The following is a 445,515-nucleotide window of genomic DNA, read 5'->3' as shown; positions in this document are numbered from 1 at the left end:
CCTCATGCGCCGCAAAAGCCAGGCGCGCGCCCGCCGCGCCGGCGATGCCGACATGACGGACGGCCTGCCTGCCGCAAAAACGGACGAATCGCCCGCTTGATGGCCATCCGGGCGCCCGGGCGGGTGCAATCGAATTGAAGCGCTGAGGGATTTCGTCTAAGGACGCCCATCTTTCGTGCCAGCATTAGGAGAGGCGGGCGTCAAGCCCGTGGTCATTTCATGGATCGCATCAGAATTTCCGGCGGCAACGAGCTGCGCGGCATCATTCCCATTTCGGGCGCCAAGAATGCGGCCCTGCCGCTGATGATCGCGTCGCTTCTGACGAGCGACACGCTGACGCTGGAGAACGTGCCGCATCTTGCCGATGTCGAGGGCCTGATGCGCATCCTCGGCAACCACGGCGTCGACATTGCCGTCAACGGCCGGCGCGAACGCCAGGAAGATGGCTATTCCCGCACCATCCACTTCACCTGCCGGACGATCGCTGAGACCACGGCGCCCTATGAACTCGTCTCCAAGATGCGCGCAAGCTTCTGGGTCATCGGGCCGCTGCTGGCCCGCGAAGGCCGTGCACGGGTATCGCTACCGGGCGGCTGCGCCATCGGCACGCGGCCGGTCGACCTGTTCCTCGAAGGGCTTGCAGCGCTTGGAGCGGTCATCGAGATCGACGGCGGCTACGTCAACGCGACGGCGCCGAACGGCGGCCTGATCGGTGCCCATTATACATTCCCGAAGGTGTCGGTCGGCGCCACGCACGTGCTGATGATGGCGGCGACGCTTGCCAACGGCACGACGGTCATCGAGAACGCCGCGCGCGAGCCGGAAGTCGTCGATCTTGCCAACTGCCTGATCGCCATGGGCGCCAGGATCTGGGGCGCCGGCACCAGAACCATCACCGTCGAGGGTGTCACCTCGCTGTCGGGTGCCCGCCACCGGGTGCTGCCGGACCGGATCGAGACCGGCACCTATGCCATGGCGGTTGCCATGACCGGCGGCGACGTGACGCTGGAAGGCACCGACGGCGCACTGCTCGAAACCGCGCTTGACACCCTGCGCCAGACCGGCGCCGAGATCACCCAGACCGCCACCGGCCTGCGCATCGTTCGAAACGGCGGCGGCATCCATCCCGTCGACGTGGTCACCGAGCCGTTCCCGGGCTTCCCCACCGACCTGCAGGCGCAGTTCATGGCGCTGATGACGCGCTCCTCCGGTGTGTCGCACATTACCGAGACGATCTTCGAGAACCGTTTCATGCATGTGCAGGAACTGGCTCGGCTCGGCGCCCGGATCTCGCTGTCGGGGCAGATGGCGCGGGTCGAGGGCGTGTCCCGGCTGAAGGGCGCCCAGGTCATGGCAACCGATCTTCGCGCCTCTGTCTCGCTGGTGATCGCCGGATTGGCGGCAGAGGGCGACACCGTCGTCAATCGCGTCTACCATCTCGACCGTGGCTTTGAGCGCCTGGAAGAGAAGCTGACACGCTGCGGCGCGATCGTCGAGCGCGTCAGCGAGTAAAGGCAGGGACGGCGAGGGCGGTGCAGGGCGCGGCGGCAGTTGCTTCCGGCCGCCCACGATCCTATGTCCATGTCCTGACAGACACGGCCGGCCCGGCGAACTGACGAGGACGAGATGGCAGCAATGACCGAACTGAAGCTTCTGGCGCTGGACGAGGATGATCTGAAGATCGTTTCGGCCCATATGCAGGACAGCGTCTTCAAGCCGGCCGACATCGACTGGAGCCCACGGCGGAGCCAGTTGTCGCTGATCGTCAACCGCTTCGTCTGGGAAGTCGCCGATCGTGGCGGCAAGGGATACGAGCGCCGCAAGGCGGTGGTCACCTTCAAGCGCGTCCGGGCAGTGCGGGCGCTCGGCGTCAGCCGCGCCGACGAAGAGGCGGTGTATGCGCTACTCGCCATTCGTTTCGACAAAAACGGCGAGGGACCGGACGGCACGATCGAACTGACGCTTGCGGCAGGTGCCGCGATCAGCCTCGACGTCGAATGCATCGAGGCGCAGCTTGCCGATACCGGCGGCGCCTGGGGCACGGAGAACCGGCCGCAGCACGACTGACGGCTCCGAGATTGACCGCCGCAGGGGTCGCGGCGGGGGACTGCAATGAGAGGGATGGGTAGTGGCAATCTGGCTGGAGCAGGCCTCTGCGGATTTCGAGGAGCGGTTCGCCGCCTTCCTGACGACCAAGCGTGAAGTGTCCGAGGACGTTAATGCCGTCGTGCGCGACATCATCGACGATGTGCGACGCCGCGGCGATGCGGCACTTTTTGAGTATTCGCAGCGTTTCGACCGGGTCGATCTCAGCGCCACGGGTCTTCGGGTAACGGAAGCCGAGATCGACGCCGCCTTTGCCGAGGTCGATCAGGCGGTCGTCGATGCCCTGAAGCTGGCGGCGGAGCGCATCGAGCGCCATCACGCCCGGCAGATGCCGAAGGACGATGTCTACGAGGATGCCATCGGCGTCGGGCTGGGCTCGCGTTGGACCGCCATCGAAGCGGTCGGCCTCTATGTTCCGGGCGGCACTGCGAGCTATCCGAGCTCCGTCCTGATGAATGCCGTGCCGGCCCGCGTTGCCGGCGTCGAGCGTCTGGTCATGGTCTGCCCGGCCTCCGGTGGGGCCATCAATCCGGCCGTGCTGGTCGCCGCCAAAATCGCCGGCGTCTCGGAGATCTACCGCGTCGGCGGTGCCCAGGCGGTCGCTGCACTCGCCTATGGCACAGACACCATCGCCCCGGTCTACAAGATCGTCGGCCCGGGCAATGCCTATGTCGCCGCCGCAAAGCGCCAGGTGTTCGGCACCGTCGGCATCGACATGATCGCCGGTCCCTCCGAAGTGCTGGTCATTGCCGATGCGGAGAACGATCCGGACTGGCTGGCGGCAGATCTCCTGGCGCAGGCGGAACATGATGCCGGCGCGCAATCGATCCTGATCACCACCGACCGGGCGCTGGGCGAAGCGGTGGAACAGGCTGTCGAGCGGCAGCTGAAGACCCTGTCGCGGGCCGACACCGCTGCTGCCAGCTGGCGCGATTTTGGTGCCATCATTCTGGTCGAGACGCTGGAGGCCTCCCTGCCGCTTGCCAACCGCATTGCCGCCGAGCACCTGGAACTTGCGGTCGCTGATCCCGACGCGCTGCTCTCCGGCATCCGCAACGCCGGCGCCATCTTCGTCGGCCGCCATACGCCAGAAGTCATCGGCGATTATGTCGGCGGCTCCAACCATGTCCTTCCGACCGCCCGCTCGGCCCGCTTTTCCTCGGGCCTTTCGGTGCTCGATTTCGTCAAGCGCACGTCGATCCTGCGGCTCGGTCCCGAGCAGCTGAACGCGCTGGGGCCGGCGGCGGTAACGCTGGCGCAATCCGAAGGGCTCGACGCCCATGCACGATCGGTCTCCATCCGTCTCAACCAGGGTCGATGAGCGATGGCAAACGGCGACTTCCGGCTGTGCGACGTGGTGCTCGACGACAGCATCGGTCGCGCCACGCCGGACGTCGAGCATGAGCGCGCCGTCGCCATCTTCGACCTGATCGAGGAGAACCGTTTCGAGCCGATCGGCCATTCGGGCGGCCCCTACCGGCTCGATATCGCGCTTGTCGATCACAAGCTGGTGCTCACCATCAGGACGGAAGAGGGCGGCGCGGTGTCCACGCATATCCTGTCGCTGACGCCCTTCCGGCGGATCATCAAGGACTACTTTATGATATGCGAAAGCTATTACGAGGCGATCCGTACCTCCACGCCGTCGCAGATCGAGGCGATCGACATGGGCCGCCGCGGCATCCACAACGAGGGGTCCGAGACGCTGCAGGATCGCCTGAAGGGCAAGATCGGCATCGACTTCGACACGGCGCGCCGGCTGTTCACGCTTGTCTGCGTCCTCTATTGGCGGGGATGACCATGGGCGAGGGGCCGGCAGCCGATGCGCCGCTTGCCAGGCCGGGCGCTATCCTCTTCATGTGCGGCATGAACGCCGTCCGCTCTCCGATGGCGGAGGTCATTGCAAAACGCCTGCTGAGACCCGATATCTACATCCAGTCGGCGGGCGTTCGCGCATCCGGCGAGGTGGATCCCTTCGTCGATGTCGTGCTCCAGGAAATCGGCCTGTCGCTGCCGAAGCACCAGCCGCGCACCCTGGATGAGCTGGAGGACGATTACTTCGATGTGATTGTCACCCTGTCGCCTGAAGCCCATCACCAGGCTCTGGAACTGACACGCTCGCAGGCCGTCGAGGTGGTCTACTGGCCGACCTTCGATCCGACGGGGGAGATCGGGCCGCGCGAGCAGGTTCTCGATGCCTACCGGTCGGTCCGGGACGATTTGTGGAGACGGATCGAGGCGCGTTTTGCACGGCCGAACGTTCAGTCTCCCCAGTCGATCTGAAAGGTCATGCCAGGACCCGCAGATTAGCCAAGATCCAAGGTTCACAAACGGGCGGCGAACGTGTAGTTTCCGCGCAATTTTCAAGGTCCCGGCCACAGTCTGGCCACATCGCACCAACCACAGGAAGACAAGTCTTAGATGGCGAAAGAAGAAGTCCTCGAATTTCCGGGCGTCGTAACGGAACTGCTGCCGAACGCGACGTTCCGCGTGAAGCTCGAAAACGAACATGAGATCATCGCTCACACGGCGGGCCGCATGCGCAAGAACCGCATCCGCGTTCTGGCGGGCGACAAGGTGCTGGTGGAAATGACGCCGTACGACCTCACCAAGGGTCGCATCACCTACCGCTTCAAGTAAGCATCGCTGCCGTCGGCGCCGACAAGGATCCCCATGTCTCTGGACCACAAGCTCATCCTCGCCTCCGGCTCGCCGCGGCGCCTTGATCTTCTCAACCAGATGGGGATCCGGCCGGCGCGTCTGATGCCGATGGATATCGATGAGACGCCGAAGCGCTCCGAGCATCCGCGCTCGCTGGCGCGGCGTCTCTCGACCGAGAAGGCGGAAGCGGCGCTGGCGGCCATCAAGGGCGATCTCGCCTGGCGGCAGAGCTACATCCTGTCGGCCGATACGGTGGTTGCCGTCGGACGCCGCATCCTCGCCAAGACCGAATACATGGATGAGGCGGCAGCCTCGCTGCACCTACTGTCCGGCCGCGGCCACTGGGTCTATACCGGCATCTGTCTCGTCACTCCGGGCGGCCAGTTCCGCCAGAAGGTGGTGGAGACGAAGGTGCGCTTCAAGCGGCTGACCAGCCGCGAGGTGGAGGCCTACCTTGCCTCCGACCAGTGGCGCGGCAAGGCCGGCGCCTATGCCATCCAGGGCATCGCCGGCAGCTTCGTGCAAAAACTGTCCGGCTCCTACACCAATGTCGTCGGCCTGCCGCTCTACGAGACGGCGCTTCTGATGAACGGCGAGGGTTTCGACGTCGCGGCGCACTGGGGCGAGGGCTGAGGCCATGGCGCGCGAGCAGATCAAGCCCGGCGCCAAGGTGGAGCCACTGCGCAAGACGCGTCCGTGCCCGGAATGCGCAAAGCCGTCGCAGCGCGATCATTACCCTTTCTGCTCCGATCGGTGCCGGACGCTCGATCTGTCCCGCTGGCTGAACGGCGCCTACGCCATTCCCGTTGCCGAGGACGAGACCAAGGCCGATCCGTCCGACGATTGATCATGCCGGTCGTGATGCTCGTCCGTCGCCGGTTAGCGGGCGTCTTCACGCAAGCAGCAGCGACCGACGGTGGCGATCGTTCATCGCGCTGAAGCGCCCAGCCGGGCGACCCTTTGGCATGCTGGCGAGGAGCTTTGTGCCGCAGCATTGTCTATATAATTCAGAGGGTTGATGGCATTCTTCGTGATCCCCTCAAAAAACTTCTCAAACCTGCTTGCCATGCCCGAACAAGATGTTATAACCCCGCTCGCTCCCGGGGATATGGTCCTCGGCGGTTCCTGAAAGGGACCGGAAGGCTTCACGAAAGCCGAGATGCCCGGATAGCTCAGTTGGTAGAGCAGCGGATTGAAAATCCGCGTGTCGGTGGTTCAAATCCGCCTCCGGGCACCATTTTTAGCAACATCATCGATCTGCGATTGTGGCATCAACCGATGCGCGCCGCGCCTGTGGCGCTTCTGAGTTGTCTGTCAATGACCTACCGTTCGCCCGGAAGTCCGCTCGTTTCGAGGAGCGGGCGGTGAAGACGTCGTCGGTGGCCTCTATGCATTCTATGCGGTGACGCGATGGGGCCTGATCCTCAGAGCGCGCAGGGCGTTGAGGATCACGGCAACATCGATGACTTCCTGAAACAGTGCTCCCTGCACCGGCGTCAGGTATCCTGCTGCGGCGACAATCATCGCGCCGACGGACAGCCCGATGCCGGCAAACACACTCTGCAAGGCGATGCGCCGACAGGCGAGGGCGATCTCGATGCCCTCCGCAATCCTGTCGAGCCTGTCGGTTAACAGAACCGCATCCGCCGATTCGATCGCTGCTGCTGAACCATGCGCGCCCATGGCGAGCCCGATATCGGCTGCGGCAAGCGCTGGGGCATCGTTCATCCCATCGCCGATCATCATCACCGGCGCCCGCTTCTTCTCGTCCCTGACGATTTCGATTTTCTGCTCGGGCGAAAGCTCGGATCTGACCTCATCGAATGGAAGCCCGGCAGTGATCTGGCGTGCGACGACGGCGCGGTCGCCGGTCGCCAGAATGATCCGGTTTACCCCGAGTTGCTTGAAGCCATTCAAAGCGGAAGCCGCACCAGTCCTGAGCTGATCGGAGAACAACAAGATGCCGGCAAACTTTCCATCGATCGCGACCGCGGCCGCAAGTGTACCAGGCGTGTGTTCGCTGTCGATCTGAACACCACAAGCCGAGGCGATGTAGTTGATGCCGCCGATCGCCACCGTCTTGTCTCCGACAGTTCCCGCAATTCCTTCGCCGGGTTTCTCTGTCACGGCTTCCGGCGGAACAAGGCTCAGGTTCCGCGCGTGCGCCGCATCGACCAGTGCCTTCGCCGCGACGTGGCTCGATGCCTGATCCAGCGAGGCTACCAGTCGCAGAAACTCATCCTCCGGCCAGGACGTGGAGATCTTTCGGAGAGTGGGTCTGCCATCGGTGAGTGTCCCCGTTTTGTCGAGCACCAGCGTCCGGATCGTGCTCAGTCCTTCCAGGACCTTGGCACCTTTGATCAGCAGACCAGAGCTTGCCGCCCTTGAGACCCCGGCAGTCCAGGCGATCGGCACAGCGAGGATAAGCGGGCAGGGCGTTGCAACCACAAGAACAGCGACGGACCTCACCGGATCACCCGAAAGCCACCACGCGAGGAGTGCGAGTGCGACTGTGAGCGTCAGGAAGACCAAGGCATACCGATCAGCCAGACGGGCCATCGGCGCCTTGCCTTGTTGGGCAGCCTCGACCAGTCTCAAGATGCCCGTATAGGTGCTGTCGGATGCCGATTTTGTCGCCGTCATGTTGAAGAGGTCGCCGACGTTGGCGGCCCCACTCATGACAGCTGCACCCGGGTTCTTCTTGGCAGGCAGAGGTTCGCCAGTGAGCGCGGATTCGTCGAGAACCGCCATCACGTCATTCACAGTGCCGTCGACCGGCACAAGATCGCCGCGCCGAACGACGAGGCAATCACCAATCGATATGGCATCGACGGCTATTTCCTGCATCTGCCCATCGCGTTGCCTGGTTGCCATACGTGGTGCACGCGAGAGAAGCGCCGTCATGTCCCGTCGGGCTCTGCCTTCGGCGACATTCTCGAGGTGTTGACCTCCCGAATACATCAGGGCCACGATCGTTGCCGCAAGGTATTCGCCAAAGGCGAGCGCACCGCCCATAGACAGCAGCGCGATGATGTCGAGACCGACTTCACCGGCTCCGAGGCGAGCAACGATCTGCGCAAGGAGCGCGAGCATGACAAGACAGGTCGCGAGCGCAAGCGACGTGACGTACAGATCCTGAAATCCGCCGTGCCAGGCGACCAGCGCAATGGCAAGCCCGAAGATCGGAGCCGCAACAAGAAGGGGCCGTAGCGAGCCAAGCCATGTGTCGAGTGTCATCGTCATCCTCGTTGCGAGCATAGCCACTGGGGATGGCGCGGCGCGCAGTTCTCTTTTTAGGCTCGGCAGTGGGAACGACCATTTGGAGATGGCCGTCAATGCCAGTCGGATCGACGACCTGTCGCAGGCTCGATCGGATGGCCAGGAGCGATCGGATCGCTCGCCGGGAAGGTTTCTTCCAGGGCTTCCTCAAGATAATCGTCCTGCTCGGTATGCGTCTTGCCGGAATTGAATTCCGCCTCGAGCTGCTCGGCGGCGCTGAACATCATTTCGTGCATGAGAGCACGAAGGTCTTCTTCCCCTGGTTCTTTGCCGGCACTGCGAAAATCCGCGAGGACCTTCTGCAGGATGTCCTCATCTCCCGGGATCGCTTTGCCTGCACGACAAATCTGCGCAAGATAGGCATCGACATCCTGCTCCTGGAGTTGCTGGGCCGCCCATCTTGCAAATAGCCGGTCCCGGCGGGCCCGGGTCTTGGGAAGCATCTGGAAATCCAGGATGTACTTCTCTTCCAAAGCGCGCCTTGTGATCCGGTCTGCGACCATCGTGCTTCCTCCAGTTATTTTGGAAGACTAGCCGGATGACAGGGCGGAGCCCCTTGCGCTTGATCAAACCGATCCGGGAAAACAGCGATATTCTCGGAGGGCGGCGTCAGTGGCGGAGGTCCGAGCTGTTCGAGAAAAATGCTCTCGTCCGATGCGGTCGAAGTTTTCCCTCTCGCCAGGAAAGCTTGCGGGCGCAGCTGTTCTCGTGCCGTGACCACATGCGCGACGGCTGCGATATCTCCTCGCCAAGTTGGTGTCACGCAATTGCGCCGCTATGTTTCAACTGGAAGTCGGGAAGACGGTGTCCTCCGCAAAGTAACGGTTGCCGCCTCGTTCAGCGCAGCATATCGTTCTGGCACCCTGTCAGACAAATGGACGCGATCATGCAGCGTTTCATATTGAGGCAAAACATCCACCGCTTTGAGGAAGCTCTCAAACGTTCGATGGATGACCGTGAGAAGGCGATGTTGCAAGGGCTTCTCGCAGAGGCCCGGCGGGCGCTTCAGGCAATTGAAAAAATCTGGTTGATCTCGTGCCCTCACATTTGCATTTCGACGGCCTTGGGTACTGAGGCGGAAGATCTTCTTGATCACAGTGTTCAGATACAGCATGCCGATCACGGCAGTTTGCAGCTTTACGACGGCACGCGCCAATCACTCTTCTTGATTGCCCAATGCAATTTCGACTCTTCATTCACGGAGCGGTTTCACAGAATTAACCGTGGGAGCGGCTCCCTTTTCGATACCTCACAGTCTCAAGGGGAAACCCTTATCGTTGATGATCTGACGTCTGACGAGAGGTTTTCGTCTCTTCGCAAATGGGCTCTTCAGACCGGAATACGTTCTCTCATAACGATCCCGGTCCTCGATAACGCCGAATTTCTAGGGACGTTCTCATTCTTATTTGTCCGGCCGGCGGTGCGCTTGCCGAGGGACACCATCGATCGATTGACGGGGCAATTCCGCAGTCTGCTGACGCAAATGGCCGCACAGTAGGTTCGACCTGCTGGCAAGGCCTCCTTCTCGATATGGGCATGCATGGGGGTGGCGGCTGTTGCACGAACGGGCGCGAGAGAAAAAGGGGCAGTAATTGAGCTCCTTTCGAGTCTTCGAGGCTTCATGTGGCGTTCTACTTATGGTTATCTAGATATAGTCCTCCATCCGTCGCATAGAGTTGATAAGTATCAATGTAATCTGCGGTCGCAGGGATAACGGTTGCTGTCGGTTGCATATGAGGGATTGCGATGGGCTTTCATTCGATACTGTGTGCGGTGAGAAGTGACGCAAGTGACGGTGAAATAGGAACCGCGATATCATTCGCGCGATCGGCTGCGGCGAACTTGACGGTCCTGTTGATTTCTGTTGCCGCCCCTCCACCAGTCGGTGCCCATATGGAAAGCGTGTGGAGGCCATGGTTGGACGAACGGGAGAGTGATCAGGTCAAGCTCCGGGCGAGAGCCTCGGAGGTGGGAAATTTGCTGGCCTCATCGACCATTCCCCACCGTGTTTCAGAGGCCTACACCGAGCTGTTCCACATCGACAACATTGTCGGCCAGGAAGCCCGATTCGCCGACTTGATTATCGTAGGGCCAGAGATGCTGCGCGACCCCGCGGTGAGAGATGCTGTGATCGATGGCGCGCTGTTCCATGAGAACGTGCCTGTGCTGCTTGTCCCGGACGAGTGCCTTGCCATTGCCCAGCCAGGAAATATCGTCATTGCCTGGGACAACTCGTCCGCGGCAGCGCATGCGGTAAGGCAGGGTCGCGCGATGCTATCATCTGCTCGCCAGGTCACTATCGCTCTGGTGGATCCCGACGACGAAGTTCTAAAGTCCGCTTCGGATCTCAGCGACTTTCTTCAGATGTCCAACGTCGACTCCAGGATCAGCACTCTGAGGAGCAACGGCCTTACGGTCGAAGAAACACTCCAAGACTTCGCCTGTGAGGGGTCAGCAGACCTGATGATGATGGGCGCTTACGGTCATTCCCGTCTACGCGAGCGCATCTTTGGCGGCGTGACCCGGGCTGTCATTGAAAACCCCAAATGCCCGATTTTCCTGACGAAGTGAGTACCGGATCACAAGCACGCGCTGGCGTAATCTCCCGAGGGTGTGCTTCAGACGTTGTCACACCTCGGCTTCTACAGGAATGACATAGCTTGAATGGACAACCCTGTATTTACGATCACGGCTCTCAGCCGCGGAGACGCTATGGTCGTGCTCGATGATGTCAGCTTATCGAGCCGAAATGTCATCGCGAATAACCAAGCGAAACCACCGGCCGATCTCGCCCGATCTGCCGCCGCCGATGGTGTCCAGGTTCAAAATCCCGGTGGTGAAACCGGCATCTCCGGAAAGCCGACAATCAGGATCCGGTCGATCACCTTCGACACACCCAACGTATTTTCAGCAGCGACCCGTGCCGCCGTCTTTTCCCGCGCGTCCAACACCCTGCCTTCCAAAGTGACGACGGTAGCCTCGACATTGACAGTAATGGTGTCAGCCCAGCGTTGCCTGCCATACTCAGCCTCAAGGCCGGCTTTGATGTCGGCGTCGATCCTGTCTACGGCGGAGGCTGCCATCTGCCGGATGAGCGTCCGCATGATATCGGATCGCGTGACGATACCGACGATCCTGTCATTCTCTACTACGGGCAGGCGCTTGATTCCTCGATCGCCCATCAGATAGCCAGCAGCCTCGACTGTCATCTCCGGCTGTGCAGTAACCGCGGGCGAGGTCATAACCTCACCAACCTGCTTGCCGAAAGCTTTTGCGTAATCCTCCGCCAGGGCACCGCGTGACGAAAACAGGGTACGCCAGAATCGGTGCGGGGGCTCTGTCCGCAGCTCCCCGCGCCGCAGGAAATCGCTTTCGCTGATCACACCCACCACCTGCTCGTCATCATTGATCACGGGCAGCCCACTGAAGCCGCAATCCAACATGGTGTTGGCCGCCTCCCAGATCTTCGCGCCTGGGCCGATCGAAATGGGATCTGAAGTCATGATGGATCGCACCGTCTTCATGGTCTTCTCTCCTTGGTTGCGGCCAGAATAAACCGGTGGCGATGGCCGTCCTTGATGTTCGTCAAAGGGCGTGTATCACCGCAACGAGCGACGGAACCCAAGCAGGGAAGATGCGAAGAGGCAGGTGGAAATTCCTGCAAGCGACAGGAACTGCGGCCAGACCACCGAAAAGCCGGCGCCGCGATAGAGGATCGCCTGGGCGAGCAGGACGAAGTGGGTGTTGGGCGCCGCGAGCATGATTGTCTGGATCGCTTCCGGCATGCTTTCGCGAGGCGTGGTCGCCCCGGAAAGGATCTGCAGCGGCAGCAGCACCAGCATCAGCAGCAGACCGAACTGTGGCATGGAGCCCGCGAATGTCGCGAGGGCAATCCCCATGGCGGTGGCGGCAAGCAGGTGGAGAGCCGCTCCCGCCATGAACAGAGCGATCGATCCCTCGATGGGAACCTTCAGCAGTCCCTGCACCACGAAGATCAGCGAAAGCAGCGTCGCGACGAACACCACCAGCCCCATCGACCAAACTTTAGCTGCCATGATTTCCAACGGGGCTAAAGGCATCACGAGGAGATGTTCTACAGTGCCGTGTTCCCGTTCGCGGATAAGCGCAGTGCCGGTAAGGATGATCGCCAGCATGGTGATATTGTCTATGACGTTCATCACCGAGGCGAACCACATCTGGTTGAGTTCCGGATTGAACCGGGCGCGCAATGCGAGGTTGACCGTCGGCGTTCTGCCACCTCGATCCGGGGTGGCAAAACTGGCGATCTCGCTCGAGATGATGCTCTGCACATATCCAGATCCCGAAAACGCCTGGCTCATGCGCGTCGCATCGACATTGAGTTGGACGACCGGAGACTTGCCGGCGATCAGGTCGCTCTGGAAGTTCGGCGGGATGTCGAGCGCAAATGTGTCGGTGCCCCCATCCATGCGGGCATCCATTTCAACAGCGGTGATCATCGCAGGAGGCTTGAAATAAGGGCTCAGAAAAGCGTCCGCGATCCGGCGCGACAGCGGCGAATTGTCCTCGTCGACGATCGCGATCGGTGCATTGTTCAACGTTTCGGGAACTGCTTTCGCTTCGGTATAGACAGCGATGGTGAAGGAATAGACGATGAGCCCGAGCAGGATCGGGTCACGCATCAGGCCGCGCAACTCCTTGATCCCCAGATGGAAGATATTGGCGAGCCGCATCCGTCACCTCGCCTGTTTCTTGAGAAAGACGGTGCTTGCCGCGATCAGCAGCGGCGCGGCAATGATGAGCGGTAAAAATGCTTCGAAGAGGTTTTCGAAGCCGAGGCCCTTCGAGAAGGTACCGCGCGAGATGATGTTGAAATAGGTGGTCGGATAGATCCGGCCGATAAACGCCCCGATCCCCTGTAACGAGGAGACCGGATCGATCATCCCGGCAAACTGCACGGCCGGTATGATCGTCATCAGCGTCGTCCCGAAGATCGCGGCGATTTGGCTGGACATGAAAGTGGAAACAAGCAGGCCGAACGCGGTCGCGAAGGCAACATAGAGAAGTGCTGCGCCCGCGAAGGCCAGCAGGCTGCCGGTGAACGGCACCTGGAACACCAGGACCGCGAACAGCCAAAGGAGCATCGCGTTCATAATGCCGAGCGCCAGGTAGGGCAGCTGTTTGCCAAGCAGGAATTCGAGCCGCGTCACCGGCGTGACGTAGAAATTGACGATTGAGCCGAGCTCCTTTTCCCGCACCACCGACAGCGCCGCCAGCATTGCCGGGATCAAGAGAAGCAGCAGCGGAATGACGGCCGGCACCATGGCCACGAGGCTTTCGATGCCGGGATTGTAGCGGAAGCGGGTCTCTATCCCAAACTGTCCGCTTGCGGCATCGCCGTAGATCTCACGCGCTTTCCGCGCCAGCCATTGGGCATGCATGCCCTGCACATAGCCCCGGGTTGTTTCCGCCCGTTGCGGCATCGCGCCGTCGATCCAGGCGCCGATCTCGACATCGTGGCCGCGGGCCACATGTTCGGCAAAACCGGCCGGGATCTCGATCGCCAGCTTCAGCGAGCCATCGCGCATGCGCCGGTCGAGGTCGGCATAATCGCGGATCGGCGGCTGCTCGATGAAATAGCGGGAGCCTGCGATGTCGGCGATGTAGTCGCGGCTGGTGACCGTGTCGTCTCGGTCGAGAACCGCAAACGTCAGGTCCTTGACGTCCATGTTGATGCCGTAGCCGATCACGAACATCAGGATGACGCTGCCGATCATCGCCAGGGTCGCACGGATTGGGTCACGGCGGATTTCCAGCGTTTCACGAAGGCTGTAGCTCCAGATGCGGCGCAGGTCAAAAGCGCGATGCCGATGCGGTCTGGCGAGTTTCGGTTCGCCTTCAGCCGTTGATGATGCCGGCGCGGATGAAGCCACCGGCTCGCCGATCGCATCTTCTAGGTAGGCGATGAACGCCTCCTCGAGTGTCGTGTCGTTGCGGGTTTTGCGGATCGCGTCGGGCGTATCGCTCACCAGCACCGTGCCCGCATGCATCAGGGATATGCGGTCGCAGCGTTCTGCCTCGTTCATGAAATGGGTGGAGATGAAGATCGTGACGTGGTCTTTCCGCGAAAATTCGATCAGCGCCGCCCAGAGCTGGTCGCGGGCGATGGGATCGACCCCGGATGTCGGTTCGTCGAGGATAAGCACTTCCGGCGCATGGATCAGCGCCACCGCAAGGGACAGTCGCTGACGGACACCAAGAGGCAGGGCGTCGGGAAGCGTGTCCATGACCGCGGTTAGCTCGAAACGCCGGCTCATTTCCGCGATCCGCGCGAGGATCGTCTCGCCCGGCAGCTGGAACAAGCGCGCGTGCAGGTCGAGGTTCTGCCGGACCGTCAGCTCTGTAAAGAGCGAAAAAGCCTGGCTCATGTAGCCGACACGCCGCCTGACATTGATGTCCTTCGGGTCGACCCCCTTGCCGAACAGTTTTGCCTTGCCTTCGCTGGCGGGCAGCAGGCCGGTCAGCATCTTCATCGTCGTGGATTTGCCGCAGCCGTTAGAGCCGAGAAAGCCGAAGATCTCGCCGCGCCGAATGCGGAAGCTGACATTATCCACCGCCGTGAAATCCCCAAAGCGCATGGTGAGGCCCTCTGCCTCGATCGCAAATTCAGCCTCGCTGAAATCCGCCGGAGGGTGGACGGGGATGGCCCTGTGCGTCGCCCGTTTCTCTTCAGGCATCAGCGCGATGAAGGCATCATCGAGCGTGGCAGCACCGGTGTGCGCAAGGATTTCGCGCGGTGTGCCGGTCGCAATCACCTTGCCGGCGTTCATGGCCGCCAGCCAGTCGAAGCGTGATGCCTCTTCCATATAGGCGGATGCGACGATGACGCTCATCTCCGCTCGCTCCCTCCGGAGATCGTCGATGAGGCTCCAGAACTGCCGGCGCGACAGCGGATCGACACCGGTCGTTGGTTCGTCGAGGATCAGCAGGTCTGGATCGTGGATGAGCGCGCAGCAGAGGCCGAGCTTCTGCTTCATGCCGCCCGAAAGCTTGCCGGCGGGCCGATCCTCGAACCCTGCCAGGCCGGTGCGCCTCAGAAGGCCGGCGATCCGATACTCCCGTTCCTCGCGGTCCTGGCCGAAGAGGCGGGCGAAGAAATCGACATTCTCGAACACCGTCAACGTCGGATAGAGGTTCCTGCCGAGCCCCTGCGGCATGTAGGCGACGGCCGGGCAGGTGAGGTCCCGGTGACGAGCGCTGCGCATGTCGCCGCCGAGCACCTCGACCTCGCCCGTCTGGATGCGGCGCGCGCCGGAAATCAGTGAAAGCAGCGAGGATTTTCCGACCCCATCCGGGCCGATGAGGCCGATTGTCCGGCCCGCCGGCAGGTCGAGCGTTATGCCGTCGATCGCGCTTGTCTTGCCGTAGGAATGGCTGACATTTTTCAACCGTGCCACGTATGCCGGCTGCGGCTGGATACCCATCGCCTGCGGCTCCGGGCTCATGGGGTTAGCGGCTGCGACAGGGCCGCCGGCCACTCTGCCGCGGGATCAAGCTTCACATAGGTCCGACCCGGCAAGCCGGTCTTGACCTGTGCGATATATTTCTGAAGCAGTTCCGGAGAGACCCGTGCCCGGATGCGGAACATCAGCTTCTGGCGTTCCTGCTCGGTCTCCACGGTCTTTGGCGTGAACTGGGCAACGTCGGACACGAACGAGACCCGGGCGGGAATGACATATTTGGGAGCCGCATCGAGAACGATCCGGGCCTCGCCGCCGATCGGCGTGCGTCCGGCCGCTTCGGTGGGCAGGAAGAAAGTCATGTAGACGTCGCCGACATCGAGGATGTTGAGCACCCGTCCGCCGGCGGCCACAACTTCGCCCGGCTGAGCCACCAGATACTGCACCCGACCGTCTCGCGGTGCCTTGAGATCGCCATCACGAAGGTCTGCGTCAATGCGTGCGATCGTCGCTTGAGCGGCGTCAACCGTGGCCTCGGCGTCGATGACTTGTGCCGTCGCGGAACCGATCGCCGCCTTGGTTGCTGCGAGGTTTGCCTCTGCTGCACTTACACTCGCTGCGGCGCCGTCGACCCGGGCTCTATCGTCGTCAAGTGTCTGCTCCGAGACCGATCCGCTCCTCGATAGCTGAAGACTGCGCGTCAGCCGCTTCTGCGCGGACTGGAGCAAGACGGTGTTTTGGGAAACTGTAGCCGCTGCCGCGTCCTTTTCGGCCTTTCGCTGGGCGACGACGCTTCTTGCGGTGTCGATCCCGATCCTGGCGCGGGAGAGTTGCGCCTCCGCCTCACGTTTTTGAGCGGCCAGTTGTTCGATATCCATGCGAGCGACGATCTGGCCAGCGGTCACGAAATCACCCTCCCGGACGGTAACGTCAGCAAGGCGCCCGGCTGTCCGTGCCGATATGTCGATTTCGACAGCCTCGATGCGGCCATTGCCGCTGGCGAGGCCCGGCGTCGCCTCCGCGGCAAGCAGCCCCGCATAGAATTGCCATGCGATGTAGCCGGCACCTGACAAAACCACCAACGCGAGGCCCACTGTCCATGTTCGGTTCAAGGCAAGCTCCACTCCTGGTACATTGGAAGATGAGTCCATGGTCCTTTTCTGAAGAGGCAGCCTTGACCGCGATCAATCACACCCAATGGCAGCGATAGGGGAACCCGCTATCTCTTCGGGGAGTGCATTCGCCGCAAGCAGTTGAGTCGTGTCAGACGCGCATCTCTCGATCATGGTCGCCGACTGTCCGGTAGCGACCGCAGGGATCGAGCAACGGCAGGAAGAGATAGAAGCGCTGATCGAGTTCCATAGACACGCCGAGGAGCTCTGCAGCAAAAATGGCATCTCCTTCGATGTCGATCACCTCTACGACGACCTTATCATCCCCGGCACCATTACCCGAGTTATACGGCCGCCTTCCTCCCTTGGCTCCATCCCCATCCGACTATATCCGACCCCAGGAACATCTACCGCAGACCCGCGTTGATGTGCAGCCGAGGCGACCGCCTTGCGCAATTATCGAATGGAGTCTTCATCATGGGTCGTGGCATTCTTCTCTGGCTCCTGGGTATCCCGCTGCCGATCATCATTCTCCTCGCGCTGTTCATGCGATAAGGGGACGGCTATGGCTCTTTATCAATCAGGCGTCTCGGACGCCGGTGTCGAATCGAACGTCCCGGCGCTCGCCTGGGGTCCGGTCATCGGCGGCGCAGTCGCGGCATCGGCAACGACGCTGATCCTGCTGCTTCTCGGCTCCGGCGTCGGGCTGACGATGGTCTCGCCCTGGGCCGGTGAGAGCGCCTCGTTCGCGACGATCGGCGTGACCGCCGCCATCTGGTTCGTCGTCGTCCAATGGCTGTCCTCGGCACTCGGCGGTTACCTGACCGGCCGCCTGCGCACCAAGTGGGCCGGCATCCACACCGACGAAGTGTTCTTCCGCGATACCGCCCACGGCTTCCTCAGCTGGGCGCTGGCAACCGTCGTCGTCGCCGGTCTTGCAGGTTCAGCCTTCACCTCGCTGGTCGGCTCTGGCGTTCAGGCCGTCAGCTCGGCTGCCTCCACCGCGACCATGGCCGGTGCCGCCGCGTCTTCGGGCGATAACGCAACCGGTCCGGATCTCGGCACGAGCTACTTCACCGATGCGCTTCTGCGTCCTCAGGAAGTCCGGGCCCGTGCGGAATCCGACAACACGGCTGCCACCGCAGAAGTATCACGCATCCTGATGAATGGTGCGGTCCAGGGTGGCGTTCCGGAGGATGACAAGGCCTATCTCGTGACGATCGTCGCCTCGCGCGCCGGACTGACACCGGAAGAGGCCCGCACGCGCGTCGATGCCGTGCTGCAGCAGGTCGAAGATGCGAAGATTGCCGCTCAGCAGAAGGCCGAGGAGGCCCGCAAGGCTGCCGCAACGACCGCCATGCTGGGTGCGCTTTCGCTTCTGGTCGGCGCCTTCATCGCTTCCGCTTCTGCCGCTCTCGGCGGCCGCCAGCGGGATGATGAAGAAGCAGCGCTCGTCGTCACGCGCTAAGATCGAGTGATCCATGAGCCGCCGGCGTTTCGCCGGCGGCTTTTTCGCGCTCTCAGGCGCGGCTCGCCAGCCAGCCGTGAATGCCGCGAGCCGCAGCTCGACCGGTTGCAAAGCATGCGGTCAAGAGGTAGCCGCCGGTCGGCGCCTCCCAGTCCAGCATTTCGCCGGCGGCAAAAACGCCCGGCATCGCCTCCAGCATGTAATTCTCGTCGACACTGTCCCAGGAGATGCCACCGGCAGACGAGATCGCCTCCTCGATCGGCCGTGGCCGCAGAACCGGCAGCGGCAGGCTCTTGACCAGCTGTGCTACGTGCGCTGCGCTGGCGGCCGAACCGTCGGACGGTTGCGGTGATCCTGCGCCGGCGTCCGATGAGGCGAGGCGGGTCATCGCACGGCATTCGCTGAACAGTGCAACTTTGACGCCATCCAGGCCGGCTGCCTTGCGCAGCCTGTTGGAGAGGCTCGTCTTGGGTGGTTGTCGCAGCAAGGCATCCTCTATCTGCCTCTCGCTGCGGCCCGGCGCCAGGTCGAGCAGCAAGGCCGCCCGTCCATCCGTCGCCAGCTGGTCGCGGAGCGCCGCCGCGTGGGCGTAGACGAGGCTGCCCTCGATCCCGTGGCGGCTGATGACGAACTCGCCCTGGCTGTCGCCGGCAGCCGAGAGCGCGCGCACCGCCTTGACCGGCGCGCCTTCGAAGCGCTCGCGAAACCTGTCGCTCCAGGCGACGTCGAAGCCACAATTGGCCGGCCGGAAATCGGCGACCGCTACGCCCTTTTCCCTCAGTCCGTCGACCCAGGCGGCGTCGGAGCCAAGCCTTGGCCAGCTGGCGCCGCCGAGCGCCAGCAGCACCGCATCGGCCGCGCGCGGCATCTCCCCCTCGGCTGTCGCAAAGATCGGTACACCCTTGTCGAAACGCAGGAAGCGATGGCGGGGCAGGAGAACGACGCCCTCGGCCTGCAGCCGCTTCAGCCAGGCGCGCAGCAGCGGCGACGCCTTCATGGCGGTGGGAAAGACGCGACCGGACGAGCCGATAAAGGTCTCGGTGCCAAGCTCCAGCGCCCAGGCACGCACGTCATCCGGCGTGAAGCGATCCAGCGCCGATGCAAGCCGTGCGTTCGCGGCGCCGAAGCGCAGGCGAAACCGGTCATAGGGTTCGGAGTGGGTGATGTTGAGGCCGGATTTGCCGGCAAGCAGGAACTTGCGGCCGAAGCTGGGCATCGCCTCGCAGACCGTCACCCGGTGGCCGGCCGCGGCAAGCACTTCTGCCGCCATGAGGCCGGCAGGCCCGCCGCCGATGATCAGAACCGCTTTGCGGACCATGGGCATCCGGTTCCGTCATCGGGATCGCGAGAGCGACCGGCGCCGCAGCGGGCGCTGGTCGGTGTCGGGAGATGGCTCAGGCCATCCACTGCTGGATATAGGGCCAGACTTCCACACCGCCGTGATAGACCATGCTCAGCGTCACGTAGACGATGACCGCGAGGCCCACATAGGCGATCCAGCGGTGACGGTGCAGCAGGCGGGCGACGAGGTTGGCAGCAAGCCCCATCAGCGCGATCGAGACGATCAGCCCGATGATCAGCACGCTGGTGTGCTCCTGCGCCGCACCGGCGACGGCCAGCACGTTGTCGAGCGACATGGAGACGTCGGCGATGACGATCTGCGTGGCGGCCTGCAGGAAGGTCTTGTTGACCTTGGTCTTCTGCGCCTCGGCATCCGTCAGGGCGCCTTCTGCCGTGTGGTCGGCGGAACGCAGCTCACTCCACATCTTCCAGCACACCCAGGCCAGCAGGAGTCCGCCGACCAGCTGCAGGCCGACGATGCCGAGCAGGTACGCGGTGATCGTCGCAAAGCCGATGCGCAGGACGGTGGCGGCGATGATGCCGACGAGGATCGCCTTCTTGCGCTGTTCGGTCGGCAGGCCGGCCGCTGCAAGTCCGATGACGATGGCGTTGTCGCCGGCCAGCACCAGATCGATGGCGATGACCTGAAAGAGCGCCGCAAGTCCTGCGGCCGTGAAGATTTCCATGGTGTTATCCCTTGTCGTCAGCACGCCGCCGGGAACGTCGGCCAACCGTGATCTCCGGCTGGCTACAGAATATTTTGCCGGCGAATGCAACAACAATCTCCGCGGGAGGCGGCAAAACGGCCCCTCTCTCCGGCAGATGTCTCGATTGCGTCACTTTCCAAGCCGGCTGCGCAGTCCCTTCAGGATATAGCCGGCAAGCTTCTCGTAATCCTCGTCGAAGTGATGGCCCCCCTCGATCCCGATGATCTCGACGCCGCGCGCCGCCAGGCCCTTGCAGGCATCGTCATCGTCTTCCGTGCCGTAGACGCACTGGACGAGCTTCGAATCGATGCTCTGCAACGCCTCAGTCGGGTCGCCGCCATCGCCGTCGCCCTGGCCGCCGAGCCAGCCGGACACCGAGATCTCGAAATCCGCCACATGCGACAGTGCCAGCAGGCTGAGGAGCGAGACCTTGGACCGGTCTGCGGGAGGCAGGCGGTTGAAGGTCGACGGCAGGATGTCGGCGCCGAAGGAATAGCCGATCAGCACCACGTGGCTGACGTTCCACTGCTTGCGGTAGGTGCGGATGATCCGGCTAAGATCCGCGGCCGTCTCGTCCGGCGTCTTGCGCGACCAGAAGTAGCGTAGCGCATCGACGCCGACGACCGGAACGCCGTCCGCCTGCAGCGCCGCCGCCACCTCGCTGTCGATGTCGCGCCATCCGCCGTCGCCGGAATAGACGATCGCCATCGTATCCAGCTTCGGTGCGGCTTCCAGAATGGTGAGCGGCAGGCCAAGCGTCGCATTGTCGGAGCCGGCAGCGTCCATGCTGGCGGTGAGCGCCTCCGCCAGCGTTTCGGCGGCAGAGCCCTGCGCTTCCTCGATGTCGATGTCGGGATGGCCCGCCTGCAGCGCCTCGGCGTGCTTGCGCCCCTCGGCATCGGCCGACCCGGAGAGATAGATCGTCACCGGCGCCGGCAGCGCACCCTCGGTCAGGCCATAGATGATCCGCTCGCCGTCCTGCTGCTTTTCGGCCGGCGTGCAAAGCTGCTTGGAAAGCGTGATGCCGGCCTGCGGATCGACGGCGATCGCCTCGCCAATCGTCGCGGCCGGGCTTTGGGCAATCATCCCGAGAACGAGCGCACCGGCCGCGCCGGTCCCGGCGATCACCGGCGATCGATAGCTGCCGCTGCCCAGCGACCGCTGCACCTGCTGCGCCACCGACTCGACGTCGGAGATCATGTAGATGCAGTCGTCCTCGTCCTTGTTCAACGCGGCGATGTAGGCGGGCAGATCGATGCCGACGACCAGTGCGCCTTTTGCTGCCAGCGCCTTCGCCTGACTGTCTTCGGCGTCGTTCCAGCCATCGGCATCCGACAGCAGGAAGATGTTGGATTTCATCGTGCCGGCCGGCTTGAAGATGTGCGGCGTCGGGATCATGCCGAGTTCCAGCGCCGGATCTCCGGCAGCGGCTGGCGGCTGGGCCTGCGCGGCAGCGGATCCGGCGGTCGCTGTGCCGAGAATGCCGATCAGCGCCAGCGTCAGGAGGTTCTTCATCATTTGCCAACCACTCCGCGAACGCCGCCACTGATCAGCAGCGTGACGTCCATCAATGCCAGGACGGCGCCCGTTCCACCCGCCACCGCCATATAGCGCGGCTGCCATTGCGGCTGGAACTTCGACTTGAAGGCGCGCAGTCCCTTGAAGTTGTAGAAGCGTTCGCCGTGCTCGAACAGCGTCCCGCCGATCCGGTCCCAGACCGGAGCCACGTCGCGCTTCGACATGCCTGACAGCGGCGCCATCCCCAGATTGAACGTCTGGTATCCGGCATTTTTCAGGTGCTCGAGCAGGCTGACGAACAGAAAGTCCATGGCGCCGCGGGGCGCATCGGGCGCGAACCGCATCAGGTCGACGCTCGCTTCCTGCCTGGTTTCGGTGAGGAAAATCGTTGCGAAGGCAACGATCCTGCCGTCCTTGCGCAGCACGGCGACGGGCTGCGATGCGACGTAGTGCTCCTCGAACGAACCCAGCGAAAAACCCTTCTCTCGCGTTTCGTGGTGGGCGAGCCAGCTGTCGGAGACGCTCTTCAGTTCCGTCATCGCGCCGGCCACGTCAGCGACCTCTATGATGGCGAACTCCATGCCGTCGCGGCGTCCCTTGTTGAGCGCCTGCCGGAGCCCGGAGAGCCGGCCGCCCTTGAGGTCGAAGGCGAGGAGGTCGACCAGCGCCATCTCGCCGAGCTTGAAGGCACGCAGGCCGGCATCGGCGCAGTAGGACAGAAGCGCCGGTGACACCTGGTAGAGAACGGCGCGGCCGCCGGCCTCGCGGGCTCGCTCGACGAAGCGCCAGATCATCTCGGCCGTCTCGGACGGATCCCCGACCGGGTCGCCGAGGCTGATCCACGAGCGCCCCTGGATGCCGTACATGATGAAGGTTCGGCCACTGTCGGAGAACATCACGTGCTTGTCGGCCATGCGCACCAGGTTGGCGTCGGAATTGCTGCCGCCGGCGACGATGGCGATGGCCTTTTGCAGATCCTCTTCCGTCAGCGGAGCGGGGTGACGGAAGGCCGGCCGCAGAAGGCTGAAGGTCGCCACCGCAACCGAAAGAATGGTCACTCCAAGCAGCGCCCGCAGGCTGCGCGGCGCCTCGCTGAACAGCTCGAACTGCCACCAGAGCTGATGGCTGTAGTCGACGTCGCGATAGACGAAGAAGAGGATGGCCGTGGCACCGGCAAGGATCACACCGATCGCCATCATCCACGGCAGGCTGAGCACCTGGTTGAACAGCGAGGCCGGGCGGCGGAACCGTCGGCCGTTGACCAACATGGCGACGATGAAGACGGCAAGGAAAGCCGCTTCGCCGAGAGCCACTGCGCGCAGGAATGAGAAGACCAGAGCCGTAAGGGCCGAGACGAAGGCCACCCACCAGGCACCGTCGAGCCGCTGCGCAAGCCCGCGCGAGGCGATCGCCATGGCAAGGCCGAGAAGGCTGGAGAGAAAATGCGCGCCCTCGACCACCGGCAGCGGCAGGATGTTCGACAGGATATCGAGGTCCGAATCCGGGGTCGGCGTGACGCTCGAAAAGATCAGCATGGCGCCGAGCAGCAGCGAGAAGGTCGAGAGCAGCGGCGGCGACAGGCGGGCCGCGACATTGCTGATGTCGCTCGCAAGCGGATGCTTGGCGAGTTCGCGCGCCTCCGAAATGACGATCATGACGATGGCGATGGTCAGCGGCAGCACGTAGTAGATGAGACGGTAGAGAACCAGGCTGCCGAGCAGCGCGTCGACGCTGATCGCATTGCCGAGCGCGCCGATGATCACGGCTTCGAAGACGCCGAGCCCGGCCGGGACGTGGCTGAGCACGCCAAGGCCGATGGCGGTGGCAAAGACCGCCAGGAAGGACGGCCAGCCGATGTTGGTCTCCGGCATCAGCACGTAGAGCACCGAGGCCGAGGCGGCGATGTCGAAGGCGGTGATGAGGAACTGGCGGGACGAGGTGAGAGTATCGGGGAGGCGCAGGCGGATGCGCATCACCTGCACGGTGCGGCCGTTGCGGCCAAGGAAAAGCAGGCCGGCGAGAAGCGCCAGGACGACCACCGCGCCGACCCGCAACAGGCTCGGGTCGAGGCCGACGATGCTTGCCAGCCGCGGCGCGGTGATCAGCGCCGCGATCGCGCTGACCGCCAGCAGGCCAAGGCCGAAGGCGAAGGTGACGAAGGCGATGACGCGGGCGACGTCTTCCGGCGACAGGCCGAGCCTCGAATAGGCGCGGAAGCGGATGGCCCCGCCGCTCAGTGCCCCGAAGCCGGCGGTATTGCCGATCGCATAGGCACTGAAGGCGGTGACCGCCACCGGCAGCGGTGGCAGTTTGCGGCCGATGTAATCGAGTGCGTTGAGATCGTAGTAGACCAGCGAGGCAAAGCTGAGCGCGGTGAACAGGATGGCAAGGCCGATGGACGTCCAACTCGTATCGGCCAGCGCATCGACGACCTCGTCATAGCGGACCTCATTGGTCAGCTTGTAGACCGCGACCGCCATGACGGCGAACACTACGAGCATCGCCAGCCACGCCAGGCAGACGCGGAAGCGGGCGAGGAATTCGAAGATCGGGTGACGAAGCGGGGCGGCGGCAGGCTGCTGTTCAGGGCTCTTCATATGTCACCTAGATGGGCGCTTCTCGCGGACGGCCGCCGGCAACGATTATTCGACCAAGAAGCGGTTGGCTACTCCTCTCGCTTCAACTTGGACGAAAGTGCGGCGCGCAACAACCGCCTCGGTCTGTGAACCTGCGTCGGATCGCCTTGTGGCCCGCGAAACGCGCGCGATGACGGGCTAAGCGGCCTGCGTCGGGGTCGACGTGAAGAGGTTCTCAGAGACGGGAAATGGGCCGTCGAGGGTTGCCGGGCAGCGGGTGGCCCGCGTGCTGTGCAAATTGGCGACATCTGGCACGCCGGACGCCTTCCTGAAGCGATCGCCATTAACCTCTGGGCAACGAATTAACCATACAACTATCGCACACACGGCGAAATGGGTTGATCCGCAAGGGCCGCCCGCAAGGCATGAAGCCGCTCCGTCGTACCGGTTCCGGCCCGGTATCTCTTCCATGACATTCCAGGATGGCGTCTGGCGCCTGTCCAATCGAACGCAAGCTGCGCAGCCCTTGCCGCACCGATTGCTCACGCGTGGAGATGCCAACCGTCCTGGCGCCAAGAGTGCCTGCCGGCTGAACACCCTCAAGCCGCCTGGCCTCGCAGGCTTTGCAATGTCGCGACCTGTCGGGATCATCAGCCCGCGGAGCGCGTCGAGAAGGTTCACGCCGATCCCCCAAAGGTCGGTCATCATTGAGGACGGGCCTTGGCTCACGACACCGCAACGGATCAAGCGCGAAAGGCCCAGGCCGGCAGCCTGCGCGAGCGGCTTGCCTTCGCCGGCCTCGATGCCGAAAGCTGCGAACTGCTGCGCCGTTTCCGGCCGGCGCTCGAGGAGCGTCTGCGCGAAGGCCTGCGCGACTTCTTCCATCGCCTGCAGACTTCGCCCGATGCCATGCGCCACTTCGACAGCGATCTGCAACTGCAGCGGCTGCACGATCTGCAGGCCTCACACTGGAGCGTGCTGACCGACGCGCGGTTCGACGCACTCTACGCCGAACGTGTGAAGGTGCTGTCGGATGCCGAGAGCCGAATGGGTCTCGACCCGCGCTGGCATATCGCCGGCCACGCGGTCATGCTCGAAAATCTGATTTCCGGACTGCTCGACGAGCTGACCTCCCGGTCGCTTCTGCCGGCCGGCCGCAAGAAGGAGCGCGAACTCTCCGATGCGGTGCGGTCCGTCATCCGGCTGGTGATGGTCGACGTCGAGATTGCCGTGTCGCTGCGTATCAACGAACTGCGCCTCAAGCATCAGCGGGCGCTGGCAGCCCAGCGCGAACACGATCATGCGCAGGCGAACGACCTGTTCGGGCCGATCGCCGCGTCGCTCTGCGACCAGGACCTGACCGCTCGTATCTCCGACGATCGCCCCGACATCTACGCCGATCTGTCGGCGCTGCTCAACCAGGCGCTGGAGGCGATGTCGGCATCGTTGCAGACCGCCTCAGACAGGATCGTCGATGCAGAAAGGCTGGCGGAAACGCTGGCTGTATCGAGCCGTCAGGTCGCGGCAGAGGTAGAACAGCAGGCGGTCGACGTTACGGCCGCTGCCGCCGATGTCTCCGAACTGGCAGCCCTGGTCGGTGCCAGCGCCGCTCAGGCGGCTGGCGCGGAAACGGCCGTGGCCGGCGCCCGCCGGTCGGCCGAGGAAAGCGGCGAGGTCGTCGGACGGGCGATCAGCGCCATGGCCGACATCGAGGAGTCCGCCGAAAAGATCGGCCAGATCATCGGGGTCATCGACGAGATCGCCTTCCAGACCAACCTCCTGGCACTGAACGCCGGTATCGAGGCGGCGCGTGCCGGCGATAGCGGTCGCGGATTCGCCGTCGTCGCCCAGGAAGTGCGGGCGCTGGCGCAGCGCTCTGCCGAGGCGGCGCGCGAAATCAAGCAGCTCGTCACCGGCACCAAGAGCCAGGTCGATGCAGGCGTGAAAATGGTCCATCGCACCCAGCAGGCGATCGGCGGCATCGTCGACCAGGTCGCCGGCATCAACACCACCATCGCCGACATCGCCAGGGCGACCAGCGATCAGGCGGGATCGCTTGCGCGCGTTGCAGGCGAGATCCGCATGCTGGACCAGCGCATGGCAGACAGTGCCCGCAAGGCGCGCCAGCTGGGCGAGGGGGGCGACGAACTGCAGACGGTCGTTCTGGAGCTTGGCCGCACCGTTCGCGAGTTCCGCATCGAGCGCGAGACGAGGAATGCCGGCCGTCTCTGGCAGGCGAAGTCCAAGGTGGCGGAAGACAAGCAGACGACGGATTTCCAGGACCTGGAGGAATTCCAGGCTTCCGGATCCGTCTTCATGGCGCCCCAGCTTGCCGTCGGGGGACGGTAGGCGCGGCGCCCGGTGCTCCCGGTGGGGCAAAGAAAACACGGATCGACGCAGCGCTCGCCGCGCGATCACAAGGCTAGAGACGGGGATTGAAGGAATGGCAAGCAGGAAAGCAGAAACGGGAAGCCTGAAGCTGGTTTCGGTGCTGGACCTCAACGAGGCCTCGGTACTGCACGGCCAGCTGGGCACCCTCAGGGGGAAGGACCTGGCGATCGATGCCTCGGGCGTCGAACGCGTCGGCGTTCAATGTGTGCAAGTGCTGATGGCGGCTGCCAACGCCTGGGAAGAGGACAAGAAGAAATTCGTGTTCGAGAAAGCCTCGGACGCCTTCCGCAAGACCACCCAGCTCATTGGCATCAACATCGAACATCTGCTCGCTAAGGAGACCGCACAGTGAAGAAGAGAATCCTGACCGTCGACGATTCACGGACCATCCGGAACATGCTTCTGGTGACCCTGAACAATGCCGGCTTCGAAACCATTCAGGCCGAGGACGGCGTCGAGGGTCTCGAAGTGCTGGAAGAGTGCAATCCCGACGTCATCGTCACGGACATCAACATGCCGCGCCTCGACGGCTTCGGCTTTATCGAGGGTGTTCGCCGCAACGAGCGCTACCGCGCCGTTCCGATCCTCGTACTGACCACGGAAAGCGATGCGGAAAAGAAGAACCGCGCGCGCCAGGCCGGGGCGACCGGCTGGATCGTCAAGCCTTTCGATCCGGCAAAACTGATTGATGCGATCGAACGCGTAACCGCCTGAACCGGGAATTCCTGCGATGGATATGAATGAAATCAAAGAGATCTTCTTCCAGGAATGCGAGGAGCAGCTCGCTGAATTGGAAGCCGGTCTTCTCAAGCTGAATGATGGAGATCGCGACCCGGAAACGGTGAACGCCGTCTTCCGTGCCGTGCATTCGATCAAGGGCGGTGCCGGCGCATTCGGGCTTGATGACCTGGTTTCGTTCGCCCACGTGTTCGAGACGACGCTTGATTGCGTGCGCTCCAACAAGCTGGAACCGTCGCAGGACGTTCTGAAGGTGATGCTGAAGTCGGCCGACATCCTGGCGGACCTTGTCACCTGCTCGCGCGATGGCGGAAGCGTCGACGAGAGCCGCAGCCGCGGTCTCGTCAAGGAACTCGAGGCGCTGGCGCGCGGCGAGATCCCGTCCGGCGGCGCAGCCGTCGAGACATCCAAGCCCGCTCCGGCAAAGGCTACAGCGCCCGCCGAGGCGCCGCCGCCGACCGATGACAGCGGCTTCCAGCCGATCCCCTTCACCTTCGATGATTTCGGCAGCGATGAGCCGCAGGCCGCGAGCTCGACCTTCGAGGTGCTGTTCAAGCCGCGTCGCGAGCTTTACGCCAAGGGCAACGAAGCCGCCCTGCTGCTGCGCGACCTCTCGCGCGTCGGCGACATGAGCATCAACTGCGACATGGACACGCTGCCGGCCTTCGACAAGATGGATCCGGAAGAGGCCTATTTCGGCTGGACCATCCAGGTGAAGACGGACAAGGGCGAACAGGACATCCGCAGCATCTTCGAATTTGCCGAATGGGATTGCGATCTCGACGTCAAGGTTCCGGACACCGCCGAAGAACTGCCGATGATCCCCGTGCCGTTCGACCTGTCGGCGCTCGACGAGGACGAGGGTGCGGCCGCAGTGCCGTCGTCGGCAGGTGCCGCCGCAAGCCTCGCGGCCGATGCCGTTTCAGCCGCTGAGACGGCCTCCAACGTCAGCAAGCTTGCCGCCGTTGCCGCGCGCGTCGAGAAGAAGGAAAGCCAGGCCGCTGCGGCCGCCGCAGCCGCGAATGCCAACGCTGCCGCCAACAACAGCGCCGGCCAGACCATCCGCGTCGACCTCGACCGTGTCGACCGCCTCATCAACCTCGTCGGCGAGCTGGTCATCAACCAGGCCATGCTGTCGCAGAGCGTCATCGAGAACGATGCGACGGGCACGTCCTCGATCAACATGGGCCTCGAGGAGCTGCAGCAGCTCACCCGCGAGATCCAGGATTCGGTCATGGCGATCCGCGCCCAGCCGGTCAAGCCGGTCTTCCAGCGGATGTCGCGCATCGTTCGCGAAGTCGCAGACATGGTCGGCAAGTCGATCCGCCTGATCACTGAAGGCGAAAACACCGAAGTCGACAAGACGGTCATCGACAAGCTGGCCGAGCCGCTGACCCACATGATCCGCAATGCCGTCGACCACGGCATCGAAAGCCCCGAAAAGCGCGAGGCCGCCGGCAAGAACCCGGAAGGCACCGTCAAGCTGACGGCCAAGCACCGGTCGGGCCGAATCGTCATCGAACTGGTCGACGACGGCGCCGGCATCAACCGCGAACGCGTGCGCCAGAAGGCCATCGACAACGACCTGATTGCGGCCGATGCCAACCTGACCGACGAGGAGATCGACAACCTGATCTTCATGCCGGGCTTCTCGACCGCCGACAAGATCTCCGACATTTCCGGCCGCGGCGTCGGCATGGACGTGGTCAAGCGGTCGATCCAGGCGCTCGGCGGCCGCATCTCGATTTCCTCGCGCCCCGGCCAGGGTTCGACCTTCACCATGAGCCTGCCGCTGACGCTTGCCGTCCTCGACGGCATGGTCGTCACCGTCGCCGGCCAGACGCTGGTCGTGCCGCTGACGGCGATCGTCGAAACCCTGCAGCCGGAAGCGTCGGCCGTGCATTCCTTCGGCGCCAACCAGCGGCTGATCTCGATCCGCAATTCCTTCTGCCCGCTCGTCGATGTCGGCCGCATTCTGAACTTCCGCGCAACTCAGGCCAATCCGGTAGAAGGCGTCGCGCTGCTGGTGGAATCCGAAGGTGGCGGCCAGCGGGCTCTGATGGTCGATGCCATCCAGGGTCAGCGCCAGGTGGTCATCAAGTCGCTTGAAGCCAACTACACGCATGTTCCGGGCATCGCCGCTGCAACCATCCTCGGCGATGGCCGCGTGGCGCTCATCCTCGACGTCGATGCGGTGGTCGCCGCCTCGCGGGGCCAGTCGCTCAGGCAGGATGGCGGGATGAAGGCGGACATGCCGCTGGCAGCGACGGGCTGAGCCGATGTCCTATGCCGCCAAAAATCTTGTTCAGGGTAGCCGGGAGCTCATCGCCTTCCGCATCGGCGATCAGGAATTTTGCGTCGACATCATGTCGGTCCGGGAGATCCGCGGCTGGACGAAGGCGACGATGCTGCCGCATTCGCCGTCCTACGTCATGGGCGTCATCAACCTGCGCGGCGTCGTGCTGCCGATCATGGATCTCTCCGCCCGGCTCGGCATCGGCCGTACCGAGGCGTCGGAGCGGCACGTCATCATCGTCACGCAGGTCAAGACCCGCATCGTCGGCCTGCTGGTCGAGGCGGTGTCGGACATCCTGACTGTCACCGATGACAACATCCAGCCGGTCCCCGAGATCTCCTCGGATCTGGAACGGCAGTTCGCCCGCGGCATCCTGGCTATCGACAAGCGCATGATCTGCCTGATCGAGCTTACGGCATTGATCTCCGACACGGAAAGTGAAGCCGCATGAAGGCTCTTGGCAATCTCGATGTGAAGCAGTCCCCGGACGAGGTGCTGGCCAGTGGTGAATATCCGCTGACTCGCCGCGACCTGACGGAAATCGCCGCGATGATCTACGCGGACGCCGGCATCTACCTCAACGACAGCAAGGCGTCGCTCGTCTATTCGCGGCTCTCCAAGCACATCCGCAATCTCGGCCTGCGCGGCTTTCGCGAATATTGCGCGCTTGTGTCGTCGCCGGAAGGTGCGCCTGCCCGGCGCGAGATGCTGTCGCATCTGACGACGAATTTTACCCGCTTCTTCCGCGAGAACCACCACTTCGAGCACCTGCGCGACGAGGTTCTGCCGGGCCTGATCGCGCGGGCCAAGAGCGGCGGCCGGGTGCGCATCTGGTCGGCCGCCTCGTCTGACGGGCAGGAACCCTACTCGATCGCGCTGACGGTGATGTCGCTGCTGCCCAATGCGGCCGACTATGACTTCCGCATCCTCGCAACCGATATCGACCCGAAGATCCTGGCTCTCGCGCGGGCCGGCATCTACGACGAGAACGCGTTGGAGACGGTCAACCCGTCGATGCGCAAGCAGTACTTCCGCGAGGTCGATGCCGGCGGCCGTCGCAAGTTCCAGATCGACGACAAGGTCAAGAAGCTGATCACCTACAACGAGCTGAACCTGATGGCCCAGTGGCCGTTCAAGGGCAAGTTCGACGTCATCTTCTGCCGCAACGTGGTGATCTACTTCGACGAGCCGACCCAGATGAAGATCTGGTCCCGCTTCGCCTCGCTGTTTCCCGAGGGCGGTCATCTGTACATCGGTCACTCGGAGCGCGTCAGCGGCGACGCAAAGAACGCCTTCGATAACATCGGCATAACCACCTACCGCTATACTGGCAAAAACGCGGGGAGGAAGTCATGACCGTACCGGCACGTGTTCTTGTCGTAGACGACTCGCCGACCATGCGCGGCCTGATCACCGCTGTTCTGAATTCCGATCCGGGCGTCAGCGTCATCGGCCAGGCCGGCGACGCCATGGAAGCCCGCGCTGCGATCAAGCAGCTCAATCCCGATGTCGTCACCCTCGATATCGAAATGCCCAACATGAACGGGCTGGAGTTCCTCGAAAAGATCATGCGGCTGCGGCCAATGCCGGTGATCATGGTGTCGACGATGACGCACCAGGGTGCCAATGCGACGCTTGCAGCCCTTGAGATCGGCGCCTTCGACTGTGTCAGCAAGCCGGTACCTGGCGATGCCCGTCCGTTTGGAGACCTGGCGGAGAAGGTCAAGGCGGCGGCGCGGTCCAAGCGCGGCCGGGTGGCGGCAACCGTGCCGGTGACGGCACCGGCGGCCGAATATCGCGTCGGCCGCAAGGTGGTCGCCATCGGTTCTTCCACCGGCGGCGTCGAGGCTCTCATTGCCGTTTTGCAGAAATTTCCGCCGAATTGCCCGCCGACGGTGATCACTCAACACATGCCGTCGACATTTACCAAAAGTTTTGCGGAAAGGCTTAATCGTATTTGCGCTCCTGTAGTCCAGGAAGCCACCGACGGGGCTAGACTTGAGATTGGCCGCATCTATCTAGCCCCCGGTGGTGACAGGCACCTGCAGGTCGTCAATCCGTCCGCGCCTTGCTGCCGGCTTGTCGAGCGAGACCCCGTCAACGGCCATCGGCCGTCGGTGGATGTGCTCTTCGACTCGGTGGCGGAACTTGCCGGCCGCAACGCGGTCGGCGTGATCCTCACCGGCATGGGCCGAGATGGTGCGTCCGGTCTGCTGAAGATGCGAAGTGCAGGGGCACGGACCATCGGTCAGAACGAGAAGACATGCGTCGTCTATGGCATGCCGCGGGTGGCGCATGACATAGGGGCGGTCGAGCTGCAGCTGCCGCTCGGCGCCATCGGAGATGAAATTTTGAAATTAACCGCTGCCCGAAAAGAAGGTACCGAATAAATGTCTCTCGCTGAAAAAATCAAAGTTCTGATCGTCGACGATCAGGTGACCAGCCGGTTGCTGCTCAGCGACGCCCTGACACAGCTCGGCTTCAAGCAGATCACGTCCGCAGGCGATGGCGAGCAGGGCATGAAGATCATGGCCGAGCAGCCGCATCACCTGGTGATTTCGGACTTCAACATGCCGAAGATGGACGGTCTGGGCCTGCTGCAGGCGGTGCGCACCAACCCGAACACCAAGAAGGCCGCCTTCATCATCCTGACGGCGCAGGGCGACCGCGCGCTGGTACAGAAGGCAGCCCAGCTCGGCGCCAACAACGTCCTGGCCAAGCCGTTCACGATCGAGAAGATGAAGGCTGCGATCGAGGCGGTTTTCGGAGCCCTTAAATGATCCACCCGGCCGCAGCCAAGCGGATGAACATCATCCAGGGCGAGTACAAGGTTACGGATGATCCCGAGGCCGTCATAACGACGATCCTCGGATCCTGCGTCGCTGCGTGCCTGCGGGATCCGGTGGCCGGGGTCGGCGGAATGAACCATTTCCTGCTGCCGGGCAATGGCCCGGGCGGCACGTCGGGTGGCGACATGTCGCGCTACGGCGTGCATCTCATGGAATTGCTGATCAACGGCATCCTGAAGCGCGGCGGACGGCGTGAGCGCCTGGAGGCGAAGGTCTTCGGTGGCGCCAAGACGATTGCCAGTTTCTCCAATGTCGGCGAGCAGAATGCGGCCTTTGCCATGCAGTTCCTGAGGGACGAGGGCATATCCGTGGTCGGCTCCTCAACGGGTGGCGAATTTGGCCGGAAACTCGAATACTGGCCTGTCAGCGGCCGCGCACGTGCATATCCCCTGACCGGCGCGGAAACGCAAAAGACGGTGGCCCTGGAGCAGCGTCCGGCCCGTCCCGTCAAGCCGGTCGAAAGTTCGATCGAATTTTTCTAGTCGAGGAAGCAATGTCCGTCATGTCCGTGCAGTCCCCCGCTTGCCTCGAAGAGAAGTTGCCTGAAGTTCTGACACGGATCGTGGCGGAACTGTATGACGTGGCCTACCTCATCGAGAGGGTGGAGCCGCAATTGCTCGACCTCGGCACGACTAGTGTTATTGGCTCGCCGGACAGCATGAAAGTCCTGCAGGGGATCGACCTTGCGGTGCAAAAGACCCGCGGCCTCGCGGAATTCATCGATACCCTCGCCGGGACCATCCCCGAGCACTGGACGGTTGATGTGTCGACGGCGCTCGCCCTCGTCAAGCTTGCCGACATGCACCGGGCGCTCAGCGCCGGCATGATCCAGCCGGCAGCAGTGCCGCTTGCCAAGGCAGCCGGTGACCTCGACTTCTTCTGATCGGCCGCCACAGTCGAGAGCTTCTCACCCCCACCGCCGCCGCGCCTCCGCCGTCCTCACGCGAAACGCTCGCACAAGCTTCGCGCTCTAGTTTGGAGCCGGGCAAAGAGCTCTTTATCCAGTGACGGTGCGGGAACAGAATGAATCTGTTGGCTCAATTCAATCAAGTTATGAGAAATCTTGGGGCGCTTGGGCAAACCAAGCTGCTGGCGCTTGCGGGTGTCGGCGTTCTGTCGATGGCTATCGTCATCGCCGCGGCCCTGATGGTGAACAAGCCATCCTACGAGACGCTGTATGTCGGTCTCGAGACCTCCGACCTCAACCAAGTCAGCATCGCGCTGGCGGAAGCCGGCATTGACTTCCAGACGGGCCAGGACGGCACGAGCCTGCAGGTGCCGGTCGGCATGACCAGCAAGGCCCGGCTGATGCTGGCCGAACGCGGCCTGCCGAACAGCGCCAACGCCGGCTACGAACTCTTCGACAATGTCGGTTCGCTCGGCCTCACCTCCTTCATGCAGGAAGTCACCCGCGTCCGCGCGCTTGAAGGCGAAATCGGCCGTTCCATCCAGCAGATCAGCGGCATTGCCGCCGCCCGCGTCCATATCGTCATGCCGGATGTCGGCAACTTCCGCCGCGCCGGCCAGAAGCCCACCTCCTCGGTGATGATCCGTGCCAGCAGCGAGGCGGGCCGCAAGGCTGCCGCATCGATCCGCCACCTGGTGGCCTCCGCCGTTCCCGGCCTCGATGTCGAGGACGTCACCATTCTCGATTCGACCGGTCAGCTGCTCGCCTCCGGCGACGAAGCCGGAAACAGCGCCCTGAACCGCTCGATGAACACCCTGCAGACGGTGCAGAAGGAAATCGAAAGCAATATCGACAAGGCGCTCGCCCCGTTCCTCGGCATGGACAACTTCCGCTCCAGCGCCACGGCGTCCATCAACACCGACAGCCAGCAGATCCAAGAGACGGTCTACGATCCGGAATCGCGCGTCGAACGCTCGGTAAAGGTCACCAAGGAGGCCCAGAAGTCGCAGCAACGCCAGCCCGACTCGGCAGCGACGGTGGAGCAGAACGTTCCTCAGGCAGCCCCTGAGGGCGGTGGCGGCAATACGCCTGAATCGTCGGATCAGTCCGACAAGAAGGAAGAGCAGACCAACTACGAGATCAACTCGAAGACGACCGCGACGACGCGCAACAGCTACCGCATCGAAAAGCTTTCGATCGCCGTCGTCGTCAACCGTGGCCGAATCGCCAAGATGGTCGGCGAGCCTGTCGACCAGCAGAAGATCGACGCCTACCTCGCCGAGATGCAGAAGATCGTCGCGACAGCTGCCGGCGTTAATCCGGACCGCGGCGACGTGGTGACCCTGACGGCCATGGATTTCCTCGAAGCGCAGCTGCTCGAAGAATCCGCCGGCTCCGGCCCTGGCATGGGCGAAGTGCTGACCCGCAACCTCGGCGGTATCATCAACTCGCTCGCCTTCGTCCTCGTCGCTTTCCTCGTCGTCTGGTTCGGCCTCCGCCCGGTCATCCGCAACATGACGGGCTCCGGTGCCGCGACAGAAGCTGCCGGCGAAGCTGCCGGCCTGGAACTGCCGGACTTCTCGCCGGCGGGCGGCAACCCGGCACTCGTCGATGGCTTCGGCTCGGATTTCGGTTCGGACTTCGGCTTCGACGGCTCGAGCGACCTGTTCGGCGGCGAAGAGGATCCGAACGGCGGCTTCAATCGCCGCGTCAAGGAAGGTCCGGAAAAGCGGCTGTCCCGGATGGTCGAGCTCTCGGAAGAGCGGGCCGCGAAGATCCTGCGCAAATGGGCAGTCGATCGGGCCGCCTGACACACCGCACAATCAGACGACGAAGGCCGCCTCCGGGCGGCCTTTTCGGTTGTGTGGCGTACAAAAGCGGCGGCGACGCTTGACCGGACCCCAGCAGCCTGTAGGAAATGTAGCGAGGTCATGGCAATTCCAAGGCTACCGCCTAGAATGGCGGTGATTCGGGGTGGGCTGAACGTGATCATGACTGGTCATAGCCGCGCTCCGGCGACGACGAAACGACGGGACCCGAGGGTGGCGGGTCGCGGTGCGCCCACCTTCAAAGGAGAGTGGCAGAATGGACGTCCGGGGCGCTGAGTTCGCATCCGAAGGCCGGCATTTCATCGAGCCAGATGCCGCCAGGCCGGTCTTGCGCGAAAAGTTCCTCCGTCGTCTGACGATCACCGGGACCTCCAACAACATCCCCGCCGCCATGCGGCTTCTGACCGACTATGTCGGCGCCTCCCACTATCTGCTCGCCCGATACGATCTGGTTCAGGAGCAAGGGCTCGACTCGATCGTTGCCTCCAACTGGCCGTTCGATCTCGTCCGCCGCCTCGGTACCGACCTGTCGCGCGGCTACTCACGTTCCACCGAAATCGAGAAGTGTCTCGCCATCCTGACGCCGCAGTTCGCGCTGCTGCCGGACGACGTGGATCTGCCGGAAGATGTCAGCCGCCAGTACTGTTCGCTGACCTTCTGCGCCGGCCGCACCCGCTACTCAATCATGCTGCTGTTCCTCGAGGGGCTCATCCTGTCGCAGGACCGGCTGCGTGAGGTTGGCCTGCTCGCCGGCTACGTGCTCAGCCTCGGGGAGACGCGGGAAGCCCGTCCGGACCGCGACTTCGAGCTGACCGATCGCGAGCTCGAATGCCTGTTCTGGATTGCCGAGGGCAAGACCAGCGACGAGATTGCCGTCATCCTCGGCATCTCGCGCAACACCATCAACAACTACATCACCAGCGTCATGCGCAAGACCGCGACGAAGACGAGATCCGAAGCAATCGCATACGCGGTGCGCAACAACCTGGTGTAGGGCGAGACCATGGCCTCTTGGCATACGGCGTTGAGGAACGATGCGGACAGCGGATCGCCGTATGGCGCCGGTTCGCGTGCGTCCAGTCGCTCGGACATATTCCCGAAGCTGGTGACGATGCAGAAGACGCTGCACGCGCGCAACTTCGCCGTCCTTCGAATTTCCGGTGCCGGCCTTCCGAACAAGCGCAAGCTGATCTGCGAACTCGACAACTGGGGCGCGCTGGCCTCCGAGCACAGCAGTGCGCTCATCGAAGCCTACGGCGATGCCTTTATCCACCATATCGACCTGTCGCTGCTGCCGATGACATGGCAGAGCAGCGATGCCGAAGCCCGGAGCGGCGGCGGTGAGACGGTGCCGCTGGTGCGCAAGCTGGAGGCCAGCAGCCTTGGCTTTTCCGGCATCGCCTTCCCGGTCCGTCTGGGGGCGCTTGGCAACGGCTATGTCGCCTTCTCCGGCGGCCCGGTGAACATCGCCAGCGAGATCGTCATCGACCAGCACGTCCGAAGCTTCCATATCATGATGGATCTTCTGGCCCTCGACGAGCGGCGCACTCTTCCATCCGAGACGCTGAGCGAACGGGAGATTGCCTGCCTCCAGCTCGCCGGCGACGGTCAGATCAGCGAAGAGATTGCCGAGCGGCTCGGGCTTTCGGTGCACACCGTCAACGCCTATCTCGGTTCAGCCACCATCAAGATGGACGCGGTCAACCGCATCCAGGCGATCGCCAAGGCGATCCGCCTCGGCTACATTCACTGACAACTGGTCTTTACTGGCCGCATCGGCCGAGCCTTGCCTGCGCGAAGCGGCGCCGAGGCTCGGTCGACGCCCTATGCCATCCCTCAGCCGGCAAGTGCCGTCGGATACTTCACGAAGCGGGCGTCGTGCAGGCTGCGTGACAGGAAGCGGGTATTTTCCTCAGGATCGTCGGACGGATCCTGGAACGCGATATGATCGATCTCGATGCCGGCCGTCTTGTCGCTGAGCATCAGGCGCGCATAGACAGAGACGCCCCGCGGCTTGATCTCGAGATCGAGAACCACCTCCGGCTGGCCGTCCCATTCCAGCCGGTAATCGCCGCCCGAGCCGAAGCTGACGGTACCCGGATGGAAGAACAGTTCTGCGGCCGACGACACCAGATCGGCGATGCTGCCATAGCATTCGAGCCGCAGCAGCGAGATCAGATCGGCTGCATCCAGCAGACGCAGTTCAGTCGCAACAGGGTTGATCGCAAGCGCCAGAATCTTTTCTCTTTCCAACGAGTAATCGCATTTTTTCATAGTTGCTAACGTGTCCGTCTTTTGGGCGACCTGGAGGCATAGACCCGGTGAATCAGTTCAGCCACGGCCTTGTAGAAGGCTGCTGGAATGACACTATCGATCGAGACTTGCGCAAACATGGAGCGCGCCAGAGGCGGATCTTCGAAAACCGGAATGTTGTTGGCCTCTGCAATCTCACGAATCTTGAGGGCAACGAGGTCAGCGCCCTTGGCAACAACGATCGGCGCGTCGCTTTCCTCGCGCACGTAACGCAGTGCCACCGCATAATGCGTCGGGTTGGCGATCACCAGCGTGGCGCGCGGCACGTTCTTCATCATCCGCTGGCGGGCGCGGCTGCGCATGACAGACCGCTGCCGGGCCTTGACCATCGGGTCGCCCTGGGACTGCTTGTTCTCGTCCTTGATTTCCTGCTTCGACATCTTCAGCTGGCTGAACCAGTGATGTCGCGTCCAGAAGAAGTCGAACACCGCCAGCGTGCCGGTCGCCAGAAGAATGATCACCATCATCTTCTTGATCGCCGTATAGAGCATGCCCGGTACGACCAGCGGATCGGCGAACATGGCATCGATCGTGTGCAGGAAGTCGCTGCGCATCATGAAGAACATGATGACGCCGACGATCAGCACCTTGAACAGCGACTTGCCGAATTCCACCAGGCCCGGAACGCTGAAGATCCGTTCAAACCCCTTGACCGGCGACAGGCGCGACAGCTGCGGCCGGACGCGCTCGAGGACGAAGGACGGCATGTTCTGTGCAAGCGACGAAACCAGGCCGAAGATCATGAACAGCAGCATGGCTGGCAGCAGGAAGGCTGCGGCGTCCCAGGCGATGCGCACCGAGATCGATACGACGTCGGAAGCGTTCTCCAGCGCCCACTGGTCGGGCTTCTCGATGAGGTCCTTCAGGGCCTGGCTGAGCTGCGCGGTGCTGCTTGGCAGAAAGAAGACGAGGAAGAAATAGAAGGCGAGGGAAGACGCCAGCAGCGTGACTTCCTTGGAGAACGGAACGTTGCCCTTGTCCGCGGCATCGAGCAGCTTCTTGTGGGTAGGGCTCTCTGTTTTACTGTCTTTGTCGTCCGACAAGGGATCATCCCTGCGCTGGAAGGGCAGGCGGCCCCCCGCTTTGGTTCGCGAAAGCCGTCATGGCTTCCAATGCCGGCGGCGCATGCCGCCAGCCGTATCAGGCTGCGGCCGGCGCGCTTTCGACCTGTTCGGAAGCCTCTTCCTTCAGCTGGATCTGCCCGGCATTGGACAGGCGGATGGCTTCCTGTGCCACAGCGCGGCGGGCAATCGCCACTTCGCGTGGATTGATCGCCGTGTTGGTGGCGGCAAGATCCGACTCGATCATGCGGCGCTGGCGAGGGCTGATCGCCGAAAGCACGCTTTCCTTGATCTCTACGGGTGCGCCGCGCAACGCCATGGTGAGGATGTCCGAGGCTATATCGTTGAGCAGCATGACGCGGCTGCGCTGCGGCATCGCCAGGAGGTCTTCAAAGAGGAAGATCTTGGGACGCACCTTGTTGACCGATTCCTTGCTGATCGTCTCCAGCGAACTCAGCAGCGTGTCGACCTGCGGCTTGTCGAGCTCGTTCATCAGCTCGGCCACCTTGTTCGAACCGTTGGAGTTGCGCTCGGCTTCGATCATCTGCGTCAGCTCGATCACCCGGTTCTCGATGATCTGGGCGGCCTTCGGGCTGACATCCTTCATGTTGACGGTACGGTTCATGATGTCGGCGCGCTGGCTGTCGGGCAGCTGGATCAGCAGCTTGGCGCCGAAAGCCGACGGCAGCATCGACAGGATGTAGGCGATCGTCTGCGGATGCTCGCGCTGCAGGAAGGTGCCGACGAAGATCGGGTCGGCATCCTGGAGGCGGTCCCAGATCGAGGCTTCGAAGGCCTGGAACGCGGTGCGGCGGCCGAGCAGGCCGTCGACCTCTTCCGGCGTAAGTCCTTCTTCGAGGATGCTTTCGATGGCGCGCGCATTGTCCATGAGACCCGCACCTTCGGTGAACAGGTCCTCGAACTCGTTGACGAGCTGCAGCAGCTCGTCCGGCGGGATTTCACGCAGCGACTGCGCCGACGCGATGATCGTCTGGAGTTCGGCTTGCGTGAAATATTTCAACAGTTTCCCGGCGACCCCCTTGCCCATGGCAAGCAGGACGGCAGCGGCTTTTTCAGCTTGGGATAACGGTTTCGTGGAGACAGCGCCTCCGAAATCGTCAAAGTCCATCATGGTCTTCCCTCACTGTCCCTCATGGGATCAGGTTTTCTTTGTACCCATCACTTCCGTGAGCTTAACACCGAAGCGACTATCGTCATGTTCCAGGACGGTGATTTCGCCCTTGGCGATCCGGCGACCATTGACCATGATCTCTACCGGTTCGCCGATCTTCTTGTCGAGCGCAATGATTGCGCCTTCCTCAAGTCCCATCAGGCCGGAGACCTGCATCTTGCTGGTTCCGAGCACAATCTCGACGTTGATCGGGATATCCATGATCAGGTCGAGGTTAGAGGTGAGCGCGCTGCCCGGCTCCGGCGTCGAGACATCGGCCCCGCCGAACGCCGCTCCACCGAAGTCGTTTCCACCGAAGTCCGAACCGCCGAAGGACGAGGTCTCGCCGCCGAGATCGGCACCGAAGGGGCTATCGCTGTCCGACAGCGAGCCCGCTCCGAAGTCACTGGCGAAATCGGGGGCCCCACCGTCGGTATCGGCTTTCAGAACGCCACGCAGATCGTCGATCGCCTGATCCAGCTCGACCTCATTGCCTGCTGCAGGAAAATCGTCGAGATCGATAAGAGGTGTCTTCTTGGTTGCCATGACCACATTATTCCTGTTGAAACTTGCGTCAGCCTGCCCATTGCCGCAGTGCGGGAAACGCGCTCCCGCCTGCTACCCCATGAGGTGACGCAGAAGCTCGTCTTCTGAGCTGATATTGTCCTTCACCCGCACCGTGTAGCGCTCTCCCGAACGGCCGAATTCGCAGGAGTACATGTCCCGGCCGTTGGCGCTCACTTCGACGCGGACGTCGTTCTTGTCCTCGAAGGCGATGATGTCGCCGGCCGCGAGCTTCGAGATCGTCTTCAGCGTCAGGCTCTGCAGCCGGATCCGCGCCTCCAGCGTGATGTGCGAGCGGCGCACCTGGTCGGCGATCCGGTCGGCCCATTCCTGCTTCTGCTTGGCCACCTGGCCGGTCGCGCGCGGCGTTTCCACCTTGGTCTTCAGAAGCGCCTTCTGCGGAATGACCAGCGCGATCTGCGACGTGACCTTGCCGATGTCGATCGTCATGCGGATCAGCGCGCCGAACTCGATCGGAGCGTCGGCTTCCGGGGCAGGGCGATCCTTGGCATTGTGCGGAAGCTCGAGACTGGCTTCAAAGCCGCCCGCCGCATTGACGCCCGACCGCAGTACGTTTGCCATCCGTTCGAACACCATCTGTGCCAGATCGAGCTCGATGTTCGACAGCGGCCGTTCCGCGGGCTGCGAGACCGTCTCCGGTGCAGCGCCGAGCATGTGCTCCATCAGGCCGATGACGAAGCTGCTGCCGCAGGCGAGCACGAAGTTCGGACACCAGTTGCGCAGCGAGCCGTCCACCAGGCTGAAATCGCCGAGGCTTGCGACAAGATCCGGCATACGGCCCATCTGGAAGCCGCTGTAGTTGACGCTGATCGACAGGCCGGTCTCGCTCTGGAAGACGTCGGGCAGGAACTCCGAATAGAGATGGCCGAACTCTCCGCAGATCTTTTCGACCGTCTTGTGGTCGCCAAGCCCGCCGGTCAGCTTGGCAAGCAGCGCCGGGTCGATTGCAGAAGAGCGGTTTTCCGGTTGAGTGCTCATGTCGGTCATGCCGCCTTGTTCTCACCGCCGCCCGGATTCATCATTTCCTGCTCGACGGAATCGATGGACGGACGCTCGTAGTTGGAGATCGTCTTGCGGCCGTATTCGAGCGCCACCTGCGGCACCGAGCCGTTCATGTAAGCGATCAGCGTCTGCTTGACGATGATGTAGAGGCGGTGCTGCTTGGTCCGAACGATCTTGATCTGCGAGCACAGCGGGCTGACCAGGCAGTAGGACAGGAAGATGCCGAGCATGGTGCCGACGAGTGCTGCGCCGATCAGGCCGCCGAGAACTTCCGGCGATTCGTTGATCTTGCCCATTGCCTTGATGACGCCGAGCACGGCCGCGACGATACCGATGGCCGGGAAGGCGTCGCCCATCACCACCAGCGCGTGATACGGCTTCATCTTGTCGTGCAGCAGCGTCTCGATCTCTTCGTCCATCAAAGCTTCGATCTCGTGGCTGCGGGCGTTGCCGATGATGATCAGGCGAACGTAGTCGCAGATGAACGACGTCAGTTCCTTGTTCTTCAGCACCGTCGGCGCCGACTGGAAGATCGACGATTCCTCTGGATTGTCGATATGCGCCTCGATCTCGTTGCGCGACTTGGTGCGCAGGTCGCGCATCAGCGAGTAGAGCACGCCGAGCACGTCGAGGTAGTTGCGTTCCTTCGGCACGGCGAACTTGAAGGCCTCGCCCAGCGCCTTGCCGGCATCCTTGACCACCTTCATGGGGTTGGCCATGACGAAGGCGCCAAGGCCGGCGCCGCCGATGATCATGAGCTCGAACGGCTGGATCAGCACGTCCAGGTGGCCGCCCATCGCCATGAAGCCGCCGAGAACGCAGCCGACGGTGATAATGAATCCGATAATAATGGTCATCGCGTGCCTGTACCGTAGTTTTATCAGGCTTTCGAATACAGGCGCTGCCTTGCGTGAGGCTGGGTAACCGATCGCTTGCAGACGGCTTGAAGCGGAACAGCCTCGCACAAGTTCTTTTGCCTACTCCTGCCGCCAAGGGGCACGACGATGTCCGCAAATCGCGTGTACGGCAGCTTTCTGATCGCCGCCGGTCCAAGGGTAACACGGGGGCAGATCCTATGCAGTCCGGATTGTATGTCGGCATTTCCTCGCAGGTCGCGCTTGAGCGCCGCCTCGACACGATCGCCGACAATATGGCCAACATCAACACGGTCGGGTTCCGCTCGACCGAGGTCAAGTTCGACGAGGTCATGAGCCGGACCCGCAACGACCTGAATGCCAATGTCGCCTTCGTCAGCCAGGGCAACGACTATCTGTCGACCCGTTCCGGCGGGCTGCAGCAGACGGGCAACCCGCTCGACTTCGCGGTGAAGGGCGACGCATGGTTTGCCATTGATACGCCGGCCGGTCAGGTTCTGACGCGCGACGGCCGCTTTACCATGCGCGAGACCGGCGAGCTGATCTCCAACCAGGGCTATCCGGTGCTCGACGCCGGCGGCGCGCCGATCCAGCTCAACCGCACCGGCGGCACGCCCGAGGTCTCCGCCGATGGCCGCATCCTGCAGGACGGGGTGCCGGTCGCGACGCTCGGCCTGTTCACCGCCGACATCTCCAAAGGCTATCAACGCTACGAAAACGGCGGCGTAATCCCGGTCGAGCAGCCGCAGGCTGTCGTCGACAGCCTCGAGTCGGGCGTCGCGCAGGGTTACCTCGAGCAGTCGAACGTCAACGGCATCAGCCAGATGACCGAGCTGATCCAGATCAACCGCAACTTCGAGGCTATCTCTGCGCTGATGCGCGATACCGAGAGCTCCTTCGGCGCCGCCATCAAGACGCTCGGCGGATCCTGAGGACTGAGCGATGGAAAGCAACGCGGCCGGAGCATCCGAGACCGGCAAGTTGGCGCAGCTGGCCGACCTGGTGCGCCGCTTCGCCGATCCGGAGGTGGCGATCGCGCCGGGCGGACATGTTCGCACCATTGCCGCCGGCCACTACACGGTGTCCGGCCTGTCGCGACATGTACGGCTTGGCGAATTCGTCGCCCATCGCAGCCCGACCGGTATCCATCTCGGTGAGGTGGTGCGGGTCGAGCCGGACATCATCTATGTCTGCCCCATCGAGCCGGGTGAGCCGATCGGCATCGGCGACGTGGTGATCCGCAAGGGGGCGTTCCGCGTCGCGCCCGACGACAGCTGGTGCGGCCGCACGATCAATGCGCTCGGCGATCCGATCGACAACAAGGGCCCGATGAAGAACGGTCCGCTCAAGCGGCCGATCTCCAATACCGCGCCGCCGTCGATGACCCGCCAAAGGGTCGAGACCGGCTTCACGACCGGCGTCCGCGCCATCGACATCTTCTCGCCGCTCTGCCTCGGCCAGCGCCTCGGCATCTTTGCCGGCTCCGGCGTCGGCAAGTCGACGCTGCTCTCGATGCTCGCCCGGGCCGAAGCCTTCGACAAGGTTGTCATCTCGCTGGTCGGCGAACGCGGCCGCGAAGTGCGCGAATTCATCGAGGACACGCTCGGCGACAACATGGCGAAATCGATCGCCGTCGTCGCCACCAGCGACGAGAGCCCGATGCTGCGCAAGATGGCGCCGCTCGTCGGCATCACCATCGCCGAACATTTCCGCGACCAGGGCGAGAACGTCCTGTTCATCGCCGACAGCGTCACCCGCTTCGCACACGCCATCCGCGAGGTCGCGGTCGCTTCCGGCGAGCCGCCGATCGCCCGCGGCTATCCGGCCTCCGTCTTCACCGAACTGCCGCGCCTGCTCGAGCGCTCCGGGCCCGGACCGGAAGGCACCGGCACGATCACCGCGATCATCTCGATCCTCGTCGACGGCGACAACCACAATGACCCGATCGCCGACAGTGCCCGCGGCATTCTCGACGGCCACATCGTGCTGGAGCGAAGCCTCGCCGAGGAGGGCCGCTATCCGCCGATCAACCCGCTTTCGTCGATCTCGCGTCTCGCCCGCAAGGCCTGGACCGGCGATCAGGAGAAGCTGGTGTCGCGGCTGAAGTCGCTGATCCACCGCTTCGAGGAGACCCGCGACCTGCGCCTTATCGGCGGCTATCGCAACGGCAGCGATCCGGATCTCGACATGGCGATCAAGCAGGTCCCGATCATCTACGAGGTGTTGAAACAGACGCCCGGCGACCCGCCGTCCGACGACGCCTATGGCGATCTTGCGGCAGCGCTGCGCGCCGCGCTGGCACCGCCCCCCGGCAATCAGAGACAGAGAGGATGACGCGCCATGGCGATTGACGACGACAAGACGGTCGCGGCTCCGAAGCCCACGCGCCGCCGGGGACATCTGACCGACCGCATGCTGGCCGGCGGCGGCGTGCTGCTGGCCGCCGCCTCTGCCTTCTTCCCCTGGTATGTCTTCCTCAACCAGGAAAAGTTCGGCATCCGCACGGACGTGTTGAGCCGCACCCGCGATCTGCCGGAGGGGTCGGGCCGCAACGTCTTCAGCGTCTCGCCTCTGGCGCTGGTCGACAATGACCGCGAGCACAGCCAGGCGCCGCTTGCCGACGCCCCAGACCCGATCACTACGGCAACCGTATCGTCGCTCGGCTCAGAGCCGCCGAAAACCGATCCGGCAGCGCTGGCGCAGCCATTCCCCGGCCGCAGCACCTTCCGCCTGATGCACGTTGCCAATGGTCGCGCCATGATCGAGGACAGCTCCGGCATGTACATGGTGCGGATCGGCTCGATCCTGCCCGACAACAGCCGCCTGGCGACGATCGAACAGCGCGAAGGGCGTTGGGTCATCGTCACTTCGAAGGGCGAGATCTACCGCGACGGCGCAACGGCCAGCCCGTAAGTCTGACGCAAGATTACCAGCCTAGGCTTCACCTACAAAATGGAGTGAAGCCTATGCAGCCCATCCAGCTTTTTGATCTCGCATCTCGACAAGCCGAATGGTTGTCCGTTCGCCAGGAAGTCGTTTCCGGCAACATCGCCAATGCCAATACGCCCGGGTTCAAGTCGAAGGACGTGACGCCGTTCTCGGCGGTCCTCAACTCGACCGGCACGCGCATGGCCCGCACGCATCCAGGCCATCTCACCGGCGCCGCCATCGACAGCCGCATCGACGTCGACGTCGAGGAATCGGAGTTGAACAACGAGATCGGCATGCAGGAGTCCGGCAACACCGTCGCGCTTGCCGAGGAACTCGCGAAGACCGGCGAGATCAAGCGCCAGTACGAGCTGAGCACCAATCTCGTGAAATCGTTTCATCGCATGATGCTGATGACAGTTAAGAGGTAGACCCATCATGGATCCGCTTTCAGCCTCTCTCAAGATCGCTGGTTCGGGAATGGAGGCGCAGGCAACCCGCTTGCGCATCGTCTCCGAAAACATCGCCAACGCCCGCTCCACCGGCGATACGCCGGGCGCCGATCCCTATCGACGCAAGACGATCACCTTCGGCACGGAACTCGACAAGGTATCCGGCGCCCAGACCGTCAGCGTCAAGAAGCTCGGCACCGACCAGTCCAATTTCGTCGAGGAATATGATCCGGGCAGCCCGGCTGCCGACGACAAGGGCATGGTCAAGATGCCGAACGTCAACATGCTCATCGAGATGGCCGACCTGCGCGAAGCCAACCGCACCTACGAAGCCAATCTCCAGACCATCAAGCAGACGCGCGATCTCATCAGCGCGACCCTCGACCTCCTGAAGGCCTCGCAATGATCGACAGTGTCCAGAACGTAAGCGCCCTTTCGCAGACCCGCAATCTCGGCGAGACCAGCAGCGTCGAGAGCACAGCGTCGAGCCTTGGTCCTGCCCAGGCGGGCGCCGCCGAAGCCGGCGGCATGTCGTTTGCCAGTGTCTTGGGCGGCATGGCCTCGGATGCGGTCAACAACATCAAGGGCGCCGAAGCGATGTCCTTCGAAGGTATCAAGGGCACCGCCAACACCCGCCAGGTGGTGGATGCGATGCTCCAGGCGGAGCAGTCGCTGCAGACGGCCATGGCATTTCGAGACAAGGTTGTAAGCGCCTATCTCGAAATCACGAAAATGCAGATGTAAGGGATAGGACGCCGTCATGAGAGCACTTTCCGTCGCCGCCACGGGCATGGATGCCCAGCAGACCAATCTCGAGGTCATCGCCAACAACATCGCCAACATCAACACCACAGGCTACAAGCGGGCGCGTGCGGAGTTTTCGGACCTTCTCTACCAGACGGAACGCGCCCAGGGCGTGCCGAACCGCGCCAACCAGGCGATCGTCCCGGAAGGCGCCAATATCGGTCTCGGCGTGCAGACGGCGGCGGTCCGCAATATCCATACGCAGGGCGAGCTGGCGCAGACCGAGAACAAGCTCGATCTCGCTGTCGTCGGCCGCGGCTGGTTCCAGGTGCAGGCTCCTGACGGCTCGACGCTCTACACCCGCGCCGGTGCCTTCAATACCAATGCCGAAGGCCAGCTGGTGACCATCGACGGTTACTCGATCGAGCCGAACATCACCTTCCCGGACGATGTCAGCGAGACCGTCATCAGCCGCACCGGCCAGGTCAGCGTCCGCACCGGCAACAACTCTGAATTCACCGAGATCGGCCAGCTGACGATCGCCAACTTCGTCAACGAGGCAGGCCTGAAGGCGCTGGGCGACAACCTCTTCCAGCAGACCGCAGCCTCCGGCGAAGCCATCGTTGCCGCACCCGAGGATCCGGGCTTCGGTTATCTGAAGCAGGGTTATCTGGAAGCCTCGAACGTCGATGCCGTCAAGGAAATCACCGATCTGATCTCGGCGCAGCGCGCCTATGAGATGAACTCGAAGGTGATCACCACGGCAGACGAGATGGCCTCCATCGTCAGCAAGAACCTGAAGTAAAAGATTGAGGTGGCAGACATGATGTTTCGCCGGACACAGTGGATCTGGGCAAGGAGCCTGCTGCTCCTTGCATCCGCGGCAAGCCTTGCCGCCGCCGGCGTCGCACGCGCCGATGCGGGCACGGCCGTCGTGCCGACGCAGATCATCTATCCCGGGCAGGAAATCGCCTCTGCCGTTCTCCAGGAAGTCGAGGTCACCAACCCCAACATCGCCGGCGGCTATGCCAGCTCGGTGGGCGAGGTCGAAGGCATGGTCAGCACGCGCACGCTGCTGCCCGGCCGTACCATCCAGGTCTCGGCGCTGCGGGCTCCCTTCGCCGTCAAGCGCGGGGCGGCAGTCCGGCTCACCTTCGCGATCGGCGGCATGCTGATCTCCGCCTCCGGAACGCCTCTCGACAACGCCGCCGTCGGTGACGTCATCCGGGTCCGCAACCTGGATTCGGGCGTCACGGTGTCGGGCACCGTCATGGGTGATGGAACGGTGCAGGTGATGGCGAAATGATCAACCGCAAGCTCCTGGCCGTCGGCCTCTGCCTCCTCGCACTCTTCGATACTGCTCAACCGTCCTTCGCCGATGCCGCCCGCATCAAGGACATCGCCTCGCTGCAGGCGGGCCGTGACAACCAGCTGATCGGCTACGGCCTGATCGTCGGCCTCCAGGGAACCGGCGACAGCCTGCGCTCGTCGCCGTTCACCGAGCAGTCGATGCGCGCCATGCTGCAGAACCTCGGCATCTCGACGCAGGGCGGCCAGTCGAGCGCCAAGAACACTGCGGCGGTGATGGTCACCGCCAACCTGCCGCCCTTCGCCAGCCCCGGCAGCCGCATGGACGTGACGGTGAGCTCGCTTGGCGACGCAACCTCGCTGCGAGGTGGCACGCTGGTCATGACCTCGCTGTCGGGCGCCGACGGCCAGATCTATTCGGTTGCCCAGGGCTCCGTCATCGTGTCCGGCTTCTCGGCTCAGGGCCAGGCCGCCTCGGTTACCGAAGGTGTGACCACGGCAGGACGCGTGCCGAACGGTGCCATCATCGAGCGTGAACTGCCGTCGAAGTTCAAGGATGCGGTCAACCTCGTCCTGCAGCTCCGCAACCCGGATTTCTCGACATCCGTCCGGATTGCCGATGTCGTCAACCGCTATGCCGGCCAGCGCTACGGCGCGCCGATCGCCGAATCGCGCGACTCGCAGGAAGTCGTCATCCAGAAGCCGAAGTCGGCCGACCTGACACGGCTGATGGCCGACATCGAAAACCTGGTCGTCGATACCGATACCCCGGCCAAGGTCGTCGTCAACGAGCGCACCGGTACCGTCGTCATCGGCGCCGACGTCAAGATCTCGCGCGTCGCGGTCAGCTACGGCACGCTGACGGTCCAGGTCACCGAGTCGCCGCAGATCATCCAGCCGGAAGCCTTTTCCGACGGTGAAACCGCCGTTCAGCCGCAGACCGATATCAGCGTCATGAAGAGCGGCAGCAATGTCGCCATCCTCAACGGGCCTGACCTGCGCACACTGGTCGCCGGCCTCAACAGCATCGGCGTCAAACCCGATGGCATCATCGCCATCCTGCAGGGCATCAAGTCCGCGGGCGCCCTCCAGGCGGAGCTCGTCATCCAATGATGAACGGTCAGATCGACATGAACAGGTGTGAGGCAGGCAACGGCTCTTCGCGCAAGCGGCTGGTAGTCAGGCTGCTCGGCGCCGCCGCCCTCCTGCTGCTCGTTCCGCAGGTCAACGCCCAGCAGGCCAACCCGGCGCTGCCGAGCTCGACCTCCGAGGATATCCAGAAGTTCTGCACCAATATTGCCGATACGGCGCGCGACCAGCGCTACCTGATGCAGAAGCAGGAGCTGGAGAAGCTGCAGTCGGACGTCAACGAGCGCATCGCGCTGCTCGAAAAGCGCAAGAGCGAATACGAGGACTGGCTGAAGCGTCGCAACGACTTCATGACCAAGGCCGACGCCGGGCTTGTCGACATCTTCAAGACGATGAAGGCGGACGCCGCAGCCCCTCAGCTGGCCGAAATGAAGACGGAACTCGCCGCGGCGATCCTCATGAAGCTGCCGTCGCGGCAGACCGGCCTGATCCTCAGCGAGATGGACCCCAAGAAGGCGGGGATGATCTCGATGATCATGTCCAGCGCTGCCGACCCCAAGACCTCGAAGGACCGTACATGACCAAGCGCGCCCCCGCTTTGCTGGCCGTTATGCTGCTGGCCGGCTGCCAGAGCCAGACCGTCAAGGAGATCGGCAACGCTCCGGCGATGAGCCCGATCGGCAGCGGCCTGCAATATGCGCAGACCCCGCAGATGTCGATGTATCCGAAGCAGCCGCGCCAGATGGCCAGCGGCTACTCGTTGTGGAGCGACAGCCAGGCGGCCCTGTTCAAGGACGCCCGGGCGCTCAACGTCGGCGACATCCTGACGGTCGATATCCAGATCAACGACCGCGCCTCCTTCGACAACCAGACCGACCGCACCCGCACCAACTCCACCAGCCTGAAGTGGAGCGCTGCGGCCAGCATTCTCGGCCTGTCGCCGTCGACGGATGGCGACATGGGAACCGACTCGGATACCGAATCGAAGGGCAAGGGCACCACCAAGCGGGCAGAAAAGCTGACGCTGCTGGTTGCCGCCGTCGTGACCGGCACGCTGGAGAACGGCAACCTGCTGATCAGCGGTTCGCAGGAAGTGCGCGTCAACCACGAGATCCGCATCCTCAATGTCGCCGGTATCGTGCGGCCGCAGGACGTCGATGCCAAGAACACGATCTCCTACGACAAGATCGCCGAAGCCCGCATCTCGTACGGTGGCCGCGGTCGCCTGACGGAAGTGCAGCAGCCGCCTGTCGGCCAGCAGGTCGTCGATCTGTTCTCGCCCTTCTAACGGGGCCGAGGGAAGGACCAAACGATGGAAGAAGCCGCAGAAGGCGCCCCGCCGAAGAAGAAAAGCGCGTTGGTCATGACCATCGCCGGCATTGCCGTCGTCACCCTGATCGGCGCCGGTGGCGGCTGGGTGCTGGGCGGCATGATCGCGCCGAAGATCCCCGGATCGGACCAGGCAGCCGCCAGGCCGGCGGATGCAGCGGCCGGCGCTCACGGCGACAAGAAGGAAGAGGGGCTGCCGCATATCGCCACCGAAGCGGCCGGTGTCGTGCAGCTCGAGCCGATCACAACAAATCTTGCCTATCCTTCCGCAAACTGGGTTCGTCTCGAAGTGGCGCTGGCCTTCGATGGCGCGCCGCAGCTGCCGCTCGCCGAGGAGATCCACCAGGATATTCTCGCCTATATGCGCACCGTCTCGCTGCAGCAGATCGAGGGTCCGCGCGGCTTCCAATATCTTAAGGACGACATTCAGGAACGTGTTGACCTGCGTTCGCAAGGCAAAGTATCGAAGGTGATGTTCAGAACCTTCGTGATCGAATGATTCGACTGATAACGCTGCTCGCCGCCTTGCTGGCGGTACCGGGCCTGGCCCTTGCCCAGCAGTCACCGGCGGACCTCTTGAATCTGCCGATCGACGGCTCGGCGGCAGCGTGGATCATCCGCACCTTCGGCCTTCTGACGGTCCTCTCGGTTGCCCCCGGCATCCTGATCATGGTGACCAGCTTTCCGCGCTTCGTCATCGCCTTCTCGATCCTGCGCACCGGCATGGGTCTTGCCTCGGCGCCCTCCAACCTCGTGCTGATCTCCATGGCGCTGTTCATGACCTTCTATGTCATGTCGCCGACGTTCGACCGCGCGTGGAACGACGGCGTGCAGCCCATGCTGCAGAACCAGATCGGCGAGGCGGAAGCGGTGCAGCGGATCGCCGAGCCCTTCCGCACCTTCATGTCCGCCAATACCCGCGACAAGGACCTGTCGCTGTTCGTCGACATCGCCCGCGAGCGTGGCCAGTCGGTCGGAACGCCCGAGCTGATCGACTACCGGGTGCTGATCCCGGCTTTCATGCTGTCGGAAATCCGCCGCGGCTTCGAGATCGGCTTCCTCATCGTGCTGCCGTTCCTGGTCATCGACATGATCGTTGCGGCCATCACCATGGCCATGGGCATGATGATGCTCCCGCCGACCTCCATCTCGCTGCCGTTCAAGATCCTCTTCTTCGTGCTCATCGACGGCTGGAACCTGCTCGTCGGCAGCCTCGTCCGCTCGTTCAACTGAACGCACGCACGCGCCCGTGAGGGCGGTGCTGGTGCCGACCCCGGCAACCAGCGACCACTGTCGCAGGGCAGAGCAGGGGATCTGTTCGTCCTGCGTGGCCCCTTGTTTCAGTTCAAGGTTGGGGCAAACGCTCCGTCGATCCAGGCCTCGAAAGTGCTCCCCATCTGCTGAGCCTTGGCGTTCGAGATATCCCACAGGATGAGACGGCCGCCAATCGAGGAGAGCAGCGAACGGACCTCCGGCGCCAGCGGCTGATGCCTTTCGAGAAAGTGCACCTCGTAACCGATCCTGCCACTGCGGCGGCGGGTATCCTCGGCGTTGTCGCACAGGACGAAAAACAGCGGGTCGCGCGCGCCGAAGGACAGCTTTGGCAGGTGTTCCGACAATGCGCTGTCGGCGGACGCGGTCAACACGAACGCAGGTGCGTCCTTGACGACATCGCGGATGGTGATCAGCCCGAGGCTGGCAAGCGTCTTGCTCTGGATGTCGCCGGTATCGTAGCTGCCGCCCGATTTTGTACGCGACTGCTCGTAGATCGACGGCCGCCGCACGGCGATCGGGATCAGCCAGTTTGCCTGTCGCGGAACGTTGATGCAGGGGATGCCGCCTTCCCGAGCGAATTTGGTCACCCAAATGTCGGCCATGTTCGGTGCAAGGAAGTCCTCCAGCGCCGGATTGAAGGTGGCCGTATGGAATGCGCAGGTTCCGGTTCCGGGAACATGAACGTAGCGTCTGTGTAGCTGCGACTGCTGGAAGTGCAGCACGGCACGAGAACTGTCGTCGTAATAGTTTTCGAACGGCTGCGACAGAAGCGAGCCGTGGGCGCAGACGATCGCTTTGCCGCCGGTCCACGCCAGTTCGGTCGCCATCCGCACCGCATAGTCTCTCGGATAGACGATGTCGTCGTCGCAGGTAAGGTAGATCGAGCTTTCCGAGAACTGAAGGCCCCAGAACTTGCCGGCGTCGCCGTATCGGGCACCGTCTGGCTCAAGGTGGTATCGCACCTTCTCCATCCCCGCCAGAAATGCCGGCGCTTCGTCGAAGCCGTTCAGCGTGAGGAACAGTTTGTCCACCTGAGGCACGATGGAGGTCACGGCTGCCCGCAGGCCATCCTCATTTCCTGGGATGGATGCCATCCCGGCAAAGATCCCGCGCGTTTCCGGCAGCTTTGCACGGATCGCCGAAGGCAGTTGCCCGAGCGCCTCGAGAACGCCATCCACGGAACGTTCGAACATTCTGAAGAGATAGGTGGGGGTGTGGTTATAGACCGCCACCTTGCGGTAACCAAGCGGCCGCAGGATCGCCTCGATGGCGATCAGGTGATCGGCCGTCGCAGCCTCGATGAGAAGCGAAGGCTGACAGCGGCGCAGGGTTTCGAGGCCCCCATTGAGGACTTCGCACTCCATGCCCTCCACATCGATCTTGATCAGGTCGACCGGCTCGTCGCCGACGAAATGATCGAGGGTCGAGATCTCGATGTCGCCTGTCTCCGACGCGAGCACTTGAGCTTTGCCAAGATTGCCGGCATCGTCGAGGCTGACGACGCCCCTTCCCGAGCTGCTGCCAAGCGCAACGTCGTGAATGCGCACGAGGCTTTCTGCGCCGTTGATCGCCACGTTGTCGCGCAGCTGTTTCACCGCCGCCGGATTCGGTTCGAAGGCGAGAACATTCGCCCCCAGCAGTTTGGCGAAGAATATGGTGTGATTGCCGATGTTGGCGCCGATGTCGACGACCGTGCCGCCCTTTGGCAGGAGCGCCGACGCCTCGCGCAGCATGTGCTCCTCGTAAAAGCTTCTGGTGCGCAGGATATGGCTCTGTATGTGATCATTCGGGTCAGGCAGGCTGAACCGGATCGTCAGGCCCTCCAGGGAGAACTCACAGGTCTTGGTGTTCGTATCGGTCACGCGTCGGCGTCCTTTTCCAACGAATCGGTCGGGTTAGTTTGCTGTCCATCCGACCAGGAAACTTCCTGCAATGGCCCCGACGCAGCTTTCGAGATTGGCATTCAGGCGGTCCCAGCGGGATTTTCCGGCATTGGATGCCTCAAGGGTGGAGGTAATCGCCACAACCATGAAGAATTCCGGGTCGAGCAATGGCAGCGTCGAGGACAGCCCGCTTTCGAGGAAGGCAGGCTCGTCGGCCGCACCGCGCGCATCGAGGATCAGGAAGTTGTATCCGTTTGTCGCCGATCCTGAAGGATCTGCATCCGCTACGATTTGCTCGACGCCGAGGAACCGGAGCGGTCCCGAATAGCCGCCGAGCCTGGCGCGCTGGGAGATCCATGACCTTGAATCGGTACCGGCGGTCATGCATGTGACGGCACAATTGTCACGTGATGCCGCGATGGCCGACGTTATGAGAGCGGACGCCGGGTTGCCCAGGTGAAGGAGCCGCATCGGCTCGACCTGGCTGGTCAGATTGCAGAGCGACAGGATTTCCAGCGGCGTCAGGGCATTTCGCGCGGCGCTGTCGATGGCGTTGATGACCAGCGGGAAACGCGAGAAGATCAGATCGATTGCCTTCTGATCCCAGGGCGACGGCGCAACGGCCACGGTTGCGACATCTGCGGCACGGGCTGTCTGTCTGTCTTCGTCACGTCTCGACAGACTGGGCTTGCGGAAGATTTCGCCGGCCGACTTCTGCTGATGCTGAGAGTTCAATCCGACCGAGTTCGGATCCAGGTTGTGGTGGGAGTAGGGATTGGTCGCCGTGTAACGGTAGGTGAGCCTTGGAATGAACTCGTAGCGGCGCGTCTGGTCGAGAATGGGCAAGGCCAGAGCGATGTCGCAGGCCGCCTGATACCACTGTCCGGCTGAATTCTTGAAGTAATCTTCCGGCACAGTTGTCAGCAGGAGCGCACGGAAGCTGAAGAGATGGCTCGTCCTCCATCCCTGCTGGCGCGGGGATACGAGCGGATCGAGTGCGCTGCTGCCCCCTTGCATCCCGTTGTCCGTGACGTAGTTCGTCCACACCACGTCCTTGCCGCCCACATAGCGGCTGGACAGGGTGGAGAGGATCGTCGGGTCGATGAGCTGGTCGTCGCTGTCGACGACCGTTATGAACGTCGCATTGCCGGCGCGGGGCCGCAGGTGCTCCCAGGCACTTCTCGCCTTGCCGAAGCGTGTCTCGTTGCGGATGAATGTGTGTCGGCCGGGAAAGAGATCGGTGAGGTGCTGGCGCGCGATCTCTGTGGTGTCGTCATCGGACGCATCATCGATGAACAGGACATGCAGGTCCTGAAGCGACTGCCGGGCAATGCTGCGCAGGCATTCGGCGACGTAAAGCTCGCAGTTGCGGCCCGTGACGAACAGCAGGCAGTCGGACTTGGGGTGTTGCATGGGCATTCTCCGCTCTTGGACCACAGGCAGGCTAGACAGCTCGACCGCCCGCTGTGACAGCAACAGCTCCTCTTGATTGAATTTCAGCGTCGGGCGACCGTCAGCCTTCCACCAGGAATGGCTCGGCACGCGCTTCAAGCGCCGGTACGTCGATGTGATCCGGCGCCTGTCCCTGCCTGGCCCGATCCGCCATCAGCGCGTAAGCCTGCTCGAGGTGGCGGCAGAAGCGCTCGGAATCGAACAGCGGCTTCAGGAGCCGGTTTGCCTCGAGCCTCTCGGCGAGGACCGACAGCTTGTCCCGGTTCTCATAGAGGTCGATCGCCCGGCGGACATAGTCATTCTCGCTGTCGGCGATGAGTTCCGGCAGATCCACGGCACGCAGCAGGCTCTCCGAAACGCGCGAGGCAAAGTGGGTACCCTTCATCGTCAGCACCGGAAGTCCGGCCCACAGCTGTTCGGAGGTCGTCGTATGGCCGTTGACCGGGAAGGTGTCGAGACCGACATCGGCGAGCGTCAGGCGCGCCATGTGCTCTTCATAGGAGACGACCTTGGTGAACACGACACGCTTGCCGTCGATGCCGGCCGCGGTGATCCTGTTGCGGATATTGTCGCGCGCCTCGTCCGACTTGCACATCAGCCAGAGAACGCTCTTCGGCGTCGCCTTCAGGATGCGGATCCACAGATCGATGTTGGCAACCGAGATCTTCCGGGTGGCGTTGAAGGAGCCGAACACGAAGGCGTCGTCCGGCAGGCTTGCATCGGCGCGGGTGAACAGCTTGCGGCGCGGCCGGTCCACGGGATTGTTCGGCTGATAGCTCTCCGGCAGGCGGCAGAACTTCTCCCAATAATGCGGTTTCGACTGGTCCGGCAGGACGTAGCGATCGCCGACGATGTAGTCGAGGTCGACGTTGACGGTGGTTCCCGGGAAGCCGAGCCAGGCAATCTGCACCGGCGCCGCCTTCTGGTTGAGGATGCCCGGACGACCGCCGCGGGTGTGCCCCTTCATGTCGACCAGGATGTCGATTTCACTGTCACGGATCAACTTTGCAGCGGCGGCGTCGTCCATGTTCCGGACCGACACGATCCGCCCCCAGTGGCTGCGGTCCTGATCGATCTCGGCCTTCAGGTACTGCTCGTCGGTGTAGCAGAACAGCGTGACGTCGACCTTGCTCTTGTCATGCTGGGTGAGGACGGTACCCACCAGCTTCATCGTCGCATGGTCATGCCAGAAGTCGGATGAGAGGTAGCCGATGCGCAGCTTCTTGTCCCAGCGATGCGGCATCGCCAGCCGCTCGGCCGGATTGCAGGCCGGGAATGCATTGGGATTGTAGCTGGCGAGCTTGTTGAGGGGTTCGTTTGCCAGCCAGTGGAGATTGTAGAACGGCGCCTCCGCCCGCATCATCTGGCCGGCATTCATCGAAAGCATCCGGTCGATCTGCGGCTGCAGCCGCTCCATCTCGGCGAAGTTGTTGACTTCGCGCTGGAAGACCAGATGCGCCATGATGATGACCATGCTGCGCGGCATGCGCTCAAGCAGATTGGCCACCGTCTCGCGGTCACGCGGGTTCTCGGGCGTACCCGTGAGGAGCAGCAAGGCAAGGCTGTTGTGGCGGGAGTTCGGGCTGGTCGACAGGGCCGGCAGGAAAACCCGGATCATGTCCTTTTCGCCCCGCTTGAAGAACAGCGATGCGATGATGAAGGCAAGATCCGGGTCGCGACGGGCGCGCTCGAGGATCGGCCGACCGAGGCTGAGGGCGAGATCATCGTTGCCGAGCTCGAAGTGGATTTTCATCGCTTCGGCATAATGGTCTTCAGCCCGCGAACCGCCCAGCTCGGCAGCGAGCACAAAGGTTCGCGCTGCTTCCTCGCGAAAGCCGAGTGCCACCAGTGTCTTTGCCAGCAGAACGTATGTCTTTGCGTCCTTCGAGTGGTCCAGAAGCCTGTTCAGCGAAGCAAGTGCGTCGGTGTACTGGCCTTTGTGAAAGCTTTTCGAGGCGTTCGAAAACAAAGTCTGCGGGGTCAAAGGCGGGGCTCCGAGCTGAATGGCCAGTCTGTCGCGGGCACCCTGTCGCCACGCGATAACCTTAAGGCTAGTCGGTGGAGCTTGTCCGAAACCGGTGTCGTCCCGTCCGTTAACGAATCGGTGACCATTCCACTCGGCTTGTCCAGACCCATTTAAGGAATCCGCAATCATTCTCTGCGACTGTTTTCCTCACATGACGGGTTTGGTTTTCCAGGAAATCTGGAACCGAGTGGGCATGAAGCCAGACGTCATCACCGGTAGTTAAATCCGGTATGTCCCCAAATAGTATTCAGTCAAAGGGACTATATCGCTATGACCAGCATTCTCACGAACAACGCTGCAACTGCTGCGCTTTCCACGCTGCGCTCGATCAGCAGCCAGATGGAAACAACGCAGGGCCGTATTTCGTCGGGCTACAAGGTCGAGACCGCCTCCGACAACGCAGCCTACTGGTCCATCGCAACGACCATGCGCTCCGACAACAAGGCTCTCGGCACGGTTCAGGACGCTCTTGGTCTTGGCGCGGCAGCCACCGACGTTGCCTACACGGCGCTTGAATCCTCGATCAAGGTCGTCGACGAAATCAAGATGAAGATCACCGCCGCCTCGCAGCCGGGCGTCGACAAGGACAAGGTCCAGAAGGAAATCACGCAGCTGCAGGAGCAGCTCGTTTCGATCTCCAAGTCGGCATCCTTCTCGGGCGAGAACTGGGTCTACAACACCAGCACCGATGCCGCCGGCACCAAGGCGATCGTCGGCTCGTTCAACCGTGACGCATCGGGCAATGTCAGCCTGACGACGCTGGAATACGACACCAACAACTCGTCGCTGATCGAAGTCAACGCTTCGGGCGCCAACGTCACCAACGGCACGGGCCTGCTGTCGAGCAACCTCAGCTACGAAACAGAGACCGGCTCCACCGCGTCGCTCAGCGTTTCGGTTCTGACCCTCGACATCAGCAACATGACCGCCGGCGAACTCTCCAACGCCCTGAAGGCCGTCGACTCGGTTCTCCAGGACATGACGGACGCCGCTTCGGACGTCGGTGCACTGAACAGCCGCATCGACATGCAGACCAACTTCGTTGCCGATCTGATGGACAGCATCGACAAGGGCGTTGGCAAGCTGGTTGACGCCGACATGAACGAAGAATCGACCCGCCTCAAGGCTCTGCAGACGCAGCAGCAGCTCGGCATCCAGGCTCTCTCGATCGCCAACAGCGACTCGCAGAACGTCCTGTCGCTCTTCCGTTAATCGAAACAGCCACGCCAGCAATGATAGATCGCGCTCCCCTCGGGGGGCGCGATTTTCGTTTGTGAAGACGGTGGCTCTGGATGGCTGGGAAGCAGGCATCCACCGAGGTCTTCTTCCTGAGGTTCTCGGAGGCGCTCGCTGCAGTTCTAAATGTCTGAGGCTAAAAGCGCTTTCGCTTTACCGTTCATTAACTAGGTTAGGGTTAACTGATCTCACTCAAGCGGTGCGTCTCTCGGCGGAATAGATGTCGAGGCGGGCATGATGCGTAGCACCCCTTGCCGGATAGCAACCGGAATGTCCCTGATTTTCAGCCTGCACAAGGGGCAGTTTCAATGACGAGCATTCTGACCAACACCGCTGCGATCGCAGCACTCTCTACGCTGCGCTCCATCAGCAGTGACATGGAAACGACGCAGGGCCGTATTTCGTCGGGCTACAAGGTCGAGACAGCCTCCGACAACGCAGCCTACTGGTCGATCGCAACGACCATGCGCTCCGACAACAAGGCCCTCGGCACGGTTCAGGACGCTCTTGGTCTTGGCGCGGCAACCACCGACGTTGCCTACACGGCGCTTGAATCCTCGATCAAGGTCGTCGACGAAATCAAGGCAAAGATCACCGCTGCCTCGCAGCCGGGCGTCGACAAGGACAAGGTCCAGAAGGAAATCACGCAGCTGCAGGATCAGCTCGTTTCGATCTCCAAGTCGGCATCCTTCTCGGGCGAGAACTGGGTCTATCACACTGGCTCCGCCGGTGCTGGCACGCAGTCGATCGTCGGTTCGTTCAACCGTGACGCATCGGGCAATGTCAGCCTGACGACGCTGGAATACGACACCAACAACTCGTCGCTGATCCAGGTTGATGCTTCCGGCGCCAACGTTTCTCTCGGCGGCACGGGCCTGCTGTCGAGCAACCTCACCTACAACACCGACACCGGCTCCTCCGCATCGCTCAGCGTTTCGGTTCTGACCCTCGACATCAGCACCATGACCGCCGGTGACCTGTCGGCTGCTCTGAAGGGCGTCGACGCCGTTCTCCAGGACATGACGGACGCCGCTTCGGACGTCGGTGCACTGAACAGCCGCATCGACATGCAGACCGACTTCGTTGCCGACCTGATGGACAGCATCGAAAAGGGCGTCGGCAAGCTGGTAGACGCCGACATGAACGAAGAATCGACCCGCCTCAAGGCTCTGCAGACGCAGCAGCAGCTCGGCATCCAGGCTCTCTCGATCGCCAACAGCGACTCGCAGAACGTCCTGTCGCTCTTCCGTTAAGCCGCTAACGCCTAACCCGATCCTTCGAAAGGCCGCGCCCCGTGCGCGGCCTTTTTCGTATATGCGCAAAACCACCAGCTTCGCGCAGGCTAAAGCCGCTCTAATGCATCTTGAGAAATGGTTCCTGCGTCACCGCGGGCTTCGGGCCTATTGCCGAGACCGTTTTTTAAGAACGCCGGAGAGCGTCGGAAGAAGTCCGTCGCTTGCACGCATGATGCGACCCAGCGTTGCCGGTTGAGCTCCGGCATGTCCCTTCACTCCTCTGGGGCACTTCTTAGATGACCAGTATCATTACCAACACCGGCGCTCTGGCAGCGCTTCAGACGCTTCGTTCTGTCAACCAGAACATGGAAACGACGCAGAACCGCATTTCGTCCGGCTACAAGGTCGAGACCGCTGCCGACAACGCAGCCTATTGGTCGATCGCAACGACCATGCGCTCCGACAACAAGGCCCTCGGCACCGTCCAGGACGCGCTTGGCCTCGGCGCGGCAAAGACCGATACCGCCTATACGGGTCTCGAATCGGCCATCAAGGTGGTCGACGAGATCAAGTCGAAGATCACCGCGGCCTCCGAGCCGGGCGTCGACAAGACGAAGATCAACAAGGAACTCGAGGAGCTGAAGAATCAGCTGTCCTCCATCGCTGAATCCGCGTCGTTCTCGGGCGAGAACTGGCTTTTCAATGCCGGTGAGGCGGGCGCGGGCATGAAGAACATCGTCGCCTCTTTCAATCGTGCGGCCGATGGTTCGATCTCGCTGACCACTCTTGAGTACAATGCCGGCGCTTCTATCCTCATCGACACGTTCGATGCTGGCCGCGGCCTGCTGACGAAGGATTGGGAGGTCGAACAGCCTGACGGTGCAGGTGGTACGGAGACGGCCAACTACTTCCTCTTGAACGTCGATGCCGGCACCGGACCGGCAGGGGATGAGATTGCCATCGACGACAGCACCACCAGCGAACAGCTGGCCGGCATGCTGAAGGCTGTCGAAGCCATGCTGCAAGGGCTGACCGATTCCGCCTCGACGCTTGGTGCGGTCACCAGCCGTATCGACATGCAGGAAGAGTTCGTCTCGACCCTGATGGACGCCATCGACAAGGGCGTCGGCCGTCTCGTGGATGCCGACATGAACGAGGAATCGACCCGGCTGAAGGCGCTGCAGACGCAGCAGCAGCTGGCGATCCAGGCGCTGTCGATCGCCAACACCAACGCCCAGAACATCCTGCAGCTGTTCCAGCAGTAAGGGTTTTCCGGCTCGGGGCGGACCGCCGCCAATGGTCTGCCCCGGATTGGACCGCGAACTGCCTTTCGCGGTCCAATCTCTTCACCTTCGCACAAGTTTGGCTGCCTAGGATCGGCACATATTCACGCTCTTTCCGCAAGGATGGTTTTCGCGTGTTTCCGGACATCAATCAGGACAGTGCAATGATCGCCGCGCCGACTTGTCGATTTTCACAGCGACGAACCCGTGCGAACCGGATCGGGCGCCGGACTGCCCCCTCGGGAGCCGCACGATGACCGCACCCCTGGCACGGTACCTGAAGGACTTCAGCGCCCCGCGCGTGCTGCCGACCATCCTTGCCGAAGAGGATTTTGGCTCGTCATTCTCGTTCGAGCCGGCGCCGTTGTTGCCAAGCGTCGAGGTCGACGTCGAGGCTGAGCGCGCCGAAGCCTTTGCCGAAGGCAAGGTGGAGGCCGAGGCCGCGGCACGGGCCGCCTGGGAAGCCGAGCGCGTCGAAATTGAAAGACGGCATGCCGAGGAGATCGCGGCACTGCGCCGATCGCTGGAAAGCGAGGCGCTGCTGCGCGTCGAAGCCGGCTACGCGGCCGCCGCCGAACGGATCGCCGCGATCGTCTCCGATCAGCTGGCCGGGGTGCTTGCTCCGGTGATGCAGGATGCACTGGCCACCAAGGCGACGCAGAAGCTGGCAGCGATGATCAGGACGGTCATGCAGGACGGAAGCGTCGGGCAGTTGACGGTGAAGGCGCCTGCCTCGCTGTTCGAGACCCTGAAGAAGGCTCTCGGCGACAATGCGCCTGACCTGCGGCACATCGAGACGACGGATCTCGACATCTCGGTCGACATCGACGAGGCGGTGCTCGTGACGCGGATGTCCGCCTGGGCCGGCAGCCTCAAGAAGGTACTCGGATGAGCGAACAGAACCACCATCACGGCAAGAACGAAATCATCATCATCAAGAAGCATGGCGGTGGTCACGAAGGCGCCCATGGCGGTGCCTGGAAGATCGCCTACGCCGACTTCATGACGGCGATGATGGCGTTCTTCCTCGTCATGTGGCTCGTCAATGCCGCCAACGAGGAAACAAAGGCATCGGTCGCCAGCTACTTCAACCCGATCAAGCTGTCCGACGAGACGCCCGCCAAGAAGGGCCTGGAAAAGCCCGTGGATGCAGCCGAAGGGCAGGAGAGCAAGGAACGTTCGAAGGTCAAGGCCGAGAACGAGCAGGTCGGCGCGTCTGCTGCAAGTGGCGAGGACATGACCTCCAGCTCCGGCGACCAATCCAACTACTCCGAGGCCGATTTCTTCGAAAACCCGTACTCGGTGCTTGCCGAGATTGCCCAGGAAGTCGGGCAGCAGGCCAATGTCAGCGCCAAGGGCGAGGGCGGTGCCAGCGTCTCCGGCCCGGCAACCGGTGCCGATGGCGGCGAAGCCTACCGTGATCCCTTCGATCCCGACTTCTGGACGAAGCAGGTCGAGGTGACGCGTGCCGACGGCCAGAAGACGGCGCAGGCTCAGGTGCCGCCGGTCGAGGAGGCGAGCGCCACGCCGCAGGAAATGCTGCCGCCGATGTCTCCCGCGCCGGTCGATCCCGCGGCTACCAAAATTGCGGCTTCTTCCGGCCAGGAAACCGCCGGCAAGCCGGATACCACCGAGGTCGCCGTCGCCGTGCCGCAGCCGCGACCGGACGCCGCAAGCATCAAGGCCGATACGGCTGCAGTTGCTGCACAGCAGAAGGCGGCCGACGATCTGAAGGCTGAGATCGAGAAGCAGATCTCCGGGATCCCCGGCAAGCTTGCCGAAGGGCTGATCGTCACGCCGACGGAGGGTGGCATGCTGATCACCGTCACCGACCAGTCGCAGACACCGATGTTCAACCTCGGATCGGCTGTACCGCGCAAGGAATTGGTGATGACGATGGAGAAGATCGGCGCCATCCTCAAGGACCGACCCGGCAATATCGTAATCCGTGGTCATACCGATGCCCGTCAGTTCAAGGGTGTTGCCAACGACAACTGGCGCCTGTCGGCAGCTCGTGCGCACAGCGCCTATTTCATGCTGGTCAAGGGCGGGCTTACCGAGACCCGCGTCAGCCAGATCTCCGGCTACGCCGATCGGCGCCTGCAGGTTCCGGATCAGCCGTTGGCGGATCAGAACCGGCGCATCGAAATCCTGCTCGAGGATAACAAGATCTGATGACACGGCGGATCCGGCATCGACTGCTTTTTCTGGCCGCAGCCGGAGTGTTCGCTTCGGCGGCGCCGGCTGCCTTTGCCCAGGCGGTCACCGAGAGCCTCGAACCCTACCAGATGCTGAGGTCGCTGCAGTTCGTCCAGGACACGGTTGTCATGGGCGATCATTCCGCCGGCGAGATGCAGCGATTCATGCTGAGCGAGCTGGACAGGAAGTTCCGCGTCGCCGATCCGCGCGTTTTCGATGACCCGCGCAACGTCGATGCTGCGTTGATCTACGCAATGAGCGGAGGCAATCCGGCGACGCTCGAACTGCTGGTCTCCAAGGACGTCTCTGGAAATTTCGACAACCGCGTCGCCGACGTCCTGCGCAAGTACCTGAACGGCCGCGGCTTGCTGGTGGCAAATACGCTCGCGGCGATGACGCCGGAATACCGCAGCCAGCGAGTCGGCCCCTACCTGGCGCTGGTTGCCGGCAACGTCATGGTTGCCAAGGAGCCGAAGCGGGCTCTCGAATTCTACGACTGGGCCCGCCTCATGGCGCCCGGCACAATCGTCGAGGAGGCGGCGCTGCGGCGCTCGATCGCCATCGCCATCGACGTGAAGATGCCCGACAAGGCATTCCTCTTCGCTCGACAGTATGCAAGGCGCTTCATCCATTCGCCCTACGCCAGCCAGTTCGCAGATCTTTTCGTCGGGCTGGTCGTCAAGCATTACGGCGAAATCTCGCGAGAGGACATCGAGGGCGCGCTGGACATCATGGACGATGACCGCGCCCGCGAAATCTATCTGCGCATCGCCCGGCAGGCGACGATCAACGGCAAGGGCGAGTTGGCCCAGCTGGCCGCCGACCGGGCACGCCAGCGTGGAGGCGATCCGGGTGCTGCATCCGGCAACGTGGCCAAGCTCTACAGTGGCGTCGCAAGCCTGTCGCAGGGCGACGTTGCGGACGCCCTGAAGGTAATGGGGGACGTGCCTTCCGATCAGCTTTCGCCGGAGGATCGCGCCCTGCGCGCCGCGGCTCAGCAGGTCGCCGAGGAGGTGATGCGCCCGCCGTCCGCCGCTCCGGACCAGGCTGTCCAGGGTCAAGACAGCCTGGAGCAAGACAAGCGGTCCAGTCTGCCAAATCAGATCAGTGCCGAGGAGACTTCGGCCGTCAAGGGGAATGAGACCACCGGCTCCAAGGCCGGGGTCGTGCCGGCTTCCGACAGCGCCAACAAACTTGATCCGGCCTTCACGACCTTCGTCGAGAAAAGCCGGTCGAACCTGAGCGCCGTCGACGACCTGTTGAGGGAGGAGAAATAATCATGTTCACTCCGGGATTGGGAGACACCACCCCCGTATCCACCACCCGTCCGTCCGCGTCGCGAAGCGGCGCCGAGGCCGGCAGCGGGTTTAGCGATACGATGTCCAGCTACGAACTCGAGAACGGCGGCCAGGATGGGCGCAGGTCCGACGACGAAGCCGAAAGCGATGCGGCGCGCGAAAGCGGCGGCAGCGCTTCGAGCTCGAAGTCGCGCCTCGATCTCGGCACACTGGCCGGCCGAACGGCGCAGATGTCCGGTGCGGCGAACGGCCTTGCGCCAACGGGCGACACCACCGTCGTCGTTGCAACACCCGACACGACGGCCGCCCTCGAAGCTGGCCACCTCGACCCGACGATGGGCGATACATTGCCGGAAGCGGCTGCCGACGTCGGCGGGCTCTCGGCCTTCGTCAATCGCGTCAAGAACCTCGGAGCGGCAGCGCTCGGTGTTCGCGAGACGTCGATGTCGGCCAAGTCGCAGGGCGAAGCGGCACTGCTTGAACAGGTGCGGGCGACGGGTAAGGGACAAAAGGGCGAGGCAACGGCTGCGGCCGCTGCTCTCAACGGTCCCGGCCGCACGCGCCATGGCGCCAGCCTGCAGGATGCCGGAAGCGCAACCGGCCAACAGCCCGCAGATCAGGCGGCTCTCAACAGCACGTCTGACGGGAGTGCTCAGCTGTCGGCGGCCGGGGATGCGGGCTCGATGCTCGGCATGCTCGGCGGCGCCATGCCGCCGACGCTCGCCCGCAGCGTGGCCCAGTCGACCCGGCAGGCATCGGCGAACGAAGGCGGCGCATCCGTCGGCAAGATCCGCGATACGCTGGCGCCTGACGATCTGCCGGCACCGGCCCTGTCACTCGGCGCCGACGCCACGACGGCAGACCTCTCGACAGATGCCAGGACATTCCGCTTCTCCTCGACCCGCGAAGGCCGGGCGACGATGGACATGATCGTCGGCGCAGACAGGGACGGAAAGACCAGCTTCGAAACATCGCGCTCGTCGAGCGGCGCGGCCGAGGGCGTGGTCGTGCTGGATTCGCGTCGCTATCTCGGGTTCAGCCAGTCGCAGAACGGCGCGGCGCTCACTTCGGCGATGGCGCAGGATGGCGAATGGGCACATGCGATGCAGCCGGGCAGCGCGCTCTCCAACGCCGCCACGCAGACCAGCACCGGCCAGGTGGTCAATACGCTGAAGCTGCAGATGACGCCGATCGAGCTCGGCAAGGTCACAGCGACCCTCAGGCTCGTCGGCGAGGAGCTGAGCGTGCACCTGACCGTCGAGAACCGTGCGGCGCATCAGCAGCTGTCGGAAGACAGCAGCGGCATTCTTGACGCGCTCCGATCGCAGGGCTTCCAAGTTGACCAGGTCAGCGTCAGCATCGTCGCTTCCAGCCAGTCGGAGACGCAGCAACAGCAATCCGATCAGGGCCAGCGCTCCTTCGGCTCCGAGCGGCAGCCGGATGGCGCGGGTGGTGGCCAGGGGCAGGGGCAGTCATCTGGCCAATCCTCTTCCAGAAATGCATCAGGGACGACTGAGAATGAGACTGCAATGGATGGTCGGCCTGGCGCCAATGCTGGCGGTCTTCGCTCTGGTGATCTCTACCTCTGACGCCAGGGCGGTGGCAGCCGGCGCCTGCGAGCGTGAGATTCAGTCCGCAGCGTCGAAATACGGCATCCCGGAAGGCATCCTTTATTCGGTCGGTCTGGCGGAGACCGGCCGCAAGGGGAGCCTTTACCCGTGGGCGCTGAACGTCGAGGGCAAGGCATATTTTCCGGAGGACCCGGCAGCGGCAATCCAGACCTTCCGGACCGCGCGCACCGAAGGCCGCAAGCTGATCGACGTCGGATGCATGCAGATCAATCAGCACTTCCACGGGGAGAATTTCACCTCCGTGGAGGACATGCTCAATCCCCGCCGCAACGTGGAATATGCCGCGAAATTTCTGCGCAACCTTCATGACAAGCATGAGACCTGGACGATGGCCGTCGCCAGATACCATGCAGGGCCCAATAACGACCCGGCACAGAAGCAGTATGTCTGCCGCGTCATCGCCAATCTGGTCGCCACGGGCTACGGAAAGTGGACGCCGACAGCCTCGCAATTCTGCCAATAAAGCAACTAAAGATTGATTGACACACGTCGTTAATTATCGGGTGTTCGGGTTGCGCTGATTTGTCCAAAATGAGGCGCTGCAAGCGCTTCGTTACGCAGTGTTAACTTTTCCACCGGAAAAATGTGCGGTCTCGTCGCGGTACCCACTAGATCTAGCGCAAATCGGGACGCAAACCTTAATCAACTATTAAAATGTATAGTTAACTTTGTAGAGTTGTCGCTGACTCCTCCGATTCGTACCCATAGTCCATCGAGGTACCACACTGATTCGGAGGCGGACGAATGATCGTAGTGGTTGATGAGCGTGAGCTCGTGAAAGAGGGTTACACCTCACTGTTTGGACGAGAGGGCGTACCCTCCACGGGGTTTGATCCTCGTGAATTTGGCGAGTGGGTGCATGCGGCAGCCGATACGGATATCGCTGCGGTCGAGGCATTCCTGATCGGTCAGAGCGATCATTCGCTCGAGCTGCCGCGGGCAATCCGCGACCGGACCACGGCACCGGTGATTGCGGTCAGCGATCATCCTTCGCTGGAAGCGACACTGGCACTGTTCGACAGCGGCGTCGACGATGTGGTGCGCAAGCCGGTTCATCCCCGGGAGATTCTGGCGCGTGCAGCGGCAATCCGCCGTCGCATCAAGGCGATCACCAACTATGTCGACATCGGCCCGATCCGGGTTTTCGACGACGGCCGGGACCCGGAAATTCAGGGCGACATCTTTCCCCTGCCGCGCCGCGAGCGACGCATCCTGGAATACCTAGTCGCCAACCGCGGCCGGCGTGTTTCCAAGACACAGATCTTCAGCGCCATCTACGGCATCTTCGACGAAGAGGTCGAAGAGAACGTCGTGGAGAGCCACATCAGCAAGTTGCGCAAGAAGCTGCGCAAGAAGCTCGGTTTCGACCCGATCGATTCCAAGCGCTTCCTCGGCTACTGCATCGACTGGGACTGACGCAGTCCTGGTCGCCGGGGCGCAATCCCACGCAAGATCAAGTCATGTCGAACCCCGGAAATCCCCAGCGGATCCGGGGTTTTGTTTTGCCCAGACCATGCCGGCGGCCTGTTTCGCCGACCCGACGGCACCGGCTCGGCACGGCCACAAAGGTCGAACCAGACAGTTTCACGCAAGGCCCGCCCTCTAGTGTCGCCGCATAGGCAAAACGAGGATTTGACATGAGCCTTTACGGAACGATGCGCACCGGTGTTTCCGGCATGAACGCACAGGCCAACCTTCTCGGAACGGTTGGCGACAATATCGCCAACTCGAGCACTGTTGGCTACAAGAAGGCCTCGACCGAATTTTCGTCCATGATCCTGCCGTCGACCGGCGGAAACTACAATTCGGGCGGCGTCCAGACCAACGTCCGCTATTCGATCAACACCCAGGGTTCGTTCAGCTACACGACGTCGCCGACCGACCTTGCGATCAACGGCTCGGGCTTCTTCATCGTCCAGGGCGCCGACGGTTCCGAGTACCTGACCCGGTCAGGCAATTTCGGCACTCAGGCAGACGGCACGCTGATGAACTCGGCCGGCTTCACGCTGATGGGCTACCCCTACGAAGAGAACGTCGATCCGACGATCGTCATTAACGGCTTCGTCGGTCTGAGCGAGATCAACGTCAAGGGCGGCGGCCTGCAGGCCACTCCGTCGACGGGCGGTTCCGTTCAGGGCAACCTACCGGTCAACGAGGCCGTCGGCTTCACCAAGTCGTCGTCGGTCGTGGCTTACGACAGCAAGGGCAATTCCCGTCTGCTGAACTACGTCTACACCAAGACCAGCGAAACCACCTGGGCGCTCGACGTCCAGTACAACGGCATCTCGATCACCGGCAACACACCGACGAAGTCGGCGACCGGCGCTGTCACCGGTACGCTGAACAACAGCCTGCCGGTCGATGCGACGAAGCCTGCCGCGACCTTCAAGTCGATCGCTTACGGCACCGACGGCTCGTCGCACGAGCTGACCTACAAGATGATCAAGACCGGCACCGATGTCGGCACCAACACCAATACCTGGGACCTCAAGGTCTATGACGGTACCGTCGAAATCGGCACCCAAGCCGTCACCTTCGATGCGACCACCGGTGCGATGACCTCGCCTGCTGCTCCCTCGGAACTGACGCTGACGGCCAACGGCACGCTTGAGGCTCTGACGATCGATCTGTCCGGCATCTCGGAAAGCGGCGCGGTGACATCCGTGGCGGCCTCGGCTGACGGCAACGGAAGAGGCCACCAGTTGACCTTCAACGGCTCCGGCGTCCTCACCAACCCGACATCGGTATCGACGACGCAGCAGACCATCGACGGTGCGACGCTGAACGCCCTGACGATCGACATCAGCAAGCTGACCGAGCTTGGCGCGGACTACTCGATCACCGGCGACGTCAACGGCAAGGGTGCCAGCGCGGTCGACAAGGTCGAGATCAGCAAGGACGGCATCGTCTCCATTCTCTACAAGAACGGCCAGTCGATCCCGAGCTACCGCATCGCGATGGCCAACGTCCAGAGCCCGAACAACCTCACGCCGCTGGCCGGCAACGTCTACTCGCAGAGCCAGGATTCAGGCGTCATCGTCATGGGTTATGCCGGCAGTTCCGGCTATGGCGAGATCCTCTCCAGCGCGCTCGAAGACTCCAACGTCGATATCGCCGAGGAGCTGACGCAGATGATCCAGGCGCAGCGCAATTACACGGCCAATTCCAAGGTCTTCCAGACCGGCTCGGAACTCCTGGATACGCTCGTCAACCTGAAGCGGTAACGAGCGGTATCCCTACAGAGGCAAACTAGATGTCGCTTTCCACAGCACGGTCCACGGCACAGTCGATCTTCAACAATACGGCACGTCAGACGTCGGTCATCGGGACCAACATCTCCAACGTCCAGAACGGCGACTACAACAAGCGCACCGTGATGATCGTATCGACGGAGCACGGCGCGCGCGTCGGCTCGGTCTACCGCGAGGAAAATGCGGCCCTGTTTCGTCAGTCACTGGAAAGCAACTCGTCTGCAAGCGCGCAGGCGACGCTGACCGACGGCTTGACCAAGGAAATCGCCAATCTGCTCGGCGGCGGCAACTACGACCGCTCGCCGAACACCTACCTCTCCACCTTCCGCGATACGTTGAGCTCGTACGGGGCAAAGCCCGCCGACACCACCTTGGCTGCCGGCGTCGTCTCCGCCGCCAAGGATCTCGTCCAGTCGCTGAATTCCACCTCGACCGGCCTGCAGGCCATCCGTCAGGATGCCGACAAGAAGATCAACGAGCAGGTCGGCAACCTCAACGCCCTGCTGGCGAGCTTCGAGACGGTCAATACCAAGGTCATCCAGGCGACCTCGACCGGAAACGACCCGAACAGCGCGCTCGACGAACGGGATGCCCTGCTGAAGAAGATTTCCGATCTCGTCGGCATCTACTCGGTCACCCGCGAAAACGGCGACATGGCGCTGTACACGTCGGAAGGCACGACGCTGTTCGAGACCATTCCGCGCGTTGTGTCGACGAAACCGATGGAAAGCTACAACGCCGGCGCAATTACGCAAGATGTCTTCATCGACGGCGTCGCCATAACGCCAGGCGACGGTGGCGATACCTCGGCCAAGGGTTCGCTCCAGGCACTGCTGCAGATCCGCGACCAGGTTGCGCCGACCTACCAGCGCCAGCTCGACGAGATAGCAACAGCTCTCATCTTGATGTTCAAAGAGGAAAATCAGAACGGCAACGGCAGTTTTGCAGCAGGCCTGTTCTACGACATCAAGAATCCATCACTACCCATATTGCCTGATCCGGCAGCGGGCGAGCCTAAGGAAAAGCTGGATATCAAGCATATGCCGGTCGACGATATGTCGACGCGCATCAGGATTAGCGCCGCGGTCTTGCCGCCGACGGGTAACCCTGCGCTCATTCGAGATGGCGGTATCGCGGGTGAAGCATACCGTGCGAACCCCGACGGATCGAGCGGCTATTCGGAACTGCTCGACAACTACGTCGAGAGCTTCGAGGACGTGAAGTTCGGCTTCAGCGACAGCAGTTCCATCGGCGGCGATCAGTCGGTTCTCGATTTCTCGACCGCATCGGTCGGCTGGTTCGAATCTCTGCGCAGCTCCGCTTCCAACGCCGACGAAACCAAGACGGCGCTCATGGCTCGCACAAGCGAAGCGTATTCTAATGTCACCTCGGTCAGCCTCGATGAGGAACTGTCGCTGCTTCTGGATGTGGAGCAGTCGTACAAAGCCGGCACCAAACTGCTGAGCACCATCGACGAGATGATCAAGACGCTGCTCGATTCGGTAGGATAAGTTATGAAGACTTCATTCAGCTCCAATCTGTCGATCCAGAACAGCCTGCGCCAGGCCATGGAGAAGGCGCAGAAGGATCTGGTGGCCGCCAATCTGGAGGTCACCACGGGACTGCACGCGGATATGGGCGTGGCGCTCGGATCCTCGACCACCCACAGCCTGGATCTCACCCGCGACCTGCTGCGCATCGAAAGCCTGCAAGGGGCGAACGGTCTCGCCAAGACCCGCATCGACAGCTCTGAAGGCGCCCTGAAGGTGATGGCCGAACAGGTGACGACGGTGAACGGCCTGCTGACAGGCCTCACCAACAGTGATTCCACCATCGACGCCGTGGTGACGACCATGAAGCAGGCGCTCAACACCTTCATCTCCAGCGGCAATTCCTCGGTCGCCGGCGAATATCTGTTTGCCGGAACGAACAGCGACGTGAAGCCGCTGACCTCCTACTCGGAAGAAAATTCGGCTCTGAAGACTGCCGTCGATGCCGAGCTGACCTACTTCATGGCCAATCAGGTGCCGCCGGTAACCTCGAAGACGGAACTGTCGGCCAGCCAGATGGGCGTCTTCCTTGATGACCTCGAGAAGAAGTTCAACGGCACGGAAATGACCACCAGCCCTCCGCAGCCGGCCGACAGTGACGGCAAGGACTTCTGGAAGGAATTCGGGTCTAAGGCTTCCGACAGCAACATGACGACCCGCATCACGTCGAGCGAAACGATCGAGAGCTCGGTCAATGCCAACGACCGCGGCTTCCGCAACTTCGTCTTTGGTGCAGTGGTTTCCATCGAACTCTTGCCGGGTGTTTCCGACGCGGCGCGTGCCGTCGTCTCGGAACGGGCGCAGCAGGCGATTGGCCGTGCATCGTCCGGCATTTCCAGCCAGCGCACGCAGCTCGGCCTGTCGAGCGAACGGATCACCAAGGCAACGGATTCGCTGTCGGCCCAGAAGGCGATCTTCGAAAACAGCATCAGCGATCTGCAATCGGTGGACCCCTACGAGGCGGCCACCCGGGTCAACTCGCTGAAGTCGCTGCTCGAGGCGGCCTATACGCTGACCGCCCGGATCCAACAGCTGAGCCTCATAAACTACCTTTGATGACCAGAGGGAGTCGATGAAAATGAAGGATACATGAATGTACCAGTTTTCATATGCCGAGATCATGGACGATGACGTCGCTGACGCCAAAACCCGCGAACGGCAGGCGCTTGATCGTGCGATCGAGCTGCTGAAAGCGGCACGAGACGACAAGCCCAATTCCCGGGCCAGCATCGAGGCTCTGTTCTACACCCGGCGCGTCTGGATCCGGTTCATCGAAGATCTCCGGCAGCCGGAAAACGAACTGAATACCGAACTGCGTGCCAATCTGATCTCCATCGCCATCTGGATCTTGAAGGAATGCGAGCGGATCAGGCGGCGGCAGTCTGACAATTTCCAAGGCATCATCGACGTGACCACCATCATCAGGGATGGACTTAAATGAAAAGTACGCTGCGCATCTCGCTGAAATCCGGCGAAAGAATCTTCATCAACGGTGCGGTTCTTCGCGTCGACCGCAAGGTGGCGCTGGAATTCCTCAACGACGTCACCTTCCTGCTCGAGAACCACGTTCTCCAGCTCGAAGACGCCACGACGCCGCTCCGCCAGCTCTACTTCATCGCCCAGATGATGCTGATCAACCCGGAGGGCAAGGACCAGTCGATGGCCATGTTCCGCAAGTCGGTCACCATGCTTCTCACCTGCTTCCAGGACGAGGAAGTGCTGGCCGAACTGAAGCGCATCGACGCGATGGTCGTCAGCGGCCGGGCTTTCGACGCGCTGAAGGCCATCCGCGGCCTCTACAGCATCGAGGACCGCATCCTCAACAACCAGGAAATGACGCCGGCGACGGTCGAGCAGATCCGCCGGGAGATTGCACCATGGCGGTAGATACGGTCACTTCGGCCACCGCCTCGTCCAACCCTTGGGCCAATGCGGCAGCGTCCAGCAATGCTGCCAACAAGGCCAGCCTGAACTATGACAGCTTTCTGAAGCTGCTCATCGCGCAGATGAAGAACCAGGATCCGACGGAGCCAATGGACGCATCCCAGCAGATGTCGCAGCTGGCGTCGTTCTCTCAGGTCGAGCAGACCATCCAGACGAACACCCACCTGAAGAGCATGCTGCAGGCGGAAGCTCTGACGCGGGCCGGCGATATTGTTGGCAAGTACATCATGAGCGCCGACGACAAGGTCACCGGCAAGATCAAGGAAGTCCAGGTCTATTCGGACGGCGTCATCGCACTGACCGAAGGGGGCGACAAGGTCCTGCTGCAGGCCGGCGTCGTGGTCTCGGACAAGCCAATTGCTGCAACACCTGCTGCCGATGATTCGGCCGCGGCCGACGGCCAGAGCGACACCTAGAGCGAAAGCTCGACGTAACCCCGACAGGCCGGTAGAACTGGCCTGTCGAATCACCCGAATGAGTCGGGGGCCCCGCGCTTAAGCGGGCAAGGAGTGGCTCCATGAATGAAGCCGATGCACTGGAAATCATGCAGGCCGCCATGCGCACGGTCCTGATCGCCTCCGGTCCGGCCATTCTGGTGGCGATGGTGGTCGGGGTCGGCGTCGCCTTCCTGCAGGCATTGACGCAGATCCAGGAAATGACGCTGACCTTCGTGCCGAAGATCGTCGCCATCCTGCTCAGTCTGGGGCTGGCCGCGCCGTTCATCGGCAGCCAGATCTCCATCTTCGCGAACCTCGTGTTCTCGCGGGTCCAGACCGGCTTCTGATCCGAGCGATCAGGGCCGGCAGTTTCCGTCTGCCATCCTCGCACAAGCTTCGCAGGCTAGCGTGATGGTTGACTGGCGTGACCTCTGTCGCGCCGCCTTCTCATGAAGAGACGGAAATACGATGGCACAACCACCTGCTCTCGCGATCCCCAAGGTCGCTCCGAACGGTCGCGATATCGGTTTCGCACTCGGCATCGTCTGCATCCTGTGCATTCTGTTCCTGCCGGTCCCGACCTTCCTCATCGACATCGGCCTTGCCTTCTCGATCGCCTTCTCGGTGCTGATCCTGATGGTGGCCCTGTGGATCCAGAAGCCGCTGGATTTCTCCTCGTTCCCGACCATCCTGCTGATCTCGACCATGGTCCGCCTGTCGCTCAACATTGCGACGACCCGCACGATCCTGTCGCACGGCCATGAGGGACATGACGCAGCCGGCGGCGTGATCGCCGGTTTCGCCTCACTGGTAATGTCGGGCGACTTCCTGATCGGGGTGATCGTCTTCCTGATTCTCGTCACCGTGAACTTCATCGTCATCACCAAGGGCGCCACGCGTATCGCCGAAGTCGGTGCCCGCTTCACCCTCGATGCCATCCCCGGCAAGCAGATGTCGATCGACGCGGATCTTTCCGCCGGCATCATCGACGAGAAGGAAGCGCAGCTTCGCCGCCGTGAGCTCGAAGAGGAAAGCATGTTCTTCGGCGCCATGGACGGCGCCTCCAAGTTCGTACGCGGCGACGCCATCGCCGGCCTGATCATCACCGCCATCAACATCTTCGGTGGCATCGTCATCGGCTATTTCCGTCACGGCATGCCGATCGGCGAAGCGGCCGACGTATTCGTCAAGCTGTCGGTCGGCGACGGTATCGTCTCGCAGATCCCGGCGCTCGTCGTGTCGCTCGCCGCCGGCTTGCTCGTCACCCGCGGCGGCACCGCCGGTACTGCCGACAAGGCCGTGCTCGATCAGCTCGGCGGCTATCCCCGCGCGCTCTCGGTCGCCGCCGGCCTGATGGGCATCCTCGCGCTGGTCCCCGGGCTTCCCTTCCTGCCGTTCACCGTGCTCGGCGGCCTGATGGCCTTCGGCGCCTGGCTCGTGCCGCGCCGCGTGGAAGCGGAAAACCAGCTGCGCCGCGATTCCGAGGAGATGAAGGTCACCCAGACGAAGGAAGCCGAGAAGGATTCCGTCAAGTCGATGCTGAAGACCGCCGAGATCGAGCTTGCGCTCGGCAAGCAGGTGTCGACGCGGCTTCTCGGCGCGCATCAGGAACTGGCGTTCCGGGTCGGCAAGATGCGCAAGAAGTTCGCCACCCAGTACGGTTTCGTCGTTCCGGAGATCAAGGTCACCGACGACATCATGATCCCGGAGAAATCCTACCAGATCCGCATCCACGGAACGACGGTCGCCTCCAACAGCCTGCGCGTCGGCGACGTGCTGGTGGTCACCGGCTCGGGCCGCAAGCCCAGCATTCCGGGTGACGAGATCCGCGAACCGGCTTTCGGCATGCCGGCCGTGTCCATCCTCGAAGCGTTCGCCGAAGACCTGAAGCGCGAAGGCTTCCATCCGATCGACAACGTCTCGGTGGTGCTCACCCATCTGAGCGAGGTGATCCGCAACAATCTTCCGCAGCTTCTGTCCTACAAGGACGTCAAGATCCTCATCGACCGCATGGACCCCGAGTACAAGAAGCTGGCCGACGAGATCTGCTCGTCGCACATGTCCTATTCCGGTCTGCAGGCAGTGCTCAAGCTGCTGCTGGCGGAGCGGGTCTCGATCCGCAACCTGCATCTCATCCTCGAGGCGGTGGCGGAACTGGCGCCGCATGTGCGCAAGACCGAGCAGATCGTCGAGCATGTGCGGGTGCGCATGGCCCAGCAGTTGTGCGGCGATCTGGCCGAAAACGGCATGCTGCGTGTCCTGCGCCTCGGCAGCAAGTGGGACCTGCTCTTCCACCAGGCACTGAAGCGCGACCAGAAGGGCGAGGTGCTGGAATTCGACATCGACCCGCGTACGCTGGAGGAATTCAGCGAGCAGGCGAGCAAGGTGATCCGCGAATTCATGGACCGCGGCACGCCTTTCGTGCTAGTCACCTCTCCGGAAACGCGCTCCTACGTGCGGATGATCATCGAACGCCTGTTCCCGACGCTGCCGGTCCTGTCGCACGTCGAGTTGGCCAAGGGTCTCGATATCAAGATACTGGGCTCCATCTCATGATCACAGACCCGCAGGGGACCGTGTTGGCACTCTTCCTGGCCTTCTGCAGGATAGGCGGGTGCATCATGACCATGCCGGGTTTCTCCAGCGCCCGCGTGCCGGGCAATCTGCGCCTGTTCCTGGCGCTTGGCGTGTCGGTCGCGCTCGTCCCCGTTCTGTGGGATGTCATCTACCCGCAGGTCGGGCAGCCGCCGGCCACCTATGTCGGGTTGATCGCTTCGGAAACGCTGATCGGCGTGACCTACGGGATGATCGCCCGCATCTACGTGATGGGCCTGCAGTTCGCCGGCGCCATCCTGACCATGTCGATCGGATTCACCGCTCCCGGCGGCCACGACATCCTCGAGGATTACTCGGAAACCGCCGTCACCAGCCTGATTTCCTTTTGCGGCCTGATGCTGCTGTTCATCCTCGACTTTCACCACATCGTCTTCCGGGCGCTCGTCGATTCTTATACGGCAACGCCCATCGGTGCAGTCCTCGAGCCGCAGAAGATGCTGATCACGCTCACCGACACGCTGCGCGCCTCGACCTACATCATGCTGCGCCTGGCGAGCCCCTTCCTCATCTACGGCCTGCTGTTCAACGTCGCGATCGGCCTCGTCAACAAGCTGGCGCCGCAGATCCCGGTCTACTTCATCTCGACGCCCTACCTGATCACCGGCGGCATCTTCATGCTGTATCTGGCGATCGGTGCCATGGTCAGGCAGTTCGCCGATGGCTTCGGCCCTGTCTTCAACGCGTTCTGAGGCGACATGGCGAGCAGCGGACAACCCCGGTCGAAAAAGCTGAAGCGCCTCGTCAATGTCCAGCGGCACCTCGAGCAGATGGCCGAGAGCGAGCTTGCCTCCACCACCCGGCAACGCAGCGAACTGGGCGAATCGATGGATCTGGTGATTTCCGCCATCGGCTCGATGACGCCGGTGCACATGCAGTTCTCGCAGAACTATTCCGAGCGCTTCGGTCGCCTGATGATCAAGGACAAGCAGCTTTCCGGCGTCCAGCAGGTGCTGGAGGCGCGGGTCATGCGCGAGCGCATCAAGGGCGACCGGCTGGAAGAGCAGATGAAGGATGCCCGTGATCTGGAGGATCGCGAGAAGGAAGACAACGCCATCTACGATCTCCTGGACATCACCCTGTCGGGTGGAGGGGCGAAGGGCTTTCGATAAAATCAGGCGGCCCGCCGACCGATCAGGCCGGACGCCAGCCTCCAGCAAGCTTCACCCCGCATAGTCTCGCCACTTAGACGAAAGGAAGCTCAAGTGGCGATCTCTCCTCCCAGCGATCTCGTGCTCGACGTTCTGCGTGCAGCGGATCCCCAAGACGTTCAGGCCGCTCAGGCAAAGCTTAAGGCAAATCGCGCGGCTTTCGCGGCGACCAGCCTTGCTGCTGCCGGCACCGGCTTTGCGACCACCATCGACCTGCTCGATGGGACCGAATCCAGGGCCAAGCTCAGCCACAACGACAAGTCGGTGAAGTCGGCCGAGATGCCGGAAGAATACCGCAAGTTCGAAGCCTCGATCCTGCAGAACTTCGTCAATTCGATGATGCCTAAGGATAGCGAAGAGGTCTACGGCAAGGGTTCGGCCGGCGAATTCTGGCAGAGCATGATGTCGGAGCAGATAGCCGAACAGATTTCCAGACAGGGTGGCATGGGCATTGCCGAGCAGGTCTACTCTCAGTCCCTGCAGAAGGTGCGCAACGAGGCGGTTCCGAACGCAGCGACGGACGAGGACAGCCGCAATCGCGCAATGAGCATGCTCGACGATTTTCAGCGAAAAGTTTTTGATCTCGCGCCGACCGAGCGCAGCCAGGCATGATGGCGAATAGAATGGGAGAGGAAGATATGGACGTTGTCTCAAGCGACTATCGCATCAAGACGGTACTTGGCCGGCTGGAAATGATCATCGACAACGAGAACGATCGCATCGGCAGGGATCCGCAGTTCGACCTCAAGGTGTCGAACGCGCACAAGAGCCGCTGCCTCTACGAATTGACCATGCTGTTCCGCGGCGCCAGCCCGCAGGAATTCGTCACCAATCACATCGAGCAGATGCACGCCTTGAAGGCGAAGCTGGCGCTCAATGCCCGTCGCGTCGAAGCGCATCTCAACGCCGTGCGCACCGTGGCCGACCTGCTGAAGAACGCCGTGCGCGATGCCGACGGCGATGGCACCTACACGCAAGAACAGTTCCTCTACAGCGAATCCTGATGATCAAGCTCGTCCTCACCGGTCTCTGGGTCTGCGTCGTGACGCTCGGCGCAGTCTACTTTTCCGTACAGATGTCCGCTCCGCCGCCACCGGTGGACGAGGCGGCTCTGCTGAAGGCGAAGTCGGAACTGGTGAAGGGCGAGTCGATCAACGTTCCGCTGTTGAAGAACGGCAACGTCCAGGGCTATTTCCTGACGCGGATCTCCTTCCTGATGGACAAGGAGAAGGTCAAGACCGTGCATCTTCCGGTCACCGAGATGATGACCGACGAGCTGTTCACCATGCTCGTCGGCAACAAGATGGTTGATCCCAACAATGCCGCCTCCTTCGACCTGCAGGCCTTCCGCAGCGGCATCAAGGATACGCTGAACAAGAAATTCGGCGACGACTACGTTCTCGAGGTGCTTGTGGAGCGGTTCGACTACCTGTCGAAGGACGATATCCGCGCCAACAGCGAGCGCTCGGTCGGCAAGCAGATTTCCCCGACGAAGATCGTCGAGGGACAGACAGCCGACGCGCCGGCAAGCACCGGCCACTGACCTTCTGCCACTCATTTTCGGGTGATGGCCGCCGATCGTCGTTAACGCCGGCCGAACGCGGCCCATCCAATTCTCGGCCGAGCCTTAAACGCGGTTTCACGCGTCTCTGATATCTGTGCAGCCCAGATCATTCGTGCCGAGCAGCTGCCACCATGACATCAAAAGACGACGCCAAACTCCATTGGCGCAGATCATCGAGCGCCCGCCCGAGCTTCCGACCCGGTGGCGGATCAAGCCGATGAGCTTCACCTCAACGCCTGTTTCCAGCCGCTGGCGAAACGCCTTCGGGCTGCCTTTCCCGGCCTTCGGCTGGAGCGACAGCTTCTCGATGCTGGAAACCGCGGCCGACATCCGCGTCGGCTGTCGCACCGTGTCGTTCCTGTCCCTGCGTCAGCTCCTGCGCAGCCTTGTCGACCGCCGGTTTCGGCAGGCCATGGCCGGCCGTGTCCTGCTGCCGGACAGCCGCTGGATTGCTTCAGTCGTCGGCCTGGTCTCCTCCGGCCGTCCGGTGAGCGAGTTCGATGCCGCCCGCTTCGTTCCGTCGCTGCTGACCTTCATGGAGGCGCCGCGCCGGATCACGCTGATCGGTGCAGACGAGGCGCGGCTTCAGACGGCGAGCCGGCAGCTCATGGCGCATTCGCCCTGGCATCAGGTGACGACAGTGCTGCTCTCCGAACCGGTCTGCGGCCGTCGTCCGATCGCCGCCGACGAACTCCTGGAGGCTGCCTCGCCGGATGTCGTTATCGCCGATGCGCGCGACTGGCGCGAGGAGATCCGTCTCGAACGCTACCTGTCGTTCCGGCACGACGGGCTGGCACTGCTGGCCGGCCGGTTCTTCGATGCGGCGGCTGTCAAAAAGGAAGCGCGGAGCGCCACCGCGCAGCGGAAATTAACGAATTATTCGCCAAAGAAATTTAACCTGTCTTAAGAAATGACAGGCGCGCCGGGGCGCGCTCGCAACAGCGGGTAGGGCGCATGCTTGCTTCGAGCGACGGATGGATGACGACAGGTAGGCCCGCAACGCGCGGCCTTTCGGTCGGGCGCGGCCGCGGCAACGCCATCACCGCCGTCCTGCTGCTGTCGGCCGCGGTGTTTGGCGCCGCTCTTCCGCATGTCCTGCCGCTCGACCTTTCCCGCCATTACCTGGCCGAAGCCCGTCTCGCGCCGGCAAGTCAGGCAGCGGACGATACCGATCGCGCCGATCTCGTGAAGGCGGCAGAGGAGGGGCTGCGGTCTTGGGCGCTCCTCGACGCCGTCGCCAGGCAGATCGGCTTCGTCGATGCCGCCGGCCGCCCCATCGAGGATCCGACGGCGATCGGCCTGCTCTCCGATATCGTGTCGCGGCAGGATCTGTCGGACGCGGCCAGCGAGACCACCGAGCGGCAGAGGCTGTCGGGCGTGCTGTCCGTCGCCGAAAGGGAAAATGGTCAACTGGCTGTCGTCGCCCGCGGCGACAACGCGCTTGCCGCTTCCGAGATCGCCAATGCCGCGGCCCGCTTGCTCAGCCAGCGCATCAACGACCAGCGACTGCTCGGCGAGCCGGATACGGTCGCCCGTGCCCGCGGAAATCTTGAAAAGATCCAGTCCGACATCGATGCGCTGGCCGTGGCGCCTGCCGATCTGCAGAGACTGCAGGAGGTCCGCGACGAACAGGCAGCGCTTGCTGCCGAGACCGAGCGGCTGCAGGCCGCGCAGGCGGATGCCGCAACACGGGGCGAAACCCTGTCGCACCTGACGCTCGACGACGTGCTTGCAAAGCCGCTGCCGGCAGAACTGCAGGCATCTGGGCTCGAGACGCTGCGCCGCAAGCACGTCGAGGCAAGACTGCTGATCGACCAGCTGTCCGCCGAGCTCGGCCCGCGCCATCCGCGGTTGATCGCCGCCACTGCCGCCGAGAGCGAGGCGAAACAGTCGATCGCCCGGGCAATGAAGCAGATGACCGGTGGCCTGAAGCAGGAAGAGGCGGCGCTGCAGGCGCAGGTGCAGGAGACCAACGCGCGGAAGGCGTCGCTGGCCGCTGCGCCGGTCTCCGATGCCGCCGCCCGCAAGCTGGCGCTCGAAACCTCGCTCGAGACGGCCCGCCAGGCCTATCTGGATGCTGTCCGCGATGCCGAAGCCAATCCATCATCCGCAGTCGAGCAGATCCGCTTCCTCAGTGCCGCAAGTCCTGCGGCTGCCAGCGTCTCCGGCCTGCCGGCCTGGCTCTACTTGCTGGCTGGCGCTGTCGCCGGCCTCTGCCTTGTCGGCGCAGCACTGCCCGGGCGTCGCATTGAAGAACCCGAGGCGGACCAGACTGCCGAGGATGCACCGGACGTTCTCGCGATCCCGCAGATCGCAGCGCCCATCGAGTTGCAGATTGAAGAGCCGGTCGTCGATCTGCTGGCGCTTGCCGGTCTTTCGGAGCACAGCGCCCGCAGCCGGATTGAGATCGCACAGCCGCAGGTGAACCGCCTTCCGGCCATGCCGTCCTTCGACGATTACTACCGGGAGGAGCGGCTGTCTGCCGAGATGTCCGCAGCCCCGGAACGCCAGGCAGTGCGAACGTCCGTAGCGGCAGAAGGCTCGCTGGAGCAGCTTCTGCTCTCCAATCTCCAGCCGCAGGTCGCCGACCCGCCGCTGCCGCAATTGCTGGCAGCCATCATGGCCGGCCAGGCGGAGCCGGTCGCGTCCCGGCCCGCCGCGGCACCCGCTTCTCCCGACCGGGAGATTGCCGAGCTGCGCCAGGGTATCGCCCGCCTGCGCCAGCAGGTTGCCAATGCGGTGCCGGTGCCGGAACAGGAACATCAGCCGGTCGAGCGCCGTTACGCCGGCCGTCGGTGAAACGCGCACGCCACCTCTTGCAATCGCCATTTTGACGGCATAGGGCGTGAACGGGAAAGCGGCCGCCGCTTCTTCGTGCGAGGAAGCTGCCGCACCGGCACGAGGAGCAAGGCGTGGCACATATCATCGACGGCAAGACATCCGCAGCAAGCGTCACCGACACCGTCGCCGAGGCGGCAGCCGTCCTCCAGCGTGAGGCGGGCATGCAGCCGGGCCTTGCGGTGGTCATCGTCGGCAACAATCCCGCCAGCCACTCCTACGTCAACGCCAAGAGCCGTATGGCAAAACAGTGCGGCTTCAACTCGATGCAGTACAGCCTCCCGGAAGAAACGACGCAGGACGAGCTGGAGCAGCTGGTGGCCAAGCTCAATGCCGATCCGGCCGTGCATGGCATTCTCGTTCAGCTGCCGTTGCCGAAGCACCTGAACTCCGAGCCGGTGATCCAGTCCATCCTGCCGCAGAAGGACGTCGACGGTCTGAATGTCGTCAACGCCGGCAAGGTGGCGAGCGGCGATCTGGCAAGTGGCCTCGTCTCCTGCACGCCGGCCGGCGCCATGGTGCTGCTGCGCAACCTCCATGGGCCAGACCTTTCCGGCCTCAATGCCGTCGTCATCGGACGCTCCAACCTGTTTGGCAAGCCGATGGCGTTGCTGCTGCTGGCCGCCAATGCCACCGTCACCATGGCCCATTCGCGGACCCGGGATCTTGCCGGCGTCTGCCGACAGGCCGATATCCTGGTCGCTGCGGTCGGCATGCCGTTCATGGTCAAGGCGGATTGGGTGAAGCCGGGTGCTACGGTGGTTGATGTCGGCATCAACCGAATCGAGGCGCCGGAAAAGGGCGAGGGCAAGTTCCGCATCGTCGGCGACGTCGCCTTCGATGAATGCGCCGAGGTGGCCGGCGCCATCACGCCCGTCCCCGGCGGTGTCGGCCCGATGACCATCGCCATGCTGATGGCAAACACGGTGGTCGCAGCCTATCGATCTGTCGGCCGGCCGATCCCCCGCTTCTAGACTGAGCCTGCGCGAACGCTGTCCGGGGGCCCGTTTCGGCCGCCCGCTCGCCCGCTATCGGAAAGCAACCGCTCACCATCGGGTGCCGCGGACCCGCGCCTGTGCACGATGAACGGAGCACCCCGTGGACTTAGGTGACGGCCGCTCTAATTCATGCGACACTTTGCTCGTCATCGGTGCAGGTCTAAGACGACATGCAGGCGGAGGGAGCATTGTTCGGTCTCGGCACGTGCAACATGTGGTCGGGGCGATCGGGATTAGGGAAGTCTTTGAAAAATCGAGACGGGAGGTTCTTTCATGAAACATCTGCTGTTGGCCGGCGTCGCGGCTCTCTGCTTGAGCGCGACATTCGCATCTGCTCAGGAACTGAAGTTTGAGCCGGGATCGGACGCCAAATTCAACTGGAAGAGCTACGAGGATTTCAAGGCGGCGCATGCGGACCTGAAGGGCCAGAGCCTGACGCTTTTCGGACCCTGGCGCGGCGAGGACGAGGTGCTCTTCAATAGCGTGCTCGCCTATTTCAACGCGGCGACCGGCGCCAACGGCCGCTACTCCTCCTCCGAGAATTACGAGCAGCAGATCGTCATCGATACCCAGGCGGGTTCTCCGCCGAACATCGCCATCATTCCGCAGCCCGGCCTGCTTGCCGATCTCGCCGCCAAGGGCCTGCTGACACCGCTCGGCAACGAGAACGCCGACTGGGTAAAGCAGAACTACGGTGCCGGCGAGGGCTGGATCCGCTACGGCACCTACAACGGCAAGGACGGTCAGCCGGCCTATTTCGGCTTCCCGTTCAAGGCGGACTTCAAATCGATGGTCTGGTACGTGCCGGAAAACTTCGAGGAGGCCGGCTACGAAGTCCCGAAGACCATGGAGGACCTGATCAAGCTCAGCGACCAGATCGTCGCCGATGGCGGTGTTCCCTGGTGCATCGGTCTCGGTTCCGGCGGCGCAACCGGCTGGCCGGCGACCGACTGGGTGGAAGACATGATGCTGCGCACCCAGGCGCCAGATGTCTACGACAAGTGGGTCAGCAACGAGGTGAAGTTCGACGATCCGGCCGTCGTCGGCGCGATCGAGGAATTCGGAAAATTCGCCAAGAACCCGAAATACGTGGCGGGCGGCGTTGCAGCCGTGTCCTCCACCGATTTCCGCGACAGCCCGAAGGGCCTCTTCGACATTCCGCCGAAATGCTACCTGCATCACCAGGCGTCGTTCGTGCCGTCCTTCTTCCCGCCCGGCACGGAACTCGGTACCGATGCCGACTTCTTCTACATGCCGACCTACGCCTCAAAGCCTGAGCTGGGGACACCGGTGCTGGGTGCCGGCACGATGTTCGCCATCACCAAGGATTCGCCGGCCGCCAAGGCGTTCATTGAATTCCTGAAGACGCCGATCGCCCATGAGGTGTGGATGGCGCAGGCCTCGTTCCTGACGCCGTTCAAGGGCGTCAATCCGGATGCCTATGCCAACGAGGTCCTGAAGAAGCAGGGCGAACTGCTGACCACCGCGACCACCTTCCGCTTCGACGCATCCGACCTGATGCCCGGCAAGATCGGCGCCGGCGCGTTCTGGACCGGCATGATCGACTATGTCGGCGGCAAGGACGCAAAGACCGTCGGAACCGACATCCAGAAGGCCTGGGACGGGTTGAAGTAGGGTCCACTGCCTCAGTCGAGCTGGTTTGACTGAAGCAAGGTCCTCTCTGGCCTGCCGGCCAATCTCCCAACAAGGGGGAGAAGTCGTTGCCCTTGCTCATCCTGCTTTGGGCCTCGGCGGTTCGGCTGGATCAAGCCCTCCCCCCTCGCGGGGAGGGTGTGGGAGGGGTCTTCGGCTACCGGCGTAAAAGAAGCTAAGCGTTCCAGGGGGAGGGGCATATGTTTACGCAGATCGTATCGGCCGTCGGCGTGGTGATCGCCGGGGTGTTTGCCTGCGCCTTGTACTACTGGCTGTCGGATAAGGCCTTGCAGCTGGTCTTTCCGGTGCCGAAGGACAATGTCGGGATTGCCTCGGTCAACCTCAATCGCCGCTCAGCGGTGCGGCCCTGGCTCTTCCTCGGGCCGGCGCTCTTGCTGCTGGTCGTCTACCTCGTCTACCCGGTCGTCGCGACCTTCATCCTCTCCTTCTACGACCGGTCGGGCGGCAACTTCGTCGGTCTCGCCAACTACCGCTGGGCCATCCAGGACGTTCAGTTCCGCCAGTCGATCTTCAACAACATCCTCTGGCTTGCCGTGGTGCCGGCCGCCTGCACCTTCCTCGGCCTCGTCATCGCCGTGCTGACCGACCGCATCTGGTGGGGCAACCTGGCAAAGAGCCTGATCTTCATGCCGATGGCGATCTCGTTCGTCGGCGCCTCGGTCATCTGGAAGTTCATCTATGAATATCGCGGCGGCAACGAGACGCAGATCGGCCTGCTGAACGCCATCGTCCAGGCGATCGGCGGCAATCCTCAGGTGTGGATCTCGCTGCCGTTCTGGAACAACTTCTTCCTGATGGCGATCCTCATCTGGATCCAGACCGGCTTTGCCATGGTCATCCTGTCGGCGGCCCTGCGCGGCATCCCTGAGGAAACGATCGAGGCGGCCGTCATCGATGGCGCCAGTGGCTGGCAGATCTTCTGGAAGATCATGGTGCCGCAGATCTGGGGTACGATCGCCGTCGTCTGGACGACGATCACCATCCTCGTCCTCAAGGTCTTCGACATCGTGCTGACCATGACCAACGGCCAGTGGAACACCATGGTGCTGGCAAACCTCATGTTCGACTGGATGTTCCGCGGTGGCGGCGACAGCGGCCGAAGTGCGGTCATCGCGCTGGTCATCATGGCCGCCGTCACGCCGATCATGATCTGGAACATCCGCCAGGCGAACAAGGAACTGGGAGGCTGATGATGAACCCCGTAGCAAGCCTTCGCCGGATCGGCCTCCCGCGCCTTGCGGTGCATGTCTCCGTCCTGCTGATCTGCATCATCTGGCTCATCCCGACGCTCGGGATCCTCGTCACCTCGTTCCGCGATGCCGGCCAGATCACCGCATCCGGCTGGTGGACTGCCTTCACCGGCGCCGCCGAAACGAGCGCCGCCCGTCTCGGCGAGCCTGCCACCGCCCAGCAGCAGGGCCCGAACTACGTCATCTCCGGGTCGGTCTTCGAAGAAGGCCAGGCCGGTACCGTGCGCGCCTTCGGCACGCGCGTCGCGGCACCGACAGAGTTTACCGCCGGAGAGGCGGCCGATCTCGGCGACGGCGAGACGCTGACCATCAACGAGGATGGCAGCTACACCTACGCCAAGAACGCCCCGTTCGGCGAAGGGCGCGGCAAGCGCGTCTATCTGTCGATCTCCGCGCCGCCGTCGTTCACCACCGACAATTACCGGACGGTGCTCACCTCGCAGGGCATCGGCCAGTCCTTCGTCAACTCGCTGACGGTCGCCATTCCGGCCACCATCATCCCGATCCTCATCGCCGCCTTCGCCGCCTACGCACTGTCGTGGATGGAGTTTCCGGGGCGGGCGCTGATCATTGCCCTGGTGGTCGGCCTCATCGTCGTGCCGCTGCAGATGTCGCTTATCCCGCTTCTCAAGATGTACAACGAGATCGGCAATCTGTTCGGCGTTCCGTCGCGCAGCTATGCCGGCATCTGGCTGGCGCACTCCGCCTTCGGCATGCCGCTGGCGATCTACCTGCTGCGCAACTACATTGCCGGTCTGCCCAAGGAGATCATCGAGTCCGCCCGTGTTGACGGGGCGAGCGATTTCGAGATCTTCGTCAAGATCATCCTGCCGCTGTCGTTCCCGGCGCTCGCATCATTCTCGATCTTCCAGTTCCTCTGGACCTGGAACGACCTTCTCGTCGCCATGGTCTTCCTCGGCACCGGCAAGGATCAGCTTGTTCTGACGGGAGCGCTCAACGCGCTGCTGGGCTCGATGGGCGGAAAGTGGGAGATCCTCACCGCCTCGGCCTTCATCACCATCATCGTACCGATTATCGTATTTTTTGCATTGCAGCGGTATCTGGTGCGAGGCCTGCTCGCGGGCTCCGTCAAGGGCGGCTGACCAACACTGATAAACGACATAGGACATGGAATGAGCATTTCCGCAGAAGCCCTCTCCGCATCGGACAAGGACTGGTGGCGTGGCGCGGTGATCTATCAGATCTACCCGCGCTCCTATCAGGATTCCAACGGCGACGGCATCGGCGACCTGAAAGGCATCACCGCGCGCCTGCCACATATCGCAGCGCTCGGCGCCGATGCGATCTGGATCTCGCCCTTCTTCCCGTCGCCGATGCGCGATTTCGGCTATGACGTGTCCAACTACTGCGACGTCGACCCGATGTTCGGCTCGCTGTCGGACTTCGATACGCTGATCGCCGAGGCGCATCGCCTGCGGATCAAGGTGATGATCGATCTGGTCATCTCGCACAGCTCCGACCAGCACGCCTGGTTCATCGAAAGCCGCTCCAGCCGCGTCAATCCCAAGGCCGACTGGTACGTCTGGGCGGATGCCAAGCCGGACGGCACGCCGCCCAACAACTGGCTGTCGATCTTCGGCGGCTCGGCCTGGGCTTGGGATCCCACCCGCATGCAGTACTTCATGCACAATTTCCTGTCGTCGCAACCGGATCTCAACCTGCACAACCCGGAAGTCCAGGATGCGCTGCTGGATGTCGTTCGCTTCTGGCTGAAGCGCGGCGTCAACGGCTTCCGGCTGGATACCATCAACTTCTACTTCCATGACCGCGAGCTGCGCGACAATCCCGCGCTCGCCCCGGAACGTCGCAACGCCTCGACGGCCCCGGCGGTCAATCCCTACAATTTCCAGGAACACATCTACGACAAGAACCGGCCGGAGAACCTCGACTTCCTCAAGCGCTTCCGAGCCGTGCTCGACGAGTTTCCGGCCATCGCTGCAGTCGGCGAGGTCGGCGACAGCCAGCGCGGTCTGGAAATCGTCGGCGAATATACCTCCGGCGGTGACAAGATGCAGATGTGCTACGCCTTCGAGTTCCTGGCGCCCGATCATCTGACGCCGGCCCGTGTCGCCGAAGTGCAGCAGGCCTTCTCCGCCGCCGCCCCGGAAGGCTGGGCGTGCTGGGCCTTCTCCAACCACGACGTTGTGCGGCATGTCAGCCGCTGGGGCGCCGAGGTCATGGACCGCGACGCCTTTGCCCAACAGCTTTCGGCGATCCTGCTGACCCAGCGCGGTTCGGTCTGCATCTACCAAGGCGAGGAGCTTGGCCTCACCGAGGCCGACATCGCCTTTGCCGACCTTCAGGATCCCTACGGCATCCAGTTCTGGCCGGAGTTCAAGGGGCGCGACGGCTGCCGCACGCCGATGGTGTGGGACGAGCATGCGCTGCAGTCGGGCTTTTCGACCGCCGACAGGCCGTGGCTGCCGATCCCCGTCGAACACCAGCTGCGGGCTGTCAGCGCCCAGCAGGGGCATGAGGGCTCGGTTCTCGAGCACTATCGCCGCTTCCTCGCCTTCCGCCGCCAGCACGCCGCCTTTGCCAAGGGCGATATCGCGTTCCTGGACGCCGCGCCCGAGGTGCTGGCCTACGAGCGGCTGCATGACGGCGAACGGCTGCTGTGCATGTTCAACATGAGCGACGCGCCGGTCGCAGCTAGCCTGCCGGCCGGCGATTGGCAGGTGCTCGAAGGCCACGGCTTTGACAGCACTTTGCGCGACGGGACGATCGATCTGCCTGCGTGGGGCGCCTTTTTCGCGCGCCACGGCTGACAACAAACGGAGGGGAGAGACATGGCCGGACTTGTTCTGAATGATATTCGCAAGGCCTACGGGCAGGTGGAGGTGCTGCACGGCATCGACCTGGACATCCGTGAGGGCGAGTTCGTCGTGTTCGTCGGTCCGTCCGGCTGTGGCAAGTCCACGCTGCTGCGGATGATCGCCGGGCTGGAAAAGATTACCAGCGGCGACATGATCATCGATGGCCAGCGGGTCAACGAGGTGCCGCCCTCCCGGCGTGGCATCGCCATGGTCTTCCAGTCCTACGCGCTCTATCCGCACATGACCGTCTACGACAACATGGCCTTCGGCATGCGCATCGCCAAGGAAAGCAAACAGGAGATCGACCGCCGCGTGCGCGCCGCAGCCGACATCCTGCAACTCACCCAGTATCTCGACCGCCTGCCGAAGGCACTTTCGGGCGGCCAGCGCCAGCGCGTCGCCATCGGCCGGGCCATCTGCCGCGACCCGAAGGTGTTTCTGTTCGACGAGCCGCTGTCGAATCTGGATGCAGCACTGCGCGTCGCAACCCGCATCGAGATCGCCAAGCTCAAGGAATCGATGCCGGAAACCACCATGGTCTACGTCACCCATGACCAGGTGGAAGCAATGACGCTTGCCGACCGGATCGTCGTGTTGTCCGCCGGCCGCATCGAACAGGTGGGCGCGCCGCTCGACCTTTACGAGCGTCCGCAGAACCTGTTCGTCGCAAAGTTCATCGGCTCGCCGGCGATGAATATCATTCCGGCGACGATCGCCACCCCCGGGGAAACGACGCGGATCGATCTGCGCGGCGGAAAGCCGGTGACGGTGCCGGTATCGACCGAGGCCTCCGAGGCGGGCAGGGCGGCAAGCTTCGGCGTGCGGCCGGAAGACCTGACGGTGACCACCGGCGACGATTATCTCTTTGAAGGTCGCGTATCGCTGGTCGAGGCGCTCGGCGAGGTGACGCTGCTCTACATCGAAGGCCTGTCGGACGAGGAGCCGATCCTTGCCAAGATCCCCGGCATCTTCAGGGTCGAGCGCGGCCAGACGCTTCGCTTCACCGCCGATGCGGCCAAGATGCACCTGTTCGACGCCGACGGGCAGACCTATCGGCGCTAGGGGAGACGCGCACGCGGGGCCGGCGGCCGATCGACAGCGAAAGCGCCATACGCTCCGTTAACGTCTGCTCCCTAGGATGCTTGGATTGTTCCAGCCTCCGAGGCAGCCATGAGCGACCGCCGTCCCGACCACTTCCTGAAGAAGGAGGAGTCCTTCATGTACGACCGCGAGACGCGGTTCAGGATGGAGGAAACGATGAATGCGGCGCGCATCGAATTCACCGAAAAGCATGTCATGCACATGGCCGGGCGGCGTTGCGACGTCATCGCCATCTCGATGAGTGGTGCCGTGCTGGCGCTGCTGACGCAGTCCAATCTGCCGACCGAATTCGTGCTCGACATTCCCGACGCCCGGATCATGAAGATCGGCTGCGTGCTGATGCGCACCAATTCCAACAACACGATCGAGGTTCGTTTCCTGCGGCTTCTGACCCAGAAGGATCTCGACCGCATCTTTGTCTTCTCGACCCATCCGGCGCACCGTGACAAGAAGCTGGACGTGAGGAACTGGTAGGCAGGTTCTATCCGTGCCGGGCATGTCCGGCGGGCCATCGTGCCCAGGGTGCGTCTGCTTGAGCTTTGCGGCTCGACGGGAATGAACCGGACTGCGGCACGCTGATCCTCCACATCCTTGGCCTTCGCGCCGGCGCAATGCGTGTAAACGCCCCGCCGGCTCTTCGCCCACCGGCAGTCGTGCCACCTCTGGCCAAGGCGGAAGCGACACGGCGGTCACGGCGCATATTGCCTCGCTCCTGTAGTGGAAATCGTATGTCTACGAGACCAGGAATGTGATCTTCGCGAAGGCACCGCCGCCGGGGTTGTTGCCGACCTCCAGCCGCGCATTGTGGCCTTCCGCAATCGCCTTGACCACCGTCAGGCCTAGCCCCGAACCGCTGAGACCGCGACCGTTTAGCCTCTCGCTTCTCCAGAACATGTCGAAAGAGGAGTGCTGCACGAAGTCTGGCAGTCCCGGACCCTTGTCTTGAACGGAAATGAATGACTGCCCGGCTTCATCCAAACCAGTGTGGACATCGATCGGTCCGCAGTGACCGGCGTATCGACGTGCGTTTTCGAGCAGAGCGAGGAGAGCCTGGCGGAAACGGTCCGGATCAATTCTCGCCGGTGCGGGCTGAAGGTCAGTTCTAAGATCGACGCCGTTGCCCGCGGAGGCCTGGAACAAGGTGACCGTCTCCAGAACATGCAGTGCCAGGTCTGTCGTCGTCGTTGCGGTCACGAAATTGGTCGTGCCTGCCAAGGAAAGCGTGTTCAGCTGGTCTACCAGGCGGGACATGCCCTGTGCTTGCCCCAGCAGAGCGCGCAACCGTTCCTCGCTGGCTGGAATGACCCCGTCCGACATGCCCTGCAGATTGCCCTGCAATACGGTGAGCGGCGTGCGCAATTCGTGGGCAACCGCTCGCGTATTGAACTTCAGACGCGTTTCCAGCGAAAGCAGTTCGCTAGCCATGCTGTTGATCGTTATCGCGAGCGCTTCGACCTCTCTGGTTGCGCCCGGTTCGACAGTGACCCGGAAATCGCCTTGTCGGATCTTCTCCGCGGCCGCCGTCAGGTGAGTAAGCGGCGCGACGATCCTGTGAGCCAGGACGACCCCGATGGCGCTTGTCAGAATAATGAGTGCGAAGCCGAAACCCAGAACACCCTCGACAGGTGACGCTTCAGTCGCCTCCTCCAACTGCGGGAAAAGGGGCGCGAGCGCCGCGAGAGCCTTCGGATCCGGGATCTCGCCGGTATTCAGGCTCGCCCAGGCCGATCTTGCATCTTGAGGCAGCCTGTCCAGGGCCGTTACCTCAGCGTGATCGATGTACCAATCGACGACGACGTAGAGCATCGCTATCGTCACGACTTGTATGATCGACGCCAATGCGGCTGTCATGGTTGCGAGAGTTGGTCTAGACACCCGTCGACCTCGCGAAACGATAGCCGATACTGCGGACTGTGGTGATGTACCCATCCTGGCCACAGTCTGCGAGCTTGCGCCGCAGGTTGGCGATATGCGTGTCAATGGTGCGATCGAGGGCGTCGCTTTCGGGCAAGCACGCGTCCAGGAGAGACGCTCGTTCGAACGTCTTGAACGGCGACCTTAACAAGCAGACCAGGAGGCGGAATTCGGTTGCCGTCAGCGGCAGTTCAATCCTGCCTTTGTCCGTTGATGCAATCGCGATGTGCGATCCCGGTTGGACTTCGATCTGGTCGTGCCGGATAACCTCGCTCGCGATGACACCTCTGGTTCGTTTCAAGACGGCCCCGACCCGCGCCACGACTTCCTGTGGGTTGAACGGTTTCGTGACGTAATCGTCGGCGCCGAGCTTCAGACCGAGCAATTTGTCCGTGCTGTCATCCATCGCCGACAGGAAGATCACCGGCACGGTGGAATTGCCCCGGACCTTCGTCAGAAGATCGAAGCCGTCGATATCCGGCAGGCCGATGTCGAGCAGGATCAGGTCCGGCTGCAATCTCTGCACATGGGCGAGAGCCGTGCGGCCTGTTGAGGCTTTGGTCGTCCTGTAGCCAGCTCTTGCAAGATATTTTTCCAGGAGGGACGCTATCTCTTCGTCGTCCTCGACCACCAGCACGAGCGATGAAATCATCGTCAAACTCACTGACTTTGACATGCTCTTCTCCGGTTCTCCGTCAAATCTTGACAATCGGGCGGGAGAACGTGGCCCTCAACGAGGAGCCACCGATGAACGTAACTGACATCAACCGCGCTCAAAAAGCAATTTCGAAAACCGCAGACGACAGACCGCGCAATCTGCTTGCCCAGGCGCTGATACTGCTGGGCTTTGTCTCCCTGATTTTCGCAGCGGTGCCAGAACTGGACCTCATCGTCACTCGCTTGTTTTGGCAGCCCGCCGCCGGCTTTGAGTTCAATGAAAACAGCTTCCTCATCGCCTTTCGCGACGCCAACAGGTTTCTACCCTGGATCGTCACCGGCACTGCGGTTGCGCTGTTGATTCCCAGTCCCTTTCTCAGATACCTGAAATACCCGCCTGAACCGCACAAGCTGCTGTTCGTGATCATCTTCTTTGCTGCGGGGCCGGGGCTGGGCGTCCACCTGATCAAGATCCTGGTTGGCAGAGCGCGTCCAAGAGCACTGGAAGAATTTGGCGGGGATGCGTTCTTTACGCCTCCATGGCAGCTCACTGACGAATGCGTCAGGAACTGTTCCTTCATCTCGGGAGAGGCCGCAAGCGCCTTCGCACTGCTCACACTCGTTGTGTTCGTCGCGCCCAGATACCGGACGCTCTATCTCGGTGCCGTTGGCATTGTCGCGGCGGCCTTCGCATTCAACCGAGTGATGTTGGGAGCCCACTTCCTCTCAGACGTGGTTATCGCCTGGAACCTGATGTTCGTTCTGGCGGCGCTGCTCTGGCAATCGTTCTCGCGCAATTCACCCCAGATCGATGCCATATTCGCCAGAGACTTCGACCAACCGTAGGTCCTTCCTGCGCAGCCCTATCCGAAGAACACGCTGGCGCCGGAATCGGCTGGGCCGACCTGGCGGCGGAAGGGGGCGAACAACTCGCGGCCCATGCCGAATTCGTTGTCGGAGAGGTCGGCCTCAGCCACCGGCCGCGCGGCGAATTCCGCCGCATCCACCAGCACTTCCAGCGTGCCGGCGACCGCATCGAGACGGATCATGTCGCCATCCTGGATCCGCGCGATCGCGCCGCCATCGACGGCCTCGGGCGTCACATGAATGGCGGCGGGCACCTTGCCGGATGCGCCGGACATCCGCCCGTCGGTGATCAGTGCCACCTTGTGTCCTCGGTCCTGCAGCACGCCGAGAGAGGGCGTCAGCTTGTGCAGTTCCGGCATGCCATTGGCCTTGGGTCCCTGGAAGCGCACCACGGCGACGAAATCGCGGTTCAGCTTTCCATCCTTGAAGGCATCCAGCATTGCCTGCTGGGTGTGGAAGACGAGCGCAGGGGCCTCGACGATATGTCGTTCCGGCTTGACCGCGGAAATCTTGATGACCGCCTTGCCCATGTTGCCGGTCAGCATCTTCAGGCCGCCATTGGCCTGGAACGGCGCTTCGATCTGCGACAGCACTTTGGGATCGACGCTCTCATTTGGTGAAGGTATGCGCTGCACGGTCCCGTCTTCATTCAGATGCGGCTCGATCGTGTAGGCGGCAAGGCCCTGGCCAAAGACCGTGCGCACGTCGTCATGCACAAGACCAGCTTTGAGCAACTGCTTGATCAGGAAGCCCATGCCGCCTGCGGCGTGGAAATGGTTCACGTCGGCCGAGCCGTTCGGATAGACGCGAGCGAGCAGCGGCACCACGTCGGAGAGATCGGAAATGTCCTGCCATGTCAGCCGGATGCCTCCGGCACGCGCCATGGCGATCAGGTGCATGGTGTGGTTGGTCGAGCCGCCTGTGGCATGCAGGCCGACCACGCCGTTGACGATCGAGCGCTCGTCGATCATCTCGCCGGCCGGCGTGAATTCGTTGCCGAGCGCGGTGATCGCCAGCGCCCGCTTGGTCGCTTCGCGGGTCAGCGCATCGCGCAGCGGCGTGCCGGGATTGACGAAGGATGCACCGGGCATGTGAAAGCCCATGATTTCCATCAGCATCTGGTTGGAATTGGCCGTGCCGTAGAAGGTGCAGGTGCCGGGGCCGTGATAGGATTTGGATTCCGACTCCAGCAGTTCTGCGCGGCCAACCTTGCCTTCCGCATAGAGCTGGCGAATGCGGTTCTTCTCGTCATTGGGCAGGCCCGACGTCATCGGTCCCGCCGGAACGAAGACCGAGGGCAGGTGGCCGAAGCTCAGGGCTGCGATCATCAGGCCAGGCACGATCTTGTCGCACACGCCGAGAAACACCGCCGCGTCGAACATGTTGTGGCTGAGGCCGATGCCTGCCGACATGGCGATGATATCGCGCGAGAACAGCGACAGCTCCATGCCCGGCTGGCCCTGGGTGACGCCATCGCACATGGCGGGAACGCCGCCGGCAACCTGCGCCACGCCGCCCACTTCGGCGGCCGCCTTGCGGATCAGATCGGGGAAATGTTCAAACGGCTGGTGTGCCGAGAGCATGTCGTTATAGGCGGTGATGATACCGAGATTGGGGACGACATCGCCGGCGAGCGCCGCCTTGTCCCCGGGGGAACAGACGGCAAAGCCATGCGCGAGATTGGCGCAGGCAAGCACGCTGCGCGTGACAGTTTTGCTGGAGGCTTGGCGAACACGCTCCAGATAAGGTTCGCGTGTCGGCTTCGAGCGCTCGACGATGCGTCTTGTGATTGCTTCGATGCTGGGATGGGCAGCCATGTCGTCCTCCATGGTCGGGCTCGCAAGCAGCCTGCGCGTCTCGCGCCGGTCCCGACGGTCGTCTTCGTCGTTATGCCGCGGCGGGCGGCGGTGGGGCGCCGGAATTCAGGGCGCCCAGTAGATCTCGATAGGCGAGGCCGCCCGGTTGAGCATGGCACGAATCGGCATCTGCATTTCGTCGGATCCGGCCTGCGCCTGGTCGAGAACGGCTTTCTTGGCCTCGCCCTCGATGTGCAGCACCAGGTAACGTGCGTCGGCAAGGCTCGGGAAACTGAATGTCAGTCGCTCCTCGCCGGCGCCGTCGGCAGTCATCGTCATCACGCCGCGCGGCGCATCGGCGGCAATAACGCGCGCCAGATGGTTGCCGCCCGGGAAGAACGATGCCGTGTGGCCGTCCGACCCCATTCCGAGCACGACGACGTCAAATGGATTGCCGATGTCGTCGGTGCGTTCGGTGGCGATCGCCGCTGCCTGCAGCGCCGAGGGAACGTCCTGGTAAAGCGGCAGGAAGATCGCCTGCGCCGCCTTGCCCTGCAGCAGGTGGGTGGCAACCAGCAGATGGTTGGAGCGCGGATTGTCGGCGGGCACGAAGCGCTCGTCGACCAGCGTCACCACCACCTTGTCCCAGGCGATATCGCACCCCGAGAGGGCCTGGAAGAAGCGCACCGGTGTCGAGCCGCCGGAGACGGCGATCGAGGCGGTCCCGCGTTGGGCCACGCCATCCGCCAGCCGGGCGGCGACATCCGCCGCCAGGTGTTCGGCAAGCGCTGCGGGATCGGCGAAAGCATGCAGATGTGCAGCCATCGCCATCAGCCCTCGTGCCAGGTTCGGCCGTCGCGCTCGATCAGCGCAATCGCCTGGCTCGGCCCCCAGGTGCCGGCGGTGTAACCCTGTGCCAGCTGGCCGGTCGCTTCCCAGCCCTTGAGGATCGGGTCGACCCAGCGCCAGGCGGCTTCCACTTCGTCACGGCGCATGAACAGCGTCTGGTTCGAGCGGATGACGTCCATCAGCAGCCGTTCGTAGGCATCCGGGCTGCGCACGTTGAAGGCGGCAGCAAAGCTCATGTCCAGCGAGACGTTGCGCAGGCGCATGCCGCCCGGACCCGGATCCTTGATCATCAGCGACTGCTTGACGCCTTCGTCCGGCTGCAGGCGGATGATCAGCTGGTTTGCCGAAATGCGCCCGGCGGCCGGGTCGAAGATGTTGTGCGGGATCGGCTTGAAGGTGATGACGATCTCCGACATGCGGCCGGTCAGCCGCTTGCCGGTGCGGATGTAGAAGGGTACGCCGGCCCAGCGCCAGTTGTTGATCTCGGCCTTGATGGCGACGAAGGTCTCGATGTTGGAGACGCCGCCTTCGAGTTCCTCGAGATAACCCTTTACCGGGCCGCCGGCAGAGGCGCCGGCGCGGTACTGGCCGCGCACCGTCATCTGCTCGACATTGGTCTCGGTGATCGGCCGAAGCGCGCGCAGCACCTTCAGCTTCTCGTCGCGCACCGCCTCGGAGTCCATTGAAGACGGCACTTCCATGGCAACCAGGCAGAGCAGCTGCAGGATATGGTTCTGCACCATGTCGCGCAGCGCGCCGGCGGTATCGTAGTAGCCGGCACGGCCTTCGAGGCCGACCGATTCCGCCACGGTGATCTGCACATGGTCGATGTACTGGGCCTTCCAGAGCGGCTCGTAGAGGGCATTGGCAAAGCGCAGTGCCATCAGGTTCTGCACCGTCTCCTTGCCGAGATAGTGATCGATGCGGAAGATCTGCTCTTCCTTGAACACCCGGCCGATCGTGTCGTTGAGATCGAGCGCCGAGGCAAGGTCCCGGCCGATCGGCTTCTCAACGACGATGCGCGTCGACTTGGTGATCAGGTCATGGTCGCGGATCTTTTCCGAGATCGCGCCGAAGATCGCCGGCGCGACCGCCAGATAGAAAGCGCGCACCCGCTCGGTGCCATCGTCGAGGAGCGCCTTCAGCTGGTCCCAACCGGCGTCCGATTTCGCGTCCACAGGGATGTAGAACAACCGGCCGAGGAACTTGGCAACTTCGGCATCGTCGTATTCGCCGGCCTTCAGGTGTTCCTTCAGCGCTTCGTCGGCGAATTTGCGGAACTCTTCATGGCTGAGCGCACTGCGCGAGGCGCCGATGATACGCGTCGGTTCTGTGAACTGGCCTTCGATCTGGCGGTGGTAGAGCGCCGGCAGCAGCTTGCGCTCTGCAAGGTCGCCGGTGCCGCCGAAGACGACATAATCGAAGGGTTCCACGGGAATGATCTGGCTGCTCATGCCTAACTCTTTTCGAAGTCTCGAGGTTGAACACTACATAATCTAATCGATTTAAAAATGCCAGCCCCGGATCGCGCGGATCTTGGGCGCAGGCATCAGAAGCGGTCCCGCAGGGCGAACCACGACAGCGCCAGGAACAGCAGCGGACTGCGCAGCCGCCGGCCGCCAGGGAAGGGCGGGATCTTCAGTTCCGTCAACAGGTCGAGTTCGCTGGAATTGCCGGCGATCGCATCTGCGTACATCTTACCTGCGTAGTTTGACAGCATGACGCCGTGCCCGGAATAGCCGGCAATCGAGGTGACGCCGGGCATTACCTCGCGTGCAAAGGGCTTGCGCGGCAGGGTGATGCCGACCGAGCCGCCCCAGGCATGGGTGATGTCGATGTCCCTCAGCGCCGGATAGAGCTCGGCGATCTGTTTGCGGATATGCCTGGAAATATCGCGTGGGCTGTCGGCGGTATAGGCCTCCCGCCCACCGAACAGCAGGCGCCCGTCGCGGCTCTTGCGAAAGTAGCGCACCACGAAGCGCGAATCGGCAACCGCTTCGGATCCCGGCAGCACCTGCGGAAAGTTATCGAGCGGCACTGTCGCGGCGATGAACGAGCGGATCGGCATCACGTGCGCCGCCGTCTGTTGCTCGAGGTTGCCGATATAGGCGTTGGTGCCGATCAGCACCCGGTCCGCGGTGATCGTCCCGCGCGGCGTCTCGATCAGCGTGCGCCCGCCCGTGTGGGTGATGCTCTTTGCCGGCGTCATCTCGAGGATGCGGGCTCCGGCATCGGCTGCGGCGCGGGCAAGCCCGATCAGCAGTTTCAGCGGATGGATATGGCCGGTGCCGGTATCGCGCACGCCGCAGTAGTAGCTTGTCGAGCCCAGCCGCTCGGCGGTCTCCGCCCGGTCCATGAACGATACGTGCGGATAGTCGTAGCGGGTCGTCAGCATCTCCACGGACCGGCGATAATGCGCCTCGTAGCCGCGCTTGTGCGCCACGTTCAGCTGGCCGGGCAGGTACTCCATGTCGATCGCGTGGGTCTCGGCAAACTCCAGGAGATAGCGCTTGGCGTTCTCGGCCATGTCGAACAGCGCCCGGGATCGTGCGTAGCCGAGTTCCGGCTCCAGTTCGTCGGGCCAGGCGCGCTGCCCGGTCCCCAGTTGCCCGCCATTGCGACCCGAGGCGCCGTCGCCGAACCGCCCGCCTTCGATGAGGACAACCGCAACGCCGCGCTTGGCGAGATTGTAGGCGGCCTGCAGGCCGGTGTAGCCGCCGCCGATGATTGCCACATCGACGGAGATGGAGCCGTCCAGGCTGTCATAGATTGGCCGGTCGGGAACGCTCTCCTGGTACCAGGAAACACCCGGCGCGATGGGGCTCTGCCACGTCATCATGCGACCTTACACGTTGAGGAGCAGGAATTCACGCTCCCACGGGCTGATGACCTGCATGAAGGTCTCGAACTCGCCGCGCTTGACCCCGGCATAGAGACCGATGAACTCCTTGCCGAACACTTCCTCGAAGGCGCTCTCGCCCTCCAGCAGCGCGACCGCCTCCAGCAGACCGCGCGGCAGGTCGATCGATCCCTCGTTGGCCGTGTCGTAGGTTGGCTCCGTCGGCTCGATGGACCGCACCATGCCCAGCCAGCCACAGGCAAGCGATGCCGCCAGCGCCAGATAAGGGTTGGCGTCCGAGCTCGGCAGGCGGTTCTCGACGCGCCGCGCCGCGGGCTCCGAGATCGGCACGCGGAAGGCCGTGGTGCGGTTGTCGTAACCCCAGGCATTGTTGACCGGGCAGGCCATGTCGGGCGTCAGCCGCCGGTAGGAATTGACGTAAGGGGCGAGCATGGCAAGCGAGCTCGGCACGTATTTCTGCATGCCGCCGATGAAGTGGAAGAAGTCCCGCGACGGCGATCCGTCGGCGTTCGAGAAGATGTTGCGGCCGGTTTCCACCTCGATGACCGACTGGTGGATGTGCATGGCCGAACCCGGCTGCGCCTGCATCGGCTTGGCCATGAAGGTGGCGTAGATGCCGTGCTTCAGGGCAGCCTCGCGGATCGTCCGCTTGAACATGAACACCTGGTCGGCAAGCTGGATCGGGTCGCCATGGCGCAGGTTGATCTCCAGCTGCGCCGGCCCTTCCTCGTGGATCAGCGTATCGATCTCGAGGCCCTGCTTTTCGGAGAAGTGGTAGATGTCGTCGATCAACTCGTCGAACTCGTTGATGCCGGCGATCGAATAGCCCTGTCCGCCGACGATCGACCGACCCGACCGTCCCTTGGGCGGGTGCAGCGGATAGTCAGGGTCGTCGTTCATCGCCACCAGGTAGAACTCGATCTCCGGCGCCACGACCGGCTTCCAGCCCCGCTCGCGATAGAGGTTCATGACGTTCTTCAGGACGTTGCGCGGCGTGTAGGGCACCTGCTCGCCGGTGGTGTTGACCACGTCGCAGATCACCTGCGCCGTCGGGTCGGTCTCCCACGGCACGACCGACAGGGTCGACAGGTCGGGCTCCAGTTTAAGGTCGCTGTCGCGCGGCTCGTAGCGGAAGTTTGCGGTCTCGTCAGGGTACTCGCCGGAAATCGTGTGCCGGTAGAGCGCCGAGGGAAGCGCCAGCGAGGTGTTCGAGGTGAATTTCGACGCCGGCATCATCTTGCCGCGCGCCACGCCTGCCAGATCCGGCGTGATGCATTCGATGTCCTCGATGCCGCGTACCTTCAGCCAGGCAGCCGCGTCACGCCAGTTGACCGCCCCGCGCAGCGAGGTCAGGGACGGTTCCGCAGCCTTCGTCTTGGAGAGGTTTCCGGACACGCGGGTAGAAGGCTTCTTCTTGGGCGGCATGCTTCACCGTAAGATGTTGACGATGCCGCATCATAGCCGGAACCCGTTCTTTAGCCAGCCGGCTGATTGACTTTGTGGTCCGGATCGCAAACAGGGATGGCTTGAGAACACGGGATTGCCGACTGTGAAACGCCGATATGATGTGATGGTGCTGGGCGCCGGCGCCGCGGGCATGATGTGCGCCATCCGCGCCGGCGCCGGCGGCCGCTCGGTGCTGGTAGTCGACCATGCAAAGGCTCCGGGCGAGAAGATCCGCATCTCCGGCGGCGGCCGGTGCAACTTCACCAACGTCCACGCCAGCCCGGCCAACTATATCTCCGGCAACCGCCACTTCGCCAAGTCGGCCCTGGCGCGCTACACGCCGCGTGACTTCCTGGCGATGGTCGAAAAGCACCGCATTGCCTGGCATGAGAAGACGCTAGGCCAGCTGTTTTGCGACGATAGCGCCAAGGATATCGTCCGCATGCTGCTGGACGAGATGCTGGCCGTCGGCGTCGATCTCCAGTTGCAGCGGCAGATCGGCGTAGTCGAGAAGACCGAGGACGGTTTTCGCGTCGCGATCGACGGCGAAACGGTCGAGGCGGGTGCGCTGGTGGTGGCGACCGGCGGCAAGTCCATTCCGAAGATGGGCGCCACGGGACTTGCCTACCGGATTGCCGAGCAGTTCGGCGTGGCGATGACCGAAACGCGTCCGGCGCTGGTGCCGCTGACGCTTGACCCGTCGATGCTGGAAAAGCTGTCGCCGCTCTCGGGCGTTTCCGTCGATGCGCAGGTGCGTCACGGCAAGACGACGTTTCGCGAAGCGCTGCTGTTTACCCATCGCGGACTGAGCGGGCCATCCATCCTGCAGATCTCGTCCTACTGGAAGGAGGGGGATGATATCGCCCTGACGCTGGAGCCGTCCTGCGACGTGCTGGCGCTGCTGAAGGAGGCCCGCCGGCAGAATGGACGCCAGGCGGTGCAGACGGTTTTGGGCGAGATCCTGCCGCGGCGCCTCGCACAGTTCCTCGCCGATCAGCACCGGCTGCGCGGACCGCTGGCGGACTACAGCGACAAGGCGCTGGGAGCCGTGGCGGCAGCCGTGCAGGACTGGACGATCAGGCCAGCGGGCTCGGAAGGCTATCGGACTGCCGAGGTGACGCTTGGCGGCGTCGACACCAGCATGCTCGATTCCCGCACCATGCAGGCCAAGGCGCTGCCCGGGCTCTACTTCATCGGCGAGTGCGTCGACGTCACAGGCTGGCTCGGCGGCTATAATTTCCAGTGGGCCTGGGCTTCCGGCCATGTCTGCGGCGAGGCGCTCGCCGTCTGAGCCGCCTGAGGTAGTCCAGATGACGCGATTTCGACCCGACGGTCGATGCCGATGCGCTCGCATTGCGCGAATTCATGGGAGCCGAACACCAAATTCATCACCCGGAATTCAGTCTTCGTTCACGTGTGCATGGCACAACGAACCGTCCCCGATTTCGACAGAGACTGCGGCGGGGGGACTGCATTTGCGTTTTCAGGGGTGTTCCATGGTCATCGATCGTATGCTTGCGCGCTTTCGGATTCAAACCAAGGTCGTGGCATTCATTGTGCCGTTCGTCGTCAGTATCTCGGCGGTCGGACTGTCCGGCATCTACGCGTCCAATCTGCTGCAGAGCCGGATGGACATGTCGAATGCGGTGCTGCAGTCGCTGAGCGGCTTCAAGGGCGTGTATGCCAGCATGACCGAATTCCTCCGCCACACCAGCGATGAATCGCGCAAGGCGCTCGATCAGCAGATCAAGGAACAGATCGATCAGCTGAAGACCGTGCGCTCCGGCGCCAACAACGATCAGGGCCAGGACGAGATCGATTCCGCCATCACCGGTGCGGACGCGATCGACAACCAGATCGACCAGCTATGGGCCTCCTTCCAGGAAGAGACATCCGTGCGTGCCGGCCTCAACGCCGATCTCGCCGCCATCGTCAAGCTGCAGTCGGCTCTCCTCAGCTACGCAACCGTCAGCCGCGGCAACCTGGGCCAGGACGAGGCCAAGGCCAAGTCTCTGCTGCGCGACGCCGAGAAGCTGACGCGCGGCTCCGCGACCATTGCCAAGATGGTCACCGATTTCAACGGCCAGACCGCGCCGGAACAGAAGATGAGCATCGCCAAGGACCAGCTGCCGGCTGTCTCCGCCGCCGTTGCCGAAGTCGCCGCGGCCCTGCCGCTCGACCAGAAGGTTCTCGCAGACCAGCTGAAGGACAGCGTCCAGCAGATCCGCACCCAGCTCGAAATCGGCGTCGTCAACGACACGACGGTCGGTTCGGCCGAGCGCGCCGTCAACCTCATGCGGCCATCCTCCATCCGCCTCCAGGGCGCCGCATCCACCAAGGCACGCCAGGCGACCGAAGTGTTCGGCCAGCTGGACGCGCCGATCGCCACGGCAACCAACTTCCTGAATGCCGCACGCCAGGTCCTCGACGCCGGCAAGATCGTCGAACTGAAGGCGACAACCTACGCGACCGCCCCGGATGCCGGTGTGCTCGGCGAACTGCAGGGCGCGCTGATGTCGCTGCAGATTGCTGCCGGCACCCTGAAGATGGATGAGAGCTATCCAGTCGAGGCCCGCAACCGCGCCAGCGCCATCCTGCCGCTGACCGAGACGCTGGAAGCCAAGGCGACGTCGCTGCTCGACCTGTCGAAGAAGCGCGTCGACGCCTTCAACGCCGCCGCCCAGCAGATCGACGTCATCTGGACCAACCTGACGCGGTTTGCCGCAGAGCAGCGCGATGCCGCCGGCACCGAGCGCGACCGCGCCAACCAGATTTCGATCACCGCCACGGCACTCGGCATCCTTGTCGCCATCTTCGCCGGTATCGGCCTGATCTTCACCTTCAAGGGTCCAATCCTTCAGATTGCCGCCACCATGCGCCGCCTGGCGGCCGGCGACCTGGAGACCGCTATCGAGGGCGAGGCACGTCGCGACGAGATCGGCGACATGGCCCGCGCACTCGGCATCTTCAAGGAGAACGCCCAGGAGAAGGTCCGCATCGAAGCGATGAGCGAGCAGGAACGCGCTGCCGCCGACGCCGAGCGGGAAGGCAACGAGCGGGAAAAGCAGGAAATCGACCGGCAGATCCAGTTTGCCGTCGGCGCCCTGGCGCAGGGGCTGGAGCGTCTCGCCGACGGCGATGTCTCCACCACTCTCGATACCCCCTTCGTCGGACGCCTCGAACAGCTGCGCACCGATTTCAACCGCTCGATGATGCGGCTCCAGGATACCATCGGCCTCATCCAGCAGAACGTCTCGGCCATCCAGGGCAACGTCCGTCAGATGTCGCATTCCACCGACGACCTGTCGCGGCGCACGGAAACCCAGGCCGCCTCGCTGGAGCAGACGGCAGCCGCCGTCGGCGAAGTGACGGCAAATGTCCGCGCAGCCGCCGAACAGGCGCGCGAAGCGAACGGTATTGTTGCGGATACCCGCCGCAGCACCGACGGCTCGCTGGTCATCGTCCGCAATGCGGTATCCGCCATGGAACGCATCGAGGGTGCCTCGCAGAAGATTGGCCAGATCACCGAGGTAATCGACGGTATCGCCTTCCAGACCAATCTGCTGGCGCTGAACGCCGGCGTCGAGGCGGCGCGTGCCGGCGATGCGGGCAAGGGTTTTGCCGTCGTCGCCCAGGAAGTGCGCGAACTGGCGCAGCGCTCCGCAAGTGCCGCAAAGGAGATCAAGCAGTTGATCAACGCCTCGACCACCGAAGTCGCCAACGGCTCGCTGCTGGTCCAGCAGACGGGTGACGCGTTGGCCTCGATCGGCGATCAGGTGTCGCAGATCGCAACGCGCGTCGAGACCATCGCCGGCGCCTCCCGCGATCAGTCGGCAGCGCTGCAGGAGGTCAATGGCGCCGTCAACCAGATGGACCAGCTGACCCAGCAGAACGCCGCAATGGTCGAGGAGACGAGCGCCTCCAGCCGTCAGCTGGCGGAAGAAGCCGACCAGCTCGTCGCGCTGCTCGACCAGTTCCGCGTCGAGCCTGAAGCCGGATCCGCCTATGGATCAGGCCGCCGCGCCGCCTGACCAGCGTTATTCTGAAAGCCCTGGCCCTCCGCGAGCAATCACGGAGGGCCTTATGATTTCTGCGGCCAGCTTTCATCGCGCGTCGACGATTCAAGACTTGTTAATCCGCGTATCTCATTCTGCCTCAATGCGCGCACAGTCGTCGTGTACCCGGACTGTGTAGCGCTTCCCTGACGGGCGACCGTGGGGATGTCCAGTGGTTGAGGATACCGATCATGCAGAAGCCTCGTGCGCGTGCCGTTGCCATTGCCGAAACCAAGTCTCTCCTGCGTATGCGCCTTCTGGTGCTGGCTGCCGGTGCAACCGCAGCGCTCCTGGCAATGCCGGGCCTCTTCTAGGCACTGCAGCCGTCCACCTTGTCGCAGGGTCGGTACCACCGGCAGCATCCGCGCGAGCGCCTGGATGCGGCGGCGAACCTCAGGTCGCTACCCTCAAAATTGATAAACCGCAGGTTTAGGAAGTTTTTATCGACTTTTCCTAGAATGTCCTCTCTGGCTCGCTGCCAAGAAGGGACCGATATGTCGAAAATCATTCCTGCGTCTGTCACGTCGCGCATCCTGATCCTCTGCCTTCTCCTGGTCGTTACCGCCGTCACGGCGGTGGGTGGCATGACCTATGCCTATCTGCGCGCGGAGACGATGGAGAAAAGTGCCGACGATGCACGCTCGGCGATGCGCGCCATGGCCATCCTCTACAATGGTTCGGTACAGGGCTCGCAGCTGTCCGTCACCGACGGTACGGTGACCCGCGTCCGACAGGACGGCAAGGTCGAGCTGGCAGATCACACGCTGGTCGATCGCACGGCGCAATCGATTGCCGGCGTCGCCACGGTCTTCCAGAAGCAGGGCAGCGACTACGTCCGCATCTCCACCAACGTCAAGAAGGAAAGCGGCGAACGGGCGACCGGCACCAAGCTGGCGGCAGACCACCCGGCCCAGGCGGCGCTGGCCCGAGGCGAGGCCTATTACGGGCCGGCCGAATTGTTCGGCCGCAGCTTCATCACCGGCTACTTCCCGGTCACCGACACGAGCGGTGCGGTCTCCGGCGTTCTCTTCATCGGCATTCCGCTGGAGGTCTATTTCGCACAGATCGCCAATTCCGCATGGGTGATGATCGTCACCGGTTTGATCGCCATGGCCACCGTCTGCCTCGTCGGCTTCCTGATGACCCGCAGGCTTGTTCATCCGCTGACCGTGCTGACCGAGAGCATCCGCCTTATCGCCGGCGGCAAGGACACCGAGATCCCCTACACCAGCCGCCGCAACGAGTTCGGCAACATTGCCCGGGCGCTGGAGGTCTTCCGCACCAACGCCCGCGACAAGCAGATGGTCGAGAGCCAGTCAGCGGAAGCCCGCGCCGAAGCCGATCGCGAACGGATCCGACGCGACGCGGAAAAGCAGCAGGTCGACCTGCAGATCGACGTGGCCGTCGCGGAACTCGGATCGGCCCTTTCGCGTCTGGCCCAGGGCGACCTGTCACAGACCATCGAGACCAGCTTCTCTGGCAGGCTGGAGCAGCTGCGCGCCGACTTCAACAGCTCGATCACTCGCCTGCGCGATACCATGGGGCATATCCGTTCCAGCACGCTGACCATCCAGAGAGGAACCGCCGATCTCAGCGTCGCGTCCGACGACCTGGCGCGCCGCACGGAATCCCAGGCTGCCTCGCTGGAGGAAACCGCCGCCGCCGTCGACGAGATCACCGTGACGGTCGCCAATTCCGCCAGCCGCGCCAGGGAAGCCAACGAGGCCGTCTCGACGACCAGGAAAACCGCCGACAGTTCCTCGACCGTCGTCAGCAATGCCGTCGACGCGATGGGCCGCATCGAGGAAGCCTCGACGAAGATCGAGCTGATCATCGAAGTCATCGACGATATCGCCTTCCAGACCAACCTGCTGGCACTCAATGCCGGCATCGAGGCGGCCCGCGCCGGAGAAGCCGGCAAGGGCTTTGCCGTCGTCGCTCAGGAGGTTCGCGAACTCGCACAGCGGTCCGCAAGCGCCGCACGCGAGATCAAGGGTCTGATCAACCAGTCGAGCACCGAAGTGCGCAACGGATCGGATCTCGTGCAGCAGGCCGGCAAGGTTCTGGCGGCGATCAGCGAACAGATTGCCGGCGCCAGCCAGCATGTCGATTCCATCGCCACCGCCAGCCAGGATCAGTCGGCGGCGCTGAAGGAGATCAACGGCACCGTCAACAGGATGGACCAGCTGACCCAGCAGAACGGTGCCATGGTCGCCGAGACCAACCAGGCGAGCATCCAGCTGGCGGCCGAGGCGGATCGCCTGCTGGCCCTGGTCGAACGGTTCCGCATTGAAGCGGCGCAGCAGGGTCTCGGTAGCCGCCGCGCCGCCTGAGCGCGAACGAGTCTGGCCCATATCCTATAATGCAAGACGGGGGCGCCCACATCAGGCGCCCCCGTCTCTTTAGCGTAAGCCCGTGAAAGACGGCGATCAGCGCTGAGCCGCGACGATCACCGGGATCATCAGGTCGCCCCAGTTGCCGTCGCCGCCGTGGTGGCGGGCCGAACGCACCAGTTCGACCGAGACGCCGGCCTCGACCGCCTTCATCACCGAATGGTTCAGGCGATGCAGGTCATTGGCCAGCATGCGGATCGCCGCCTGCTGATCGGTCGTCATCGTCGTGCTCTGCTCGTCGGCGCGTTCCTTGACGCGGGTCTGGACGTTCATGGCATTTCTCCTCTCGGGTTCTTGAGATTCATGTTGGGCTGGAGGCCCCTCCCAACCCTCCCCACAAGGGGGGGGCTAATCCGGCCGCACCCTTGGATGTGGGAGGCGACGGGTGCCACGCAGTCTCTCCCCCCTTGTGGGGGAGATGGCCGGCAGGCCAGAGAGGGGTTTCACTTACGAACCCGGCCTATTCCGCCGCCGGGCGGAACTGCTCGTGCTCGGTCGATTCGTGCATGGCGGTCGTCGAAGACTGGCCGCCGGTGATCGCCATCGAGACGGCGTCGAAGTAGCCGGTTCCCACCTCGCGCTGGTGCTTGGTCGCCGTGTAGCCGCGGTCCTCGGCGGCAAATTCCGCCTCCTGCAGCTCGGAATAGGCGGCCATCTGCCGGTCCTTGTAGCCGCGCGCCAGCTCGAACATGCCGAAATTCAGCTGGTGGAAGCCGGCCAGCGTGATGAACTGGAACTTGTAGCCCATCGCCCCCAGCTCGCGCTGGAACTTTGCGATCGTCGCGTCGTCGAGGTTCTTTTTCCAGTTGAACGACGGCGAGCAGTTGTAGGCGAGCTTCTTGCCGGGATGTGCCTTGTGCACGCCTTCGGCGAACTTCCGCGCCTGCTCCAGGTCTGGCTTGGAGGTCTCGCACCAGATGAGGTCGCAGTAGGGCGCATAGGCGACGGCGCGGGCAATGCAGGGCTCCAGGCCGTTCTTCACGTGGTAGAACCCTTCGACGGTCCGGCCGCGATCGTAGTCGACGAACGGCTGGTCGCGCTCATCGATGTCCGACGTCAGGAGCTTTGCCGCCTCTGCGTCGGTGCGAGCGATGACCAGCGTCGGCGTGCCCATGACGTCGGCCGCCAGCCGTGCTGCTGTCAGGTTGCGGATATGCGCCGCTGTCGGGATCAGCACCTTGCCGCCCAGATGGCCGCACTTCTTCTCCGATGCCAGCTGGTCTTCGTAGTGAACGCCGGCAACGCCCGCCTCGATGAACGCCTTCATGATCTCGAAGGCGTTGAGCGGACCGCCGAATCCGGCTTCGGCATCCGCGACGATCGGCGCGAACCAGGTGTCGACCGACAGGCCCTTGCCCTCCGAGGTCTCGATCTGGTCGGCACGCTGCAAAGTCCTGTTGATGCGCTTGGCAAGCTCCGGTGCGGCATTGGCGGGATAGAGCGACTGGTCGGGATACATGGCGGATGCGGTATTGGCGTCCGCCGCGACCTGCCACCCGGAGAGATAGATCGCCTTCAGCCCGGCGCGCACCATCTGCATCGCCTGGTTGCCGGAGAGCGCGCCGAGCGCATTGACGAGGTCCTCGCTCTCGAGCAGCTGCCACAGCCGGTTGGCGCCCATCTCGGCAAGCGAGTAGCGGATCTCGATGGAGCCGCGCAGCCGCTCGACGTCCTCGGCGCCGTAGGGGCGTTCGATGCCGTCGAAGCGACCGGCTGGAGCGTTGCGAACCAGTGTGTAAAAATCTGTCATGATCTTGTCTTCCTCCCTGTGCGGTAATAACCAGCTCGCCCGATCATCGGATCTGGGAGCCAGTGTCTGAGGGCTAATTTACACAGGGACGAAGAGGCCCGGAAGAAAAGAAGCAGAAACAGTGTGGTAATTCGGGTCAGACTGTCTTGCCTTTGACTGCCATCGCTGTAAACTTGTCATAGTTGTAAAAGCGGTCGCAGTGGTGAAACTGTAAAGACTGTGACGGAGGAGATATGGCGGAACGCAAGATCTTCGCCGGACCGCGTGTCCGCCGGCTGCGGCTAAGCCTCGGTCTGACGCAGACGGCGATGGCCGAGGGGTTGGGTATCTCGCCGTCCTATCTCAATCTCATCGAGCGCAATCAGCGGCCGCTCACCGTCCAACTGCTGCTGCGGCTGTCGTCTGTCTACAAGGTCGATCTCGATCAACTGCAGGGCGAGGGCGGTGGGCTTGCCGTACAGTTGCGAGAGGTGTTTGCCGATCCGCTGCTGGCCGGCGAGATCCCCGGTGATCAGGAACTCGTCGAGGTATCGGAAGGCGCTCCCAATGCCGCCGTTGGCATGGTCAAGCTCTACCGGGCCTACCGCGAGCAGGCCGCCCGGCTGTCGGATCTTGCCGATCTTCTCGCCCGCGAGGGCCATCAAACCTCGCTTGCCGGCACCCGCCTGCCGATGGATGAGGTGCGCGAGACGCTGGAGCGCCGTTCCGCCTTCCATCCGCGCATCGAGGATGCCGCCGAAACCCTGACGGCGCAGCTGTCGGCGGGAGACGATCTCTCCGGCGCACTGAAGGACCGGTTGCGGACAAGCCACGGCATCGCCGTGCGTACGCTGCCTGTCCACGCCATGCCGACGCTGCGTCGGCGCTTCGACCGGCACTCCATGCGGCTGTTCCTCTCGGAGCGCCTGTCGCCGGCAGACCGCGTCCGGGAGATGGCGCAGGAGCTGGCGCTTTTGTCGTTTGGCCCGGTGATCGCAACCGAGGTCGAAAGTTTCGCTTTCACAAGCAGCGAGGCCATGCGCATCGCCAGGTTCGACTTTGCCCGGCATGCGGCGCATGCGCTGATGATGCCGTACCAGGCGTTCCTCTCCGCCGCGCAAAAGAGCCGTTACGACATCGATCTGCTGGCGGCGCGTTTTGAGGTGTCGTTCGAACAGGCGGCGCATCGCTTGGTCATGCTCGGTCGGCCGGGAGGCGCGGTGCCGCCATTTTTCCTGATGGAGGCTGATCATGCCGGCAACATCATTCGGCGCGCCGGCGCACAAGGGTTTCCGCATGCCCGCTTTGGCGGGCGCTGTCCCAAGCTCAGCCTTCACGCGGCCTTCGCCCAGCCGGGGCAGATCCTCGTGGATCGCGTCGAGATGCCGGACGGCGGCCGTTTCCTCACCGTCAGCCGTACGCTGGAAGGGCCCAAGGCCGCGTTCGGCGAGCGGCTGCGGCGCACGGCGATCCTGATCGGCAGCGAGTGGGATGCAGCGGCCGAAACGGTCTATGCTGCCGCTGCCGAACTGCCGGCAGCCGGTGTCGCTGCGGGAACCGCCTGTCGGCTCTGCGAGCGCCAGGGCTGCCTGTCTCGGGCAGAACCGCCACTGACCCGGCCGTTGGGTCTCGACGAGATGGTCGCGGGCCTCAGCGCCTTCGATTTTCAAGGATGACGGACGTAACCAAACCTGTGTGCGACGCCACATGTTTTCGCTTGTGACGCGCGGCGTTCCTTTCTACTCTTTCCCCAAACGGGAAGAAAAATCATCGCCGTTCGCTTCGTCGGACGGGATGGCGGGAACAGGAGAAGATCATGAAGCCGAACGCGCTCTGCATCATCGGGCTTGCCACGACAATTCTCGGCGCGACCACGGCGCTGGCGCAGGAGCGCGTCGTGCACGTCTACAACTGGTCCGACTATATCGACGAGACGATCCTTACCGACTTCACCAAGGAAACCGGCATCAAGGTCGTCTACGACGTCTTCGACAGCAATGAACTGGTGGAGACCAAGCTGCTCGCGGGCGGTTCGGGCTACGACGTCGTGGTGCCGACTGGTCCCTTCCTTGCCCGCCAGATCCAGGCCGGCGTATTCCAGAAGCTCGACAAGTCGAAGCTGCCGAACCTCGTCAACCTGTGGCCGCTGGTCTCGGAGCGCCTGGCGAAATACGATCCGGGCAACGAATATGCGGTCAACTACATGTGGGGCACCACCGGCATCGGCTACAACGTCGCCAAGGTGAAGGCGGCGCTTGGGGACACTCCGGTCGACAGCTGGGATGTTCTCTTCAAGCCGGAGAATGCCGAGAAGCTGAAGGCCTGCGGGATCAACATGCTGGACGCGTCCGACGAAACCTTCGCGATCGGCATGAACTACATCGGCAAGGATCCCGACAGCAAGGCAACCGCCGATCTGCAGGCTGGCGGCGAGGTCTACAAGCAGATCCGCCCGAGCATCAAGACCTTCAACTCGTCGGCCTATATCAACGATCTCGCCAATGGCGACATCTGCATGACGGTCGGCTGGTCGGGCGATATCCTGCAGGCGAAGTCGCGTGCCGAGGAGGCCAAGAACGGCGTCGAGATCGAGTACGTGATCCCGAAGGAAGGCACCTACATGTGGTTCGACAACCTGGCGATCCCGGCGGACGCCAAGAATGTCGAGGAGGCGCATGCCTTCATCAACTACCTGATGAAGCCGGAGGTCATCGCCAAGGCCTCGAACTACGTCCAGTATGCCAACGGCAATCTGGCCGCCCAGAAAGTCATGGAAGAGTCGGTGGTCAAGAACCCGGCCGTCTATCCGAGCGAGACGACGCTCGCCAAGCTCTTCACCATCTCGCCTTACGGCCCGAAGGAGCAGCGGGTGATCAACCGCGAGTGGACGGCGATCAAGACCGGCAAGTAAGCTGTCAAGACAGCGGCCAATACCGGTGGCATGAAGGGTAGCCACCGGTCCATGGTCGGATGGCTTGATGGGAACGGATAAGGGCGGGGCATGGCGAAAACTCTCGGACCGGTTAAGCGGAAATTCTCACCCTGGACCGATCCCTCGGCCAAGCCCTTCATCCGTTTCGAGAACATCACCAAGCGCTACGGTAATTTTACCGCCGTCGATAACCTGACGCTCGATATCTACGAGCGCGAGTTCTTCTCGCTGCTTGGCCCCTCGGGTTGCGGCAAGACCACACTGATGCGCATGCTGGCCGGCTTCGAGGAGCCGACCGAGGGGCGCATCTTCCTGCAGGGCAAGGACCTATCGGGCACGCCGCCCTACAAGCGGCCGACCAACATGATGTTCCAGAGCTACGCGCTGTTTCCGCACATGACGGTCGAGAAGAACATCGCCTTCGGTCTGCAGCAGGACGGACTGTCGAAGGCCGACATTGCGGCGCGTGTCGAGGAGATGCTGAAGCTCGTCAAGCTCGACAGCTTTGCGAGGCGCAAACCGGCGCAGCTGTCGGGCGGCCAGCGGCAGCGCGTGGCGCTTGCCCGGTCGCTTGCCAAGCGTCCCAAGGTGCTGCTGCTCGACGAGCCGCTCGGCGCGCTGGATCGCAAGCTGCGCGAGGAAACCCAGTTCGAGCTGATGGACATTCAGCATACGCTTGGCCTGACCTTCCTGATCGTCACCCACGACCAGGAAGAAGCGATGACCGTGTCGGACCGGATCGCGGTCATGGACAAGGGCGAGGTGGTCCAGGTGGCAACACCGGCGGAGATCTACGAGGCGCCGAACAGCCGCTACGTCGCTGAATTCATCGGCGACATCAATCTCATGGAATGCTCGGTAGTCGGCAACCGCGCCGGCGATCCGCCGGTCGTGACGCTCGAATGCGACGGACTGACGGTTGCCGTCGAGCAGGAATGCGCGGCCTCCGTCGGCGAGCGTGTGGCCTTTGCGGTGCGTCCGGAAAAAGTCCGCATGTCGATCGACCCGCCCGCCGATAGCAGCGTCAATGCCGTGCACGGCGAGGTCTGGGACATCGGCTATCTCGGCGACTTTTCCGTGTTCCTCGTCAGGCTGGAGGACGGGCGCATCATTCGCGCCGCCCAGGCCAATGTCGCGCGGCTCGTAGACCGCCCGATCACCTTTGGCGACATGGTGTGGCTCAGCTGGCCGCTCGATGCCGGCCTCGTCTTGATGCGATAGGAGGGACGGATGGCGGAAACCGGCGCTGCTTCGCAAACCAATCCGCTCCGCTGGCTGGTGGTGGCGGTCCCCTACATCTGGCTTCTGCTGTTCTTCGTCGCGCCCTTCCTGATCATCCTGAAGATTTCGCTGTCTGATACGGCGATCGCCATGCCGCCCTACACGCCGACCTTCGGTGGCATCGGCGCCATCGACGAATTCCTGTCGCAACTCGATTTCGAGAACTACGCCTTCCTCGCCGACGATCCCCTCTATATCGGCGCCTACCTGTCTTCGCTGCGCATCGCGCTGATCTCGACGCTGATGCTGCTGCTGATCGGCTATCCGATGGCGCTGGCCATGGCCCGTGCGCCGTCGACCATCCGCCCGACGCTGCTGATGATGGTGATCCTGCCGTTCTGGACGTCGTTCCTCATCCGCGTCTATGCCTGGATCGGCATCCTCAAGCCGGAAGGCCTGCTGACCCTGCTGTTGCAGAGCCTGCATCTGCTGGGCCCGCACGAGCAGGTCAACATCTTCCGCACCGACTACGCGGTGTTCATCGGCATGGTCTATTCCTATCTGCCGTTCATGGTGCTGCCGCTCTACGCGGCGCTGGAAAAAATGGACGGCACGCTGCTGGAAGCCGCCAGCGATCTCGGCTGCCCGCCGTGGCAGGCGTTCTGGAAGATCACCTTTCCGCTCTCCCTGCCGGGCGTCATCGCCGGCGCGCTGATCTGCTTCATTCCGATCACCGGCGAGTTCGTCATCCCCGACCTGCTCGGCGGCGCCGAAACGCTGATGATCGGCAAGACGCTGTGGATGGAGTTCTTTGGCAATCGCGACTGGCCGCTGGCATCCGCGGTCGCGGTGCTCCTGCTGCTGGCGCTCGTCATCCCCATCGTCATCTTCCAGAACCAGCAGCAGAAGGTGGGATGACATGAAGCCCTCCCGTTTCGACAGCACCGTCCTGACGATCTGCTTTGCGTTTCTCTACATCCCGATCGTCATCCTCGTCGTCTACTCGTTCAATGCCTCGAAACTGGTCACCGTCTGGGGAGGTTTTTCACTCGAGTGGTACCGGGTGATGTGGTCGAACCAGGGGCTGATGGATGCGGCCTGGGTCACCGCACGGGTCGGATTGCTCAGCGCCACGCTCGGCACGATCCTCGGCACTCTCGCCGCACTGACGCTCGTCCGCTACCAGAAATTCCCCGGCCGAACGGCGTTCACCGGCATGATCTACGCGCCGCTGGTCATGCCGGAAGTCATCACCGGGCTGTCGCTGCTGCTGCTGTTCGTCGCGGTAAATGTCGATCGCGGCTTCTGGACGGTCACCATCGCCCATACGACATTCACGATGTGCTATGTGGCGATCATCGTCCAGTCGCGGCTGTTGACCTTTGATCGCAGCCTTGAGGAGGCGGCACTCGATCTCGGCTGTCCGCCGGTGAAGACCTTCTTCACGATCACCTTGCCGCTGATCCTGCCGGCCATCGTCTCGGGATGGATGCTCGCCTTCACCCTGTCGCTCGACGATCTGGTGATTGCCAGCTTCACCACCGGGCCGGGTGCCACGACGCTGCCGATCAAGATCTACAGCCAGGTGCGCCTTGGGGTGACGCCGGAAATCAACGCCATCTGCACGATCCTCATCGGCTTCGTGACGCTCGGCGTCATCGCCGCGTCCATCGGCACGAAGCGCGCTGAGGTCAGGCGGATCCGGGATGAACATGCTGCGGTGCGCGCCATCGGTTGATGCACGCAGAAACGCCGGCCCCGCGAGGGACCGGCGTCGTACATCCTGAACTCAGGACAAGCTATTAACGGTGGCCGACATGTGCCTGGGCGGCGGTTTCACCGACCGACATGGCGCGGGAGAGCGGGATGAGCTGCCACAGGGCCGACAGACCAACCAGCACGTAGACGATGGTTGCCAGCGTCGTATCCTGACCGCCGAAGATCGTTGCGACGAGGTCGAAGTTGAACAGGCCAACCAGCAGCCAGTTCAGGCCGCCAACGATGATGAGAAGCAGGGTGATGATGTTGAGTGCACGCATTGATCTGTCCTTTCAGAGAGTTATGTGACTCTAGAACTGACACTTGCGCAGTTTGTTCCTTTCGGCTTTTTTAAGGCGAAGGATCATTTGGGGCGAGCGGCAGCGCTGGCCAGATCACCGGGTCCGGCCACGCGCCGCCGATGAACAGGTTGAGCGGCGGCAATCCGCCCGCAGTATCCTCAAGGGTTGCTGACAGAGACAGGCTGTGCGTCAGGTAGGGGATGACGCCGGCAAGCGAGAGTGTCTGCTCCGCGCTCACCATCTTCGCCGTCCGGATCTCGGCACTGCCAGCCGACAGGTCGGCGAGCACTTCGAGCGTATGAAACCCGGTATTTCCGCTGCCGGCCTGGTTGAGCGAAAAGTAGGAACTGGTGGCGGCAAGACCCCGGATCTTGTTCATCGCAAGTCCCGAAATCGTGCCGTTCTGCCCCGTAAGATGCAGTGTGCCGGCAAGATCCTCGGGACGGGCCTGAGCAACCGCCCTGCTGAGTGACAGGTTGGCATCGAGTGATACCGGTCCGGCGATCTGCGGCCCCGACAGCGACATCTGCTGGGCAACGCTCTCCGCATCAACATTGCGGGCCGAAAGCGTGAGGCTGGTCACCGGCTGCGGTGCAAGGTCCATGCGCAACTGGCCGGTCAGGCTTCCCGTCGACAGGTCGCTGTCGAGGATATCCACCTGCGCGCGCCGGGCATCGGACAGGATGCTGACCGCGGCGTTCGTCAGCGCCAGCCTGCCGAGGCGCGCCTCGTTTGCGGAAAATCGGACATCGAACCCGAGCTGCCGCTCGAAGGGTGGCAGGGCCGCGGGATCGAGCACCTCCGCTTCCGTGCGGTCATCGGAGATCGCCGTCACCAGCGCCCAGAGATCCAGCTTGTCGAAGGCGAGCGTGCCGGTCACACGAGGCGGCAGCTTGTCCGTCGCCATGATCAGGTCCATGACGCCGGTGCCGCGCGTTCCGTTGGCGGCGATCGCCATACGGTCGAACCGCAGCACTCGGTCCAGGGTTATGAGGCTCGCCGACAGGGTCAGATCGGTCAGCCGATCGGCGGTGTGGATCGGCAGGTTCGCCCAGCGGACCACATCGGCGACTCTCGGCACGCTGAGCTGCAGGTCGCCCGAGAAGAACGCATAGGTGGCGAGATCGGCGCGTCCGGAAAAGCTGAGCGAGGCCAGCGCCGACTGCAGCGATGCGGTGATCTCGGTGCTGCGTCCGGCAAGCAGCATCAGTGGCTGCGGCGAGCCGAGGTCGATATCCATCACCTGGTCGCGCACTGCGGCGCGGATCCTCAGCCTGGCTGCGGAGCTGAGACGCGGCCACGACAGCGATCCCTGGATGTCCTCGAGCGCCAGCCGCCGACCGTGCGTATCGGCAATCTCCAGCCGGCCGCCGGTGATCTCGACATCGCCGATGACCGGGTCGGGGTTCTCGGTCGGAGCGGTCGTCGGTGCTGACGCACCGGCAACGGCCCGCCCCAGCAAACCGTCACTGCTCCAGTTCAGCTTTCCGGCATCATCGACGGTCACCTTGATATCGGGCGACACGAGATCGAAGTCTTCGAACACCGGCTTGCCGCGCAGTGCTTCGAGGATGCTGAAACGCGCCGACATCGCGCCGATCCGTCCGAGTATCTCGGCGTCGGGACCATCGCCGTCGCGGATGGTGATGCCGCTGAGAGTGACCAGCGGTCGTGGCCAGAAGGTGAGCTCCGGCGATCCTTCAATCGCGACCTCGTGACCGAGCCAGGCTTCGACGGCGGTCTCCATGCTTTCACGCACCAGACTTGAGGAGACGAGTGCCGGAGCAAGAATGCGAAACAGCAGGACCAGCACCAGAAGGCCGGCGCTGGCGATCAGCGTGGTCCGGACAAGCATGCGGCGCGGTTTAGCGGAACTCATGTGTCTGAGCCGTTGCTTTCTGAAACAGGGTGGCATGGATGCCGTGGCGTCTGGTTAGCTGAATTGCGAGACGCTTGCAAACACAGGGCTTTGCATGTCGTAGCGCTAAGATAAGGCAATGTTTTCAGCCTGCTGACCTCGGACCCATTGTTTCAGCGATGTCGAATTGTGCGATACCGTACCGATCGGCTGGAAAGCGCATCTGGGGAGCGAGGACGGCCGCAGTTTTAACAGGTTGTTAATCTGCAACCCGGACGATGAACTCAGACTGGCGGACAAGCGAGCAGTCCGCGTTCTGGAACTATTCTGGACCATCCATCAGCATCAACTTGAAGGCAGCCTTGGCTGCCTTTTTCTTTGGCCGGACGCTGCAGCCTTCGGTCGATCTTACCGAACCTGCACTGACCGAGAACAGGAGGGCGCCGCACCAGTCAATGCGCCGACACCCCTGTTGCCGCAGCTCTTGCCTGCCTCAGTTCGCCAGTACCCGCTGCGAGGGGAAGGTGATTTCCACCAGCGTTCCCTCGTTGGGCGCCGAGTTGATCGCGAAAGCGGCGCGATTGGCATCGACCATCGCCTTTGTCAGCGGCAGGCCAAGCCCGGTTCCGTCGCCGCGTTTGCGGCCGGCACCGGCCACCTGGCGGAACGGCTTCATGGCAAGCTCGAGCTCGGCCCGGGTCATGCCGATCCCCGTGTCGCGGATGCGAAGCACGACATTGCCGTTCGCCTCGTAGGCGCTGGAGACCACGATCTGGCCGCCGGAAGGCGTGAAGCGGATCGCATTCGACAGGATGTTGAGGACGATCTGCTTGATCGACCGCAGATCGGCGACCACCGGCGGCACTGCCTGCGACAGGGCCGTGCGGATGATCACCCGCTGGCTGTTGGCCTGCGGCTGGACCAGCGACACGGCTTCCGAAACGGTCTCGTTCAGTCCGACGGCGGCGAAATCCAGCTCCATTTCGCCGGCCTCGATCTTCGAGATGTCGAGGAGGTCGTTGACGATGTCGAGCACATGACGCCCGGAACGGCCGATATCGTTGGCATACTCCACGTAGCGCGGGTGGCCGATCTGCCCGAGCCGTTCAGTTGCCATCATGTCGGCGAAGCCGATGATTGCATTGAGCGGCGTACGGATCTCGTGGCTCACATGTGCGAGGAAATCGCTCTTGTGGGCGTTGGCGGTTTCGGCGGCGCGCTTGGCGTTGCGAAGCTCCTCTTCGGTGCGCTTCCACTGGGTGATGTCGCGGATGACGGCGCAGTAGCCGTGCGACGAGGAGAGGTGGCCGATGGTCATGAAGATCGGCAGGAAGCCGCCGGATGCCTCGCGGCCGATCACCTCGCGGCCATCGTTCAGCAGGCTGGCGACGCCGTTGCCGGCAAGCCCGGCGAGATAATCAAGCACCGACTTCTGGCTTTCATGCGCAAACAGCATGACGAAGGGCCGGCCGGTGGTTTCCTCGTTGTCGTAGTTGAAGAGGGCGCTGGCCGCCCGGTTCATCGAGCGGATCTCGCCTTCGCCGCCGATGGTCACGACGCCATCGGTCGCCGTGTCGAGAATGGCGCGAAGTTCCTCCACTTCGACCTCCAGGCGCGACAGCTCACCGCTATCCACTTCAGTGTCCGCCGATGGCGCCGATGCATGGGCGGCAAACTCCGTCATCGGCATCAGCGCCAGAATGAGTGCCGAATTGCCGTCCCAGCGGATCGACTGCAGGCGGGCGCTCACCGGAACGACCACGTCGTCGGCGCGCACCACGACCATGCCGCCGGCTTCCGCCGTCTTGTCCTCGAGATCCTGGCGCTGCAGCAGCGCGTCCAGACCGCCGACCTCCGACAGTGCGTCGAGCGCGGTGTAGCCGGTCAGCCGCAGGAATTCCGGATTGGCATGGATCAGCCTGTCGCCGCTGTGGACGAGAAGCGCCACCGGCATCTGGTCGATGATGTCGGCGGAAAGCTCCGGGCGCGGCCGCAGCGGGATGGCCTGCGCATAGGCCTCGCTCAGCGAGATCTCATCCTCATCAGGCGCGTCATCGTGCGCTTCGTCGGCTGAGGCAAGCTCTTCCTCCGCATCCCTTTCGGGATCGACGATCTCGTCGACAGCCTCGGCCTTGGTGGTTTCCGCACCGTCGTCGGCCAACTCGTCGTTCGCGTCGGCGAAAACCGCCTCCTGCGCTGCGACCGGACCGGCTTCATCGTCGCTGTCCCCTGGAACGGAATCGGCAGATGCCTCGACCAGCGTTTCGGACGCGGGCGCTTGCGGATCCGGCTGCAGGCCCTGGTCGGGGGCGGGAACGACGTCTTCCGGCGCGGGGCGCGGTGCCGATGTCGCCACCGTCGGGGCATCTGCGGCATCGGGCTCGGTCGGTGCAGCGGTCAGCGTGTCGTCCGGCCGCCGGAACACGTCAAGGCGTCGGGCGATCTCGCGGAAATTGGCCTGCTCGCCCGGCGTCAGCCGGTCGTTGCCGGTCAGCCGCCGCTCGTCGAAACGCACGACCTTGTCGGAAAACTGCTGGCTCGGCGCATCGACGATCCGCAGCACCGGCTTCTCGGTTGCCGGAAGCTCGGTTGCGGGGCGACTGTCGTCTGTCGGTGTTTCGACCGGAGCGTCGGCAGCTGTGTCCGGTGTCTGCTCATCGGCGTCGTCTTCCGGAACACCTGCATCCTGCAGCGCATCGGCAGCCGAGGGCACCAGCTCCTCGGTCGGCGGCTCGATGGGTGCGAACTTGGTTGGCTGGTCGCGGGCCGTGTCGGGCCCGGCAGCGGTCGTGTCCGCATCAGAGGCTTCGACATCCGTGGCGACAGCCTGGCTATCCTGCGCCTCGCGTTCGATCTCCTCGGCCGTCGGCACGAGTTCGACATTTGCCGGCTCCGGCGAAGCGGCGAGGGGGGCGGCATCGTCGATAACATCGTCGAAAACATCGTCGTCAGGCATCGGCGACATCGCGGCAGCAGGTTCAGCCTCATCGGCGACGTCGGGCTCATCGGCGGGCGTCGTCGCCCGCAGCGCCTGCCGTTCCGCCTCGGATGCTGCAAGCACAAGTCCGGTCGCCAGCGGATCCGGCTGCGCGTCGGCCATTCTCAGGATGCCGAAACCGCGGAAGCCGTCGAACTCGCGGCTTCGGGTGTAGGTCGGCAGGGCAGCGAGGTCGATCGGTACCGCCAGTGAGGTTCCCTCGATAGGCCAGCGAATGGTTTTGCCCGACCACGTGTCGCGGCGGCGCAGCAGTTCGTCGATCTTGCCATCCGGATCGAGGTTGAAGAGTGCCGCGACATCGGCGAAGGAGAGCCCGACGACATCGGCCGCATGCGGACCGACGGCTGCAGCAAGTTCCGGCGAGACTTCGCGGAACAGGCCTTCGGCATCGATCTTCCAGACGAAGCGCATGGCGCGCGCATCGGTTCGCGGCGAAAACACCGGCGTCGCTTCAGGCCGTGCGGACGGGGCGATTTGCACGACCGGCGCGGAGACTTCGGGCCGGTTGCCTTCGGATACTTCGTCTTGCGCCGCGGCAGCCAATTCAGGCGCCGGCTCGGCCGGCTCCGCATCGCTGTGCTGGCCATCGGACAGGGCCCCATCCTCGCCGGCGTCGTCGGCCGTCGCAACGTCCGCGGCGGCCGGCGTGAACGGGCTTTCCTCCTCGGCCTCGTCTTCCAGCTCGTCGATGGCGGAGACGGCGGTCAGCGCTTCCTCGAAATCCGGTGCGACGACGGCCAGTCCCGGCTGCTCGACAAGCACGTCGTCGACGGGTAGAGCCTCGTCCGGTGCGGTATCGACATGTTCGGCCGCCTCCGCCGCCTCCGCCGCTGCCTCCTCCGGCTGCGCAGTGTCTTCGATAGCGAGGTCCGGATCCTGCGGAGCGCCGGTCTCCGGCTGCACGAGGAACAGAAGATGCAGCGCCGGCTCGTCGGAAAGCTTTGCCACGGCGCCTGGAAGGTAGCCGAAGGCGGTCGGCACCGGGCGCTTCACCAGCCGTTCGCGGCCGCCGCCGGCAAGCGTCACCAGCATCCGCGCCGTCTGCTGCGTCAGCTGCAGGCTGTCAAATTGCACCGAAGCGGAAATGATGCCGCCCGTTTCGTCCAGCACCGCCACATGCGTTGACGGATCGTCGAAGCCCACCAGCATCTGCCGGGCGCACTCCGCAGGCTTGGGGTCCATGGCGCCGGCGGGCACCGCAAGCAGCACGGCTTCGGCGCCATCCGCCAGCCGGATGCGCTCGCAGAGCGCCGTTACCGCCACCTTCTGGAATCCCTTGGTCATGCGCATGAGGAAGGTGCGGCTGTCGCCCGGACGTTTCAGCTGGCCTGCCGTGGCCGCCGCCTGCCGCAGGGTTAGGTCGCTCTTTGGCGGACCATGGTCGAGAAAATCGTAGAGACTGCGCGCGCCGAACAGTTCCGCACCGCCGCCATTCGCCCAAAGCACCTCGGTCATGTCCTGCGAAAACAGCGCCAGCGCCTTGCCCGCGGCGAAATGCGCGCGCACCCGGTCGTGAACGGCGATGTCTATGAAAGGATATTGCACAGAGGACATGGCGGGCCTTGCAATGAATGCCGTCTTCATCTCACGCGGACGGCAGATTAACACATTGTTAGTAACTTCCCAGCCCCGCCAGATCCACAATCCCCGCGACGGAATTGCCGAACAAGGTTAACCGGAGTTAACGAATTGTGCGCTGCACAATAATGTTGCAGTGCACAACACTAAGTGCTATATAAGAACTTAAGCAGGCTCCGCCATCGGCGCCGTGACCCCCATTAAAGGAGAGTCTCCCATGGCATACAGAACTGACGATATCTTCTCGTTCTCCGCATTCGACCCGTCCAGGATGACCGACAGCCTGCGGGAGATGGCCGAAAAGAGCGCCACCCAGTCCCGCGATGCCTTCGGCAAGATGAAGTCGGTCGCCGAAGATGCCAGCAGGTCGCTGGAAGTCACCATGCAGACGGCGCAGGCCGGCTCGATGGAATTCGGCCTGAAGGCGATCGACGCCATGCGCACCAATGTCGACCTGTCGATGTCGCACATGGAAGCGATGCTTGGTGTCAAGTCGGTGGCCGAACTGATCGAACTGCAGACCGGCTTTGTTCGCAAGCAGGCCGAAATGACGGTCGAGCAGGCAAAGCTCATGCAGGACACCGCGCGCAAGGTCGCCGAAGAGGTTGCACGCCCCGGCCGCGAGGCTGCCGAGAAGGCGATGAGCACCTTCAAGCAGGCCTGACCCCCTGTCTCCCACGCATCGAAGGCCGGGCGGTTTTGCTCGGCCTTTTTGCATCGGGTCGTTCCGAGGGGGCTTGCAAAAAAAATGCAATGCTTCTATGTCACGCCCCAGACGCCGCCGGCCAGATTTGCCGGCGACATGGTATGCGGTTGTAGCTCAGTTGGTTAGAGCGCAGGTTTGTGGCACCTGAGGTCGGAGGTTCAATTCCCCCCAACCGTACCATTTTTCCCGGCACTTCATTTCATCTATCGGCTCACATTCCCGCAGTTTGCCGGCCTGTGTGGCATCTCAAACGAAGATCTGCCGCGCGGCGCCGACGGCATCCTGCAGAAAATCGACGACGGTGCGGATGCGGGCAAGATCCCGCTGGCTTTCGTGGTAGCTCGTCCAGTACGTGCGGTGGATCGTTGTCTGCGGCATGACGCGCACCAGGTCCGGGTATTGCCGCGCCACGTAGTTGTGCAGGATGCAGATACCGGCGCCGGAGCGCACCGCCTCCAGCTGGCCGATCGCCGAGGAGATCTCGAAGCCGGCATCCCAGTTGCGCATCACCTCTCCGGTAAAATCGAGCGACGGCGAGAAGATCAGGTCGTCGACATAGCCGATCCGCCGGTGCCGCTTCAGCGCCTCGGCATCCTCCGGCAGGCCGTCAAGATCCGCATAGCCCTTCGATGCATAGAGGCCGAGCGTGTAGTCGGTCAGCTTCGAGGAAACCAGCCGGCCCTGGTCGGGCTGCTGCAGCGTGATGGCAATATCGGCCTCGCGCAGCGACAGCGAGAAGGAGCGCGGCACCGGTACCAGCTGGATCTTCAGTTCCGGGTGCCGCTCGATCAGCTTTCCGATGCGCGGCGCCAGGAACGACACGCCAAAACCATCCGGCGCGCCGATCCTGACGGTTCCGGCAATCGCCGTATCGGGCCGCCCGAGGCTTGCCTGCGCCGCCAGCATTTCGGTTTCCATGCGTTCGGCGGAGGTGAGAAAGATCTCGCCCTCGGCGGTCAGCTCGCAGCCATGGGTGCGGCGGACGAACAGCCGCGTCTGCAAGGCGGTCTCAAGCGTCGTCAGGCGGCGTGACAGCGTCGCATGGTTGACGCCGAGCCGTCGCGATGCGGCAAGGATCTGGCCGCTGCGGGCGATGGCGAGGAAAATGCGGATGTCGTCCCAGTTCATCTCACGGCCGCCAGCAACCCCGATCGCCCCTCGTCTGCAATGTGCGACCTCTCTCCGTTTTATTGGAACAGGTGAGGGTTACACGACGGGGGGCGGTCGGACTTCAATTTCTGCACAACGGATGCTTAACCCAGCGCATTGCCTTGAGCAAATCGAAGTGTAAGCTTTGCTGAAGCATGAAGACGGAGGAACCATCCATGTACCAGATCGGGCACTTCATCGGCGGCAAGCATGTCGCTGGCACGTCCGGCCGCAGCCAGCCGATTTTCAACCCCGCCACCGGCGAAGCGCAGGGCGAGATCTCGCTTGCCAGCGCCGCCGAGCTTAACGCCGCTGTCGAAAGCGCCAAGGCGGCGCAGCCGAAATGGGCCGCCACCAACCCGCAGCGCCGCGCCCGCGTGTTCATGAAGTTCGTCCAGCTCTTGAACGACAATATGGATGAACTGGCGGTGATGCTGTCGAAGGAGCATGGCAAGACGGTCGAGGATTCGAAGGGCGACATCATCCGCGGCCTGGAAGTCTGCGAGTTCGTCATCGGCATCCCGCATCTGTCGAAGAGCGAGTTCACCGAAGGCGCCGGCCCGAGCATCGACATGTATTCGATCCGCCAGCCGGTCGGCATCGGTGCCGGCATCACGCCGTTCAACTTTCCCGGCATGATCCCGATGTGGATGTTCGCCCCGGCGATCGCCTGCGGCAACGCCTTCATTCTAAAGCCGTCGGAGCGCGATCCGTCGGTGCCGATCCGGCTCGCCGAACTGATGATCGAGGCGGGCCTGCCGGCCGGCATCCTCAATGTCGTCAACGGTGACAAGTCGGCCGTCGACGGCATCCTCACGCATCCGGATATCGCCGCCGTGTCCTTCGTCGGCTCGACGCCGATCGCCCGCTACGTCTATGGCACGGCGGCGATGAACGGCAAGCGCGCCCAGTGCTTCGGCGGCGCCAAGAACCACATGATCATCATGCCGGATGCCGATCTCGACCAGGCTGCCCAGGCGCTGATGGGTGCCGGCTACGGTTCGGCGGGCGAGCGCTGCATGGCAATCTCGGTTGCCGTTCCGGTCGGCGAGGAAACCGCCAACCGGCTGATCGAGAAGCTGACGCCGATGGTGGAAAGCCTGCGCATCGGTCCCTATACGGACGACAAGGCCGACATGGGTCCGGTCGTCACCAAGGAAGCCCAGCAGAAGATCCTCGGCCTGATCGATAGCGGCGTCGAGGCCGGCGCCAAGCTCGTCGTCGACGGTCGCGATTTCAAGCTGCAGGGCTATGAGGACGGCTATTTCGTCGGCGGCTGCCTGTTCGACAACGTCACGCCCGACATGGACATCTACAAGACCGAGATCTTTGGACCGGTTCTGTCGGTCGTGCGCGCCAAAAACTACGAAGAGGCGCTCGATCTGCCGATGCGCCACGAATACGGCAACGGCGTTGCAATCTACACCCGCGATGGCGATGCCGCCCGCGACTTCGCCAGCCGCATCAATATCGGCATGGTCGGCGTCAACGTGCCGATTCCGGTACCGCTCGCCTACCACTCGTTCGGCGGCTGGAAGTCGTCGTCCTTCGGCGACCTCAACCAGCACGGAACGGACTCGATCCGGTTCTGGACGCGCACCAAGACGATCACCTCGCGCTGGCCATCGGGCATCAAGGACGGCGCCGAGTTCGTCATGCCGACGATGAAGTGATCGCCTGCAGGACGTCTGTGATGGAATGGGGAGGGCGCCTTGCGGGCGCCCTCCGGCGTTTCAAGGGTGCTCGGCGACGCGGTATCCACAGCCTCCCGCCTGGTGGGATAAGCTGACGACGATTTTCATATTTTGGAATTGTTCAAAACTTCCGACAGGCTTATATAAGGTTAAATCGAACCCAGGAGTGACGCATGCGTTTGACCAAGCAGACGAACTACGCGGTGCGCATGTTGATGTATTGTGCGGCCAATGAGGGCAATCTCAGCCGCATCCCGGAAATCGCGCGCGCCTATGGCGTATCCGAGCTGTTTCTGTTCAAGATCCTCCAGCCTCTGACGAGAGCCGGCCTGGTCGAAACCGTCCGTGGCCGCAACGGTGGCGTCAAGCTCGGCCGTGCCGCCGAGAAGATCACCCTGTTCGACGTGGTCAGGGTCACCGAAGACAGCTTCGCCATGGCCGAATGCTTCGAGGATGGCGCGGTGGAATGTCCGCTGGTCGACAGCTGCGGCCTGAACGCTGCGCTGCGCAAGGCGCTCAACGCCTTCTTCGACGTGCTGACGCAATACTCGATCGATGATCTAGTCAAGGCGCGTCCGCAGATCAATTTCCTGCTCGGCCTCGATATCCTGCCGGCCCGGCCGTACGCCATCCCTGCCTGATCGACGGCTTTACGACGAGGCGCGGCGCGGACGGCTTTCACGCTTGACCGCGCCTGAGGCTCGCCTCAAGATCTGACCTTACGAATCGCAGATACAGCCTTGAAGCCCGTGCGCGGGCGGTCCCCCGCACGATGTCGCCGCAGATAATCCTTCCCTACATCTACACATTGCTGCTCGGCTCCGCCGGTGCCTTCGTGGCATCCTATCTCGGCCTGCCGGCGCCTTATCTGGTCGGCCCTTCCGCCTGCGTCACGCTGGGCGGGCTTCTCGGGCTGCGGCTCGCTGTCCCGGTGCTCCTGCGCAACGCCGCCTTCCTGTCCGTCGGCCTGTCGATGGGCTCGGGCGTCACGCCGGAAGTATTGCAGGCGGCCGCCGCCTGGCCGGCGAGCTTTGCCATGGTGCTGGTCACCACGGTCCTGCTGCTCTTCGTCGCCTACCGCATCCTGCGCAATGTTTTTCACTACGACGGCGTCACCGCGATGCTCGCCGCCTGTCCGGGCCATCTCAGTTATGTGCTGAGCCTTGCCGCCGGGATGAAGAGCGATCTGCCGAGCGTCGGCATCATCCAGAGCGTCCGGGTTCTGGCGCTCACCCTTCTCGTGCCGCTGATCGTCGAGGTGAACGGCCTGGCGACGAGCGAGACGCTGGGCTTGCCGACCGCGGTCGGGCCGTTGCCGCTCCTGCTGATGGCGCTGCCGGCCGCCATCCTCGGCTTCGGGCTGCTCAGGCTTCGCGTGCCGGCCGCGCTGCTGGTCGGCGGCATGCTCGTCTCCAGCTTCGCTCACCTCGGCGGGCTCGTGAGCGGGCCGATCCCGCAATGGCTGCAGATCCCTGTCTATGTCGTGCTGGGCAGCATGATCGGCACGCGGTTTTCCGGCGTCGCGCTCGCCGATCTGCGCCGGGCCCTCGTCGCCGGCATTGCCGTCACCGTCCTTGCCGGTTCCGTTTCGGCATCCATGGCGCTGCTGGTCTCGACGGCACTCGACGTGCCGCTGGCCGCCGCGCTGATTGCCTTCGCGCCGGGCGGTCTCGAAACGATGGCTGCCATGGCCGTCATCATGCACGCCGATCCGGCCTATGTCGGAACCCATCACATCCTGAGACTTGTCTTTCTGTCGGTGCTCATGCCGCTGGTACTGGCACGCCGCAGCAGATCCTAATTCTTACCCGCGAAAAACTATATTCCTTGTATAGGATATTCGCTCCGTACAGCAGTTGAACAACCGTACAACATGAAGTACTGACGGAGAACAGATCAGTCGATCCGGCTTCTGTATCGAACAAATCCGGTTGACTCACATTGCGAATGAACGTCCCATACAACCGCGGCAGGATAGCAAGCGGATTGGTTGAAGGACTGCTGTTATTATACTGCTGGTAGGGCATGTCGGGTGCCTATGTGCCGGACATGTTCGTTTCCGGCCTGCATTCAACAAGCCAGCCGGCAGATGGCTCAAGTTTTTGAAAACAATGTTTGCGCCGCCTCAAATCTGGCGGCATGCGGAACGCGGGGGCGGTCTGCAGTCGAGGAGCAGGCGATGCGTGGCGTCGCCCTCCTCGGTTCAAGGGGAGTGGGACGCATGAACGGTTTGGTGGTCGGAGCGCGTGGTGCGGGCGATGCGGCAAGGGGAACGGGCCTGCGCCGCATTCCCAAGCAGGATCGCAGCCGCGGACGCATCGACGACATCCTCAACGTGGCGATGGATCTCATCGGTCGCAAGGGCATCGATGCGGTGACGATGAAGGAGATCGCCAGCCTGTCGGGCGGGCCGATCGCGTCCGTCTACCAGTACTTTCCCAACAAGTCGGCGATCATCGCCACCCTTTACCAGCGCTACATCGCCCAGGTGAAAGCCCTGGTGATGAACGGTCTCGTCGATGTCCGCGGCGGAGGCGACATCTGTCGGGCGACCGACGCGATGATCGACCTCTATGCCTTTTTCGTCCGCGGGCATCCGGCGGTGCAGGACCTGGTCAATGCCATACAGGCCGACAAGATGCTCGCCGACATCGACATCTCCGAAACCCGCTTGGTGGCCGCGATGTTCTGCGAAGAGACAGAAGGCTTCATCGACAGGGACCTGCGCGAGCGCTACCGCTGCACGGCCTTCACCATGTGCCACCTGACCGTCAGCCTGGTCCGCCTGGTTCTGAAGGTACCGCCGGAAGAGGGCGATCGGATCATCAGCGATTACAAGGCCTCGGTACGCGCCCAGATCGGCATGTTCGTCGGACGCCCGGCCGAGCTGCCTGCCTGACATCCAGGCGAACCAGTCCAACGCTCAGATGCCGAACCGATCGCGCAATCCGTACCACCAGGCGCCGAGAACCGTCAGCGGCACGCGCAGTACGCGGCCGCCGGGAAAGGCGAGGTTCGGCAGCGAACTCCACACATCATAGCGTTCGGCATGGCCGGCGACGGCTTCGCCGAGGATCTTGCCGAGCAGATGCGTCGTCGTCACGCCGTGGCCGCTGTCGCCATGCGAGAAGTAGACGCTGGGTGACAGCCGTCCGACATGCGGGATGCGTGTCAGCGTCAGGGCGAAATTGCCGCTCCAGGCATAGTCAATGCGGACATCCGCGAGGCTCGGGAAGGTCGTCAGCAGCTTTGTGCGGATAAGGCCGGCAATGTCTCGCGGGTCGCGTCCGCCGTAGCCGATCCCGCCGCCATAGAGGATGCGGTTGTCTTCCGTCCGCCTATAGTAGTCGAGCACGTAGTTGGCATCCTCGACGCAGGCATTGGCCGGCAGCAGCGCCTGCGCCCGCTCTTCGTCAAGCGGCTCGGTCACCGCGACCTGGCTGGAGACCGGCATCATCCGCCCGCTGATTTCTGGAAACTGCGGTCCGAGATAGGCATTGCCGCAGATCAGCACGTAGCGGCAGGAGACGCTGCCGGCTGCGGTGCGGACGCGGTTGCGCTCGCCAGCTTCAAGCCCCGTCACACGCGAACCTTCGAAGATCTGGCCGCCCTGTCGCTCGACTGCGGCTGCTTCGCCAAGCACCAGGTTCAACGGATGCAGATGGCCGCCCAGCCGGTCGACCAAGCCGCCGACATAGCGATCGGTGGCAACGTAGCGGCCGACGTCGCTGGCGCCGACCATCTCCAGCCCGGGGTGGCCGTGACGTTGCCAATGCGCCTTGTGCGCCTCCATCTCGCGCATCTGCTTGTCGGTGAAGGCAGCAAAGAATCCGCCGTCGGCCAGCGCGCAGTCGATGCCGTAGCGCGCCACCCGTTCGCGGATGATCGCGCCGCCCTCCAGCGACATGGCGCCGAGTGCCGCGGCCTTGTCGGCACCGTAGCGGCTGGCGATCGTCTGCAGGTCGCGGCTGTAGCCGTTGACGATCTGCCCGCCGTTGCGCCCGCTGGCGCCGAAGCCGATGCGCTCTGCCTCGAGCACGACGACCTTGTAGCCCCGCTCGACCAGTTCAAGCGCTGCGGATATGCCGGTGAAGCCCGCGCCGACAATGCAGACATCGGTTTCCATGTCGCCGTCGAGCGCCGGCCTGCGACGCTTGTCGTGAGCGGAGGCGGCATACCACGAGGCGGCATGGCCGGGATTTTGCGGAAACGACGCGGCGTTGAAAGCCATGGCGGGCGTGAACCTCAGATGCGGAAGCGGTCGGGGCGGTAGGCGGTCGTGTCGATGAACGGCGTCTCGCCGCAGATCATTTCTGCGACCGCACGGCCGGTGACCGGACCGAGCGTCAACCCGTGATGCGCGTGGCCGAAGGCAAACCACAGGCCGCGATGCCGCGGCGCCTTGCCGATCACCGGCATCATGTCGGGCGTGCAGGGGCGGGCACCCATCCACGGCTCCTTGTCCAGCCGCTCGCCGAGCGGAAACGCCGTCCGCGCCATGGCTTCGGCGCGCTGCAACTGGACCGGGGTCTTCGGCGCATCGCGCACGGCAAACTCGGCGCCGGTGGTCAGCCGGATGCCCTGGCGCATCGGTGCCAACAGGTAGCCGCGCTCGGCATCCATGATCCAGCCGTTCAGCACCGCGTTGTTGCGCGTCCCGTAATGCATGTGGTAGCCGCGCTTGACCCCGACCAGGAAATCGTAACCGAGCGGTCTGGTCACCGTATCCGACCAGGGGCCGAGAGCCACGACGACATCCTTGGCTTCGACCTGCCCGGTCTCGGTCATTACCGACCAGCCGGTCGCGGTTGGCCGAAGGCTTGCGGCATCGCCCCTGGCGAGGCTGCCGCCATGCCGCTCCATCAGCTTCACATAGGCCAGCGTCAGCGCGTGCGGATCGACCACCGACCAGGGATCGTTCCAGCGCAGGCCGCCGACGAAATCGCCGCTCAGATGCGGTTCGCGGTCAGCGAGCTGACGTGCATCCAGCGCTTCGAAGACAAGCCCGTATTCCTGCTGCAGCCGTCCCGCCTCTCGGAGTTCGCCGTCGCGCTTTGCATTGGTGCGAAAGATCTCGGTCCAGCCTTCCTTGCGGATCAGGTGGCCGGCATCGGCAGCCTCGACCAGGGCGGAATGCTCGGCGATCGAGTGCTCGATCAAGGGTGCATAGGCGCGGGCGATCACCTCGTGGCGACTGACATTCGAGTTCCACCAGTATCGGCTGAGAAATTTCGCCACCGACGGCAGCGCCCGTGCATGGTAGTGCGCATCGATGCGGTTGTTCAGCGCATAGCGAAGGATCATGCCGATCTGCTGCGGAAAGCCGTAAGGGACGACGCCCTCGCGCTGGATCAGGCCGGCATTGCCGTAGGAGGTCTCCTCGCCGGGGCCGCGCCGATCGACCAGCACCACCGACTTGCCGCGTTGCGCCAGGTGAACGGCCGTCGACACGCCGATGATACCGGCGCCCAGAACGATTGCATCTGCTGTCATGTCTCGCCTGTGTCTCGCTGGATTTGGCGCAACGGCTGGCCGGGCGCCTCTGGAAGGATGGAAAAGCCGGCGCCGCAAGGGCCGCGCTAGCCTCGTATTCTAGGGGATGAAGAACTGAGTCTGTCCAGACCACGCCGTTTGATTCGAACCATTTTCAGCCGAAGAGCGCCGCTTATGAGCCTTGCAGATTACGACCTCATCATTGTCGGCGCTGGTTTTTTCGGCGCCACCATTGCCGAACGGGCAGCCAACGAGCTCGGCAAGAGGGTGCTGATCATCGATCGCCGCCGCCATATCGGCGGCAATGCCTATAGCGAGAACGATCGCGAGACCGGCATCGAGGTGCATAAATACGGCGCGCATCTGTTCCATACGCCGAACAGGACCGTCTGGGATTATCTCAACCGGTTCACCGCCTTCACCGATTACCGGCACCGCGTCTTCACCAGCTATAACGGCCAGGTCTATGCCATGCCGATCAATCTCGGCACCATCTGCCAGTTCTTCGGCAAGCGCATGAGCCCCGCCGAAGCGAGAGCGCTGGTGGCCGGGCAGGCCGGCGAACTGGGCGACCGTGCACCGCAGAACCTCGAGGAGAAGGCGATCTCGCTGATCGGCCGGCCGCTCTACGAAGCGTTCATCCGCGGATACACCGCCAAGCAGTGGCAGACAGATCCGCGCGAGCTGCCGGAATCGATCATCACCCGCCTGCCGGTGCGCTACAATTTCGACAACCGCTACTTCAACGATCCCTACGAAGGTCTGCCGGTCGACGGCTACACGGCGATCTTCGAGCGCATGCTCGACAATCCGCGCATCGACGTACAGCTCAACACCGACTTCTTCTCGGTGAGGAGCGAGATCCCGGCCGGCAAGCCGGTGGTCTATACCGGCCCGATCGATCGCTACTACGATTACCGTGCGGGCGAGCTCAAGTGGCGGACAATCGATTTTGAGGAAGAGGTCGTGCCGGTGGGCGACTTCCAGGGCACCGCGGTGATGAACTACGCCGACGAGGACATTCCCTACACCCGCATCCTGGAATTCCGTCACTTCAATCCGGAGCGCGATTACCAGAAGGACAAGACGGTGATCGTGCGGGAATATTCGCGCTTCGCGACACGCGCCGACGAGCCTTATTACCCGATCGATACGGCCGAGGACAAACGCACCTATCTCGCCTACCGGGAACTGGCTGGCCAGGAGAAGGACATCATCTTCGGGGGGCGTCTCGGCACCTATCGCTATCTCGACATGCACCAGGCGATCGGCGCCGCGCTGAAGAGTTTCGAGACCGAAGTCGCCCCGCGCCTTGCTGGCTGAGCGGCCGTCTCGCCATCTCACCGTCTTCGACCAGGGGGCCTTGCGGCCCCTTTTTCGTTCCCGGGGCAGGTCTGCCGGAAGCGGGAACTTCTCCGGCAAGCTCTTGTTCGACGGCGGTCAGATCTTGAAGGAGACAGCAATGTTTTATACCGACGGCAAGCTTCAACACCCGGTTCGCGTCGATAAGCCCGATCCGCTCTTCGCCCGTGCTCTCCAGCAGGCGATCGGCGGGATCGAGGGCGAGATCCGCGTCGCCATGCAGTACTTCTTCCAGGCCTGCGGCGCGCGTGGAAACCCGAAATTCCGCGACCTGCTGATGAACACCGCGGCCGAAGAGCTGGGTCATATCGAAATGCTCGCGACAGCGGTGGCCCTCAACCTGGAAGGCGCGCCGCTCTCCGAGAAGGAGGATGTCGCCAAGGACCCGGTCGCCAGCATGGTGCTCGGCGGCATCAATATGAAGAACATCCTGTCGTCCGGCCTGTCGGCGATGCCGATCGATTCCGACGGCGTGCCGTTCAACATGTCGCATATCTATGCGAGCGGAAACATCGCGGCCGACATGACGGCAAACGTTGCAGCCGAATCCACCGGCCGCGTTCTGGCGGTCCGGCTGTTCAACATGACCAATGACGCCGGCATGAAGGACATGCTGTCCTTCCTCATCGCCCGCGATACGATGCACCAGAACCAGTGGCTTGCGGCGCTCGAGGAGCTCGGCGGCCACGAAGGCGCCTTCCCGATCCCCAACAGCTTTCCGCAGGCTAAGGAGAAGGGGGAGTTCTCCTACGCCTTCCTCGGCTTCCAGACGGATGGCACGATCCCGGAAGGGCGCTGGTCGGAAGGTCGCTCGGTCGATGGCAAGGGCGATTTCACCGCAGCTCCGATGCAGCCGCTCGGCCAGAAGCCGAACCTCGGCACAGCCAAGCCCAACAGCGGCGCGCAGGCTGAGCAGATGTGATCAACGGTTCTCTCCGGCGGTGCCCATGCGCGCCGCCGGAGAGAAGATGCTTTTCCTTGGGGAATGGTTCGATGAACAACAGATGGATCCTGCTCGCCGTGATCGTCCTTGTGGCGGCAGTCGTCATCCTCGGCCTGCGCTCGCTGGGCACGAGCGACGATGCGCCCGGACAGCAGCCGAGCCCGCATGCAATCGAGCAGCAGTGACAGCCGGAAGCAGTTACGGCCAGCACCCCGGCATCAAGTGACAGGCTTCAGTCCTTTGAACGATCTTCCTTGCGACGGTTGGCTGCCGCAGGCACCGGGTCGCTCGCTTTCACCAGCGCGTCCGGTCCATTGGCAAGCGACCCGTCCGGCTTTCCGGCACCCGATGCGCCGGCCTTGATCATCCGATCCGTCGCCTCTTCCTGCCGATCTTTTTTGGGGTCCTGATCTGCGGTCATCGGCACATCATCCTCTTTTTGGCCCTACGCCTTGCGGTGGAGAATCCAGCCGAAAAAGGCGAGGACGTATCGATCCTCGCCTTGCAATTTGGCGGCCGCGTCGCTCAGTTGAGTTGTTCGGCAAGCTGTGCGCGAGCGCGGTTGACCCGGCTCTTGATGGTGCCGACGGGGCATCCGCAGCGTTCGGCCGCGGCTTCGTAGGATTGGCCCTGCAGCAGGATGATGTCCACCGCGTCGCGATAGTGCTCCGGAAGGTCCAGCATCGCCCGGTGGAACTCGTGCGCCCGCACGGACCATTCCTGTGGCGCGTTGACGGTCGGGCGGGCGGACGCGCAGTCGTCCAGGCCGACTGTCTCGCGTTTCGCCAGGCCGAATTTCGTGCAGAAGGTGTTGCGCAGGATCGTGAACATCCACGATTTCAGGCTGGTGCCCTCCTGAAACTTGTCGAGATTTGCAAGAGCGCGCACCAGCGTCTCCTGTACGAGATCATCCACGTTGCTCGGGCTGCGATCCAGCCGACGCGCGAATGATCTCAGGGCCGGGATGAGTTCTATCATCTCCGCCCGCACACGATCGTTTCCGGCAATATCCGTCATGATGTCTGCCTCTCTGTCCCAATGGGAAAGGAACAGGCCGCCACAGCTTTTGTTCCTGACCCGGCGCGCTTAATGCCCGGAATCCGCCAGTCTGTTTTCTACCGTACGGTGCGGAGCGCCAACGGATCCATTTCAGCGGTTTTTCAACGCGGTGACAAGGTTTTTCCGACATTTTGTCGTCTTCGCTTGGAAGAGGGCGGACATCAGGAAGTTGTAGCCGGAGAACCTCTACGTTCCACGCGTTCGCGGGTTTGTGAAGACACGGGCCGCGACGCGTATGGAACGACCGGTTGCCCGGCAGGTTTTCCCGTTCGAAGGAGTACGCACATGTCATCTCTCAGGAACAGTCAGACCGTCAGACTGCTCGGGATCACCGCTGGCGCCTTGAGCACCCTCTACGTCGCAGGATCTCTGACGCTGGCAAGCGCTCAGGACGCGGGTTCGTCCGGCGCAGCGCAGCCGCAAGCGGGGCAGCCGGGCGAAAAATGCGTCGTGCCGCCACAGAGCAAATCCGGGCGAACAGCGCATCCGAGTGCGGGTTCCTCGACCACCCAGCTTTCCGATTGTGGTGGGGTGCTGACGCCGCCGGCTATGGGCGATGGCGAAATGGTGGAACCTGCACCCTCCGTCGGCGAGACGCCGGTCATTCGCCCGCAGGAAGTCCCGCCGAACGGCGCGACCGGACAGACGAAGCAGCCATGAGTGAGGAGAGGGAATAGCGGGGAGGAGAGACTGGATCCGGCCGAAGCCGGTTCACAGCGGAGGCTGATCCATCAGCAAGGATGAATCGGCCATGGCGCAGGGTGCGCCCGGTAGTCGGCAGCCGGAGCAAAGCTCCTCAAGCTGGCCGCTTTCGCTTCGCCTTGACGGCGGGCTTTTCAGGCGACGTCTCTTCTTCCGCGACTTTCTTCAGCCGCAGTGCCTTGAGGCGTTCGGTCTTCTTCAGGCGAGCCACCAATTCGGCATCGATGATGGCCCGAGCGACGTGATCCGTCGCTTCGGCCTTGTCACGAGCCGACGGTCGAGTGGTCTTGCCGCCGGGTTGTTCCTTCATCGCAGTCATGGAGATCCCTTCCAGGGATGACAGGAAACCTGTCGCGTCCCATCAACGGGCGGGGCGAACGGCCTTCTTAGGCATGGGCAGAAGTCCTTCGCGCTGCATCTTCTTGCGAAGCAGCTTCCGCTGGCGGCGGATCGCTTCCGACTTTTCGCGCGCCCGGCGTTCGGACGGCTTTTCGTAGGACTTGCGGGCCTTCATTTCACGGAAGACGCCTTCGCGCTGCATCTTCTTCTTCAGCACCCGAAGTGCCTGGTCGACATTGTTGTCTCTGACTAGAACCTGCAAAACATCTCCTTTGGGCACGGCCACTCGGCCATTGTGCGTTTCGTTGCTTATTTGCCGATCTTCATGGACGTGGGGTTGAGCCACGACCTGCCCTTGGCGGGCGAGACGGTCTTTTCAACGTGTGCCGAGCGCGTAGAGCGCTCTCGATCGATGTCGGACTCAACGATCCGACGTTCAAATGTTTCGCCATCGAACCGAATGCGATACTGCACGTGGCCGTAGGCGGCAGGCAGAACGGCGGAGATGCGGCAGTTGCCACTCGGGACCCCGCTCTGGGCCGTTTTCAGGACGATCGTGTCGCCGACGGCAAAGCTGGGTGCGCCCATGTCTTTCTCCGGTTCCGGATGCAAAACAAAAAGGCCGGGCGTTACCCCGACCTCTTCCAGTCATTCAAACCGATGCGCCGCCAGTACATCCGTGGTCGGCATCGGCGAATAACAATTAAGCAGCCCGCAGGTTGTCTGCCGAGCTCTTGCCCGAGCGCTTGTCCTGCACGATGTCGTAGCTGATCTTCTGACCATCTGCGAGTTCGCGCATGCCAGCACGCTCAACAGCGGAGATGTGGACGAAAACGTCCGCGCCGCCGTTATCAGGCTGAATGAAGCCAAAACCCTTGGTGCTGTTGAACCACTTTACGGTGCCCGTATTCATAACGATCTCCTAATCAAATCGTTGAAAGTTTTCCCGCGGCGACTGCGCACGGGATCGATGTTTGAAAGGAAATCTGACAGAGCGCCTTAGCTCTCGGACAAAGTCACGACCAAGTTCGATGAGCCCAATTTAGCCGTTTCACTGAAGAATGCAAGAATGTTTGAAAATAAAATTTCTCAAAACTGCCGAATTGATGATCTTGCTTTTCTCTAAGCCGCTGTTTGCGCAGAGTGATTGGGATTTCTTCGCTTGCCCTGGTCTGTCGTCTGGGCGTCTTCGAATCATGCCATGGATGCTGCCGATTTGCCGCCACCGGCCAGCCGAAGAGGCCCTATAACGCGCCGGATCGATCTATGTCCTCGTTCTACAGGCATGGAAGGAGAAGGGGAAGAGATATGGCGAACGCCTCTTGATCCCGGGGGCTGCCAACTGCTTTAACGGGCGCGTCGTTCTTTCCGGGCGCACCTCCCTTTTGCAGGAGCGGTAAGCGTCGGAAGCCGATGACGTCAGCGGCCATTGGGGCCACGCGTTTCGAACAGGCGGATGTTGCGCTGCCTGGCTTTAGAAGATCACGCTCGGACGTTTGTCCAAGGGAGGCACAATGACCATTCATCAGAACCTGATCGCCGGCGACTGGGTCGGCGGCGACGCGTCGGAAAACATCAATCCGTCCGACACCAAGGACGTTGTCGGCCTCTACGCGCAAGGCTCGGCCGAAGATGCGCGCACGGCGATTGCCGCCGCCAAGGCCGCTTTCCCGGCCTGGTCCCGCTCGGGCATCCTCGAGCGTCATGCGATCCTGAAGAAGGCCGCCGACGAGATCATGGCGCGCAAGGACGAGATCGGCCGCCTGCTGTCGCGCGAAGAGGGCAAGACTTTGCCGGAAGGCATCGGCGAGACCGTCCGCGCCGCACAGATCTTCGATTTCTTCGCCGGCGAGGCGCTGCGGCTGACCGGCGAGGTCGTGCCCTCGGCGCGCCCCAACATCGGCGTCGAGATCACCCGCGAGCCGCTCGGTCCGATCGGCATCATCACCCCGTGGAATTTTCCGATCGCCATTCCCGCCTGGAAGATCGCCCCTGCGCTCTGCTACGGCAACACCGTCGTCTTCAAGCCGGCCGACCTGGTTCCCGGCTGCTCCTGGGCGATCGTCGACATCCTGCACCGGGCCGGCCTGCCGAAGGGCGTGCTGAACCTGGTGATGGGCCGCGGTTCGGTCGTCGGCCAGACGATGCTCGACAGCCCCGATCTCGCCGGCATCACCTTCACCGGCTCCACTGGCACCGGCAAGCGCGTGGCCATGGCGTCCATTGAGCATAACCGCAAGTTCCAGCTGGAAATGGGCGGCAAGAACCCGATGGTCGTGCTCGACGATGCCGATCTCACCGTCGCCGTCGAAGCCGCCGCCAATTCCGGCTTCTTCTCAACCGGCCAGCGCTGCACGGCCTCGTCGCGCATCATCGTCACCGAAGGCATCCACGACCGGTTCGTTGCGGCGCTGACCGACAGGCTGAAGTCGCTGACCGTCGATAACGCCCTGAAGGCCGGCACCCATATCGGCCCGGTGGTCGACGAGAAGCAGTTGAAGCAGGACACCGATTACATCGATATCGGCAAGGGCGAAGGCGCCCGGCTGGCATTCGGCGGCGAACGCATCGAGCGCGAGACACCCGGCTTCTACCTCGCCCCGACGCTGTTCACCGAAGCCACCAACGACATGCGCATCTGCCGCGAGGAGATTTTTGGACCGGTGGCCGCCGTCATTCGCGTCAAGGATTACGACGAGGCGCTGGCCGTTGCCAACGACACGCCGTTCGGCCTGTCCGCCGGCATCGCCACCACCAGCCTCAAGCACGCGACGCACTTCAAGCGCAATTCCGAAGCCGGCATGGTGATGGTCAACCTGCCGACGGCGGGCGTCGATTTCCACGTACCGTTCGGCGGCCGCAAGGCATCGTCCTTCGGCTCGCGCGAACAGGGCAAGTATGCGGCGGAATTCTTCACTGTGGTGAAGACCGCCTACACCCAGGCCTGATCGCATAGCCCAGCCGTATGGCTGGGCTATGCCCAATTCCCCATCTGAACATGCAGCCGGCGGGTGAGAACTCGCCGGCTTTTCATTCGCCGGCAGCAAGCGGGACGGCTGTCAGCCGTCGGTCTGGTGCCGGTCCAGCATGCCGCGATAAAGGTCGGCATAGGCATCAGCCATTCGGTCGCAAGCTGCACCGATCAATGAAATTCCACGCCGCGGTGAAGGCCGGATTGTCGGCTCAGCTGCGAGCGGGGCTGTCCGAGGCTCCTGCCTCAACGATCTGGCCTCTCCTAGACAATTCCCCGGCGCCGCGCCACTGCTGATCTGCCCGCCCGGTTCGCCCCGTTGGTTCGAGTGGCTGGTTTTCCGTTGGCAGGCTGGCGACACGGCGATAAGAGACGAACAAGGGGTGCGGCCGGTTGGCGGTCCGCGAGCGCAGTGGAGTGACGGCATGCAGAAGACACGGCTTTATGCGGGAATGGGCGGCCTTCCGGGCCAGACGGAACTGCTGTCCAGCAAGGCCGTTTTCACCGAAGCCTACGCGGTCATTCCGCGCACGGTGATGACCGATATCGTCACCAGCCTGCTGCCGCACTGGAATGCCGCCCGCGCCTGGATCATTGCACGCCCGATGACCGGTTTTTCGGAAACCTTCGCCCAATATATCATGGAGATCGAACCGGGCGGCGGCAGCGGCCGCCCCGAGCCCGACCCACTGGCGCAAACAGCGATCTTCGTCGTCGATGGCGAGATGACCATCACGTGTGAAGGCAGGCCTCAGTCGCTGCGCACCGGCTCCTTCGCCTACCTGCCGGCCGGTTCCGTCTGGAGCGTCGCAAACACAGGCAGCCGCCCGGTAAGATTCCACTGGGTCCGCAAGCGCTTCAAGAAGGTCGATGGACTGGAATTGCCACCAGCGATCTTCACCCATGAGGACGAGCACCCGGTCTCACTGATGCCGGGTACTGATGCCTGGGGCACGACGCGCTTCATCGATCCGGCCGATGTCCGTTACGACATGCACCTCAACATCGTCACGTTCGAGCCTGGCGGCACCATCCCGTTCATGGAAACGCATGTGATGGAGCACGGTCTCTACGTGCTGGAAGGAAAAGCCGTCTATCGCCTCAATCGCGACTGGGTGGAGGTCGAGGCAGGTGATTTCATGTGGCTGCGCGCCTTCTGCCCGCAGGCCTGCTATGCGGGCGGCCCAGGCCGCTTCCGCTACCTGCTCTACAAGGACGTCAACCGTCACGTCGACCTCTGGTAGGCGAGGCGGAACGGATCCGGCGGACCTGCGATAGGCCGTCGACCCAGTGCGCAGCCGTCGCCGTTGCAGGCTTCATACACGTAGCAGGCAGGCGGCCATGGGTCGGCGTCAAAGGATAGTCGCTCCTCGCCATGCTCTCGTTCCTTAGCCGCTTATCTCCTGTCCGCGCACGGGTCGAACTGGCTAGGCCTCCGGTGCCTGCCAGTGCGGGTAGGTGACGTAGGCTGTCACGGCACCTTGGGCGTGCGACCGGATGGTGACCTTTTCACCCTTCGGCATGTAGACGATTTCGCCCGGGCCGGCGGTGACGGTGCCCGCGTCCGTCGACACCGAGAGCTGTCCCTCGAGGATCACCATCGTATCGTCTACGGCAAGCGTCTCCTCGATGCTCTGCTCCGGGCCATAGCGGCCAAAGCCTATGGTCACCGGCCCGCCGTGTCGCTGGTCGATGACGTTGCCGGCGAACACCTCGCCATCCTGCCCTGGCGATCGCTCGAATGATGCATCTGCAACGGCAAACTTTAGAACCCTCATGGCATGCCTCCTCGACTGCAGGCATTCGGCAGCCCGCGACCGTCAACGCCTGAAGCGCGATCAAGTTCGGCGCGGGATGGTCACGAGGAGGAGTTGACACGCCGGAGGTTTCGTTCGTCCGCTCTTGCGGCATCTCGCAGACCGGCCTCAGGTCGCCAATGATGCGAAAACGATATCCGGCACGACTGGAAAATCAGGGAACTAAGAGCTTTTCAGGAGCATTGGCTGAGGAACCTGGATTCTCACATGATTTCAATAGCTTAGCGGATAAGCCTTGAATTCCCCTCTGTTTTCCCATCGCGAGTGACCGTGGATGCCACCTTTGTGCCCTGGCTCTGGGCATCAGTCAACTGGAGGTCATATCGGCAATTATTTCCGCTGGTTTGTTCGGCTGAGCGCCCACCGACTGTCCAGCCAGCGATCAACCATACATAGCCGTCCTTAATCATCCGGGCTCTTCTTACTCTGCGGCTGGCCACTGTTGCGAATGGCTACAAAGCGCGACAACAGGTCGAACCAGAACGGCGCGCCGAGGGTCACTGCAAAGGCGGTGAGCAAAAGGCCTAGCCCTTTGGGCAAGAGCACGTTCAGGGACTCGCCGAACAACGCCGGCATCGACCAGCCAAGTGGCAAAGGCAGAAAGTCCTTTACCTGTGCGAGATCGGGCAAAGCGGGTGACACGTCGGAAGAGGATTTGGGCAGACGCACGGCGGACTCAACGACTGCCGCCCTGAGACCATCGTCCTGCCAGAAAGTGCGGGCGATCTGCAAGGTGTCGGCGTTCATGGCGACAGTTAACGCCAACGCGACCCCAAAAGACAGCAGCGACATCCATCGCTTGTAGACTCCTGAGGCTCGCTCCATCACCTGATCGAACCAGTCCCCGAGGGCCTTCCTGGTTTGCTCTATAGTGAAGGTTGCATCGATCCCAAGAGCTGTCAGAAGGTGTGCCAGAAGGGAGTTCTCGTCGATCTTTTCCGTGAGGGCCGCAAAATTCAGGGGTTGGTTGCCATCGGTTTTCGATCCGTCGATGCTGCGCAGCGCCGCGATCAGCGCACGCGCAAAATCCCGGCGATCTAAGTAGCTGGGTGCTTCTCCGGCCTTCACGGCACTCTTGTTCTTTACATCTTGGACACGGCTGCGCGATAGACTGTGTATTAGGCTGCTCTGCCAGAAGGCATTGCGCAGCTTCGTGTCGTTCAATGCGCGCGACACCTCGTTGAACAGGTTGCGAGCCCGCAGCCGCAACAGGCCCGCGATGGCCTCGTTGATGCTGGTGCAGATCAGGCTAAGGGTCAGGTAGACCATCAGAAGGCCGATGGCCGTATCGATGGCAGCGGAAAACAGCATGGTGGTTCTCCTATTGAGTGTTGCTGCGGGCGCGGTTCAGCGCTTCTTCCAACTCGAGGTCATCGGTATGTCCATGGATCTGGCGGCCGCCGAGGATGAGGGTTAGCTCGGTGACCGATTGGAAGGGATCGACGGCCTGCACCTGGAAGGCCGGGCGTGGGAAATACTGTCCCTCACCGTCCTCGATTGCCCGCCTGCTCTCAAATCCTGCGATCGCGAAGAACACCAGTTCGAAGAGCAGATTTCGCTGCGGGTCGCCTACGGCAGCGAGGTCGAAGTCGACCAGTTGCGAACCGTTCAGGATGCGTGCCAGCGAGGTCGCCACGCGGATCGCCTGCTCTCGCCCGAGGCGGTCGAAGGTGGCTGCGTCATCGATGATTGGCATGGTGTCTCCTTTTCCGAGGGGTCAGAGGCGCTCGAGTGTCCCATATCCAAGGATGAAGGGGGTTTCGAAGCACCACAGCACGAGCGCGTCGTAGGCGCCGAGGTCGATCGCCGGCGGAATCGGCCCGGCGTGTTGGCCCCGGATCTCGACCACGTTGCCCGGCAGGTCCAGGAACCGAGTCCGGCTCATGTTGGCGCGAAGGGCGAGGTCGCCGGCACTCGTAGGGATCCCGGTGTGGAAGCCGAAACCAGGTGCGGGCGAGCCATCGAAATAGAAGTCCGCATTGGTCTCGAACAGCAGGGCGCCGCCGTCTTCGCGGATGGTGAAGCCGCCGCGCAGGACATGCGGGGGGCCGGGGATGAAGATGCCGTGGGCGACGATCATGGGAGTGCACTCCTTCGGGCGCGGGGGCGCCCCACTGGTTGGGGGCGCCGATGGCGGGTTCAGCGGAACGTCGTGTTGCTGATCTTGCTCGCCTGGGGCAAGGTCCGTACAAGAGGCACCGCCCCGCCTTGCTGCCGCATGCCGCTGCCGAAGATGTCGTTGGCAATACCGAGGCCAAGGGGCACTCCGCCGACGGGAAGCGGGTCGCCGGCGTTACGAGTTGCTGTCCAGACGTGTGAATAGCTCACCTCCGCCGGGTTCTTGTAGGTGTCGTAGCCGTCGGCGTCAGGACCATTTCCGGTGTCCGCATAGTCGAAGGCATCGAAGCGCCAGTGCACGCCCAGCCAGATCCGGCTGAAAGCATTCTCCCAGATCGCATGCCAGAGCGAGGGAAATTGGCGCTTGACATAGGTCCGCACGAGACCCGGCTGATCCTCGATCTTCTTGGACGGTTCGTGCGGCTGATGCAGATCGCGGCTAACGCCGTTCATCTCTTCGGACACGAAGCTGAAGGCGATGTCGTCGGGACCATTCTTGTCCACTTTCGCGGTGCCGATCGAAGCATAGTAGAGCCGTACCATCTGGAAACAGGCGGCGCCGAAGGTCGCATGGCCCGAGGGATAGGCCGGGAACGGCGGCTTGAAACTGAGCTTGTTGGAATTCGTTTCGGGCGCGCCCAGAGCAAGCCAGAACGGATCGGCCGGCGGCACGACTTGGGCACTGCCACCATCGGCCTCGAAGGCGCTGACGTCGTGCTGGCGGATGCCAGACAGCGGGCGCCAGAGATCGTGGCGGTACTTCTCGGCCCAGGCGAACTTTCCCGCATCGGCCATCGCGACGTTGCAAAGCGCGAAGAGCCGAACGAATTCCTTGCTCCTGTCGAGTTCGGTGTCCGCCGGGTTGCTCTTGGCCCATGCGATCTCACGCAGTATCTGGTTGTAAAGGCGTGGCGGCGTGCCGATCAGGTTTGCACCATCATAGGCCCAGTAGTAGGCGGCGACGGTCTGGTCCGCGCTTCGTTCAGTGCTATTCAAAGACGCCGCGCCACCCACGCGGTGTACTTCTTTCAGGGCAGCCTCATATTTCGGGTCTGGCGGCTCTGGCCAGTTTGCGATGCGGTGGCCATTCGGATCCGTGACCGCAAAGGTTTCCACCGTCGTGCCATAGAAGGGGCCGTGATACACGTGTTGCGCTGTTTTCCCCTTGCTCGGATCGTTGGGGTCAATATCCATGAGGCGGATGGGGTTCAGCGGCTCGTCGTCGAAGCGGTAGCGGCCTCCCTTGGGCTTGTAGCTACCCTCACCGGCCCCCGGCTCGTTGGGCAGCACCGCAAGCGCGGCGTGGACCTTCTCAGCGATGTCCACGCCGTAGCGATACGCCTTGAAGTTGGTGTCGATGGGCTCCTTGTACCCGTGCTTCAAGTCACGCAATGCGCTCCTTAACGTCTTGGTCGCCTCGTCGGAGACCTTGCCTGCAGTGCAATACAGCCGATCGAACATCGTGATCGCTGCACCGGTCAGTGCCGCATTGGCAGTCGTAAGGTCTGCCACGAGGCCATGGGGCAGCTTCGGACGATTGGCGGCGGTCAGCCACATCGACGGGTTCGCGGTGTCGTTCAGCACCCCAAAGAAGGCGTCGTGCATGGCAAGATGCAGAAGGCCCAGGGCGCGGGAGCTCATTGTCGGGCCGCCCTGCGGGCCGCCCAGCGAATGGGTGATCCGGTTCATCTGCAGCCCGGCATGGTTCCAGTACAGGACCGGAAAGGTGTTGAGCCCCGAGGGCTCGTCGATATCGGGTAGAACAAGCATTGGTCTCTCCATGGGTGGTTGGTCGGTTGCGCAAGTCGACGAGGAAGTATTCTGGTGCACCCCCCCTTTCACCCGGCGCCAACCCACGGCCGTTCCTCGGCCGCGAAGTGCCAGTTGAGCGCGCCTTCGGCGTTGGGTGCAGGATGCGGGGTGTCGTAGAGCACGGTCTGGCCATCAATGGAGCCACGGCTGTGCGCATGCCGGCCGAAGGCGGTCAGGCGCATTCGTGTGCCGTCCTTACGCAGTTCGACCATGCCATCTGCTGGAAAGAATCGGCCGGGGACGGTGACGGTCGTCGGCAGATGACGTACCATCAGAAACTGCAGGGCGTCGGCGCGGTCTTCGGCGAGGATTGCCACGATCGAGTTTTGTTCGCTTAAGCCTTCCGGTGCCGAATTGGTGTCGCCCTCCACGGAAGTTGCTGTGTCCGAAATGAAAAGATAGGTCCCGCCGGGGCCGCTCCTGGCGGCAACAAGCCATTCGGGGACAGGCGGACTGGTCTGGTAAGGAGTGGCATAGGGCCCAGTGCGAAGAGCATTGAGCATTGCGACCCGAAAGGTCTCGGTGATCATCGGCAGCCTCCTCTTGTGCTGCCGGAACTCTGCGCCTCGACCGTGAGCGCAGAATCAAGTCATCGTGAAACCAGCGTTAAAGTTTCGGTAATTCCCGTGCTTCGATGTGCTAACCAATCATTGTTATTGGGGGGCGGACTTCCAGCCCTTTGTCAGTTCGTCCCATTGGCTTCGGGAAAGTCAGTTAGGAGCATCTGGCGCGCGGCGCTGCCCGGATCGAAATGCTTGACGATATCAGCAAACACCTGGCTATGTTCGGTTATCGCCTGAACTGCGAATTCTTCCACCGGCTGCGAGTTCTGGAACAGGTGGGGGATCAGGCGCCGGGCCAGGGTCCAGGACGCGATGTTGTCCGTCATGTAGTGCACGCCAGCAAAGACTCGCCGGTCGCCCCAGTCGACCATGTACTGCCGGATCACTCGCAACCTCTCATCGTCGATGGCGACGCCATCGTCCAGGAGCGCCTGATAAAAGCTGCAGCCGCCGAGGATTCCTTGGATACAGTGTCCGCTCAGCAGAGACGGGTGTATGCCGGTATGCGTGACAAAGGTGCCGCCGGCGACGATCCATCGAAAGCCATCGACTCCAAGACCCGTGGCGGTCATCCATGGGCGCGGCCTCTGGAAATACTGCTTAATGTCCCAGATGGACGGCTGCCGTGTCTGAACGCCATCCCAAAACAGCGTCTCGAAACGGCTGGTGTCGTATCTGGGGTCATAGAGCAGATAGTTGGATCCGATTTTATCGCTGGCCTGAAAATTGAAGCTCGCCGTCTGTCCGCCGGAGGGCGGAATGAAACGAAACTTCACATCCAAAACCAGTGCGTCTTCAATCTTGTAGTGCCACTCATGTGTCCTCGGATTGCCGTCGTCCGGCACCGGGGTGTTTGGCACCTCTTCGAGGGTACCTAACGCATTGCCGCCTCCGTGATAGAGTTCCACGGCAAGGTCCAGCTCGGCCTTCGTTGCCGCCTCCATTTTCGCAGCAGCGGCTCCGACCCATTGCTTCCCCTGCCAGGTTGGCCAGATATTGCTTGCGACGTCGTCCAGCCATGTCTGCAGGAACGTGCGATAGGCGCCTTCGCCGCTCGGCCAGCGTTTCATGGGCGTGAAGAGACCGGCAAGCGAGGCTTGATAATCCTGGTGCAAGGCACCGAACGGAACGAGTTTCAATGCCAATGCTCCTCTTTCAATTGAGACCGAGCAAGGTTGCCGCCTCGACGACCGCTGCCCGGTGTGCCGGGTTGATGATAGGATAGTCCTGAGATTTCAGAAGATTTAGAGAAAGGTTGGGCTCGCGGCATATCAGCAGGTCCAGTTTCTCTCGCCCTTCTTTCAGCCGGCCGGCCTGTGCATAGGCTGTCATCAGGTCAACGACTGTCGGTCGAAAAATGATGCCATCGAGCGAAGCCTCACCAGCGCGGATGGCACCATTCGTATCCCCGGTCATCAATCTGGCGAAAGATTCCATGCTCTGTGCGAGCGGCGCCAGTGCGGTCCCTCGACTGAGAAAAACCGCTCTTGAGGCGGCGTACACTGCCTCGTCATAGCGTTCGCGATAGACGAGCGACACCGCATGAAAGCTCCAACAAGCACTACTGTTCGGCAGAAGCCTGACCGCCTCGCGCGTCATTGAGGCATTTCGCTCGAGATCCCTAAGAAGATAGCCGTGGCAGTGTCCCGCGAGCGCTTGGCACAGACCATTCTCCGGCGACAATCGAAGTGACGTGCGAAAGCTTTCCATGATCTGGTCCAGATCTGGTGCCGACAGCCTTTCCCGTTCCCCGTAAAGCAGCAGATGCGCGAAACCGAGAACGGCGTGGTAGACGCCCTTTTCTTGGGCGGCGATTGCTGCCTCGCTGCATTTGACGATCTCAGCCAAGGCCATGGAGCCCGGCACCAGAATGCCCATTAGCGCCTGGCATCCGTTCGAATGCGCGTTCCAGCGCGCACCACTGAGACTTCCCGCTTCCGTTCGCGCCGCGAAGTCCTGGAGCATTTGTACGATTTCGACCTGAACGGCATGCAACTCCTTGCATCGCCTAGGTTCGATCTCCCGACGTACTTGCCACTTGAGCGCACCGAACCCATCCGTGACGGAAACGGAGAGAATGGCGCCCAGTCCCGCTTTGAGCGCGCGTGTTCGCACGACCATGTCGGTTGCGCGCGGCGGACGGGAAGCCATGTCGCCTCGGCTCCCGAGCACCGGATGGAGCCCGATGACAGCTAGGGCCTCCATAAGTCCTGCGTTTACAACCTCGCATATGTCGGTCAGGGTGGGCTCGTCGGAGCTGTGGGTCATGAGCTCGAGATACCACCGCCGGTCAGGCTCCGCGGGCGCCTCCAGCAAACCCCACCGTGTGTCACGCTCGGAGAATTCCAGTCGGCTTTGACGCAGCCAGTCGTTGAACCCTTCTTCTCTCAAATCGAAGCCGCGAAGAACTTCGCCTTTTGCGCCGCACACGGCATGATCGAAATCAACGTGCGTTGCGTCCAGCCAGACCCATGTGCGGTCGGTGAACAACACTTCGATATGCCGATTGAAAAGATCGCGCAGAGTCGTCAATGATTGCCGCAGGCTCGCTGCAGCCTGGGCTGGGCCGCGATCCCCCCATAGCTTGTCCTGAAGCCAAGTGCGGGTCTGACGATGATTTCGCGTCAGTGCAAGCATCGCGATGAGTGCACAGTCCTTTCGACCTGTTGGCCGAATCGAACGCCCATTGCGATCGACAACATCGAACGCGCCTAGAACCTTAACTGAAAATGGCTTCGATGATCGCATAGAGAACTCGTCGGCTTGAGGTCAGCGGGCTCAATCGAAATACGACGAGAGGGAATTCAAATTTTGGCGTGTTGTGCAACCGTCGGAAGTAACATCGACTAAATTCTGCAAAGTATCAAGTGGAGGAAGATAAAAGGTGGTGCGGATCGAGAAGTCGCAGGATTTATTTCCCGGAAATTATACAACTTCTCAGTCGCCACAGATTGAACTTCGGCAATCGAATCATTATTGATGTAAATCGAAATATTCCGTCAGTAAACGTAGAAGAACCGTAGCAAGTCGAAATGGATGTGGGAGCCATGGCGATTAACTTTAATCAGAAGGCTCTGGAAAACATAGTCCAGCAATGAGGGGTAGCAATCGCACATTTTGGTAAGCCGCAATAAATACTCGTCATCATAGTCTCAGAGCATTCATTGCTCGCTACAGGCCGGTCACCCCGAATGCGATGGCCTTATTCATGCCCAATAACACCATCGCTCCAGTTCTGGCAGATGATGAGAATCCGGTCGACTGGGATGACCTAGCACCGCACACCCAAGTAGATTACGTCAAGCTGATCAAGGTTATCAAAGGGAAGTTCGCCACTTGCCGCTTGTCGGCGCTCGACGGACGCGCTCGATCTTCATGGCATGGCGCGACGAGCGGTCGAAGGCCTCCGGCGGGCAGGCCGACTGCGGATGGCAGGTGCTGGCGCGAATTCCGTCCTGGGCAGCAGGCCGCGGCCTCGTGGTGTCCAATCGTTTAAGAAGGGTGGCCGTCTATACCGCAGATCTTGGGCGTAGCAGGTGTGGATGGATGCTGATGAGGCTGCCTTTCGAGTTGGCCCACCGCGCCACCTGCATCCCCCTGTCTCTCGCATTTTGGACTGGCCAGCGGCAAGGCAATCTGCTGAAACTGACATGACCGCAATACGAGGGGTGAACGAATTCGCCTAGTGCAGAGCAAAGGTCCCAGCGGCAAATCATGATCACGCTGTGAGCCGCGCAAGTCCGCATACTCGATGCTTTACGATCCGCGCCGATGCGGCATTCTCGAACCGTAAATATGGAACTGGCGAGGGCAGACTGCAGCCTCAAGATCGCGGCGTTCTGCGACTTTGGCAGTTTGCTCAACTTGACCTCAGCGCGAGCGTTTGAATTGTTTTGAGCTTTTCCTGCGTTCTGTCAGCTCTAGCGACATGCTGCGGAGAATTGGCTGGGGAACCTGGATTCGAACCAAGATTAACGGAGTCAGAGTCCGTCGTTCTACCATTGAACTATTCCCCAATCTGCCGTGCCCGGAGGCTGACGGATCGGTGCGGCTGGATCTCCCGGTTTAAGGAGAGGGGCAACGCGCAAAAGTCGCTGCCCAACCGCTTCGTGGGCGCCTTGTACCAGATTCCAATCCTCGATCAAGAGCCCAAGGAAGACTTTTTCGCGGGGCCGCGCGGCCTGGTTCGGCAAGCGGCTGCGGCGCGGTTCTCGCAGGCCTTTGTCGCGTCGTCCGGCGTCGTGATCCTCGCCCAGGCAACGTGGCATTTCCGTGTGTGACAAAGCCCATTGGCGAAACCGCCTGCGGCTGTTATCTTCATGGCAACGAAACAGATAGAGCCGCTGCGAGCCTCGTTGCTCTTGCGCGGCCAGATGGAAAAGACCCTTGATGAACCCCGACAGCGGCGAAAAGCCGCCCGAAGGCGGGGCGTCAGCAGCAGGGCGACCGGGTGGCAAGCCCGGCCGTCGCCGAAAGGCGAAGCGGAGCGGCAAACAGCCTTCCGCCGACACGGCTGCGCGTGGAGCGGAAGCGGCGCAAGCCCGCGATCCGCAACGCCCCGACGCCAGACAGGACGATAGCCCCGTCCGCAAGCGCAAGCGGCGGCGGTCGCGTGGTGGCGACCGCAAGGGCGGTCACGGCCATGCCGCCCATAATCCTGTAGCCGGTGAGCCGCTAGACCCGAAACAGGCGTCCCCGAACCAGGCGGCCTCGCACCTGGCTGGCGAGAATCAGTCGGAACAGAACGACTCGGGCCCGAATCGCCAGAGCCGCGGGGTTTCTGGTGATACCCCTGCCGGCTCCGGAAAGCCGCGGAATGGACGCCAGAATGGCGCACCTTCCGGATCGTCGTCGGATGCGGGTTCGAACCAGCGCGACCGCGGCCATATGGGCGAGCGGCCGGCGTCGCATCCGCATGCCGGCGCTTCCAACGGGGGGCAGGCGGCTTCGGGACAGGCTTCGGCGGAGAGATCCTTGGCCCAGTCGCACGGAGCAGTTGGTGAGGATCGGTCCCAGCGGCAAGTGGCTCGGCCTGAGGCAGGGCAAGAGCGGGGCGGACGCTCAGATGCTGATCAGGCGCACGCCGACCGGATGCGCTCCGGAGCCAATGCGGACACGCAGTCCGCCGAAGGGTCTCGCGGTTCTGCAGCAACGCCTGGCCGTGATCCGGGAGAGCCGCGTCCTTCCGGCAGCGGTCGGCGGCGCGGCCGCAACAAGAAGAACCGCGAGGGTCGCGGCCTGCAGGGGCGGCCTCTGGTGCCGTCTGCCAAGCCGCCGGCCGGCAAGCCACAAAGCGCACACTCCCAACAGGCAGCCCACGGCTCGGGCAATCCGCCCACGGCCCGCGGTGCCAACGGCGCGGCAATCATCGCCAAACCCGGTGCCAGGGCTGGCGTCCATGATCAACGGTCGAGGTCGCATCAGGCTGCGGAGATTGCCGAACAGGCCCGGCGCCGTGCGCCGGACGATCTCTACGCGGCGCTCGACCTTGGCACCAACAATTGCCGGCTGCTGATCGCCCAGCCGACTCGGCCTGGCCAGTTCCGGGTCGTCGATGCCTTTTCGCGCATCGTTCGCCTCGGCGAAGGCCTTGCCGCCACCGGCCGTCTGTCGGAAGAGGCGATGGATCGTGCCGTCGAAGCCTTGAAGATCTGCGCCGCCAAGCTCGCCAACCGGCCGGTCCGCAAGATGCGGCTGATCGCCACCGAAGCCTGCCGCGCAGCCTCCAATGGCGAGGCGTTTCTGGAGCGCGTCACCCGCGAAGCCGGCCTGCAGCTGGAAATCATCGACCGCGAAACCGAAGCGCGGCTCGCCGTCTCCGGCTGCTCGTCGCTGGTCGGCCGAGAGGCCCGTTCGGTGGTGCTGTTCGATATCGGCGGCGGCTCCTCGGAAATCGCCGTCATCCGCATCAGCGACAGCCGCTCCAGCCGGCTTGCCAACCACATCACCCACTGGACCTCGCTGCCGGTCGGCGTCGTCACCCTGTCGGAACGCCATGGCGGTCGTGATGTCACGCCGGCGGTGTTCTCCGCCATGGTCACCGAGGTGGAGACCATGCTCGAAGGCTTTGACTGCCCGCCGGTCGGCGAACAGCATGGCCGAGTCGACGCCGATTTTCACCTGATCGGCACCTCCGGCACGGTCACCACGCTTGCCGGCGTTCACCTGGATCTGCCGCGCTATGACCGGCGCAAGGTGGACGGGCTCTGGCTGACCGACGACGAGGTCAGCGCCATGCAGGCAAAGCTGCTGTCCTGGGATTTCGAAGGCCGTGCCGCCAATCCGTGCATCGGTCCGGACCGCGCCGATCTGGTGCTGGCCGGCTGCGCCATCCTTGAGGCCATCCGCCGCCGCTGGCCGAGCACGCGCATGCGCGTCGCCGATCGCGGCCTGCGCGAGGGACTGCTCACAGACATGATGGCCGACGATGGCGTCTGGCGGCGCATGCGGCGCCGGCCGGCCGATGGCGGCAACCACAGCACGTTGGAGATACGCCGATGACAAAGACGCCGATCGGCCGCAAGCTCGGCCAGAAGGTCAAGAAGGGCAAGCTGAAGGCGTCGTCGCGCCGCTGGATCGAACGCCACATCAACGACCCTTACGTGCAGCGCGCCAAGCTCGAAGGCTACCGTGCGCGCGCCGCTTTCAAGCTGCTCGAAATCGACGAGAAGCACCAGATCCTCAAGGGCGCGCGGCGCATCATCGATCTTGGTGCAGCGCCGGGCAGCTGGTCGCAGATCGCTGCCAAGGTCACCGGTTCGACCGACGGCGACATTCGCGTCGCGGCGATCGACTTTCTCGAGATGGCGCCGCTGCCGGGGGTAAAGATCCTGCAGCTCGACTTCCTCGAGGAGGAAGCGCCGGCAAAGCTGATGGAAGCCGTCGGCGGCACGCCCGACCTGGTCATCTCGGACATGGCGGCTCCGACCACCGGCCACCAGAAGACCGACCACCTGCGCACCATGCATCTCTGCGAGGTGGCGGCCTATTTCGCCGTCGAGGTGCTGGGCGAGGGCGGCCATTTCCTGGCCAAAACCTTCCAGGGCGGAACCGAAAAGGATCTGCTGAACATGCTGAAGCAGAATTTCCGCCAGGTCCTGCACATCAAGCCGGCCTCGTCGCGCTCCGAATCGGTCGAGATGTTCCTGCTTGCCAAGGGGTTCAAGGGCCGCAAGCCGGGCGCCGAAGGTCCAAGCTACCGCGAAGAACTGCATCGCCCGACAGACCCGCTGGATCCGCTCGACGACAGCACCGATCATCGCCCCCGCTATCCGGACGAGGACGACGAAGGCTGATCATTCGCCCGGCACTTCGCCGGCCTGCTGTTGCTGGTAGCGGCGGTGGCCGGAGACGCCGGCGCCGGCACCCGGCGGCAGCCGGATCAGCGGCAGCAATGCGGCAAGCGAGATCGCCGAGACCAGGAAGAACGCCAGGTGGAAGTCGGCAAGCTCGAGATGCGAGCCCGACAGGTAGGACGAGGCTTCCAGCACGAAGGCCGCGAACGAGACGCCGAGCGCCAGGCTGACCTGTTGCATCACCGAACTGATCGACGTCGCCTGGCTGGCTTCCTCATCCTCAATCTCCGAATAGCTGAGCGCGTTGGTGCCGGTGAAGAACATCGAGCGCGCAAGTCCCGAGGCGAACAGGAACAGGATGATCATCACCTGCGGCGTCGCCTCGGTGAAGAAGCCGTTGACCGCCGTCGTCGCGGCACCGGCAATGCTGGCGCCGATCAGCGTCACCTTGAACCCGGTTGCGGCAAACAGCCGCCGGGCGACGAACTTGACGGTCAGCGCCCCGAGCGCGCCGGCAAACGTCGTGAGGCCCGATTGGAACGGCGTCATGCCGAAGGCGAGCTGCAGCATCAGCGGCATCAGGAAGGGCACGGCGCCGGTCGCGATGCGAAACAGCGTGCCGCTGGTGATCGCCGAGCGGAAGGCTTCGTTGCGAAACAGGGTCAGCTTCAGGATCGGCGCCGGGTGGCGGGCCGCATGGCGGACATAGAGGATGCCGCAGAGGATGCCGAGCACGGTCGTCGCGATGCCGATTGCCGGCGGCAATGCCGGCAGGCTGACGACGGACAGGCCGAACACCGTACCGGCGGCGGCAACCGAGATCAGCAGGAAGCCGACTAGATCGAGCCGCGGCGAGGCGCGGCGTTCGATCTCCGGAAGGTAGATGGTCGAAAGCCAGATGCCGATCACGCCGACCGGCACGTTGATCAGGAAAATCCAGTGCCAGGTGAAATAGGTGGTGATGAAGCCGCCGAGCGGCGGTCCGGTGAGCGGGCCGACCAGGGCTGGAATGGTCAGCAGCGCCATCGCCGACACCAGGTCGCGCTTCTGCGTCGTCCTCAGCAGCACCAGCCGGGCGACCGGCGTCATCATCGCGCCGCCCATGCCCTGCAGGAAGCGCGCCAGCACGAATTCGAGGAGCGACGAGGACATGGCGCAGAGGATCGAGCCGATGACGAAGACGACGATCGCCAGGCGAAAAATGCTCTTGGCGCCGAACTTGTCGGCCATCCAGCCGCTGACCGGGATGAACACCGCCAGCGCCACCATGTAGGAAGTGAGCGCCAGTTTGAGCGTGATCGGCCCGACACCGAGATCGGTGGCGATGGCCGGCAGCGCGGTGGCAATGACGGTTGAATCCATCTGCTCCATGAAGAGCGCGACGGCGAGGATGAGCGGGACGATTCGGTTCATGAAAGGCAGGCTTCGTGCATCGGAAGGCTGACACTCCTACGCCTGCTTGGCACGCGAGACCACCGGTTTTATCGGCCACCGTCGTCTCGGCATCACGTCTACGTGAGAAACGTTTTCGTCGCCGCCGTTGCGCATATCTTCGCCAGCGACCGGTAAAAGAAACAGACGCGGCGGCGGTCCCGCGAGTGGAGGTTGGAATGGCACAGTTTGAACTGGGAAGGCGGACGCTGCTCGGCTCCGCGGGGGCGGGTCTCTTGGCCGCGCCGGCGATCCTCGGCGGTCGCGCATTTGCACAGGTTAGTACGTCTCAACCCGCAACGGATACACAGATGACAGCAAAGACACCACCGGACATTCATGGCTTCAAGGTCGGCGACTACCGCGTCCTGGTCATCAAGGACGGCGCCCGGCCGTCCGGCAAGCCCAACGAGACGTTTGGCACCAACCAGAGCGCGGAGGATGTCGGCGCCCTGCTGCAGGATAATTTCCTGCCCGCCGACAACTTCGTCAATTCCTTCTCGCCGACGCTGATCGATACCGGCAGCGACGTCGTGCTGTTCGATACCGGCTTTGGCGCTGCCGGTCGGGGCCAGGGCAATGGCCGCCTGGCCGAAGGCATGGCGGTTGCCGGATATCGCCCGGAGGACGTGACGATCGTCGTGCTGACGCATCTGCACGGCGATCACATCGGCGGGCTGATGGAAGACGGCAAGCCGGCCTTCCCGAATGCACGCTACATCACCGGCCAGAGGGAATATGATTTCTGGGCCAGCACCGAGCGCGCCGGCACCGCTGCCGAGGGCGGCCACAAGGCGGTGCTTGCCAACGTCAAGCCGCTCGCCGAGAAGATGACCTTCGTCGGCGATAACGCCACCGTCGTTCCCGGCATCACCGGCATGGCCGCCTTCGGGCACTCGCCTGGCCACATGATCTACAACGTCGAATCCGCCGGTCGCCGGCTGGTGCTGACGGCCGACACCGCCAACCATTATGTCCTGTCGCTGCAGCGGCCGGACTGGGAGGTGAAGTTCGACATGGACAAGCAGGCTGCCGCCGCCAGCCGCCGCAAGGTGTTCGACATGATCGCCACCGACAAGGTCGCCTTCCTCGGCTACCACATGCCGTTCCCGTCGGTCGGCTACGCGGAAAAGCTTGATACCGGCTATCGGTTCGTGCCGAAGACCTACCAGTTCGACATCTAGCGCCAGCGGTGGCGGCGAGCCTCTGACGAAGCCATGCGAACCCGGAGGGACAGCCCTTCGGGTTTTTTCTGTTCCCATCGTGTCATGAACGTGTTACCAGCCCTCGCCAACTTCCACGCATTTATTGCGCGACGCACCGGGCGGGATTTTCGTTCCGGGGGTTCCGCGCATTTTCAAGAACGAAGGAATTGGCAATGGCACGCATCGTAGTTTCGGCAACCGGAGCGGAAGCGCTCACCTTTGACGATGTCCTTCTTCAGCCCGGACATTCGGAAGTCATGCCGGGCCAGACCAACATCGCCACCCGCATCGCACGCGATATCGACCTGTCGCTGCCGATCCTCTCCTCGGCCATGGATACCGTCACCGAAAGCCGCCTTGCCATTGCGATGGCACAGTCCGGCGGCATGGGCGTCATCCACCGCAACCTGACGCCGGTCGAGCAGGCCGAAGAAGTCCGCCAGGTGAAGAAGTTCGAAAGCGGCATGGTCGTCAACCCGGTCACCATCGGTCCGGATGCGACGCTTGCCGATGCGCTGTCGCTGATGAAGTCGCACGGCATTTCGGGGATTCCGGTGGTCGAAAACGGCGGCCGCCCCGGTCGCCTCGTCGGCATTCTCACCAACCGCGACGTGCGCTTCGCCTCGGATCCCAGCCAGAAGATCTACGAGCTGATGACCCGCGAGAACCTCATCACGGTGCGCGACGGCGTCGAGCAGAGCGAAGCAAAGCGCCTGCTGCATTCGCACCGCATCGAAAAGCTGCTGGTGGTCGACAACGAAGGCCGCTGCATTGGCCTGATCACCGTCAAGGACATCGAGAAGTCGCAGCTGAACCCGAATGCCGCCAAGGATGCGCAGGGACGCCTGCGGGTCGCCGCCGCCATCTCCACCGGTGACGACGGCCGCGAGCGCGCCGAGCGGCTGATCGATGCCGGCGTCGACGTCATCGTCGTCGACACCGCCCACGGCCACTCGCAGAAGGTTCTCGACGCCGTCGCTCAGGTGAAGAAGATGTCGAACGCCATTCGCATCATCGCCGGCAATGTCGCCACCTCGGAAGGCACCAAGGCGCTGATCGATGCCGGCGCCGACTGCATCAAGGTCGGTATCGGCCCGGGCTCGATCTGCACCACGCGTATCGTCGCCGGCGTCGGCGTACCGCAGCTGGCAGCCGTCATGGCGGCCGTCGAGGAAGGCAATAAGCACGACATCCCGGTGATCGCCGATGGCGGCCTGAAGTTTTCCGGCGATGTCGCCAAGGCGATCGCTGCCGGCGCATCGGCTGTCATGGTCGGCTCGCTTCTGGCCGGCACCGACGAAAGCCCCGGCGAGGTCTATCTCTACCAGGGCCGTTCGTTCAAGGCCTATCGCGGCATGGGATCCGTGGGCGCCATGGCGCGGGGCTCGGCCGATCGTTACTTCCAGGCGGAAGTGCGCGACACGCTGAAGCTGGTGCCGGAAGGCATCGAAGGCCAGGTTCCCTACAAGGGTCCGGTCTCGGCGGTCCTGCATCAGCTCGCCGGCGGCCTGAAGGCGGCCATGGGTTATGTGGGCGGCAAGGACATCAAGGACTTTCAGGAAAAGGCGACCTTCGTGCGCATTTCTGGCGCCGGCCTGCGCGAAAGCCATCCGCATGGCGTAACGATCACCCGCGAAAGCCCGAACTATCCGGGCGTCAGCGCCTGATAATTCTCTTTCGCCGGGGCGGCCGGCACCATTGCCAGCCGTAGGCCCCCCGCTATGGTGGAGAGCCGGCGATCATGCCGGCTCTTTGGGGGATGCCATGAAGAGATTTGTTGCCTGCGCGCTTTTCGCCGCCGGACTGTTGACGAGCGCTCAGGCGCAGACGGTCCACGAGGGGACCTATGATGTCGCCGGGACCAATCTCGACGGCTCGAAATACAGCGGAACCGCGCGGATCGTGCTGACCAGCGAAACCACCTGCGCCATGGAGTGGAAGACCGGCGAGACGACCTCCAATGGCATCTGCATGCTGCAGGACAACGCCTTCGCCGCCGCCTATGTGCTTGGCGAAGCGGTCGGCCTGGTGATCTACGAGGTCATGCCGGGCGGTGTCCTCAACGGTTCGTGGACCATCTCGGGTCAGGACGGTTCCGGAACCGAAACGCTGCGCCTGCGCAACTGACGATCGCGGTGCCTGGCCGCAGCACCAAGGCTGCGGTCGGCACTCTCGCCCGATTTCATGCAGACTGATTGAACGGAAACCCGATGATCTCCAATGAAGCTATGATCTGGCCGATGATCGCCCATGCGGCCCTGGTTCTGGCGCTGTACGTGCAGCTCTCGCGACGCCGGGTGGCGGCCGTCAAGGCGGGCCGGGCAACGGTCGCGCAGTTCCGCGAGAACCTGCGCGAGCCCGAGGAAAGCCTGTTCGTCCACAACAACCTGAAGAACCAGTTCGAGCTGCCGATGTTCTTCCACATCGTCTGCCTGGCGCTGTTTGCTGTGGATGGCGACAATATCGGCACCGTCGTTCTGGCTTGGCTGTTCGTCGCCTCGCGCTATGTCCATGCCTATATCCACGTGACGACCAACCGCATCCGCCACCGGCGGCCGGCCTTTATCGCCGGCGTCGCGACGTTGCTGGGCCTGTGGGTGTGGCTTGCCTTCTGGCTCGCTTTGACCTGATCGCTTGTCGCCTTTGCGGCAGATCAAGGCGATCTCCCCCGGCGCTCCTCTAGAAGCACTGCGAGCGGCAAGACCGTCCGGAATGCTGCCGCCTAGAGGAGATACGCATGGCTGAGATGATGAAGGCCGCCGTGGTGCGGCAGTTCGGCAAGCCGCTGGTGATCGAGGAGAGGCCGGTGCCCGAGCCGGGCCCGGGCCAGATCCTCGTCCGCTACGAGGCGACCGGCGTTTGCCACACCGACCTGCACGCGGCAAACGGCGACTGGCCGGTGAAGCCCAATCCGCCATTCATCCCCGGCCATGAGGGCACCGGCTATGTGGCCAAGGTGGGCGCTGGCGTGTCCTCGCGGATCAAGGAGGGTGACCGCGTCGGCGTTGCCTGGCTGCACACTGCATGCGGATGCTGCTCGCCCTGCCGAACCGGCTGGGAAACGCTCTGCGCCAGCCAGCAGAACACCGGCTACTCGGTAAACGGCACCTTTGCCCAGTATGGTCTGGCTGATCCCGATTTCGTCGGCCGCCTGCCCGACAGCCTCGAGTTCGGCCCTGCTGCGCCCATCCTCTGCGCCGGTGTCACCGTCTACAAGGGCCTGAAGGAAACTGAGGTGCGCCCCGGCGAATGGGTCGCCATCTCCGGCATCGGCGGGCTCGGCCATCTTGCCGTGCAATACGCAAAGGCGATGGGCATGCATGTCGTCGCTGCCGACATCTTTGACGACAAGCTTGAGCTTGCCCGCAAGCTCGGCGCCGATGTCATCGTCAACGGTACGGCGGCCGATGCCGTCGCGCAGGTGCAGAAGGCGACCGGTGGCGTGCATGGCGCGCTGGTCACGGCCGTATCGCCCAAAGCCATGGAGCAGGCGTTCGGCTTCCTGCGTGCCAGGGGCACGATGGCGCTGGTCGGCCTGCCGCCCGGCTACATTTCTCTGCCGGTCTTCGATACCGTTCTCAAGCGCATCACCGTGCGTGGCTCCATCGTCGGCACCCGGCAGGACCTGGAGGAGAGCCTGCAATTTGCCGGCGAGGGCAAGGTCGCCTCGCATTTCTCCTGGGACAGGATGGAGAACATCAACGACATCTTCCAGCGCATGCAGGACGGCAAGATCGACGGTCGTATCGTCCTCGACCTGCACTGAAGCCGGGACCCGTGCGCCTTCACGCAAAATTGTGGCGGCGCGCGGCCGTCCTGCTGGCAGGATGGCGTGCCGCTCGATCATGGGGTGGCCAAGGTTCTGCACGGAGGAAGCGCCATGACCGACAAGCCGACAGTCACCCAGGCGATGATCGACGCCTATGACGACTATACCCATCTGAGCCTCGACCGCCGCAAGTTCATGGAGCGGCTGACGGTGCTGGCCGGCTCCGGCGCGGCTGCCGCCGCCATTGCCCCGATGCTGGCGGCAAGCAAGGCCCAGGCCGCCATGGTTGCCGCCGACGATGATCGCCTCTCAGCAGAGGATATCACCTATCCCGGCGCATCGGGCGAGATGAAGGGCTACCTGGTCCTGCCGAAGGCTGCCGCCGCGCCGCTCGGCTCGGTGATCGTCATCCACGAGAACCGGGGTCTCAACGAGCATATCCGCGATGTGGCGCGGCGCGTGGCGTTGGACGGCTTTGCAGCCCTTGCCCCGGACTTCCTGTCGCCGGCCGGCGGCACGCCTTCCGACGAGGACAAGGCGCGGCAGATGTTCTCCGGCCTCGACATGAAGCAGACGACCGCGAACGGCGAGGCGACACGGGCTTTCCTCGCCGGGCGTGACGGTGCTGCCAATGGCAAGGTCGGGGCGGTCGGCTTCTGCTGGGGCGGCGGGCTGGTGAACCGGATGGCGATTGCCTCTCCGGATCTCAATGCCGGCGTTGCCTATTACGGCGCGCAGCCGCCGGCCGAAGAGGTACCGGCGATCAAGGCGCCGCTGATGCTGCACTATGGCGGTCTCGACGAACGCATCAATGCCGGCATCGACGCCTACCGGACAGCGCTGGAAAAGGGCGGCAAGACCTTCGAGATATTCGTCTATGACGGCGTCAACCACGCCTTCAACAACGATACGTCCTCGGCCCGCTACGACAAGCCGGCCGCCGATCTGGCCTGGAGCCGGACGATCGGTTTCTTCCGCAAATATCTCGCCTGAACGCGAGCCCCTTGGCCCGATCCGGCGGACGAAAAAGCGGCCGCCGGCCTGAGAACTGTCGGGCGGCCGATTACCAGCTCGGCATCAGCGGCGCATTGCGCAGGCGCTGCGACGTGCGGCCGAACGGCTTGATCTCGGCACCATCCATGTCGTCGGGCGCCACGGCCGGCGAGATGTTGTCGAGGCAGGCGGCGATATGGTCGGTGATCGCCGTCATCAGCGACGTCGACAGGCCGGGCCGCTTCATCAGGCCGATCTGCACCGGCGGCAGCGGCGGAAAGCCGTCCGACTGGCTGAGCACCTTCATGCCGGGACGCAGAGCCGATTCGGGCAGCACCGAGACCGCCATGCCGGCCAGCACCGCGGCGGCCACCACTGTCGACGACCAGCTGGTGAAGAGGATCTGATATTCGCGACCATCCGCATCGAGCGCCGAGCAGGCGAGCTGGCGCCAGTTGCAGTCGCGCCGGCCAACGGCAAGCGGAACCGGCGCATTGTCGCGCAGCGGGTGGTTGGCCGAGGCGACCCAGCACAGGGGTTCCGTTCGCACCACGTCGGATTGGCGGGCGCGCGGGTTGTGGGTGACGAGGGCGATATCAAGCTCGCCGCGGGCCATCTTCTCCGCCAGGTCGACCGACGGTTCGCAGACGATGTAGAGCTCGACATTCGGGTGCGTCTTGGCGAAGCGGCCGATGATTTCCGGCATGTAACGGTCGGCATAGTCGTCGGGCGTGCCGATCCGCAGCGTTCCCTCCAGCCGGTTGTCGTCGAAGGCAGCCAGCGCCTCGTTGTTCAGCCGGATGATGCGCCGCGCATAGTTGAGGAGCTTCTCGCCCTCCGCCGTCAGCCGGTTGCCGCGCCCGTCCTTGGTGAACAGCTGCTTGCCGACCCGCTCCTCCAGGCGTCGCATCTGCATGGAGACGGCGCTCTGCGTCTTGAAGACGCGGTCGGCGGCTTTGGTGAAGCTGCCGGTGTCGATAATGGCGACGAAGGTGTGCAACTGATCGATATCAAGCGGAGCGGACATGACGGGACCCATGAAAACGATTGATACCAACCATTAGAAACATTCGTTGGACTGATCAATAGCGATTTTGGATAAGGGACAGGCAAGCAACTCAACGGCCTCCAGGCCCTGCTGCCGCCCGTCCGCCGCCCGGACGGGATCGATTTCTTCGTGCCAACCGGAAGGACAGGATCATGAGCACGATCGAACGGATGACCAGCCGCGACCTTTCTGCGATCCGCAGCATCGAGACGCGCCTCCTGAGCCAGGTGAAGAGCCTCGTGCTGTCCGTTCTGCGTGCCTCGCGCAACCGCCGCGCGATGCTTTGCCTTCACGATCTCGAGGATCACCAGCTGCGGGATATCGGCCTGACCCGCGCCGATGTAGATCGCGCCGTGAACCGCTCCGGACTTCTCGACGATCCCTTCGCGCTTCTGCCGAAGGACGTACAGCTGCGCCGCCGCCGGTTCGCCGCCCTGCCGCAGCGGTTCTAGAGTTTCATTTTTCCCCGCAGGGTAACGCCAATGACCCTGCTTCTTGCCCGGCCGGTTCTCCGCGCCGGGCTTTTTTTATCTGCGCAGACGCCCTCACATCGGCCGGGGCTTGGGCGCTTCGCCGGCCGGCGCCGCGCGATAGCTGTCGAAGATCGCTTCCATGTTCTTCTGGTAGGCCTTCTGCACTTCGATGCCGCTGTCGAACATGCCGCTCAGCATCGACTGGAAGGCGCCCATGTCAGGTGATTGCGCCTGCTCGCCGGCTTTGGCGGAGGCGGCCGGCTCCGCCTGTTTCGGCGCAAAGCTGCCGGTCATCATGTCCTGGAATGCCTTGGCGAACGGGTTGTCGGTGAACGGATTGTGGGCGGCCGCACCCTTCGTCCGCTCCTCCAGCCCCCACATGCTGCGCATCGCCTGGAGCATCGGGTTGTCGAAGGGCATGGTCGCGCTGTCGGCTTTGGCCTTCGGTGCGAAGCCGATGGCTTCCAGCCATTGCTGCGTCATCTGGTTCATGCCGTCGGCGGAGAACGGGTTCTGCTGCATCTGGCCCGTCATCTGACCGGTCATCTGCTTGAACATGCCGCCCATGATCGTATCGGCCATTGCCGGCATCATCCGCTTGAGGATGTCCTGGCCGATGCCGGTCAGCTGCTCCGCCTGGCGGGCAATCGCCCGCGACATCTCCTTCGAGCCGAACAGCTTTTCCAGCACCGCATTGCCGTCCGCCATTCCCTTCGGCGTGAAGGCCTTCGCCATGTCTTCGAAATAGGGGCCGTAGGTACCGGACACCATGCCGCTCATCAGCGCGCTGAGATCGTAGGGGTTGGCAGCGGTCCGCTGGAGACCCGATGAGAACGCAGGCAACAGCGCGGCCATGGCCTGCGCAGCCTGCTCCTGGGCCAGATTGAACTGCTTGGCGAGCGTATCCATGGCGGCGCCGTTCTGCGCCTTCAGCATCATATCGAACAGCGGCAGCATGATACCTGGCTCCTCCGGCAATCGCTCCAGCCGGTACTATAGCCGGAAACCATGGCCGCGAAACTGGTTTGTTCGGCTGCCGTCTGGAGGTGAAGCTGCCGCGGACCGGATGCGGATCAGTACTGGAACTCGTCGAAGACTGGCTCGATATTCTGGTTCCAGCGGCCGTTGAAGCGCGCCAGCAGGTCTTCGGCAAGCACCGTCTTCTTGGCCAGGATCTCTTCCAGCGGCTGCAGGAACACCGTCTCGTCCTGGCCTTCGCCGTTGAGCCGCGCGCGGGACTTGAGCCCCCGGGTGGAGATGCCGACGATTTCGCGTGCCACCGACATCAGCGAGCCACCGCGCACCGAGGCGTTGAGACCCTCGGCGGGAACCGCATTGCGCAGCGAGAGCACGTCTTCATAGGTCCAGTCACGGGTGATTTCTTCCGCCTCGGCCATGGCCGCATCGTCGTACAGCAAGCCAACCCAGAAGGCCGGCAGTGCACAGATCCGCCGCCACGGGCCGCCGTCGGCGCCGCGCATTTCCAGGTAGCGCTTCAGGCGCACATCCGGGAAGAGTGTCGACAGGTGGTTCGTCCAGTCGCCGAGCGTCGGCTCCCAGTCCTTGATTTCGCCCTTCAGTGCGCCGGCCATGAACTGCCGGAACGTGACATGCGTGCAGTCATGATAGTGGCCATCGCGGACGATGAAATACATTGGCACGTCGAGCGCCCATTCGACATAGGTCTGGAAACCGAAGCCGTCGCCGAACGCTTGCGGCAGCAGGCCGGAGCGCGCATTGTCGGTATCGCGCCAGATCTCGCCGCGCCACGACAGCAGCCCGTTCGGCCGGCCTTCGGTGAACGGCGATGCGGCGAACAGTGCCGTCGCCAGCGGCTGCAGCTTCAGCGACAGCTTCATCTTGCGGGCCATGTCCGCCTCGGACGAGAAGTCGAGGTTCACCTGGATCGTGCAGGTCCGGTACATCATGTCGAGGCCGTGGCTGCCGACCTTCGGCATGTAGCGCGACATGATCTCGTAGCGCGACTTCGGCATCCGTGGCGTCTCGTCGAGCGTCCACTTCGGGCTGCCGCCGATGCCGAGGAACCGGATGCCCATCGGGTCTGCGACTTCGCGCAGCACGGCCAGGTGCTGGTTGGACTCGCGACAGGTGTCGTGCAGGGTTTCAAGCGGTGCACCGGACAGTTCAAACTGGCCGCCGGGCTCGATCGAAATGGCGCCCATGCCGGATGCTTCCGACAGGCCGATGATGTTGCCGCGATCGAGGATCGGTTCCCAGCCGAGCTTCTCCTGCATGCCCTTGAGCAGCGCCGAGATGCTTGCATCGCCGTCATAGGGTACCGGCGAATGGTCGGCCTGGAAGAAGGCGAACTTTTCGTGCTCGGTGCCGATACGGAAATCGGCCTCCGGCTTGCAGCCCTGTGCAAGATAGGCTGCCATGTCCGAGACGGAGCCGAGGGGTGTGTGATCGGTGGTGTCGCGGGCCATGAAGTCGACCTTGTCTGGGGTAACGCTGCGCAGGCAGTTAAGGATCTGCTGCTTGTACCGGATCTAGCGGCGGTGCAAGTGAATTTCTTTCAAAACACCGATCAGCCCGGCGATGCCGACCAGTCGCCGATGGTTGCCTGCACGACGGCAAGCGCGGCAACGGCCGCGGTATCGGCCCTGAGGATGCGCGGGCCGAGCGGAATGGCGGTGACGAAGGAGAGGCTTCGCAGCAAGTGCCGCTCTTCCTCCGAGAACCCGCCCTCCGGCCCGATCAGCAGGGCAAGCTTGCGTTCGTGGATCCCCTGCAGGATCGGCAGCGGATTGGAGCCTGCATCGCTTTCGTCGCAGAAAAGGATGCGGCGATCCGCCGGCCAGCGCTCCAGCAGGTCCTTCAGCTTGACCGGCGCCGCGACCTCAGGAACCGCCAGCACGCCGCACTGCTCGGCAGCTTCGACGACATTCGCCTGCAGACGCTCCAGGCTGGTGATCTTGCCCTGCACGTGCTGGGTCATCACCGGCTGCAGCAGCCCGGCGCCCATCTCCACTGCCTTCTGGACGATGTAGTCGAGGCGGCCCACCTTCAGCGGCGCAAACAGGTAATGCAGGTCCGGTAGCGGATCCTGCGGACGGGTCTGCGCCACCACGTCGAGGATCAGCTTCTTGCGGCTCGGCTGCACCAGGCGCGCCGTCCACTCGCCATCCCGGCCGTTGAAGACCAGGACCTCGCCGCCCTCCTGCATGCGCAGCACATTGATCAGGTAGTTGAAGTGGTCGCTGCCGGCCTCGATCGCTGCCCCCGCGGCAAGGGGGGCATCGATGAAAAGCCGCTGCATCTTGAAATTGGCGCGCATCGCTTGTCCTGCTCAGATAAACAGGCGGAACATAATCGAAGCGAGAATGCCCGCAAGGGCCGCCGAGACCGGCACCGTCACCGTCCAGGCAGCGACGATGGTCAGCAGATGCGAGCGACGCACCAGATAGCGGCGGCGGGTCTCGGCGCTGTTGGCTTCGTGGATCTCGCCGATCTGCTGGTCCTCGGCGCGCATCCGCAGATAGTCCTGCCGCTGGCGCGAGTGGCGGATATACCATTCGCGATACAGCCCGACGCCGAACACCGCGCCGATGGCAATATGCGTCGAACTGACCGGCGTGCCGATGCCCGACGCGATGATCACCGTGACCGCGGCCGAAAGCGCCACGCAATAGGCGCGCATCGGGTTCAACTTGGTGATCTGCTTGCCGACGAGGTTGATCAGTTTCGGGCCGAACAGCAGCAGGCCGAAGGAGATGCCGAGCCCGCCGATCAGCAGCTCCCAGGCCGGCACGACCTGGTTGCTGCCGAGCTTCGCGCCGTTCAGGCTCTCGATGATCGCCGCCAGTGGACCGACGGCGTTCGCCACGTCGTTGGCACCGTGGGCGAACGACAGCAGCGCGGCCGAGAAGATCAGCGGGATGCGGAACAGGTGGCGGAGCGACTGGTTGCGGTTTTCAAGGCCCTCCGACTGGCGGCGGACCAGCGGTATGCTGATCAACCAGCCGGCGATTGCGACCAGCAGGCCGAACAGCATCGCCCGCGGCAGGTCGGGCACGAACGGCTCCGGAACCAGCTTGATGCTGAGATAGGCGGAGAAGGCGCCGAACATCAGGCCGATCAGGACCGGCACCCACCGGCGCGCCGCGACGATCTTGTCGGGCGTGTAGATGATGAACCGCTTGATGAAGGCGAGCATGGCGATGGCAACGCAGGCACCCATCAGCGGCGAGACGATCCAGCTGACCGTGATGCCGGCGATCACGCCCCAGTTGACGGCGCCGAAGCCGGCCGCCGCAATGCCGGCGCCGCTCACTCCGCCGACGATGGCATGGGTGGTCGAGATCGGCGCACCGATCCAGGTGGCGACGTTGATCCAGATCGCCGCCGCCAGCAGCGCTGCCATCATTGCCCAGATGAAATGTGCCGTGCTCGCCATCATCTCGACATTGAGGATGCCGTTGGCGATGGTGTCGACCACCGGGCTGCCGGCGATCAGCGCTCCTGCGACCTCGCAGACGGCGGCGATCGCAAGCCCCAGACCAAGACTGAAGGCCTTCGCTCCGACGGCCGCGCCGATATTGTTGGTGACGTCGTTGGCGCCGATGTTCATCGCCATGTAGGCGGCAAGCACGGAGGCGGCGACCGCCACAACCAATGTCGGCTGCCCGATGAGCGAGACGGCCGAGAAGATGGTCACGGCGACGAGGAACAGGAAGGCGGCGCCCGGTGCTGCCAGCCGACGCGATACGTTGCGGGACGCGTATTCGACGGAGGTGATCTTCTCCAGATCCTTGTCCAGGGTCTGCTTGCGGCCCGACCTTGGCGCGTTACCTCTGTTCGTGCTGTTCTGCGGAGTGATCACGATGGTTCGTATTGCCTTTGAAAATGCAGCCGGGCTTCGCCCGGCGGATCACCAGCACAGGCACGCGGCACGGGAAAAACCTTATCGGCCGACAGCGCGCAGCTTTTGCGGGAGGGGTGCTGCCTCGCGGCTGGCAAAGGCGAGGAACAGGTTGCGCAGTTCCGGCTCCCTGACGCGCGCCGCAGCCTCGGTGCACGACACCCATTCGAGCGTCCGGCTGTCGCGCTCCGGGAACGCCTCCAGCATCGCCTCGACGCGCAGCGCATGCACCTGAACCCGCACCGGCACCTTCAGGCCGCTCTTCAGCTTCTTCATGTAGGCGAAGTAGCCGAGCGCCGCCTTCTCTGCCTCGCCCTTCACGCCGGCCTCTTCGTAGGCCTCCTGCGCGGCGACCGCGTGGGCCTTCTTGCCCTTCATCGGCCAGCCCTTGGGAATGACCCATCGACGCGTGTCGCGGCTGGTCAGCAGCAGAACCTGGAGCCCGGCGATGGGATCGAACCGATAGCACAACGCTGCGTACTGCTGTTGCGGCGGGCGCCGAAACATCAGGCAGAGATTGGCGGTCAGTTGGTTCAGCAGCTTCACGGTGATTCCGGCTCCGGATCGATAATCGAGTGTACCACATATGGACGCTTGCACAGCTGTTCAAATGCGGCGCCGAAGGATTTATCATCGGCATGTTCGCCCGCCGAACCATCCTGAGCCACCAAGGTTGCGCGAGACTATTGGTGCGTTCCGGCTTCCGCTTCGAAACTCAGCCGGTACGAGATGCTTGAAGCGGCAGCGCAACCGTGAGAGGACAGACAGGCGGCAAGTTGGAGGAGGAGACGACGTGTCCGACACCATTGAGTTCCTGAAGCCGCGCCCCGGCGTTCTGTCGCGCCGTGCCGCGATCATTGCCGACCTGACGGATCTGCTGCCGCCGGAGTGCCTGGTGCACGAGCCGCGGGAACTCGTCCCCTTCGAGACGGATGCCTTCGTAGCCTACCGGAAGGTGCCGCTGGCGGTGGCCCTGCCGCAGACGACCGCGCAGGTCTCGGCGGTTCTGAAATACTGCCATCGCTACGGCATTCCAGTGATCCCGCGCGGTGCCGGAACCTCGCTCTGCGGCGGCGCCATCCCGCAGGAGGATGCGGTGGTGATCGGCCTGTCGAAGATGGCCCGCATCCTCGAGATCGACACCTTCAATCGCACCGCCACGGTGCAGGCGGGCGTCACCAATCTTGCGATTTCCGATGCGGTCGGGCCGGAAGGCTTCTTCTACGCGCCGGATCCGAGTTCGCAGCTCGCCTGCACCATCGGCGGCAATATCGGCATGAATTCCGGCGGCGCCCACTGTCTGAAGTATGGCGTGACCACCAACAATCTTCTCGGTGCCAAGCTGGTGCTGGTGGACGGCACCGTGGTCGAGCTCGGCGGCAAGCATCTCGACAGCGCCGGCTACGATCTTCTCGGGCTGCTCTGCGGGTCGGAGGGCCAGCTCGGCATCGTCACGGAGGCTGTCGTTAGGTTGATCGCCAAGCCGGAAGGGGCGCGTCCCGTGCTCTTCGGCTTCGACACGTCGGAAGAGGCGGGTGCCTGCGTCGCCGATATCATCGGCTCCGGCATCATCCCGGTCGCCATCGAATTCATGGACAGGCCGGCCATCGCCATCTGCGAGGCCTTCGCCAAGGCCGGCTATCCTCTGGATGTCGGCGCGCTGCTGATCGTCGAGGTCGAGGGATCCGAGGCTGAGATGGACGCGATGCTGCTGCTGATCGTCGAGATCGCCCGGCGCCACGGGGTGAGGACGGTGCGCGAATGCCAGTCGGCCACCGAAGCGGCGCTCATCTGGAAAGGCCGCAAGTCGGCCTTCGGCGCCACCGGCCGCATCGCTGACTATATCTGCATGGATGGCACGGTGCCGCTCAGCCAGCTGTCCTACGTCCTGCAGCGAACCGCGGAAATCGTCGCCGGCTTCGGGCTTCGCGTGGCAAACGTCTTCCACGCCGGCGACGGCAACATGCACCCGCTGATCCTCTTCAATGCCAACGACCCGGAGGAGGCGCGCAAGGCGGAAGCGGCCGGCAACGAGATCCTCAAGCTCTGCGTCGATGCCGGCGGCTGCCTGACCGGCGAACACGGCGTCGGCATCGAAAAGCGCGATCTGATGCGCCACCAGTATTCGCAGACCGATCTCGACCAGCAGATGGCAGTGCGGGCGGCCTTCGATCCGCAATGGCTGCTGAACCCGTCCAAGGTGTTTCCCCTGGATGGAAGGCCCGCCGCATGAAGGCGATCCTCGTCCCCACCCGAGAGGCCGAAGCTGCCGACATGGTGCGATCAGCTGCCGCCTCCGGCAGGCGGCTGCTGATTGCCGGTGGCAATACTCGCTCGGGCTTCGGCAACCGCGTCGCGGCCGATGCCGTGCTGCGCTCGGCCGGCCTCTCCGGCATCGTCGCCTATGATCCGGCCGAGATGGTGATGACCGCCCGTTCCGGCACCGCACTTGCCGAGGTCGAGGAGGCGCTGACGGAAAACGGCCAGATGCTGGCCTTCGAGCCCATCGACCACCGTCCTCTGATGGGGACGGAAGGCGAGCCGACCATAGGCGGCGTGTTTGCCAGCAACGCGTCGGGGCCGCGGCGCCTGCTGTCGGGGGCTGCTCGCGACAGCCTGCTCGGCATCCGCTTCGTCAACGGGCGGGGCGATATCGTGCGCGCCGGCGGGCGGGTGATGAAGAATGTCACCGGGCTGGATCTCGTCAAGCTGCTGGCCGGATCGCACGGAACGCTGGGGCTGTTGACCGAGGTCACCTTCCGCGTCCTGCCGCGGCCTGAGGCGGAAGAGACGATCGTTGTGTCCGGCCTCGACGATGGCGATGCGGCGCGCGCCATGGCCATGGCCATGGGACTGTCTGTCGAGGTTTCCGGCGCTGCGCACCTTCCGGAAAGCGTGCGCGGCCGGTTCATCGGCGGCTTGCTGCCGGCCGGACCGGCGACCGTCCTGCGGCTGGAGGGGCTGCCGGCCTCGGTCACGGTGCGTGCGCAAAGGCTCGCTTCGGCGCTCGGCCGCAGTGGGTCCGTCAGCCGTCTGGAGCCCGATGCCGGCGCCCAGCTCTGGCGGCAGGTGCGCGACGTCGCGCCCTATGCCGACGGCAGCCTCAGACCGCTCTGGCGTGTCAGCGTCGCGCCGAGTTCCGGTTTCCAGCTGGTCGCGGACCTTAGGATGCAGGCCGGCATCGATGCCTTCTACGACTGGCAGGGCGGGCTTGTGTGGATGCGCATGGAGGCGGAACCGGCAGCCGATCTCGTTCGCCAGGTGGTGCGCCACCATGGCGGTGGACATGCGACGCTGCTGCGGGCATCCGAGGCGATGCGCGAGACGGTGCCGGCATTCCAGCCGCTGCCGCCGGCCGTCGCGGCGCTGACCGAACGGGTGCGCGCCTCGCTCGATCCGGCCGGCGTCTTCAACCCGGGCAAGATGGCGGCTGCCGCATGAGGATCGAGTACAAGGCGGCACTGGCGGCGGCGGGGTACCAGGACAACACGATCGCCGCGCAGCTTCACCGGGTCGGCAAGGTCGAACAGTTCTACGGAAGCCTCGACGACATTGCCGCATCGGGAGGCTACGAAGCGCTGATCGCCGATCTCACCTACTCCACCGCCGACGAGCGGGCGAGAAAGACCAACCCGTCGCGCATCCCCTTCGAGGGCAATGTCCGCAACAACCTGCAATCCTACAAGAACGCCGTCGCCCGCTACTTCCAGTTTCTGCACGCCCAGCTGGACCCGACGCAGGCGATCGACGGTCGAGCGCCGACGACGGCGCCATTGCCGGACATTGTCGAGAAACAGCGCCTTTCGCTCGAACGGGACATGCAGACGGCCCTGCGCCGAAACATTTCACTCTTGGAAACTGGCCTGACGATCGCCGACGATGGCATCGAACGAAGCGTCCTCTCCGGCTTCATCGACATCCTGTGCCGCGATTCCGGCGGCTCCTTCGTCATTGTCGAGCTGAAGGCCGGCAAGACCGATGCACGCGTCATCGGCCAGATCCTCGGCTACATGGGCGATCTGCAGGAGGAAGAAGAGACGCGGGTGCGCGGGATCATCGTCGCCCATGACTTCGACCAGCGGAGCCGGTCTGCGGCAAAGGCTCTGCCCAACCTTGCTCTGTTTCGTTACTCGATCTCCTTTCAGTTCGACCGAGAGGGATAGGCCTCGATGCAAACCTCCTTTACCCCTGAGCAGCTGGCTGATCCGCATGTGGCGGAATCTGAGAAGATCCTGCGCCGCTGCGTCCACTGCGGCTTTTGCACCGCCACCTGTCCCACCTATGTGACGCTCGGCAACGAGCTGGACAGCCCGCGCGGCCGCATCTACCTTATCAAGGACATGCTCGAAAACGACCGGCCGGCGGATGCCGAAGTGGTCAAGCACATCGACCGCTGTCTGTCCTGCCTTGCCTGCGCCACCACCTGTCCGTCCGGTGTCGACTACATGCACCTGGTCGACCATGCGCGGGTCCATATCGAGGATACCTACCGCCGGCCGCTCGTCGATCGGCTGATCCGCTGGTCGCTGGCAAAAGTACTGCCGTATCCCTCCCGCTTCCGGCTGGCGCTCGGGCTTGCTCGTGTCGCACGGCCGCTGGCACCACTCCTTGACCGCGTCCGGCCGCTGAAGCCGCTCGCCGCCATGCTGGCGCTGGCGCCCCGCGCGGTACCGCCGGCCACAGCGGCCGAGAACCCGCCGGCGTCGCCGGCTCCGGATAGCCGGCGCGGCCGTGTCGCCATCCTCTCGGGCTGCGCCCAGCCGGTGCTCGATCCGGGCATCAATGCGGCGACCCGCCGCCTGCTGTTACGCCTCGGGGTCGAGATCGTCACGCCGCAAGGGGAGGGCTGTTGCGGGGCGCTCGTCCACCACATGGGCCGAGAGGCGGAGGCGCTCGATTTCGCCCGCGCCAATGTCGACGCCTGGACGGCGGAGATCGAAACGGGCGGTCTGGACGCGATCATCATCACGGCGTCCGGCTGCGGCACGACTATCAAGGATTACGGCCACATGCTGCGCCTCGATTCCGATTATGCGGAGAGAGCAGCGCGGGTGTCGGCGCTCGCGATGGATGTCACGGAGTATCTGGCCACCCTCGACCTCCCGCGCCTCGAATCACGCGGAATGACCGTCGCCTATCATTCGGCCTGCTCGATGCAGCATGGGCAGAAGATCACGCTGCAGCCGAAACTGCTGCTGAAGGCGGCGGGGTTTACGGTGAAGGACCCGGCCGAAGGGCATCTCTGCTGCGGCTCGGCAGGTACGTACAACATCCTGCAGCCGGAGATTTCGGCGCAGCTCAAGGCGCGCAAGCTCACCCATGTCGAGGCGACGCGCGCCGACGTCGTTGCCACCGGCAATATCGGCTGTATGACGCAGCTGGGATCCGGCCTGTCGATGCCGATTGTCCACACGGTGGAACTGCTGGACTGGGCCTATGGCGGGCCGAAGCCCGCCAGGCTTTCATAAGAACGTTCGGGGTCAGCCGCCGAAGATCGTCCGCAGGATGTCGAGGCCGCGATCCTCGAAGGCGACGCTGCCCTGGCGGTTGCCGGGGCCGATGACGATCACCTTGGCGCCGATCTGGGCGCGGCGGTAGAGGTGCTCGACGTCCTTGTTCATCATCCGGATGCAGCCGGACGACATGTTGAGGCCGATCGTCCACGGCTGGTTTGTGCCATGAATGCGGAAGATCGTGTCGCGGCCGTCCTTGTAGAGATACATGGCGCGGGCGCCGAGCGGATTGTCGATGCCGCCCTTCTGCACCACCGGCAGGATGTGGCCCTTGGCGGCTTCGCGACGGCGCATCTCGCCCGGCGGACGCCATTCCGGCCATTCTTCCTTGCGACCGATCTTCACCACGCCCGACCAGCCGAAGCCATCGCGGCCGACGCCGACGCCGTACCGCGTGGCGCGCTTCGGACCCTCGACGAAGTAGAGGAACTTGTTGTTGGTATCGATGATGATCGTGCCCGGCGCTTCATCGGTGGAAAAACGCACCACGCGCCGCTGGAATTTCTCGTCGGGCTCGCGCCGCTGCGCAACCGAGATGACGTCGCTGCGCCCGCTGGCGGCGACACCTCCCTTGGGCAATGTTCCGGCGCTGGCGCCGGTTGTCGCTGTCACCACCATCAACGTTGCGGCCGCCACCACGCTGGCGAACCCCGTCTTTGCGAAAATCATGCCGTCCCCCTGTCAGTCCAGAAAGATCGCAGGTTGCCGGATTTTTCGCGGAAGGCAAGTATTGCGGCAAGAAGAAACGAAGCGCGGCGCTGCTTTTCGGCGCGCTTCGGCAGATGATTACATGACGAAGACCTTGGTTCCGACATCGACGCGCTGGTAGAGGTCTGTCACGTCTTCGTTGCGCATGCGGATGCAGCCGGAAGAGACGGCGCTGCCGATCGTCCAGGGCGCGTTGGTTCCGTGGATGCGGTAGAGCGTCGAGCCGAGATACATGGCGCGCGCACCGAGCGGATTTTCCGGGCCCCCTTCCATGGAGACCGGCAGGTAGTGGCCCTTTGCCGCCTCGCGCTGGATCATTTCCTTCGGCGGATGCCAGCTCGGCCATTCCGCCTTGCGCGTCACGGTGTGGGTGCCGGCCCACTCGAAGCCCGGCTTGCCGACGCCGACGCCGTAGCGCTTCGCCTGGCCGTTCTCCATCACCAGGTAGAGGAAGCGGTTGTTGGTATCGATGACGATCGTGCCTGGCGCCTTGTCGGTCCGGTAGTCCACCATCTGCGGCAGGAATTGCGGCTCGAGGCCCTGGCGGATCACCGGGTTGGGCCGGACAGCGGCAGCCTGAACCTGCATGCGCGGTGGCTGGTGGCGGATCTGCGGCGGCCGGATCTGCGTCGACTGCGTGCGCGGCGCAAAGATCGGCTGGCGACCCGATGTCGGCGCCTGGCGGTATACGGCGCGCGGTGCCTGCTGGCGGTAATAGACCTGGCCTTGCCTCGGCTGGCCGCGAACCGCCGGCGCCGGGTTCACCTGGCCGCCAAGCTGCATGATCCACGGTGCGGTGAGATCGGGGCTGACGATGACCGGCGGGCGTTCCCGGTACCGATCATTGGCCTGTGCGGAAAAACCAAACGCGCTCAACAGGCTGGCGGTGATCAGCAGCATCTTCTTCATCACGTTCCACTCCAGACACGATCTCGTCGCGGGCCAGGAAACAGGCCCGTCCTCAAGCTTGACCGTGCGCGGAAGAGGCAAGCGAATGGTAAATGCCGCACCGTTCGAATGCGTCTGTGACGCGAAAGCTTTTCGCAAGGTTAATCGCCGGTTTGGAAAGATGGTTGACGGCTGCTAAAGACGCTTTGCGAGCAGAAGGGGAAGACGCGATGCTGAAGCCGGGCTTGATCGAGGGCGAAGACGGGCGCTGCCGTTGCGCATGGCATGGCGGTCTTGCCGACTACCAGCGCTATCACGACGAGGAATGGGGCCGGCCGGTGACCGACGACATCCGGCTGTTTGAAAAGATCTGCCTCGAAGGGTTCCAGTCGGGCCTGTCGTGGCTGACGATCCTGCGCAAGCGGGAGAATTTTCGCACAGCCTTTGCCGGCTTCGACTTCGCCAAGGTGGCGCAGTTCGACGAGGCCGACATCGAGCGTTGCGTCACCGATGCCGGCATCATCCGCCATCGCGGCAAGATCGTCTCGACGATCAACAATGCCGGACGGGCCATCGAACTTTGCCGCGAATTCGGCTCGCTTGCCAATTTCTTCTGGTCGCATGAGCCGGGACGCGACGAGCGCCCGGCGGTGATGGATCTGGAGACCCTGCGCGCCAACCCGACGACGCCGACCTCCATCCGTCTCTCCAAGGACCTCAAGAAGCGCGGCTGGACTTTTGTCGGACCGACCACCGTCTATGCCTTCATGCAGGCCATGGGTCTCGTCAACGATCACCTGGATGGCTGCTTCCGTCAAACGGAGGTCGATGCCCTGCGCGCCGAGCTCGCCCGTCCCTGATCGGCATCAGTCGATGCTGAGCGCCAGGACCCGGCTGATCTCGGTCAGCGACCGGCCGGACTGTTCGCGCCAGGTGTTGAAGGCGCTCTGAACCGCTGCCTTGTCGCGCGCAGACGTGGGTGCCTTTGATACCACGCCCTCCGCCACCAGACGGTTCACGACGCTCTGAGACAGGATATAGCCGTCTATCCCGACAAAGCGCAGCACGTACTGCCCGGTATTGCCGCCGAGGCGCGAGCCCTTGAGGCGCAGGAGTTCGAGCAGCCCGGCAGTGTCGTGTCCAGGCCAGGCGGCGAGGAAGGCACCGACGCTGCCGTGGTCTCGGGCGAGGTCCGACAGGAAGACGGCGTTTTCCTGCACGGACCTGATTTTCTGGCCGTGCCGGACGATGCGCGTGTCGGAGACGAGGCGGCCAAAATCCTCGTCGTGCAGCATGGCGCAGCGGCCGATGTCGAAGCCTTCGAAGGCCGCCTCGAAACCCGGCCACATGGCATCGACGACCTTCCAGTTGAAGCCGGACTGGAAGATGCAGCGGGTCATCAGCGACAGGATGCGATCATCCGGCGTGGAGGCGATATCAGCCTTGGTCTTGGGAAACAGCAGGGCGTCGCGCACCGCCGTTTCGCCCTTGCGCTCCACGGCCAGTGCCCAGATGTCATCGAAGCTGCGCATCTGCGTCGCCCCTCACTGGCAGATCTCGTCGATCAGCCCGCCAAGCTCGCCGAGTGTGCCGATCTCCCGGAAGCGCGGCGCATCCGCGGGCTTTTCCACATGCTCCAGGATCCACGTCAGTTCGTGCGGCACAAACACACCCCAGGCGCCGGCCGCCAATGCCGGCACCACGTCGGATTTCAGCGAGTTGCCGATCATCATCGCCCGCTCCGGCCCTTCGCCGTGCTTGCCGAAAATGCCGCGATAGGTGGTTGCCGATTTCTCCGAGACGATCTCGACCGCATCGAAGAAATCGCCCAGGCCCGACTGCGCCAGCTTGCGCTCCTGGTCGAACAGATCGCCCTTGGTGATCATCACCAGGAAGAAGCGGCCGCGCAGGGCCTCCAGCGCCTCGCGCGCATGCGGCAGGCATTCCACCGGATGGCTGAGCAGGTCGCGGCCGATCGCCAGGATCTTGCCGATCACCTCGGTCGGCACCTTGCCGTTGGTGATCTCCAGCGCCGTCTCGATCATCGACAGGGTGAAGCCCTTGATGCCGAAGCCGTAGTGGGCAAGGTTGCGCTTTTCCGCCTCCAGCAGGCGTTCCGAAACGCGATCTCCCTCGGCGAAATCCGTCAGCAATTCGCGGAACTGCGTTTCCGTCAACCGGTAGTACTGCTCGTTCTGCCAGAGCGTGTCGTCGGCATCGAAACCGATCACGGTCAATGGGCGGATCGTCATGCGGCGCGGCCTCCCGTCTGCAACTCGGCTCTACCCTAATCCGCCGATCGGGCAATGCAATGGCGCGTGTCTGCGCCATTGCTGTCCTTCTCGAACGGCTACTGGCCGTTCTTGGCCAGCCAGTCCTTCATCATGGCGATCTCGGCCTCCTGCGCCTTGATCACCTCCTCGGCGATCTTGCGGATCTGCGGATCCTTGCCGTGCTCCAGCTCTATCCGCGCCATGGCGATGGCGCCTTCGTGGTGGGGGATCATCGAGCGGACGAAATCGACATCCGGCTTGCCGGTGTAGTCGATCGCCATGTCGGCGTGCATCTTTGCATTGGCGGCTTCGAATGCCGCAGTCGACGGCGTGGTGGCCGCGGCGGCCGGCATGTGGTTGCCGTGGGCGGGCATCTTCATGTCCTGGGCAACAGCCGGTGCGGCAAGGAGGAAGGCTGCGGCAAAGGCAGCCGTAATGGTTCTGGCGTTCATGGGGGTCTCCCGTATCTGACGCGAACAAAAATAGAGGTGCGATCTCGGTCAGGGTCAGGCGCGCGGCGGCGGCAGGAGAGGGGCAGGGCGGATTGCCGCAAGGGCCGCCACCGGCCCCGGTGCCGGATAGCGGAAGATCGGCGCAGCGCCGCCATCGACCAGGAGCAGCGGCGGCAGCGCGGTGCAGGCGGCGCAAAGGCTCATGGCGCAAACGGATTTCGACGTGTGGGGAGGGCAGTCCGGGCAGGGCGGGTGCGACGCTGCCTGACGCTCCGGATGATGATGTGTCTGCGCAGTCGCCGGCTGATGGCTGTGCGGCATTGCCTCGGTCATGTTGTGGTGCGCGGCGTCCGGCATCGGCACGGCGAGCGCCGGCATCATCCCCTGGAGGAGCCAGGCAAGAACCATGATGAGCAGGGCGAAACGGCGCATGGCTGCAAATCTAGGCCTCTGCGGCGCGCTTGCAAATGAATTCTTGGCGAGGAATGCCGGGCAGGCAGTGGGCAGCAGGCAGTGGGCAGCGGGCGCTAGGGAAGTGCGCGTCGACGCCGTGCCTGTTCAGCCGGCAATCACCTGATGAACCGCCTGGTATTCGCCGCGACCTTCCGCGAACGGCACCACCGTCCAGTCCCAGCGGGCGCTGTGATCGGGCAGCGGAATGCCGGCCAGCAGGTCGTCGCGTTCCAGCTCCCGTCCCTGCCGGTCCATGACCGAGTAGGATACGTCGGTGATGAGCGCGGTCGTGCAGGGCAGGGCGGATAGCCCCTCGAGATGCGCCCGGACAAGCGCCGGAACGATCGTGTCGGCCCTGTCATGCTGTCCCTCGCGCTGCAGCCGCTGCCTGGCGCCGACCGTGATCTGCGACAGGAGATTGGCCGAGACGACGAGATCGAGATACGGCACCTGACGCAGGAAGGCGAAAGGCTCCGGCGCGCGTCCGGCCAGTGCCGCATCGAGGCCGGAAAGATCCCGGTGAATCAGCCGGGTATTCTTCAGGCGCCTGGTGGCAAGCCATGTCCGGACGCTTGCAAGATGCACCAGATCGACCAGCACCACCGTATCGAAGGCCCGCGACAGATCAACGATCGGCACGTCACGCAAAAGGCCGGAGCCGAGAACCACCGCGGTCCGCCGCTGCCGCATTCCGTTGATCGTGGAAAGGATGTGCGCCTTGCTGTTTGCCTCATGCTCGGCCCACGCCTCGCGGCAGCGGTTGGCGCGCGCTGCAAGGCTGACGGAGGAGGCGATGTGCGGGCGAAAGGGCGCCGGCGTCAGCGGCCACGTGGCGGCATAGTTCAAGGCTTCAAGGATCATGGGCTAGCAGGTTCTTCTTGCATGGCAATTACGAATGCTACCCCATCTGCCCTGCCGGGCATCTCCCCCACAAGGGAGAGATCAGCAGAGGGGCATACCCTTCGCTCGGCCAACATCGAGATCCCGGAGTAACTGGCACTCATCAGGACCGGCAGCCAAGTTCGACGCCGGCGAAAGATCTGGCGGTTTCGCCAGTCCGATCTCCCCACCTGCGGGGGAGATGCCCGGCAGGGCAGAGGGGGGCGAACTGGCATGAGCGCAAACGTGGAGTGGCAAGCGTCAATCACCGGGATGAGCTGGGGGATCTTGCGAGCCAAGCAGCTCTTCCCAGGTGTAAGTAATGCTCTCTCCGTGTTGCCTGGCTTCCATGACCCATTCGGCGCGGCGCAGGAAGTAGGTGTCCTCCAACTTCTCCTCGAGGAGATCCAGCACATAGGCGTGCGGTTCCCGACCAGCTGCAGCTGCGTATTTCAACAACAAGCGATGCATTTCTTCTGGCATGTCCAGCGTCAACTGCTTGTTCATGGCGAGATCCCCGATCCAGATGCGAATGTATCAGCCAACCCGGCACGCCGCCAGTCGCGGGAGCGACGGCGAAAGGCTTGCCGCCATGGCCTCCATCCTCTAAGAAACCGCTGAAATTTCCGGCCTTTTCCGACGTGCCGGCGGCAAGGATGACGATGATGAGCGACAAGCAGAAAAAACCGCAGAAACTCAAGGCCCGCCTGCCGCGTGGCTTTGGTGACCGGACTGCCGCCGACATCCACGCCACCAACGAAATGGTCGCCAAGATCCGCGAAGTCTACGAGCGCTACGGGTTCGATCCGATCGAGACGCCGCAGTTCGAATATACCGATGCGCTGGGGAAATTCCTGCCCGACAGCGACCGACCGAACGAGGGCGTGTTCTCGCTGCAGGATGACGACGAGCAGTGGATGAGCCTGCGCTACGACCTGACGGCGCCGCTTGCCCGCCACGTGGCGGAAAACTTCAACGAGATCCAGTTGCCCTACCGCACCTATCGCCAGGGCTATGTGTTCCGCAACGAAAAGCCGGGCCCGGGCCGCTTCCGCCAGTTCATGCAGTTCGATGCGGATTCGGTCGGCGCACCGGGCGTGGCTGCCGATGCCGAGATGTGCATGATGATGGCCGACACGCTGGAAGCCTTGGGCATCAAGCGCGGCGATTATGTGATCCGAGTGAACAACCGCAAGGTTCTGGATTCAATTCTAACGGCCATTGGTCTCGTTGGTGATGAACAACTGGGCCAGCGGCTCGCCGTTCTTCGGGCACTCGACAAGCTAGATAAATTTGGTGTGGCGGGAGTAGTGCTCCTACTAGGTCCAGGCCGTAAGGACGAAAGCGGCGACTTTACCAAGGGCGCGGGGCTTGATGATGTTCAGATCATGCGTTTGCTCAATACTCTCGGTTGGGGTGAGCAAGGTAGCGGCAGCAACAGCGCTGTAAAAGATCGCATTACGATAATGAATCTTCGTGATCGTCTGCAGGAATTCGGCGTGTCAGCGGAAGGTGCTGATGAGTTGTTGACGATCAATGATCTCGTTCGGTCAGCGGGCTACGACGAAAACCGCATCAAGATCGACCCCTCCGTCGTTCGTGGCCTCGAATACTACACTGGCCCGGTCTACGAGGCCGAACTCACCTTCGACGTGACAAACGAAAAGGGCGAAAAGGTCGTCTTCGGTTCGGTCGGCGGTGGCGGTCGCTACGACGGTCTCGTCTCCCGCTTCATGGGCCAGCCTGTGCCGGCGACAGGATTTTCGATTGGCGTGTCGCGCCTGATGACGGCGCTGAAAAACCTCGGCAAGCTGGGTCAGGACGAGGTTCTGGCGCCGGTTCTGGTCACCGTCATGGATGGCGATGTCGAGGCCATGGGCCGCTACCAGCGGTTTGCGCAAGACCTGCGCAACGCCGGCATCCGCGCCGAAATGTACCAGGGCAACTGGAAGAAGTTCGGCAACCAGCTGAAATATGCCGACCGTCGCGGCTCTCCCATCGCCATCATCCAGGGCGGCGACGAGCGCGCCAACAGTGAGGTGCAGATCAAGGACCTGATCGAGGGCAAGCGCCTCTCCGGCGAGATCACCGACAATGCCGAATGGCGCGAGGCCCGCGTTGCGCAGGTCGTCGTGCCGGAGGATCAGCTGGTGGAAAAGGTGAGGGAAATTCTCGCCCACCAGGCGGAAGACCGCCGCCGCGCGAAGGGTGACTACGCGGTGGACTACGATCCCAACCAGATCGGGGATACGAGTAATGAAATCTGAGGAAGACAGACCCCTCCCCAACCCTCCCCACAAGGGGGAGGGGGTAGGTCGGCGTGCGAGGCTTCTGTTCGTCATCCAGACCATCACCGCTCGCCTGCCGTCCCTGTTCACCAGGCCTGTCGGGTTAAGTCCGGAAGGGTTCAGCAAGTTCTCTCCCCCCTCGTGGGGGAGATGGGCGGCAGCCCAGAGAGGGTCTTTTTTCAAGGCCTCAGGATCAAACCCATGCCGCTGACCGACATGCCCGATTTCGCCCCGGCGATCCTTGCGGAATTTGCCGCGCGCAACACCACGCGCGTCGACACGCCGGTGATCCAGCCGGCAGCACCTTTCCTCGACATGGCCGGCGAAGACCTGCGTCGCCGGATCTTCCTGACCGAGAACGAGCGCGGCGAGAGCCTCTGCCTGCGGCCCGAATTCACCATTCCCGTCTGCCTGCGCCACATCGAGACGGCCACCGGCACGCCGAAACGCTATGCCTATCTCGGCGAGGTGTTTCGCCAGCGGCGCGAGGGCGCCAACGAGTTCTACCAGGCGGGTCTTGAAGATCTCGGCGACGTGAACTCGGCCGCTGCCGATGCGCGTGTCGTTGCCGATGCGCTCGCCTGCCTGCAGACGGTGCTGCCGGAAAAGGCCTTCGCCGTCACCATCGGCGATCAGGCGGTGTTCGAAGCGGTGGTCGCCGCCCTCGGCCTGCCGGCCGGCTGGCAGCGTCGCCTCGTGCGCGCATTTGGGCAGACCGATCTACTGGAGGCGATGATCGCGAGGCTTGCGAAGCCGCAGCCGGTCGCAGGCCTCTCGCCGCACGTCGAACACCTGCTGGAGGCCGGAGACGAGGCCGCCGTCGTCGCGCATCTGACGGCGGAGATGGAGCGCACCGGCACTCTGACGAATGCCAGCCGTACGCCACACGAGATCGTCCGCCGGCTGACCGAGAAGCAATTGCTGGCCGGTGCCTCGCTCGACGCCACCAAGCTCGATGCGCTGAAGGAATTCCTGTCGATCAACGTCTCGCTGCGCTATGCACCGGGCGTGCTCGCCGATTTCGCCCGCTCCGCCGGACTGCCTCTCGATGCGGCGATCGCCGGCTTCGATGCGCGCGTCGCGGCCTTGGCGCAAGCCGGCGCGTCGCTTGCCGACATCACCTGGCGCGCCGCCTTCGGCCGGCCCCTCGATTACTACACCGGCCTCGTCTTCGAGGTGACTGTGCGCGGCGAACACCACGTGCTGGCCGGCGGCGGGCGCTACGACCGCATGCTGACGCTGCTCGGCGCCAAGGATCACATTCCGGCGGTCGGTTTCTCGCTGTGGCTGGACCGCATCGAACAGGCCCGGGAGGCAAGCCGATGACCATCACCATCGGGCTCCCCTCCAAGGGCCGCATGAAAGACGACGCCTCGGCCATCTTCGAGCGGGCCGGCATGAAGATCTTAGCCGTCGGCAATGATCGCTCCTATCGCGGCCGCGTCGAAGGTTTTGACGACGTCGAGATCGCCTTCCTGTCGGCCTCGGAAATTTCGCGCGAGATCGGCAACGGCACGGTGGATTTCGGCGTCACCGGCGAGGACCTCATCCGCGAGGGGCTGGCGGAAGCCGACAAGCGGGTCGAGATCGCTGCTCGTCTGGGGTTCGGCCACGCCGACGTGGTGGTCGCCGTGCCCGAGGTCTGGCTCGACGTGGAGACGATGGCCGATCTCGGCGATGTGGCAGCCGAGTTTCGCGCCCGTCACGGCCGGCGGCTCGCCATCGCCACCAAATACTGGCGGCTGACCCAGCAGCATTTCTCGTCGCAGCACGGCATCCAGCTCTACCGCATCGTCGAAAGCCTGGGCGCCACCGAGGGTGCACCGGCAGCTGGCCAGGCGGACATCATCGTCGACATTACGTCCACGGGCTCGACGCTGAAGGCCAACCACCTGAAGGTGTTGTCGGACGGGGTGATCCTGCGCTCCGAGGCCTGCCTGGTGCGGGCGAGAAAGCCGGCGCATGAGAACGATCCGACAGTCCAGAGGATCGTCGAAGCGGTGCGCGGGGCGGTCTAACCCTCCGGCCTGTCGAAGTTTGCGGAAAAGCCCCCTCTGGGGGCGCGCTTGATCTGACTTCCGCGACTCCCGACAAAAAACCCGCCGGATCGCTCCGGCGGGTTTGCTGTTTTTGCCTTTGGGGCAGGGAGATCAGGCAGCCAGCGGAGCCCTCGTGCCGCGGCGGGCGTCGATCGAGTAGGCACCGGCGCCGACCGTGGCGATCAGGATGTAGGCACCGGCGAGCGTGAAGTTCTTCATCATCATGATGCCGTTGAGCGCGTTGATCCAGCCGAGTGCCGGTTCCGGCCAGCCGGGAACGGCGATGGTGCCCGAATGGAAGGCGAGACCAGTGAACACGCAGAACACGGCGAGCGCCCAGCCGGCGATCTTCGTCTGGAAGCCGACGAGGATGGCGAGACCGGCCACCAGTTCGAACAGGCCTGCAAGATAGGCAAGGCCCGTCGCGGCCGGCAGGCCGGCGCCGGTGATCATGCTGGCGGTGCCGGCCGGATCGGCCAGCTTGCCGAAGCCCGAGGTGATGAAGATGACGGAGAGGAGGATGCGCGCGAGAAGGATCAGCGCATTGTTGGTGGTCGACATTGGTGTTCTCCAGGACGTGAGGGCCGGTCGGCCGTGAAATTTCCTGGACAGACTATGCGTCAACTAAGCGCAGGGCGAAAGATGAACAGTAGAAGACGCTACGTTCATCATTGTCGAACGATGCCCGGCGCCATCCGCGATATTCGGCGCTGACGCAACCTAATCGGGGGCATCCCCGTTGCTGCGGCAGCCTGAACGGAATTCAGCGCAAAGCCGGAGGAAGACACGTCATGAAGAGATTGATTATGGGTGCTCTCGCACTCGCCCTGCTGGGTGCCGCCCCGGCTATGGCGCAGACCTACCATTCCAATAACCGCGACGCCCGCCAGGAGCACCGCATCTACCGTGGTGCCGCACAGGGGCATCTGACGCCGCAGGAGATGCGCAGGCTCGAGCGTCAGCAGCATCGTATCGATCGCCAGCAGGCACGTTCGACCCGCGACGGTTACGTCTCGCCGCGCGAGCGCCGGCGGATCGAGCGGATGCAGGACCGTGCCTCGCGCAATATCTACCGCAAGACGCACAATGGTCGCGGCATTTACTGAGCATCCCCGTCAGGGCGAGCATTGGAGGGCCGGGCAACCGGCCCTTTTTTCGTGCGTGCCGGTGATCCTCGAGACGCAGAAAGGGCGCCGGTTGCCCGACGCCCTTCCGTAGTCTGAACCGGTTGGCTCAGATGTGAGACCCGAAGGTCTTACATCATGTCCATTCCGCCCATGCCGCCCATGCCGCCCGGCATGCCGCCAGCCGATTCCTTCTTAGGAAGTTCGGCGATCATGGCTTCCGTCGTGATCAGCAGCGAAGCAACCGAAGCTGCGTTCTGCAGAGCCGTACGAACGACCTTGACCGGGTCGACGATGCCCATGGCGATCATGTCGCCGTATTCCGACGTCTGAGCGTTGTAGCCGAAGTTGTCGCTGTTGCCGTCGAGGATCTTGCCGACGACGATCGAAGCTTCGTCACCAGCGTTGGTGGCGATCTGGCGAACCAGCGACTGCAGCGCCTTGCGGACGATGTTGATGCCGGCTTCCTGGTCGTCGTTCGCGCCCTTGGACGTGATCTTCGTGGAAGCGCGCAGCAGAGCCGTGCCGCCGCCCGGAACGATGCCTTCCTGAACAGCAGCGCGCGTCGCGTTCAGAGCGTCGTCGATGCGGTCCTTGCGTTCCTTGACTTCGATTTCCGTGGAACCGCCAACGCGGATGACGGCAACGCCGCCAGCCAGCTTGGCAAGACGTTCCTGCAGCTTTTCGCGGTCGTAGTCCGAAGAGGTTTCTTCGATCTGCGCCTTGATCTGTGCAACGCGGCCTTCGATGTCGGTCTTCTGGCCGGCACCGTCGACGATCGTCGTGTTTTCCTTGGAGATCGAGACCTTCTTGGAACGGCCGAGCATGTCGAGCGTGACGTTTTCAAGCTTGATGCCGAGGTCTTCGGAGATGACAGTGCCGCCCGTCAGGATGGCGATGTCTTCCAGCATGGCCTTGCGGCGGTCGCCGAAGCCAGGAGCCTTGACGGCAGCAATCTTCAGGCCGCCGCGCAGCTTGTTGACGACGAGCGTTGCAAGAGCCTCGCCTTCGACGTCTTCAGCGATGATGAGGAGCGGCTTGCCGGTCTGAACGACAGCTTCCAGAACCGGGAGCATCGCCTGCAGGTTCGACAGCTTCTTCTCGTGAAGGAGAATGTAAGCGTCGTCGAGATCGGCGATCATCTTTTCCGGATTGGTCACGAAGTAGGGCGACAGGTAGCCGCGGTCGAACTGCATGCCTTCGACGACTTCGAGTTCGGTTTCGGCGGTCTTGGCTTCTTCGACGGTGATGACGCCTTCGTTGCCGACCTTCTGCATGGCTTCAGCAATGTCACGGCCGACCTGGGTGTCGCCGTTTGCCGAGATCGTGCCGACCTGAGCGACTTCTTCCGAGGTCGAGATCTTCTTGGCGTTGGCCTGGAGATCCTTGACGACTTCTGCGACGGCGAGATCGATGCCGCGCTTCAGGTCCATCGGGTTCATGCCGGCGGCTACGGCCTTGTTGCCTTCGCGAACGATGGCCTGGGCAAGAACGGTAGCGGTCGTGGTGCCGTCGCCGGCGATGTCGTTGGTCTTCGAAGCAACTTCGCGGACCATCTGGGCGCCCATGTTTTCGAACTTGTCTTCGAGTTCGATTTCCTTGGCGACCGATACACCGTCCTTGGTGATGCGCGGAGCGCCGAAGGACTTGTCGATGATGACGTTACGACCCTTGGGGCCGAGCGTAACCTTCACTGCGTCAGCGAGGATGTCGACGCCGTGAAGCATCTTTTCGCGCGCGGTGCGGCCAAACTTGATTTCTTTAGCTGCCATTTTGGGAACTCCTGGAAAGGGGTGTCAGCGATATTTCTGTGGAAGCAATCGGCTACAAGATCAGCCGATGATGCCCATGATGTCGGCTTCCTTCATGATCAGAAGGTCTTCGCCGTCGAGCTTCACTTCCGTGCCGGACCACTTGCCGAACAGAATGCGGTCGCCAACCTTGACGTCCAGAGCAACGATGTTGCCCTTCTCGTCACGCGCGCCGGTGCCGACGGCGACGATTTCGCCTTCCTGCGGCTTTTCCTTGGCGGTGTCCGGGATGATGATGCCACCCTTGGTCTTCGCTTCGGACTCAACGCGACGAACGACGACGCGGTCGTGAAGCGGGCGGAAATTGGTGCTTGCCATTGTCTAATCCCTCGATCAAATGACCTTGACGAGTTTCAAGAGGCTCGTCACTCTATCGTTAGCACTCACTGTGCAGGAGTGCTAACGACCCCGAGATAAGACCGCGCCGGGAGCGAGTCAAGAACGGAGCCCCAATTTTTTGGGCTGCGTGGGACGCCCTGCGAGGCCTGGTGTCGAAACTTGACTTGCACGCGCAGTTGGCCCTAATGAAGGCATGGAGTTTGCGAATGCTCCACGAGGCACCATGCCGCAGTTTCGCGTCCCTCTTGTGACCAAAGGACGTGTCATGGCCTCTTTCAATTCGATATCCCCCGACAAGACTGCCAGGATCCTCGGATCCCCCCGATCGCCCGCAATCCTTGACGTGCGCTTTGCGGCAGATGTCGCGGCGTTCCCCTTTGTCGTTCCGGGCTCCGTCATCCGTGATTATGCCTCGGTTGGCGAGTGGGCGCCCTCCTATCGGGATGCGCAGTCGGTCATCGTCGTGTGCAAGCGCGGCAAGAAGCTGAGCGAAGGCGTGGCCGCGCACCTGCGGTGCCTTGGTATCGAGGCCGAGGTGCTTGAGGGCGGCACGGAAGCCTGGCAGCAGGCCGGCCTGCCGCTCGTGCCGATGGCGGCCATCCCGGATGCGAGACCCGGCGGTTCGACGCTCTGGGTGACCCGCAGCCGACCCAAGATCGATCGCATTGCCTGTCCGTGGCTGATCCGCCGCTTCATAGATCCGGCCGCGACCTTCCTGTTCGTATCGCCTTCTGAGATAAATGCCGTCGCGGAGCACTTCGGGGCGACGCCCTTCGACGTGGAGGGTGCATTCTGGAGCCATCGCGGCGAGTTCTGCACCTTCGACACGATGCTCGAAGAGTTTCGGCTGACCACCGATCCCCTCCTGAAGATGGCGACCATCGTGCGGGCGGCCGATACCGATCGGCTCGATCAGGTCCCGCAAGCCGCCGGGCTGCTCGCGATCTCGCTTGGTCTGTCCAGACTGTATTCGAAGGATCTTGAGCAGCTCGATGCGGGCATGCTCATCTACGACAGCCTGTATCGCTGGGCACGCGACGCGACCGAGGAACGACATGATTGGGTTGCGCATGCGCCGAAGAGAGCGACACAATGATCAGGCAGTCTGAAGACTTGGCTGAGAGCCCGCCGTCGCTCCGCGAACTGACGCTGGCCTTCGCCCGCATCGGGGTCCTGAGCTTTGGCGGGCCGGCGGCGCAGATCGCCATGATGCACCGCGTCTGCGTCGACGAGCGCCGCTGGCTGTCGGAGGATCGGTTTCTCCACGCCCTCAACTACTGCATGCTGCTGCCGGGACCGGAAGCCCAGCAGCTGGCGACCTATATCGGCTGGCTGGCGCACGGGGTGCGTGGCGGCATCATTGCCGGGCTGCTGTTCGTGCTGCCGGGGCTTGCGGTGATGATCGGGCTCAGCACCGCCTATGCCGTATTCCAGGATGCCGGATGGCTGGCCGGTCTGTTCTTCGGCCTCAAGGCGGCGGTTCTGACGATCGTCGTGGAGGCGGTCATCCGGCTCGGCCGGCGGACGCTGAAATCGGCCTTTCTCGTCTGGCTGGCGGCGCTGGCATTCCTTGCCCTGTTCGTGTTCGCCGTGCCGTTCCCGCTGGTGGTGCTGGCGGCGGGACTTGCAGGCTATCTGCGCGGCAGGGCAGGCGGATCCGGTCCGGCGATCGCCCCCGTCGATCCGGTGGCGCGTCCGCCGCTGGCGAGATCGATCCTGTCTCTGCTGTTCTGGATCGCCGTCTGGCAGGCGCCGCTCGTCCTCCTCTGGAGCATCGATAGCGCCGAAGGGCTGGCGGCAATGTTCTCCTTCTTCTCGCGCATGGCGCTGGTCACATTCGGCGGCGCCTATGCCGTGCTTGCCTATGTGGCGCAGGTGGCGGTGGAAAATTACGGCTGGCTGCAGCCCGGAGAGATGCTTGACGGCCTGGCGCTCGCCGAAACCACGCCGGGGCCGCTGGTGCTGGTGCTGTCCTATGTCGGCTATCTCGTCGGCTTTCGCACCGTCACGGGTATCGATCCGGTGCTCGCCGGGATCCTCGGTGCCGTGCTGACCGCCTGGGCAACCTTCGTTCCGAGCTTCATCTGGATCTTTGCCGGCGCCCCTTACATCGAGCGGTTGCGCGGCCATGCAAAAGTCGCCGCCGCGCTGTCGGCAATCACTGCGGCCGTCGTCGGCGTCATCCTCAACCTCGCCCTGTGGTTCGGCCTGCATGTGCTGTTTGCCGACGTGCGCCGCATCCCGCTGTTTGCCGGATGGCCGGGTGAGGCAGCACCCGGCATCTGGTGGCCGGAAGTGTCCTCGCTCGATCCGGCGGCTCTTGCGCTGTTTGCAGTCTCGGCAGTGCTGCTGTTGTGGCTGCGGGTGGGCATGGTGAAGGTCTTGGGGCTCTGCGCGCTGATCGGCCTCGGCTGGCGGATTGCCGGCTTCTGAAGCGCTGAAATCCCGCTTCTCCGCTTGAATCTCCTTGCCAATGCGCAACAGCTTTGCCATGTCAGCGCCAGTTTCAATGCAGCAGCAACGGGTGACCATGGCAGACCGCATCAACAACCTCAGCGCCATCACCGCTGGTTACGAGCTCGTGCTTTCGGACGTCTGGGGCGTGCTGCACAACGGGATCGATGCGTTTCCGGCCGCCTGCGAAGCGCTGGCCGAGGCCCGCAAGGCAGGCGTCGCCGTGGTGCTGATCACCAATTCGCCGCGTCCGTCGCCGGGTGTCATCGACCAGCTGCGGGCGCTCGGCGTGCCGGATGCCGCCTATGACCGGATCGTCACTTCCGGCGACGTGACGCGCAAGCTGATCGCCGAAGGCCCGAAGAACATCTTCCTGCTCGGCCCGCAGCGCGACACGCCGCTGTTCGAGGGTCTCGACGTCGTGCTGACAGACGCCGACAAGGCCGATTGCGTGGTCTGCACCGGCTTCTTTGATGACGAGACGGAAGTGCCGGAAGACTATCACGACATGCTGACCGCATTCGTTGCCCGCGACGTGCCGCTGATCTGCGCCAATCCCGACCTGGTGGTCGAGCGCGGCCATCGCATCATCCCCTGCGCCGGCGCCGTCGCCGCCTATTACGAACAGCTCGGCGGCAAGACCCGCATCGCCGGCAAGCCGCACCGGCCGATCTATGAGGCGGCCCTGTCTGCTGCCCGCGAAGTACGCGGTGAGATCGATCTCGCCAAGGTCATCGCCATCGGCGACGGCATGCCGACCGACGTCAAGGGCGCACTGAGCTACGGCCTCGACCTTCTCTACATCTCCGGCGGCATTCACGCCGCAGAATACACGCTGCATGGCGAAACCGACGAGGCGATCCTCAACGCCTATCTGAAGCGGGAAGGGGCAACACCGAAGTGGTGGATGCCGCGCCTGGCCTGACGGACAAGAAGCCATGACCGTCTTTCACCGCAACGAGAAGAAAGAGCCGCTGCCCGCCGAGCTGCAGGGCGGCGTCGTCGCCATCGGCAATTTCGACGGCGTGCATCGCGGCCATCGCAGCGTGCTCGACCGGGCGCTGGAGCTCGCGAGCCAGCGCGGCGTGCCGGCCTCGGTGCTGACCTTCGAGCCGCACCCGCGCAGCGTCTTCAAGCCCGACCAGCCGGTCTTCCGCCTGACGCCGGCGCCGATCCGGGCGCGGCTGTTGGAGGCGATGGGCTTTCGCTCGGTGATCGACTACCCCTTTGACCGCGAATTCGCCCAGCGTTCGGCGGAAGACTTCGTCCAGTCCATCCTCGTCGACTGGCTGAAGGCGAGCGCCGTCGTCACCGGCTTCGATTTCCATTTCGGCCGTGGCCGGGAAGGCGGCCCCGCCTACCTCATCGATGCTGGCAAGCGCTCCGGTTTCGACGTGGCGCTGGTCGATGCGTTCCGCGACGAAAATTCCGACGTCATCTCCTCGAGCCGCATCCGCACGCTTCTGTCCGAAGGCGACGTGACGCAGGCAGCCGGGCTGCTCGGTTACCGCTATACGGTGGAAGCCGAAGTCATCGGCGGCGAAAAGCTCGGCCGTACGCTCGGCTACCCTACCGCCAACATGCAGCTGCCGCCGGAGACAGAACTGAAGGCCGGCATCTATGCCGTGCGCTTCCGCCGCCCCGACGGTTCCCTGCACGACGGCGTCGCGAGCTACGGCCGCCGCCCGACGGTGACCGACAACGGCGCTCCGCTTCTTGAAACCTTCCTGTTCGACTTCTCCGGCAGCCTCTACGGCGAGGTCTGCGCGGTATCGTTCTTCGGCTACCTTCGCCCCGAGCTGAAATTCGATGGGCTCGATCCGCTGGTCGAACAGATGAAGCGGGACGAGGAAGAAGCGCGTACACTGCTGGCCGGCGTCACGCCGCGCGGCGCGCTGGATGCGAAGATCGCGTTCGACCTGCAGTCCGGCAATCAAGGATAGGATCTCATGGCAACGACCCCACGCCGACCCGTCAGCCCGATGGATGCCGCCGAGGCGCTGTTCAAGCCGGCGAAGAAGGTGGAAGCCAGCGTCGAGAAACGCGCCGTGCCCGAGGCAAGGGAACTCGTGTCGCTGAGGCTCGACAGCGCGGTGATCGAATATTTCCAGGACGACGGCCCGGGCTGGCAGGATCGCATCAACGATGCGCTGCGTGCGGTCATGGCGGCCAATCCCAAGGACTGATCGGCGGGCCGCGTCCTCGGTGCACCTTCCGGCGTTTATGAAATCCTGACGTCGCACGCGCGTTTTCGAAATCGAGAACTGACGCGGCACTGCCTAACTTCGTCATCAGATGCCGTCGAGGAACGATGACGATGTACAGGCTCAGCCTCTTTCAAACGCATATCTATGCCGATCTGCTGTTCGCTCCGCACACCGGTGCCGGCCGGGCTCCCGCCGCTGATGGCGCTTCGAACAGCGCGCGCAGCGCTCCGGTCGAGAAGCGCGATGCTGTCCCCTGCGAGCAGGAAAGAACGCTGGTTCTCCAGTCGTTCTTCCGTCGCCTGCGCCTGCTTCTGGCGCGGCCTTCGCATTGAGGGAGGCCGTAATGCCAAGGACAGATTTCAGCGGCACGATCGTCGATCTCGTCACGCCCTTCCGCTCGGGCGAACTGGATCAGGCGGGGCTCTCGCTGCTCCTCGAATGGCAGATCCAGTGCGGCATCGAGGGCCTGCTGGTCTGCGGCGAAGCGGGCGAAAGCCACTGCCTCAGCATGGAGGAGCGCCAGACGGTCATCGCGACCGCCGTCGAGGTGGCGCGCGGCCGGGTGCCGGTGCTGGTCGGCGTCGTCGCCAACTGCACCGACAAGGCCGTCGTGCTGGTGGAGCAGGCGCGTGCCGCACGCGCCGATGGGGTCGTGCTGACGCTGCCCTATTACAACAAGCCGGCGCGGGAAGGCGTGCTTCGCCACGTCACGGCGGTCAGCCTGCGGGCCGGGCTGCCGCTTCTGGTGCTGAGCCGTCCCGCCGCGTCCATGATGCCCATCGATGCCGCCTTCGTCGCGCAGCTTCGCGGTCTGCCGAACCTCTGCGGCATTGTCGATTGCGGACCCGACCCCTTCCGCGCCATCGGAGAGTATGGTGACGACGGTGCAGGCCTCGGCCTGTTCTATGGTGACGAGCAGGCGGGCTCTGCCTCCTGCGCCGGCGCTGCCGGCTTCGTCTCCTGGATCGCCAACGTCTCGCCGCGCCTTGCCACCTCGCTTCATCATGCGGCGGCAGGCGGCAACCTCAAGGCGGCGCGCCTGCTGCAAAGCCGGCTTACGCCGCTGTTTGATGCCATGAAACGCGATCATCCGGTCTCGACGCTGAAGCAGGCGCTCGCCTACGTGTTTGGCATCGACGCGCAGGTGCGCCTGCCGCTTCTGCCGGTTGAAAGCCAGAACCTGCCGGAACTGCGCCAGGCGCTGTCGCTGGTCGGGCTCTCCACCGATCTCTCGTTCCTGTCGGCGGTCGCCATCGCCAGCGGCGGTGGCCTGCGCTGCCGGATTTAGAGCCAAAATTTCCGTGAATTCGAACCTGTCGAAAAAAGGAGACTGACATGGGTTCCGTGGGTCCGCAACGATCCTTCGCCTCCAACCTGCCGCGCTTTACCGTCGGGCGTGATCATCACGGCTGGTGGGTCGTCATTGATCGGGAAGACAGGGTTGGCGGCTTGTTTTCGAGCGAGGAGGCCGCAGTGCATTTCGCCGCCGGCGAATGTGCCCATCAGCCGGGTGCCGTCTGCCGTGCGAAAGCCGGCGAGGTCGTCGAGCTCCACGCGAAGATACCGTTCTGAGGCTTTTTAGAGTTTCCGGTTCGAGCCCGCATCCTTCAGGATCGCGTTTGCCGTGTGGCGGCTCATCAGGTTGCGCGGAACGAGGATGGTCTTGCCGGTTTGACTGGAACGCCATTTCTCGTGCGACCCCTTGGCGTTGGTCAGGTATTCAAATCCAAGCTGAAGGATGATGTCGCGGACAGCGCTGTAATATCCCGCAACCATCAGGCCGCCATGGGCTCAGCCGGTCTTTCGAACAGAATGGCTGGAATGAGATCCTTGAGAGGGGTTGTTGCGAGATCTTCGGGCGATATGTGATTTGCAACGATCAACTCCACCGCCGCATCGAACATCACCTCTTCGAAAACGTCGATGGTTGGCGCTTCTATATGAAGGCCGACGATGTCGCTCTCGCAGTAGTAGACCTTTGCCTCTTCGTCCCAGACTGCCTTTACCGAAAAGGTACGTTTTGTCATGGTAATGACCTCCGCAAGCCGCAGGATACATCCATCCGTCGCGATTCCAATCCCCCTTCCTTTTCCGGCCAAAACCCCCTAAAGAACGCGGCAGCATGACGTATCTTTTGGCGGCCCCGGATCATCCGAATTATCGGCCCGGCCTTCCCAGCAGCTTGAAGCCGCGGGAAGGTCCGGGTTTTTGGCGCTCGGGGTCTTCCCTTATCGCGCCTGCCGCCATTCCATGACATTTCTGCGACCGCTGCCGGTCGCCTTTCCCGATGGTTGATCCATGAACGATACCGCAGACAAGCTCGATTATTCCAAGACCCTCTATCTGCCGCAGACGGAGTTTCTGATGCGCGCCGGCCTTCCGCAGAAGGAGCCGGAAATGGCGGCGAAGTGGAAAGAGATGGGCCTCTACAAGCGCCTGAGGGCCTCCGCCGCCGGTCGCGAGAAATTCGTGCTGCACGACGGCCCTCCCTATGCCAACGGCAACATCCATATCGGCCATGCGCTGAACAAGGTGCTGAAGGACGTCATCACGCGCTCCTTCCAGATGCGCGGTTTCGACTCGAACTACGTGCCCGGCTGGGACTGCCACGGTCTGCCGATCGAGTGGAAGATCGAGGAAAAGTACCGCGAGAAGGGCAAGGACAAGAACGAGGTCCCGATCAACGAATTCCGCCGCCAATGCCGCGAGTTCGCGCAAGGCTGGATCGACATCCAGTCGGAGGAATTCCGCCGCCTCGGCATCGAGGGTGATTTCGACAATCCCTACACGACGATGGCCTTCCATTCCGAAGCCCGCATCGCCGGCGAACTGCTGAAGATCGCCAAGTCCGGCCAGCTCTACCGCGGTTCGAAGCCGATCATGTGGTCGGTCGTCGAGCGCACGGCGCTGGCCGAAGCCGAGGTGGAATACCAGGAGGTCGAGAGCGACACGATCTGGGTGAAGTTCCCGGTGGTTGCGGGCCCCGAAGATTTGAAGGCGACATACGTCGTTATCTGGACGACCACGCCTTGGACCATCCCCGGCAACCGGGCGATCTCCTATTCGTCTCGGATAGAGTACGGCCTCTACGAAGTCACCGAGGCCGTCAACGATTTCGGCCCGCAGCCTGGCGAGAAGCTGATCTTCGCCAAGCGGCTGGCGGAAGATTGCGCCGCCAAGGCCAAACTGACATTCAAGCTGATCCGTGATGTCACCGGCACGGAACTCGGCGCGATCACCTGCGCCCATCCGCTGGCGGCCATGGGCTACGATTTTCAAGTCCCGATGCTCGACGGCGACCACGTCACCGACGATGCCGGTACCGGTTTCGTCCACACTGCCCCGTCGCATGGTCGCGAAGACTTCGAAGCCTGGATGTCCAATGCTCAGAAGCTGGAAGCGCGTAACCCTCCTATCTCGTCGAAAATCCCGTTCCCGGTCGATGATGCCGGCTTCTACACCGAGGATGCGCCGGGCTTCGGCCCGTCGGCCGAGGGTGGGGCGGCCCGCGTGCTCGACGACAACGGCAAGAAGGGTGACGCCAACAAGCGCGTCATCGAGGCGCTGATCGCCGTCGGCAAGCTGTTTGCCCGCGGCCGCATCAAGCACGAATACCCGCATTCCTGGCGCTCCAAGAAGCCGGTTATCTTCCGCAACACGCCGCAGTGGTTCGTCTACATGGACAAGGAGCTGGGTGACGGCACGACGCTGCGCACCCGCGCGCTGTCCGCCATCGACGACACCCGCTTCGTGCCGGCAGGCGGCCAGAACCGTCTGCGCGCCATGATCGAGCAGCGTCCGGATTGGGTTCTCTCCCGTCAGCGCGCCTGGGGCGTGCCGATCTGCGTCTTCGCCGATGTCGACGGCAACGTGCTGCAGGACGACGCGGTCAATGAACGCATCCTGGAAGCCTTCGAGAAGGAAGGCGCCGATGCCTGGTTCGCCGAAGGCGCCAAGCAGCGCTTCCTTGGCGATCACGACGGCGAACGCTGGCAGATGGTCACCGACATCCTCGACGTCTGGTTCGACAGTGGTTCCACCCACACCTTCACGCTGGAAGACCGTCCGGACCTCAAATGGCCGGCCGACGTCTATCTCGAAGGCTCCGACCAGCATCGCGGCTGGTTCCACTCGTCGCTCTTGGAAAGCTGCGCGACGCGCGGCCGGGCACCCTACAATGCCGTCGTCACGCATGGTTTCACCATGGCCGAGGACGGTCGCAAGATGTCGAAGTCGCTCGGCAACACCGTCACCCCGCAAGAGGTGATGGCGCAGTCGGGGGCGGATATCCTTCGGCTCTGGGTGATGAGCGCCGATTACGCCGAGGACCAGCGTCTCGGCAAGACGATCATCCAGACCAACATCGACGCCTACCGCAAGATCCGCAACACGATCCGCTGGATGCTCGGCACGCTCGCCCACGATCAGGGCGAGGAGATCGTCTATGCCGACCTGCCGGAACTCGAAAAGCTGATGCTGCATCGGCTGGCCGAACTCGACCAGGTGGTCCGCAAGGGCTACGACGAGTTCGACTTCAAGCGCATCGTCCGGGCCCTGTCCGACTTCGCCAATGTCGAGCTGTCGGCCTTCTACTTCGACATCCGCAAGGACACGCTCTACTGCGAGGCACCGTCGAGCCTGAAGCGTCGCGCCGCCCTGCATGTCATCCGCCAGCTGTTCGATTGCCTGGTGCTGTGGTTTGCACCGATGATGCCGTTCACCTCGGAGGAAGCCTGGCTGTCGCGCGATCCGAAAGCGGAATCGGTGCATCTGGAGCAGTTCCGCGACATTCCGGCCGAATGGTCGAACGAAGCGGTATCGGAAAAGTGGAAGCAGGTCCGCGCCGTCCGTCGTGCCGTCACCGGCGCGCTGGAAGTGGAGCGTCGCGAAAAGCGTATCGGCTCGTCGCTTGAGGCGGCGCCGGTCGTCTACGTCGCCGAGCCGGAACTCTTCCGGGCACTCGACGGTCTCGATTTCGCGGAAATCTGCATCACCTCGGACATCTCGGTTGTCGAGGGCGAGGGACCGGCGGATGCTTTCCGTCTCGACGACGGGACGAAGGTGTCCGTCGAGCCGAGGCTTGCGGAAGGCACGCGCTGCGCCCGGTCCTGGAAGATCACCCGCGATGTCGGATCGGATCCGGAGTATCCGGACGTTTCGGCGCGCGATGCGCAGGCGCTGCGCGAGCTGGCAGCGCTCACGTAAGTGGAAGGCCGGATGATTGCGCTTTGGCGGATCATCCGGTAAGTCTGCCTGAAATTGGCCGGATTTTTCGGTCAGGCGGGTGACATTGGATCTCGCAGGCGTCGGGACGGGCGCGGCTGGAAGGGTTTGAATGAAAATGACGCAAGGAATTCGCGCCCGCGCAGGCATTCTCGCTGTGGCCGTCGCGTCCGTCGGACTGACCGGCTGCATGTCGAGCCCGACCTATGGCACCAGCAAGACAGCGGCCGAACAGCTGATGGACGACCTGGGCGATGCGGTGGCGGTAACGCCCGGCGCCAAGAACGCCGACACCAAGTACAATCCGCGTCCGGCACTGGTCGTGCGCGGCAAGCAGACGGGTGACCTGCCGGCACCGCAGACCTCGCTTGCCAGCCGCGAGAACAATCCGAACTGGGTGGAATCGCCGGAGGAAACCCGCGCCCGCCTGCGTCAGGAAGCCGAAGACAACCGCAACAATCCCAACTACCGCTCGCCGCTCCTGGCCGGCAACGGCACCGCCGGCACGATGACCGAAAGCCAGAAGTGGGAAGCCTTCCGTCAGGCCAAGACGAATGCCGAAAATCCCGGCATTGCCGGCCAGCGCCGCACCCTGACCGAACCGCCGACGCAGTACCGCATCGCCGACAATGCCAATCTCGAGGATCTCGGCGAGCCGGAACTCAAGAAGGAACGCGAGCGCAAGAAGGCCGCGACTGATTCCAGCAAGACCTCGTCCTGGTGGAAGCCCTTCCAGTAAGGCTTTGTTTCTACGGTCCTGAAAGGCTGGGTCGTTCGTCGACGACCTGGTGACCATCTGCGTGAATTTCTGTCTCATCCGCCTGCCGGCATCGTCTCGCTGCTGGCAAGACGCGCGTTGGCGCCAGGGTCGCTTTCCATTCTTCCCCTCAAGGGGGCTCTCTCGGCCAGCGAGCGCAAGGTAAGCGGGCAAATTCGACCGTCTTGGTTCGATTCTGCCAGCATCGCGCAAGTCAGAGCTACTCCTCCCGCTTTCCCCTGAAGAACCCCAGCAGCAGGCCTGCGGCCTCGCTTTCGGCGATGCCCGAATAGACGTCCGGCGCGTGATGGCAGGTCGGCTGGCCGAAGAACCGCACGCCGCTTTCCACCGCCCCGCCCTTGATGTCGTTGGCGCCGTAGTAGAGCCGGCGGATGCGGGCAAACGAGATCGCCGCCGCGCACATCGTGCAGGGCTCCAGCGTCACGTAGAGATCGGCATCCGTCAGCCGCTCCTGGCCCAGCGCCTCGCAGGCGATGCGGATCGCCACCACTTCCGCATGCGCCGTCGGGTCGCAGGTGGCGCGCGTCATGTTGCCGGCCCGGCCAACGACCGCCCCATCCACCACGACCACCGCGCCGATCGGCACCTCGTCGCGGGCGCCGGCCTTGCGGGCTTCCGCCAGTGCCTCATCCATGAAGCGATTTGTCCCGCCCATGCGGCGATTCCCTCTTAACCAGGAGGACGCGAACTGGTAGGAACGGTCCAACCTGCGTTGCGCCCGGCATTTTCGGGGCGCGACCCGATGTCCGTAAAGTTAACGTACATGTTCTGGATGCTTCGCGTCCGACACATGCCTCAGGCAAACAACATATGAGCTTCAAAGACAAGCCGAAGCGCGCGGGCGGCAAGCCCTTCGAGCGTGACAGCAAAAAAGCCACCACCGCCAAAAAGCCGACAGGTGCCGAAAAGCCGATGCGCGACAAGCCGCAGCGCAAGCCGGTGGCCGCAGCCGCGCCGGTGGCCGATGCCACGGCGGGCAAGCCCGAACGCATCTCGAAGATCCTCGCGCGCGTCGGTATCGCCTCGCGCCGCGACATCGAACGGATGATCATGGAAGGCCGCGTCAGCGTCAACGGCAAGGTGCTCGAGACGCCGGTCGTCAACGCGACGCTGTCGGATCACATCGAAGTGGACGGCCAGCCGATCCGCGGCATCGAGCGCACGCGCCTGTGGCTCTACCACAAGCCAGCCGGCCTGGTGACGACCAATTCCGATCCGGAAGGCCGCCCGACGGTCTTCGAGAACCTGCCGGAAGAGCTGCCGCGGGTGCTGTCGATCGGTCGCCTGGACATCAACACCGAAGGCCTGCTGCTGCTCACCAATGACGGCGGCCTGTCGCGCGTTCTCGAGCTGCCGACCACCGGATGGCTGCGGCGCTACCGCGTCCGCGCCTATGGCGACATCAAGCAGGAACAGCTCGACAAGCTGAAGGAAGGCATCGCCGTCGACGGCGTCCTCTACGGCGCCATCGATGCGACCCTCGACCGCACCCAGGGCCACAATGTGTGGATCACCATGGGTCTGCGCGAAGGCAAGAACCGCGAGATCAAGAACGTCCTCGGCGCCCTCGGCCTCGAGGTCAACCGGCTGATCCGCATTTCCTACGGACCCTTCCAGCTCGGCGATCTGCCCGAAGGCCAGGTGGTCGAGGTGCGCGGCCGCATGCTGCGCGACCAGCTCGGCCCGCGTCTGATCGAGGAATCGAAGGCCAATTTCGACGCGCCGATCTACAATGACGCACCGGCCGAAGAAGACCAGCCGGCTGCCAAGCCGTCCGCCCGCGGCGAGCGCGCCGAGGGTGGCTGGGGTGCCGAGCGCCGCGAACGGCCCTCGGGCCGTACCGAAGACAAGCGCGTCGACCGCCGTGACGGCGAGCAGGGCCGCAGCGAGCGCCACGAAGGCGAGCGTTCCTCCGGCCCCAGGAAGTTCGCCGGCAAGCCGGGTTCGGGCGACCGGAAGTTTGGCGACAAGCCAAAGTTTGGCGACAAGCCCAGGTTTGGCAGCAAGCCAGGCGCCGGCCAGTTCGACGAAGACAGGCCGAAGAAGCGCCCGCCGATGGGCACGTCGCGCACCGCCAATGTCTGGATGGCGCCGGGCGCCCGCCCGACTGCCGACGGCAAGGGCAGTCCTTCTGCACGCGCAGAGGCCGAGCGTCTGTTCGCCAAGGGTACCGACGATGCGAGCCTGCGCGTCCAGGTCAACCGCGTACAGGGCGACAGCGACTGGATCCGCGCCGACGAGCCGGCCGCCCGCAGCCCGCGCGATGGCGCTGGCCGTGGCGACCGTGGCGACCGGCCGCCGCGTGGTGATCGTCCGGCGCGCTCTGACCGGCCCGACCGGGGTGATCGTCCGGCGCGCGGCGAAGACCGTAATTTCTCCGACCGGCCGCGCGGCGACCGCAAGCCGCGCGACGACAATGAACGTCCGCGCTCCAAGCCGTACGGCGCGGGTGCCGGGCCTGGTCGTTCACCGCGTGAAAACGCCGAGCGTGCCTTTAGCCGTCCCGCCGGTGACCGTCCCGAAGGCGGACGTGGTGGTTTCGGCGGCAAGCCGTCCGGCGCGCGGCCCTATTCCGGCAAGCCTTCCGGCGAACGTTCCGAGGGCGGTCGTGGCGGCTTCGGCGGCAAGCCCGCCGGTGCAAGACCCTATTCCGGTCGTCCGTCGGCCGAGCGTGCCGAAGGCAGCGGCCGCGAAGGCTTTGGCCGTCCGGCCGGTGAGCGTTCCGAGCGTCCGGAAGGTCGCGGCGGTTTCGGCAAACCTTCGGGTGGCAAGCCATCCGGTGGAAAGCCATTCGGCAAGCCGGGCGGCGGAAAGTCGTTTGGCGGCAAGCCCGGCGGATCGAAGCCCGCAGGCGGCAAACCGGGTGGTAAACCCGGCGGTCGTCCCGCCGGAACCCGTGGCACGGGTGCCGGTCCGAAGGGCGGCGCACGCTCCAGAACGCCGAGAGGGTAACGGGCGTGCGGATCGTCGGAGGTGAGTTTCGCGGCCGTAACCTGGCCACGCCCAAAACCAATGCGATCCGGCCGACCGTCGACCGGACCCGAGAAAGCCTTTTCAACATCATCGGTCACGTCTATCCGGACGCGATCGAGGCAACGCGGGTGATGGATCTCTTCGCCGGCACGGGCGCGGTGGGTCTGGAAGCCCTGTCGCGCGGCTGTCGCTCCGCGCTGTTCGTCGAGAATGGCGTCGAGGGCAGGGGCCTGCTCTGGGAAAACATCGAAAGCCTCGGCCTGCACGGGCGCGCCCGGATCCTGCGCCGGGACGCCACCAAGCTCGGTCCCGTCGGCACGATGGAGCCCTGCCATTTCCTGTTTGCCGATCCGCCCTATGGGCAGGGGCTCGGCGAAGCGGCGATCCTTTCGGCGCATGAAGGCGGCTGGGTCATGCCCGGAGCGCTCGTCGTGCTCGAGGAACGCGCCGATGTCGAGCCGGCGGTCGACCCTGTCTTCCAGCCGCTCGAGCAGCGCATCTTCGGCGATACCCGCATCCATTTCTTCCGTTATCAACCGGCATAAGAGGTCGGTCATGACCACTCGGCTTTCTCTTCCTGAAACGGATCGACTGCCGAAAGGACGGACACCGCGCGTCGCCATCGCCTTCGGCGGCGGCGGAGCGCGGGGCATCGCCCATATTGCCGTCATCGAGGCACTCGACGAGATGGGCATCCGGCCGGTGGCGATCGCCGGCTCGTCGATCGGTGCGATCTTTGGCGCCGGCATGGCGGCCGGCATGAGCGGTGCGGAAATCCGCGACCATACGCTGGAGACCATCGGCAACCGCAACGCGGTGCTGAACCGGCTCTGGTCACTCGGTCCCAGCAGCATGCGCGACGGTGTCGGCGGCTTCCGGCTGGGACACTTCAACCTGGAGCGTATTCTCGGCGCCTTCCTGCCGGTCCAGGTGCCGGACACCTTCGACACCCTGCAGATTCCGCTGAAGATCGCCGTCACGGATTATTACGGCCAGGCCGAAGCGATCCTGCAGGAGGGCGACCTGCGCCAGGCGATTGCGGCCTCCGCGGCGATCCCGGGCCTGTTCATGGCAGTGCGCATCAACGGCCGCGTCATGGTCGACGGCGGCATCTTCAATCCCGTGCCGTGGAAGCACGTCATGCCGGAGAGCGACATCGTCATCGGCATCGATGTGGTGGGCGCGCCCGAAGGTGACGGGACGCACCCGCCAAATCGCTTCGACAGCATGTTCGGCGCCAGCCAGCTGATGATGCAGGGCGCCATATCGCTGGCGATGAAGCTGCACCCGCCGCATCTCTTCCTGCGCCCTTCGGTCAACCGCTTCCGGGTCCTCGATTTTCTCAAGGCGCGCGAGATCCTCGCCGAAGCCGAAGGCGTCAAGGACGAGCTGAAGCGCGGCCTCGAAGCCCTGCTGTCGGTGACCGACAGGGTCTGAACGGTGCTGCCGGACGGTGCTCGTCCACCAGCTGCCGCATCGACCTACATCGTATCGGCTTCTTCCGCCGCTTCCATCGGATCGGGCGCCGGCATGCGCTTGGGCTTGGTGAGCGGTTCCGGGCGCACCGGCCGCGTGTGCAGCATGTGCAGGCCGGCACTGATGCCGTCCGCCGCCTGGATCTGCAACCGCTCCTCGTCCCGCCGCCGGATGTCGTCACCGATCGCCGAGACTTCGGTTTCCGGCTTGCCAAGCGCCTCCAGCGCCTTCTGGCCGAACAGCAGCCCCGATTCCAGCGTCTCGCGCAGCTCGTATTCCACCTCCCGCGCCCTGAGAGAGAGCGTGTGGATGCGATCGTAGGAACGCACGAACAGCCGGACATCGGGGAATTCCGAGCGGATGAGGTCGACGATGCGATCGGTCACCTCGCGCTTCTGGGTGCACACGGCGACGATCTTCGCCCGCTCGATGCCGGCCGCCAGCAGCACTTCGCGGCGCGTTCCGTCGCCGAAATAGATGCGGAATCCGAACGTGCCTGCCTGGCGGATACGGTCGGCAGAATCGTCGATGACGGTCACCTCGCTGCCGCCGGCGAGCAGGATCTGCGCGGCGATCTGGCCGAAGCGCGAGAAGCCGACCATCAGGATGTCGGCGCCGGCACCTTCGAAATCCTCGTCGATCTCCTCATGCCTGTCGCGCACCAACAGGCGCTGGGTGATCGCCACGCCAAGCGGCGTCAGCGCCATCGACAGGGTGACGCTGGCGATTAGCAGCGAGGCGTCGGCGGGCGTCAGCAGACCGGCGGCGACAGCGGTGGTGAACAGCACGAAGCCGAATTCGCCGCCCTGCGGCAGCAGCGCAGCGATGCTCGCCGAATCCTCGTGTGTCGAACCCCAGAAGCGGCAGAGACCGTAGAGCACCAGCGCCTTGACGATCATGAACAGCGGCACGCCGACGAGGATCAGCCAGAAGTTCGAAGCGACCGCGGCAAGATCGAGCGAAAGGCCGACGGCAAGGAAGAACATTGCCAGCAGCAGTCCGCGAAACGGCTCGATATCCGCCTCCAGCTCGTGCCGGTAGGAGGATTCGGCCAGCATCACGCCGGCGAGAAAGGCACCCATCGCCATCGACAGCCCGGCCAGCTGCATCGCGGCGGCCGATCCCAGCACCACCAGCAGGGCGGCCGCCAGCATCACCTCGCGCGCACCGGTGCGGGCGATCACCTGGAACATCGGCGTCAGCAGGTAGCGGCCGGCCAGAACCATGATCAGCACCGCCGCCACGGCCTCGGCGAAATCGAGGAGGAACGAGCTTTCGGCCGTGCCATGGCCCGAACCGAGCACCGTCACCAGCGCCAGAAGCGGCACGATCGCCAGATCCTGGAACAGCAGGATGGAAAACGACCGTCGGCCGTAGAGGCTGTTGGTCTCGCCGCCGTCGTTGAGGATCTGCAGCGCGAAGGCGGTTGACGACAACGCCAGGCCAAAGCCGGCGATGACGCTGCCTTGCCAGCTGGCGATGTTGGCGGCCCAGGCGAGCCCGGTCAGTATCAGGCCCGACAGCATCACCTGCGCCGTGCCGAGCACGAAGATCTCGCCGCGCATCTTCCACAGTCGCGACGGCTTGAGCTCCAACCCGATGATGAACAGCAGGAACACGACGCCGAGTTCGGAGACGTGCAGAACCTCCTCCGGATCGCTGATCAGCTGCAGGACGGGGCCGATGACGATGCCAGCGGCGAGATAGCCGAGGACCGTGCCGAGCCCGAGTTTCTTGAACAAAGGCGCGGCGACGACGGTGCCGGCGAGAAGCAGGAGCGTTTCGTTGAAGAGCGGATCAGGGTTCGCCATGAAGCCTCGACGTGCTGGACTGGAAGCGGGCAAGAATCGCCTTGCCGCCCTTGATGCATCCTTTAGTCCACAATACATGGTTCTGGAATGAAAGGCTCATTGCATGTCCTCTGAAATCGATTCCGGTGCCCTGCAGTCTCGCGCCGGCGAGCTTATCGATCTTGCACAAAAAGCGGGTGCCGATCGGGCCGATGCGGTCATCGTTCGCTCCAGATCCCGTTCCGTCAGCGTCAGGCTCGGCAAGGTGGAGAGCACCGAAGCATCCGAGAGCGACGATTTCTCGCTTCGCGTCTTCGTCGGCAACCGGGTCGCCAGTGTCTCGGCCAATCCCGGCTTCGATCTGAAGGCGCTCGCCGAACGGGCCGTGGCGATGGCCAAGGTGTCGCCGGAGGATCCCTTCGCATGCCTCGCCGACGAGGATCGCCTGGCGCGGGACTATCCGGATCTCGACCTCTTCGATCCGACGGAGATTTCGACGGACGCCCTGACCGAGGCAGCGCTTGCCACCGAGCAGGCGGCACTCGATGTGCCGGGCATCAGCAACTCGTCCGGAGCCGGTGCGTCGGCCGGTGCCGGCGGCATGGTTCTCGTCACCTCGCACGGATTCTCAGGCAACTACATGGCCAGCCGCTTCGGCCGCTCGGTCAGCGTGATTGCCGGCGAGGGCACGAAGATGGAGCGCGACTACGATTTCGACAGTCGCCTGTTCGCCGCCGACCTCGATGCACCGGAGGTCATTGGCCGCCGCGCCGGCGAGCGCACCGTTAAGCGCATCAATCCGCGCCAGGTGCCGACGGGTAGCAATCTGACCGTGGTGTTCGATCCGCGCCTGGCGCGCGGGTTCGTCGGCCATATCGCCGGCGCCATCAACGGTGCGTCGGTTGCCCGCAAGACCAGCTTCCTGCGCGACCGGATGGGTCAGCAGGTGCTGAAGTCGGGCCTCAGCATCACCGACGACCCGCTGGTGGTCCGCGGCTCCTCTTCGCGTCCGTTCGATGGCGAGGGCGTCAAGGGCGAGCGCATGGTGATGATCGAGGACGGCGTCCTCAATCACTGGTTCCTGTCGACATCGACGGGCCGCGAGCTTGGCCTTGCCACCAATGGCCGAGGCGTGAGGGGCGGCAATCTCGTATCGCCGGCTTCCACCAACCTGGCGCTCGAGCCGGGTGACATTTCGCCCGAGGATCTGATCGCCGGCATCGGCAACGGCTTCTACGTCACCGAACTGATCGGCCAGGGCGTCAACATGATCACCGGCGAGTATTCGCGCGGCGCGACCGGCTTCTGGATCGAGAACGGCAAGCTCGCTTTCCCTATCTCCGAGGTGACGATCGCCTCGAACCTCAAGGACATGTTCATGCGCCTGACGCCGGCCAACGATATCGACCGCAAGTATGGCGTGGCGGCACCGACCATTGCCATCGAGGGCATGACGCTGGCAGGACTATGACCTTCACCGAACAGACAGCGCGAGACTGGAACAACGACCTGGCCTTGATCCGCGACGCGGCGCGGCAGGCGGGCGAGATCGCGCTGTCGCATTTCGGCAAGTCGCCGGAGGTCTGGTGGAAGCTTGAGGGGCGTTCGCCGGTCAGCGCCGCCGATTTCGCCTCCAACGACCGGCTGCACATGCTGCTTCTGGGCGCGCGTCCCGACTATGGCTGGCTGTCGGAGGAAACCGACGACGACGGCGCCCGGCTCAAGCGCGAAACGCTGTTCGTGGTCGATCCGATCGATGGCACCCGCGCCTTCATCAACGGTGAAAAGACCTGGTGCGTCAGCGTCGCCGTCGTCCATCGCGGGTCGCCGGTGGCAGGCGTACTGTTTGCCCCGGCGCTCGAAGAGGAGTTCTTCGCGGTGGCAGGCGGCCCGGCCGTCCTCAACGGCCAGCCGATCGCAGTTTCGGCGGCGCGGCCGGGAGAGGTGAGCGAGATCGCCGTTGCCGAGGACATGCTGAAGAGCTTCAACCCGGCCTTCCGCAGCACCCTGCGCAGGATCCGCCACGTGCCGTCGCTCGCCTACCGGCTGGCGATGGTCGCGGCCGGCCGTATCGACGGCACCGTCGTCAAGCGTAACTCGCACGACTGGGACCTGGCGGCGGCCGATCTTATCCTCGAGCGGGCCGGCGGGCGGCTCGTCGACATGCAGGGCAAGCGCCTCGTCTATAACCGCGCCGACGTCCAGCACGGGGTTTTGTGCGGCGCTGCGGAACATGTGCTGGATAGCTTGGTGGCCGGGCTGGACGCGGGTTGACCTTTGGCCCGGAATGCCGCAGGAGAAGGGCTCGCAGAGACAAAAGACGAGGCTGAGCATGACCGACCAGAGCGGACAGAAACAACTCCTTCACCTGGTTTTCGGCGGCGAGCTTGAAAGCCTGCAGGGCGTCCAGTTCAAGGATCTCCAGGCGCTGGATATCGTCGGCATCTTCCCCAACTACGCCACCGCACTGACCGCCTGGAAATCCAAGGCGCAGCAGACGGTCGACAACGCGCAGATGCGCTACTTCATCGTCCACATGCACCGCCTGCTGGACCCCGACAGCAACGGCTGATCCGCCCGCACGTCCGACGCGGCCGGCTCAGTCGGCGCGTTTTTGACGCATTTGTAACGCATAGGCCAATGTGCAGGATAGAGCGGCAGACGGGATGATGCGGATGGCGGAAAAGCGGGAGCGGGTGAAGTGAAGAGCGGTCTGGCGCGCGCCGCTTTGCTTGGCTACCGTGTCGCCGGTATCGGCGCCTATCCCTTCGTCACGCCCTATCTCGCCTACCGCGCCCTGAAGGGCAAGGAAGACCGGCAGCGCCGGCTCGAACGGCTCGGCTATCCGAGCCGGGCCCGGCCGCACGGGCCGCTGATCTGGGTTCACGCGGCAAGCGTTGGCGAAACCAATGCCGTCATTCCGCTCATCCGCGAACTGGTCCGCCGCAACATCCACGTCCTGTTGACCACCGGCACGGTCACCTCGGCTTCGCTGGTGCAGTCGCGGCTCGGCGACGAGGTGATCCACCAGTACGTGCCGCTCGACGTCAAATTTCCGATCAAGCGGTTCATCGCCTACTGGCACCCGGATGCGGCGATCACCGCGGAATCGGAAATCTGGCCGACGACGCTTGCCGAATTGGCCCGCCGCAACATTCCGCAGATCCGCGTCAACGCGCGCCTGTCGGATCGCTCCTATGATCGCTGGCAGAACAATCCGGCCATCGCCGAGCTGCTGTTCGGCAAGCTGTCGCTGGTGATCGCCCGCTCGGACGTCGATGCCGAACGTTTCCGCGATCTTGGCGCATGGCCGGTGATCATTTCCGGCAACCTGAAAGGCGACACCGATCCGCCTCCCTATGATCCGCAGGTTCTGGAGCGCTACCGGTCGCAGGTCGGCGACCGCAAGACCTGGGCTGCGATCTGCACTTTCGATGGAGAGGAGGCCGCCGCCGCCTTCGTCCACCGGGCGCTGAAGCCGCGCAACCATCAACTGACGATCATCGTGCCGCGCCATCCGGAGCGTGGAGACGAGATCGAGGCCATGCTCAAGCAGAAGGGTCTGGTCGTTGCCCGCCGGTCGCGGGGTGATGTCATCACGCCCGAGACCGACATCTTCCTCGGCGATACGATCGGCGAGATGGGCCTCTACCTGCGGCTGACCGAGATCTCCTTCGTCGGGCGCTCGCTGACGGAAGACGGCGGCCAGAACCCGCTGGAATCGGCGATGGTCGGCTGCGCGGTGCTGTCGGGTCCGAACGTCCAGAATTTCCGCGAGACCTATCAGCAGATCATCCGCAAGGGCGGCGCGCGCATGGTCCGCGACGTGGAGATGCTGGCCAAGGCCGTCCACTACCTGATGACCAACGACATTGCCCGCCGCAAGATGATCGACTGCGGCCACGAGGCGGTGCAGGACATGCGCGGCGCATTGTCGACCACCGTCAAGGCGCTCGAACCCTACATCAACCCGCTGACCGTGACCGCCCGGCTGCGACCGGCCAGTGCGGGCGCCTGATCTGATGGCGGCGACCGATCCCGCCCTGATCCGCGGCCTGCTGTTCGACAAGGACGGCACGATCCTCCGGTACGACGAAAGCTGGGGCCCGGTGAACCGCGAGGCGGCGCGCATCGCGGCCGCCGGCGGCGATAGCGCCTTCGAGGAGCGCCTGCTGATCGCCTGCGGCATGGATCCGGTGACCGGCCGGACGATGGCCGACAGTCTGTTTGCCGCCGGCACCGCCGCACAGATTGCCGCGGGACTGGTGGAAGCCGGGTCGCCGCTCGACGTCGCGACGCTGACCGTGGCGCTTGACGACCTGTTCGTCAGGGCTGCGGATTTTTCCGTCGCGGTGACCGATCTCGCCGCCTTCTTCGGTCGCCTGAGACGCCGCGGCTATCGGCTCGGCGTTGCCTCCAGCGACAACGAACGGTCGATCCGCGAGACGGCGCGGCGTTTCGGCTTTCTCGAACATCTGGATTTCATTGCCGGCTACGACAGCGGTCACGGCTGCAAGCCGGAACCGGGCATGGTGCTCGGCTTCTGCCGCGCCGTTGGCCTGGAGCCGTCGCAGGTCGCCGTCGTCGGCGACAACAATCACGACCTGCACATGGCCGCTGCGGCCGGCGCCGGCCTGAAGGTGGCGGTGCTGAGCGGCACCGGTTCGCTGTCGACCCTGGAGGCTGCGGCCGACCACGTGCTGGGCGATATTCTCGGGTTGGAAACCCTGCTACCGGTCTTTCAGCCGGCCTGACGCACAGGCAGATACCACGGCTTTCGCCGGCGCCGTTTTGAGGGGAAGAGATGGTTTCGGAAGCACCGCCCTTTTGGTGGGGAAGAGCGGACTGGAAAGCCTGGAGCCTGTGGCCGATCTCACAGGTCTACGGCCGCATCGCCGGCCGTCGGATGGCCCGCACCCGCCGTCCCAGTGTGCCGGTACCGGTTTTCTGCGTCGGCAATTTCACCGTCGGCGGTGCCGGAAAGACCCCGACAGCGCTCGCCATCGCCCGGGCCGCCAAGGCCCGTGGGCTGAAGCCGGGCTTCCTCAGCCGTGGCTATGGCGGCACGCTCGACGTCACGACGCTGGTCGATCCGCACCACCACCGCGCCGATGCGGTCGGCGACGAGCCGTTGCTCCTGGTGCGCGAGGCGATGACGGTGATCTCCAGGCGGCGCTACGAAGGCGCCCAGCGGCTGGTCTCTGAAGGCGCCGACCTGATCATCATGGATGACGGTTTCCAGAGCGCCAGGCTGACCATCGATTTCGCGCTGGTGGTTGTGGATGCGATGCGCGGCATCGGCAACGGCCATCTGGTGCCCGCCGGACCGGTGCGGGCGCCGCTGCGTGAGCAGATGCGGCAGATGTCGGCAATGCTGAAGGTCGGAAGCGGATCGGCCGCCGACAGCCTCGTTCGCCAGACGGCGCGGGCCGGGAAGGCGGTTCACGTGGCAAGCCTGGTGCCGCGCCCGGACCCGCAGATCGCCGGCAAGCGACTGTTCGCTTTTGCCGGTATCGCCGACCCGCAGAAATTCTACCGGACGGTGCGTTCCATGGGCGGCGAGATCGTCGCCAGCCGGGATTTTCCCGATCACCACCACTTCGCCGAGGACGAGCTTCTCGACCTGATTAACGATGCCGGGAGACAGGGCCTGACGCTCGTTACCACCGCCAAGGATGCGGTGCGGCTCGCAGGCCATCACGATGCAGCGGAGGCGCTCCTGAAGCGGCTGACGGTGGTCGAGGTGGATATGCTGTTTGATGACCCGCAGGCACCGGGCCGGATGATCGACGAGGCGATCGGACGATGCAGGGCTCGCCGGCTGCGCAACGGGTAGGGCTAGCCCTGCTCCGATCGCGGGTGCGGGGCAGGCACACAGTCCGGATGTTTAAGCCTCAGGCGCGTTTCTGGTTCGGCAGGATGCCGGCGCGCTTGTCGGCTTCCACAGCGGACTGAAGGTCGGCATAGGCTTCCTGGCGGGCGACGCTCCAGTAGCGGACCTCGTCCACCGGGATGGAGGCGCCGGTCATGGCGCAGAGCACGTAGGCGCCGGGCGTCAGGATCTGGTAGTCGCCGTCGAGGTAACGGATCTTTGCCTCCCGGTTCATGCCGCCTTCGAAACGGTTCATCTTGCGTCTCCTGCCGAATATCATCGCCATGATCTATCGCCGGCGGCGCGCGAAGACCAGTGCCGGTCCCGACGGCGACGAGAAATATCTCAGCTTCGCCCGAACAGCCGTTCGATGTCGCTGAGCTTCAGCTCGATATAGGTCGGCCGTCCGTGATTGCACTGGCCGGAACCGGGCGTCGCCTCCATGTCGCGCAGCAGCGCGTTCATTTCCTCGGGTCTCAGGCGCCGTCCGGAGCGCACCGAACCATGGCAGGCCATCGTCGCCGCGACATGCTCCAGCCGGCCGCGCAAGCCTTCCGACGTGTTCCATTCGCCGATCTCGTCGGCCAGGTCGCGGACCATCCTCGCCGCATCGACCTCGCCCAGCAGTGCCGGCGTCTCTCGCACCGCGACGGCGCCTGGACCGAACCGCTCGATTGCGAGCCCGAGCTTCTCCAGCGCTTCGGCATGCACCATCAGCCGGTCGCAGTCTTCCTCGGGAAGGTCGACGATCTCCGGGATCAGCAGCACCTGCGACGGCAGTCGCTCCTGTTCCAGCGCCTTGCGCATCGCTTCGAAGACCAGCCGCTCATGGGCTGCATGCTGGTCGACGATCACCAGTCCGTCTTCCGTCTGGGCGACGATGTAGTTCGCGTGCAGCTGCGCGCGTGCCGCCCCGAGCCGGTAGCGGGTGGCAAGCTCCACCGGCTCCGAGGCCTGGAGCCGTTCGGCGGGAGCTGCCAGGGCCGGTGTCGCAAAGCCCTGATCGGCGCGGGCGCTGGGAGAGAGCACGGTTTCGAACGCCGCCTGCTCTGTCTCGTAAAAGCCGGCAGGCTGCGCTGCCTGGGCGAACCCGCCGACGGGCCGGTAGGGCGAGGTGGCCGCCGACCAGGCGGTCCGCAGCGGTTGCTGGGCGTAGCCCGCGCCGCCGAACCCCGGCCGGAAGGCGCTCATCATGCCGCTGGCGCTGGTCGTCGAGGCGCGGTCGCCTTCGCGGGCGAGAACCTCGCGGATGGCGCCGACGATCAGCCCGCGCACCAGCCCCGGATCGCGAAAGCGGACGTCCGACTTGGCCGGATGCACGTTGACGTCGACCAGCGCCGGGTCGAGCGTCAGCGACAGCACGGCGACCGGGTAGCGACCGGAGGGAATGGTCTCGGCATAGGCGCCGCGGATGGCCGAAAGGATCAGCTTGTCCTGCACCGGCCGGCCGTTGACGAAGGCGTACTGGTGACCGGAATTGCCGCGGTTGAAGGTCGGCACCCCGGCAAAGCCCTTGAGGCCGACGTCCTCGCGCAGCGCGTCGACGGCGATCGCGTTGTCCTTGAAATCGGCGCCCAGCACCTGCGCCATGCGCGTCAACGGATCGTCGGGCGAGGCCGGGAACTCGAGCGTCGATCGGTCCGAACCGGAGAGCACGAAGCGCACATGCGGGAAGGCGATCGCCATCCGCTTCACCACCTCGGTTATGGCGCCGGCTTCGGCCCGCTCGCTCTTCAGGAACTTGAGGCGCGCCGGCGTGGCGAAGAAGATGTCGCGCACCTCCACCACCGTGCCCTGGTTGGCGGCGGCAGGCCGAACCGGCGACACGCGTCCGCCAACGACGGAGATCTCGACGCCGGTATCGGCGCCGGCCCGACGGCTGGTGATCGACAGCTTGGCGACCGAGCCGATTGACGGCAGCGCTTCGCCGCGAAAACCGAGCGTGCGGATGTCGTCGAGCGTCGCGGTGATCTTCGAGGTGCAGTGGCGGCGCACCGCAAGGTTGATGTCGGCTGCATCCATGCCGCTGCCGTTGTCGGTGATCCGGATGAGGCTCTTGCCGCCGCCGGCGGTAGCGATCTCGATGCGCGTGGCACCGGCATCGATGGCGTTCTCGATCAGCTCCTTGGCGGCACTGGCGGGTCGCTCGATGACCTCGCCGGCGGCGATCTGGTTGATCAGGGTTTCTGGCAGCTGTCTGACGGGCATGCCGCCATTGTCTCGCATCCGCCCGGCGATGAAAAGCCCCGCGACGCCCTTGTCCCGGGCTTCGAACCGTTAAGTCGACCTTAACGCGGACCGTCTAATCGTTTGGATATCGATGGCCGCGGCGGGCGGATCATATCAGAACAAGGCGGGACCCTGCGGTGGGGCGACTGTGCCTGACGACGAGGATGCGAAGATGCGACCGGCACGAGTGAGCCGCCGGCTCGGCCGATCTGGGGCCACATGTCGCCATCGGAAAGGCTTCCGATGACTGCCGGCATGCTTTCGGACGACAGCTTTCCGTCGCAGCTTCTGGAGATCATCGCCGACGCAGTTTCGGGCGCCATGCTGGTCTACGACCGGACGGACGCGATTGTCTTTGCCAGCCCGCAGCTGAAGAGCTTCCTGCCTGCCTTTTCCGTCGCCCCGGTGCCAGGCACACGTCTGCGCGATATCTTCGGCACACTCTACGATCACGGCGGCTATTGGCCCAACGAGCCGGAGCCCGAACGCCGGTCGCGCGTCGGGCGAGCCGACTGGATCGCCGGCGAGATCGCCTCGCTGTGGAAGGAGCGCGCCGAAACCGTCGTGCAGCGCGGCACCGACCGCTGGATGAGCCTGACCAAGCGGCGAATGCCGTCCGGCTTCGGCATCTGCATCTTCCGTGACATCTCCGAGCACCGCAAGCGCGAGGATCAGTGGCGTTCCGATCTCGAACGGGTCCAGGTGACCGAGGAGATCCTCGACAGCCTGCCTTTCCCGGTTGCCGTCCAGGACCGCAACTCCGCCTATGTCGCGGTCAACCGCGCCGCTTGCGCGCTCTACGACCTGCAATCCGAACAGATGCTGGGCCGGCGGACGACAGACCTGCATTCGGCCGAGCTCTCGGCCCGCGTCGACAGCATCAACCAGCAGGTCATCGAAACCGGCACCGCCTACCAGATCGCCGAAAAGCTCGTCCGGCCGGATTGCGCCGAGACGGCGGTCATCACCCGCAAGTTCAGGGTTGGCAAGCCTGGCCGCTACCTGGTGGTCACAGCCATGGAGGATCTGTCGGACGTCGTCGAGGCCGGGCTGCAGGGCGAGCGGCTGCTGACCGGCATCGAGGGCGTCGATTTCGTCCATTCGGATCTGCGCCGACAGGGTGATCGCCCAGTTCCGGTCCGGCCGGCGGCGGACGATATCGCCGGACGGCGGATCCTGCTGGTGACCGGCGACACGTCGGTCGAGAACGAGGGCCTGCCGCTTCTGCTGCGGCTCGGGCTCGATGCGACGGCTGCCCGCGATCCGCAGGAGCTCCAGGCGATCCTTGCAGTTGCCCGCGATACTGGCGTCACGATCGATCTGGTAGTCATCGACGCCGCCATGGATATCGCCTGCCTTGAACTGGCGCAGACCTGTGGCATCGACGTGCTGGTCTTTGAGGCGTTTCAACTGCACCGCGACCTGGTCAAGAACATCACCCGTCACCTGCGCAATCCGCCGGTGGTCAGCGAGCCTCTCGATGACGGCGACTGGCAGATCTCCACCGAGCCATCCATCGACATCCTCGTGGCGGAAGACAATGCCGTCAACCAGATCGTCTTCACGCAGATCCTCGAAGGCTTCGGCTATCGGTACGCCATTGCTTCGGATGGCGAGGAGGCGGTCCGGCTGTGGCGGGAGCTGTCGCCGAAGCTGGTGCTGATGGATATCACGCTGCCGGTGCTGAACGGCTTCGAGGCTGCCTCGAAGATCCGCGAGTCGGAGGAATTTCCGGGTACGACGCCGATCATCGGCGTGCTGTCCCCGGCTGTCGAAGGCGATCGCGACGCCTGCTGGGCCGCCGGTATCGACGACGTGGTGATGAAGCCGCTGAGCCCGGATATCCTCGAGGAGAAGTTCCGCCAGTATCTCGGCGAGACGTCCCGCGCCTGGCGCCAGGACACCGGCTGACCCCTCGTCAAAGCCGCCGCAGACCCTTCGGCACCCCCCCAATATCCCGGTATCTACTGCTATGCCTTTCTTAATCTTTGGGCCGCATTCTGCGGCAAACCCAAAGATGCGTGGGGCAATGCATGAATTCGGCGGTGAAACCGTTGCCAGAGGTCGCCCATAGAGAACTGCAGGCAATGGCTTACCGGGATGCCCTTACGGGTCTCGGCAACCGTCAGCGGATCAAGGAAAAAGTCCGGCTTATCGTCACGGAACGAGCCGAGGACCCGGCACCCTTCACCCTCGGCATCGCCAATCTCGACGGCTTCAAGCCGATCAACGACCTGTTCGGCTCGCAGGCCGGCGACGAGATCCTCTGTCAGGTAGCGCACCGGCTGAAGGCCTGCATGCCCGACGGTGCGACGGTCACCCGTCATGACGGCGACGAGTTCGTCTTCCTGCTGCCGCTGGTCTTCGAGAAGAACGGCGCCGAGCGCCTGGGCCAGATGATCAAGGAAGTGCTGTCGGCACCTTATGATCTCGGCGACCGCAATGTCCGGCTTTCCGCCTCCTTCGGCTTTGCCATCTATCCGTTCGCCGGCGAGGAGTTCGAGGAACTGCTGAAGAGCGCTGAAACGGCGCTCTACCGCTCCAAGCGCCGCGGCCGTGGCCAGATCACCGTCTATTCGCGCCAGATCGCCCAGGAGATGAAGCGCTCGACGCAGCTGGAGCAGGCGCTGCGCAATGCCATCATCGCCGACGCGGTGGACGTCCATTTCCAGCCGATCGTGCGCATTCGCGATGGCTCGCTGGTCGGCTTCGAAGCGCTTGCCCGCTGGATCGATCCTGATCTCGGCTTCGTGTCGCCTGCCGTCTTCGTACCGCTTGCCGAAGAGCGCGGCTTCATCGATGCGCTGTCCGAAACCCTGCTGCGCAAGGCCGCAGAGGCCGCCCTGTCCTGGCCGCGCGAGCTGTTCCTGTCATTCAACCTGTCATCCGTGCAGCTGATGGAGCCGGGCACCGTCCAGACGATCCTGGCAACACTCGGGCGCGTCGGTCTCGATCCGAACCGCGTGGAGCTGGAGATCACCGAAACCGCGGTGATGAGTTCGGCCGAGACGGCACAGCGGATCATCAACGAGCTACGCGGCGCCGGCATGCGCATTTCCCTAGACGACTTCGGCACCGGCCAGTCCAGCCTCGGAAGGCTGCGCGATTTCACCTTCGACAAGGTCAAGATCGACCGGGCCTTCATCGCCCGGATCACCACCGACCGCGCATCGGAACACATCGTAAAGGCCATCATCGCCATGTGCGACGGGCTCGATCTCGAGGTGGTCGCGGAAGGCATCGAGGAGCCGGCGGATGCCGAAAAGCTAAAGGCGCTCGGCTGCGCCATGGGGCAGGGCTATCACTACGGCCGGCCGGTCGATGCGACGGCTACGCTCGCCTACCTCGATCGCCACTACCGCGACACTCCGCTGGTGCGCGAAGCCTTCTGAACCACATCCATCGGGCGAACATGGAAAAGGGCGGTGCCTAGGCACCGCCCCCAGTCGAGACGACAGCGCGTCCCTCGTTCCAGCGGCTAGCTTACGGCTTGGCCTGCGTCGACGGGGTCGTTGCGCTGCCGGCCGGAGCTGTCGTACCAGCGCCGGTGGTCGACGACGTCGTCGTGCCGTCGGTCGCGCCGTTCGAGCGAGCAGCAGCCTGCTGGTCGTCGAGCGTCTGGAATTCCGGAGCCGACTTCAGGGCTTCGGCGGTCTCGGTTGTCGTCAGGCGGACGTCCTGGTTTTCCGTATCGCGGCTCATGGTGACCTTGCTCATCGGCAGGGCGACGTTCTTTTCGCCAATGCCGAGGAAGCCGCCTACGCCGACCACAACAGCGGCGATACCGCCATTCTGCTCGATGATGATGTCGTTGACGTCACCGATGCTGTTGTTTTCGCCGTTGTAGATGGCCTTGCCGATATAGTCGTTGGCGCTCATCTGGGTTTCGCTCTGCTGCGTCAGGTATTCACCCGAGGCGGCGCCCATCGTTGCGGCACCCGACTGCGAACCCATCGAGCCGGAGGCGGGCGGCGTAACCGTGTCGGTCTGTGCGCCCGGCATGGCCGGGGTCGCCGGAGCGGCATTATTGGTCTGTGCAAACGCCGGCGCGATCGCCGTGGAAGCCATCAGAACTGCAGCTGCTGCCATAGTGCTCAGTGTCTTCTTCATAACGAATCTACCTTCTTGTCTCGTGTCTTTCGGAAGCGCGGCTGCGGGTCTTTTTGGACCGCCACCGCACCGGTTCCGTTGAGACAATGCGGGTCGACAAGGATGGTTCCTGAGGCATTTGTGAAAAAAATAGGCAAAAATGCCAAAGCATTTTCACCTATCACAACGCGTTCGCCGCATTTTTCGTCGCGCCGCTCTGTCGTCTAGAGCTGGAAGCAAGGCTCCAGCCGACCGGCAACGTCGATGCCGAGATCGAAGGTGAAGCCGGCCTGCGGATCCTCCGCGCGCTCCTTGTCGCTTGCGCCCTCGAAGGCGGTCGTCACCAGCATCCGGCGTCCGCCGGCGCCAAAGAAGGCCGGGCATGTCGTGCGCTTTGCCGGAACCTTATAGCGCGCCAGATGACGTCCGTCGGCATCGTAGCGATCGACGGCGCCTTCACCCCAGCGAGCGTTCCAGATCGCCCCATCGGCATCGCACACCGCGCCATCGGCACCGCCCGGTCGGTCGCTGGTATCGAGGAACAGGGCGGCGTCGCCTGTCGGAAGTCCTGTCGACGGGTCGAGCGGCAGGCGCATGATCCGGTTCACCGTGGTATCGGTGTAGTAGCCGGCCGTACCGTCGGGCGAGAAGCAGACGGCGTTGGGGATGCTGACGCCGGTGACGATGCGCGTCACGCTGCCTTTCGCGACGTGGTAGATCGAGCCGGCACCGGTCTGCGCCTTCAGCCCCATCGTGCCGAGCCACAGCGCGCCCGACGGATGGACGCGCCCGTCGTTGGAGCGGTTGCCCATATGGGCCGGCTCAAGCTCCAGATATCGCTCGAAGGCTCCGGTCCGGCTGTCGCGGATCATCAGCCCCTGGTCGGATGCGATGAGCTGCCGGTCGCCGTCGATGCGTGCGAGGACGCTTGCCTTGAACGGCAGCGCATGCACCTTGACGTCGCCGGTGGAGACTGAAAGCTCATGCAGTTCCCGCCCCAGTATGTTGAACCACCAGACCGTGTCGGTCTGCGGGTCGTAGGTCGGCCCTTCACCGAGCTCGCAAGCCGTCGAGGACAGCACGCTGCCCTGAAAAGCAACCGTCTCCGTCATGCCGCCGCTCCCGTGGCGCGGTCGTAGGCGGCAATCGTGATGCGTGCACGCTCAGTAACGTCGGCAGCGCTCATGCCGGGCTTGTAGAGGCTGGAGCCGAGACCGAAGGCGGTGATGCCGCCTTTGACATATTCCTCGAAATTGACTTCCGAGACGCCGCCGACCGCAGCGATCACGAGATCCTTCGGCAGCACCGCCCGAATGGCGTTGATGCCGGCGGCACCCAGTGCATTGGCGGGGAAGAACTTGAGGCCGGTTGCGCCGGCGCGCGCCGCAGCAAGCGCTTCGGTGGCTGTAAAGCAGCCGGGAAGGGTGACCATGCCCTTGGCGGCAGCCGCTTCGATGACCGCCGGCTCGACGTTGGGGCTGACCATCAACCGACCGCCCGCCGCTTCCAGCGAGGCAACGTTTTCGACCGTCAGCACCGTACCGGCGCCGATCAGGCAATTGTCCGGCGCCATCTTTGCGGCGATCTCGATCGAGCGGAACGGATCGGGCGAATTCAGCGGGATCTCGATGGCGGTAAAGCCGGTCTCGATCAGGCCACCGACGACGGCCTGCGTTTCCTCGGGCTTCAGGCCGCGCAGGATGGCGACCAGCGGCCGCTGCATGGTGGGGAAGGGGATGCGGGTCATGACGTGGCTTTCGCAGTGCTGAAGAAAAGGGAATGGGCTGCCGTCGCAAGCCCCTGTCGAACGGCAAGATCGGCGTCCACCGTCTCGAAGGCAAGCCCTGCCGTCTCGAGCGCGGCCTCATAAAGGCCCTGCAGCCGCCCGGAAGCCACCAGCCGGATCGTCGCGCTTCGGTCGGCCATGGTCAGGCCGCCGGCGATCTCAGTGCCGATCAGGATGCCGGACAGCCGTGCCGCGGCACCGGTGGCATCGAGCCCGTGCAGAAGCTGGCCCGAGCGGGCGGTGAAGATGAGGTTGCTGATCATCGCCGGCCGGGCACAGGCGGCCTTGACGGCGGCCCGGAAGGCGGGATGGCTGCCGTCGAAAGGCTCGGCGCCGCCGACGGCGTGCTTCAGGATCGACTGCTTCGACAGGACGTCGAAGACTTCGCCGGTCATGAACGAGGAGAAGCTCGTGACGGTCGATCCGGAAACGGCCACCCATTTCGAATGGGTGCCGGGCATGCATACCAGATTTTCGCCGGCGGCGCTGTCCGACAACGAGCCGAGCAGCTGGGTCTCCTCGCCGCGCATGACGTCCGGCGTGTCGACGCTCCGCTGGGCGATGCCCGGCAGGATGCGGATGTCGCGCGCGACGCCGGGAACGCGGACCGCCCCTTGCGCGACCGCCGCCAGCTGTGCCGGCACGTCGATATAGCCGGCCTCGACCCAGCCCTGGCGCGCCCCGGCCATGCCGCAAATGACGACGGGGAGCGCGTCAGGCGCCGAAACGGCCGCCAGATGCGCGTCGAGAACCGTGGCAAAGCCGATGCCGGCGGCACTCGTCATGCCTTCGCCGCTGCGCCTTTCGGCAAGCACCGCATTCTCGGCATCCATGAGCCATAGCCTGAAGCTGGAGGTTCCCCAGTCCACGGCAACATAGGCGGGCTGCGCCATCAAAGTACTCCTCCATCGACAGTTATCCATTGTGCCGTCATGCCGGCCGAGGCACGCGACGCGAGAAACAGGCAAGGCCCGACCATGTCCTCGGCGCTAAGGCTGCGTTTCAGGCATTGCCGGTCGATCATCGCGCGCATGCTCTCGTCAGTCAGCCACAAGCGCTTCTGCCGCTCCGTCACCACCATGCCGGGCAGGATGGCGTTGACGCGGACGTTGTCCGGGCCGAGCTTCCCCGCGAGGCTTTTGGTGAGGCCGAGAACGGCGGCCTTCGCCGTCGTATAGCTCGGCATGCTGCCACTGTTGAGCATGAACGAGATCGACGACAGGTTGACGATCGCGCCGTTGCCGTCGCGGATCAGATGCGGCGCTGCCGCCTGCGCGGCAAAGAACATCTGCTTCAGATTGATCGCCTGGTTGTCGTCCCAGTACTCTTCGGTGACCTCGAGAAACTCGTGCCGATCGTCCCAGCCGGCATTGTTGACGAGCACGCCGAGACCGCCCAGCCGGTTCGCGGCCTCCTCGACAGCCGCGCGAACGGCGCTTGTCTGCTTGAGGTCTGCTTTCAGGTAATGAACGGGATGGCGGGCGGTGGCGGAGAGGTCCTCGACCAGCGCCAGGCTCGGCTCGTCGGCGACGTCGATGAACGCCACCTTGGCGCCCTGCAGGGCAAAGGCCCTAGTAAAGGCAGCGCCGATACCGGATCCGCCGCCGGTGATCAGCACGCCTCGGTCTGCAAGATCGGCAAAGTTAAAGCTGCTGTGATCGCTCATGGAATTTCCGCTAGTTCCAATATGTGGAACTCAGTTTGACTATCTGGAATAGACGCCGTATCGTGGCGCGCTGTCAAGGTCTCGCACGCGAAGGCGCACCGCATGTCACCTCCTTCGAGCGCCGGCTCCGGCCCCACCCAACTTGCCGAACCCGGCTCCGTTCCGGTTGCGCGAAGCGATGAAGAAGACAGCGTCGCAGGCACGGGAACCCTCGGCAAGGCGATTGCCGTGCTCGATCTGGTGGCCGGCGCCGACCAGCCGCTGCGCTTCGGCGACCTGCTGCGGATCGCTGGCCAGCCGCGCGGCAGCCTGCATCGCCAGTTGCGCCATCTCGTGGCGGAGGGACTGCTCGACGTGGCGCCGGATGGCAGCTACTCGCCGGGCCTTCGGCTGCTCGCCTTTGCCTCCAAGGCGTGGTCGCGCAATTCGGTGCGCCAGATTGCCGAGCCGCATCTGCATCGGCTGCAGGAGACGACCGGCGAGACCATTCATTTCGGCGTGTTGCGGGGCGTCGACGTGGTCTATCTCGACAAGCTGGAAAGTCGTCAGGCGGTGCGCATGCACTCGCAGGTCGGCAACAACGCGCCGGTCTATTGCACCGGCGTCGGCAAGGCGGCGCTCGCCAGCCTGGATCCCGCCGCTCGTGCCGACCTTATCGGCCGGCTGGTGTTCCGCAGCTTTACGCCGGAGACCCTGATCGATGCCGCGGGACTGAACGCCGAGATCGGGGAAACCGTCCGTCGCGGCTATGCCCTGGATTGGGAGGAGCATCAGCCGGGCATCCGTTGCGTCGCGGCATCCATCCGCGTCGACACACAAGGCTTCGTCGGCGGCGTCTCGGTCACCGCGCCGGCCTTCCGCGCCGACCGCGCGCAGTTGCAGGCCTGGTCGGTACCGCTGCGGACCGCCGCCGCCGCAATCAGCCGGGATGTGGAATGCGGGCTGGGCCCACGCCGCTAGATAGGCTGTCTGACGACTGTCAATTGTGAGGGAGGGTTTCGCACAGCAGGCAACGACATCGAAAGCTGATATTGTCTCCGCTTAACGAGCTCGAAGGCGGGCTTTCCGGAGACGTGGCGGGTTGATGCGGGAGGCGTTGCCGCCGTCAATTGATTGATCGAACAGCATGGACTTGCATACCTTCAGGGACACCCGTCTGCGGCTGTCCGAATCCGTCGCCGAAATCGCTCGTCTCGATACCCACTTTGATATCTTCCGCTTCATGCGCCGGCTCTCCGATGCCTATGGCTTTCGCGCTTTCATGGTGCTGCCGATCCCGCCTCTCACGGTCAATGTGCTGTCCGGCAACACGATTATCACCAACTGGCCGTCCGAACTGCTTGCTCTTTTCGACGAGCGTCAGCTGCTGCAGAACAGCCCCGTGGCGCGGCGTCTGCGGCAGTCGACGCTGCCGTTCGCCCTCAGCAGTGGCGAACTGGCGAAGGAACGCGGCGATACGTCGGCGCAGGAGATCTTCAACCGCTTCGGCATGGACAACTGCGTCTACTTCCCGGTCCATGATCCTGCCGGAAACCGCTGCGCGATCGGCTATTGCGGCAACGATGTCAGCCTCACCAGTCAGCAGACGCTGGAGCTGATGTACATCTCCATGCATGTCTTCGAGCGCCTGACGATGATCGGCTCCAGCGACAGCAAGCCCGCCGAGACACTCAGCCAGCGCGAGTTCGACTGTCTGAACTGGACGGCTGCCGGCAAGACAAGCGTCGAGATCGCCAGCATACTCGACCTCTCCGAGCACACGGTGAACCACTACCTGAACCGGGCAACGAAGAAACTCGACGCCGTCAACCGCACTCAGGCGGTTGCCAAGGCCTTGCGGCGCGGCCTGATCAAGTAACCAATCCGCCCGTTTCTTTCGCTGCGCCGCACAAGATTTCAGCATCCGGGGGCTTTAAGGTCCCAAATCCTTTGGATTGGAGCCTGCAAACCGGCTTTGTTACAGTTGGCATGCATCCTGCATTGCTTCCTGCAGGTCCAGAGGGGCTGAAAGCGCACCAAGAGGCGCGACTGAACGGAAAAGCCGTCGGCAGGACCCATGCGCGTCGAAAGACCGCGGCAGGCTCCCGCCGGCGGCTTAATACTTGTTGCTCCCGCCGCCGCGCACCACCTATAAGTCCGACCGAAAACGCGCGACGGCTTGCCGCCCGCGTCATGCCGTTGATGCAATGGGAGATGGGTCATGGCCGAGGTAACGTCGGACGTAACGAAGGAAATGGTGATCGAGACGCTGCGCCGCGTCCGCGGTCCCGACCTCGAGGGCGACATCGTTTCCCGCAACATGGTCTCCGACGTTTTCATCGCCGATTCCAAGGTCTACTTCTCGATCACGGTGCCGTCCGATCGGGCGAAGGAACTCGAACCCTTGCGTGAAGCGGCCGAACGCTCGGTAAAGGCGATGCCGGGCGTCAAGGGCGCGCTCGTCACCCTGACGGCCGACCGCAAGGCCGGCGCCGCGCCGCAGACCCCGCCGTCGCCTCCGGCTGCCAACGCCGGCGCTCCGCAGGCGCCGGGCCACGGCCACCGTCCGCAGAAGGCCGGCGTCCCGGGCGTCAATTCGATCATCGCGGTGGCCTCCGGCAAGGGCGGCGTCGGCAAGTCGACCACTGCGGTCAACCTGGCGCTGGCGATGCTGGCCAACGGCCTCAAAGTCGGCATCCTGGATTCCGACATCTACGGGCCCTCGGTGCCGCGGCTTTTGAATATTTCCGGTCGTCCGCAGCAGATTGACAACCGGATCATCGTGCCGATGGAAAACTATGGCCTTAAGGCCATGTCCATGGGCTTCCTGGTGGACGAGGAAGCGGCGATGATCTGGCGCGGACCGATGGTCCAGTCGGCCATCCTGCAGATGCTGCGCGAAGTGGCCTGGGGCGATCTCGACGTGCTGATCGTCGACATGCCGCCCGGCACCGGCGATGCGCAGCTGACGATGGCCCAGCAGGTTCCGCTGGCCGGCGCAGTGATTGTCTCGACCCCGCAGGATTTGGCGCTGATCGACGCCCGCAAGGGCATTGCGATGTTCCGCAAGGTCGAGGTGCCGCTGCTCGGCATCATCGAGAACATGAGCTACTTCCTCGCCCCGGACACCGGCAACCGCTACGACATCTTCGGCCATGGCGGCGCGAAAGCGGAGGCGGAGCGGATCGGCGTCCCCTTCCTCGGCGAGGTGCCGCTGACCATGGACATCCGCGAACGCTCCGATGCGGGTACGCCGGTCGTCGTCTCCGACCCCGAAAGTGCGTCCGCGCTCATCTACCGCGAGATCGCCGCCAAGGTGTGGGAAGAATTGACGGGACGCAAGCAAAGAGCCGCTCCAAGCATTGTCTTTGATTAACCGCGTCCCGTGTCGCCCGAAGGCGCCGCTTGCTTTCTGACGTTACTGGTCTTATAGGCGCTCCTCGCTTGGACGAGGGAACTGAACTGTAGCCTTGGCGTTCAAATGTGCCGGTAAGTCGGGCGCCGGCGCGGAGACGTAGATTGATCAATGCCTATCGCTCCAACGGCTCGGTAACGGCTCTGACGCCGGCCGCATCCCTGACCCATTTGCCTGATGACATCGTCTGGATCGACCTCATCGATCCGAGCCCGGACGAAGACCATTACGTAGAAAGCCTGTTGGGCATCGACGTGCCCACCCGCGACGAGCTGAAGGATATCGAGCCGTCGAGCCGGCTCTATGTCGAGCACGGCTCGGTGTTCATGACCGCCTCGCTCGTCTGGCGCGCCGAAAGCAACACGCCGCGGCTGACCGATGTCGCCTTCATCCTCGTCAACGACCGGCTGCTGACGGTTCGCTATGCGGATCCGAAGTCGTTCAGCCTGTTCATCGCAGCGCTCGGCCGCGCGCCGGAAGACAACGGCAATGGCCGCTCACTGCTTGCGCATCTGCTGGAGACCATCGCCGATCGCACGGCGGAAATCCTCGAGCAGGCGATCGCCCGCATCGATCATCTGTCGACCGACATCTTCCGCGACCGCGAGACCCGTCGTCCGCCGAAGTTCCTGGAAGCCAAGCTGGCGGATATCGCCGAGTGTCACCGGCTGATCGGCAAGGTGCGCGACAGCCTGGGATCGCTGTCGCGGATGCTGACCTTCCTGATGAATGCGCAGGCGATCACCTGCGACCCCGGCTTGAGCAGCCTGTGCAGCACGGTGGCGCGCGATATCGCAACGCTGTCCGAACATGCCGGCTTCGTCGCTGCCAACATCTCGTTCCTGCTTGATGCCTCGCTCGGCCTCATCAATGTCGAGCAGAACGCCATCATCAAGATCTTCTCGATCGCCTCCGTCGTCTTCCTGCCGCCGACGCTCGTTGCATCCATCTATGGCATGAACTTCGCCCATATGCCGGAACTCGGCTGGACCCTCGGTTATCCGCTGGCGCTCTGCGTCATGATCCTGTCGGCCGTGGTCCCCTTCTTTTTCTTCCGCTGGAAAGGCTGGCTCTAAAAGGCCAGATCACCGGATGTCGCACGCACATGAAGAACAGGTTGAAGATACGCGCAGCCTGAAGCAGTTTCTCGGCTTGGCTCTCGGATCGGTCGGCGTCGTCTACGGCGATATCGGCACGAGCCCGCTCTACGCGTTCCGCGAGGCCCTGCGGCCCGTCGCCTCCGATGGCGTCACCCAGGCGGAGATCATCGGCATCATCTCGCTGATGATCTGGACGCTGACCATCATCGTCACGCTCAAATATGTGCTTTTCCTGCTGCGTGCCGATAACGACGGCGAGGGCGGCACGCTGTCGCTGCTCGCCATGCTGATGAAGGGCGCGCGCGGCAACCGCAAGATCCTTATGTTCCTCGGCCTGATCGGGGCTGCGCTGTTTCTCGGCGACGCGATGATCACGCCGGCGCTTTCGGTGCTGTCGGCCGTCGAGGGCCTGAAGCTCGTCACCCCCGCCTTGGACGATGCGATCCTGCCGATCTCCATCGTCATCCTCATCGGGCTGTTCGCCATCCAGTCGCAGGGCACCGGGCTCGTTGCCCGCTTCTTCGGGCCGATCACAGCCGTCTGGTTCCTTGCCATGGGGGCGGCCGGCGTCGCCCATATCTTCGATGATCCGTCGATCTTCCTCGCCTTCAACCCGATGTATGCCGTGAACTTCCTGATTGCCGAGCAGTATGTCGGCATCGTCGTGCTCGGGGCGGTGTTCCTGACGGTCACCGGTGCCGAGGCGCTCTATGCCGACCTCGGTCATTTCGGCCGCCGGCCGATCCAGTGGGCCTGGCTGGTCGTCGTCTTCCCGGCGCTGACGCTCAACTATCTCGGCCAGGGAGCGCTCGTCCTCAAGCACCCGGAGGCCATGGGCAACCCGTTCTTCCTGATGTTTCCCTCGTGGGCGCTGCTGCCGATGGTGCTGCTGGCGACCGCCGCGACGATCATCGCAAGCCAGGCGGTGATCACCGGCGCCTTTTCACTGGTGCGCCAGGCGATCCATCTCGGCTACCTGCCGCGCATGGAGATCCTCTTCACCTCCGAGACCAACACCGGGCAGATCTTCCTGCCGGCCGTCAACACGCTGCTGCTCGTCGGCGTGCTGGCGCTGGTGCTCGGCTTCGAAAGCTCCGATGCGCTGGCGACCGCCTACGGGATCTCCGTCACCGGGGCGATGGTCGTCACCACGCTGATGGCCTATGAATTCGCCCGTTCGCGCTGGCGCTGGCCGCGCGGCGTCGCGCTCGTTGTGCTCGCGCCGCTGCTGCTGCTCGAACTCGTCTTCCTCGGCGCGAACCTGTTGAAGATCCACGACGGTGGCTACGTGCCTGTCATGATGGCGATCGCCTTTACCGTGATCATGTGGACCTGGCGGCGCGGCACCGGCATCCTCGCCGAAAAGACCCGCCGCATCGACGTGCCGCTGTCGACGTTCGCCACCTCCATCGAGAAATCGATCGACCGCAAGAGCGCCCATGCCCCGGTCAACGTCTCCGGCACCGCGATCTTCCTCACCAGCGATCCGGAATCCGCGCCGGCAGCGCTGATGCACAACATCAAGCACAATCACGTGCTGCACGAGAAGAACGTCATCCTGACCATCCGCACGGTCAACAAGCCGCGGGTGTCGGTGGAGAACTCGTTCACGATCACCAAGCTGACAGACCGCTTCACGCTGATCGAGCTGCGCTTCGGCTTCATGCAGTCGCAGAACGTCTCGCAGGCGCTGGGCTACCTGCGCAAATGCGGCGTGAAGTTCGACATCATGTCGACCTCCTTCTACCTCGGCCGCCGCAAGCTGGTCCCGGATGCCGAATCCGGCATGCCCATGTGGCAGGACCGGCTGTTCATCGGCCTTGCGAACGCAGCCATTGACCCGTCTGACTACTTCCACCTGCCGGCCAACCGCGTCGTCGAACTCGGTTCGCACGTCATCATCTGACGCCCGCAAAGCGCGGCGCGCACGTCGACCAGGGACGGTTGGCGCCGCCGCGTTAACCGTCCATTTAGGTTAATATTAGATTGTTTGCTCCAACGATGTATGCGTGTGGAGTTGCGGTTGTGCGTTCGAAGATCATTCAGCGTAAGCCCCTGGCCTTGATGGACCGGTGGGCGTCCCCGGCCATCTTCGGCCTTGCCGCATGGCTTGTCTTTCCCACCATCCCCGCCCAGGGCGATCTGGCGGACCTGCTGGCCGGCTTCGACCGGGCCGGCACGCAGTGGCGGATGGTGATGACCAATTCTCCGGCAGGCTCGCTGCACGCGGCCGAACTGGCATTCCCCGCTGGCGAGGCCCGACTGGTTGCCGGCGCCGGCATGACGCTGCCCGACGGCCGCAAGATCGCCTTCACGCCGCCGCAGAAGAACGAAGACCAGTCGCCGGACGAAGCCCGCGTCAACCGCGACGGCAAGCGCGGCCGGGTGATGGCGGTCGAGCCGATGCAGCCGCCCAAGGCGTTTTCGGCCGGGTCCGTGTTGCAGCGGCAGAGTTCCCTGCTGGCACCGGTGAACGAGGAGGACGATCGCGTCGCCTTCGTCAAGGCGCCGAAGCCGGACGAGCAGGTCGAACTGGCGGCCTTCTACTTCCGCCGCGACGAGACAAGCCCGGACAGCGACGTGTCGCCGATGCTGGCAAGCCTCATCACCAACCAGAAAGCCGATGTGCTGGCGACCGCCTATGCTCCGGCCAAGCCCGATTTTGCCCGCCAGTCACCGTTCGATGCCATCCTGAACGATAAGGCTGACAGCGAGGCCGGCCGTTTCGTGCCTGAAATCGGTCCCGAGGACCATGCCTGGGCCGCAACGCCGCTGCCTGCGGAGGTGTTTTCCGCCGCCGAACAGCAGTGCCTGGCATCCGGCATCTACTTCGAAGCCCGCGGCGAATCAGCCAAGGGGCAGGCCGCCGTCGCCCAGGTGATCCTCAATCGCGTCCGCAATCCCACCTATCCGAAGACCATCTGCGGCGTCGTCTACCAGAACGAAGACTGGCGCAACCGCTGCCAGTTCTCGTTTGCCTGCGACAACATCAAGGACCGCATCCGGTCGCAAGAGCACTGGGCCATGGCCCGCGAGGTGGGAATGGCCGTCACCGCCGGCAAGATCTGGCTGCCGGAAGTCGGCTCTGCCACCCACTATCACGCCGTCTACGTACGCCCCAAGTGGGCCCGCACCATGCACAAAGTCGGCCGCATCGGCCTGCATGTCTTCTACCGCACCTACGGCGGCGGCTGGAGCTGAACCGCAGCGATTCCCGCGCAAACCTGTCGCAGGCTCGCGTCTCAACAGGCTAACCCCTTGACCTGCATAGGTTAATTAGTTCTGGATGAGCAACGCTCGGTGCCTTGACTATGCGAACGCGCAAAACTATGGTGCGGCCGACTTCAAAACGGGCCGGAAGGCGCTATTTTCAGGGCTTCGAGAGAGGCTTGGGCCGGGGCGGCCCGGGCAGGCGAGGGGCCGGGGGATAGACCATGACGGACGACCGCGAAGATAGTCTGGAGCAGCGCCGGAACAAGCTTTCAGCCGAGTTGGCGGGACGCAAGAAAGGCGAGGCGGCGGAGCGAGTGAGGGAGGCGCAGTCCGAGGAAAGCCGTAAAGGCATGGCTCTCGGCCTGAAAATCTCTTCCGAATTCATCGCGGCTGTGGCAGTAGGCGCCATGCTCGGTTATCTGATCGACCGTTTTGCCGGCAGTGCGCCCTGGGGGATGATCATTCTTCTCCTTCTCGGATTTGCTGCGGGTGTACTGAATGTGCTCCGTGCCGTCGGCATGGTCGCCAAGCCGGCGCCTCTCCAGGCGCCCGACCGTGACGGTCCGGCCGGCGACTGAAGGGCGGAGCGCCTGGGTTAGGAATTTCCGTCCTCGCGGCGGGTATAAGGTAGAAAGAAGGTAGACCGGTGGCCAACGATCCGACCCATCAGTTCCAGATCTCGAAGATCGTCCCGATTGAGATCGCTGGTATGGACTTCTCGTTCACCAATGCGTCGCTGTTCATGGTGGCAACCGTCGCCGTCGCAGCCGGCTTCCTGTACTTCTCCACGGCCAATCGCGGCCTGATCCCCGGCCGTTCGCAGTCGGTTGCGGAAATGTCGTATGAATTCATCGCCTCGATGCTGCGCGAAGGCGCCGGCAGCCACGGCATGAAGTTCTTCCCGCTGGTCTTCACGCTGTTCATGTTCGTGCTGACCGCCAACCTGCTCGGCATGTTCCCGTACTTCTTCACCGTCACCAGCCAGATCATCGTCACCTTCGCGCTGGCGCTGCTCGTCATCGGCACGGTTCTCGTATACGGCTTCTACAAGCACGGCTTCAGCTTCCTGAAGGTGTTTGTGCCGCAGGGCGTGCCGGGCGTGCTTCTGCCGCTGGTCGTGACGATCGAAATCATCTCCTTCCTGTCCCGTCCGATCTCGCTGTCGGTTCGTCTCTTCGCCAACATGCTGGCGGGACACATCACGCTGAAGGTGTTCGCAGGCTTCGTCGCCTCGCTTGGAACCCTTGGCGCACTCGGAATCGGTGGCGCGATCCTGCCCCTGATCATGACGGTCGCTTTGACCGGTCTCGAATTCCTCGTAGCCTTCCTGCAGGCCTACGTCTTTGCGGTACTGACTTGCATGTACCTGAACGACGCAGTCCATCCGGGCGGCCACTGAGGAGCGACATTGGCGTATTGAAGCGTCAGTCATCCGCCGCAACAACCCATTCTAAGGAGCATTCACATGGAAGCGGAAGCAGCAAAGTACATCGGCGCAGGTCTGGCTTGCTTTGGCATGGCCGGCACGGCCCTCGGCCTCGGCAACATCTTCGGCAACTACCTGTCGGGCGCCCTGCGCAACCCGTCGGCTGCTGACAGCCAGTTCGGCCGTCTGGTATTCGGCTTCGCCGTTACGGAAGCTCTGGGCATCTTCTCGCTGCTCGTTGCTCTCCTCCTGCTGTTCGCCGTCTAATCACGGCTGACGAATTGGGATCACGGCCGCACCTTCGCGCGCGCGCCGTGATCCTTCGTATCGAATACCCCTGGAGGTGATGATGTTCGTGACACCGGCATACGCGCAGGAAGGCGCGCCGGCCAATGGCGAGACGCACGGAGCCGCTGGCACCGTGCACACGGAAACCGGTGTGGCTCCTGGCGAGCACGGCACCGGCATTTTTCCGCCGTTTGACCAGTCGACCTACCCGTCGCAGTTGCTGTGGCTGGTCATCACCTTCGGTCTCTTCTATCTGGTCATGCAGAAGGTGATCGTGCCGCGCATCGGTGGCATCCTCGAGCACCGCCACGACCGGATCGCACAGGATCTCGACGAAGCATCGCGCCTCAAGGCTGAAGCCGACGCCGCCGTCGAAACCTATGAAAAGGAACTCGCGACTGCCCGCGCCAAGGCCGGCACCATCGCCGACACGGCACGTGACGCAGCCAAGGTCAAGGCTTCTGCCGACCGCGCCGCCATCGAAGCGGAGCTTGCCGAAAAGCTTGCGGCTGCCGAAGCCCGCATTGCCGAGATCAAGGCAAGCGCCTTCGCCGAAGTCGGTGCCATTGCCGGGGATACCGCAAGCGCCATCGTTGACCAGCTGATCGGCCCCAAGGCCTCGGCCGATGACGTCAAGGCTGCGGTTGCGGCTGCCAAAGTGGAGGCCTGATCGCCATGGCTTTTGATGCAACATTCTTCGCCCTTGTCGGCCTGGTGCTGTTCCTGGCACTGATTGCCTATCTCAAGGTGCCGGCAATGATGACCAAGGCGCTCGACAAGCGCGCCGACAACATCCGCGACGAGCTGGACCAGGCCAAGCGCCTGCGCGAGGAAGCCCAGGCGCTGCTCGCCGAATACCAGCGCAAGCGCAAGGAAGCTGAAGCAGAGGCTGCCGATATCCTGGCCGCCGCCCAGCGCGAAGCTGCCATGCTGACGGAAGAAGCCCGCCAGAAGACCGAGGAATTCGTTGCACGCCGCAATGCTCTCTCGGAACAGAAGATCCGCCAGGCCGAAACCGACGCGATCGGTGCCGTGCGTTCGGCGGCCGTCGATCTGGCCATTGCTGCGGCCGAAAAGGTGATTGCCGCCAAGGCCGATGCCGCGACGCAGAATGCCCTCTTCGACAAGTCGATGGCGCAGGTGAAGACCCGTCTCAACTGATCTCTCCAAGCGTTCATCTCATTCGAAAGGCCGGCTTGTCCGGCCTTTTTTGCGTTTGCAGGATAGCGGCCGTGGCCGATCAGGCGGAGCAAACGGGAAGGAGGGGCTGTCGGCAAACTCATCCTTGCTTGTCGAAGGCATCAGCCTGGACGGCGCGTCAAAGAAACGCTGGCGCCCAAGGTCTCGCACCGCGATCGCGGATCTTTGCAACAGGGATCACGCGACCATCGGCGCTGAACCAGGTCGAGGGCCGGGGAAATCAGTCCTTGCGCAGTGGCCGAAAGCTCATGCGGTGCAGGTCACACGGGCCGGCGGTGTCGATCGCCGTGCGATGCTGCGCCGTCGCATATCCGGCATGGCTGTCGAAACCGTAGGCCGGGTAGACCAGATGCGCGCGGGTCATCATCCGGTCGCGGGTGACCTTGGCGATGATCGAGGCAGCGGCGATCGATACCGACCGTGCATCGCCCTGGATGACCGCCTTGGCGCCACAGGCAAGCCCCGGCGGGATATCGCGGCCGTCGGTCAGCACGTAGGCCGGGGCGGTGCAGAGGCCGGCGACGGCCCGACGCATGGCATCGAGGCTCGCCCGCAGGATGTTGCGCTGATCGATCAGCGCGGGCCCGGAGCTGGCGATCGAAACATGCGCACTGCTGATGATCTCCTCGAACAGCCGCTCGCGCTGCCTGGCCGTCAGCTGCTTGGAATCGTTGAGGCCGTCTGGAATGTTGCCTGGATCGAGAATGACGGCTGCCGCAACCACCGGACCGGCAAGCGGTCCACGCCCCGCCTCGTCCGTGCCCGCCACTGGCCAGTGCCCGGCAGCCCGCGCGGCAAGCTCCAGGCTGAAATCCGGCGCCAGCGGCGGCGCATCGAACAGGCTCGGAGAATCGGGTGGCGTGCGTTTCAACATGCGGCATTCATTCGCACGCACACCCGATCTCCTGCAAGCCCCGGGCAAAGCGCTGAGTGCGGCATCGCTTTTCCGCCCAAGGGGGACAGGGCGGTCCGGGGTACCGGCACGGATGAGGCGGTGGGGCCCGTGCCGGAACTTTGCTGGGGGCGCACCGGCGTCGATCAACGCGGCCCAACCTCCGAAGTCGATAAAGCAGCGCGGGATCGCCAGGCGGTGTCATGCCGCTCCGGATCTCGCTGACTGCCAGGCCGTGGCGCCTGCCGCCACGGCCGATCTCTAGAGCAGCGACAGCTGCACGCCGGCGCCGTCCGGCCGGACGAACAGGTCGTCGCGCAGCATCACGCCCCGCCGACCGAGCCCCAGGCGCTTGGTCGCAAGCTCGAAGCGGCGGGAAATCTGCCAGGCATAGGGACCGGCACCCTTCATCCGCTTGCCGAACTCGGCGTCATAGTCCTTGCCACCGCGCATCGAGCGCACCAGCGACATCACGTGCCGGTAGCGATCCGGATAGTTGCGCAGCAGCCAGTCACGAAACAGCGGGCTGACCTCGAGCGGCAGCCGCAGCAGCACGTAGCTCGCTTCCGTGGCGCCCGCCGCCTTGGCGGCATCGAGGATCCGCTCGATCTCGTGGTCGTTGAGCGCCGGGATGACGGGAGCCACCAGCACGCTGGTCGGAATGCCGGCATCGGTCAGCGCCTTCACGGCCTCCAGCCGCAGCGCCGGCGTCGATGCGCGCGGCTCCATCGAGCGGGCGAGCTTGCGGTCGAGCGTCGTCACCGACAGCGCCACCTTGGCCAGCCCCTTGGCAGCCATGGGCCCCAGAATATCGATGTCGCGCATGACCAGTGCGGACTTGGTGACGATCATCACCGGATGGTTCGCCTTGGCGAGCACCTCCAGCAGCTGCCGCATCACCCGCCATTCCTTCTCGATCGGCTGGTACGGGTCGGTATTGGTGCCGATGGCGATCGTCCGAACCTTGTAGCCGTCCTTGCTCAGTTCGCGTTCGAGAAGCCGCGGCGCATCGGGCTTGGCAAACAGCTTGGCTTCGAAATCCAGGCCTGCGGACAGCCCCATATAGCTGTGGGTCGGCCGGGCAAAACAATAGATGCAGCCATGCTCGCAGCCGCGATAGGGATTGATCGAGCGGTCGAAGGGAATATCGGGAGATTCGTTGCGGGTGATCGCGGTGCGCGGCTTCTCGATCTGCACCTCGGTCTTGAACGGCTCGAGATCCTCCAGCGTCTGCCAACCGTCGTCAAACCCTTCGCGACGCTGGTCCTCGAAGCGTCCACTGGGGTTGAGCCCGGCACCACGTCCGCGGCGGCGGTCGACGTCTACCCGCAGGCCGGATGTTTCCACCAGCGCATCGGCAATATCGGCCGTATGGGCGGGCGCAAATGCGCCCTGCCGCAACTGAGACATCTCAATCATGTGGGAACTCCTGCGCTGGACGTCGCGTCCAACCCGACACGATTCCTAGCTGCGAAAAGAGAACAATGCAAGAACAAAATGCCGAGGCGCGGGAGCTGTGGATATTGCTGTTGCGATGCGGTAAGCATGCGGCATGCTCACGGTGATCATCGAATGTCGCGACCAGGAGACCGAACTGGCCCAGACCCTGTCTGTGCTCGTGGCTGGCGCCGTGGAAGGACTGGTCGGCGATGTGGCAGTCCTCGATCGCGGCGCGAAGGATGCTTCGGCGCGGATCGCCGATGCGGCCGGATGCCGCTATCATGCGGACGAAGAGCTGCGCGACGTGCTTCTGGCGGCCCGTGGCGAATGGTTGCTGCTGATCGAGCCCGGTGCCCGTCCGCAGCCCGGCTGGATCGACGAAATCGCCGAGCATATCTCACTCGACGGCCGACCGGCGCGCTTTTCGCCGTCGCGCAATTACCGTCCGTCGCTGCTGCGGCGCCTGTTCGGGCGCCTGCCGCCGCTGGAGAACGGGATGCTCATCGACCGAAAGCGGGCACTTGCCAAGGTGCGCGAAGGAATGTCGCTCAGCGATCTGGCACGCGGTGAAAAGGCGCTGCGACTGGTCAGCGAGATGGTGCCGGCCTGGGCGGCGCGCAGCTGAGATCGCCGTCCGTGACGGCTTATTGCGTGCCGCCGCGCCGCAGATGTTCGTCCAGCCGCGGCATGATCTCCACGAAATTGCAGGGCATGTGGCGGTAGTCGAGCTGCGCCTGCAGGATGCCGTCCCAGGCGTCCTTGCAGGCTCCGGGCGACCCCGGCAGGACGAAGATGAAGGTGGCGTTGGCAACTCCGCCCGTGGCGCGTGATTGGATCGTCGAGGTGCCGATCTTGTCGTAGGAGATCCGGTGGAACACCTCGGAAAAGCCGTCCATCCGCTTTTCGAAAAGCGGCTCCAGCGCCTCCGGCGTCACATCGCGGCCGGTAAAGCCGGTTCCGCCGGTGGTGATCACCACGTCGATGTCGTCGCGCAGCGTCCACTCTCTCACTTGCTCGGCGATCTGCGCCTTGTCGTCCTGGACAATGGCCCGGGTGATCAGCCTGTGCCCTGCCGTTTCGATCCGCTGCACCAGTGTGTCGCCGGACTTGTCGTCTGCAACGGTGCGGGTGTCGGACACCGTCAGCACGGCGATGCCGATGGGGAGGAAGGGGCGGCTCTCGTCGATCCGGCTCATGGCGTCTCTCCGGCAAGTGTTTTTGTCGCCTGGATATAGGCACCGGGATGCGCGGTCGCCAGCCGTGCTGCTGCAGCCTCTGCGTGGAGCATGTCCGGATAGATGCCGAAGCAGGTGGCGCCGGAGCCCGACATCCGGGCAAGCAGCGCACCGCTCTCCTCCAGCAGCCGGCAGGTCTCGGCGATCTCCGGCACAAGATCCTGCGCGGGCGCCTGCAGGTCGTTGCGCAGGGTCTTGAGAGAGGCGATCCAGTCGCGAGGATCCGTCGAGCTGGGAAGAGCGGGGACCGGCGGGTTGTCGCGCCGCGTCAGGCTTCGGAAAACCTCCGGAGTCGACACGGCGATCAGCGGATTGACCAGCACCATGGCGAAGGCCGGCAGCGCAACCGACGACAGCTGCTCGCCGATGCCGCGCACCATCGCCGGCCGGCCGGCCAGGCACATGGGAACGTCGGCGCCGAGCGACAGCGCCAAGTCCGAGAGGTGGGGTTCCGGCAGCGTCGCGTTCCACACGCGCATCAGCCCGCGCAGTGCCGCGGCGGCATCCGCCGATCCGCCACCGATGCCGGAGGCGACGGGAAGCGCCTTTGCAAGCGTGATGCGCACTGGCGGCGCGGCCTGGCCGGCATCGGTCAGCCACTGCCGCAGCCGGTCACGCGCCGTCAGCACCAGGTTTCCAGGCTCATCGGCGAGGAGTGACGCAAACCGTCCGGATAGCAGAAACTGGTCTTCAGTCGCGGCAGCGAAGGACAGGTCGTCGCCGTGGCCGGCAAAGGTCACCAGGCTGTCCAGCAGGTGGTAGCCGTCGGCACGGCGACCCGTCACATGCAGCGCGAGGTTGATCTTCGCGCCTGCCTTCTCGACGACCTGTTCGCCCATGCCTCAGTTGCCGGTGGCCGGAATCTTCAGCACCTGGCCGGGGTAGAGCCGGTTGGGATTGCGCTTCAGCTCCGGATTGATCTCGATGATTTCCTTGGCCCGGTCGCCGTCACCCAGCGCGTCATTGGCGATCTTCCACAGCGTGTCGCCATCGCCGACCGTATAGGTGGCCGGCTCGGCAGGCGGCTTTGCGGCGGGCGCTTCGGCGGCAGCGGGCGCTTGCGTGGCGGGCTGTCCGGCATCGGGCGGAACGGTGGCGGCAGGCGTTGCCATGGCCGTCTGCACCGGCGGCGGTCCGGCATCGGCCAGGCCATCGCGGATCTTCTGCTCGATCTTCGGAATATCGGTCAATTCCGGCTTCATGGTCAGCGCCCGCTGCCACTGATAGGTGGCCTCCAGCCTGCGGCCAACCCGCCAGTAGGCATCGCCCAGGTGGTCGTTGATCGTCACGTCGCCGGCGCGAAGCTGCACGGCGCGCTCCAGTTCCGTCACCGCATCGTCGTAGCGACCAAGCCGGTAATAGGCCCAGCCGAGCGAATCGACGATGTAGCCGTCGTCCGGACGCAGCTCGACGGCCTTGCGGATCATCGCCAGGCCTTCTTCCAGGTTGCGGTTCATGTCTACCCAGGAATAGCCGAGGTAGTTCAGCACCTGCGGCTGTTCTGGATTGAGCTCCAGCGCCTTGCGGAAGCTTGGCTCGGCCTTGTCCCATTCCTTCAGGCGCTCATAGGCGATGCCGCGCTGGAAGAAGACCGACCAGTCGGATGCCTGCGGCACCGGGCCGATGACGTCGACCGCCTTGTCGTAGGTCTTTGCCATCTCGGCATAGTCCTTGGCATCGGAGAGCACGCTGCCATAGGCGATGTAGCTGCGGATATCGCTCGGATCGGATTCGATCAACTTGCGCAGATGCTCGCGCGCCGCATCCACTTCGCCCGTCTGGGCAAGCGTCAGGCCGAGCTGCAGCTCGGAGATCCGGCGCATCGGCGAGCCTTCCGGAACCCGGCCGTAAAGCTCGATCGCCTGCTTCGGCTGTTCCAGCTTTTCGGCGATGCCGCCGAGCAGGATCAGCGTATCGGCGCTCTGCGGATCGAGTGCATGGGAGATCTGCAGGTAGAGCGACACCATTTCCTCGGCGCCCTGGCGGTTCAGCGCGCTGCCGATGGCAAACAGCACGCCGGCCGCCCCTTGCGTCGCCGTCGTCACCTGCTGCTCGGGCTTCTCACCCTTTTCGATACTCTGGCGCAGCGCCTTCAGCGGCGCGTAGTTGGAGATCAGCCGCTCGGCGACCGAGATCGCGTCCAGTGCCTTCTGCTTGTTGCCCTGCGATGCTTCGAGCCGGGCGAGCGCCATCACCGCTCTCATGAAGGTGTCGGGCGTGGTGGCGACGGCTTCCTGGTTGGTGATTGCCGTCGTCAGATGAGTGCGGGCCAGCTGCGCGTCGCCGGCAACCAGAGCCATGGCGCCCATGTGGTATTCGGTAAACACCTTGAACCAGTCGGGGCCCTTGAGGCTCTTCAGCGACTTGACGGCGTCGGCACCCTTGCCCGCGCCGACCTTCGCCCAGCCGATCAGCAGCGCATGCGTCAGCCGGTCGAGATCGTTGGCGCCCTTGTAGGCGAGGATCTTCTCGGCATTGGCATTGTCGTTCTTGCGGATAGCGTCGAGCCCGCGGACGATCGTCGTCACCCGCTCCACCGCGTCGTCATCCTTCAGCGCCTCGACATGCCTGAGACTCTCGTCGAACTGGCCGTTCATCAGCAGCGAGATCATCAGCCGCTCGCGGATGTCGATATTGGCGGGCTCGAACTGCAGCGCCTTTTCGTACAGGGCGATGGCGGTCGAATAGTCGTGGTCGACATCCGCCGTGCGGGCGGCGAGGAATGCGCCGGAAAAGGTATTCACCTTTTCGGAGGAGAAGATCGGCGCCTCGGTGACCGGCTTGTCCTGCGCGGCGGCTGGCTGGAGCGCTGCGGATGCCAGGATAAGAGCTGCCCCGAACGTCGCGCTGGATAGCAGACGAAGGGCGAATTTCTGCCGCATGAAGGTGCCTCTCATGAAAAGCTGAGGGCGGCCCTGTGGCCGCCATGAATCCTGCGCCGATGATTCACCATAGAATGGCTTTTTTGGAGCAGGTCCGCAAGAATCTGAAGACGGCGGCAGAGCGGCTTTAGCCGCTCCGTCGTCAGTTTACGCGCTCGATGCAGAAATCGATGACTTCCATCAGCGCCGCCTTGTGGGCGGAGGCCGGAAGCGGCGACAGCGCGTCGCGGGCAATGGCGCCGTAATGCTTGGCGCGGGCAATCGTATCGGACAGGCCGTTGTAGCGCGTGATCAGCCCGAGCGCCCGCTCGAGGTTCGCGTCGCTGCTCTCGCTCTGTTCGATGGCCGTCTTCCAGAAAGCCCGGTCTTCTTCGCTTCCCCGGCGATAGGACAGGATGACCGGCAGGGTGATCTTGCCCTCGCGGAAGTCGTCGCCGACATTCTTGCCGAGATCGGCTGCCTTGCCGCCATAGTCCAGCGCGTCGTCGACCAGCTGGAAGGCAAGGCCGAGGTTCATGCCGTAGGACTTCAGCGCCGCGCGGGTAGCGCGGTCGGTGCCGGCGATGATCGGCCCGACTTCGGCGGCGGCGGCAAACAGAGCCGCCGTCTTGGCACGGATGACCGACAGATAGTCGTCTTCCGTGGTTTCCATGTTCTTGGCGACGGATAGCTGCAGCACTTCACCCTCGGCGATGACCGACGCGGCCGTCGCCAGCACGTCGAGCGCGTCGAGCGAGCCGACCTCGACCATCATCTTGAACGCCTGGCCGAGCAGGAAATCGCCGACCAGCACGCTTGCCTGGTTGCCCCAGATCATCCGGGCTGTCGACTTGCCGCGCCTGAGGTCGCTCTCGTCGACCACGTCGTCGTGCAGCAGCGTCGCCGTGTGCATGAATTCGACGCTGGTGGCGAGCTTGATGTGGCCTTCGCCGGAATAGCCGAACATCTCCGCCGAGGCGAGCGTCAGCATCGGCCGCAGGCGCTTGCCACCCGACGAAATCAGGTGGTTGGCGACTTCCGGAATCATCTGTACGTCGGAACCGGCTTTTGACAGGATAAGCTGGTTCACCCTGTCCATGTCCGCCTTGGTCAGGTCGACCAGGGGTTGGACGGATGCCTGCTTGCTTTTGCCCTCTTCGAGCGGAATAACGACGCCCAACGATCCGGCCTCCTGTTCAAGTTTTGCGGCGGACAATAGAAAGGGGCGTTGGCTGCGGCAAGTGCCAATGTTCCTCATGACCGACAATTGAAGTGGTTCGACGCAATGAAAGAATTGATCCGCACAAACAATGCGGTGGTCCTGTCCTTCGCGACGAGCCTTCTCAAGGATGCCGGCATCCATTGCCTGGTGGCCGACCAATCGATGAGCATCCTCGAAGGTTCCCTGGGCCTTTTGCCGCAGCGGCTGCTGGTGGAGGGCGACCGGCACGACGAGGCACGGCGGCTGATGACCGATGCCGGCCTGGCGGCCGAGCTTCGGGACGGTGACGAGTAGGACGCCGATGACCGAGACGATCGACGCCTTCCACCGCGGACGCTTCCATCTGCTGCAGCCGAAGGACGGCGGTCATCGGGCTGGCATGGATGCCATGCTGCTGGCATCGCTGGTGACCGGTGAGGGTGCGATACGCGTGGCGGACCTCGGCGCAGGTGCCGGCGCTGCGGGTCTCGGCGTGGCCGCCCGTCTGGACGCGGCGCAGGTGACGCTGGTCGAGCGTTCTCCGCTGATGGCCGAATATGCGCGACGGACGCTGGAACTCACTGAGAATGCTGCATTGCGCCCGCGGGCAAAGGTGGTGGAGGCGGACGTGACTCTGCGCGGCAAGGTGCGTATGGAGGCGGGCCTGCCCGACAATGCCTTCGATCACGTGATCATGAACCCGCCATTCAACGACAGCCGCGACCGTACGACGCCGGACGAGCTGAAGGCGCAGGCGCATGCGATGACCGAAAACCTGTTCGACAGCTGGATCCGCACCGCTGCTGCCATCATGGTGCCCGGCGGGCAGCTGTCGTTGATCGCCCGGCCGCAATCGGTGGCCGAGATCATCGCCGCCTGCGGCAACCGGTTCGGCGGGTTGGAGCTGACGGCCATCCACCCGCGCCCCGGCGAAAGCGCCATTCGTCTTCTGGTGACGGCGATCAAGGGATCGCGCTCGCGCCTCGCAATACGGGCCCCGCTTTTCATGCACGATGGTGCCGGCCACCCGTTCACCCAAGAGGTCGACGATCTCAACAACGGCCGCGCCGCCTACCACCGCGAAGGCCGCTGAATGACGCGGAATTTATGACGCCTGCCATTGCGCCGGCTCCACCGCAGCTTACATCTCCGCAAGAACCTATTGAAACAGGAGATGAAATGGCTGGGATGTTGAAGCGGCTCTTGCCGAAACGACTGCGCAAGGAAGGGCTGACGATTCCGGTCGTGCGGCTGCATGGCGCGATCATGACAGGCGGCAGCCAGCTTCGTCCGGCGCTCAATCTCGCAACCTCTGCAGGAGCCCTCGAAAAGGCCTTCTCCAAGAAGGACGCTCCGGTCGTTGCCATCTCGATCAACTCGCCGGGTGGCTCGCCGGTCCAGTCGCGGCTGATCTACCAGCGCATCCGGGCGCTTGCCGAAGAGAAGAACAAGCGTGTGCTGATCTTCGTCGAGGACGTCGCGGCTTCGGGCGGCTACATGATCGCGCTTGCCGGCGACGAGATCTTCGTCGACGCGACCTCGATCGTCGGGTCGATCGGCGTGGTATCCGGCGGTTTCGGTTTCCCCGAGCTGTTGAAGAAGGCCGGCGTCGAGCGCCGCGTCTACACCTCCGGCGAAAACAAGGTCATCCTCGATCCATTCCAGCCGGAAAAGCAGTCGGATATCGAATATCTGAAGACGCTGCAGCTGGAGATCCACAAGGTCTTCATCGACATGGTGAAGACCCGCCGCGGCGAGCGCCTGGCGGATGATGCGACGATCTTTTCCGGCCTGTTCTGGACCGGTCTGCGCGGCGTTGAGCTCGGCCTTGTCGACGGCGCCGGCGAGATGCGCGACGTGCTGAAGCGCCGTTTCGGACCGCAGACGAAGCTGGAACTGGTCGGCGGCGCCCGCAGCCTGCTCGGCCGGCGGCTGCCGAGCATCCTCGGCGGCGGAATGGACAACGCTGCCGAACTTGGCGTGTCGGCCGCCACCGGGCTTGCCGCAAGCCTGGAAGAACGGGCATTGTGGAGCCGTTACGGGCTCTGACACCGGGAGGGGAATCATGGCGCAGCTTCTGTTTCTGGCGGTGCTCATCGGCGGCGGTTGGTATCTCTACCGCCGCTTCATTTCCGATGCGCAGAAGCTCGCGCACCGGCGCCGGCAGGCAGAGCGAGAGCAGCAGACCGGTGCCATGGGAACCCTGGAAAAGGATCCGGCGACCGGCGAATATCGCGTCAGGAAGAGCGACGAGGAGTGACGCCCATTCACTGTCTCTCCTTTACCCTCGCTTCCCAATCGCTACCAGCATAGCTGATGCACAGGATGGTCACGGTAAGTGTCTCGTCGTCGACGGTGAAGCAGATGACGGCTGCGTCTCCGCAGGGAAGAATACGCAGACGAGGCTTCAACGTGTCGCGCGCAGTGCCGATCTTCGGAAAGCTCTTCAATCTGTAGGTTGTCTGCTCGATCTCACCAAGTCTGCGACGGGCGGAGAGGTCTCCCGCATAGCGCTCGATAAAGTGATAGATACTGAGTAGATCCTTCTCGGCTTCCGGGTGGTACTTCAGCCGGTACCTTTGCATCAGCTTTGTTCGTGCGTCTGGGCGAGGCGCCTTTTCACCCGGTCGAAAAGGTTGTCGGTCTCCATGTCGATAAACTGGTCTTCCGGCAACGCGGCCCTTTCGCGGATCGTGTCGGCAAGGCTTGCGACCAGTCTATCCTGCTCCGGCGTCAGTTGGTCGGCGGTCCGCATCAGTTCGTCGAGCCCGGCCGCTACCACCTTGTCCACCGAGGGATACTGACCTTCCTCCACCAGCCGTTCGGCCAGGCGCAGCAGGTGTTCGGGCAGTTCGATCGTGGTCTTGACGTTCACGGCGATGATCCTCGCGCCACGTTGGTCGGCAAGGTGATAATAGCTCTAAGACCGGCATTTGTCGCGCTCCTTTGCCAAGCCTTCGCTGCCCGCCGAGGCTTGACCCGCCCACCCCGCCGTGGCACCAGACAGGCCACTGTTGCCACTGTTGCCACTGTTGCCACTGTTGCCATTGATGCCATTGATGCCCGGACCCGACCATGACCCAGACACTTGCCCCGCATATGGACCCGAAGCGCTCCTTCCAAGCGCTGATCCTGACGCTGCACGCCTACTGGGCGGACAAGGGTTGCGCCGTCCTCCAGCCCTACGACATGGAGGTCGGCGCCGGTACCTTCCATCCGGCAACGACGCTGAGGGCGCTCGGCCCAAAGCCATGGAAAGCCGCCTATGTGCAGCCGTCGCGGCGTCCCTCCGATGGTCGTTACGGCGAAAACCCCAACCGGCTGCAGCACTATTACCAGTACCAGGTGATCCTGAAGCCGAACCCGTCGAACCTCCAGGAACTCTACCTTGGCTCGCTGGCGGCGATCGGGCTCGATCCGCTGCTGCACGACGTGCGTTTCGTCGAGGACGACTGGGAAAGCCCGACACTCGGCGCCTGGGGCCTTGGCTGGGAATGCTGGTGCGACGGCATGGAGGTTTCGCAGTTCACCTATTTCCAGCAGGTCTGCGGCATTGAATGCTCGCCGGTCGCCGGTGAACTGACCTACGGCCTCGAGCGCCTCGCCATGTATGTCCAGGGCGTCGACAATGTCTACGATCTGAACTTCAACGGCCGCGAGGGCGAGGAAAAGATTTCCTACGGCGACGTCTTCCTGCAGGCCGAGCAGGAGTATTCCCGCCATAACTTCGAGTTCGCCAACACCGACATGCTGCTGCGGCACTTCGAGGACGCGGAAAAGGAATGCCTGGCGCTCTTGGCAGCCGGCGCACCCGGCGATGCCGGTCATGTCCACAAATGCGTCTTCCCGGCCTACGACCAGTGCATCAAGGCTTCCCACGTCTTCAACCTGCTCGATGCCCGCGGCGTGATTTCAGTCACCGAAAGGCAGAGCTACATCCTGCGGGTTCGCACGCTTGCCAAGGCCTGCGGCGAAGCTTTCCTGCTGACCGATGCCGGCGGCATCAACGTTGAGAGAGCGGCCTGATCGGCGGTCATTGACGGCCACGGGCGTTCCAACTATATAAAACGTGCGGTTGAGAGAGCTGCTTATTTGCGGTTCGCTGAGGCATGTGTCTCACTCGGCTGCCTTTTTATTGGCGGTCCGATGCATATTCTTTATGTGGATGACTCTGGACACGTCGAAAACCCCGATGAAAGATATTTCGTCCTGGGCGGCGTTTCGATTTTCGAACGCAGCATTTATCACCTCATCAAAGCTGTCGACGACTGCGTTGCCGCATTCGGCCTCGGCCCAGGCGACGATATCGAGCTTCATGGTAGCCCGATGTACAGCGGCAGGGGCGCGCTGTGGCGCTCCATTCGAGAGCGTGCTCAGCGCGAGCGGATGATCAATGACGCGCTGTATTGCCTTCAACATAATTCGGGCGTCCGGTTGTTCGCCGTAGCGGTGGATAAGGCTGCGGTTGCCCCGGAGGACCCGGTTTCCCTCGCATTCGAAGAGCTCTGTAATCGTTTTAACCTATTCCTGCAGCGCAACTACCATAGGACGAATGAAGCGCATCGCGGGCTGATCATCATGGACGAGACGAAACATGAGCAGCCGTTGCAGGCATTGTCTCGGCATTTTCGGGTCAATGGTGGGCGGTGGGGAAGCTATCGAAATCTCGCAGAAGTGCCTTTGTTCGTCGACTCGCGCGCTTCCCGGTTGGTCCAGCTTGCTGATCTGGTTGCCTATGCGACGTGGCGGCGCTACGAGTTTCTGGACGGTCGCTTCTTTGAACCGCTGATACCCAAGTTTGACGCCGATGGCGGTGTTATTCATGGGCTGGTCCATCGTCGGGATGTAAAGGAGGGCGACTGTTACTGTCCGTCCTGCCAGTCAAGAAGACGCGATCAGCGTTGAAGCTAAAAGATAAAAGGACCGCTTCATGTACATCATTCTCGGCATCGCCGTACTCGTCGCGCTTTACGTCGTCTTCATCTACAATGGACTGGTCAAGTCGCGGCAGATGGCGGAGGAAGCCTGGTCGGGCATCGATGTGCAGCTGAAGCGCCGGGCAGACCTGATCCCCAACCTGATCGAAACGGTCAAGGGATACGCCGCCCACGAGAAGGCGACGTTCGAGGAGGTCGTGGCACTGCGCAACAACGCGCAGGCGGTGCCGGCCGATGATGTCGCCGGTCGTGCCAAGGCAGAGGGCCTGCTTGGCCAGGCACTTGGCAAGCTTTTCGCGCTCGCGGAAGCCTATCCCGATCTCAAGGCCAACCAGAACTTCTCAGAGTTGCAGGCCTCGCTCGAAACCATCGAGGGCGAACTGCAGATGTCGCGGCGTTACTACAACGGTGCCGCTCGGGATCTCAACGTCAAGGTCGAGAGCGTTCCGTCCAACCTCGTCGCCAACCAGTTCGGCTTTGCCAAGAAGCCATATTTCGAGATCACCAACGAGGCCGACCGTGCCGTTCCCGCGGTCCAATTCTGATCCACGCATTTGTCCGGGGCCGTGCGCGCCCGATCATGAGCTTTAGACTGACATGAGCATCGACAGACTGACCATCCGCCCCGTCACCGAGCCGCTGCAGGGACGGGTGAGTCCTCCCGGCTCGAAATCGATCACCAACCGCGCGCTGCTGCTGGCAGGTCTTGCCCGCGGCACCAGCCGGCTGACCGGCGCGCTGAAGAGCGACGACACCCGCTATATGGCGCAGGCGCTGCGAGCGATGGGTGTCATGGTGGACGAGCCGGATGCCACCACCTTCGTCGTCACCGGCACCGGCGAGCTGAAGGCGCCGGCCGAGCCGCTGTTTCTTGGCAATGCCGGCACCGCCACGCGCTTCCTCACCGCTGCCGTGGCGCTCGGCCGCGGCCGCTACGTGGTCGACGGCGACCAGCACATGCGCAAGCGGCCGATCCTGCCGCTGGTCGAGGCGCTGCAAACGCTGGGCGTCTCTGTCGAGGCGCCGACAGGCTGCCCGCCGGTCACCATCGATGCGACGGGCAGCTTCTCTGCCAATCGCGTGGTCATCGATGCGGGGCTCTCCAGCCAGTATGTCTCGGCCTTGCTGATGGCAGCCGCCTGCGCCGCCGAACCCTTCGAGATCGAGCTTGCCGGCGCCGATATCGGCGCGCGCGGCTATATCGACCTGACGCTTGCCGCCATGCGCGCCTTCGGTGCTGAGGTCGAGCAGCCATCGCCATCCGTCTGGCGCATCCGGCCGACGGGCTATACCGCCACCGATTTCCACATCGAACCGGACGCGTCCGCTGCCACCTATCTGTGGGCTGCCGAGGTGCTGACGGTTGGTTCGATCGACATCGGCACGCCGGCCGATGCCTTCACCCAGCCGGATGCCAAGGCCTACGATATCATCGCCGCCTTTCCGCACATGCCTGACGTCATCGATGGCAGCCAGATGCAGGATGCCGTGCCGACCATCGCGGTCCTTGCCGCCTTCAACGAAACGCCGGTGCGCTTCATCGGCATCGCCAACCTGCGCGTCAAGGAATGCGATCGCATCCGCGCCGTGTCCACCGGTCTCAACACTATCCGGCAGGGCCTCGCGACGGAGGAGGGCGACGATCTGATCATTGCCGCGGATCCCACGCTTGCCGGCCAGACGCTGCCGGCCGAGATCGACACCTTTGCCGATCATCGCATCGCCATGAGCTTCGCACTAGCCGGCATGAAGATTGGCGGCATCACCATCCTCGACCCGAACTGCGTGGCGAAAACCTACCCGGACTACTGGGATGCCATGGCATCGCTCGGCGTCACCTACACCTAAGGCCGCGGCTTCTATTCATCTCGCCTGCTTCGGCGCCGGCCGGCTCCAACACATGACGTAAGGAAGAAATCCCGATGCGGTGGTTCTCTGGTCGCGGCCTGGCAGGTGTGCTCGCCGTCATTCTCTGCCTGCCGCTTCTGACGCGAACCGCCGCGGCGGAGGAATACATCCGCACCTACCACTCCGACATAGAGGTCGCCACCGACGGCCAGTTGACGGTTGCCGAGACGATCACCGTCAATGCCGAGGGCAACAACATCCGGCGCGGCATCTTTCGCGATTTTCCGCTGACCATGCAGGATGCCGATGGTCGCACGGTACGCGTCGATTTCGAGATGCTGTCGCTCACCCGCGATGGTGAGGACGAGCCGTTCCGCACCGAAGGCATCACCGGTGGCGTCCGTGTCTACGCGGGCTCGCAGGACGTGCTTCTGAGCAATGGTTCGCACACCTACGTCTTCACCTATCGCACCGACCGGCAGATCCGCTACTTCGACGATCACGACGAACTCTACTGGAACGTCACCGGCAACGGCTGGATGTTCCGCATCGCGCGGGCCTCGGCAACGGTGACGCTGCCGGACGGTGCCCGTGTCGGGCGCACCGCCGTCTACACGGGCCCGCTCGGCTCCACCGAGAGCGCCGCGCGGATGTCCGTGAGCGGCGATGAGGCGACTTTCGAAACGACCGGCACGCTCGGTGCGGGCGAGGGACTGACCATCGTCGTCTCCATCCCCAAGGGCGTCATCCAGCCTCCGTCGGCCGAGCAGCAGCGCAACTGGTGGTGGCGCGACCACATCGGCACGATCATCGCCCTCGGTGGGCTGGCACTGGTGCTGCTTTACTACTCGGTCAACTGGCGCCGGGTCGGGCGGGATCCGGAGGGCGGCGTTGTCGTTCCGCGCTGGGATGCGCCGGAGGGCCTGTCGCCGGCACTCGTCAACTACGTCGACAACAACGGCTTTTCCGGCGGCGGCTGGACGGCACTTGCTGCAAGCGCGCTCGATCTCGCGGTCAAAGGCTACGTGACGCTGGAAGACCTCGATGCGTCAATCACCATTCGCCGCACCGACAAGGCGAACCGCAAGGATCTGCCCCCCGGGCAGGCGGTCCTGTTGCAGTCGATCGGCGGACCGGGTGACGTGCTGGTGATCGATACGGACAATGGCAGTCGCGTCGAAACGCTGGGCCAGGAGTTCCGCAATTCGATCGAGAAGGAACATCGCGGAAAATACTACCATGGCAATGTCGGCTATATCGTCGGCGGCGTGGCGCTCAGCGTGGCAGCCATCCTGGCGCTTCTGGTGTTCGGCAATATCGAGCCGGACATGATGGGCATCCTTCTGGTGCCGGCGGTATCGGCCGTCATCTTCGGGGTCCTGGCCGTCTCCTTCGGCAAGCGGCTTCGTCGCGGGCGCTCGCTGCTGTCGAAGATCGTCTCCATCATCTTCCTCGGCTTCGTCGGCCTTGTTGCGCTGTCGGTCATGGCCGGGGCGATCGTCGCGATGTTCGCCGAACTCGGCGGCCGCGATCACTGGCCGCTGCTGGTGGCGGTCGGCGGCATCGTGCTCGCGAACGTGATGTTCTTCTTCCTGATGGGCGCACCGACGCCGCTCGGCGCCAAGCTGTCAGCCGGCATCGAGGGACTGCGCACCTACCTGACGCTTGCCGAGAAGGACCGCATGAACATGGCGGGCGCCCCGACCATGTCGCCGACGCATTTCGAAAAGCTGCTGCCCTATGCCGTGGCGCTCGGTGTCGAAAAGCCCTGGAGCCGTGCCTTCGAGACATGGCTGGCAACGGCTGCGGCCGGTGCGGCTGCGGCGGCCTATCAACCCGGCTGGTACAATGGTGCCTATGGCGGCGGCTTTGGCGATCGCATCGGCGGGTTTTCCTCGTCGATGGCCTCGACCATCGCCTCAACGATCCCGACGCCCAAGGCATCGTCCTCGTCCTCCGGCTTTTCGTCGGGCGGCGGCTCCTCAGGCGGCGGCGGCGGCGGTGGTGGCGGAGGAGGGTGGTAGGATGTTTTCGGTTGCTGCAGGTTGTTCTCTCGATTAGATAAATCGGAGGGGAACTGGGGAAAATTTCATGTCCGTGTCTACAGATCGACAGATTCTTATAGAGCAGCGCGTCACCAATGAGGCAAAGTCAGCAGGGGTCTCTTACCTGTTGTGGCTTTTTGTCGGCGGCCTTGGCGGTCATCGCTTCTACCTGGGACGGACAGGTTCTGCGGTGTGCATGCTTATTCTCACCATACTTGGCTTTGCATTGGCGGCTCTAGGCGTTGGCCTTGTCTTTCTTGCTATCGTCGGCGTTTGGGTCCTCGTGGACGCATTCCTAATACCCGGGATGGTTTCGGAGCATAAAAATAAGATCCGCAACGATCTCTTGCAGCAGGCTCTAGTGGCGGGAACGTAATCGGTCTCAGTAATGTGAGCGCCAACTCGAAGTGATGAACATCCGGTCGCGTTTTCGGCCACTCGGCAGATGACTTTTGCGCCATGCCTTGCTAAGTCCCGGCAACGCGAAATCCAAGAAAAAGCCGAGTAGCCATGCCTGATCTTCTTCTCGAACTCCGCTCCGAGGAAATCCCCGCACGCATGCAGCGCAAGGCGGCGGGCGATCTGCGCAAGCTCGTCACCGACGCGCTGGTCGAGGCGGGCCTCACCTACGAAGGTGCGCGCGAATACTGGACGCCGCGCCGGCTGACGCTCGACATCCGCGGCCTGACCGCGCGCTCCGCCGATCAGCGCGAGGAGATCAAGGGGCCGTCGACCAAGGCGCCGGAACAGGCGGTGCAGGGATTTCTGCGCAAGGCCGGTCTCTCCTCCATTTCGCAGGCGCAGGTTCTCTCCGACGCAAAGAAGGGCGACTTCTACGTCGCCGTCGTCTCCAAGCCCGGCCGTGCCGCCGAAGAGATCATTGCCGGCGTGATGCCGGGCATCATCCGGTCCTTCCCGTGGCCCAAGAGCATGCGCTCCGGTGCTGCCTCGATGCCCAAGGGCACGCGCTATGCGGGCATCGACGGCAAGGGGTCGGAAAGCCTGCGTTGGGTCCGCCCGCTGCAGTCGATCGTCTGCGTCTTCGGCCCCGAGCATGACGAGAGCCAGGTCATTGGCTTCGACGTCGATGGCATCACCGCCTCCAATGTCACCTACGGACACCGTTTCCATGCGCCCGAAGCCATCACCGTGCGCCGTTTCGATGACTATGCCGCAAGCCTCGAAAAAGCGAAGGTCATGCTCGATGCGGACCGCCGCAAGGATGTGATCCTCCACGATGCGCGCGATCTCGCCTTCGCCAACGGTCTCGATCTGGTCGAAGACGAAGGCCTGCTGGAAGAGGTCTCTGGCCTCGTCGAATGGCCGCACGTGCTGATCGGCACGTTCGAGGAAGAGTATCTGCAGATCCCGGCTGAAATCATCCGGCTGACCATCAAGACCAACCAGAAGTGTTTCGTCACCCGGCCGCAAGGCTCCGCGGAAGGCCTGTCGAACCGCTTCATCCTCGTCTCCAACATCGAGGCGAAGGATGGCGGAAAGGAAATCGTCCACGGCAACGGCAAGGTCGTTCGCGCCCGCCTGTCGGACGCAAAGCATTTCTGGACCCGCGACCAGGGCGACCTGCCGGATCTTCCGACGCTTAAGGCATCAGCCGAAAAGTTCGGCCTTGATCTCAAGAAGCCGCTCGACCAGCGGATGGCAAAGCTCGACGCGCTGAACGTCACCTTCCATGCCAAGCTCGGCACGCAGGGCGAGCGCGTCGCCCGCATCCGGGCGCTGGCGAAAAACCTGGCGCCGATCGTCGGTGCCGATGAGACGCTCGTCGATCGCGCCGCCGTGCTCGCCAAGGCCGACCTGCGAACCGAGGCAGTCGGTGAGTTCCCCGAACTGCAGGGCCTGATGGGCCGGCGCTACGCCGCGTTGCAGGGCGAGGACGAAAGTGTGGCAACCGCCATCGAGGACCACTACAAGCCGCAGGGTCCGTCCGACCGCGTGCCGGAGGATAAGGTGGCGATCACGGTCGCGCTCGCCGACAAGCTCGATACGCTGATCGGTTTCTGGGCGATCGATGAAAAGCCGACCGGCTCCAAGGATCCCTATGCGCTGCGTCGCGCGGCGCTCGGCGTCGTGCGCATCATTCTGGAGCGCAAGGTGCGGCTGAACCTGCTGTCGCTGTTCGATCTCGCATTGCCGCTGGTGATGTCGGCACCGAAGGGTCAGGCGCCTGAGACCGATGAAGAGCAGGCACTGGCGCAGAACAGCTATATCAACGAGACCTTCCCGGAGGTGTCTGCGCAGCCGGCCATTGCCACCGACCTCCTGTCCTTCTTCCAGGACCGCCTGAAAGTCTACCTGCGCGACATGGGCGCCCGCCACGACATTATCGATGCCGTGCTGACGCCGGATGCCGACGACCTGCTGCTGGTTGCCCGCCGCGCCGAGGCGCTGACCGCCTTCATCACCTCGGAAGACGGCAAGAACCTGCTGGCCGGTACCAAGCGCGCCACGCAGTTGCTCGCCGCCGAAGAGAAGAAGGGAACGGTCGTCGCCGACGGTGTGGCCGAGGAGCTGCTGAAGCTGGATGCGGAAAAGGCGCTGGCTGCAGCCATCACCTCTGCCACCGCGGAAGCCTCGCAGGCCGTTGCCACGGAAGACCTCCGCTCGGCGATGGAGGCGCTGTCGAAGCTGCGCGGTCCGGTGGACCGGTTCTTCGAGGATGTACTGGTGAATGGCGAGCATGTGGCGATCCGGGCCAACCGCCTGGCGCTGCTGAAGGCCATCCGGGAGGCAACGGCGACGGTCGCCGATTTCTCGAAGATCGCCGGTTGAGTTTCATTCTTCACCGGCTTCGTGCTATCCTCCTAGAGTGGAGCCGGTAGGATTGTGCCGATGAACAAGCCCGTCCAGATAACCCTTGGCGAACCCTTTGCCAATTTCGTTGAGAGCGAAGTCGAAAGCGGCCGTTTCGCCTCGCCACAGGCCGTTATCGAAGCTGGGCTGCGGCTGCTTGAGGAAGACCACGCGAAGTATGGAAAGCTTCGCGCGCTGTTGATCGAGGGTGAGAACAGCGGTGAGCCCCGTCACGTTGATCGCGATGAATTCCTCGCCCGCATGCGCAATAAGTACGGACGATGAAGAAATATCGCCTAAGCCCGGCCGCGGAAGGCGATCTTGACGATATCTGGAACTACACCGCCATCGAATGGTCCGCTGATCAGGCTGATCGCTATATTTCCCATCTTTTCGACGCCTTCGCCAGACTTGGTGATCATCCTGGCATTGGGCAGTTGAAAGACGACATTAAGCCTGGCTACCGGCGCTTCAAATGCGCTCATCATCTTGTCTTTTATGTCCTGACCAACGAAGGGCCAGTGAATATCGCCCGCATCCTCCACGAAAAGAGCAATGCTCTCCGGCACCTGGATCCATCCGAATGATGCCTCCTGCCTGGACGCTGGTCAGCCGTGGCTATGATGCCAGCGGTAATCCGCGGAAGCACCCGCATCTGCAACGGTGGCACGACGAAGGCCGGAGGGTCGGTCACTGCCCGGAGCTAGCAGGCGGCATAGGCGTGCCGCGCCCGCCACCGAGATACAGCAGAGACGGGTTCGGCGCCGGAAGAGTTAGCACTCAGCGGGTCGGGCGCAGCTCGTAGGTCGAGAAATTCGGTGCCGAGGTATCCGCCACCGGTGTGATACGGGCCGGCTCGGAAGCCTCCGTTGCTGCGGCAGCCGGGGCGACCGCCGAGGTGGTGGCCTGCAGGTCGACGCCATCACCCTTTGCCGGCCTGCCGTCGCGGCCGGCAAGCACGCCCTTTTCCGTCTCCACCCAGACAGGATTGACGCTGACGAAGGTCACGGGCGAGCCGCCCATCCAGGCTTCGGTCCGCACCAGCGTCGGCTTGCCGTTGCGGTCTTCCACCGAAAGCCGTTGCTCGCCCTGCGCCAGGCTCGGCAGGCTGTTGCCTTCCGGTTCGGCGGGAGCCGTCACCGGTGCACAGGCGGTGCAGGTCATGGTGGTGATGCTGGGAGGATTGGCGATCGGGATCGTTGACCACATCTCGACGGAGGATGCTGCCGCAGGCGAGGCTGCAAACGCTGCGAGGACTGTCAGGACATGGCTGTACATCGGTCGACCCCCGGTTGAAGTTCGGGAATGCTACCGTGTCTTCCTTTCCATCCGGTCAGGGGACGAAGTTAACGCCGGGTAAAGATCGTGCTGCGCGGGCCGGTGGTCAGCCGCGCTCGATCGCCTGCCAGCCGATGTCGCGACGGCAGAAGCCGTTTTCCCACTCCACCTGATCGACCAGCGCATAGGCGCGTGCCTGAGCTTCCGCGACCGTGCGGCCGGTGGCCGTCAGGTTGAGCACCCGGCCGCCGGTTGCCACAAGCTGTCCGTCCCTCATCGCCGTTCCGGCGTGGAAAACCCTGCCTGTCTCGCCGCCGGCCGGGAGATGCCGGATCGGCGTGCCCTTGTCGTAGGCGGCAGGATACCCCTTGGAAGCCATGACCACCGTCAGGGCCACATCGTCCCGCCACTCGGCGCTCACCTCGTCCAGCGTGCCGGTGGCAGCGGCATACAGGATCGGCAGCAGATCGCTCTTCAGCCGCATCATCAGCACCTGGCATTCCGGATCGCCGAAACGCACGTTGTATTCGATGAGTTCGGGACCCTTTTCGGTGATCATCAGGCCGGCGAAGAAGACGCCGGTGAACGGAAATCCGCTTTCGGCCATGCCGCGGATCGTCGGTTCGATGATCTCCGTCATTGTCCGCGCTACCATCTCGTCGGTCATCACCGGCGCCGGCGAATAGGCGCCCATGCCGCCGGTGTTGGGACCGGTGTCGCCGTCACCCACGCGCTTGTGGTCCTGGGCGGTTGCGAGCGCCAGCGCCGTCTTGCCATCGGACAGGCAGAAGAAGCTCGCCTCCTCGCCGTCCAGATAGGCCTCGACCACCACTTCGGCGCCGGCTGAGCCGAAGGCGCCGGCAAAGCAGTCGTCGATGGCGGCAAGTGCCTCGTCGAGTGTCATGGCCACAGTCACGCCCTTGCCGGCGGCAAGTCCGTCGGCCTTGACGACGATCGGCGCGCCTTGTTCGCGCACATACGCCTTTGCCGGTTCAGCGGCGGTAAACCGCTGGTAGGCGCCGGTGGGGATGTTGTAGCGGGCGCAGATGTCCTTGGTGAAGCCCTTCGAGCCTTCGAGCTGCGCGGCGGCCCTGGAGGGTCCGAAGACCGCAAAGCCGGCGTCACGCAGATCGTCGGCAAGCCCTGCGACCAGCGGCGCTTCGGGGCCGACGACCACGAAGTCGACCCCCGTGTCGCGGCAAAATGCAATGACGGCTGAATGATCTTCGGCGTCGAGCGCCACCAGTTCGGCCTCCTCGGCGATGCCGGGATTGCCGGGCGCGGCATAGAGCTTCGTCAGAAGCGGCGACTGCGCGAGCTTCCAGGCCAGCGCGTGTTCGCGGCCGCCGGATCCGATCACAAGAACCTTCACTGTCGCCCCCATGGTTTTTAATGGTGCCCCGGCGGTTAAGGGGACGGGCGGCAAAGGTCAAGCGCGACGTCCGGTGGTTCGGCATGATCCGCGGGAAACCTTGACGATCAACTTGCCGATACGTACAAATAGGTATCGGCGGAGGTTGGCTTGGACAGTCACGAGGTGCTGAAGCGGTTGAAGAGGCAAGGCTGTCTGGAGGTTGCCCAGAAGGGGCGCCACAAGCACTTGAAGCATCCGTCCGGCGGCGGACGAGTCACCGTACCCCACCCGAAGCGCGACATACCGGTCGGCACCTTGCGGTCGATCTGGCGCCAGGCTGGATGGAACTGGCCTCCGGAATGACTACGGTTTGAGTGAAGGATAATCCCATGCAGATCGTCGCTCTGGTTCACAGGCAGGATGATGCCTACGGCATTTCGTTTCCCGATCTGCCCGGCTGCGTATCCGCTTCGACATCCCTTGATGACCTTCTGCGCGAAGGCAAGGAAGCGCTGGATCTGCATGTCGAGTGCATGCTTGACGACGGCGAGGAGCTGCCGGAATTTCGGTCGCTGGAAGAGCTGAAGAAGGCCGACGCGTTCCGTGAGGAGTTCACCACCGCCGAAGTGGTCACGCTTTTGCCTGTGGACAGGCCGGGACGCTCCGTGAAGGTGACAATCACCATGGAGGAACATCTGCTAAACCGCCTCAACAAGGCGGCGGAGCGGCAAGGCTATACCCGCTCCGGCTTTATTGCCGACGCGGTTCGTCGGAAGCTGACCGGCTGACGACGCTTGCTTTGCCCCATTCCGCAGCTATGGTCCGCGCCACCCAGGACCCCGGCACCCGAGTAGACCAGGACAAGAGACATTCATGGCCGCTGACATTCGCTCCATCGCTTCCACCATCGCCACGGAAATCAATGCCCGCGCCGATCAGGCGATCGCCGCCATTGGACTGCTGGACGAGGGCGCGACGGTGCCGTTCATCGCCCGCTACCGCAAGGAAGTCACCGGCGGGCTTGACGACACGCAGCTGCGCAATCTCGCCGAACGCCTCGTCTACCTGCGCGAGCTGGAGGCCCGCCGCTCCGCGATCGCCGATTCCATCAACGGCCAGGGCAAGATGACCGACGAGCTGTCGCTGAAGATCGCCCGGGCGACAACCAAAGCCGAGCTGGAAGATCTCTATCTGCCCTACAAGCCGAAACGCCGGACGAAGGCGGAGATTGCCCGCGAGCGTGGACTTGGGCCGCTGGCTGAAGCGCTGTGGGCCAACCGCGCCGCCGATCCGGCGCAGCTGGCGCACGCCTATCTGTCGGCAGACGTCGTCGACGTGAAGGCGGCGCTCGATGGCGCCCGCGATATCGTTGCCGAGACCATCGCCGAGAATGCCGATCTCCTGAAGCGCCTGCGCCAGCACATGCGCGACAAGGCGATGCTGAAGGCCAAGGTGGTCGACCGCAAGCAGGAGGCGGGTGCGAAGTTCTCCGACTATTTCGACCACACGGAGCGCTGGTCAACGACGCCCGGCCACCGGGCGCTTGCCATGTTGCGCGGCTGGAACGAGGAAATGCTGACACTGACCATCGAGGTCGATCAGGACGATCCGTCGCCGGTGAAGCCCGTGCAGCGGATGATTGCCGGTGCCTTCGCCATCGGCGACAAAGGGCCGGCCGACCGCTGGCTGATGGAGGTCGCCGGCTGGACGTGGCGCGTCAAGCTGTCGATGTCGCTGTCGCTCGACCTGATGCGCGAACTGCGTGAACGGTCTGAGGAAGAGGCGATCCGGGTGTTTGCCCGTAACCTCAAGGACCTGCTGCTGGCCGCGCCCGCCGGCTCGCGTCCGACCATGGGACTTGATCCGGGCATCCGCACCGGCGTCAAGGTGGCGATCATCGATGGCACCGGCAAACTGCTTGAAACGACCACCGTCTATCCGTTCCCGCCGAGGAACGACGTGCGCGGCACGCAGACCGAACTGGCGGCCCTCATCCGCAAGCACGACGTCGACCTCATCTCGATCGGCAATGGGACTGGCAGCCGCGAAACGGAAAAGCTGGTGGCCGACATGCTGGCGCAATTGCCGACAACGGGAAAGAAGCCGACCAAGGTCATCGTTTCCGAAGCCGGTGCCTCGATCTATTCGGCCTCCGAGCTCGCAGCGCTCGAATTCCCCGGCCTCGACGTGTCCTTGCGCGGCGCCGTATCGATTGCCCGCCGCCTGCAGGATCCGCTCGCCGAACTCGTCAAGATCGAGCCGAAGTCGATCGGCGTCGGCCAGTACCAGCACGACGTCGACCAGAACAAGCTGTCCCGCTCCCTGGATGCCGTCGTCGAGGATGCGGTGAACGCCGTCGGCGTCGACCTCAACACGGCATCGCCGCCGCTGCTTGCCCGCGTCGCCGGCCTGACACGGTCGATCGCCGATGCGATCGTCCTCCACCGCGACGAGAACGGGCCGTTCGCCAGCCGCAAGGACCTGCTGAAGGTATCGAGGCTTGGCGCGCGCACCTTCGAGCAGTGCGCCGGCTTCCTGCGCATTCCAAACGGCAAGGAACCGCTCGACGCATCCTCCGTGCATCCGGAAGCCTATGGCGTGGCCAAGAAGATCGTCGCCGCTTGCGGCCGTGATCTCCGCTCGGTGATGGGCGACAGCACAGCGCTGAAATCCGTCGATCCGCGGCAGTTCATCGACGAGACGTTCGGCCTGCCAACGGTCAAGGACATCATCGCCGAGCTGGAAAAGCCGGGCCGCGATCCGCGTCCGAGCTTCAAGACCGCGACGTTCGCCGAGGGTGTCGACGAGATCACCGACCTGAAGCCCGGCATGATGCTGGAAGGCACGGTCACCAATGTGGCGGCCTTCGGTGCCTTCGTCGATATCGGCGTCCACCAGGATGGCCTCGTGCATGTGTCGCAGCTTGCCGATCGTTTCGTCAAGGATCCGCACGAGGTGGTCAAGGCCGGCGATGTCGTGAAGGTGCGTGTCGTCGAGGTGGATGTGAAGCGCAAGCGCATCGGACTGACGATGCGCAAGGACGGCGGTGAGGCGCAAGCGCCGTCGATGCGCGAGCCGCGTGGCTCGGCCAATGCCATGCGACACGCCAACGCCAAACCTGCGCGTCCCGAGACGCCGCAGATGGGCGGCCTCGGAGCCGCGCTCGCCGAGGCGATGAAGCGGCGCTAATTTAGTCTTATCCGATGCGAACTTAGCCGGCTGGACGATGTTCGGCGGCGGTTGCCTTACGGCGCTTTTGCGTCAAGAATTCGCTTGTCTCCGGGAATGAAGGCAGTAGATTTCGGTTAGTAAGGCAAGCTTAGTATCGGAGGTAGACGTGGCCTCATCCCTGCGGAAGTTGCTGGCTAGAATCATCAGGGTGGGCGAGCTGACGGTCAGCGGCCCGGATGGCATGCAGAGGTTCGGGCAGGGCGGGGGGCGCAGATTGTCCCTGCGTTTTACCGACGACAAGGCGGAAGAGGAGCTGGCCGCCGATCCGGCGCTGAAGCTCGGCGAGCTTTTCATGGGCGGCCGGATGATCGTCGAGGACGGCGACATCTACGAGTTCCTGGCGCTGGTGAAGGATAATACCCTCAGCGAAGGACTGACCTTCGGGATGATCTGGCGCGGCCTATCGCGCATGCTCGTGGCCCAGTTCCGCAATCGCGTGCCGGTCAATCACAATCGCCGCAACGTCGCCCATCACTACGATCTCAGCGAAAAGCTGTTCTCGCTGTTCCTCGACGAGGACTGGCAATACTCCTGCGCCTATTTCAATCCGCCGGGCATTTCGCTGGACGAGGCGCAACTGGCCAAGAAGCGCCATATCGCGGCCAAGCTGATGCCGAACCCCGGCCAGCGGGTGCTGGAGATCGGTTCCGGCTGGGGCGGCATGGCGATGTATCTGGCCGAATCCTCCGGTGTCGACGTCACCGGCATTACCCTCAGCCAGGAGCAGCTCAAGATCTCCCGCGACCGGGCGGAACGGCGGGGCCTGACCGACCGGGTCCGCTTCGAACTCCAGGACTACCGCAATCTGAAGCCACAGACGAAGTTCGACCGGATTGTCTCGGTCGGCATGTTCGAACATGTCGGGCGGACCAACTATTCCAACTTCTTCCGCAAGGTGAATGAGGTCCTCGACGATGACGGCGTGATGCTGCTGCATTCGATCGGTCAGCCGACCATCGCCTACGTCACTAACCCGTTCATCGAAAAATACATCTTCCCCGGCGGCTACATCCCGGCCCTGTCGGAAGTCCTGCCGCCTATCGAAAAGGCCGGGCTGCTGATTTCCGACATCGAGATCCTGCCGGTCCATTATGGCACCACGCTGCGGCATTGGCGGGAGCGCTTCGTTGCCAACCGGGAGCGGGCGGTGGCACTGTATGACGAACGCTTCTTCCGCATGTGGGAATTTTATCTCGCCGGTTCGGAGATGGCCTTCACCCACGAGAACTTCTTCATCTTCCAGATCCAGCTGAAGAAGGCCCGCGATGGCGTGCCGAACAATCGCGACTACATCCTTGAGCGCGAGGCGGCGCTGAAGCAATTCGAGGTGACGCGCAAGCCGCTGGAGCCGTTCCTGTTCTGAGATTCAGTCGGATTTCGTCCGGTCGCGGGGGGGCAATATCGCAACAAAAATTCATGCCGCCGGGCGCTTTCGTCCAGCTGGGAAAATCACTAGAACTTGCCGCCATGAAACGCTCTCAGCATATCACCGGCCGGGTCGCCGACGCACCTTCCGACAACTGGGTCTATCAGGCGCTTCCGCGTTGGGTCTGGCCCTACGCGCAGCTTGCCCGCTGGGACCGGCCGATCGGCTGGCAGCTTCTGATGTGGCCGTGCTTCTGGTCGGCGGCGCTGGCGGCGAATGCCGATGTGGCACCCGACGGCGGCTTTTCGCTGAAACTCAAGCTGACGCACCTGTTCCTGTTCTTCCTCGGATCCGTCGCCATGCGTGGTGCAGGCTGCACCTATAACGACCTCGTCGACCACGAGATCGATGGGGCGGTCGCGCGGACCCGTTCGCGTCCGCTGCCCTCCGGCCGCGTCAGCCGACTGCAGGCAAAGCTCTTCCTGGTCGGCCAGGCGCTGGTTGGTCTGCTGGTGCTCCTGCAGTTCAACAGCTTCACCATCATGCTCGGCTTTGCCTCGCTGCTGATCGTCGCCATCTATCCCTTTGCCAAGCGGTTTACCGATTGGCCGCAGTTTTTCCTCGGCCTCGCCTTCTCATGGGGTGCGCTGATGGGCTGGACCGGCGTGTTCGGGGAGCTGTCGTGGGCGCCTGTCTGGCTCTATCTTGCAGCGATCGCCTGGACCGTCGGCTACGACACGATCTATGCGCACCAGGACAAGGAGGATGACGCGCTGGTTGGCGTGCGTTCGACTGCCCGGCTGTTCGCCGAGCACACCAAGGTGTGGCTGAGCATCATCTACGGGGCGGCGCTGGTGTTCTTCGTCTTTGCCTTCATCGCCGCTGAGGTCGGCATCCTGGGCTATCTCGGGCTGCTGCTGGCCGGCCTGATGTTTGCCTGGCAGGTGCTGATCATCGACATCGACAATCCCGACCAGTGTCTCAGGCTGTTCAAGTTCAACAGCCGCGTCGGCGGGGTGATCTTCCTCGGCCTTGCGGCCTCTCTCGTCAGCTACGGTTGAACGCAGGAGGCCAGGCGCTAAGCCTGGCCTCGAATGCGGTTCTAGGCCGTGCGAAACGGATCAGCGCCGGGCGATGATCTCCTTGCCCTCGATCTTCATCGCCACGCCCAGGCTGCCGGTCGTCCGGCGGACGAGGAAGCGTGGCCGACGGGCGGCGAAGTAGGAGTGGCGGCGACGCTGCTTCACCGTGTGGGTGCGCAACTCGCCTAGATGGTTTTCCAGCGGACGTGCAACGCCATCGGCTTCGACCATCAGCATCGGGATGCGGAAGGCTTCCGACCAGCTGCGCCAGTCGGCGGCGATATCGCAGAGATCATGCGCGACGAGCAGCGGAATGCACAGGTCCGCATCCTCGTGATGCAGCTCCAGGGTCACGGTGACCTCGCCGTTACCGTGGTCGATGGCACGGGCCGCGACCCCTTTGAAGGCGCGGGCCGGAAGAGCGAAGGAAAGCGGCAGGCCGCTTCCCAGCAGTATCTTGCGCAGGACTGCGCCGCGTTCGTCGATGGTGATCGTGACATCGCCGGCGGCATCATGCAGCCCGTACGTGATCTGCTGGGGAAAACGCGACGGATCGAGCCGCAACGTTGCACCTGCCCATGAGGGTTTCAGAACCGTATTTGTCATCTCGAATGCTACCCTTGTTTTACCTGAGAGCCGATTTCATTGGCTTTCTTTCCGGGACTTTCCGTCCTCTGATGGCCCGAACATAGGGCGGCGCTTTCCAGAACCGCTTAAAAATCGCGGTTAAGAAATTCCAGCGTCTTCAGTTGGTTACCGAAATAGAAGTCGTCAGGGTTTCCGTTCCGTGAACAGCGGCCGGAGTGTGCTGAGCCAAAACAGAAAACGCTCCCGCGTCAGTTCGGGACAAGCCTGCCGTGCGAAATTGAGGAGCAATTCTTTAAGCGTGTCCGGGCTATGCTGCGCGCCGCAACGAACGCGCCTGGGTGAACGAGAGGCTCCCCCCGCTATGGTATCGACCTACCTCAGCTATGATCTTGTCAGCCGTGACATGCAGGCGAGCCTCAAACGCGTCTCCAATCAGAACATCGTTGCCCGCGACGCCGAGTACTACAAGACGAACATCGGCAAGGTGACGTCGGTCGACGACTTCATGGACGATTACCGGCTCTATTCCTACGCCATGACGGCCTTCGGCCTGGGCGATATGGCCTATGCCAAGGCGTTCATGCGCAAGGTGCTGGAAAGCGACCTCACCGACGAGAACAGCTTTGCCAACAAGCTGACCGACGACCGCTACCGCGAATTCGCGTCCGCCTTCAACTTCTCCTCGGACGAAAAGACCGCCCAGTCCTCCACCCAGGTGGATGCCATGGTCGATCTCTACAATCAGACGATGGTCAGCGAAGGCGACGCCGTGACCACCGAGACGAACTACTTCAACGCGATGATGAAGGAGGTCGGTTCGGTTGACGAGATGCTGGGAAACGACCGGCTGCGCGGCTACCTGCTGAAAAGCTTCGATGTCGACGAGCGTTACTATTCGCGTTCGCTGGTGGCCGGGGCCCTGTCGAGCGACACCGGCGACAGCCAAAGCTACATCAACCAGACGCTTGGCCCGCAGCGCGAGACGCTGAACACCCAGGTCACCGATGCCCGCACGCGTCTGGCAGCCGCCACCACCGAGGCCGACAAGAACAAGATCAACACCGAGATTGCCGGCTATCAGGCACAGCTCAGCTCGATCCAGAAGTACTACGACATCGCCGACGCCTTCGAATTTCAGTCTGATGGCAGGTCGCCCGCCGACGGCGCCCAGACGAACGACCAGAAGACGGCGATCAACAGCCTCTATCTCAGCAGGCAGGATCGCGTCTCCACCGCCAGCGCGGTCAGCGAGGACAATTACTTCAAGAGCAAGATGGCGACGCTTACCAACGTCGAGCAACTGACGGCGGATACGCGGCTCTACAACTACGTCACGACGGCCTTCAACCTCACCGGCATCACCGTGGTTCGCTCCACCGTCGAGCAGATCCTGACGAGCGACCTCAGCGATCCCAACAGCTACGTCAATCGCTTCAGCGGCAGTCATCCGGAATACATGGCGCTGGCGAAGGCCTTCAGTTTCGGCACCGACGGCACGGTCGAAGCCGGCAGCGCCCAGACCACGCAGCAGGCGGCACTCACCTCCAGCAACTATTTCAGCCGCTACAACGATGTGCAGGACGCCGCCGACGAGAAGGCGGCGACCCTCTACCGCACGGCCATATCGGATATCGATTCGGTCGACGAGTTCCTGACGAAGCAGGACGTCTACCAGTTCGCCCTCAAGGCCGTCGGCATCGATCCGGACGAGGTTTCTTCCTACACGATCAGCCGCGTGCTGAAGAGCGATCTGGATGACCCGAACAGCTTCGTCTACACCCTGAAGGACGACCGCTACCTGACGCTGGCCAAGGCCTTCAACTTTACCAGGGACGGCAACGTCACGACCCCGCTGACCGCCCAGTCACAGGGCACGATCACCGCCATCGCCTCCGACTACACGGTGAAGATGGCGCGCTTCCTCGAGGACGATGCGCGGGACAAGGCGCGTGCCGATGCCAAGGTTGAGACGGCTTACTACTCGCAGAAGATGCTGAGCATCCAGTCTGCCTCGGATTTCATCAACGACGACCGCTTGGTCAATGTGCTGCTGACCGCCTACGACGTCGATCCGACCAAGGTGTCGAAGGATTTCCTCAAGCAGATCTTCGCCTCCGACCTCAACGACCCGAAGAGCTTCGTCAACCAGCAGGCGGACGTCTGGGGCGAGATCCTCGGCACCTTCAATTTTGATGCCAAGGGCAAGCTGTCTGACGTCAACGACCAGGGTGCACAGTCGCTCGGCAAGATCTACGAGACGCAGAACAAGTACGACCGCCAGACGCTGGAGCAGCAGCAGGGCGAGGAGAACAACGGCGTCCGGCTGGCGCTGTATTTCGAGCGCATGTCGAAATCGATCACCAGCGCCTACGATATTCTGGGCGATACGGCGCTTCTCGAATTCTTCCGCGTCAGCTTCCAGCTGCCCGACAGCTTCAGCAATCTCGACGTCGACAAGCAGGCGGAGCTTGTCAAGAAGTACCTGACGCTGACCGATCTCCAGGATCCCGACATGGTGTCGAAGATGATCAGCAAGTTCACCGTGATGTACGACCTGGAAAACTCCAGCGCCAGCACCTCGGCCCTGTCCATCCTGACCGGCGCCGGCAGTGGCGGATCGATCAGCGCCGACCTCCTGACCTCGCTTGCCCAGAACCGCTGACGCGTCGCGTCTGCCCGGCTACTAGGACCGGATGACCTTGCCGGGGTTCATGATCCCGGCCGGGTCGAAGGCATGCTTGATGCGCCGCATCAGATCGATTTCGATCTCCGGGCGTATCTGCGCCAGTTCGTCGCGCTTCAGTTGGCCGATGCCGTGCTCGGCGGAGATCGAGCCGCCGGCCTTCAGCACGATCGCATGGACTATGGCGTTGATCTCGCGCCAGCGAGAGATGAACTCGGCCTTGTCGGCGCCGACCGGCTGGGAAATGTTGTAGTGGATATTGCCGTCGCCGAGATGCCCGAAGGCGCAGACGCGGGCGCCGGGCATGGCCGCCAGCACGGCCTTTTCCGCCTCCGCCATGAACGCCGGGATCTTCGAGATCGGCACCGACACGTCGTGCTTGATCGACCCACCCTCCGGCTTCTGAGCGTCCGACATGCTTTCGCGCATGTGCCAGATGGCTTTCTGCTGGGCAACCGAGGAGGCGATCACCGCGTCTTCGACCAGACCCGCCTCCAGCCCCTGTTCGAGCAGTGTTTCCACCATGGTCTGCGCGGTTTCAGCCGAATCCGTGGTCGAGATGTCGATGAGCACGTACCAGTCGTGGCGCGAAGGAAGCGGATCGCGGACGCCGGCAATGTGGCGGGTGGTGAAGTCGATGCCGATACGCGGCATCAGCTCGAAGCCTGTCAGTGCCGGGCCGAAGAGGTTGGAGGCGCGCTCGAACAGCGCCAGTGCCTTGTCCGGCGAAGCAAGCCCGACGAACGCCACCTGGTGGCCGACCGGCTTCGGGAACAGCTTCAAGACGGCGCCGGTGATCACGCCGAGCGTGCCTTCCGCGCCGATGAACAGGTCGCGCAGATCGTAGCCGGTATTGTCCTTCTTCAGGCGCCGCAGCCCGTCCCAGATTTCGCCCGTCGGCAGCACCACTTCGAGCCCGAGGCACAGCTGGCGCATGTTGCCATAGGCGAGCACAGCCGTACCGCCGGCATTGGTCGAAAGATTGCCGCCGATCCGGCACGAGCCTTCAGAGCCGAGCGACAGCGGAAACAGCCGCCCCACCGCATCGGCCGCCGCCTGCACGTCGGCAAGAATGCAGCCGCCGTCGGCCACCAGCACGTTGGCGACGGGATCGACGTCGCGGATCCGGTTCATCCGCTCCAGCGACAGGATCAGCTGGGTGTTGTCCTCGCTTGGCGTCTGGCCGCCGACCAGGCCGGTATTGCCGGTCTGCGGCACGACAGCCGTCCGCGTCTCGCTGGCAAGCTTCAGGATCTGCGACACTTCCTCGGTCGAGCCCGGCTTCAGCAGCATCGGCGTGTGGCCGTGGTAAAGCCCGCGATTCTCGGTCAGCCGCGGTGCCAGTGTATCGACGTCCGTCACCGCATGGGCGTCGCCGACGATCGCTGCAAAGCGCGACAGGAGATCGGGGGAAGGGCCGCTGATATCCATGCCAGAACTCCTAGTTATCCCGTGGTGCCGCCGCCCGCGCCAGCCGGTCGTTGATCGCTTCTCCCAGACCATGGTCCGGAACAGGCGCCACGGCAATCCGTGTCGCACCGACGGCATCGGCACGCTTCAGCGTATCGAAGAGGTTCATTGCCGCTTCGGCCAGGTCGCCTCCGGGGCTGAGGTCGAACACGGCCGCCGCCGTCTCGGTTCCTTCCGTCGGGCGGCCGCCGAACCGGATAAGCGCTTCGCCCGGCTGGGCATCGGTGGCATTCAGCCGCACCGCAGCCGATGGCGCGTAATGGGAGGCAAGCATGCCCGGCGCCTCGATGGCGGGGGCGGGGCCGTCCTGCCGCTCAAGCTGCAGACCGGTCACTTGCTCGATATCTTCCGCCGCCACGCCGCCCGGCCGCAGCAGCCGCAGCCGGTCGCCCTCGACGCGCAGGATGGTCGATTCGACGCCGACCAGCGATGCGCCGCCGTCGAGGATGAGAGAGAGCTTGTCGCCGAGATCCTGCGCCACATGCTGTGCCGAGGTCGGGCTGATCCTGCCGGAGGTGTTGGCGCTCGGCGCTGCAAGCGGCCGGTCGAAGGCGCGGATCACCGCCGCTGCGAACCCGCGCGGCACGCGAAGCCCGACGGTGTCGAGCCCGGCGGTCGCCAGCGGATGGATGCCGCAACCGGCCTTGAGCGGCACGACGAGGGTGAGCGGTCCCGGCCAGAAGGCTTCGGCGAGTTTTCGCGTCAATGGATCGAAGACGCCGTAGCGTTCCGCCATCGCCAGATCCGCCACATGGCAGATCAGCGGGTTGAAACGCGGCCGGCCCTTGGTCTCATAGATGCGCGTTACGGCCGCCGGGTTCGTGGCGTCGGCCGCAAGGCCGTAGACGGTCTCGGTCGGGATCGCCACCGGAAGCCCTTCGGACAGGAGTTCGCAGGCGGTTCTTACCGCCAGGCCTTCATCCTTCGCAATGTCGATGACGTGCGCTGCCATGGTGCCGGTGCATAGCGCCAAACCGGGCCGCAGCGCAATTCTTTCCCGTCAGATCTGCCGGATCATCTCGCGCAGATCCTGGTCGCTGGTGCCGAGCAGCAGCACGTTCTTCAGCGCTTCCATCGGATCGCTGGTGCGAAACAGCAGGCCGTTGTCGCGAATGCTGCGGCTGATGCGCGTGCCGCCTCGTTCTTCCGGCTCGATCGCCACGGCGAAATACATGCGCCCGTACTGGGTGCGGATGTGCCGGAAGAAATCCTCGGCGCCGCCGACGTCCGACAGGAAATTGCAGATGTAGAACGACCAGGCGACGGGCTCCCCGGCGCCGAGATGGCTGCGCGCTGCCGTCACATGGCAGTAGCCGAGATGTGGCCGCTCATCGAGCGACCGGCTGAAAAGCACCTTCGGGAAGCGGATCGATGCATGGAAGGCATTGATGCGCTCATAGGCGTTCTCGCCGGCTGCCGACAATCGCCGCTCGGTCTGCTCGCCGACTTCCTCATAGGTCAGGTAGCGCCGCTCGTCTTCCAGCCAGTCCTGGCTGCGCCGCGAGATCCGGCCGGTGCGCAGGAACTCGGAATGCGCCGTCGGCTTCAGGTTGGGCGCCTGCAGGACAGGCGGCCTCGTCTCGAAATATCTGAGCTTTGTCCTCTGCTGCAATGCGCTTCGGCTCCTGTGAACGCGTCGATCCTACGGACACATCCTTAACGAGCGCTTGCCAACCCGCATGTCTATGTCGGGAAGCTTAAATTCGCCGATGCGTTGTGGGCTCTGCTTTACGGGGCTTGTGGGTGAGTTGCGAAAGCAAACCAAGCAACGGCTACGGGCGCATGTCGAAGGTGTCGTCTTTGCGGAAGCGCATGTCGCATTGCATACTAAGCGGGGCGGCCCAGATTCGGTTATAGATAGTCTCATGCGCCGCTCCCGTCTGGGGAGAACCGGCCGAGATGAAGGGCAGACCGGCCACGGCTGGGCTCCCCGCCAGCATGCAGTTTGAAGGATGGAGGCATCCTCGGACGGCGCTTCGGCGTCTGCCCGGCCGATGATCCATGCGTCGCGTCGACAGGAACGGAAGATGGACACTCGCAATTCGATGCTGCGGCAGTTGAAGAACCACCGCCCGGGCTACAGCCTGGAGCAGCCGTTCTACATCGACCCGGACTACTTCCGTATCGACATGGAGAACATCTGGTATCGCGACTGGCTGTTCGTCGGTCATGACTGCGAGATCGGCCGCGCCGGCAACTATTTCACCGTTCAGATCGGCGACTACCCGGTGGTCATCGTGCGCGGCCGCGACAAGCTGATCCGCGCCTTCCACAATACCTGCCGGCATCGCGGCCATCGCGTCTGCACCGCCGAGCGCGGTGCCTCGGCAAAGCTCGTCTGTCCTTACCATCAGTGGACCTACGATCTCGACGGTTCGCTGGTCTTTGCCCGCCAGATGGGCGAGGACTTCGACAAGTCGCAGTTCGGCATGAAGACGGTGCATTGCGAGACGGTCGGCGGCTACATCTTCATCTGCCTGGCCGAACAGGCTCCGGATTTTGCCCCCGTGCGCGCCATGATCGAGCCGTACATGGCGCCGCATCGGCTGTCCGAGGCGAAGGTCGCGCACCAGAACACGATCATCGAGAAGGGCAACTGGAAGCTGGTCTGGGAAAACAACCGCGAGTGCTACCACTGCGCCAGCAACCATCCCGAGCTCTGCCGCACCTACCCGGAAGCGCCGACGGCCACCGGCGTGCAGGGTGCCGGCGACGACCCGTTCATCTCCGAGCACTGGCAGCGCTGCGAGGCCGCCGGCCTGCCGTCGACCTTTGCCATGCACGAGACCGGCCAGTTCCGTGTTGCGCGGATGCCGCTGATCGAGGATGCCGAAAGCTACACCATGTCCGGCAAGCGGGCGGTCCGCCGGCCGCTGTCCGATGACGTGCCGATCAGCCATATCGGCACCATGCTGCTCTTCCACTATCCGACCACCTGGAACCACATGCTGGGCGACCACGCCATTTCCTTCCGCGTGCTGCCGATCAGCGCCGAGGAGACTGCCGTCACCACCACCTGGCTGGTCCACAAGGATGCGGTCGAGGGCGTCGATTACGACCTCGAGGAACTGGCGCATGTGTGGAACATGACCAACGACCAGGACCGCTCGATCGTTGAGGAAAACGCCTTCGGGATCCGATCGCCGGCCTACGAGCCGGGACCCTATTCGCCCGATCACGAGGGCGGCGTTATGCAGTTCGTCGACTGGTACACGACCTTCATGACCAACCGCCTGCAGGGTGACCAGGCGAAGCTTTCCGCTGTAGCCTGAACCAACGGTGACCTGACATGAACATGGCCGTGAGCTATCCGCATTTCGACCAGATGCAGCCGTGGAACGACCGGCTGCATCTGCTGGAATGTACGTCGGCGACGGTGGAGGCACCGGAGGTGATGACCTTCACCTTCAGGGCTGAGGCGCCGGTCTGGTTCCGCTACCTGCCGGGCCAGTTCGTCACGCTGGAACTGCCGGTCGCCCGCGAGCCGGTCATGCGCACCTATACCCTGTCTTCCAGCCCGTCGCGGCCCTATTCCATGGCGGTCACCGTCAAGGCGCAGAAGGACAGCATCGGCACCCGCTGGATGTTCGACAACCTCAAGCCGGGTGTGAAGATCCGTGCCTGCGGGCCGCTGGGCGACTTCTCCTACGTCAAGCACCCGGGCGAGAAGTACCTGTTCATCTCGGCGGGGTCTGGCGTCACGCCGATGATGTCGATGACCCGCGACATGAGCGACCGCACGCCGCGCTCGGACGTCGTGTTCATCAATTGCGCCCGTTCGCCGTCGGAAATCATCTTCCGCCACGAGCTGGAGAACCTGTCGCGGCTGATGCCGCACCTCAACCTCGGCTTCATCGTCGAGCATTGCGGCAGGGCCGAGCCCTGGTCTGGACTGCGGGGCATGATTGACCGGGCCAAGATCTCGCTTCTGTCGCCGGACTTCCTCGACCGGACGATCTTCTGTTGCGGACCCGAGCCCTTCATGGCCGCCGTCCGCTCGGCTCTTGAAGGCGCCGGCTTCGACATGCGCCGCTATCACCAGGAAAGCTTCCAGCCGGTGCTGGCGACGGTCGCGGACGAGGCGACGGCGCTGGCCGATGGCGAGACCCCGGCAATGGTGTCCTTTGCGCTGGCCGGAAAGCAGGTGGCCAGCAAGCCTGGCGAGACGATCCTGATGACCGCCCGGGCCAATGGCGTGCGCATCGGCGCCGCCTGCGAATCGGGCCTCTGCGGCACCTGCCGCGTCATGCTGCTGTCTGGATCCGTCGACATGAACCATAGCGGCGGCATCCTCGACGAGGAGATCGAGGAGGGCTACATCCTCGCCTGCTGTTCGCGTCCGAAAGGCGACATCGAAATCGAGGTTTAGGCGAAAGCCAGCACTTCGATTGTCCGCTTCGGACCGTCCGCTGCCGCGGGCTGCACTGCGTGCCTTGGAACCTATGCCTGCATTTTTGCGTTTAAAGACCAAACAAGCAAAATGAGGAAACACCATGGGTATGATCAGGAAGAACTTGGCCGCGATGGCCACGGCGCTTGCCGTGACGCTGACCGGTCTCGCCCCGGCGCAGGCCATGCCGTTCGCTGCCGTGCCGCAGGCCGCCGACCGTGCGCCGGTAACCGACGTGCAGTTCAGCCAGGAGCGTGGCGACCAGCAGCGCCTTCCTTGGGTTCGCGGCCGCATTGGTGGTGGTGATCGCTGGGATCGCGGCGACCGCCGCTGGAACAATCGTCACTTCGCCCGCGATGGCTACTATAATGGCCACCGTGGCTACCGTGAGCGCCGCTCGGGCTATCGCTACCACAACGGTTTCTGGTTCCCGCTGGCAGCCTTCGGTGCCGGCGCCCTGATTGGTGGTGCAGTAGCGGCGCCGCGCGCCTCCTACGGCAATTCGCATGTTTCGTGGTGCGAACAGCGCTACAAGACGTACCGCGCTTCGGACAACACCTACGTCGCCAACAGCCGTGGCGAACGCCGCATCTGCAATTCGCCGTACTGAACCACAAGGCTTTGAACCTGGACGCCCGGATCTCGCGAAGATCCGGGCGTTTCACTTCAACGTGAAGCCGGTTTTGGCAGGATGAACGGGCCATTAATCGGCGGTTCAGGTGAAAAGCCCTAGCGTCTTCCCATTGCCGGCCTCGTGGCGAGACAAGCCGTCCCGGGCGCCGGATGATCCATGCAATCAGGATTTGGAGATCGATCATGACCAAGCTGTTCAACAGGCTTTCGATCATTGGCCTGTCAGCCGCGATGCTGGCGGCCTCCATCCTGCCGTCGCAGGCGGCGATGCCCATCGCTGCCGCACCGCAGGTGGAAAAGGACGTCGTGCAGGTACAGTACTGGCGCGATGGACCGCGTGGCGGCCACTGGCGCGGTGATGGATACCGTCGGGGCGGCTATTACGGCGGTCATCGTGGCTACCGGGATTACCGTCCGGGCTACCGTCGCCACAACGGCTACTGGTTCCCGCTCGCAGCCTTCGGCGCCGGCGCTCTGATCGGCGGTGCGATCGCCGCCCAGCCGCGTTACGTCGAACCGGCTCCGGCCCGCTCGGGCATCAACCCGCGCCACTACGAATATTGCGCTGGCCGCTATCGTTCGTACGACAGCTACTCGAACACCTTCCAGCCGTACAGCGGTCCGCGCCAGACCTGCGTATCGCCCTACTATTGAGATCCTGAACGGGGCTCATTCGATCAGCCGCCCGGTTCAGCCGGGCGGCATTTTTTGTCCCGCCGCCCGCCGCCTCAAAGAATGCCGGCGCGCCGCAGCAGCCACCAGGCGCCGAGGATCGACAGGCCGATGAAGCAGAAGGCGACGAAGGTCCCGTGGCCTCCGCCGGCGAGCGGCAGGCCGGACGTGTTCATGCCGAAGAAGCCGGTGACCAGCGACGGCGGCAGAAGAAACGCCGTCATCAGCGACAGGATGTAGAGGTGGCGGTTGGTCTCCGAGCTCAGCTTGGAATCGATTTCCTCGTGCAGCAGGCGGGCCCGCTCCTGCAGCGCATAGACGTCATGGTCCACGGCTTCCAGCCGACTGGTCAGGCGCCCGGCGACATCGTCGAACCCCGGCGGCATGTCATCCTCGTCGGATGCTCCGGCTCGCCGCATCAGTGCCAGCACGGTGCGCAGGTGCCGGTGAAGCCGCACGACGGTGCGCCTGACGGGCGCCAGCCGCCGCCGCTCGTCGCGCGAAGTGTTGTCGTAGACGCTGTCCTCGATCTGGTTGAGTTCCTCGGTGAGTTCGAGAACCAGCGTGATCATCGTCCGCTGGAATTCGGCGACGATGGTCTCGAAGATGTCGATCGGCACCCGGTAGCGGGCGGGGTTCTTCTCGACGGAGGCGCGCACGCGGTCGATCGAGCGCAGCGGCTGCAGCCGGGTGGTGACGATCAGCCCCTCGCAGACGGCAAAGTGCAGCCAGCCGATGTCGCGGGTCCCGGCGTCGAACTCGCGCTGGAAATCCACAAGCGTCCCGTAGATCATGCCGTCGTCGAGAGTGATCGAGGCATGCGTCTCGTGGGTGGTGAGCGCGGCAACGACTGCCGGAGGCAGCGCCGGGAACGTGTCGAGGAAGGTCGCCAGCCGCTGGTCGGCAAGGTTCAGGTGGAGCCACAGAAAGTCGCCGCCGGCCTTCAGCAGGTCGTCTCGGCCGATATCGGGCGGAAATCGCTGGCAGGCGCCATCCTCGGTATGGAAGCGGTAGGCCCAGACGAGGCCCGGCACGGACTGCACGATGGGCAGCATGAAAAGGTATTCCTTAGAAAAGCGGCCGCTGAAAGCGGTCGAGGGTCGCGCCGGTCTCGCCGACGCGACCCTCGTTAATCAGCAGGATCAGCCGATCATTGCATTGTCGTTGCGCTTGACCGCAATGACCGTCGAGCGCGGCAGCTTGCCTTCGCCGTCCGGGAACGGTGCGTCGGGGTGCTGGATGCCGACGAAGTGGGTGCGCTTGTCGGCCGACCATGTCTGGCCGGTCACTTCGGCACCCTTCGGTGCAGTCAGGAAACGCTCGATGCGGCCGGTTGCCGGATCGCCTGCGAGCATCTGGTTGTTGCCCTGGCCGGCGAAGTTGCCCTCGTTGGTTTCCTCGCCATCCGTCTGGATCCACAACAGGCCGGTCGAGTCGAACATCATCCCGTCCGGCGAGTTGAACATGTTGCCTTCGTTGATGTTGCTCGAACCCGCATATCCGTCCTTGTGAACGGTCGGATTGCCGGCCATGACGAACAGGTCCCACTTGAACTTGCTGTCCGCGTGGTCGGCATTCTCCGGATACCAGCGGACGATCTGGCCGTATTCGTTCTTCTCGCGCGGATTGACGGCGTTCAGCGCCAGGACTTCGCCGCCGGCATTGGTGCGCGGCTTGCCGTCCTTGGAGACGCCGCGATAGCTGTTGTTGGTGAGCGCGCAGTAGGCTTCGATGGCAACCGGGTTGATCGCCACCCATTCCGGACGGTCCATCGTCGTCGCGCCGACCTTGGAGGCTGCCTGGCGGGTGAAGACGCAGATCTCGTCCATCTTCATGCCGGTCGTCTCCGGCGTCAGCGCCAGCCATTCGCCGGTGCCTTCGTCGGAGAATTTTGCGACGTAGAGGGTGCCGTCGTCGAGCAGGCCGGAGGTCTCGCCGCCCGGAACGTAGATGCCGTTCGAGACGAACTTGTAGAGGAACTCGCCGCGCTCGTCGTCGCCCATGTAGACGACCACGCGGCCGTCACGCGCCACCACGACGGCCGCGTTTTCGTGCTTGATGCGGCCGAGCGCGCTGCGTTTGACCGGAACCGACTTGGCGTTCGAGGGATCGATCTCGACGACATAGCCGGCGCGACGCGGTTCATTCGGGTTCTTCGCCACGTCGAAGCGCTCGTCGAACTTCTCGTAGGCGTAGCGGGTCTCGGCCGCGATGCCGTAGCGCTTGTAGTCGTCCGGCATCTTGAAGGCGGCGTCGGTGGTGCCGAAGTAGCCGTTGAAGTTCTCTTCGCAGGTGAGGTAGGTGCCCCACGGCGTGCGGCCGGCACCGCAGTTGTTGAACGTCCCGAGACAGTCGGTGCCGTTGGGATCGGCGGCGGTCTTGATGAGGTCGGAGCCGGCAGCCGGGCCGGTGATCTTCATCGGCGTGTTGTGGTGGATGCGGCGGTTGAACGGGCTGTCGAGCACGATCTGCCAGCCATCTGCACCTTCGGCGACTTCCATCACCGTAACGCCCTGCATGTTCTGCAGGATGCGCACTTCATCAATGTTCTGCGGGTTGCCCTTCTCGCGATGCGGAAGGTTGATGTCCGGGTTTACGTATTCGTGGTTGATGGCGATCACCTGGTGATCACCGACGACGAACAGTTCCATGCCGTCGGTGTTCTCGCCGAACACCTTGTCGGAATTCTCAAGGCTGACGCCGTTGGCCGGATCGAGGTCGGAGACGTTGGAAAACAGCGGCTGGCCCCATTTGGCAAGCGGCTTCCAGCCATAGCCTTCCGGCACGTGGATCGTATGGTCGGTGGAGATCGGCACCGGCTTGAACGGGATGCGCGAGGCAGCCTGCTGGGCCTCGGCGGAGGTGGAGCTCATCAGGTTGCCGAGCGTTCCGAGCGCGGCGGCAGCCGATCCGAAGGCCACCATGCTGCCGAGAAAGCCGCGGCGCGACACGGCGCGCGCGACGACGCGATCGAATTCGGTTTCGGCAGGCGGCGGGGTCTGCAGTTCATCCCATGCGTCCCAGGAAAGCTGGCTCTTGTCGATCCCGGTCTCGTCCGTCTTGCTTATCTCGTTCTGGCTCATCTTGGTCTCCATCCTTTTGATTGAGGTAGGGCCCTGACGGTTACCGCGACAGCGATGACAGGCATGTGACGTGCGCCGGCAGAAGCGTGTCAGCCGTCTTGCATCCCCAACCAAACCGTCCTGCCGAGGCAGAGGGTGACGGAGCCTGCCGTGGCGCGAACGTTGACGTTTACGTAAAAATCGATTAGCCCGGAAAGCTCTAGTCGGCCACGCGCATCCGGGGAAGGGGAGCGTGCGGCCACTGCCTGTGACTGCGGAGGAGCATGCGATGTACAGGGCACCGGTTGAGGATATTGCGTTCACCTTGAAGCATGTCGCGGGTCTCGCAAAGGCCCTCGACGACGGCAGGCTCGGCGATCTTTCGGACGATCTGGTGGATGCCATTCTCTCGGAGGCCGGTCGCTTCGCCTCCGATGAGGTCGCGCCGCTGGGAGCTGTCGGCGACACGCAGGGCGCTCGGCTGGTCGATGGCAAGGTCCTAGTGCCGGATGGCTGGGACGCGCTCTACCGCCACTGGGCAGAGGGCGGCTGGAACAGTCTTGCCGCGCATCCGGATTTCGGCGGTCAGGGTCTGCCGCACATGCTCAACGTCGCGGCTCTGGAGATGTGGAATTCGGGATCGATGGCCTTCGCGCTCGGTCCGACGCTGACCATGGGGGCCGTCGAGGCACTGACGGTGCATGGCTCCGAGGCGCTGAAGGCCGCTTATCTGCCGAAGATGATCTCTGGCGAGTGGACGGGCACGATGAACCTGACCGAGCCGCATGCCGGCTCGGATCTCGGCGTGATGAAAACCCGCGCCGAGCGCCGCGACGACGGCAGCTACCGGATCTTCGGCCAGAAGATCTACATCACCTGGGGCGATCACGAGATCACCGACAACATCATCCATCTGGTGCTGGCGCGGCTGCCGGATGCGCCGGCCGGAACGCGCGGCATCTCGCTGTTCCTGGTGCCGAAATTCCTGCTGGACGCCGACGGAGCGCCGGGCGCCCGCAACGATCTTCACTGCCACTCGCTGGAACACAAGCTCGGCATCCACGGCTCGCCGACCTGCACGATGATCTATGGCGACGGGCGGTTCGGTGAGGAGGCTGGCGCCATCGGCTATCTGATCGGCGAGGAGAACCGCGGCCTCGCCTGCATGTTCACGATGATGAACAATGCTCGCCTCGCCGTCGGCATGCAGGGCGTGGCGATCTGCGAGGCGGCGACCCAGAAGGCGATCGCCTATGCCCGCGAGCGCACCCAGGGCAAGGCGCCCGGCTGGTCCGGCTCGGGCGACAAGGGGGGCATGAGCCCGATCATCGAGCATCCGGACGTCGCCCGCATGCTGCTGACCATGAAGGCGCTGACGCAAGGCGCCCGCGCCATCTGCTATACCTGCGCCCACGCAACCGACATGGGCCACCATTCCGAAGGCGACGAGGCAAAGCAGTGGGCGGAGCGCGCCGCGCTTCTGACGCCGATCGCCAAGAGCTTTGCCACCGATGCCGGCGTCGATGTCGCCTCGCTCGGCATCCAGGTGCATGGCGGCATGGGCTTCATCGAGGAGACCGGTGCCGCCCGCCTGTGGCGTGATGCCCGCATCGCGCCGATCTACGAAGGCACCAACGGCATCCAGGCCGCCGATCTCGTCACCCGAAAACTGCCGCTGTCGGACGGAAACCAGGTGCGCGGCCTCATCGCAGACCTGAAAGACATCGCCGAACAGGTTCGTTCCGCCAATGATGTCGGTTTCGGCACCACCGCGGAGCGGTTGTCGGCAAGCCTTGCCGATCTCGAAGAGGCAACCGAATGGCTGCTGGCGCGGCTGGCGGACGGCAATGTCGCTGCTGCGCTTTCGGGTGCGACGCCCTACCAGCGGCTTTTCGGGCTGGCGCTCACCGGCGTCTATCTCGCCAAGGGCGCTCTGGTGACCGGTGAAGCCGGCCGCGACCAGCGCCTTCTGCTCTGCCGGTTCGCCGCCGAAAACCTCATCGCCGAGACTGCGGCGCTGAAGGATCGGGTCGTCAACGGTGCCGAAAGCCTGGCCGCTGCCCGCGCCCTGTTTGCCTGAGGAGAGGAAGAGATGACCGACCACATCCTCATCGAACGTCCCGAGGCCCATCCGGGCGTCCTGTTGATCCGCCTCAACCGGCCGGAGAAGAAGAACGCCATCACCGCCGACATGTATCGCCGCATGACGGCAGCCCTCGAGGATGCCGAAAACGACGATGCCGTGAGAGCAATTGTCTTTCTCGGCAGCGACGGCTGCTTTTCGGCCGGCAACGACATGGCCGATTTCCTCGCCTATGCGATGTCCGGCAGCAGCGAGCCGCCGGCCGCGGTGGAGTTCCTGAAGGCGCTGACTACCTGCGGCAAGCCTCTCGTCTCCGGCGTCGACGGGTTGGCGATCGGCATCGGCACCACGCTTCACCTCCACTGCGACCTGACCATCGCCTCCGATAGAAGCCTGTTCAAGACGCCGTTCGTCGATCTGGCGCTGGTGCCGGAAGCCGCCTCCAGTCTTCTCGTGCCGCGCATCGCCGGCCATCAGCGGGCGTTTGCCTTGCTGGCTGCGGGTGAGGGATTTTCCGCCGACGAGGCCCGCGGCGCCGGCCTGATCTGGAAGGTCGTGACGCCGGCCGAGGTGGAGGCCGAGACGCTGGCGCTGGCTGCCCGGCTTGCCGCAAAACCTGCCGGCGCGATGAAGATCGCCCGCAATCTCGTGCGCGGTGATACCGGCGAGGTGCTGTCGCGCATCGATGCCGAAATGGTGCATTTTTCCGCCCAGCTGAAGAGCGCCGAGGCGCGTGCGGCCTTTGAGGCCTTCCTCAAGCGGTAGCGCTGGCCAGCCGGTTCACCGCGCGTTAATGGCTCGGCGCCAAGGATGGCGACAACGGCATCTACGTTTCCGAAGGGACAGAACCATGGTCAGGTTGTTCGCGACACTCGCGCTGCTGCTGCTTGCCCCCGCTGCCACACTGGCGCAGACGTCCGGGCCAAACACCCGCGTCTACAGCGGCAATGACGACCGCCAGCGCCAGCGTTACGTCTGCGTCGTGCCGGCACCGCGCAGCGCCGACCGCAGCACGCCGTCGGTTTGCCGCGCCGGTGAGGGCCGGGTCGGCGGCCGCTGCCGCTGCGATAACGTCACCGGAAGCGGCACCCTGCAGCTCGGGCGGTAGACCTACTTCTCCAGCAGCACCACGGCTTCCACATGCGACGACCAGAGAAACTGGTCGATCGGCGTGACCCGGGTGATGCGGTAGCCGCCGGCCGTCAGGATCGCGAGGTCGCGGGCCAGCGTCAGCGGATTGCAACTGACGGCGACGATCCGCTTCACCGACGATTTTGCCAGCTCGCGACACTGCGCTTCGGCGCCGGCACGCGGCGGGTCGAAGACGACGGCATCGAACGGCTTCAGATCCTGCGGCGTCATCGGCCGGCGGAACAGGTCGCGCCGCTCCACCGTCACCGGCTTCAGTCCCTTGGCGGTGCGCGCTGCCTGGTCGAGCGCCTTGACTGCCTTCTCGTCGGATTCCAGTGCGTGAACGGCGGCCGAGCGGCCGATCCTCAGCGCAAAGGTGCCGATGCCGGAAAACAGGTCGGCGACACGCTTCGCCTTGCCGATATGCGAGATCGCCATCGCCGCCATCGCCTCTTCGGCCTCGCGTGTCGCCTGGGTGAAGGCACCGGGCGGGATGACGACGCGGGCGCCGCCGAAATCGAGCATAGGCTTTTCCGGCTCGATCAGAATTTCGCCGTTGATCGACACCCGGGCAATACCGCGCAGCCTGATGACGGTGTCGGTGACGTTGCGGCGTGCCCGCTCGCCAAGTCCGCCTTGCACGCCCTCCAGCGAGACATCGAGCCCGGTGAGGGTCTCGGTGACCACCATGCGAAAGACGTCGCAGCCGCTGGCGCGGGCGATCATCTTCAGAGCGTCCAGTCGGGAGACGATCCCGGCGGACGTGATGGGACATTCGACGGTCGGCACCACATGGTGCGTTTCGGCCTGGTTGAAGCCGATCACCAGATCTCCGTCGCGACGGCGCACGGTCAGCACGATGCGGCGCCGCTGTCCGGGATGCGCCTCGATGGTGTCATCCACGGCGTGCTCGGCCGGCAAGGCCAGGGCCTGCGATTTCAGCGCGTTGATCAGCGCCTGTCGCTTGAAGGCATTGTAAGGGGGCTTGGCCAGGTGTTGCAGAGTGCAGCCGCCACAGGCACCGCCATCACCGTCCGGGCCGAAATGCCGGCACGGCGGCTGGACCCGATCCGCTGAGGTGCTGGCGAAGGACATGATCGTTCCTTCGTTCTTCACCCGGGCGATGGCAACCGTTTCGCCGGGCAGCGCGTAGGGCACGAACACCGGTCCGTCGGCATCATGCGCAACCCCGTCGCCGCGGGCGCCGAGGCTTGCGATCGTCACGGTCTGCGTGCTCATTGCGCCTGTCCGTCGGAGGGTTCGAGAGGCTTGCGGCCGGCGAGCAGGTATTCCTGGTTGCCGTCACCGCCGGCGATCGGCGAGGCGATCATCCCGAGACTTTCCCAGCCCATGTCCTCGACCAGCCAGCGTTCCAGCTCGGCGGCAACCGCCGGCGCGGTGTCGGGATCCTTCAGCAGCCCGGCCTTGCTGACAAAATCGCGGCCGGCCTCGAACTGCGGTTTGACCAGCAGCACGCAGGTGGCGCCCGGCTCGGCCATGTCGAGTGCCGGCGGCAGGGCCAGCTTGAGCGAGATGAACGACACGTCGGACACCACCATGCCGATATCATCGTCGCCGATGTCGTCGCGCGTCAGGGCGCGGGCATTGAGACCTTCCAGGCTCAGCACCCGCGGACTGCCGGCAATCCGGTCGTGGATCTGGCCATGGCCGACGTCGATCGCCACGACATGGGCTGCCTGGCGCTTCAGCAGCACCTCGGTGAAGCCGCCGGTCGAGGCGCCGATGTCGAGGCAGCTGAGGCCGGCGGGATCGAGGCCGAAATGATCGAGCGCCGCGACCAGCTTCAGCGCCGCGCGCGATACGTAGTCCTGGGCCGGATCGTCGATGGTGAAGACGGAGTTCGGCGGTACCACGAGGCTCGGCTTGAGCAGCGTCTCGCCGTTTACCTTGACGGTGCCGCGCAGAACGGCATCGCGGGCGCGCGACCGGCTGGCAAAAAGGCCGCGGTTGACCAGCAACTGGTCCAGTCTTTGAGGAGAATGAGAGGTCATATGCCGTCAATGCCGTTCCGGCATCGATCAGGCAAGCGGATTCCGCATCGGAGCGGCGATTGGCCGGCTGTCGGCGGGAAAGGCATCGCCGATGGCTGCGGAATTGACGAAGATCAAGCCTGCCGACAAGCGCCTCTCGTCACACAGCATTTTCGTGCAAAAGTGATCCTCTATGGCTGCGAATAAGCATGCACATTCAACATTATCTTAAGGTCCGTCGCATTCTCTACGGGCACCTTAACGACCGCATTTTTGACCGGTGCCCCATGACATTGAAGAACCTTTCCCTGAACAAGAAACTGATCGGCACGTTTCTGGCGCTGATGTCCGTGTGCCTGCTGGCGTCAGCCGACGTCTACTGGCAGGGCCTCAAGTCGGCCGACGCATCGCGCGGCCTCGTCGAGGCGCAAACGATCGCCGACGCTGCATCCGAAGCCATGGAACTGCAGCTGGAACAGGCGCTTCACCTGCGCGGATATCTCCTGTCTGGCAGCAACGACATGCTGAACCTGATCACGGCGGAGCGCGACGGCAGCGTTTCGGCGCTGGAGCGGGCAAGCCGCGCCGCACGGGGCGAAACGGCGATCAGCGCAACGCTTGCCGAAATGCGCCGCGCGGCCGATGCCTTCCAGGCGCAGGCAGTTGCTCCGCTGGTCGAGCAGCGCAAGCTGGTCTCCGGCAGCGACATCGACACGCTGGTCAAGCAGACCGGCGACCGGTTCCAGCAGCTGGACGAATTTCGCGCCGCCTCGCAGACCCTGAAGGGCCAGATCGCCACGCTCACCGCCGCAAAGGTCGACGAGCAGGCGCAGGCACACACGGCCGTCCTCTGGACGCTGCTGATCGGTGGCGCGGTTGCCGGCATCATTGCCGTGGCGCTGATCTGGCTCCTGTCGCGGGCAATCGTCACGCCCATCATCGGCATGACGCGCGCCATGTCGGCGCTTGCCGCCGGCAATCATGCGATCGACGTGCCGGCTCTGGATCGTGGCGACGAGGTTGGCCAGATGGCCAAGGCAGTCGCGGTCTTCAAGGATGCCGCAATCGAGAAACAGCGCCTGTCGCTTGAGACCGACGACCTGCGTCGTTCGACCGAGGAAGAGCGCCGCAGCAACGATCAGCGCAAGGCGCATGAGGCGGCCGAGATCGATTTCGCCATGAACGCACTGGCCGAGGGCCTGTCGAAGCTCGCCGACGGCGATGTCGCCTACCGTCTGGAGCGTCCCTTCACCGAGCGGCTGGACAGGCTTCGCGGCGATTTCAACGTCGCGCTGGAAAAGCTGCAGCAGGCGCTGCAGGGCGTCGGCAGCAATGCTTCGGCGATCAATGCCGGTGCCGCCGAGATCCGCAGCGCCGCCGACGATCTGGCCAAGCGTACCGAGCGTCAGGCAGCTTCCGTCGAGCAGACGGCCGCCGCGGTCGAGCAGGTGACGACCACGGTCAAGGATTCCGCCAAGCGTGCGGAGGATGTCGGTCTGCGCGTCGAGCGCGCCCGCATCGAGGCGGAAAAGTCGGGAGACGTCGTGCGCCGTGCGGTGGTCGCCATGGAAGGTATTTCCAAGTCCTCGCACGAGATCATCAACATCATCTCGGTCATCGACGACATTGCCTTCCAGACCAACCTCCTGGCGCTGAACGCCGGCGTCGAGGCGGCGCGTGCGGGCGATGCGGGCAAGGGCTTTGCCGTCGTCGCCCAGGAAGTCCGCGAACTGGCGCAGCGGTCCGCCAATGCTGCAAAGGAGATCAAGGGCCTGATCACCACCTCCAGCCAGCAGGTCGATGCCGGCGTCTCGCTGGTTGGCGAAACCGGTCAGGCGCTGCAGGCGATCGTCGCCGAAGTCGGCGGGATCAACGAGAATATCAAGGCGATCGTGGTTTCGGCGCGCGAGCAGTCGACCGGACTGCAGGAAATCAACAGCGCCATCAGCTCGATGGATCAGGATACCCAGCAGAACGCCGCCATGGTGGAAGAGCAGACGGCCGCCAGCCACTCGCTGGCCCGCGAAGCCGGGGCGCTGGACGAACTGCTCGGCCAGTTCAAGCTGGGTGGCCGGACCGCCGAACGCTCGGCATCGACAGCCCGCGCGTTTGCCCCACCGGGCACCGCTGCCCGGCCGCAGCCGGCTGGCGCGTCGGTCTCCCGGCCAGCAAATTCGGCAGGCTGGGCAGGTTCGGGAGGTGCGCCTGGCGGCAAGTCCGTCGCCCGCCCGGCGATCGGCCGCGGACCCGTGGCTGCAACGGCGACCTCGCGTCCGGCTGCCTCGCCCGCCAGCGTCCTGCACTCGTCGCTCGCCAAGGCCTTTGGCGGCAGCGCAAAGCCGGCAAAGCCGAGCGAAGACAACTGGGAAGAATTCTGAGGCTGTGGCGCCCCGGCCCAACCCGAGGTCGGGCGTCGGGCAACTTCAGCCGTCTACAGGTCTCTGCCGGGCTCCGGCAGAGGCCTTTTTTGTCCGCGATCGCTCAGGCTGCGATGCGGCGAGCGGCCTTGTCTGCCGCCTTACGGTCCTGACCATGTTCAGCGATGATCTGCTTCGCTTCTTCCAAGGTGATCCGGTGCTTCTTCGCCAAAGTCTTGGGCTCGTATGCGTCGTTGGACGCAGAGGCGTTCTTCTCTACCATAATATTTCCTTAAATAGGCGGATCCTGGCCCTGGCATTGTGCGGGCCGACATCGCATTCCCAGTGCCTATGTAAGGATGAAGTCGGCAAATCGCAAGCCGGCCTCCAGCTTCGTCAGGAACGAAGCGAGTAGCGTCCGCAAAACCGCTACACATCGGCGCCCGACATGCTCTAGGTTGCTGCAAACATCTTGGGGGATGCTGTCGATGAAATATTTCGCCTGCTTGATGGCGCTGCTGGCAGCCGCGCCGGCCGTGGCCAACGATACAACGGCCGAGCTGAAGACCGGCGGCCTGACCTATGTCGAGACGTCCGAAATCGCCATGGAGGAGGAAGACCTGCGGATCTCGCGTACCGAGATCAGCGTCGACTATGTCTTTCGCAGCAGCGCCGACACCGATATCGACAGCATCATCGCCTTCCCGATGCCGGACATTGTCGGCGGTGCACAGAGCGACATTGCCTACGGCGATGCGGAAAGCGACAACTTCCTCGGCTTCTCGGTCGTCCAGGATGGACGCAGGATCGAGCCGCAGCTGCAGCAGCGGGTGATCGCGCAAGGCATCGATCGCACCGAAGCGCTCCTGGCCCACGCTATTCCGCTCCTGCCCTATAGTCAGAGAACGGCGGCGGCACTGGAAAATCTCGCTCCCGAGGTCAAGGCGGAGTGGATCGCGCAAGGCATCATCCAGGGTTTCGATCTTGCGCCGATGTGGACGCTTCGCTCGGTCTACTGGTGGAAAACCAGGTTCCCGGCGGGCAAGCCGGTGAAGGTCAGCCATCGCTACACGCCGAGTGTCGGCGGCACGGTTGCCATGAGCTTCATCGGCGACGGCAAGCCGGCCGCTTCCTACGAGGACTATGCTAGGCGCTACTGCATCGACGCCGATTTCATGAAGACGGCCGCCAGGCTCGAAGCGGCGGCGGCGAAATCCGCCGGCCCGCACTATACCGAGCAGTGGCTCTCCTACATCCTGACAACCGGTGCCAACTGGTCCGGCCCGATCAAACGGTTCAGACTGACCATCGACAAGCAGAACCCACGAGACTTCGTCAGCTTCTGCGGCAAGGGTGTGAAGAAGACCGGTCCAACGACCTTCGTCATGGAGGCGGACGATTTCACGCCGGAACAGGAGCTGGACGTGCTGTTCCTGGTGGCCGGGGAATGAAGTGGACTTGAAGCTGGTCACCAGTAGGAATACCTCTCTTCACAGAGGTACTACGAGGCAGCGGCCATGACGACAGTCACATCGAAGGGGCAGGTCACGATCCCGAAAGCGGTCCGCGATCTGCTGGGAATCGTTCCGGGAAGCAAGGTTGAATTTCGGCGGACGGAGGATGGCTCTGTGGTGTTGACGAGGGCGGACGACAAGAAGCCGGCCGGCCGCTTTCAGCGGTTGCGCGGGCACGCGGGACAAGGCCTCGATACGGACGCCATCATGGCTTTGACCCGCGGTGACGTGTGACGTTTGTCGACACCAATGTCCTGCTTGACCTGGTGACGGACGATCCTGTCTGGGCTGATTGGTCGGTGAGGCAGCTCGAGGCAGCAAGCCTGGTCGGCCCATTGCTGATCAATGATGTCGTCTATGCCGAGCTTTCGGTTCGCTATGAGCGGATCGAGGACCTCGACGGATTCATCGAACAGGCGGAGCTGGTTCTTGCGCCAATCACTCGGGCGGCCTTGTTCCTGGCCGGGAAGGCCTTCAGTCGTTATCGGCACGTCGGCGGTTTACGCGGCGGTGTTTTGCCGGATTTCTTCATCGGTGCCCAGGCGGCCGTTCAAAAGCTGCCGTTGCTGACGCGGGATGTCGGACGGTATCGCACCTATTTCCCGATCGTCGAGTTGCTTTCGCCAACGTGAACCGAATTCCGGCCTGAAGTCACCCCGCAGCGCCGACGCCGACGACCGTCTTGCCCAGGGCCCTGAACACCGTCGAGACGATGCCGGCGCGGTCGAGGCCGGCCTTGGCATACATCACCTCGGGCTTCGCCTGGTCCATCCACACGTCCGGCAGCACCAGCGAGCGAACCTTCAGGCCTTCGTCGAGCAGCCCCTCGTTGGCGAGGAACTGCATCACATGGCTGCCGAAGCCGCCGACGGCCCCTTCCTCGATGGTGACGACGATCTCGTGATGGGCGGCAAGCTGGCGGATCAGGTCGTGGTCGAGCGGCTTTGCAAACCGCGCATCGGCAACCGTGGTCGACAGACCTGCCGCGTCGAGGTCTTCGGCCGCCAGCAGACATTCGGCCAGCCGCGTGCCGAACGACAGCAGCGCCACCTTGGCGCCCTGTTTGACGACGCGGCCCTTGCCGATCTGCAGGATCTCGCCGCGCTCCGGCATTTCGACGCCGACACCTTCGCCGCGCGGGTAGCGGAACGAAATCGGGCCGTCGTCATAGGCGGCCGCCGTGCGCACCATGTGCTTCAGCTCCGCCTCGTCGGCGGCGGCCATCACCACCATGCCCGGCAGCGTGGCGAGGAAGGTCGTGTCGAAGGAGCCCGCATGCGTCGGCCCGTCGGCGCCGACGAAACCGGCACGATCGATCGGGAAGCGCACCGGCAGGCCCTGGATTGCCACGTCGTGGACGACCTGGTCGTAGCCGCGCTGCAGGAAGGTCGAATAGAGGGCGCAGAACGGCTTGTAGCCTTCGGCTGCCAGACCCGCGGCGAACGTCACGGCGTGTTGCTCGGCAATGCCGACGTCGAAGGTGCGCGCCGGATAAAGCTCCTGCAGCTTGTCGAGCCCGGTGCCGGATGGCATGGCGGCGGTGACGCCGACGATCCTGTCGTCCAGCCGTGCCTCCTGCACCAGCGCATCGCCGAACACGCTCGTATAGCTCGGCGCATTGGGCTTGGCTTTCGCCTGGGCGCCGGTGATGACGTCGAACTTGTTGACGCCGTGATACTTGTCGGCAGCGGCTTCCGCCGGCGCATAGCCCTTGCCCTTCTGGGTGACCACATGGATCAGCACCGGGCCCTGCGCATTGTCGCGCACGTTGCGCAGCACGGGCAGCAGGTGTTCGAAGGAATGGCCGTCGATCGGGCCGATGTGATAGAAGCCCATCTCCTCGAACATCGTGCCGCCGGTCACGTAGCCGCGGGCGTGCTCGACGGCGCGGGTAATGGCGCGGTCGACATTCTTGCCGAGATAGGCGGTCAGCTTCTTGCCGATCTCGCGCATGCCCATGTAGGTGCGCCCGGAAGCGAGACGCGCCAGATAGGCGCTCATGGCACCCGTCGGCGGCGCAATCGACATGTCGTTGTCGTTGAGGATGACGATCAGCCGCGCGTCCAGCGCGCCGGCATTGTTCATCGCCTCATAGGCCATGCCGGCCGACATGGCGCCGTCGCCGATGACGGCAATGACGTTGCGCGGCGTCTTCGACAGGCCGGCGGCGACCGCCATGCCGAGGCCGGCCGAGATCGAGGTCGAGGAATGCGCCGCGCCGAACGGGTCGTATTCGCTTTCCGCACGCTTGGTGAAGCCGGACAGCCCGTCTTCGGCGCGCAGGGTGCGGATCCGGTCGCGGCGGCCGGTGAGGATCTTGTGCGGGTAGCACTGGTGCCCGACGTCGAAGATCAGCCGGTCGTCGGGCGTGTTGAACACCTTGTGGATGGCGATCGTCAGCTCCACCACGCCGAGCCCCGCGCCCAGGTGGCCACCGGTCTTGGACACCGCATCGATCATCTCGTCGCGCAGTTCGCGGGCCAGTTGAGGCAGTTCGCGGTCTTCGACATTGCGCAGGTCCGCCGGCAGGTTCACCTTGTCCAGCAACGGCGTCTTGGGGCTAGATGTCACGAATGATGGCCTTTTCTGCTCTTTCTGCGGAGCCTTTCCTTCCTCTGAAGATGAGAAAGAAAGCGGCTAATTCAAGTGTCACAAAGCGGCGCTTCTATAGGATTTCACCCGGCAGGCAAAGGCACGAACTCTTCTTCGTCCCCCGGAACGATGTCGAATCGGCCGGTTCGCCACTCCTGCTTGGCCTGCTCGATGCGTTCCTTTGACGACGAGACGAAGTTCCACCAGATGTAGCGCTTCGAATTGAGCGCCGCTCCGCCGAACAGCATCAGGTGACAGCCTTGCGGCCCTCCCTCCAGCGTGATCTCGTCGCCGGTTCGAAAGACCAGCAACTGGTCTGCGGCAAAGCGATCGCCCGCCACCACCACCGAACCGGCGAGAATGTAGATCGCCCGCTCCTCGTGGGCGGCGGAGAACGGAAAGCGCCGGCCGGCATCGAGGCTGAGATCGACATAGAGCGTATCGGTCAGCGTCGGGACCGGCGAGGACAGCCCGTCAAGCGCGCCGATCACCACCCGGCCGGAGACGCCGGCAAGCTCGATCGTCGGCATCTCGTCGCGGGCGGTATGGGCAAACGCCGGGTCGATCTCTTCCTTGTCGTCCGGCAGTGCCAGCCACGTCTGCAGCCCCGACATCGACAGAGGATGGCCGCGCAGGTTTTCCGGCGTTCGCTCCGAATGGACGATGCCGCGCCCGGCAGTCATCAGGTTGATGTCGCCCGGCCGGATCACCAGTTCGGTGCCGAGGCTGTCGCGATGCTTGATCTCGCCGTCGAACAGGTAGGTGACGGTCGACAGACCGATATGCGGATGCGGCTTGACGTCCAGCGCCTCGTCGGCGCGCAGCACGGCAGGCCCCATCCGGTCGAAGAAGATGAAGGGTCCGACAAGCCGCCGCTTGCGGCTGGGCAGCGCCCGGCGCACCGAAAATCCGCCGATGTCGCTGGAACGCGGGATGATCAGGTTCTCGATGGCATCACAGGCAAAGGCGTCACCGGCTTCGGGATCGGTTCCGGGAAAGAAGGACATGGGGCTCTCCGCGTCGGTTCGGGAAAGCGTAACCCGTCGTCTGCGGCGACGACAGGAAAAAACGCCGGCATCGCCCACATCGCCGCGGACTTTGACAATTCCGGCGCAAGTGAGTAGGGAGAGCGCAGATGCGCCGCGACGAATGCGGCCCCGCGCGAAAATGCGCCTGCAACTCCGCCAGATACTCCGAAAGACAAATACATGTCAGAACTGAATGACGCCGTCCCGGCGATTGCTAAGGCGTTGTCCAAACGCGGTTACGAAACCCTGACGCCGGTCCAGCGGTCGATGCTCGATCCGACGCTCGCGCATGCCGATGCGCTGGTTTCGGCCCAGACCGGATCCGGCAAGACGGTAGCCTTCGGCATCGCCATGGCCTCCTCGCTGCTCGAAGGGGCGGAAAAGTTCGACCCCGCCGGAGCGCCGCTGGCGCTGGTTATTGCGCCGACCCGCGAGCTTGCCATGCAGGTCAACCGCGAACTCGACTGGCTGTACGAACTGACCGGTGCCGTGATCGCCAGCTGCGTCGGCGGCATGGACATCCGCTCCGAGCGCCGGGCGCTGGAACGCGGCGCCCACATCGTCGTCGGCACGCCGGGCCGCATCTGCGACCACATCCGCCGCAACGCGCTCGACATGTCGCAGCTGCGCGTCGCCGTCCTCGACGAAGCCGACGAAATGCTCGATCTCGGCTTCCGCGAGGATCTCGAATTCATTCTCGAAGCAGCACCCGCCGAGCGCCGGACGCTGATGTTCTCGGCAACCGTCCCGACCGGCATCGCCAAGCTCGCCAAGCAGTTTCAGCGCAACGCCGTGCGGATCGCCAGCGCCGCGCAGGAAAAGCAGCACGCCGATATCGAATACCGGGCGCTGGTTGTCTCGCCGGCCGACCGCGAGAACGCCATTGTCAACGTGCTGCGCTTCTACGAGGCGAAGAACGCCATCGTCTTCTGCTCGACGCGCGCCGGCGTCAACCACCTGACCGCGCGCCTCAGCAACCGCAATTTCTCGGTCGTCGCGCTGTCGGGCGAACTGACGCAGAATGAGCGCACCCACGCGCTGCAGGCCATGCGTGACGGACGCGCCCGCGTTTGCATCGCAACCGACGTTGCTGCCCGCGGCATCGACCTGCCGGGCCTCGAACTCGTCATCCATGCCGACATCCCGACCAATTCCGAAACCCTTCTGCACCGCTCGGGCCGTACCGGCCGTGCCGGCAACAAGGGCATCAGCGCCCTGATCGTGCCGATCAACCAGCGCCGCAAGGCCGAACGCATCCTCGGTGGTGCCGACGTGACGCCCGCCTGGGCGCTGCCGCCGTCGGCCGAAGAGGTGATTTCCCGCGACCAGGAACGGCTGCTCGCCGATCCGGTATTCGAGGAAGCCCCGCGCGAGGAAGAGCAGGATCTGGTTGCCCGCCTGGTCGAAACCTACGGCGCCGAGAAGCTGGCTGCCGCCTTCGTCAACCTGCACCGCGCCAAGCATGCGGCACCGGAAGACCTGATCGAGGTTACCGTCCAGCCGGGCGCCGCCCGCAAGCCGCGTGAAGGCGATGCCGGTCGTCCGGCGTTCGAGAGCACGCCCCGCACGCCGCGCGGCGAGTTCGGCCCGTCCGTCTGGTTCTCGCTGTCCGTCGGCCGCAAGCAGAATGCCGAGCCGCGCTGGCTGATCCCGATGCTCTGCCGCAACGGCAATCTCACCAAGTCGGAAATCGGCGCGATCAAGATGCAGGCGGAGGAAACCTTCGTCGAGATCTCGCAGGCGCATGTCGACAGTTTCGTCGAGGCGATCGGCGCCAACAAGACGCTGGAGCGCGGTATCCGCGTGACGCGTCTCGACCGCATGCCGGACATGTCGCGCCAGGCGGAAGCCAAGCCCTACGTCAAGAAGTCCTATGAGGACCGTCCGCCGCGTGACGCCGCTCCCCGCGAAGGCGGGCGCGACGACTGGTCGAAGGGCAAGCCGAAGGCCAAGCCCGCTTATGCCGGCGAGACCAAGAGCTTCGACAAGCCCTACAAGGACAAGCCGTACAAGGAAAAATCCGCCGGCGACAAGCCTGCCGGCGATCGCCCCTTCAAGGACAAGCCGTTCAAGAAGGAAGGCAAGCCCTTCGCCAAGGACGGCGCCAAGCCGTTCGCCAAGGATGGCGGCAAACCGGCTGCTGCCAAGGATGGCAAGCCTTTCGCCAAGAAGGGCAAGCCGAAGAAGGCCAACGGCAAGCCTGACCGCTGGTCGTAAGCACGGCGGATCGTGAGCATCGGCTGGCCGCGAGCATCTGCGGCCAGCCCTTTCCGACACTGAATGGTCGGAGCCGTTACTCCTGGCTCTACGGCTGAGCCGGGAGCCGCGGCAGTTCGGCGATCATCGTTGCCTTGGCCCGCTGGCTGGGCGAATCGGACATCTTGCGCTCGTCCTGCTCCAGCCGCGCAAACACCACGCGCCTGCCGTCCTTCTCTCCCCAGCCGACGAACCAACCCCACGGATGTTCCTCGTCGAAGCTGTAATCGGCCTTGCGCGGATAGGCCATGCCGGTCTTGCCGTGGATGGTCCAGCCGTCCTCGGCGGTGGTCTTCTCGACGATCGCCATCGCCGCCTGCACCGCCTTCGGATCGGCTGAAAGAGTGCCGTTCACCAGTTTGCGCAGAAACGCCACTTGTTCGACTGGCGAGATCTTCAGCGACGAGGCGATCCAGGCCCGCTCGAGCCCGTTGTTCTTGCCGCGATCGCCGGAGAAATCCGCATTGCCGTACCCGAAGCTGCGGGCGTAACCCGTCAGCTTGGGTGCGCCGATCGTCTTGGTGATCTGCTGCGAATACCAGACGACCGAGTTCTTCAGCCAGGAGGTCGGGTCGACCGACTTCTTCCACGCCGCACCGCCCCAGTCCGGATAGCCCTTCTTGAACGGCAGCACGGGATGCGTCGCATCCTTCAGGAAGCCGGCGTCGTAGCCCATGACGGCCAGCGCGATCTTGAAGGTCGAGGCCGGCGTCACGCGCTCCTCGCATTGCCCCTCCTGCACGAGCACGCGGCCGCTTTCGGCATCCGCCACCAGCGTGCAGAGGGCGGCGGCGTGGGCACCGGGTGCGGCAAGGCCGCCGAGGAGGACGAGGGGGAGGATTGAACGCATGAGGCTACCTTTCGAAGGAACGATCGGCGGCATCTTGGCAGACTTGATGACCGAATGAGGGCGTCCGCCGCCCTTATCCCCCGGCGATCTCGCAGCGGCGGTCTGTCTCCTGGGCTCCGGCTATCGAACAGGGCCGGCCGACCCGTCTTCGGCGCAACGTCTCACCACCGTCTCGTCTCCGGAGGTGGCGCCGAGTTCGACGCAGCCGCCGGGATGGCAGAGCCGCCAGCCGGCGCCGGTCGCGCCCGAGGCCGCCAGCACCAGCCGGGGCAGGGGCTTTGCAGGCGGGTTCCACACCCACCAGCCGTCCCGAAGCACTGCACCGGCACCCGGCTCCATGCCGGCGCCGGATCCCTTCACCGCAGCCTCGCCCGGAACAAGCCCGTGCTCGGTGACGGCGTAGCTCTCGCGCCACTCCACCTTCTCGATCGAATGCGTCCAGGACAGCGTGAAGGTGGTGGCGGCGATCGCCACCGTCTTGCCGGCTGCAGCGATGCAGAGGCTCATGCCGTGCCGGCCGCCGGATCGAGGCGCTTCGGTCGGCGGGTTCGCAGGACATGATAGGCGACGAGCGCGATGCCGAGCGCAAAGCCCAGTTCGTCGGTCCACGGCAGGGCCATCACCAAGCTTGCGCCGGCTGCAAAGGCGACCAGCCGCTCGACGACGCTCATCCGGGCGCGCAGGTAGCCGACGACGGCCATGCCCCACAGCGCAATGCCGAAGCAGGCCTTGGTGAAGACGTAGGCGACCTCGACCGGATAGCCCCAGGTGGCGGCCATCGGCCCGGCATCCTGCAGCATCAGGGCCGGCGTATAGACGGCCATGAACGGCACGACGAAGCCGGCGGTGGCAAGTTTCGTCGCCTCGATGGAGATTTTCAGCCCGGAGGTTTTGGCCATCGGTGCGGCGGCGAAGCAGGCAAGCGCCACCGGCGGCGTCAGATCGGCCATGATGCCGAAGTAAAAGACGAACATGTGGCTGACGATCAGCGGCACACCGAGCTCCAGGAGGGCAGGGCCGGCCAACGACGAGGTGATGATGTAGTTCGGGATCGTCGGGATGCCCATGCCGAGGATGAGGCAGGTGATCATCGTCAGCACCAGCGACAGGAACAGGTGCGTCTCGCCGATGCGGATGATGGCGCCGATGAAGGTCGAGGCGATGCCGGTCAGTGTCAGCGTGCCGATGACGATGCCGACGATGGCGCAGGCGATGCCGACCGGCAGGGCGTTCTTGGCGCCTTCGGCCATGGCGTCGCGGCAGATGGCGAGCGTCTCGCGGCCGCCCCTGACGAAGAAGCAGGCGGCGATCATGGCCAGGATCAGGAGCACCAGGATGTTGACGCCGAACTTCAGGAAGGCGCTGGCGGCAAGCCCGATGGCGAGCCAGAAGACGATGCGGAAGGCAAGCGGGCCGATGCGCGCGGCAAGCGGCATGCCGAGCAGCAGCACCACGACGAGCGCCAGGCCCATCGTGCCGGCAAAGATCGGGGTATAGCCGGCAAACAGCAGGTAGACGAGCGCCGCGAGCGGCAGGATCAGCGGCCAGTGCTCTTTCACGGCCAGCCAGGGATTGGGCAGTTCCGCCTTGCTCAGACCCGCAAGTCCAGCCTTGCCGGCCTCGAGGTAGACCATCCAGAAGCAGACGCCGAAATAGAGGACGGCCGGGATCAGCGCTGCCTTGACGATGTCGGCATAGGGCACGTTCAGCGTTTCCGCCATGATGAAGGCGACGGCGCCCATCACAGGCGGCATGATCTGCCCGCCCATCGACGATGTCGCCTCCACCCCGCCGGCGAAGGCGGAGCGGAAGCCGAAGCGTTTCATCAGCGGAATGGTGAACTGGCCGCTCGCCACCACGTTTGCGACGCCCGAACCGGAGATGGTGCCCATCAGCGCCGACGACATCACGCAGACCTGCGCCGGTCCGCCCTTCCACGAGCCGACAAGCCCGAGCGCGAAATCGTTGAACAGGCCGAGCATGCCGCCGCGCTCTAGGAAGGCGGCGAAAACGACGAAGATGAAGATGTAGGCGGCGGAGACGTAGATCGGGGTGCCGTAGATGCCTTCGGTGCCGAAGCCGAAATGCTCGATGATCTGCTCGTAGTCATAGCCGCGGTGGACGAAGGGATCGGGGAAATACTGGCCGAAGAAGCAGTAGAGGAGGAAGATGCCGGAGATCACCGTCAGCGGCAGACCCATCAGCCGCCGCGCGCCCTCGAAGACGAGGAGAATGACGATCGTTCCGACCGCCAGATCGACATGCGTGAGGAAGCCTGAGCGCAGGATCAGCTCCTCGTAGAAGATCCAGTTGTAGAGGCCGGTGGCAAAACCTACGACGCCGAGCGACCAGAACCACAGTCGACCGGCCGTCGTCTTGGCGACCAGATTGCCGAGAAGCACGAAGCCGAGCAGCAGCAGAAAGCCGACATGCATGGCCCGCACGACCTGGCTCGCCAGCGTGCCGTAGGCGGCGGCCCAGAGCTGGAAGAGCGAGAAGGTGAAGGCGATCCAGAACGCCACCCGGCCCGCCAGCCCTTCGCCGAAGCCTGCCGGAAGCCCCTCGATGTGCTCTTCTGCCGTCTGTGCCTGCGCTTCGGCTTCCACCAGTGTCTGTGTCATGCGTTTCTCACATTGATCAGTCTTGTTGCCGAAAGCTGCCCTGCAGGTCGGAAGGCGAAGTGCTGCCAAGCGTTACCCGCGCTCGCAAGGAGCAGAGGCCCCTCACCCTAACCCTCTCCCCGCTTGCGGGGAGAGGGGACGCTGTTGCGATAGGCCGCCGACATCCAGCTCAACAGTTGGAGAATGGCAAAGGGCGCGGCATATCCCTTCTCCCCCGCGTGCGGGGAGAAGGTGGCGGCAGCCGGATGAGGGGCTTTGCCGACAACCGCCGGCGGCAAACAAGCCAGCCGCCCGCTTACTTGATCAGCCCGATTTCCTTGTAGTAGCGCTCGGCGCCCGGATGCAGCGGCACCGGCATTCCTTCCAGCGCCTTCTTCGGGTCGATCGCCTTGGCGGCGGCATGCGCGGCCGTCAGCTTCGGCAGGTTGTCGAACAGCAGCTTGGTCATCTGGTAGGCGACCTCGTCCGACACACCGGAATGGGTGATCAGCAGGTTGCCGACGGCTGCCGTCTCCACGTCGGCGGTCTGGCCGTCATAGGTGCCGGCAGGGATGATGACCGAGAGGTACGGCGCTCCAATCTTCGTCACCACATCCGCCGGGACGGAAACGACGTTGATCGGCACCGAGCTTGCCAGGTCGCGGATCGAGGCTACGCCGAGGCCGGCGGACTGCAGCGTCGCGTCCATCTGGCGGTTCTTCATCAGCTCGACGGATTCGGCGAACGGCAGGTACTCGGTCTTGCCGAGATCCTTGTAGGTCATGCCGGCGGCTTCCATGATCGCCCGCGCATTCAGTTCGGTGCCGGATTTCGGCGCTCCGACCGACAGGCTCTTGCCCTTCAGGTCAGCAAGCGAGACGATGCCGGAATCCTTGGCGGCAACGATCTGGATGTAGTTCGGATAGATGGCGGCGATGCCGCGCAGCTTGTCCAGCTTGCCGGGGAAACCGGCTTCCTTGTTGCCTTCCCAGGCCATCTTGACCGAGTCGCCGAGCGCAAAGCCGATCTCGCCGCGACCGGCCTGCAAGAGGTTGAGGTTCTCGACGGAAGCCTTCGTCGCCTGCACCTGGGTGCGCGCGCCTGAAATGTTCTGCCCGTAGATTTCCGACATCGCCACGCCGAGCGGGTAATAGACGCCGGACGTGCCGCCGGTCAGCACGTTGATGAAATCGGCGGCGCGCGTCGACGTGGCGGATGCCAGCGACGTCAGCGCCACGGCGCCTGCCATGATCGAACGAATGGCGGAATGCTTCATGATTGACCCTCCCAAGTCATTTCTCCCGGTCGCATCATGGCGCCTGGGGCGGGGTGGGTCAATTGTTCTATGCTTCGACTAAAGAACCATTGTCGGATTGGCTCCGGCAATCTTGCCGCAGCCGCTCCATGAAAGGGCCCGTCGTCGCCGACGTCACGCCATCTGCATGGCGCCCGGTCCGGCCACCGCGCCCGGCGGCACCTTGCCCATGATGATCATGCCGAGCACTTCGTCCTTGGTGACGTCCTGCGTGCGCGCATGGCCGACCATCTTGCCGTTCTTCATCACGAACACCCGGTCGGCGAGATCGAACACGTCGTGGATGTCGTGGCTGATCAGGAAGATGCCGATGCCCTCGCGTTTCAGCTGGGTGATCAGTTCGCCCACCTGCGCGGTCTCCTGAGGACCGAGGGCCGCCGTCGGCTCGTCCATGATCAGGATGCGCGCGTCAAACAGGATCGCCCGTGCAATCGCCACCGACTGCCGCTGGCCGCCCGACAGCGCCCGCACCGGCTCCTTGAAGCGCTGGAAGTTCGGGTTCAGGCGGCCCATCACCTCGCGTGCCTTGGCCTCCATCGCCACGTCGTCGAGCGTGCCCCAGGGGGTGCGCAGCTCGCGGCCGAGATAGAGGTTGGCGGCCGCATCGACGTTATCGGCGACGGCGAGCGTCTGGTAGATGGTCTCGATGCCGTGCTGTTTCGCATCGCGGGGATTGTTGATGTCGACCGGCTCGCCATTGATCAGGATCTCGCCGGAGCTGCGGCGATAGGCGCCGGAGAGGATCTTGATGAGCGTCGACTTGCCGGCGCCGTTGTGGCCGAGCAGCGCGACGACTTCGCCGGGGTAGAGATCAACGGAGGCGCTGTCCACTGCGTGGATGCCGCCGAAGGAGATGGAAATGCCGCGCATCTCCACGAGAGGTGTCTGTTGTTGCGTCATATCTCAACTCCTCCTAGCGGGCGCGGGCGCGGTAGACGGTGTCCAGCCAGACGGCCAGCACGAGGACCATGCCAATGACGATGCTCTGCAGCGGGGCATCCATGCCGAGCAGCACCATGCCCGAATTCAGGGACTGCATGACCACCGCGCCGAGAACCGCTCCGGCGATCGTGCCCATGCCGCCGGCAAGCGACGTGCCGCCGATCACGGCTGCGGCGATCGTATAGAGTTCGTCGAGCGTGCCCTGCGCATTGGTCGCGGCGTTCAGGCGCGCGGTGGAGATCGCCGCCGCGACGGCGCAGAGCGCCCCCATCAGCGCGAAGATGCGCACCGTCACCCAGCGGGTCTTGATGCCGGCAAGCACCGCGGCTTCCGGATTGCCGCCGATGGCGAAGACATAGCGGCCGAAGCGGGTGCGGTTGGCGATGAAGGCCATCACCACGGCGATGCCGAGCGCGATGAGCACGGGGTTGGCGATGCCGAGCGGAATGCTGAGCCCGCCCTCGGGCCAGGCGATGCCGTTGGCCTCGGCGTAGCGGCGGGCGAGGTTGACCGGCATGTAGTAGCTGTTCAGCACCTGCACGGAGGCCAGCACCACGCCACAACCGACGATACCGATGAAGTATTCCGCCCACATCGGCTTCAGCGGAAAGCCGAAGCGCTTGCGCTGGCGGCGCGAGTGGAGGATCGACAGGACGATGAACGCGCAGGCGATGATGCCGACGACCCAGCTGGCCGTCGCCCCGATCGAGCCATCGGCGCCGCCGCCCATCAGCCGGAACGTGGTGTCCATGGGCGCGACGGTGGCGCCGCTCGTGACCATCCACGCCGCGCCGCGCCAGACCAGCAGGCCGCCGAGTGTGACGATGAAGGAGGGCACGCCGAGGAAGGCGATGATCATGCCCTGGAAGGCACCGATGGCTGTCCCGAGAGCAAGGCCGACCACCAGCGTCAGCATCCAGGTCAGCGGGTGATCGAAGCCGAGCAGGCCGGGCAGGTACTTGGTCTGCGTGATCGCCATGATCATGCCGACGAAGCCGAGGATCGAACCGACCGAGAGGTCGATGTTGCGGGTGACGATGACCAGCACCATGCCCGTCGCCATCACCGAGACGGAGGCCGCCTGCACCGACAGGTTCCACAGGTTGCGGGACGTCAGGAACAGCCCGCCCGACAGGATGTGGAAGCCGATCCAGATGACCAGGAGGGCGAACACCATGCCGAGCAGGCGGGTGTCGAGTTCCGTTGAATGGAAGAAACGCTGCCAGAGAGTTCCGCGTGCCGGCCGCGCAGTACTGCTCGCCGGCGTGGCGATGGTGTGGTCCGCCATAGGTATTCAACTCCCCTTATTTTGTCTTGGCCACGTGCGGGCAAGGACGCCGCAAACGAATTTGCGGCGTCCAGCCGGTCAGAAACGGGTGGCCTTCCGGTCGCGGCTGCTTACTTGCAGGCAGCCACGGCGCCCGGCTTCACGCCCTGGCAAAGCTCGCCCTTGGAGATCCACTTGGCGTCGAGCACGACGTTCAGATTGTCCTTGGTGATGGCGAGAGGCGTCAGGAAGACGGAGTTCATCTCGATGCCCTTGGAGCCGCCCTTGAACTTCTGCGTGCCGGGAAGGTCGGTCATCTTGGTGCCCTTGGCGAGCGCCACGGCGACTTCGCCGGCCTTCTGGCCGAGCTGGCGGCTGTCCTTCCACACCGATACGGTCTGGGTGCCGAGCGCGACGCGGTTGAGGGCGGCCTTGTCGCCGTCCTGGCCGGAGACCGGCACCGAGCCTGCAAGTCCCTGGGCTTCCAGAGCCGCGACCACGCCGCCGGCCATGCCGTCGTTCGAGGAGACCACCGCGTCGACCTTGTTGTTGTTGGCGGTCAGGAACTGCTCCATGTTCTTCTGGGCAATTTCCGGCTTCCAGCCGTCGGTATAGGCCTCGCCGACGTTCTTGATCTTGCCGCTGTCCATGGCAGCCTTCAGTACTTCCATTTGGCCGGCGAAGACGAAGTCGGCATTCGGATCGGTGGAACCGCCCTTGATGAAGACGTAGTTGCCTTCCGGCTTGACCTTGAAGACTTCCTTGGCCTGAAGGCGGCCGACTTCCTTGTTGTCGAAGGTGATGTAGTAGGTCGAGGGGTTCTCGATCAGGCGGTCGTAGCCGATGACCGGAATGCCCTCGTTGGCGGCCTTCTCGATGGCCGGTCCGATGGCGCCGGAATCCTGCGCCAGCACGATGAGCGCATTGGCACCCTGCGAGATCAGGCTCTCGATGTCGGTCAGCTGCTTGGCGGCCGAGGTCTGCGCATCGGCGGAGATGTACTTGGCGCCGGCAGCTTCGAGTGCGCCCTTGATCGCCGCTTCGTCGGTCTTCCAGCGCTCTTCCTGGAAGTTCGACCAGGAGACGCCGACGACCATGTCGGCAGCAGAGGCGGGGACGTGCACGGATGTGATGACGGCCGCGCAGGCCATCAGCTTCATGATGGAATTCATTTCAAACCCTCCCGAGTGAAAGCGAGCCGGCGAACCTCCTCGTCCGCTGCGACCCGCCGGTAAAACCGTCGACCGAACCCCCGATCCGTGAGAAAAGATAGTTTTTCTCGACAGTCGAGAAAATATCTGTCAGATGCTGTTCCAGCTGTCAACACCATGCTTTTCAGCGCATCAGCCGCTTCGAGTTCACATGCCCACCGTCGCTTCCGTTCAACGCTCAGGCGAACCGCCCGGCCTTGCCGGCACAGGCAAACCGGGCACTGAACAGCTGCGGAGGCAGAAGCTGCTTGCGGTTCTGTCAGCGCTTCGCCGTGTCGGCCCGCAGTCCCATACCGATCTGTCGATCGTGACCGGCCTTGCCTCCGCGACGGTGACGGCGGTCACCGCCGATCTGGAGCGCGCTGGTGTCATCGAACGGCAGGAACAGACGATGTCGGGCGGTCGCGGCAGGCCGCGGGTGCTGTTTGCAAGGCGGCGCTCGTTCGCCTATGCGGCAACCGTGCAGATCTCCTCCGACGTGGTGCACTATGCGCTCGCCGATTACGACGGCACGCTGATCGACCGCTTCAGTGCCCGTCGCGATCTGTCCGGAACGCCGGTTGCCTTCCTGGCCGAACTGGCCGCCGCGCTGCAGCGCCTGCTGGAGCGTTCGCGTCTGAAGCCGCAGGATCTCGCGGCTCTGTCGCTCAGCAGCAAGGGCATCGTCGATGCGGATGGAGGGCGGCTCGTCTGGTCGCCGGTGTTCGGCGAGCGCGTGGTGGATTTTACGCTTCTTCTGCAGGATCTGCCCGGCGCCGAACTCTCCCTCAGCAACGAGACGCTGCTGGTCGCGCATGCGCAGGCAAGCCGAAGGCTGGCCGGCCGCCAGGCGCCTGATTTCTCCGGCCTCGTAACGCTGTCGCTCGGCCACAGCATCGGGCTTGGAATCGCGCGGCCGGATGGCAGGGGAGGGCTTGCGGTAACGGCGCCGAACTTTGGGCACATGCTGAATGCCGTCGACGACCGGCTCTGTCGCTGCGGTTCGCGCGGCTGCATCGAGGCGACTGCCGGCTTTTATGGCATCCTCCGGCTCGCCTTCCAGGTTCCGCTCGATACGATCCCGGCAAAGTTCGTGCCGCTGCCGGAGCTCGAAAAGATTGCCCAGTCGGCACGCCAGGGCGCGCGGATGGCGCAGTACGCCTTTCGCCAGGCGGGGCTGGCACTGGGCCAGGGCCTGTCGCGGGTTCTAAGCCTGCATGAGGACATGCCGATCTGCGTGACCGGCCCCGGCACGCGGTTCTACGACCTGCTGTCCGGTGGTATCGAGGAGGGTCTCCGCCAGTCGCTTCACGTCCGCCTCAACGGATTGCCGCAGATCGAGATCGACGCGGACGAGGCGACGCTGGTGTCGGACGGTCATATCGACCGGGCGCTGGCGGCGGTGGATCAGCGGGTGACGGCGCTTCGCTGACGTCAGCTAGCGCCGGGTGGTTAGCCTCGGCGTCAATTCGTCTCGCCTGGCGTGAAGCCGATCATGTAGACGGCCGCCAGCACGAGGGCGAGCGCGAAGATGGTGATGACGAAGGTGAGCATCCCGTTGCGGGCTTTGGATCCGGTGTCTTTTGCCATGCCCCGTCAACGACTTGATACCGTTTTGGTTCCGACAGGAAGAAGATGATGCCGGGATCAGTTGCCGTCCAGCGGTTCGACCCCTTGCGGGTTTCCGGCGCGATCCAGGCGGATCTTCTCGATGCGGTTTTCGGCGGCGTTGAGCAGTTTCTCGCAGTGCTTCTTCAGCGCTTCGCCGCGCTCGTAGATGGCGATCGACTCGTCCAGCGCCACGTCGCCGCGCTCCAGGCGGGCGACGATGCTCTCCAGCTCGGCGACCGCCTTCTCGAACGTATAGGCGCTCACGTCCAGGACTTCCGCGTTCTCCGCCATTCTCAGCCTTTCATCAGTCTTATGATGTGCATGCCCGCCGATTCGGCGAGACCTTCCAGATCATAGCCGCCTTCCAGCAGGCTGACGACCCGGTTGCCGCTGTATTTCCCGGCGATTTCCATCAGCCTGCCTGTCGCCCAGTCGAAATCGTCGCCGGTCAGATTGATCTGCGCCAGCGGATCGCGGTGGTGGGCGTCGAAGCCGGCCGAGATCAGCAGGAAGTCCGGGCGGAAGTTCTCGAGTGCCGGCAGCACGCGGCTCTTGAACGCGTCGCGAAAATGCTCGCTGCCGTCATTGGTGGCGAGCGGCGCGTTGACGACGTTGTTTTTCGTGCCCGTCTCATCGCGGGCGCCGGTGCCGGGGTAGAGCGGCATCTGGTGGGTCGAACAGAACAGCACCGACGGATCGTCCCAGAAGATGTCCTGGGTGCCGTTGCCGTGATGCACGTCCCAGTCGACGATCGCGACCCGCTCGACGCCATAGGTCTTCTGCGCATGGCGGGCGGCAATGGCGATGTTGTTGAACAGGCAGAAGCCCATCGCCTTGGACTTTTCGGCGTGGTGGCCGGGCGGACGCGAGGCGACGAAGACGTTGTCGGCCTTGCCGGTGAATACGTCGTCGACGGCGGCCATCGCCCCGCCGATGCCGGTCAGTGCCGCAGCCAGGCTCCTGGAACTGAGATAGGTGTCGGATTCCAGCTGGTGGATCTCGCCTTCCTCTTCCGGCACCTGCCGCATCACCGACAGGAAATGGCTCTCGGGATGCGCCAGCATCACCGCATCCTCGTTTGCCTGCGGCGCCTCGATCCGTTCGAGCCGGCCGAAGTTCGGATGCTCGAGCGCGATCGCCAGCGACCGCAGCCGGTCGGCACGCTCCGGATGACCGGCAGGCGTCGTGTGCTCCAGGAAGATCGTGTTCTCGTAGAGGCGGGTGGTCATGCATCGGCTCCTGCCGCGCCGGATGGGCGGTTGCAGGCGAGATGGCGCAAACCGGAGCGCATTTCAAGCAGGAGGCTCGCCGTGCCGCTTGTTCATCGTCGGCAACTCCGCTTAAATGAGTGAAACCGCAAGCGAGGCTGGCGTGGCACAGGCAGGTGAAATGACGCCCTACCGGTTCGACGTGCCGTTCCGCGATGTCGGACTGCGCGGCGAGATGCACAGCGCTGCCTATGTGACCTATGCCGAGGAGGCGCTGTCGCGCTTCTGGAATGCCCGCCAAGCCGAGGCCGGCGATCCGGCCTTCTGCGTCGCCAAGGTCGCCTGCAGCCTGCTCAAGCCTCTGCATCTGGGTGACGCCGTCGAGGCGCGGGTGAAGGTCAGCAAGATCGGCGGCAAGTCGGCCGCATTCGCCGTGCAGATGTACCGCGGCGAGGAGCTCGCAGCGGAGGCCGAGATCGGCTGGTCCGCCTGCGACCCTGAGACAGGTTCCCCGGCCCAACTCCCCGAGGAACTGCGCGACTGGCTCTATCGCTACCTCGATTGAGTGATGCCGCCGGGGTCAGTCGATCCCCAGCCGCTCGATCTCCTCGTCGGTCAGCTCGAAGCGTCGCTTGATGAAATCTGCCGGAATGCCGAGCCGCGCCGCCACGTAGAGGTCCGGCTTGCGCTGTTCGATCGGCGGAATGTAGATCGTCGAGATGCTGCTGATCATGCTGACGTCGAGACCGGTCAGCGTCGTCGGCAGGATCAGCGGATCGCAGACCGGATAGCGTGCCGCCTCGTACACCGTCAGCGGATGGTCCGGCGGATAGAACTCCAGCAGCCGGTCGACCAGAACCTGCAGCTTGTCCGGCGACAGCGAGATCTTGTAACCGACTTCGCCGAGGACCCCGACCTGCCACAGCACGAGCGCGTTGCGCGGATCGAAGGTGCGGTGGAAGATCAGGAAATCGGTCGCCTCGAAGGTTTGGCACCCCTTGCGCGCCGGGTCGATGCCGAGATCGGCGAACAGGCAGTCTTCCGCAGAGATCCCCGGCAGCATCACCGCCGGAAAGCCTTCCAGCCGGGCCCGCGCGATCGCCCGGTGCGAGGGAAACACGAAGATGCCGGGATGGCCGTAGAACACCGCGCAGACGTTGAGGCCGCGGCGCACGTGCTCGAGCAGGTAATCGGTGATGTCGAGATAGGTCGTCAGCCGGCTGTCGCGGCCGGTATAGAAGGGCTGCAGCGATTCCGCCGTCGGGTTGAGCGATTTCAGCCAGTATTCTGTGCCCGGGTCGGTCACCAGGTAGAACACCCGGTCGGCCGCCTCGATATGTGCCTTGGCTTCAAGGCTGGTCTGGGCGGCAAGCTTGATGCCGACGCCGACCACGGCAAGGAAGCCGGTCTCCGCCCGGTTCTCGACCGGGTTTTCCCCTGCGGGATGGACGCGCTCCATCTCGATCACGCTCATGCTGTTCTCCATGTCGATGAGAGCAGGGCCGGTTGCTCGTCGAAGCAGGCGACCCTGCGGGGCTGCCTACAGGATGACGATGACGGTCCAGACGGTGTCGTCGGCGGCGGCCTTCAGGCTGCCCTTGAGGGCGGCCGAGTGAAGCGCCGACTGGATCATGTTCGGATCTCGAGACAATAGCACCGACTCCTCGATCGGCGAGAGGTTCGCGGCGGCGATGACCGCCTGCGGGTTGTCGCGGAACTTTTTGGCGGTCGTTCCGTCGGTGGCGATGCTGACCAGAAGTTTATCGATGGCGGGCATGATGAAATTCCTTTGCGCTCGGTGTGAGGACGGATGACCTCAGAGGACCACCACGAGGATGTTGACGATGTCGGCATCGGCGCTGGCGAAGTTCTCGCGGATGGCGTTGTGGATCGCCGGCGCGTCCTTGCTCTTGATCACCTTGGCCGCGGCTTCGGAAATGCCGAAGCGCCGCATCTCCGCATCCGGATTGGCGTGGAAGCGCTTCAGCGCGCCTGCATCCATCGACATCCCGACCATGAATCGGGCCACTTCCTTGTTGCTCATGTCATGTCTCCCGTTGCCGATTGTTTGTTCCGCCCGGAGCTGGAAGGGCCGTAAGTTGCAGGCCCGCGGAGATAAACGTTATGCGCGAGCACTATGGTCATGATCCGCAAAGGTTGTAAATCGGAAATTGCTGGCGCAATAATGTTCAAGCGGAGGTTGTAAGCGGTGGCAGGGCAGTCCGCCAACGAAAAAGGGGCGCCCGCTCGTGCGGACGCCCCTTGGGATATCAGGGAGTTTGTGGTGGCGTCAGGCGCGCTGCGTCAGCAGCGGGTAGCCGACCATCACCGCACGGGCCGCAAGCGACGCGATCGCCGCCTTCAGGATATCGCCTGGAATGAAGGCCAGCGACCCGAGCAGCACCTTGTCGAGCGGCGTACCGGCAGCGAACGAAACCCACGGAATGCCGATGGCATAGACGACGACCACGCCGCCGATCAGGCTTGCGGCAAGAAAGCCGGCCACCTGCCGCGCTGCCGACTGGTTTTCGCGCACCAGGCGCTCGGCGATGAGGCCGGTGACGAAGGTGCCGATGATCCAGCCGAGGATGTAGCCGGCCGTCGGCCCCATCAGCACGCCGAGCCCGCCGCGGCCGCCCGACAGCACCGGCAGGCCGATCGCCACCAGAACAACCAGCAGCACGTAGGCGAGAGCGCCGCGCCGTGCGCCGATGATGCAGCCTGCCAGCATCACGCCCATCGACTGGGCGGTGATCGGCACGGGAATGAAGCCGAGCGTGACGGGCGGGATCAGGCCGAGCACGACGATGATCGCCGTGAACAGGGCCGACAAGACGAGGTCCTTGGTGGTCATTGAGTTGGATCCTTGCGACTGAACTTCGGTCATCTTACTGACCACGAATGCCGCGTGCGTCAATCGCCTCGGCAATGGCGTCGGCATCCTTGAGCACCGAGATGATCAGCGGCCCCAGCAGCCGGTGCAGCCGCACGGGCACGCCGCGCGCCTGGTGCGCCTCCTTGAGGCGGGCGTAGCGGAGGTGGATTTCCGGCACGAAGCGCATCACCAGGCCGAAGGCAAGGCCCACATCGGCGGCCTTCAGCAGGCCGAGGCGCTCCAGGGGCCGGGCAAGAGCCGTCAGCGTGTCGATGAAGGCGGCGATCGTCGTCGTTGCAGTGACGCTTGCCGCGACAAGCAGCAGGGCGACCAGCCGCAGCACGCTTGCCAGCGCCTCGGCGGCCGGCAGGAAGACCAGGTTGAAGAGGCCAAGGATGGCGATGGTGAACAGCACCGGGCGGATCCGCCGGAAGGCCTCGCCCGGGCGCATGCCCAGCCGGACGTACACAATCGCGCCGAGACCGGCGGCGATCCCCAGTGGAAGCGGCCGTTCGACGAGGAACAGGCCGATGCTGATGACCAGCAGCGCCGCAAGCTTCAGACGGACCGGCAGCCGGTGCAGCCAGGTATTACCGTCGATGTCGAGGCTGGTCAGCATCCGGCGATCTCGCGGTATCGGACAATCGCTGTTTCGCCTGGTCCGTCGAAGGCAAGCCTCCCCTCGTGGAAGACCAGCACGCGGGCGAAATCGCGCACCAGGTCGAGGTCGTGGCTGATGACGATCGCCTGCTCTTCGAGGCTGTCGATGGCCGCCTTCACCAAGCTGCGGTTCTTCAGGTCGAGCTGGTTCGTCGGCTCGTCGAACAGGATCAACTGCGGCCGGTTGACGACGACGGCGGCAAGCGCTGCGAGCTGCAACTGGCCGCCGGAAAGCTCGTGCGGCCGTCGCGCGGCGATCTCGGAAATGCCGAACCGGTGCAACACCGCATCGACAGCCGCATCGAGTGGCGCGCCCTTCAGGCCGCGGCTTTTCGGTCCGAGCGCGATGTCGTCGCGGACGATCGGCAGGATGATCTGATTGCCCGGGTTCTGGAAGATGAAGCCGGTCGCCGCCATCACCGGTTTGGCATCGGCGACGGTGTTCAGCCCGTCGAGCGTCACGCGTCCGGCGGTCGGCTTGGCAAGCCCGTTCACAAGCCGCGCAAAGCTCGTCTTGCCGGAACCGTTAAGGCCGATGACGCCGATACGCGCCTCTGAGAGTTCCAGGCTGAGCGGCTTCAGCGCGATCCGTTCGCCGTAGCGCAGTTCCGCTCTGTCGAAGATGATGTACACGGTTGGTAAAGCCCCCTGGACGTGCCGCCTCTATAGACCCGGTCGGCGGGGAGGGCAAGGATGCGCAGAATTCCTCAGGAGGGCGCCCCCTCTGCGCGCATCGTGACGGCCGGAGGTTTGCCGTTGAACAAACGGCGAACGTCGGCTAGCCTTGCCGCATGACGATTCTGATCGACAACACCCAAGCGCGAAAGATCTTCCTTGAGCGGCAGGGGCTGTCGCGCCCGCCGAACCGGCAGCTCGGCCGGCAGGGACTGTACGAGCTGATCGAGGAGCTCGGCTTCGTCCAGATCGACAGCATTCAGACGGTCGAGCGGGCGCACCACCAGATCCTGTTCTCACGCAACCAGACCTACCGCCGCGAGGACCTGACGGCGCTGCTCGAAAAGGACCGGCTGCTCTTCGAGCACTGGACCCATGACGCGGCGATCATCCCGTCGGCCTTCTTTCCCTATTGGAAGCATCGCTTTCTCCGCCGCGAGGAGAGGATCCGTGCCAACTGGTGCCGCTGGCAGGGGGAGGGCTACGATTCCGCCTTCGAGGACACCCACCAGCGCATCCGCGACAGTGGTCCGGTGATGGCGCGCGAAGTCAAGGCGGAAGGCCACACGTCGGGTGGCTGGTGGAACTGGCATCCATCCAAGACCGCGCTCGAATATCTGTGGCACACCGGCAAGGTAGCGATCAGCGGACGCGTCAATTTTCAGAAGGTCTATGACCTCGCGGAGCGGGTGATCCCGCCCGATCATTTTGCGGCCGAAGTCGATCATCCGGCCTTCGTCGACTGGGCCTGCCGCTCGGCGCTGACGCGGCTAGGCTTTGCCACGTCCGGCGAGATCGCCGCATTCTGGGATCTGGTGACGCCACTGGAGGCAAAGGCCTGGCTGGCGGAGCACCGCGACGAGCTCGAGGACGTGATGCTCGGCACCGCCGACGGCCGGCAGCGACTGTCGCATGGCTTTGCCGAGCAGCTGCCGACGCTCATCGATCCGCCCGAGCCGCCGGCGAGGCTGCGGGTTCTAAGCCCCTTCGACCCGCTGCTGCGCGACCGCGACCGGGCCGAGCGGCTGTTCGGTTTCAACTATCGGATCGAGGTCTTCGTGCCCGAGCCGAAGCGGCAATACGGCTACTATGTCTTTCCGCTGCTCGAGGGCACGCGGATGGTCGGCCGGATCGACATGAAGGCGGATCGCAAGGCGGGCGTCCTGCAGGTCAGGCGGATCTGGTGGGAGAAAGGCGTGCGCGCCTCCGCCGGTCGCCTGGAAAAGCTCGATGCGGAGCTTGGAAGGCTTGCCAGGTTTACCGGCGTCGAGCGGATCGAATATTCCAACGGATGGCGTGCGTGAAATTTATGGAAGAGGGGAGTGCCATGGACACCAGCGGCTATCATGTCGAAGACCGCTTCCCACCGCTCGACGACTACCTGCACCTGCGCCAGGCGTCCGGCCTCACGCCGTTTTCGGCGGAAGCCGCCGCCATCGGGCTGAAGGGCACGCTGTTTGGCGTGCGCGTTGTCCAGGATGACTGTATCGTCGGCATGGGTCGCATCATCGGTGACGGCGGCTGCTTCTTCCAGGTCACCGACATTGCGGTTCTGCCGGAGCACCAGGGCAAGGGGCTCGGCAAGCGGATCATGGCGGCGCTGGTGGCATACCTGCGGGACAATGCGCCGGCCACCGCCTATGTCAGCCTGATCGCTGACGTGCCGGCCAATCGCCTCTACGCCCAGTTCGGCTTCGAGGAAACCGCGCCGCGCTCGGTCGGCATGGCGATGAAGATCGCCAGGTGAGGGGCGATCGGGCGGCAGATGCCGCCCGCTGGAGTTCCTGACAGCCGCCGTCAGACGGTGTCGTTGGACGTTATTCTGGTGCCGAAGCCTTCCCTCGACACAGTTACGAACGGCCCAGATAATCCATCTTGCCGACCGGCACACCCTTGTGGCGCAGCAGCGCGTAGGCCGTGGTCACGTGGAAGAAGAAGTTGGGGATGGCAAAGCCCAGCACGTAGTCGCGGGCGGTAAAGGTGCGGACGCCGCCGCCGGACTTCACCTCGACGATCGCGTCGTCGCGTCCGTCCATCGATGCAGCGGGCACGGCTTTGAGGAAAGCGATAGTCTTGGCGATGCGCGCCTGCAGGTCGTCGAAGCTTTGTTCGTCATCCTGCATCGACTGGTTCTCGACCTCGCCGACCCGGACTGGGGCAAACTTTGCCGTGTCGCTGGCCCGCTGGATCTGCGCGATCAGGTTGCCCATGTCTGGAAAGAGCCGAGCTTCGAGCAGGTCGCTGTCGGCAAGCCCGCTCTCCTTGGCGAAGGCGCGTCCCTTCTCCAGAATGGCGGAAAGGTTGCCCAGGCCGCGGATGAAGACCGGCACGCTCACCTCGTAGAGTGTCACTGACATCAAATTTTCCTTGAAAGAGAACGTCGTTTGTCCGGTGCTGCCGGCAGCCGGACAAGTGGGACTGCGGCGAGAGCCACGCAAGTGGTCGGACTGCGATAATTTGCGATTTAATACGTTGCTTGGATGCGATAATCATGTGCTAAATGCTGCATGAAGACCCTGGTTCTTTCCATCGCCGCGGCCAAAGACCTCGATAATCTTCCCCTCAATGCGCGGCATCAGGTGTCGGACGCCTTGATCAACTATGCCATCAAGGGCGAAGGGGACGTCAAGATGCTGAAGGGTAGGGCCGGCTATCGTCTGCGTGTCGGACGCTACCGTGTCATCTTTGATGAAGATGCCAACACCATTCTCGCGATCTATATCGGGAAACGCGAGACAAGCACCTACAACAGAAATTGAGAAGCCGTCATGCATAAGATCCAGATCATTACTGCCAGCAACGGCGAGGAAATGGTTGTCCTGTCCAAGGCAGATTATGATGCCATGGTCGCCGCTCTGATGAGCGATGCCGAAGACGATGATGATGTCGCCCTCTACGACGCGCGCAAGGCGGAACTTGACGCCGATGGTCTGCTGCCTGCCGAAGTATCGATCGCCATCTTGCGGGGTGATCATCGGATCAAGGCGCTACGCGCTTCGCGCGGCCTGACACAACAGCAGCTCGCGGCGAAGACCGGCCTTGGGCAGGGATTTCTATCGGACCTGGAAAATGGTCGCCGGAACGTCACCGACGCCGTCGCTCAAAATCTGTCGACCGTTCTCGGCGTTCCAGCTTCCTGGTTCAAAGGCTAGCCCATGGTCTGCCCACAACCGTCCGTCGGGTAAAAACTCCCGGCGAAATGCCGTCTGCCGGGTGTCAGAGGATCACGGTCTCGCCGATCCGGATGCCGAAGCCTTCGAGCCCCACATAGTGACGCTCGCGGCTGGTCATCAGCTTGATCGAGCTGACGCCGAGATCCTTGAGGATCTGGGCTCCGAGGCCGATTTCGAGCCACTCGCTGTCGCGCACCTGGGCATTGCCGTGATCTTCCGTGCCCATGCGCGAACGGCGATTGGTGCCCTTCTGGCCGACGCCGACCGATCCCTCGCGCAGGTAGATGATCACGCCGCGCTTCTCTTCGGCGATCCGGTCCATGTAGCGTTCGATCGAGCGGGTATCGCCGAACACGTCGCTGGCGACGTTTTCCAGATGCAGGCGCACCGGAATGTCGACGCCGTCGCGGATATCGCCGAACACCACCGCCAGATGCTGCATCGGGTCCCAGGGCAGCGAATAGGCATGCGCCGTCGCCGGGCCGATGGGCGTCGCCATGTCGAAGCTCGACTGCAGTTCGATCAGCGTTTCCTTGCGCTGGCGGTAGGCGATGAGGTCGGCAACCGAGACCTGCAGCAGCTTGTGCTTTTCGGCGAAGGCCGTGACATCCGGTCCGCGCATGACAGTGCCATCGTCGTTGACGAGCTCGCTGATCACGCCGACGGGCGGCAGGTCGGCCAGCCGGCAGAGGTCGACGGCAGCCTCCGTATGGCCGGAGCGCATCAGCACGCCGCCCTCGCGGGCGATCAGCGGGAAAATGTGGCCCGGGCGGACGAAGTCGGCGGGGCCGACATTCGGGTTGGCGAGGTTGCGCACGGTCAGCGTCCGGTCGTCGGCGGAAATGCCGGTCGTCGTGCCGTGCTTGAAATCGACGCTGACGGTGAAGGCCGTCGTGTGGGCGCTGTCGTTTTCCGCCACCATGGCGTTGAGGTTGAGGCGCTTGGCCTCCTCGCGCGGCATCGGCGTGCAGACGATGCCGGAGGTGTGGCGCACGATGAAGGCCATCTTTTCCGCCGTGCAGTGCACCGCGGCGACGATGAGATCGCCTTCGTTTTCGCGATCGTCGTCGTCGGTGACGACAACGATCTCGCCTGCTTCAAAGGCACGGATGGCGTCGGCGACGCGCTTCTGATCGAACGGCATTGTCTTGATCCTGTTGTTCTCTGGAGCCGGGCTACCGCTGACGGCCGGTTTGGCCGCGGTCGCGCAGGTAATGATCGGCAAGCACGCAGGCCACCATCGCCTCGCCGATCGGTGCGGCACGGATGCCGACGCACGGGTCGTGGCGGCCCTTGGTGCGGACATCGACATTGTTGCCGTCGGCATCGATGGACAGGCGCTCGGTGAGGATCGACGAGGTCGGCTTCACGGCAAACCGCGCGACAAGCGGCTGGCCGGTTGAAATGCCGCCAAGCACGCCGCCGGCGTGATTGGAGAGGAACATCGGTACGCCGTCATTGCCCATCCGCATCTCGTCGGCATTGTCCTCGCCGGACAGTTCGGCGGCGGCAAAACCTTCGCCGATCTCGACGCCCTTGACCGCGTTGATCGACATCAGCGCCGAGGCGATTTCCTGGTCGAGCTTGCCGTAGATCGGCGCGCCGAGACCTGCCGGCACGCCTTCGGCCACGATCTCGATGACGGCGCCGATCGACGAGCCGGACTTGCGGATGTCGTCGAGATACTCTTCCCACACCGGCACCATCTGCGCATCCGGGCAGAAGAACGGGTTCTGGTCGACCTGTGCCCAGTCCCAGTTGGCGCGGTTGATTCTGTGGCGGCCGATCTGCGTCAGCGCGCCGCGAACGGTCACGCCCGGCAGTACCTTGCGGGCCAGCACGCCGGCGGCCACCCGGGCGGCGGTCTCGCGCGCCGAGGAGCGGCCGCCGCCGCGGTAGTCGCGAATGCCGTATTTGACGTCGTAGGCGAAGTCCGCATGGCCGGGCCGGTAGCGGCGGGCGATTTCGCCGTAGTCCTTGGAGCGCTGGTCGGTATTCTCGATCAGCATCGACACCGGCGTGCCGGTCGTCACCATGGTCACGCCATCGTCCGACAGCATGACGCCCGACAGCACCTTAACCACGTCGTCCTCGCGCCTCTGGGTGACGAAGCGGGACTGGCCCGGCTTGCGCTTGTCCATGAAGCTCTGGATCTCCTCCTGGGTGAAGGCGAGGCCCGGAGGGCAGCCGTCGACCACGCAGCCGAGCGCGGGACCATGGCTTTCACCCCATGTGGTGACGCGGAAGAGATGACCGAACGTGTTATGCGACATGAGACCTGACCGTTGGGCAACCGAGGCCGCCATGACGTTGAGCGGCCCTGTCATAGTGGAAAAGCGGGACCGGTGGAAAGGCCTTTTTGTGCTGCAAACGGCGCCGGATCAGAGACGCTGTGTCGTGTTCAGGCGGCTTTGGGGAAACCGCCGCGGGCCGCTTGGGTGAAATGGTCAAACGACAGCGGGCGAGCGAATGCGTAGCCCTGCAGCATGTCGCAGCCGAGCCGACGCAGCAGTTCCGCATGTTCCATCGTCTCCACGCCCTCTGCCACGGTCTCGACGCCGAGCGACTTGGCGATCTCGATGATCGACCGTACCAGCGACCGTTCCTGCGGCGAGGTGAGGATCGGCATTACCAGCTGCCGGTCGATCTTCAGGCGCTTCGGCGTCAGTTTCAGAAGGCTGACGATCGAGGTGTGCCCGGTGCCGAAGTCGTCAATCTCGATGTCGATCCCGAGCGCCTTGATGCGCGCCAGGTTGTGCGTGACGACGTCCTCGCTCTCGTCAAGGAAGATCGATTCCACCAACTCGAAGGCGATCTGGCCCGGCCGGATTGCCAGTGTCTCCAGGGTGGCGATCAGGCTTTCGTCCTTCAGCCGCTTGGAGGAGACGTTGACCGAGACGCGCGGCACGACGATCCCCTGCGCCTGCCAGCGCATCTGGTCGGTCAGCACCGTCTCCAGCACCACCTGGTCGATGGCAGCCGAGACGTTCAGATCCTCTGCGATGTCGAGGAAAGCGTCCGGCGTCAGCAGGCCACGATACGGATGCTCCCACCGCACCAGCGCCTCGACGCCGATCAGCTGCATCGTCCTTGCGCAGAACTGCGGCTGGTACCAGGTGGCGAACTGGCTGGTCTCGAGCGCCGTCAGCAGCTCGTCGGCGGTGCGCTTGTGGTTGATGATCTCGGCTTGCAGATTGTGCGTGAAGAACTCGTAGCGATTGCGGCCCTGGCGCTTGGCTCGGTAGAGCGCGATATCGGCGTTGATCAGCGTCCGGCGCGCATCGATGCGCAGGCCGCTCGCCTCGGCAATGCCGATCGAGACGCCGCAGCGGCACGAGAAGCCGTCATAGTCGAGCGGCTGGCGAAGGGCGGTGATGATCCGGTTTGCCAGCCCGGCGATCGCCTCGGCGTCGCGGCCATCGCGCACCAGGATGACGAATTCGTCGCCGCCGATGCGCGCCACGACGTCCTGCGGGTCGACGCTGCTGGTCAGGATACGTGCCGCGTGCATCAGCATGGCGTCGCCGGCCGCATGGCCGAGCGTGTCGTTGATCTGCTTGAAGCGGTCGAGGTCGAGGTGCAGGATCGATACCTGCAGCCGCTCGATGCAGCTGTCCTTGGCCAGCGCGTCGAGCTCCAGGTCGAGCTTGCGGCGGTTGGCGAGCTGCGTCAGCGGGTCGTGCAGGGCGTTGTGCTCGATCCGGTGCTTGGCCTGCTCCAGCTCGACATTCTTGGCTTCCGCCTCCTGCATCGCAGCTTGCAGCTGCTGCGTCAGGCGCATGTCCTCGGTCACGTCGAAGGCAATGCCGACGATCTTCAGCGAGCCGTCGCGCATGCTGTGGGCCTTGCCGAACGACCGGACGAAACGGATGCTGCCGTCCGGCTGCGGCACGCGCACGGTCAGCGTCTCGCGCATTGACCGCGGGAACTTTGGCGACACCGTCTCGGCGACCTCCCGGTCCTCCGGGTGGATCAGCGTCAGCCACTGCTGGGCGCTGATCCGGCCGTCGGTGTGGGGGATGCCATAAAGCTGGCACATGCGCGCATCCCAGACTTCCGTCCGGGTAATCGGATTGCATTCCCAGATGCCGCAATTGTAGGAGGCGAGCGCCAGATCCAGCCGCGTCGAGAGTTCTTCGAGGTCCTGTTCGCGGTTGGACAGCTCGTCGAGCGCCAGCTCCAGCTCGGCGTTCTTGATGTCGCTGTTTTCCTTCGCCTCACGCAGCGTCTGGTTGACCATGATGTCGGAGGTGATATCCCAGACGATGCCGGTGGTGCGGGCACTGCCGTCGCTGCCGCGATAGGTGGCGCCGGCGGAACGCAGGTGACGGATCTCGCCGTCCGGAAGCTGTACGCGGTAGACCTGCGCGCAGGGAGCGGTGGAGCAGATGCAGGTGAAGAAATGCGCTTCGGCCGCCCCGACGTCGGGCGGATAGACGGAGCGCAGCCAGTCGTTAAGCCGACTGGTGCCGGTATCGATATGCCGGCCGTGCAGCATGGCCGCCCGAACGTCCCAGCACAGGTAGTTGTCCTCCGTCACTTCCCAGATGCCGATGTTCGGCGTCTCCATCGCCAGGTTGAACTTCTGCGACAGGTCGAGGAGGCTCGCCTCGCGGGCCTTCAACATGGCGATGTGGCGGTTGCGCTCCCTTACCAGGATGCTGCCGATCAACGCCGGAATGATCGTTGCAAGGGCTGCGATGATCAGGAAGAAGCGAAAGGAGAGTGGGTCCTGCGCCAAGCTGTCGCCGAATGCCGCTATTCCCGCCTGACCTTCAGCCGCCGCATGCAGCGCATAGTGGGACTGGATCTCGACATAGGCGAACGCTGTGCCACCCGCGACGCCCAGGGACGCTAGTCCGAGCGCGATCGTCAGCGAATTTCGCCAACTGGCGGACGCCTGGTCCGGGCGCCGTGAGGCAGACAGCTTGGGCAACAAATGCAAGGCCTTCTCTTGAGACTGCGCAGTGATCGGCCCGACGCTAGGGACTGCCAGTTAATTTCCCCTTGAGCTGGACTGCATGAACTACTCCCCTATTTCTTGTCCCGGTTGTGCATGACGGACGGGCTTGGAACGGGTGCCGGCAGAAAAGGTTAATATCCACAAAGGAAATCGCAGCTAAATTGTCATCAATCAGGTCAAATTTCGCCACAATCAGAAGGCAGAAAACCGTTGATAAACAAAAAGCTTGCCCCGTTTATGAAAGTCTCGTCGATGCGCATCCTGATTGCCGCCCTGCTGGCCACTGCAAGCCTCTTGTCCCCGCTGTCTGGGAGCGCGCAAAGCATGGATGTCGAGGCGACGATCAAGTCGATCGACGTGAAGCAGCTGAACCTGACGCTGGACGACGGGAAGACCTACAAGGTGCCGGAGGAATTCAATTTCGACGGGCTGTCGTCAGGCGTCAAGGTCGTCGTCTTCTACACCGTCGTCGACGGCACGCGGGTCATCGACGACCTGCAGGTCCTGTCGCAGTAACATCCAGGCAAGCACTCTTTGGACGCTCGGAACGGGCTGCCGCTCAGAGCCACTCGGCCTTGCCGAGATCGCGGTCGATGATGAGCACCCGGTCCTGCGGGATGGCTGACTTCGCCGCCTCCGTCTCGTCCCACCCTCCGACCAGCTTCAGGATCGAACGGATCACGCCACCATGGCTGACGCAGACAGTCGGCCTGTCCACCGATTGCAGCCAGGCGCCCACCCGCCACGACAGGATCTCGTAGCTTTCGGCATCCGTGCCGGGCGGAATGAAGCTCCACTTCTGGCGCGAGCGCATCTTCAGGCGGTCGGGTGAAACGCGGCGAACCTCGTCCAGCGTAAAGCCTTCCCAGTCGCCGAACGACAGTTCGACAAGCCGTTCGTCGGTCCGGTAGCGCAGCGGATCAAGGCCGATGGCGCCGCGTGCCAGTTCCATGGTTTCGCGGGTACGCGACAGGGGGGAGGCGACAAAATCGAAGCTGTGCGCGCCGTCACCGAGCAGGTCTCTCAACGCCGCGCCGTTCTGACGCGCCTGGGCCCGGCCGATCTCGTTGAGGCCGATATCCTTCTGCCCCTGCAGCCGGCCTTCGGCATTCCAATCGGTCTGCCCATGGCGGATCATGTAGATGAGCACGGCCGTTGCCTTAACTGCGCCTTTTAGTCTTTGACGACAGAGATATCGGGAGCGTCGACTGCCTTCATGCCGATGACATGATAGCCGCTGTCGGCATGATGGACTTCGCCGGTCACCGAGCGCGACAGATCCGACAGCATGTAGAGGCCGACATCGCCGACTTCCTCGATGGACACGGTGCGGCGCAGCGGCGCGTTATATTCGTTCCACTTGAGGATGTAGCGGAAATCGCCGATGCCGGAGGCGGCCAGCGTCTTGATCGGGCCGGCCGAGATGGCGTTGACGCGGATGTTCTTCGGGCCGAGGTCGACCGCCAGATACTTGACGCTTGCTTCGAGCGCGGCCTTGGCGACACCCATGACATTGTAGTTCGGCATCACCTTTTCGGCGCCGTAATAGGTCAGCGTCAGCATCGAGCCGCCGTCGGTCATCAGCTTTTCGGCGCGGCGTGCGACGGAGGTGAACGAGTAGACGGAAATCTGCATGGTCTTGGCAAAATTGTCCGGCGTCGTGTCGACGTAACGGCCGGTCAGTTCGTCCTTGTCCGAGAAGCCGATGGCGTGCACCAGAAAGTCGATCTTGCCCCACTGCTTCTCGATGTTGGCGAACACCTCGTCGATCGACGCCTCGTCGCTGACGTCGCAGTGGCCGGCCATCAGCGCGCCGATTTCAGCGGCCAAAGGCTCGACACGCTTCTTCAGCGCGTCTCCCTGATGGGTGAAGGCAACCTCGCCACCCTGAGCGTGAATGGCCTTGGCAATTCCCCATGCGATCGAGCGGTTGTTCGCGACACCCATGATGATGCCACGTTTGCCTGCCATGAGACCGGTTGCCTGAGCCATACTCTATCCTCTGAGACTTCGACGAAGGATGCCTATGGCATAGCCGGTCTCAGCGTTCAAGCATGACGAAGATCATCTGATGTAAGGCGGCGTAACAAAGGGTGCACGGCCCGGATGTCGTTGAGAAGCGGCTAGACGAACAGTCCGTGGCGCATGTGACGCATCAGATCGATGACTTTGGCGTCCGGCTTTTCCCACAGGAGAACCCGCAGTTCGACGATCAGGTCGCCGCGTTCGCCATCCTTTTTCAACAGGCCGAGGCCTGGAACCGTGACATACTGATCGGATCCCGACCATGCCGGCACCGAGATGGTCATCCGGCCACCGGGTGTCTCTACCTCGTGCTCGCCACCGAGAACCGCATCTTCGAGCGAGATCGACAGCGCCGTGTGCAGATCGTGACCCTCGACGCGGAATCGCTCGTCGCGACCGATCCGGACGGTGACCAGGAGGTCGCCGCGCTGCATGCCGGCCAGCCGCAGTCCCTGTCCCTTCAGCCGCACTTCCTCGCCGTCGGTCATTCCGGCCTCCAGCGGGAAGCGGATCTCGCGCTCGTCCGACAGGTGAAGCGTGACGATGTTGAGCTTCAGCATGTCCTCAAGGCTGACATTGGCCGAGGCCAGAAGGTCAGGTGCCTTTTCCGGCGGCGGAACTTCGCCGCGGATGCGCCGCATCAGCGAGGTGATGAGTTCGATCGCCTGCAGCGGCAGCGGCGCCGACGGCTTTGCAGCCGGTGCCTCATCGCCGGTTGTGGCGGTATCGGCAGTGTCGCCGTCGGGTGCGGTCGTCCGGCTACCCGGCTGGGCCTGGCCCGGGGCGGCCTGTTCCTGCGATGCCCGGCTCTGTGTCTGGTAGTGTGCCTGCTGCGCCGATGTCGGGCGGGCACGCCGGCCGCCCCCGGATGCGGCTTCCGCCGTCTGCCCGAAGATCCGCTCGACGATGTCCTCGGGCGCTTCGGCGGCAGCTGCCGCCTGCGCCTGGGCACGCTGGGCATTCGCCCGCGCCAGCTCTTCCATCACCTGCTCGGCCTTGGCACGCGCAGCCTTTGCCCGCTCCTCGGCCTGTCGCGCACCTTCGCGCTGCTGCATGATCGTCTGGTGGGCTTCCGCCGCCCGGTCGTAGCGACGCCGGCGATCCGGATCCTTCAGCACCTCGTAGGCCTGGCCGACTTCGGCAAAGCGTCGGTTGGCGCTCGGGTCATCCTGGTTATGGTCCGGATGCAGGGATTTGGCCTTCGACCGCCAGGCGGCCTTGATCTCGTCGACTGCTGCATCGCGTTTGACGCCAAGAACTGAATAAGGATCGCGCATAAAAGCCACCAGTTACCTGGACGGCGCCCTCCTGTCGGATCGGAGACGCTCGCCCGCAAACAACTCCCATGCTCACGTTCCAGTTCCGTCGGCGGAGCATGGTCCATGGGCCTGTGCAAGGGGAGGCTAGCGGCTCAACAGGTAAAGATGCTTTTACGCAATCTGCGAGACTGCAATTAAGCTTACCAGAAGGTAATCAGTTCGTCCGCTGCTGGAAGTCCATCATCGACCACTGGCCCGTACCGTCGAGACAGGCCTGGCCGTTGAACTGGGCGATCCCGTCATAGGCGTGGCGGGTGGTGACGAAGCGGCGGCAGCGGGTTCCGGCATCAGCCGTCTCGTGGATCTCCGAGACGACGCCGGCGCTGCCGGTCGAGGTGTTGGCCCAGGGGAGCGGGGCGCCGGCAAGCTTTTCGACATCCGTCGAGGTGACCGCGTTCAGCACCGTCGCCTGGTCCGAGACGGCCTCCTGGGAGCGCTTCGGCACCGACGAGGTGGATATGCTGCGGTCGACCTTGGCCGTGCTGTCGAACAGGTCGAAGCTGCCGCTGGTGCAGCCGCAAAGCGAAACCGGCATAAGAATCAGAAGGGCGGCTTTGACGGTGAACGACAGCGGCATTCCCCTTTGCTTTTTCGTTTTTGCGGTCACAGCCACCTTGCGTCCAATCCGGAAAAGGTTCACGGGTTCACTCGATCAGATCGGGAGCGTTTAAGTCAATATGTCCGAAGAACGGTTAACAAGCGGTGACTTCACCGAGGAAAGCGAGCCTTTCGCGCTGTTCGGCGAATGGCTGAAGGAAGCCGAGGGATCCGAGATCAACGACCCCAATGCCGTGGCGCTCGCCACCGTCGATAGCGACGGATTGCCCAATGTCCGGATGGTTCTTCTGAAGGGTTTCGACACGCGCGGCTTTGTTTTCTACACCAATTTCGAGAGCCGCAAGGGACAGGAAATCCTCGGCCAGAAGAAGGCCGCCATGTGCTTTCACTGGAAATCGCTGCGCCGCCAGGTGCGCGTCCGTGGTCCGGTGACGGTCGTCTCCGACGAAGAGGCGGATGCCTATTACGCCTCGCGCGCCCGCGGCAGCCGCATCGGCGCCTGGGCCTCCAAGCAGTCGCGTCCGCTCGAAGGCCGGTTTGCGCTGGAAAAGGCGGTCGCGGAAGTCACGGCCCGCTACGCGATCGGCGAAATCCCGCGCCCGCCCTTCTGGTCGGGTTTCCGGATTGAGCCGGAAAGCATCGAGTTCTGGCACGACCGGCAGTTCCGGCTGCACGACCGCGTCGAATTCCGCCGCGACGGCGAGGGCTGGTCGAAGATCCGGATGTATCCGTAAGCCCCGACTGCTTGCTTACAAGTCGTCTCAGCCCTGGTGCAGGGCGAACGGGATGCCGGATGCCAGGGCCGCCACGTAGCGCGGCTCCTGATAATAGCCGTTGAGCGAGATGCGCGGCAGGCCCGTCAGCCGGTCGCGGTAGCGTTCGCAGATCGTCCCCGGCTGCGTCGTGACGGCCACCCGGAAGCCGAGCGCCAGCGCCAGCGCCTGCTCGCGCTCCGACACGGCGGCATGCGTGCCGTAAGGATAGGCGATCGTCTCCGGCCGCTGTCCGGTCAGCGTTTCCAGCCAGTCGGCAGAGCGCAGCATTTCTGCCCCGGCATCCTCGTCCGACAATCGCTTCAATGCCCGATGGCTGACCGTATGGGCTCCGAGCGAGGCCAGCGGATGGCGGCTGAGGCTGACTAGGTCCTCGTGGCCCATGGTCAGCGCTTCGGTAATCGCCAGCGGCTCCAGTCCATGCCGGCGCGCCAGCCGATCGAGCGCTTCGACGGCGATCTGCTCGTCGTTCATCTGGATGAACAGCGCGAACCGGTCGAAGGCGTCCAGCCGTTGCTGGGTAGTAGCCAGTGCGAGGCGCTGTTCGCCCGATCCGAAGTCGAAGCGGAGTTCGTCCTCGGCATCCAGCAGTTCCGCCAGCGTCTCCCACCAGATCGTGTGGCTGCGGTTGGCAAACCCCTGGTTGACGAAGACGGTGAACGGCACCTGGTGGCGCTCGAAGACCGGAAGCGCGTATTGGCTATTGTTCCGGTAGCCGTCGTCGAGGGTGAAGCAGGCGAATGGCCGCTCCGGCGGATGGGCAAGCCGGTCCGGTACCTCTGACAGCGCAATGAAATCATAGCCGTCCTCGGCAAGGCGGCGGATAGCCGCATCGAGAAAGTCCGGGGTGATTTCAAGATGTGCGTTCGGTTCGATGCGGCGGGCGCGGATCGGGCGAACATGGTGGAGGGTGAAGATCGCGCCGCGGCCACGCGCCTGGCGCATCATGCCCAGCCGGGCGAGCAGATTGGCCGTTTCCAGCCCGCCGGCGATCAGGCCACGCTTGACCCCGCGGCGCCATATGGCATCGAGATTTCCGCCCATGCGTCTCGCCGAACCTGCTGTTCACCCAGTGATACACGTCACGCTAGCGTGAAGACTGTTAAGTCTTGATAAATGCGAATGGCGAAACCGCGCCTGCCGCAGGAAGTTGTCGCGATGCAGCCGGTCTTAGCTGCGCAGCGTGCCTCTAGCGTCGAAGAAGGCGCAGCAATGGTCGAGGCTGTCGGCGACGAAGGCGCACAAAGCCCGGATCTCGTCCGTCGGCTGCAGCAGGTCCGGCACCATCACCGCCATCATGCCGGCGGCTGCGGCACTGCGGATGCCGTTGTGACTGTCCTCGAGTGCCAGGCAATCCTGTGGCGCCACGCCGAGCCGGTCGGCGGCCGCCAGATACGGATCCGGATCCGGCTTGCCGCGTGCGTAATCACCCTGCGCGATGATATGGTGGAAACGGTCCAGCACCCCGAGCGGCTGCATGTGGTGGCGCACCTGATCATGGCCGGAAGAGGTGCAGATCGCCCGCGGAATATCGTGCCGGTCGAGTATGTCGAGGAGTGCCGTGACGCCGGCCTTCAGCCGCAGCTCGGTGTCCAGCAGCAGGTTGAAGTGTTCGAGCCAGACGACGCGGAAGGCGTCGGCGTCGAAATCGCGGCCGTAATGCGCGCGCAGCAGCTCGGAGATCCCGGTCCAGGGCCGTCCCAGCATGCCCTCGTAGATCGATGGGCCGAGCGGCAGGCCCTGCTTTGCCGCGGCCGAGAGGATAGAGCTGCGGTAGAGAACTTCGCTGTCGAGCAGCAGACCGTCCATATCGAAAACGACGGCTTTTGGCGGGCGGGGAAGCATGCGGATCCTATATGTCTGTGTCGAGCTGTCGCGGTCCGAGATCCTCGAACAGTCGCAGCAGATAGCCGTCCGGGTCTGCGACGACGAACTGTCGGTTGCCGACCTCGTGATCGTTGCGCCGATACCACTTTTCCTCAAGCGGCAGATAGAGCGGAATGCCGCCATCGTGCAGGCGCTGCAGCACCGCACCGACATCGTGAATGCGGATCTGTAGGTTCAGCCCGCGACCGAACGGTCGTTGAAGCGTGGCTTCGTTACCGAAGGTGCGCCCGACGCCGATCTGGTCGATCATCAACTGCGCGCCGCCGAGGGTCAGAAAGCTGAAGCCTTCCTCGGGCCGCTCGTAGAGCACCTCGAAGCCGATCAGCCCGCAATAGAATGCGCGGCTCGCGCGCCAGTCGCTGACGGCAAGTTCAGGCACGAGAGCATTGCCGCTCGCGCCTTCGCTTCCCGCAAACGGGTCGCTCACGTACGCGTGCCGCCGACCGTCACCTGGTCCATCCTGAGATGCGGCTGGCCAACACCGACCGGCACCCACTGGCCGGCCTTGCCGCAATTGCCGATGCCGGTGTCGAGCTTGGTGTCGTTGCCGACCATCGACACCCGCTTCATGGCATCGGGACCGTTGCCGATCAGCATGGCGCCCTTGATCGCCGGGCCGATCTTGCCGTCCTCGATCATGTAGGCTTCGGTGCAGCCGAAGACGAACTTGCCGGAGGTGATGTCCACCTGGCCGCCGCCGAATGACACTGCATAGATGCCCTTCTTGACCGAGGCGATGATCTCTTCCGGAGTTTTGTCGCCCGACAGCATATAGGTATTGGTCATCCGCGGCATCGGCTGGTGGGCATAGCCCTGGCGGCGGCCGTTGCCGGTTGCCTTCATGCCCATCAGCCGGGCGTTCTGGCGGTCCTGCATGTAGCCGACCAGCCTGCCGTTCTCGATCAGCACATTGTAGCCCGACGGCGTTCCCTCGTCGTCGATGGTGATCGAGCCGCGCCGGTTGTCGATCGTCCCGTCGTCGACCACCGTCACGCCGGGGCTTGCGACCATTTCGCCGAGCAGGCCGGCAAAGGCCGACGTCTTCTTGCGATTGAAGTCGCCTTCCAGGCCGTGGCCGACGGCCTCGTGCAGCATGACGCCGGGCCAGCCGTTGCCGAGCACGACGTCCATGGTGCCGGCCGGCGCCTCGATCGCTTCCAGGTTGACCAGTGCCTGGCGCAGCGCCTCGTCGGCGCCCGTCTGCCAGTTGCCCTCGGCGATGAAATCGCCGAAGCCGATGCGTCCGCCGGTGCCGAACGAGCCGCTCTCCTGCCGGTCGCCGTCGCCGACGACGACGGAGATGTTGATGCGCGTCATCGGCCGGATGTCCTGCACCCGGTGGCCGTCGGCGCGGAGAATGTCGACCACCTGCCAGCTGGCGGCGATCGAGGCGCTCACCTGACGGACCTTCGGGTCCTTGCCGCGCAGATAGGCATCGACTTCGGCAAGCAGCCCCGCCTTGCGTTCGAAGGAGGGCGTGCCGATCGGGTTGTCGTCGCCGTAGAGCTTCTTGTTGGTGCGCTGCGGAGCGGCCGCGTAGGAACCCGAATAGCCACGGGTGACGGCCTGCACCGCATCGGCAGCGCGTGACAGCGCCGAGGCGGAAAGCTCGCCCGCATGCGCATAGCCGACGGCTTCGCCGGCCACCGCGCGCAGGCCAAAACCCTGGTCGGTGTTGAACGAACCGCCCTTCAGGCGGCCATTGTCGAAGGTCAGCGATTCCGCCTGCGCGTGCTCGATGAACAGTTCGCCATCATCGGCGCCGACGAGCGCGTCCGCAAGGATCTTGCGAAGCCGGGTCTCGTCGCAATCGAACAGATTGATCAGGTCGGTGGTCATGGGTCTTCGCTCCGCTTGCCGGATGGGTTCCTGGGCTCTGCCGGCTGGAAAACCCGACCCTCACGCCGATCCTTGTCCCGAAGGTGGGGAGGAGAAGGTGCCGACAGGCGGGGAAGGGGCCAGGTCCTGGCCCAGAGCCAGATGTCTGGGACCCGATGTAGGTCTGTCGGCAGGCCGAAGCAAGCTTGCCCGGCGCGATCATGCCTTAAGGCAGCGCGTCATAGCCTTCGGAAAAGCCGGCAAGCTCGATCGGGATGCCGACTCGGTCCTGGTCCACCGATTCCCGCAGCGCGAAGACGGCGTTCTTGCCGGCCCGCAGGATGCGCATCAGCTCGTCGTCGATCTCGACCTCGACATAGCAGCCCTCGGAAAAGCAGCGGGTGAAATAGGCGCGGCCGATATTGTTGTTGTCGACGAACAGGTCCATGCCGTCCTTCAGCAGGACGCCGAGCGGCGCCAGGATGCGCAGGATGCGCGCCTTGCGGTCGGCGGTCTTCAGCACCACGACGGACAGCCCGACCTCCGGCCGGTCCTCGGCGATGACGTTCTGCATCAGCGCGCATTGTTCAACCGTTGCCCCGGCCGGCTTGTCGCACAGCACAGACCACGAGCCGTGGCTGCCGCGCACGGTTCCCGGCTGCGTGCCGCCCGGCTGCTGCGGCGGTGTTGCCTGCGGAGCGGCCTGTACTGGCGGACGCGGTTGTTTCTCTGCCGGCTGCGCCGTCTGGGCCAGTGCCGGCCCTGCAAGCAGGACACCCGGCAGCAATGCGGCCACGACGGCGGCGCACAGAGTTGGGAAACGCATGGATACCTCGGTCTTTCGAATCAGTCTGGCTATTCTTGTCGCCGGGGAGCGCGAATGAAAAGCCCTCCACCTCTTTCCAGCCGACTGCGGCGAAAATGCGGAGCCGTCCGGACCGCCGGAAACGCCGGGCTTTCCGGCTCCCGGCGGGTTGCCGGCAAAAATGCCGCACACACGGGCGGGCGCCAAGCCTCGCCGGATATTGCGGCTGCTGCTAAACTGTGGTTGAACCAACGCCTGTAGCTTGGGAAGATGCGTGACGATCTGATCCAGATCAAACGCTTGGGGAGAGAAGTCGTGATGAACAGAGCCTATGCAGCGATGGCTGCGATGATCTGTCTGTTGTTCGCCTCGGGGGCGGGCGCCGATCAGCCTGTGCCGTGGCAGGTGGACATGCAGCAGCCGGTGACGCCGATTATGCATGAGATCAAGTGGTTCAACCACTACAGCTTGTGGTTCATCGTGCCGATCACCCTGCTGGTTCTGGCGCTGCTCGTCTGGGTCGTCGTCCGCTATCGTGCGAGCGCCAACCCGGTGCCGTCGCGCACCGCCCATCATACGATGATCGAGGTGGCCTGGACGCTCGGCCCGGTGCTGATCCTGCTGTTCCTCGCCATCCCATCGTTCAACCTCTTGAACGCGCAGCTGACGATGCCGGAAAATCCCGACATCACCGTCAAGGCGACTGCGACGCAGTGGCAGTGGAACTACGAATACGAAGGCGGTGAAAACCCGCTGGCCTTCGACAGCTACATGCTGAAGGACGAAGATCGCGCCGCCGCCGGCAAGGTGGATCCGAAGATCTATCCGCGTCTGCTGGCCGTCGACAACGAGGTTGTCCTGCCGGTCAACAAGACCGTCCGCATGCTGGTTACCGCCGCTCCGACCGACGTCATTCACGCCTTTGCCATGCCGGCTTTCGGCATCAAGATCGACGCCGTTCCCGGCCGCCTGAACGAGACGTGGTTCCGCGCCGAGAAGGAAGGTCTCTATTACGGTCAGTGTTCCGAGCTTTGCGGCAAGGACCACGCCTTCATGCCGATCGCCATTCGCGTGGTGTCGGAAGAACAATACAACACTTGGATGACCACGGCCGCCCAGGATCTGCCCGGCGCCTACAAGGCACTCGTCGCGTCGCTTGACGCGAAGTCCGGCGACCAGGTCGCTTCGGCAGAATCCAAGTAAGGGGAGCGAGGACAATGGCTGGACATTCCGCAACCGACGGTCATACGCATGATGCTCACGCGCTGACGGCGCATGATGCCCACGCGCACGACCATCACCACGAGCACAAGCTGAGCTTCTTCGAGCGCTGGTTCAAGTCGACCAACCACAAGGACATCGGCACCCTCTATCTGATCTTCGCGATCATCGCCGGCATCATCGGCGGTCTTCTGTCGGTCGCCATGCGCATGGAGCTGCAGGAGCCGGGCATCCAGATCTTCCACGGCCTCGCGGCCATGGTCTACGGCTTCGAGGGCGACGCCGCACTCGACGGCGGCAAGCACATGTACAATGTGTTCACCACCGCCCACGCGCTGATCATGATCTTCTTCATGGTCATGCCGGCGATGATCGGCGGTTTCGCCAACTGGATGATCCCGATCATGATCGGTGCGCCGGACATGGCGTTCCCGCGGCTCAACAACATTTCCTTCTGGCTGATCGTGCCGGCCTTCCTGCTGCTGCTGCTTTCGATGTTCGTCGAAGGTCCGGCAGGCGCCTATGGCGTCGGTGGCGGCTGGACCATGTATCCGCCGCTCTCCACCTCGGGTCAGCCCGGACCGGCCGTCGACCTGGCGATCTTCTCGCTGCACGTCGCCGGTGCTTCGTCGATCCTCGGCGCCATCAACTTCATCACCACCATTCTCAACATGCGCGCGCCGGGCATGACGATCCACAAGATGCCGCTGTTTGCCTGGGCCGTGCTGGTCACCGCCTTCCTGCTGCTGCTGTCGCTCCCGGTTCTCGCCGGTGGCATCACCATGCTGCTGACCGACCGCAACTTCGGCACAACCTTCTTCGCGCCTGAAGGCGGCGGTGATCCGATCCTCTACCAGCACCTGTTCTGGTTCTTCGGTCATCCGGAAGTCTACATCCTGATCCTGCCCGGCTTCGGCATCATCAGCCACATCATCTCGACCTTCTCGAAGAAGCCGGTCTTCGGCTATCTCGGCATGGCCTATGCGATGGTGGCAATCGGCGCCGTGGGCTTCATCGTCTGGGCCCACCACATGTACACGGTTGGCCTGTCGCTCGATGCGCAGCGCTACTTCGTGTTCGCCACGATGGTTATCGCGGTGCCGACGGGCGTGAAGATCTTCTCCTGGATCGCCACGATGTGGGGCGGCTCGCTGTCGTTCCGCACGCCGATGATCTGGGCGATCGGCTTCATCTTCCTGTTCACCGTCGGTGGCGTCACCGGCGTCCAGCTCGCCAATGCCGGCCTCGACCGCTCGCTGCACGACACCTACTACGTGGTTGCCCACTTCCACTACGTACTGTCGCTCGGCGCCGTGTTCGCCATCTTCGCCGCCTGGTACTACTGGTTCCCGAAGATGACCGGCTACATGTATTCCGAACGCTTGGGGAACCTTCATTTCTGGGTGATGTTCATCGGCGTGAACCTGGTGTTCTTCCCGCAGCATTTCCTCGGCCTTGCCGGCATGCCGCGCCGCTACATCGACTACCCGGATGCCTTCGCCGGCTGGAACTACGTGTCCTCGATCGGCTCCTACATCTCCTTCGTCGGCGTGTTGATCTTCCTCTTCAGCGTCTGGGAAGCCTTCGCCAAGAAGCGCGTCGCCGGCGACAATCCGTGGGGCGAGGGTGCGACCACGCTGGAATGGCAGCTGTCTTCGCCGCCGCCGTTCCACCAGTGGGAACAGCTGCCCCGCATCAAGTAATCGAACGACAAGGGTGGCGCGGGTTGAAAACCGCGCCGCCGTCGACCACAGCACAGGACTGCCGCATGACCGTCATCGATAATCACGCAAGCCTGGACGGCGAGGACAAGGTCTACCTGTCCGAAGCCGGCGCGCGGGATTTCTTCGAGCTCCTGAAGCCGCGCGTCATGTCGCTTGTCGTGTTCACGGCATTTGCCGGGCTGCTGCTGGCGCCCGGCTCCATCAACCCGGTGCTCGGCGCCATCGCCATCCTCTGCATTGCGGTGGGTGCCGGCGCGTCCGGCGCGCTCAACATGTGGTATGATGCCGATATCGACGCGGTGATGACCCGCACTGCCAAGCGACCCATTCCCGATGGCCGCATCCTGCCGCAGGAGGCGCTTGCCTTCGGCCTGACGCTGTCGACCTTTTCGGTCTGCATTCTCGGCCTGGCGATCAACTGGTTCGCCGCCGGTCTGCTCGCCTTCACCATCTTCTTCTACGCCGTCGTCTACACGATGTGGCTGAAGCGCTCGACGCCGCAGAACATCGTCATCGGCGGTGCTTCGGGCGCCTTCCCGCCGATGATCGGCTGGGCCTGCGTGACGGGCAGCGTGTCGTTCGACAGCATCGTGCTGTTCCTGATCATCTTCCTCTGGACGCCGGCGCATTTCTGGGCGCTGGCGCTGTTCAAGATGCGCGACTACGGATCGGTCGGCATCCCGATGATGCCGAACGTCGCCGGCGAACGCTCCACCAAGCACCAGATCGTTGCCTACGCGGTGCTGACCGCGGTGGTCGGCGTGGTTCCGGCGATGACCGGCCTTGTCGGCTGGGTCTACGGAGCCTTTGCCGCAGTGCTCGGCGCCGTCTTCGTCCTCTGTTCCATCGCCGTCTGGCGCATGCCGGACGGGGACGAGAAGATGGTCGCCGCCAAGCGCATGTTCGCCTATTCGGTCCTCTACCTTTTTGCGATCTTCTCGGCGCTCATCGCCAGCCATTACGGGCAGGTCTTCGCCGACGGGTTGGGAGGCCTGCTATGATCGAGACCGTCAAGATCACCGATGCACAGAAGAAATCCAGGCGCGGACGCAACATTGCGCTCGGCCTGGTGCTGGCGGCGCTGGTGGTGCTCTTCTACGTGGTGACGCTGATCAAGCTCGGCACACCGAGCTGAAGCGGAGCGGGGAGGAGGAACCCATGACCAATACACAGACGAGAAGCAGCACCCGCAACGGCGGCAACATGGCGATCCTGGTCGCCTGCCTGGTGTTCGTCTGCGGCATGGTCGGCGCCGCCTATGCCTCGGTGCCGCTCTACCGGCTGTTCTGCCAGGTGACCGGCTACAACGGCACGACGCAACGCGTCGAGCAGTATTCCGAGACCATTCTCGACCAGACGATCCGCGTCACTTTCGATGCCAATACCTCGAGCGGCCTCAACTGGGAGTTCAAGCCGGTCAACCGGTCGATCGAGCCCAAGATCGGCGAGACCGTGCAGATCAGCTACACCGCCACCAACCGCTCGCCGCAGCCGGTGACCGGAATGGCAGTGTTCAACGTTACGCCGATGGAAGCCGGCGCCTACTTCAACAAGGTGGAATGCTTCTGCTTTACCGAAACCACCTTGAAGCCGGGCGAGACGCTCGACATGCCGGTGGTGTTCTTCGTCGATCCGGAGATCGCCAAGGCGGAAGAGACCAGGAATATCCGCAATATCACGCTGTCCTACACCTTCTATCCGAGCCAGGGGGCAAATCCGGTTGCCGGATTGAACGATGGCAAGGCCGGGGACAGCGCCAAGAAACTGTGAGAGTGGGCCGGCCCGCGCAGGCGGGAAGGCTTGAGGAGAAACTTCGGGGACCGACCATGGCGCAAGCGCACCAAAAGAACCACGACTACCACATCATAGACCCCAGCATCTGGCCGCTCCTCGCGTCGATCGGTGCCTTCGTCGTCACCTTCGGCGGCGTCGGCTACATGCGCTACCTGCATGGTGGCCAGTTCCACATGTTCGGCATCGACTTTGCCCATCCATGGCTGTTCTTCATCGGCCTGGCGATCCTCGTCTACACGATGATCGGCTGGTGGGCGGATACCATCAAGGAAGGCCGCGAAGGCCACCACACGCGCGTCGTGTCGCTGCACCTGCGCTACGGCATGATCATGTTCATCGCCTCCGAGGTGATGTTCTTCGTCGCCTGGTTCTGGGCCTTCTTTGACGCCAGCCTCTATGCCAACGAAGCCATCCAGGCGTCGCGCGTTGCCTATACCGGCGGTCAGTGGCCGCCGAAGGGCATCGAGGTTCTCGATCCCTGGCACCTGCCGATCTACAACACGGTGATCCTGCTGCTGTCTGGCACCTGCGTCACCTGGGCTCACCACGCACTGCTGCACAACGACCGCAAGGGCCTGATCAACGGCCTGGCGCTGACGGTTGCGCTCGGCGTGCTGTTTTCCTTCGTGCAGGCCTATGAGTATGCCCACGCGCCGTTCGACTTCAAGAGCTCGATCTACGGCGCGACCTTCTTCATGGCCACCGGTTTCCACGGCTTCCACGTCTTCGTCGGGACGATCTTCCTGCTCGTCTGCCTGGTGCGGGCGATCAATGGCGGCTTCACCCCGCAAAAGCACTTCGGCTTCGAGGCGGCCGCCTGGTACTGGCACTTCGTTGACGTCGTCTGGCTGTTCCTGTTCTTCGCCATCTACATCTGGGGCGATTGGGGCGCGCCGCTGGCCCACTGATCGGGCCGGCACTCTTCGAACGAACGCATATCGGGCAGGGGCGGTCGAAAAGCCGCCCCTGCCGCTTTCCGGGACCACCGATGTCCCGACCTGAAAGGCAGAGCATGCACGAGGACAACGCCCGTTTCCCCTCCCAGGACCCGATCCGCGCCGGATTGAAGGGCGCCTGCCCGCGCTGCGGCCAGGGGAAGCTGTTTGACGGGCTGTTGAAGGTAAGACCGAAGTGCGGCGCCTGCGGCCTCGACTACGGCTTTGCCGATTCCGGCGACGGTCCGGCGGTGTTCGTCATGCTCATCGCCGGCTTCCTGGTTGTCGGCTTTGCCCTGTGGTTCGAGTTCACCTTCCACCCGACGATCCTCCTGCATCTGCTGATCACCCTGCCGATCGCGGTGGTCGTCTGCCTCGGAACGCTGCGGCTGCTGAAGGGCGTGCTGATCGCCCTCCAGTACCGCCACAATGCCAGCGAAGGCCGCATCGACCGTGACTGAGCGTGACGACTTGAAGCCGATGAGCGGTACCGCAAGGCTTGTCACTGGCGTGCTGGTGCTGGCGCTGCTGGCGGCGCTCGTAACGCTCGGCACCTGGCAGATGCAGCGTCTCGCCTGGAAGGAGCAGCTGCTGGCCGAGATCGCCGAGCGCCGGGCAGAAGCTCCCGTCGATCTTCTGGCAGCCATCCCCGCCGGGACGGGAGAAGCCGTCCAGGAATACCTGCGGGTGCGGGCCTCTGGCACCTTCGACCATGCGGGCGAGCGGCACTTCTTTGCCACCCATCAGGGCCGCACCGGCTTCTACGTCTACACGCCGATGCGACTTGCCGATGGACGGTCGCTGCTCGTCAACCGCGGCTTCGTGCCCTACGAGATGAAGGAGCCGGGCACACGCGCGGCCGGCGAGGTCGAGGGCCCTGTAACCATCACGGGCTATGTGCGTGATCGGTTGCCGGGAAAACCCTCCTGGCTGGTGCCGGACAACGACCCGGCGAAGAACATCTTCTACTGGAAGGACTGGTCGGCAATGGTCGCGGCCGCCGGGCTCGATCCGGCTCGCGTCCTGCCGTTCTTCGTCGATGCCGACGAGACGGTGAAGAACCCCGGCGGCTGGCCGCAGGGTGGCGTTACGCAGTTCGACCTGCCCAACAGCCATCTGCAATATGCCGTCACCTGGTACGGCCTGGCCTTAGCACTTGTGGCCGTCGTCGCCAGTCTCTGGTGGAAGCGCCGCCGCGGCTGAGCGCGATCACGGCTGCCCTGCGTCCGGCGGCAGGCCACCGGCCAGTCGAGCCGCTTCGCATGCAACCGCCAGCGCGTCACGCGGTTGCGGGACCAGGGTTTGGAGATCGCTCGTTTCGGCCTTGAGGAAGCCCGCCATGGCAGCCGATGAGATCGACAGCAGCATGGGCGGCTGAAACGCCAGGAGCGGCAGACCGGACAGCCGTTCGCGCTCGGCCGCAAGACTGACCGGCGCGTAATCGACGGCAAGCCGCCGGGCGAGATCAGGCACCGAGAACGGCGCGACGCCGGCCAGCTCATACGTCATCCCCGCATGAGCCTTCGGATCGCGGAGAACCGCGATTGCCGCGTCGGCAAGATCGGCACGCGCGACAGCCGAGATCAGTCCCGTGCCGAACGGAACCTCGATCCGGCCATCTCGCGGGGCAGCAAGCATGCCGATCAGTTCGGCGTAGAGGCCGTTGCGCAGGATGGTCCAGCCGAGCCCGCTCTCCTTGAGCGCCCGCTCCGTCCAGCGATGCGCAAGCGCAAAGCCGAGATGATCGCTGGCGGCCGAAAGGCTGGTGTAGACGACATGGCTCACGCCGTGGCGGCGCGCGGCATTCAGAACCGAGCCATGCCGCCGGATGACGACATCGTCCTCGGCATAACCGGCAGAGACGAGGAACAGCGTCGAGACGCCGGAGAAGTCCAGGGTTTCGACCCTGTCGAAATCCATTGGGCGGTCGGCATCCAACGCGCGGCTCGCGGTCTGGATGGTCAATCCTGCGCGCCGCGCCCCTTGCGCCACGAGCGTTGCCAACTGGCCAGATGCACCGGTGATCAAGATCATGTAACAGTCCCTTCGGTTTGGTCTGGCGAGGCTTTAGACCGATCCGAAACGCTGCATAAGGAGGCACAATCTTGTCCGATACGCACAGCGATGTTCGCCTTGAGCCGGCGATAGAGCCTTGTGGCGCGCCCGACCACGAGGATTGCGGGATACGCCTCATTCTCGACCGGCTGGGTGAGCAGTGGACGGTGATGACGCTTGCGGAACTGTCGGCAGGCCCACGCCGCTATCGGGAGCTGGAAAGGGCGCTTTCCGGTATCTCGCAGCGGATGATGACGCTGACGCTTCGCCGCCTGGAACGGGACGGACATGTCCTGCGGCATGTCGAGCCGACGGTTCCGCCAAGCGTTACCTACGAATTGACGCCGCTCGGTCGCGCCTTTGCAACGCAGGTTGCTTCCCTGGTGGTCTGGAGCCGGCAGAGCAAGCACGAGATCGAGGCAGCGCAGGCGATGTTCGACAAGCGACCGACGGTCTGAGCGGCCTCTTTTCCTCGTCGCCCGCGACGCCATCCGGGCGCGCAGGCAGCGGACGTACATGGGTTTTCACGGCATTTGCTGGCCGACCACACCCTTTTTGCATGGCGCCGGGCGGCGTGCTCGCCTATATGAGGGCGAACATGGACATTCAGCCGGACCGCTCATGAACATCCAGGTGTCGAAACCACCCCTCACCATCCGCCTCTGTGGCCCGCGCGGCTTCTGCGCCGGCGTCGACCGTGCGATCCAGATCGTCGTCTTGGCGCTGAAGGCCTATGGAGCACCCGTCTATGTGCGCCACGAGATCGTCCACAACCGCTATGTGGTCGAGGGACTGGAAGCCAAGGGCGCCGTCTTCGTCGAGGAACTGAACGAGATTCCGGAGGAGCATCGCGCCCAGCCGGTGGTGTTTTCCGCCCACGGCGTGCCGAAATCGGTGCCCGAGGATGCCCAGACCCGCAACCTCTTCTATCTCGATGCGACGTGTCCGCTGGTATCGAAGGTCCACAAGCAGGCGATGCGCCACCAGCGCCTCGGCCGGCACGTGATCCTCATCGGCCATGCCGGCCATCCGGAAGTGATCGGCACGATGGGCCAGCTCCCTGAAGGAACCGTGTCGCTCATCGATACGATTGCCGATGCGGAAGCCTACCAGCCGATCGATGCCGACAATCTCGGCTATGTCACGCAGACGACGCTTTCCGTCGACGATACGGCCGGCGTCATCGCCAAGCTGCAGGAACGCTTCCCCAACCTGACGGCGCCCTCGGCCGACAGCATCTGCTACGCGACGACAAACCGTCAGGAGGCGGTGAAGCAGGCGGCACCCGGCTGCGACCTGTTCATCGTCGTCGGCGCACCGAATTCGTCGAACTCCAAGCGCCTCGTCGAGGTCGCGCTCCGGGCAGGCGCCACCCGCTCGCTGCTCGTCCAGCGCGCCGCGGAAATCGCCTGGGACGAGGTCGGTCCGATCGGCACGCTCGGCATCTCGGCCGGCGCCTCGGCTCCGGAGGTCATCGTCGACGAGATCATCGAAGCCTTCCGCCAGCGCTTCGATGCCAAGGTCGAGCTTGCCATCACCACAGAGGAAAACGAGCATTTCCTCGTCAACCGCGAGCTTCGCAGCGTCGAACTGACGCGCGAGGACATGGCCTGGGTGAATGGGTGAAATGCGACGGCGGTAGCCGGCAAAAGGCGCCAGTGGCGCGTTTTGAGCATTGAACGCCCTGAGCCCCAAGCGAGGGGCCAGGATCCGGTTCGGCAAACACAGTGCCTCTCCTTCGACGGCATCATCAGCCTTCCACCGGCGCTCCCCCGCGCTAACCATATGCGCTGCCGCCGATTGCGCTTGGCCGCCGCTCCTTTATATGGGGTCCATGACAAGCCGCATCCTCAAGACCGCCGCCTGGCTGGTGCTCGCCTTCATCGTCTTCGCGACGGTCTCGCCGATCGACTGGCGACCGCAGGATGTCCTGCCGGTCAATCTCGACCGGGCGCTGGCCTTTGCGCTGCTGTCGGCGATCTTCGTCGTCGCCTATCCGCGGCAGTTCCTGCTCTGCGCCGCGATCATCGTTGCCGGCACCGCCTTCATCGAACTCCTGCAGTTCATCCAGCCCAGCCGTCACCCGCGCCTGCACGACGTGTTCGTCAAGGCGGTCGGCTGCTGCCTCGGGCTTGCCGTCGGCTGGCTGGTCAACCAGTGCCGCCTGCGCTTCGTGCGCTCGCCGGCCGGGCGTCCGTCCTGACCCACTTCGCGAAACCTGTGTCTCTGGCTGCAGGGGGCTAGCCACATCGCCATCCGGCTGTGTATGCCTTGTGACCACTCCGCCGGGTCGCGACCGGCATCAGCAGGAACGAGATCTTGGCCGTCTATACCGATATCACCGAAAGCGACCTGAAGGCTTTCCTGGGGCAGTACGATGCCGGCGAGCTGACCTCCTACAAGGGCATCGCCGAAGGCGTCGAGAATTCCAACTTCCTCCTGCACACCACGAAGGATCCGCTGATCCTGACGCTCTACGAGAAGCGCGTCGATGCGGCTGACCTGCCGTTCTTTCTCGGGCTGATGCAGCATCTGGCGGAAAAGGGGCTGTCGTGCCCGCTGCCGCTGCCGCGCCACGACGGGGCGCTGTGCGGCGAACTGTCGGGTCGGCCGGCGGCGCTGATCTCGTTTCTCGAGGGCATGTGGCTGAGAAAGCCGGAGGCGCGGCATTGCCACGAGGTCGGCCGGGCGCTGGCCGAGCTGCATCTGGCCGCCGCCGATTTCGAGATCCGCCGGGAAAACGCCCTGTCGCTCGAAGGCTGGGTCGGGCTGTGGCAGAAGGCGGCACCGCGCGCCGACGAGGTACAGGCAGGCCTGGAGGCCGAAATCGGCAACGAACTCGATGCCCTGTCGGCTGCCTGGCCGAAGGATCTGCCTGAAGGCGTCATCCATGCGGATCTGTTCCAGGACAACGTCTTCTTCCTCGGCGATCGCCTGTCGGGCCTCATCGACTTCTACTTCGCCTGCAACGACCTGCTCGCCTATGACGTGGCGATTTGCCTCAACGCCTGGTGCTTCGAACAGGACGGGGCCTACAACTTCGCCAAGGGCCGGGCGCTGCTGGCCGGCTACCAGTCGGTCCGGCCGCTCTCGGCTGCCGAAGCAGACGCACTGCCGATCCTGGCCCGCGGCTCGGCGCTGCGGTTCTTCCTGACCCGCCTCTACGACTGGCTGACGACGCCGGCCGGCGCGCTGGTGGTGAAGAAGGACCCGCTCGAATATCTGAAGAAGCTGCGCTTCCACCGGGCGATCGGCTCGGCGACCGAATACGGCCTGGAGGCCGATGCACGATGAAACATGTCGATATCTACACCGACGGCGCCTGCTCGGGAAATCCCGGTCCCGGCGGCTGGGGGGCCATCCTGCGCTATGGCGACACCGAAAAGGAACTGTACGGCGGCGAGGCGGAGACGACCAACAACCGCATGGAGCTGATGGCGGCGATCACCGCGCTCACCACGCTGAAGACGCCGTGCGAGGTTGATCTGCACACCGACAGCAAATATGTCATGGACGGCATTTCGAAGTGGATCTTCGGCTGGAAGAAGAACGGCTGGAAGACCGCCGACAAGAAGCCGGTGAAGAACGGCGAACTGTGGCAGCAGCTCGACGTCGCAAACCAGCGCCACAAGGTCACATGGCACTGGGTGAAGGGTCACGCGGGCCATGCGGAAAACGAGCGCGCCGATGAACTGGCCCGGCTCGGCATGGCGCCGTTCAAGAAGAAATGACGGATCTCGGCACCACGGGCTGCCGCAGCAAGCGCGACGAGAGGAAGACATCATCATGATCGAGCACTGTGTATTCATGCGCCTGAAGGCGTCGCTGCCGGCCGACGAAAAGCAGGCGCTGTTCGCGTCGCTCGCCGAGCTGCAGTCGATCATCCCAGGCATCACCGGCTTCAAGTCCGGGTCGAATGTTTCGCCGGAAGGCCTGAGCGGCGGTTTCCGCGACGGCTTCGTCGTCACCTTCGATACCGCCGAAGCGCGCGATGCCTATCTCGTGCACGCCAATCACGTGGCGGTCGCCGAACGGCTCGTCGCCGCCTGCGATGGCGGACTGGCCGGCCTGATGGTCTTCGACTTCGAGGTCTGAGAAGCAGTCGCTCTTCAACAGCACGCGCGGTGCAAAGCAGTTTCGCCGCGGGAAGACCGCTTGCGCCGTCCGTGAACGAAAACCGCGCAGGTCGAAATCGGGACATATGGCATGAATGAACTGGGCAGGGTGATCGAGGTCTGGCGCTACCCCGTATCCTCGGTCGGCGGCGAGCAGCTGGAAAAGGCGGAGGTGATGCCGAAGGGCCTGCCCGGTGACCGGCATTTCGCGCTGTTCGATGCGGAGACGGGACTGGCGGCAGCGCCCGAGAAGGACACCCGCTGGCGCCCGGCGCTCTTTCTGTCGGCCCATTACGCCGGCGAGGCGCTGCCTTCGCTGCTGTTTCCCGACGGCACCAACCTGCGGATCGACGATCGCAAGCTTCATGAGCAACTGCGAGCCCATTTCGGCTTCGAGGTGATGGTCGGCACCTATGGCGGCAAGCAAGCGACGGACCAGCGCCTGCCGGTCGTCTCCGCCCGCTACGACGCGGCCTGCATGCACATCGTCACCACCGGCTCACTGGCAGCACTTGCGCGCATAGCAGACCTCCCATCCATCGACCGCCGGCGTTTCCGCCCGACGCTGCTGGTCGATACGGGTGAGGCAGACGGCTTCGTCGAAAACGACTGGGTCGGCAAGAACATCCGCATCGGCCGTCTGATGGCAGAGGTGACGGACGGGACGCGCCGCTGCGGCATGACGCTGGCGGCACAGCCAGAGATCGCAGAGGAACCGGTCGTGCTGCGCACGATCATGCGGCACAACGCCCGCAATCTCGGCGTCTATGCCCGTGCAACGGCACAGCAGGAGGTCGCCAAGGGCGACCTCGTCTACGCCGAGATCTGAAACAGCCCCTGTTCCACCCGGTCGACATCGGCGAGGATCGCCTCGGCGACCGTTTCACCGATCTCGTGGGCGCTGGTGATCCCCTGCACGAACGGATGCTTGTGCAAGAGGAACGAGATCGCCGCACAGTACAGGTGATTGGTCAGATGCGCCGGCACCAGAGGCCGGAAACTGTCGTCGATGTCGATGCCGCCGGTGCGGACATACTCGACCGGCGCATCCGGCAGGATCAGCGGCTGCACCTTGCGGGTCGCCGACTTGCGCACCCCGCCCTGGGCGACCAGCGTCGGGAACGGCAGCTCGGTCGCCGACAGCGTGTCCTGGCCGGTTGCGTCGATGAAGGCGGAGAAGACGTGTTGCTCGCCGTTTGCCGTTACCACGGCTCCCCGCTCCACACCCTCGGTCGAGATCTCGTAGTCTGAGCCGAGCTTCAGGATGTCGAGCTTGCCGGCGCGGCTCAGCGCCAGCAGGCGGCGGATCGACATCAGCGGGACTGTCGCGTAGTCGTCCATGAAGATGCTCTTGAAGCGCTTGTGAAAGCGCTCGAGATCCTGCTCGTCGAAATGCGGCACCGCCCGGGCAATGATCTCATGGGTGATGAGGATCGCGTAGCGCCATGGCACGGTGTAGCAGCGCTCTCGATTGTACTCGACCTCTGCAAGGTTGCGCGCCGCCCAGACGAACGGATCGGCCGAGACCCGCTCGGCATAATAGGCTTCGGCGAACGTATCGACGGTCAGCTGCGAGAGGCCGATCTTTGCCGCGTAATCAGGATCGGCGAGCGCCACCTCCTGGCGGAACAGTTCGAACACGCGGTCCAGCAGGCCCTGGCTGCCGGCGGCGATCAACCCGTCGATTGCCTGCTGGTGACAGATTTTCGGATCGAGATAGGGAAGCGGGCAGTAGAAGTCGGCTTCCGGCAAAAGCCCCTTGCGCGACATCATGGTCGCCTTGAAGGCTTCGCTGCCGACGGCCGGCTGGTACTGCAGGTCGCCGGCTGCATCCAGCCGGAACGTGCCGCGCGCCGTTGCCACGCTCATCAACGCGTCGATGCCACTGAGCGACGTGCCGAGAATGCCGACAGGCCCGTGCTCGATCGTCTGCAACGCCGAGGCCGGCCACGGCGAGATGAAGTAGCCCGGCTTGACCTCGGTATCCTTCGGCCAGTTATGGCCTGTCGCCATCACCACGTGGTCGAACCGAGCGTCGAAGCAGGATCCGTCCGCCACTTCGACCGACAGCAGCACGTCGTTCTGCTGCAGGGTGATGTCGACCACCCGATGCCGCTCGCGAACGTCGATCGGATGGCCCTTCGCCGTGCCCTGTTCGACAAGCCGCAGGAACTGGTCGCGCATGTAGTTGCCGAGCACCACGCGCGGGTAGAACTCACGCTCGTCGATCGTTTCGCGGCGGATCCCGAAGCGCGACAGCTCGACGTCGTCCTGTCGCTCCAGCCATTCGACCAACGTTTCCGTGAGCGACGGGAACTCGATGCTCGGGATATTGGAGAGCATTGTCGGGTCGTTGATGTCGGGATGGTAGGGCGTGCCCTTGCCGGGTTCGGCTTCCGCCTCGAAAATTGTGATGGACAGGGGAACTTTGGCATTCAGCAGAGTTTTGAGCGTGTAGAGGCCCGTCGGTCCGCTGCCGATGATCGCTATTCTGTCTGACATGGGTGTCCCGCTTGATGGGCGGATCTCCCGCCCGAAGTGCTGCATCAGTCAATGCTTTGGTTGGCCACTTGTTCCTTATCCTCGGACGGTGGCGGATTGTTCTTGCGCGCCATGTCCTCGACGCCTTCGCCAACGAAAAAAGCGGCCTCGAAGGGCCGCTTTCCGATGTCGTCAAAGAGGATCGCTCAGAGCTTCTCGATCATCGCCGCAGCGCCGGAGGCCGTCGTGTCGCCGGGGCTGTCCTCGACGTTCAGGACCTTCACCACGCCATCGTCCACCAGCATCGAATAGCGCTTCGAGCGCAGGCCGAGCGCGCCGCCCGACATGTCCATCTCCAGGCCAAGTGCCTTGGTGAAGGACGCATCCCAGTCGGAGAGGTACTTGATCTTGCCGGCGCCGCCGGTTTTTTCCGCCCAGGCACCCATGACGTGCCAGTCATTGACGGCAACCACGGCAATCTCGTCGACCCCGCGCTCAAGGATGGCGTCGCGGTTTTCCAGGTAGCCCGGCAGGTGGTTGAGCGAACAGGTCGGGGTGAAGGCACCGGGCACGCCGAACAGCACCACCTTGCGGCCCTTGAACAGCGCCTCGGTCGTCACGTCGCTCCGACCTTCGTCGGTCTTGGTCTTGAAGGTTGCCGCTGGAATGGTGTCGCCGACGGAAATCGTCATTCTGCTCTCCTAAGGAAGAAGGATAGCGGCCCAACGCCGCTGACGCCACATTTAGCCCGGCTTCACTCGAAGGCAAGCGAGGTTTCCATGGCCCGGCCGCCGGAGACGACGAGAATGTCCCAGCGCTTGCCGTGCGGATCGTAGTTCTTCGGCAGCTTGCCGACCGGCATCTCGACGATGTAGCGGTCGCCGCTGCGCTTCTCGTTCGTCTGGTCGAGCAGAACGTGGCCTTCCGGGCCGGCGACGAAGATCTGCGGGACGGCAGTCTCGTCCGGCAGTTTCAGCGACAGGCTGAGGTTCTGGCGATCGTCGCTCAGCGTGTAGGCAGTCACGGCGAAGTCCGCCGAAGGCTTTTCCGGCAGGTGGCGGATTGCCTCGTCGAGAATCAGGTTTTCCTGGTAGGGCAGCGGCCCGGCTGCCGAAAGTTCCAATCGGAAGTCCGCCTGGAACGGAATGCAGATATTGCGGCAAAGGCCGATGAAGGCGGACGCCCGCAGAGTCGTCGGCTTGTCCGGTGCCGCAAGCTTCAGCGTGAAGGGTAGGGCGACCGGATGGTCGTAGCCGATGTCGCGCACGTCGCCGACGGTGAACTGCTTGGGGATGGGGAAGCCGATCTCGGTGATCGATGCGCCGTCGGCCGATGTCAGGGTGATCTTTGGCGGAATGCCGGCCTGGCCCGGCTCCTTCCAGTAGGTGATCCAGCCGCTCTTCGGCTCGATCTGCAGCGCGCCGCGCACCGTGCCGTCGGCTGTCGGCGGCAGCGCGACGACGCGCATCCTGCCGCCTTCGTTTTCCGCCCAGGCAGTCATTGCCGCCATGCTGCCGGAAGCGGGCAGACAGAGCGCTGCCGCTGCAAGGCAGATGCCGAGCCTGGAGAGCATTTGCTGGCTGAACGTCGAATTGACCATGATCGCTGCTTTAGACGAGCCCCGATACCACTGCCAGTCACATGACGAGAAAGCGGATCATTTTTGGTTGATTGATGAACATGTGTGCCCCATCTTGCTTTGGAGGCAGTCCCGACCCCTTGAAGGGTCTACTGCACGCTGGAGGCACGATGACATTCGCGACACTCAAGGATAAGCGTGAGCGCGGTTTCCTGGACGGCCAGTTCCTCATCGCCATGCCCGGCATGCAGGACGGAAACTTCGACCGCTCGGTGGTCTACATCTGCGCCCATTCGGCAGCGGGTGCCATGGGCTTCATCATCAATCGCTCCCAGTCGATCTCGTTCACCGAGGTGCTGCTGCACCTGAAGCTTGTCGAGCAGCCGGAAGCCATCATGATGGACGGCGCCACCCGCGACTTCCCGATCCTCAACGGCGGGCCCGTGGAAACCGGCCGCGGGTTCGTCCTGCACTCGGACGACTTTTCCAGCGAGAGCAGCATCCCGGTCAGCGACGACATCTCGCTGACGGCGACGCTCGATATCCTGCGCGCCATCTGCGAGGGGCGAGGCCCGAAGCGCGCCACCATGTTGCTCGGCTATGCCGGATGGGGACCCGGTCAGCTGGAGAGCGAGATCGGCAGCAATGGCTGGCTCAACTGCCCGGCATGCGAGGAGCTGATCTTCGACCGCACGCTCGAGGACAAGTACGAGCGGGCGCTTGCATCGATGGGCGTGCGTCCGGAGATGCTGTCGCGGGAAACCGGTCACGCCTGAGGGGACGGAACCAAGCGACCATGACCGCGTTGTTTTCCCGAAGCCGCTGTCAAGGGCGGTCAACCAAGGAGAATGACGATGGGTAGCATGAGCGATAAGGTAGCAGGCAAGGCAAACGAAGCAGCCGGCAAGGTCAAGCAGGCTGTCGGCGACGCGACTGACAACCATTCGCTCGAGGCCAAGGGCCATGCCCAGGAAGCCAAGGGCAAGGCTCAGCATGCCAAGGGCGAAGTCAAGGACGCGGCCAAGAACATCGTCGACCGCGCCTAATCCTTTCTACAATTTCTGATCAAAACCTGTTCCGGTCTCGGCCGGAGCAGGTTTTGTGTATCTGAAGCCTCGAACTCAGCGGATGCGCGTCATGCGTCTTTACGAATGCGATTACTGCGGCCAGTCGATCCACTTCGACAATCGCGTCTGCGTCAACTGCGGCCACCGGCTGGCCTTCGTGCCCGATCGGCTGGCCATGCACGCGCTCGCTGAGGGCGAAGACGGGCACTGGCACCTGATTGCCGACCGCAGCGCCACGGTGCGGCTGTGCGCCAACGAGGTCAACGACATCTGCAACTGGACGGTCCCGGCCGAAGGCGGGGAGACCTTCTGTGCCGCCTGCCGCCACAACAGGCTTGTCCCGGATGCCTCGACAGAAGCAGGGCTGCTGCAATGGCGGCGTATCAGCCAGGCGCAGCGGCATCTGTTCTACTCGTTGCTGAAATGGGATCTGCCGCACACGACCCGCGAGGAAGACCCGGAAGGCGGTCTGGTATTCGATTTCCTGGTCGACGAGATCAAGCCGGACGGCACCGTGGTGCCGGCAATGACCGGCCACGAGGATGGCCTCATTGCCATCCGCGCCGCGGAAGCCAACGACGCGACCCGCGAGCAGATCCGCGTCTCGATGAACGAGCCGTATCGGACGATGCTCGGCCACTTCCGGCACGAGACCGGCCACTACATCTGGGACAAGCTGGTGCGCGACCGCGACCGGATAGGGCCCTTCCGTCTCGCCTTCGGCGACGAGACGATCGATTACAGCGAATCGCTGCGCAAGAACTACGAGGAAGGCCCGCCCTCCGACTGGCAGGAGCACTTCATCAGCACCTATGCGGCCTCGCACCCCTGGGAGGATTTCGCCGAGTGCTTCGCCCACTACCTGCACATCGTCGACACGCTGGAAACGGCGCGGGCGTTCGGCATGGTGCTCGATCCGCGCGGCCATGCCGATCTGTCCTCGGAGGTCGCCTTCAACCCCTATCGGGCTCGTGATGCGGCCCAGCTGGTCGAAGTGTGGATCCCCTTCAGCGTCGCGATGAACAGCATCCACCGCTCGATGGGCATGCCGGATCTCTATCCGTTCATCCTGACGCCGACGGTGGTCGCCAAGCTGGAATTCATCCACGGCCTGGTGCATGGCGCTGGGCACGACGGGCGGTAAGCCCGCATAGGCTGAAAGCGCCTTTCGAGGATCAGTCTTCCTCTTCCGCCGGCAAGGCGGAGGAGGGTGCTGGAGCCTTCAGCTGCAGCGACAGCATCTTCTTTGAACCCGACCTCGGCTTTCGGACGGCTTTTAGCGCCTGCTCCGTCTTGCGCGACTGGTCACGCATCATTTCGATCTGGATCTGCTGGATTTCCGTCAGCCGCTCCCATTGGCGGTTCAGCAGGTGGTCGACCTTCTCATGCAGGTGGCGGATCTCCAGCTCCGCCTTCAGGTTCACCTTGTAGTCGTTCAGCGCCCGCAGCCGGTCCTTCTGCTCCTGGCGACGCTGGCTCATCATGATCACCGGCGCCTGCAGCGCGGCGACCGTCGACAGCACCAGGTTCAGCAAGATGAATGGATAGGCGTCGAAGGCACCCGTGGCGCCGAGGACGATATTGATCATCATCCAGACCGCGAGGAACGCGCAGAAGGAGATGATGAAGGTCCAGCTTCCGCCGAACTTCGCCACCAGATCCGCGACCCGGTCGCCGATCGAGCGGCCTTCCTCATAATCGTCGACGATATTCTCCGTCAGCACATCGTGGCTTTCGAGGCTTTCCAGCACCTCGTTTTCCAGCGTCGTCAGTTCGCCGCGCTCCTCGCGCAGCAGCGACGCTATATAGCGGCTGCGGAATTCCTCGATCGTCCGGCGCTGAACATAACCCTCCGTCGGCAGTGCCGGATGGGCCTGCCGGATGAAGTCGGTAAGCGCCGGCCTCAATCCCTCGATGTCGACCGCGTCGCGGCGTTTCAGCGGCAGGCCCGACAGAGCGTCGTGGACTGTCTTTTCCTTGCTGGGAGATGCGTTCGCCGCCTTGTCGGTCTTCAGCGACGGCTGCGACGAGGCTTCGCCCGCGGCTGGGGAAGCCGGCGCTGCGTCGTCGGTTGGAAAAGCATCCAGGCCTGTCATGCGTGCCTCGGCAGATGTGGGAGGGGGTCGAGCGGTAGGATGGTCATGCTGGCATGCGCCGCCGGCAAGTCAATGCCGACGACGGAGGATCGCCTGACGCTAGCCTCCAGGCGAGGTAGGATCGCCGCTAACGCCGTCGGCGTCAGGCGCGCTTGGTCAGCGGGAAGCGTTCCTTCAACAGGCGCTGCACGGCTTCCGATGCCATCGGCGCGCCGAACAGGAAGCTCTGGCCGAACTGGCAGCCCATGTTGACGAGGTTGGCGGCATCCTCGTCGGTCTCGATGCCTTCGGCCACCACGGACATGTCCAGCGCGCGGGCCATGGCAATGACCGAGCGCAGCAGCACCTCGCCCTTTTCGGCGGCATTGGTGACCAGCGACTTGTCGAGCTTGATCGTGTCGAACGGGAACTGCGTCAGGTAGCCGAGCGACGAATAGCCGGTGCCGAAATCGTCGATCGCCAGGCTGATGCCGGTCTCGCCGAGCTTGCTCAGCACCAGCCGCGCCTGCTCGGGGTTTTCCATCATCATCGATTCCGTCAGCTCCAGCTTCAGCCGGTGCGGGTCGCAATGGGTGCGTGCCAGAAGCGAGCGGATCTCGTTGTAGAGGTCGGCATTCAGAAGCTGGGCGCTCGACAGGTTGACGGAGACGAAGATCGGCAGCTCGCCGGTCTGTTTCTCCCAGATCATCAGGTCGCCGGTGGCGCATTCCAGCGCGAACATGCCGAGCGGGCTGATGAGGTCCGACATCTCGGCGATCGGAATGAACTCGCTCGGCGGTATCGTGCCGCGCTTGGGGTGCTCCCAGCGCATCAGCGCCTCGAACCCGGCGATCTCGCCGTCGCTGAGCCGGATGATCGGCTGGTAGGCGAGCGACAGCTCCTTGCGCTCGATCGCCCGGCGCAGGTCCGTCTCGATCTGCAGGCGGTCGGGCGTGCCGTTGTTGCGGAAGGCGGGGCGGAACGGCTCGACGCGGTTGCCGCCGGCGCGTTTCGCCCGGTACATGGCAAGTTCGGCGTCGCCCAGCATGCTGGCCGCGTTTTCCTGCTGGTCCACCCACGAGCAGAGCCCGGTGGAGGCGGTCAGGATCACCTCGCGATTGGCGAAATTGATCGGCACCCGGATCGCCTGGCTGATCGCCTCGGCGAAATCCGCGACCTTGGCGGGATCGCGCTCGGACACCAGGATGAGGCCGAACTGATCGCCGGAAATCCGCGCCAGCGTGTCCTGCGGCTTCAGCAGGCGGCGCAGGCGTCGTGTGAGGGCGATCAGGATGTTGTCGCCGGCGGCGATGCCGAGTGCGTCGTTGACCTGCTTGTAACGGTCGATGTCGATCGCCATCACCGTCGGCCGCACGGCATCCGAGGTCGCAGCGATCGACAGGACGGAATGCAGGCGGTCGAGAAACACCTGGCGGTTCGGCAGGCCGGTGAGGTTGTCGTGCAGCGCATCGGCCAGCAGCCGTTCGACCGAATTCTTCGGCTCGGTGACGTCGATGATCGTGCCGACGCAGCGGATGATCTCGCCGTTCGAGCCGAGCACCGGCCGGGCGCGGATCTGCAGCCAGTGGAAATGGCCGTCTTCGGCGCGGATGCGGAATTCATGGCTGAGCCGGCCCTTGCGGTGCTCCAGCAGCACGTCGAGCGTCGCCTTGAACCGGTCGCGGTCGTCGGGATGCAGACGCGGCAGCCAGTTGCGCACTGGTCCGTGCATGCTGCCCGGCGCCAGGCCGAGGCGCAGCGAGATGTCCGGCGTCGTCACCACGCGGTCGCGCGCCACGTCCCAGTCCCAGACCGTGTCGCCGCTGCCCATCAGCGCCAGCGACTGGCGCTCCAGGTCGGAGAACAGGCCCTGCTGGTAGGCGCCGCCGGCAAAGGCGTGCTGCATGACCGTGAAGCCGATCAACAGGACGATCAGAACCAGGCCGCCGCCGAGCGCCGGCTGGATGATGTCGTTGTCCAGCTGGCCGGTCACCGTCAGCCAGCCGCCGAACAGCCAGACGAGGATCAGCGTCCAGGTCGGCACCAGCAGGATCGCCCGGTCGTAGCGGTTGAAGCCGAGATAGATGATCAGAAGGATGCCGGCGGTGGCCGTCAGCGCCAGCGAGATGCGGGCAATGCCGGCGGCGATCGACGGATCGTAGATCGCGACCCCGAACAGCAGGCCGAGGCCGATGATCCAGGCAAATGTCGCGTAGCCGAGATGGACGTGCCAGCGGTTGAGGTTGAGATAGGTGAACAGGAAGATCACCAGCGATGAGGCGAGCGCCACCTCGGCGCAGGCGCGCCATATTCGCTCGTCGCTCGACGTGATGCTGATGAGCTTTTCGAGGAAGCCGAAGTCGACGCAGATATAGGCAAGCACCGCCCAGGCGAGCGCTGCGGCGGCCGGCAGCATCGACGTGCCCTTGACGACGAACAGGATGGTCAGGAAGACCGCCAGCAGGCCGGCGATGCCGAGCACGATTCCGCGGTAGAGCGTGAACGAGTTGACCGTGTCCTTGTAGGCGTCCGGCTCCCACAGGTAGAGCTGCGGCAGGTCGGGTGTGGCAAGCTCGGCGACGAAGGTGACGACGGCGCCCGGGTTGAGCGTGATGCGGAAGACGTCCGCATCCGGGCTCTGCATCCGGTCGAGCGCAAAGCCTTCGCTCGGGGTGATGGCATTGATGCGCAGCGAGCCCAGGTCCGGCCAGATCAGCTGCGAGTTGACGAGGCGGAAATGCGGGGCGACGATGACGCGCTCCAGCTGTTCCTCCGACACATTGGCGAGTGCGAAGACCGCCCAGTCACCCTGGTGGCCTGGCGTGCTGGCACGCACCTCGATGCGGCGGCGGATGCCGTCGGCACCGGCGGCGGTGGAGACCTGGAAGGCCTCGCCCTGGTTGGCATAGATGTCGGTGGTAGCAGTCAGGTCGAGCGCGTTGTCGTCGCGGGAAATCTTCACCGGCTCGAAGGCGAGGGCGGCGGTGACCGGCAGGATCAGCAGCAGGCAGACAAGCGCTGCCAGTCGTCGGGCGAAAACATTGCAGATGCGGCGGGCCCTGTTCATCGCGGGGTCCGAGCCTTGTCCACGTCGTCTCCTGCGAGCCGGGAGTAGAGGATGTGGTCCCGCCACTCTCCGTTGATCTTCAGATACTTGCGCAATAGACCTTCCCGCTCGAAACCGGACTTTTCAAGTAGCCGGATGCTCTTCCAGTTCTCCGGGATACAGGCTGCCTCGATGCGGTGCAACTGAAGCCCGGTGAAGATGTAGGGTACTACAAGGTGGAGTGCGGCAAACATATGACCGCTGCCGGCATGCCGCTCGCCCATCCAGTATCCGATCATGCAGCTCTGCGCGGCGCCGCGACGGATGTAGCCGATCGTGAGGCCGCCGAGCAGCGCCTGGTCCTCGCGCCGGAACAGCAGCATCGGGATGGCGAGCCCGGACGAGAATTCCTGTGTATTGCGGGTCACCCGCGCCCGGAACGAGGATTCCGTCAGCTCGTCGTGCCGCCAGCTGGGTTCCCACGGCTGCAGGAACTGTCGGCTTTCCGAGCGCAGCTTGTACCACGCGCGGTAATCCGACTGGCGCGGCAGGCGCAGAAGATGGTGGTCGCCGTAGAGTTCGGGCGTTTCCGGCTGGCGCGACAAAAACCGAAATACCGACTTCGTCATGCTAGTCTCGTTCCGCCCCGTTCGGCGCGATCGGATCCGGCGCAACCCGGCGCGCCGGAGGCACGCGCCGCATGATCAGCCGTTAGCCTTCTGCCTCTTGTCGTCCGGCGAGGTGAGAGACGCCGTGATATCCGTAAGCGACGCCAGCTTTTCGATCGGGCCGATGGCGGACAATGTCGGGACTGTATCGAAAAACAGCCGTCCGGCAAGATCGGTCAGGCGCTGGGTGGTAATTCCCTCCAGCCGCTCCATCATCTCGCCGTTCGGAATGATGCGACCGTAGAGGATCATCTGCCGGGCGATCTGGCCCGCACGCGCCGCCGGGCTTTCCTGGCCCATCAGCAACTGGGCGCGGATCTGCGCCCGGGCCCGGTCGATTTCCTGCTGGTGGATCACCTCCGACGACTTGCGAAGCTCGTCGAGGATCACCGGCACCAGCTTGGGCAGGTCTTCGCCGCCGGTCGCGGCATGGATGCCGAAGATCCCCGTATCGGAAAAGCCCCAGTGGAAGGCATAGACCGAATAGCACAGGCCGCGATGCTCGCGCACTTCCTGGAAGAGGCGCGAGGACATGCCGCCGCCGAGAATGTTGGCGAGGATCTGCGAACAGTAGAAGTCGCGCATGTGATACGCCTTGCCCTCGAAGCCGAGCAGCAGCTGCGTATCCATCAGGTCGCGCGTTTCGCGGATCTCGCCGCCGCTATAGCGGGCCGGCTCGAACACCGGCTCCACCGAAGGCTTGGTCGGCAGCAGCGAGAAACGGTCCTCAACCTGCTTCACCAGCGTGTCGTGGTCGACGGCACCGGCCGCGACGATGAACATCCGGTCGGTGGTGTAGTTGCGCGAAAGATAGCCGCGGATCTGGTCGGGCCGGAACGACTTGACCGTCTCCGGTGTGCCGAGGATTGGCCGGCCGATCGTCTGATCGCGGTAGGCAACCTCGGAAAAGCGGTCGAACACCAGGTCGTCCGGCGTGTCGTTGGCGGCGCCGATTTCCTGCAGGATGACATGCTTCTCGCGTTCCAGCTCTTCTTCGTCGAAGGCGGATTCGGTCAGGATGTCGGCCAGGATATCGATGGCGAGCGGCACGTGGTCCTTGAGGACGCGTGCGTAATAGGATGTGGTTTCGGTCGAGGTCGCTGCGTTCAGCTCGCCGCCGACATTCTCGATCTGCTCGGCGATGTCGCGGGCGCTGCGCCTCGCGGTGCCCTTGAAGGCCATATGCTCAAGAAGATGGGCGATGCCGTGTTCGTCGGTGGTTTCGTTGCGCGACCCCGATTTGATCCAGACGCCGAGTGCCACGCTTTCGAGATGCGGCATGTTCTGGGTCACGATGGTCAACCCGGATTGCAGCCGGGTGATTTCAACATTCATTATCGGTCTTTCCGGCACTCCGGCCTTATCACGCTTTCGCCCGGGCATGCCGGTCGATGAAAGTCTCGACCGCCTTGAGCTCGGGTTCCAGCAGGTCGAAGCGCTCCTCCCTGCTCATGAGATCAGCAAGCCATGATGGAAGCGCCGGATGAATTCCGCAAGCGGATTCTACCGAGGCCGGGAACTTGGCCGGGTGTGCGGTGGCCAGCGTAATCATCGGGCTCGACGGTTTGGCATGCTTGCGCGCGACGAAAATACCGGTCGCCGTGTGCGGGTCGAGCAGGTAGCCGGTTGCCTCAAGCGTCTCGCGGATTGTCTGCGCCACCTGCTTCTGGCTGGCGCGGCCGGCGCGGAATTCGCGGCGGATGGCCTTCAGCGCCTCGGGCTGGATCTCGAAGGCGCCGGACTGCCGCAGTCCCGACATCGAGGAGCGGACAGCGGCCGGATCGCGCCCGTAGGCCTCGAACAGCAGCCGCTCGAAGTTCGACGAGATCTGGATGTCCATCGACGGCGAGGTAGTGGCGATCGCCGGCTTCATCTCGTAGCGGCCTGTCTTCAGCGTCCGCACCAGGATGTCGTTGTCGTTGGTGGCGATCACCAGCCTGTCGATCGGCAGGCCCATGCGCTTGGCGACGTAGGCGGCGAAAATATCGCCGAAATTGCCGGTCGGCACGGTGAACGAGACCTTGCGATCCGGGGCGCCAAGCGACACGGCGGAGGTGAAGTAGTAGACCACCTGCGCCATGATGCGCGCCCAGTTGATCGAGTTGACGCCCGACAGGTTGACGCGTTCTCGGAAGGCTGTGTCGTTGAACATCGCCTTCACCAGGTCCTGGCAGTCGTCAAAATTGCCCTTCAGCGCCAGCGCGTGGACGTTCGCCTGGCCGGACGTCGTCATCTGCCGCTGCTGCACCGGCGAAACCTTGCCCTGCGGGAAGAGAATGAACACGTCGGTCCGCTCGCGTCCGGCAAAGGCGTCGATGGCGGCACCGCCGGTATCGCCCGAGGTGGCGCCGACGATCGTCGCATGCGCGCCGCGTTCGGCCAGCACATAGTCCATCAGCCGCGCCAGGAGCTGCATCGCCACGTCCTTGAAGGCGAGCGTCGTGCCGTGGAAAAGCTCGAGGACGAAATCATTGGCGCCGACCTGCACCAGGGGAACGACGGCCGGATGGCGGAAGGTCGCATAGGCCTCGTCGATCATGCCCTTCAGCGCCGCATCCGGGATCTCGCCGTCGACGAAGCGCGACAGGATCTCGAAGGCAACCTCCTGGTAGGACTTGCCGCGCAGGCCGCGGATGTCCTTCTTGCTCAGCGTCGGCCATTCGCGCGGCAGGTACAATCCGCCATCGCTGGCAAGGCCTGCCATCAGGGCATCGCGAAAACCGAGAGCGGGGGCATCGCCGCGGGTAGAGATATAGTCCAAGACGCTCATCCACTATACGAGTTCATCAGGTCCGATCGGGCGGTGACGGAAGCCTGCGATGGCCGCTCATGGTGGGAGGCCGGCAAGCCTGCCCTGCGCAGAGCGTCAGCCTTCTGCCGGTCATCGTTCCGCTGGAACAAAATTCGGCTGCAATGCCAATCGATTTTTCCGTGCGTCGCTGCTATAGACCATCGAAATTTGCCGTGAAAGCCCGGAATGACCATTCGCGGGACGGTTCAGTAGAAAAGGGTTGCAGTCACGTGTCTGGCAAGTCATCGCTCAAGTTCCTGTCGTTGTCCCTTCTCGCACTCCTGGCCGGCTGCAATTCCTCGTCTCCGACCGGCGGCCTGTCGTTCGGCCAGCCGGCAGCCCAGCAGCCGGCGGTGACGCCTGTCGTCCAGGCCTATTGCCCGCAGGTGGTGCTGCGCGATGATACGGCTGTGCGCAGCGCCTATGTGGGCAACGCGACTGCCGATCCGGACAAGCTGCTCTACCGGGCCTCGATGGCCGATGCGACGCGCGCCTGCACGGCCAACGAATCGACCTTGACGATTACGGTGATGGCGCAGGGTCGCCTGGTTCTTGGCGCCGCCGGCAAACCCGGCCCGACCAACCTGCCGGTCACCGTCGAGGTGGTCGATGGCGACAACGTCATCTATACGCAGACGGTGAACTTCTCGGTCGACGTCCCGGCTGAGGGCTTTACACAGTTCCTGTTCAGCAAGAACGACGTGGCGATCCCCAATTCGGCAACCGGTGCCTCGCGCTTCACCCGCGTTCGGCTTGGCTTCGAAGAACCGGGTGCTGCCCGCACGACGCGCCCGAAGCGCCGCTAAGCAAGTCCACCCGCTCCCATACGCCTGTCAGTGCCGAGCTGCGTTGACGCGCAGCCGCCGCAGGCGTGTTCGCTGGTGGCGAGCGTGAAGGCCGCTTCCGGACCGCTGCTGAAGAATTGGGATCCCCCCATCCATACGGTCTCACAGGTCGGTTCGTCCGCGGTCGCGGCGGCTGTACCTGCGCGTCCACGGTATTGCGTAACGCTTCTCCAGCAACCCGGAGTGCCGTCGAGGCGCTTCCTGCGATGAGATTTTCGGCCCGGCTGCAATCGTTCTCAACATCGCGGCCACATGGCGTCCGGATGCCAAGGTCAACCAGGAAGCGACTGGCGCCTATGCTGGAAGCGATCGCGTGGTTTGTTGTGCCAACGGTGCAGGTACTTGAGAATACGCCCACCATACTCTTCGGCAGGAGAGGGTTCTGGAGAATTGCAGGAACTGCTCCTGCCTATACGGGGCCGTCCCCGGAAACCATCTGGACAGCGCAATATTTCTCGATAAGAAATTGCTTGAGACCGGTCGAAATCGATTCGATCGCTATATTAGGTGGCGTGAAGATATAAAACTGACAGTAAGTTATGTGTCGTCTGGATGACATTTAACTTGGTCGGTACGGAAAGCGGAAATAAAGGCCGGAGCGTTACACGTCTTCTTTCTGATCGTAACGCAACCGTTAAGCTAAAATTAAGGTTCAAAAGCTAATCGTTTCAAGGCACGCGGAAGTATGCCGAAGTTACGGTCCCGCCGGACCTCCCAAGGGAGTGCGGCGCGGTCAAGCGGAGATACCGTGTCACGGGCGTAGAGGGCGGAACCGGCAAGCGGTTTCGAGAGCATGAGGCCCCTCAATGCGTCGGCTCGTGCGAGCCATGTTCCATCCACAATTGGTCCAACAGGATTCCGTTCTTCAGTCTTCTCGAGGGAGCTGATCGATGGAGGACTGCTGCCGGAGGGCGTTTTTGCGCCGTCGATCGAGGGAAGGGCCCGAGGGGGCTTTCGGTCGAGCAACCGTCAGGGGCTTCGCGAACGTGATCAATCCGAACTAAAGGCCCGATTAGATGACATCCATCGTAACATCCCTTTCAGTCAATCAGATCAAGGCGCTGTCGACGACGTCCATTGCGGCGCTGAAGTCGGCGGACATTGCCGCCCTGAGTGCCGTTCAGGTCAAGGCCCTGAGTTCGAACCAGATCTCCGCTCTCCAGACCGAAGACATCGGCGCCATGAGCTCGTCGCAGATCGCAGCGATCTCGACTGCCGCCATCGTCGGCCTTACTCCCGAGCACATCGTCGCCCTGACGTCCGGCCAGATCGGCGGACTGGGCACGGCTCAGGTCAACGCCCTTTATGCAAGCCAGATCGATACGATGTCATCGTCGCAGATCGAGGCGCTGAGCACCGGGCAAGTTGGCGCGCTGTCGTCCTCGCAGCTTGCGATCCTCTCGAGCGAAGAACTCGGGACGTTCACCACGGCGGAAATCGCCGCCATCAAGACCAGCGCCATGTCCGGCCTGACCAGCGACCAGATCGTCTCGCTGAGCACCGACAAGGTTGCCGCGCTGACCAAGGCGCAGGTCTCTTTGATCAGCACCGACAAGATCGCGCTCCTCGGTTCCTCGCAGGTCCAGGCGCTCACCACGGCGCAGGTCTCGGCCCTCACCACCAAGCAGGTGGCCGCACTCTCGACCACTTCGATCGTCGGCCTTGGATCCAACCAGATTGCCGCCCTGTCTGCGGCACAGATCGTCGCCTTCAACACCGATCACCTGGCGGCGCTCGAATCGTCGCAGATCGAAGCACTGACCGGTGCCCAGATCGGCGCTCTGAGCTCGGCTGACATCGCAGCGCTCTCTTCGGAAGATATCGCCACCTTCACCACTGCCGAACTGGCCTCCATCACCACGTCTGCCCTGAGTGGCCTTTCGACCGCCACGCTGTCGACTTTCGCATCATCGCAGATCGCCGCTCTGACGAAGGCTCAGCTCGGTGCATTCTCGACCGACAAGGTCGCCGTGCTGGCGTCCTCCCAGGTCACCGCATTGAGCGCAGTGCAGCTCAGCGGCTTCACTGCCAAGCAGGTTTCCTCGCTGTCATCGGATGCCGTCGTCGCACTGGCCTCCTCGCAGATCGCCGCGCTCAGCAGCCTTCAGGTCGGCGGCCTGACCACCGATCAGATCGCCGCGATGGGCTCGTCGCAGGTCGAAGCCCTCACCACGGTTCAGATCGGCGCGTTGACGGCAATCCAGATCGGCGCCATGGCGTCGGAAGACATCGCCACCTTCTCCACGGCTGAAATCGCTGCCATCAAGACCACGTCGCTGGCAGGCATTTCGAGCGAAACCTTCGCCGGCCTCGCCTCGTCGCAGGTCGCATCCCTGACCAAGGCGCAGGTGACCGCCCTGTCCTCCGACAAGGTGGCCGCTCTGACCTCCTCGCAGGTTCAGGCGCTCTCCAGCGTCCAGCTCAGTGCCATGACGTCGAAGCAGGTGTCTCTCATCAGCACCGACGCCGTCGCCGGCCTGACGTCGACCCAGATTGCCTCTCTCAGCCGGGTTCAGGTCGAGGCGCTGACCACCGACCAGCTGGTGGCCTTCGGAAGCTCGCAGATCGAAGCCCTGACCTCGATCCAGATCGCCGGCCTCTCGTCCACCGATATCGCCGCGCTGTCCTCGGAAGATATCGCGACCTTCTCGACGGCCGAACTCGCATCCATCACTCCGGCTGCGCTGGCCGGCCTTTCCACTGAGATCGTAGCAGGCCTTGACTCCTCGCAGATTGCCGCGCTGACCAAGGCGCAGGTGGCCTCGCTCTCCACCGACAAGGTTGCCGTGCTGGCCTCCACGCAGATCAGCGCGCTCAGCAGCGTCCAGATCGGCGGCCTCACCAGCAAGCAGCTGTCCTCGCTGAAGACGGACTCGCTCGCCGGCCTCGGATCCAGCCAGATCACCGCGCTGACCGCCGTCCAGGTGGGCGGTCTGACCACCGACCAGATCGCGGCACTTGCCTCGTCGCAGGTCGAATCCCTCACGACGGTCCAGATCGGCGCCCTGACGGCGACCCAGATCGGCGCCATGGCCTCGGAAGACATCGCAACCTTCTCGACCGCCGAGATCGCCGCGATCAAGGTCACCTCGCTCTCCGGCCTCTCCACCGAGACGCTGGCGACCGTTGCCTCCTCGCAGATCGCCGCGCTGACCAAGGCGCAGGTTGGTGCCCTCGCCACCGACCGGGTCGCGGTCCTTGCCTCGTCGCAGATCCAGGCGCTCTCCAGCGTCCAGCTGAGTGGTCTGACCGCAAAGCAGGTGTCGACCATCAGCACGGAGGCTCTGGCGGGTCTGTCCTCCTCGCAGATCTCCTCGCTCTCGGCCATCCAGGTCGCAGCGCTGACGACCGCCCAGCTGGCGGCCTTCGAGACCGCGCAGGTCGAAGCCCTGACGACGGGCCAGATCGCAGCCCTCGGATCGGACGATATCGCCGCCCTGTCTTCGGAAGACATCGCGACCTTCTCGACGGCCGAACTGGCCGCGATCACGACGACGGCTCTTTCCGGCCTTGCAACCGAAACCGTCGCCGGCCTCGTCTCCTCGCAGATCGCCGCCCTGACGAAGGCTCAGGTGGGTTCGCTCAGCACTGACAAGGTCGCGGTTCTCGCGTCCTCGCAGATCGGCGCCCTCACCACCGCCCAGATCGGCAGCCTGACCACCAAGCAGATCGCCGCGCTCAACACGGACTCGCTTGCCGGTCTCGCCTCCAGCCAGATCACCGCACTGAGCGCGCTCCAGGTCGGTGGCCTGAAGAGCGACCAGCTCGCGCTCCTGGCATCCTCGCAGGTCGAAGCCCTCACCAGCGTCCAGATCGGCGCGCTGACGGCAAGCCAGCTCGGTGCTCTGGCCTCGGAAGACATCGCAACCTTCTCGACGGACGAGATCGCAGCGATCAAGACCACCGCGCTTTCCGGTCTGTCGACCGAAATCGTCGCCGGCCTTGGATCCTCGCAGATCGCCGCCCTGACGAAGGCGCAGGTCGGAGCCCTCGCAACCGATCGTGTCGCGGCACTTGCCTCGTCGCAGATCGGCGCGCTGACCACGGTGCAGCTCGGCGGCCTGACCGCAAAGCAGCTGTCGGCACTGAAGACGGACACGCTGGCCGGCCTTGCCACCAGCCAGATCACGGCACTCACCGCCGTCCAGGTCGGTGGCCTGACGACCGACCAGATCGCGGCACTTGCCTCCTCGCAGATCGAAGCCCTGAGCAGCGTCCAGATCGGTGCGCTGACCTCGGCCCAGCTCGGCGCCATGGCATCGGAAGACATCGCCGCCTTCACGACGGACGAGATCGCCGCGATCAAGACCACCGCGCTTTCCGGTCTTTCGACAGAAATCGTCGCCGGCCTTGCTTCCTCGCAGATCGGTGCCCTGACCAAGGCGCAGGTCGGAGCGCTTGCAACCGACCGGGTCGCGGTTCTTGCCTCGTCGCAGATCGGCGCGCTGACCACCGTGCAGCTTGGCGGTCTCACCGCAAAGCAGCTGTCGGCAGTGAACACGGAATCGCTTGCAGGTCTTGCCTCCAGCCAGATCACGGCGCTCACGGCAGTCCAGGTCGGTGGCCTGACGACCGAGCAGATCGCGGCTCTTGCCTCAACGCAGGTCGAAGCGCTCACCAGCGTCCAGATCGGTACACTGAGCTCAGCCCAGATCGGCGCCATGGGATCGGAAGACATCGCCGCCTTCACGACGGACGAGATTGCCGCGATCAAGGCAACCTCTCTCTCGGGTCTTTCGACCGAAATCGTCGCCGGCCTTGCTTCCTCCCAGATCGCCGCCCTGACCAAGGCGCAGGTCGGAGCGCTTGCGACGGACCGGGTCGCGGTTCTGTCGTCCTCGCAGGTCCAGGCACTCTCCAGTGCCCAGCTCGGAGGCCTGACAGCATCGCAGGTCGCCAAGCTGAACACCGGTTCGCTGGCGGGTCTCACCTCGACGCAGATCGCCTCGCTCTCGGCAGTCCAGGTTGCAGCCTTGACGACCGAACAGCTGGCCGCCTTCGAGAGCTCTCAGATCGAAGCCCTGACGACGGGCCAGATCGCAGCCCTCGGATCGGACGATATCGCCGCCCTGTCTTCGGAGGATATAGCCACCTTCTCGACGGCAGAACTTGCCTCGATCACCACGTCGGCGCTTTCCGGTCTCTCGACTGATACGCTCAGCAACATGGTCTCCTCGCAGATTTCTGCACTGACCAAGGCGCAGGTCGGATCGCTCAGCACCGACAAGATCGCGGTTCTCTCGTCGTCGCAGATCGAGGCACTGTCGAGCACACAGCTCTCCGGCCTCTCGGTCAAGCAGGTGACCTCGCTGAAGACCGACGCGGTTGCCGGCTTCACATCGTCCCAGATCGCCTCGCTCGCGGCGCTCCAGGTGGCAGCCCTCAATACGGATCAGGTGGCGGCTCTGTCCTCCTCCCAGATCGAGGCGCTGCTCGGCAGCCAGATCTCCGCAATGTCTTCCAAGCAGCTGGGCGCGATGGCCTCCGAGGATATCGCAACCTTCTCGACGGCGGAAATCGCTTCGATCAGCACTGCAGCGCTTGCCGGCATCTCCACCGAAACGGTGGCGACCATCGCAAGCTCGCAGATCGCTGCCCTGACCAAGAACCAGGTCGGCGCCCTCAGCACCGCCCAGGTTTCCACCCTCGGCTCCAGCCAGGTCGTTGCCCTCGACAGCGCCCAGATCAGCGGCCTGACCGCGGCACAGGTCTCGGTACTGGCGACCAGCGCGGTTGCAAATCTGGCCACCAGCCAGGTGACGGCCCTCTCGGCGGCGCAGATCAAGGCGCTGACGACGGACCAGATCACGGCGCTCGACTCCTCCCAGATCGAAGCCCTGACGAGCACCCAGATCTCGGCCCTGAGCGCTGCTCAGATCCGGGCAATGGAAACGGACGAGATCAAGACCTTCACGTCGGCGGAGATCGCGGCCATCAACACCGCGGCAATCGCCGGCCTGGCAACCGAAGACTTCGCGGCCATGAGCACCGGTCAGCTGGATGCCTTCACCTCCAGCCAGGTGGTGGCTTTCGACAGCGAGCAGGTTGCAGCCATCATCGCAGCTTACGACGCCAACAGCTAAGTAAGCCGAAGATCAACAACAGACGGCGCGGTTCATCCCGCGCCGTTTTTTATTTGCGCAATTCCTGTATCTGCACACGCTTGACTGCCTTGATCCGCCGATATTCAGCGTCGGGCGAGCAACATCCAGCTTTACGCAAGTTCGGCCGGCTATCACTCAGGAAGACGCAGAGATGCGCAAACCGGTTTGAACTTGGCCGCCTAGGTGCCTTGCCGCAGGATGACAATGAACGCCCCTCACGCAATCTCCACCCAGGGTGTCCCGCAGAATTCCGCCGGCATCCAGCTGGCGCGAAATCAGGCGCTGCCTCTCCTCAACCTGCTGCAGATCGCCGAGCAGCTGTCTGTCGCCGGGCAGAAGGCGGCGGCCGCCGAGCTCTACAAGAACTGGGTGGCGTTCAACGACGACAATCCGCTGCTGCACATCGCCTACTTCAATTACGGCGTGGCGCTCGGTCAGTCCGGCGATGCCGCCGGCGCCGTGCAGGCACTGCGCACCTGCCTCAAGATCGACCCCAAATTCGGTCCCGGACACATCAATCTCGGCCGGCTTCTCGAAGACAGTGGCCTGATCGGCCAGGCCGTCCAGCAATGGCAGCGCTTCGCCGACGAGACGGCCCAGGTGATGCCGGAGCGGATGTCGCACCGGCAGATGGTGCTGCAGAACATCGGCCGCGTGCTCGAGGCCGCAGGCCAGATGGAGGAGGCGGAAGCCGCGCTGCTTCAGGCGTTCGAGCTGCAGCCGACGCATCTGGAGACCGGGCAGCACTGGGCGTCGCTGCGCCAGAGGCAATGCAAGTGGCCGGTGCTCGCGCCGTCGAACCACGTCACCGGCCGGCAGATGCTCGACGCCATGTCGTCGCTGACGCTCGGCTGCTATTCCGATGACCCGATGTTCCAGCTTGCCAAGGCCTATCGCTACAACCGGTCGCTGATCGGCAGCCAGGCAAAGCTCGACCGGAGCTTCCGCCAGGCCGTGCGCCAGAAGACCGGTACCGGCGAGCGGGTCCGCGTCGGCTATCTATCCTCCGACCTTCGCGATCACGCGGTCGGCTTCGCCCTCGTCGAGGTGCTGGAACTGCACGACAAGCAGACGGTCGAGGTCTATGCCTATTACTGCGGCGAGAAGCGCGTCAACGACGCGACGCAGGAACGCATCAAGGCGGCGGTCGACAGCTGGGCGGACATCAATGCGCTGACCGACAGCCAGGCCGCGGCGCTCATCGCTGCCGACAAGATCGACATCCTGATCGACGTCAACGGGTACACCAAGCATGCGCGGCCGAAGATCTTCGCCTTCCGTCCGGCGCCGGTGATCGTCAATTTCTGCGGCTATCCTGGTTCGATGGGCAGTCCGTTCCACCAGTACATCATCGCCGACGAGGTGATCGTACCGCCGGACTACGAGACCTACTACACGGAGAAGGTGCTGCGCATCGCCTGCAACCAGCCGCTGGACCGCAAGCGGGCGATTGGTCCGCGGCCGACCCGCGCCGAGGCCGGCCTGCCGGAAAATGTCTTCGTCTTCGCCTGCTTCAACGGCATGCAGAAGATCACCCCGCCATGCTTTGCCCGCTGGATGGCGATCCTGACGCTGACGCCCGGAAGCGTGCTGTGGCTTCTGACCGGCGGCGACGATGTCGACCAGCGCCTGCGCGATGCGGCCAAGTCGGCGGGCGTCGACCCGCAGCGGCTGATCTTCGCGCCGAAGGCGACCAATCCCAACCACCTGGCGCGCATCGCGGTCGCTGACCTGTTCCTCGATACGTTTCCCTACGGTGCCCATTCGACCGCCGGTGATGCGATCACCATGGGCCTGCCGATCCTCACGCTGCCGGGCAAGAGCTTTGCGGCGCGCTTCTGCGCCAGCATCGTCACGGCCGGTGGGACGCCCGACATGCTCTGCCTGACGCCGGACGATTACGTCCGCCGGGCCGTGAACTTCGCCAAGGATCCCGCCAGCCTGCTCAAGGTGCGCGAGCGTCTGAAGGAGCAGCGCGAAACATGTGCGCTCCGCGACATGCCGGCAGTTGCAAGGCGGCTGGAACAACTGTTCTGGCAGATGCAGGGCGAGGCCGAGCGCGGCGAGACGCCGGTGCCGGATCTCGGCAACCTCGACGTCTATTACGAGATCGGCGCGGAGATGGTGCTGGAAGGCACGGAATTCATCGACGACGTCAGCTATCGCCAGCGCTACCGCGAAAAGCTTGCGGAGTGGGACGACTACATGTCCCTGCCGGTGGACCAGCGGCTGTGGACGGCAGAGGCGAAGTCCGCCTTGTGACTTCTAAGGCGCGTCCATTGTCACGCGCCGTCAGCCATAGATCCCGGACCGCGGTAGCGCGGCGCCGACCTGTCCGGGCGATCCACATCTGTACAAAACGTGATGCGGATAAGGTTCGGGCTTCAGCCTGAACCGGTCTCAGATCTCGCTGCCCCATTCGGCCAGTGCCGCGATGGTGGCCGGAAGGTCGCTCATGCGGGCGATCACCGTTTCCGCACCGGCATCGGTCAGCCGGTCGGCATGGCTCGGATAGGTGTGCGAGGCGCCCGTAAAGCCGATGACACGGCAGCCCGCGGCAACTGCGCCATGGATGCCATGGACGCTGTCCTCGATCACGATGGCGCGCGACGGCGGCACAGCAAAAGTCTTCAGCGCGTGCTGGAAGATGTCCGGCCGCGGCTTCACCTTGTCGGGACCGAGATCCTTGGCGGAAAAGACGTTCGGCTCGAAATACGGCTTCAGCCCGACCTTTGTCAGCATCATGTCCAGCCGCTGGCTGCTCGAATTGGAGCAGATGCAGCTTTGCGTCGTCAGCCGGGCAAGCGCGAACTTCACGCCCTCGATAACCTTCACGTCACGAGCAAGCCGCGCATCGAGAAGCTTCTCCGACTTGTCGAGCAGCGACGCCGAGAGCGGGATCGACGATTCGCTTTCTACCGTCAGCAGAATGTTCTTCCAGGTCATGCCGGAGAACCGCTCGCCCATCTCCTCGACGCTGATCGGGTAACCGGCCTCGGTCAGGAGCCGCGATTCCACCTGCGCGGCGATGATTTCCGAATCGACCAGAACGCCGTCGCAGTCGAAGATAATGAGATCGAAACCGCTCATGAAGGATGCTCTTCGTTGATTTCCGAAAGGGGTTGGGCCTGACCTACACGAGGACGATGCCCTTGCCAATCACGCAGCGTCGGCCTCGCTGACCGGAAAGAGCGCATGAAATTTCCCGAGCCCGGTTCGGTTGAAGCGGATCGCCCGGCTGTCGGCGTCCCGCCTGGCCCAACCTTCGGCCAGAACATGGCCGAGAAGCGCCTTGCCAAGCGTACCGGCAAGGTGCGAGCGGCGCTCGCTCCAGTCGAGGCAGGACTTGCACAGCGGTCGTCGCGGCGATCGCAGGGCGTCAAGGTCGATACCCATGTCGCAGACATATTGCTGCCCGTGCGCGGTGAGGTCCAGCGTCTCGCCATCGGCCACGATGGAGCCGTTCTCAACGAGGCTGTCCAGCATGCGCACCCCAAGGTCGCCGGCCAGGTGATCGTAGCAGATGCGCGCCTGGCGCAGCGCTGGATCCTTCGGGCCCGGCCGGTGGCGAAGATGCCCGCGTTTCGCGGCAAACCCCATGATGCTCTCGAGAAGCGACGCCGTATCGGCGGAGAGGGCGAAATAGCGGTGCCGTCCCTGCTTGCGCTGAGTGATGAGCCCGCCGTCCTCCAGCTTTCCCAGATGCGCGCTGGCCGTCGGCAAGGCCACGCCTGCGGCCTGCGCCAGTTCGCTCGCCGTCAGCGCCTGGCCGGCCATCAACGCCGTCAGCATATTGGCCCGCGCGGGGTCGCCGATCAGCATTCCGATGCGGGCGATGTCCGGTCCTTCCTTCATAGTTCGATGTTAACCGAAGCATCTCCGTCGCGCAACGGGCGATAGTTGCCGGGCGACAAGGAGAAACGACCATGATCACCTGCTTCATCCGCTACAAGATCGATCCGTTCAAGCGCGACCAGTTTGCCGACTATGCCAGAGCCTGGGGGCAAGCGATCCCCCGCTGCGGCGCCGACCTCGTCGGCTACTTCGCGCCGCATGAGGGATCGGCGACGACGGCCTACGGCGTCTATTCGATCGACAGCCTCGCAGCCTATGAGAGCTACAGGGCGCGGCTCGCCGACGACCCGCTCGGGCAGCAGAACTACGAATTCGCCAGACGCGAACGGTTCATCCTTGAGGAAGACCGGATCTTTCTACGCAACGTCTCGCTGCCGCATGGCGCCCTGCTTCCACTCGCGGGAAAGGTTGCGCCATGATCGCCGTCATCTTCGAAGTTGTGCCCTATCTCGGCGAGCGTCATCGCTACCTCGATCTTGCCGGGTCGTTGCGTGCCGAGCTGGAGACCGTCGACGGCTTCCTTTCTATCGAGCGCTTCGAGAGCCTCACGACGCGCGGCAAGATCCTGTCTCTGTCGTTCTGGCGCGACGAGCAGGCGGTGACGGCATGGCGCAACACCGAGTCACATCGCGCGGCACAGAAGGCGGGGAGGGGAGAGGTGTTTGCCGACTATCGGCTGCGCGTCTGCCAGGTGTTGCGCGACTACGGCATGACCGAGCGCGACGAGGCGCCGGCCGACAGCCGGGAGGCGATGGAGGAGGTGGGAACGGTCTAGTCAGCCGTTTGACCGTCTTTGTTCAAGCGCAGCAACGCTGCCTTCAGCGGTGGGAGGTCACCGGTAATGACATCCAATATGACCTCGGAAGCAACCCGATGGTACTCGTGACGGAGAACATTGCCCATCCCTCGGATGCTGTTCCAGGGGATCTCTCGCTCCCGTGCAAGAAGGTCCGTCGGAAGATGTCTGGATGCCTCCGATACAATCTCGATTGCCCGTTCAACTGCCAGGCGCAGCATCATGTCTTGCTGGAAGTCAGACCGCGTTTTGTCGCTCATCGAAATCTCGATGAAGTCGATCATAGACAGCATTTCGTCAATGACGATGACGCTGTCCCGCGTCATCAAAATACCCTGACAGCGGATGTTTCGATGCGCTCCTTCAACCTGGGATGCAGGCTATCGCGGGTCGTGATGTCGACGTCGAGCGACAGCTCGTCCTCAAGGAAGATTTTGATGCCGACCAGATCGACAAGTGAGAACTTTTTATCGGGATCGTAATCGATGAACAGGTCGAGATCGCTGGTTTCGCGCGCCTCGTCGCGGGCGACCGAGCCGAACAGGTAAAGCGAGGTTGCGCCGAGCGCCCGGATGGCGTCGGCTCTCTCACTCAGGATCCGAATGGCGTCGTTTTTCCTCATGCCGTTAATCTACTGCGAACCGGCTGTTCTTTCCATCTGCATTATTTCGCGCATTTTCTGCGGCTGCTTCAGGGTTTGGTAACCAAACTGGGTAACCATAACAGTCAGTAAATGTACCGAGTAAGTGTTCAGCGAGTATCAGATGGCATCCGTTCTTCCGCTTGTGGACCTCAAGTCTCAGGTCCGTCCCAATTCCTGGATCAACACCATCATCAAGGGCGACTGCGTTGCCGCCCTCGACGCGCTTCCCGACCAGTCGGTCGACGTGATCTTCGCCGATCCACCCTACAATCTGCAGCTTGGCGGCACGCTGCACCGCCCGGACCAGTCGGTGGTCGATGCCGTCAATGACGACTGGGACCAGTTCGAGAGCTTCCAGGCCTATGATGCCTTCACCCGCGCCTGGCTTCTTGCCTGCCGCCGCGTGCTGAAGCCGAACGGAACGATCTGGGTGATTGGCTCTTACCACAACATCTTCCGCGTCGGCTCGATGCTGCAGGACCTGCGCTTCTGGCTGCTCAACGACGTGGTCTGGCGCAAGACGAACCCGATGCCGAACTTCAAGGGCCGCCGGTTCCAGAACGCCCACGAGACGCTGATCTGGGCGAGCCGCGACGCAAAGGCAAAGTCCTACACCTTCAACTATGATGCGCTGAAGGCCTCCAACGACGACGTGCAGATGCGCTCCGACTGGCTGTTTCCGATCTGCTCCGGTGGCGAGCGCCTGAAGGGAGACGACGGCAAGAAGGTGCATCCGACGCAGAAGCCGGAAGCACTGCTCGCCCGCATCATCCTCGCCTCGACAAAGCCGGGCGACATCATCCTCGATCCATTCTTCGGTTCGGGCACCACCGGCGCCGTCGCCAAGCGCCTCGGCCGCAACTTCGTCGGCATCGAGCGGGAGCAGGATTACATCGACGCGGCGTCTGCCCGCATTGCCGATGTCGAGCCGCTCGGCAAGGTCGAGCTGACGGTGATGACGGGCAAGAAGTCCGAGCCGCGCGTCGCCTTCAACACGCTCGTCGAAAGCGGACTGGTCAAGCCGGGCCAGGTCCTGACCGACGTCAAGCGCCGCGTCAGCGCCATCATCCGCGCCGATGGGACGCTCGTGTCCGGCGGCGAATCCGGATCGATCCACCGTCTCGGTGCAAAGGTGCAGGGTTTCGATACCTGCAACGGCTGGACCTACTGGCACTACGAGGAAGACGGGCAACTGAAGCCGATTGATGACCTGCGCACCGTCATTCGCAACGGCATGGCCAAGCTCGACTGATCAGGCAGCCAAAGCCCATGAAAGACCGCCGGCGGAGCGGGCGACCCATTTTCGCCCACTTCCACGCCTCTTCTGTCGCCTGCTCATCGCCCGGAGACGTTTGATCCACCGCCGCCGCCGCCCGATGAGGCATATCCTCTCCGGCTTGGACTCCAGTCGCGGAGAAGAATAGACACCCGGTCTGGCAACAGGCCGGGTGCATTCGTATCGGAACCGCCGCAGATCAGATCGCGATGCCGAAACCGGCAAGGTCGGCCTTCAGCGTGGCCGCGTCGATGAACTGCACGGCCTGCCAGCCGGCTGCCCTGGCACCTTCGACATTGGGCGCGGAATCGTCGATGAACAGCGTCTTCGACGGGTCCAGCCCGAAATTGCCGGCATGCAGTTCGTAGATCTCGACGTCCGGCTTGATCATGAAGATCTCGCCCGAGACCGTCACGCCACGGGGCTTGTCGAGGAACGGGAAAAGCTCGCGCGCATGGCGAAAGGTATCGGCGGCGAAATTCGTCAGCATCGTCACGTCATGGCCGTCGGCGATGAGCTTTTCCATGATCGCCACGCTGTCGTGGTAGGCATGCGGCACCATCTCGTGCCAGTGCTTGCGGAAAGCGCGGATCCGCTCCGCCTGATCGGGATATTTGGCGACCAGTTCCTCTTCCGCCACCGCCCATTCGCGGCCGCGATCCTGCTCGATGTTCCAGTCGTGGGTGCACACGTTGAGGAAGAACCAGCGGCGTTCCTCCTCGTCGGGAATGATCCGGCTGTAGGGGATGTTCGGATCGTAGTGGATCAGAACCTTGCCGATGTCGAAGACGATATGTTCGATCGGGGCAGTCATGAAAAACTCCTTGATGCGCGGCAACGATGGCGGGCGGTTGGCTAGGGCGCGAAAGCGAGAGGGATGGCCTGGGTGATTGCCTTTTTCATCACGGTCGGCAAGGCCTGCGCCGCGAGATTGGCAACCGGTTCCCACCATCCGCCGGCGCTCGGCTCATGCGCCACCTTCGCCCGGTAGACGCTGAGCCTGAGCTCGAAATGGGTGAATACGTGCGTGACCACGCCGCAGGCTTGCCAGTCGGCCGGGAAGGGAGCATCCGCGACCGTCGTGCCACCGTCGAGACGCGCGGTCCAGGCTGTCGTCGGGATCTCGGTCATGCCGCCCAGCAGCCCGCTGTCGATGCGCCGCCGCAGCAGCACGCGACCCTCTGTGGATACCGCGACGAAGGCCGCACCCTGGCGCACCGGCTTGTCCTTCTTCGCCGCCTTCACCGGAAACCGCTCAGGGTCGTCGTGCAGGAAGGCAAGACAGTCGTCTCGCAACGGACAGAGTGCGCAGGCCGGGCGCCGCGGCGTGCAGATCGTCGCGCCGAGGTCCATCATTCCTTGCGCGAAATCGCCGGGCCTCGCGGTCGGCGTCAGCGCCTTCACCCTGGCCTTCATAGCCGGCTTGGAGCCGGGCAAGGGATCGGCGATCGCATAGACGCGCGAGATGACCCGCTCGACATTGCCGTCCAGCACCGCCGCCGGGCGGTCGAAGGCGATGGCGGCGACGGCGGCCGAGGTGTAATCGCCGATGCCGGGAAGCGCACGCAGACCGTCCTCGGTGTCGGGGAAGATCCCGCCGTGATGGGAGGAGGCGACGGCTTCGGCGCATTTCTTCAGGTTTCGCGCCCGAGCATAATAGCCGAGCCCCGCCCAGGCGGCCATGACATCGTCCACCGGAGCGGCTGCAAGATCGCTGACGGTCGGCCATGCGGCGAGGAATTTCTGGAAATAGGGCTTGACCGCCTGCACGGTTGTCTGTTGGAGCATCACCTCGGAAAGCCAGACATGGTAAGGATCGGCTCGCCGACCGTTGCGGTGGTCGCGCGGCGACACCCGCCAGGGCAGCTCCCGGTGGTGCCGGTCGTACCAGGCGAGCAGGGCCTCGGCGAGGCGCGGTTCTGGAAGTTCATGCATGAGACGGGTGCAATCGGTCGAGTTTCGGCCCAAGTGATAGAGTGCGGTGACGTTGAAGCCAATGGCCACAGACATGGAATTGCCGGTCCTCCTCATCAATATCGAGCGAGCCGCGGCAAGGCGCGCGCTCATTCGTCAGCAGGCGGAGCGCCTCGGCATTGCCCTGCAGCGGGTCGAGGGCGTCGATGGAAGCCTCGTACCTCAGCCAGACTGGCAAAATGTCGACTTTGATCTGTTCCGTCGCCGCAACGGCCGGCCGATCATGGCCGGTGAATATGGCTGCTACCAGAGCCATCTGCGGGCCTACCGGCAACTGGTCGACAGCGGCGAGCCGGCAGCACTGGTCATCGAGGACGACGTCGCCCTGACCGCGGACCTGATGCAGCGCTCGCAAGCCATCGTCGATGCCGTGCCGGACAACTGCGTCGTCAAGCTGGTCAACCACCGCACCGTTGCCTTTCGCCATTGCTTCACGAGCGCAATCGGCGACCGGATCGGATACTCGCGCCTCGGGCCGCAGGGCTCTTCCGCCTGCTACGTGCTGACGCGCAAGGCGGCGCAAGGTCTTCTGGTCGGCATGGCGCGCCAGTCCCTGCCGCTCGACAGCGCACTCGAGCGGTCCTGGGATCACGGCGTGCCGGTCTTGACCACCGACATCAACCTCATCGATTTCGGCGATCTGCGCAGCGAAACCCTGATCGCCAGCCGCGCCGATTATCGTGAGACTAAACTGCGGGGCTGGAAGAAGATGCCGACGCATTTGTTCAGGGTTGCCGAAGTGTTTAGGCGTGCCAAGTATACTGCCTTTGGAAGCCTTGCTTTAAGAAGGCAAGCGTAGCACTCATCGCAAGACGACGACTTGAAATCAGGCAGGAAATGTTGACGATAAAAAAAATGCTTCTGGCCCGCCGCCGGATCGATCCGACCGTCTTTGCTGCCGCATCCGCCGCCTTTCCCCTCTACATTCCGATCCCGGTGGTTCTGGCCGGAATGTTTGGTCTCTCCGGCATCTACGTGGCGCTGTCACGCGTCCGTCGCCTGGTCGAGCACCTGTGCTCGCCTTACGGCCTGATCGTCCTCTACTGCCTGTGGTCGCTGGTTCTCATCGGCGCGCGTGGGCAGCTTGAGGCAGGCAACCGGCAGCTCGGTTTCATGGTGCTGCTGCTCGGACTGACCTTCATTGCGCCGGGTCTCTGTCTGGTGCGCCGGCCATTGCGGACCTTCATTCTCGGCGCGCGGGTCGGTGTCTATGCGGCATTTGTCCTTGCCCTGGTCATGTCCATCTCCTTCGGCGACGCGCTGGAGCGCTGGAATGGCGGCGGCAATGCGGCAATCGTGGCTCTGCTGATCCTGCTCGGCGCGATCACCGCGACCATCAGACTGAACAACCCGCCAAAGTGCCTGCCGAACGGACTGCAGCACATTGCCCTTGCCAGCTTCCCGATCTTCCTCACGGAAACGCGGGCGGTGCTGATCGTGGTGCCCATCCTGTTTCTCGCCGAATTCTTCTTCTGGAGCCTCCGGTGGCGGCCGAGGATCCGCAACCGAAGCTATGCGGCCGTGCTTCTGGCGGCGGGCCTGATGCTGCTCGCGCCGCCGGTTCAGAACATGATCGCCGGCCGCTTCGTCACGGTCTACGAACATTACGTAGCCGGAAAATCCGACGATGGCATGGAATCGGGCGACATCCGGCTGACCATGTGGAAGGCGGCGGCACAGGTGATCCGCGAGCATCCGCTCTCTGGCGTCGGTATCATGGACATGTTTCCCCACATGAAAGTTGCCGCCGGACCGAACGCCGAGATGATCGCCGGTTTCAAGCACGTCCATAATTTCGTCCTGCAGGAACTGCTGGCCAACGGCGTCGTCGGTCTTGTGCTGCTCGGGTCCATCGTCGCCGCTTTTCTCCTCACGGTCCTGCGCCGTGCGCCGGAGGAAAGCATGAGGCGAGCCGCGATCTACTTCTTCTGTTCCGTCGGTATCTTTGGCATGCTGCACGATCCGCTGTATCATGAGCTTTGCATGTCGACGATCATGCTGTTCGTCGGCGCCTACATGGCACAGTTTCGCCGTTGGAAGACCCTGACGCCGGCGGCTACGCGGCAGATCTGACAGGAAGAGCGCATGGCCAGACGACCGATCCCACGGCAGATCGCGGAAATCGCCAACGGCATCATGGATCCGATGCTGGCCCGGCGGGCAGGCATTTCGACGGCCCTGCTGGGCTCCTGGGACGAGATCGCCGGAGCCGACTTCGCCGACACGACGCGACCGGAAAAGATCGCCTGGCCGCGCCACGATGGCAGCGAGCATTCCTCCGGTCACCAGGCGGGCGTCCTGACGATCGCCTGCGAGGGCGCGCGCGCTCTGTTCCTCAGCCACGCGCAGGGGGAACTGATCGAGCGCATCAACGGCTTCTTCGGCTTTCCGGCCATCCGCCAGATCCGCATCGTCCAGAAGCCGGTATCGACCGGAACCCGGGTACGCCGCCCGCCGCAGCCGCTGAAGGGCGATGCCGCGCGCAAGCTGAACGGCATGATGGAGGGCATCGAGAACGAGGCGCTGCGCCGCGCGGTCGAGCGGCTGGGGACGGCCGTCATGCAGCCGCCCGGCCGGCGCCGACCGTAGACGGACGGCGGCAGTCGTTTCCCCGCAACTTTGTCACGATTGTTTGAGAGAACCGACCTTCGTTCCGCTTGTCGCGGCCACATGTGCAGGCTACGGAAGTTCGAACCGTTTTTGCGCTTTTTTGAACATGGGTGTCCTAATGCCGATCAGCTCGTTGACAATCTCCAGACGTCACCTTCTTGGCGCCGCCGCCGTATCCGTTCCCGCCATGGCACTGGCCGGCCAGGCCGCAGCGGCTGAGCTGCCGGAAGCGGCCGGCAAGGTCGACATGCAGAAGGTCCTGGAGGCCGGTCCGCTGCCGGAAATGGTGCTCGGCGACGAGAAGGCGCCGGTCACCATCGTCGAATACATGTCGATGACCTGCCCGCACTGCGCCCACTTCCATGCGACGACCTTCGATCCGATCAAGGAAAAATACGTCGACACCGGCAAGGCGCGCTTCATCCTGCGCGAGTTCCCGTTCGACCCGGTCGCAACGGCTGCCTTCATGCTGGCCCGCTGCAATCCGTCCAAGCCGGACGAGCGCACACAGCCGACGCAGTACTTCGCCATGGTCTCGATGCTGTTCAAGCAGCAGCGCGCTTGGGCGGCTCCCGCCGATGGCAATGTCCGCGAAGCCCTGCTTCAGTCGACGAAACTCGCCGGTTTTACACAGGAGAGCTTCAACGCCTGCTTGACGAACCAGAAGCTTCTCGATGATGTGAATGCCACGATGAAGCGGGGAGCGGACGAATTCGGAGTGAATTCCACGCCGACCTTCCTGATCAACGGCAACCGCTACTCTGGAGACATGTCGGTTGAATCCATGTCGGCGCTCATCGACAGCCTGCTCTGATCCGACACCTGCCTTCAAAGCGGGCGCCGGCGAAAGTCGTGCGCCCGTTTTTGCTGACCGGGATGCCGACGCCGGCATGCGGTGCCGCGCCTTGAGGGGCAACCGGCGATGAAGTTCAACAAGCTTCGCCTGATCGGTTTCAAATCCTTCGTCGAACCAGCCGAATTCATCATTGAACCCGGGCTGACCGGCGTTGTCGGGCCGAACGGCTGCGGCAAGTCGAACCTCGTCGAAGCCCTGCGCTGGGTGATGGGCGAGAACTCCTACAAGAACATGCGCGCGTCCGGCATGGACGACGTGATCTTCTCCGGCTCTGGAAACCGACCCGCCCGCAATTCCGCCGAAGTGGCGCTTTTCCTCGACAATTCCGACCGCACTGCGCCGGCAAGCTTCAACGACAGCGACGAGATCCAGGTGTCGCGCCGCATCGAGCGTGAGCAGGGGTCGGTCTACCGCATCAACGGCAAGGAATCGCGCGCCAAGGATGTCCAGCTGCTGTTTGCCGACGCCTCGACCGGGGCTCGCTCGCCATCGATGGTCGGCCAGGGCCGCATCGGCGAACTGATCCAGGCAAAGCCCCAGGCGCGCCGGCAACTGCTGGAAGAAGCCGCCGGCATTTCCGGCCTTCATTCGCGGCGCCACGAGGCCGAGCTCAGGCTGCGCGCCGCCGAGACCAATCTCGAACGGCTGGAGGACGTCACGTCCCAGCTGGAGAGCCAGATCGAGAGCCTCAAGCGCCAGGCCCGCCAGGCGAACCGCTTCAAGATGCTGTCGGCCGATATCCGCCAGCGGGAGGCGATGCTCCTGCATATCCGCTGGGTGCTGGCGCGCGCCGGCGAAGACGAGGCGACGGCGGCGCTCAACCAGATCACCTCGGTCGTGGCCGAGAAGGCGCAGGCTCAGATGGAAGCGGCCAAGGCGCAAGCCATCGCCAGCCTCAAGCTGCCGGAACTGCGAGAGGCGGAAGCCGCCGCCGGTGCCGCCCTGCAGCGCCTGCAGATTGCCAGAGGCCAACTGGAGGAAGAGGCCGGCCGGCTCATGCGGCGCCGCGACGACCTGACCCGCCGGCTGGCGCAACTGGGCGAGGATATCCGCCGTGAGGAACAGCTTGTCGCCGACAACGCCCAGGCGATCGCCCGCCTGGATTCCGAGGAGGAGGAGCTTCGCGAATTGCTGGAGCAGTCGGGCGACGAGGCGGAGGAAACCAGGGCGCGCTTCGACGAGGCGGCGGTAAAGCTCTCCGAGACCGAGCGATTGTTTGCGGCCGTGACTGCCGAACGGGCGGAGGCCGCCGCGACCCGTTCGCAGCTGGAGCGCTCGATCCGCGACATCGCCGACCGCCGCCTGCGGCTCGACCGGCAGCTGTCGGAAACCAGTGCCGAGGCCGATGCGCTTGCCGAGCAGTTGGCGGGCCTCGCCGACCCGGAGGAGCGACGCGAAGCGGTCGAGGCTGCCGAGATCGCCGTCGAGGATGGTGCTCTCGCGATCGAGACGGTAGAGGGCCAGCTCGCCAGGTCGCGCCAGCAGGAGCTTGAGGCGCGCCGTCCGCTCGAAGCGGCGCGGGCGAACCTTCAGGCGCTGGAGACCGAGGAAAAGACCATCCGCCGGATGCTCGCTGCCGGCGCGACAGGTGCCGACTTCGCGCCCGTGGCCGAACTGATCCGCGTCGATCGCGGCTACGAGACGGCGCTCGGTGCAGCGCTTGGCGACGATCTCGACAGCCCGCTGGATCCCGAGGCGCCGGCCCACTGGCGCGGCAATGGTGATGGCTCCGACGATCCCGCCTTGCCGCAGGGTGTGGCGGCACTCTCTGCCCATGTTGCGGCACCGGCTGCGCTGATGCGCCGGCTGAACCAGATCGGTCTCGTCGATGCGGCCGATGCGGACCGGCTGATGCCGCAGCTGAAGCCCGGCCAGCGGCTGGTGACCCGAGACGGCGCTGTACATCGCTGGGATGGCCACGTGGCGGGCTCGGAAGCGCCCAGTGCTGCCGCCCTTCGTCTCGCGCAGAAGAACCGGCTCTCGGAACTTGAGGCAGAGGTCGACGAGGCGCGCATTGGGCTGTCGGAGGCAGAAACCCTGCTGTCTGCGGCAACCGCGGCGATCCGCACCGACGAGGCGAGCCTTGCCGATGCCAGGGAGCGTGCCCGCGGTCTCGCCCGCGTTCTGGCGGATGCCCGCGACGCGCTGGTGCAGGCCGAGCGGGCCGCCGGCGATGCCATGCGCCGCCGGGCGGTTCTCGAAACCGCGCTCGACCAGATCCGCAGCCAGATCGACGACCTCGTGGTGCAGGAGGAAGACGCCCGCGCCGAGCTGGAGGATGCAGCAGACCTTTCCGACATCGATCGCCGGCTTGCCGAGCAGCAGATGGCTGTGACCGTCGACCGGGCGGAGCTTGCCGAGACCCGCGCCCGCCACGAGGGGCTGGCACGCGAGACCGATGCGCGCCGCCGCAGGCTATCGGCCATTGCTCAGGAAGGTGGCACCTGGACCAGCCGTGCCGCCAGCGCCGACAGCCACATCGCCACCTTGCGCGAACGCGAGGAGGAGGCGCGCGAGGAAGTCGCCGAGCTCGATCTCGCGCCGGAGGAATTCGACGACAAGCGCCGCGCCCTGCTCGGCGAGTTGCAGAAGGCCGAGGATGCCAGGCGAGCGGCCGGGGACCGCTTGGCGGAAGCCGAGACCCGTCAGCGCGATGCCGACAAGCTTGCCGCGACCGCGCTTGCCGAACTCGCTGACGTGCGTGAGAAGCGCGGCCGGGCCGAAGAGCGACTGGTGTCGAACGCCGAGCGTCGCCATGATGCCGAGACCGCAATACGCCAGGCACTGTCCGTCGAGCCGCATGAGGTTCTGCGCCATGCCGGTATCGCCCCCGGCGCAGATCTGCCGGACACGACGCAGGTCGAGCGCGAACTCGACCGGTTGAAGATCGAGCGCGAGCGCCTTGGCGCCGTCAACCTGCGCGCCGACGAGGAGCAGAAGGAGCTTTCCGACAAGCTCGCCGCCCTCATCAAGGAGCGCGACGACATCGTCGATGCCATCCGCAAGCTGCGATCCGCCATCCAGAGCCTCAACCGCGAGGGGCGCGAGCGGCTGATCGCCGCCTTCGACGTCGTCAACGCCCAGTTCCAGCGGCTGTTCACCCACCTCTTCAACGGCGGCACCGCCGAACTGCAGCTGATCGAAAGCGATGATCCGCTGGAAGCCGGCCTCGAAATACTTGCCCGTCCGCCGGGCAAGAAGCCGCAGACCATGACGCTGTTGTCGGGCGGCGAGCAGGCGCTGACGGCGATGGCGCTGATCTTTGCCGTCTTCCTCACCAATCCGGCGCCGATCTGCGTGCTCGATGAGGTGGACGCGCCGCTCGACGACCACAATGTCGAGCGCTACTGCAACCTGATGGACGAGATGGCCGCTTCGACCGAGACGCGCTTCGTCATCATCACCCATAACCCGATCACAATGGCGCGGATGAGCCGCCTGTTCGGCGTCACAATGGCGGAGCAGGGCGTCAGCCAGCTGGTCTCGGTGGATCTGCAGACCGCCGAACTGCTGCGCGAGGCCAGCTAGCCATTCGCTGACGGTAGTTGGTCAGCAGCACGTGATGCGACCGACGCCGTTGATCCGTGACGCTCCTGCATCCGGTCGTCGGCGAAAAGCGAAATGGCGGCGAATATGTCATACCCTGCAGGAGGTCGGCCATGCCGAAATCTGTAACACTCGCTCTGCCGCTGTTCGCCGTCTGGTTGGCTGCGGTCCCGGCCTTGGCGGAACAGGCAACCTCCGAACGCTACCTGCACGATGTTGTCGCCACCTCGCCGGTGCATGAGAAGAACCTCCGAAGCCTGCTGCGCGGCACGCGCACGCTTCCCTCCTGGGTGCGCAACATGGTCTCGGTGCCACGCTACGTCTCCGGCGGCTCGAAGGCGGTCAATATCGACGGCAAGCCGATGGAGCTGTTCGGAGCCTGTCTCGCCCGACGATGTCCGCAAAACCATCTGCGCATCCTGTTTTCCGAAGGCGGCGCGATCGCCGGCATGCGGATCGTCGACGAGAAGCTCGGCGAGGTGGTTCTCGGCAGCCCTTCGGCCGACGCCCTGGCGGCCCTGAAGCGGGACGGTATCTAGGCAAGTCCCTGAAACTTTTAGCATCGCCGCTGGTTGAAGACATGCCGCATTGCGTCGGGATCATCGGCGGAGATCGCGACGGGCCGGAGACTTCGCGCACAGGCTGTGACTTTTGGCCTACGTTATATGACTGCTACCGTACCGAAATGCGGTGTGCTACGCAGGCGGCAATCGGGCCCGGCGCTGGCAAAATCGCCCGGACACGTCACCCCCCGGCGGGTTTCCTGTACCTGCCGGAAACTTTGCGGGGTCGCACTCTGCGGCCCCGCAAAGCCCAGCACTGCGTGATATCGCAACCGCGTTGCGCACCGCTTTGACCGGATATGTCCCCAGCTTCCGCGGATCCCACAGTCGTAAAAATGCTGCATTGCAGCATCAACCTCTCCTTGCCGGTTTCCAAGCGCCTGCGACTCCTGTTATTGCTTGTAAAACAAGAAGCAGCACATGCTCGGGTGGAGGAGAACGATGACGAAATGGGTCTACCGCTTTGGCGGGGGCGATGCGGAGGGCAGGGCGGTCGACATCGCTCTTCTGGGCGGCAAGGGTGCGAACCTTGCCGAGATGGCCGCACTCGGCCTGCCGGTGCCTCCGGGGCTGACGATCACCGCAGAGGCATGCCATCAGTATTTCGGCAACAGCCGCAGCCTGCCGGATGGCCTGACGCAGCAGGTGCTGGATGGCATCTCCCACATGCAGGCGCTCACCGGCCGTGTGTTCGGTGGTGGAAACGGTGCGCCGTTGCTGCTGTCGGTTCGCTCCGGCGCCCGCGCTTCAATGCCGGGCATGATGGATACGGTTCTCAATCTCGGCCTCAACGACGAGACGGTGCAGGCACTGGGCCATGATGCGGGCGACGCCCGTTTCGCCTGGGACAGTTATCGCCGCTTCGTCCAGATGTACGGCGACGTCGTCATGGGCCTCGACCACGAGATGTTCGAGGAAATCCTCGAGGACGAGAAGGCCCGGCTCGGCCACGACTACGACACGGAGTTGTCGGCGGTCGAATTGCAGCATGTCGTGCGGCTCTACAAACAGATGATCGAGGAGGAACTCGGCGAGAGTTTTCCGCAGGATCCGCATGTGCAGCTCTGGCGAGCCATCGCCGCCGTCTTTTCCAGCTGGAACAACGCCCGGGCGCTGACCTATCGGACGCTCCACAAGATCCCGCACGACTGGGGAACGGCCGTCAATGTCCAGGCGATGGTGTTCGGCAATCTCGGCTCCTCGTCGGCCACCGGCGTGGCCTTCACCCGAAACCCGTCCACCGGCGAAAAGAGCCTCTACGGCGAGTTCCTGATCAATGCGCAGGGGGAGGACGTGGTCGCGGGCATCCGCACGCCGCAATCGCTGACCGAGGAGGGGCGCATTGCTTCCGGCTCGGAAAAGCCGTCGATGGAAAAGCTGATGCCGGCGACTTTCGGCGAGTTCCGGGCGATCTGCAACAGGCTGGAAGCGCATTACGGCGACATGCAGGATGTCGAGTTCACCGTCGAGCGCGGCAAGCTGTGGATGCTGCAGACCCGGTCCGGCAAGCGCACCACCCGCGCTGCGCTGAAGATCGCCGTCGATCTCGTCGACGAGGGGGTGATCTCCGAGGAGGAGGCAGTCTGCCGGATCGAACCGCCGTCGCTCGACCAGTTGCTGCACCCGACCATCGATCCGCGGGTCGAGCGGGTGATCCTGGGGTCCGGCCTGCCGGCCTCGCCCGGCGCGGCGAGCGGCGAGATCGTCTTTACCGCCGAGGATGCGGTGGCGGCGGAGGCGGAAGGCCGCAAGGTCATTCTTGTGCGCATCGAAACGAGCCCCGAAGACATTCACGGCATGCATGTCGCCGAAGCCATCCTGACGACGCGCGGCGGCATGACCAGCCACGCGGCGGTGGTGGCCCGCGGCATGGGCATCCCGTGCGTCGTCGGCGCCGGGGGCCTGAGGGTCGACATGCGCAACGAGCTGCTGATCGGGCCCGGCTTCACGCTGAAGCGCGGCGCCATCGTCACCGTCGATGGTTCCTCCGGCCACCTGCTGCGCGGCGAGGTGCCGATGATCCAGCCGGAGCTGTCGGGCGATTTCGGCCGGCTGATGGGTTGGGCCGACAAGGCTCGGCGGATGGCAGTGCGCACCAATGCCGATACGCCGGCCGATGCGCTGGCCGCCCGCTCCTTTGGGGCGGAAGGCATCGGCCTTTGCCGCACCGAGCACATGTTCTTCGAGGGCGGCCGCATCCACGAGATGCGCCAGATGATCCTTGCCGAAGACGAAGCCGGACGTCGCCGTTCGCTGGACAAGCTGCTGCCGATGCAGCGGTCGGATTTCACCGAGCTGTTCACCATCATGTCCGGCCTGCCGGTCACCATCCGCCTGCTCGACCCGCCGCTGCACGAGTTCCTGCCGAAGAGTCAGGAAGAGATCGAGGAGGTGGCGGCGGCGATGGACATGGAGCCGGCGCAGCTTTCGCGGCGCGTCGAGGCACTGCACGAGTTCAACCCGATGCTCGGACATCGCGGCTGCCGGCTGGCCATCTCCTATCCGGAGATCGCCGAGATGCAGGCGCGCGCCATCTTCGAGGCCGCTGCTGCGGCAGCGAAGGAGACCGGCGCACCGGTCGAGCTCGAAATCATGGTGCCGCTGGTCGGCCTGCGCACCGAGCTCGACTACGTCAAGGCCTGCATCGACAAGGTGGCGGCCGACGTCTCGGTCGAAACCGGTCTGCCGGTGACCTATCTGGCCGGCACGATGATCGAATTGCCGCGCGCCGCCATCCGCGCCCATGTGATTGCCGAGACAGCCGAATTCTTCTCCTTCGGCACAAACGACCTGACGCAGACCACCTTCGGCATCTCGCGCGACGATGCGGCGAGCTTCATCCCGACCTACCAGCGCAAGGGCATCATCGTCCAGGACCCCTTCGTGTCGCTGGATTTCGACGGGGTCGGCGAGCTGATCCGGCTGGCCGCCGAACGCGGCCGCAAGACCCGACCAGACCTGAAGCTCGGCATCTGCGGCGAGCACGGCGGCGACCCGTCGTCGATCCGCTTCTGCGAGGATGTCGGCCTCGACTACGTCTCCTGCTCGCCCTACCGCGTGCCGATCGCGCGACTTGCCGCGGCACAGGCGGCGATCGACGAACGGCGCAAGGGAGGGTGAGCCGCACGGCTGATCGCAGTTCATCGAGCGGCGCACCGAACTTGCCACGAGTGATACTGCTTTCGTTCGCAAATGCGCGTATGGTGTCCGCATGACAGACCTGTTGAAGCAAGCCATCGAGCGCATTCGTGCCCTGCCGGACGAACAGCAGGATGAAGTTGCGCGGGTCCTTCTGCGCATCGTGGATGCCGAATCTGAGCCTGTCGCGTTGTCTCAGGGCGATCGGCTGGCGATCGAGCGATCGAAAGCTGCCGCTGCACGTGGCGAATTTGCAAGTGACGACGAGGTGCGCGCCGCGTGGGCGAGCTTCGGTTGGTGAGACTTCGCTACACGAAGCCCGCACTTGACGATCTGAAGGACATTGCAGGCTATCTCGATCCTCGCTCGCCAGGCGGTGCACGTCAGGTACGGCATCGGGTCAAATCCCTGATCGAGCAACTTTGCGACCAGCCGTTCCTCGGCAAGCGCACGGAGGATCCGACCATCCGCCGGCTTACCGCCGTTCCTTATCCCTATCTGATTTTCTACGAAGTCACCGAAGAGGACATCATAATCCACGCGGTGCGGCACGCAGCCCGCAATCCGTCAAGCATGCCACGCCGCAGGTGATGCCGCCGCGTGCCGGCGATCAGTACTTGAGCTGTCCACCTATCCACGCCCCGATCCCCTCGAACGTCTTCTCCCAGCTTGGCAGCGTCTGGCCGAAGGTGAAGGCGTCGTCGGCCAGTGCCGCGAGCCGCGCGCGGTCGACCAGCAGCGGCCGCACGAGCGCGGCCATCGCCTGCGGATCATGGGCCGGCGCCTCGATCACGCCTGCGGACGCCCAGCCGGACACCGCACCGGAGGCCGGCGTCACCACCGGTACTCCGTGGCGCAGCGCCTCGGCGATCGCCATGCCGTAGCCTTCGTAGTCCGAGGCAGCAAGCAGCAGGTCGCTGTCCCGCCACAGCGTTTCCAGCTCCGCATCCGGAACGGCCCCCAGAAACGCCAGCCGGTGGCCGAGCCCCAGATCCACGGCCTTCTTTTCGAGCGCGGCAAACAGCGCCGGATCGCGGTCAGGGTCGCCGGCGATCCGCCAGCGCCAGTCGAGGTCGCGGATCTCGGCAGCCACCTGCAGCAGGATGTCGTAGCGCTTCCGGGCAATGACCGCGCCGACCGACAGCAGGTTGGGCACGCGCCCCGGCCTGCTGACGGGTGTACGCACCGCAGGCGCGTTGCCGGGCACCCGCACGAGAATGCGGTCCGGATCGACCTGATATTCCGCCTGCAGGTAGCGCCGGCTCTCCTGCGATGTGGCAAGCACCAGCACTGCATGGGCAAGGGCTGCGGCCTCGCGATGGCGCAAGGCCCGCCACTGCGCGCCGCGCTCGCCCGAATGGTCGCCCGCATGTTCAATTGCCAGCGCATGGTGAAAGATCGCCACCACCGGCATGCCGCTGTCGCGGATCGTCTCCAGGAGGTCGCAGAGATGGATGTGATCGGTCACCAGCCGCGTGCCGGCCGGTGCCGTCGCCAGCCGCTCGGCCAGATGTTGCCGCTCGACCTCCGGCACGCTCGGAAAGCCGGTTTCGACCAGCAGCGTTTCCAGCCTGCCGGTCTGCTGCGTCAGCGCCTCGACGAGCCGGCTGTTATAGACATAGCCGCCGGTATGGCGGGCATAATCCCAGCTTGTCAGATAATAAAGCGGAGCGGGCACGGCTCGTCCTGATGAAACTTTGCTTGTGCGGATGCGCCGTGGTGCCAGCGTGAGCGGATCGCCCGTTTTGCTGCATCTGCAGGCGTGACGCGGTGGCGAGCATGTCATAGAAGAGGCAGGAGATGGCAAGCGCAAATCTGCTGCTGCGTGCTAGGATGCCGGAACCGCTGGAGAGGATTGCATGACCGTTCGCTTCGTCAGACCGGTGTCGACCGCCGCCTATGCCGCCAAGCGCTTGGCGCTCGGTGCGCTGATGCTGCTGGCGATCGCCGTCGTGGCGCACCGTTTCGGTCCTCTGGCGACGCCGCACTTCATCGCGCTGACGCTGCTGTCAGGGGCGATCGCGGCGGTCAGCCTGCCGTTTGCCCTGCGCGGCCTGCTGCAGCTCTGGCAACATGGGGCAGAGGGCGGCGTCGCCTCCACCAAGGCGCTGATCTACGCCCTGCCGCCGCTTGCGCTGGTGCTGTTCGCAGGGTTCCTCTACCAGAGCCATCCGCGCCTCTACGACGTGGCGACCGATCCCGATGATCCGCCCGCCTGGCGCCGTCCGCCGCAGGCCGACCAGCTGTGGCTGAGCCGTCCACCGATCGCAACGCTGGCTGACCGGCGCTTCGAAAAACTCGATTACCCGGCGCTCACGGGCCGCCGATACGAGGGCGCGCTCGACCGCGTCTACGAGGCCGTGATGACCGTGGCCAAGGAAAACCGCATCGCCCTGAAGGCCGAACGCAGCTTGAGCCGGGCGAGGGAGGAGGCCGCCGATCGCGAGGCCCAGTCTCAGGCCCAGGCCCAGGTCGAATCCGAGCCAAAGGCGGCGCCCCGGGTGCGGGACCGTCGGGCTCTGGCCGCTCCGCCGGTGCCGGACGTCATCCCGGTGCCGCTGCCGCGACCGGACCCTGCCGCGCAGTCGTTGCTGCCGCAGGCCAACGGCGATCTTCTGCTGCAGGGGGCAACCCGCACGCTGATCCTCGGCCTGCCCTTCGATGTGGCGGTGCGGCTGCGCGAGGAGGAGGAGACGACGCTGGTGGATGTTCGGGTTGCCGCCAGCTACGGCGACCACGATCTGGGCCTCGGGGCCGACATCGCCGAGACGTTTCTAAGGGCGCTCGACGCCGAGCTGCTGGGCATCGCTGCCCAGTAACGCTCACCACGTCACGCGGGCATATAACGTCCCGAAAGCGACGGAGGACCCTCGGTCACCACCCGCCCGCGCTCGACCAGATCCTCCAGATGCGCCAGCACCGAAAGCGCCGCGGCACCGTGCAGGCGCGGGTCGGTGCGCGCATAGATCGCCCGCACCATGTCGGGGATCAGCGCGTCGCCGGCCTTCACCCGCTCCAGCACCGCCCGCTCGCGCATCCGCCGGTGGGTGCGCAGCCCGCGCAGGAAAGAGGCCGGATCGGCCACCGGTCCGCCATGCCCGGGAAAATAGACCCGGTCGCCTTCACGCTGCAGCAGCTTCTCGACGGAGGCCATGAAATCGCTCATCGCCCCGTCCGGCGGCGCAACGATGGTGGTCGCCCAGGCCATCACGTGGTCGGCGGAAAACAGGATGCCGGTGCCCTCAAGCGCAAACGCCATGTGGTTGGCAGTGTGCCCCGGCGTATGGACCCCGGTCATTGCCCAGCCGTCGGCTTCGATCGTTGCCCCGTCGGCAAGCACGACGTCCGGCCGAAAGCCCAAGTCGGCGCTCTCGGCAAACGGGTTGACCTCTCCCTCGTGCAGCGGCCGCGAGGCGCGGTGCGCTCCCTCGGCGACGGTCACGGCCCCGGTTTCGGCCTTCAGCCGGGCGGCAAGCGGCGAGTGGTCGCGATGCGTGTGGCTGACGAGGATATGGCTCACCGAGCGCCCGTCAAGCGCCCGCATCAGCGCCTCGAAGTGCGCCTCGTCGTCGGGGCCGGGATCGATCACCGCAACGCTCCGGCCACGCCCGACAATGTAGGAGTTCGTGCCCTGGAACGTGAAGGGGGAGGGGTTGTTGCAGGTGAGGCGCCAGACCCCCTCGGCCACCTTCACCGGCATCCCGTGCGCGGGCTCGAAGTTGAGGTCGAAATCGGATGCGTCCATGCGGTCTGCCGGCTTTGCTTCATGAAAAGGGTTCTTCGAGACCTTCCTCCCATGAATGGGCCGGATGCGAAAGGTCGCAGTTCGGCAATGGCGATCCAGGAGGGACTGATCCGCGTTGCGAGCCGGCCGATGCCAGGAGTACGGCAGGAGACGGGCGATCTGCCGCTGAGCCTGGCCAAGCGACCGCGACGTCCGCGCAAAGCCTAAGTCTCTCCAAAATGCATTCGCACCATGCGGGACGAAAGCGGCGATTGAGCTGGAGCGATCGAGGCAAGCATCCGTACGCTGGAGCCGTCGACCAGACGCGCCGCCAATCCCGTGCGCGTCTGGCCCACCTGCGCCGGTGGCCGAAGTTTGGCGCCGGCCGGTTGCTCCGCCGGCTCAATTGCTCCGCCAACCGCACGCACCGGGCGCTCAACTGCGCCGGCGGCGGGAATGCGTCACTTGTATTCGATCTCGATGAACGACATCGGCTGCGTCCCGTCATTCACCACGTTGTGCTCGGTTCCGGCATCGCGGCGATAGGCGGCACCTTTTTCGATCGCGACGCGCCGCTCGCTGCCGGCTTCCTCGATCAGGAACTGGCAGTCGGTCATCGGCACGACCACGTAGCCGAGCCCATGGGTGTGCACGCCGGTATCCGCCCCGGGCTCGAAATCCCAGCGGACGATGCGCACCACCGCGTCGTCCAGCAGCGTGGTGGCAATGGCAGGCGGGCGGGCGCGATATCGGCTCATTCTGTCTCCGGTTCTGGCGCGTTCGATGAAGCTCGGCTGCATATCCTCAAGGCCGGCGCCATCAAAGGCGATGCCGGCGCTCAACGCAATCCCGTCGCACCATCCGAGAAAACTCTTTCTGCCGCGAAACTGCTATTGTGACGGCCCGACAGCTTTGCTAAACGCTGTCGCACCCGTGACCGCACCGGCCGTTTGATTGCCGATGATGCCGGGTCTGGTGGGGCGTCGCCAAGCGGTAAGGCACCGGTTTTTGGTACCGGCATTCCCAGGTTCGAATCCTGGCGCCCCAGCCATTCTTCTCATATCGAATGAACAGCGTATCGCCACGGCTGTCCCTCAGGCCGCGATGAACCGGTAGGCTCCGTCCTTGCGTTCGGCATAGCCGACGCCGGGATAGGTCCAGTGATATCCGAGCATCTTCAGTCTCTCCGAAGCCGCACGGTCGAGCAGTGCCCGGCGGCTTTTCAGCGCCAGTTCCGCATCCGTATCGAAGCCGAAATGCCAGGCGGGATGCTCGAAGAAGATCACGTCGTTGGTACAGGCATCTCCGGTGATCAGCAGGTTTCCGTTGCCGGCGAGCTCGATCGACACATGGCCGGGGGTGTGGCCGGGCGTCTCCATCACATGCATGCCCGAGACGATCTCGTCACCCGGCTTCACCATCGTGAGGCGCTCCTTGACGGCGAAGAGGTCGCGCTGGGCGCCTTCCGCAAAGGCGTGCAGGGCCGCAGGCATGTGGGCCTTGTAGTCCTTGTCGGCCCAGAAATTCCATTCCCGCTCGCTGACGAAGTAGTCGGCATTCGGATAGAGCACGCGGCCATCCGATGTCGTCGTCGCGCCGGAATGGTCGGGATGGACGTGTGTGAAGACCACCTTGGTCACCTGCTCGGGCGTCACGCCGAGGCGGCGCAGGTTCTCCTCCAGCCTGCCGGCACTGGGCTGGAAATGCGTGCCCGAGCCGTTGTCGATGAGGATCAGGTCGCTGCCATGCCGGATCAGCGGAATGTTTGCCTGGACAGGCGCCTGCTCGCTGTTCCCGCCAAGCCGCGTCAGGATTTCTTGTCTTTGCTCAACGGTCGCATCGGGCACCAGCACCGCGGCGGGAAGGGTGAGGAAGCCGTCGCTCACCACCGTGATGTCGAAGGCGCCATGGGTGAGGCGGTGGAAATCGGCCGCCGCCGCCTTGGCCGGCATGAGACTGGCTGCGGCGAGAGCCGCGGTTCCGGTGAGAATATCCCGCCGCGTCAGGCTGGCGAATGCGTCAGGCAGTGTGTGCATCGACGGATCTCCTTGGGTGACGGAGCGACGATACCACCGCAGCAGGTTTCATGCGCGCAGGATTTGCATGGGCCAGCGTGGAGGAAGCGGCGGCCACCCTCGACCTTCTCCCCCGCACCACACCTCCCTACAGCGCCACCCCGCTGTCGCGGTCGAACACGTAGACGAGGTTGCGGTCGATGCCGGCGTGGAAGGGTGTGCCGTGGCGGGCGGGGTGGTCGCCGTCGACGACGGCGGTGATCTGCTGGCCGGCAAAGCGAAACAGCACATGCGTCTGCGCGCCCGTCGGCTCCACCAGCAGCGTCTCGCCGGATATGCCATCGCCGGCGGCGGTCGTCATGTGTTCCGGGCGAAGGCCGATCTTGACGCTCTGGCCTCGCTTCACCTTGCGCTCAGGCGAAATGGTGATCGCCGCACCCTCCGCAAGCCTCACCACTGGCATGTCGTTGTCGCCGTCAATGGTACCCTCGATGAGGTTCATCGCCGGCGAGCCGATGAAGCCGGCGACGAACAGGTTGGCCGGCGTCCGGTAAAGCTGCATCGGGGTGCCCACCTGCTCGATACGGCCGGCGTTGAGAACGACGATGCGGTCGGCAAGCGTCATCGCCTCGATCTGGTCGTGCGTCACGTAGATCGACGTGGTGCCGACCTTCTGGTGCAGCGACTTGATCTCGGTGCGCATGGCGACGCGCAGCTTGGCGTCGAGGTTGGAGAGCGGCTCGTCGAACAGGAAGACGGCCGGATCGCGCACGATCGCCCGGCCCATGGCGACGCGCTGGCGCTGGCCGCCGGACAGCTGGCTCGGCTTGCGATCCAGCAGGTCCTCGAGCGCCAGCATGCGGGCAGCCTCGTTGACGCGGCTGGTGATCTCGGGCTTGGCGACCCCGGCAAGCTTCAGGTTGAAGCCCATGTTCTCGGCCACCGTCATGTGCGGATAGAGCGCGTAGGACTGGAAGACCATGGCGATGTTACGCTCGCGCGGCGTCAGCGCGTTGACCACCTTGCCGCCGATCACCACCTCGCCGTCGGTGATGTCCTCCAGCCCGGCGATCATCCGCAGCAGGGTGGATTTGCCGCAGCCGGACGGACCGACCAGCGCGATGAACTCGCCGTCATCGACGGTGAGCGACACGTCGTGGACCACCTGAAGCGCGCCGTAGCTCTTAACGAGGTGACGAAGACCGACCGATGCCATGTTGCTTGCTCCGTTTATGTCAGGATTTGACGGCGCCGGCCGTCAGGCCCGCGATGATGTGTTTCTGGGCGAGGAAGAAGACGATGATCGTCGGCAGGATGGTCAGCGTGATGAAGGCCAGCACCAGCTGCCAGTCGGTGCCGAATTCGCCGCGATAGACCATGATGCCGAGCGGCCAGGGATACTTGCTCTCGGTATTGAGCATGATCAGCGGCAGGATGTAGCTGTTCCAGCTGCTGACGAAGGTGACGATGCCGACGGTGGCGACGATCGGCCGCGACAGCGGCAGCGAGATGTACCAGAAGAAGCGGATATAGCCGCAGCCGTCGACGAAGGCCGCCTGGAACATCTCCTCCGGCAGGTTGCGGAAGTAGTTGCGGAACAGGAGGATGCTCATGCCGAGCCCGAAGGCCACCTGCGGCAGGATCACCCCCCAGTAGCTGTCCAGGAGGCCGAGATCGCGGATGCGGATGAACAGCGGCAGGATGGCGGTTGCCGCCGGAAACATCAGGCCGATGAGAAAATAGTTGAGCAGCTGGTTGGCGCCGAAGAAGCGGATATGCGCAAAGCAGAAGGCCGCCATCGACGACACGACGAGGGTCAGGAAGACCGTCACGCCGGCGATCAGCAGCGAATTGGTCATCTGCCGCCAGTAGCGCTCGCCAAACAGGATGTCGATGTAGTTGGACCACACCCATTCGCTGGGCAGGCCGAACGGGTTGAGCCGGAGGTCGCCGAGCGTCTTGAAGCCGCCGAGCGCCGTGGTGACGAGCGGCACCAGCACGATCGCTGCCACCAGCGACAGCGAAGCGTAGACATAGAGGCGGGTGCCTGCGGAGACACGGACCGTGGATGATGTGTCAGTCATGGCGCATGAAGATCCTCTTGTAGCCGAAGGCGATCGTCACGCAGATGACGAACAGCACGACGCCTACGGCGCTGCCGAGCCCGACCTGCATGCGGGTGACGCCGTAGGTATAAAGGAAGGTCACCATCGTCTGCGTCGAGTTGGACGGACCGCCGCCGGTGAGCGGCATGATCAGGTCGAACAGCTGCAGCGAGCCGATGATGGCGAAGAACACCGAAAGCCGAACCGTCGAACCGAGCAGCGGCAGGGTGACGTAGCGGAACTTCTGCCAGCCGGTGGCACCGTCAATCTCGGCGGCTTCCATGATGCTCTTGTCGAGCGACTGCAGGCCGGCGATGAACAGCATCATGTGGAAGCCGAAATATTTCCAGATGACGACGGCCAGCACCGCGTAGATGGCCAGGTCCTTGTCCGCCAGCACGTAGGGCGTGGCAATGCCGAGGAAGCCGGCGATCGCCGCAAACAGACCGTAGTCGCCGTCATAGACGAAGCGCCAGATGAGGCCGGCCGCGACGTCGGCGAGCACGTAGGGCAGGAAGAACACCAGCCGGAAGGCAACCACCCCGGCGATCTTCTTGCCGAGCATCACCGCAAGCCAGATGGCGAGCGGGATCTGCAGCAGCAGCGACACGACGATGATCAGGCCGTTGTTGATCAGCGCCCGCGAGAAGGCGGCGTTGTTGAACAGCACCTCGAAATTGCGGATCCCGACGAATTCGGTCGGCGTGCCGTAGCCGTTCCAGCGGTAGAGGCTGTACCAGGCGGCTTCCCCCATCGGCAGGATGACGAACAGCGTGAACAGGAGGAGGGCAGGCGGCAGAAAGATGATCAGCGCCGGCAGCCGTCCCCGGGCCGTCGGGCTCTTGTGGCGGGTTTTTTCGGGCGTCCCCAGGGCGGCTGCCTCGGTGATGCTGGCGGATATGTTGTTCATCCCATATGTCCTTGTCGCGCGACCTGTCGTCGCCCGCGCCGGTGACGGCGTTAACCGTCACCGGGCGTTGGGCCTACTCGAGTTCGATGGCGTCCTGGATCGCCTGCGCACCGTCTTCCGGCGTCATCTGGCCGGACAGGATTTCGACCGAGACGTCGTTGACGACGCGTCCGACGGACGGGCCAAGATCCTGGTCGAAGAAGTTCTGGTGCCAGGTGGAGGCGGCAAGCTGGTCAGCCGACTCGCGCACCAGCCGGTCCTTCAGGCCTTCCTCGGCATTGACCGCGGCCGGGATGATCATGCCCTTGGCGGCAAGGTCCCGCTCCGTCTCCTGGCTGGTCAGGAAGCGCAGGAAGTCGATGGCGGCCGGTGAGGCGTTCTTGGTAACGCCCCAGCCGTTCAGGCCACCCAGCGTGTCGGTCGCCTTGCCTGCGCCACCTTCGACGACGGGAAAGCCGAAGCGGCCGATATTGTCGGAGGCCAGCCCCTTGCCGTCGCCGGCGTTCTTGCGCTGGTTGGGCTCGGTGTTTTCGAAGCCGAGCAGGATCGCCGCGCGGCCGTCACCGAAGGTGCCGAGCGTCTGCGGCCAGCTGGCGCCGAGATAGCCGTTCTGGAACGGCTCCAGCTTGCCGAGTTCTGCCAGTAGCTCGCCGGCCTTGATCACCGACGGGTCCATGAAGCCTTCGCCCTGCTTGTTCTTGGCCGCCTCGAACACCTGCTGGCCGCCATTGCGCATGACGAGATAGCTCCAGTAGAAATGCAGCGGCCACTTGTCGCCACCGCCGCCGGCAATCGGCGTGATGCCGGCAGCCTTCAGCGTCTTCACGGCGCCGAGGAAGTCGGTCCAGGTCTTGATGTCCTCGGCCTTGACGCCGGCCTTAGCGAGCAGCTCCCTGTTGTAGAAGAAGCTGACCGTGCCCATCCGGTAGGGGACGGCGGAGATCTTGCCGTCGAAGGTCAGGCCGGCAACGGCTGCCGGCTTGTAGGTCTTGGCCCATTTGCCGCCGTCGGCGTTCATCGCCTCGGTCAGGTCCAGGAGCGCGCCGGTCTGCGCCTGCTGGCGAAGCACGCCGCCGCCCCAGCTGTAGAAGAAGTCGGGCGCCGCATCCGACTGCAGGAGCGTCGGCAGTTTTGCCTTGAACGCCTCGTTCTCGAGGAACTGCAGCTGGATATCGACATCCGGGTGCTGCGCCTCGTATTTCTTGGCGACCTCTTCCCAGGCCTCGATATAGGCAGGTACAGTCTCGACGTGCATCCATTTGACGACCGTCTGGGCCGCCGACGCGGCATGGACGCTAAGAAGCGATGAAAGTGCAGTGGCTGCGGCAAGCGCAGTGATCCGGACGCCCCGAAGGGACGTCGCCTTATGGTGATAGGTCATTCTTCCTCCTCCAAAAGGGAAACAACCATCCTCAATTTTTCCCTTATGCGGATTAATTCAAACGACAACTGCCCGGATGTCAACCACGATCGCTGATTATCTCAGCACATTGGCTTGACAACAGGCAGGGCATCGCCGTTATTTAATTCGCAACCCTGCAAAAATAGGGTGGTACATCACAGCGATCGCGAGCATCCGGCATTACATGAAGACTGCAGATCCAGAATTGATGCGCGCGATCAACCGCTTCACCGTGCTCGACAAGATTCGCAGGCGAGGGCCGATCTCGCGTGTCGAGATCAGCGAACGCTCGCAGCTGTCTTCGACGACGGTCTCGGCCATCACCGGCTCGCTGCTCGACGACGGGCTGATCCTGACCCGCCACGAAGGCGACATCCGCAACACCGCCGCCCGCGGCAGGCCGCGGGTGATGCTGGAGCTCAACCCGGATGCCGCACGCGTCGTCGGCGCCAAGATCGCTGCCAACCGCATCGTCTTCGCGCTCACCGATTTCCGCGGCGAGGTCCTGTCGCAATTGACCATCCCGGTGCGCGTCGACCGGCTGCCGATCAGCGTCATCAGCGACCTGGTGGAAGACGGCGTGCGGCGCTGCGTCGTCGATGCCGGCCTGTCGCTGGGCGATATCGATACGGTCTGCCTCGGGCTTCCGGGCGTCGTCGAGCATCGCACCGGCAAGGTGCGCTCCAGCCCGATCTTTCGCGAGACCGACGTCAATTTCGCAGCCGAGATGACCAGCAGGCTCGACCTGCCGGCGATCGTCGAAAGCGACGCGCATGCGATCGCGCTGGCGCATCACTGGTTCGGCCACGCCCGCGACCTCGACGACTTCGTCATCGTCTCGCTGGAGCAGACGCTCGGGCTCGGTCTCATGCACAGCGGCCAGCTGTTTCGCGGCGCCGGCGGCCTCAGTCATAATCTAGGCGACCTGGTACTCGGCACCGCCTCCGACCGTATCGTCAGGCTCGCCGAAATCGCCGGCGAATCGGCGATCTTCGGCGAGCAGCAGACGGTCGGCCATTTTGCCGAAGCCGTCCGGCTGGGGCGCGGCATGGCCCATGCGCAGGCGCTGATTTCCGCCGACGACAGTCCGCTTGCGGAAGCGGCGGTGCGCGCCGGCGAGGCCGTCGGCCTGGCGATCGCCAACATCGTCACCCTTTTTGGTCCGCCGCGCGTCATCATCGTCGGCTCGACGCTGTCGCTCGGCGAGGTCTTCATCGACAGCCTGCGCAGTTCCTATACGCGCGCCATTCCCCGCTCGATCCGCGAGATCGCCGAACTGGTGTTCGACGCCTCGCCCGACGAGGCCTGGGCGCAAGGGGCGGCGATCGTCGCGCTGCGCGAACTCTACGAATCGCCCTGGGGAACGACAGGGCCGGCATCGAGCCTCTGAAGGCACGGCCATTTCATCATTCGCTTTGGGAGGAGAAGCATGGAAAAGCTCGGAATCGGCATCATCGGATGCGGCAACATCTCATCGGCCTACCTGACGGCGATGGCCTCGTTCCCGGTCCTCGACATTCGCGGCATCGCCGATCTCAATCAGGGGCTGGCCGAACAGCGCGCCGGCGAATTCAACCTCGTCGCGCGCAGCATCGACGACCTGCTGAGCGATCCGCAGATTCAGCTGATCGTCAACCTCACGGTGCCGAAGGCGCATGTCGAAGTGGGCCTGCAGGCACTGGCGCACGGCAAGCACACCTATTCGGAAAAGCCGCTCGGGGTAACCTTCGCCGAAGGCCTGAAGCTTGCCGAGACGGCGAAGGCGAGCGGCCTGCGCATCGGTGCCGCGCCCGATACGTTTCTCGGCGGCGCCCACCAGACGGCTCGGTCGATCATAGATACCGGCGTGCTCGGCATGCCGGTTGGCGGCACCGCCACCTTCATGTGCCCCGGCCACGAGCGCTGGCATCCCAATCCGGATTTCTACTACGAGGCCGGCGGCGGCCCGATGCTCGACATGGGGCCCTATTACATCACCGATCTCGTCAACCTGCTGGGGCCGGTCGCCAAGGTCGCAGGCTTCGCCATTGCCCCGCGCAGCGAACGCACCATCACCAGCGAGCCGCGCAACGGTGAGAAGATCCCGGTGCACATTCCAACGCATGTCTCTGGCGTCATGGCCTTCGAAAGCGGTGCGGTGGTGCAGATCGGCATGAGCTTCGACGTCGCCGGCCATAAGCATGTGCCGCTCGAGGTCTATGGCACCGAGGGCACGCTGATTGTTCCGGATCCCAACAAGTTCGGCGGCGACATCGAACTGTTGAAGAAGGGTGGCAGCTTCGAGCCGCAGCCGACGACGGAGCCCTATGCGGACGGCAATTACCGGTCGCTCGGCGTCGCCGACATGGCGCATGCCATCCTGTCGAACCGGCCGCACCGCGCCAACGGCGATCTGGCGCTGCACGTGCTGGAGGTGATGGAGGCGTTCGGCAAGGCTGCCGACAGCGGCCAGACCATCACCATCGCCACCCGTCCGGAGCGGCCTGCGCCGCTTTCGCAATCGATCGTCGACGGCCGTCTGGCCCGCTGACCTGACAGTTTTCTGGAGGAGAATGACATGCGTGAAGCTTTGATCGTCTGGGGTGGATGGAGCGGCCACGAGCCGCAGGAATGCGCCCACATCATCAGGGACATCCTCCAGGAGGAGGGGTTCAAGGTCTATCTGGAGAACACCACGGAAGCCTTTGCCGACCCGTCGATCCACGACCTGTCGCTGATCGTGCCGATCATGACGATGTCGAAGATAGAGAAGGAAGAGGCAAAGAACCTCGCCGCCGCCGTCGAGAACGGTGTCGGCATTGCCGGTTATCACGGCGGCGCCGGCGATGCGTTCCGCGAATGCGTCGAGTACCAGTTCATCATCGGTGGCCAGTGGGTCGCCCATCCGGGCAACATCATCGACTACACGGTCAACGTCACCCGCCCGGACGACGAAGTAATGCAGGGCATCGGCGATTTCCCCTATACGTCCGAGCAGTACTACATGCATGTCGACCCCTCCAACGAAGTGCTGGCAACGACGACGTTCCGCGGCGACCACGCCTACTGGATCGACGGCGTGGTGATGCCGGTCGTCTGGAAGCGTCAATACGGCAAGGGGCGGGTGTTCTATTCGTCGCTCGGCCATGTGGCGAAGGAATTCGACGTTCCGCAGATGCGCACGATCTACACGCGTGGCGCAAACTGGGCGGCGCGCTGAAGCGCCATCCCTTGCCGCCCGCCCACCGATTGTCTGAACCAGTGGCCTGTGTCTCATGAAGATCACCGCGATCAAGCCGTATGTGGCAAAGCTCGGCGTGCGCAACCAGCTGCTCGTCAAGGTCGAAACCGATGCCGGCATCCATGGCTGGGGCGAGTCCGGCCTGTCCTACCGGGAAAAGGCGGTGGTGGGCGCCATCGACCACTACAGCCGGTTTCTCATCGGCCGCGATCCGATGCAGTGCGCCGCGCTCTGGCAGGAGATGTACCGCAGCCAGTATTTCGAGGGTGGCCGGGTGCTGACGGCGGCGATTTCCGCCCTCGACATCGCCTTCCACGACATCCGCGGCAAGGCGCTTGGGGTGCCCGTGCATCAACTGCTTGGCGGACGCCAGCGCGATCTGGTGCCGGCCTTTGCCACCACTTCGGCCGAGCCTGGGCCGGAGATGGTCGAGCAGGCGCTGCTCCTCAAGAAGGAGGGCTGGCGCTGTATCCGCATGATCGCCACCGGCCAGGAGAACCAGGAACGCTTCGAGCCGCGCCAGTCGATCGCAACGACGGCCGAATGGGTGCGGCGGGCGCGTGAGGCGGTGGGCGACGAGATCACGCTCGGCGTCGAATACCATCATCGGCTGAGCGTCGCCGAGGCGGCATCCTTCTGCCAGAAGCTGCCGAAGGGGACGCTCGATTTCATCGAGGAGCCGATCCGCGACGAGGCGCCCTCGGCCTATGAGGCATTGCGCCGGATGACCGACATTCCGTTCGCCATCGGCGAGGAATTTTCGTCGAAGTGGCAGTTCCTGTCCTATGTCGAACGCGACCTCATGCAGTTCTGCCGCATCGATATCTGCAATGTCGGTGGCTTCACCGAGGCGATGAAGGTCGCCGGATGGTGCGAGGCGCATTACGTCGACCTGATGCCGCACGCGCCGCTCGGTGCCGTCTGCACGGCAGCCTCCGTCCATCTGGGTGCTGCCGTTGCCAACTTCGCCTGGCTGGAATGCCGCGCCTCGCCGACCGAACAGCTGGGCTTCGGCGACCCGGCGATCTACCCGAAGCAGACCCGCATGGACGGCCCCTTCTACGTAGTGCCGGATGAGCCGGGGCTGGGGGTCGAGGTCAACGAGGAGCTGCTCGCTGCCGCCGCGTTCGAATATACCGAGCCGCCGCACCTGCGCCGCGACGACGGCTCCTTCACCAACTGGTAGATCTGTAACCGGAGCATTTGGCGCCGCCGGTCTATCGGCGGATCTCCTCCATCACGCGGACGATGCAGTCCTGCCCGGTGCAGCGTGTGCAGCGGAAGGTCAGAAGTTTGGGGTCACGCCCGAACCCTTTCGTGCGGGCCAGATCGCGCGCGGTAAAGTTTCCCGCATGGCCGCAGCGTCTGCAGGTGACCTGCAGGATCATCCGGTGGCGGGCAGCTTTGCCGAGCGTGTCGATCGTGATGGTCATATCAGCGAGATCGAACATAACGTGAACAAACGCAAGCGGTTTCGACTGCGATCCACAGGCGGATGCCAGGGTTCGATGAATAGCTTCCCGGAAACGAAAGAAGGCGGAGCCGTCGGGCTCCGCCTTCTCGATAGGTGCGGCGAGGTCCGGCTTATTCGCCGACCAGGAGCTCCGCGCAGTAGCTCGGGCCGCGTGCGCCCGGACGGTCGGCAACGATGCGGATCTGCTGGATGCGATAGTCGGCATCGGCGGTGATCTGCGCCGAGCAGCTGACGCGCATCGAGCGGCCGTCCTGCGTCTTGATGCGATTGTAGCCGCCGCGCCAGTTGTAGATGGTCTGCGAGCCGACTTCGGTGTCGCTCACCGGCGGCGCGAAGCGGGCGAAGAAGGTGCCGGCGGACTTGCCCTTCCAGTAGCTTTCGACGGGATTGCTGGCGGGGCCGACCGTGGTGGCGCATCCAGACAGCATGCCGGCAATCGCCGCCAGCGCAATCAAGCGGTAGTTCATGGTTTTCCTAATCCTTTATGCAGGAGGTGCGGTTGACCACCGCACGAAATACGGCGCGTCGGCGAACAGGTCTTGGGAACTGAACTGCGCGGCCGGCCCTGCCGCACTATCAGGTTTTTGAATGGCTTCGAGGGGGGAGGACCGGTTGCGCTGCGAAAAAATTGCCGAATTGCCTTTTCTGCCACGCTTTCCGCGGCAAAAGGGCGGTTTATCCCCGTCATGGGCGGCTGTTTCGATTGTCGTGAGGGACTGCCGGGTGTAGTCTGATCCTCTGCTGCGCCGCCGGGGAGGGCGTCACGGCACCAAGTGCGAACGGTATCTGGGAGGATGTCACCGTGAAGCAGGACAAATGGCCTTTTCTTCTGTCACTCGAACTGTCGCTGGCGCTCTGGATGGTGATCGTCGGACTGGTCTACGTCGTCACCGCCTGACGCCATGCCGGTTGCTCTAGCGATTGCCATGTATCGTCTCCTGGGAGACGCTGCGACAGATTGCCTCCATGCTGGGTTGCTTATATGTTGCGATCCGGTGCAGGTGGGGCATGGCGCGGTTGTGGACTGCGTGCCGATTTTGGATTGGGCAAGGCAGAATTGAAGCGCGGACGCGGTGAGAGAACGACGCTGCACGACGTGGCGACCAAAGCCGGTGTCAGCGCCATCACCGTATCGCGCGCCTTGCGCGAGCCGGAGAAGGTGACGCCGGAGCTGCGCAGTCGCATCCTGCAGCTGGTCGAGGAGATGAGCTACGTGCCCGACCAGGCGGCGCGGGCGCTGGCCAGTCGCCACAACTCCACCTTCGGCGTGCTGGTGCCGTCGCTCAGCAACCGGGCCGTCATAGGCCTGATGCAGGGGATCGAGGAGCGGGTGCGCGATACCACTTTCCGCATCCAGTATGCCAACACCCACAATTGCGTTCAGGAAGAACGCCGCCAGGTGCGGCTGCTGCTGTCGCAGAATACCGCCGGCATCGTGCTCGGAGGGCTGGAAGGCCTCGACGATCTGCGCGAAACGATCGAGCGCGCCAACTGTCCGATCATCCAGGTGGTCGATGTCGGCCTGCCGACGCCGGGCACGGTGATCGCACTGGATCATTTCGAGGCCGCCGCGGCCGCCACCCGCCATCTGATCGCCTGCGGCTACCGGCGCATCGCGCTGATGGGCGCGACGATGGCCGAGCGCAGCCGCCGGCGTACCGAAGGCTACAGCCTCGCCATGCACGAGGCGGGCCTCTTCGATCCGGGCCTGATCCACCACGAGAACGCCACCAGCAGCACCCAGATGGGCTCGCGGATGCTGCACCGGGCGATCAGCATCGCGCCCGATCTCGACGGCGTCTTCTGCCAGAACGACGACATCGCGCTCGGCGTGCTGTTCGAGGCGCGGCGGATGGGCAAGCGCGTCCCGGACGATTTCGGCATTTGCGGCTACAACGATCTGGATTTCTCCGCGGTGATGGAGCCGCCGCTGACGACGATCCGCACGCCGCTCTTCGAGATCGGCTACCGCGCCGCCGACATGATGATCCGCGCCGCCGACGGCAAGCCTGCCCCGCAGCAGGTGATCAACCTCGGCTTTGAACTGATCGAGCGACGCACCACCCGCCGCCTGCCGCAGTGACTCTTGCTCAAACCCGTCCTGCTGCCGCCGTCTCAGACGCCTGAGAACGGTTCCCGCCGCTGGTGATCTCCCCACCTGTAGGGATGCCGGCAGGGCAGAGAGTTGGCCAGTGGCAAGAGATCGCGGAGGAGAACTGAGGCGGCGGCATCGTTGACCACCAACGTCTGCAGCCGCCTGCTATTCGCTATTCGCTATTTGATGTCACCCAACAGCTCGGCGGCGCGGCCGGCGCTGACCCGGCGGATGTCGGCCTCGTCGCGGCGGGCGGCGAAAGCTTCGGTTGCCATCAGCTCGTCGGCAAGATCGGCCGGAAGCGACAGGATCACCCGCTGGCCGTCGCGATGGATGCCGCCCAGGTCGGAGCGCCGTCCCGTCACCATGCCACCGGCAACCGTGTTGTTGGTATCCGGGTCGATGATGATGAAGGCGCCGGTGGCGCGGTTCTGGTCGTAGGGATCGAAGATCGCCGCCTCGTCGAAGGAGAGGTGCACCTTGCCGATGGCGTTCATGCCGAGCGCCTCGTGATGCGCCTTCCATTTGCCGGAGGACAATTCGAGCTGCGAGACCGGTGTCACCGTCACCCGCTGGCGGCGTGATCCGCTCTTCAGCCAGTAGCCCTTGGCGGGCTCGATACCGCCCGGCTGCAACGCTACCAGCTGCGCATCGAAGTTGAGGCCGGTCATCGGCTGGCCGTCCATCGAGACGATCATGTCGCCGCGCGACACGTCGACCTGGCGGTCGAGCACCAGCGTCACCGCGTCACCGGCAACGGCCGCATTGCGTACCAGGTCGAAGGTGACGATCTGCTTGACGTTCGCCACCATGCCGGACGGCAGGATGGTGACGCTGTCACCTGGCTTCACCGAGCCGCCGGCGACAGTTCCCTGGTAACCGCGAAAGCTTTCGCCGGGACGCGCGACGCGCTGCACCGGCAGCCGGAAACCGCCCGCCTGGGCAGACCGCGTGGTGGCAAGCTCCAGCGTCTCGACCAGCGTCGGGCCTTCGTACCACGCCATCGACGCGCGGCCGTCATAGACGACGTTCTCGCCCTTCAGCGCCGACATCGGGATCGCAGTGATCTGCCGGACCCCGAGCGATAGCGCAAGCTCACGGAAATCATGGCTGATCTTGTCGTAGATCGCCTTGTCGTAGGCCACCAGGTCGATCTTGTTGACCGCCAGCACGAACTGCTTGATGCCCATCAGCGAGGCGATGGTCGCATGCCGGCGCGTCTGCTCAAGAAGCCCGGTGCGGGCGTCGACCAGCAGGATGGCGAGGTCGGCAGTCGAGGCGCCGGTTGCCATGTTGCGGGTATACTGCTCGTGACCGGGCGTATCGGCAACGATGAACGAGCGCCGGTCGGTGGCGAAATAGCGATAGGCGACATCGATGGTGATGCCCTGTTCGCGCTCCGCCTGCAGGCCGTCGAGAAGCAGCGCGAAGTCGGGAAGGCCGAGATCGTTCTGCGCACCGCTGTCGCGCTTCAGTGTCGCCGCCTGGTCTTCCTTCACCGCCTTGGTGTCCCACAGCAGGCGGCCGATCAGCGTCGACTTTCCGTCGTCGACCGAGCCGCAGGTGATGAGGCGCAGGGGGCGGCTGTCGCGCACGGCGCGCGCCGGCTCGGCGAATGGCAGGATGGTGGCCGACGTTGTCGGCGCAGTCTGGGTGTTTGTCACAGACATCAGAAGTAACCCTCGCGCTTCTTCTTCTCCATCGATCCGGACTGGTCGCGGTCAATGGCGCGCCCCTGGCGCTCGGAGACGGTGGCGATCTCCAGCTCGGCGATCACCTCGTTCAGCGTTTTCGCCTGCGAGCGGATCGCACCGGTCAGCGGGAAGCAGCCGAGCGTACGAAAGCGGATCATGCCATGCTGCACGCTCTCGTCGGGCAGCAGTTCGAGCCGCGGATCCTCGGCCAGCACCATCATCCCGTCGCGCTCCACGTAAGGGCGCTCGGCGGCGTAGTAGAGCGGCACGAGGGGAATGTTCTCCGCCTGGATGTAGCGCCAGATATCGACTTCGGTCCAGTTCGATAGCGGGAAGGCCCGCACGCTCTCGCCCTTGCGGATCATGCCGTTATAGATGTTCCACAGCTCCGGGCGCTGGTTGCGCGGATCCCAGCGATGCTCGGGCGTCCGGAAGGAATAGATGCGCTCCTTGGCGCGGCTGGCCTCCTCATCGCGGCGGGCACCGCCAAAGGCCGCGTCGTAGCCGCCAGCATCCAGCGCCTGGCGCAGCGCCTCGGTCTTCATGATGTCGGTGTAGAGCGCAGAGCCGTGGCTGAACGGCGTCACGCCTTCAATCTTGCCGCGCGGATTGGTGTGCACCACGAGATCGAGATCGTAGCGCCGCGCCATCTCGTCGCGGAACTCGATCATCTCGCGGAACTTCCAGCCGGTATCGATGTGCAGGAGCGGGAAGGGGACGCGGCCGGGATAGAAGGCCTTGCGGGCGAGATGCAGAAGGACGGAACTGTCCTTGCCGATCGAGTAGAGCATGACCGGCTTGTCGAACTCGGCGGCGACCTCGCGGAAGATATGGATCGCTTCGTTTTCCAGCGCCTTCAGATGCGGATCGAGGGGGGGCTTCGGAACCTGGTCCTGCGAGTGCGTATCGTATTCGGATGTATGGGGATGCATGGTGTTCGTTGTCCTTGGGCCGCTTCGGCCGGTCGTCCGTCAGTCAGTTTGCCGTCAGGCGCGTGTCGGGATGGCGATTGCGGTGGCCGTTTCCGGCACGTGAAGCCCGCACTCGCGCTTCTCGTCGTTTTCCCACCACCATCGGCCGGCGCGTTCCGGCTCGCCGGGCTTGATCGCCCGCGTACAGGGCTCGCAGCCGATCGACGGGTAGCCTCTTGCGTGCAGCGGGTTGATCGGCACGCCATGGTCCGCGACGAAGGCGTTGATCGCATCGAGCGACCAATCGGCCAGCGGGTTGACCTTGATCAGCGCCCGCTCGGCGTCGAACTCGACGAACGGCGTGGTCGCCCGATTGCCGGACTGGCCGCGGCGCAGGCCGGTGATCCAGATCTCGGCGCCCGCAAGCGCGCTGGCAAGCGGCTTCAGTTTGCGGACCCCACAGCAGGCATGGCGAGCCTCGACGCTGTCGTAGAAGCCGTTCAGCCCGTATTGCGCCGCATAGGCGTCGACGTCCTTCTGCGCCGGGCGGAAGCGGCGGATGGTCAGCCCGAAGCGCTCCTCGGTCTGGTTGATCAGCACGACGCTTTCCATGAACAGCCGGCCCGTCTCCAGCGTCGCCACGTCGATCGGCAGCCGGTTGAGGCCGATCGCCGCGGTGATCACCTGGTCTTCGATGCCGAGCGAGGTGGTAAAGACCGCGCGGCCGAGGCTTGCCGCCAGCGACAGGCGGCCGGCAAGGTCGAGAGACGCGAATTGATCATCAAGCGACGCGAGGTCTGCTGGCGTCTGATGCTGGGTCATTGGCTGTCGATGTCCGTCGTTCCAAGTATTCCCGCTTATCCCACGCGCAGGGGCGGCAGGACAGGAATGACGGTTCGAAGCAACCCGGAGACGGAGCAAATATCTCTAGAAATCCGACGCCCGCGAGAAAACCCGGCTGCTCTGCCGAAAAACCCCGAAATCCGCCCTCGGAGAGGGTCCGATCTGTTTGTAATCCCGCGTAAATTGCGGTAGTCCAGAAGGCAGGTTTCGATCTGTCGTGACGGCATCAGCCGGGATGGCGCAAGCGTTACCTTCCGCATGGTTCACAACTCTCTCCTGGACCTTCCCGCTGCCGATCCAGTATCGGTCGGCTGGCGAAGGCTAATCCTGATGTCGCAGACGGACGCCGCATGATTTCGCAGAAAGCCAAATATGCTCTTCGGGCCCTGACGGCCCTGGCGCAGGCGGATGCGGAGCGGCCGCTGATGATCAGCGAGATCGCCGTGCAGCAGGCCATTCCGAAGAAATTCCTCGAACAGATCCTGCTCGAGCTGAAGCGCAGCGGCATCGTCGAGAGCCGGCGCGGCAAGCAGGGCGGCTATCTGCTGCTGAAGCCTGCCACGTCGATCACCTTTGGAGAGGTGCTGCGGCTGATCGACGGGCCGATCGCGCCGCTTCCGTGCCTGTCGCTGACCGCCTACCGGCGCTGTGAGGATTGCGACGGCGAGCATCTCTGCGAAATCCGCCACGTCTTTGCCCGGGTCGCGGAAGCCAGCCGCTCGGTGCTGTTCTCCACCTCGATTGCCGATGCGGTGGATGGCGTCGGCGTCGATGCCGCGGTGAGGATCGTCGCCGATAAGGCGAGCGAGGCGGAACTCCTGTCCGCCTGAGACCGACGCATCTCGGCCGCCGTACTCACGGCGCGCCTTTCGCCCGACCGACACTTCTCATCTTTCAACCTCCCGATGCTCCAGAACCGCGTGCTTTTGGGTTGCCAAGCGCACGCTTCGGCGGATTGCGATTTTGCATATGAGGCCTTTGCCGATCCGGGCGTTTTGTCGGTGAGGGTGCCGAAGCCGCTTTCTTTGCTGGCTTCACCTGCCGTCGGGAAACAGTTTTGCCTTTGTCCGCAGCCGGCCCGCAGGCGGATTGACCAAGTCTACCCGTTCGGTAGACATTGCGTTGGCAACGTCTGGAGGGAACGCGACCATGAAACTGATGACCGGACTGGGCGCCGTGGCGCTTGGAATTTCGCTTGCGGCCGGCCTTGCAGCCCCTGCCGCCTACGCAGATACCACGCTGCTGAATGTTTCCTACGATCCGACCCGCGAGCTCTACAAGGATTTCAACGCCGCCTTCGCCAAGCACTACAAGGCTGAAACCGGCGAGACAGTGACCATCCAGCAGTCGCATGGCGGATCCGGCAAGCAGGCCCGTTCGGTGATCGACGGCCTGGAAGCCGACGTCGTGACACTGGCGCTGGAAAGCGACATCAACGCCATCGTCGACAACGGCGGCAAGATCAAGCCGGACTGGCGCGGCCGGCTGCCGCACAATTCCTCGCCCTACACCTCGACCATCGTCTTCCTGGTGCGCAAGGGCAACCCGAAGGGCATCCATAACTGGGGCGATCTCGTGAAGGGCGACGTGCAGATCGTCACCCCGAACCCGAAGACATCCGGCGGAGCCCGCTGGAACTACCTGGCGGCCTGGGCCTGGGCGAACGAGGAGTTCAAGGGCGACCAGGACAAGATCAAGGCCTACATCGCCGACCTCTACAAGCGTGCGCCGGTTCTCGACAGCGGTGCCCGCGGCTCCACCGTCACCTTCGCCCAGCGCCAGATCGGCGATGTGCTGCTGGCCTGGGAAAACGAGGCCTACCTGGCCGGCCAGGAGTTCGGCGAAGACGAGTTCGACATCGTCGTGCCGCCGATCTCCATCCTCGCGGAACCGCCGGTCGCGGTGGTCGACCAGAACGTCGACGCCAAGGGTAGCCGCAAGGTCGCCGAGGCCTATCTCCAGTATCTCTACTCGGACGAGGGCCAGAACATTGCAGCCAAGCACTTCTACCGGCCGGCGAAGCCCGAGGTCGTCAAGCAGGACCTGCTGAAGAAGCTGCCCGACGTAAAGCTCGTCACCATCGATGATCCGCAGTTCGGCGGGTGGAAGAAGGCCCAGCCCGAGCATTTCGGTGACGGCGGCATCTTCGACCAGATCTACAAGCCGGCCCGCTAAGGCGCGTCTCGGGGAACAAAGAAGAAGGCGTCATTATATATGGCAGACACGGCCACCTCTGGGTGGCGATGGAAACAGCCGAGCATCATCCCGGGTTTCGGGCTGACGCTCGGCTTTTCGCTCGCATACCTGTCGCTGATCATTCTCATTCCGCTGGCGGCGCTCGTCTGGCGCACCGTGTCGATGGGCTGGGGCGACTTCTTCGCCATCCTCACGGACGAGCGGACGCTCGCCGCCCTCTACATCAGCTTTGGCACCGCACTGCTGGCGGCGCTCGTCAATGCCGTCTTCGGCGTGCTGATCTGCTGGATCCTGGTGCGCTACGATTTTCCCGGCCGTCGGCTGATCGATGCGATGGTCGATCTGCCCTTTGCGCTGCCGACGGCAGTCGCCGGCATCGCGCTCGCCTCGCTCTATGCGCCCAAGGGCTGGATCGGCGCCTGGTTCATGCCGCTCGGCCTCAGGATCGCCTTCACGCCGCTCGGCATCGTCGTCGCGCTGATCTTCATCGGCCTGCCATTCGTCGTGCGCACCGTGCAGCCTGTGATGGAGGAGATCGACCGCGAGGTGGAGGAGGCAGCCGCGACGCTCGGTGCCAGTCGCTGGCAAACCATCACCCGCGTACTGCTGCCGGGCTTGGCGCCGGCCGTTCTCACCGGTTTCGCGCTGGCATTTGCCCGCGGCGTCGGCGAATACGGCTCGGTGGTGTTCATCGCCGGCAACATCCCTTACGTCTCCGAGATCGCGCCGCTGTTGATCGTCATCCGCCTGGAGGAATTCAACTACGCCGGCGCCACGGCGGTGGCGACGATCATGCTGGTGATCTCGTTCTCGATGCTGCTGGTCATCAACCTCATCCAGGCCTGGAGCCGCAAGAGGTATGGCAATGTCTGAGCCCTCTCGCGCCACGTCCCGTGCCAGGTTCCGCGATCCGGCCGACGAGCGGCCGCTGACCAAGCTGCTGCTGATCCTGGTCGGTATGCTGTTTCTCGCCTTCTTCCTCTTCCTGCCGCTGGTGGCGGTGTTTGTCGAGGCGTTCCGCAAGGGCGTCGAGGCCTATGTCGAGGCGCTGGTCGAGCCGGACGCCGTCTCTGCCATCCGCCTGACTCTGCTGGTGGCGGCCATCGCCGTTCCGCTCAACCTGGTGTTCGGCATCGCCGCAGCCTGGGCCATCGCCAAGTTCGACTTCAAGGGCAAGGCCTTCCTGATCACCCTCATCGACCTGCCGTTCTCGATCTCGCCGGTCATTTCCGGCCTCGTCTACGTGCTGCTGTTCGGCAGCCAGAGCGTGCTCGGCCCCTTCCTCAAGAGCTACGGCATCGAGATCCTGTTCGCCGTCCCCGGCATCGTGCTGGCAACCGTCTTCGTCACCTTCCCGTTCATCGCCCGCGAACTCATCCCGCTGATGCAGGACCAGGGAAGCGGCGACGAGGAAGCGGCGCTGTCGCTTGGCGCATCCGGCTGGCAGACCTTCCGTTATGTCACGCTGCCCAACATCAAGTGGGGCCTGCTCTACGGCGTGCTGCTCTGCAACGCCCGCGCCATGGGCGAGTTCGGCGCCGTCTCGGTGGTATCCGGCCATGTCCGCGGTCTCACCAACACGATGCCGCTGCATGTCGAAATCCTCTACAACGAATACAACTTCGTTGCCGCCTTTGCCGTCGCCTCGCTGCTGGCGGCCCTGGCACTGGTGACGCTCGCCCTCAAAACGCTTCTGGAACTGCGGTTCGGTGCCGGCGGCGCCGGCGGACGCAGGCATTGAAAGGCCTTCCCCGATGGACGTAACCATCAGCCATATCCGCAAGCAGTTCGAACGGCTTCCGGCCCTGGAAGACGTGTCGCTCGATATCAAGTCGGGCGAGCTCATCGCGCTGCTCGGGCCTTCCGGCTCGGGAAAGACGACGCTGCTGCGCCTCATTGCCGGGCTTGAGCAGCCAAGCGGCGGCCAGATCTTTTTCGATGGCACCGACGCCTCGCATCACACGGTGCAGGAGCGCAATGTCGGCTTCGTATTCCAGAGCTACGCGCTGTTCCGCCACATGACTGTCGCGCAAAACATCGCCTTCGGCCTGAAGGTGCGGCCCTCCGCGACGCGTCCGGCCAAGGAAGAGATCCGCAGGCGGGTGACCGAGCTTCTGGAGATGGTCCAGCTTTCCGGCCTTGAGGCCCGCTATCCCAACCAATTGTCCGGTGGGCAGCGGCAGCGCGTCGCCCTGGCACGGGCGATGGCGATCGAGCCGCGCATCCTGCTGCTCGACGAACCGTTCGGCGCGCTCGACGCGCAGGTGCGCAAGGAGCTCCGGCGCTGGCTGCGGGAATTCCATGACCGCACCGGCCACACCACCGTCTTCGTCACCCACGACCAGGAAGAGGCGCTGGAGCTTGCCGACCGGGTAGTCGTCATGAGCCAGGGCAAGATCGAGCAGGTCGGGTCCGCCGACGACGTCTATGACCGGCCGGGGTCGCCCTTCGTCTTCTCCTTTATCGGCGAATCCTCCGGACTGCCGGTGCGCATCGGAGACGGCGGTGCGGTGCTCTTCGACGGTCAGCCGATCGGCGTTGCTGAAGAGGGTGGGGTCGTCGGCTCCGAAGGCACGCTGTTCTTCCGACCGCAGGACGTGGCGCTGACCGAAGCCGACGCCGCACTGTTCGGCACCGTCACCGCCTGCCGCCGACTGGCCGGCACGCGGATCGCCGAAATCGACATCGCCAATGACGGAAAGGCCCGTCACGTGGAGATCGAGGTGGCGCTCGATGCGCCGGTGACACTGGGTGCGCAGTTGCGCTTTCGCCCCACTCGCTGGACATTCTTCCGCAAGGGCTGAGGCAGATCGCAGGTTTGGCTTGCGGAAATCCCTGGTCTATCGCATTGCTCCGCTGTGCACGGGGGCGCGCACGGGGATTTGTCACGATTTCATCGGCCGACCGGAATGCCGGAGGGTCGATGCATCCGTCAGAAGATGGTCATGCAGGCTTGTCCGTCGTGCGCGGCAGATAGGCGGTGATGCGATGTGGGCTGGATGGCCGCAGGAAGACAGGTTCTGTCTTTCAAAGCGGATCGGCTGACACAGTGCGCACCGATGGGTGAACCGGTCTTCGTCCATGAGCCGCCTGTCCCAGGCAGACTTAGCTTTTGACGGGTTTATCCATGGACATTCATGCCGCCAATCTCGACGTGATGCAGCCTGCCATGCCGGCCGCAGCCCGTCTGCCCAAACCAGCGCTCGGGGCGATCTTCGTCGAGGTGCTGCACGGTGCCGTTTCCGCCTTCGGCGTGAAAGGTGCGGCAGCGCTGTCGCTGGCCGTCTTCCTCTATCTGTTCCTTGAAGAGATGCTGCTCGGGCTGCGGCTCTGGAGCCTTCCGGCAGGCGCTGCCGAAACCGGAACCTCGCTGTCGCTGACGCTGATCACCGGCGCCTTCGCCGGCCGCCGGCTGATGCGGCCGATGCTGCGGCGCCGGCCGAAGCCGGAGGAACTCGCCCGTGCCTGCCAGATCGTCGAGGCGCAGACCCAGGCAAGCGCCGGGCTGGTGCGGCTGGGCGACAAGCAGGTTCTGTTTTCCGACGGCGGCGACGCCTTCATCATGTATGCCTGCAAGGGACGCTCCTGCATTGCCCTGTTTGATCCGGTCGGTCCGCGCCATGCCTGGCAGGACCTGGTGGTGAAGTTCATGTCGCATGCGCGCCAGAGCGGCTATCGCCCGGTCTTCTACCAGGTGTCACCGGACTTCCTGCCGATCGCCGCCGAGACCGGCCTTCGCCCCTACAAGCTCGGCGAGCAGGCGACAGTGGACCTGACGCGCTTCGACATGCGGGGCGGCGACTGGCTGAAGCTGCGCCGTTCGATCAACCGCGCCGAGCGCGACGGGCTGCAGTTCGAACTCATCCCGAAGGATCGGGTGCCGGCCCACATGGCCGAGTTGCGCCAGGTGTCGGATGCCTGGCTGGCGGCCCACAATGCCGCGGAAAAGGGCTTTTCGCTCGGCACGTTCCGGCCCGACTACGTCGCATCCGGCAGTGTCGCGGTGATCAGGATCGACGGTCGCATCGCCGCCTTCGCCAGCCTGCTCACGGGCGGCGGCAATGGGGAAGCCTTCATCGACCTGATGCGCCACGTGCCGTCGACCCATCGCGGCATGATGGATCTCCTGTTCGTGCGCATCATGGAGCACCTGAAGACGGATGGCTTCGGCGTGCTGAACCTCGGGATGGCGCCGCTTTCGGGCCTCTCCACCCACCGCCGCGCGCCTCTGTGGAACCGCATCGGCCGGCATATCTTCGAGACCGGCGAGCGTTACTACAACTTCAAGGGCGTGCGCGCCTTCAAGTCGAAGTTCGACCCGGACTGGCAGCCGCGCTACATGGCCGTTTCCGGCAGCGGCATGCCGTTCTCCTCAGCCTGCGACGTGACCATGCTGATCGGCGGCGGCCTGAAGGGCATCCTGCGCAAGTGACATCCCTCCACCCCTCGGGCCCTATCGGTCGCTGACCTCCCAGCGTGGGTTGATCCACGGCTCCTGGTTGGAGCGGGGCAGGGGGGCGCGACCGAGGATGTGATCGGCGGCCTTCTCTCCGGTCATGATCGACGGGCCGTTGAGGTTGCCGTAGGTGACGTGCGGAAAGATCGACGAGTCGGCGACGTGCAGGCCCTCGACGCCGATGACCTTGGTCGTCGGATCGACGACGGCCATCGGATCGTCTGCACGGCCCATCCGGCAGGTGCCGCAGGGGTGGTAGGCGCCTTCCAGGTGCTCGGCGAGGAACGCGTCGATCTCCGCGTCGCTCTCTACCCCGTCGCCGGGGGCGATCTCGGACTGCCGGTACGGGTCGAATGCCTTCTGGGCAAAGATCTCGCGAGTGATGCGCACCGCATGGCGAAACTTCACCCAGTCCTCCGGATCGCTCATGTAGTTGAAGCGCAGCACCGGGGCGTGCCTCACGTCCGGCGAGCGCAGCGTCACCGAGCCGCGCGATTTGGACATGTTGTAGCCGACATGCGCCTGGAAGCCGTGGCCCTCGGCCGATGATTTGCCGTCGTAGGAGACTGCGATCGGCAGGAAATGATACTGGATGTCCGGCCATTTGACGCCGGCGGCGGAGCGTATGAAGGCGGCCGCCTCGAACTGGTTCGACGTGCCGAGACCCTTCTTGAAGAACAGCCACTGGGCGCCGACAACACCCTTCCAGAACCAGTTGTTGCGGGCGTGCAGTGTGATCGGCAGCTTCGACTTGAACTGGTGGTAGTATTCGAGGTGATCCTGCAGGTTCTGCCCGACGCCCGGCCGATCGGTGACCACCGGAATGCCCATCTCCTGCAGATGTGCCGCCGGGCCGATGCCCGACAGCATCAGCAGTTTTGGCGAGTTGAAGGCGGACGCTGCGACGATCACCTCGCGATTGGCGCGGATGACGTCGATCCGTTCGCCGATCTCCACCTCGACGCCGACGGCGCGGCTGCCGTCCATCACGATGCGGCGGGCAAAGCAGCGGATCAGCCGGCAGTTGTCGCGCTTCAGCGCCGGCTTGAGGTAGGCATTGGCCGTCGACCAGCGGCGGCCGGCCCAACTGGTCTGCTCCATCAGGCCAAAGCCTTCCTGATGACTGCCGTTGTAGTCCTCGGTGACCGGAAAGCCAGCCTGGCGGCCGGCCTCGATGAAGGCGCGGTAGAGCGGATTGCGGACCTCGCCGCGCCGTACGTGCAGGGGGCCGTCGGTGCCGCGCCAGCCGACCTCGCCGCCATGCGCGTGCTCCATGCGCTTGAAGTAGGGAAGCACGTCGGCATAGGCCCAGCCCTGCGCGCCCATCTCCTCCCAGCGGTTGAAGTCTTCCGCATGGCCGCGGACATAGACCATGCCGTTGATCGACGAGGACCCGCCGATCACCTTGCCGCGCGGCGCGATCATCCGGCGATTGTTGAGATGCGGCTCGGGTTCCGACAGATAGCCCCAGTTGTAGCGGTCCATGTTCATCGGAAAGGCAAGCGCCGCCGGCATCTGCACGAAGGGACCGACATCCGATCCGCCGAATTCCAGCACGATGACCGAATGTCTGCCATCCTCCGACAGACGATCGGCCATGGCAGCACCTGCCGAGCCGGAACCGATGATGACGAAATCTGCTTGGGTCATTACGTCAGGTCCGATCGGTTGAAGATCTATAGCTGCTTGCTATACTGCTGGAATGAAGCAGGTGGAGTACACCCGGGGTGCCAGCAAGGTTTTGGGCCGCATGCAGCCTAAGCGCCGTGACGCAATCCGATCGAAGGTCGATGCCTTCGCGCGTGGCGAGCGGGTCGACGTCAAGAAGTTGAAGGCAAGCCGGCTGTTGAGAATTCGTGTCGGTGACGACCGGGTCATCATCGACGAGCAGACGATGTTGGTCATCGTGGTCGAGGTCGGACCGCGCGGCGGTATCTACAAGGAGTGAGCCATGGGTGAAGTGCGCAAGACGATCATCGACGGCGAGACTTACGTCCTCGTGCCCGAGGAAGACTACGAGGACCTGATCGACACCATCGCGGCTGAGAGAATTATGGCCCGTGTTCGGGCAGGCGAGGAGACCTGGCCGGCGGAACTCGTCTACGAACTGTTCGAAACCGACAGCCGGATCCGCACCTTTCGCACCTACCGCAAGATGACCGTTTCCGAGCTTGCCGAAGCGGCCGGCATTTCGCAGCCCTACCTGTCCGAGATCGAGAGCGGCAAGAAGACCGGATCCGTGGATGTTCTCAAACGCATCGCTTCCGCGCTCAAGGTGGATCTCGACGACATCGTGATCTGAAAGCCTATACCGCGCTGGCCCTTGGCAGGGCAGAGGGGGGCGAGCTTGTGCGACGACCACACTCATCTCAATACGGCGCTTCGCATTTGCCCATGCCGACATAGACGGTCTTCAACTCAGTGTAGTGCTCCAGCGCGGCGGCCGAATTCTCGCGCCCGAAGCCGGATTGCTTGGAGCCGCCGAACGGCATCTCCACCGGGCAGAGATTGTAGGTGTTGATCCACAGCGTGCCGGCCTCCAGTTGGTCGACCACCCGGTGCGCCCGGGAAATGTCGGCGGTGAAGACGCCGGCCGAAAGACCGAACTCCGTCGCATTGGCGCGGGCGATCGCCTCTTCCTCGGTGTCGAAGTCGAGCACGCACATGACCGGCCCGAAGATCTCCTCTCGGGCAATGGTCATCTCGTCGGTGACGTCGGCAAACACCGTCGGCTGCACGTAAAAGCCTTCGCCGGAGACGGTGTTGGGAATGCCGCCGCCGGTGACGAGCGTGGCACCCTCGGCCTTGCCCTTGTCGATATAGCCGAGCACCTTTTCCCGCTGCGCAAACGAAACGAGCGGCCCCATCTGGGTGCGTTCGTCCTGCGGATCGCCGACGACGATCGCTTCCGTGCGGGCCTTCAGCCGCGCCAGGAACGTGTCTTTCAGGCTCCGGTGCACGAAGACGCGCGTGCCGTTGGAGCACACCTGGCCGGTGGAGTAGAAGTTGCCGAGCATGGCGCCCGAAATCGCGCCGTCGATGTCGGCATCCTCGAAGACGATCAACGGCGATTTGCCGCCAAGCTCCATCGTCACGTGCTTCAGCTGGGAAGCCGCAGCGCCCGCCACCTTGCGGCCGGTCGGCACCGAGCCGGTGAGCGAGACCTTGGCCACGTCCGGATGGCCAACGAGCAGAGGGCCCGTGTCGCGGTCTCCCTGGATGACGTTGAAGACGCCCTTCGGAAGGCCGGCCTCGATGAGGATTTCGGCAATCTTCAGGGCGCCGAGCGGCGTCGTTTCCGAGGGCTTGAAGACCATCGCATTGCCGGCGGCCAGCGCGGGTGCTGCCTTCCAGCAGGCAATCTGCTGCGGGTAGTTCCACGCGCCGATGCCGGCGACGACCCCGAGCGGCACGCGCTTGGTATAGGCCCAGTCGCCGCCAAGCGGGATCTGGCTGCCGTTCAGCGCTGAAGCGATGATGCCGCCGAAGAACTCGAAACTGTCGGCACCGGAGGTCGGGTCGGCAACGATCGTCTCCTGGATCGGCTTGCCGGTATCGAGCGTCTCGAGTTCGGAGAGAGCCCGATTTCTGTCGCGCATGATGTCAGTGGCGCGCTTCAACACGCGTCCGCGGGCCGTCGGGCTCATGGCAGCCCATTCCTTTTGCGCGCGCCGGGCGGATGCGACGGCCCGGTCGACGATGGCAGGCGTTGCCGCATGCAGGCGGGCGATCACTTCGCCGGTGGCCGGATAGATGCTCTCGATCAGCGTTCCGGCATCGTCCTCGACATACTCGCCGTCGATGAAGTGGGAGGCTTTCGGTTGGGCTCTCATGTCGGGTCTCCGGATACGGGTGGGCGGCGTGCCGCCGTCTGCAGAAGCTGTGCCGTGACGTAATCCTCAACCAGCGCGACGGACGCTTCGATCGACAGTGGCGCGGCCTTCAGCGATTGGCGAATGTAGAGGCCGTCGATCAGCGCTGCGGCACCTTCGGCGATGCGCGCTGCGTCCGACGGCGGAGACAGCCGGTTCAGCCCCGACAGGAGGTTGGAATGCAGCCGCCGCGCGTAAAGCGCCAGCAGCCGGCGAACCTCTTCGGAACGCTGTGCCTCGGAGAAGAAGGCAAGCCAGGCCGCGACCACTGCCGGCGCGAACTGATCGGCCTGGAAGGACACGCGCACGACGGCCGAAACCCTGCCGCGGGGCGTTTCCGCCGCCCGGAGCGCTGCGACCGCATCGGCATGCAACTGGCGCAGCACCGAGCGGATCGTTTCCAGCAGCAACTGATCCTTGGAGCCGAAATAATGATGGGCAAGCGCCGGCGACACACCCGCCTCGCGGGCGATGTCGGACATCGTCACGCTCAGCGAACCGTGGTGACCGATCGTCTTCAAGGCCGCATCGACCAGCGCCTTGCGGCGGATCGGCTCCATTCCAAGCTTGGGCATGATGATCTCCTGAAGCTGCAAACTATTCTTGATTGACTGACCAATCAACGAAAATCGCCGGTCGTCCAACTGTCATGAAAGCTTCATCCAAACGTCATGCTGCGGAAAGACTTCATTGAGGATTGGCATGTGAGCTTCGCGCGAATTTCAGGGGCTTGGAGTGGCAGGATCCGGTATGGCGAGCGCAATGCCGCTTGAGACGAATGTCGTCAGGCGATTTACGGAGGATAGGTTGCTGCCGCTCTCGAAGCTGGTGCTTGAGACGGCGTTCCAGCCGATCGTCGAGCTGTCCACCGGCCGTGTCTTCGGCTACGAGACGCTGATGCGCGGCCACGAAAGGCTGGGCTTCGACACGCCCGTCGACCTTCTCGATTCGGCTGCAGGTTCGGGCCAGATTCTCGCCCTCGAGCAGATGCTCGCCGCCCGCTCGCTGGCCAAGTTCTCGACGCTGCCGGATTTCGCCTCCAGCACGCTGTTCATCAATCTCGACGGACGGTTGATCCGCGAGGGAAACTTCATCCTCGACCGGCTTGTGCAGCACCTGCGCAAGACCAACATTCCGCCGTCGTCGATCTGCTTTGAACTGTCCGAGCGCTTCGACAACACCAGCGAGCCTGAATTCGCCGACCTGGTGGCACGGCTGCGCAAGGCAGGCTTCAAGCTCGCCATCGATGATTTTGGCGTCGGCCACGCGGAGATCAAGCTGCTCTGCGATTTTGCCGTTGATTACCTGAAGATCGACCGGCACTTCATCGCCGGCCTGGATGCCAGCCCGCGCAAGCGCCACCTGGTGCGCAACATCGTCAACATCGCCCATGTGCTCGGCATCCGGGTGATCGCCGAGGGCGTCGAGACCGAAGCCGAATGTGTGGCCTGCCGCGATATCGGCATCGATCTGGTGCAGGGCTGGTTCATCGCCCGGCCGACCACCTTCGTCAACGAACTGCAACCGTCGTTTCCGCATCTGGCAGAGCTTGGCCGGGGCAAGCGCTCCAGCCACTCGCTCGACGAGATCCTCATCCGCAAGCAGATCGAGATGCTGCCGACGGTCTACGAGCACGAGAGCGTCGACAGCGTCTTCGAGCTGTTCCGCAGCAATCCGCGGCAGTCGTTCTTTCCGGTCCTCAACGCCAATGACGAGCCGCGCGGTATCATCAGCGAGTACCACCTGAAGGAATACATCTACCGGCCGTTCGGCCGTGATCTGCTGAAGAACAAGATCTACGAACGGTCGATCTCGCAGTTCGTCGAGGCGGCGCCGATCGTCGGTCTGGATGCCAATGCCGAGCGGCTGATGACGATCTTCGCCGATATGGACGGCAGCGAATGCGTCATCCTGACGGAAAACATGCGCTATGCGGGCATCGTCTCCGCGGCCTCGCTGATCCGGGTGATCAACGAGAAGCAGCTGAAGCTGGCGCAGGATCAGAACCCTCTGACGGGCCTGCCCGGCAACCGCGCCATCCGTGATTTCATGCAGGAATTCGGCCGCGACGACGACCAGGCGCGCTACTTCTGCTACTGCGATTTCGATCACTTCAAGCCGTTCAACGACCACTACGGCTTCCAGGCGGGCGACCACGCCATCACCCTGTTCTCGGCGCTGATGAAGCGCTACTTCTTCGGCAACGGCGATTTCCTCGGCCATATCGGCGGTGACGATTTCTTCATCGGCCTGCGGGGCTGGAAGCATGACGACCTGGCGGTGATCCTCGAACGCCTGTCGTCGGACTTCCACGAGGATGTGCTCGGCCTCTACTCGCCCGAGGATCGCGCTTCCGGCAGCATTCGCGGTCATGACCGCAACGGCACCGAGCGCGATTTTCCGATGCTGCGCTGTTCGATCGGCGTGCTGGAACTGCCCGAGGGCCTGGTGCTCGAGGATGTCGGTGCCATCAGTGCCGCGATCGCGACCGTCAAGGGGCGTGCCAAGGACAGCGAGGACGGCCTGGTGTTCAGCCGGTTCGGCAGCGCCGACTGAAGCTCTGCATGAAACGCCGCGTCACGACGCCGCCTTCCCAAGTGCGAGCCGATGTCCTACATCCGCAAGCTGACCAGACGCCCGCATTCCGGAGGACGCTTTCGATGACCTTGTCGAATTCCATGACGCTGCCGAGCTCCATGCGCCATGTCGATCTGCCCTCGTTCGGCGGCCCCGAGGTCATGGCCTTCACCTCCGGTCCGCTGCCGCAGCCGAAACCCGGCGAAATCCTGGTGCAGGTGGAGGCTGTCGGCGTCAATCGGCCGGATGTCGCGCAGCGGCAGGGAAACTACCCGCCGCCCAAGGATGCAAGCCCGATCCTCGGCCTCGAAGTGGCTGGCAAGGTCGTGGCGCTCGGCGAGGGCGTCGAGGACTTCGCCATCGGCGACGAGGTCTGCGGGCTGGCGAATGGCGGCGCCTATGCCGAGTACTGCACGCTGCCCGCCGGTCAGGCCCTGCGCTTCCCCCGCGGCTACGACGCGGTGAAGGCGGCCGCGGTTCCGGAAACCTTCTTCACGGTCTGGGCCAACCTCTTCCAGATGGCCGGCCTGACGGAGGGCGAGAGCGTCCTGATCCACGGCGGTTCGTCGGGCATCGGCACGACAGCGATCCAGCTCGCCAAGGCGTTCGGCGCCACGGTCTACACGACTGCCGGCTCGGCGGAAAAATGCGCCGCCTGCGAGAAGATCGGCGCCACCCGCGCCATCAACTACAAGACCGAGGATTTCGTCGAGGTCGTCCAGCAACTGACCGAGGGGCAGGGGGTCGACGTCATCCTCGACATGATCGGCGCCGCCTATTTCGAGAAGAACATCGCGGCGCTGGCAAAAGACGGCTGCCTGTCGATGATTGCCTTCCTCGGCGGGCGTGTTGCCGAAAACGTCAATCTCGCGCCGATCATGGTCAAGCGCCTGACGATTACCGGCTCGACCATGCGGCCGCGCACGGCGGAGGAAAAGCGCGCCATCCGCGACGAGCTCCTGTCGCAGGTCTGGCCGCTGCTGGAAGCCGGAACCGTGGCGCCCGTCATCCATGCGGTGATGCCGTTCGATCAGGTCGTCGACGCCCACCGGCTGATGGAAAGCAGCAGCCATATCGGCAAGATCGTGCTGAAGGTGAGGTAGAGCGAAGTCAGCGAAGGTCGCCGTCCAGAAGCGGGCGCTCACGTTCTTGCGCAATACCCCAGCTGTCCATCCACTCCAGCACATCCTCTCCGTCGGCACCGATGTCGCGGTCGACATCGGCCGTCGCTGCCTTCATGTCCTCGTGCCAGCGCGCCCGGTCCTTCAGGAACCGCTCCACTGCGGTGCTGACGAGTTCCTGCCGTGACAGGCCGGTGATCCGGGCGACATCTTCAATTTCGGACGCTACGCTGTCCGGTAACGTGATTTCGAACTTCGTCATATTTCGTGCCTTGCGCAATCGCGGGAGCGCACCTACCTTAATCCCAACATCAACGTAACGAAAGGAAGGTGATCCAATGTCTAATGAGATTTCGGTCTGCAAGTCGGACAATGGAAAGGTTACGGTTCTGACGGGGCAGCCCTCGGCCTAACCCGCACTTTCCTCGGAGCCTGACGGCTCTTGCCGTCGCTCCGGTCTGGTAACACAGGCCAAACTCATGGAAGGGTCGCGAAAGCGGCCCTTTTCCTTTTTCAGGCCGTGAGATTATTAATCGTAGATGTGGCGACGATGTCCAAGATCGATGACGAGAACAACGACCTCGGCATCCTTGATGCGGCAGATCAATCGGTAATCGCCAACGCGGAAGCGCCATCGGCCCTTGAGTGATCCGGTCAAGGGCTTGCCGTAGTGTCTGGGATTGGGAGCCGGGCCAATACGGTGATCCAGATAGTCCAGGATCGACCGGGCCGTCTGCCGATCGAGTTTTTAGAGCTTCCTGAGAGCGGTTGCGGTGTACTCAATCGTCCAGGGCAAGTTTGCGTCTCACCTCCTGCGACTGGTAGACGCGTTCGGCACCCGAGGCGACGCGGGCCTCGATTTCGTCGGCGGCAAGGTCTGCCTCGATTTCCGAAAGCCCCTCGATAACAATCATGGAAAGGAGCTCCTCGAGGCTCCTGTCCGTGCGGCTGGCAAGCAGCGCGAGCCGTTTCTCGATATCCGGTGAAAGCGTGATGACCTGGTTCATGGTGCAGCATCCCTTCGGCATCGCAAGCATCCGTCAGAGGAGCGTGAGTTTCAAACGCCAAGCCTGCCGAACGCCGGGATCTTGATCCCGGGTCGGGCGAGATCGAGGCCGGCCACAAGACCGAGGAAGTGCACCTCGAAGCCGCTCCTCCAGCCCGCCGAAATGCCGATCAGCCCGCGGATCGTCAGGTGGATGTCGCGCCAGTCGTCGTCGATGTGCAGGAACTCGCCGTCCGGCAGATAGTCGCGACCCACCGCATGCGGCGGCAGCACCGCATCGATGTCCGGCACGGTGCGCAGCACGAAGGCGACGAAGGTGTTGGAGTTCGGACCCGGCCAGATCGTATAGCCACCCGGTTCCGCATAGGGATAGGCGGCGATCGCCCCCTCGATCTTGGGGATCAGCAGCTCGGCCTGGCTGCCGGTGACCGCCTTCACCAGCTGCGGCCTGTTCGAATACCAGAAGGCGTCGGCCGAGCGGTGATTGCGCCGGATCGGTGAACCCCACCCGACCTTGTCGTAGCGGATGTAGGTCTTGGCGCCCTTGGCCTTGGTGACGATCCACGAATGGCTGGCGACAGCACCCTTCAGGCCGCCGGTGGCCGCCGAGAAGATGTAGATCGCCGCGTCCTCGCTTGCCGCGGGCTGCGGCAGGATGCCGGCTGAACCCCAGTTCGCCTCGCTCCAGCGCGCCGGCCTGTCCTGCAGCGCCCACCATCCGGCCGAGGCGAATGTGGGCAGCAGGTAGAGGGCGAGGATGGCGATCAGCAACGGCTTCAAGGCTTTCATATCCTGTCTCTGCGCAAGGGTTTTTTTCACGCCGGGCGATTGGGCTTTTCTGTGCGCCGCGCTATGACCGGAGCAAAGCAGCATCTTCAGGGCAGGCCCATGCAAAATCCCGTTACCGTCGAAATCACCCGCGGCAATCGCGTCGAAAGCCGTCATCGCGGCATGGCCGTCGTCATCGACGGTGCCGGCAAGGTTCTCTTCTCCGCCGGCGAGGTCGACGCGCCGGTGTTTCCGCGCTCCGCCTGCAAGGCGATGCAGGCGCTGCCGCTGATCGAAAGCGGAGCGGCGGATGCCTTCGGTCTGTCGCAAAAGGAGCTGGCGCTATCCTGCGCATCGCATTCCGGCGAGGAGGAGCACGTCAACACCGCAGCCGGCATGCTTCGCAAGGCCGGCCGCGATCTGACGGTGCTTGAATGCGGCGCCCACTGGTCGTCCGACCAGCAGACGCTGATCCGCCAGGCGCGCACGCTCGATGCGCCGACGGCGCTGCACAACAACTGCTCGGGCAAGCATTCCGGCTTCATCTGCACCTGCGTCCAGTCAGGCTGGGATCCGGCCGGCTATGTCGGCTACGATCATCCGCTGCAGGCGCAAATCCGCGACGTCATGGAAAACCTCACGGGCGCTTCTCTCGGTACCGACAATTGCGGCACCGACGGCTGCTCCATCCCCACCTATGCGGTGCCGCTCAGGGGCCTGGCGCACGGCTTTGCGAAGATGCTGACGGGTGAGGGCCTGGCTGCCGGACGCGCCGTCGCCTCCCGGCGTCTGATCGAGGCCTGCATGGCCGAACCCTTCTACGTCGCCGGCACCAACCGCGCCTGCACGCGTCTGATGCAGGTGGCGCCCGGCAAGATCTTCGCCAAGACCGGTGCCGAGGGCGTCTTTGTCGCGGCGCTTCCGGAGCAGGGCGTGGCTATTGCCGTCAAATGCGAGGACGGCACGACGCGCGCTGCCGAGGCGATGATCTTCGCGCTGATCGCCCGCCAGTTCGAGCCGGGCAGCGAGATCCGCGAGACGCTGATGGGCATGGCCAATCGCGACATGAAGAATTGGAACCGTCTGCATGTCGGCGAGGTCAGAGTGACCGACGCGCTCTTCGCGTGAGCAGACAGGCGCGCCTTTGTTGCAACTTATGGGGTGAACCGCGCCCTCTCGTGCTTAGATGCTCTCGCCGATCCGCGCGGTGCCCGTCTGGCCGTTGTCGCGGATCCATTTGAGCGTCGTCGCGCCGGTCCGGTAGAGCTCGAAGCACATCGGCGCGCCCTTGTACCAGGTGGTAAACTGCTGGCAGAGCCGGTCGTCCTTGATCCACCATCTGCCGGTATCGTTGGGTTTTGCCAGCCGGCCGAGACCCACCGCTTCTCCGGATCCGTCCACGACGCCGGAACGGCGGTAGTTCAGCGGGAACTCGCCGCCCATCGGAGCGGCAAGATAGATCCGCTTGCCGATGATCATCTTCTGGATGTCGGACGCTGAATAGGCCTGCTCGGCAGCGGCGAGCGGACGGGTCGCCAGGCCGAACGCGGCAATGGTGAAGGCGACGAAGACGATGCCGGCGCGCAGCGCGTATTGAAACCGATCGGTCATGTTTGGCCTCCGGATGTTGGACTCGGGGCTTATAGACGCAGCCGGGGCCCCTCTGGATCACCGCGCTCGATCGCCACCCTGCATCGCCGCCGCCAAATGCGCCTTCGGGGCTGTCATGCGTGCTTCTGGGAACGTCCTGGCAATGCTACACATGCGGCAGACATAAGGAGGATCTTCATGCACACACTGTTCTTCTCGCCCGGCGCCTGTTCGCAGGCGAGCCACATCGCGCTCATCGAAGCGGGATTGCCGTTTGAACTGAAGCGGCTGAAGCTCAAGGAGGGAGAGCAGCGCGGCGACGATTTCCTGAAGGTCAACCCGAAGGGCCGCGTGCCGGCACTGGTGACCGAGCGCGGCACGCTGACCGAGACGCCGGCGATCCTCGGCTACATCGCCCAGATGGCGCCGGAAAAACAGCTGGCGCCGCTCGACGATCCGTTCGATCTGGCGCGGATGCAGGCCTTCAACAGCTTCATCTGCTCGACCGTGCACGTCAACCACGCCCACGGGCCGCGCGGCAGTCGCTGGGCGGATGAGCCGACCTCGCTGGAGGACATGAAGCGCAAGGTGCCGCAGACCATGCGCGACAGCTTCCGCCTGATCGAGGACGGCATGCTGGTCGGTCCGTTCGTCATGGGCGAAGCCTATACGGTCGCCGATATCTATCTCTATGTGATGTCGAGCTGGCTGAAGTCCGACGGCGTCGATATCGCCGAGTTCCCACGCGTCGAGGATCACTTCCGTCGCATGTCGGAGCGCCCGGCCGTGAAGGCAGCGCTGGCAGCCGAAGCGGTGGCCTGAGCCTGAGGCGTCAGCTGTTCGTTCGCTAATGTTGACGGACAGCGGCCGGCCGGATATTTCTTTGTGTTGCAAGGGTCAGCAGTTCACCCAGGCGTCACCGCCCGGCCGTTCCAGGCCGGGAGCTAAACCTGCCAGACAATCTTCTCATCACGACGGGTCTGTCCCTCGTGCCGGGTCGGAAGACGGTGACCACCGACAGTTTTTCGACGGCACGATCAAAGGACGAACGATGTCGAAGACAATCCTCTCACTCATGGTGCCCGATGTTTCGGCACTGGCCAAAAAGCTCGGCCGCGAACTCGGCGAGCGCGCCGCTCCGCCGAGCCATGTCGAGATCCTCAACATGCTGGCGCGCGGCGCCGGCTTTCGCAATTTCCAGCATCTGAAGGCGGATGCCAGCGCCGGCCAGCGGCTTGCTGCGCCACAGCCGGTGACCATCGATCCGGAGCCTGTCGATCACAGGCGGATCGAGCAGGTGCTGCGTTGTTTCGATGCCGAAGGGGTGATGCTGCGCTGGCCGAAGAAGACCTCGCAGCAGAAGCTTGCGCTCTGGTGGTGCTGGGCAGCGCTGCCGGCGCGGCGGGATCTCAGCGAGCCGGAGGTGAACGCGGTGCTGAAGCGGCTGAACGCCTTTGGCGACCATGTGCTCATCCGCCGCGAACTGATCGACTGGGGCATGGTCTCCCGCTCCGCCGACTGCAAAAACTACCGGCGGATCGAAACCCGCCCGCCGGCAGAGGCGGCGCACCTCATCCGCCACCTACAGGACCGCATCCGGTCACAGGTGGCGCCGAGGCCGTCCAACCGGCCGCCGCTCAGACCGGTCCGGACGCCGGCTCCGCCAGCCGCTTCTCCCACATCGCCTTGAACGCCGGGCGGGCCTGGCAGCGCTCCAGCCAGGCCTTCACCGCCGGGCGCGCATCGAACATCGGCTGATGCGGCTGCGCGTAGCGGACGATCTCCGCGACATTGACGTCGGCGACCGTGAACCGGTCGCCGACCATCCAGGTCTTGTCGGCAAGATGCGCTTCCAGCACGTCGAATGGCCGCTTCAGGCTGCGTGCCGCCACCTCGATGACCGCCTTCGTCTCGTCGGTCTGTTCGCCGAGCGACGCCGACGAGATCTTCAGCGCATTGGCTTCCATCTCGGTGGCGGCCGTCAGCGACCACTGCATCATCGCCGCGTCTTCGACCAGATCCTTGGGTGCCAGCGCGCCGCCGTACTTCTTCGCCAGGTAGAGGTTGATGGCGAGCGACTCGTGGACGATGACGCCGTCGTCGTCGATCGACGGGATGCTGCCCATCGGGTTGATGGCGACGAAGGCCGGCGACAGGGTGTTGATCGGCGCATCGGCGGCCAGCGGGTCTTCCAGGCGCTTCGCCTGCACGACGGGGACGTGGTCGTAGGCAAGGCCGATCTCGCCGGCGAGCCAGAGAGTGCGGGTCGCGCGCGAGCGGTAGGCGCCGTAGATCGTCAGCATTGTGGACATTCCTGTTTCGGGACTGCCGGCAACCTATGCCGGGCGCGGCCGGCGCGGAAGAGTACGTCCGGTGAAGTATCGATGATTTTTGTCGATGGGAGAGGGGCCGGCGGACACCGGCGCCGTGGTCAGCTGGAGCGGTTGCCGGAGATCGCCAGATGCGCGAAGCCGGAAGCGCCGTCGACGAGGTCGCGGGTTGCCGCATCGTGCCAGCGATAGCCGACGATCGCGCCCTTCGGCGTCTCGTCGAACAGGTTGTTGGCGATCAGTGCCTGGCCGGCATCCTCGACCACCGACACCGCCATGCCCGTCTGTGCCCGGCGGATGATGTTGCCGGAGGCCAGCACGTTGCGCAGATATGGTCCCCAGCCGACCAGCATGCCGAAGCGTGCGATGTTTTCGATGACGTTTCCGCTGATCGCCGCATCCGCCTCTGCGCTGATGCCGAAGCCGAAGCCGACATTGTCGTGCACGTAAGGGCCGTCGGCCGAGATGTTGCGGACCATGTTGTTGGCGATCGTCGCCAGCCGTCCGCCGCTGTCGAAATTGACGACCGAGATGCCGTTCGCTGCGCCGTCGATCAGGTTGCCGGTGACCATGGCACCCTCGAAGCCGAACTCCGAATAGATCGCCGTTTCGCCGCTCTCGAGGCACTGGTTGTCGAAGATCTGCACGTCGGAGGCGGCATTGGCGCGGATGGCGGAAAACGCCGCGCCGCTGATGTGATTGCCGCCGACCATGACGTTGTCGGCACGAAACACGTTGATGGCATTGCCGAACGGGCCGGTGCCGCCGTTCGCCGCGCGGATGTCGGTAATCCGGTTGCCGCTGACAATGGTGCCGTCGCGGCCCTTCTGCAGCCGGTGCACGAGGATGCCGCCATTGCCGCAGGCGCTGACCCGGTTGCCGGAGATCGTCGTGTCGCGCCCGTCGACGGCGTAGAGCGCATAATCGGCCGCACCCGAGATCCGGTTGCCGGCAATCCGGGCGGCGCACCGTTCGAGATGCAGGGCGCTTTTCGGCGCGCCGACGATGTCACAATTGTCGATGATCAGTTCGCCGATATCGCTTGCATGCAGCAGGGCAGGAGCCTCTCCGCCGAGCCGGGCATTGCCGCCGTCGATGACGAGGTTGGAAAGCTCGGCGCGCCGCAGCCCCCGCGCCGTCAGCATCGATCCGGCGCCCGTGTAGAGGAGGCGCGAGGCGCCGGCCACGCCCGACAGCCGCAGATTGTCCGGCAGGTCCAAAGCCTCGACCGGATAGGTGCCGGGCGGCAGGAAGACCGGCGTGTTGTCGGCCGCGGCCCGCTTCAGCATCGCCGCAAACCGGGTGCCGGAAAGCTCGCCCGGCTTCGGCGTCACGCCATAAGGGGCAGCATCCAGCGAGCCGCGCAGATCTTGATCGCCACGCAAGGTTCGCGGTGCCGCAAGTGCCGGAGCGGTGTTGCCAAGCGTGAGCAGCGCCATCCCCTGCACCAGCCGTCGTCGCGATAGAAATGATCCGGTCACCATGCACCCTTCGAAGCAGGAACCATGCCATGAACCTGTGCCATTCCGGTACGCTTCACCTGACTGCTCCGGGGGGGGGTGGCGAAGCGAGGGGCGAGCGACAGACATTCTTAACGACGGCGGCCGGATTGCTTTCAGGGGTGCTTGAGAGACGGGCGAACGAGCACACTTAGCGAGCCTCAGGCCGGGCGAACTTACCCGGTCGATCGGCATGCGGCCTTCCTTCGGAAGAACGCTGGCCATCACATCAGGAGGCCCGTTCATGACTGACACTACCGCCGCACATTCGGCTGGTCCGGTCGAGGCCGCCACCCTTGATCAACTGCTGCGGCAACTGATCCGCATTGCGACGGCTGCCGATATCGACAGCGATGCAAGCCTCGCGATCCAGTCGCTCGACGCCCGCCAGTTGCTCGACCAGTTCCCGCAATCGCTGTTGCTGAAGGACAGGCGCGGTCGCTACGTCTTCGCCAACGCTCCGGCGCTTGCCGCGGCAGGGCTTGCCTCGGAGGAGGAGCTGTTCGGCCGTACCGTGTTCGATCTCGATATGATGGAGAGCGAGGTTGCCGAGCAGCGCTTCCTGCTGGAGCAGCAGCTGATGGCCGATGGCGTGGCCTTCGAGCAGGAGGAAACCTTTGGCCGCGGCGCCGAGGGCAGCCTCTGGTACCTCACCACCCGCACGCCGATGCGCAACGAGGAGGGCCAGGTCGTCGGCCTGATCGTCATGGCGCGCGATATTACCGAGCGCAAGCGGCAGGAGGATTTGAACCGCGGCCAGGCGACCGTGCTGGAAATGGTGGCTCGCGGTCGGCCCCTGAAGGCGATCCTGACGGCGCTGTGCGGGCTCGTCCAGCAGCAGCTGCAGGGCGTTACGGCCTCGGTCCTGCTCTTTGATCCGGACATCAACCAGCTGCGGCACGGCGCATCTCCCGACCTGCCGGACGCCTTCTCGCGGCTGGTCGACGGTATCGAGATCGGCCCGCAGGCCGGCTCCTGTGGCGCCGCCGCCTGGCGCCGCCAGACCATCGTCACCACCGATATCGACAGCGATCCGCTGTGGGATGGCTGCCGCGAGATCGCTGCGATGTTCGGCTTGCGCTCCTGCTGGTCGACGCCGATCATTGCCGTCGGCGAAGAGGTGCTGGGAACGCTTGCGCTGTATTCGAAGACGGTGCGGGCACCGACGCCGCGCGAGGCAGAAATCAGCGCCATGGCAGCGGACCTGGCCGGCATCGCCATCGAACGGGCGCGCAACGAGCAGCGCATCCACCACATGGCGCATCACGATCCGCTGACCGGCCTGCCGAACCGGGCTCTGTTCTGGCCGAAATTCGGCCGGGCACTGTCCGACGCGCGCCGCGAAGGCCGCAAGATCATCGTCGCCTATATCGATCTCGACAACTTCAAGCAGATCAACGACACGCTGGGCCATGCGATCGGGGACGAGGTGCTGCGAACGATCGCCAACCGGATGCTGAATTCAGTCCGGGCCAGCGACCTGGTCGTGCGATTGGGGGGCGACGAGTTCGCCATTGTCTTCAGCCATGTCGATCAGGATCGCCCGGCCGTCGTGCGGCGCCTTCAGCATGTCCGTGCCTCGATCTCGGCGCCGGTAAGCGTCGATGATGCTGAGATCAGCGCCACATGCAGCATGGGCGTCGCCTTTTACCCAGGCGACGGCGATACGCCGGAAGCGCTGCTCGCCAGCGCCGACCGCGCCATGTACGACGCAAAGCGCGGCGGGCGCGATGCGCTGCGATTGTCCGCCACCGGCTGAAGCCTGTCGTGAAGGTTGAAGGCGGCTAGCCGTTGCGCTGTCCGCCGGCATTCGCCACGCCGCGCGCGGCGGCCGTCTCGAAGCCGTCGACGAACTTTTCGAACAGGCGCGAGAAGCTTTCGAGCTCCTCCTCGCTCCAGTCGGCCAGCACGTCGGCGAGCAGTGCCATCTTCACCGTCCGCCGTTCGGCCAGCAGCTTGTCGCCGAGCTTGGTGCGCACCAGTAGCGACCGGCGGCCATCCTCCTGCGAGGCATCCCGCCGCAGCACGCCGTGACCGACCAGCTCGGCGACCAGCCGGCTGCCGCGAGACGGGTCGATCCGCATCCGTTCGGCAATGGCGCCGACGGTAACTTCGCCGTCGATGAACTGCATCGCGTCGAGCGCGTCGAGATGCGACAGTTCGAGACCCGGCACGGTATTGGCGATCGCCGCACGGGCAACGATCCGCCGCCCGATCAGCATGCGCATGCGCGACAGCGTGTCTCCGATCGGGTCGAATGCCCGGGAGGGGATGTCGGCACCGGCCGTGGTCGTGGCAAGGTTGTCTTTCATGCACAAATCCTAGCAGACGCCGCCCGTCCTCGACAATCCATTTCTGCTGTTGGCATGCAGTTGCCATTGACATTTATATGCCGAAAGCACATAAATCGACGAAACTGGAACCTCCCCATGGATATCTCTCGCCCAACGGCCCCGCCGCTCGTCGCAACCTCGTCACGCCGGCTGGCCGTCTTCTGCTTCCTCATGGCGGCGCTGTTCATGGCGACGCTCGACAACCAGATCGTTTCCACCGCGCTGCCGACCATCGTCGGCGAATTCGGCCAGATGGAACGCTTCGGCTGGGTCTCGTCGTCCTTCCTGCTGGCCTCCAGCGCCGTCATGCCGATCTACGGCAAGCTCGGTGACATGTTCGGCCGCAAATACGTGATGCTGTTTGCCATCGTGCTGTTCACCATCGGCTCGGTGGTCTGCGGCTTTGCCTGGTCGATGAATTCGCTGATCGCCGCGCGCGTCTTCCAGGGGCTCGGCGGCGGCGGCATCATGGTCTCCATCTTCTCCATCAATGCCGATCTCTTCGAGCCGCGCGAGCGGGCGAAGTACCAGAGCTATTCAAGCCTGATGATCATGGCCTCCGGCAGCATCGGTCCGGTGCTCGGCGGCACGATGAGCGACCTCTTCGGCTGGCGCTCGATCTTCCTCATCAACGTGCCGATCGGCATCGTCGTGGTGGCCGGCATCAGCCTGCTTCTGCCCTACCGGCGGCCGGAGCGGCGCCCGAAGATCGATTATGTCGGTGCCGTGCTCCTGGCTGCCACCATCGCCTGCCTGGTCGCCTGGGCCGACAGCCGGCAGATCTTCGGCTCGATGTTTGCCGGTCCGTCGCTGCTGGTGCTGGCCGTCGGCGTCATCAGCGCCTGCCTCTGGGTGCTCGTCGAAAGCCGCGTCGCCGAGCCGATCGTGCCGCTCAAGCTGTTCCGCGATTCGACCTTCTCGCTCTGCCTGATCATCACGCTGTGCTCGGGTGCGGTCGGCATCGGCCTCGTCAACTACTACGCGCTGTTCCTGCAGACGACGACCGGACTATCGCCTTCGGTTGCCGGCCTGTTCTTCATCGGCCTTACCGGCGGTATCGTCCTCGGTTCGCTGTCGGCCGGACGGCTGATCTCGATCACCGGCCGCTACAAGCCGTTTTCCCTGCTTGGCCTGGCGCTCAGCGTCGCAATGCTGCTGGTCTTCTCGTTCCTCGGCGCCGGAACGCCGCTCGTCGTCCTCGCCCTGGTGATGTTCCTGCAAGGGCTCGCGGTCGGCTTTGGCCAGCAGGCGCCGATCATCGGCGTCCAGAATTCGGCGCCGCGCGAGGATGTCGGCGCCGCAACCGGTGCCGTGACGCTGATGCGCATGGGCGGCGCATCGATTGCCATTTCGATCTACGGCGCAATCGTCGGTACCGCCCTGAAGGGCAGCGACACGACGATCCCCGGCGTCGCGGACATCTCGGCGATCACGCCGAAGGCGCTGGCGGCGCTGCCGGAAGCCTCGCGCCAGGCGGTGGCGGTCGTCTACTACCACGCCTTCACGCCGCTGTTCCTGACGGCCGCCGCCACCGCTGCGATCGGCCTTGTGGCGGCGCTGTTCCTGAAGCCGACCCGGCTGCCGCCGGCGCGCGTGCCGCAGCCGGTAGCGGAAGAAACCCCGGCGGCTGCCTGACGCGCGAAGTCTGCCGCCTGTCGGCCTCCGATCGTCAGAACCGCCGGCGCCTCTTCCCAGTCCCTTCGCCGCGCCTATCTGTAAGGGGATGAAACCAGAGGCGCTTCTCTATCCCACTCCGGCCGGGCTCTATTGTCCGGCCGGTCGCTTTCATGTCGATCCGGTGCGCCCCGTCGAGCGGGCGCTGATCACCCACGGCCATTCCGACCACGCGCGCGCCGGCCACCAGCATGTGCTGGCAACCCGCCAGACGCTCGAGATCATGGCGCTGCGCTACGGCGAGGATTTCACCCTCTCCGAGCAGCCGGCGGAATTCGGCGAGGTGATCGATGTCGACGGGGTGGAAGTGACCTTCCATCCGGCCGGTCATGTGCTGGGGTCGGCGCAGATCGCCATCGAGAAATCCGGCACCCGCATCGTCGTCTCGGGCGATTACAAGCGCGGCATCGACCCGACCTGCGCGCCCTTCGAGCCGGTCAAGTGCGACGTCTTCATCACCGAGGCGACGTTTGGCCTGCCGGTCTTCCACCATCCGGATCCAAAGGCCGAGACCAGAAAGCTGCTGCAGTCGATCGTCCAGTTTCCCGAACGCACGCATCTCGTCGGCGCCTATTCGCTCGGCAAGGCGCAGCGGGTGATCCGGCTGATCCGTGACTGCGGCTACGACCGGCCGATCTTCATCCACGGGGCTTTGGCAAAGCTTTGCGACTACTATGTCAGCCAGGGGATCGAGCTTGGCGAGCTGCGCCCGGCGACGCTGGAGAAGAAGGACCCGGCCGCTTTCCACGGCGCCATCGTCGTCGGACCGCCATCGGCCTTCCAGGATCGCTGGGCGCGACGCTTCAACGAGCCGATGATCTCGTTTGCTTCGGGCTGGATGATGGTGCGCCAGCGCGCCAAGCAGGGCGGCGTCGAGCTGCCGCTGGTGATTTCCGACCACTGCGACTGGCCGGAGCTGCTCGAGACGATCACCGAGATCGGCCCGCAGGCGGTCTGGGTGACCCATGGCCGCGAAGAGGCGCTGGTGCGCTGGTGCGAGCTGCAGGGCATTCCGGCGAAGCCCCTGCACCTGGTGGGCTACGAGGACGAGGGCGATTGATGACGTTGAGCGCGTTCGAAAAAATCCCCTCCCAACCCTCCCCACAAGGGGGAGGGCTTAACCCGGTCGTGCCGCAGTGCCAGGCCGTACCGCTGCGCCGTGCCCTTCAGCTTAAACCGGCCGTTCCGCTGCGATCTTCTGCGGGCACGCCATTGCCACAGGTCTTCTCCCCCCTTGAGGGGGAGATGTCACGAAGTGACAGAGGGGGGTATGCCTCGCCCTCTGCCGTCGAGGGTAACTACCCATGAAGGCCTTCGCAACGCTCCTCGACCGCCTCGTGCTTACCCCGTCGCGCAACGCCAAGCTGACCCTGCTTGCCGACTATTTTCGCGACACTCCCGATCCCGACCGTGGCTACGGCCTCGCGGCGCTGGCCGGCACGCTGGACCTGAAGGGCGTCAAGCCGGCGCTCTTGAAGGAGCTGGCGCTTGAACGGCTCGATCCGATCCTCTTCCAGTACTCCTATGACTATGTCGGCGATCTGGCCGAAACCATCTCGCTGGTCTGGGACGGCGGCGCCAAGGAGCGCGTGCCGTCCGAAAACCAGCCGCGCCTGAGCGATGTCGTGCACCGGATGAATGCGCTCGGCCGCACCGAGGTGCGCGGCGCGGTGCGCGATCTGCTCGACCACCTCGACCATTCTAGCCGCTTTGCCTTCCTGAAGCTCGCAACCGGCGGCCTGCGCATTGGCGTTTCGGCGCGGCTTGCCAAGCAGGCGCTGGCGGCGATGACCGGAACCGGCGAGAATGCCAAGGACGTCACCGACATCGAGACGCTCTGGCACGGACTGGAGCCGCCCTACGAGGCGCTGTTCGCCTGGCTGGAGGGCAAGGCCGAAAAGCCGGTTCTCGCGACGCCGGCGATCTTCCACTCGGTGATGCTCGCCAATCCGGTCGAGGATGGCGATCTCGCCAAGCTCGATCCCGCCGATTACGCCGCCGAATGGAAGTGGGACGGCATCCGGGTGCAGATGTCGAGCTTCGGCGGCACGAAGAAGCTCTATTCCCGCTCCGGCGACGACATCTCCGGCGCCTTTCCCGATATTCTCGACGCCATCACCTTCGAGGGTGTCATCGACGGCGAGCTTCTGGTCGGCGGTACGGCCCGCTCCAACAACGCCACCCGCACCTTTTCCGACCTCCAGCAGCGGCTGAACCGCAAGACCGTCAACGCCAAGATGCTCGACGACTACCCGGCCTTCGTGCGCGCCTACGACCTGCTGTTCGACCGCGATGACGATGTCCGCCAGCAGACCTATCTCGCCCGTCGCGAACGGCTGGCCGAGGTGATCGGCACGGCACCGCACGACCGCTTCGACCTCTCGCCGCTGGTGCCGTTCACCGACTGGACCGAGCTCGACCGGTTGCGTCTTGCGCCGCCCGACCCGGTGATCGAGGGGGTGATGATCAAGCGCCGCGACAGCGTCTATCAGGCGGGTCGGCTGAAGGGGCCGTGGTTCAAGTGGAAGCGCGATCCCTTCAACATCGATGCGGTGATGATGTATGCGCAGCGCGGTCACGGCAAGCGCTCCAGCTATTATTCCGACTTCACCTTCGGCGTCTGGGCCGAAGGCGAGGAGGGCGAACAGCTGGTGCCGGTCGGCAAGGCCTATTTCGGCTTCACCGACGCGGAACTCGAAATTCTCGACAAGTTCGTCCGCGACAACACGGTTGAACGCTTCGGGCCGGTGAGGGCGGTGAAGGCCGAACCCGGCTTCGGCTTCGTGCTCGAGGTCGCCTTCGAAGGCATCAACCGCTCCAGCCGCCACAAGTCCGGCGTCGCCATGCGCTTTCCGCGCATCGCCCGGCTGCGCGCCGACAAGCTGCCGCGCGACGCCGACCGGCTGGCGACGCTGGTTGCCATGATGGATGGCAAGGGATAATATCGCCGGCGATATCAATCTGGATTGCTGGATGCGGGTCGTGGCCGATACCAATGTTCTGGTCAGCGCCATCCGGTCTCCATCCGGCGCGTCCGGATTCGTGCTGAAGGAGATGCTGCACGGTCGCCTGGAGTTCGGGCTTTCGCCGGCGCTTCTGTTGGAATACGAGGACGTTCTGAAGCGACCACTCATGCTCGGCGATCCGCCGAAAGTGACATTTGCAGATGTCGAGACAATCCTTGATGCGCTCTGCAGTCGCGCAAGGCCGGCACTGTCCTACTTCCGGTTCCGACCAATTCTGAGCGACCCGAAGGACGACTTTCTGATCGAATGCGCTCTGGCATCGGGTGCGACGATCATTCTGACAAGCGACCGGCATCTCGCGCCGGACGCGCTGAAACCGTTGGGGCTGAAGGCAATGACGCCGAAGATGTTCCTGCAGGACTACTATCGCAAGGAGACGCAATGATGGGCCAGTATCCCCTTCGCGTGCCAGACTACATTCTCGAACAGGCACGCAGTGCCGCCGAGGAGGAGAAGGTTTCGGTCAACCAGTTCCTCGGAACCCTGATTGCTGAGGGGCTCGGTCACCGGCGGGCGGTTCGGACCTTGATGGAGCGGGTAAGGCGCGGCGACCCGGATAAGGCGCTGGCAATTTTCGAAAACATCCAGGGAGACGATCCTCTTCCTGGAGACGATATGCCGGAGGACGTGCATCGGCCGTAGCCAGGACGCGGCGACCGGATGACCGGTCGAGGAAGCGTGATCTGCCTTGCTCTTGCGGGCGTAGCCAGCGATGCTACGATCGAACATTTTCTTCACCGCCTATGGTGCCTCATGCCGCTGTCCCGCCGTCAGATGCTGTCCGCCCTTGCCGCTGGTGCACTCCTTCCGGCAGCCGCCGGTGCACAGACCGCCGCCGAGCCTTCGCTGCCGGCAGCGGCCACGCCGAGACCGCCGGCTGGTCCGCCACCCTTCGACATTCCGGACATTCCGCCGATCGAGACGGAAGATTATGCCGAGGCTCGTCGTCGGTTCTCGACACATCTCGTCAAGTTCGGACCGTCGCCCGAGGTGTCGCCGCCGCTCGGCGAGGTGCCTGGCGGCAAACGCGTGCGCTATCCCGGCGGACCCGACGGCTCCATCGAGCTGATCGCCTGGGTTTCCGATTACGAGCCGTCGGCCAAGCTGAAGCCGGCAGTGCTATTCCTCCACGGCGGCAATGCCACGGGCGAGGGGCATTGGCAGCTGGTGCGCCCCTACGCGGAAGCTGGCTTCATCGTCATGCTGCCATCGTTTCGCGGCGAGAACGGCCAGGCCGGCAACTATTCCGGCTTCTACGACGAAACGTCGGATGCGCTGGCAGCTGCCGCCTATCTGGAAAAGCTGCCGGGCGTCGACAGCCAGCGGCTGTTCCTCGCCGGCCACAGCAATGGCGGCACGCTCAGCCTTCTGTCTGCGATGACGCGGCATTTCAGGGCAGCAGTGCCGATCTCCGCCGGCGTCAGCGCCTGGCGCTATTTCGGCCGCTATGAGAAGGAGATCCGCTTCGACGCGGCCGATCCGCGCGAACTGGTCATGCGCTCTTCGGTCTGCTTCGGGCGCAGCCTCAAATGCCCGACGCTTCTGCTGCGGGGATCAGAGGAGCGGCCGTTCGACGCCAACGACCAGCTGCTGATCGAGCGGGTACGTTCCGCCGGGGTCTCCATCGATCACCGTCTGCTGCCGGGCAACCACAATGGCGTGGTGCCGGGCGCGGTGGCGGAAAGCATCCGCTTCTTCCGCACCCACGGCGCCTAAGTCGATCAGTCGAACCCCATCAGCGAGCGGTGTGCGCCAAGCGCTGCCAGCGTGCCGTCGGCCACCGCGAAGGTGACATTGCCGGCCGCCCGCGCCGCATCGCCGCAGGCGAAGGTGCCGGCCACGGTCGTTGCCTTCATGGCATCGGTGCGAATGCAGTGGCCCATCGGTGTCTCGTCGATGGCGCAGCCCAGCCGTTCGGCAAGATCGCCGGCGAGGCGAAGGGTCGGCGCCACGAAGAGACCCTCGAAGCGGGACAGTCGTCCGTCGGTGAAATGCACGTCTGCCGTACCGGAGACATGGGAAATGGCGCCGGTCTCGACGGCGGTCCCGCGCCCTCGCAAGGCGGCCATCTGCTGAAGATCCGGTTCGAACGCATCGTTGAGAAGCAGGGTGGTCGGTCCCCAGTCCGGCAGCATCAATGCCTGATGCATGGCAAGCGGCGACGTGGCGACGACACCGATCCGGCCGCCCTCCAGCTCATAGCCGTGGCAGTAGGGGCAATGAAAAATGCTCTTGCCCCAGCGGTCCGCAATGCCGTCGATCTCCGGCAGCACGTCGATAATCCCGGTCGCCAGGATCAGGCGTCGACCACGATGCTCGGCCCCGCCTGCCTCCACGGTGAAATTGTCGATGCTTCCGCTGGCGGTTTCGGCGCGAGCATCGAGCCAGGTGACGTTCGGATACCGGCTGATCTGGGCTTTCGCCTGCGCGGCGATCTCGTCCGGCGGGGTGCCGTCCTGCGTCAGGAAGCCGTGGGAGTGGCTGGCGAATCGGTTGCGCCGAATTCCCTGGTCGATGAGGAGCACGCGGCGACGGGCGCGCCCGAGCGTCAGGGCGGATGACAGGCCGGCATAGCTGCCGCCGATGATGATGGCCTCGAACGTCATGGTCTCTCCTGCAGGTTCACGAAACCTATGAAGTTACATGAGTTGTGGTTTGTCAAGGTTCACGACACAACGTTTGTTGCGTGACTCGCAGGCGCATGCGAAAACGGCGGGGCAAAAGGGAGGACGTCATGCGTCAGGACAGCCGATTGTCACGCATGCTGCATGTGCTGATCCACATGGCCGAGGCTGAAAAGCCGCTGACGTCGGATGCGATTGCCATGATGCTCAACACGAACCCTGTCGTCGTCCGGCGGACGATGGGCGGATTGCGCGACGCAGGCTATGTGCATTCGGAAAAAGGGCATGGCGGTGGATGGACGCTGGCGCGGCCATTGGCCGATATTTCGCTTCTGGATGTCTACCGGGCCGTGGGAGAGCCGGACGTGTTTGCCATCGGCAGTGCATACGACCGTCCGGAATGTCTGGTGGAGCAGGCGGTTACCGCGGCGGTGGACGATGCCCTGCGCGATGCGGAGGCGCTCCTGCTGCGCCGCTTCAAGGAGGTCAGCCTTGCCGATCTCGCCGCCGACTTTGGCCGCCGGCTGCAGGGGCATCGGCCGTGTGGCACCGCCGACTGAGCGGTCGCCACACTCTTTCACAGCGATCAGACCGAGCGGGTGATGCCGCCGTCGATGCGAATGTTCTGGCCGGTGATGTAGCCGCCGCGGTCGGATGCCAGAAGCGCGATCAGTTCCGACACCTCGTCGACCGTGCCATAGCGACCCATCGGGATGCGATCCTTGAACTCCTGCTTTTCCGGAAGGCTGTCGATGAAGCCCGGCAGCACGTTGTTCATGCGGATGTTGTCGGCGGCGTAGCGGTCCGAAAACAGCTTCGTATAGGCGGCAAGCCCGGCGCGAAAAACGCCGGAGGTCGGAAACACCGGGTCCGGCTCGAAGGCGGCGAAGGTCGAGATGTTGACGATCGAGCCGCTTTTCTGCGCCTGCATGATCGGCGTCACCAGCCGCGTCGGGCGCACGACGTTGAGGAAGTAAACGTCCATGCCGCGATGCCAGTCGTCGTCGGAAAGCTCGAGCAGCGGCGCCCGGGGGCCGTGGCCGGCACTGTTGACCAGCGCGTCGATCCGTCCGTAGCGCTCCATGGTCATGTCGACCAGCCGCTTCAGGTCGTCGTTCGACTGGTTGGAGCCGGTGACGCCAAAGCCGCCGAGTTCCGCAGCGAGCGCTTCTCCCTTGCCGGACGAGGAGAGGATGGCGACGGTGAAGCCGTCGGCCGCCAGCTTGCGGGCCGCGCCGGCACCCATGCCACTGCCGCCTGCCGTGATGATTGCTACCTTGTCCGCCATGCTCGTCTCCTCGAAATTTGATCTGTCCGTCTTACGCAAGGCGAAAGCCTCGCGCCAGCCGCGGCTGCCATGGTCCGGCGGACTTCATCTGCCGGAAGCGACCTTATGCCGTTGATCTTGCGCTGCCTATCCCGCTGCTGGACGCTTGCCGCACCCGTCGTGCTGTCGGCGGGCCTGTCCGGCTGCATCCTGGTGACCGATACCAGTCGCATGAACCCGGACGTCTTCGTCCAGGAAACCGCGCCGGTCTTCTACAATCCGTCGGCCCCGCCGGAACCGCAGCCGCAACCGACGCAGAAGCAGCAGGCGATCCCGCAGAAGCGCCAGCTCTATCAGACGCAGTTCCACCAGACCTATGGGCTGCCGGTCTCCAACCCGGTGCACCGCGTCTATTACGCCAGCATCCGCGACGACGGCCACACGCTGCCGGCCATTCCCTACTCGCGCATCGACGCCCGTTACCTGCGCCAGGAGGTCGACTACAGGACCGCCGAGGCGCCCGGCACCATCGTCGTCGATACCCGCGAACGGTTCCTCTACCTCGTCCAGCCGAACGGCAAGGCGATCCGCTACGGCGTCGGGCTTGGTCGCGACGGCTATGGCTGGACCGGCCGCGGCACCATCCAGTGGAAGGCCAAGTGGCCGCGCTGGACGCCGCCCGCCGACATGGTGACGCGCCAGCCGGAGCTGACGAAGTTTTCCGCCGCAGCCGGCGGCGCAACGCCGGGGCTCAACAATCCGCTGGGTGCCCGCGCGCTCTACATCTTCAAGGACGGCAAGGACACGCTCTACCGTGTTCACGGCACGCCGGACTGGCAGTCGGTCGGCCGGGCGACCTCGTCGGGCTGTGTGCGCATGCTCAACCAGGATGTCATCGACCTCTTCGAACGCGTGCCCGCGTCGACGCCGATTGTTGTAATGTGATCACAGGTCGGAACTGATAGGGCGCCGCTCACGGATGTTTCACCCGAATTAAGGCGGATGGTACTTCTTCTGGCCATAATCGCGGAACCAATGTCAGACGCGCTCGTTGTTTCGCGTTCGTTCCCGCCGTCCCTGTGAAGAAGTAAATCCGGCCTCATGACATCTGAAACCTATAGCCGCCGCCGCATCCTGAGCCTGCTCTCTGTCGGTGCCGCATCCACACTTGCCAGCTGTGCCTCATCGGGTCCGGTGCGCTTCAGCCCAATCGGCTTTGCGCCACAATTGCCGGCTCCGCCGATGGGTCGCTCTCCGGAACTCGACGCCACCTACGGCCAGACGGTCGATGGCGGCTTCGTCATTCCGGCCGTGCCGTACTGGAAGATCCCGCCGCGCTTCTACCGTCAGCAGGTGGCCAACACCACCGGCGAACCGGCCGGAACGGTGGTCGTCGATACCCGCGAACGTTTCCTCTACCTGGTCGAGCCGGGTGCAGCGACGGCCATGCGCTACGGCGTCGGCATCGGTCGCGAAGGCTTTTCCTGGTCGGGCGAAGGCGTCATCCAGTGGCGCCAGAAATGGCCGAAGTGGACGCCGCCGGATGAGATGGTCGCGCGTCAGCCGGAGCTGGTAAAGTACTCCTCCGCCAATGGCGGCATGCCGCCGGGCCTCCTGAACCCGCTTGGTGCCCGCGCCCTCTACATCTTCCAGAACGGCCAGGACACGCTGTACCGCCTGCATGGCAATCCGGAATGGAATTCGATCGGCAAGGCCGTGTCCTCGGGCTGCGTGCGCATGCTCAACCAGGACGTCATCGACCTCTACGAGCGCGTGCCCAACAAGGCCCGCATCATCGTCTGGCAGTAATGGATAGACGCGTGAGCCATTCTTGGCTCACGCACTCTCCACCAGATCGAGGATCTGGCGTTCGGAGAAGTCCCGCCGGTTCCTCACCTGCCAGTGGACGAAGGCGGTGCCGGGGCTTGGCGCCGTGACCCGCAGCTTGTCGTCGAGCTCCGCCGCCTTTACGATGCGGTTCCACGACGGGTCCAGTTCCGTAAACTGGATGCCCTTGCGGAAACAGGCCATGCCCAGATAGTTCTGGTCCAGGCGGTAGAAGCGCGGCAGCAGGGCGAGCCGCATCGCCAGCGAATATAGCCCGCGATCAGGGAACGACGCACGTGCCGCCCGCAACCCCTCCTGCGTATAGACGATAACCCCTGAATTGAAGGCGCGCGGATTGCCGTCCGGCCTGCGCGGCGGACGCGACCGGAACATCAGCTCCGAGATTGTCGCCCAGCGCCGTTCCTTGGCGTCGGTGATCCACTTCGGACGATCCTGGCGAATGGCAGGCGAGAGTTCCTCCACCATGCCGATATGCCCGACCGGGCAGTCGAGGATCCCGGCTGAAGCCGCGGCCTTGGGATAGACATCCGAATCGACAAAGATGATGCGGTCGTAGGCGAGGAACGCATCATCATAGACGGGCCGCAGCGCGTGGAAATATTCCGCGTACTTTCCGGTGAAGAAAGTCGGATTGTCGTCGAAACGATAGTCGGCCCCGTGCCTTTCGGCATAGGCGGCAAACAGGCGCCGGCTGAGATCCGCATAGGCAGGAATCTCGCCTTTCCAGAACTGATAGATCAGGGTCTTCACGAACATCTCTCCAGCCATCGTCGGCAGCGATATGGCATATTCGCCGCGGCACGTCCGCAGGAGATGGACATATTTCCCGAAGAAGCTGCGAGGCTAAGGCTGGTCCCCTCGCGTCGCGCCGCTGAACGCAAAACGCCGGCCCAATGGACCGGCGCTATGCTTGTAGGATGACGCTGCTCAGACGAACTGGCTGAGGCCGGGAACCGAATTCACCACTTTGTCGACCGTGTCAGCGCCGGCGTGCTCGCGGGCAACTGCCATGGTCTCGCGGGCAAGTGCGGTGATCTCGCTCATGCCGAGGCCCTGGGCCATCAGCTGCTGACCGAGTGCCATCACGCCGCCGCCGAAGCTTGCCATCAGGCCGCCCAGCAGCCCGCCGGAGCCTGCGCCTTCGCCGTTGAACTTCGCCACCAGTTCAGGCGCGCCGGGAATGGCCTCGATCATGCGGGCAACGGCACCGGCATCCGCCTCGCGCTGCAGGAAGCCCAGCATCATGCCGACGGACTTTTCCGCGACGGCTGGAGCAATGCCCACATTGTCCGCAACCCGGGTCACCAGCTCGTTCATCAATCTCTCCTCAGTTTCTTGACGTGTACGTCAACGTAAATAAATCCGGCGCGCGATGCAAGCTGCAGCCTTCGTTCTGCCGCGGATCTAGCACGGCTCCGGCGTGACTGCACCGGCATGCGCCAAAACTTCCGGCGGACCGTCTGCGGCGGTCAGGGTCCGCCCACCGTATCAGCCATGTAGGCGCCGCGGCTGCCCATCGGCTGGGCTTCGCCGGTCGTCGTGTCGTTGCGTGTCTGATGCTCCAGTTCGGCGTTGAGCTCAGCGCCGAGGATGACGATGATCGCCGAGATCCAGGTCCAGAACAGGAAGCCGATCAGCGCCCCGAGTGCACCGTAAGTGGCGTTGTAATCAGCCACGTGCGACAGGTAGAAGGAGACGCCCACCGATCCGGCGATCCAGAACAGCGCCGCAAGCCCGGCACCCCAGGTCAGCCAGCGGAGCTTGGCCGGCTCGCGGCTCGGGCCGTAGCGGTAGAGCAGGCTGATGCCGCCCGCCACCAGCACCAGCAGCACCGGCCAGCGCAGGACGTTGAGGAAGACGCTGGCACCATCGCCCAGGTGCACGAACTTGAGGATCGCCGGGATGATGCCGAGCCCGACGATCAGCACGATCGCCCCCAGCACGCCGGCAAAGGTGAATGTCAGCGAGGCGATGTTGAGCCGGATGAAGCTGCGCTTCTCGTCTTCGCCATAGGCGACGTTCATCGCCTCGAACAGGGCCTTCATGCCGTTGTTGGCGCTCCACAGGGCCACCAGCAGACCGAAGATCAGACCGAAGCTGAGGGTGCTCTGCTCCTGGCTTGCCAGCGACTGCATCTGCTTGAAGAAGATGTCCAGCCCGTCCGGCGGCATGACCATGCGCAGGAAGTCCAGCCGTTCGATGATGGTGCCGGGATCGGCAACGAAGCCGTAGAGCGATACAAGGGCGGTCATGGCAGGGAAGATCGCCAGCAGCAGGTAGAACGTCACGCCGGCGGCGATCAGCATGACGCGATCCTCCTGCAGGGCGCCGTAGACCCGCATGGCGACATCCTTCAATCCCCTGGCCGGGATTTCGCCAGGCCGTTCGGCGTAGCGGCCACGTTCGATCTCGGATGCCTGTGCCGTCTCTGTCATGTCCTCTCTTCCCTCGTTCCAAGCTACCTAGGCTGACGCCGGTAAGGCCCGTCCGTCGGTGCGTTGCCGTTCCAAATCCAACGGCCTATACATTAGCGTAACGGTAACGAGTTGAAGGAAGGGCAGTTGCATGCTTGAGGCGGGAAAACTCCTTGTAGGCGGCAGCCGCAACCCGGACGAGACGCTGAAGAAGCCGGAATATCTCGACCTGAAGTTCGGCAACCGGCACGGCCTTGTTACCGGCGCCACCGGCACCGGCAAGACGGTGACCCTGCAGGTGCTGGCGGAAGGCTTTTCCGCAGCCGGCGTGCCGGTGTTCTGCTCCGACATCAAGGGCGATCTTTCCGGCATCGCCGCAGTCGGCGAACCGAAGGATTTTCTGCTGAAGCGGGCGGAAGCGATCCAGTTTGCCGAATACGACAACGCCGCCTTCCCGACGATCTTCTGGGATCTCTACGGCGAGAAGGGCCACCGCGTCCGCTCGACGGTCGCCGAGATGGGGCCACTGTTGCTCGCCCGGCTGATGGATGCGACGGATGCCCAGGAAGGCGTCCTCAACATCGCCTTCAAGATTGCCGACGAGGGTGGCCTGCCGCTGCTCGACCTCAAGGACCTGCAGGCACTGCTCAACTACATGGGCGAGCACGCAAGCGAGATCTCCAGCCGCTTCGGCTTCGTCTCCAAGGCCTCGGTCGGCTCGCTGCAGCGCGGACTGCTGGTGCTGGAACAGCAGGGTGCCGAGCACTTCTTCGGCGAGCCGGCGCTGAAGATCACCGACATCATGCGCACGACGACCGACGGCCGCGGCATGGTGTCGATCCTGGCCGCCGACAGGCTGATGATGAACCCGCGGCTTTACGCCACCTTCCTGCTCTGGCTGTTGTCCGAACTGTTTGAGGAACTGCCGGAAGTCGGCGATCCGGAAAAGCCGCGGCTGGTGTTCTTCTTCGACGAGGCGCATCTTTTTTTCTCCGAGGCGCCGAAGGTGCTGCTGGAGCGTGTCGAGCAGGTTGTCCGGCTGATCCGCTCGAAGGGCGTCGGCCTCTATTTCATCACCCAGAACCCGCTCGACGTGCCGGAAACCGTGCTCGCCCAGCTCGGCAACCGCGTCCAGCACGCGCTTCGCGCCTATACGCCGCGCGAGCAGAAGGCGGTAAAGACCGCCGCCGAGACCTTCCGCGCTAATCCGGAGTTCAAGACGGAGGAAGCGATCACCCTGCTCGGCACCGGCGAGGCGCTGGTCTCGACGCTGGAAGGCAAGGGCGCGCCGTCGATGGTGGAGCGCGCGCTGATCCGTCCGCCGTCCGGCCGCATCGGCCCGCTGACCGATGACGAACGGCGCAGGCTGATCGCCGCAAGCCCGGTCGCTGGCCAGTACGACATCGACATCGATCGCGAATCCGCTTTCGAGATCCTCATGGCGCGCGCCGAAAAGGCGGCCCAGGCGGAGATCCCGAAGCGCGCCGAGGTCGAGGTGCCGGCCGATGAACAGGAGGCGTCGGAAAAATCCGGCAGTGCCGCCGGTCGCTGGACGCTTCCCGGTTTTGGCGATGCGGTGGACGAGGCGCTCGGCAAGGCGCCGCCGAAGAAGCGCGGCGAGGGCGCCGGACGGTCCGGCTACCAGCGCGAGACGGTGATCGAGGCGGCGATGAAGAGCGCCGCCCGCTCTGTCGCAAGCTCGGTCGCCAACCAGATCGGCCGGGCGCTGGTGCGCGGCATTCTGGGAAGCTTGAAGCGGTAGGCGGGACGACAACCTTGCCAACTGCGTTCATCATCGCCATTCTTTGCGACAGGAGATTGATCCATGGCAAGCAGCGAAAACCTTGGACCGAAGCTTGAAAGCTACGTCAAGGATCTCGTCAACACAGGCCGTTACAAGTCCCGCAGCGAGGTCCTGCAGGAAGGCGTTCGCCTTGTCGAGGAGCGCGAGCATCGGCTCCAGATGCTGGATGACAGCATCAGCCGAGGGATTGCTGATGCCGATGCTGGACGGGTGAGGACGATAGACGACGTCGAGCGGACGCTGATCGCCCGCTATCAGGCTCAGGCGGAGAGAGGCGATCGGTGATTGTCGTCATTGCAGCAGAGGCGGAAGCCGATCTGATGCGCATTGGCGATCACATTGCCGCAGACAATCCCCACCGAGCCGTCAGTTTTGTTAGAGAGCTGCTTGATCGGTGCCGCAGGCTTGAGGAAATGTCCCAAGGCATTTCCTCTCGTGCCCCGCTACGAGGCCAGCGGGATCCGCCGTTATCCCTACAGAGACTACCTGATCTTCTACCGGGTCGGAGAAGATTAGGTCGATATCCTGCACATTTTGAACGGTGCGCAGGACTACGAGGCCATCCTCTTTCCGAGAGGGTAGAGCCAGAGCCTGCTCACCGCTTGCGGACGAACTCGGTGCGCAGGACCAGTCCCTTGATCGCATCGTGGCGGCAGTCGATCTCTTCGGGGTTGTCGGTCAGCCGGATGGACTTGATCACCGTGCCCTGCTTCAGCGTCTGGCCGGCGCCCTTCACCTTGAGGTCCTTGATCAGCGTCACGGAATCGCCGTCGCTGAGCACGTTGCCGGCCGAGTCGAGCACCTCGGCGCCCTTCGCCGCAGCGGCTGCGATCTCGGAGGCCGGGCGCCATTCGCCGGTCGCTTCATCGTAGACGTAGTCGTCGTCATCGGCTGCCATGGCGCAAGGGTCCTTCGTCTCTGAGGATGGTTGCCTGCGGCTTAGGCCTTGCGGCCGAGGATGTCAAAAGGACCGGGCGCCGGCCGGTGTGCTTTCGGTGTCCGCGCGGAACCAGTTGAGGCAGCCGGCGGCCAGCATGCCGTTGCTCACCAGCAGCGCGCCGTGGCGATAGAAGTCGGAGGCATCCGCATCGTCCGGCAGGCGAACCGCCCATACGGTGTCTCCGGAATTGCTCCAGACCAGTTGCCCGCCAAGCATCGAGAGACCGGCGGAGGCCTGCGCCGGGGTGGTGCCGGGACGGAAGACGATCATCGTCGCGGCGCCGCTTGCCGGGCTGGCGGGCAGGCCAGCGATCGGAGCGGCGGCAAGCGTCAGGATGACCAGCATCACGGTGCCCCGGTGGCCGCCGCGCATGCCCCGCCTCGGTGGGCCGCGACGCAACTGCCAGCCGAACAGCGCTGGCACCAGGCCGAACACCAGCAGCCAGCCGAGATCCCAGGCAAGCGGCACGCTGCTGTCCATGCGGATGCGGTGAATGCCGAGGATCCAGTGCGACAGGAGCGCGTCGATGATGTGCCAGCCGCCGAAGCCGAGAAGCGCATGGGCGAGCAATTGCCGGTCGCCGCCTTCATCGGCAAACCTGCGCCGCGCGCGCCACAACAGCAGGAGGCCGATCGCCGTCACCACGAACATCAGCAGGTGGAAGAGCCCGTCGGTCAGGATCAGCAGCCGGATATTGCCACGCGCATCTTCGAGCGCCGACAGCAGATGGTGCCATTGCAGCACCTGGTGCAGCAGGATGCCGTCAAAGAAGCCGCCGAGCCCGAAGCCGAGAGCAAGACCGGCCGAGGCGAGACCGGCCGAGGCGAGACTGCGGCCTGTTCCGCTGCGATCCGTGCTGCGCGTCGTCTGCATGCGGTGCCTCCCGACGTTCTTCGGCGTCAGGACGCAAAACAAGGCGCCGCGCGGATGGTTGCGCGTCCAAAGGAGGAGGCCCTCCGCAGCCGTCGCCGACGCTCACTTGCGCCGGTTGCTGCGCCGCGTGCCGTCGAAGAAACCGGGCGGCTTGCGGGCCACCCATGCGGCGAACTTTTGGATCTCGGGATGCTCGAGCAGCGCCTCCACGGTGGAATAGGAGGTCTCCAGTTCGGCTTCGGAAAACAGCGCGTGGATCTGCCGGTGGCAGATGCGGTGCAGGAACTGGGTTTCCCGCCCGCCGCGGCTCTTCGGCACCAGATGATGCGCGTCGCGCTGATCCTCGGGAATGTCCCGCCCGCACAGCGGACAGATGTCCGGTGCCGGTGCCACGTACCAGGCCGCTATCTTCTCCCTGTGCTTCCTCGCCATGCGCATCCCGCAGTGTCCAGTGAACGGGATATGGTTCTCCTTAAAGGGCGCTGCAATGTGGCGTGTGCGTCGAAGATTTCCTGAACAGGAGCCTCAGCGCGGCGGCATGCCCTCGAAGCTTGGCAGCGCCCGGTCGATGCGGTCCCAGGCGTGGCCAGCTGCCGTCCACGTCACCAGCTGCGGCTGATAGAGAGCCGGATCGTCGAGACTGCCGGCGCGAATGACGATGACCTCGGGCATTTCGGCGAGCGTCATGTAGACCGGCGAGCCGCATACGGGGCAGAATGCCTTGGATTTCGTCGTGCCGCCGTCGCCGACCGCAGTCCATTCCGATACCGTTCCCTCGAGCTCGACGTCCTGGCGCGGAAAGATCAGCGCCGAAGCATGTCCGGTGCCGCTCTCCCGCTGGCACTGCCGGCACTGGCAGTCGCCCATCATCAGCGGCGTGGCGTCGGTGTGGTAACGGATGGCGCCGCAGGCGCAGCCGCCGGAAAAGTGGCGGGCGGTCGCCGAGCGCTCCGTTGCCGGCACGGTGGAGGTCTTCCGGGGCAGGGGGCGGCCGGTCTCCAGCAGCGTCTTGAGGTTCGACAGGATGGTCGGCCAGCCGCTCGAGATGCCGGCCAGCATCTGCGGATCCCCGGCAAGTCCGTCATGCGTCACTGTCAGCCGGACGAGACCCTCGGCCTGCTCGGCGATATCGAACGATACGGTGGAATGCCTGGAGCCATCGCCCTTGTCTTCCGGTCGCGCCCAGCTGAGCACCAGCCGAGACGGCGGCGTGCACTCGATCACCTCGCCCACGAGGTCGACGGTGCGTGCCTCGTCCAGGCGCTGGTGCTCCCAGCCGGAGCCGACGGTCCAGTCGGAGACGTTGACATGCGCAGGCCCGTCGGCCGCCGGGTTGAGCCAGTAGTCGCGCATGATGTTCGCGTCGGTCAGCGCCTCCCACAACCGGGCGGGCGTGGTGGCGATGGACATCACGTAGATGAAGCTAGGTATCGTCATGGCCCTTATCCTCCAGCCGTGTCTTGAGGTCGTGCAGGAACGACAGGCGCTGGCGCTCGAACTTCCGGATCCACCGCTCGTAGACCTCGTGCAGCGGCGTCGGATTGAGGAAGTGCAGCTTCTCGCGTCCCTGCCGGAATGTCGTCACCAGATTGGCCTCGATGAGCAGCTCGATGTGCTGCGACACCGATTGCCGTCGCATGTCGAGATGCTCGCAGAGTGCACCCAGCGGCTGGCCGTTCCGCTCGGCGAGAAGATCGAGGATCCTCCGCCGGGTTGGATCGGACAGCGCCTTGAACACAAGGTCGTTCTGTTCGTTTTCGTATGTCACGACCCAGATGCGCAGGTAAATGCCTGCATGTCAATAGGCAGGTTTTCGCCTGCATCTCTTGGCCTGTGCTGTGTGCGCGAGACACCCTGCGCTCTTGGCACATGGTAAACCAGAACCGGCCGCAGCAATGGAAAACCCCGCAACCGTTTCCGGTGCGGGGCTTTGAAATCTTGGGACTGAGGCTAGACGCCTTAGCGGATCATCAGCCGGAAAACGGACGGCGCATAGTAGTAGCCGTCGCTGTGACGGCGGTAGCCTCGACGATGTTCGCGATAGCCGCGATGGCCATTCCAGTAACCGGGGCGGTCTCTGCGGTGCGCGCGATCCGCCCGGTGATGCCGACGATCGGGACGAGCATTGTGCCGGCGATCATCACGGTGCTGAACCAGTTCAACGCCAGAGGTGATCTGTGCCGGTTGGTTCACGATCGGACCAGCAGTTGCCGTTCCGAAGCTTGAGACGCTCATGACAAGGGCCACTGCCGCGGCGCCGATTGCTGAGAGATATCTGTTCATGGGTATGCCTTCCGTTGATAGATGGTGACCATGCTCCGATAGCTATGAACGGATTATGAACCACAACCGCCGGTGCGAGCGGGTCACCAGCGCGGCAATCCAGTGTAACGCAGAGCCTACAGGTCACGGCCGCTTCGAGGACGGATTCTTGTTGGCGACGCCGGCACGCCGTGCAACCTCGCCGACCGACAATCCGCACGATGCTCCGGTTTTCGTCTGTAAGCCATTGACCACCACACCGGTTGCGGTCTTACACCTTAGCCGATGTCACACCGACCATCTGGACGACAAGACCATGGACCAGCAGAGCCGCCCGATCGATGACATTGCAGACCCGGCGGCGAGCGGCTGGCGCGAGCTGATCTCGGCACCCTATGGCCTGCGGCTGACCGTGGTATCCGCCGGCATCGCTCTGCACGCCTTCAACGAGATCGCCATCGCGCCGGTTATCCCGTTGGCGCTTGATGCGCTGCAGGCGCCGTGGCTGTTGCCGTTTCTCTACGCCTCCTTCTTCCTCTCGGTGATTGCCGGCGGGCTGAGCGCGGCACCGCTTCGGCGGCGCCTTGGCGCACGCCGCGGCTTGATGCTGGCCGGCGGGATCTATCTGGCAGCTGTCGCCATGCAGTCGCTGGCACCGAGTGCCGGGCTGCTGCTCGCCGGCCGTGCGCTGCAGGGCCTGTCGGATGGCTGGATCGTCGCGCTCTGCTACAGCCTGATCGCCGATATCTTCCCGGCGCGCCAGGTGCCGCGCGTGTTTTCGGTGGAGGCCATCCTCTGGGCGGTGGCCGCGCTGCTCGGGCCGCTTGCCGGCGGACTGACGGCGCAATTCGTCCATTGGCGGGCAGCCCTTGCGGTCAGCCTGCCGTTCATCGTCATCCTCTATTCGGTGCTGCCGATCGCGCTGCCGCGCGGCGCTGAACCAAAGCCCGCGCCGCCGGCCGGGACGCCGCAGCTCGCGCCGTCCCGGCGCAGGCAGATCTTGCCGCCGGGCCTCTTCGGTCTCAGGTCGACGCTCGGCCGCGGCACATGGATGCTGTTCCTGATGACGGCGGCGCAGAGCGTCTCGGCGGTCTTCATGGCCTATTCGCTCACCCACGTGTTCCGGCTGTCGCCGGCCGCAGCCGGCTTCGTCGTCGTCACGCTGGCGCTCACCTGGAGCATTGTCGCGCTGCCGGTCGCCACTGTTGCCCGTGCCGCATCGAAGGCAAGGACGGTGCGCATCGGTCCGTTCTTCCAGGTCGTCGGCTGCCTGCTGATCGCCGCCGGCTTCTATCTGCAGGTGCTGCCGCTGGTGATTGCCGGCCAGGTGATGAACGGCACCGCCTTCGGCCTCGTCTATGCCATTGCCAGCCAGGCGATCATCGAGGATGCGACCCCCGAGCATCGCATGGCAACCGGTTCGCTGCTGCCCTCGGTGTCGACCTCCGGCGGCGTCTTCGGTTCCACCGTCATCGGCGGACTTGCCTCGGCCGCCGGCATAGTCGGCCAGCTTGCGGTGCCGGGACCGCATGCAGGTCTCATTGCCCTGTGGGGAACGGCCTCCGTGCTCGCACTGCTGGCGGCTTTCGCCGCGCAGGGTATCCGGCCGAAGGCTGCGGAATGACGAAACTCAGGGCGCGCCGACCACCGAGAAATAGGCGCCCTGCGGATCCTGCGCGTTGACGATGATGCTGCCGCCCGGCACCTCCTGCGGGCCGAACACCACGCGTCCGCCATTTCCTCCGATCGCCTCCATGGTCTGGTGGATCGACGCGACGTTGATGTAGTAGCCCCAATGCGGCACCGGTACCTGTTCGGGTCTCGTCATCATGCCGCCGATCTGCTGGCCATGATGGGAAAAGATCAGGTATTCGCCCATCGGCCCCATGTCCATCGCGTGGTCCAGCGTCCAGCCGAACATGCGGCCGTAGAATTCAAGCGCCTGGCGCCCGTCGCCGGCCATCAGCTCGTACCAGCCGATCGTGCCCGGCGTGCCGGTCGCAGGCTCCGGCGGCGTCGCATCCATGGCCGCCGGCGTCATGATGCAGAGCACTGCCCCATGCGGATCGGCGACCACCGCCATGCGCCCGATGCCCGGAATATCGAAGGCCGGCTGCATCACCGAGCCGCCTTCCGCCGCAAACAGCCCTGCCATGGCATCGACGTCGTCCACCGCCACATAGCCCGTCCAGTTCGGCGGCACCTGACCGTTCATCTCCGGCGGGATCGTCATGTAGCCGGCGATGCCGCAATCCTCATCGCCCGAGCGAATGTCGAAGATCCCGTACTCTGTGCCGTCGGCGCCCGGCATCGGCATGGTCTTGGCCCTCCAGCCGATGACCTTTGCGTAGAATTCGGCGGCTGCCTGCATGTCGCTGGTCATCAGCTCGCACCAGATGAATTTGCCATGGGTGGGTGAGGGCATGGGTTGTCGTCCTGTGTTGTAAAGGCGGGGCTGGGGAAGGGGCTGCTCAGGTGATCCGGAGGTAATCGGCGCGCATGAACTGTTTCCAGCTGCCATCCGGCTGCTTCATGCTGGAGACGAAGCGGCGGTGGTCATCGTCGCTGAAGCTCATCTCTTCGCGGCACGCCTGCATTCCCGGCGCATCGGTGCAGCTCGGGCCGGTGGTATAGAGGCAGAGCGTGCCTTCATCGGCCGAAAGCTCGCCGTCATAGACCCACATGTGCTCCATCATCGTGCCGATCCAGCTGCCGACATAGCGGCCCGTCTCGCCATTGTGGCCGAGCGTCAGCATAGCGGTGACGTCGGATCCATCCGGCATGCTGCCGCGGCATTCGGCGACGAACCAGATGCCGTTCAGCGAGCGCACCTCCTCGATCCAGTCCGCATTGCCCGGAATCTCCTCGCCGGAGACCCGCCAGCGACCGACCAGCCGGTTGAGAAATGCGTGCTCGGCACGCGGTTTCGGCATGCACATGTCCATGATGTCTCTCCTCCCTGTGTCTGTCAGTGGCAGCAGCTCGATGCCGCGGCGGGGCTCGGCGCGTATTCGTCGTGGCGCTTGACGAAGTTCATCGTCGAGCTTTCGTTGCGCCCCAACGGCGCCTGGTCGAGGATCATCAGCGTGCCGATCATCTCTTCGCCGCCGCGCGCGTAACTCGAATAGGTGTGGAAGATCTGGCCGCTGTCGTCCTTGTAGAAGCTCGACGTGCCGGGTAGCTCGTCATGCGCCTGATCGGCCGGCAGCTCGCGGAAATTGTAGGTCACCGGCCCGGCCGCCAGCTGCTCCGGCGTGAACGAGACGCCATAGTCGAAGTTGAAATCGCTGCCGAAGGACGAGACCCAGGGAAACTGCCAGCCCATGCGGCGCTTGTAGGCCTCGATCTTGTCGAGCGGCGCACGCGACACGCAGGTAAGCGTCACGTCGTGATTGTTGAGATGCACCAGCGCACCGTCCAGGTGATCGGCGAGGAAGGAGCAGCCGGGGCAGCCGGCATCCCAGTCGGGGCCGAGCATGAAATGATAGGTCATCAGCTGGCTGCGGCCGTCGAACAGGTCGGACAGTGATTTCTCACCCTGCGGCGTGGCGAACCGGTAGTCGGCCTCGACCTTCACCCAGGGCAGCGCCAGCCGCTCGCGGTTGACCGCGTCGCGCAGGCGGGTTGCCTCTTTCTCGCGCACCAGCAGCGCCTTGCGCGCCTCCACCCAGTCCTCCCGGGAAATCACGGCATGCTCCATTACATCCTCCTCGATGTCATTGCTGTCCGTCTTGACAGTTGGGTTGATATCAACATATTTAGTGCATGTCAAATGCCGCCGTGATTCCCTTCTCAACCACCATCCACGTACGCGACACGTGCCTCTGCCTGCACGTGCAGCGCGCCGCCCGTGCGCTTGCCCGCCGTTTCGATGCGGCGCTGCGGCCGCTCGGCCTGACCAACGGCCAGTTTTCGCTGCTGATGTCGCTCAACAGGCCGCAGCCGGCGACCATGGGCTCGGTCGCAGCGGTGCTCGACATGGACCGCACGACACTGACGGCGGCGCTGAAGCCGCTGCAGCGGCGCGGGCTGGTGGAGGCGGTTGCCGACCCCAAGGACGCCCGCAGCCGGCTTCTGAAGCTGACGCCCGATGGCACGGCATTGCTCGCCGCAGCCGTACCGGTCTGGACGCAGACGCATGGCGAGGTCGACGAAATGCTGGGCGAGGGCGGACCCTATCGCCTCCGGACGGATCTTTTGGCGCTGCGGTGAGCGGCGGCGCGGTCGGCAGCAGGGAACGGGCAACAGGCATTAGGCCCTAAGGGGTCGCCATCAGGCCCGCAGGCGTGGATCTCCGGCAAAGTCGGCAAGGCTGAAGCCGAGCCGCTGGCGTGGATAATCGCAAAGCGCCTGCACATGGCCGCGCGCCAGATGGATGTGCCAGGTCTGCCGCTGCACCGGCTCGCGCGCGGCAAAACCGGCAGCGCTCAACAGTGCAATGTTGCGCCCGCCCACCGGATCGCGCACCGACTGGTAGAGCATTGCCTCGACTCCGGCCGCGCGTGCCGCATCGGCAAGCGCCTGGCAGGCGGCATAATCCGTCGGATGCTGCCATGCCGCTGCGTCCTCTGCCAGGGCGCCGCGCCTCAGGTCCAGCCCGTGCTCGGTCGAGATGCGGGCCGCAAATGCGGTGTAGTCGGCGGCATTGGCCGGCAGCGGCGTGCCCGGCGACTCCGAAAAGAACAGCAGGCGGTAGAAGGCCATTTCAGCGACTGCCGTCGATATGGCAGCCGATGCGTAGAAGACCCCAAGCGTCCGGCCGGCGCGGCGAAAGCGTGAACCGTGCGGATAGGCGGCACCATAGCGGAACGGCGTCGCCAGCAGATAGTCGAGGTCCCGCGCCTCCGGCGGAAAGCCGGGCTTGGTGTCCTCCAGAAGCTGTTCCAGCAGGCTCTGATCGGCTGCGCTGTCCACCAGCTTCATGGTCGACACCTGGTGCTGGGCTTCCACCAGCCGCCAGTAATCGCCTGCAATGGTGATGATTTCAGACGAGAGCGCGTCTGGCGTCCAGGTAGGCGAGAACATCGGTGAGGCCTGCAATGCTGAGGATCTTTTCTGCCGGAACGCCGCCAAGCGCCGTGTTGCTGGAGCGCAGCCAGGCTTTGGCCACCGCCTCGTCGCCACCGGTGATGGCATCCAGAGAGCGGAACAGGCGAATGAAGAGCAGCGCCAGCTCGAAGGATTTGTCGCCGCGCGCCAGCGTCAGGTCGAGCCGCTTGAGGCGCGACACCGAGGCTTCCGACAGGCCGAGAACCGTCCCTAGCATGCGGCCGTTGACACCGAGGCGCTCGGCAGCACGCGTCACCGCCTTGCTGACGACCTTACCCTCTTCGTCAGTTCTTTGCAGGTGGTCTGGCTGAGCAGCCATCACAAATCCTTTCACAGGAAATATATGGCAGCGAAGCTTTCTCACGGCAAGGTTTCTGTTGACGAATTGCTGCAGTCCGGCCTGTTGCACGGGCTGCGCCGTTCGCAAATGCCTCGTCGGCTTGCCGTCACCGTCGGTTTCCGCTAGCCAAAAGCTCCCGCCGATCCGCTTCTCCCAGGATCCGATCGCATCAGACATCCGAGACGATCCCATGCTGCGCAATCTCTACAACTGGACCATGGCGCTTGCCGCCCGCAAGTCGGCCGCCTGGTGGCTGGCGATCATCGCCTTCGTCGAAAGCTCGTTCTTTCTGGTGCCGGCCGACGTGCTGTTCGTGCCGATGGTGCTGGCGAAGCCCCGCCGCGCCTACCTCTACGCCACCATTGCCACGGTCGCTTCGGTGCTCGGCGGCGTCCTCGGCTGGCTGATCGGTCACTATGCCTTCGAGACCATCGCCAGACCCGTCCTTACCTTCTACGGCAAGCTCGATACCTTCGACAGCCTGGCCGCCTCGGTCGACTGGAAGACGATGCTGATCCTGCTCGTCACCTCGGGCCTGGCGCATCTGCCGCCGATCAAGGTGGTAACCATTCTCTCGGGCGTCGCGGGCTTCAGCCTGCCGCTGTTCATCCTCTCCGCCATCATTGCCCGTGGCGCGCGCTTCTTCGCGCTTGCCTGGCTCCTCAACACCTATGGCGAGGAGATGCGGCATTTCATTGAAAAGCGCTTGAAGATCATTTCCGCTTTGGCCGCCGCCGGGCTGATCGGCGTCTACGCGGTCTACATGCTGCACTAGGCGCTTCTGCCCGACCGGGATGCAGACCGCTCGGTGTCAGCCCGGCAGGAGCAGGTCTGCCGCGCCGGTGAGGTCCTGCACCTGCGCATACGGGAGCCAGTCCGGGTTGCCGGTCTCGCCCCGGCGGTTCACCCAGATGCCGCGCACGCCCAGGTCGTGGCAGGCCTTCATGTCCCAGTACATGCCGAGCGCGACATGCACCGTCTCGTCGGGGGCGACGCCCATCGTCTTGTAGGCGTGCTCGAACATCTGTCGCGACGGCTTGTAGGCCCGGGCCTGCTCGGCGGTGATGACGTAGTCGAAGGGCGCGCCGATCGCCGCCACCGTCGGTGCGATGAGATCGTCGTCGGAGTTCGTGAAGATCGCCAGTCTGTATCGCTCACGCAGGCGCCGCAAGGCATCCGGCACATCCGGGTGCGGCCCCATCGTCTTCGGCGACATTGCGATCCGCTCGATCTCCTCGGCAGTCGGGGTCAGCCCGTGTTCGGCGAAGGCGGTCGCAAAACCGGTGCGCAGGATGTCCTTGTAGAGGCGGTACGGCTTTTCCGCCGTCAGCCGCCGTCCTTCCGCAGAAAAGCTGTCGAGGATGGCTGCTGCCTTGGCGCCGCTTTCGCCGTGCTCCGCCAGCACCGCGCCGATCTCGCGCAGCAGCACCTCGTACCACTGCACCAGCGTCCCGTAGCAGTCGAAGGTGATGATCTTCGGCGCCGGGTCGAGCTTGAACATCGAGACCTGGGGTTCGGACATCAGGAGATCCTGCAGTTGGCGGGTGGCAAGAGGAGCTCGGACGAGGATCCGATCCTGGCCTGTGTGGTGCGCATCTGAAAGCCAGATAGACCCGCCGCCGCCTCCTTCAAGGGATTATCCGCATCGGTGCGACCCGAAAATCAGGAAGGCCGAGACAGGCTCGGTCGCGCCTTCCGCCTCTGCACGCCGGGACAATCTATAGGCGAAATCTGCTAGCTTCACTTGCGGGCCGGCTTCGGTAAGGTCCCCCCGGGGTTCAACTTTAGGGGGTTTCATGAAATCGGGTTTCGTTGCTTTTCTGTGCTGGCTGTTCTGCCTTGTCGGCGTCTGCGGCATCCACCGCTTCTATACCGGGCGCACCGGCAGCGGCATCCTCTGGCTGCTGACCTTCGGCCTGTTCGGTATCGGCCAGCTGATCGATCTCTTCCTGCTCGGATCGATGGTGCGCCAAGCCAACATCATCAGCGGGCTGATGGGTGCCCGGGCACCGGCGACCGTCAGCAACCTCATGGCGCCGATCATCAACATCCGCGTCGACCGGGACGGCAACACCGCGATCTGACCTGCGCAGACGCAAAAGCCCGCCGCGGATCTCGCGACGGGCTTCCCATGGCATTGCGCGGTCGGGCAATCAGTCCGGTGCGATCAATCCCAGTGTGGCGGGCGCAGGTGGCCCGGATTGACGATGCGGCCGTCGGGCTTCGCAAGTCCGTGCACCGCCTGCATCTCCTCCTCCGTCAGCGAAAAATCGAAGACGTCGTAATTTTCCTGCAGCCGGCTCTCCGTCGCGGTCTTGGAAAGCGCGATGACGCCGTCCTGCTGCACGGCCCAGCGCAGCACCACCTGGGCGGCGGTCTTGCCGTGCTTGGAACCGATATCCTTCAGCACCGGATCGCTCGGCACCTTGCCGTCCGCCATCAGGTAATAGGCGGTGAGCGAGATGCCCTTGGAGCGCGCCGCCTCAAGCAGCTTCGACTGGTCGAGATACGGATGATATTCCACCTGGTTGGTGGCGATCGGCGCATCGGATGCCTCTGCGGCCTCGTTCATCAGCTCGATGTTGAAGTTGGAGATGCCGATGTTCTTCACCTTGCCGGCCTTTTTCACCTCGTTGAGGCTGCCCATCCGCTCGGCGATCGGGACGTCGCTTTGCGGCCAGTGCAGCAGAAGCAGATCGACATGGTCCGTCTTCAGCTTCTTCAGGCTCTCGTCCACCGAGGCGATGAAGTCGGCGTGGCGGTACTTGTCGACCCAGACCTTGGTGGTGAGGAATATCTCGTTGCGCGCCACGCCCGACTGGGCGATCGCCTGGCCGACTTCGGCCTCGTTGCCGTAGATCTGCGCCGTGTCGACGTGCCGGAAGCCAAGCTGGATGGCCTTCGGCAGGATGCGCAGCACATCGTCGCCGGGAATGCGGAAGGTGCCGAAACCGAGGGCGGGAATGTTGGCGCCGTTGGCGTTGACTGTATGCATGAATGCTCCTTTGGACGAAGGAGGCCGGCTGATGCCGGCCGAATGGGCCCGTCTTACATGGGCCGGTCGGCCGGCGGATCAACCCGCCGGCGGTTACCGGCGGGCTTGCGGATCAGCCGGCGAGCGGCGGATCCAGCCGGGCAAAGCCCTCCTGCCGGCGGTAGGGGAAATGCGGGTAGGGGGCGGCAACCGCACTTGCCGCATCGAGCCTCCCGATCTGCTCCGGCGTCAACGACCAGCCCACGGCACCGAGGTTCTGGCGCAACTGCTGCTCGTTGCGGGCACCGATAATGACGGACGAGACGGTCGGGCGGCTGATCAGCCAGTTGATCGCCACCTGCGGCACGGTCTTCTCCACCTCGGCCGCCACTGCTTCCAGTGCATCGACCACCCGGTAGAGATGCTCGTCTTCGACCGGCGGGCCGAACTCGGCCGTGTCGTGCAGGCGGCTGCCGGCCGGGATTGGCTTGTCGCGGCCGATCTTGCCGGTCAGACGGCCCCAGCCGAGCGGGCTCCACACCAAAGCGCCAAGGCCCTGGTCGGCGCCGAGCGGCATCAGGTCCCACTCGTAGTCGCGGCCGACCAGCGAATAGTAGACCTGCTGAGCGACATAGCGTGTCCAGCCATTCTTGTCGGCGGCGGCCAGCGACTTCATGACCTGCCAGCCGGAGAAGTTCGAGACGCCGATGTAGCGCAGCTTGCCGTCCTGGACGAGCCGGTCGAGCGTCGAGACGACCTCCTCGACAGGCGTCGAGGCATCGAAGGCGTGCAGCTGGAAGATGTCGATGTAATCGGTGCCGAGCCGCTTCAGCGCGGCGTCGACGGCGCCGATCAGCCGGGAGCGGGACGATCCCCAGTCGTTGGCGCCGTTGCCGGTCGGCAGCGATGCCTTGGTGGAGATCAGCACCTGTTCGCGGCGGCCCCTGATCGCCTGGCCGAGCATTTCTTCCGAAGCACCGTCGGAATAGACGTCGGCCGTGTCGAACAAGTTGACGCCGGCTTCGAGGCAGATGTCGACGAGGCGGCGGGCCTCCTCCACATCGGTCGTGCCCCAGGCGCCGAACAGCGGACCGGAACCGCCGAAGGTGCCGGCGCCGAAACTGATGACCGGCACCTTGAGGCCGGATTTTCCAAGGCTGCGAGTGTCCATGCTGTGTTCCTCGTTCGGATGGGATGGATCAGGATGCGCGGGCCGGTTCGCCCGGCGTGGCAGTGGAACGGTCGAGCGCGCCGCTGACGAGCGTCAGGCCGAGCGCCACGGCCACCAGCACCGCGCCGAAGAGAGGCGTCGAACCGAGGCCGAGCGGTGAGGCGACGACCAGTCCGCCGATCCAGGCGCCGCCGGCAATGCCGAGATTGAAGGCGGCGATGTTGAGCGCCGAGGCGACGTCGACGGCGCCCGGCTGGGTGCGCTTGGCAAGCTGCACGACGTAAAGCTGCAGGCCCGGCACATTGGCAAACGACAGGAAGCCGAGTGCCACGAGCGTGGCGAGGGCCGGGATCGTATAGGGTGCGGTGAAGGTGAACACCGCAAGCGCCAGCGCCTGCATCGCAAACAGCCAGACCAGCGCCTTCACCGGATTGCGGTCGGCGATGCGGCCGCCGGCAAGGTTGCCGAAGGCGATGGCAAGGCCGTAGAGCACCAGCACCAGGCTGACGCTGCCGGCCGAAAAACCGGTGATGTCCTGCAGCATCGAGGCGAGATAGGTAAAGGTGACGAAGGTGCCGCCATAACCGAAGGCGGTCATCCCGAACACCAGCAGCAGCCGGCCGGAGCCGAGCACCCGCACCTGGTCCATCAGGCTGGCGGGCGCCGCCTTCGACAGCTTTGCCGGCAACAGTGCCAGGATGCCGAGGAAGGCGATGACGCCGAGGCCGGAGACGGCGATGAAGGTCGCGCGCCAGCCGAATGTCTGGCCGATCAGCGTGCCGAGCGGAACGCCGGTGACGATGGCGACCGTCAGGCCCATGAACATCATGGCGATCGCCGAGGCGCGGCGGTTTTCCGGCACCAGATCGGCGGCAATCGTCGCGCCGACCGAGAAGAACACGCCGTGGGCGAAGGCCGAGAGGATACGGCCGACGAGCAGCATTCCATAGCTCGACGCAAGGCCGGCGACGAGATTGCCGATGACGAACAGCGCCATCAACCCGAGCAGCAGCGGCTTGCGGGCAATGCGGCCGGTAAGCGCGGTCAGCACCGGGGCGCCGAAAGTGACGCCGAGCGCATAGATGGAGACGATCAGCCCGGCGAGCGGCAACGTGATCTGCAGGTCGTTTGCGACCGTCGGCAGGAGGCCGACGATGACGAATTCGGTGGTGCCGATCGCGTAGGCCGCGATCGTGAGTGCAAAGAGTGCGAGAGGCATCGAGATCTTCCCTGAGAAGCGTGTGTTGCCCGAGGAGATAGACGTCGCAGCCGCTGTGAACTAGATTGACCGCAAGAACATCACTTGTGACGAGAGGTCATCAATGCTGCGTCCAGAGGTCAACCGATCCGGCGAGATGCAGGTCTTCGTCGCGGTCGTGGAAGGCGGCGGATTTTCGGCGGCCGCTCGCAATCTGGGCATGAGCCCGTCGGCGATCAGCAAGCTGGTCAGCCGGCTGGAAAGGCGGCTGGGCGCCCGGCTCGTGCAGCGCTCCACCCGCAGCTTTCAGCTGACCCCCGAAGGCCGCGACTTCTTCGACCGGTCGGCCGCCATCCTTGCCAGCATCGAGGACGCCGAGCGGGCCGCCGGCGCTGCCGTGGAAGCGGTCGGCCGCATAAGGCTGAACAGCAGTTCGGTCTACTGCACGCATGTGCTCAACCCGCTGCTGCCGGAGTTCCTGGCGCTCTATCCCGGCGTGACGCTCGACATCGCCCAGACCGATACGGTGATCGACCTGCTGGCCGACCACACGGACGTGGCGATCCGCACCGGTCCGCTGAAAAGCTCCAGCCTCGTTGCCCGAAAGCTCGGCGAGACGCCGATCGTCATCGTCGCTTCTCCCGCCTATCTCGAACGAACGGGCGTGCCCCGGCATCCGGCGGAACTTGGCGGTCACACGCTGCTGCGGTTCTCCTACACGCGCCGGGTCCGCGACTGGCCGTTTCTCGTCGACGGCCAGATCTTCTCCGTCACGCCGGGCGGCGCGGTGCAGGTGAATGACGGGGAGGGCATGCGGCAACTGGCGCTCGCTGGCGTCGGGATCGTCCGCATGTCCGCCTTCACCGTCGCCGACGATATTGCCGCCGGGCGGCTGGTGCCGATCCTCGAGGCCTACAGTGCCGGCGACCGCGAGGAGTTCTATGCGGTGCATGTCGGGCAGGGCGGACCGCTGCCGTCGCGGGTTCGGGCACTGCTCGAGTTTCTCGCAGAGCGCGGCCGGGTCGGGTGACGAGCGGGCGTCAAGCCGGCGCCCGATCCTCGCTTTCACCACCAGGTCAAGCGGATCTGCTGTCGTGCCGCGCAATTGTCGCGCGTACCGCGCCAGCGCGAACGCATGCAAAAGATACAATTCAGGGTAGCGTCAGGGGGCGTCGAGATCGGCTCGTCGCCCGACTGGGAGTTACCATCATGAATGACATCACTGTTCCGCAAACCGACCGCCTCGTGTCGCCGCGCGCGGTGCTCAGCCTGCCGGGCCGCCGCCAACCGATCATCATCCTCAAGGCGAGGGGAACGCAGCAGGAAAAGTTCGAGGAGATCCTCGCCATCGAGGATCCCGCCTATGCCAGCCAGGCAATGGCGATCGCGACGCTGATGACCAATGCCATCGATGTCACCTCGGGCCGCTTTGACTCCGTCCAGGCACGCAAGCTGATCCTCGAATTCAACGCCGCGCTGCCGCCGGCCGACAGCCCCTACAAGCTGGCGACCCTGAACACCTACCAGTCGACGGTCAGCCAGCAGGATGCCGTCGTCTCGGGCATGATCGACAAGTTGCTGCAGGTCCTCAAGACGGCGCTCGGTGTCGCGCTCGGCCAGGAATCCATCGGCCAGATCACCGCCGCCATCACCGATGCCTTCACCAACCTGAAATCGCAGGAAGGCGATGCCTGGATCTTCTGGAAGAAGAAGGACCAGCACAACACGGTCTATTCCTACACCATCCTGTTTGCCATCCAGGACGAACTCACCGGCCGCTTCATGGTGGCGTTCCCGATGTCCATGGAAATCGAGGTCGACGTCTCGTTCGAGCAGGTGCTGTGGATCACGATCAAGGACAAGCACAGCTACTCCGTCCGGGTCGACGCCATGAAGATCGCCCAGCTGCTGTTTCCTAAAGCACCGGGCAGCGGCGCGCTGCGGCAGATCGGCTCAGCGGGTGGCAGCGGCGGTGCCGGGCACCCCGGCACCCAGCCCGACGACCGGTTCATGGCGATCAGCAATATCGAGGTGAAGAACTGGAGCAAGAGCCAGATCTTCGCCACGGCGGCGCATGGCTATCTGACGCAGGATGGAGCGCTGGTGCAGCTGATGGCCTATGACCCTATCCAGATATTCCCCGTCTACGAGGAGGAGAAGTATCTCGTCCAGTACACCGTCGGCGGCCATCAGAGGAGTGCAGGCATGCTTCTCAACGCCATCATGCCGGACGATACCTTGTGGTTCACCAGCATCTAGCACGGGCGTTCGTTCGATCAGCCGCGATCCGGTCGGGCAGCCGACCGGATCGCTTCGGCCAGCTGCTGCATCGCCTCGATGATGGTTTCCGGCAGATCGGCCGTTGCCGCGTGGAGTCTCTGCCGCGCGCCGGCATCTGGGGATCTGGGGCTGCGATGCAGGTCCATGGTGCCGCGGCCGAGCAGCAGCCAGTCCATCGAGATATCCAATGTCTCGCAGATGCGCATCGCGTTTCCCAGCGACAGCCCGCCACCTCGCTTCCAGCGACTGACGACGCTTTCGCTGACGCCGATCTCAGAGGCGAAGGCCATCTGCTTGCGGATGCCCCGAATGCGCAGCGCGAGTTTCAAGCGCTCTCCGACCTGATCCATTCGGCGAGAAATCCTCGATGTCCGAGCAAACCGCACCGACAGGAAACGGGACCGGCGGTTCTCTTCTCAGGATGATATCTCATCCATCAAACGGATGCTGCGCTGTTGAAGGCGCGTCTTGTTGCATGCGCTGCTCGGCCGACGCCTGGTCGCGGTCAGGGGAACAGATAGCGATGGCGCCAGGGCCGGCTGTTTTGCGTGCGCGGGCATCTCATCGTCAGTCGCGCATCGCCTGCACGAAGGCCCGGAATGCGGCGCTCGGCAGCCTGCGGCTCGGATAGTAGAGGTGGTTGGGCGGCAGCGTCGGCGCCCAACCGGACAGGATCTCGACGAGCTCGCCTGCAGCGAGATGCCGCTGCGCATGCGGGAGCGGCAGGCAGGCGATCCCCAGACCCGCGACCGTGGCATCCCGCATGAGGTCGACGTCGTTGGTGACGAACGTTCCGGGAATGGCCCGCTCGAGGGACCGGCCGCCCCGTTCGAACTCCCAGACATGAATCGTGCCCGAGGAGGTGTAGCGGTAGCACAGGCAGCGGTGCCGTCCCAGGTCGTCCGGCGTCTGCGGCGTTCCGTGGTCGTCGAGGTAACGCCGTGTCGCGACGAACACCAGCGGCACCGGATCGCTGATCCTCACGGAAATCATGTCGCGCTGCAGTTCGCCCTCGTGCCGCACGCCGCAGTCGAACCGCTCGGCCGTGATGTCGACGAGCCCGTCATTGACGACCAGTTCCACCGCCACATCGGGATAGCTGAGCGCGAACGGCGCGAGCTTCGGCAGGACGACATGCACCGCCGCGGGACGATGGGCATTGATGCGGATGCGACCGGCCGGCTTGTCACGCGCCTGATCGAGCGTGCCGAGCGCCTCGTCCACCGAGAGCATGGCGGGCCGCAGGCGCTGCAGCAGGCTTTCACCGGCCGTCGTTGGCGCAAGCGATCGCGTCGTGCGATCAAGAAGGCGCACGCCGAGCCTTGTCTCCAGGGACCGCATCGCGTGGCTGAGCGCCGAGGCGGACTGCCCCATCCGTGCGGCCGCCTTGGTAAAGCTGCCGGCCTCGACGATCTGCGCAAAGACCGCAAGTCCGGACCAGAGATCGCGATCCATTGATGAAAATCCTTCAGGGACCCGTGCGGTTATTCCTGCCTAATCGGCACAAGAGGTCTGATCCATATAGGGTGAACCGCACCTGTTGAAAGGGACAGTCATGAACCTGCAGACCTATCGCCCGCTCGGCCGCTCCGGCCTTCTCGTCAGTCCGCTGGCGCTTGGCACGATGACCTTCGGCACGCCGCGCTGGGGCACCGGCGATGCCGGCAGCCAGGCAGTGTTCGACCGTTATGTGGAGCTTGGCGGCAATTTCGTCGATACGGCGGATGTTTATTCGGGTGGCCTCTCGGAAGAACTTGTCGGCACCTTCATCCACGAGCGCAAGCTGCGCGATCAGCTGGTCGTCGCCACCAAGTCCGGCTTCTCCACCGGCCGCGGCTTCCATCAGGGCGGCAATGGCGCCCGTCATGTTCACGCCGCCGTGGAAGGCTCGTTCAAGCGGTTGCGCACCGATTTCATCGACCTTTACTGGATGCACATCTGGGACGGCGTGACGCCGGCGGTCGAGCTGTTGCACACCATGTCCGGCCTCGTTCGATCCGGAAAGATCCGCTACTGGGGCATCTCCAACACCCCGGCCTGGTATGCAGCCGAGCTCGCGACACTGGCCCGGCTGCAGGGGGATCCGGCACCCATCGGGCTGCAGTATTTCTATTCGCTCGTCGAACGCGGGGTGGAAGCCGAGCATGTTCCGCTGGCTGAGGCCTTCGGCCTCGGCCTGGTGCCGTGGAGCCCGCTGGCATACGGCCTTCTGACCGGCAAGTACGAGCATGACGTGGTGGAGGCTGCCCCGCCGCGCGAAGGCGGTGTTCCGAATGTCGGCGGCGAAGGCAGCGAACCGCGCCCGCAGGACGACAAGCGCCTCGACGGTGCCAATCCCTTCGGCGACACCCTGTTTACCGCCCGCAACTGGCGGATCGTCGACGAGGTAAAGCGGGTGGCGCGCGAAGCGGGAGAAACCCCGGCGCGGATTGCGCTTGCCTGGGTGCTTGGCCGTCCGGGCGTGACCTCGACGCTGATGGGCGTCAGCCGCACCGAGCAGGTGGATGACAATGTCGGCGCGCTCGATCTTCAACTGTCGCCGGAGCACCTGCAGGCCCTGGACACGGTGAGCGGGGGCCACGGCAGTTTCCTCTACGGCCTGTTCCAGCCGGCGATCCGCAACCAGATCGTCTTCGGCGGCGCCGACGTGCGCGCCTGAGGGGCGGCAGAACGGCACCGCCCCTTCGGGCGGTCTATCGGTTGAGCCGGCAGCGCGTCATGTCACGCCGGTCGCCACCAGGTAGACTAGATAGATGGCGCTCAGCGATACGATGCCGGCAAGCGTCGCGACGACGCCGTCACGGGCGATCAGCGACAGGCCGAAGAGCGCGATCGCCCCCATAGGTGCTGTGCTGGCAAACGGGATCAGTTCCAGCGGCGGCACCGTGCAGCAAAGGAGAATGCAGAGGCCCGCGATCCCCTGCAGCCAGGGCGGCTTCGTCAGCCACTTCAGTCGCGGCTTCAGCAGCCGGTCGGTCCAGCGCGCCACCGGCTCGAGCTTGGCCATGCCCTTGTCGAGCTTGTCGGACCGGATGCGACGCTTCTCGACGAACTGCGGCAGCCACAGATGTTTCTGGCCGATCAGGATCTGCAGGCAGAACAGGCCGATGATGATCGCAAGCACGGTTGGCAGGCCGGGGACGCCGCCGATCGGGCTGATCTCGATGACCGCCGGCACCAGCAGGAACGGCCCGAAGGAGCGTTCGCCGATCTGCTCGCGAATATCGTGGACGCTCACCTCGTCCTGGCGGCCGGCAAGCGCGCGGATCGACGAGAGCACATCCTTCAGGCCCTCCATTTCGCCGGTCTGGCCGGCGTTCGTGCCTCTCTTCGTCGTCTGCGATGGATTGGCCGTCATCAGGAGATCCGCGGTTGAGGCTCCCGCCGTCGCGGAAGCTGCATCTGGTTTCGCCTTGGGTCAGGCGTGCCTGGCAAACATCCGCCGGCCGAACTTGTTGCGCAGAAACTGCGACGTCCGGTACCGCACACCTGACGGCCGCTCCGGGTCGACCAGATCGGATTCCGCCACCCATTCGTCGTCGATGCCGAGCGGCCGGTGC

442 protein-coding genes, 4 tRNA genes and 4 pseudogenes (2 of these 450 running past the window's edge) are annotated in these 445,515 nt (G+C 64.0%); 256 read left to right on the top strand and 194 right to left on the bottom strand.

Features of this window, described 5'->3' with window-relative positions:
• The 10 genes from ACR65N_RS05670 to ACR65N_RS05625 form a co-directional block, all read left to right on the top strand.
• On the top strand, positions 1-100 hold the 3' portion of the coding sequence (locus ACR65N_RS05670; RefSeq protein WP_440456076.1) for a hypothetical protein. It extends 98 nt beyond the left edge of the window; 100 of the gene's 198 nt are visible here — the last part of the coding sequence; its start codon lies beyond the left edge, outside the window; it ends in the stop codon at positions 98-100.
• A 119-nt stretch (positions 101-219) separates the two neighbouring features.
• A complete protein-coding gene (gene murA, locus ACR65N_RS05665) occupies positions 220-1,512 on the top strand; it encodes a UDP-N-acetylglucosamine 1-carboxyvinyltransferase (protein WP_440456075.1) in 1,293 nt (430 codons plus the stop codon).
• A 123-nt stretch (positions 1,513-1,635) separates the two neighbouring features.
• Positions 1,636-2,067, top strand: coding sequence for a DUF2948 family protein (locus tag ACR65N_RS05660; RefSeq protein ID WP_430306547.1), 432 nt, complete (start codon positions 1,636-1,638; stop codon positions 2,065-2,067).
• A gap of 61 nt (positions 2,068-2,128) precedes the next feature.
• On the top strand, positions 2,129-3,427 hold the full coding sequence (hisD, locus tag ACR65N_RS05655; RefSeq protein ID WP_440456074.1) for a histidinol dehydrogenase: 1,299 nt from the start codon (positions 2,129-2,131) through the stop codon (positions 3,425-3,427).
• A gap of 3 nt (positions 3,428-3,430) precedes the next feature.
• Positions 3,431-3,904 carry a UPF0262 family protein gene (locus ACR65N_RS05650; protein ID WP_440456073.1) on the top strand — a complete coding sequence of 158 codons (474 nt, stop codon included), beginning with the start codon at positions 3,431-3,433 and terminating at the stop codon, positions 3,902-3,904.
• Positions 3,905-3,906: 2 nt separating this feature from the next.
• Positions 3,907-4,389, top strand: coding sequence for an arsenate-mycothiol transferase ArsC (locus ACR65N_RS05645; protein ID WP_440456072.1), 483 nt, complete (start codon positions 3,907-3,909; stop codon positions 4,387-4,389).
• A gap of 138 nt (positions 4,390-4,527) precedes the next feature.
• Complete coding sequence (gene infA / locus ACR65N_RS05640) at positions 4,528-4,746, top strand: translation initiation factor IF-1 (RefSeq protein ID WP_004435948.1); 219 nt, start codon at positions 4,528-4,530, stop codon at positions 4,744-4,746.
• 33 nt (positions 4,747-4,779) lie between these two features.
• Positions 4,780-5,400, top strand: a complete 621-nt coding sequence (locus tag ACR65N_RS05635; protein WP_440456071.1) for a Maf-like protein — start codon at positions 4,780-4,782, stop codon at positions 5,398-5,400.
• A gap of 4 nt (positions 5,401-5,404) precedes the next feature.
• Complete coding sequence (gene yacG / locus ACR65N_RS05630) at positions 5,405-5,614, top strand: DNA gyrase inhibitor YacG (protein WP_440456070.1); 210 nt, start codon at positions 5,405-5,407, stop codon at positions 5,612-5,614.
• 314 nt (positions 5,615-5,928) lie between these two features.
• A tRNA-Phe gene (locus ACR65N_RS05625) sits at positions 5,929-6,004 on the top strand.
• A 158-nt stretch (positions 6,005-6,162) separates the two neighbouring features.
• On the opposite strand, the gene ACR65N_RS05620 is transcribed toward ACR65N_RS05625, so the two are convergent.
• Complete coding sequence (locus tag ACR65N_RS05620; RefSeq protein ID WP_440456126.1) at positions 6,163-8,004, bottom strand: heavy metal translocating P-type ATPase; 1,842 nt, start codon at positions 8,002-8,004, stop codon at positions 6,163-6,165.
• A gap of 95 nt (positions 8,005-8,099) precedes the next feature.
• Entirely contained in the window at positions 8,100-8,549 is a 450-nt protein-coding gene (locus ACR65N_RS05615; protein ID WP_440456069.1) for an ATPase inhibitor subunit zeta, read from the bottom strand.
• A 59-nt stretch (positions 8,550-8,608) separates the two neighbouring features.
• On the opposite strand from ACR65N_RS05615, the gene ACR65N_RS05610 reads away from it, so the two are divergent.
• Both ACR65N_RS05610 and ACR65N_RS05605 read left to right on the top strand, forming a co-directional pair.
• Entirely contained in the window at positions 8,609-9,544 is a 936-nt protein-coding gene (locus ACR65N_RS05610; RefSeq protein ID WP_440456068.1) for a GAF domain-containing protein, read from the top strand.
• A 419-nt stretch (positions 9,545-9,963) separates the two neighbouring features.
• Positions 9,964-10,617, top strand: coding sequence for a universal stress protein (locus ACR65N_RS05605; protein ID WP_440456067.1), 654 nt, complete (start codon positions 9,964-9,966; stop codon positions 10,615-10,617).
• Positions 10,618-10,868: 251 nt separating this feature from the next.
• On the opposite strand, the gene ACR65N_RS05600 is transcribed toward ACR65N_RS05605, so the two are convergent.
• From ACR65N_RS05600 to ACR65N_RS05580, 5 genes are all read right to left on the bottom strand, one after another.
• Positions 10,869-11,570, bottom strand: coding sequence for a CBS domain-containing protein (locus tag ACR65N_RS05600; protein WP_440456066.1), 702 nt, complete (start codon positions 11,568-11,570; stop codon positions 10,869-10,871).
• A gap of 75 nt (positions 11,571-11,645) precedes the next feature.
• Positions 11,646-12,758 (bottom strand): ABC transporter permease, encoded by a 1,113-nt coding sequence (locus ACR65N_RS05595; RefSeq protein ID WP_440456065.1) that lies wholly within the window; start codon positions 12,756-12,758, stop codon positions 11,646-11,648.
• Positions 12,759-12,761: 3 nt separating this feature from the next.
• The gene (gene rbbA / locus ACR65N_RS05590; protein ID WP_440456064.1) at positions 12,762-15,530 is read right to left on the bottom strand and encodes a ribosome-associated ATPase/putative transporter RbbA; all 2,769 of its coding nucleotides are present in this window, start codon (positions 15,528-15,530) and stop codon (positions 12,762-12,764) included.
• Complete coding sequence (locus ACR65N_RS05585) at positions 15,527-16,636, bottom strand: HlyD family secretion protein (protein WP_440456063.1); 1,110 nt, start codon at positions 16,634-16,636, stop codon at positions 15,527-15,529. The genes rbbA and ACR65N_RS05585 overlap by 4 nt, the downstream gene beginning before the upstream one ends.
• 112 nt (positions 16,637-16,748) lie before the next feature.
• Positions 16,749-16,901 carry a hypothetical protein gene (locus ACR65N_RS05580; protein ID WP_440456062.1) on the bottom strand — a complete coding sequence of 51 codons (153 nt, stop codon included), beginning with the start codon at positions 16,899-16,901 and terminating at the stop codon, positions 16,749-16,751.
• 261 nt (positions 16,902-17,162) lie between these two features.
• Between ACR65N_RS05580 and ACR65N_RS05575 the strand changes: the two genes are divergently transcribed.
• The gene (locus ACR65N_RS05575) at positions 17,163-18,065 is read left to right on the top strand and encodes a hypothetical protein (protein WP_440456061.1); all 903 of its coding nucleotides are present in this window, start codon (positions 17,163-17,165) and stop codon (positions 18,063-18,065) included.
• 52 nt (positions 18,066-18,117) lie between these two features.
• Here ACR65N_RS05575 and ACR65N_RS05570 read toward each other — a convergent pair whose 3' ends face one another.
• The 4 genes from ACR65N_RS05570 to mprF all read right to left on the bottom strand — a co-directional run bounded on the left by ACR65N_RS05570 (position 18,118) and on the right by mprF (position 24,228).
• Positions 18,118-19,383, bottom strand: a complete 1,266-nt coding sequence (locus ACR65N_RS05570; protein ID WP_440456060.1) for a TIGR03862 family flavoprotein — start codon at positions 19,381-19,383, stop codon at positions 18,118-18,120.
• 76 nt (positions 19,384-19,459) lie between these two features.
• Positions 19,460-20,092, bottom strand: coding sequence for a TerC family protein (locus ACR65N_RS05565; protein WP_440456125.1), 633 nt, complete (start codon positions 20,090-20,092; stop codon positions 19,460-19,462).
• 150 nt (positions 20,093-20,242) lie between these two features.
• Complete coding sequence (locus tag ACR65N_RS05560; protein ID WP_440456059.1) at positions 20,243-21,631, bottom strand: virulence factor family protein; 1,389 nt, start codon at positions 21,629-21,631, stop codon at positions 20,243-20,245.
• Positions 21,628-24,228, bottom strand: coding sequence for a bifunctional lysylphosphatidylglycerol flippase/synthetase MprF (gene mprF / locus ACR65N_RS05555; RefSeq protein WP_440456058.1), 2,601 nt, complete (start codon positions 24,226-24,228; stop codon positions 21,628-21,630). Before mprF ends, ACR65N_RS05560 begins: the two co-directional genes overlap by 4 nt.
• Positions 24,229-24,927: 699 nt before the next feature.
• Between mprF and ACR65N_RS05550 the strand changes: the two genes are divergently transcribed.
• The 13 genes from ACR65N_RS05550 (at position 24,928) to visR (ending at position 36,970) form a co-directional block, all read left to right on the top strand.
• Complete coding sequence (locus ACR65N_RS05550; protein WP_440456057.1) at positions 24,928-26,556, top strand: globin-coupled sensor protein; 1,629 nt, start codon at positions 24,928-24,930, stop codon at positions 26,554-26,556.
• A gap of 94 nt (positions 26,557-26,650) precedes the next feature.
• Complete coding sequence (locus tag ACR65N_RS05545) at positions 26,651-26,950, top strand: STAS domain-containing protein (RefSeq protein WP_430306545.1); 300 nt, start codon at positions 26,651-26,653, stop codon at positions 26,948-26,950.
• The gene (gene cheY1 / locus ACR65N_RS05540; protein ID WP_430305976.1) at positions 26,947-27,312 is read left to right on the top strand and encodes a chemotaxis response regulator CheY1; all 366 of its coding nucleotides are present in this window, start codon (positions 26,947-26,949) and stop codon (positions 27,310-27,312) included. Before ACR65N_RS05545 ends, cheY1 begins: the two co-directional genes overlap by 4 nt.
• A gap of 16 nt (positions 27,313-27,328) precedes the next feature.
• Positions 27,329-29,611 (top strand): chemotaxis protein CheA, encoded by a 2,283-nt coding sequence (locus ACR65N_RS05535; RefSeq protein ID WP_440456056.1) that lies wholly within the window; start codon positions 27,329-27,331, stop codon positions 29,609-29,611.
• A 4-nt stretch (positions 29,612-29,615) separates the two neighbouring features.
• The gene (locus ACR65N_RS05530; RefSeq protein WP_430305974.1) at positions 29,616-30,083 is read left to right on the top strand and encodes a chemotaxis protein CheW; all 468 of its coding nucleotides are present in this window, start codon (positions 29,616-29,618) and stop codon (positions 30,081-30,083) included.
• Positions 30,080-30,988 carry a protein-glutamate O-methyltransferase CheR gene (gene cheR, locus ACR65N_RS05525; protein WP_430305973.1) on the top strand — a complete coding sequence of 303 codons (909 nt, stop codon included), beginning with the start codon at positions 30,080-30,082 and terminating at the stop codon, positions 30,986-30,988. The genes ACR65N_RS05530 and cheR overlap by 4 nt, the downstream gene beginning before the upstream one ends.
• Complete coding sequence (gene cheB, locus ACR65N_RS05520) at positions 30,985-32,022, top strand: protein-glutamate O-methylesterase CheB (RefSeq protein WP_430305972.1); 1,038 nt, start codon at positions 30,985-30,987, stop codon at positions 32,020-32,022. The genes cheR and cheB overlap by 4 nt, the downstream gene beginning before the upstream one ends.
• Positions 32,023-32,412: a response regulator gene (locus ACR65N_RS05515; protein ID WP_430305971.1), complete on the top strand. Its 390-nt coding sequence runs from the start codon at positions 32,023-32,025 to the stop codon at positions 32,410-32,412.
• Positions 32,409-32,963: a chemoreceptor glutamine deamidase CheD gene (gene cheD / locus ACR65N_RS05510; RefSeq protein ID WP_440456055.1), complete on the top strand. Its 555-nt coding sequence runs from the start codon at positions 32,409-32,411 to the stop codon at positions 32,961-32,963. Before ACR65N_RS05515 ends, cheD begins: the two co-directional genes overlap by 4 nt.
• Before the next feature lie 11 nt (positions 32,964-32,974).
• Positions 32,975-33,364 carry a DUF8776 family protein gene (locus ACR65N_RS05505; RefSeq protein ID WP_440456054.1) on the top strand — a complete coding sequence of 130 codons (390 nt, stop codon included), beginning with the start codon at positions 32,975-32,977 and terminating at the stop codon, positions 33,362-33,364.
• Positions 33,365-33,504: 140 nt separating this feature from the next.
• The gene (gene fliF, locus ACR65N_RS05500) at positions 33,505-35,199 is read left to right on the top strand and encodes a flagellar basal-body MS-ring/collar protein FliF (RefSeq protein WP_430305968.1); all 1,695 of its coding nucleotides are present in this window, start codon (positions 33,505-33,507) and stop codon (positions 35,197-35,199) included.
• Positions 35,200-35,473: 274 nt separating this feature from the next.
• The gene (gene visN / locus ACR65N_RS05495; protein ID WP_430305967.1) at positions 35,474-36,211 is read left to right on the top strand and encodes a transcriptional regulator VisN; all 738 of its coding nucleotides are present in this window, start codon (positions 35,474-35,476) and stop codon (positions 36,209-36,211) included.
• Positions 36,212-36,220: 9 nt separating this feature from the next.
• Positions 36,221-36,970: a transcriptional regulator VisR gene (gene visR / locus ACR65N_RS05490; RefSeq protein WP_440456053.1), complete on the top strand. Its 750-nt coding sequence runs from the start codon at positions 36,221-36,223 to the stop codon at positions 36,968-36,970.
• 83 nt (positions 36,971-37,053) lie between these two features.
• Here the strand turns inward: visR and ACR65N_RS05485 are convergent, their stop codons facing one another.
• The 6 genes from ACR65N_RS05485 to motA all read right to left on the bottom strand — a co-directional run bounded on the left by ACR65N_RS05485 (position 37,054) and on the right by motA (position 42,206).
• The gene (locus ACR65N_RS05485) at positions 37,054-37,491 is read right to left on the bottom strand and encodes a BspJ family T4SS effector nucleomodulin (protein WP_430305965.1); all 438 of its coding nucleotides are present in this window, start codon (positions 37,489-37,491) and stop codon (positions 37,054-37,056) included.
• A gap of 5 nt (positions 37,492-37,496) precedes the next feature.
• The gene (flhB, locus tag ACR65N_RS05480) at positions 37,497-38,573 is read right to left on the bottom strand and encodes a flagellar biosynthesis protein FlhB (RefSeq protein ID WP_440456052.1); all 1,077 of its coding nucleotides are present in this window, start codon (positions 38,571-38,573) and stop codon (positions 37,497-37,499) included.
• 97 nt (positions 38,574-38,670) lie between these two features.
• Positions 38,671-39,723, bottom strand: a complete 1,053-nt coding sequence (fliG, locus tag ACR65N_RS05475) for a flagellar motor switch protein FliG (RefSeq protein WP_430305963.1) — start codon at positions 39,721-39,723, stop codon at positions 38,671-38,673.
• Positions 39,724-39,750: 27 nt separating this feature from the next.
• Positions 39,751-40,308 carry a flagellar motor switch protein FliN gene (gene fliN / locus ACR65N_RS05470; protein ID WP_430305962.1) on the bottom strand — a complete coding sequence of 186 codons (558 nt, stop codon included), beginning with the start codon at positions 40,306-40,308 and terminating at the stop codon, positions 39,751-39,753.
• Positions 40,309-40,380: 72 nt separating this feature from the next.
• The gene (locus ACR65N_RS05465) at positions 40,381-41,325 is read right to left on the bottom strand and encodes a FliM/FliN family flagellar motor switch protein (protein WP_440456124.1); all 945 of its coding nucleotides are present in this window, start codon (positions 41,323-41,325) and stop codon (positions 40,381-40,383) included.
• A 5-nt stretch (positions 41,326-41,330) separates the two neighbouring features.
• A complete protein-coding gene (gene motA, locus ACR65N_RS05460) occupies positions 41,331-42,206 on the bottom strand; it encodes a flagellar motor stator protein MotA (protein WP_430305961.1) in 876 nt (291 codons plus the stop codon).
• Positions 42,207-42,424: 218 nt separating this feature from the next.
• Here motA and flgF point away from each other — a divergent pair, with 218 nt between their 5' ends.
• From flgF to fliP, 13 genes are read left to right on the top strand one after another with little or no spacing between them, the layout of a single operon-like run.
• Positions 42,425-43,156: a flagellar basal-body rod protein FlgF gene (gene flgF / locus ACR65N_RS05455; protein ID WP_430305960.1), complete on the top strand. Its 732-nt coding sequence runs from the start codon at positions 42,425-42,427 to the stop codon at positions 43,154-43,156.
• Positions 43,157-43,166: 10 nt separating this feature from the next.
• Positions 43,167-44,558: a flagellar protein export ATPase FliI gene (fliI, locus tag ACR65N_RS05450; protein WP_440456051.1), complete on the top strand. Its 1,392-nt coding sequence runs from the start codon at positions 43,167-43,169 to the stop codon at positions 44,556-44,558.
• A gap of 6 nt (positions 44,559-44,564) precedes the next feature.
• Positions 44,565-45,137 (top strand): flagellar protein, encoded by a 573-nt coding sequence (locus ACR65N_RS05445; RefSeq protein WP_440456050.1) that lies wholly within the window; start codon positions 44,565-44,567, stop codon positions 45,135-45,137.
• A 53-nt stretch (positions 45,138-45,190) separates the two neighbouring features.
• A complete protein-coding gene (gene flgB, locus ACR65N_RS05440; RefSeq protein WP_430305957.1) occupies positions 45,191-45,583 on the top strand; it encodes a flagellar basal body rod protein FlgB in 393 nt (130 codons plus the stop codon).
• 7 nt (positions 45,584-45,590) lie between these two features.
• On the top strand, positions 45,591-46,010 hold the full coding sequence (gene flgC, locus ACR65N_RS05435; RefSeq protein WP_430305956.1) for a flagellar basal body rod protein FlgC: 420 nt from the start codon (positions 45,591-45,593) through the stop codon (positions 46,008-46,010).
• Positions 46,007-46,348: a flagellar hook-basal body complex protein FliE gene (gene fliE, locus ACR65N_RS05430; protein ID WP_430305955.1), complete on the top strand. Its 342-nt coding sequence runs from the start codon at positions 46,007-46,009 to the stop codon at positions 46,346-46,348. The genes flgC and fliE overlap by 4 nt, the downstream gene beginning before the upstream one ends.
• A gap of 16 nt (positions 46,349-46,364) precedes the next feature.
• Positions 46,365-47,153 (top strand): flagellar basal-body rod protein FlgG, encoded by a 789-nt coding sequence (gene flgG / locus ACR65N_RS05425; RefSeq protein WP_430305954.1) that lies wholly within the window; start codon positions 46,365-46,367, stop codon positions 47,151-47,153.
• Positions 47,154-47,171: 18 nt separating this feature from the next.
• The gene (flgA, locus tag ACR65N_RS05420) at positions 47,172-47,654 is read left to right on the top strand and encodes a flagellar basal body P-ring formation chaperone FlgA (protein WP_440456049.1); all 483 of its coding nucleotides are present in this window, start codon (positions 47,172-47,174) and stop codon (positions 47,652-47,654) included.
• Positions 47,651-48,769, top strand: a complete 1,119-nt coding sequence (locus ACR65N_RS05415; RefSeq protein ID WP_440456048.1) for a flagellar basal body P-ring protein FlgI — start codon at positions 47,651-47,653, stop codon at positions 48,767-48,769. The genes flgA and ACR65N_RS05415 overlap by 4 nt, the downstream gene beginning before the upstream one ends.
• Before the next feature lie 17 nt (positions 48,770-48,786).
• Positions 48,787-49,326, top strand: a complete 540-nt coding sequence (locus tag ACR65N_RS05410; protein ID WP_440456123.1) for a MotE family protein — start codon at positions 48,787-48,789, stop codon at positions 49,324-49,326.
• On the top strand, positions 49,323-50,033 hold the full coding sequence (gene flgH, locus ACR65N_RS05405) for a flagellar basal body L-ring protein FlgH (RefSeq protein ID WP_430305951.1): 711 nt from the start codon (positions 49,323-49,325) through the stop codon (positions 50,031-50,033). The genes ACR65N_RS05410 and flgH overlap by 4 nt, the downstream gene beginning before the upstream one ends.
• Before the next feature lie 24 nt (positions 50,034-50,057).
• Entirely contained in the window at positions 50,058-50,573 is a 516-nt protein-coding gene (locus ACR65N_RS05400; protein WP_440456047.1) for a flagellar basal body-associated FliL family protein, read from the top strand.
• Positions 50,570-51,307, top strand: a complete 738-nt coding sequence (fliP, locus tag ACR65N_RS05395) for a flagellar type III secretion system pore protein FliP (protein WP_430305949.1) — start codon at positions 50,570-50,572, stop codon at positions 51,305-51,307. Before ACR65N_RS05400 ends, fliP begins: the two co-directional genes overlap by 4 nt.
• 107 nt (positions 51,308-51,414) lie before the next feature.
• On the opposite strand, the gene ACR65N_RS05390 is transcribed toward fliP, so the two are convergent.
• The 3 genes from ACR65N_RS05390 to ACR65N_RS05380 all read right to left on the bottom strand — a co-directional run bounded on the left by ACR65N_RS05390 (position 51,415) and on the right by ACR65N_RS05380 (position 56,668).
• Positions 51,415-53,211, bottom strand: a complete 1,797-nt coding sequence (locus ACR65N_RS05390) for an FkbM family methyltransferase (RefSeq protein ID WP_440456046.1) — start codon at positions 53,209-53,211, stop codon at positions 51,415-51,417.
• 33 nt (positions 53,212-53,244) lie between these two features.
• Positions 53,245-54,645: a glycosyltransferase family 2 protein gene (locus ACR65N_RS05385; protein ID WP_440456045.1), complete on the bottom strand. Its 1,401-nt coding sequence runs from the start codon at positions 54,643-54,645 to the stop codon at positions 53,245-53,247.
• A 100-nt stretch (positions 54,646-54,745) separates the two neighbouring features.
• Positions 54,746-56,668 carry an O-linked N-acetylglucosamine transferase, SPINDLY family protein gene (locus ACR65N_RS05380; protein ID WP_440456044.1) on the bottom strand — a complete coding sequence of 641 codons (1,923 nt, stop codon included), beginning with the start codon at positions 56,666-56,668 and terminating at the stop codon, positions 54,746-54,748.
• A 312-nt stretch (positions 56,669-56,980) separates the two neighbouring features.
• Between ACR65N_RS05380 and ACR65N_RS05375 the strand changes: the two genes are divergently transcribed.
• The 31 genes from ACR65N_RS05375 (at position 56,981) to ACR65N_RS05225 (ending at position 89,274) form a co-directional block, all read left to right on the top strand.
• A complete protein-coding gene (locus ACR65N_RS05375) occupies positions 56,981-57,922 on the top strand; it encodes a flagellin N-terminal helical domain-containing protein (protein ID WP_430305945.1) in 942 nt (313 codons plus the stop codon).
• Positions 57,923-58,254: 332 nt separating this feature from the next.
• Positions 58,255-59,199, top strand: coding sequence for a flagellin N-terminal helical domain-containing protein (locus ACR65N_RS05370; protein ID WP_440456043.1), 945 nt, complete (start codon positions 58,255-58,257; stop codon positions 59,197-59,199).
• A gap of 278 nt (positions 59,200-59,477) precedes the next feature.
• On the top strand, positions 59,478-60,446 hold the full coding sequence (locus ACR65N_RS05365; RefSeq protein WP_440456042.1) for a flagellin N-terminal helical domain-containing protein: 969 nt from the start codon (positions 59,478-59,480) through the stop codon (positions 60,444-60,446).
• A 271-nt stretch (positions 60,447-60,717) separates the two neighbouring features.
• Complete coding sequence (locus ACR65N_RS05360; protein ID WP_440456041.1) at positions 60,718-61,356, top strand: hypothetical protein; 639 nt, start codon at positions 60,718-60,720, stop codon at positions 61,354-61,356.
• A complete protein-coding gene (locus ACR65N_RS05355) occupies positions 61,353-62,639 on the top strand; it encodes a MotB family protein (RefSeq protein ID WP_440456040.1) in 1,287 nt (428 codons plus the stop codon). Before ACR65N_RS05360 ends, ACR65N_RS05355 begins: the two co-directional genes overlap by 4 nt.
• On the top strand, positions 62,639-63,940 hold the full coding sequence (motC, locus tag ACR65N_RS05350; RefSeq protein WP_440456039.1) for a chemotaxis protein MotC: 1,302 nt from the start codon (positions 62,639-62,641) through the stop codon (positions 63,938-63,940). Before ACR65N_RS05355 ends, motC begins: the two co-directional genes overlap by 1 nt.
• Before the next feature lie 2 nt (positions 63,941-63,942).
• The gene (gene fliK / locus ACR65N_RS05345; protein ID WP_440456038.1) at positions 63,943-65,550 is read left to right on the top strand and encodes a flagellar hook-length control protein FliK; all 1,608 of its coding nucleotides are present in this window, start codon (positions 63,943-63,945) and stop codon (positions 65,548-65,550) included.
• Positions 65,480-66,055 carry a transglycosylase SLT domain-containing protein gene (locus ACR65N_RS05340; RefSeq protein WP_440456037.1) on the top strand — a complete coding sequence of 192 codons (576 nt, stop codon included), beginning with the start codon at positions 65,480-65,482 and terminating at the stop codon, positions 66,053-66,055. Before fliK ends, ACR65N_RS05340 begins: the two co-directional genes overlap by 71 nt.
• A gap of 281 nt (positions 66,056-66,336) precedes the next feature.
• The gene (locus tag ACR65N_RS05335; protein ID WP_430305937.1) at positions 66,337-67,008 is read left to right on the top strand and encodes a winged helix-turn-helix domain-containing protein; all 672 of its coding nucleotides are present in this window, start codon (positions 66,337-66,339) and stop codon (positions 67,006-67,008) included.
• Positions 67,009-67,229: 221 nt separating this feature from the next.
• The gene (locus ACR65N_RS05330) at positions 67,230-68,816 is read left to right on the top strand and encodes a flagellar hook protein FlgE (protein ID WP_440456036.1); all 1,587 of its coding nucleotides are present in this window, start codon (positions 67,230-67,232) and stop codon (positions 68,814-68,816) included.
• Positions 68,817-68,845: 29 nt separating this feature from the next.
• Entirely contained in the window at positions 68,846-70,354 is a 1,509-nt protein-coding gene (gene flgK, locus ACR65N_RS05325; protein WP_440456035.1) for a flagellar hook-associated protein FlgK, read from the top strand.
• A gap of 3 nt (positions 70,355-70,357) precedes the next feature.
• Complete coding sequence (locus tag ACR65N_RS05320; protein WP_440456034.1) at positions 70,358-71,449, top strand: flagellar hook-associated family protein; 1,092 nt, start codon at positions 70,358-70,360, stop codon at positions 71,447-71,449.
• Positions 71,450-71,486: 37 nt separating this feature from the next.
• Positions 71,487-71,834, top strand: a complete 348-nt coding sequence (gene flaF / locus ACR65N_RS05315) for a flagellar biosynthesis regulator FlaF (protein ID WP_430305932.1) — start codon at positions 71,487-71,489, stop codon at positions 71,832-71,834.
• Complete coding sequence (gene flbT, locus ACR65N_RS05310) at positions 71,831-72,280, top strand: flagellar biosynthesis repressor FlbT (RefSeq protein WP_430305931.1); 450 nt, start codon at positions 71,831-71,833, stop codon at positions 72,278-72,280. The genes flaF and flbT overlap by 4 nt, the downstream gene beginning before the upstream one ends.
• Positions 72,271-72,753, top strand: coding sequence for a flagellar hook assembly protein FlgD (gene flgD, locus ACR65N_RS05305; RefSeq protein ID WP_440456033.1), 483 nt, complete (start codon positions 72,271-72,273; stop codon positions 72,751-72,753). The genes flbT and flgD overlap by 10 nt, the downstream gene beginning before the upstream one ends.
• A 101-nt stretch (positions 72,754-72,854) precedes the next feature.
• Positions 72,855-73,121 (top strand): flagellar biosynthesis protein FliQ, encoded by a 267-nt coding sequence (gene fliQ, locus ACR65N_RS05300; RefSeq protein ID WP_430305929.1) that lies wholly within the window; start codon positions 72,855-72,857, stop codon positions 73,119-73,121.
• 121 nt (positions 73,122-73,242) lie between these two features.
• On the top strand, positions 73,243-75,330 hold the full coding sequence (gene flhA / locus ACR65N_RS05295) for a flagellar biosynthesis protein FlhA (RefSeq protein ID WP_440456032.1): 2,088 nt from the start codon (positions 73,243-73,245) through the stop codon (positions 75,328-75,330).
• Positions 75,327-76,079, top strand: coding sequence for a flagellar biosynthetic protein FliR (gene fliR / locus ACR65N_RS05290; protein WP_430305927.1), 753 nt, complete (start codon positions 75,327-75,329; stop codon positions 76,077-76,079). The genes flhA and fliR overlap by 4 nt, the downstream gene beginning before the upstream one ends.
• Positions 76,080-76,085: 6 nt before the next feature.
• Positions 76,086-76,499: a hypothetical protein gene (locus ACR65N_RS05285; RefSeq protein WP_440456031.1), complete on the top strand. Its 414-nt coding sequence runs from the start codon at positions 76,086-76,088 to the stop codon at positions 76,497-76,499.
• A gap of 93 nt (positions 76,500-76,592) precedes the next feature.
• Positions 76,593-77,150 carry a rod-binding protein gene (locus ACR65N_RS05280; protein ID WP_440456030.1) on the top strand — a complete coding sequence of 186 codons (558 nt, stop codon included), beginning with the start codon at positions 76,593-76,595 and terminating at the stop codon, positions 77,148-77,150.
• Positions 77,151-77,176: 26 nt separating this feature from the next.
• A complete protein-coding gene (locus tag ACR65N_RS05275) occupies positions 77,177-77,542 on the top strand; it encodes a hypothetical protein (RefSeq protein ID WP_430305924.1) in 366 nt (121 codons plus the stop codon).
• On the top strand, positions 77,542-78,081 hold the full coding sequence (locus tag ACR65N_RS05270; RefSeq protein ID WP_440456029.1) for a hypothetical protein: 540 nt from the start codon (positions 77,542-77,544) through the stop codon (positions 78,079-78,081). The genes ACR65N_RS05275 and ACR65N_RS05270 overlap by 1 nt, the downstream gene beginning before the upstream one ends.
• A 238-nt stretch (positions 78,082-78,319) precedes the next feature.
• On the top strand, positions 78,320-79,009 hold the full coding sequence (locus tag ACR65N_RS05265) for a WecB/TagA/CpsF family glycosyltransferase (RefSeq protein WP_440456028.1): 690 nt from the start codon (positions 78,320-78,322) through the stop codon (positions 79,007-79,009).
• 71 nt (positions 79,010-79,080) lie between these two features.
• Complete coding sequence (locus ACR65N_RS05260) at positions 79,081-80,901, top strand: GumC domain-containing protein (RefSeq protein WP_440456027.1); 1,821 nt, start codon at positions 79,081-79,083, stop codon at positions 80,899-80,901.
• Positions 80,902-81,014: 113 nt separating this feature from the next.
• The gene (gene folD / locus ACR65N_RS05255; protein WP_440456026.1) at positions 81,015-81,914 is read left to right on the top strand and encodes a bifunctional methylenetetrahydrofolate dehydrogenase/methenyltetrahydrofolate cyclohydrolase FolD; all 900 of its coding nucleotides are present in this window, start codon (positions 81,015-81,017) and stop codon (positions 81,912-81,914) included.
• 297 nt (positions 81,915-82,211) lie between these two features.
• The gene (locus ACR65N_RS05250) at positions 82,212-83,573 is read left to right on the top strand and encodes an ABC transporter substrate-binding protein (RefSeq protein ID WP_440456025.1); all 1,362 of its coding nucleotides are present in this window, start codon (positions 82,212-82,214) and stop codon (positions 83,571-83,573) included.
• A gap of 218 nt (positions 83,574-83,791) precedes the next feature.
• The gene (locus tag ACR65N_RS05245; protein ID WP_440456024.1) at positions 83,792-84,802 is read left to right on the top strand and encodes a carbohydrate ABC transporter permease; all 1,011 of its coding nucleotides are present in this window, start codon (positions 83,792-83,794) and stop codon (positions 84,800-84,802) included.
• Between the two features lie 2 nt (positions 84,803-84,804).
• Positions 84,805-85,965 (top strand): carbohydrate ABC transporter permease, encoded by a 1,161-nt coding sequence (locus ACR65N_RS05240; protein WP_440456122.1) that lies wholly within the window; start codon positions 84,805-84,807, stop codon positions 85,963-85,965.
• Positions 85,966-85,995: 30 nt separating this feature from the next.
• Complete coding sequence (gene bglA, locus ACR65N_RS05235) at positions 85,996-87,651, top strand: beta-galactosidase BglA (protein WP_440456022.1); 1,656 nt, start codon at positions 85,996-85,998, stop codon at positions 87,649-87,651.
• A 21-nt stretch (positions 87,652-87,672) separates the two neighbouring features.
• Entirely contained in the window at positions 87,673-88,761 is a 1,089-nt protein-coding gene (locus ACR65N_RS05230; RefSeq protein WP_440456021.1) for an ABC transporter ATP-binding protein, read from the top strand.
• A gap of 156 nt (positions 88,762-88,917) precedes the next feature.
• Positions 88,918-89,274, top strand: a complete 357-nt coding sequence (locus ACR65N_RS05225) for a hypothetical protein (RefSeq protein WP_430306542.1) — start codon at positions 88,918-88,920, stop codon at positions 89,272-89,274.
• 258 nt (positions 89,275-89,532) lie between these two features.
• Here the strand turns inward: ACR65N_RS05225 and ACR65N_RS05220 are convergent, their stop codons facing one another.
• Positions 89,533-90,606 carry an ATP-binding protein gene (locus ACR65N_RS05220; RefSeq protein WP_440456020.1) on the bottom strand — a complete coding sequence of 358 codons (1,074 nt, stop codon included), beginning with the start codon at positions 90,604-90,606 and terminating at the stop codon, positions 89,533-89,535.
• Between the two features lie 61 nt (positions 90,607-90,667).
• Positions 90,668-91,390, bottom strand: a complete 723-nt coding sequence (locus ACR65N_RS05215) for a response regulator transcription factor (protein ID WP_440456019.1) — start codon at positions 91,388-91,390, stop codon at positions 90,668-90,670.
• A 71-nt stretch (positions 91,391-91,461) separates the two neighbouring features.
• On the opposite strand from ACR65N_RS05215, the gene ACR65N_RS05210 reads away from it, so the two are divergent.
• Complete coding sequence (locus ACR65N_RS05210) at positions 91,462-92,217, top strand: phosphatase PAP2 family protein (RefSeq protein ID WP_440456018.1); 756 nt, start codon at positions 91,462-91,464, stop codon at positions 92,215-92,217.
• Positions 92,218-92,234: 17 nt separating this feature from the next.
• On the opposite strand, the gene edd is transcribed toward ACR65N_RS05210, so the two are convergent.
• The 5 genes from edd to ACR65N_RS05185 all read right to left on the bottom strand — a co-directional run bounded on the left by edd (position 92,235) and on the right by ACR65N_RS05185 (position 99,168).
• The gene (gene edd / locus ACR65N_RS05205; RefSeq protein WP_440456017.1) at positions 92,235-94,055 is read right to left on the bottom strand and encodes a phosphogluconate dehydratase; all 1,821 of its coding nucleotides are present in this window, start codon (positions 94,053-94,055) and stop codon (positions 92,235-92,237) included.
• A 105-nt stretch (positions 94,056-94,160) separates the two neighbouring features.
• Positions 94,161-94,859, bottom strand: coding sequence for a 6-phosphogluconolactonase (gene pgl, locus ACR65N_RS05200; RefSeq protein WP_440456121.1), 699 nt, complete (start codon positions 94,857-94,859; stop codon positions 94,161-94,163).
• A gap of 5 nt (positions 94,860-94,864) precedes the next feature.
• Complete coding sequence (gene zwf / locus ACR65N_RS05195; RefSeq protein WP_440456016.1) at positions 94,865-96,337, bottom strand: glucose-6-phosphate dehydrogenase; 1,473 nt, start codon at positions 96,335-96,337, stop codon at positions 94,865-94,867.
• A 95-nt stretch (positions 96,338-96,432) separates the two neighbouring features.
• On the bottom strand, positions 96,433-97,719 hold the full coding sequence (locus ACR65N_RS05190) for an NAD(P)/FAD-dependent oxidoreductase (RefSeq protein WP_440456120.1): 1,287 nt from the start codon (positions 97,717-97,719) through the stop codon (positions 96,433-96,435).
• 9 nt (positions 97,720-97,728) lie between these two features.
• Positions 97,729-99,168, bottom strand: coding sequence for a glutamine synthetase family protein (locus tag ACR65N_RS05185; RefSeq protein WP_440456015.1), 1,440 nt, complete (start codon positions 99,166-99,168; stop codon positions 97,729-97,731).
• A 145-nt stretch (positions 99,169-99,313) separates the two neighbouring features.
• Here ACR65N_RS05185 and ACR65N_RS05180 point away from each other — a divergent pair, with 145 nt between their 5' ends.
• The 4 genes from ACR65N_RS05180 to ACR65N_RS05165 all read left to right on the top strand — a co-directional run bounded on the left by ACR65N_RS05180 (position 99,314) and on the right by ACR65N_RS05165 (position 105,577).
• Positions 99,314-100,480: a BaiN/RdsA family NAD(P)/FAD-dependent oxidoreductase gene (locus tag ACR65N_RS05180; RefSeq protein WP_440456119.1), complete on the top strand. Its 1,167-nt coding sequence runs from the start codon at positions 99,314-99,316 to the stop codon at positions 100,478-100,480.
• A gap of 253 nt (positions 100,481-100,733) precedes the next feature.
• Positions 100,734-103,220 carry a methyl-accepting chemotaxis protein gene (locus tag ACR65N_RS05175; protein ID WP_440456014.1) on the top strand — a complete coding sequence of 829 codons (2,487 nt, stop codon included), beginning with the start codon at positions 100,734-100,736 and terminating at the stop codon, positions 103,218-103,220.
• Positions 103,221-103,435: 215 nt separating this feature from the next.
• Positions 103,436-103,558 (top strand): hypothetical protein, encoded by a 123-nt coding sequence (locus ACR65N_RS05170; RefSeq protein ID WP_440456013.1) that lies wholly within the window; start codon positions 103,436-103,438, stop codon positions 103,556-103,558.
• A gap of 180 nt (positions 103,559-103,738) precedes the next feature.
• Positions 103,739-105,577 carry a methyl-accepting chemotaxis protein gene (locus ACR65N_RS05165; RefSeq protein ID WP_440456012.1) on the top strand — a complete coding sequence of 613 codons (1,839 nt, stop codon included), beginning with the start codon at positions 103,739-103,741 and terminating at the stop codon, positions 105,575-105,577.
• Positions 105,578-105,673: 96 nt separating this feature from the next.
• On the opposite strand, the gene ACR65N_RS05160 is transcribed toward ACR65N_RS05165, so the two are convergent.
• On the bottom strand, positions 105,674-105,910 hold the full coding sequence (locus ACR65N_RS05160; RefSeq protein ID WP_430305904.1) for an SMc00767 family acetate metabolism repressor: 237 nt from the start codon (positions 105,908-105,910) through the stop codon (positions 105,674-105,676).
• Between the two features lie 187 nt (positions 105,911-106,097).
• Positions 106,098-107,387 (bottom strand): isocitrate lyase, encoded by a 1,290-nt coding sequence (aceA, locus tag ACR65N_RS05155; protein ID WP_440456011.1) that lies wholly within the window; start codon positions 107,385-107,387, stop codon positions 106,098-106,100.
• A gap of 233 nt (positions 107,388-107,620) precedes the next feature.
• Between aceA and ACR65N_RS05150 the strand changes: the two genes are divergently transcribed.
• The 5 genes from ACR65N_RS05150 (at position 107,621) to ACR65N_RS05130 (ending at position 113,257) form a co-directional block, all read left to right on the top strand.
• A complete protein-coding gene (locus tag ACR65N_RS05150; protein WP_440456010.1) occupies positions 107,621-109,042 on the top strand; it encodes a helix-turn-helix domain-containing protein in 1,422 nt (473 codons plus the stop codon).
• Between the two features lie 140 nt (positions 109,043-109,182).
• Positions 109,183-110,277, top strand: coding sequence for a polyamine ABC transporter substrate-binding protein (locus tag ACR65N_RS05145; protein WP_440456009.1), 1,095 nt, complete (start codon positions 109,183-109,185; stop codon positions 110,275-110,277).
• Between the two features lie 90 nt (positions 110,278-110,367).
• A complete protein-coding gene (locus tag ACR65N_RS05140; RefSeq protein ID WP_440456008.1) occupies positions 110,368-111,519 on the top strand; it encodes an ABC transporter ATP-binding protein in 1,152 nt (383 codons plus the stop codon).
• A gap of 9 nt (positions 111,520-111,528) precedes the next feature.
• Positions 111,529-112,437, top strand: coding sequence for an ABC transporter permease subunit (locus tag ACR65N_RS05135; RefSeq protein WP_440456007.1), 909 nt, complete (start codon positions 111,529-111,531; stop codon positions 112,435-112,437).
• A 1-nt stretch (position 112,438) separates the two neighbouring features.
• Positions 112,439-113,257 carry an ABC transporter permease gene (locus tag ACR65N_RS05130; protein ID WP_440456006.1) on the top strand — a complete coding sequence of 273 codons (819 nt, stop codon included), beginning with the start codon at positions 112,439-112,441 and terminating at the stop codon, positions 113,255-113,257.
• Between the two features lie 64 nt (positions 113,258-113,321).
• On the opposite strand, the gene ACR65N_RS05125 is transcribed toward ACR65N_RS05130, so the two are convergent.
• From ACR65N_RS05125 to ACR65N_RS05115, 3 genes and pseudogenes are all read right to left on the bottom strand, one after another.
• Positions 113,322-113,558 (bottom strand): DUF378 domain-containing protein, encoded by a 237-nt coding sequence (locus tag ACR65N_RS05125; RefSeq protein WP_430305897.1) that lies wholly within the window; start codon positions 113,556-113,558, stop codon positions 113,322-113,324.
• Positions 113,559-113,628: 70 nt separating this feature from the next.
• Positions 113,629-115,458, bottom strand: a complete 1,830-nt coding sequence (locus ACR65N_RS05120; RefSeq protein WP_440456005.1) for an AsmA family protein — start codon at positions 115,456-115,458, stop codon at positions 113,629-113,631.
• 472 nt (positions 115,459-115,930) lie between these two features.
• Positions 115,931-117,397, bottom strand: a pseudogene (locus tag ACR65N_RS05115) (sensor histidine kinase); the annotation flags it as partial.
• A 2,833-nt stretch (positions 117,398-120,230) separates the two neighbouring features.
• Between ACR65N_RS05115 and ACR65N_RS05110 the strand changes: the two are divergent.
• The gene (locus tag ACR65N_RS05110) at positions 120,231-120,677 is read left to right on the top strand and encodes a phasin family protein (RefSeq protein WP_440456004.1); all 447 of its coding nucleotides are present in this window, start codon (positions 120,231-120,233) and stop codon (positions 120,675-120,677) included.
• Between the two features lie 145 nt (positions 120,678-120,822).
• A tRNA-His gene (locus ACR65N_RS05105) sits at positions 120,823-120,899 on the top strand.
• A gap of 66 nt (positions 120,900-120,965) precedes the next feature.
• On the opposite strand, the gene ACR65N_RS05100 is transcribed toward ACR65N_RS05105, so the two are convergent.
• On the bottom strand, positions 120,966-121,847 hold the full coding sequence (locus ACR65N_RS05100) for a LysR family transcriptional regulator (RefSeq protein ID WP_440456003.1): 882 nt from the start codon (positions 121,845-121,847) through the stop codon (positions 120,966-120,968).
• Between the two features lie 197 nt (positions 121,848-122,044).
• Here ACR65N_RS05100 and ACR65N_RS05095 point away from each other — a divergent pair, with 197 nt between their 5' ends.
• The 4 genes from ACR65N_RS05095 (at position 122,045) to ACR65N_RS05080 (ending at position 126,461) form a co-directional block, all read left to right on the top strand.
• A complete protein-coding gene (locus ACR65N_RS05095; RefSeq protein ID WP_440456002.1) occupies positions 122,045-123,541 on the top strand; it encodes a CoA-acylating methylmalonate-semialdehyde dehydrogenase in 1,497 nt (498 codons plus the stop codon).
• 194 nt (positions 123,542-123,735) lie between these two features.
• The gene (gene rirA, locus ACR65N_RS05090; RefSeq protein WP_430305891.1) at positions 123,736-124,203 is read left to right on the top strand and encodes an iron-responsive transcriptional regulator RirA; all 468 of its coding nucleotides are present in this window, start codon (positions 123,736-123,738) and stop codon (positions 124,201-124,203) included.
• 131 nt (positions 124,204-124,334) lie between these two features.
• Entirely contained in the window at positions 124,335-125,363 is a 1,029-nt protein-coding gene (locus ACR65N_RS05085) for an AbrB family transcriptional regulator (protein WP_440456001.1), read from the top strand.
• Positions 125,364-125,783: 420 nt separating this feature from the next.
• Positions 125,784-126,461 carry a TetR/AcrR family transcriptional regulator gene (locus ACR65N_RS05080; protein WP_440456000.1) on the top strand — a complete coding sequence of 226 codons (678 nt, stop codon included), beginning with the start codon at positions 125,784-125,786 and terminating at the stop codon, positions 126,459-126,461.
• 24 nt (positions 126,462-126,485) lie between these two features.
• Here ACR65N_RS05080 and ACR65N_RS05075 read toward each other — a convergent pair whose 3' ends face one another.
• Both ACR65N_RS05075 and ACR65N_RS05070 read right to left on the bottom strand, forming a co-directional pair.
• On the bottom strand, positions 126,486-127,793 hold the full coding sequence (locus tag ACR65N_RS05075; RefSeq protein ID WP_440455999.1) for an NAD(P)/FAD-dependent oxidoreductase: 1,308 nt from the start codon (positions 127,791-127,793) through the stop codon (positions 126,486-126,488).
• A gap of 14 nt (positions 127,794-127,807) precedes the next feature.
• Positions 127,808-129,055, bottom strand: a complete 1,248-nt coding sequence (locus ACR65N_RS05070) for an NAD(P)/FAD-dependent oxidoreductase (RefSeq protein WP_440455998.1) — start codon at positions 129,053-129,055, stop codon at positions 127,808-127,810.
• Between the two features lie 174 nt (positions 129,056-129,229).
• On the opposite strand from ACR65N_RS05070, the gene glf reads away from it, so the two are divergent.
• The 3 genes from glf (at position 129,230) to ACR65N_RS05055 (ending at position 131,545) form a co-directional block, all read left to right on the top strand.
• Complete coding sequence (gene glf / locus ACR65N_RS05065; RefSeq protein WP_440455997.1) at positions 129,230-130,378, top strand: UDP-galactopyranose mutase; 1,149 nt, start codon at positions 129,230-129,232, stop codon at positions 130,376-130,378.
• Positions 130,379-130,517: 139 nt separating this feature from the next.
• Positions 130,518-131,339, top strand: a complete 822-nt coding sequence (locus ACR65N_RS05060) for a manganese catalase family protein (RefSeq protein WP_440455996.1) — start codon at positions 130,518-130,520, stop codon at positions 131,337-131,339.
• Positions 131,340-131,410: 71 nt separating this feature from the next.
• The gene (locus ACR65N_RS05055) at positions 131,411-131,545 is read left to right on the top strand and encodes a hypothetical protein (RefSeq protein WP_440455995.1); all 135 of its coding nucleotides are present in this window, start codon (positions 131,411-131,413) and stop codon (positions 131,543-131,545) included.
• A gap of 47 nt (positions 131,546-131,592) precedes the next feature.
• Here ACR65N_RS05055 and ACR65N_RS05050 read toward each other — a convergent pair whose 3' ends face one another.
• Together ACR65N_RS05050 and ACR65N_RS05045 are read right to left on the bottom strand one after the other, a co-directional pair.
• Positions 131,593-131,781 (bottom strand): hypothetical protein, encoded by a 189-nt coding sequence (locus ACR65N_RS05050; RefSeq protein WP_440455994.1) that lies wholly within the window; start codon positions 131,779-131,781, stop codon positions 131,593-131,595.
• Positions 131,782-131,885: 104 nt separating this feature from the next.
• A complete protein-coding gene (locus ACR65N_RS05045; RefSeq protein ID WP_430305881.1) occupies positions 131,886-132,377 on the bottom strand; it encodes a sigma-70 family RNA polymerase sigma factor in 492 nt (163 codons plus the stop codon).
• Positions 132,378-132,704: 327 nt separating this feature from the next.
• On the opposite strand from ACR65N_RS05045, the gene ACR65N_RS05040 reads away from it, so the two are divergent.
• On the top strand, positions 132,705-133,079 hold the full coding sequence (locus ACR65N_RS05040) for a hypothetical protein (RefSeq protein ID WP_440455993.1): 375 nt from the start codon (positions 132,705-132,707) through the stop codon (positions 133,077-133,079).
• Between the two features lie 136 nt (positions 133,080-133,215).
• On the opposite strand, the gene ACR65N_RS05035 is transcribed toward ACR65N_RS05040, so the two are convergent.
• The 4 genes from ACR65N_RS05035 to ACR65N_RS05020 form a co-directional block, all read right to left on the bottom strand.
• Positions 133,216-133,440, bottom strand: coding sequence for a hypothetical protein (locus ACR65N_RS05035; protein WP_430305879.1), 225 nt, complete (start codon positions 133,438-133,440; stop codon positions 133,216-133,218).
• A 42-nt stretch (positions 133,441-133,482) separates the two neighbouring features.
• Entirely contained in the window at positions 133,483-133,722 is a 240-nt protein-coding gene (rpsU, locus tag ACR65N_RS05030; RefSeq protein WP_430305878.1) for a 30S ribosomal protein S21, read from the bottom strand.
• A gap of 47 nt (positions 133,723-133,769) precedes the next feature.
• Positions 133,770-134,048: a cold-shock protein gene (locus tag ACR65N_RS05025; protein WP_440455992.1), complete on the bottom strand. Its 279-nt coding sequence runs from the start codon at positions 134,046-134,048 to the stop codon at positions 133,770-133,772.
• Positions 134,049-134,163: 115 nt separating this feature from the next.
• Positions 134,164-134,373: a cold-shock protein gene (locus tag ACR65N_RS05020; protein WP_430305876.1), complete on the bottom strand. Its 210-nt coding sequence runs from the start codon at positions 134,371-134,373 to the stop codon at positions 134,164-134,166.
• A 601-nt stretch (positions 134,374-134,974) separates the two neighbouring features.
• On the opposite strand from ACR65N_RS05020, the gene ACR65N_RS05015 reads away from it, so the two are divergent.
• Both ACR65N_RS05015 and ACR65N_RS05010 read left to right on the top strand, forming a co-directional pair.
• Positions 134,975-136,408 (top strand): aldehyde dehydrogenase family protein, encoded by a 1,434-nt coding sequence (locus ACR65N_RS05015; protein ID WP_430305875.1) that lies wholly within the window; start codon positions 134,975-134,977, stop codon positions 136,406-136,408.
• A gap of 448 nt (positions 136,409-136,856) precedes the next feature.
• Complete coding sequence (locus tag ACR65N_RS05010) at positions 136,857-137,675, top strand: bifunctional allantoicase/(S)-ureidoglycine aminohydrolase (RefSeq protein ID WP_440455991.1); 819 nt, start codon at positions 136,857-136,859, stop codon at positions 137,673-137,675.
• A 183-nt stretch (positions 137,676-137,858) separates the two neighbouring features.
• Here ACR65N_RS05010 and ACR65N_RS05005 read toward each other — a convergent pair whose 3' ends face one another.
• From ACR65N_RS05005 to ACR65N_RS04960, 10 genes are all read right to left on the bottom strand, one after another.
• Positions 137,859-138,209, bottom strand: a complete 351-nt coding sequence (locus tag ACR65N_RS05005) for an AraC family ligand binding domain-containing protein (RefSeq protein WP_440455990.1) — start codon at positions 138,207-138,209, stop codon at positions 137,859-137,861.
• Positions 138,210-138,650: 441 nt separating this feature from the next.
• Complete coding sequence (locus ACR65N_RS05000) at positions 138,651-139,559, bottom strand: hypothetical protein (protein WP_440455989.1); 909 nt, start codon at positions 139,557-139,559, stop codon at positions 138,651-138,653.
• A gap of 10 nt (positions 139,560-139,569) precedes the next feature.
• Positions 139,570-139,944, bottom strand: a complete 375-nt coding sequence (locus tag ACR65N_RS04995) for a hypothetical protein (RefSeq protein ID WP_440455988.1) — start codon at positions 139,942-139,944, stop codon at positions 139,570-139,572.
• Between the two features lie 21 nt (positions 139,945-139,965).
• Entirely contained in the window at positions 139,966-140,328 is a 363-nt protein-coding gene (locus tag ACR65N_RS04990; protein WP_440455987.1) for a hypothetical protein, read from the bottom strand.
• Between the two features lie 59 nt (positions 140,329-140,387).
• A complete protein-coding gene (locus ACR65N_RS04985) occupies positions 140,388-142,136 on the bottom strand; it encodes a vanadium-dependent haloperoxidase (RefSeq protein WP_440455986.1) in 1,749 nt (582 codons plus the stop codon).
• Positions 142,137-142,204: 68 nt separating this feature from the next.
• On the bottom strand, positions 142,205-142,708 hold the full coding sequence (locus ACR65N_RS04980) for a hypothetical protein (RefSeq protein WP_440455985.1): 504 nt from the start codon (positions 142,706-142,708) through the stop codon (positions 142,205-142,207).
• Positions 142,709-142,860: 152 nt separating this feature from the next.
• Positions 142,861-143,886, bottom strand: a complete 1,026-nt coding sequence (locus ACR65N_RS04975; RefSeq protein ID WP_440455984.1) for a phosphatase PAP2 family protein — start codon at positions 143,884-143,886, stop codon at positions 142,861-142,863.
• A 10-nt stretch (positions 143,887-143,896) separates the two neighbouring features.
• Positions 143,897-145,378 (bottom strand): AfsR/SARP family transcriptional regulator, encoded by a 1,482-nt coding sequence (locus ACR65N_RS04970; RefSeq protein ID WP_440455983.1) that lies wholly within the window; start codon positions 145,376-145,378, stop codon positions 143,897-143,899.
• Positions 145,379-146,683: 1,305 nt separating this feature from the next.
• Positions 146,684-146,757, bottom strand: a tRNA-Gln gene (locus ACR65N_RS04965).
• A 415-nt stretch (positions 146,758-147,172) separates the two neighbouring features.
• Complete coding sequence (locus tag ACR65N_RS04960) at positions 147,173-147,385, bottom strand: hypothetical protein (RefSeq protein ID WP_430305872.1); 213 nt, start codon at positions 147,383-147,385, stop codon at positions 147,173-147,175.
• A gap of 243 nt (positions 147,386-147,628) precedes the next feature.
• Between ACR65N_RS04960 and ACR65N_RS04955 the strand changes: the two genes are divergently transcribed.
• Positions 147,629-149,242 carry a Ppx/GppA phosphatase family protein gene (locus ACR65N_RS04955; RefSeq protein WP_440455982.1) on the top strand — a complete coding sequence of 538 codons (1,614 nt, stop codon included), beginning with the start codon at positions 147,629-147,631 and terminating at the stop codon, positions 149,240-149,242.
• Positions 149,239-150,036: an RlmE family RNA methyltransferase gene (locus ACR65N_RS04950; RefSeq protein ID WP_440455981.1), complete on the top strand. Its 798-nt coding sequence runs from the start codon at positions 149,239-149,241 to the stop codon at positions 150,034-150,036. The genes ACR65N_RS04955 and ACR65N_RS04950 overlap by 4 nt, the downstream gene beginning before the upstream one ends.
• Here ACR65N_RS04950 and ACR65N_RS04945 read toward each other — a convergent pair whose 3' ends face one another.
• The gene (locus tag ACR65N_RS04945; protein ID WP_440455980.1) at positions 150,037-151,449 is read right to left on the bottom strand and encodes a DHA2 family efflux MFS transporter permease subunit; all 1,413 of its coding nucleotides are present in this window, start codon (positions 151,447-151,449) and stop codon (positions 150,037-150,039) included.
• 197 nt (positions 151,450-151,646) lie between these two features.
• Between ACR65N_RS04945 and ACR65N_RS04940 the strand changes: the two genes are divergently transcribed.
• From ACR65N_RS04940 to ACR65N_RS04915, 6 genes are all read left to right on the top strand, one after another.
• The gene (locus ACR65N_RS04940) at positions 151,647-152,651 is read left to right on the top strand and encodes an MBL fold metallo-hydrolase (RefSeq protein WP_440455979.1); all 1,005 of its coding nucleotides are present in this window, start codon (positions 151,647-151,649) and stop codon (positions 152,649-152,651) included.
• 194 nt (positions 152,652-152,845) lie between these two features.
• A complete protein-coding gene (gene guaB / locus ACR65N_RS04935) occupies positions 152,846-154,339 on the top strand; it encodes an IMP dehydrogenase (protein WP_440455978.1) in 1,494 nt (497 codons plus the stop codon).
• Positions 154,340-154,436: 97 nt separating this feature from the next.
• Positions 154,437-154,799: a hypothetical protein gene (locus ACR65N_RS04930; protein ID WP_430305864.1), complete on the top strand. Its 363-nt coding sequence runs from the start codon at positions 154,437-154,439 to the stop codon at positions 154,797-154,799.
• Between the two features lie 83 nt (positions 154,800-154,882).
• Positions 154,883-155,302 carry an MAPEG family protein gene (locus ACR65N_RS04925; RefSeq protein ID WP_440455977.1) on the top strand — a complete coding sequence of 140 codons (420 nt, stop codon included), beginning with the start codon at positions 154,883-154,885 and terminating at the stop codon, positions 155,300-155,302.
• 107 nt (positions 155,303-155,409) lie between these two features.
• Positions 155,410-156,438 carry an alcohol dehydrogenase AdhP gene (adhP, locus tag ACR65N_RS04920; RefSeq protein ID WP_440455976.1) on the top strand — a complete coding sequence of 343 codons (1,029 nt, stop codon included), beginning with the start codon at positions 155,410-155,412 and terminating at the stop codon, positions 156,436-156,438.
• Positions 156,439-156,552: 114 nt separating this feature from the next.
• Positions 156,553-157,434 carry a dienelactone hydrolase family protein gene (locus tag ACR65N_RS04915; protein ID WP_440455975.1) on the top strand — a complete coding sequence of 294 codons (882 nt, stop codon included), beginning with the start codon at positions 156,553-156,555 and terminating at the stop codon, positions 157,432-157,434.
• A gap of 70 nt (positions 157,435-157,504) precedes the next feature.
• On the opposite strand, the gene ACR65N_RS04910 is transcribed toward ACR65N_RS04915, so the two are convergent.
• Positions 157,505-158,461 (bottom strand): LysR substrate-binding domain-containing protein, encoded by a 957-nt coding sequence (locus ACR65N_RS04910; protein WP_430305860.1) that lies wholly within the window; start codon positions 158,459-158,461, stop codon positions 157,505-157,507.
• Positions 158,462-158,634: 173 nt separating this feature from the next.
• On the opposite strand from ACR65N_RS04910, the gene ACR65N_RS04905 reads away from it, so the two are divergent.
• Positions 158,635-158,934: a DUF1127 domain-containing protein gene (locus ACR65N_RS04905; protein ID WP_440455974.1), complete on the top strand. Its 300-nt coding sequence runs from the start codon at positions 158,635-158,637 to the stop codon at positions 158,932-158,934.
• Between the two features lie 93 nt (positions 158,935-159,027).
• On the opposite strand, the gene ACR65N_RS04900 is transcribed toward ACR65N_RS04905, so the two are convergent.
• The 5 genes from ACR65N_RS04900 to ACR65N_RS04880 all read right to left on the bottom strand — a co-directional run bounded on the left by ACR65N_RS04900 (position 159,028) and on the right by ACR65N_RS04880 (position 164,344).
• Complete coding sequence (locus tag ACR65N_RS04900; RefSeq protein ID WP_440455973.1) at positions 159,028-159,912, bottom strand: DUF937 domain-containing protein; 885 nt, start codon at positions 159,910-159,912, stop codon at positions 159,028-159,030.
• 116 nt (positions 159,913-160,028) lie between these two features.
• Entirely contained in the window at positions 160,029-161,402 is a 1,374-nt protein-coding gene (locus ACR65N_RS04895) for a glutamate--cysteine ligase (RefSeq protein WP_440455972.1), read from the bottom strand.
• A 101-nt stretch (positions 161,403-161,503) separates the two neighbouring features.
• A complete protein-coding gene (locus ACR65N_RS04890; protein WP_440455971.1) occupies positions 161,504-162,253 on the bottom strand; it encodes a 16S rRNA (uracil(1498)-N(3))-methyltransferase in 750 nt (249 codons plus the stop codon).
• A gap of 12 nt (positions 162,254-162,265) precedes the next feature.
• Complete coding sequence (locus tag ACR65N_RS04885) at positions 162,266-163,798, bottom strand: inorganic phosphate transporter (protein ID WP_440455970.1); 1,533 nt, start codon at positions 163,796-163,798, stop codon at positions 162,266-162,268.
• A gap of 81 nt (positions 163,799-163,879) precedes the next feature.
• A complete protein-coding gene (locus ACR65N_RS04880; protein WP_440456118.1) occupies positions 163,880-164,344 on the bottom strand; it encodes an NUDIX hydrolase in 465 nt (154 codons plus the stop codon).
• A 286-nt stretch (positions 164,345-164,630) separates the two neighbouring features.
• Between ACR65N_RS04880 and ACR65N_RS04875 the strand changes: the two genes are divergently transcribed.
• From ACR65N_RS04875 to glcF, 4 genes are read left to right on the top strand one after another with little or no spacing between them, the layout of a single operon-like run.
• Positions 164,631-166,070 carry an FAD-linked oxidase C-terminal domain-containing protein gene (locus ACR65N_RS04875; protein ID WP_440455969.1) on the top strand — a complete coding sequence of 480 codons (1,440 nt, stop codon included), beginning with the start codon at positions 164,631-164,633 and terminating at the stop codon, positions 166,068-166,070.
• Entirely contained in the window at positions 166,067-167,278 is a 1,212-nt protein-coding gene (gene glcE / locus ACR65N_RS04870) for a glycolate oxidase subunit GlcE (protein ID WP_440455968.1), read from the top strand. Before ACR65N_RS04875 ends, glcE begins: the two co-directional genes overlap by 4 nt.
• Positions 167,275-168,000, top strand: coding sequence for an endonuclease NucS domain-containing protein (locus ACR65N_RS04865; protein WP_440455967.1), 726 nt, complete (start codon positions 167,275-167,277; stop codon positions 167,998-168,000). The genes glcE and ACR65N_RS04865 overlap by 4 nt, the downstream gene beginning before the upstream one ends.
• Before the next feature lie 6 nt (positions 168,001-168,006).
• Positions 168,007-169,305, top strand: coding sequence for a glycolate oxidase subunit GlcF (glcF, locus tag ACR65N_RS04860; protein WP_440455966.1), 1,299 nt, complete (start codon positions 168,007-168,009; stop codon positions 169,303-169,305).
• A 12-nt stretch (positions 169,306-169,317) separates the two neighbouring features.
• Here glcF and ACR65N_RS04855 read toward each other — a convergent pair whose 3' ends face one another.
• Positions 169,318-170,019, bottom strand: coding sequence for a L,D-transpeptidase (locus ACR65N_RS04855; protein WP_440455965.1), 702 nt, complete (start codon positions 170,017-170,019; stop codon positions 169,318-169,320).
• 117 nt (positions 170,020-170,136) lie between these two features.
• Positions 170,137-170,970 (bottom strand): L,D-transpeptidase, encoded by an 834-nt coding sequence (locus ACR65N_RS04850; RefSeq protein WP_440455964.1) that lies wholly within the window; start codon positions 170,968-170,970, stop codon positions 170,137-170,139.
• Positions 170,971-171,176: 206 nt separating this feature from the next.
• On the opposite strand from ACR65N_RS04850, the gene ACR65N_RS04845 reads away from it, so the two are divergent.
• Positions 171,177-171,806 carry a DNA-3-methyladenine glycosylase I gene (locus ACR65N_RS04845; RefSeq protein ID WP_430305848.1) on the top strand — a complete coding sequence of 210 codons (630 nt, stop codon included), beginning with the start codon at positions 171,177-171,179 and terminating at the stop codon, positions 171,804-171,806.
• A 6-nt stretch (positions 171,807-171,812) separates the two neighbouring features.
• Here ACR65N_RS04845 and ACR65N_RS04840 read toward each other — a convergent pair whose 3' ends face one another.
• From ACR65N_RS04840 to ACR65N_RS04815, 6 genes are all read right to left on the bottom strand, one after another.
• Positions 171,813-172,478 carry a DNA-3-methyladenine glycosylase I gene (locus ACR65N_RS04840; RefSeq protein WP_440455963.1) on the bottom strand — a complete coding sequence of 222 codons (666 nt, stop codon included), beginning with the start codon at positions 172,476-172,478 and terminating at the stop codon, positions 171,813-171,815.
• A gap of 12 nt (positions 172,479-172,490) precedes the next feature.
• Positions 172,491-173,198 (bottom strand): HAD family hydrolase, encoded by a 708-nt coding sequence (locus ACR65N_RS04835; RefSeq protein WP_440455962.1) that lies wholly within the window; start codon positions 173,196-173,198, stop codon positions 172,491-172,493.
• Positions 173,199-173,296: 98 nt separating this feature from the next.
• The gene (gene copM / locus ACR65N_RS04830; protein WP_440455961.1) at positions 173,297-173,671 is read right to left on the bottom strand and encodes a CopM family metallochaperone; all 375 of its coding nucleotides are present in this window, start codon (positions 173,669-173,671) and stop codon (positions 173,297-173,299) included.
• A 54-nt stretch (positions 173,672-173,725) separates the two neighbouring features.
• Positions 173,726-174,103: a hypothetical protein gene (locus ACR65N_RS04825; protein WP_440455960.1), complete on the bottom strand. Its 378-nt coding sequence runs from the start codon at positions 174,101-174,103 to the stop codon at positions 173,726-173,728.
• Positions 174,104-174,229: 126 nt separating this feature from the next.
• Positions 174,230-174,985 carry a hypothetical protein gene (locus tag ACR65N_RS04820; RefSeq protein WP_440455959.1) on the bottom strand — a complete coding sequence of 252 codons (756 nt, stop codon included), beginning with the start codon at positions 174,983-174,985 and terminating at the stop codon, positions 174,230-174,232.
• Between the two features lie 279 nt (positions 174,986-175,264).
• Positions 175,265-175,510: a hypothetical protein gene (locus ACR65N_RS04815; protein WP_440455958.1), complete on the bottom strand. Its 246-nt coding sequence runs from the start codon at positions 175,508-175,510 to the stop codon at positions 175,265-175,267.
• 158 nt (positions 175,511-175,668) lie between these two features.
• Between ACR65N_RS04815 and hisS the strand changes: the two genes are divergently transcribed.
• The 3 genes from hisS to hisG all read left to right on the top strand — a co-directional run bounded on the left by hisS (position 175,669) and on the right by hisG (position 179,309).
• Complete coding sequence (gene hisS / locus ACR65N_RS04810; protein ID WP_440455957.1) at positions 175,669-177,270, top strand: histidine--tRNA ligase; 1,602 nt, start codon at positions 175,669-175,671, stop codon at positions 177,268-177,270.
• 222 nt (positions 177,271-177,492) lie between these two features.
• Complete coding sequence (locus ACR65N_RS04805; protein WP_440455956.1) at positions 177,493-178,617, top strand: ATP phosphoribosyltransferase regulatory subunit; 1,125 nt, start codon at positions 177,493-177,495, stop codon at positions 178,615-178,617.
• Entirely contained in the window at positions 178,614-179,309 is a 696-nt protein-coding gene (gene hisG / locus ACR65N_RS04800; RefSeq protein ID WP_440455955.1) for an ATP phosphoribosyltransferase, read from the top strand. The genes ACR65N_RS04805 and hisG overlap by 4 nt, the downstream gene beginning before the upstream one ends.
• Positions 179,310-179,441: 132 nt before the next feature.
• Here hisG and ACR65N_RS04795 read toward each other — a convergent pair whose 3' ends face one another.
• Positions 179,442-179,891 (bottom strand): DoxX family protein, encoded by a 450-nt coding sequence (locus ACR65N_RS04795; protein WP_440455954.1) that lies wholly within the window; start codon positions 179,889-179,891, stop codon positions 179,442-179,444.
• 230 nt (positions 179,892-180,121) lie between these two features.
• Here ACR65N_RS04795 and ACR65N_RS04790 point away from each other — a divergent pair, with 230 nt between their 5' ends.
• Positions 180,122-180,436 (top strand): hypothetical protein, encoded by a 315-nt coding sequence (locus ACR65N_RS04790; RefSeq protein WP_440455953.1) that lies wholly within the window; start codon positions 180,122-180,124, stop codon positions 180,434-180,436.
• A gap of 149 nt (positions 180,437-180,585) precedes the next feature.
• Here ACR65N_RS04790 and groL read toward each other — a convergent pair whose 3' ends face one another.
• On the bottom strand, positions 180,586-182,226 hold the full coding sequence (gene groL / locus ACR65N_RS04785; RefSeq protein ID WP_430305835.1) for a chaperonin GroEL: 1,641 nt from the start codon (positions 182,224-182,226) through the stop codon (positions 180,586-180,588).
• Between the two features lie 60 nt (positions 182,227-182,286).
• Positions 182,287-182,583 carry a co-chaperone GroES gene (gene groES / locus ACR65N_RS04780; protein ID WP_430305834.1) on the bottom strand — a complete coding sequence of 99 codons (297 nt, stop codon included), beginning with the start codon at positions 182,581-182,583 and terminating at the stop codon, positions 182,287-182,289.
• A gap of 286 nt (positions 182,584-182,869) precedes the next feature.
• Here groES and ACR65N_RS04775 point away from each other — a divergent pair, with 286 nt between their 5' ends.
• The 8 genes from ACR65N_RS04775 to ACR65N_RS04740 all read left to right on the top strand — a co-directional run bounded on the left by ACR65N_RS04775 (position 182,870) and on the right by ACR65N_RS04740 (position 188,837).
• Positions 182,870-183,700: a chromate resistance protein ChrB domain-containing protein gene (locus ACR65N_RS04775; RefSeq protein WP_440455952.1), complete on the top strand. Its 831-nt coding sequence runs from the start codon at positions 182,870-182,872 to the stop codon at positions 183,698-183,700.
• Entirely contained in the window at positions 183,697-185,037 is a 1,341-nt protein-coding gene (gene chrA / locus ACR65N_RS04770; RefSeq protein ID WP_440455951.1) for a chromate efflux transporter, read from the top strand. Before ACR65N_RS04775 ends, chrA begins: the two co-directional genes overlap by 4 nt.
• 97 nt (positions 185,038-185,134) lie before the next feature.
• On the top strand, positions 185,135-185,983 hold the full coding sequence (locus tag ACR65N_RS04765) for a TIGR01459 family HAD-type hydrolase (protein ID WP_440456117.1): 849 nt from the start codon (positions 185,135-185,137) through the stop codon (positions 185,981-185,983).
• Between the two features lie 13 nt (positions 185,984-185,996).
• Entirely contained in the window at positions 185,997-187,001 is a 1,005-nt protein-coding gene (locus ACR65N_RS04760) for a bifunctional riboflavin kinase/FAD synthetase (protein ID WP_440455950.1), read from the top strand.
• 6 nt (positions 187,002-187,007) lie between these two features.
• Positions 187,008-187,244, top strand: a complete 237-nt coding sequence (locus ACR65N_RS04755) for a BrnA antitoxin family protein (protein WP_440455949.1) — start codon at positions 187,008-187,010, stop codon at positions 187,242-187,244.
• Between the two features lie 131 nt (positions 187,245-187,375).
• Positions 187,376-187,597, top strand: a complete 222-nt coding sequence (locus ACR65N_RS04750) for a hypothetical protein (RefSeq protein WP_440455948.1) — start codon at positions 187,376-187,378, stop codon at positions 187,595-187,597.
• An 11-nt stretch (positions 187,598-187,608) separates the two neighbouring features.
• The gene (locus tag ACR65N_RS04745; RefSeq protein WP_440455947.1) at positions 187,609-188,553 is read left to right on the top strand and encodes a dihydrodipicolinate synthase family protein; all 945 of its coding nucleotides are present in this window, start codon (positions 187,609-187,611) and stop codon (positions 188,551-188,553) included.
• Positions 188,554-188,600: 47 nt separating this feature from the next.
• The gene (locus ACR65N_RS04740; protein WP_440455946.1) at positions 188,601-188,837 is read left to right on the top strand and encodes a hypothetical protein; all 237 of its coding nucleotides are present in this window, start codon (positions 188,601-188,603) and stop codon (positions 188,835-188,837) included.
• Between the two features lie 6 nt (positions 188,838-188,843).
• On the opposite strand, the gene ACR65N_RS04735 is transcribed toward ACR65N_RS04740, so the two are convergent.
• Both ACR65N_RS04735 and ACR65N_RS04730 read right to left on the bottom strand, forming a co-directional pair.
• A complete protein-coding gene (locus ACR65N_RS04735; RefSeq protein WP_440455945.1) occupies positions 188,844-189,041 on the bottom strand; it encodes a type II toxin-antitoxin system HicA family toxin in 198 nt (65 codons plus the stop codon).
• Entirely contained in the window at positions 189,041-189,292 is a 252-nt protein-coding gene (locus tag ACR65N_RS04730; protein WP_440455944.1) for a DUF1902 domain-containing protein, read from the bottom strand. Before ACR65N_RS04730 ends, ACR65N_RS04735 begins: the two co-directional genes overlap by 1 nt.
• A gap of 271 nt (positions 189,293-189,563) precedes the next feature.
• Between ACR65N_RS04730 and ileS the strand changes: the two genes are divergently transcribed.
• Both ileS and ACR65N_RS04720 read left to right on the top strand, forming a co-directional pair.
• Positions 189,564-192,470 carry an isoleucine--tRNA ligase gene (gene ileS, locus ACR65N_RS04725; protein ID WP_440455943.1) on the top strand — a complete coding sequence of 969 codons (2,907 nt, stop codon included), beginning with the start codon at positions 189,564-189,566 and terminating at the stop codon, positions 192,468-192,470.
• Between the two features lie 130 nt (positions 192,471-192,600).
• Entirely contained in the window at positions 192,601-193,227 is a 627-nt protein-coding gene (locus tag ACR65N_RS04720) for a hypothetical protein (protein ID WP_430305823.1), read from the top strand.
• Positions 193,228-193,465: 238 nt separating this feature from the next.
• Here the strand turns inward: ACR65N_RS04720 and ACR65N_RS04715 are convergent, their stop codons facing one another.
• Positions 193,466-193,921 carry a nucleoside deaminase gene (locus tag ACR65N_RS04715; RefSeq protein ID WP_440455942.1) on the bottom strand — a complete coding sequence of 152 codons (456 nt, stop codon included), beginning with the start codon at positions 193,919-193,921 and terminating at the stop codon, positions 193,466-193,468.
• Between the two features lie 155 nt (positions 193,922-194,076).
• Between ACR65N_RS04715 and ACR65N_RS04710 the strand changes: the two genes are divergently transcribed.
• Genes ACR65N_RS04710 through ACR65N_RS04700 form a run of 3 tightly spaced genes read left to right on the top strand, consistent with a single transcriptional unit; the run spans position 194,077 to position 197,676 of the window.
• Positions 194,077-196,218 (top strand): pseudouridine synthase, encoded by a 2,142-nt coding sequence (locus ACR65N_RS04710; protein WP_440455941.1) that lies wholly within the window; start codon positions 194,077-194,079, stop codon positions 196,216-196,218.
• A gap of 5 nt (positions 196,219-196,223) precedes the next feature.
• Positions 196,224-196,784, top strand: coding sequence for a 16S rRNA (guanine(966)-N(2))-methyltransferase RsmD (gene rsmD, locus ACR65N_RS04705; protein WP_440455940.1), 561 nt, complete (start codon positions 196,224-196,226; stop codon positions 196,782-196,784).
• A 10-nt stretch (positions 196,785-196,794) separates the two neighbouring features.
• Entirely contained in the window at positions 196,795-197,676 is an 882-nt protein-coding gene (locus ACR65N_RS04700; protein WP_440455939.1) for a patatin-like phospholipase family protein, read from the top strand.
• Positions 197,677-197,720: 44 nt separating this feature from the next.
• Here ACR65N_RS04700 and ACR65N_RS04695 read toward each other — a convergent pair whose 3' ends face one another.
• Entirely contained in the window at positions 197,721-199,526 is a 1,806-nt protein-coding gene (locus tag ACR65N_RS04695; RefSeq protein WP_440455938.1) for a monovalent cation:proton antiporter-2 (CPA2) family protein, read from the bottom strand.
• A 103-nt stretch (positions 199,527-199,629) separates the two neighbouring features.
• Between ACR65N_RS04695 and ACR65N_RS04690 the strand changes: the two genes are divergently transcribed.
• From ACR65N_RS04690 to lpxK, 6 genes are all read left to right on the top strand, one after another.
• Positions 199,630-200,976, top strand: coding sequence for a TldD/PmbA family protein (locus ACR65N_RS04690; RefSeq protein WP_440455937.1), 1,347 nt, complete (start codon positions 199,630-199,632; stop codon positions 200,974-200,976).
• Positions 200,973-201,779, top strand: coding sequence for a 3'(2'),5'-bisphosphate nucleotidase CysQ (locus ACR65N_RS04685; protein ID WP_440455936.1), 807 nt, complete (start codon positions 200,973-200,975; stop codon positions 201,777-201,779). The genes ACR65N_RS04690 and ACR65N_RS04685 overlap by 4 nt, the downstream gene beginning before the upstream one ends.
• 58 nt (positions 201,780-201,837) lie before the next feature.
• Positions 201,838-202,077, top strand: a complete 240-nt coding sequence (locus tag ACR65N_RS04680) for a DUF4170 domain-containing protein (RefSeq protein ID WP_430305815.1) — start codon at positions 201,838-201,840, stop codon at positions 202,075-202,077.
• 129 nt (positions 202,078-202,206) lie between these two features.
• Positions 202,207-203,523 carry a lipid IV(A) 3-deoxy-D-manno-octulosonic acid transferase gene (waaA, locus tag ACR65N_RS04675; protein ID WP_440455935.1) on the top strand — a complete coding sequence of 439 codons (1,317 nt, stop codon included), beginning with the start codon at positions 202,207-202,209 and terminating at the stop codon, positions 203,521-203,523.
• 4 nt (positions 203,524-203,527) lie between these two features.
• Positions 203,528-204,259 carry an HAD family hydrolase gene (locus ACR65N_RS04670; protein ID WP_440455934.1) on the top strand — a complete coding sequence of 244 codons (732 nt, stop codon included), beginning with the start codon at positions 203,528-203,530 and terminating at the stop codon, positions 204,257-204,259.
• Between the two features lie 50 nt (positions 204,260-204,309).
• Positions 204,310-205,341, top strand: coding sequence for a tetraacyldisaccharide 4'-kinase (lpxK, locus tag ACR65N_RS04665; RefSeq protein ID WP_440455933.1), 1,032 nt, complete (start codon positions 204,310-204,312; stop codon positions 205,339-205,341).
• A gap of 58 nt (positions 205,342-205,399) precedes the next feature.
• On the opposite strand, the gene ACR65N_RS04660 is transcribed toward lpxK, so the two are convergent.
• The gene (locus tag ACR65N_RS04660; protein ID WP_440455932.1) at positions 205,400-205,633 is read right to left on the bottom strand and encodes a DUF2093 domain-containing protein; all 234 of its coding nucleotides are present in this window, start codon (positions 205,631-205,633) and stop codon (positions 205,400-205,402) included.
• Between the two features lie 89 nt (positions 205,634-205,722).
• Complete coding sequence (gene mutL / locus ACR65N_RS04655; RefSeq protein ID WP_440455931.1) at positions 205,723-207,585, bottom strand: DNA mismatch repair endonuclease MutL; 1,863 nt, start codon at positions 207,583-207,585, stop codon at positions 205,723-205,725.
• Between the two features lie 264 nt (positions 207,586-207,849).
• Between mutL and ACR65N_RS04650 the strand changes: the two genes are divergently transcribed.
• Both ACR65N_RS04650 and ACR65N_RS04645 read left to right on the top strand, forming a co-directional pair.
• Positions 207,850-209,517, top strand: a complete 1,668-nt coding sequence (locus ACR65N_RS04650; RefSeq protein WP_440455930.1) for a response regulator — start codon at positions 207,850-207,852, stop codon at positions 209,515-209,517.
• A 122-nt stretch (positions 209,518-209,639) separates the two neighbouring features.
• Positions 209,640-210,998, top strand: coding sequence for a putative bifunctional diguanylate cyclase/phosphodiesterase (locus ACR65N_RS04645; protein ID WP_430305808.1), 1,359 nt, complete (start codon positions 209,640-209,642; stop codon positions 210,996-210,998).
• Between the two features lie 91 nt (positions 210,999-211,089).
• Here ACR65N_RS04645 and ACR65N_RS04640 read toward each other — a convergent pair whose 3' ends face one another.
• The 5 genes from ACR65N_RS04640 to ACR65N_RS04620 form a co-directional block, all read right to left on the bottom strand.
• Positions 211,090-211,716 (bottom strand): PRC-barrel domain-containing protein, encoded by a 627-nt coding sequence (locus ACR65N_RS04640; protein ID WP_440455929.1) that lies wholly within the window; start codon positions 211,714-211,716, stop codon positions 211,090-211,092.
• A gap of 203 nt (positions 211,717-211,919) precedes the next feature.
• On the bottom strand, positions 211,920-212,807 hold the full coding sequence (locus tag ACR65N_RS04635; protein WP_440455928.1) for an SMP-30/gluconolactonase/LRE family protein: 888 nt from the start codon (positions 212,805-212,807) through the stop codon (positions 211,920-211,922).
• Complete coding sequence (locus tag ACR65N_RS04630) at positions 212,804-213,442, bottom strand: 2-dehydro-3-deoxy-6-phosphogalactonate aldolase (RefSeq protein WP_440455927.1); 639 nt, start codon at positions 213,440-213,442, stop codon at positions 212,804-212,806. The genes ACR65N_RS04635 and ACR65N_RS04630 overlap by 4 nt, the downstream gene beginning before the upstream one ends.
• Positions 213,439-214,374, bottom strand: coding sequence for a 2-dehydro-3-deoxygalactonokinase (locus tag ACR65N_RS04625; RefSeq protein WP_440455926.1), 936 nt, complete (start codon positions 214,372-214,374; stop codon positions 213,439-213,441). The genes ACR65N_RS04630 and ACR65N_RS04625 overlap by 4 nt, the downstream gene beginning before the upstream one ends.
• Positions 214,374-215,147 (bottom strand): SDR family NAD(P)-dependent oxidoreductase, encoded by a 774-nt coding sequence (locus ACR65N_RS04620; protein ID WP_440455925.1) that lies wholly within the window; start codon positions 215,145-215,147, stop codon positions 214,374-214,376. The genes ACR65N_RS04625 and ACR65N_RS04620 overlap by 1 nt, the downstream gene beginning before the upstream one ends.
• Before the next feature lie 102 nt (positions 215,148-215,249).
• Between ACR65N_RS04620 and ACR65N_RS04615 the strand changes: the two genes are divergently transcribed.
• From ACR65N_RS04615 to ACR65N_RS04565, 11 genes are all read left to right on the top strand, one after another.
• Positions 215,250-216,107: an IclR family transcriptional regulator gene (locus ACR65N_RS04615; protein WP_440455924.1), complete on the top strand. Its 858-nt coding sequence runs from the start codon at positions 215,250-215,252 to the stop codon at positions 216,105-216,107.
• A gap of 166 nt (positions 216,108-216,273) precedes the next feature.
• Complete coding sequence (locus ACR65N_RS04610) at positions 216,274-217,005, top strand: helix-turn-helix transcriptional regulator (protein WP_430305801.1); 732 nt, start codon at positions 216,274-216,276, stop codon at positions 217,003-217,005.
• A 342-nt stretch (positions 217,006-217,347) separates the two neighbouring features.
• Positions 217,348-218,502: an iron-sulfur cluster carrier protein ApbC gene (apbC, locus tag ACR65N_RS04605; protein ID WP_440455923.1), complete on the top strand. Its 1,155-nt coding sequence runs from the start codon at positions 217,348-217,350 to the stop codon at positions 218,500-218,502.
• Between the two features lie 143 nt (positions 218,503-218,645).
• Positions 218,646-219,617, top strand: coding sequence for a magnesium transporter CorA family protein (locus tag ACR65N_RS04600; RefSeq protein ID WP_440455922.1), 972 nt, complete (start codon positions 218,646-218,648; stop codon positions 219,615-219,617).
• Positions 219,618-219,633: 16 nt separating this feature from the next.
• Positions 219,634-221,547 carry a potassium transporter Kup gene (locus ACR65N_RS04595; RefSeq protein WP_440455921.1) on the top strand — a complete coding sequence of 638 codons (1,914 nt, stop codon included), beginning with the start codon at positions 219,634-219,636 and terminating at the stop codon, positions 221,545-221,547.
• 95 nt (positions 221,548-221,642) lie between these two features.
• A complete protein-coding gene (locus ACR65N_RS04590; RefSeq protein ID WP_440455920.1) occupies positions 221,643-222,842 on the top strand; it encodes a cell wall hydrolase in 1,200 nt (399 codons plus the stop codon).
• 233 nt (positions 222,843-223,075) lie between these two features.
• Positions 223,076-223,432, top strand: coding sequence for an AtpZ/AtpI family protein (locus ACR65N_RS04585; protein ID WP_430305796.1), 357 nt, complete (start codon positions 223,076-223,078; stop codon positions 223,430-223,432).
• A 68-nt stretch (positions 223,433-223,500) separates the two neighbouring features.
• On the top strand, positions 223,501-224,253 hold the full coding sequence (locus ACR65N_RS04580) for a F0F1 ATP synthase subunit A (protein WP_430305795.1): 753 nt from the start codon (positions 223,501-223,503) through the stop codon (positions 224,251-224,253).
• Positions 224,254-224,319: 66 nt separating this feature from the next.
• Entirely contained in the window at positions 224,320-224,547 is a 228-nt protein-coding gene (locus tag ACR65N_RS04575; RefSeq protein ID WP_088680620.1) for a F0F1 ATP synthase subunit C, read from the top strand.
• A 79-nt stretch (positions 224,548-224,626) separates the two neighbouring features.
• A complete protein-coding gene (locus tag ACR65N_RS04570) occupies positions 224,627-225,238 on the top strand; it encodes a F0F1 ATP synthase subunit B (protein ID WP_440455919.1) in 612 nt (203 codons plus the stop codon).
• Between the two features lie 5 nt (positions 225,239-225,243).
• Complete coding sequence (locus tag ACR65N_RS04565) at positions 225,244-225,729, top strand: F0F1 ATP synthase subunit B (RefSeq protein ID WP_430305793.1); 486 nt, start codon at positions 225,244-225,246, stop codon at positions 225,727-225,729.
• 259 nt (positions 225,730-225,988) lie between these two features.
• On the opposite strand, the gene rnhB is transcribed toward ACR65N_RS04565, so the two are convergent.
• Both rnhB and ACR65N_RS04555 read right to left on the bottom strand, forming a co-directional pair.
• Positions 225,989-226,642 (bottom strand): ribonuclease HII, encoded by a 654-nt coding sequence (gene rnhB, locus ACR65N_RS04560; RefSeq protein WP_440455918.1) that lies wholly within the window; start codon positions 226,640-226,642, stop codon positions 225,989-225,991.
• A gap of 279 nt (positions 226,643-226,921) precedes the next feature.
• The gene (locus tag ACR65N_RS04555) at positions 226,922-228,079 is read right to left on the bottom strand and encodes a PA0069 family radical SAM protein (protein ID WP_440455917.1); all 1,158 of its coding nucleotides are present in this window, start codon (positions 228,077-228,079) and stop codon (positions 226,922-226,924) included.
• 133 nt (positions 228,080-228,212) lie between these two features.
• Here ACR65N_RS04555 and ACR65N_RS04550 point away from each other — a divergent pair, with 133 nt between their 5' ends.
• Positions 228,213-228,725: a glycosyltransferase family protein gene (locus tag ACR65N_RS04550; protein WP_440455916.1), complete on the top strand. Its 513-nt coding sequence runs from the start codon at positions 228,213-228,215 to the stop codon at positions 228,723-228,725.
• Between the two features lie 19 nt (positions 228,726-228,744).
• Here ACR65N_RS04550 and moaB read toward each other — a convergent pair whose 3' ends face one another.
• The 4 genes and pseudogenes from moaB to ACR65N_RS04530 form a co-directional block, all read right to left on the bottom strand.
• A complete protein-coding gene (moaB, locus tag ACR65N_RS04545; RefSeq protein ID WP_440455915.1) occupies positions 228,745-229,296 on the bottom strand; it encodes a molybdenum cofactor biosynthesis protein B in 552 nt (183 codons plus the stop codon).
• Positions 229,293-230,174: a 4-(cytidine 5'-diphospho)-2-C-methyl-D-erythritol kinase gene (locus ACR65N_RS04540; RefSeq protein ID WP_440455914.1), complete on the bottom strand. Its 882-nt coding sequence runs from the start codon at positions 230,172-230,174 to the stop codon at positions 229,293-229,295. Before ACR65N_RS04540 ends, moaB begins: the two co-directional genes overlap by 4 nt.
• A 243-nt stretch (positions 230,175-230,417) precedes the next feature.
• A pseudogene (locus tag ACR65N_RS04535) lies at positions 230,418-232,217 on the bottom strand (tetratricopeptide repeat protein); the annotation flags it as partial.
• A 142-nt stretch (positions 232,218-232,359) separates the two neighbouring features.
• On the bottom strand, positions 232,360-233,376 hold the full coding sequence (locus ACR65N_RS04530; protein ID WP_430305787.1) for a polyprenyl synthetase family protein: 1,017 nt from the start codon (positions 233,374-233,376) through the stop codon (positions 232,360-232,362).
• Positions 233,377-233,481: 105 nt separating this feature from the next.
• Here ACR65N_RS04530 and ACR65N_RS04525 point away from each other — a divergent pair, with 105 nt between their 5' ends.
• The 4 genes from ACR65N_RS04525 to ACR65N_RS04510 all read left to right on the top strand — a co-directional run bounded on the left by ACR65N_RS04525 (position 233,482) and on the right by ACR65N_RS04510 (position 235,657).
• A complete protein-coding gene (locus ACR65N_RS04525; RefSeq protein WP_440455913.1) occupies positions 233,482-233,712 on the top strand; it encodes a putative signal transducing protein in 231 nt (76 codons plus the stop codon).
• A gap of 7 nt (positions 233,713-233,719) precedes the next feature.
• Entirely contained in the window at positions 233,720-234,490 is a 771-nt protein-coding gene (locus ACR65N_RS04520) for a tRNA1(Val) (adenine(37)-N6)-methyltransferase (RefSeq protein WP_440455912.1), read from the top strand.
• An 86-nt stretch (positions 234,491-234,576) separates the two neighbouring features.
• Positions 234,577-235,446, top strand: coding sequence for a S49 family peptidase (locus ACR65N_RS04515; protein ID WP_440455911.1), 870 nt, complete (start codon positions 234,577-234,579; stop codon positions 235,444-235,446).
• Positions 235,447-235,462: 16 nt separating this feature from the next.
• Entirely contained in the window at positions 235,463-235,657 is a 195-nt protein-coding gene (locus tag ACR65N_RS04510) for a hypothetical protein (RefSeq protein ID WP_440455910.1), read from the top strand.
• A gap of 7 nt (positions 235,658-235,664) precedes the next feature.
• Here the strand turns inward: ACR65N_RS04510 and ACR65N_RS04505 are convergent, their stop codons facing one another.
• Together ACR65N_RS04505 and ACR65N_RS04500 are read right to left on the bottom strand one after the other, a co-directional pair.
• Positions 235,665-235,982 carry a type II toxin-antitoxin system RelE/ParE family toxin gene (locus tag ACR65N_RS04505; protein WP_440455909.1) on the bottom strand — a complete coding sequence of 106 codons (318 nt, stop codon included), beginning with the start codon at positions 235,980-235,982 and terminating at the stop codon, positions 235,665-235,667.
• Positions 235,982-236,272, bottom strand: coding sequence for a hypothetical protein (locus ACR65N_RS04500; RefSeq protein ID WP_440455908.1), 291 nt, complete (start codon positions 236,270-236,272; stop codon positions 235,982-235,984). Before ACR65N_RS04500 ends, ACR65N_RS04505 begins: the two co-directional genes overlap by 1 nt.
• 200 nt (positions 236,273-236,472) lie before the next feature.
• On the opposite strand from ACR65N_RS04500, the gene ACR65N_RS04495 reads away from it, so the two are divergent.
• From ACR65N_RS04495 to ACR65N_RS04455, 9 genes are all read left to right on the top strand, one after another.
• A complete protein-coding gene (locus ACR65N_RS04495; protein ID WP_430305780.1) occupies positions 236,473-237,423 on the top strand; it encodes a glycine--tRNA ligase subunit alpha in 951 nt (316 codons plus the stop codon).
• Between the two features lie 120 nt (positions 237,424-237,543).
• A complete protein-coding gene (locus ACR65N_RS04490; protein WP_440455907.1) occupies positions 237,544-238,302 on the top strand; it encodes a DUF3800 domain-containing protein in 759 nt (252 codons plus the stop codon).
• 25 nt (positions 238,303-238,327) lie between these two features.
• Entirely contained in the window at positions 238,328-238,879 is a 552-nt protein-coding gene (locus ACR65N_RS04485; protein WP_440455906.1) for a LemA family protein, read from the top strand.
• 52 nt (positions 238,880-238,931) lie between these two features.
• On the top strand, positions 238,932-240,182 hold the full coding sequence (gene aroA / locus ACR65N_RS04480) for a 3-phosphoshikimate 1-carboxyvinyltransferase (RefSeq protein ID WP_440455905.1): 1,251 nt from the start codon (positions 238,932-238,934) through the stop codon (positions 240,180-240,182).
• A gap of 74 nt (positions 240,183-240,256) precedes the next feature.
• Complete coding sequence (locus ACR65N_RS04475) at positions 240,257-242,206, top strand: DUF2207 domain-containing protein (RefSeq protein WP_440455904.1); 1,950 nt, start codon at positions 240,257-240,259, stop codon at positions 242,204-242,206.
• Positions 242,207-242,273: 67 nt separating this feature from the next.
• Complete coding sequence (locus ACR65N_RS04470; protein ID WP_440455903.1) at positions 242,274-242,603, top strand: TM2 domain-containing protein; 330 nt, start codon at positions 242,274-242,276, stop codon at positions 242,601-242,603.
• A 134-nt stretch (positions 242,604-242,737) separates the two neighbouring features.
• On the top strand, positions 242,738-245,017 hold the full coding sequence (glyS, locus tag ACR65N_RS04465; protein ID WP_440455902.1) for a glycine--tRNA ligase subunit beta: 2,280 nt from the start codon (positions 242,738-242,740) through the stop codon (positions 245,015-245,017).
• Positions 245,018-245,077: 60 nt separating this feature from the next.
• Complete coding sequence (locus ACR65N_RS04460; protein ID WP_440455901.1) at positions 245,078-245,323, top strand: type II toxin-antitoxin system ParD family antitoxin; 246 nt, start codon at positions 245,078-245,080, stop codon at positions 245,321-245,323.
• Complete coding sequence (locus ACR65N_RS04455; protein WP_440455900.1) at positions 245,320-245,625, top strand: type II toxin-antitoxin system RelE/ParE family toxin; 306 nt, start codon at positions 245,320-245,322, stop codon at positions 245,623-245,625. Before ACR65N_RS04460 ends, ACR65N_RS04455 begins: the two co-directional genes overlap by 4 nt.
• Before the next feature lie 193 nt (positions 245,626-245,818).
• Here the strand turns inward: ACR65N_RS04455 and ACR65N_RS04450 are convergent, their stop codons facing one another.
• Together ACR65N_RS04450 and purD are read right to left on the bottom strand one after the other, a co-directional pair.
• Positions 245,819-246,316: a plant virulence effector HPE1-like domain-containing protein gene (locus tag ACR65N_RS04450; RefSeq protein ID WP_440455899.1), complete on the bottom strand. Its 498-nt coding sequence runs from the start codon at positions 246,314-246,316 to the stop codon at positions 245,819-245,821.
• Between the two features lie 106 nt (positions 246,317-246,422).
• Entirely contained in the window at positions 246,423-247,688 is a 1,266-nt protein-coding gene (purD, locus tag ACR65N_RS04445; protein WP_440455898.1) for a phosphoribosylamine--glycine ligase, read from the bottom strand.
• A 150-nt stretch (positions 247,689-247,838) separates the two neighbouring features.
• Here purD and ACR65N_RS04440 point away from each other — a divergent pair, with 150 nt between their 5' ends.
• The 5 genes from ACR65N_RS04440 to ubiA all read left to right on the top strand — a co-directional run bounded on the left by ACR65N_RS04440 (position 247,839) and on the right by ubiA (position 253,328).
• Positions 247,839-248,033, top strand: coding sequence for a type II toxin-antitoxin system HicA family toxin (locus tag ACR65N_RS04440; protein WP_440455897.1), 195 nt, complete (start codon positions 247,839-247,841; stop codon positions 248,031-248,033).
• Between the two features lie 26 nt (positions 248,034-248,059).
• Positions 248,060-248,458: a type II toxin-antitoxin system HicB family antitoxin gene (locus ACR65N_RS04435; protein ID WP_440455896.1), complete on the top strand. Its 399-nt coding sequence runs from the start codon at positions 248,060-248,062 to the stop codon at positions 248,456-248,458.
• 85 nt (positions 248,459-248,543) lie between these two features.
• Entirely contained in the window at positions 248,544-250,859 is a 2,316-nt protein-coding gene (locus ACR65N_RS04430; RefSeq protein WP_440455895.1) for a Tex family protein, read from the top strand.
• Between the two features lie 148 nt (positions 250,860-251,007).
• A complete protein-coding gene (locus ACR65N_RS04425) occupies positions 251,008-252,264 on the top strand; it encodes a cyclopropane fatty acid synthase (RefSeq protein WP_440455894.1) in 1,257 nt (418 codons plus the stop codon).
• A gap of 104 nt (positions 252,265-252,368) precedes the next feature.
• Positions 252,369-253,328, top strand: coding sequence for a 4-hydroxybenzoate octaprenyltransferase (gene ubiA, locus ACR65N_RS04420; RefSeq protein WP_440455893.1), 960 nt, complete (start codon positions 252,369-252,371; stop codon positions 253,326-253,328).
• A 60-nt stretch (positions 253,329-253,388) separates the two neighbouring features.
• On the opposite strand, the gene ACR65N_RS04415 is transcribed toward ubiA, so the two are convergent.
• A complete protein-coding gene (locus ACR65N_RS04415; RefSeq protein WP_440455892.1) occupies positions 253,389-253,955 on the bottom strand; it encodes a DUF6101 family protein in 567 nt (188 codons plus the stop codon).
• A 343-nt stretch (positions 253,956-254,298) separates the two neighbouring features.
• Here ACR65N_RS04415 and ACR65N_RS04410 point away from each other — a divergent pair, with 343 nt between their 5' ends.
• Positions 254,299-256,599 (top strand): DUF1217 domain-containing protein, encoded by a 2,301-nt coding sequence (locus tag ACR65N_RS04410; RefSeq protein WP_440455891.1) that lies wholly within the window; start codon positions 254,299-254,301, stop codon positions 256,597-256,599.
• Between the two features lie 21 nt (positions 256,600-256,620).
• On the opposite strand, the gene ACR65N_RS04405 is transcribed toward ACR65N_RS04410, so the two are convergent.
• From ACR65N_RS04405 to ACR65N_RS04395, 3 genes are read right to left on the bottom strand one after another with little or no spacing between them, the layout of a single operon-like run.
• Positions 256,621-258,051 (bottom strand): FAD-binding oxidoreductase, encoded by a 1,431-nt coding sequence (locus ACR65N_RS04405; protein WP_440455890.1) that lies wholly within the window; start codon positions 258,049-258,051, stop codon positions 256,621-256,623.
• 10 nt (positions 258,052-258,061) lie between these two features.
• The gene (locus tag ACR65N_RS04400) at positions 258,062-259,042 is read right to left on the bottom strand and encodes an L-threonylcarbamoyladenylate synthase (protein ID WP_440455889.1); all 981 of its coding nucleotides are present in this window, start codon (positions 259,040-259,042) and stop codon (positions 258,062-258,064) included.
• Between the two features lie 48 nt (positions 259,043-259,090).
• Positions 259,091-259,702, bottom strand: a complete 612-nt coding sequence (locus ACR65N_RS04395; RefSeq protein ID WP_440455888.1) for a DUF6656 family protein — start codon at positions 259,700-259,702, stop codon at positions 259,091-259,093.
• A 415-nt stretch (positions 259,703-260,117) separates the two neighbouring features.
• Between ACR65N_RS04395 and ACR65N_RS04390 the strand changes: the two genes are divergently transcribed.
• The 4 genes from ACR65N_RS04390 (at position 260,118) to ACR65N_RS04375 (ending at position 263,767) form a co-directional block, all read left to right on the top strand.
• The gene (locus tag ACR65N_RS04390) at positions 260,118-261,362 is read left to right on the top strand and encodes an aromatic ring-hydroxylating oxygenase subunit alpha (RefSeq protein WP_440455887.1); all 1,245 of its coding nucleotides are present in this window, start codon (positions 260,118-260,120) and stop codon (positions 261,360-261,362) included.
• Positions 261,363-261,379: 17 nt separating this feature from the next.
• Positions 261,380-262,459 carry an FAD-binding oxidoreductase gene (locus tag ACR65N_RS04385; RefSeq protein WP_440455886.1) on the top strand — a complete coding sequence of 360 codons (1,080 nt, stop codon included), beginning with the start codon at positions 261,380-261,382 and terminating at the stop codon, positions 262,457-262,459.
• Positions 262,460-262,589: 130 nt separating this feature from the next.
• On the top strand, positions 262,590-263,090 hold the full coding sequence (locus tag ACR65N_RS04380) for a BA14K family protein (protein ID WP_440456116.1): 501 nt from the start codon (positions 262,590-262,592) through the stop codon (positions 263,088-263,090).
• Between the two features lie 206 nt (positions 263,091-263,296).
• Positions 263,297-263,767, top strand: coding sequence for a BA14K family protein (locus ACR65N_RS04375; RefSeq protein WP_430305758.1), 471 nt, complete (start codon positions 263,297-263,299; stop codon positions 263,765-263,767).
• A gap of 74 nt (positions 263,768-263,841) precedes the next feature.
• Here ACR65N_RS04375 and ACR65N_RS04370 read toward each other — a convergent pair whose 3' ends face one another.
• Positions 263,842-264,840 (bottom strand): transporter, encoded by a 999-nt coding sequence (locus tag ACR65N_RS04370; protein WP_440455885.1) that lies wholly within the window; start codon positions 264,838-264,840, stop codon positions 263,842-263,844.
• 87 nt (positions 264,841-264,927) lie between these two features.
• Positions 264,928-266,868, bottom strand: coding sequence for a PhoX family protein (locus tag ACR65N_RS04365; protein WP_440455884.1), 1,941 nt, complete (start codon positions 266,866-266,868; stop codon positions 264,928-264,930).
• Between the two features lie 268 nt (positions 266,869-267,136).
• On the opposite strand from ACR65N_RS04365, the gene ACR65N_RS04360 reads away from it, so the two are divergent.
• From ACR65N_RS04360 to ACR65N_RS04350, 3 genes are all read left to right on the top strand, one after another.
• The gene (locus tag ACR65N_RS04360; RefSeq protein ID WP_440455883.1) at positions 267,137-268,927 is read left to right on the top strand and encodes an acyl-CoA dehydrogenase family protein; all 1,791 of its coding nucleotides are present in this window, start codon (positions 267,137-267,139) and stop codon (positions 268,925-268,927) included.
• A 12-nt stretch (positions 268,928-268,939) separates the two neighbouring features.
• Positions 268,940-269,695, top strand: a complete 756-nt coding sequence (locus ACR65N_RS04355) for a crotonase/enoyl-CoA hydratase family protein (protein ID WP_440455882.1) — start codon at positions 268,940-268,942, stop codon at positions 269,693-269,695.
• Between the two features lie 85 nt (positions 269,696-269,780).
• A complete protein-coding gene (locus tag ACR65N_RS04350; RefSeq protein ID WP_440455881.1) occupies positions 269,781-270,038 on the top strand; it encodes a hypothetical protein in 258 nt (85 codons plus the stop codon).
• Positions 270,039-270,040: 2 nt separating this feature from the next.
• Here ACR65N_RS04350 and ACR65N_RS04345 read toward each other — a convergent pair whose 3' ends face one another.
• Positions 270,041-271,300 carry a class I SAM-dependent RNA methyltransferase gene (locus tag ACR65N_RS04345; RefSeq protein WP_440455880.1) on the bottom strand — a complete coding sequence of 420 codons (1,260 nt, stop codon included), beginning with the start codon at positions 271,298-271,300 and terminating at the stop codon, positions 270,041-270,043.
• Complete coding sequence (locus ACR65N_RS04340) at positions 271,297-272,073, bottom strand: TlyA family RNA methyltransferase (protein WP_440455879.1); 777 nt, start codon at positions 272,071-272,073, stop codon at positions 271,297-271,299. The genes ACR65N_RS04345 and ACR65N_RS04340 overlap by 4 nt, the downstream gene beginning before the upstream one ends.
• Before the next feature lie 266 nt (positions 272,074-272,339).
• Here ACR65N_RS04340 and ACR65N_RS04335 point away from each other — a divergent pair, with 266 nt between their 5' ends.
• Positions 272,340-274,430, top strand: a complete 2,091-nt coding sequence (locus tag ACR65N_RS04335) for a methyl-accepting chemotaxis protein (protein ID WP_440455878.1) — start codon at positions 272,340-272,342, stop codon at positions 274,428-274,430.
• A 103-nt stretch (positions 274,431-274,533) separates the two neighbouring features.
• Here ACR65N_RS04335 and ACR65N_RS04330 read toward each other — a convergent pair whose 3' ends face one another.
• A complete protein-coding gene (locus ACR65N_RS04330) occupies positions 274,534-274,692 on the bottom strand; it encodes a hypothetical protein (protein WP_430305749.1) in 159 nt (52 codons plus the stop codon).
• 205 nt (positions 274,693-274,897) lie between these two features.
• Here ACR65N_RS04330 and ACR65N_RS04325 point away from each other — a divergent pair, with 205 nt between their 5' ends.
• The 3 genes from ACR65N_RS04325 to ACR65N_RS04315 all read left to right on the top strand — a co-directional run bounded on the left by ACR65N_RS04325 (position 274,898) and on the right by ACR65N_RS04315 (position 276,555).
• Positions 274,898-275,860 carry a DUF4424 domain-containing protein gene (locus ACR65N_RS04325; RefSeq protein ID WP_440455877.1) on the top strand — a complete coding sequence of 321 codons (963 nt, stop codon included), beginning with the start codon at positions 274,898-274,900 and terminating at the stop codon, positions 275,858-275,860.
• A 66-nt stretch (positions 275,861-275,926) separates the two neighbouring features.
• Positions 275,927-276,157 (top strand): AbrB/MazE/SpoVT family DNA-binding domain-containing protein, encoded by a 231-nt coding sequence (locus ACR65N_RS04320; RefSeq protein WP_440455876.1) that lies wholly within the window; start codon positions 275,927-275,929, stop codon positions 276,155-276,157.
• The gene (locus tag ACR65N_RS04315; RefSeq protein WP_440455875.1) at positions 276,154-276,555 is read left to right on the top strand and encodes a type II toxin-antitoxin system VapC family toxin; all 402 of its coding nucleotides are present in this window, start codon (positions 276,154-276,156) and stop codon (positions 276,553-276,555) included. Before ACR65N_RS04320 ends, ACR65N_RS04315 begins: the two co-directional genes overlap by 4 nt.
• 19 nt (positions 276,556-276,574) lie before the next feature.
• On the opposite strand, the gene dxs is transcribed toward ACR65N_RS04315, so the two are convergent.
• Positions 276,575-278,494, bottom strand: a complete 1,920-nt coding sequence (dxs, locus tag ACR65N_RS04310) for a 1-deoxy-D-xylulose-5-phosphate synthase (RefSeq protein ID WP_440455874.1) — start codon at positions 278,492-278,494, stop codon at positions 276,575-276,577.
• A gap of 104 nt (positions 278,495-278,598) precedes the next feature.
• On the bottom strand, positions 278,599-279,522 hold the full coding sequence (locus tag ACR65N_RS04305) for a pirin family protein (protein ID WP_440455873.1): 924 nt from the start codon (positions 279,520-279,522) through the stop codon (positions 278,599-278,601).
• 201 nt (positions 279,523-279,723) lie between these two features.
• On the opposite strand from ACR65N_RS04305, the gene ACR65N_RS04300 reads away from it, so the two are divergent.
• A complete protein-coding gene (locus tag ACR65N_RS04300) occupies positions 279,724-281,760 on the top strand; it encodes a DEAD/DEAH box helicase (RefSeq protein WP_440455872.1) in 2,037 nt (678 codons plus the stop codon).
• Positions 281,761-281,848: 88 nt separating this feature from the next.
• On the opposite strand, the gene blaOXA is transcribed toward ACR65N_RS04300, so the two are convergent.
• The 7 genes from blaOXA to xylF form a co-directional block, all read right to left on the bottom strand.
• Entirely contained in the window at positions 281,849-282,649 is an 801-nt protein-coding gene (gene blaOXA / locus ACR65N_RS04295; protein ID WP_440455871.1) for a class D beta-lactamase, read from the bottom strand.
• 120 nt (positions 282,650-282,769) lie between these two features.
• Positions 282,770-283,156, bottom strand: a complete 387-nt coding sequence (locus ACR65N_RS04290) for a DUF1850 domain-containing protein (RefSeq protein WP_440455870.1) — start codon at positions 283,154-283,156, stop codon at positions 282,770-282,772.
• Complete coding sequence (locus ACR65N_RS04285) at positions 283,153-285,270, bottom strand: TRAP transporter permease (protein ID WP_440455869.1); 2,118 nt, start codon at positions 285,268-285,270, stop codon at positions 283,153-283,155. Before ACR65N_RS04285 ends, ACR65N_RS04290 begins: the two co-directional genes overlap by 4 nt.
• Before the next feature lie 295 nt (positions 285,271-285,565).
• The gene (locus ACR65N_RS04280; protein ID WP_430305741.1) at positions 285,566-286,525 is read right to left on the bottom strand and encodes a TAXI family TRAP transporter solute-binding subunit; all 960 of its coding nucleotides are present in this window, start codon (positions 286,523-286,525) and stop codon (positions 285,566-285,568) included.
• A 153-nt stretch (positions 286,526-286,678) separates the two neighbouring features.
• Positions 286,679-287,464: an ATP-binding cassette domain-containing protein gene (locus tag ACR65N_RS04275; RefSeq protein WP_430305740.1), complete on the bottom strand. Its 786-nt coding sequence runs from the start codon at positions 287,462-287,464 to the stop codon at positions 286,679-286,681.
• A 13-nt stretch (positions 287,465-287,477) separates the two neighbouring features.
• Positions 287,478-288,794 (bottom strand): sugar ABC transporter permease, encoded by a 1,317-nt coding sequence (locus ACR65N_RS04270; RefSeq protein ID WP_440455868.1) that lies wholly within the window; start codon positions 288,792-288,794, stop codon positions 287,478-287,480.
• Between the two features lie 110 nt (positions 288,795-288,904).
• Positions 288,905-289,945: a D-xylose ABC transporter substrate-binding protein gene (xylF, locus tag ACR65N_RS04265; protein ID WP_430305738.1), complete on the bottom strand. Its 1,041-nt coding sequence runs from the start codon at positions 289,943-289,945 to the stop codon at positions 288,905-288,907.
• A gap of 190 nt (positions 289,946-290,135) precedes the next feature.
• On the opposite strand from xylF, the gene ACR65N_RS04260 reads away from it, so the two are divergent.
• On the top strand, positions 290,136-291,395 hold the full coding sequence (locus tag ACR65N_RS04260) for an ROK family protein (RefSeq protein WP_440455867.1): 1,260 nt from the start codon (positions 290,136-290,138) through the stop codon (positions 291,393-291,395).
• Between the two features lie 32 nt (positions 291,396-291,427).
• Here ACR65N_RS04260 and ACR65N_RS04255 read toward each other — a convergent pair whose 3' ends face one another.
• From ACR65N_RS04255 to ACR65N_RS04245, 3 genes are read right to left on the bottom strand one after another with little or no spacing between them, the layout of a single operon-like run.
• Positions 291,428-291,553: a hypothetical protein gene (locus tag ACR65N_RS04255; RefSeq protein WP_430305736.1), complete on the bottom strand. Its 126-nt coding sequence runs from the start codon at positions 291,551-291,553 to the stop codon at positions 291,428-291,430.
• A 57-nt stretch (positions 291,554-291,610) separates the two neighbouring features.
• Complete coding sequence (locus ACR65N_RS04250; RefSeq protein ID WP_430305735.1) at positions 291,611-291,865, bottom strand: exodeoxyribonuclease VII small subunit; 255 nt, start codon at positions 291,863-291,865, stop codon at positions 291,611-291,613.
• Between the two features lie 2 nt (positions 291,866-291,867).
• A complete protein-coding gene (locus ACR65N_RS04245; RefSeq protein ID WP_440455866.1) occupies positions 291,868-292,803 on the bottom strand; it encodes a histone deacetylase family protein in 936 nt (311 codons plus the stop codon).
• Between the two features lie 115 nt (positions 292,804-292,918).
• Between ACR65N_RS04245 and ACR65N_RS04240 the strand changes: the two genes are divergently transcribed.
• Positions 292,919-293,347, top strand: coding sequence for an acyl-CoA thioesterase (locus ACR65N_RS04240; protein WP_440455865.1), 429 nt, complete (start codon positions 292,919-292,921; stop codon positions 293,345-293,347).
• A 15-nt stretch (positions 293,348-293,362) separates the two neighbouring features.
• On the opposite strand, the gene ACR65N_RS04235 is transcribed toward ACR65N_RS04240, so the two are convergent.
• The 6 genes from ACR65N_RS04235 to ACR65N_RS04210 all read right to left on the bottom strand — a co-directional run bounded on the left by ACR65N_RS04235 (position 293,363) and on the right by ACR65N_RS04210 (position 296,950).
• On the bottom strand, positions 293,363-294,256 hold the full coding sequence (locus ACR65N_RS04235; RefSeq protein WP_430305732.1) for an SAM-dependent methyltransferase: 894 nt from the start codon (positions 294,254-294,256) through the stop codon (positions 293,363-293,365).
• 66 nt (positions 294,257-294,322) lie between these two features.
• Positions 294,323-294,559, bottom strand: coding sequence for a hypothetical protein (locus ACR65N_RS04230; protein ID WP_430305731.1), 237 nt, complete (start codon positions 294,557-294,559; stop codon positions 294,323-294,325).
• 39 nt (positions 294,560-294,598) lie between these two features.
• Positions 294,599-294,826 (bottom strand): hypothetical protein, encoded by a 228-nt coding sequence (locus ACR65N_RS04225; RefSeq protein WP_430305730.1) that lies wholly within the window; start codon positions 294,824-294,826, stop codon positions 294,599-294,601.
• A gap of 246 nt (positions 294,827-295,072) precedes the next feature.
• The gene (locus tag ACR65N_RS04220) at positions 295,073-295,636 is read right to left on the bottom strand and encodes a biotin transporter BioY (RefSeq protein ID WP_440455864.1); all 564 of its coding nucleotides are present in this window, start codon (positions 295,634-295,636) and stop codon (positions 295,073-295,075) included.
• Positions 295,637-295,670: 34 nt separating this feature from the next.
• A complete protein-coding gene (locus ACR65N_RS04215; protein WP_440455863.1) occupies positions 295,671-296,276 on the bottom strand; it encodes an energy-coupling factor transporter transmembrane component T family protein in 606 nt (201 codons plus the stop codon).
• Entirely contained in the window at positions 296,270-296,950 is a 681-nt protein-coding gene (locus ACR65N_RS04210) for an energy-coupling factor ABC transporter ATP-binding protein (protein WP_440455862.1), read from the bottom strand. Before ACR65N_RS04210 ends, ACR65N_RS04215 begins: the two co-directional genes overlap by 7 nt.
• 158 nt (positions 296,951-297,108) lie before the next feature.
• Here ACR65N_RS04210 and ACR65N_RS04205 point away from each other — a divergent pair, with 158 nt between their 5' ends.
• Positions 297,109-298,296 (top strand): winged helix-turn-helix domain-containing protein, encoded by a 1,188-nt coding sequence (locus ACR65N_RS04205; protein ID WP_440455861.1) that lies wholly within the window; start codon positions 297,109-297,111, stop codon positions 298,294-298,296.
• 23 nt (positions 298,297-298,319) lie between these two features.
• A complete protein-coding gene (locus tag ACR65N_RS04200) occupies positions 298,320-298,739 on the top strand; it encodes a GNAT family N-acetyltransferase (RefSeq protein ID WP_440455860.1) in 420 nt (139 codons plus the stop codon).
• Between the two features lie 103 nt (positions 298,740-298,842).
• On the opposite strand, the gene ACR65N_RS04195 is transcribed toward ACR65N_RS04200, so the two are convergent.
• Entirely contained in the window at positions 298,843-299,349 is a 507-nt protein-coding gene (locus ACR65N_RS04195; RefSeq protein WP_440455859.1) for a DUF1993 domain-containing protein, read from the bottom strand.
• A gap of 150 nt (positions 299,350-299,499) precedes the next feature.
• Between ACR65N_RS04195 and ACR65N_RS04190 the strand changes: the two genes are divergently transcribed.
• Positions 299,500-299,751, top strand: a complete 252-nt coding sequence (locus ACR65N_RS04190; protein WP_440455858.1) for a type II toxin-antitoxin system RelE family toxin — start codon at positions 299,500-299,502, stop codon at positions 299,749-299,751.
• Positions 299,752-299,760: 9 nt separating this feature from the next.
• Positions 299,761-300,144: a helix-turn-helix domain-containing protein gene (locus tag ACR65N_RS04185; protein ID WP_440455857.1), complete on the top strand. Its 384-nt coding sequence runs from the start codon at positions 299,761-299,763 to the stop codon at positions 300,142-300,144.
• Positions 300,145-300,208: 64 nt separating this feature from the next.
• Here the strand turns inward: ACR65N_RS04185 and ribB are convergent, their stop codons facing one another.
• The 3 genes from ribB to ACR65N_RS04170 all read right to left on the bottom strand — a co-directional run bounded on the left by ribB (position 300,209) and on the right by ACR65N_RS04170 (position 305,101).
• Positions 300,209-301,309 carry a 3,4-dihydroxy-2-butanone-4-phosphate synthase gene (gene ribB / locus ACR65N_RS04180; RefSeq protein ID WP_440455856.1) on the bottom strand — a complete coding sequence of 367 codons (1,101 nt, stop codon included), beginning with the start codon at positions 301,307-301,309 and terminating at the stop codon, positions 300,209-300,211.
• A 31-nt stretch (positions 301,310-301,340) separates the two neighbouring features.
• Entirely contained in the window at positions 301,341-302,438 is a 1,098-nt protein-coding gene (gene aroC / locus ACR65N_RS04175; RefSeq protein WP_440455855.1) for a chorismate synthase, read from the bottom strand.
• A gap of 128 nt (positions 302,439-302,566) precedes the next feature.
• Positions 302,567-305,101, bottom strand: a complete 2,535-nt coding sequence (locus ACR65N_RS04170; protein WP_440455854.1) for a sensor domain-containing protein — start codon at positions 305,099-305,101, stop codon at positions 302,567-302,569.
• 279 nt (positions 305,102-305,380) lie between these two features.
• Between ACR65N_RS04170 and ACR65N_RS04165 the strand changes: the two genes are divergently transcribed.
• Complete coding sequence (locus ACR65N_RS04165; RefSeq protein ID WP_440455853.1) at positions 305,381-305,644, top strand: DUF1344 domain-containing protein; 264 nt, start codon at positions 305,381-305,383, stop codon at positions 305,642-305,644.
• 43 nt (positions 305,645-305,687) lie between these two features.
• Here ACR65N_RS04165 and ACR65N_RS04160 read toward each other — a convergent pair whose 3' ends face one another.
• From ACR65N_RS04160 to ACR65N_RS04145, 4 genes are all read right to left on the bottom strand, one after another.
• A complete protein-coding gene (locus ACR65N_RS04160) occupies positions 305,688-306,278 on the bottom strand; it encodes a histidine phosphatase family protein (RefSeq protein WP_440455852.1) in 591 nt (196 codons plus the stop codon).
• A 23-nt stretch (positions 306,279-306,301) separates the two neighbouring features.
• Positions 306,302-307,120 carry an enoyl-ACP reductase FabI gene (fabI, locus tag ACR65N_RS04155; protein ID WP_430305718.1) on the bottom strand — a complete coding sequence of 273 codons (819 nt, stop codon included), beginning with the start codon at positions 307,118-307,120 and terminating at the stop codon, positions 306,302-306,304.
• A gap of 131 nt (positions 307,121-307,251) precedes the next feature.
• Positions 307,252-308,430, bottom strand: coding sequence for a J domain-containing protein (locus tag ACR65N_RS04150; protein ID WP_440455851.1), 1,179 nt, complete (start codon positions 308,428-308,430; stop codon positions 307,252-307,254).
• Positions 308,431-308,626: 196 nt separating this feature from the next.
• Positions 308,627-309,049, bottom strand: a complete 423-nt coding sequence (locus ACR65N_RS04145; RefSeq protein WP_440455850.1) for an RT0821/Lpp0805 family surface protein — start codon at positions 309,047-309,049, stop codon at positions 308,627-308,629.
• A gap of 100 nt (positions 309,050-309,149) precedes the next feature.
• On the opposite strand from ACR65N_RS04145, the gene pdxH reads away from it, so the two are divergent.
• Positions 309,150-309,764 carry a pyridoxamine 5'-phosphate oxidase gene (pdxH, locus tag ACR65N_RS04140; RefSeq protein WP_440455849.1) on the top strand — a complete coding sequence of 205 codons (615 nt, stop codon included), beginning with the start codon at positions 309,150-309,152 and terminating at the stop codon, positions 309,762-309,764.
• A 27-nt stretch (positions 309,765-309,791) separates the two neighbouring features.
• Here the strand turns inward: pdxH and ACR65N_RS04135 are convergent, their stop codons facing one another.
• From ACR65N_RS04135 to ACR65N_RS04115, 5 genes are all read right to left on the bottom strand, one after another.
• Positions 309,792-310,847 (bottom strand): polysaccharide deacetylase family protein, encoded by a 1,056-nt coding sequence (locus ACR65N_RS04135; protein WP_440455848.1) that lies wholly within the window; start codon positions 310,845-310,847, stop codon positions 309,792-309,794.
• A 126-nt stretch (positions 310,848-310,973) separates the two neighbouring features.
• Positions 310,974-311,648 carry an HAD family hydrolase gene (locus ACR65N_RS04130; protein WP_440455847.1) on the bottom strand — a complete coding sequence of 225 codons (675 nt, stop codon included), beginning with the start codon at positions 311,646-311,648 and terminating at the stop codon, positions 310,974-310,976.
• Between the two features lie 7 nt (positions 311,649-311,655).
• Positions 311,656-312,117, bottom strand: coding sequence for a bleomycin resistance protein (locus tag ACR65N_RS04125; protein WP_440455846.1), 462 nt, complete (start codon positions 312,115-312,117; stop codon positions 311,656-311,658).
• Positions 312,114-313,529, bottom strand: coding sequence for a metalloprotease TldD (gene tldD, locus ACR65N_RS04120; RefSeq protein WP_440455845.1), 1,416 nt, complete (start codon positions 313,527-313,529; stop codon positions 312,114-312,116). The genes ACR65N_RS04125 and tldD overlap by 4 nt, the downstream gene beginning before the upstream one ends.
• 205 nt (positions 313,530-313,734) lie before the next feature.
• Positions 313,735-314,334: an invasion associated locus B family protein gene (locus tag ACR65N_RS04115; protein ID WP_430305708.1), complete on the bottom strand. Its 600-nt coding sequence runs from the start codon at positions 314,332-314,334 to the stop codon at positions 313,735-313,737.
• A gap of 297 nt (positions 314,335-314,631) precedes the next feature.
• Between ACR65N_RS04115 and coxB the strand changes: the two genes are divergently transcribed.
• The 8 genes from coxB to ACR65N_RS04075 all read left to right on the top strand — a co-directional run bounded on the left by coxB (position 314,632) and on the right by ACR65N_RS04075 (position 321,190).
• Entirely contained in the window at positions 314,632-315,516 is an 885-nt protein-coding gene (gene coxB / locus ACR65N_RS04110) for a cytochrome c oxidase subunit II (RefSeq protein ID WP_430305707.1), read from the top strand.
• A 14-nt stretch (positions 315,517-315,530) separates the two neighbouring features.
• Complete coding sequence (ctaD, locus tag ACR65N_RS04105; protein WP_430305706.1) at positions 315,531-317,237, top strand: cytochrome c oxidase subunit I; 1,707 nt, start codon at positions 315,531-315,533, stop codon at positions 317,235-317,237.
• 65 nt (positions 317,238-317,302) lie between these two features.
• The gene (locus ACR65N_RS04100) at positions 317,303-318,259 is read left to right on the top strand and encodes a heme o synthase (RefSeq protein WP_440455844.1); all 957 of its coding nucleotides are present in this window, start codon (positions 317,303-317,305) and stop codon (positions 318,257-318,259) included.
• Positions 318,259-318,393 (top strand): cytochrome c oxidase system small membrane protein, encoded by a 135-nt coding sequence (locus ACR65N_RS04095; RefSeq protein WP_495065918.1) that lies wholly within the window; start codon positions 318,259-318,261, stop codon positions 318,391-318,393. The genes ACR65N_RS04100 and ACR65N_RS04095 overlap by 1 nt, the downstream gene beginning before the upstream one ends.
• 23 nt (positions 318,394-318,416) lie before the next feature.
• The gene (locus tag ACR65N_RS04090) at positions 318,417-319,028 is read left to right on the top strand and encodes a cytochrome c oxidase assembly protein (protein WP_440455843.1); all 612 of its coding nucleotides are present in this window, start codon (positions 318,417-318,419) and stop codon (positions 319,026-319,028) included.
• Between the two features lie 56 nt (positions 319,029-319,084).
• Positions 319,085-319,960 carry a cytochrome c oxidase subunit 3 gene (locus tag ACR65N_RS04085; protein WP_440455842.1) on the top strand — a complete coding sequence of 292 codons (876 nt, stop codon included), beginning with the start codon at positions 319,085-319,087 and terminating at the stop codon, positions 319,958-319,960.
• Positions 319,961-320,064: 104 nt separating this feature from the next.
• Positions 320,065-320,448 (top strand): DUF983 domain-containing protein, encoded by a 384-nt coding sequence (locus tag ACR65N_RS04080; RefSeq protein ID WP_440455841.1) that lies wholly within the window; start codon positions 320,065-320,067, stop codon positions 320,446-320,448.
• On the top strand, positions 320,417-321,190 hold the full coding sequence (locus ACR65N_RS04075; protein ID WP_440455840.1) for an SURF1 family protein: 774 nt from the start codon (positions 320,417-320,419) through the stop codon (positions 321,188-321,190). Before ACR65N_RS04080 ends, ACR65N_RS04075 begins: the two co-directional genes overlap by 32 nt.
• A 6-nt stretch (positions 321,191-321,196) precedes the next feature.
• On the opposite strand, the gene ACR65N_RS04070 is transcribed toward ACR65N_RS04075, so the two are convergent.
• A complete protein-coding gene (locus ACR65N_RS04070; protein ID WP_440455839.1) occupies positions 321,197-322,021 on the bottom strand; it encodes an NAD(P)H-binding protein in 825 nt (274 codons plus the stop codon).
• 71 nt (positions 322,022-322,092) lie between these two features.
• On the opposite strand from ACR65N_RS04070, the gene ACR65N_RS04065 reads away from it, so the two are divergent.
• The 7 genes from ACR65N_RS04065 to ACR65N_RS04035 all read left to right on the top strand — a co-directional run bounded on the left by ACR65N_RS04065 (position 322,093) and on the right by ACR65N_RS04035 (position 326,986).
• On the top strand, positions 322,093-322,500 hold the full coding sequence (locus tag ACR65N_RS04065) for a winged helix-turn-helix transcriptional regulator (protein ID WP_440455838.1): 408 nt from the start codon (positions 322,093-322,095) through the stop codon (positions 322,498-322,500).
• A gap of 163 nt (positions 322,501-322,663) precedes the next feature.
• Positions 322,664-323,668 carry a 4-hydroxy-3-methylbut-2-enyl diphosphate reductase gene (gene ispH / locus ACR65N_RS04060; protein WP_430305698.1) on the top strand — a complete coding sequence of 335 codons (1,005 nt, stop codon included), beginning with the start codon at positions 322,664-322,666 and terminating at the stop codon, positions 323,666-323,668.
• Positions 323,669-323,876: 208 nt separating this feature from the next.
• Complete coding sequence (locus ACR65N_RS04055; protein WP_430305696.1) at positions 323,877-324,245, top strand: VanZ family protein; 369 nt, start codon at positions 323,877-323,879, stop codon at positions 324,243-324,245.
• Between the two features lie 116 nt (positions 324,246-324,361).
• A complete protein-coding gene (locus ACR65N_RS04050; protein ID WP_440455837.1) occupies positions 324,362-325,336 on the top strand; it encodes a homoserine kinase in 975 nt (324 codons plus the stop codon).
• Entirely contained in the window at positions 325,333-325,773 is a 441-nt protein-coding gene (gene rnhA, locus ACR65N_RS04045; protein WP_430305694.1) for a ribonuclease HI, read from the top strand. Before ACR65N_RS04050 ends, rnhA begins: the two co-directional genes overlap by 4 nt.
• A 55-nt stretch (positions 325,774-325,828) precedes the next feature.
• Positions 325,829-326,137, top strand: a complete 309-nt coding sequence (locus ACR65N_RS04040; RefSeq protein ID WP_430305693.1) for a Dabb family protein — start codon at positions 325,829-325,831, stop codon at positions 326,135-326,137.
• Between the two features lie 111 nt (positions 326,138-326,248).
• The gene (locus tag ACR65N_RS04035) at positions 326,249-326,986 is read left to right on the top strand and encodes an MOSC domain-containing protein (RefSeq protein ID WP_440455836.1); all 738 of its coding nucleotides are present in this window, start codon (positions 326,249-326,251) and stop codon (positions 326,984-326,986) included.
• On the opposite strand, the gene ACR65N_RS04030 is transcribed toward ACR65N_RS04035, so the two are convergent.
• The 3 genes from ACR65N_RS04030 to ACR65N_RS04020 all read right to left on the bottom strand — a co-directional run bounded on the left by ACR65N_RS04030 (position 326,971) and on the right by ACR65N_RS04020 (position 330,238).
• Complete coding sequence (locus tag ACR65N_RS04030; protein WP_440455835.1) at positions 326,971-328,659, bottom strand: FAD/NAD(P)-binding protein; 1,689 nt, start codon at positions 328,657-328,659, stop codon at positions 326,971-326,973. The genes ACR65N_RS04035 and ACR65N_RS04030 overlap by 16 nt on opposite strands.
• A 185-nt stretch (positions 328,660-328,844) precedes the next feature.
• On the bottom strand, positions 328,845-329,330 hold the full coding sequence (locus ACR65N_RS04025; RefSeq protein WP_430305690.1) for a peroxiredoxin: 486 nt from the start codon (positions 329,328-329,330) through the stop codon (positions 328,845-328,847).
• Positions 329,331-329,392: 62 nt separating this feature from the next.
• Positions 329,393-330,238 carry a protein-disulfide reductase DsbD domain-containing protein gene (locus ACR65N_RS04020; protein ID WP_440455834.1) on the bottom strand — a complete coding sequence of 282 codons (846 nt, stop codon included), beginning with the start codon at positions 330,236-330,238 and terminating at the stop codon, positions 329,393-329,395.
• Positions 330,239-330,387: 149 nt separating this feature from the next.
• On the opposite strand from ACR65N_RS04020, the gene ACR65N_RS04015 reads away from it, so the two are divergent.
• The 3 genes from ACR65N_RS04015 to ACR65N_RS04005 all read left to right on the top strand — a co-directional run bounded on the left by ACR65N_RS04015 (position 330,388) and on the right by ACR65N_RS04005 (position 332,428).
• Positions 330,388-330,993, top strand: coding sequence for a YqgE/AlgH family protein (locus ACR65N_RS04015; RefSeq protein WP_440455833.1), 606 nt, complete (start codon positions 330,388-330,390; stop codon positions 330,991-330,993).
• A gap of 78 nt (positions 330,994-331,071) precedes the next feature.
• On the top strand, positions 331,072-331,263 hold the full coding sequence (locus tag ACR65N_RS04010) for a CsbD family protein (protein WP_430305687.1): 192 nt from the start codon (positions 331,072-331,074) through the stop codon (positions 331,261-331,263).
• A 91-nt stretch (positions 331,264-331,354) separates the two neighbouring features.
• On the top strand, positions 331,355-332,428 hold the full coding sequence (locus tag ACR65N_RS04005; protein WP_440455832.1) for a zinc-binding metallopeptidase family protein: 1,074 nt from the start codon (positions 331,355-331,357) through the stop codon (positions 332,426-332,428).
• A gap of 31 nt (positions 332,429-332,459) precedes the next feature.
• Here ACR65N_RS04005 and ACR65N_RS04000 read toward each other — a convergent pair whose 3' ends face one another.
• The 5 genes from ACR65N_RS04000 to thrC form a co-directional block, all read right to left on the bottom strand.
• On the bottom strand, positions 332,460-333,380 hold the full coding sequence (locus tag ACR65N_RS04000; protein ID WP_440455831.1) for a DUF1003 domain-containing protein: 921 nt from the start codon (positions 333,378-333,380) through the stop codon (positions 332,460-332,462).
• Positions 333,381-333,522: 142 nt separating this feature from the next.
• On the bottom strand, positions 333,523-336,426 hold the full coding sequence (locus ACR65N_RS03995; protein WP_430305683.1) for an EAL domain-containing protein: 2,904 nt from the start codon (positions 336,424-336,426) through the stop codon (positions 333,523-333,525).
• Positions 336,423-337,034 carry a GNAT family N-acetyltransferase gene (locus ACR65N_RS03990; protein WP_440455830.1) on the bottom strand — a complete coding sequence of 204 codons (612 nt, stop codon included), beginning with the start codon at positions 337,032-337,034 and terminating at the stop codon, positions 336,423-336,425. Before ACR65N_RS03990 ends, ACR65N_RS03995 begins: the two co-directional genes overlap by 4 nt.
• Positions 337,035-337,109: 75 nt before the next feature.
• Positions 337,110-338,408, bottom strand: coding sequence for a M16 family metallopeptidase (locus ACR65N_RS03985; protein ID WP_430305681.1), 1,299 nt, complete (start codon positions 338,406-338,408; stop codon positions 337,110-337,112).
• A gap of 28 nt (positions 338,409-338,436) precedes the next feature.
• The gene (thrC, locus tag ACR65N_RS03980) at positions 338,437-339,843 is read right to left on the bottom strand and encodes a threonine synthase (protein WP_440455829.1); all 1,407 of its coding nucleotides are present in this window, start codon (positions 339,841-339,843) and stop codon (positions 338,437-338,439) included.
• Between the two features lie 251 nt (positions 339,844-340,094).
• On the opposite strand from thrC, the gene ACR65N_RS03975 reads away from it, so the two are divergent.
• The 3 genes from ACR65N_RS03975 (at position 340,095) to ACR65N_RS03965 (ending at position 349,075) form a co-directional block, all read left to right on the top strand.
• A complete protein-coding gene (locus ACR65N_RS03975) occupies positions 340,095-340,670 on the top strand; it encodes a PilZ domain-containing protein (protein ID WP_430305679.1) in 576 nt (191 codons plus the stop codon).
• 1,055 nt (positions 340,671-341,725) lie between these two features.
• Positions 341,726-346,792: a beta strand repeat-containing protein gene (locus ACR65N_RS03970; RefSeq protein ID WP_440455828.1), complete on the top strand. Its 5,067-nt coding sequence runs from the start codon at positions 341,726-341,728 to the stop codon at positions 346,790-346,792.
• A gap of 225 nt (positions 346,793-347,017) precedes the next feature.
• Entirely contained in the window at positions 347,018-349,075 is a 2,058-nt protein-coding gene (locus ACR65N_RS03965) for an O-linked N-acetylglucosamine transferase, SPINDLY family protein (RefSeq protein ID WP_440455827.1), read from the top strand.
• A gap of 138 nt (positions 349,076-349,213) precedes the next feature.
• On the opposite strand, the gene ACR65N_RS03960 is transcribed toward ACR65N_RS03965, so the two are convergent.
• Complete coding sequence (locus ACR65N_RS03960) at positions 349,214-349,903, bottom strand: HAD family hydrolase (RefSeq protein ID WP_440455826.1); 690 nt, start codon at positions 349,901-349,903, stop codon at positions 349,214-349,216.
• 69 nt (positions 349,904-349,972) lie between these two features.
• The gene (locus tag ACR65N_RS03955) at positions 349,973-350,668 is read right to left on the bottom strand and encodes an ArsR/SmtB family transcription factor (RefSeq protein ID WP_440455825.1); all 696 of its coding nucleotides are present in this window, start codon (positions 350,666-350,668) and stop codon (positions 349,973-349,975) included.
• A gap of 71 nt (positions 350,669-350,739) precedes the next feature.
• On the opposite strand from ACR65N_RS03955, the gene ACR65N_RS03950 reads away from it, so the two are divergent.
• Together ACR65N_RS03950 and ACR65N_RS03945 are read left to right on the top strand one after the other, a co-directional pair.
• A complete protein-coding gene (locus ACR65N_RS03950; RefSeq protein ID WP_440455824.1) occupies positions 350,740-351,087 on the top strand; it encodes an NIPSNAP family protein in 348 nt (115 codons plus the stop codon).
• Positions 351,084-351,443, top strand: a complete 360-nt coding sequence (locus ACR65N_RS03945) for an antibiotic biosynthesis monooxygenase family protein (protein ID WP_440455823.1) — start codon at positions 351,084-351,086, stop codon at positions 351,441-351,443. The genes ACR65N_RS03950 and ACR65N_RS03945 overlap by 4 nt, the downstream gene beginning before the upstream one ends.
• Here the strand turns inward: ACR65N_RS03945 and ACR65N_RS03940 are convergent.
• The gene (locus tag ACR65N_RS03940; RefSeq protein WP_440455822.1) at positions 351,440-351,790 is read right to left on the bottom strand and encodes a HepT-like ribonuclease domain-containing protein; all 351 of its coding nucleotides are present in this window, start codon (positions 351,788-351,790) and stop codon (positions 351,440-351,442) included. The two genes, ACR65N_RS03945 and ACR65N_RS03940, sit on opposite strands and share 4 nt — an antisense overlap.
• Positions 351,790-352,086, bottom strand: a complete 297-nt coding sequence (locus tag ACR65N_RS03935; protein WP_440455821.1) for a nucleotidyltransferase family protein — start codon at positions 352,084-352,086, stop codon at positions 351,790-351,792. The genes ACR65N_RS03940 and ACR65N_RS03935 overlap by 1 nt, the downstream gene beginning before the upstream one ends.
• A 142-nt stretch (positions 352,087-352,228) precedes the next feature.
• Here ACR65N_RS03935 and ACR65N_RS03930 point away from each other — a divergent pair, with 142 nt between their 5' ends.
• A complete protein-coding gene (locus ACR65N_RS03930) occupies positions 352,229-353,359 on the top strand; it encodes a site-specific DNA-methyltransferase (RefSeq protein WP_440455820.1) in 1,131 nt (376 codons plus the stop codon).
• Positions 353,360-353,582: 223 nt separating this feature from the next.
• Here the strand turns inward: ACR65N_RS03930 and ACR65N_RS03925 are convergent, their stop codons facing one another.
• Both ACR65N_RS03925 and mutY read right to left on the bottom strand, forming a co-directional pair.
• Positions 353,583-354,197 (bottom strand): HAD family hydrolase, encoded by a 615-nt coding sequence (locus tag ACR65N_RS03925; protein WP_440455819.1) that lies wholly within the window; start codon positions 354,195-354,197, stop codon positions 353,583-353,585.
• 41 nt (positions 354,198-354,238) lie between these two features.
• Positions 354,239-355,318, bottom strand: a complete 1,080-nt coding sequence (gene mutY, locus ACR65N_RS03920) for an A/G-specific adenine glycosylase (RefSeq protein WP_440456115.1) — start codon at positions 355,316-355,318, stop codon at positions 354,239-354,241.
• Positions 355,319-355,391: 73 nt separating this feature from the next.
• Here mutY and ACR65N_RS03915 point away from each other — a divergent pair, with 73 nt between their 5' ends.
• From ACR65N_RS03915 to ACR65N_RS03875, 9 genes are all read left to right on the top strand, one after another.
• Positions 355,392-356,156: a glycosyltransferase family 25 protein gene (locus ACR65N_RS03915; protein WP_440455818.1), complete on the top strand. Its 765-nt coding sequence runs from the start codon at positions 355,392-355,394 to the stop codon at positions 356,154-356,156.
• Positions 356,157-356,212: 56 nt separating this feature from the next.
• Positions 356,213-357,430, top strand: a complete 1,218-nt coding sequence (locus tag ACR65N_RS03910) for an O-antigen ligase family protein (RefSeq protein ID WP_440455817.1) — start codon at positions 356,213-356,215, stop codon at positions 357,428-357,430.
• Positions 357,431-357,442: 12 nt separating this feature from the next.
• Positions 357,443-357,946, top strand: coding sequence for a DUF721 domain-containing protein (locus ACR65N_RS03905; RefSeq protein ID WP_430305666.1), 504 nt, complete (start codon positions 357,443-357,445; stop codon positions 357,944-357,946).
• Between the two features lie 139 nt (positions 357,947-358,085).
• Positions 358,086-358,781, top strand: coding sequence for a DsbA family protein (locus tag ACR65N_RS03900; protein ID WP_430305665.1), 696 nt, complete (start codon positions 358,086-358,088; stop codon positions 358,779-358,781).
• 108 nt (positions 358,782-358,889) lie between these two features.
• A complete protein-coding gene (locus ACR65N_RS03895; protein ID WP_440455816.1) occupies positions 358,890-362,351 on the top strand; it encodes a chromosome segregation SMC family protein in 3,462 nt (1,153 codons plus the stop codon).
• A 131-nt stretch (positions 362,352-362,482) separates the two neighbouring features.
• Positions 362,483-362,908 (top strand): Ivy family c-type lysozyme inhibitor, encoded by a 426-nt coding sequence (locus tag ACR65N_RS03890; RefSeq protein ID WP_440455815.1) that lies wholly within the window; start codon positions 362,483-362,485, stop codon positions 362,906-362,908.
• A 465-nt stretch (positions 362,909-363,373) separates the two neighbouring features.
• On the top strand, positions 363,374-366,052 hold the full coding sequence (gene ppdK, locus ACR65N_RS03885; protein WP_440455814.1) for a pyruvate, phosphate dikinase: 2,679 nt from the start codon (positions 363,374-363,376) through the stop codon (positions 366,050-366,052).
• 91 nt (positions 366,053-366,143) lie between these two features.
• Complete coding sequence (locus ACR65N_RS03880; protein WP_440455813.1) at positions 366,144-366,371, top strand: hypothetical protein; 228 nt, start codon at positions 366,144-366,146, stop codon at positions 366,369-366,371.
• Entirely contained in the window at positions 366,350-366,661 is a 312-nt protein-coding gene (locus ACR65N_RS03875) for a type II toxin-antitoxin system RelE/ParE family toxin (protein ID WP_440455812.1), read from the top strand. The genes ACR65N_RS03880 and ACR65N_RS03875 overlap by 22 nt, the downstream gene beginning before the upstream one ends.
• 19 nt (positions 366,662-366,680) lie before the next feature.
• Here the strand turns inward: ACR65N_RS03875 and ACR65N_RS03870 are convergent, their stop codons facing one another.
• The gene (locus ACR65N_RS03870; RefSeq protein WP_440455811.1) at positions 366,681-367,748 is read right to left on the bottom strand and encodes a glycosyltransferase family 4 protein; all 1,068 of its coding nucleotides are present in this window, start codon (positions 367,746-367,748) and stop codon (positions 366,681-366,683) included.
• Positions 367,749-367,929: 181 nt separating this feature from the next.
• Here ACR65N_RS03870 and ACR65N_RS03865 point away from each other — a divergent pair, with 181 nt between their 5' ends.
• Positions 367,930-368,889 carry a DUF1499 domain-containing protein gene (locus tag ACR65N_RS03865; protein ID WP_440455810.1) on the top strand — a complete coding sequence of 320 codons (960 nt, stop codon included), beginning with the start codon at positions 367,930-367,932 and terminating at the stop codon, positions 368,887-368,889.
• A gap of 11 nt (positions 368,890-368,900) precedes the next feature.
• Here ACR65N_RS03865 and ACR65N_RS03860 read toward each other — a convergent pair whose 3' ends face one another.
• Positions 368,901-369,815, bottom strand: coding sequence for an MBL fold metallo-hydrolase (locus ACR65N_RS03860; protein ID WP_440455809.1), 915 nt, complete (start codon positions 369,813-369,815; stop codon positions 368,901-368,903).
• A 440-nt stretch (positions 369,816-370,255) separates the two neighbouring features.
• Complete coding sequence (locus tag ACR65N_RS03855; RefSeq protein WP_440455808.1) at positions 370,256-370,552, bottom strand: cupin domain-containing protein; 297 nt, start codon at positions 370,550-370,552, stop codon at positions 370,256-370,258.
• 218 nt (positions 370,553-370,770) lie between these two features.
• Here ACR65N_RS03855 and ACR65N_RS03850 point away from each other — a divergent pair.
• Positions 370,771-370,845 (top strand) — tRNA-Gln (locus ACR65N_RS03850).
• Positions 370,846-370,888: 43 nt separating this feature from the next.
• On the opposite strand, the gene ACR65N_RS03845 is transcribed toward ACR65N_RS03850, so the two are convergent.
• From ACR65N_RS03845 to ACR65N_RS03825, 5 genes are all read right to left on the bottom strand, one after another.
• Complete coding sequence (locus tag ACR65N_RS03845) at positions 370,889-371,830, bottom strand: MBL fold metallo-hydrolase (RefSeq protein ID WP_440455807.1); 942 nt, start codon at positions 371,828-371,830, stop codon at positions 370,889-370,891.
• Positions 371,831-371,957: 127 nt separating this feature from the next.
• Positions 371,958-373,025, bottom strand: a complete 1,068-nt coding sequence (locus tag ACR65N_RS03840) for an ABC transporter ATP-binding protein (protein ID WP_440455806.1) — start codon at positions 373,023-373,025, stop codon at positions 371,958-371,960.
• A gap of 19 nt (positions 373,026-373,044) precedes the next feature.
• On the bottom strand, positions 373,045-373,893 hold the full coding sequence (locus ACR65N_RS03835; RefSeq protein ID WP_440455805.1) for a carbohydrate ABC transporter permease: 849 nt from the start codon (positions 373,891-373,893) through the stop codon (positions 373,045-373,047).
• The gene (locus tag ACR65N_RS03830; protein ID WP_440455804.1) at positions 373,886-374,824 is read right to left on the bottom strand and encodes a carbohydrate ABC transporter permease; all 939 of its coding nucleotides are present in this window, start codon (positions 374,822-374,824) and stop codon (positions 373,886-373,888) included. The genes ACR65N_RS03835 and ACR65N_RS03830 overlap by 8 nt, the downstream gene beginning before the upstream one ends.
• Positions 374,825-374,897: 73 nt before the next feature.
• Positions 374,898-376,205, bottom strand: a complete 1,308-nt coding sequence (locus ACR65N_RS03825; protein WP_440455803.1) for an ABC transporter substrate-binding protein — start codon at positions 376,203-376,205, stop codon at positions 374,898-374,900.
• Between the two features lie 205 nt (positions 376,206-376,410).
• On the opposite strand from ACR65N_RS03825, the gene ACR65N_RS03820 reads away from it, so the two are divergent.
• The 4 genes from ACR65N_RS03820 to ACR65N_RS03805 are packed head-to-tail and all read left to right on the top strand — an operon-like array spanning position 376,411 to position 380,632.
• Positions 376,411-377,616, top strand: a complete 1,206-nt coding sequence (locus tag ACR65N_RS03820) for an ROK family protein (protein ID WP_430305630.1) — start codon at positions 376,411-376,413, stop codon at positions 377,614-377,616.
• Between the two features lie 39 nt (positions 377,617-377,655).
• Complete coding sequence (locus ACR65N_RS03815) at positions 377,656-378,756, top strand: Gfo/Idh/MocA family protein (protein ID WP_440455802.1); 1,101 nt, start codon at positions 377,656-377,658, stop codon at positions 378,754-378,756.
• Between the two features lie 27 nt (positions 378,757-378,783).
• The gene (locus tag ACR65N_RS03810; protein WP_440455801.1) at positions 378,784-379,425 is read left to right on the top strand and encodes a ThuA domain-containing protein; all 642 of its coding nucleotides are present in this window, start codon (positions 378,784-378,786) and stop codon (positions 379,423-379,425) included.
• 55 nt (positions 379,426-379,480) lie between these two features.
• Positions 379,481-380,632 carry a mandelate racemase/muconate lactonizing enzyme family protein gene (locus ACR65N_RS03805; RefSeq protein ID WP_440455800.1) on the top strand — a complete coding sequence of 384 codons (1,152 nt, stop codon included), beginning with the start codon at positions 379,481-379,483 and terminating at the stop codon, positions 380,630-380,632.
• Between the two features lie 31 nt (positions 380,633-380,663).
• Here the strand turns inward: ACR65N_RS03805 and ACR65N_RS03800 are convergent, their stop codons facing one another.
• Positions 380,664-380,879, bottom strand: a complete 216-nt coding sequence (locus ACR65N_RS03800) for a hypothetical protein (RefSeq protein WP_430305625.1) — start codon at positions 380,877-380,879, stop codon at positions 380,664-380,666.
• Between the two features lie 151 nt (positions 380,880-381,030).
• Positions 381,031-381,387: a hypothetical protein gene (locus tag ACR65N_RS03795; protein ID WP_440455799.1), complete on the bottom strand. Its 357-nt coding sequence runs from the start codon at positions 381,385-381,387 to the stop codon at positions 381,031-381,033.
• Positions 381,388-381,962: 575 nt separating this feature from the next.
• Here ACR65N_RS03795 and ACR65N_RS03790 point away from each other — a divergent pair.
• Positions 381,963-383,003 (top strand): LacI family DNA-binding transcriptional regulator, encoded by a 1,041-nt coding sequence (locus tag ACR65N_RS03790; RefSeq protein ID WP_440455798.1) that lies wholly within the window; start codon positions 381,963-381,965, stop codon positions 383,001-383,003.
• A 191-nt stretch (positions 383,004-383,194) separates the two neighbouring features.
• Here the strand turns inward: ACR65N_RS03790 and cysN are convergent, their stop codons facing one another.
• From cysN to ACR65N_RS03775, 3 genes are read right to left on the bottom strand one after another with little or no spacing between them, the layout of a single operon-like run.
• The gene (gene cysN / locus ACR65N_RS03785; protein WP_440455797.1) at positions 383,195-384,685 is read right to left on the bottom strand and encodes a sulfate adenylyltransferase subunit CysN; all 1,491 of its coding nucleotides are present in this window, start codon (positions 384,683-384,685) and stop codon (positions 383,195-383,197) included.
• Entirely contained in the window at positions 384,685-385,641 is a 957-nt protein-coding gene (cysD, locus tag ACR65N_RS03780) for a sulfate adenylyltransferase subunit CysD (protein WP_440455796.1), read from the bottom strand. The genes cysN and cysD overlap by 1 nt, the downstream gene beginning before the upstream one ends.
• A gap of 54 nt (positions 385,642-385,695) precedes the next feature.
• Complete coding sequence (locus ACR65N_RS03775) at positions 385,696-386,442, bottom strand: phosphoadenylyl-sulfate reductase (RefSeq protein WP_440455795.1); 747 nt, start codon at positions 386,440-386,442, stop codon at positions 385,696-385,698.
• Positions 386,443-386,813: 371 nt separating this feature from the next.
• Here ACR65N_RS03775 and ACR65N_RS03770 point away from each other — a divergent pair, with 371 nt between their 5' ends.
• The 6 genes from ACR65N_RS03770 to ACR65N_RS03745 all read left to right on the top strand — a co-directional run bounded on the left by ACR65N_RS03770 (position 386,814) and on the right by ACR65N_RS03745 (position 393,091).
• Positions 386,814-387,293, top strand: a complete 480-nt coding sequence (locus ACR65N_RS03770; RefSeq protein WP_430305618.1) for an RrF2 family transcriptional regulator — start codon at positions 386,814-386,816, stop codon at positions 387,291-387,293.
• Between the two features lie 319 nt (positions 387,294-387,612).
• Positions 387,613-388,638, top strand: a complete 1,026-nt coding sequence (locus ACR65N_RS03765) for a sulfate ABC transporter substrate-binding protein (RefSeq protein ID WP_440455794.1) — start codon at positions 387,613-387,615, stop codon at positions 388,636-388,638.
• Between the two features lie 39 nt (positions 388,639-388,677).
• Positions 388,678-389,532, top strand: a complete 855-nt coding sequence (cysT, locus tag ACR65N_RS03760) for a sulfate ABC transporter permease subunit CysT (RefSeq protein ID WP_430305616.1) — start codon at positions 388,678-388,680, stop codon at positions 389,530-389,532.
• Positions 389,525-390,400 (top strand): sulfate ABC transporter permease subunit CysW, encoded by an 876-nt coding sequence (cysW, locus tag ACR65N_RS03755; RefSeq protein ID WP_440455793.1) that lies wholly within the window; start codon positions 389,525-389,527, stop codon positions 390,398-390,400. The genes cysT and cysW overlap by 8 nt, the downstream gene beginning before the upstream one ends.
• A gap of 13 nt (positions 390,401-390,413) precedes the next feature.
• On the top strand, positions 390,414-391,463 hold the full coding sequence (locus ACR65N_RS03750) for a sulfate/molybdate ABC transporter ATP-binding protein (protein ID WP_440455792.1): 1,050 nt from the start codon (positions 390,414-390,416) through the stop codon (positions 391,461-391,463).
• A 323-nt stretch (positions 391,464-391,786) separates the two neighbouring features.
• Entirely contained in the window at positions 391,787-393,091 is a 1,305-nt protein-coding gene (locus tag ACR65N_RS03745) for a phosphatidylglycerol lysyltransferase domain-containing protein (protein ID WP_440455791.1), read from the top strand.
• Between the two features lie 21 nt (positions 393,092-393,112).
• Here ACR65N_RS03745 and betA read toward each other — a convergent pair whose 3' ends face one another.
• Positions 393,113-394,765 carry a choline dehydrogenase gene (gene betA / locus ACR65N_RS03740; RefSeq protein WP_440455789.1) on the bottom strand — a complete coding sequence of 551 codons (1,653 nt, stop codon included), beginning with the start codon at positions 394,763-394,765 and terminating at the stop codon, positions 393,113-393,115.
• A gap of 52 nt (positions 394,766-394,817) precedes the next feature.
• Between betA and ACR65N_RS03735 the strand changes: the two genes are divergently transcribed.
• Together ACR65N_RS03735 and ACR65N_RS03730 are read left to right on the top strand one after the other, a co-directional pair.
• Complete coding sequence (locus ACR65N_RS03735; protein ID WP_440455788.1) at positions 394,818-395,063, top strand: type II toxin-antitoxin system RelE family toxin; 246 nt, start codon at positions 394,818-394,820, stop codon at positions 395,061-395,063.
• 3 nt (positions 395,064-395,066) lie between these two features.
• On the top strand, positions 395,067-395,417 hold the full coding sequence (locus tag ACR65N_RS03730) for a helix-turn-helix domain-containing protein (RefSeq protein ID WP_440455787.1): 351 nt from the start codon (positions 395,067-395,069) through the stop codon (positions 395,415-395,417).
• A gap of 67 nt (positions 395,418-395,484) precedes the next feature.
• Here ACR65N_RS03730 and betB read toward each other — a convergent pair whose 3' ends face one another.
• Positions 395,485-396,948, bottom strand: coding sequence for a betaine-aldehyde dehydrogenase (betB, locus tag ACR65N_RS03725; protein WP_440455786.1), 1,464 nt, complete (start codon positions 396,946-396,948; stop codon positions 395,485-395,487).
• A complete protein-coding gene (gene betI, locus ACR65N_RS03720; RefSeq protein ID WP_440455785.1) occupies positions 396,945-397,562 on the bottom strand; it encodes a transcriptional regulator BetI in 618 nt (205 codons plus the stop codon). Before betI ends, betB begins: the two co-directional genes overlap by 4 nt.
• Positions 397,563-397,749: 187 nt before the next feature.
• On the opposite strand from betI, the gene ACR65N_RS03715 reads away from it, so the two are divergent.
• Both ACR65N_RS03715 and ACR65N_RS03710 read left to right on the top strand, forming a co-directional pair.
• Positions 397,750-399,543 (top strand): bifunctional diguanylate cyclase/phosphodiesterase, encoded by a 1,794-nt coding sequence (locus ACR65N_RS03715; RefSeq protein ID WP_440456114.1) that lies wholly within the window; start codon positions 397,750-397,752, stop codon positions 399,541-399,543.
• 122 nt (positions 399,544-399,665) lie between these two features.
• On the top strand, positions 399,666-400,667 hold the full coding sequence (locus ACR65N_RS03710; protein WP_440456113.1) for an NAD(P)H-quinone oxidoreductase: 1,002 nt from the start codon (positions 399,666-399,668) through the stop codon (positions 400,665-400,667).
• Between the two features lie 7 nt (positions 400,668-400,674).
• On the opposite strand, the gene ACR65N_RS03705 is transcribed toward ACR65N_RS03710, so the two are convergent.
• From ACR65N_RS03705 to ACR65N_RS03690, 4 genes are all read right to left on the bottom strand, one after another.
• The gene (locus ACR65N_RS03705; RefSeq protein WP_440455784.1) at positions 400,675-400,947 is read right to left on the bottom strand and encodes a ribbon-helix-helix domain-containing protein; all 273 of its coding nucleotides are present in this window, start codon (positions 400,945-400,947) and stop codon (positions 400,675-400,677) included.
• Between the two features lie 267 nt (positions 400,948-401,214).
• Positions 401,215-401,382 (bottom strand): type II toxin-antitoxin system RelE family toxin, encoded by a 168-nt coding sequence (locus ACR65N_RS03700; RefSeq protein ID WP_440456112.1) that lies wholly within the window; start codon positions 401,380-401,382, stop codon positions 401,215-401,217.
• An 82-nt stretch (positions 401,383-401,464) separates the two neighbouring features.
• Complete coding sequence (locus ACR65N_RS03695; RefSeq protein WP_440455783.1) at positions 401,465-401,692, bottom strand: hypothetical protein; 228 nt, start codon at positions 401,690-401,692, stop codon at positions 401,465-401,467.
• A 50-nt stretch (positions 401,693-401,742) separates the two neighbouring features.
• Complete coding sequence (locus ACR65N_RS03690; RefSeq protein ID WP_440455782.1) at positions 401,743-402,480, bottom strand: DUF3750 domain-containing protein; 738 nt, start codon at positions 402,478-402,480, stop codon at positions 401,743-401,745.
• 99 nt (positions 402,481-402,579) lie between these two features.
• On the opposite strand from ACR65N_RS03690, the gene ACR65N_RS03685 reads away from it, so the two are divergent.
• A complete protein-coding gene (locus ACR65N_RS03685; RefSeq protein WP_440455780.1) occupies positions 402,580-403,587 on the top strand; it encodes an asparaginase in 1,008 nt (335 codons plus the stop codon).
• A gap of 54 nt (positions 403,588-403,641) precedes the next feature.
• Here ACR65N_RS03685 and ACR65N_RS03680 read toward each other — a convergent pair whose 3' ends face one another.
• The gene (locus tag ACR65N_RS03680) at positions 403,642-404,070 is read right to left on the bottom strand and encodes a hypothetical protein (RefSeq protein ID WP_440455779.1); all 429 of its coding nucleotides are present in this window, start codon (positions 404,068-404,070) and stop codon (positions 403,642-403,644) included.
• A 177-nt stretch (positions 404,071-404,247) separates the two neighbouring features.
• On the opposite strand from ACR65N_RS03680, the gene ACR65N_RS03675 reads away from it, so the two are divergent.
• Together ACR65N_RS03675 and ACR65N_RS03670 are read left to right on the top strand one after the other, a co-directional pair.
• Positions 404,248-404,871 carry a glutathione S-transferase family protein gene (locus tag ACR65N_RS03675; RefSeq protein ID WP_440455778.1) on the top strand — a complete coding sequence of 208 codons (624 nt, stop codon included), beginning with the start codon at positions 404,248-404,250 and terminating at the stop codon, positions 404,869-404,871.
• 229 nt (positions 404,872-405,100) lie between these two features.
• On the top strand, positions 405,101-405,739 hold the full coding sequence (locus tag ACR65N_RS03670) for a DUF2087 domain-containing protein (RefSeq protein WP_440455777.1): 639 nt from the start codon (positions 405,101-405,103) through the stop codon (positions 405,737-405,739).
• On the opposite strand, the gene ACR65N_RS03665 is transcribed toward ACR65N_RS03670, so the two are convergent.
• Both ACR65N_RS03665 and ACR65N_RS03660 read right to left on the bottom strand, forming a co-directional pair.
• Positions 405,687-406,352, bottom strand: coding sequence for a glutathione S-transferase family protein (locus ACR65N_RS03665; protein ID WP_440455776.1), 666 nt, complete (start codon positions 406,350-406,352; stop codon positions 405,687-405,689). The genes ACR65N_RS03670 and ACR65N_RS03665 overlap by 53 nt on opposite strands.
• 128 nt (positions 406,353-406,480) lie before the next feature.
• Entirely contained in the window at positions 406,481-407,863 is a 1,383-nt protein-coding gene (locus ACR65N_RS03660) for a TIGR03808 family TAT-translocated repetitive protein (protein ID WP_440455775.1), read from the bottom strand.
• Between the two features lie 259 nt (positions 407,864-408,122).
• Here ACR65N_RS03660 and ACR65N_RS03655 point away from each other — a divergent pair, with 259 nt between their 5' ends.
• A complete protein-coding gene (locus tag ACR65N_RS03655) occupies positions 408,123-409,637 on the top strand; it encodes a diguanylate cyclase domain-containing protein (protein WP_440455774.1) in 1,515 nt (504 codons plus the stop codon).
• A 25-nt stretch (positions 409,638-409,662) separates the two neighbouring features.
• Here the strand turns inward: ACR65N_RS03655 and ACR65N_RS03650 are convergent, their stop codons facing one another.
• The gene (locus tag ACR65N_RS03650) at positions 409,663-410,190 is read right to left on the bottom strand and encodes a MarR family winged helix-turn-helix transcriptional regulator (protein WP_440455773.1); all 528 of its coding nucleotides are present in this window, start codon (positions 410,188-410,190) and stop codon (positions 409,663-409,665) included.
• Between the two features lie 117 nt (positions 410,191-410,307).
• Here ACR65N_RS03650 and ACR65N_RS03645 point away from each other — a divergent pair, with 117 nt between their 5' ends.
• The 6 genes from ACR65N_RS03645 to ACR65N_RS03620 all read left to right on the top strand — a co-directional run bounded on the left by ACR65N_RS03645 (position 410,308) and on the right by ACR65N_RS03620 (position 416,627).
• Complete coding sequence (locus ACR65N_RS03645; protein ID WP_440455772.1) at positions 410,308-411,846, top strand: MDR family MFS transporter; 1,539 nt, start codon at positions 410,308-410,310, stop codon at positions 411,844-411,846.
• An 88-nt stretch (positions 411,847-411,934) separates the two neighbouring features.
• Positions 411,935-412,945 (top strand): ligase-associated DNA damage response exonuclease, encoded by a 1,011-nt coding sequence (locus ACR65N_RS03640; protein ID WP_440455771.1) that lies wholly within the window; start codon positions 411,935-411,937, stop codon positions 412,943-412,945.
• Between the two features lie 244 nt (positions 412,946-413,189).
• The gene (locus ACR65N_RS03635; protein ID WP_440455770.1) at positions 413,190-414,827 is read left to right on the top strand and encodes a cisplatin damage response ATP-dependent DNA ligase; all 1,638 of its coding nucleotides are present in this window, start codon (positions 413,190-413,192) and stop codon (positions 414,825-414,827) included.
• Positions 414,814-415,296 (top strand): putative toxin-antitoxin system toxin component, PIN family, encoded by a 483-nt coding sequence (locus tag ACR65N_RS03630; RefSeq protein WP_440455769.1) that lies wholly within the window; start codon positions 414,814-414,816, stop codon positions 415,294-415,296. The genes ACR65N_RS03635 and ACR65N_RS03630 overlap by 14 nt, the downstream gene beginning before the upstream one ends.
• Entirely contained in the window at positions 415,293-415,553 is a 261-nt protein-coding gene (locus ACR65N_RS03625) for a hypothetical protein (protein ID WP_440455768.1), read from the top strand. Before ACR65N_RS03630 ends, ACR65N_RS03625 begins: the two co-directional genes overlap by 4 nt.
• 111 nt (positions 415,554-415,664) lie before the next feature.
• Complete coding sequence (locus ACR65N_RS03620) at positions 415,665-416,627, top strand: alpha/beta hydrolase family protein (RefSeq protein ID WP_440455767.1); 963 nt, start codon at positions 415,665-415,667, stop codon at positions 416,625-416,627.
• 5 nt (positions 416,628-416,632) lie between these two features.
• On the opposite strand, the gene ACR65N_RS03615 is transcribed toward ACR65N_RS03620, so the two are convergent.
• A complete protein-coding gene (locus tag ACR65N_RS03615; RefSeq protein WP_440455766.1) occupies positions 416,633-417,517 on the bottom strand; it encodes an NAD(P)/FAD-dependent oxidoreductase in 885 nt (294 codons plus the stop codon).
• Positions 417,518-417,645: 128 nt separating this feature from the next.
• On the opposite strand from ACR65N_RS03615, the gene ACR65N_RS03610 reads away from it, so the two are divergent.
• A complete protein-coding gene (locus ACR65N_RS03610; protein ID WP_440455765.1) occupies positions 417,646-418,095 on the top strand; it encodes an Rrf2 family transcriptional regulator in 450 nt (149 codons plus the stop codon).
• A gap of 26 nt (positions 418,096-418,121) precedes the next feature.
• Here the strand turns inward: ACR65N_RS03610 and ACR65N_RS03605 are convergent, their stop codons facing one another.
• A complete protein-coding gene (locus ACR65N_RS03605; RefSeq protein WP_440455764.1) occupies positions 418,122-418,823 on the bottom strand; it encodes an SDR family oxidoreductase in 702 nt (233 codons plus the stop codon).
• Positions 418,824-418,940: 117 nt separating this feature from the next.
• Between ACR65N_RS03605 and ACR65N_RS03600 the strand changes: the two genes are divergently transcribed.
• Together ACR65N_RS03600 and ACR65N_RS03595 are read left to right on the top strand one after the other, a co-directional pair.
• On the top strand, positions 418,941-419,747 hold the full coding sequence (locus tag ACR65N_RS03600; protein WP_495065917.1) for a L,D-transpeptidase: 807 nt from the start codon (positions 418,941-418,943) through the stop codon (positions 419,745-419,747).
• 156 nt (positions 419,748-419,903) lie between these two features.
• Complete coding sequence (locus ACR65N_RS03595; RefSeq protein ID WP_440455763.1) at positions 419,904-420,611, top strand: L,D-transpeptidase; 708 nt, start codon at positions 419,904-419,906, stop codon at positions 420,609-420,611.
• A 27-nt stretch (positions 420,612-420,638) separates the two neighbouring features.
• On the opposite strand, the gene ACR65N_RS03590 is transcribed toward ACR65N_RS03595, so the two are convergent.
• The 3 genes from ACR65N_RS03590 to ACR65N_RS03580 all read right to left on the bottom strand — a co-directional run bounded on the left by ACR65N_RS03590 (position 420,639) and on the right by ACR65N_RS03580 (position 423,085).
• On the bottom strand, positions 420,639-421,400 hold the full coding sequence (locus ACR65N_RS03590) for a glycosyltransferase (protein WP_440455762.1): 762 nt from the start codon (positions 421,398-421,400) through the stop codon (positions 420,639-420,641).
• 177 nt (positions 421,401-421,577) lie between these two features.
• Positions 421,578-421,967: a hypothetical protein gene (locus ACR65N_RS03585; protein WP_440455761.1), complete on the bottom strand. Its 390-nt coding sequence runs from the start codon at positions 421,965-421,967 to the stop codon at positions 421,578-421,580.
• A 152-nt stretch (positions 421,968-422,119) separates the two neighbouring features.
• The gene (locus ACR65N_RS03580; RefSeq protein WP_440455760.1) at positions 422,120-423,085 is read right to left on the bottom strand and encodes a YihY/virulence factor BrkB family protein; all 966 of its coding nucleotides are present in this window, start codon (positions 423,083-423,085) and stop codon (positions 422,120-422,122) included.
• 130 nt (positions 423,086-423,215) lie between these two features.
• On the opposite strand from ACR65N_RS03580, the gene ACR65N_RS03575 reads away from it, so the two are divergent.
• The 3 genes and pseudogenes from ACR65N_RS03575 (at position 423,216) to ACR65N_RS03565 (ending at position 425,450) form a co-directional block, all read left to right on the top strand.
• The gene (locus tag ACR65N_RS03575) at positions 423,216-424,826 is read left to right on the top strand and encodes a helicase HerA-like C-terminal domain-containing protein (protein WP_440455759.1); all 1,611 of its coding nucleotides are present in this window, start codon (positions 423,216-423,218) and stop codon (positions 424,824-424,826) included.
• A gap of 63 nt (positions 424,827-424,889) precedes the next feature.
• Positions 424,890-425,153 carry a type II toxin-antitoxin system ParD family antitoxin gene (locus ACR65N_RS03570; RefSeq protein ID WP_440455758.1) on the top strand — a complete coding sequence of 88 codons (264 nt, stop codon included), beginning with the start codon at positions 424,890-424,892 and terminating at the stop codon, positions 425,151-425,153.
• A pseudogene (locus ACR65N_RS03565) lies at positions 425,150-425,450 on the top strand (type II toxin-antitoxin system RelE/ParE family toxin). The gene ACR65N_RS03570 and the pseudogene ACR65N_RS03565 overlap by 4 nt, the downstream one beginning before the upstream one ends.
• A gap of 13 nt (positions 425,451-425,463) precedes the next feature.
• On the opposite strand, the gene ACR65N_RS03560 reads toward ACR65N_RS03565, so the two are convergent.
• The 7 genes and pseudogenes from ACR65N_RS03560 to ACR65N_RS03530 form a co-directional block, all read right to left on the bottom strand.
• Positions 425,464-425,766, bottom strand: a complete 303-nt coding sequence (locus ACR65N_RS03560; RefSeq protein ID WP_430305579.1) for an alkylphosphonate utilization protein — start codon at positions 425,764-425,766, stop codon at positions 425,464-425,466.
• 63 nt (positions 425,767-425,829) lie between these two features.
• Positions 425,830-426,681, bottom strand: coding sequence for a DUF2243 domain-containing protein (locus ACR65N_RS03555; protein WP_440455757.1), 852 nt, complete (start codon positions 426,679-426,681; stop codon positions 425,830-425,832).
• Positions 426,682-426,783: 102 nt separating this feature from the next.
• A complete protein-coding gene (locus ACR65N_RS03550; RefSeq protein ID WP_440455756.1) occupies positions 426,784-427,113 on the bottom strand; it encodes an HNH endonuclease signature motif containing protein in 330 nt (109 codons plus the stop codon).
• A 93-nt stretch (positions 427,114-427,206) separates the two neighbouring features.
• Positions 427,207-427,644, bottom strand: a complete 438-nt coding sequence (locus ACR65N_RS03545) for a GFA family protein (protein ID WP_440456111.1) — start codon at positions 427,642-427,644, stop codon at positions 427,207-427,209.
• Positions 427,645-427,689: 45 nt separating this feature from the next.
• Positions 427,690-428,091 (bottom strand): annotated as a pseudogene (locus tag ACR65N_RS03540) (SRPBCC family protein); the annotation flags it as partial.
• A gap of 13 nt (positions 428,092-428,104) precedes the next feature.
• On the bottom strand, positions 428,105-428,449 hold the full coding sequence (locus ACR65N_RS03535; protein WP_430305576.1) for an ArsR/SmtB family transcription factor: 345 nt from the start codon (positions 428,447-428,449) through the stop codon (positions 428,105-428,107).
• Between the two features lie 191 nt (positions 428,450-428,640).
• The gene (locus tag ACR65N_RS03530; protein ID WP_440455755.1) at positions 428,641-428,964 is read right to left on the bottom strand and encodes a hypothetical protein; all 324 of its coding nucleotides are present in this window, start codon (positions 428,962-428,964) and stop codon (positions 428,641-428,643) included.
• A gap of 295 nt (positions 428,965-429,259) precedes the next feature.
• Between ACR65N_RS03530 and ACR65N_RS03525 the strand changes: the two genes are divergently transcribed.
• Positions 429,260-430,567: an MFS transporter gene (locus ACR65N_RS03525; RefSeq protein WP_440455754.1), complete on the top strand. Its 1,308-nt coding sequence runs from the start codon at positions 429,260-429,262 to the stop codon at positions 430,565-430,567.
• 6 nt (positions 430,568-430,573) lie between these two features.
• Here the strand turns inward: ACR65N_RS03525 and ACR65N_RS03520 are convergent, their stop codons facing one another.
• The 3 genes from ACR65N_RS03520 to ACR65N_RS03510 are packed head-to-tail and all read right to left on the bottom strand — an operon-like array spanning position 430,574 to position 432,643.
• Complete coding sequence (locus ACR65N_RS03520) at positions 430,574-431,368, bottom strand: VOC family protein (RefSeq protein ID WP_440455753.1); 795 nt, start codon at positions 431,366-431,368, stop codon at positions 430,574-430,576.
• Positions 431,369-431,414: 46 nt separating this feature from the next.
• The gene (locus ACR65N_RS03515; RefSeq protein WP_440456110.1) at positions 431,415-431,882 is read right to left on the bottom strand and encodes a DUF1579 domain-containing protein; all 468 of its coding nucleotides are present in this window, start codon (positions 431,880-431,882) and stop codon (positions 431,415-431,417) included.
• Between the two features lie 29 nt (positions 431,883-431,911).
• A complete protein-coding gene (locus ACR65N_RS03510) occupies positions 431,912-432,643 on the bottom strand; it encodes a DUF899 domain-containing protein (protein ID WP_440455752.1) in 732 nt (243 codons plus the stop codon).
• Positions 432,644-432,708: 65 nt separating this feature from the next.
• Here ACR65N_RS03510 and ACR65N_RS03505 point away from each other — a divergent pair, with 65 nt between their 5' ends.
• Positions 432,709-433,155, top strand: a complete 447-nt coding sequence (locus ACR65N_RS03505; protein WP_430305571.1) for a MarR family winged helix-turn-helix transcriptional regulator — start codon at positions 432,709-432,711, stop codon at positions 433,153-433,155.
• 60 nt (positions 433,156-433,215) lie between these two features.
• Here ACR65N_RS03505 and ACR65N_RS03500 read toward each other — a convergent pair whose 3' ends face one another.
• A complete protein-coding gene (locus ACR65N_RS03500; protein WP_440455751.1) occupies positions 433,216-433,968 on the bottom strand; it encodes an RES family NAD+ phosphorylase in 753 nt (250 codons plus the stop codon).
• Complete coding sequence (locus ACR65N_RS03495) at positions 433,928-434,311, bottom strand: antitoxin Xre/MbcA/ParS toxin-binding domain-containing protein (protein WP_440455750.1); 384 nt, start codon at positions 434,309-434,311, stop codon at positions 433,928-433,930. Before ACR65N_RS03495 ends, ACR65N_RS03500 begins: the two co-directional genes overlap by 41 nt.
• Before the next feature lie 24 nt (positions 434,312-434,335).
• Here ACR65N_RS03495 and ACR65N_RS03490 point away from each other — a divergent pair, with 24 nt between their 5' ends.
• Together ACR65N_RS03490 and ACR65N_RS03485 are read left to right on the top strand one after the other, a co-directional pair.
• On the top strand, positions 434,336-434,458 hold the full coding sequence (locus ACR65N_RS03490) for a hypothetical protein (protein WP_440455749.1): 123 nt from the start codon (positions 434,336-434,338) through the stop codon (positions 434,456-434,458).
• A gap of 64 nt (positions 434,459-434,522) precedes the next feature.
• A complete protein-coding gene (locus tag ACR65N_RS03485) occupies positions 434,523-435,107 on the top strand; it encodes a YqaA family protein (RefSeq protein ID WP_440455748.1) in 585 nt (194 codons plus the stop codon).
• 36 nt (positions 435,108-435,143) lie between these two features.
• On the opposite strand, the gene ACR65N_RS03480 is transcribed toward ACR65N_RS03485, so the two are convergent.
• Entirely contained in the window at positions 435,144-435,854 is a 711-nt protein-coding gene (locus ACR65N_RS03480) for a haloacid dehalogenase type II (RefSeq protein ID WP_440455747.1), read from the bottom strand.
• A gap of 274 nt (positions 435,855-436,128) precedes the next feature.
• Here ACR65N_RS03480 and ACR65N_RS03475 point away from each other — a divergent pair, with 274 nt between their 5' ends.
• On the top strand, positions 436,129-436,416 hold the full coding sequence (locus tag ACR65N_RS03475) for a TM2 domain-containing protein (RefSeq protein WP_440455746.1): 288 nt from the start codon (positions 436,129-436,131) through the stop codon (positions 436,414-436,416).
• 83 nt (positions 436,417-436,499) lie between these two features.
• Here ACR65N_RS03475 and ACR65N_RS03470 read toward each other — a convergent pair whose 3' ends face one another.
• From ACR65N_RS03470 to ACR65N_RS03460, 3 genes are all read right to left on the bottom strand, one after another.
• Positions 436,500-437,327, bottom strand: a complete 828-nt coding sequence (locus ACR65N_RS03470) for an aldo/keto reductase (protein WP_440455745.1) — start codon at positions 437,325-437,327, stop codon at positions 436,500-436,502.
• 112 nt (positions 437,328-437,439) lie between these two features.
• Positions 437,440-438,477 (bottom strand): aldo/keto reductase, encoded by a 1,038-nt coding sequence (locus tag ACR65N_RS03465; protein ID WP_440455744.1) that lies wholly within the window; start codon positions 438,475-438,477, stop codon positions 437,440-437,442.
• 28 nt (positions 438,478-438,505) lie between these two features.
• Positions 438,506-439,696, bottom strand: a complete 1,191-nt coding sequence (locus tag ACR65N_RS03460) for an MFS transporter (protein ID WP_440455743.1) — start codon at positions 439,694-439,696, stop codon at positions 438,506-438,508.
• 103 nt (positions 439,697-439,799) lie between these two features.
• On the opposite strand from ACR65N_RS03460, the gene ACR65N_RS03455 reads away from it, so the two are divergent.
• Positions 439,800-440,705 (top strand): LysR family transcriptional regulator, encoded by a 906-nt coding sequence (locus ACR65N_RS03455; protein ID WP_440455742.1) that lies wholly within the window; start codon positions 439,800-439,802, stop codon positions 440,703-440,705.
• Between the two features lie 179 nt (positions 440,706-440,884).
• Positions 440,885-441,934, top strand: a complete 1,050-nt coding sequence (locus ACR65N_RS03450; RefSeq protein WP_440455741.1) for a hypothetical protein — start codon at positions 440,885-440,887, stop codon at positions 441,932-441,934.
• Positions 441,935-441,951: 17 nt separating this feature from the next.
• Here ACR65N_RS03450 and ACR65N_RS03445 read toward each other — a convergent pair whose 3' ends face one another.
• Positions 441,952-442,305: a helix-turn-helix domain-containing protein gene (locus ACR65N_RS03445; RefSeq protein ID WP_440455740.1), complete on the bottom strand. Its 354-nt coding sequence runs from the start codon at positions 442,303-442,305 to the stop codon at positions 441,952-441,954.
• A 217-nt stretch (positions 442,306-442,522) separates the two neighbouring features.
• Positions 442,523-443,410, bottom strand: a complete 888-nt coding sequence (locus ACR65N_RS03440; protein ID WP_440455739.1) for a LysR family transcriptional regulator — start codon at positions 443,408-443,410, stop codon at positions 442,523-442,525.
• Positions 443,411-443,510: 100 nt separating this feature from the next.
• Here ACR65N_RS03440 and ACR65N_RS03435 point away from each other — a divergent pair, with 100 nt between their 5' ends.
• Complete coding sequence (locus ACR65N_RS03435) at positions 443,511-444,614, top strand: aldo/keto reductase (protein ID WP_440455738.1); 1,104 nt, start codon at positions 443,511-443,513, stop codon at positions 444,612-444,614.
• Between the two features lie 57 nt (positions 444,615-444,671).
• Here ACR65N_RS03435 and ACR65N_RS03430 read toward each other — a convergent pair whose 3' ends face one another.
• Together ACR65N_RS03430 and ACR65N_RS03425 are read right to left on the bottom strand one after the other, a co-directional pair.
• Positions 444,672-445,313: an exopolysaccharide biosynthesis protein gene (locus ACR65N_RS03430; RefSeq protein ID WP_440455737.1), complete on the bottom strand. Its 642-nt coding sequence runs from the start codon at positions 445,311-445,313 to the stop codon at positions 444,672-444,674.
• Between the two features lie 60 nt (positions 445,314-445,373).
• Positions 445,374-445,515, bottom strand: partial view of a phospholipase D-like domain-containing protein gene (locus ACR65N_RS03425; protein ID WP_440455736.1) — the 3' portion only. The gene runs 1,325 nt beyond the window's last position; only the last 142 of its 1,467 coding nucleotides appear in the window; its start codon lies off the right edge, out of view; the stop codon is at positions 445,374-445,376.

This window comes from Rhizobium sp. SAFR-030 (genome assembly GCF_059415005.1).
The sequence above is the reverse complement of the archived record's forward strand: the minus strand, read 5'-3'. Positions and strand labels throughout refer to the sequence as shown.

What these genes read in the sequence shown, in the direction of transcription:
- ACR65N_RS05215 (WP_440456019.1), bottom strand. Translation starts at nt 91,390, where the DNA reads ATGTCAAAGTCAGTGAGTTTGACGATGATTTCATCGCTCGTGCTGGTG.
- ACR65N_RS05045 (WP_430305881.1), bottom strand. Translation starts at nt 132,377, where the DNA reads ATGACGGATATTGCCGGAAACGATCGTGTGCGGGCGGAGATGATAGAA.
- ACR65N_RS05360 (WP_440456041.1), top strand. Translation starts at nt 60,718, where the DNA reads ATGACCGCACCCCTGGCACGGTACCTGAAGGACTTCAGCGCCCCGCGC.
- ACR65N_RS05170 (WP_440456013.1), top strand. Translation starts at nt 103,436, where the DNA reads ATGCAGAAGCCTCGTGCGCGTGCCGTTGCCATTGCCGAAACCAAGTCT.
- lpxK (WP_440455933.1), top strand. Translation starts at nt 204,310, where the DNA reads ATGGTTTCGGAAGCACCGCCCTTTTGGTGGGGAAGAGCGGACTGGAAA.
- ACR65N_RS04905 (WP_440455974.1), top strand. Translation starts at nt 158,635, where the DNA reads ATGAGCACGATCGAACGGATGACCAGCCGCGACCTTTCTGCGATCCGC.
- fliP (WP_430305949.1), top strand. Translation starts at nt 50,570, where the DNA reads ATGATTCGACTGATAACGCTGCTCGCCGCCTTGCTGGCGGTACCGGGC.
- ACR65N_RS03820 (WP_430305630.1), top strand. Translation starts at nt 376,411, where the DNA reads ATGAAGACTGCAGATCCAGAATTGATGCGCGCGATCAACCGCTTCACC.
- ppdK (WP_440455814.1), top strand. Translation starts at nt 363,374, where the DNA reads ATGACGAAATGGGTCTACCGCTTTGGCGGGGGCGATGCGGAGGGCAGG.
- ACR65N_RS04690 (WP_440455937.1), top strand. Translation starts at nt 199,630, where the DNA reads ATGTCCTCTGAAATCGATTCCGGTGCCCTGCAGTCTCGCGCCGGCGAG.
- ACR65N_RS05250 (WP_440456025.1), top strand. Translation starts at nt 82,212, where the DNA reads ATGAAACATCTGCTGTTGGCCGGCGTCGCGGCTCTCTGCTTGAGCGCG.
- ACR65N_RS04820 (WP_440455959.1), bottom strand. Translation starts at nt 174,985, where the DNA reads ATGATCCTTGAAGCCTTGAACTATGCCGCCACGTGGCCGCTGACGCCG.
- ACR65N_RS03765 (WP_440455794.1), top strand. Translation starts at nt 387,613, where the DNA reads ATGAAACTGATGACCGGACTGGGCGCCGTGGCGCTTGGAATTTCGCTT.
- ACR65N_RS04720 (WP_430305823.1), top strand. Translation starts at nt 192,601, where the DNA reads ATGAAAATGACGCAAGGAATTCGCGCCCGCGCAGGCATTCTCGCTGTG.
- ACR65N_RS04085 (WP_440455842.1), top strand. Translation starts at nt 319,085, where the DNA reads ATGGCGCAAGCGCACCAAAAGAACCACGACTACCACATCATAGACCCC.
- ACR65N_RS04680 (WP_430305815.1), top strand. Translation starts at nt 201,838, where the DNA reads ATGACCGACCAGAGCGGACAGAAACAACTCCTTCACCTGGTTTTCGGC.
- ACR65N_RS05615 (WP_440456069.1), bottom strand. Translation starts at nt 8,549, where the DNA reads ATGGTCGCAGACCGGATCACAAGGCGCGCTTTGGAAGAGAAGTACATC.
- cysT (WP_430305616.1), top strand. Translation starts at nt 388,678, where the DNA reads ATGGCAGACACGGCCACCTCTGGGTGGCGATGGAAACAGCCGAGCATC.
- ACR65N_RS04650 (WP_440455930.1), top strand. Translation starts at nt 207,850, where the DNA reads ATGACTGCCGGCATGCTTTCGGACGACAGCTTTCCGTCGCAGCTTCTG.
- ACR65N_RS04040 (WP_430305693.1), top strand. Translation starts at nt 325,829, where the DNA reads ATGATCGAGCACTGTGTATTCATGCGCCTGAAGGCGTCGCTGCCGGCC.
- motC (WP_440456039.1), top strand. Translation starts at nt 62,639, where the DNA reads ATGACACGGCGGATCCGGCATCGACTGCTTTTTCTGGCCGCAGCCGGA.
- ACR65N_RS05635 (WP_440456071.1), top strand. Translation starts at nt 4,780, where the DNA reads ATGTCTCTGGACCACAAGCTCATCCTCGCCTCCGGCTCGCCGCGGCGC.
- ACR65N_RS05150 (WP_440456010.1), top strand. Translation starts at nt 107,621, where the DNA reads ATGGCGGAACGCAAGATCTTCGCCGGACCGCGTGTCCGCCGGCTGCGG.
- ACR65N_RS04695 (WP_440455938.1), bottom strand. Translation starts at nt 199,526, where the DNA reads ATGGCGAACCCTGATCCGCTCTTCAACGAAACGCTCCTGCTTCTCGCC.
- flgA (WP_440456049.1), top strand. Translation starts at nt 47,172, where the DNA reads ATGATGTTTCGCCGGACACAGTGGATCTGGGCAAGGAGCCTGCTGCTC.
- ACR65N_RS04645 (WP_430305808.1), top strand. Translation starts at nt 209,640, where the DNA reads ATGAATTCGGCGGTGAAACCGTTGCCAGAGGTCGCCCATAGAGAACTG.
- ACR65N_RS04575 (WP_088680620.1), top strand. Translation starts at nt 224,320, where the DNA reads ATGGAAGCGGAAGCAGCAAAGTACATCGGCGCAGGTCTGGCTTGCTTT.
- ACR65N_RS04450 (WP_440455899.1), bottom strand. Translation starts at nt 246,316, where the DNA reads ATGTACAGCCATGTCCTGACAGTCCTCGCAGCGTTTGCAGCCTCGCCT.
- visN (WP_430305967.1), top strand. Translation starts at nt 35,474, where the DNA reads ATGGACGTCCGGGGCGCTGAGTTCGCATCCGAAGGCCGGCATTTCATC.
- aceA (WP_440456011.1), bottom strand. Translation starts at nt 107,387, where the DNA reads ATGACAGATTTTTACACACTGGTTCGCAACGCTCCAGCCGGTCGCTTC.
- ACR65N_RS05005 (WP_440455990.1), bottom strand. Translation starts at nt 138,209, where the DNA reads ATGAGGGTTCTAAAGTTTGCCGTTGCAGATGCATCATTCGAGCGATCG.
- ACR65N_RS05185 (WP_440456015.1), bottom strand. Translation starts at nt 99,168, where the DNA reads ATGCCGCCCAAGAAGAAGCCTTCTACCCGCGTGTCCGGAAACCTCTCC.
- ACR65N_RS04495 (WP_430305780.1), top strand. Translation starts at nt 236,473, where the DNA reads ATGACCCAGACACTTGCCCCGCATATGGACCCGAAGCGCTCCTTCCAA.
- ACR65N_RS04165 (WP_440455853.1), top strand. Translation starts at nt 305,381, where the DNA reads ATGCGCATCCTGATTGCCGCCCTGCTGGCCACTGCAAGCCTCTTGTCC.
- ACR65N_RS04940 (WP_440455979.1), top strand. Translation starts at nt 151,647, where the DNA reads ATGGCACAGTTTGAACTGGGAAGGCGGACGCTGCTCGGCTCCGCGGGG.
- flhA (WP_440456032.1), top strand. Translation starts at nt 73,243, where the DNA reads ATGGCACAACCACCTGCTCTCGCGATCCCCAAGGTCGCTCCGAACGGT.
- ACR65N_RS05285 (WP_440456031.1), top strand. Translation starts at nt 76,086, where the DNA reads ATGGCGAGCAGCGGACAACCCCGGTCGAAAAAGCTGAAGCGCCTCGTC.
- mutY (WP_440456115.1), bottom strand. Translation starts at nt 355,318, where the DNA reads ATGCATGAACTTCCAGAACCGCGCCTCGCCGAGGCCCTGCTCGCCTGG.
- xylF (WP_430305738.1), bottom strand. Translation starts at nt 289,945, where the DNA reads ATGAATTCCATCATGAAGCTGATGGCCTGCGCGGCCGTCATCACATCC.
- ACR65N_RS04015 (WP_440455833.1), top strand. Translation starts at nt 330,388, where the DNA reads ATGACATTCGCGACACTCAAGGATAAGCGTGAGCGCGGTTTCCTGGAC.
- ACR65N_RS03445 (WP_440455740.1), bottom strand. Translation starts at nt 442,305, where the DNA reads ATGGATCAGGTCGGAGAGCGCTTGAAACTCGCGCTGCGCATTCGGGGC.
- ACR65N_RS05015 (WP_430305875.1), top strand. Translation starts at nt 134,975, where the DNA reads ATGACCATTCATCAGAACCTGATCGCCGGCGACTGGGTCGGCGGCGAC.
- ACR65N_RS03560 (WP_430305579.1), bottom strand. Translation starts at nt 425,766, where the DNA reads ATGGCAGCCGATGACGACGACTACGTCTACGATGAAGCGACCGGCGAA.
- ACR65N_RS03935 (WP_440455821.1), bottom strand. Translation starts at nt 352,086, where the DNA reads ATGAGGAAAAACGACGCCATTCGGATCCTGAGTGAGAGAGCCGACGCC.
- ACR65N_RS04380 (WP_440456116.1), top strand. Translation starts at nt 262,590, where the DNA reads ATGATCAGGAAGAACTTGGCCGCGATGGCCACGGCGCTTGCCGTGACG.
- ACR65N_RS04460 (WP_440455901.1), top strand. Translation starts at nt 245,078, where the DNA reads ATGAACAAGCCCGTCCAGATAACCCTTGGCGAACCCTTTGCCAATTTC.
- ACR65N_RS05180 (WP_440456119.1), top strand. Translation starts at nt 99,314, where the DNA reads ATGGTGCTGGGCGCCGGCGCCGCGGGCATGATGTGCGCCATCCGCGCC.
- ACR65N_RS04970 (WP_440455983.1), bottom strand. Translation starts at nt 145,378, where the DNA reads ATGCTTGCACTGACGCGAAATCATCGTCAGACCCGCACTTGGCTTCAG.
- ACR65N_RS04540 (WP_440455914.1), bottom strand. Translation starts at nt 230,174, where the DNA reads ATGGGCGAACAGGTCGTCGAGAAGGCAGGCGCGAAGATCAACCTCGCG.
- flgC (WP_430305956.1), top strand. Translation starts at nt 45,591, where the DNA reads ATGGATCCGCTTTCAGCCTCTCTCAAGATCGCTGGTTCGGGAATGGAG.
- fliK (WP_440456038.1), top strand. Translation starts at nt 63,943, where the DNA reads ATGTTCACTCCGGGATTGGGAGACACCACCCCCGTATCCACCACCCGT.
- ACR65N_RS04960 (WP_430305872.1), bottom strand. Translation starts at nt 147,385, where the DNA reads ATGGCCGTGACCGCCCTTGCGGTCGCCACCACGCGACCGCCGCCGCTT.
- ACR65N_RS04485 (WP_440455906.1), top strand. Translation starts at nt 238,328, where the DNA reads ATGTACATCATTCTCGGCATCGCCGTACTCGTCGCGCTTTACGTCGTC.
- tldD (WP_440455845.1), bottom strand. Translation starts at nt 313,529, where the DNA reads ATGACCACCGACCTGATCAATCTGTTCGATTGCGACGAGACCCGGCTT.
- ACR65N_RS05275 (WP_430305924.1), top strand. Translation starts at nt 77,177, where the DNA reads ATGGACGTTGTCTCAAGCGACTATCGCATCAAGACGGTACTTGGCCGG.
- ACR65N_RS03750 (WP_440455792.1), top strand. Translation starts at nt 390,414, where the DNA reads ATGGACGTAACCATCAGCCATATCCGCAAGCAGTTCGAACGGCTTCCG.
- fliQ (WP_430305929.1), top strand. Translation starts at nt 72,855, where the DNA reads ATGAATGAAGCCGATGCACTGGAAATCATGCAGGCCGCCATGCGCACG.
- ACR65N_RS04355 (WP_440455882.1), top strand. Translation starts at nt 268,940, where the DNA reads ATGACCGACCACATCCTCATCGAACGTCCCGAGGCCCATCCGGGCGTC.
- ACR65N_RS04320 (WP_440455876.1), top strand. Translation starts at nt 275,927, where the DNA reads ATGACGACAGTCACATCGAAGGGGCAGGTCACGATCCCGAAAGCGGTC.
- ACR65N_RS05020 (WP_430305876.1), bottom strand. Translation starts at nt 134,373, where the DNA reads ATGAATACGGGCACCGTAAAGTGGTTCAACAGCACCAAGGGTTTTGGC.
- ACR65N_RS05320 (WP_440456034.1), top strand. Translation starts at nt 70,358, where the DNA reads ATGAAGACTTCATTCAGCTCCAATCTGTCGATCCAGAACAGCCTGCGC.
- ACR65N_RS03695 (WP_440455783.1), bottom strand. Translation starts at nt 401,692, where the DNA reads ATGAACCAGGTCATCACGCTTTCACCGGATATCGAGAAACGGCTCGCG.
- ACR65N_RS05040 (WP_440455993.1), top strand. Translation starts at nt 132,705, where the DNA reads ATGTCATCTCTCAGGAACAGTCAGACCGTCAGACTGCTCGGGATCACC.
- ubiA (WP_440455893.1), top strand. Translation starts at nt 252,369, where the DNA reads ATGAAACGCTCTCAGCATATCACCGGCCGGGTCGCCGACGCACCTTCC.
- ACR65N_RS03815 (WP_440455802.1), top strand. Translation starts at nt 377,656, where the DNA reads ATGGAAAAGCTCGGAATCGGCATCATCGGATGCGGCAACATCTCATCG.
- ACR65N_RS04200 (WP_440455860.1), top strand. Translation starts at nt 298,320, where the DNA reads ATGGACACCAGCGGCTATCATGTCGAAGACCGCTTCCCACCGCTCGAC.
- ACR65N_RS03945 (WP_440455823.1), top strand. Translation starts at nt 351,084, where the DNA reads ATGATCGCCGTCATCTTCGAAGTTGTGCCCTATCTCGGCGAGCGTCAT.
- ACR65N_RS04910 (WP_430305860.1), bottom strand. Translation starts at nt 158,461, where the DNA reads ATGTCCGCTCCGCTTGATATCGATCAGTTGCACACCTTCGTCGCCATT.
- ACR65N_RS04550 (WP_440455916.1), top strand. Translation starts at nt 228,213, where the DNA reads ATGCTCACGGTGATCATCGAATGTCGCGACCAGGAGACCGAACTGGCC.
- ACR65N_RS05165 (WP_440456012.1), top strand. Translation starts at nt 103,739, where the DNA reads ATGTCGAAAATCATTCCTGCGTCTGTCACGTCGCGCATCCTGATCCTC.
- ACR65N_RS05080 (WP_440456000.1), top strand. Translation starts at nt 125,784, where the DNA reads ATGAACGGTTTGGTGGTCGGAGCGCGTGGTGCGGGCGATGCGGCAAGG.
- ACR65N_RS04565 (WP_430305793.1), top strand. Translation starts at nt 225,244, where the DNA reads ATGGCTTTTGATGCAACATTCTTCGCCCTTGTCGGCCTGGTGCTGTTC.
- ACR65N_RS05570 (WP_440456060.1), bottom strand. Translation starts at nt 19,383, where the DNA reads ATGGTCCGCAAAGCGGTTCTGATCATCGGCGGCGGGCCTGCCGGCCTC.
- ACR65N_RS04305 (WP_440455873.1), bottom strand. Translation starts at nt 279,522, where the DNA reads ATGTCCTTCTTTCCCGGAACCGATCCCGAAGCCGGTGACGCCTTTGCC.
- infA (WP_004435948.1), top strand. Translation starts at nt 4,528, where the DNA reads ATGGCGAAAGAAGAAGTCCTCGAATTTCCGGGCGTCGTAACGGAACTG.
- ACR65N_RS04590 (WP_440455920.1), top strand. Translation starts at nt 221,643, where the DNA reads ATGTATGCGTGTGGAGTTGCGGTTGTGCGTTCGAAGATCATTCAGCGT.
- ACR65N_RS03580 (WP_440455760.1), bottom strand. Translation starts at nt 423,085, where the DNA reads ATGACAGAGACGGCACAGGCATCCGAGATCGAACGTGGCCGCTACGCC.
- ACR65N_RS03495 (WP_440455750.1), bottom strand. Translation starts at nt 434,311, where the DNA reads ATGGCTGCTCAGCCAGACCACCTGCAAAGAACTGACGAAGAGGGTAAG.
- ACR65N_RS04260 (WP_440455867.1), top strand. Translation starts at nt 290,136, where the DNA reads ATGCCCACCGTCGCTTCCGTTCAACGCTCAGGCGAACCGCCCGGCCTT.
- ACR65N_RS05260 (WP_440456027.1), top strand. Translation starts at nt 79,081, where the DNA reads ATGACGACAGGTAGGCCCGCAACGCGCGGCCTTTCGGTCGGGCGCGGC.
- ACR65N_RS03800 (WP_430305625.1), bottom strand. Translation starts at nt 380,879, where the DNA reads ATGACCATCACGATCGACACGCTCGGCAAAGCTGCCCGCCACCGGATG.
- ACR65N_RS03930 (WP_440455820.1), top strand. Translation starts at nt 352,229, where the DNA reads ATGGCATCCGTTCTTCCGCTTGTGGACCTCAAGTCTCAGGTCCGTCCC.
- ACR65N_RS03955 (WP_440455825.1), bottom strand. Translation starts at nt 350,668, where the DNA reads ATGAAGGAAGGACCGGACATCGCCCGCATCGGAATGCTGATCGGCGAC.
- ACR65N_RS04455 (WP_440455900.1), top strand. Translation starts at nt 245,320, where the DNA reads ATGAAGAAATATCGCCTAAGCCCGGCCGCGGAAGGCGATCTTGACGAT.
- ACR65N_RS05535 (WP_440456056.1), top strand. Translation starts at nt 27,329, where the DNA reads ATGGATATGAATGAAATCAAAGAGATCTTCTTCCAGGAATGCGAGGAG.
- ACR65N_RS04490 (WP_440455907.1), top strand. Translation starts at nt 237,544, where the DNA reads ATGCATATTCTTTATGTGGATGACTCTGGACACGTCGAAAACCCCGAT.
- ACR65N_RS05340 (WP_440456037.1), top strand. Translation starts at nt 65,480, where the DNA reads ATGAGACTGCAATGGATGGTCGGCCTGGCGCCAATGCTGGCGGTCTTC.
- betI (WP_440455785.1), bottom strand. Translation starts at nt 397,562, where the DNA reads ATGCCCAAGCTTGGAATGGAGCCGATCCGCCGCAAGGCGCTGGTCGAT.
- ACR65N_RS03470 (WP_440455745.1), bottom strand. Translation starts at nt 437,327, where the DNA reads ATGCATACAGTCAACGCCAACGGCGCCAACATTCCCGCCCTCGGTTTC.
- ACR65N_RS04130 (WP_440455847.1), bottom strand. Translation starts at nt 311,648, where the DNA reads ATGCTTCCCCGCCCGCCAAAAGCCGTCGTTTTCGATATGGACGGTCTG.
- ACR65N_RS03475 (WP_440455746.1), top strand. Translation starts at nt 436,129, where the DNA reads ATGAAATCGGGTTTCGTTGCTTTTCTGTGCTGGCTGTTCTGCCTTGTC.
- ACR65N_RS03645 (WP_440455772.1), top strand. Translation starts at nt 410,308, where the DNA reads ATGGATATCTCTCGCCCAACGGCCCCGCCGCTCGTCGCAACCTCGTCA.
- ACR65N_RS04630 (WP_440455927.1), bottom strand. Translation starts at nt 213,442, where the DNA reads ATGACCCGCATCCCCTTCCCCACCATGCAGCGGCCGCTGGTCGCCATC.
- fliG (WP_430305963.1), bottom strand. Translation starts at nt 39,723, where the DNA reads ATGATGGACTTTGACGATTTCGGAGGCGCTGTCTCCACGAAACCGTTA.
- ACR65N_RS05120 (WP_440456005.1), bottom strand. Translation starts at nt 115,458, where the DNA reads ATGAGTTCCGCTAAACCGCGCCGCATGCTTGTCCGGACCACGCTGATC.
- ACR65N_RS05190 (WP_440456120.1), bottom strand. Translation starts at nt 97,719, where the DNA reads ATGACGTGGCAGAGCCCCATCGCGCCGGGTGTTTCCTGGTACCAGGAG.
- ACR65N_RS04985 (WP_440455986.1), bottom strand. Translation starts at nt 142,136, where the DNA reads ATGCTTGTTCTACCCGATATCGACGAGCCCTCGGGGCTCAACACCTTT.
- ribB (WP_440455856.1), bottom strand. Translation starts at nt 301,309, where the DNA reads ATGCCGTTCGATCAGAAGCGCGTCGCCGACGCCATCCGTGCCTTTGAA.
- ACR65N_RS04020 (WP_440455834.1), bottom strand. Translation starts at nt 330,238, where the DNA reads ATGGTCAATTCGACGTTCAGCCAGCAAATGCTCTCCAGGCTCGGCATC.
- ACR65N_RS04090 (WP_440455843.1), top strand. Translation starts at nt 318,417, where the DNA reads ATGACCAATACACAGACGAGAAGCAGCACCCGCAACGGCGGCAACATG.
- ACR65N_RS03985 (WP_430305681.1), bottom strand. Translation starts at nt 338,408, where the DNA reads ATGAATGTTGAAATCACCCGGCTGCAATCCGGGTTGACCATCGTGACC.
- ACR65N_RS04280 (WP_430305741.1), bottom strand. Translation starts at nt 286,525, where the DNA reads ATGAAGCATTCCGCCATTCGTTCGATCATGGCAGGCGCCGTGGCGCTG.
- ACR65N_RS04740 (WP_440455946.1), top strand. Translation starts at nt 188,601, where the DNA reads ATGGGTTCCGTGGGTCCGCAACGATCCTTCGCCTCCAACCTGCCGCGC.
- ACR65N_RS03805 (WP_440455800.1), top strand. Translation starts at nt 379,481, where the DNA reads ATGAAGATCACCGCGATCAAGCCGTATGTGGCAAAGCTCGGCGTGCGC.
- ACR65N_RS03995 (WP_430305683.1), bottom strand. Translation starts at nt 336,426, where the DNA reads ATGAACAGGGCCCGCCGCATCTGCAATGTTTTCGCCCGACGACTGGCA.
- ACR65N_RS04995 (WP_440455988.1), bottom strand. Translation starts at nt 139,944, where the DNA reads ATGCCAATCATCGATGACGCAGCCACCTTCGACCGCCTCGGGCGAGAG.
- zwf (WP_440456016.1), bottom strand. Translation starts at nt 96,337, where the DNA reads ATGAGCAGCCAGATCATTCCCGTGGAACCCTTCGATTATGTCGTCTTC.
- ACR65N_RS05240 (WP_440456122.1), top strand. Translation starts at nt 84,805, where the DNA reads ATGAACCCCGTAGCAAGCCTTCGCCGGATCGGCCTCCCGCGCCTTGCG.
- ACR65N_RS04290 (WP_440455870.1), bottom strand. Translation starts at nt 283,156, where the DNA reads ATGAGCCTCTGCATCGCTGCAGCCGGCAAGACGGTGGCGATCGCCGCC.
- groL (WP_430305835.1), bottom strand. Translation starts at nt 182,226, where the DNA reads ATGGCAGCTAAAGAAATCAAGTTTGGCCGCACCGCGCGCGAAAAGATG.
- ACR65N_RS04760 (WP_440455950.1), top strand. Translation starts at nt 185,997, where the DNA reads ATGACCGTCTTTCACCGCAACGAGAAGAAAGAGCCGCTGCCCGCCGAG.
- ACR65N_RS05365 (WP_440456042.1), top strand. Translation starts at nt 59,478, where the DNA reads ATGACCAGTATCATTACCAACACCGGCGCTCTGGCAGCGCTTCAGACG.
- ACR65N_RS05660 (WP_430306547.1), top strand. Translation starts at nt 1,636, where the DNA reads ATGACCGAACTGAAGCTTCTGGCGCTGGACGAGGATGATCTGAAGATC.
- mprF (WP_440456058.1), bottom strand. Translation starts at nt 24,228, where the DNA reads ATGAAGAGCCCTGAACAGCAGCCTGCCGCCGCCCCGCTTCGTCACCCG.
- ACR65N_RS04610 (WP_430305801.1), top strand. Translation starts at nt 216,274, where the DNA reads ATGGACTTGCATACCTTCAGGGACACCCGTCTGCGGCTGTCCGAATCC.
- fabI (WP_430305718.1), bottom strand. Translation starts at nt 307,120, where the DNA reads ATGGCTCAGGCAACCGGTCTCATGGCAGGCAAACGTGGCATCATCATG.
- ACR65N_RS05210 (WP_440456018.1), top strand. Translation starts at nt 91,462, where the DNA reads ATGAACGTAACTGACATCAACCGCGCTCAAAAAGCAATTTCGAAAACC.
- ACR65N_RS04585 (WP_430305796.1), top strand. Translation starts at nt 223,076, where the DNA reads ATGACGGACGACCGCGAAGATAGTCTGGAGCAGCGCCGGAACAAGCTT.
- ACR65N_RS04150 (WP_440455851.1), bottom strand. Translation starts at nt 308,430, where the DNA reads ATGCGCGATCCTTATTCAGTTCTTGGCGTCAAACGCGATGCAGCAGTC.
- cheR (WP_430305973.1), top strand. Translation starts at nt 30,080, where the DNA reads ATGAAGGCTCTTGGCAATCTCGATGTGAAGCAGTCCCCGGACGAGGTG.
- visR (WP_440456053.1), top strand. Translation starts at nt 36,221, where the DNA reads ATGGCCTCTTGGCATACGGCGTTGAGGAACGATGCGGACAGCGGATCG.
- ACR65N_RS04010 (WP_430305687.1), top strand. Translation starts at nt 331,072, where the DNA reads ATGGGTAGCATGAGCGATAAGGTAGCAGGCAAGGCAAACGAAGCAGCC.
- rnhA (WP_430305694.1), top strand. Translation starts at nt 325,333, where the DNA reads ATGAAACATGTCGATATCTACACCGACGGCGCCTGCTCGGGAAATCCC.
- ACR65N_RS04795 (WP_440455954.1), bottom strand. Translation starts at nt 179,891, where the DNA reads ATGTCGACCACCAACAATGCGCTGATCCTTCTCGCGCGCATCCTCCTC.
- ACR65N_RS04955 (WP_440455982.1), top strand. Translation starts at nt 147,629, where the DNA reads ATGGGCGAGCGGCCGGCGTCGCATCCGCATGCCGGCGCTTCCAACGGG.
- ACR65N_RS05545 (WP_430306545.1), top strand. Translation starts at nt 26,651, where the DNA reads ATGGCAAGCAGGAAAGCAGAAACGGGAAGCCTGAAGCTGGTTTCGGTG.
- bglA (WP_440456022.1), top strand. Translation starts at nt 85,996, where the DNA reads ATGAGCATTTCCGCAGAAGCCCTCTCCGCATCGGACAAGGACTGGTGG.
- ACR65N_RS03595 (WP_440455763.1), top strand. Translation starts at nt 419,904, where the DNA reads ATGACATCTGAAACCTATAGCCGCCGCCGCATCCTGAGCCTGCTCTCT.
- ACR65N_RS05600 (WP_440456066.1), bottom strand. Translation starts at nt 11,570, where the DNA reads ATGAAGACGGTGCGATCCATCATGACTTCAGATCCCATTTCGATCGGC.
- ACR65N_RS03525 (WP_440455754.1), top strand. Translation starts at nt 429,260, where the DNA reads ATGGACCAGCAGAGCCGCCCGATCGATGACATTGCAGACCCGGCGGCG.
- ACR65N_RS04990 (WP_440455987.1), bottom strand. Translation starts at nt 140,328, where the DNA reads ATGATCGTCGCCCACGGCATCTTCATCCCCGGCCCCCCGCATGTCCTG.
- ACR65N_RS05230 (WP_440456021.1), top strand. Translation starts at nt 87,673, where the DNA reads ATGGCCGGACTTGTTCTGAATGATATTCGCAAGGCCTACGGGCAGGTG.
- ACR65N_RS05595 (WP_440456065.1), bottom strand. Translation starts at nt 12,758, where the DNA reads ATGCGGCTCGCCAATATCTTCCATCTGGGGATCAAGGAGTTGCGCGGC.
- thrC (WP_440455829.1), bottom strand. Translation starts at nt 339,843, where the DNA reads ATGAGCGTCTTGGACTATATCTCTACCCGCGGCGATGCCCCCGCTCTC.
- ACR65N_RS05130 (WP_440456006.1), top strand. Translation starts at nt 112,439, where the DNA reads ATGAAGCCCTCCCGTTTCGACAGCACCGTCCTGACGATCTGCTTTGCG.
- ACR65N_RS05645 (WP_440456072.1), top strand. Translation starts at nt 3,907, where the DNA reads ATGGGCGAGGGGCCGGCAGCCGATGCGCCGCTTGCCAGGCCGGGCGCT.
- ACR65N_RS03575 (WP_440455759.1), top strand. Translation starts at nt 423,216, where the DNA reads ATGCTTGAGGCGGGAAAACTCCTTGTAGGCGGCAGCCGCAACCCGGAC.
- ACR65N_RS05160 (WP_430305904.1), bottom strand. Translation starts at nt 105,910, where the DNA reads ATGAACGTCCAGACCCGCGTCAAGGAACGCGCCGACGAGCAGAGCACG.
- ACR65N_RS04700 (WP_440455939.1), top strand. Translation starts at nt 196,795, where the DNA reads ATGACCACTCGGCTTTCTCTTCCTGAAACGGATCGACTGCCGAAAGGA.
- ACR65N_RS04190 (WP_440455858.1), top strand. Translation starts at nt 299,500, where the DNA reads ATGAAGACCCTGGTTCTTTCCATCGCCGCGGCCAAAGACCTCGATAAT.
- ACR65N_RS04390 (WP_440455887.1), top strand. Translation starts at nt 260,118, where the DNA reads ATGGACACTCGCAATTCGATGCTGCGGCAGTTGAAGAACCACCGCCCG.
- aroA (WP_440455905.1), top strand. Translation starts at nt 238,932, where the DNA reads ATGAGCATCGACAGACTGACCATCCGCCCCGTCACCGAGCCGCTGCAG.
- ACR65N_RS03655 (WP_440455774.1), top strand. Translation starts at nt 408,123, where the DNA reads ATGACTGACACTACCGCCGCACATTCGGCTGGTCCGGTCGAGGCCGCC.
- ACR65N_RS05125 (WP_430305897.1), bottom strand. Translation starts at nt 113,558, where the DNA reads ATGCGTGCACTCAACATCATCACCCTGCTTCTCATCATCGTTGGCGGC.
- ACR65N_RS03625 (WP_440455768.1), top strand. Translation starts at nt 415,293, where the DNA reads ATGATGGGCCAGTATCCCCTTCGCGTGCCAGACTACATTCTCGAACAG.
- ACR65N_RS05330 (WP_440456036.1), top strand. Translation starts at nt 67,230, where the DNA reads ATGAGCCTTTACGGAACGATGCGCACCGGTGTTTCCGGCATGAACGCA.
- ACR65N_RS04250 (WP_430305735.1), bottom strand. Translation starts at nt 291,865, where the DNA reads ATGGCGGAGAACGCGGAAGTCCTGGACGTGAGCGCCTATACGTTCGAG.
- ACR65N_RS05245 (WP_440456024.1), top strand. Translation starts at nt 83,792, where the DNA reads ATGTTTACGCAGATCGTATCGGCCGTCGGCGTGGTGATCGCCGGGGTG.
- ACR65N_RS03610 (WP_440455765.1), top strand. Translation starts at nt 417,646, where the DNA reads ATGCGTCAGGACAGCCGATTGTCACGCATGCTGCATGTGCTGATCCAC.
- ACR65N_RS04270 (WP_440455868.1), bottom strand. Translation starts at nt 288,794, where the DNA reads ATGGCGGACCACACCATCGCCACGCCGGCGAGCAGTACTGCGCGGCCG.
- ACR65N_RS04335 (WP_440455878.1), top strand. Translation starts at nt 272,340, where the DNA reads ATGACATTGAAGAACCTTTCCCTGAACAAGAAACTGATCGGCACGTTT.
- glyS (WP_440455902.1), top strand. Translation starts at nt 242,738, where the DNA reads ATGCCTGATCTTCTTCTCGAACTCCGCTCCGAGGAAATCCCCGCACGC.
- ACR65N_RS04220 (WP_440455864.1), bottom strand. Translation starts at nt 295,636, where the DNA reads ATGACCACCAAGGACCTCGTCTTGTCGGCCCTGTTCACGGCGATCATC.
- betA (WP_440455789.1), bottom strand. Translation starts at nt 394,765, where the DNA reads ATGACCCAAGCAGATTTCGTCATCATCGGTTCCGGCTCGGCAGGTGCT.
- ACR65N_RS05410 (WP_440456123.1), top strand. Translation starts at nt 48,787, where the DNA reads ATGAACAGGTGTGAGGCAGGCAACGGCTCTTCGCGCAAGCGGCTGGTA.
- ACR65N_RS03855 (WP_440455808.1), bottom strand. Translation starts at nt 370,552, where the DNA reads ATGAGCCGATATCGCGCCCGCCCGCCTGCCATTGCCACCACGCTGCTG.
- ACR65N_RS04470 (WP_440455903.1), top strand. Translation starts at nt 242,274, where the DNA reads ATGTCCGTGTCTACAGATCGACAGATTCTTATAGAGCAGCGCGTCACC.
- ACR65N_RS03745 (WP_440455791.1), top strand. Translation starts at nt 391,787, where the DNA reads ATGGACATTCATGCCGCCAATCTCGACGTGATGCAGCCTGCCATGCCG.
- ACR65N_RS03500 (WP_440455751.1), bottom strand. Translation starts at nt 433,968, where the DNA reads ATGTTCTCGCCTACCTGGACGCCAGACGCGCTCTCGTCTGAAATCATC.
- ACR65N_RS03715 (WP_440456114.1), top strand. Translation starts at nt 397,750, where the DNA reads ATGCCGCTTGAGACGAATGTCGTCAGGCGATTTACGGAGGATAGGTTG.
- ACR65N_RS03520 (WP_440455753.1), bottom strand. Translation starts at nt 431,368, where the DNA reads ATGCCCTCACCCACCCATGGCAAATTCATCTGGTGCGAGCTGATGACC.
- ACR65N_RS03450 (WP_440455741.1), top strand. Translation starts at nt 440,885, where the DNA reads ATGAATGACATCACTGTTCCGCAAACCGACCGCCTCGTGTCGCCGCGC.
- aroC (WP_440455855.1), bottom strand. Translation starts at nt 302,438, where the DNA reads ATGTCGCATAACACGTTCGGTCATCTCTTCCGCGTCACCACATGGGGT.
- ACR65N_RS03435 (WP_440455738.1), top strand. Translation starts at nt 443,511, where the DNA reads ATGAACCTGCAGACCTATCGCCCGCTCGGCCGCTCCGGCCTTCTCGTC.
- ACR65N_RS05110 (WP_440456004.1), top strand. Translation starts at nt 120,231, where the DNA reads ATGGCATACAGAACTGACGATATCTTCTCGTTCTCCGCATTCGACCCG.
- glcF (WP_440455966.1), top strand. Translation starts at nt 168,007, where the DNA reads ATGCAAACCTCCTTTACCCCTGAGCAGCTGGCTGATCCGCATGTGGCG.
- moaB (WP_440455915.1), bottom strand. Translation starts at nt 229,296, where the DNA reads ATGAGCCGGATCGACGAGAGCCGCCCCTTCCTCCCCATCGGCATCGCC.
- ACR65N_RS05385 (WP_440456045.1), bottom strand. Translation starts at nt 54,645, where the DNA reads ATGCAACACCCCAAGTCCGACTGCCTGCTGTTCGTCACGGGCCGCAAC.
- apbC (WP_440455923.1), top strand. Translation starts at nt 217,348, where the DNA reads ATGGCCGAGGTAACGTCGGACGTAACGAAGGAAATGGTGATCGAGACG.
- ACR65N_RS03465 (WP_440455744.1), bottom strand. Translation starts at nt 438,477, where the DNA reads ATGGACACTCGCAGCCTTGGAAAATCCGGCCTCAAGGTGCCGGTCATC.
- flgG (WP_430305954.1), top strand. Translation starts at nt 46,365, where the DNA reads ATGAGAGCACTTTCCGTCGCCGCCACGGGCATGGATGCCCAGCAGACC.
- ACR65N_RS05135 (WP_440456007.1), top strand. Translation starts at nt 111,529, where the DNA reads ATGGCGGAAACCGGCGCTGCTTCGCAAACCAATCCGCTCCGCTGGCTG.
- ACR65N_RS04805 (WP_440455956.1), top strand. Translation starts at nt 177,493, where the DNA reads ATGCCGCTGACCGACATGCCCGATTTCGCCCCGGCGATCCTTGCGGAA.
- ACR65N_RS04235 (WP_430305732.1), bottom strand. Translation starts at nt 294,256, where the DNA reads ATGAGCGTGATCGAGATGGAGCGCGTCCATCCCGCAGGGGAAAACCCG.
- ACR65N_RS04430 (WP_440455895.1), top strand. Translation starts at nt 248,544, where the DNA reads ATGGCCGCTGACATTCGCTCCATCGCTTCCACCATCGCCACGGAAATC.
- ACR65N_RS04520 (WP_440455912.1), top strand. Translation starts at nt 233,720, where the DNA reads ATGACCGAGACGATCGACGCCTTCCACCGCGGACGCTTCCATCTGCTG.
- ACR65N_RS04635 (WP_440455928.1), bottom strand. Translation starts at nt 212,807, where the DNA reads ATGACGGAGACGGTTGCTTTTCAGGGCAGCGTGCTGTCCTCGACGGCT.
- ACR65N_RS04030 (WP_440455835.1), bottom strand. Translation starts at nt 328,659, where the DNA reads ATGTCAGACAGAATAGCGATCATCGGCAGCGGACCGACGGGCCTCTAC.
- cysW (WP_440455793.1), top strand. Translation starts at nt 389,525, where the DNA reads ATGTCTGAGCCCTCTCGCGCCACGTCCCGTGCCAGGTTCCGCGATCCG.
- rirA (WP_430305891.1), top strand. Translation starts at nt 123,736, where the DNA reads ATGCGTTTGACCAAGCAGACGAACTACGCGGTGCGCATGTTGATGTAT.
- ACR65N_RS05335 (WP_430305937.1), top strand. Translation starts at nt 66,337, where the DNA reads ATGATCGTAGTGGTTGATGAGCGTGAGCTCGTGAAAGAGGGTTACACC.
- ACR65N_RS04245 (WP_440455866.1), bottom strand. Translation starts at nt 292,803, where the DNA reads ATGACCACCCGCCTCTACGAGAACACGATCTTCCTGGAGCACACGACG.
- rbbA (WP_440456064.1), bottom strand. Translation starts at nt 15,530, where the DNA reads ATGAGCCCGGAGCCGCAGGCGATGGGTATCCAGCCGCAGCCGGCATAC.
- ACR65N_RS03900 (WP_430305665.1), top strand. Translation starts at nt 358,086, where the DNA reads ATGCCGATCAGCTCGTTGACAATCTCCAGACGTCACCTTCTTGGCGCC.
- flgF (WP_430305960.1), top strand. Translation starts at nt 42,425, where the DNA reads ATGCAGTCCGGATTGTATGTCGGCATTTCCTCGCAGGTCGCGCTTGAG.
- ACR65N_RS04620 (WP_440455925.1), bottom strand. Translation starts at nt 215,147, where the DNA reads ATGAGCGATCACAGCAGCTTTAACTTTGCCGATCTTGCAGACCGAGGC.
- ACR65N_RS03915 (WP_440455818.1), top strand. Translation starts at nt 355,392, where the DNA reads ATGGAATTGCCGGTCCTCCTCATCAATATCGAGCGAGCCGCGGCAAGG.
- ACR65N_RS05620 (WP_440456126.1), bottom strand. Translation starts at nt 8,004, where the DNA reads ATGACACTCGACACATGGCTTGGCTCGCTACGGCCCCTTCTTGTTGCG.
- betB (WP_440455786.1), bottom strand. Translation starts at nt 396,948, where the DNA reads ATGAGAGCCCAACCGAAAGCCTCCCACTTCATCGACGGCGAGTATGTC.
- copM (WP_440455961.1), bottom strand. Translation starts at nt 173,671, where the DNA reads ATGAACGCCAGAACCATTACGGCTGCCTTTGCCGCAGCCTTCCTCCTT.
- ACR65N_RS05145 (WP_440456009.1), top strand. Translation starts at nt 109,183, where the DNA reads ATGAAGCCGAACGCGCTCTGCATCATCGGGCTTGCCACGACAATTCTC.
- ACR65N_RS04880 (WP_440456118.1), bottom strand. Translation starts at nt 164,344, where the DNA reads ATGTTTCGGCGCCCGCCGCAACAGCAGTACGCAGCGTTGTGCTATCGG.
- yacG (WP_440456070.1), top strand. Translation starts at nt 5,405, where the DNA reads ATGGCGCGCGAGCAGATCAAGCCCGGCGCCAAGGTGGAGCCACTGCGC.
- ACR65N_RS03860 (WP_440455809.1), bottom strand. Translation starts at nt 369,815, where the DNA reads ATGGACGCATCCGATTTCGACCTCAACTTCGAGCCCGCGCACGGGATG.
- ACR65N_RS04365 (WP_440455884.1), bottom strand. Translation starts at nt 266,868, where the DNA reads ATGAGCCAGAACGAGATAAGCAAGACGGACGAGACCGGGATCGACAAG.
- ileS (WP_440455943.1), top strand. Translation starts at nt 189,564, where the DNA reads ATGAACGATACCGCAGACAAGCTCGATTATTCCAAGACCCTCTATCTG.
- coxB (WP_430305707.1), top strand. Translation starts at nt 314,632, where the DNA reads ATGAACAGAGCCTATGCAGCGATGGCTGCGATGATCTGTCTGTTGTTC.
- ACR65N_RS03555 (WP_440455757.1), bottom strand. Translation starts at nt 426,681, where the DNA reads ATGCAGACGACGCGCAGCACGGATCGCAGCGGAACAGGCCGCAGTCTC.
- ACR65N_RS04755 (WP_440455949.1), top strand. Translation starts at nt 187,008, where the DNA reads ATGGCAACGACCCCACGCCGACCCGTCAGCCCGATGGATGCCGCCGAG.
- ACR65N_RS04835 (WP_440455962.1), bottom strand. Translation starts at nt 173,198, where the DNA reads ATGACGATCCGCCCATTGACCGTGATCGGTTTCGATGCCGACGACACG.
- cheD (WP_440456055.1), top strand. Translation starts at nt 32,409, where the DNA reads ATGATCCACCCGGCCGCAGCCAAGCGGATGAACATCATCCAGGGCGAG.
- ACR65N_RS05575 (WP_440456061.1), top strand. Translation starts at nt 17,163, where the DNA reads ATGGCTCTTTATCAATCAGGCGTCTCGGACGCCGGTGTCGAATCGAAC.
- ACR65N_RS04625 (WP_440455926.1), bottom strand. Translation starts at nt 214,374, where the DNA reads ATGGCGCAGCCCGCCTATGTTGCCGTGGACTGGGGAACCTCCAGCTTC.
- ACR65N_RS05585 (WP_440456063.1), bottom strand. Translation starts at nt 16,636, where the DNA reads ATGGACTCATCTTCCAATGTACCAGGAGTGGAGCTTGCCTTGAACCGA.
- fliE (WP_430305955.1), top strand. Translation starts at nt 46,007, where the DNA reads ATGATCGACAGTGTCCAGAACGTAAGCGCCCTTTCGCAGACCCGCAAT.
- ACR65N_RS03825 (WP_440455803.1), bottom strand. Translation starts at nt 376,205, where the DNA reads ATGACCTATCACCATAAGGCGACGTCCCTTCGGGGCGTCCGGATCACT.
- ACR65N_RS04135 (WP_440455848.1), bottom strand. Translation starts at nt 310,847, where the DNA reads ATGGGCGGAAATCTCGATGCCATATGGCGCCGCGGGGTCAAGCGTGGC.
- ACR65N_RS03585 (WP_440455761.1), bottom strand. Translation starts at nt 421,967, where the DNA reads ATGAACGAGCTGGTGACCCGGGTTGCGGACAATGTGGGCATTGCTCCA.
- ACR65N_RS05220 (WP_440456020.1), bottom strand. Translation starts at nt 90,606, where the DNA reads ATGCTCTACGTCGTCGTCGATTGGTACATCGATCACGCTGAGGTAACG.
- ACR65N_RS04205 (WP_440455861.1), top strand. Translation starts at nt 297,109, where the DNA reads ATGACGATTCTGATCGACAACACCCAAGCGCGAAAGATCTTCCTTGAG.
- ACR65N_RS04400 (WP_440455889.1), bottom strand. Translation starts at nt 259,042, where the DNA reads ATGGCAGCGCACGTCATCGACATTGCGAAGGATGAAGGCCTGGCGGTA.
- ACR65N_RS03840 (WP_440455806.1), bottom strand. Translation starts at nt 373,025, where the DNA reads ATGGCATCGGTCGGTCTTCGTCACCTCGTTAAGAGCTACGGCGCGCTT.
- ACR65N_RS05070 (WP_440455998.1), bottom strand. Translation starts at nt 129,055, where the DNA reads ATGACAGCAGATGCAATCGTTCTGGGCGCCGGTATCATCGGCGTGTCG.
- ACR65N_RS04670 (WP_440455934.1), top strand. Translation starts at nt 203,528, where the DNA reads ATGGCGGCGACCGATCCCGCCCTGATCCGCGGCCTGCTGTTCGACAAG.
- ACR65N_RS04730 (WP_440455944.1), bottom strand. Translation starts at nt 189,292, where the DNA reads ATGACAAAACGTACCTTTTCGGTAAAGGCAGTCTGGGACGAAGAGGCA.
- ACR65N_RS03650 (WP_440455773.1), bottom strand. Translation starts at nt 410,190, where the DNA reads ATGAAAGACAACCTTGCCACGACCACGGCCGGTGCCGACATCCCCTCC.
- cheB (WP_430305972.1), top strand. Translation starts at nt 30,985, where the DNA reads ATGACCGTACCGGCACGTGTTCTTGTCGTAGACGACTCGCCGACCATG.
- ACR65N_RS03835 (WP_440455805.1), bottom strand. Translation starts at nt 373,893, where the DNA reads ATGACTGACACATCATCCACGGTCCGTGTCTCCGCAGGCACCCGCCTC.
- ACR65N_RS04865 (WP_440455967.1), top strand. Translation starts at nt 167,275, where the DNA reads ATGAGGATCGAGTACAAGGCGGCACTGGCGGCGGCGGGGTACCAGGAC.
- hisS (WP_440455957.1), top strand. Translation starts at nt 175,669, where the DNA reads ATGAGCGACAAGCAGAAAAAACCGCAGAAACTCAAGGCCCGCCTGCCG.
- cysD (WP_440455796.1), bottom strand. Translation starts at nt 385,641, where the DNA reads ATGCATCCCCATACATCCGAATACGATACGCACTCGCAGGACCAGGTT.
- ACR65N_RS05010 (WP_440455991.1), top strand. Translation starts at nt 136,857, where the DNA reads ATGCAGAAGACACGGCTTTATGCGGGAATGGGCGGCCTTCCGGGCCAG.
- ACR65N_RS04385 (WP_440455886.1), top strand. Translation starts at nt 261,380, where the DNA reads ATGAACATGGCCGTGAGCTATCCGCATTTCGACCAGATGCAGCCGTGG.
- ACR65N_RS04215 (WP_440455863.1), bottom strand. Translation starts at nt 296,276, where the DNA reads ATGCTGACCAGCCTCGACATCGACGGTAATACCTGGCTGCACCGGCTG.
- ACR65N_RS05400 (WP_440456047.1), top strand. Translation starts at nt 50,058, where the DNA reads ATGGAAGAAGCCGCAGAAGGCGCCCCGCCGAAGAAGAAAAGCGCGTTG.
- ACR65N_RS05265 (WP_440456028.1), top strand. Translation starts at nt 78,320, where the DNA reads ATGAGCTTCACCTCAACGCCTGTTTCCAGCCGCTGGCGAAACGCCTTC.
- ACR65N_RS05025 (WP_440455992.1), bottom strand. Translation starts at nt 134,048, where the DNA reads ATGGGCGCACCCAGCTTTGCCGTCGGCGACACGATCGTCCTGAAAACG.
- ACR65N_RS04145 (WP_440455850.1), bottom strand. Translation starts at nt 309,049, where the DNA reads ATGCCGCTGTCGTTCACCGTCAAAGCCGCCCTTCTGATTCTTATGCCG.
- ACR65N_RS05370 (WP_440456043.1), top strand. Translation starts at nt 58,255, where the DNA reads ATGACGAGCATTCTGACCAACACCGCTGCGATCGCAGCACTCTCTACG.
- ACR65N_RS05515 (WP_430305971.1), top strand. Translation starts at nt 32,023, where the DNA reads ATGTCTCTCGCTGAAAAAATCAAAGTTCTGATCGTCGACGATCAGGTG.
- ACR65N_RS04230 (WP_430305731.1), bottom strand. Translation starts at nt 294,559, where the DNA reads ATGCCCGCCATCGATAAACTTCTGGTCAGCATCGCCACCGACGGAACG.
- ACR65N_RS03795 (WP_440455799.1), bottom strand. Translation starts at nt 381,387, where the DNA reads ATGAACTACCGCTTGATTGCGCTGGCGGCGATTGCCGGCATGCTGTCT.
- ACR65N_RS03515 (WP_440456110.1), bottom strand. Translation starts at nt 431,882, where the DNA reads ATGTGCATGCCGAAACCGCGTGCCGAGCACGCATTTCTCAACCGGCTG.
- ACR65N_RS04005 (WP_440455832.1), top strand. Translation starts at nt 331,355, where the DNA reads ATGCGTCTTTACGAATGCGATTACTGCGGCCAGTCGATCCACTTCGAC.
- ACR65N_RS04325 (WP_440455877.1), top strand. Translation starts at nt 274,898, where the DNA reads ATGAAATATTTCGCCTGCTTGATGGCGCTGCTGGCAGCCGCGCCGGCC.
- flgK (WP_440456035.1), top strand. Translation starts at nt 68,846, where the DNA reads ATGTCGCTTTCCACAGCACGGTCCACGGCACAGTCGATCTTCAACAAT.
- ACR65N_RS04980 (WP_440455985.1), bottom strand. Translation starts at nt 142,708, where the DNA reads ATGATCACCGAGACCTTTCGGGTCGCAATGCTCAATGCTCTTCGCACT.
- ACR65N_RS05225 (WP_430306542.1), top strand. Translation starts at nt 88,918, where the DNA reads ATGTACGACCGCGAGACGCGGTTCAGGATGGAGGAAACGATGAATGCG.
- ACR65N_RS03710 (WP_440456113.1), top strand. Translation starts at nt 399,666, where the DNA reads ATGACGCTGCCGAGCTCCATGCGCCATGTCGATCTGCCCTCGTTCGGC.
- ACR65N_RS03660 (WP_440455775.1), bottom strand. Translation starts at nt 407,863, where the DNA reads ATGGTGACCGGATCATTTCTATCGCGACGACGGCTGGTGCAGGGGATG.
- ACR65N_RS05060 (WP_440455996.1), top strand. Translation starts at nt 130,518, where the DNA reads ATGTTTTATACCGACGGCAAGCTTCAACACCCGGTTCGCGTCGATAAG.
- ACR65N_RS04845 (WP_430305848.1), top strand. Translation starts at nt 171,177, where the DNA reads ATGCTGAAGCCGGGCTTGATCGAGGGCGAAGACGGGCGCTGCCGTTGC.
- ACR65N_RS04790 (WP_440455953.1), top strand. Translation starts at nt 180,122, where the DNA reads ATGAAGAGATTGATTATGGGTGCTCTCGCACTCGCCCTGCTGGGTGCC.
- ACR65N_RS04075 (WP_440455840.1), top strand. Translation starts at nt 320,417, where the DNA reads ATGCCAGCGAAGGCCGCATCGACCGTGACTGAGCGTGACGACTTGAAG.
- ACR65N_RS03490 (WP_440455749.1), top strand. Translation starts at nt 434,336, where the DNA reads ATGGCAGCGAAGCTTTCTCACGGCAAGGTTTCTGTTGACGAATTGCTG.
- ACR65N_RS03770 (WP_430305618.1), top strand. Translation starts at nt 386,814, where the DNA reads ATGATTTCGCAGAAAGCCAAATATGCTCTTCGGGCCCTGACGGCCCTG.
- ACR65N_RS05085 (WP_440456001.1), top strand. Translation starts at nt 124,335, where the DNA reads ATGTCGCCGCAGATAATCCTTCCCTACATCTACACATTGCTGCTCGGC.
- ACR65N_RS03940 (WP_440455822.1), bottom strand. Translation starts at nt 351,790, where the DNA reads ATGACGCGGGACAGCGTCATCGTCATTGACGAAATGCTGTCTATGATC.
- ACR65N_RS03905 (WP_430305666.1), top strand. Translation starts at nt 357,443, where the DNA reads ATGGCCAGACGACCGATCCCACGGCAGATCGCGGAAATCGCCAACGGC.
- flgH (WP_430305951.1), top strand. Translation starts at nt 49,323, where the DNA reads ATGACCAAGCGCGCCCCCGCTTTGCTGGCCGTTATGCTGCTGGCCGGC.
- ACR65N_RS03430 (WP_440455737.1), bottom strand. Translation starts at nt 445,313, where the DNA reads ATGACGGCCAATCCATCGCAGACGACGAAGAGAGGCACGAACGCCGGC.
- rnhB (WP_440455918.1), bottom strand. Translation starts at nt 226,642, where the DNA reads ATGTTGAAACGCACGCCACCCGATTCTCCGAGCCTGTTCGATGCGCCG.
- ACR65N_RS04415 (WP_440455892.1), bottom strand. Translation starts at nt 253,955, where the DNA reads ATGACAAATACGGTTCTGAAACCCTCATGGGCAGGTGCAACGTTGCGG.
- ACR65N_RS04025 (WP_430305690.1), bottom strand. Translation starts at nt 329,330, where the DNA reads ATGACGATTTCCGTCGGCGACACCATTCCAGCGGCAACCTTCAAGACC.
- ACR65N_RS05355 (WP_440456040.1), top strand. Translation starts at nt 61,353, where the DNA reads ATGAGCGAACAGAACCACCATCACGGCAAGAACGAAATCATCATCATC.
- ACR65N_RS04285 (WP_440455869.1), bottom strand. Translation starts at nt 285,270, where the DNA reads ATGACACAGACACTGGTGGAAGCCGAAGCGCAGGCACAGACGGCAGAA.
- ACR65N_RS04000 (WP_440455831.1), bottom strand. Translation starts at nt 333,380, where the DNA reads ATGACAGGCCTGGATGCTTTTCCAACCGACGACGCAGCGCCGGCTTCC.
- ispH (WP_430305698.1), top strand. Translation starts at nt 322,664, where the DNA reads ATGAACATCCAGGTGTCGAAACCACCCCTCACCATCCGCCTCTGTGGC.
- ACR65N_RS04615 (WP_440455924.1), top strand. Translation starts at nt 215,250, where the DNA reads ATGTCACCTCCTTCGAGCGCCGGCTCCGGCCCCACCCAACTTGCCGAA.
- murA (WP_440456075.1), top strand. Translation starts at nt 220, where the DNA reads ATGGATCGCATCAGAATTTCCGGCGGCAACGAGCTGCGCGGCATCATT.
- ACR65N_RS05050 (WP_440455994.1), bottom strand. Translation starts at nt 131,781, where the DNA reads ATGACCGCAGATCAGGACCCCAAAAAAGATCGGCAGGAAGAGGCGACG.
- ACR65N_RS04350 (WP_440455881.1), top strand. Translation starts at nt 269,781, where the DNA reads ATGGTCAGGTTGTTCGCGACACTCGCGCTGCTGCTGCTTGCCCCCGCT.
- flgB (WP_430305957.1), top strand. Translation starts at nt 45,191, where the DNA reads ATGCAGCCCATCCAGCTTTTTGATCTCGCATCTCGACAAGCCGAATGG.
- ACR65N_RS04840 (WP_440455963.1), bottom strand. Translation starts at nt 172,478, where the DNA reads ATGCGCAGCTTCGATGACATCTGGGCACTGGCCGTGGAGCGCAAGGGC.
- ACR65N_RS03635 (WP_440455770.1), top strand. Translation starts at nt 413,190, where the DNA reads ATGAAGGCCTTCGCAACGCTCCTCGACCGCCTCGTGCTTACCCCGTCG.
- blaOXA (WP_440455871.1), bottom strand. Translation starts at nt 282,649, where the DNA reads ATGCGTTCAATCCTCCCCCTCGTCCTCCTCGGCGGCCTTGCCGCACCC.
- ACR65N_RS05465 (WP_440456124.1), bottom strand. Translation starts at nt 41,325, where the DNA reads ATGAGCACTCAACCGGAAAACCGCTCTTCTGCAATCGACCCGGCGCTG.
- ACR65N_RS04515 (WP_440455911.1), top strand. Translation starts at nt 234,577, where the DNA reads ATGGCTGGGATGTTGAAGCGGCTCTTGCCGAAACGACTGCGCAAGGAA.
- ACR65N_RS05095 (WP_440456002.1), top strand. Translation starts at nt 122,045, where the DNA reads ATGTACCAGATCGGGCACTTCATCGGCGGCAAGCATGTCGCTGGCACG.
- ACR65N_RS03550 (WP_440455756.1), bottom strand. Translation starts at nt 427,113, where the DNA reads ATGGCGAGGAAGCACAGGGAGAAGATAGCGGCCTGGTACGTGGCACCG.
- ACR65N_RS05560 (WP_440456059.1), bottom strand. Translation starts at nt 21,631, where the DNA reads ATGATGAAGAACCTCCTGACGCTGGCGCTGATCGGCATTCTCGGCACA.
- ACR65N_RS04555 (WP_440455917.1), bottom strand. Translation starts at nt 228,079, where the DNA reads ATGATTGAGATGTCTCAGTTGCGGCAGGGCGCATTTGCGCCCGCCCAT.
- glf (WP_440455997.1), top strand. Translation starts at nt 129,230, where the DNA reads ATGAGCCTTGCAGATTACGACCTCATCATTGTCGGCGCTGGTTTTTTC.
- ACR65N_RS03620 (WP_440455767.1), top strand. Translation starts at nt 415,665, where the DNA reads ATGCCGCTGTCCCGCCGTCAGATGCTGTCCGCCCTTGCCGCTGGTGCA.
- glcE (WP_440455968.1), top strand. Translation starts at nt 166,067, where the DNA reads ATGAAGGCGATCCTCGTCCCCACCCGAGAGGCCGAAGCTGCCGACATG.
- ACR65N_RS04435 (WP_440455896.1), top strand. Translation starts at nt 248,060, where the DNA reads ATGCAGATCGTCGCTCTGGTTCACAGGCAGGATGATGCCTACGGCATT.
- ACR65N_RS03910 (WP_440455817.1), top strand. Translation starts at nt 356,213, where the DNA reads ATGCTTCTGGCCCGCCGCCGGATCGATCCGACCGTCTTTGCTGCCGCA.
- ACR65N_RS03965 (WP_440455827.1), top strand. Translation starts at nt 347,018, where the DNA reads ATGAACGCCCCTCACGCAATCTCCACCCAGGGTGTCCCGCAGAATTCC.
- ACR65N_RS03775 (WP_440455795.1), bottom strand. Translation starts at nt 386,442, where the DNA reads ATGACCCAGCATCAGACGCCAGCAGACCTCGCGTCGCTTGATGATCAA.
- ACR65N_RS05270 (WP_440456029.1), top strand. Translation starts at nt 77,542, where the DNA reads ATGATCAAGCTCGTCCTCACCGGTCTCTGGGTCTGCGTCGTGACGCTC.
- ACR65N_RS03480 (WP_440455747.1), bottom strand. Translation starts at nt 435,854, where the DNA reads ATGTCCGAACCCCAGGTCTCGATGTTCAAGCTCGACCCGGCGCCGAAG.
- ACR65N_RS03705 (WP_440455784.1), bottom strand. Translation starts at nt 400,947, where the DNA reads ATGACGAAGTTCGAAATCACGTTACCGGACAGCGTAGCGTCCGAAATT.
- ACR65N_RS04505 (WP_440455909.1), bottom strand. Translation starts at nt 235,982, where the DNA reads ATGCAAAGGTACCGGCTGAAGTACCACCCGGAAGCCGAGAAGGATCTA.
- guaB (WP_440455978.1), top strand. Translation starts at nt 152,846, where the DNA reads ATGGCACGCATCGTAGTTTCGGCAACCGGAGCGGAAGCGCTCACCTTT.
- ACR65N_RS04570 (WP_440455919.1), top strand. Translation starts at nt 224,627, where the DNA reads ATGATGTTCGTGACACCGGCATACGCGCAGGAAGGCGCGCCGGCCAAT.
- ACR65N_RS04925 (WP_440455977.1), top strand. Translation starts at nt 154,883, where the DNA reads ATGATCTCCAATGAAGCTATGATCTGGCCGATGATCGCCCATGCGGCC.
- ACR65N_RS05075 (WP_440455999.1), bottom strand. Translation starts at nt 127,793, where the DNA reads ATGGCTTTCAACGCCGCGTCGTTTCCGCAAAATCCCGGCCATGCCGCC.
- ACR65N_RS04510 (WP_440455910.1), top strand. Translation starts at nt 235,463, where the DNA reads ATGGCGCAGCTTCTGTTTCTGGCGGTGCTCATCGGCGGCGGTTGGTAT.
- ACR65N_RS03530 (WP_440455755.1), bottom strand. Translation starts at nt 428,964, where the DNA reads ATGAACAGATATCTCTCAGCAATCGGCGCCGCGGCAGTGGCCCTTGTC.
- ACR65N_RS04375 (WP_430305758.1), top strand. Translation starts at nt 263,297, where the DNA reads ATGACCAAGCTGTTCAACAGGCTTTCGATCATTGGCCTGTCAGCCGCG.
- ACR65N_RS03605 (WP_440455764.1), bottom strand. Translation starts at nt 418,823, where the DNA reads ATGGCGGACAAGGTAGCAATCATCACGGCAGGCGGCAGTGGCATGGGT.
- ACR65N_RS04595 (WP_440455921.1), top strand. Translation starts at nt 219,634, where the DNA reads ATGTCGCACGCACATGAAGAACAGGTTGAAGATACGCGCAGCCTGAAG.
- ACR65N_RS05650 (WP_440456073.1), top strand. Translation starts at nt 3,431, where the DNA reads ATGGCAAACGGCGACTTCCGGCTGTGCGACGTGGTGCTCGACGACAGC.
- ACR65N_RS03630 (WP_440455769.1), top strand. Translation starts at nt 414,814, where the DNA reads ATGGCAAGGGATAATATCGCCGGCGATATCAATCTGGATTGCTGGATG.
- ACR65N_RS03460 (WP_440455743.1), bottom strand. Translation starts at nt 439,696, where the DNA reads ATGCCTCTCGCACTCTTTGCACTCACGATCGCGGCCTACGCGATCGGC.
- ACR65N_RS03680 (WP_440455779.1), bottom strand. Translation starts at nt 404,070, where the DNA reads ATGACCGATCGGTTTCAATACGCGCTGCGCGCCGGCATCGTCTTCGTC.
- ACR65N_RS04775 (WP_440455952.1), top strand. Translation starts at nt 182,870, where the DNA reads ATGGCCTCTTTCAATTCGATATCCCCCGACAAGACTGCCAGGATCCTC.
- ACR65N_RS03950 (WP_440455824.1), top strand. Translation starts at nt 350,740, where the DNA reads ATGATCACCTGCTTCATCCGCTACAAGATCGATCCGTTCAAGCGCGAC.
- ACR65N_RS04855 (WP_440455965.1), bottom strand. Translation starts at nt 170,019, where the DNA reads ATGATTTTCGCAAAGACGGGGTTCGCCAGCGTGGTGGCGGCCGCAACG.
- ACR65N_RS05375 (WP_430305945.1), top strand. Translation starts at nt 56,981, where the DNA reads ATGACCAGCATTCTCACGAACAACGCTGCAACTGCTGCGCTTTCCACG.
- ctaD (WP_430305706.1), top strand. Translation starts at nt 315,531, where the DNA reads ATGGCTGGACATTCCGCAACCGACGGTCATACGCATGATGCTCACGCG.
- ACR65N_RS04895 (WP_440455972.1), bottom strand. Translation starts at nt 161,402, where the DNA reads ATGGCCCGCGACACCACCGATCACACACCCCTCGGCTCCGTCTCGGAC.
- ACR65N_RS03970 (WP_440455828.1), top strand. Translation starts at nt 341,726, where the DNA reads ATGACATCCATCGTAACATCCCTTTCAGTCAATCAGATCAAGGCGCTG.
- ACR65N_RS03570 (WP_440455758.1), top strand. Translation starts at nt 424,890, where the DNA reads ATGGCAAGCAGCGAAAACCTTGGACCGAAGCTTGAAAGCTACGTCAAG.
- ACR65N_RS04900 (WP_440455973.1), bottom strand. Translation starts at nt 159,912, where the DNA reads ATGCTGCCGCTGTTCGATATGATGCTGAAGGCGCAGAACGGCGCCGCC.
- ACR65N_RS04915 (WP_440455975.1), top strand. Translation starts at nt 156,553, where the DNA reads ATGACCGACAAGCCGACAGTCACCCAGGCGATGATCGACGCCTATGAC.
- ACR65N_RS04815 (WP_440455958.1), bottom strand. Translation starts at nt 175,510, where the DNA reads ATGAACAAGCAGTTGACGCTGGACATGCCAGAAGAAATGCATCGCTTG.
- ACR65N_RS03890 (WP_440455815.1), top strand. Translation starts at nt 362,483, where the DNA reads ATGCCGAAATCTGTAACACTCGCTCTGCCGCTGTTCGCCGTCTGGTTG.
- ACR65N_RS05445 (WP_440456050.1), top strand. Translation starts at nt 44,565, where the DNA reads ATGGCGATTGACGACGACAAGACGGTCGCGGCTCCGAAGCCCACGCGC.
- pdxH (WP_440455849.1), top strand. Translation starts at nt 309,150, where the DNA reads ATGTCCGAAGAACGGTTAACAAGCGGTGACTTCACCGAGGAAAGCGAG.
- ACR65N_RS05505 (WP_440456054.1), top strand. Translation starts at nt 32,975, where the DNA reads ATGTCCGTCATGTCCGTGCAGTCCCCCGCTTGCCTCGAAGAGAAGTTG.
- ACR65N_RS03675 (WP_440455778.1), top strand. Translation starts at nt 404,248, where the DNA reads ATGCACACACTGTTCTTCTCGCCCGGCGCCTGTTCGCAGGCGAGCCAC.
- ACR65N_RS04080 (WP_440455841.1), top strand. Translation starts at nt 320,065, where the DNA reads ATGCACGAGGACAACGCCCGTTTCCCCTCCCAGGACCCGATCCGCGCC.
- mutL (WP_440455931.1), bottom strand. Translation starts at nt 207,585, where the DNA reads ATGCCCGTCAGACAGCTGCCAGAAACCCTGATCAACCAGATCGCCGCC.
- ACR65N_RS03510 (WP_440455752.1), bottom strand. Translation starts at nt 432,643, where the DNA reads ATGGAGCATGCCGTGATTTCCCGGGAGGACTGGGTGGAGGCGCGCAAG.
- fliF (WP_430305968.1), top strand. Translation starts at nt 33,505, where the DNA reads ATGAATCTGTTGGCTCAATTCAATCAAGTTATGAGAAATCTTGGGGCG.
- ACR65N_RS04765 (WP_440456117.1), top strand. Translation starts at nt 185,135, where the DNA reads ATGGCAGACCGCATCAACAACCTCAGCGCCATCACCGCTGGTTACGAG.
- ACR65N_RS05100 (WP_440456003.1), bottom strand. Translation starts at nt 121,847, where the DNA reads ATGAACTGGGACGACATCCGCATTTTCCTCGCCATCGCCCGCAGCGGC.
- ACR65N_RS04330 (WP_430305749.1), bottom strand. Translation starts at nt 274,692, where the DNA reads ATGGTAGAGAAGAACGCCTCTGCGTCCAACGACGCATACGAGCCCAAG.
- ACR65N_RS04240 (WP_440455865.1), top strand. Translation starts at nt 292,919, where the DNA reads ATGAGTGAAACCGCAAGCGAGGCTGGCGTGGCACAGGCAGGTGAAATG.
- motA (WP_430305961.1), bottom strand. Translation starts at nt 42,206, where the DNA reads ATGACCATTATTATCGGATTCATTATCACCGTCGGCTGCGTTCTCGGC.
- flaF (WP_430305932.1), top strand. Translation starts at nt 71,487, where the DNA reads ATGTACCAGTTTTCATATGCCGAGATCATGGACGATGACGTCGCTGAC.
- fliN (WP_430305962.1), bottom strand. Translation starts at nt 40,308, where the DNA reads ATGGCAACCAAGAAGACACCTCTTATCGATCTCGACGATTTTCCTGCA.
- fliI (WP_440456051.1), top strand. Translation starts at nt 43,167, where the DNA reads ATGGAAAGCAACGCGGCCGGAGCATCCGAGACCGGCAAGTTGGCGCAG.
- ACR65N_RS03865 (WP_440455810.1), top strand. Translation starts at nt 367,930, where the DNA reads ATGACCGTTCGCTTCGTCAGACCGGTGTCGACCGCCGCCTATGCCGCC.
- ACR65N_RS03615 (WP_440455766.1), bottom strand. Translation starts at nt 417,517, where the DNA reads ATGACGTTCGAGGCCATCATCATCGGCGGCAGCTATGCCGGCCTGTCA.
- ACR65N_RS03730 (WP_440455787.1), top strand. Translation starts at nt 395,067, where the DNA reads ATGGGTGAAGTGCGCAAGACGATCATCGACGGCGAGACTTACGTCCTC.
- ACR65N_RS05485 (WP_430305965.1), bottom strand. Translation starts at nt 37,491, where the DNA reads ATGAAAAAATGCGATTACTCGTTGGAAAGAGAAAAGATTCTGGCGCTT.
- ACR65N_RS04950 (WP_440455981.1), top strand. Translation starts at nt 149,239, where the DNA reads ATGACAAAGACGCCGATCGGCCGCAAGCTCGGCCAGAAGGTCAAGAAG.
- ACR65N_RS04890 (WP_440455971.1), bottom strand. Translation starts at nt 162,253, where the DNA reads ATGCGCGCCAATTTCAAGATGCAGCGGCTTTTCATCGATGCCCCCCTT.
- ACR65N_RS04750 (WP_440455948.1), top strand. Translation starts at nt 187,376, where the DNA reads ATGTACAGGCTCAGCCTCTTTCAAACGCATATCTATGCCGATCTGCTG.
- ACR65N_RS04340 (WP_440455879.1), bottom strand. Translation starts at nt 272,073, where the DNA reads ATGACCTCTCATTCTCCTCAAAGACTGGACCAGTTGCTGGTCAACCGC.
- ACR65N_RS04405 (WP_440455890.1), bottom strand. Translation starts at nt 258,051, where the DNA reads ATGGATATCAGCGGCCCTTCCCCCGATCTCCTGTCGCGCTTTGCAGCG.
- ACR65N_RS04100 (WP_440455844.1), top strand. Translation starts at nt 317,303, where the DNA reads ATGACCGTCATCGATAATCACGCAAGCCTGGACGGCGAGGACAAGGTC.
- ACR65N_RS04660 (WP_440455932.1), bottom strand. Translation starts at nt 205,633, where the DNA reads ATGAACCGTTTCGAAGGCGGCATGAACCGGGAGGCAAAGATCCGTTAC.
- ACR65N_RS03670 (WP_440455777.1), top strand. Translation starts at nt 405,101, where the DNA reads ATGTCGAAGACAATCCTCTCACTCATGGTGCCCGATGTTTCGGCACTG.
- ACR65N_RS03440 (WP_440455739.1), bottom strand. Translation starts at nt 443,410, where the DNA reads ATGGATCGCGATCTCTGGTCCGGACTTGCGGTCTTTGCGCAGATCGTC.
- hisG (WP_440455955.1), top strand. Translation starts at nt 178,614, where the DNA reads ATGACCATCACCATCGGGCTCCCCTCCAAGGGCCGCATGAAAGACGAC.
- chrA (WP_440455951.1), top strand. Translation starts at nt 183,697, where the DNA reads ATGATCAGGCAGTCTGAAGACTTGGCTGAGAGCCCGCCGTCGCTCCGC.
- pgl (WP_440456121.1), bottom strand. Translation starts at nt 94,859, where the DNA reads ATGGCTGCACATCTGCATGCTTTCGCCGATCCCGCAGCGCTTGCCGAA.
- ACR65N_RS03880 (WP_440455813.1), top strand. Translation starts at nt 366,144, where the DNA reads ATGACAGACCTGTTGAAGCAAGCCATCGAGCGCATTCGTGCCCTGCCG.
- ACR65N_RS04115 (WP_430305708.1), bottom strand. Translation starts at nt 314,334, where the DNA reads ATGCGTTTCCCAACTCTGTGCGCCGCCGTCGTGGCCGCATTGCTGCCG.
- ACR65N_RS03485 (WP_440455748.1), top strand. Translation starts at nt 434,523, where the DNA reads ATGCTGCGCAATCTCTACAACTGGACCATGGCGCTTGCCGCCCGCAAG.
- ACR65N_RS03830 (WP_440455804.1), bottom strand. Translation starts at nt 374,824, where the DNA reads ATGAACAACATATCCGCCAGCATCACCGAGGCAGCCGCCCTGGGGACG.
- ACR65N_RS04685 (WP_440455936.1), top strand. Translation starts at nt 200,973, where the DNA reads ATGACCTTCACCGAACAGACAGCGCGAGACTGGAACAACGACCTGGCC.
- ACR65N_RS04715 (WP_440455942.1), bottom strand. Translation starts at nt 193,921, where the DNA reads ATGGGCGGGACAAATCGCTTCATGGATGAGGCACTGGCGGAAGCCCGC.
- ACR65N_RS04185 (WP_440455857.1), top strand. Translation starts at nt 299,761, where the DNA reads ATGCATAAGATCCAGATCATTACTGCCAGCAACGGCGAGGAAATGGTT.
- ACR65N_RS03640 (WP_440455771.1), top strand. Translation starts at nt 411,935, where the DNA reads ATGAAACCAGAGGCGCTTCTCTATCCCACTCCGGCCGGGCTCTATTGT.
- ACR65N_RS03960 (WP_440455826.1), bottom strand. Translation starts at nt 349,903, where the DNA reads ATGAGCGGTTTCGATCTCATTATCTTCGACTGCGACGGCGTTCTGGTC.
- ACR65N_RS03810 (WP_440455801.1), top strand. Translation starts at nt 378,784, where the DNA reads ATGCGTGAAGCTTTGATCGTCTGGGGTGGATGGAGCGGCCACGAGCCG.
- ACR65N_RS05035 (WP_430305879.1), bottom strand. Translation starts at nt 133,440, where the DNA reads ATGACTGCGATGAAGGAACAACCCGGCGGCAAGACCACTCGACCGTCG.
- ACR65N_RS04195 (WP_440455859.1), bottom strand. Translation starts at nt 299,349, where the DNA reads ATGTCAGTGACACTCTACGAGGTGAGCGTGCCGGTCTTCATCCGCGGC.
- ACR65N_RS03505 (WP_430305571.1), top strand. Translation starts at nt 432,709, where the DNA reads ATGTCAAATGCCGCCGTGATTCCCTTCTCAACCACCATCCACGTACGC.
- ACR65N_RS04255 (WP_430305736.1), bottom strand. Translation starts at nt 291,553, where the DNA reads ATGGCAAAAGACACCGGATCCAAAGCCCGCAACGGGATGCTCACCTTC.
- ACR65N_RS04710 (WP_440455941.1), top strand. Translation starts at nt 194,077, where the DNA reads ATGAGCTTCAAAGACAAGCCGAAGCGCGCGGGCGGCAAGCCCTTCGAG.
- ACR65N_RS04735 (WP_440455945.1), bottom strand. Translation starts at nt 189,041, where the DNA reads ATGGTTGCGGGATATTACAGCGCTGTCCGCGACATCATCCTTCAGCTT.
- flbT (WP_430305931.1), top strand. Translation starts at nt 71,831, where the DNA reads ATGAAAAGTACGCTGCGCATCTCGCTGAAATCCGGCGAAAGAATCTTC.
- ACR65N_RS03845 (WP_440455807.1), bottom strand. Translation starts at nt 371,830, where the DNA reads ATGCACACACTGCCTGACGCATTCGCCAGCCTGACGCGGCGGGATATT.
- ACR65N_RS03990 (WP_440455830.1), bottom strand. Translation starts at nt 337,034, where the DNA reads ATGACGAAGTCGGTATTTCGGTTTTTGTCGCGCCAGCCGGAAACGCCC.
- ACR65N_RS05140 (WP_440456008.1), top strand. Translation starts at nt 110,368, where the DNA reads ATGGCGAAAACTCTCGGACCGGTTAAGCGGAAATTCTCACCCTGGACC.
- ACR65N_RS04745 (WP_440455947.1), top strand. Translation starts at nt 187,609, where the DNA reads ATGCCAAGGACAGATTTCAGCGGCACGATCGTCGATCTCGTCACGCCC.
- groES (WP_430305834.1), bottom strand. Translation starts at nt 182,583, where the DNA reads ATGGCAAGCACCAATTTCCGCCCGCTTCACGACCGCGTCGTCGTTCGT.
- ACR65N_RS05055 (WP_440455995.1), top strand. Translation starts at nt 131,411, where the DNA reads ATGAACAACAGATGGATCCTGCTCGCCGTGATCGTCCTTGTGGCGGCA.
- ACR65N_RS03685 (WP_440455780.1), top strand. Translation starts at nt 402,580, where the DNA reads ATGCAAAATCCCGTTACCGTCGAAATCACCCGCGGCAATCGCGTCGAA.
- ACR65N_RS04640 (WP_440455929.1), bottom strand. Translation starts at nt 211,716, where the DNA reads ATGAAGAAGACACTGAGCACTATGGCAGCAGCTGCAGTTCTGATGGCT.
- ACR65N_RS04055 (WP_430305696.1), top strand. Translation starts at nt 323,877, where the DNA reads ATGACAAGCCGCATCCTCAAGACCGCCGCCTGGCTGGTGCTCGCCTTC.
- cysN (WP_440455797.1), bottom strand. Translation starts at nt 384,685, where the DNA reads ATGTCTGTGACAAACACCCAGACTGCGCCGACAACGTCGGCCACCATC.
- ACR65N_RS05415 (WP_440456048.1), top strand. Translation starts at nt 47,651, where the DNA reads ATGATCAACCGCAAGCTCCTGGCCGTCGGCCTCTGCCTCCTCGCACTC.
- ACR65N_RS04345 (WP_440455880.1), bottom strand. Translation starts at nt 271,300, where the DNA reads ATGAGCACGCAGACCGTGACGATCGCAAGCCTCGGCGCCCGCGGCGAC.
- ACR65N_RS04035 (WP_440455836.1), top strand. Translation starts at nt 326,249, where the DNA reads ATGAATGAACTGGGCAGGGTGATCGAGGTCTGGCGCTACCCCGTATCC.
- ACR65N_RS04275 (WP_430305740.1), bottom strand. Translation starts at nt 287,464, where the DNA reads ATGACGCAACAACAGACACCTCTCGTGGAGATGCGCGGCATTTCCATC.
- ACR65N_RS04410 (WP_440455891.1), top strand. Translation starts at nt 254,299, where the DNA reads ATGGTATCGACCTACCTCAGCTATGATCTTGTCAGCCGTGACATGCAG.
- fliR (WP_430305927.1), top strand. Translation starts at nt 75,327, where the DNA reads ATGATCACAGACCCGCAGGGGACCGTGTTGGCACTCTTCCTGGCCTTC.
- edd (WP_440456017.1), bottom strand. Translation starts at nt 94,055, where the DNA reads ATGGCTGCCCATCCCAGCATCGAAGCAATCACAAGACGCATCGTCGAG.
- ACR65N_RS04930 (WP_430305864.1), top strand. Translation starts at nt 154,437, where the DNA reads ATGAAGAGATTTGTTGCCTGCGCGCTTTTCGCCGCCGGACTGTTGACG.
- ACR65N_RS03665 (WP_440455776.1), bottom strand. Translation starts at nt 406,352, where the DNA reads ATGCTGACGATCTACGGCGCCTACCGCTCGCGCGCGACCCGCACTCTC.
- ACR65N_RS03455 (WP_440455742.1), top strand. Translation starts at nt 439,800, where the DNA reads ATGCTGCGTCCAGAGGTCAACCGATCCGGCGAGATGCAGGTCTTCGTC.
- ACR65N_RS03925 (WP_440455819.1), bottom strand. Translation starts at nt 354,197, where the DNA reads ATGACTGCCCCGATCGAACATATCGTCTTCGACATCGGCAAGGTTCTG.
- ACR65N_RS04475 (WP_440455904.1), top strand. Translation starts at nt 240,257, where the DNA reads ATGCGGTGGTTCTCTGGTCGCGGCCTGGCAGGTGTGCTCGCCGTCATT.
- ACR65N_RS04300 (WP_440455872.1), top strand. Translation starts at nt 279,724, where the DNA reads ATGTCAGAACTGAATGACGCCGTCCCGGCGATTGCTAAGGCGTTGTCC.
- adhP (WP_440455976.1), top strand. Translation starts at nt 155,410, where the DNA reads ATGGCTGAGATGATGAAGGCCGCCGTGGTGCGGCAGTTCGGCAAGCCG.
- ACR65N_RS04360 (WP_440455883.1), top strand. Translation starts at nt 267,137, where the DNA reads ATGTACAGGGCACCGGTTGAGGATATTGCGTTCACCTTGAAGCATGTC.
- ACR65N_RS05000 (WP_440455989.1), bottom strand. Translation starts at nt 139,559, where the DNA reads ATGCTGTTTTCCGCTGCCATCGATACGGCCATCGGCCTTCTGATGGTC.
- ACR65N_RS04825 (WP_440455960.1), bottom strand. Translation starts at nt 174,103, where the DNA reads ATGCGCCGTTTCGCCCTGCTCATCATGGTTCTTGCCTGGCTCCTCCAG.
- ACR65N_RS05530 (WP_430305974.1), top strand. Translation starts at nt 29,616, where the DNA reads ATGTCCTATGCCGCCAAAAATCTTGTTCAGGGTAGCCGGGAGCTCATC.
- ACR65N_RS04945 (WP_440455980.1), bottom strand. Translation starts at nt 151,449, where the DNA reads ATGAACCGAATCGTCCCGCTCATCCTCGCCGTCGCGCTCTTCATGGAG.
- flgD (WP_440456033.1), top strand. Translation starts at nt 72,271, where the DNA reads ATGGCGGTAGATACGGTCACTTCGGCCACCGCCTCGTCCAACCCTTGG.
- ACR65N_RS05565 (WP_440456125.1), bottom strand. Translation starts at nt 20,092, where the DNA reads ATGGAAATCTTCACGGCCGCAGGACTTGCGGCGCTCTTTCAGGTCATC.
- ACR65N_RS04525 (WP_440455913.1), top strand. Translation starts at nt 233,482, where the DNA reads ATGAAAGAATTGATCCGCACAAACAATGCGGTGGTCCTGTCCTTCGCG.
- ACR65N_RS03895 (WP_440455816.1), top strand. Translation starts at nt 358,890, where the DNA reads ATGAAGTTCAACAAGCTTCGCCTGATCGGTTTCAAATCCTTCGTCGAA.
- ACR65N_RS03735 (WP_440455788.1), top strand. Translation starts at nt 394,818, where the DNA reads ATGAAGCAGGTGGAGTACACCCGGGGTGCCAGCAAGGTTTTGGGCCGC.
- ACR65N_RS04225 (WP_430305730.1), bottom strand. Translation starts at nt 294,826, where the DNA reads ATGAGCAACAAGGAAGTGGCCCGATTCATGGTCGGGATGTCGATGGAT.
- ACR65N_RS04370 (WP_440455885.1), bottom strand. Translation starts at nt 264,840, where the DNA reads ATGCTGCCCATCGTGCAGTCCGTGCCGGGCCTCGTCTGGGCCTACCGC.
- ACR65N_RS04070 (WP_440455839.1), bottom strand. Translation starts at nt 322,021, where the DNA reads ATGATCTTGATCACCGGTGCATCTGGCCAGTTGGCAACGCTCGTGGCG.
- ACR65N_RS03690 (WP_440455782.1), bottom strand. Translation starts at nt 402,480, where the DNA reads ATGAAAGCCTTGAAGCCGTTGCTGATCGCCATCCTCGCCCTCTACCTG.